Annotated in this window: 450 protein-coding genes, 5 tRNA genes, 3 rRNA genes, 2 other RNA genes and 7 pseudogenes (2 of these 467 running past the window's edge); 228 read left to right on the top strand and 239 right to left on the bottom strand. The window is 65.5% G+C overall.

What is annotated here, in order from left to right:
- Positions 1-652: the 3' portion of an outer membrane protein gene (locus E4341_RS14365; protein ID WP_165118176.1), read on the top strand. It extends 200 nt beyond the left edge of the window; the window shows 652 of its 852 coding nt (coding positions 201-852); its start codon lies off the left edge, out of view; the stop codon is at positions 650-652.
- A gap of 22 nt (positions 653-674) precedes the next feature.
- On the opposite strand, the gene E4341_RS14360 is transcribed toward E4341_RS14365, so the two are convergent.
- Positions 675-1,244 (bottom strand): YqgE/AlgH family protein, encoded by a 570-nt coding sequence (locus E4341_RS14360; protein WP_137722333.1) that lies wholly within the window; start codon positions 1,242-1,244, stop codon positions 675-677.
- Positions 1,245-1,373: 129 nt separating this feature from the next.
- On the opposite strand from E4341_RS14360, the gene E4341_RS14355 reads away from it, so the two are divergent.
- On the top strand, positions 1,374-1,859 hold the full coding sequence (locus E4341_RS14355; RefSeq protein ID WP_039244844.1) for a peroxiredoxin: 486 nt from the start codon (positions 1,374-1,376) through the stop codon (positions 1,857-1,859).
- A gap of 90 nt (positions 1,860-1,949) precedes the next feature.
- Positions 1,950-2,339, top strand: coding sequence for a DNA mismatch endonuclease Vsr (locus E4341_RS14350; RefSeq protein ID WP_240893680.1), 390 nt, complete (start codon positions 1,950-1,952; stop codon positions 2,337-2,339).
- Here E4341_RS14350 and E4341_RS14345 read toward each other — a convergent pair.
- From E4341_RS14345 to E4341_RS14325, 5 genes are all read right to left on the bottom strand, one after another.
- Positions 2,315-4,201: an ATP-binding protein gene (locus E4341_RS14345; RefSeq protein WP_165118172.1), complete on the bottom strand. Its 1,887-nt coding sequence runs from the start codon at positions 4,199-4,201 to the stop codon at positions 2,315-2,317. The genes E4341_RS14350 and E4341_RS14345 overlap by 25 nt on opposite strands.
- Positions 4,202-4,271: 70 nt before the next feature.
- The gene (locus E4341_RS14340) at positions 4,272-5,315 is read right to left on the bottom strand and encodes a quinone-dependent dihydroorotate dehydrogenase (RefSeq protein WP_165118170.1); all 1,044 of its coding nucleotides are present in this window, start codon (positions 5,313-5,315) and stop codon (positions 4,272-4,274) included.
- The gene (locus E4341_RS14335) at positions 5,312-5,656 is read right to left on the bottom strand and encodes a DUF952 domain-containing protein (protein ID WP_165118168.1); all 345 of its coding nucleotides are present in this window, start codon (positions 5,654-5,656) and stop codon (positions 5,312-5,314) included. The genes E4341_RS14340 and E4341_RS14335 overlap by 4 nt, the downstream gene beginning before the upstream one ends.
- The gene (locus tag E4341_RS14330) at positions 5,653-6,162 is read right to left on the bottom strand and encodes a histidine phosphatase family protein (RefSeq protein ID WP_165118166.1); all 510 of its coding nucleotides are present in this window, start codon (positions 6,160-6,162) and stop codon (positions 5,653-5,655) included. The genes E4341_RS14335 and E4341_RS14330 overlap by 4 nt, the downstream gene beginning before the upstream one ends.
- Positions 6,163-6,222: 60 nt before the next feature.
- Positions 6,223-6,978, bottom strand: coding sequence for a methyltransferase domain-containing protein (locus E4341_RS14325; protein WP_165118164.1), 756 nt, complete (start codon positions 6,976-6,978; stop codon positions 6,223-6,225).
- 46 nt (positions 6,979-7,024) lie between these two features.
- Between E4341_RS14325 and gloB the strand changes: the two genes are divergently transcribed.
- Complete coding sequence (gene gloB / locus E4341_RS14320) at positions 7,025-7,753, top strand: hydroxyacylglutathione hydrolase (RefSeq protein ID WP_165118162.1); 729 nt, start codon at positions 7,025-7,027, stop codon at positions 7,751-7,753.
- Here the strand turns inward: gloB and E4341_RS14315 are convergent.
- The 8 genes from E4341_RS14315 to E4341_RS14280 form a co-directional block, all read right to left on the bottom strand.
- On the bottom strand, positions 7,750-8,466 hold the full coding sequence (locus tag E4341_RS14315; RefSeq protein ID WP_240893679.1) for a DUF4908 domain-containing protein: 717 nt from the start codon (positions 8,464-8,466) through the stop codon (positions 7,750-7,752). The genes gloB and E4341_RS14315 overlap by 4 nt on opposite strands.
- 100 nt (positions 8,467-8,566) lie before the next feature.
- The gene (gene phbB / locus E4341_RS14310) at positions 8,567-9,292 is read right to left on the bottom strand and encodes an acetoacetyl-CoA reductase (RefSeq protein ID WP_017505756.1); all 726 of its coding nucleotides are present in this window, start codon (positions 9,290-9,292) and stop codon (positions 8,567-8,569) included.
- A 143-nt stretch (positions 9,293-9,435) separates the two neighbouring features.
- The gene (locus E4341_RS14305) at positions 9,436-10,497 is read right to left on the bottom strand and encodes an NAD(P)-dependent alcohol dehydrogenase (protein ID WP_165118158.1); all 1,062 of its coding nucleotides are present in this window, start codon (positions 10,495-10,497) and stop codon (positions 9,436-9,438) included.
- Between the two features lie 77 nt (positions 10,498-10,574).
- Complete coding sequence (locus E4341_RS14300; protein WP_165118156.1) at positions 10,575-11,324, bottom strand: DUF72 domain-containing protein; 750 nt, start codon at positions 11,322-11,324, stop codon at positions 10,575-10,577.
- The gene (locus tag E4341_RS14295; RefSeq protein ID WP_165118154.1) at positions 11,321-11,479 is read right to left on the bottom strand and encodes a hypothetical protein; all 159 of its coding nucleotides are present in this window, start codon (positions 11,477-11,479) and stop codon (positions 11,321-11,323) included. Before E4341_RS14295 ends, E4341_RS14300 begins: the two co-directional genes overlap by 4 nt.
- The gene (locus tag E4341_RS15815) at positions 11,476-11,640 is read right to left on the bottom strand and encodes a type II toxin-antitoxin system RelE/ParE family toxin (RefSeq protein WP_370458458.1); all 165 of its coding nucleotides are present in this window, start codon (positions 11,638-11,640) and stop codon (positions 11,476-11,478) included. The genes E4341_RS14295 and E4341_RS15815 overlap by 4 nt, the downstream gene beginning before the upstream one ends.
- Complete coding sequence (locus E4341_RS14285; protein ID WP_045809783.1) at positions 11,640-11,885, bottom strand: type II toxin-antitoxin system ParD family antitoxin; 246 nt, start codon at positions 11,883-11,885, stop codon at positions 11,640-11,642. The genes E4341_RS15815 and E4341_RS14285 overlap by 1 nt, the downstream gene beginning before the upstream one ends.
- A 54-nt stretch (positions 11,886-11,939) precedes the next feature.
- On the bottom strand, positions 11,940-13,511 hold the full coding sequence (locus E4341_RS14280) for an ATP-binding protein (protein ID WP_165118150.1): 1,572 nt from the start codon (positions 13,509-13,511) through the stop codon (positions 11,940-11,942).
- Positions 13,512-13,623: 112 nt separating this feature from the next.
- Between E4341_RS14280 and E4341_RS14275 the strand changes: the two genes are divergently transcribed.
- Complete coding sequence (locus E4341_RS14275) at positions 13,624-14,361, top strand: hypothetical protein (RefSeq protein WP_165118148.1); 738 nt, start codon at positions 13,624-13,626, stop codon at positions 14,359-14,361.
- Here the strand turns inward: E4341_RS14275 and E4341_RS14270 are convergent.
- The 12 genes from E4341_RS14270 to E4341_RS14215 all read right to left on the bottom strand — a co-directional run bounded on the left by E4341_RS14270 (position 14,358) and on the right by E4341_RS14215 (position 24,917).
- A complete protein-coding gene (locus tag E4341_RS14270) occupies positions 14,358-15,719 on the bottom strand; it encodes a glutamate--cysteine ligase (protein WP_165118146.1) in 1,362 nt (453 codons plus the stop codon). The two genes, E4341_RS14275 and E4341_RS14270, sit on opposite strands and share 4 nt — an antisense overlap.
- A gap of 135 nt (positions 15,720-15,854) precedes the next feature.
- Entirely contained in the window at positions 15,855-16,574 is a 720-nt protein-coding gene (locus tag E4341_RS14265; protein ID WP_165118144.1) for a 16S rRNA (uracil(1498)-N(3))-methyltransferase, read from the bottom strand.
- Entirely contained in the window at positions 16,571-16,831 is a 261-nt protein-coding gene (locus E4341_RS14260) for a Txe/YoeB family addiction module toxin (protein ID WP_165118142.1), read from the bottom strand. Before E4341_RS14260 ends, E4341_RS14265 begins: the two co-directional genes overlap by 4 nt.
- Positions 16,828-17,085, bottom strand: coding sequence for a type II toxin-antitoxin system Phd/YefM family antitoxin (locus E4341_RS14255; protein WP_039244788.1), 258 nt, complete (start codon positions 17,083-17,085; stop codon positions 16,828-16,830). The genes E4341_RS14260 and E4341_RS14255 overlap by 4 nt, the downstream gene beginning before the upstream one ends.
- Positions 17,086-17,137: 52 nt before the next feature.
- Entirely contained in the window at positions 17,138-18,301 is a 1,164-nt protein-coding gene (locus tag E4341_RS14250) for an acyl-CoA dehydrogenase family protein (protein ID WP_066549821.1), read from the bottom strand.
- A gap of 96 nt (positions 18,302-18,397) precedes the next feature.
- Positions 18,398-20,182, bottom strand: coding sequence for an acyl-CoA dehydrogenase C-terminal domain-containing protein (locus E4341_RS14245; protein ID WP_165118139.1), 1,785 nt, complete (start codon positions 20,180-20,182; stop codon positions 18,398-18,400).
- 3 nt (positions 20,183-20,185) lie between these two features.
- On the bottom strand, positions 20,186-20,668 hold the full coding sequence (locus tag E4341_RS14240; protein WP_039244783.1) for a MerR family DNA-binding transcriptional regulator: 483 nt from the start codon (positions 20,666-20,668) through the stop codon (positions 20,186-20,188).
- A gap of 188 nt (positions 20,669-20,856) precedes the next feature.
- Positions 20,857-21,273, bottom strand: a complete 417-nt coding sequence (locus E4341_RS14235) for a DoxX family protein (protein ID WP_165118137.1) — start codon at positions 21,271-21,273, stop codon at positions 20,857-20,859.
- A 210-nt stretch (positions 21,274-21,483) separates the two neighbouring features.
- Entirely contained in the window at positions 21,484-21,702 is a 219-nt protein-coding gene (locus tag E4341_RS14230) for a helix-turn-helix transcriptional regulator (RefSeq protein WP_039244779.1), read from the bottom strand.
- A gap of 12 nt (positions 21,703-21,714) precedes the next feature.
- Positions 21,715-22,242 (bottom strand): DUF2975 domain-containing protein, encoded by a 528-nt coding sequence (locus E4341_RS14225; protein WP_055754022.1) that lies wholly within the window; start codon positions 22,240-22,242, stop codon positions 21,715-21,717.
- 123 nt (positions 22,243-22,365) lie between these two features.
- Positions 22,366-23,778, bottom strand: a complete 1,413-nt coding sequence (locus E4341_RS14220; RefSeq protein WP_165118135.1) for a protein adenylyltransferase SelO — start codon at positions 23,776-23,778, stop codon at positions 22,366-22,368.
- A 317-nt stretch (positions 23,779-24,095) separates the two neighbouring features.
- The gene (locus tag E4341_RS14215; protein ID WP_165118133.1) at positions 24,096-24,917 is read right to left on the bottom strand and encodes a hypothetical protein; all 822 of its coding nucleotides are present in this window, start codon (positions 24,915-24,917) and stop codon (positions 24,096-24,098) included.
- A 381-nt stretch (positions 24,918-25,298) separates the two neighbouring features.
- Here E4341_RS14215 and E4341_RS14210 point away from each other — a divergent pair, with 381 nt between their 5' ends.
- Complete coding sequence (locus E4341_RS14210; RefSeq protein WP_039244254.1) at positions 25,299-25,850, top strand: OmpA family protein; 552 nt, start codon at positions 25,299-25,301, stop codon at positions 25,848-25,850.
- Between the two features lie 61 nt (positions 25,851-25,911).
- Here the strand turns inward: E4341_RS14210 and E4341_RS14205 are convergent, their stop codons facing one another.
- A complete protein-coding gene (locus E4341_RS14205) occupies positions 25,912-26,622 on the bottom strand; it encodes an NAD-dependent deacylase (protein ID WP_165118131.1) in 711 nt (236 codons plus the stop codon).
- A 62-nt stretch (positions 26,623-26,684) separates the two neighbouring features.
- On the opposite strand from E4341_RS14205, the gene E4341_RS14200 reads away from it, so the two are divergent.
- From E4341_RS14200 to E4341_RS14175, 6 genes are all read left to right on the top strand, one after another.
- Positions 26,685-27,791, top strand: a complete 1,107-nt coding sequence (locus tag E4341_RS14200) for an S-(hydroxymethyl)glutathione dehydrogenase/class III alcohol dehydrogenase (protein ID WP_165118129.1) — start codon at positions 26,685-26,687, stop codon at positions 27,789-27,791.
- A 61-nt stretch (positions 27,792-27,852) separates the two neighbouring features.
- Positions 27,853-28,239 (top strand): VOC family protein, encoded by a 387-nt coding sequence (locus E4341_RS14195; protein ID WP_165118127.1) that lies wholly within the window; start codon positions 27,853-27,855, stop codon positions 28,237-28,239.
- Positions 28,240-29,073, top strand: coding sequence for an S-formylglutathione hydrolase (fghA, locus tag E4341_RS14190; RefSeq protein WP_165118125.1), 834 nt, complete (start codon positions 28,240-28,242; stop codon positions 29,071-29,073).
- Between the two features lie 26 nt (positions 29,074-29,099).
- Positions 29,100-29,324 (top strand): hypothetical protein, encoded by a 225-nt coding sequence (locus E4341_RS14185; protein WP_039244260.1) that lies wholly within the window; start codon positions 29,100-29,102, stop codon positions 29,322-29,324.
- A gap of 107 nt (positions 29,325-29,431) precedes the next feature.
- Positions 29,432-30,043 carry a superoxide dismutase gene (locus E4341_RS14180; RefSeq protein WP_165118123.1) on the top strand — a complete coding sequence of 204 codons (612 nt, stop codon included), beginning with the start codon at positions 29,432-29,434 and terminating at the stop codon, positions 30,041-30,043.
- Between the two features lie 94 nt (positions 30,044-30,137).
- Positions 30,138-31,076 carry an MBL fold metallo-hydrolase gene (locus E4341_RS14175; protein WP_165118121.1) on the top strand — a complete coding sequence of 313 codons (939 nt, stop codon included), beginning with the start codon at positions 30,138-30,140 and terminating at the stop codon, positions 31,074-31,076.
- An 11-nt stretch (positions 31,077-31,087) separates the two neighbouring features.
- On the opposite strand, the gene E4341_RS14170 is transcribed toward E4341_RS14175, so the two are convergent.
- Positions 31,088-31,309 (bottom strand): hypothetical protein, encoded by a 222-nt coding sequence (locus E4341_RS14170; RefSeq protein WP_165118119.1) that lies wholly within the window; start codon positions 31,307-31,309, stop codon positions 31,088-31,090.
- Positions 31,310-31,559: 250 nt separating this feature from the next.
- Between E4341_RS14170 and rpsD the strand changes: the two genes are divergently transcribed.
- The 3 genes from rpsD (at position 31,560) to E4341_RS14155 (ending at position 35,179) form a co-directional block, all read left to right on the top strand.
- The gene (gene rpsD, locus E4341_RS14165) at positions 31,560-32,177 is read left to right on the top strand and encodes a 30S ribosomal protein S4 (RefSeq protein WP_055806141.1); all 618 of its coding nucleotides are present in this window, start codon (positions 31,560-31,562) and stop codon (positions 32,175-32,177) included.
- A 174-nt stretch (positions 32,178-32,351) separates the two neighbouring features.
- Entirely contained in the window at positions 32,352-32,732 is a 381-nt protein-coding gene (locus tag E4341_RS14160; RefSeq protein WP_082464942.1) for a hypothetical protein, read from the top strand.
- Between the two features lie 95 nt (positions 32,733-32,827).
- Positions 32,828-35,179 (top strand): bifunctional diguanylate cyclase/phosphodiesterase, encoded by a 2,352-nt coding sequence (locus E4341_RS14155; protein WP_165118117.1) that lies wholly within the window; start codon positions 32,828-32,830, stop codon positions 35,177-35,179.
- Between the two features lie 7 nt (positions 35,180-35,186).
- Here the strand turns inward: E4341_RS14155 and E4341_RS14150 are convergent, their stop codons facing one another.
- Positions 35,187-36,293 carry an NADH:flavin oxidoreductase/NADH oxidase gene (locus tag E4341_RS14150; RefSeq protein WP_165118115.1) on the bottom strand — a complete coding sequence of 369 codons (1,107 nt, stop codon included), beginning with the start codon at positions 36,291-36,293 and terminating at the stop codon, positions 35,187-35,189.
- 282 nt (positions 36,294-36,575) lie between these two features.
- Between E4341_RS14150 and E4341_RS14145 the strand changes: the two genes are divergently transcribed.
- Positions 36,576-37,001, top strand: a complete 426-nt coding sequence (locus tag E4341_RS14145; RefSeq protein WP_165118113.1) for a hypothetical protein — start codon at positions 36,576-36,578, stop codon at positions 36,999-37,001.
- On the opposite strand, the gene E4341_RS14140 is transcribed toward E4341_RS14145, so the two are convergent.
- From E4341_RS14140 to E4341_RS14115, 6 genes are all read right to left on the bottom strand, one after another.
- The gene (locus tag E4341_RS14140; RefSeq protein WP_017504695.1) at positions 36,985-37,425 is read right to left on the bottom strand and encodes a thioesterase family protein; all 441 of its coding nucleotides are present in this window, start codon (positions 37,423-37,425) and stop codon (positions 36,985-36,987) included. The two genes, E4341_RS14145 and E4341_RS14140, sit on opposite strands and share 17 nt — an antisense overlap.
- Positions 37,425-37,778, bottom strand: a complete 354-nt coding sequence (gene grxD, locus E4341_RS14135; RefSeq protein ID WP_017504696.1) for a Grx4 family monothiol glutaredoxin — start codon at positions 37,776-37,778, stop codon at positions 37,425-37,427. Before grxD ends, E4341_RS14140 begins: the two co-directional genes overlap by 1 nt.
- 91 nt (positions 37,779-37,869) lie before the next feature.
- Positions 37,870-38,772 (bottom strand): aldo/keto reductase, encoded by a 903-nt coding sequence (locus tag E4341_RS14130; protein ID WP_055806130.1) that lies wholly within the window; start codon positions 38,770-38,772, stop codon positions 37,870-37,872.
- A 5-nt stretch (positions 38,773-38,777) separates the two neighbouring features.
- On the bottom strand, positions 38,778-39,020 hold the full coding sequence (locus E4341_RS14125) for a BolA/IbaG family iron-sulfur metabolism protein (RefSeq protein ID WP_055806947.1): 243 nt from the start codon (positions 39,018-39,020) through the stop codon (positions 38,778-38,780).
- 56 nt (positions 39,021-39,076) lie between these two features.
- Positions 39,077-39,520 (bottom strand): GNAT family N-acetyltransferase, encoded by a 444-nt coding sequence (locus tag E4341_RS14120; protein WP_240893579.1) that lies wholly within the window; start codon positions 39,518-39,520, stop codon positions 39,077-39,079.
- Between the two features lie 20 nt (positions 39,521-39,540).
- Entirely contained in the window at positions 39,541-40,308 is a 768-nt protein-coding gene (locus tag E4341_RS14115; protein ID WP_066521070.1) for an IS6 family transposase, read from the bottom strand.
- On the opposite strand from E4341_RS14115, the gene E4341_RS14110 reads away from it, so the two are divergent.
- The 3 genes from E4341_RS14110 (at position 40,295) to E4341_RS14100 (ending at position 41,463) form a co-directional block, all read left to right on the top strand.
- Positions 40,295-40,849 (top strand): sensor histidine kinase, encoded by a 555-nt coding sequence (locus tag E4341_RS14110; protein WP_165118111.1) that lies wholly within the window; start codon positions 40,295-40,297, stop codon positions 40,847-40,849. The two genes, E4341_RS14115 and E4341_RS14110, sit on opposite strands and share 14 nt — an antisense overlap.
- Before the next feature lie 102 nt (positions 40,850-40,951).
- On the top strand, positions 40,952-41,134 hold the full coding sequence (locus E4341_RS14105; RefSeq protein WP_165118109.1) for a hypothetical protein: 183 nt from the start codon (positions 40,952-40,954) through the stop codon (positions 41,132-41,134).
- Between the two features lie 20 nt (positions 41,135-41,154).
- Positions 41,155-41,463 (top strand): plasmid stabilization protein, encoded by a 309-nt coding sequence (locus E4341_RS14100; RefSeq protein ID WP_165118107.1) that lies wholly within the window; start codon positions 41,155-41,157, stop codon positions 41,461-41,463.
- A 36-nt stretch (positions 41,464-41,499) separates the two neighbouring features.
- Here E4341_RS14100 and E4341_RS14095 read toward each other — a convergent pair whose 3' ends face one another.
- On the bottom strand, positions 41,500-41,658 hold the full coding sequence (locus tag E4341_RS14095; protein ID WP_165118105.1) for a hypothetical protein: 159 nt from the start codon (positions 41,656-41,658) through the stop codon (positions 41,500-41,502).
- An 88-nt stretch (positions 41,659-41,746) separates the two neighbouring features.
- Between E4341_RS14095 and E4341_RS14090 the strand changes: the two genes are divergently transcribed.
- The 7 genes from E4341_RS14090 (at position 41,747) to E4341_RS14060 (ending at position 47,751) form a co-directional block, all read left to right on the top strand.
- Positions 41,747-42,925 carry a zinc-dependent alcohol dehydrogenase gene (locus E4341_RS14090; RefSeq protein WP_165118103.1) on the top strand — a complete coding sequence of 393 codons (1,179 nt, stop codon included), beginning with the start codon at positions 41,747-41,749 and terminating at the stop codon, positions 42,923-42,925.
- 156 nt (positions 42,926-43,081) lie between these two features.
- Positions 43,082-43,648: a recombinase family protein gene (locus E4341_RS14085; RefSeq protein ID WP_165118101.1), complete on the top strand. Its 567-nt coding sequence runs from the start codon at positions 43,082-43,084 to the stop codon at positions 43,646-43,648.
- 61 nt (positions 43,649-43,709) lie between these two features.
- Positions 43,710-44,330, top strand: coding sequence for a hypothetical protein (locus E4341_RS14080; protein ID WP_165118099.1), 621 nt, complete (start codon positions 43,710-43,712; stop codon positions 44,328-44,330).
- Positions 44,331-44,372: 42 nt separating this feature from the next.
- On the top strand, positions 44,373-44,660 hold the full coding sequence (locus E4341_RS14075) for a hypothetical protein (RefSeq protein ID WP_165118097.1): 288 nt from the start codon (positions 44,373-44,375) through the stop codon (positions 44,658-44,660).
- Between the two features lie 125 nt (positions 44,661-44,785).
- Entirely contained in the window at positions 44,786-46,054 is a 1,269-nt protein-coding gene (gene dcm / locus E4341_RS14070) for a DNA (cytosine-5-)-methyltransferase (RefSeq protein ID WP_165118095.1), read from the top strand.
- 28 nt (positions 46,055-46,082) lie between these two features.
- The gene (locus E4341_RS14065; protein WP_205751312.1) at positions 46,083-46,514 is read left to right on the top strand and encodes a very short patch repair endonuclease; all 432 of its coding nucleotides are present in this window, start codon (positions 46,083-46,085) and stop codon (positions 46,512-46,514) included.
- On the top strand, positions 46,501-47,751 hold the full coding sequence (locus E4341_RS14060; RefSeq protein WP_205751311.1) for a type II restriction endonuclease: 1,251 nt from the start codon (positions 46,501-46,503) through the stop codon (positions 47,749-47,751). The genes E4341_RS14065 and E4341_RS14060 overlap by 14 nt, the downstream gene beginning before the upstream one ends.
- Before the next feature lie 56 nt (positions 47,752-47,807).
- Here the strand turns inward: E4341_RS14060 and E4341_RS14055 are convergent.
- A protein-coding gene (locus E4341_RS14055; protein WP_156796487.1) for an IS5 family transposase occupies positions 47,808-48,565 on the bottom strand; the annotation gives its coding sequence in 2 pieces (ribosomal slippage) (positions 47,808-48,244 and positions 48,244-48,565; 759 coding nt in all).
- Between the two features lie 87 nt (positions 48,566-48,652).
- On the opposite strand from E4341_RS14055, the gene E4341_RS14050 reads away from it, so the two are divergent.
- On the top strand, positions 48,653-49,234 hold the full coding sequence (locus tag E4341_RS14050) for a class I SAM-dependent methyltransferase (RefSeq protein ID WP_165118089.1): 582 nt from the start codon (positions 48,653-48,655) through the stop codon (positions 49,232-49,234).
- A 450-nt stretch (positions 49,235-49,684) separates the two neighbouring features.
- Here the strand turns inward: E4341_RS14050 and E4341_RS14045 are convergent, their stop codons facing one another.
- Together E4341_RS14045 and E4341_RS14040 are read right to left on the bottom strand one after the other, a co-directional pair.
- Positions 49,685-50,659, bottom strand: a complete 975-nt coding sequence (locus tag E4341_RS14045) for an LppY/LpqO family protein (RefSeq protein ID WP_205751310.1) — start codon at positions 50,657-50,659, stop codon at positions 49,685-49,687.
- A gap of 3 nt (positions 50,660-50,662) precedes the next feature.
- Complete coding sequence (locus tag E4341_RS14040) at positions 50,663-51,919, bottom strand: chromate transporter (protein WP_157105659.1); 1,257 nt, start codon at positions 51,917-51,919, stop codon at positions 50,663-50,665.
- A gap of 157 nt (positions 51,920-52,076) precedes the next feature.
- Between E4341_RS14040 and E4341_RS14035 the strand changes: the two genes are divergently transcribed.
- Both E4341_RS14035 and E4341_RS15810 read left to right on the top strand, forming a co-directional pair.
- A complete protein-coding gene (locus E4341_RS14035) occupies positions 52,077-53,027 on the top strand; it encodes a chromate resistance protein ChrB domain-containing protein (protein WP_176695932.1) in 951 nt (316 codons plus the stop codon).
- On the top strand, positions 52,945-53,433 hold the full coding sequence (locus tag E4341_RS15810; protein WP_367118267.1) for a Rap1a/Tai family immunity protein: 489 nt from the start codon (positions 52,945-52,947) through the stop codon (positions 53,431-53,433). The genes E4341_RS14035 and E4341_RS15810 overlap by 83 nt, the downstream gene beginning before the upstream one ends.
- 53 nt (positions 53,434-53,486) lie before the next feature.
- On the opposite strand, the gene E4341_RS14030 is transcribed toward E4341_RS15810, so the two are convergent.
- A complete protein-coding gene (locus E4341_RS14030; protein WP_165118087.1) occupies positions 53,487-54,980 on the bottom strand; it encodes a recombinase family protein in 1,494 nt (497 codons plus the stop codon).
- Positions 54,981-55,012: 32 nt separating this feature from the next.
- Between E4341_RS14030 and E4341_RS14025 the strand changes: the two are divergent.
- The 9 genes and pseudogenes from E4341_RS14025 to E4341_RS13985 form a co-directional block, all read left to right on the top strand.
- Positions 55,013-55,306, top strand: a pseudogene (locus E4341_RS14025) (RadC family protein); the annotation flags it as partial.
- On the top strand, positions 55,303-55,485 hold the full coding sequence (locus E4341_RS14020) for a hypothetical protein (protein WP_205751309.1): 183 nt from the start codon (positions 55,303-55,305) through the stop codon (positions 55,483-55,485). The pseudogene E4341_RS14025 and the gene E4341_RS14020, both read left to right, overlap by 4 nt.
- A gap of 10 nt (positions 55,486-55,495) precedes the next feature.
- A complete protein-coding gene (locus tag E4341_RS14015; RefSeq protein WP_066521070.1) occupies positions 55,496-56,263 on the top strand; it encodes an IS6 family transposase in 768 nt (255 codons plus the stop codon).
- Positions 56,250-57,062, top strand: coding sequence for a FecR family protein (locus tag E4341_RS14010; protein ID WP_165118085.1), 813 nt, complete (start codon positions 56,250-56,252; stop codon positions 57,060-57,062). The genes E4341_RS14015 and E4341_RS14010 overlap by 14 nt, the downstream gene beginning before the upstream one ends.
- 134 nt (positions 57,063-57,196) lie before the next feature.
- Positions 57,197-59,677, top strand: a complete 2,481-nt coding sequence (locus E4341_RS14005) for a TonB-dependent receptor (RefSeq protein ID WP_165118083.1) — start codon at positions 57,197-57,199, stop codon at positions 59,675-59,677.
- On the top strand, positions 59,677-60,879 hold the full coding sequence (locus tag E4341_RS14000; protein WP_165118081.1) for a PepSY domain-containing protein: 1,203 nt from the start codon (positions 59,677-59,679) through the stop codon (positions 60,877-60,879). Before E4341_RS14005 ends, E4341_RS14000 begins: the two co-directional genes overlap by 1 nt.
- The gene (locus tag E4341_RS13995) at positions 60,879-61,094 is read left to right on the top strand and encodes a hypothetical protein (RefSeq protein WP_062126525.1); all 216 of its coding nucleotides are present in this window, start codon (positions 60,879-60,881) and stop codon (positions 61,092-61,094) included. The genes E4341_RS14000 and E4341_RS13995 overlap by 1 nt, the downstream gene beginning before the upstream one ends.
- Positions 61,072-61,848, top strand: coding sequence for an energy transducer TonB (locus E4341_RS13990; RefSeq protein WP_063113157.1), 777 nt, complete (start codon positions 61,072-61,074; stop codon positions 61,846-61,848). Before E4341_RS13995 ends, E4341_RS13990 begins: the two co-directional genes overlap by 23 nt.
- A complete protein-coding gene (locus E4341_RS13985) occupies positions 61,845-62,285 on the top strand; it encodes a hypothetical protein (protein WP_062126531.1) in 441 nt (146 codons plus the stop codon). Before E4341_RS13990 ends, E4341_RS13985 begins: the two co-directional genes overlap by 4 nt.
- Here the strand turns inward: E4341_RS13985 and E4341_RS13980 are convergent.
- From E4341_RS13980 to E4341_RS13955, 6 genes are all read right to left on the bottom strand, one after another.
- Positions 62,280-62,510, bottom strand: a complete 231-nt coding sequence (locus tag E4341_RS13980) for a WGR domain-containing protein (protein ID WP_205499247.1) — start codon at positions 62,508-62,510, stop codon at positions 62,280-62,282. The genes E4341_RS13985 and E4341_RS13980 overlap by 6 nt on opposite strands.
- A gap of 423 nt (positions 62,511-62,933) precedes the next feature.
- Positions 62,934-63,197: a DksA/TraR family C4-type zinc finger protein gene (locus E4341_RS13975; RefSeq protein WP_024310576.1), complete on the bottom strand. Its 264-nt coding sequence runs from the start codon at positions 63,195-63,197 to the stop codon at positions 62,934-62,936.
- Between the two features lie 127 nt (positions 63,198-63,324).
- Positions 63,325-64,221, bottom strand: coding sequence for a bestrophin family protein (locus E4341_RS13970; RefSeq protein WP_062126538.1), 897 nt, complete (start codon positions 64,219-64,221; stop codon positions 63,325-63,327).
- Between the two features lie 67 nt (positions 64,222-64,288).
- The gene (locus E4341_RS13965) at positions 64,289-64,366 is read right to left on the bottom strand and encodes a DUF2474 family protein (RefSeq protein WP_240893678.1); all 78 of its coding nucleotides are present in this window, start codon (positions 64,364-64,366) and stop codon (positions 64,289-64,291) included.
- 38 nt (positions 64,367-64,404) lie between these two features.
- Positions 64,405-65,415, bottom strand: coding sequence for a cytochrome d ubiquinol oxidase subunit II (gene cydB, locus E4341_RS13960; RefSeq protein ID WP_205499249.1), 1,011 nt, complete (start codon positions 65,413-65,415; stop codon positions 64,405-64,407).
- A complete protein-coding gene (locus tag E4341_RS13955; protein ID WP_240893578.1) occupies positions 65,412-66,929 on the bottom strand; it encodes a cytochrome ubiquinol oxidase subunit I in 1,518 nt (505 codons plus the stop codon). Before E4341_RS13955 ends, cydB (E4341_RS13960) begins: the two co-directional genes overlap by 4 nt.
- A gap of 183 nt (positions 66,930-67,112) precedes the next feature.
- Between E4341_RS13955 and E4341_RS13950 the strand changes: the two genes are divergently transcribed.
- The 7 genes and pseudogenes from E4341_RS13950 (at position 67,113) to E4341_RS13920 (ending at position 73,580) form a co-directional block, all read left to right on the top strand.
- Positions 67,113-67,403 carry a metal/formaldehyde-sensitive transcriptional repressor gene (locus E4341_RS13950; RefSeq protein WP_062126547.1) on the top strand — a complete coding sequence of 97 codons (291 nt, stop codon included), beginning with the start codon at positions 67,113-67,115 and terminating at the stop codon, positions 67,401-67,403.
- 326 nt (positions 67,404-67,729) lie between these two features.
- A complete protein-coding gene (locus E4341_RS13945) occupies positions 67,730-68,650 on the top strand; it encodes a LysR family transcriptional regulator (protein WP_062126550.1) in 921 nt (306 codons plus the stop codon).
- Positions 68,651-68,881: 231 nt separating this feature from the next.
- Positions 68,882-70,093: a glutathione-independent formaldehyde dehydrogenase gene (locus E4341_RS13940; RefSeq protein ID WP_020486678.1), complete on the top strand. Its 1,212-nt coding sequence runs from the start codon at positions 68,882-68,884 to the stop codon at positions 70,091-70,093.
- A gap of 341 nt (positions 70,094-70,434) precedes the next feature.
- The gene (locus E4341_RS13935; protein WP_017980840.1) at positions 70,435-71,544 is read left to right on the top strand and encodes an S-(hydroxymethyl)glutathione dehydrogenase/class III alcohol dehydrogenase; all 1,110 of its coding nucleotides are present in this window, start codon (positions 70,435-70,437) and stop codon (positions 71,542-71,544) included.
- A gap of 52 nt (positions 71,545-71,596) precedes the next feature.
- Positions 71,597-71,995, top strand: a complete 399-nt coding sequence (locus tag E4341_RS13930; protein WP_062126553.1) for a VOC family protein — start codon at positions 71,597-71,599, stop codon at positions 71,993-71,995.
- Between the two features lie 147 nt (positions 71,996-72,142).
- Positions 72,143-72,751 (top strand): annotated as a pseudogene (gene fghA, locus E4341_RS13925) (S-formylglutathione hydrolase); the annotation flags it as partial.
- Positions 72,752-72,812: 61 nt separating this feature from the next.
- The gene (locus tag E4341_RS13920) at positions 72,813-73,580 is read left to right on the top strand and encodes an IS6 family transposase (protein ID WP_066521070.1); all 768 of its coding nucleotides are present in this window, start codon (positions 72,813-72,815) and stop codon (positions 73,578-73,580) included.
- Here the strand turns inward: E4341_RS13920 and E4341_RS13915 are convergent.
- From E4341_RS13915 to map, 7 genes and pseudogenes are all read right to left on the bottom strand, one after another.
- The gene (locus E4341_RS13915; protein ID WP_240893577.1) at positions 73,546-73,935 is read right to left on the bottom strand and encodes a hypothetical protein; all 390 of its coding nucleotides are present in this window, start codon (positions 73,933-73,935) and stop codon (positions 73,546-73,548) included. The genes E4341_RS13920 and E4341_RS13915 overlap by 35 nt on opposite strands.
- A 273-nt stretch (positions 73,936-74,208) precedes the next feature.
- Positions 74,209-74,481, bottom strand: a complete 273-nt coding sequence (locus tag E4341_RS13910) for a hypothetical protein (protein ID WP_165118077.1) — start codon at positions 74,479-74,481, stop codon at positions 74,209-74,211.
- Positions 74,478-74,822: an SOS response-associated peptidase family protein gene (locus E4341_RS13905; protein ID WP_165118075.1), complete on the bottom strand. Its 345-nt coding sequence runs from the start codon at positions 74,820-74,822 to the stop codon at positions 74,478-74,480. The genes E4341_RS13910 and E4341_RS13905 overlap by 4 nt, the downstream gene beginning before the upstream one ends.
- Positions 74,806-75,576 carry a 3'-5' exonuclease gene (locus E4341_RS13900; protein WP_165118073.1) on the bottom strand — a complete coding sequence of 257 codons (771 nt, stop codon included), beginning with the start codon at positions 75,574-75,576 and terminating at the stop codon, positions 74,806-74,808. Before E4341_RS13900 ends, E4341_RS13905 begins: the two co-directional genes overlap by 17 nt.
- Positions 75,577-75,728: 152 nt before the next feature.
- A complete protein-coding gene (locus E4341_RS13895; RefSeq protein WP_165118071.1) occupies positions 75,729-76,547 on the bottom strand; it encodes a hypothetical protein in 819 nt (272 codons plus the stop codon).
- 142 nt (positions 76,548-76,689) lie between these two features.
- Positions 76,690-77,136 (bottom strand): annotated as a pseudogene (locus E4341_RS13890) (hypothetical protein); the annotation flags it as partial.
- 282 nt (positions 77,137-77,418) lie between these two features.
- The gene (gene map / locus E4341_RS13885) at positions 77,419-78,237 is read right to left on the bottom strand and encodes a type I methionyl aminopeptidase (RefSeq protein ID WP_165118069.1); all 819 of its coding nucleotides are present in this window, start codon (positions 78,235-78,237) and stop codon (positions 77,419-77,421) included.
- 97 nt (positions 78,238-78,334) lie between these two features.
- On the opposite strand from map, the gene E4341_RS13880 reads away from it, so the two are divergent.
- Entirely contained in the window at positions 78,335-79,102 is a 768-nt protein-coding gene (locus E4341_RS13880) for a molybdopterin-binding protein (RefSeq protein WP_165118067.1), read from the top strand.
- Positions 79,103-79,264: 162 nt separating this feature from the next.
- On the top strand, positions 79,265-80,632 hold the full coding sequence (locus E4341_RS13875; RefSeq protein ID WP_165118065.1) for an OmpP1/FadL family transporter: 1,368 nt from the start codon (positions 79,265-79,267) through the stop codon (positions 80,630-80,632).
- Positions 80,633-80,742: 110 nt separating this feature from the next.
- Here the strand turns inward: E4341_RS13875 and E4341_RS13870 are convergent, their stop codons facing one another.
- Together E4341_RS13870 and E4341_RS13865 are read right to left on the bottom strand one after the other, a co-directional pair.
- Entirely contained in the window at positions 80,743-82,239 is a 1,497-nt protein-coding gene (locus E4341_RS13870) for a DEAD/DEAH box helicase (RefSeq protein ID WP_370458457.1), read from the bottom strand.
- A gap of 276 nt (positions 82,240-82,515) precedes the next feature.
- Positions 82,516-83,079, bottom strand: coding sequence for a hypothetical protein (locus E4341_RS13865; protein WP_165118063.1), 564 nt, complete (start codon positions 83,077-83,079; stop codon positions 82,516-82,518).
- Between the two features lie 164 nt (positions 83,080-83,243).
- Between E4341_RS13865 and E4341_RS13860 the strand changes: the two genes are divergently transcribed.
- From E4341_RS13860 to E4341_RS13845, 4 genes are all read left to right on the top strand, one after another.
- A complete protein-coding gene (locus E4341_RS13860) occupies positions 83,244-83,996 on the top strand; it encodes a hypothetical protein (RefSeq protein WP_165118061.1) in 753 nt (250 codons plus the stop codon).
- Between the two features lie 54 nt (positions 83,997-84,050).
- Positions 84,051-84,848 (top strand): BglII/BstYI family type II restriction endonuclease, encoded by a 798-nt coding sequence (locus tag E4341_RS13855; RefSeq protein WP_165118059.1) that lies wholly within the window; start codon positions 84,051-84,053, stop codon positions 84,846-84,848.
- Positions 84,849-84,969: 121 nt separating this feature from the next.
- A complete protein-coding gene (locus tag E4341_RS13850; protein ID WP_165118057.1) occupies positions 84,970-85,617 on the top strand; it encodes an MT-A70 family methyltransferase in 648 nt (215 codons plus the stop codon).
- Between the two features lie 5 nt (positions 85,618-85,622).
- On the top strand, positions 85,623-86,306 hold the full coding sequence (locus E4341_RS13845) for a hypothetical protein (protein WP_165118055.1): 684 nt from the start codon (positions 85,623-85,625) through the stop codon (positions 86,304-86,306).
- 16 nt (positions 86,307-86,322) lie between these two features.
- On the opposite strand, the gene uvrB is transcribed toward E4341_RS13845, so the two are convergent.
- A complete protein-coding gene (gene uvrB / locus E4341_RS13840) occupies positions 86,323-88,665 on the bottom strand; it encodes an excinuclease ABC subunit UvrB (RefSeq protein ID WP_091749650.1) in 2,343 nt (780 codons plus the stop codon).
- Positions 88,666-88,806: 141 nt separating this feature from the next.
- Here uvrB and E4341_RS13835 point away from each other — a divergent pair, with 141 nt between their 5' ends.
- The 6 genes from E4341_RS13835 to E4341_RS13810 all read left to right on the top strand — a co-directional run bounded on the left by E4341_RS13835 (position 88,807) and on the right by E4341_RS13810 (position 92,924).
- Positions 88,807-89,142 carry a PadR family transcriptional regulator gene (locus tag E4341_RS13835; protein ID WP_165118053.1) on the top strand — a complete coding sequence of 112 codons (336 nt, stop codon included), beginning with the start codon at positions 88,807-88,809 and terminating at the stop codon, positions 89,140-89,142.
- Positions 89,139-90,287 (top strand): hypothetical protein, encoded by a 1,149-nt coding sequence (locus E4341_RS13830; RefSeq protein ID WP_240893576.1) that lies wholly within the window; start codon positions 89,139-89,141, stop codon positions 90,285-90,287. The genes E4341_RS13835 and E4341_RS13830 overlap by 4 nt, the downstream gene beginning before the upstream one ends.
- 72 nt (positions 90,288-90,359) lie before the next feature.
- Positions 90,360-91,061, top strand: coding sequence for a hypothetical protein (locus E4341_RS13825; RefSeq protein ID WP_091749641.1), 702 nt, complete (start codon positions 90,360-90,362; stop codon positions 91,059-91,061).
- Complete coding sequence (locus E4341_RS13820; protein ID WP_017504712.1) at positions 91,054-91,263, top strand: helix-turn-helix transcriptional regulator; 210 nt, start codon at positions 91,054-91,056, stop codon at positions 91,261-91,263. The genes E4341_RS13825 and E4341_RS13820 overlap by 8 nt, the downstream gene beginning before the upstream one ends.
- A 58-nt stretch (positions 91,264-91,321) precedes the next feature.
- Complete coding sequence (locus E4341_RS13815; protein WP_165118051.1) at positions 91,322-92,413, top strand: bifunctional transcriptional activator/DNA repair enzyme AdaA; 1,092 nt, start codon at positions 91,322-91,324, stop codon at positions 92,411-92,413.
- On the top strand, positions 92,397-92,924 hold the full coding sequence (locus E4341_RS13810) for a methylated-DNA--[protein]-cysteine S-methyltransferase (RefSeq protein WP_165118049.1): 528 nt from the start codon (positions 92,397-92,399) through the stop codon (positions 92,922-92,924). The genes E4341_RS13815 and E4341_RS13810 overlap by 17 nt, the downstream gene beginning before the upstream one ends.
- On the opposite strand, the gene E4341_RS13805 is transcribed toward E4341_RS13810, so the two are convergent.
- Positions 92,921-93,631, bottom strand: coding sequence for a LamG domain-containing protein (locus tag E4341_RS13805; protein WP_165118047.1), 711 nt, complete (start codon positions 93,629-93,631; stop codon positions 92,921-92,923). The genes E4341_RS13810 and E4341_RS13805 overlap by 4 nt on opposite strands.
- Before the next feature lie 109 nt (positions 93,632-93,740).
- On the opposite strand from E4341_RS13805, the gene E4341_RS13800 reads away from it, so the two are divergent.
- Positions 93,741-94,139 (top strand): host attachment protein, encoded by a 399-nt coding sequence (locus E4341_RS13800; RefSeq protein ID WP_017504716.1) that lies wholly within the window; start codon positions 93,741-93,743, stop codon positions 94,137-94,139.
- 37 nt (positions 94,140-94,176) lie between these two features.
- Here the strand turns inward: E4341_RS13800 and E4341_RS13795 are convergent, their stop codons facing one another.
- Positions 94,177-96,384: a methyl-accepting chemotaxis protein gene (locus E4341_RS13795; RefSeq protein WP_165118045.1), complete on the bottom strand. Its 2,208-nt coding sequence runs from the start codon at positions 96,382-96,384 to the stop codon at positions 94,177-94,179.
- Between the two features lie 69 nt (positions 96,385-96,453).
- Positions 96,454-97,968 carry a threonine ammonia-lyase, biosynthetic gene (gene ilvA / locus E4341_RS13790; protein ID WP_165118043.1) on the bottom strand — a complete coding sequence of 505 codons (1,515 nt, stop codon included), beginning with the start codon at positions 97,966-97,968 and terminating at the stop codon, positions 96,454-96,456.
- Positions 97,969-98,158: 190 nt separating this feature from the next.
- On the opposite strand from ilvA, the gene nadA reads away from it, so the two are divergent.
- Genes nadA through nadC form a run of 4 tightly spaced genes read left to right on the top strand, consistent with a single transcriptional unit; the run spans position 98,159 to position 102,534 of the window.
- The gene (gene nadA / locus E4341_RS13785; protein ID WP_240893575.1) at positions 98,159-99,250 is read left to right on the top strand and encodes a quinolinate synthase NadA; all 1,092 of its coding nucleotides are present in this window, start codon (positions 98,159-98,161) and stop codon (positions 99,248-99,250) included.
- A gap of 58 nt (positions 99,251-99,308) precedes the next feature.
- Entirely contained in the window at positions 99,309-100,169 is an 861-nt protein-coding gene (locus E4341_RS13780) for a metalloprotease (protein ID WP_165118039.1), read from the top strand.
- A complete protein-coding gene (locus E4341_RS13775; RefSeq protein WP_165118037.1) occupies positions 100,166-101,680 on the top strand; it encodes an L-aspartate oxidase in 1,515 nt (504 codons plus the stop codon). The genes E4341_RS13780 and E4341_RS13775 overlap by 4 nt, the downstream gene beginning before the upstream one ends.
- Complete coding sequence (nadC, locus tag E4341_RS13770; RefSeq protein WP_165118035.1) at positions 101,677-102,534, top strand: carboxylating nicotinate-nucleotide diphosphorylase; 858 nt, start codon at positions 101,677-101,679, stop codon at positions 102,532-102,534. The genes E4341_RS13775 and nadC overlap by 4 nt, the downstream gene beginning before the upstream one ends.
- 21 nt (positions 102,535-102,555) lie before the next feature.
- Here the strand turns inward: nadC and E4341_RS13765 are convergent, their stop codons facing one another.
- On the bottom strand, positions 102,556-103,617 hold the full coding sequence (locus E4341_RS13765; protein ID WP_205751307.1) for a cell wall hydrolase: 1,062 nt from the start codon (positions 103,615-103,617) through the stop codon (positions 102,556-102,558).
- A gap of 511 nt (positions 103,618-104,128) precedes the next feature.
- Between E4341_RS13765 and E4341_RS13760 the strand changes: the two genes are divergently transcribed.
- Positions 104,129-104,314, top strand: coding sequence for a hypothetical protein (locus tag E4341_RS13760; RefSeq protein WP_165118033.1), 186 nt, complete (start codon positions 104,129-104,131; stop codon positions 104,312-104,314).
- A gap of 246 nt (positions 104,315-104,560) precedes the next feature.
- Entirely contained in the window at positions 104,561-104,917 is a 357-nt protein-coding gene (locus E4341_RS13755) for a DUF6481 family protein (RefSeq protein ID WP_055752926.1), read from the top strand.
- A 79-nt stretch (positions 104,918-104,996) separates the two neighbouring features.
- Here E4341_RS13755 and E4341_RS13750 read toward each other — a convergent pair whose 3' ends face one another.
- Positions 104,997-108,236: a PAS domain S-box protein gene (locus E4341_RS13750; RefSeq protein ID WP_240893574.1), complete on the bottom strand. Its 3,240-nt coding sequence runs from the start codon at positions 108,234-108,236 to the stop codon at positions 104,997-104,999.
- A gap of 235 nt (positions 108,237-108,471) precedes the next feature.
- Between E4341_RS13750 and E4341_RS13745 the strand changes: the two genes are divergently transcribed.
- The 4 genes from E4341_RS13745 to E4341_RS13730 all read left to right on the top strand — a co-directional run bounded on the left by E4341_RS13745 (position 108,472) and on the right by E4341_RS13730 (position 113,171).
- Complete coding sequence (locus tag E4341_RS13745) at positions 108,472-109,653, top strand: cell wall hydrolase (RefSeq protein WP_165118029.1); 1,182 nt, start codon at positions 108,472-108,474, stop codon at positions 109,651-109,653.
- 79 nt (positions 109,654-109,732) lie between these two features.
- The gene (locus E4341_RS13740; RefSeq protein ID WP_240893573.1) at positions 109,733-111,670 is read left to right on the top strand and encodes a PAS domain-containing protein; all 1,938 of its coding nucleotides are present in this window, start codon (positions 109,733-109,735) and stop codon (positions 111,668-111,670) included.
- 63 nt (positions 111,671-111,733) lie between these two features.
- A complete protein-coding gene (locus tag E4341_RS13735; protein WP_055752929.1) occupies positions 111,734-112,141 on the top strand; it encodes a response regulator in 408 nt (135 codons plus the stop codon).
- A gap of 70 nt (positions 112,142-112,211) precedes the next feature.
- A complete protein-coding gene (locus tag E4341_RS13730; RefSeq protein WP_165118025.1) occupies positions 112,212-113,171 on the top strand; it encodes an aldo/keto reductase in 960 nt (319 codons plus the stop codon).
- A 16-nt stretch (positions 113,172-113,187) separates the two neighbouring features.
- Here E4341_RS13730 and trxB read toward each other — a convergent pair whose 3' ends face one another.
- Positions 113,188-114,195 (bottom strand): thioredoxin-disulfide reductase, encoded by a 1,008-nt coding sequence (gene trxB, locus E4341_RS13725; RefSeq protein WP_055806057.1) that lies wholly within the window; start codon positions 114,193-114,195, stop codon positions 113,188-113,190.
- A gap of 69 nt (positions 114,196-114,264) precedes the next feature.
- Here trxB and E4341_RS13720 point away from each other — a divergent pair, with 69 nt between their 5' ends.
- Entirely contained in the window at positions 114,265-114,552 is a 288-nt protein-coding gene (locus E4341_RS13720; protein WP_205751306.1) for a hypothetical protein, read from the top strand.
- Positions 114,553-114,675: 123 nt separating this feature from the next.
- Here E4341_RS13720 and E4341_RS13715 read toward each other — a convergent pair whose 3' ends face one another.
- The 5 genes from E4341_RS13715 to E4341_RS13695 all read right to left on the bottom strand — a co-directional run bounded on the left by E4341_RS13715 (position 114,676) and on the right by E4341_RS13695 (position 117,489).
- Positions 114,676-115,671, bottom strand: a complete 996-nt coding sequence (locus E4341_RS13715) for a mitochondrial fission ELM1 family protein (protein WP_165118021.1) — start codon at positions 115,669-115,671, stop codon at positions 114,676-114,678.
- A gap of 5 nt (positions 115,672-115,676) precedes the next feature.
- On the bottom strand, positions 115,677-116,150 hold the full coding sequence (greA, locus tag E4341_RS13710; protein ID WP_055752933.1) for a transcription elongation factor GreA: 474 nt from the start codon (positions 116,148-116,150) through the stop codon (positions 115,677-115,679).
- Positions 116,151-116,297: 147 nt separating this feature from the next.
- Complete coding sequence (locus tag E4341_RS13705; RefSeq protein WP_055752934.1) at positions 116,298-116,498, bottom strand: hypothetical protein; 201 nt, start codon at positions 116,496-116,498, stop codon at positions 116,298-116,300.
- 54 nt (positions 116,499-116,552) lie between these two features.
- Positions 116,553-117,218 (bottom strand): glutathione S-transferase family protein, encoded by a 666-nt coding sequence (locus E4341_RS13700; RefSeq protein ID WP_165118019.1) that lies wholly within the window; start codon positions 117,216-117,218, stop codon positions 116,553-116,555.
- 70 nt (positions 117,219-117,288) lie between these two features.
- Positions 117,289-117,489, bottom strand: coding sequence for a cysteine protease (locus tag E4341_RS13695; protein ID WP_165118017.1), 201 nt, complete (start codon positions 117,487-117,489; stop codon positions 117,289-117,291).
- 128 nt (positions 117,490-117,617) lie between these two features.
- Here E4341_RS13695 and E4341_RS13690 point away from each other — a divergent pair, with 128 nt between their 5' ends.
- Positions 117,618-118,916 (top strand): dicarboxylate/amino acid:cation symporter, encoded by a 1,299-nt coding sequence (locus E4341_RS13690; RefSeq protein WP_165118015.1) that lies wholly within the window; start codon positions 117,618-117,620, stop codon positions 118,914-118,916.
- On the opposite strand, the gene E4341_RS13685 is transcribed toward E4341_RS13690, so the two are convergent.
- From E4341_RS13685 to E4341_RS13665, 5 genes are all read right to left on the bottom strand, one after another.
- Entirely contained in the window at positions 118,906-119,184 is a 279-nt protein-coding gene (locus E4341_RS13685; protein ID WP_165118013.1) for a DUF1294 domain-containing protein, read from the bottom strand. The two genes, E4341_RS13690 and E4341_RS13685, sit on opposite strands and share 11 nt — an antisense overlap.
- Before the next feature lie 70 nt (positions 119,185-119,254).
- Positions 119,255-122,554 (bottom strand): carbamoyl-phosphate synthase large subunit, encoded by a 3,300-nt coding sequence (gene carB / locus E4341_RS13680; RefSeq protein WP_165118011.1) that lies wholly within the window; start codon positions 122,552-122,554, stop codon positions 119,255-119,257.
- A 25-nt stretch (positions 122,555-122,579) separates the two neighbouring features.
- A complete protein-coding gene (locus E4341_RS13675) occupies positions 122,580-122,894 on the bottom strand; it encodes a ribonuclease E inhibitor RraB (protein WP_038293704.1) in 315 nt (104 codons plus the stop codon).
- Positions 122,895-123,125: 231 nt separating this feature from the next.
- Complete coding sequence (locus E4341_RS13670; RefSeq protein ID WP_165118009.1) at positions 123,126-126,446, bottom strand: TonB-dependent receptor domain-containing protein; 3,321 nt, start codon at positions 126,444-126,446, stop codon at positions 123,126-123,128.
- Between the two features lie 274 nt (positions 126,447-126,720).
- Positions 126,721-127,422 (bottom strand): HAD family hydrolase, encoded by a 702-nt coding sequence (locus E4341_RS13665; RefSeq protein ID WP_165118007.1) that lies wholly within the window; start codon positions 127,420-127,422, stop codon positions 126,721-126,723.
- A gap of 41 nt (positions 127,423-127,463) precedes the next feature.
- Between E4341_RS13665 and E4341_RS13660 the strand changes: the two genes are divergently transcribed.
- Together E4341_RS13660 and E4341_RS13655 are read left to right on the top strand one after the other, a co-directional pair.
- The gene (locus E4341_RS13660; protein ID WP_165118005.1) at positions 127,464-128,174 is read left to right on the top strand and encodes an SDR family NAD(P)-dependent oxidoreductase; all 711 of its coding nucleotides are present in this window, start codon (positions 127,464-127,466) and stop codon (positions 128,172-128,174) included.
- A 50-nt stretch (positions 128,175-128,224) separates the two neighbouring features.
- Complete coding sequence (locus E4341_RS13655) at positions 128,225-129,496, top strand: S41 family peptidase (RefSeq protein WP_240893572.1); 1,272 nt, start codon at positions 128,225-128,227, stop codon at positions 129,494-129,496.
- Position 129,497: 1 nt separating this feature from the next.
- Here the strand turns inward: E4341_RS13655 and E4341_RS13650 are convergent, their stop codons facing one another.
- The 5 genes from E4341_RS13650 to tkt all read right to left on the bottom strand — a co-directional run bounded on the left by E4341_RS13650 (position 129,498) and on the right by tkt (position 135,551).
- Positions 129,498-129,728 carry a YbdD/YjiX family protein gene (locus E4341_RS13650; RefSeq protein ID WP_231576559.1) on the bottom strand — a complete coding sequence of 77 codons (231 nt, stop codon included), beginning with the start codon at positions 129,726-129,728 and terminating at the stop codon, positions 129,498-129,500.
- The gene (locus E4341_RS13645) at positions 129,721-131,808 is read right to left on the bottom strand and encodes a carbon starvation CstA family protein (RefSeq protein WP_165118001.1); all 2,088 of its coding nucleotides are present in this window, start codon (positions 131,806-131,808) and stop codon (positions 129,721-129,723) included. The genes E4341_RS13650 and E4341_RS13645 overlap by 8 nt, the downstream gene beginning before the upstream one ends.
- A gap of 137 nt (positions 131,809-131,945) precedes the next feature.
- Entirely contained in the window at positions 131,946-133,142 is a 1,197-nt protein-coding gene (gene purT, locus E4341_RS13640) for a formate-dependent phosphoribosylglycinamide formyltransferase (protein WP_165117999.1), read from the bottom strand.
- A 5-nt stretch (positions 133,143-133,147) separates the two neighbouring features.
- The gene (locus tag E4341_RS13635) at positions 133,148-133,540 is read right to left on the bottom strand and encodes a VOC family protein (RefSeq protein ID WP_165117997.1); all 393 of its coding nucleotides are present in this window, start codon (positions 133,538-133,540) and stop codon (positions 133,148-133,150) included.
- 61 nt (positions 133,541-133,601) lie between these two features.
- The gene (gene tkt, locus E4341_RS13630; protein WP_240893677.1) at positions 133,602-135,551 is read right to left on the bottom strand and encodes a transketolase; all 1,950 of its coding nucleotides are present in this window, start codon (positions 135,549-135,551) and stop codon (positions 133,602-133,604) included.
- Between the two features lie 136 nt (positions 135,552-135,687).
- Between tkt and E4341_RS13625 the strand changes: the two genes are divergently transcribed.
- From E4341_RS13625 to E4341_RS13605, 5 genes are all read left to right on the top strand, one after another.
- Complete coding sequence (locus tag E4341_RS13625; RefSeq protein ID WP_165117993.1) at positions 135,688-135,951, top strand: hypothetical protein; 264 nt, start codon at positions 135,688-135,690, stop codon at positions 135,949-135,951.
- On the top strand, positions 135,951-136,274 hold the full coding sequence (locus E4341_RS13620; RefSeq protein WP_165117991.1) for a cell division protein ZapA: 324 nt from the start codon (positions 135,951-135,953) through the stop codon (positions 136,272-136,274). Before E4341_RS13625 ends, E4341_RS13620 begins: the two co-directional genes overlap by 1 nt.
- Positions 136,275-136,337: 63 nt before the next feature.
- A non-coding RNA gene (ssrS, locus tag E4341_RS13615) (6S RNA) lies at positions 136,338-136,498 on the top strand.
- Between the two features lie 80 nt (positions 136,499-136,578).
- Positions 136,579-137,127, top strand: coding sequence for a 5-formyltetrahydrofolate cyclo-ligase (locus E4341_RS13610; protein ID WP_165117989.1), 549 nt, complete (start codon positions 136,579-136,581; stop codon positions 137,125-137,127).
- A gap of 10 nt (positions 137,128-137,137) precedes the next feature.
- Positions 137,138-137,959 carry a TIGR00282 family metallophosphoesterase gene (locus E4341_RS13605; protein WP_045809851.1) on the top strand — a complete coding sequence of 274 codons (822 nt, stop codon included), beginning with the start codon at positions 137,138-137,140 and terminating at the stop codon, positions 137,957-137,959.
- Here the strand turns inward: E4341_RS13605 and E4341_RS13600 are convergent.
- From E4341_RS13600 to purL, 4 genes are all read right to left on the bottom strand, one after another.
- Positions 137,938-139,029: a glycosyltransferase family 4 protein gene (locus E4341_RS13600; RefSeq protein ID WP_240893571.1), complete on the bottom strand. Its 1,092-nt coding sequence runs from the start codon at positions 139,027-139,029 to the stop codon at positions 137,938-137,940. The two genes, E4341_RS13605 and E4341_RS13600, sit on opposite strands and share 22 nt — an antisense overlap.
- 71 nt (positions 139,030-139,100) lie before the next feature.
- A complete protein-coding gene (locus E4341_RS13595; protein ID WP_165117987.1) occupies positions 139,101-140,504 on the bottom strand; it encodes a cytochrome P450 in 1,404 nt (467 codons plus the stop codon).
- A 558-nt stretch (positions 140,505-141,062) separates the two neighbouring features.
- Positions 141,063-141,512, bottom strand: coding sequence for a DUF305 domain-containing protein (locus tag E4341_RS13590; protein WP_066549998.1), 450 nt, complete (start codon positions 141,510-141,512; stop codon positions 141,063-141,065).
- Entirely contained in the window at positions 141,509-143,737 is a 2,229-nt protein-coding gene (gene purL, locus E4341_RS13585; RefSeq protein ID WP_165117985.1) for a phosphoribosylformylglycinamidine synthase subunit PurL, read from the bottom strand. The genes E4341_RS13590 and purL overlap by 4 nt, the downstream gene beginning before the upstream one ends.
- 110 nt (positions 143,738-143,847) lie before the next feature.
- On the opposite strand from purL, the gene E4341_RS13580 reads away from it, so the two are divergent.
- Entirely contained in the window at positions 143,848-143,988 is a 141-nt protein-coding gene (locus E4341_RS13580) for a hypothetical protein (protein ID WP_153922446.1), read from the top strand.
- Entirely contained in the window at positions 143,985-144,230 is a 246-nt protein-coding gene (locus E4341_RS13575; RefSeq protein WP_165117983.1) for a Tat pathway signal protein, read from the top strand. Before E4341_RS13580 ends, E4341_RS13575 begins: the two co-directional genes overlap by 4 nt.
- Positions 144,231-144,233: 3 nt before the next feature.
- Here the strand turns inward: E4341_RS13575 and E4341_RS13570 are convergent, their stop codons facing one another.
- A complete protein-coding gene (locus E4341_RS13570; RefSeq protein WP_165117981.1) occupies positions 144,234-145,031 on the bottom strand; it encodes a hypothetical protein in 798 nt (265 codons plus the stop codon).
- A gap of 75 nt (positions 145,032-145,106) precedes the next feature.
- Between E4341_RS13570 and E4341_RS13565 the strand changes: the two genes are divergently transcribed.
- Both E4341_RS13565 and E4341_RS13560 read left to right on the top strand, forming a co-directional pair.
- A complete protein-coding gene (locus E4341_RS13565) occupies positions 145,107-145,526 on the top strand; it encodes a hypothetical protein (RefSeq protein WP_205751305.1) in 420 nt (139 codons plus the stop codon).
- A 58-nt stretch (positions 145,527-145,584) separates the two neighbouring features.
- A complete protein-coding gene (locus E4341_RS13560) occupies positions 145,585-145,785 on the top strand; it encodes a hypothetical protein (RefSeq protein ID WP_066554584.1) in 201 nt (66 codons plus the stop codon).
- Positions 145,786-145,791: 6 nt separating this feature from the next.
- Here E4341_RS13560 and E4341_RS13555 read toward each other — a convergent pair whose 3' ends face one another.
- The 6 genes from E4341_RS13555 to purC all read right to left on the bottom strand — a co-directional run bounded on the left by E4341_RS13555 (position 145,792) and on the right by purC (position 150,189).
- Positions 145,792-146,628, bottom strand: a complete 837-nt coding sequence (locus tag E4341_RS13555; RefSeq protein ID WP_165117979.1) for a hypothetical protein — start codon at positions 146,626-146,628, stop codon at positions 145,792-145,794.
- A gap of 31 nt (positions 146,629-146,659) precedes the next feature.
- Positions 146,660-147,322: a phosphoribosylformylglycinamidine synthase subunit PurQ gene (gene purQ, locus E4341_RS13550; RefSeq protein WP_165117977.1), complete on the bottom strand. Its 663-nt coding sequence runs from the start codon at positions 147,320-147,322 to the stop codon at positions 146,660-146,662.
- A gap of 33 nt (positions 147,323-147,355) precedes the next feature.
- On the bottom strand, positions 147,356-148,558 hold the full coding sequence (locus E4341_RS13545) for an MFS transporter (protein ID WP_165117975.1): 1,203 nt from the start codon (positions 148,556-148,558) through the stop codon (positions 147,356-147,358).
- Between the two features lie 60 nt (positions 148,559-148,618).
- Complete coding sequence (locus E4341_RS13540; protein WP_165117973.1) at positions 148,619-149,098, bottom strand: YbhB/YbcL family Raf kinase inhibitor-like protein; 480 nt, start codon at positions 149,096-149,098, stop codon at positions 148,619-148,621.
- Between the two features lie 96 nt (positions 149,099-149,194).
- Positions 149,195-149,431, bottom strand: a complete 237-nt coding sequence (gene purS / locus E4341_RS13535) for a phosphoribosylformylglycinamidine synthase subunit PurS (RefSeq protein WP_165117971.1) — start codon at positions 149,429-149,431, stop codon at positions 149,195-149,197.
- On the bottom strand, positions 149,431-150,189 hold the full coding sequence (purC, locus tag E4341_RS13530) for a phosphoribosylaminoimidazolesuccinocarboxamide synthase (RefSeq protein ID WP_055752965.1): 759 nt from the start codon (positions 150,187-150,189) through the stop codon (positions 149,431-149,433). Before purC ends, purS begins: the two co-directional genes overlap by 1 nt.
- A gap of 289 nt (positions 150,190-150,478) precedes the next feature.
- Here purC and E4341_RS13525 point away from each other — a divergent pair, with 289 nt between their 5' ends.
- Positions 150,479-150,802: a DUF1476 domain-containing protein gene (locus tag E4341_RS13525; protein ID WP_205751304.1), complete on the top strand. Its 324-nt coding sequence runs from the start codon at positions 150,479-150,481 to the stop codon at positions 150,800-150,802.
- Between the two features lie 185 nt (positions 150,803-150,987).
- Here E4341_RS13525 and E4341_RS13520 read toward each other — a convergent pair whose 3' ends face one another.
- From E4341_RS13520 to purB, 5 genes are all read right to left on the bottom strand, one after another.
- On the bottom strand, positions 150,988-151,620 hold the full coding sequence (locus E4341_RS13520; RefSeq protein ID WP_165117967.1) for a fasciclin domain-containing protein: 633 nt from the start codon (positions 151,618-151,620) through the stop codon (positions 150,988-150,990).
- Between the two features lie 148 nt (positions 151,621-151,768).
- Positions 151,769-152,278: a DNA-deoxyinosine glycosylase gene (locus E4341_RS13515; RefSeq protein WP_165117966.1), complete on the bottom strand. Its 510-nt coding sequence runs from the start codon at positions 152,276-152,278 to the stop codon at positions 151,769-151,771.
- Positions 152,275-153,003 (bottom strand): 2OG-Fe(II) oxygenase family protein, encoded by a 729-nt coding sequence (locus E4341_RS13510; RefSeq protein ID WP_240893570.1) that lies wholly within the window; start codon positions 153,001-153,003, stop codon positions 152,275-152,277. The genes E4341_RS13515 and E4341_RS13510 overlap by 4 nt, the downstream gene beginning before the upstream one ends.
- On the bottom strand, positions 153,000-153,335 hold the full coding sequence (locus E4341_RS13505; protein ID WP_091749513.1) for a hypothetical protein: 336 nt from the start codon (positions 153,333-153,335) through the stop codon (positions 153,000-153,002). The genes E4341_RS13510 and E4341_RS13505 overlap by 4 nt, the downstream gene beginning before the upstream one ends.
- Entirely contained in the window at positions 153,332-154,633 is a 1,302-nt protein-coding gene (gene purB, locus E4341_RS13500) for an adenylosuccinate lyase (protein WP_055805957.1), read from the bottom strand. The genes E4341_RS13505 and purB overlap by 4 nt, the downstream gene beginning before the upstream one ends.
- A 162-nt stretch (positions 154,634-154,795) precedes the next feature.
- On the opposite strand from purB, the gene E4341_RS13495 reads away from it, so the two are divergent.
- The 3 genes from E4341_RS13495 to E4341_RS13485 are packed head-to-tail and all read left to right on the top strand — an operon-like array spanning position 154,796 to position 155,974.
- Entirely contained in the window at positions 154,796-155,116 is a 321-nt protein-coding gene (locus E4341_RS13495; RefSeq protein WP_055752969.1) for a multidrug efflux SMR transporter, read from the top strand.
- Between the two features lie 22 nt (positions 155,117-155,138).
- The gene (locus E4341_RS13490) at positions 155,139-155,807 is read left to right on the top strand and encodes a glutathione S-transferase family protein (protein ID WP_165117964.1); all 669 of its coding nucleotides are present in this window, start codon (positions 155,139-155,141) and stop codon (positions 155,805-155,807) included.
- A 29-nt stretch (positions 155,808-155,836) separates the two neighbouring features.
- Entirely contained in the window at positions 155,837-155,974 is a 138-nt protein-coding gene (locus E4341_RS13485) for a hypothetical protein (RefSeq protein WP_165117962.1), read from the top strand.
- A gap of 4 nt (positions 155,975-155,978) precedes the next feature.
- On the opposite strand, the gene E4341_RS13480 is transcribed toward E4341_RS13485, so the two are convergent.
- Complete coding sequence (locus E4341_RS13480; protein WP_165117960.1) at positions 155,979-157,664, bottom strand: lytic transglycosylase domain-containing protein; 1,686 nt, start codon at positions 157,662-157,664, stop codon at positions 155,979-155,981.
- An 84-nt stretch (positions 157,665-157,748) separates the two neighbouring features.
- Complete coding sequence (locus E4341_RS13475; RefSeq protein ID WP_165117958.1) at positions 157,749-158,561, bottom strand: uracil-DNA glycosylase family protein; 813 nt, start codon at positions 158,559-158,561, stop codon at positions 157,749-157,751.
- Positions 158,562-158,756: 195 nt separating this feature from the next.
- On the opposite strand from E4341_RS13475, the gene E4341_RS13470 reads away from it, so the two are divergent.
- From E4341_RS13470 to glyS, 6 genes are all read left to right on the top strand, one after another.
- Positions 158,757-160,412, top strand: a complete 1,656-nt coding sequence (locus E4341_RS13470) for an electron transfer flavoprotein-ubiquinone oxidoreductase (RefSeq protein WP_165118793.1) — start codon at positions 158,757-158,759, stop codon at positions 160,410-160,412.
- Between the two features lie 64 nt (positions 160,413-160,476).
- Positions 160,477-162,369, top strand: coding sequence for a tetratricopeptide repeat protein (locus tag E4341_RS13465; protein ID WP_165117956.1), 1,893 nt, complete (start codon positions 160,477-160,479; stop codon positions 162,367-162,369).
- A gap of 3 nt (positions 162,370-162,372) precedes the next feature.
- On the top strand, positions 162,373-163,251 hold the full coding sequence (locus E4341_RS13460; protein ID WP_165117954.1) for a 4-(cytidine 5'-diphospho)-2-C-methyl-D-erythritol kinase: 879 nt from the start codon (positions 162,373-162,375) through the stop codon (positions 163,249-163,251).
- 202 nt (positions 163,252-163,453) lie between these two features.
- Positions 163,454-164,350 (top strand): fasciclin domain-containing protein, encoded by an 897-nt coding sequence (locus tag E4341_RS13455; RefSeq protein ID WP_165117952.1) that lies wholly within the window; start codon positions 163,454-163,456, stop codon positions 164,348-164,350.
- A 100-nt stretch (positions 164,351-164,450) separates the two neighbouring features.
- Positions 164,451-165,344, top strand: coding sequence for a glycine--tRNA ligase subunit alpha (locus tag E4341_RS13450; protein WP_165117951.1), 894 nt, complete (start codon positions 164,451-164,453; stop codon positions 165,342-165,344).
- The gene (glyS, locus tag E4341_RS13445) at positions 165,344-167,569 is read left to right on the top strand and encodes a glycine--tRNA ligase subunit beta (protein ID WP_165117949.1); all 2,226 of its coding nucleotides are present in this window, start codon (positions 165,344-165,346) and stop codon (positions 167,567-167,569) included. Before E4341_RS13450 ends, glyS begins: the two co-directional genes overlap by 1 nt.
- A 157-nt stretch (positions 167,570-167,726) precedes the next feature.
- Here glyS and E4341_RS13440 read toward each other — a convergent pair.
- Positions 167,727-168,091, bottom strand: a pseudogene (locus E4341_RS13440) (endonuclease domain-containing protein).
- A gap of 197 nt (positions 168,092-168,288) precedes the next feature.
- Between E4341_RS13440 and ppdK the strand changes: the two are divergent.
- Both ppdK and E4341_RS13430 read left to right on the top strand, forming a co-directional pair.
- Positions 168,289-170,970, top strand: a complete 2,682-nt coding sequence (ppdK, locus tag E4341_RS13435) for a pyruvate, phosphate dikinase (RefSeq protein WP_165117947.1) — start codon at positions 168,289-168,291, stop codon at positions 170,968-170,970.
- Between the two features lie 232 nt (positions 170,971-171,202).
- A complete protein-coding gene (locus E4341_RS13430; RefSeq protein WP_039244441.1) occupies positions 171,203-171,730 on the top strand; it encodes a porin family protein in 528 nt (175 codons plus the stop codon).
- 72 nt (positions 171,731-171,802) lie between these two features.
- Here the strand turns inward: E4341_RS13430 and E4341_RS13425 are convergent, their stop codons facing one another.
- Positions 171,803-172,072, bottom strand: a complete 270-nt coding sequence (locus tag E4341_RS13425) for a hypothetical protein (protein WP_017504786.1) — start codon at positions 172,070-172,072, stop codon at positions 171,803-171,805.
- 136 nt (positions 172,073-172,208) lie between these two features.
- Here E4341_RS13425 and E4341_RS13420 point away from each other — a divergent pair, with 136 nt between their 5' ends.
- On the top strand, positions 172,209-173,414 hold the full coding sequence (locus E4341_RS13420; protein WP_165117945.1) for a M48 family metallopeptidase: 1,206 nt from the start codon (positions 172,209-172,211) through the stop codon (positions 173,412-173,414).
- 41 nt (positions 173,415-173,455) lie between these two features.
- The gene (locus tag E4341_RS13415; RefSeq protein WP_165117943.1) at positions 173,456-173,917 is read left to right on the top strand and encodes a DoxX family protein; all 462 of its coding nucleotides are present in this window, start codon (positions 173,456-173,458) and stop codon (positions 173,915-173,917) included.
- A gap of 4 nt (positions 173,918-173,921) precedes the next feature.
- Here E4341_RS13415 and E4341_RS13410 read toward each other — a convergent pair whose 3' ends face one another.
- The 5 genes from E4341_RS13410 to E4341_RS13390 form a co-directional block, all read right to left on the bottom strand.
- The gene (locus tag E4341_RS13410; RefSeq protein ID WP_112863678.1) at positions 173,922-175,076 is read right to left on the bottom strand and encodes a beta-ketoacyl-ACP synthase III; all 1,155 of its coding nucleotides are present in this window, start codon (positions 175,074-175,076) and stop codon (positions 173,922-173,924) included.
- Between the two features lie 114 nt (positions 175,077-175,190).
- Complete coding sequence (locus tag E4341_RS13405) at positions 175,191-177,221, bottom strand: capsular polysaccharide biosynthesis protein (RefSeq protein WP_240893568.1); 2,031 nt, start codon at positions 177,219-177,221, stop codon at positions 175,191-175,193.
- A 76-nt stretch (positions 177,222-177,297) separates the two neighbouring features.
- Positions 177,298-178,134, bottom strand: a complete 837-nt coding sequence (locus E4341_RS13400; protein WP_165117941.1) for a CoA ester lyase — start codon at positions 178,132-178,134, stop codon at positions 177,298-177,300.
- On the bottom strand, positions 178,134-178,811 hold the full coding sequence (locus E4341_RS13395; protein ID WP_165118789.1) for an SDR family NAD(P)-dependent oxidoreductase: 678 nt from the start codon (positions 178,809-178,811) through the stop codon (positions 178,134-178,136). Before E4341_RS13395 ends, E4341_RS13400 begins: the two co-directional genes overlap by 1 nt.
- A gap of 59 nt (positions 178,812-178,870) precedes the next feature.
- Complete coding sequence (locus E4341_RS13390; protein ID WP_055753342.1) at positions 178,871-179,368, bottom strand: GAF domain-containing protein; 498 nt, start codon at positions 179,366-179,368, stop codon at positions 178,871-178,873.
- A gap of 143 nt (positions 179,369-179,511) precedes the next feature.
- On the opposite strand from E4341_RS13390, the gene E4341_RS13385 reads away from it, so the two are divergent.
- Together E4341_RS13385 and E4341_RS13380 are read left to right on the top strand one after the other, a co-directional pair.
- A complete protein-coding gene (locus tag E4341_RS13385) occupies positions 179,512-180,009 on the top strand; it encodes a hypothetical protein (protein WP_165117939.1) in 498 nt (165 codons plus the stop codon).
- A 208-nt stretch (positions 180,010-180,217) separates the two neighbouring features.
- Positions 180,218-183,520, top strand: coding sequence for a S8 family serine peptidase (locus E4341_RS13380; RefSeq protein WP_165117937.1), 3,303 nt, complete (start codon positions 180,218-180,220; stop codon positions 183,518-183,520).
- A gap of 62 nt (positions 183,521-183,582) precedes the next feature.
- On the opposite strand, the gene E4341_RS13375 is transcribed toward E4341_RS13380, so the two are convergent.
- The 4 genes from E4341_RS13375 to E4341_RS13360 form a co-directional block, all read right to left on the bottom strand.
- The gene (locus E4341_RS13375) at positions 183,583-184,230 is read right to left on the bottom strand and encodes a hypothetical protein (protein WP_165117935.1); all 648 of its coding nucleotides are present in this window, start codon (positions 184,228-184,230) and stop codon (positions 183,583-183,585) included.
- A 322-nt stretch (positions 184,231-184,552) separates the two neighbouring features.
- Entirely contained in the window at positions 184,553-185,197 is a 645-nt protein-coding gene (locus E4341_RS13370; protein ID WP_165117933.1) for a hypothetical protein, read from the bottom strand.
- A gap of 63 nt (positions 185,198-185,260) precedes the next feature.
- Entirely contained in the window at positions 185,261-185,461 is a 201-nt protein-coding gene (locus tag E4341_RS13365; protein WP_165117931.1) for a hypothetical protein, read from the bottom strand.
- 452 nt (positions 185,462-185,913) lie between these two features.
- Positions 185,914-186,774 carry a DNA adenine methylase gene (locus E4341_RS13360; protein WP_165117929.1) on the bottom strand — a complete coding sequence of 287 codons (861 nt, stop codon included), beginning with the start codon at positions 186,772-186,774 and terminating at the stop codon, positions 185,914-185,916.
- A gap of 171 nt (positions 186,775-186,945) precedes the next feature.
- Here E4341_RS13360 and E4341_RS13355 point away from each other — a divergent pair, with 171 nt between their 5' ends.
- Together E4341_RS13355 and E4341_RS13350 are read left to right on the top strand one after the other, a co-directional pair.
- On the top strand, positions 186,946-187,215 hold the full coding sequence (locus E4341_RS13355; protein WP_165117927.1) for a hypothetical protein: 270 nt from the start codon (positions 186,946-186,948) through the stop codon (positions 187,213-187,215).
- Between the two features lie 3 nt (positions 187,216-187,218).
- Complete coding sequence (locus tag E4341_RS13350; protein ID WP_112863687.1) at positions 187,219-187,557, top strand: hypothetical protein; 339 nt, start codon at positions 187,219-187,221, stop codon at positions 187,555-187,557.
- A gap of 57 nt (positions 187,558-187,614) precedes the next feature.
- Here E4341_RS13350 and E4341_RS13345 read toward each other — a convergent pair whose 3' ends face one another.
- Positions 187,615-187,761, bottom strand: a complete 147-nt coding sequence (locus E4341_RS13345) for a hypothetical protein (RefSeq protein WP_165117925.1) — start codon at positions 187,759-187,761, stop codon at positions 187,615-187,617.
- Between the two features lie 45 nt (positions 187,762-187,806).
- Between E4341_RS13345 and E4341_RS13340 the strand changes: the two genes are divergently transcribed.
- The 5 genes from E4341_RS13340 to E4341_RS13320 all read left to right on the top strand — a co-directional run bounded on the left by E4341_RS13340 (position 187,807) and on the right by E4341_RS13320 (position 191,199).
- Positions 187,807-188,043, top strand: coding sequence for a hypothetical protein (locus tag E4341_RS13340; RefSeq protein WP_165117923.1), 237 nt, complete (start codon positions 187,807-187,809; stop codon positions 188,041-188,043).
- Between the two features lie 228 nt (positions 188,044-188,271).
- Positions 188,272-189,006 (top strand): Crp/Fnr family transcriptional regulator, encoded by a 735-nt coding sequence (locus E4341_RS13335; protein WP_240893567.1) that lies wholly within the window; start codon positions 188,272-188,274, stop codon positions 189,004-189,006.
- 125 nt (positions 189,007-189,131) lie between these two features.
- Positions 189,132-189,647, top strand: a complete 516-nt coding sequence (locus E4341_RS13330) for a hypothetical protein (protein ID WP_165117921.1) — start codon at positions 189,132-189,134, stop codon at positions 189,645-189,647.
- A gap of 248 nt (positions 189,648-189,895) precedes the next feature.
- The gene (locus tag E4341_RS13325) at positions 189,896-190,819 is read left to right on the top strand and encodes a sensor histidine kinase (RefSeq protein ID WP_205751303.1); all 924 of its coding nucleotides are present in this window, start codon (positions 189,896-189,898) and stop codon (positions 190,817-190,819) included.
- The gene (locus tag E4341_RS13320; protein ID WP_165117917.1) at positions 190,819-191,199 is read left to right on the top strand and encodes a response regulator; all 381 of its coding nucleotides are present in this window, start codon (positions 190,819-190,821) and stop codon (positions 191,197-191,199) included. The genes E4341_RS13325 and E4341_RS13320 overlap by 1 nt, the downstream gene beginning before the upstream one ends.
- A 300-nt stretch (positions 191,200-191,499) precedes the next feature.
- Here E4341_RS13320 and E4341_RS13315 read toward each other — a convergent pair whose 3' ends face one another.
- Genes E4341_RS13315 through E4341_RS13305 form a run of 3 tightly spaced genes read right to left on the bottom strand, consistent with a single transcriptional unit; the run spans position 191,500 to position 192,639 of the window.
- Positions 191,500-191,694 carry a hypothetical protein gene (locus E4341_RS13315; RefSeq protein WP_165117915.1) on the bottom strand — a complete coding sequence of 65 codons (195 nt, stop codon included), beginning with the start codon at positions 191,692-191,694 and terminating at the stop codon, positions 191,500-191,502.
- A 28-nt stretch (positions 191,695-191,722) separates the two neighbouring features.
- On the bottom strand, positions 191,723-192,130 hold the full coding sequence (locus E4341_RS13310) for a hypothetical protein (RefSeq protein ID WP_165117913.1): 408 nt from the start codon (positions 192,128-192,130) through the stop codon (positions 191,723-191,725).
- Positions 192,127-192,639 carry a TIGR02594 family protein gene (locus tag E4341_RS13305; RefSeq protein WP_165117911.1) on the bottom strand — a complete coding sequence of 171 codons (513 nt, stop codon included), beginning with the start codon at positions 192,637-192,639 and terminating at the stop codon, positions 192,127-192,129. The genes E4341_RS13310 and E4341_RS13305 overlap by 4 nt, the downstream gene beginning before the upstream one ends.
- A 213-nt stretch (positions 192,640-192,852) precedes the next feature.
- On the opposite strand from E4341_RS13305, the gene E4341_RS13300 reads away from it, so the two are divergent.
- Positions 192,853-193,023, top strand: coding sequence for a hypothetical protein (locus E4341_RS13300; protein WP_165117909.1), 171 nt, complete (start codon positions 192,853-192,855; stop codon positions 193,021-193,023).
- 208 nt (positions 193,024-193,231) lie between these two features.
- Here the strand turns inward: E4341_RS13300 and E4341_RS13295 are convergent, their stop codons facing one another.
- From E4341_RS13295 to E4341_RS13265, 7 genes are all read right to left on the bottom strand, one after another.
- Positions 193,232-194,494, bottom strand: a complete 1,263-nt coding sequence (locus E4341_RS13295) for a DUF4062 domain-containing protein (RefSeq protein WP_165117907.1) — start codon at positions 194,492-194,494, stop codon at positions 193,232-193,234.
- A 267-nt stretch (positions 194,495-194,761) separates the two neighbouring features.
- Positions 194,762-195,277, bottom strand: a complete 516-nt coding sequence (locus E4341_RS13290; protein ID WP_165117905.1) for a hypothetical protein — start codon at positions 195,275-195,277, stop codon at positions 194,762-194,764.
- Positions 195,274-195,615 carry a hypothetical protein gene (locus tag E4341_RS13285; RefSeq protein ID WP_137720728.1) on the bottom strand — a complete coding sequence of 114 codons (342 nt, stop codon included), beginning with the start codon at positions 195,613-195,615 and terminating at the stop codon, positions 195,274-195,276. Before E4341_RS13285 ends, E4341_RS13290 begins: the two co-directional genes overlap by 4 nt.
- 58 nt (positions 195,616-195,673) lie before the next feature.
- Entirely contained in the window at positions 195,674-195,994 is a 321-nt protein-coding gene (locus E4341_RS13280; protein ID WP_165117903.1) for a hypothetical protein, read from the bottom strand.
- Between the two features lie 28 nt (positions 195,995-196,022).
- On the bottom strand, positions 196,023-198,098 hold the full coding sequence (locus E4341_RS13275; RefSeq protein WP_165117901.1) for a hypothetical protein: 2,076 nt from the start codon (positions 198,096-198,098) through the stop codon (positions 196,023-196,025).
- A complete protein-coding gene (locus E4341_RS13270) occupies positions 198,025-199,719 on the bottom strand; it encodes a phage tail protein (protein WP_165117899.1) in 1,695 nt (564 codons plus the stop codon). The genes E4341_RS13275 and E4341_RS13270 overlap by 74 nt, the downstream gene beginning before the upstream one ends.
- A gap of 7 nt (positions 199,720-199,726) precedes the next feature.
- Entirely contained in the window at positions 199,727-200,131 is a 405-nt protein-coding gene (locus E4341_RS13265; RefSeq protein ID WP_165117897.1) for a hypothetical protein, read from the bottom strand.
- Positions 200,132-200,211: 80 nt separating this feature from the next.
- Between E4341_RS13265 and E4341_RS13260 the strand changes: the two genes are divergently transcribed.
- From E4341_RS13260 to dnaN, 5 genes are all read left to right on the top strand, one after another.
- The gene (locus E4341_RS13260; protein WP_165117895.1) at positions 200,212-201,783 is read left to right on the top strand and encodes a hypothetical protein; all 1,572 of its coding nucleotides are present in this window, start codon (positions 200,212-200,214) and stop codon (positions 201,781-201,783) included.
- Positions 201,784-201,923: 140 nt separating this feature from the next.
- The gene (locus E4341_RS13255) at positions 201,924-202,340 is read left to right on the top strand and encodes a hypothetical protein (protein ID WP_165117893.1); all 417 of its coding nucleotides are present in this window, start codon (positions 201,924-201,926) and stop codon (positions 202,338-202,340) included.
- A complete protein-coding gene (locus E4341_RS13250; RefSeq protein ID WP_165117891.1) occupies positions 202,340-202,999 on the top strand; it encodes a hypothetical protein in 660 nt (219 codons plus the stop codon). The genes E4341_RS13255 and E4341_RS13250 overlap by 1 nt, the downstream gene beginning before the upstream one ends.
- On the top strand, positions 202,996-203,361 hold the full coding sequence (locus E4341_RS13245) for a hypothetical protein (RefSeq protein WP_165117890.1): 366 nt from the start codon (positions 202,996-202,998) through the stop codon (positions 203,359-203,361). The genes E4341_RS13250 and E4341_RS13245 overlap by 4 nt, the downstream gene beginning before the upstream one ends.
- The gene (dnaN, locus tag E4341_RS13240; protein ID WP_165117888.1) at positions 203,358-204,488 is read left to right on the top strand and encodes a DNA polymerase III subunit beta; all 1,131 of its coding nucleotides are present in this window, start codon (positions 203,358-203,360) and stop codon (positions 204,486-204,488) included. The genes E4341_RS13245 and dnaN overlap by 4 nt, the downstream gene beginning before the upstream one ends.
- A 16-nt stretch (positions 204,489-204,504) precedes the next feature.
- Here dnaN and E4341_RS13235 read toward each other — a convergent pair whose 3' ends face one another.
- Entirely contained in the window at positions 204,505-205,119 is a 615-nt protein-coding gene (locus tag E4341_RS13235) for a hypothetical protein (RefSeq protein WP_165117886.1), read from the bottom strand.
- A gap of 138 nt (positions 205,120-205,257) precedes the next feature.
- Between E4341_RS13235 and E4341_RS13230 the strand changes: the two genes are divergently transcribed.
- Together E4341_RS13230 and E4341_RS13225 are read left to right on the top strand one after the other, a co-directional pair.
- Positions 205,258-205,452 (top strand): hypothetical protein, encoded by a 195-nt coding sequence (locus tag E4341_RS13230; RefSeq protein WP_165117885.1) that lies wholly within the window; start codon positions 205,258-205,260, stop codon positions 205,450-205,452.
- Positions 205,453-205,457: 5 nt separating this feature from the next.
- Entirely contained in the window at positions 205,458-206,504 is a 1,047-nt protein-coding gene (locus E4341_RS13225; protein WP_165117883.1) for a tyrosine-type recombinase/integrase, read from the top strand.
- 49 nt (positions 206,505-206,553) lie between these two features.
- Here the strand turns inward: E4341_RS13225 and E4341_RS13220 are convergent.
- Positions 206,554-206,629: transfer RNA gene (locus E4341_RS13220), tRNA-Ile, on the bottom strand.
- A gap of 213 nt (positions 206,630-206,842) precedes the next feature.
- Here E4341_RS13220 and E4341_RS13215 point away from each other — a divergent pair.
- Entirely contained in the window at positions 206,843-207,634 is a 792-nt protein-coding gene (locus E4341_RS13215) for an SIMPL domain-containing protein (protein WP_165117881.1), read from the top strand.
- Positions 207,635-207,706: 72 nt separating this feature from the next.
- Here E4341_RS13215 and panD read toward each other — a convergent pair whose 3' ends face one another.
- Positions 207,707-208,063, bottom strand: coding sequence for an aspartate 1-decarboxylase (gene panD / locus E4341_RS13210; RefSeq protein WP_137722218.1), 357 nt, complete (start codon positions 208,061-208,063; stop codon positions 207,707-207,709).
- A 227-nt stretch (positions 208,064-208,290) separates the two neighbouring features.
- Here panD and sppA point away from each other — a divergent pair, with 227 nt between their 5' ends.
- The 4 genes from sppA (at position 208,291) to rnpB (ending at position 211,694) form a co-directional block, all read left to right on the top strand.
- Positions 208,291-210,069, top strand: coding sequence for a signal peptide peptidase SppA (sppA, locus tag E4341_RS13205; protein ID WP_055754065.1), 1,779 nt, complete (start codon positions 208,291-208,293; stop codon positions 210,067-210,069).
- A gap of 105 nt (positions 210,070-210,174) precedes the next feature.
- Complete coding sequence (locus E4341_RS13200; protein ID WP_161639610.1) at positions 210,175-210,498, top strand: hypothetical protein; 324 nt, start codon at positions 210,175-210,177, stop codon at positions 210,496-210,498.
- A gap of 13 nt (positions 210,499-210,511) precedes the next feature.
- Complete coding sequence (locus E4341_RS13195) at positions 210,512-211,273, top strand: N-acetylmuramoyl-L-alanine amidase (protein WP_165117880.1); 762 nt, start codon at positions 210,512-210,514, stop codon at positions 211,271-211,273.
- A 32-nt stretch (positions 211,274-211,305) separates the two neighbouring features.
- An RNA gene (gene rnpB, locus E4341_RS13190) (RNase P RNA component class A) lies at positions 211,306-211,694 on the top strand.
- Positions 211,695-212,340: 646 nt separating this feature from the next.
- On the opposite strand, the gene E4341_RS15805 is transcribed toward rnpB, so the two are convergent.
- Positions 212,341-212,409, bottom strand: a complete 69-nt coding sequence (locus E4341_RS15805; protein ID WP_350224835.1) for a hypothetical protein — start codon at positions 212,407-212,409, stop codon at positions 212,341-212,343.
- Here E4341_RS15805 and E4341_RS15800 point away from each other — a divergent pair.
- The 11 genes from E4341_RS15800 (at position 212,408) to E4341_RS13135 (ending at position 225,119) form a co-directional block, all read left to right on the top strand.
- Entirely contained in the window at positions 212,408-212,656 is a 249-nt protein-coding gene (locus E4341_RS15800) for a division/cell wall cluster transcriptional repressor MraZ (protein WP_350224834.1), read from the top strand. The two genes, E4341_RS15805 and E4341_RS15800, sit on opposite strands and share 2 nt — an antisense overlap.
- A complete protein-coding gene (gene rsmH / locus E4341_RS13180) occupies positions 212,653-213,633 on the top strand; it encodes a 16S rRNA (cytosine(1402)-N(4))-methyltransferase RsmH (protein ID WP_165117879.1) in 981 nt (326 codons plus the stop codon). Before E4341_RS15800 ends, rsmH begins: the two co-directional genes overlap by 4 nt.
- On the top strand, positions 213,630-214,079 hold the full coding sequence (locus E4341_RS13175; RefSeq protein ID WP_165117878.1) for a cell division protein: 450 nt from the start codon (positions 213,630-213,632) through the stop codon (positions 214,077-214,079). Before rsmH ends, E4341_RS13175 begins: the two co-directional genes overlap by 4 nt.
- Positions 214,076-215,860 carry a penicillin-binding protein 2 gene (locus E4341_RS13170; RefSeq protein WP_017504535.1) on the top strand — a complete coding sequence of 595 codons (1,785 nt, stop codon included), beginning with the start codon at positions 214,076-214,078 and terminating at the stop codon, positions 215,858-215,860. Before E4341_RS13175 ends, E4341_RS13170 begins: the two co-directional genes overlap by 4 nt.
- Positions 215,857-217,317 carry a UDP-N-acetylmuramoyl-L-alanyl-D-glutamate--2,6-diaminopimelate ligase gene (locus E4341_RS13165; RefSeq protein ID WP_165117877.1) on the top strand — a complete coding sequence of 487 codons (1,461 nt, stop codon included), beginning with the start codon at positions 215,857-215,859 and terminating at the stop codon, positions 217,315-217,317. Before E4341_RS13170 ends, E4341_RS13165 begins: the two co-directional genes overlap by 4 nt.
- The gene (gene murF / locus E4341_RS13160) at positions 217,310-218,749 is read left to right on the top strand and encodes a UDP-N-acetylmuramoyl-tripeptide--D-alanyl-D-alanine ligase (protein WP_165117876.1); all 1,440 of its coding nucleotides are present in this window, start codon (positions 217,310-217,312) and stop codon (positions 218,747-218,749) included. The genes E4341_RS13165 and murF overlap by 8 nt, the downstream gene beginning before the upstream one ends.
- Positions 218,750-218,758: 9 nt before the next feature.
- Positions 218,759-219,868: a phospho-N-acetylmuramoyl-pentapeptide-transferase gene (gene mraY / locus E4341_RS13155; RefSeq protein WP_017504532.1), complete on the top strand. Its 1,110-nt coding sequence runs from the start codon at positions 218,759-218,761 to the stop codon at positions 219,866-219,868.
- A gap of 4 nt (positions 219,869-219,872) precedes the next feature.
- Positions 219,873-221,276, top strand: a complete 1,404-nt coding sequence (gene murD, locus E4341_RS13150; RefSeq protein ID WP_165117874.1) for a UDP-N-acetylmuramoyl-L-alanine--D-glutamate ligase — start codon at positions 219,873-219,875, stop codon at positions 221,274-221,276.
- Positions 221,273-222,448, top strand: coding sequence for a putative peptidoglycan glycosyltransferase FtsW (locus tag E4341_RS13145; protein WP_055805836.1), 1,176 nt, complete (start codon positions 221,273-221,275; stop codon positions 222,446-222,448). The genes murD and E4341_RS13145 overlap by 4 nt, the downstream gene beginning before the upstream one ends.
- A gap of 267 nt (positions 222,449-222,715) precedes the next feature.
- On the top strand, positions 222,716-223,807 hold the full coding sequence (gene murG / locus E4341_RS13140) for an undecaprenyldiphospho-muramoylpentapeptide beta-N-acetylglucosaminyltransferase (RefSeq protein WP_165117872.1): 1,092 nt from the start codon (positions 222,716-222,718) through the stop codon (positions 223,805-223,807).
- Positions 223,808-223,973: 166 nt separating this feature from the next.
- Positions 223,974-225,119, top strand: coding sequence for a mechanosensitive ion channel family protein (locus tag E4341_RS13135; protein WP_165117870.1), 1,146 nt, complete (start codon positions 223,974-223,976; stop codon positions 225,117-225,119).
- Here E4341_RS13135 and E4341_RS13130 read toward each other — a convergent pair.
- From E4341_RS13130 to E4341_RS13100, 7 genes are all read right to left on the bottom strand, one after another.
- The gene (locus E4341_RS13130) at positions 225,088-225,501 is read right to left on the bottom strand and encodes a surface-adhesin E family protein (RefSeq protein ID WP_165117868.1); all 414 of its coding nucleotides are present in this window, start codon (positions 225,499-225,501) and stop codon (positions 225,088-225,090) included. The genes E4341_RS13135 and E4341_RS13130 overlap by 32 nt on opposite strands.
- The gene (smc, locus tag E4341_RS13125) at positions 225,498-228,935 is read right to left on the bottom strand and encodes a chromosome segregation protein SMC (RefSeq protein WP_165117866.1); all 3,438 of its coding nucleotides are present in this window, start codon (positions 228,933-228,935) and stop codon (positions 225,498-225,500) included. Before smc ends, E4341_RS13130 begins: the two co-directional genes overlap by 4 nt.
- Before the next feature lie 12 nt (positions 228,936-228,947).
- Positions 228,948-229,559 carry a thioredoxin domain-containing protein gene (locus tag E4341_RS13120; RefSeq protein WP_165117864.1) on the bottom strand — a complete coding sequence of 204 codons (612 nt, stop codon included), beginning with the start codon at positions 229,557-229,559 and terminating at the stop codon, positions 228,948-228,950.
- Positions 229,560-229,574: 15 nt separating this feature from the next.
- Complete coding sequence (locus E4341_RS13115; RefSeq protein WP_039246870.1) at positions 229,575-230,219, bottom strand: DsbA family protein; 645 nt, start codon at positions 230,217-230,219, stop codon at positions 229,575-229,577.
- A 107-nt stretch (positions 230,220-230,326) separates the two neighbouring features.
- Entirely contained in the window at positions 230,327-230,782 is a 456-nt protein-coding gene (locus tag E4341_RS13110) for a response regulator (RefSeq protein ID WP_165117862.1), read from the bottom strand.
- Positions 230,783-231,877 carry a PAS domain-containing protein gene (locus E4341_RS13105; RefSeq protein WP_165117860.1) on the bottom strand — a complete coding sequence of 365 codons (1,095 nt, stop codon included), beginning with the start codon at positions 231,875-231,877 and terminating at the stop codon, positions 230,783-230,785.
- 107 nt (positions 231,878-231,984) lie between these two features.
- Positions 231,985-232,539: a DUF721 domain-containing protein gene (locus tag E4341_RS13100; RefSeq protein WP_165117858.1), complete on the bottom strand. Its 555-nt coding sequence runs from the start codon at positions 232,537-232,539 to the stop codon at positions 231,985-231,987.
- 20 nt (positions 232,540-232,559) lie between these two features.
- Here E4341_RS13100 and mutY point away from each other — a divergent pair, with 20 nt between their 5' ends.
- Positions 232,560-233,609, top strand: coding sequence for an A/G-specific adenine glycosylase (gene mutY, locus E4341_RS13095; RefSeq protein ID WP_165117856.1), 1,050 nt, complete (start codon positions 232,560-232,562; stop codon positions 233,607-233,609).
- Positions 233,610-233,612: 3 nt separating this feature from the next.
- Here the strand turns inward: mutY and E4341_RS13090 are convergent, their stop codons facing one another.
- The 4 genes from E4341_RS13090 to E4341_RS13075 all read right to left on the bottom strand — a co-directional run bounded on the left by E4341_RS13090 (position 233,613) and on the right by E4341_RS13075 (position 239,858).
- A complete protein-coding gene (locus E4341_RS13090) occupies positions 233,613-235,760 on the bottom strand; it encodes an amylo-alpha-1,6-glucosidase (protein ID WP_165117854.1) in 2,148 nt (715 codons plus the stop codon).
- A 148-nt stretch (positions 235,761-235,908) separates the two neighbouring features.
- Positions 235,909-237,324, bottom strand: a complete 1,416-nt coding sequence (locus E4341_RS13085) for a VWA domain-containing protein (protein WP_165117852.1) — start codon at positions 237,322-237,324, stop codon at positions 235,909-235,911.
- Positions 237,325-237,443: 119 nt separating this feature from the next.
- Positions 237,444-238,556 (bottom strand): glycosyltransferase family 4 protein, encoded by a 1,113-nt coding sequence (locus tag E4341_RS13080; RefSeq protein ID WP_165118785.1) that lies wholly within the window; start codon positions 238,554-238,556, stop codon positions 237,444-237,446.
- A gap of 210 nt (positions 238,557-238,766) precedes the next feature.
- Positions 238,767-239,858 carry a site-specific DNA-methyltransferase gene (locus tag E4341_RS13075; RefSeq protein ID WP_165117850.1) on the bottom strand — a complete coding sequence of 364 codons (1,092 nt, stop codon included), beginning with the start codon at positions 239,856-239,858 and terminating at the stop codon, positions 238,767-238,769.
- Between the two features lie 192 nt (positions 239,859-240,050).
- Between E4341_RS13075 and E4341_RS13070 the strand changes: the two genes are divergently transcribed.
- Entirely contained in the window at positions 240,051-240,254 is a 204-nt protein-coding gene (locus E4341_RS13070) for a hypothetical protein (protein WP_240893566.1), read from the top strand.
- Between the two features lie 7 nt (positions 240,255-240,261).
- On the opposite strand, the gene E4341_RS13065 is transcribed toward E4341_RS13070, so the two are convergent.
- The 7 genes from E4341_RS13065 to E4341_RS13035 form a co-directional block, all read right to left on the bottom strand.
- A complete protein-coding gene (locus E4341_RS13065; protein ID WP_165117848.1) occupies positions 240,262-240,438 on the bottom strand; it encodes a hypothetical protein in 177 nt (58 codons plus the stop codon).
- 51 nt (positions 240,439-240,489) lie between these two features.
- A complete protein-coding gene (locus tag E4341_RS13060; RefSeq protein ID WP_165117846.1) occupies positions 240,490-241,599 on the bottom strand; it encodes an HlyD family secretion protein in 1,110 nt (369 codons plus the stop codon).
- Between the two features lie 13 nt (positions 241,600-241,612).
- Positions 241,613-243,310, bottom strand: coding sequence for an MFS transporter (locus E4341_RS13055; protein WP_165117844.1), 1,698 nt, complete (start codon positions 243,308-243,310; stop codon positions 241,613-241,615).
- Positions 243,310-243,885, bottom strand: coding sequence for a TetR/AcrR family transcriptional regulator (locus tag E4341_RS13050; protein WP_165117842.1), 576 nt, complete (start codon positions 243,883-243,885; stop codon positions 243,310-243,312). The genes E4341_RS13055 and E4341_RS13050 overlap by 1 nt, the downstream gene beginning before the upstream one ends.
- Before the next feature lie 46 nt (positions 243,886-243,931).
- Positions 243,932-244,441: a GNAT family N-acetyltransferase gene (locus E4341_RS13045; protein WP_165117840.1), complete on the bottom strand. Its 510-nt coding sequence runs from the start codon at positions 244,439-244,441 to the stop codon at positions 243,932-243,934.
- Complete coding sequence (locus tag E4341_RS13040; RefSeq protein ID WP_165117819.1) at positions 244,438-246,516, bottom strand: S46 family peptidase; 2,079 nt, start codon at positions 246,514-246,516, stop codon at positions 244,438-244,440. Before E4341_RS13040 ends, E4341_RS13045 begins: the two co-directional genes overlap by 4 nt.
- A 183-nt stretch (positions 246,517-246,699) precedes the next feature.
- Complete coding sequence (locus tag E4341_RS13035; protein WP_055806879.1) at positions 246,700-248,793, bottom strand: S46 family peptidase; 2,094 nt, start codon at positions 248,791-248,793, stop codon at positions 246,700-246,702.
- 214 nt (positions 248,794-249,007) lie between these two features.
- Here E4341_RS13035 and E4341_RS13030 point away from each other — a divergent pair, with 214 nt between their 5' ends.
- Genes E4341_RS13030 through E4341_RS13020 form a run of 3 tightly spaced genes read left to right on the top strand, consistent with a single transcriptional unit; the run spans position 249,008 to position 251,971 of the window.
- A complete protein-coding gene (locus E4341_RS13030; RefSeq protein WP_055805778.1) occupies positions 249,008-250,180 on the top strand; it encodes an ABC transporter permease in 1,173 nt (390 codons plus the stop codon).
- Positions 250,177-250,932 (top strand): ABC transporter ATP-binding protein, encoded by a 756-nt coding sequence (locus tag E4341_RS13025; RefSeq protein ID WP_165117817.1) that lies wholly within the window; start codon positions 250,177-250,179, stop codon positions 250,930-250,932. Before E4341_RS13030 ends, E4341_RS13025 begins: the two co-directional genes overlap by 4 nt.
- 34 nt (positions 250,933-250,966) lie before the next feature.
- A complete protein-coding gene (locus E4341_RS13020; protein WP_039248126.1) occupies positions 250,967-251,971 on the top strand; it encodes an HlyD family secretion protein in 1,005 nt (334 codons plus the stop codon).
- A gap of 9 nt (positions 251,972-251,980) precedes the next feature.
- On the opposite strand, the gene E4341_RS13015 is transcribed toward E4341_RS13020, so the two are convergent.
- Both E4341_RS13015 and E4341_RS13010 read right to left on the bottom strand, forming a co-directional pair.
- Positions 251,981-252,778, bottom strand: a complete 798-nt coding sequence (locus tag E4341_RS13015) for a crotonase/enoyl-CoA hydratase family protein (protein WP_165117815.1) — start codon at positions 252,776-252,778, stop codon at positions 251,981-251,983.
- 116 nt (positions 252,779-252,894) lie between these two features.
- Positions 252,895-253,047, bottom strand: a complete 153-nt coding sequence (locus E4341_RS13010; protein WP_017505113.1) for a hypothetical protein — start codon at positions 253,045-253,047, stop codon at positions 252,895-252,897.
- Between the two features lie 156 nt (positions 253,048-253,203).
- Between E4341_RS13010 and E4341_RS13005 the strand changes: the two genes are divergently transcribed.
- A complete protein-coding gene (locus E4341_RS13005; protein ID WP_165117813.1) occupies positions 253,204-253,425 on the top strand; it encodes a DUF1289 domain-containing protein in 222 nt (73 codons plus the stop codon).
- A gap of 75 nt (positions 253,426-253,500) precedes the next feature.
- Positions 253,501-254,016: a TIGR02281 family clan AA aspartic protease gene (locus tag E4341_RS13000; protein ID WP_017505111.1), complete on the top strand. Its 516-nt coding sequence runs from the start codon at positions 253,501-253,503 to the stop codon at positions 254,014-254,016.
- Here the strand turns inward: E4341_RS13000 and pgsA are convergent.
- Genes pgsA through E4341_RS12970 form a run of 6 tightly spaced genes read right to left on the bottom strand, consistent with a single transcriptional unit; the run spans position 254,013 to position 258,808 of the window.
- Positions 254,013-254,657 carry a CDP-diacylglycerol--glycerol-3-phosphate 3-phosphatidyltransferase gene (gene pgsA, locus E4341_RS12995; RefSeq protein ID WP_370458456.1) on the bottom strand — a complete coding sequence of 215 codons (645 nt, stop codon included), beginning with the start codon at positions 254,655-254,657 and terminating at the stop codon, positions 254,013-254,015. The two genes, E4341_RS13000 and pgsA, sit on opposite strands and share 4 nt — an antisense overlap.
- A gap of 44 nt (positions 254,658-254,701) precedes the next feature.
- The gene (locus E4341_RS12990; protein ID WP_055753092.1) at positions 254,702-255,325 is read right to left on the bottom strand and encodes a carbonic anhydrase; all 624 of its coding nucleotides are present in this window, start codon (positions 255,323-255,325) and stop codon (positions 254,702-254,704) included.
- A gap of 21 nt (positions 255,326-255,346) precedes the next feature.
- Complete coding sequence (uvrC, locus tag E4341_RS12985) at positions 255,347-257,227, bottom strand: excinuclease ABC subunit UvrC (RefSeq protein ID WP_165117809.1); 1,881 nt, start codon at positions 257,225-257,227, stop codon at positions 255,347-255,349.
- A gap of 16 nt (positions 257,228-257,243) precedes the next feature.
- Positions 257,244-257,678, bottom strand: coding sequence for a DMT family transporter (locus E4341_RS12980; protein ID WP_240893565.1), 435 nt, complete (start codon positions 257,676-257,678; stop codon positions 257,244-257,246).
- Positions 257,679-257,686: 8 nt separating this feature from the next.
- Entirely contained in the window at positions 257,687-258,295 is a 609-nt protein-coding gene (locus E4341_RS12975) for a hypothetical protein (protein ID WP_165117805.1), read from the bottom strand.
- A 42-nt stretch (positions 258,296-258,337) separates the two neighbouring features.
- Positions 258,338-258,808: an NUDIX domain-containing protein gene (locus E4341_RS12970; RefSeq protein ID WP_165117803.1), complete on the bottom strand. Its 471-nt coding sequence runs from the start codon at positions 258,806-258,808 to the stop codon at positions 258,338-258,340.
- 245 nt (positions 258,809-259,053) lie between these two features.
- On the opposite strand from E4341_RS12970, the gene E4341_RS12965 reads away from it, so the two are divergent.
- From E4341_RS12965 to E4341_RS12940, 6 genes are all read left to right on the top strand, one after another.
- The gene (locus E4341_RS12965; RefSeq protein ID WP_312185054.1) at positions 259,054-262,131 is read left to right on the top strand and encodes a TonB-dependent receptor; all 3,078 of its coding nucleotides are present in this window, start codon (positions 259,054-259,056) and stop codon (positions 262,129-262,131) included.
- A 267-nt stretch (positions 262,132-262,398) separates the two neighbouring features.
- A complete protein-coding gene (locus E4341_RS12960; RefSeq protein WP_165117801.1) occupies positions 262,399-263,160 on the top strand; it encodes an SDR family oxidoreductase in 762 nt (253 codons plus the stop codon).
- 3 nt (positions 263,161-263,163) lie between these two features.
- Positions 263,164-263,562, top strand: a complete 399-nt coding sequence (gene folB / locus E4341_RS12955; RefSeq protein ID WP_205751301.1) for a dihydroneopterin aldolase — start codon at positions 263,164-263,166, stop codon at positions 263,560-263,562.
- A gap of 82 nt (positions 263,563-263,644) precedes the next feature.
- Positions 263,645-264,301 carry a hypothetical protein gene (locus E4341_RS12950; protein WP_205751300.1) on the top strand — a complete coding sequence of 219 codons (657 nt, stop codon included), beginning with the start codon at positions 263,645-263,647 and terminating at the stop codon, positions 264,299-264,301.
- A 10-nt stretch (positions 264,302-264,311) separates the two neighbouring features.
- The gene (locus tag E4341_RS12945; protein ID WP_165117799.1) at positions 264,312-264,695 is read left to right on the top strand and encodes a hypothetical protein; all 384 of its coding nucleotides are present in this window, start codon (positions 264,312-264,314) and stop codon (positions 264,693-264,695) included.
- A gap of 52 nt (positions 264,696-264,747) precedes the next feature.
- A complete protein-coding gene (locus E4341_RS12940) occupies positions 264,748-265,032 on the top strand; it encodes a GNAT family N-acetyltransferase (protein WP_052689639.1) in 285 nt (94 codons plus the stop codon).
- 41 nt (positions 265,033-265,073) lie between these two features.
- Here E4341_RS12940 and E4341_RS12935 read toward each other — a convergent pair whose 3' ends face one another.
- From E4341_RS12935 to msrA, 6 genes are all read right to left on the bottom strand, one after another.
- A complete protein-coding gene (locus E4341_RS12935; protein ID WP_165117797.1) occupies positions 265,074-266,060 on the bottom strand; it encodes an SDR family oxidoreductase in 987 nt (328 codons plus the stop codon).
- Between the two features lie 78 nt (positions 266,061-266,138).
- A complete protein-coding gene (locus E4341_RS12930) occupies positions 266,139-266,456 on the bottom strand; it encodes a hypothetical protein (RefSeq protein WP_165117795.1) in 318 nt (105 codons plus the stop codon).
- Between the two features lie 111 nt (positions 266,457-266,567).
- Positions 266,568-268,532 carry a glucans biosynthesis glucosyltransferase MdoH gene (gene mdoH, locus E4341_RS12925; RefSeq protein WP_165117793.1) on the bottom strand — a complete coding sequence of 655 codons (1,965 nt, stop codon included), beginning with the start codon at positions 268,530-268,532 and terminating at the stop codon, positions 266,568-266,570.
- 153 nt (positions 268,533-268,685) lie between these two features.
- Complete coding sequence (locus E4341_RS12920) at positions 268,686-270,533, bottom strand: acyltransferase family protein (protein ID WP_240893564.1); 1,848 nt, start codon at positions 270,531-270,533, stop codon at positions 268,686-268,688.
- Between the two features lie 86 nt (positions 270,534-270,619).
- The gene (locus E4341_RS12915) at positions 270,620-271,942 is read right to left on the bottom strand and encodes a VOC family protein (RefSeq protein WP_205751299.1); all 1,323 of its coding nucleotides are present in this window, start codon (positions 271,940-271,942) and stop codon (positions 270,620-270,622) included.
- 71 nt (positions 271,943-272,013) lie between these two features.
- Positions 272,014-272,664: a peptide-methionine (S)-S-oxide reductase MsrA gene (msrA, locus tag E4341_RS12910; RefSeq protein WP_165117787.1), complete on the bottom strand. Its 651-nt coding sequence runs from the start codon at positions 272,662-272,664 to the stop codon at positions 272,014-272,016.
- 139 nt (positions 272,665-272,803) lie between these two features.
- On the opposite strand from msrA, the gene E4341_RS12905 reads away from it, so the two are divergent.
- The 3 genes from E4341_RS12905 (at position 272,804) to E4341_RS12895 (ending at position 274,693) form a co-directional block, all read left to right on the top strand.
- Positions 272,804-272,893, top strand: a tRNA-Ser gene (locus E4341_RS12905).
- A 184-nt stretch (positions 272,894-273,077) separates the two neighbouring features.
- Complete coding sequence (locus E4341_RS12900; protein ID WP_165117785.1) at positions 273,078-274,268, top strand: site-specific integrase; 1,191 nt, start codon at positions 273,078-273,080, stop codon at positions 274,266-274,268.
- Positions 274,265-274,693 (top strand): hypothetical protein, encoded by a 429-nt coding sequence (locus E4341_RS12895; RefSeq protein ID WP_165117783.1) that lies wholly within the window; start codon positions 274,265-274,267, stop codon positions 274,691-274,693. Before E4341_RS12900 ends, E4341_RS12895 begins: the two co-directional genes overlap by 4 nt.
- A 148-nt stretch (positions 274,694-274,841) precedes the next feature.
- Here the strand turns inward: E4341_RS12895 and E4341_RS12890 are convergent, their stop codons facing one another.
- Positions 274,842-274,991, bottom strand: coding sequence for a hypothetical protein (locus E4341_RS12890; RefSeq protein ID WP_165117781.1), 150 nt, complete (start codon positions 274,989-274,991; stop codon positions 274,842-274,844).
- 490 nt (positions 274,992-275,481) lie between these two features.
- Between E4341_RS12890 and E4341_RS12885 the strand changes: the two genes are divergently transcribed.
- The 4 genes from E4341_RS12885 (at position 275,482) to E4341_RS12870 (ending at position 277,308) form a co-directional block, all read left to right on the top strand.
- A complete protein-coding gene (locus E4341_RS12885; protein WP_165117779.1) occupies positions 275,482-275,817 on the top strand; it encodes a 6-carboxytetrahydropterin synthase in 336 nt (111 codons plus the stop codon).
- Positions 275,814-276,590, top strand: a complete 777-nt coding sequence (locus E4341_RS12880) for a hypothetical protein (RefSeq protein WP_165117777.1) — start codon at positions 275,814-275,816, stop codon at positions 276,588-276,590. The genes E4341_RS12885 and E4341_RS12880 overlap by 4 nt, the downstream gene beginning before the upstream one ends.
- A 62-nt stretch (positions 276,591-276,652) precedes the next feature.
- Positions 276,653-277,066: a Lar family restriction alleviation protein gene (locus E4341_RS12875; RefSeq protein WP_205751298.1), complete on the top strand. Its 414-nt coding sequence runs from the start codon at positions 276,653-276,655 to the stop codon at positions 277,064-277,066.
- Entirely contained in the window at positions 277,063-277,308 is a 246-nt protein-coding gene (locus tag E4341_RS12870; protein ID WP_165117773.1) for a hypothetical protein, read from the top strand. The genes E4341_RS12875 and E4341_RS12870 overlap by 4 nt, the downstream gene beginning before the upstream one ends.
- Before the next feature lie 82 nt (positions 277,309-277,390).
- Here the strand turns inward: E4341_RS12870 and E4341_RS12865 are convergent, their stop codons facing one another.
- From E4341_RS12865 to E4341_RS12845, 5 genes are all read right to left on the bottom strand, one after another.
- Complete coding sequence (locus tag E4341_RS12865) at positions 277,391-277,579, bottom strand: hypothetical protein (RefSeq protein ID WP_165117771.1); 189 nt, start codon at positions 277,577-277,579, stop codon at positions 277,391-277,393.
- On the bottom strand, positions 277,569-277,943 hold the full coding sequence (locus tag E4341_RS12860) for a hypothetical protein (protein ID WP_240893563.1): 375 nt from the start codon (positions 277,941-277,943) through the stop codon (positions 277,569-277,571). Before E4341_RS12860 ends, E4341_RS12865 begins: the two co-directional genes overlap by 11 nt.
- Positions 277,940-278,500 (bottom strand): glycoside hydrolase family protein, encoded by a 561-nt coding sequence (locus E4341_RS12855; protein WP_205751297.1) that lies wholly within the window; start codon positions 278,498-278,500, stop codon positions 277,940-277,942. The genes E4341_RS12860 and E4341_RS12855 overlap by 4 nt, the downstream gene beginning before the upstream one ends.
- A 40-nt stretch (positions 278,501-278,540) precedes the next feature.
- On the bottom strand, positions 278,541-279,020 hold the full coding sequence (locus tag E4341_RS12850) for a hypothetical protein (protein WP_165117769.1): 480 nt from the start codon (positions 279,018-279,020) through the stop codon (positions 278,541-278,543).
- Between the two features lie 62 nt (positions 279,021-279,082).
- Complete coding sequence (locus E4341_RS12845; RefSeq protein ID WP_165117767.1) at positions 279,083-279,415, bottom strand: hypothetical protein; 333 nt, start codon at positions 279,413-279,415, stop codon at positions 279,083-279,085.
- A gap of 106 nt (positions 279,416-279,521) precedes the next feature.
- Between E4341_RS12845 and E4341_RS12840 the strand changes: the two genes are divergently transcribed.
- Positions 279,522-279,668: a hypothetical protein gene (locus E4341_RS12840; protein WP_165116852.1), complete on the top strand. Its 147-nt coding sequence runs from the start codon at positions 279,522-279,524 to the stop codon at positions 279,666-279,668.
- Positions 279,669-279,677: 9 nt separating this feature from the next.
- On the opposite strand, the gene E4341_RS12835 is transcribed toward E4341_RS12840, so the two are convergent.
- From E4341_RS12835 to E4341_RS12790, 10 genes are all read right to left on the bottom strand, one after another.
- Positions 279,678-280,433, bottom strand: coding sequence for a hypothetical protein (locus E4341_RS12835; protein WP_165117765.1), 756 nt, complete (start codon positions 280,431-280,433; stop codon positions 279,678-279,680).
- Between the two features lie 10 nt (positions 280,434-280,443).
- Positions 280,444-282,282 (bottom strand): hypothetical protein, encoded by a 1,839-nt coding sequence (locus E4341_RS12830; RefSeq protein WP_165117763.1) that lies wholly within the window; start codon positions 282,280-282,282, stop codon positions 280,444-280,446.
- A 26-nt stretch (positions 282,283-282,308) separates the two neighbouring features.
- Positions 282,309-284,174, bottom strand: coding sequence for a phage tail protein (locus tag E4341_RS12825; protein ID WP_165117761.1), 1,866 nt, complete (start codon positions 284,172-284,174; stop codon positions 282,309-282,311).
- Positions 284,167-284,556 (bottom strand): hypothetical protein, encoded by a 390-nt coding sequence (locus E4341_RS12820; protein ID WP_165117759.1) that lies wholly within the window; start codon positions 284,554-284,556, stop codon positions 284,167-284,169. The genes E4341_RS12825 and E4341_RS12820 overlap by 8 nt, the downstream gene beginning before the upstream one ends.
- Entirely contained in the window at positions 284,556-285,155 is a 600-nt protein-coding gene (locus tag E4341_RS12815) for a hypothetical protein (RefSeq protein WP_165117757.1), read from the bottom strand. Before E4341_RS12815 ends, E4341_RS12820 begins: the two co-directional genes overlap by 1 nt.
- Positions 285,155-285,817 carry a hypothetical protein gene (locus E4341_RS12810; RefSeq protein ID WP_165117755.1) on the bottom strand — a complete coding sequence of 221 codons (663 nt, stop codon included), beginning with the start codon at positions 285,815-285,817 and terminating at the stop codon, positions 285,155-285,157. Before E4341_RS12810 ends, E4341_RS12815 begins: the two co-directional genes overlap by 1 nt.
- Positions 285,817-286,608: a hypothetical protein gene (locus E4341_RS12805; protein WP_165117753.1), complete on the bottom strand. Its 792-nt coding sequence runs from the start codon at positions 286,606-286,608 to the stop codon at positions 285,817-285,819. Before E4341_RS12805 ends, E4341_RS12810 begins: the two co-directional genes overlap by 1 nt.
- Positions 286,547-287,920, bottom strand: a complete 1,374-nt coding sequence (locus E4341_RS15795) for a TonB-dependent receptor plug domain-containing protein (RefSeq protein WP_165117751.1) — start codon at positions 287,918-287,920, stop codon at positions 286,547-286,549. The genes E4341_RS12805 and E4341_RS15795 overlap by 62 nt, the downstream gene beginning before the upstream one ends.
- A gap of 183 nt (positions 287,921-288,103) precedes the next feature.
- A complete protein-coding gene (locus tag E4341_RS12795) occupies positions 288,104-289,732 on the bottom strand; it encodes a family 43 glycosylhydrolase (RefSeq protein ID WP_165117749.1) in 1,629 nt (542 codons plus the stop codon).
- A 367-nt stretch (positions 289,733-290,099) separates the two neighbouring features.
- Positions 290,100-291,191: a DUF2332 domain-containing protein gene (locus tag E4341_RS12790; protein ID WP_240893562.1), complete on the bottom strand. Its 1,092-nt coding sequence runs from the start codon at positions 291,189-291,191 to the stop codon at positions 290,100-290,102.
- A gap of 355 nt (positions 291,192-291,546) precedes the next feature.
- Between E4341_RS12790 and E4341_RS12785 the strand changes: the two genes are divergently transcribed.
- Both E4341_RS12785 and E4341_RS12780 read left to right on the top strand, forming a co-directional pair.
- Positions 291,547-293,427, top strand: coding sequence for a methyl-accepting chemotaxis protein (locus E4341_RS12785; RefSeq protein ID WP_240893561.1), 1,881 nt, complete (start codon positions 291,547-291,549; stop codon positions 293,425-293,427).
- Between the two features lie 216 nt (positions 293,428-293,643).
- Entirely contained in the window at positions 293,644-296,133 is a 2,490-nt protein-coding gene (locus tag E4341_RS12780) for a TonB-dependent receptor domain-containing protein (RefSeq protein WP_165117743.1), read from the top strand.
- A 49-nt stretch (positions 296,134-296,182) separates the two neighbouring features.
- On the opposite strand, the gene E4341_RS12775 is transcribed toward E4341_RS12780, so the two are convergent.
- Entirely contained in the window at positions 296,183-297,670 is a 1,488-nt protein-coding gene (locus tag E4341_RS12775; protein WP_165117741.1) for an ATP-binding protein, read from the bottom strand.
- A gap of 313 nt (positions 297,671-297,983) precedes the next feature.
- Between E4341_RS12775 and E4341_RS12770 the strand changes: the two genes are divergently transcribed.
- From E4341_RS12770 to E4341_RS12760, 3 genes are all read left to right on the top strand, one after another.
- Positions 297,984-298,442, top strand: a complete 459-nt coding sequence (locus E4341_RS12770; RefSeq protein ID WP_165117739.1) for a MarR family winged helix-turn-helix transcriptional regulator — start codon at positions 297,984-297,986, stop codon at positions 298,440-298,442.
- Between the two features lie 159 nt (positions 298,443-298,601).
- Positions 298,602-300,167, top strand: a complete 1,566-nt coding sequence (locus E4341_RS15690) for a globin-coupled sensor protein (protein ID WP_370458485.1) — start codon at positions 298,602-298,604, stop codon at positions 300,165-300,167.
- Between the two features lie 2 nt (positions 300,168-300,169).
- Positions 300,170-300,430 (top strand): hypothetical protein, encoded by a 261-nt coding sequence (locus tag E4341_RS12760; RefSeq protein WP_137722168.1) that lies wholly within the window; start codon positions 300,170-300,172, stop codon positions 300,428-300,430.
- Positions 300,431-300,443: 13 nt separating this feature from the next.
- On the opposite strand, the gene E4341_RS12755 is transcribed toward E4341_RS12760, so the two are convergent.
- Positions 300,444-301,607 (bottom strand): MFS transporter, encoded by a 1,164-nt coding sequence (locus E4341_RS12755; protein ID WP_165117735.1) that lies wholly within the window; start codon positions 301,605-301,607, stop codon positions 300,444-300,446.
- 92 nt (positions 301,608-301,699) lie between these two features.
- Here E4341_RS12755 and E4341_RS15790 point away from each other — a divergent pair.
- From E4341_RS15790 to E4341_RS15585, 4 genes and pseudogenes are all read left to right on the top strand, one after another.
- Positions 301,700-301,855: pseudogene (locus E4341_RS15790) on the top strand (LysR family transcriptional regulator); the annotation flags it as partial.
- 189 nt (positions 301,856-302,044) lie between these two features.
- Complete coding sequence (locus E4341_RS15590) at positions 302,045-302,662, top strand: LysR substrate-binding domain-containing protein (protein ID WP_240893676.1); 618 nt, start codon at positions 302,045-302,047, stop codon at positions 302,660-302,662.
- 175 nt (positions 302,663-302,837) lie between these two features.
- A complete protein-coding gene (locus tag E4341_RS12745) occupies positions 302,838-303,479 on the top strand; it encodes a cytochrome c oxidase assembly protein (RefSeq protein WP_240893560.1) in 642 nt (213 codons plus the stop codon).
- The gene (locus tag E4341_RS15585) at positions 303,476-304,195 is read left to right on the top strand and encodes a cytochrome b (RefSeq protein WP_045811114.1); all 720 of its coding nucleotides are present in this window, start codon (positions 303,476-303,478) and stop codon (positions 304,193-304,195) included. The genes E4341_RS12745 and E4341_RS15585 overlap by 4 nt, the downstream gene beginning before the upstream one ends.
- Before the next feature lie 7 nt (positions 304,196-304,202).
- On the opposite strand, the pseudogene E4341_RS15580 reads toward E4341_RS15585, so the two are convergent.
- Positions 304,203-304,667 (bottom strand): annotated as a pseudogene (locus tag E4341_RS15580) (cytochrome c); the annotation flags it as partial.
- 226 nt (positions 304,668-304,893) lie between these two features.
- On the opposite strand from E4341_RS15580, the gene E4341_RS12730 reads away from it, so the two are divergent.
- From E4341_RS12730 to E4341_RS12715, 4 genes are read left to right on the top strand one after another with little or no spacing between them, the layout of a single operon-like run.
- Positions 304,894-305,292, top strand: a complete 399-nt coding sequence (locus tag E4341_RS12730; RefSeq protein ID WP_165117727.1) for a cytochrome c family protein — start codon at positions 304,894-304,896, stop codon at positions 305,290-305,292.
- Positions 305,282-306,259, top strand: a complete 978-nt coding sequence (gene coxB / locus E4341_RS12725; protein ID WP_165117725.1) for a cytochrome c oxidase subunit II — start codon at positions 305,282-305,284, stop codon at positions 306,257-306,259. The genes E4341_RS12730 and coxB overlap by 11 nt, the downstream gene beginning before the upstream one ends.
- A complete protein-coding gene (locus E4341_RS12720; RefSeq protein WP_165117723.1) occupies positions 306,256-308,802 on the top strand; it encodes a cbb3-type cytochrome c oxidase subunit I in 2,547 nt (848 codons plus the stop codon). Before coxB ends, E4341_RS12720 begins: the two co-directional genes overlap by 4 nt.
- The gene (locus E4341_RS12715; protein WP_240893559.1) at positions 308,799-309,110 is read left to right on the top strand and encodes a hypothetical protein; all 312 of its coding nucleotides are present in this window, start codon (positions 308,799-308,801) and stop codon (positions 309,108-309,110) included. Before E4341_RS12720 ends, E4341_RS12715 begins: the two co-directional genes overlap by 4 nt.
- Before the next feature lie 32 nt (positions 309,111-309,142).
- Here E4341_RS12715 and E4341_RS12710 read toward each other — a convergent pair whose 3' ends face one another.
- The 5 genes from E4341_RS12710 to E4341_RS12690 all read right to left on the bottom strand — a co-directional run bounded on the left by E4341_RS12710 (position 309,143) and on the right by E4341_RS12690 (position 315,937).
- Positions 309,143-311,338, bottom strand: a complete 2,196-nt coding sequence (locus E4341_RS12710) for a polysaccharide biosynthesis tyrosine autokinase (protein ID WP_165117721.1) — start codon at positions 311,336-311,338, stop codon at positions 309,143-309,145.
- Between the two features lie 81 nt (positions 311,339-311,419).
- A complete protein-coding gene (locus E4341_RS12705; RefSeq protein ID WP_165117719.1) occupies positions 311,420-312,703 on the bottom strand; it encodes an outer membrane beta-barrel protein in 1,284 nt (427 codons plus the stop codon).
- A gap of 20 nt (positions 312,704-312,723) precedes the next feature.
- On the bottom strand, positions 312,724-313,701 hold the full coding sequence (locus E4341_RS12700) for an SDR family NAD(P)-dependent oxidoreductase (protein ID WP_165118769.1): 978 nt from the start codon (positions 313,699-313,701) through the stop codon (positions 312,724-312,726).
- Positions 313,698-315,020 carry a UDP-glucose/GDP-mannose dehydrogenase family protein gene (locus E4341_RS12695; RefSeq protein WP_055805536.1) on the bottom strand — a complete coding sequence of 441 codons (1,323 nt, stop codon included), beginning with the start codon at positions 315,018-315,020 and terminating at the stop codon, positions 313,698-313,700. Before E4341_RS12695 ends, E4341_RS12700 begins: the two co-directional genes overlap by 4 nt.
- A 125-nt stretch (positions 315,021-315,145) precedes the next feature.
- Positions 315,146-315,937: a PhoH family protein gene (locus E4341_RS12690; protein ID WP_088582943.1), complete on the bottom strand. Its 792-nt coding sequence runs from the start codon at positions 315,935-315,937 to the stop codon at positions 315,146-315,148.
- Between the two features lie 310 nt (positions 315,938-316,247).
- Here E4341_RS12690 and E4341_RS12685 point away from each other — a divergent pair, with 310 nt between their 5' ends.
- Positions 316,248-316,775 (top strand): gamma carbonic anhydrase family protein, encoded by a 528-nt coding sequence (locus E4341_RS12685; RefSeq protein ID WP_165117717.1) that lies wholly within the window; start codon positions 316,248-316,250, stop codon positions 316,773-316,775.
- Here the strand turns inward: E4341_RS12685 and E4341_RS12680 are convergent.
- The 4 genes from E4341_RS12680 to E4341_RS12665 form a co-directional block, all read right to left on the bottom strand.
- A complete protein-coding gene (locus tag E4341_RS12680) occupies positions 316,770-317,711 on the bottom strand; it encodes a bifunctional riboflavin kinase/FAD synthetase (RefSeq protein ID WP_165117715.1) in 942 nt (313 codons plus the stop codon). The genes E4341_RS12685 and E4341_RS12680 overlap by 6 nt on opposite strands.
- Positions 317,711-318,172, bottom strand: coding sequence for a MaoC family dehydratase (locus E4341_RS12675; RefSeq protein ID WP_017506733.1), 462 nt, complete (start codon positions 318,170-318,172; stop codon positions 317,711-317,713). Before E4341_RS12675 ends, E4341_RS12680 begins: the two co-directional genes overlap by 1 nt.
- Before the next feature lie 39 nt (positions 318,173-318,211).
- Complete coding sequence (locus E4341_RS12670) at positions 318,212-319,081, bottom strand: TIGR01459 family HAD-type hydrolase (RefSeq protein ID WP_165117713.1); 870 nt, start codon at positions 319,079-319,081, stop codon at positions 318,212-318,214.
- A 192-nt stretch (positions 319,082-319,273) separates the two neighbouring features.
- Positions 319,274-320,545, bottom strand: coding sequence for an EAL domain-containing protein (locus E4341_RS12665; RefSeq protein ID WP_026108661.1), 1,272 nt, complete (start codon positions 320,543-320,545; stop codon positions 319,274-319,276).
- A gap of 109 nt (positions 320,546-320,654) precedes the next feature.
- Here E4341_RS12665 and E4341_RS12660 point away from each other — a divergent pair, with 109 nt between their 5' ends.
- Together E4341_RS12660 and E4341_RS12655 are read left to right on the top strand one after the other, a co-directional pair.
- Complete coding sequence (locus E4341_RS12660) at positions 320,655-321,425, top strand: SDR family NAD(P)-dependent oxidoreductase (RefSeq protein ID WP_135193322.1); 771 nt, start codon at positions 320,655-320,657, stop codon at positions 321,423-321,425.
- Complete coding sequence (locus E4341_RS12655) at positions 321,415-322,350, top strand: lysophospholipid acyltransferase family protein (protein ID WP_165117711.1); 936 nt, start codon at positions 321,415-321,417, stop codon at positions 322,348-322,350. The genes E4341_RS12660 and E4341_RS12655 overlap by 11 nt, the downstream gene beginning before the upstream one ends.
- On the opposite strand, the gene E4341_RS12650 is transcribed toward E4341_RS12655, so the two are convergent.
- The 5 genes from E4341_RS12650 to ileS form a co-directional block, all read right to left on the bottom strand.
- On the bottom strand, positions 322,308-322,814 hold the full coding sequence (locus E4341_RS12650; protein ID WP_165117709.1) for a response regulator: 507 nt from the start codon (positions 322,812-322,814) through the stop codon (positions 322,308-322,310). The genes E4341_RS12655 and E4341_RS12650 overlap by 43 nt on opposite strands.
- A gap of 66 nt (positions 322,815-322,880) precedes the next feature.
- Complete coding sequence (locus tag E4341_RS12645; protein WP_165117707.1) at positions 322,881-323,738, bottom strand: M23 family metallopeptidase; 858 nt, start codon at positions 323,736-323,738, stop codon at positions 322,881-322,883.
- Positions 323,735-323,935 (bottom strand): DUF2093 domain-containing protein, encoded by a 201-nt coding sequence (locus E4341_RS12640; RefSeq protein ID WP_055805601.1) that lies wholly within the window; start codon positions 323,933-323,935, stop codon positions 323,735-323,737. Before E4341_RS12640 ends, E4341_RS12645 begins: the two co-directional genes overlap by 4 nt.
- A 40-nt stretch (positions 323,936-323,975) precedes the next feature.
- Positions 323,976-325,229, bottom strand: a complete 1,254-nt coding sequence (locus E4341_RS12635; RefSeq protein WP_165117705.1) for a cation:proton antiporter — start codon at positions 325,227-325,229, stop codon at positions 323,976-323,978.
- A 751-nt stretch (positions 325,230-325,980) separates the two neighbouring features.
- Complete coding sequence (ileS, locus tag E4341_RS12630; RefSeq protein ID WP_165117703.1) at positions 325,981-328,938, bottom strand: isoleucine--tRNA ligase; 2,958 nt, start codon at positions 328,936-328,938, stop codon at positions 325,981-325,983.
- 316 nt (positions 328,939-329,254) lie between these two features.
- Here ileS and E4341_RS12625 point away from each other — a divergent pair, with 316 nt between their 5' ends.
- On the top strand, positions 329,255-330,163 hold the full coding sequence (locus tag E4341_RS12625; RefSeq protein ID WP_240893558.1) for a hypothetical protein: 909 nt from the start codon (positions 329,255-329,257) through the stop codon (positions 330,161-330,163).
- A gap of 128 nt (positions 330,164-330,291) precedes the next feature.
- On the opposite strand, the gene E4341_RS12620 is transcribed toward E4341_RS12625, so the two are convergent.
- The 5 genes from E4341_RS12620 to hfaA form a co-directional block, all read right to left on the bottom strand.
- The gene (locus E4341_RS12620) at positions 330,292-332,421 is read right to left on the bottom strand and encodes an insulinase family protein (protein WP_240893675.1); all 2,130 of its coding nucleotides are present in this window, start codon (positions 332,419-332,421) and stop codon (positions 330,292-330,294) included.
- Positions 332,422-332,564: 143 nt separating this feature from the next.
- The gene (locus E4341_RS15575; RefSeq protein WP_240893557.1) at positions 332,565-333,176 is read right to left on the bottom strand and encodes a pitrilysin family protein; all 612 of its coding nucleotides are present in this window, start codon (positions 333,174-333,176) and stop codon (positions 332,565-332,567) included.
- A 110-nt stretch (positions 333,177-333,286) separates the two neighbouring features.
- Positions 333,287-334,546 carry a holdfast anchor protein HfaD gene (gene hfaD / locus E4341_RS12615; RefSeq protein WP_240893556.1) on the bottom strand — a complete coding sequence of 420 codons (1,260 nt, stop codon included), beginning with the start codon at positions 334,544-334,546 and terminating at the stop codon, positions 333,287-333,289.
- Complete coding sequence (gene hfaB, locus E4341_RS12610; RefSeq protein WP_039247049.1) at positions 334,473-335,489, bottom strand: holdfast anchoring protein HfaB; 1,017 nt, start codon at positions 335,487-335,489, stop codon at positions 334,473-334,475. Before hfaB ends, hfaD begins: the two co-directional genes overlap by 74 nt.
- Positions 335,486-335,926, bottom strand: a complete 441-nt coding sequence (gene hfaA, locus E4341_RS12605; RefSeq protein ID WP_055754167.1) for a holdfast anchoring protein HfaA — start codon at positions 335,924-335,926, stop codon at positions 335,486-335,488. Before hfaA ends, hfaB begins: the two co-directional genes overlap by 4 nt.
- A gap of 119 nt (positions 335,927-336,045) precedes the next feature.
- Between hfaA and E4341_RS12600 the strand changes: the two genes are divergently transcribed.
- The 8 genes from E4341_RS12600 (at position 336,046) to E4341_RS12565 (ending at position 343,136) form a co-directional block, all read left to right on the top strand.
- On the top strand, positions 336,046-336,717 hold the full coding sequence (locus E4341_RS12600; RefSeq protein ID WP_205751296.1) for a rhomboid family intramembrane serine protease: 672 nt from the start codon (positions 336,046-336,048) through the stop codon (positions 336,715-336,717).
- A 102-nt stretch (positions 336,718-336,819) separates the two neighbouring features.
- Positions 336,820-337,245, top strand: coding sequence for a CBS domain-containing protein (locus E4341_RS12595; protein WP_165117701.1), 426 nt, complete (start codon positions 336,820-336,822; stop codon positions 337,243-337,245).
- Between the two features lie 628 nt (positions 337,246-337,873).
- A 16S ribosomal RNA gene (locus tag E4341_RS12590) occupies positions 337,874-339,334 on the top strand.
- A gap of 221 nt (positions 339,335-339,555) precedes the next feature.
- Positions 339,556-339,632 (top strand) — tRNA-Ile (locus E4341_RS12585).
- A gap of 84 nt (positions 339,633-339,716) precedes the next feature.
- Positions 339,717-339,792 (top strand) — tRNA-Ala (locus E4341_RS12580).
- Positions 339,793-339,991: 199 nt separating this feature from the next.
- Positions 339,992-342,772: ribosomal RNA gene (locus tag E4341_RS12575) — 23S ribosomal RNA — on the top strand.
- Positions 342,773-342,857: 85 nt separating this feature from the next.
- Positions 342,858-342,972: ribosomal RNA gene (gene rrf / locus E4341_RS12570) — 5S ribosomal RNA — on the top strand.
- The 16S, 23S and 5S rRNA genes sit together here with 3 tRNA genes alongside, the layout of an rRNA operon.
- Positions 342,973-343,059: 87 nt before the next feature.
- Positions 343,060-343,136 (top strand) — tRNA-Met (locus tag E4341_RS12565).
- Here E4341_RS12565 and E4341_RS15785 read toward each other — a convergent pair.
- Both E4341_RS15785 and E4341_RS15570 read right to left on the bottom strand, forming a co-directional pair.
- Complete coding sequence (locus E4341_RS15785) at positions 343,093-343,761, bottom strand: hypothetical protein (protein ID WP_370458484.1); 669 nt, start codon at positions 343,759-343,761, stop codon at positions 343,093-343,095. The two genes, E4341_RS12565 and E4341_RS15785, sit on opposite strands and share 44 nt — an antisense overlap.
- A 66-nt stretch (positions 343,762-343,827) precedes the next feature.
- Positions 343,828-344,445 carry a recombinase family protein gene (locus E4341_RS15570; RefSeq protein WP_240893555.1) on the bottom strand — a complete coding sequence of 206 codons (618 nt, stop codon included), beginning with the start codon at positions 344,443-344,445 and terminating at the stop codon, positions 343,828-343,830.
- On the opposite strand from E4341_RS15570, the gene E4341_RS15565 reads away from it, so the two are divergent.
- The gene (locus tag E4341_RS15565; protein WP_240893554.1) at positions 344,413-344,943 is read left to right on the top strand and encodes a glutamate synthase-related protein; all 531 of its coding nucleotides are present in this window, start codon (positions 344,413-344,415) and stop codon (positions 344,941-344,943) included. The two genes, E4341_RS15570 and E4341_RS15565, sit on opposite strands and share 33 nt — an antisense overlap.
- Before the next feature lie 552 nt (positions 344,944-345,495).
- Here E4341_RS15565 and fixJ read toward each other — a convergent pair.
- Positions 345,496-346,098: a response regulator FixJ gene (gene fixJ / locus E4341_RS12545; protein ID WP_165117697.1), complete on the bottom strand. Its 603-nt coding sequence runs from the start codon at positions 346,096-346,098 to the stop codon at positions 345,496-345,498.
- The gene (locus tag E4341_RS12540; protein ID WP_165117695.1) at positions 346,088-347,566 is read right to left on the bottom strand and encodes a nitrogen regulation protein NR(II); all 1,479 of its coding nucleotides are present in this window, start codon (positions 347,564-347,566) and stop codon (positions 346,088-346,090) included. Before E4341_RS12540 ends, fixJ begins: the two co-directional genes overlap by 11 nt.
- 162 nt (positions 347,567-347,728) lie before the next feature.
- Here E4341_RS12540 and E4341_RS12535 point away from each other — a divergent pair, with 162 nt between their 5' ends.
- Positions 347,729-348,418 carry an alternative oxidase gene (locus E4341_RS12535; protein WP_165117693.1) on the top strand — a complete coding sequence of 230 codons (690 nt, stop codon included), beginning with the start codon at positions 347,729-347,731 and terminating at the stop codon, positions 348,416-348,418.
- 405 nt (positions 348,419-348,823) lie between these two features.
- Complete coding sequence (locus tag E4341_RS12530) at positions 348,824-349,240, top strand: OmpA family protein (RefSeq protein ID WP_165117691.1); 417 nt, start codon at positions 348,824-348,826, stop codon at positions 349,238-349,240.
- A gap of 176 nt (positions 349,241-349,416) precedes the next feature.
- On the opposite strand, the gene E4341_RS12525 is transcribed toward E4341_RS12530, so the two are convergent.
- Positions 349,417-349,836: a hypothetical protein gene (locus tag E4341_RS12525; RefSeq protein ID WP_165117689.1), complete on the bottom strand. Its 420-nt coding sequence runs from the start codon at positions 349,834-349,836 to the stop codon at positions 349,417-349,419.
- A 157-nt stretch (positions 349,837-349,993) separates the two neighbouring features.
- On the opposite strand from E4341_RS12525, the gene E4341_RS12520 reads away from it, so the two are divergent.
- Positions 349,994-350,401, top strand: a complete 408-nt coding sequence (locus E4341_RS12520; RefSeq protein WP_165117687.1) for a hypothetical protein — start codon at positions 349,994-349,996, stop codon at positions 350,399-350,401.
- A gap of 22 nt (positions 350,402-350,423) precedes the next feature.
- Entirely contained in the window at positions 350,424-350,879 is a 456-nt protein-coding gene (locus tag E4341_RS12515; protein WP_165117685.1) for a hypothetical protein, read from the top strand.
- 816 nt (positions 350,880-351,695) lie between these two features.
- Here E4341_RS12515 and E4341_RS12510 read toward each other — a convergent pair.
- Positions 351,696-351,848 (bottom strand): hypothetical protein, encoded by a 153-nt coding sequence (locus E4341_RS12510; protein ID WP_165117683.1) that lies wholly within the window; start codon positions 351,846-351,848, stop codon positions 351,696-351,698.
- A gap of 250 nt (positions 351,849-352,098) precedes the next feature.
- Between E4341_RS12510 and E4341_RS12505 the strand changes: the two genes are divergently transcribed.
- On the top strand, positions 352,099-352,287 hold the full coding sequence (locus E4341_RS12505) for a hypothetical protein (protein WP_165117681.1): 189 nt from the start codon (positions 352,099-352,101) through the stop codon (positions 352,285-352,287).
- A gap of 517 nt (positions 352,288-352,804) precedes the next feature.
- On the opposite strand, the gene E4341_RS12500 is transcribed toward E4341_RS12505, so the two are convergent.
- The 3 genes from E4341_RS12500 to E4341_RS12490 all read right to left on the bottom strand — a co-directional run bounded on the left by E4341_RS12500 (position 352,805) and on the right by E4341_RS12490 (position 357,245).
- Complete coding sequence (locus tag E4341_RS12500) at positions 352,805-353,443, bottom strand: hypothetical protein (RefSeq protein ID WP_165117678.1); 639 nt, start codon at positions 353,441-353,443, stop codon at positions 352,805-352,807.
- 47 nt (positions 353,444-353,490) lie between these two features.
- Complete coding sequence (locus E4341_RS12495; protein ID WP_165117676.1) at positions 353,491-353,838, bottom strand: hypothetical protein; 348 nt, start codon at positions 353,836-353,838, stop codon at positions 353,491-353,493.
- 152 nt (positions 353,839-353,990) lie between these two features.
- Positions 353,991-357,245, bottom strand: a complete 3,255-nt coding sequence (locus E4341_RS12490; RefSeq protein ID WP_165117674.1) for an error-prone DNA polymerase — start codon at positions 357,243-357,245, stop codon at positions 353,991-353,993.
- Positions 357,246-357,355: 110 nt separating this feature from the next.
- On the opposite strand from E4341_RS12490, the gene dinB reads away from it, so the two are divergent.
- Together dinB and E4341_RS12480 are read left to right on the top strand one after the other, a co-directional pair.
- Complete coding sequence (dinB, locus tag E4341_RS12485) at positions 357,356-358,429, top strand: DNA polymerase IV (RefSeq protein ID WP_165117672.1); 1,074 nt, start codon at positions 357,356-357,358, stop codon at positions 358,427-358,429.
- Positions 358,426-358,986, top strand: coding sequence for an alpha-ketoglutarate-dependent dioxygenase AlkB (locus E4341_RS12480; protein WP_240893553.1), 561 nt, complete (start codon positions 358,426-358,428; stop codon positions 358,984-358,986). The genes dinB and E4341_RS12480 overlap by 4 nt, the downstream gene beginning before the upstream one ends.
- A 48-nt stretch (positions 358,987-359,034) precedes the next feature.
- Here the strand turns inward: E4341_RS12480 and E4341_RS12475 are convergent, their stop codons facing one another.
- From E4341_RS12475 to E4341_RS12460, 4 genes are all read right to left on the bottom strand, one after another.
- Positions 359,035-359,808: an exodeoxyribonuclease III gene (locus tag E4341_RS12475; RefSeq protein ID WP_205751294.1), complete on the bottom strand. Its 774-nt coding sequence runs from the start codon at positions 359,806-359,808 to the stop codon at positions 359,035-359,037.
- A gap of 5 nt (positions 359,809-359,813) precedes the next feature.
- Entirely contained in the window at positions 359,814-360,386 is a 573-nt protein-coding gene (locus E4341_RS12470; protein WP_165117661.1) for an arylesterase, read from the bottom strand.
- 143 nt (positions 360,387-360,529) lie between these two features.
- The gene (locus E4341_RS12465; protein WP_165117659.1) at positions 360,530-362,047 is read right to left on the bottom strand and encodes a DNA polymerase Y family protein; all 1,518 of its coding nucleotides are present in this window, start codon (positions 362,045-362,047) and stop codon (positions 360,530-360,532) included.
- Positions 361,962-362,717: an ImuA family protein gene (locus E4341_RS12460; protein ID WP_165117657.1), complete on the bottom strand. Its 756-nt coding sequence runs from the start codon at positions 362,715-362,717 to the stop codon at positions 361,962-361,964. Before E4341_RS12460 ends, E4341_RS12465 begins: the two co-directional genes overlap by 86 nt.
- Before the next feature lie 86 nt (positions 362,718-362,803).
- Here E4341_RS12460 and E4341_RS12455 point away from each other — a divergent pair, with 86 nt between their 5' ends.
- The 5 genes and pseudogenes from E4341_RS12455 to E4341_RS12435 all read left to right on the top strand — a co-directional run bounded on the left by E4341_RS12455 (position 362,804) and on the right by E4341_RS12435 (position 367,108).
- A complete protein-coding gene (locus tag E4341_RS12455; protein ID WP_240893552.1) occupies positions 362,804-363,193 on the top strand; it encodes a hypothetical protein in 390 nt (129 codons plus the stop codon).
- A complete protein-coding gene (locus tag E4341_RS12450) occupies positions 363,190-363,630 on the top strand; it encodes a DUF1810 domain-containing protein (protein WP_165117655.1) in 441 nt (146 codons plus the stop codon). Before E4341_RS12455 ends, E4341_RS12450 begins: the two co-directional genes overlap by 4 nt.
- A 168-nt stretch (positions 363,631-363,798) precedes the next feature.
- Positions 363,799-364,067: pseudogene (locus E4341_RS12445) on the top strand (SemiSWEET family sugar transporter); the annotation flags it as partial.
- 424 nt (positions 364,068-364,491) lie between these two features.
- Positions 364,492-365,037, top strand: coding sequence for an isochorismatase family protein (locus E4341_RS12440; RefSeq protein WP_240893551.1), 546 nt, complete (start codon positions 364,492-364,494; stop codon positions 365,035-365,037).
- Complete coding sequence (locus E4341_RS12435) at positions 365,024-367,108, top strand: glycoside hydrolase family 65 protein (protein ID WP_165117651.1); 2,085 nt, start codon at positions 365,024-365,026, stop codon at positions 367,106-367,108. The genes E4341_RS12440 and E4341_RS12435 overlap by 14 nt, the downstream gene beginning before the upstream one ends.
- Before the next feature lie 95 nt (positions 367,109-367,203).
- Here the strand turns inward: E4341_RS12435 and E4341_RS12430 are convergent, their stop codons facing one another.
- From E4341_RS12430 to E4341_RS12410, 5 genes are all read right to left on the bottom strand, one after another.
- Positions 367,204-367,395, bottom strand: coding sequence for a hypothetical protein (locus E4341_RS12430; RefSeq protein ID WP_165117649.1), 192 nt, complete (start codon positions 367,393-367,395; stop codon positions 367,204-367,206).
- An 88-nt stretch (positions 367,396-367,483) separates the two neighbouring features.
- Complete coding sequence (locus E4341_RS12425) at positions 367,484-367,741, bottom strand: hypothetical protein (RefSeq protein WP_165117647.1); 258 nt, start codon at positions 367,739-367,741, stop codon at positions 367,484-367,486.
- 168 nt (positions 367,742-367,909) lie between these two features.
- Entirely contained in the window at positions 367,910-369,085 is a 1,176-nt protein-coding gene (locus E4341_RS12420) for a zinc-dependent alcohol dehydrogenase (protein ID WP_165117645.1), read from the bottom strand.
- 17 nt (positions 369,086-369,102) lie between these two features.
- Positions 369,103-369,669 (bottom strand): SRPBCC family protein, encoded by a 567-nt coding sequence (locus E4341_RS12415; protein ID WP_165117644.1) that lies wholly within the window; start codon positions 369,667-369,669, stop codon positions 369,103-369,105.
- Positions 369,670-369,702: 33 nt separating this feature from the next.
- The gene (locus tag E4341_RS12410) at positions 369,703-370,248 is read right to left on the bottom strand and encodes a hemerythrin domain-containing protein (protein ID WP_165117642.1); all 546 of its coding nucleotides are present in this window, start codon (positions 370,246-370,248) and stop codon (positions 369,703-369,705) included.
- Between the two features lie 177 nt (positions 370,249-370,425).
- Here E4341_RS12410 and E4341_RS12405 point away from each other — a divergent pair, with 177 nt between their 5' ends.
- Together E4341_RS12405 and E4341_RS12400 are read left to right on the top strand one after the other, a co-directional pair.
- Positions 370,426-371,340 (top strand): manganese catalase family protein, encoded by a 915-nt coding sequence (locus E4341_RS12405; RefSeq protein ID WP_165117640.1) that lies wholly within the window; start codon positions 370,426-370,428, stop codon positions 371,338-371,340.
- Between the two features lie 43 nt (positions 371,341-371,383).
- On the top strand, positions 371,384-372,097 hold the full coding sequence (locus E4341_RS12400; RefSeq protein ID WP_165117638.1) for a Crp/Fnr family transcriptional regulator: 714 nt from the start codon (positions 371,384-371,386) through the stop codon (positions 372,095-372,097).
- A 9-nt stretch (positions 372,098-372,106) separates the two neighbouring features.
- Here E4341_RS12400 and E4341_RS12395 read toward each other — a convergent pair whose 3' ends face one another.
- The 3 genes from E4341_RS12395 to E4341_RS12385 are packed head-to-tail and all read right to left on the bottom strand — an operon-like array spanning position 372,107 to position 373,157.
- Positions 372,107-372,373 carry a hypothetical protein gene (locus tag E4341_RS12395; RefSeq protein ID WP_156363152.1) on the bottom strand — a complete coding sequence of 89 codons (267 nt, stop codon included), beginning with the start codon at positions 372,371-372,373 and terminating at the stop codon, positions 372,107-372,109.
- Complete coding sequence (locus E4341_RS12390; RefSeq protein ID WP_165117637.1) at positions 372,370-372,975, bottom strand: cysteine hydrolase family protein; 606 nt, start codon at positions 372,973-372,975, stop codon at positions 372,370-372,372. Before E4341_RS12390 ends, E4341_RS12395 begins: the two co-directional genes overlap by 4 nt.
- Positions 372,972-373,157, bottom strand: a complete 186-nt coding sequence (locus tag E4341_RS12385) for a hypothetical protein (protein ID WP_055753674.1) — start codon at positions 373,155-373,157, stop codon at positions 372,972-372,974. The genes E4341_RS12390 and E4341_RS12385 overlap by 4 nt, the downstream gene beginning before the upstream one ends.
- Before the next feature lie 308 nt (positions 373,158-373,465).
- Here E4341_RS12385 and E4341_RS12380 point away from each other — a divergent pair, with 308 nt between their 5' ends.
- Positions 373,466-374,083, top strand: coding sequence for a Crp/Fnr family transcriptional regulator (locus tag E4341_RS12380; RefSeq protein WP_205751293.1), 618 nt, complete (start codon positions 373,466-373,468; stop codon positions 374,081-374,083).
- A 58-nt stretch (positions 374,084-374,141) separates the two neighbouring features.
- On the opposite strand, the gene E4341_RS12375 is transcribed toward E4341_RS12380, so the two are convergent.
- The gene (locus tag E4341_RS12375) at positions 374,142-374,897 is read right to left on the bottom strand and encodes a Crp/Fnr family transcriptional regulator (RefSeq protein ID WP_165117635.1); all 756 of its coding nucleotides are present in this window, start codon (positions 374,895-374,897) and stop codon (positions 374,142-374,144) included.
- A 91-nt stretch (positions 374,898-374,988) separates the two neighbouring features.
- The gene (locus E4341_RS12370; protein ID WP_165117634.1) at positions 374,989-375,288 is read right to left on the bottom strand and encodes a hypothetical protein; all 300 of its coding nucleotides are present in this window, start codon (positions 375,286-375,288) and stop codon (positions 374,989-374,991) included.
- A gap of 266 nt (positions 375,289-375,554) precedes the next feature.
- Here E4341_RS12370 and E4341_RS12365 point away from each other — a divergent pair, with 266 nt between their 5' ends.
- Genes E4341_RS12365 through E4341_RS12335 form a run of 7 tightly spaced genes read left to right on the top strand, consistent with a single transcriptional unit; the run spans position 375,555 to position 381,862 of the window.
- Positions 375,555-376,661 (top strand): glycosyltransferase, encoded by a 1,107-nt coding sequence (locus E4341_RS12365; protein WP_165117633.1) that lies wholly within the window; start codon positions 375,555-375,557, stop codon positions 376,659-376,661.
- A gap of 59 nt (positions 376,662-376,720) precedes the next feature.
- Positions 376,721-377,611: a glycosyltransferase family 2 protein gene (locus tag E4341_RS12360; protein WP_240893550.1), complete on the top strand. Its 891-nt coding sequence runs from the start codon at positions 376,721-376,723 to the stop codon at positions 377,609-377,611.
- Positions 377,608-378,639, top strand: coding sequence for a glycosyltransferase (locus E4341_RS12355; RefSeq protein WP_165117631.1), 1,032 nt, complete (start codon positions 377,608-377,610; stop codon positions 378,637-378,639). Before E4341_RS12360 ends, E4341_RS12355 begins: the two co-directional genes overlap by 4 nt.
- 53 nt (positions 378,640-378,692) lie before the next feature.
- The gene (locus tag E4341_RS12350; RefSeq protein WP_205751291.1) at positions 378,693-379,736 is read left to right on the top strand and encodes an acyl-CoA dehydrogenase family protein; all 1,044 of its coding nucleotides are present in this window, start codon (positions 378,693-378,695) and stop codon (positions 379,734-379,736) included.
- Positions 379,730-380,437, top strand: coding sequence for a PIG-L deacetylase family protein (locus E4341_RS12345; RefSeq protein ID WP_165117629.1), 708 nt, complete (start codon positions 379,730-379,732; stop codon positions 380,435-380,437). Before E4341_RS12350 ends, E4341_RS12345 begins: the two co-directional genes overlap by 7 nt.
- Positions 380,430-381,011 carry a class I SAM-dependent methyltransferase gene (locus E4341_RS12340; protein ID WP_165117628.1) on the top strand — a complete coding sequence of 194 codons (582 nt, stop codon included), beginning with the start codon at positions 380,430-380,432 and terminating at the stop codon, positions 381,009-381,011. Before E4341_RS12345 ends, E4341_RS12340 begins: the two co-directional genes overlap by 8 nt.
- Positions 381,008-381,862, top strand: coding sequence for a glycosyltransferase family 2 protein (locus E4341_RS12335; RefSeq protein WP_165117627.1), 855 nt, complete (start codon positions 381,008-381,010; stop codon positions 381,860-381,862). Before E4341_RS12340 ends, E4341_RS12335 begins: the two co-directional genes overlap by 4 nt.
- Before the next feature lie 122 nt (positions 381,863-381,984).
- Here E4341_RS12335 and E4341_RS12330 read toward each other — a convergent pair whose 3' ends face one another.
- The 5 genes from E4341_RS12330 to E4341_RS12310 all read right to left on the bottom strand — a co-directional run bounded on the left by E4341_RS12330 (position 381,985) and on the right by E4341_RS12310 (position 384,709).
- A complete protein-coding gene (locus E4341_RS12330) occupies positions 381,985-382,203 on the bottom strand; it encodes a helix-hairpin-helix domain-containing protein (RefSeq protein WP_066551474.1) in 219 nt (72 codons plus the stop codon).
- On the bottom strand, positions 382,200-382,409 hold the full coding sequence (locus E4341_RS12325; protein ID WP_165117626.1) for a hypothetical protein: 210 nt from the start codon (positions 382,407-382,409) through the stop codon (positions 382,200-382,202). Before E4341_RS12325 ends, E4341_RS12330 begins: the two co-directional genes overlap by 4 nt.
- A 5-nt stretch (positions 382,410-382,414) precedes the next feature.
- Complete coding sequence (locus E4341_RS12320) at positions 382,415-382,678, bottom strand: DUF2171 domain-containing protein (protein ID WP_055805667.1); 264 nt, start codon at positions 382,676-382,678, stop codon at positions 382,415-382,417.
- Between the two features lie 130 nt (positions 382,679-382,808).
- A complete protein-coding gene (locus E4341_RS12315) occupies positions 382,809-383,474 on the bottom strand; it encodes an alpha/beta fold hydrolase (RefSeq protein ID WP_205751290.1) in 666 nt (221 codons plus the stop codon).
- Between the two features lie 89 nt (positions 383,475-383,563).
- Positions 383,564-384,709, bottom strand: a complete 1,146-nt coding sequence (locus E4341_RS12310) for a DUF3182 family protein (protein ID WP_165117625.1) — start codon at positions 384,707-384,709, stop codon at positions 383,564-383,566.
- A gap of 225 nt (positions 384,710-384,934) precedes the next feature.
- On the opposite strand from E4341_RS12310, the gene E4341_RS12305 reads away from it, so the two are divergent.
- Positions 384,935-385,216 carry a SemiSWEET family sugar transporter gene (locus E4341_RS12305; protein ID WP_055753660.1) on the top strand — a complete coding sequence of 94 codons (282 nt, stop codon included), beginning with the start codon at positions 384,935-384,937 and terminating at the stop codon, positions 385,214-385,216.
- A 191-nt stretch (positions 385,217-385,407) separates the two neighbouring features.
- Here E4341_RS12305 and E4341_RS12300 read toward each other — a convergent pair whose 3' ends face one another.
- The 3 genes from E4341_RS12300 to E4341_RS15780 are packed head-to-tail and all read right to left on the bottom strand — an operon-like array spanning position 385,408 to position 387,595.
- Entirely contained in the window at positions 385,408-386,925 is a 1,518-nt protein-coding gene (locus E4341_RS12300) for a DNA polymerase Y family protein (protein WP_165117624.1), read from the bottom strand.
- Positions 386,840-387,343 carry an ImuA family protein gene (locus E4341_RS12295; protein ID WP_370458455.1) on the bottom strand — a complete coding sequence of 168 codons (504 nt, stop codon included), beginning with the start codon at positions 387,341-387,343 and terminating at the stop codon, positions 386,840-386,842. Before E4341_RS12295 ends, E4341_RS12300 begins: the two co-directional genes overlap by 86 nt.
- Positions 387,344-387,361: 18 nt before the next feature.
- Positions 387,362-387,595, bottom strand: a complete 234-nt coding sequence (locus tag E4341_RS15780) for a hypothetical protein (protein WP_370458454.1) — start codon at positions 387,593-387,595, stop codon at positions 387,362-387,364.
- Positions 387,596-387,848: 253 nt separating this feature from the next.
- Between E4341_RS15780 and E4341_RS12290 the strand changes: the two genes are divergently transcribed.
- Positions 387,849-388,073: a hypothetical protein gene (locus E4341_RS12290; protein WP_240893549.1), complete on the top strand. Its 225-nt coding sequence runs from the start codon at positions 387,849-387,851 to the stop codon at positions 388,071-388,073.
- Positions 388,070-388,510, top strand: coding sequence for a DUF1810 domain-containing protein (locus E4341_RS12285; RefSeq protein WP_165117621.1), 441 nt, complete (start codon positions 388,070-388,072; stop codon positions 388,508-388,510). Before E4341_RS12290 ends, E4341_RS12285 begins: the two co-directional genes overlap by 4 nt.
- Before the next feature lie 25 nt (positions 388,511-388,535).
- On the opposite strand, the gene E4341_RS12280 is transcribed toward E4341_RS12285, so the two are convergent.
- From E4341_RS12280 to E4341_RS12270, 3 genes are read right to left on the bottom strand one after another with little or no spacing between them, the layout of a single operon-like run.
- Positions 388,536-389,183 (bottom strand): SOS response-associated peptidase family protein, encoded by a 648-nt coding sequence (locus E4341_RS12280; RefSeq protein ID WP_240893548.1) that lies wholly within the window; start codon positions 389,181-389,183, stop codon positions 388,536-388,538.
- Positions 389,184-389,242: 59 nt separating this feature from the next.
- The gene (locus E4341_RS12275; RefSeq protein WP_165117617.1) at positions 389,243-389,689 is read right to left on the bottom strand and encodes a hypothetical protein; all 447 of its coding nucleotides are present in this window, start codon (positions 389,687-389,689) and stop codon (positions 389,243-389,245) included.
- Between the two features lies 1 nt (position 389,690).
- Positions 389,691-389,927, bottom strand: a complete 237-nt coding sequence (locus tag E4341_RS12270) for a hypothetical protein (RefSeq protein ID WP_165117615.1) — start codon at positions 389,925-389,927, stop codon at positions 389,691-389,693.
- A 547-nt stretch (positions 389,928-390,474) separates the two neighbouring features.
- On the opposite strand from E4341_RS12270, the gene E4341_RS12265 reads away from it, so the two are divergent.
- Positions 390,475-391,020: a helix-turn-helix domain-containing protein gene (locus tag E4341_RS12265; RefSeq protein WP_240893547.1), complete on the top strand. Its 546-nt coding sequence runs from the start codon at positions 390,475-390,477 to the stop codon at positions 391,018-391,020.
- Here the strand turns inward: E4341_RS12265 and E4341_RS12260 are convergent.
- Positions 391,017-392,663 carry an amino acid ABC transporter ATP-binding/permease protein gene (locus E4341_RS12260; RefSeq protein ID WP_165117611.1) on the bottom strand — a complete coding sequence of 549 codons (1,647 nt, stop codon included), beginning with the start codon at positions 392,661-392,663 and terminating at the stop codon, positions 391,017-391,019. The genes E4341_RS12265 and E4341_RS12260 overlap by 4 nt on opposite strands.
- Positions 392,660-394,264 carry a thiol reductant ABC exporter subunit CydD gene (gene cydD, locus E4341_RS12255; protein ID WP_165117609.1) on the bottom strand — a complete coding sequence of 535 codons (1,605 nt, stop codon included), beginning with the start codon at positions 394,262-394,264 and terminating at the stop codon, positions 392,660-392,662. Before cydD ends, E4341_RS12260 begins: the two co-directional genes overlap by 4 nt.
- 196 nt (positions 394,265-394,460) lie before the next feature.
- Between cydD and E4341_RS12250 the strand changes: the two genes are divergently transcribed.
- From E4341_RS12250 to E4341_RS12195, 11 genes are all read left to right on the top strand, one after another.
- Complete coding sequence (locus E4341_RS12250; protein ID WP_165118751.1) at positions 394,461-396,041, top strand: cytochrome ubiquinol oxidase subunit I; 1,581 nt, start codon at positions 394,461-394,463, stop codon at positions 396,039-396,041.
- A 24-nt stretch (positions 396,042-396,065) separates the two neighbouring features.
- The gene (cydB, locus tag E4341_RS12245; protein WP_165117607.1) at positions 396,066-397,214 is read left to right on the top strand and encodes a cytochrome d ubiquinol oxidase subunit II; all 1,149 of its coding nucleotides are present in this window, start codon (positions 396,066-396,068) and stop codon (positions 397,212-397,214) included.
- Between the two features lie 19 nt (positions 397,215-397,233).
- The gene (gene cydX, locus E4341_RS12240) at positions 397,234-397,383 is read left to right on the top strand and encodes a cytochrome bd-I oxidase subunit CydX (RefSeq protein WP_017504187.1); all 150 of its coding nucleotides are present in this window, start codon (positions 397,234-397,236) and stop codon (positions 397,381-397,383) included.
- Complete coding sequence (gene hemN / locus E4341_RS12235; protein WP_165117605.1) at positions 397,370-398,746, top strand: oxygen-independent coproporphyrinogen III oxidase; 1,377 nt, start codon at positions 397,370-397,372, stop codon at positions 398,744-398,746. The genes cydX and hemN overlap by 14 nt, the downstream gene beginning before the upstream one ends.
- Before the next feature lie 128 nt (positions 398,747-398,874).
- A complete protein-coding gene (locus tag E4341_RS12230; RefSeq protein WP_165117603.1) occupies positions 398,875-399,531 on the top strand; it encodes an OmpW family protein in 657 nt (218 codons plus the stop codon).
- 89 nt (positions 399,532-399,620) lie between these two features.
- The gene (locus tag E4341_RS12225) at positions 399,621-400,592 is read left to right on the top strand and encodes a GAF domain-containing protein (RefSeq protein WP_165117601.1); all 972 of its coding nucleotides are present in this window, start codon (positions 399,621-399,623) and stop codon (positions 400,590-400,592) included.
- A gap of 137 nt (positions 400,593-400,729) precedes the next feature.
- Positions 400,730-402,247, top strand: a complete 1,518-nt coding sequence (locus E4341_RS12220; RefSeq protein ID WP_165117599.1) for an aldehyde dehydrogenase family protein — start codon at positions 400,730-400,732, stop codon at positions 402,245-402,247.
- A gap of 501 nt (positions 402,248-402,748) precedes the next feature.
- Positions 402,749-403,102 carry a tyrosine-type recombinase/integrase gene (locus E4341_RS15560; protein ID WP_240893546.1) on the top strand — a complete coding sequence of 118 codons (354 nt, stop codon included), beginning with the start codon at positions 402,749-402,751 and terminating at the stop codon, positions 403,100-403,102.
- 2,541 nt (positions 403,103-405,643) lie between these two features.
- Positions 405,644-405,907 carry a hypothetical protein gene (locus E4341_RS12205; RefSeq protein WP_165117595.1) on the top strand — a complete coding sequence of 88 codons (264 nt, stop codon included), beginning with the start codon at positions 405,644-405,646 and terminating at the stop codon, positions 405,905-405,907.
- A 109-nt stretch (positions 405,908-406,016) separates the two neighbouring features.
- Positions 406,017-407,549, top strand: a complete 1,533-nt coding sequence (locus E4341_RS12200; RefSeq protein ID WP_165117594.1) for a phospholipase D-like domain-containing protein — start codon at positions 406,017-406,019, stop codon at positions 407,547-407,549.
- A 126-nt stretch (positions 407,550-407,675) separates the two neighbouring features.
- Entirely contained in the window at positions 407,676-408,749 is a 1,074-nt protein-coding gene (locus tag E4341_RS12195; RefSeq protein WP_165117592.1) for a serine hydrolase, read from the top strand.
- A 190-nt stretch (positions 408,750-408,939) separates the two neighbouring features.
- On the opposite strand, the gene E4341_RS12190 is transcribed toward E4341_RS12195, so the two are convergent.
- Positions 408,940-409,437, bottom strand: coding sequence for a hypothetical protein (locus E4341_RS12190; RefSeq protein WP_165117590.1), 498 nt, complete (start codon positions 409,435-409,437; stop codon positions 408,940-408,942).
- 398 nt (positions 409,438-409,835) lie between these two features.
- Between E4341_RS12190 and E4341_RS12185 the strand changes: the two genes are divergently transcribed.
- The 4 genes from E4341_RS12185 (at position 409,836) to E4341_RS12170 (ending at position 417,071) form a co-directional block, all read left to right on the top strand.
- Complete coding sequence (locus tag E4341_RS12185; RefSeq protein ID WP_370458453.1) at positions 409,836-410,264, top strand: DUF2975 domain-containing protein; 429 nt, start codon at positions 409,836-409,838, stop codon at positions 410,262-410,264.
- Positions 410,264-410,506 (top strand): helix-turn-helix transcriptional regulator, encoded by a 243-nt coding sequence (locus tag E4341_RS12180; RefSeq protein ID WP_165117586.1) that lies wholly within the window; start codon positions 410,264-410,266, stop codon positions 410,504-410,506. Before E4341_RS12185 ends, E4341_RS12180 begins: the two co-directional genes overlap by 1 nt.
- Positions 410,507-412,248: 1,742 nt before the next feature.
- Entirely contained in the window at positions 412,249-413,760 is a 1,512-nt protein-coding gene (locus tag E4341_RS12175; RefSeq protein ID WP_255491234.1) for a tryptophan halogenase family protein, read from the top strand.
- Between the two features lie 227 nt (positions 413,761-413,987).
- Positions 413,988-417,071 carry a TonB-dependent receptor gene (locus E4341_RS12170; protein ID WP_165117584.1) on the top strand — a complete coding sequence of 1,028 codons (3,084 nt, stop codon included), beginning with the start codon at positions 413,988-413,990 and terminating at the stop codon, positions 417,069-417,071.
- A gap of 63 nt (positions 417,072-417,134) precedes the next feature.
- Here E4341_RS12170 and E4341_RS12165 read toward each other — a convergent pair whose 3' ends face one another.
- Both E4341_RS12165 and E4341_RS12160 read right to left on the bottom strand, forming a co-directional pair.
- A complete protein-coding gene (locus E4341_RS12165) occupies positions 417,135-418,541 on the bottom strand; it encodes a tryptophan 7-halogenase (protein ID WP_165117582.1) in 1,407 nt (468 codons plus the stop codon).
- The gene (locus E4341_RS12160; protein ID WP_165117580.1) at positions 418,538-420,064 is read right to left on the bottom strand and encodes a tryptophan halogenase family protein; all 1,527 of its coding nucleotides are present in this window, start codon (positions 420,062-420,064) and stop codon (positions 418,538-418,540) included. The genes E4341_RS12165 and E4341_RS12160 overlap by 4 nt, the downstream gene beginning before the upstream one ends.
- Before the next feature lie 138 nt (positions 420,065-420,202).
- On the opposite strand from E4341_RS12160, the gene E4341_RS12155 reads away from it, so the two are divergent.
- The 4 genes from E4341_RS12155 to E4341_RS12140 all read left to right on the top strand — a co-directional run bounded on the left by E4341_RS12155 (position 420,203) and on the right by E4341_RS12140 (position 426,748).
- Positions 420,203-421,246: a LacI family DNA-binding transcriptional regulator gene (locus tag E4341_RS12155; protein WP_240893545.1), complete on the top strand. Its 1,044-nt coding sequence runs from the start codon at positions 420,203-420,205 to the stop codon at positions 421,244-421,246.
- Between the two features lie 219 nt (positions 421,247-421,465).
- Positions 421,466-423,925 (top strand): exo 1,3/1,4-beta-D-glucan glucohydrolase, encoded by a 2,460-nt coding sequence (locus tag E4341_RS12150; RefSeq protein ID WP_240893674.1) that lies wholly within the window; start codon positions 421,466-421,468, stop codon positions 423,923-423,925.
- Positions 423,926-423,956: 31 nt separating this feature from the next.
- Positions 423,957-425,270: a cation:proton antiporter gene (locus E4341_RS12145; RefSeq protein WP_165117575.1), complete on the top strand. Its 1,314-nt coding sequence runs from the start codon at positions 423,957-423,959 to the stop codon at positions 425,268-425,270.
- A gap of 47 nt (positions 425,271-425,317) precedes the next feature.
- Positions 425,318-426,748: a sugar porter family MFS transporter gene (locus E4341_RS12140; protein ID WP_165117573.1), complete on the top strand. Its 1,431-nt coding sequence runs from the start codon at positions 425,318-425,320 to the stop codon at positions 426,746-426,748.
- 62 nt (positions 426,749-426,810) lie between these two features.
- Here the strand turns inward: E4341_RS12140 and E4341_RS12135 are convergent, their stop codons facing one another.
- On the bottom strand, positions 426,811-428,667 hold the full coding sequence (locus tag E4341_RS12135) for a glycoside hydrolase family 9 protein (protein WP_240893544.1): 1,857 nt from the start codon (positions 428,665-428,667) through the stop codon (positions 426,811-426,813).
- 206 nt (positions 428,668-428,873) lie between these two features.
- Here E4341_RS12135 and E4341_RS12130 point away from each other — a divergent pair, with 206 nt between their 5' ends.
- The 6 genes from E4341_RS12130 to E4341_RS12105 all read left to right on the top strand — a co-directional run bounded on the left by E4341_RS12130 (position 428,874) and on the right by E4341_RS12105 (position 436,490).
- Positions 428,874-430,118, top strand: a complete 1,245-nt coding sequence (locus E4341_RS12130) for an MFS transporter (protein ID WP_165117571.1) — start codon at positions 428,874-428,876, stop codon at positions 430,116-430,118.
- A gap of 151 nt (positions 430,119-430,269) precedes the next feature.
- Complete coding sequence (locus E4341_RS12125) at positions 430,270-430,605, top strand: hypothetical protein (RefSeq protein WP_165117569.1); 336 nt, start codon at positions 430,270-430,272, stop codon at positions 430,603-430,605.
- Positions 430,606-430,635: 30 nt separating this feature from the next.
- Positions 430,636-431,223: an RNA polymerase sigma factor gene (locus E4341_RS12120; protein ID WP_165117567.1), complete on the top strand. Its 588-nt coding sequence runs from the start codon at positions 430,636-430,638 to the stop codon at positions 431,221-431,223.
- A complete protein-coding gene (locus tag E4341_RS12115; protein WP_165117565.1) occupies positions 431,220-432,164 on the top strand; it encodes a FecR family protein in 945 nt (314 codons plus the stop codon). The genes E4341_RS12120 and E4341_RS12115 overlap by 4 nt, the downstream gene beginning before the upstream one ends.
- Complete coding sequence (locus E4341_RS12110; protein ID WP_240893543.1) at positions 432,151-435,300, top strand: TonB-dependent receptor; 3,150 nt, start codon at positions 432,151-432,153, stop codon at positions 435,298-435,300. The genes E4341_RS12115 and E4341_RS12110 overlap by 14 nt, the downstream gene beginning before the upstream one ends.
- A 77-nt stretch (positions 435,301-435,377) precedes the next feature.
- Positions 435,378-436,490 (top strand): pectinesterase family protein, encoded by a 1,113-nt coding sequence (locus tag E4341_RS12105; RefSeq protein WP_165117563.1) that lies wholly within the window; start codon positions 435,378-435,380, stop codon positions 436,488-436,490.
- Between the two features lie 64 nt (positions 436,491-436,554).
- On the opposite strand, the gene E4341_RS12100 is transcribed toward E4341_RS12105, so the two are convergent.
- Entirely contained in the window at positions 436,555-439,068 is a 2,514-nt protein-coding gene (locus tag E4341_RS12100; protein ID WP_165117561.1) for an ABC transporter permease, read from the bottom strand.
- Positions 439,065-439,757, bottom strand: coding sequence for an ABC transporter ATP-binding protein (locus tag E4341_RS12095; protein WP_165117559.1), 693 nt, complete (start codon positions 439,755-439,757; stop codon positions 439,065-439,067). The genes E4341_RS12100 and E4341_RS12095 overlap by 4 nt, the downstream gene beginning before the upstream one ends.
- 240 nt (positions 439,758-439,997) lie before the next feature.
- Between E4341_RS12095 and E4341_RS12090 the strand changes: the two genes are divergently transcribed.
- Together E4341_RS12090 and E4341_RS12085 are read left to right on the top strand one after the other, a co-directional pair.
- Positions 439,998-440,534, top strand: a complete 537-nt coding sequence (locus E4341_RS12090) for an arylesterase (protein ID WP_240893542.1) — start codon at positions 439,998-440,000, stop codon at positions 440,532-440,534.
- 106 nt (positions 440,535-440,640) lie between these two features.
- Complete coding sequence (locus E4341_RS12085; RefSeq protein ID WP_161638586.1) at positions 440,641-440,853, top strand: hypothetical protein; 213 nt, start codon at positions 440,641-440,643, stop codon at positions 440,851-440,853.
- Between the two features lie 81 nt (positions 440,854-440,934).
- On the opposite strand, the gene E4341_RS15775 is transcribed toward E4341_RS12085, so the two are convergent.
- The 6 genes from E4341_RS15775 to E4341_RS12065 all read right to left on the bottom strand — a co-directional run.
- Positions 440,935-441,699 carry a hydantoinase B/oxoprolinase family protein gene (locus tag E4341_RS15775; protein ID WP_370458452.1) on the bottom strand — a complete coding sequence of 255 codons (765 nt, stop codon included), beginning with the start codon at positions 441,697-441,699 and terminating at the stop codon, positions 440,935-440,937.
- Positions 441,633-443,573 (bottom strand): hydantoinase/oxoprolinase family protein, encoded by a 1,941-nt coding sequence (locus tag E4341_RS15770; RefSeq protein ID WP_370458451.1) that lies wholly within the window; start codon positions 443,571-443,573, stop codon positions 441,633-441,635. Before E4341_RS15770 ends, E4341_RS15775 begins: the two co-directional genes overlap by 67 nt.
- 42 nt (positions 443,574-443,615) lie before the next feature.
- Complete coding sequence (locus E4341_RS15765) at positions 443,616-444,146, bottom strand: hydantoinase/oxoprolinase N-terminal domain-containing protein (protein WP_370458450.1); 531 nt, start codon at positions 444,144-444,146, stop codon at positions 443,616-443,618.
- A gap of 298 nt (positions 444,147-444,444) precedes the next feature.
- Positions 444,445-445,236 carry an acyl-CoA thioesterase gene (locus tag E4341_RS12075; RefSeq protein ID WP_240893541.1) on the bottom strand — a complete coding sequence of 264 codons (792 nt, stop codon included), beginning with the start codon at positions 445,234-445,236 and terminating at the stop codon, positions 444,445-444,447.
- A complete protein-coding gene (locus tag E4341_RS12070) occupies positions 445,233-446,294 on the bottom strand; it encodes a methionine synthase (protein ID WP_165117557.1) in 1,062 nt (353 codons plus the stop codon). The genes E4341_RS12075 and E4341_RS12070 overlap by 4 nt, the downstream gene beginning before the upstream one ends.
- Positions 446,295-446,323: 29 nt before the next feature.
- A protein-coding gene (locus tag E4341_RS12065) for a DUF1852 domain-containing protein (RefSeq protein WP_165117555.1) crosses the window boundary here: on the bottom strand, positions 446,324-446,934 show its 3' portion. 376 nt of this gene lie beyond the right edge of the window; only the last 611 of its 987 coding nucleotides appear in the window; the start codon falls outside the window, past its right edge; its stop codon occupies positions 446,324-446,326.

Here is a 446,934-nt window from a genome sequence, read left to right as displayed (position 1 = left end):
GCCCGTCGCCCCCGCCACCGTCGGAACCAACGCCTTCAGCCCCGGCTTCTGTGGCGGCATGGCGACCAGCACCGCGCCGGGAACCGGCTGCCGTGATGACAACGATGGTGTCGAGGCGGGCGTTCGCGCCGGTTACGACATGCAGTTCGGCAACTTCGTCGTCGGCGCCCTGGCCGAATACAGCGTCAACAACGTCCAGGATTCGGTGACCGGCTTCTCGACCACCCCGGCCTTCTACACCTTCACGCGCGAGCTGCAGAGCACGGCGGCCGCCCGTCTGAAGCTGGGCTATGCAGTCGGCCCGGCGCTGATCTACGGCACCGGAGGTTACGCCTATGGCAAGTTCGAGAACAAGTTCCGCACCTCGAACCAAGCGAACAGCTTCACCGAAACCAGCGAAGGCGATGACGGCGACGGCTGGCAGGCCGGCGGTGGCGTGGAATACGCCCTGGGTCGCGGTCTGACGGTCAGCGGCGAATACCTCTACACCTCGCTGGACGTCGACAGCCCGGTGATCCGCGTCAGCCGCGGCACGGCGCCCGCCACCAACCCGTTCGTCCTGGCCCCGAACACGACGGGCACGGACATGGTGCGCGGCAACGGTCGCTTCGGAACCCACATGTTCCGCATCGGCATGAATTACCGCTTCTAATCGCCAAGCGGGCGGTCTGGCCTTAGGCCCGGCCGCCCTGGCTCGACAGCATGGCCGCGTCCACGCCCAGCTGGGCGAGGGCGCGCGTCCATTTCGACGTGTGTTCGCCGTCGAAAATCAGGTCCAGATCGGCGTCGGCGGTCAGCCAGACGTTGTCGGCCAACTCTTCCTCCAACTGCCCCTCGCCCCAGCCGGCGTAGCCCAGCAGAAGGGCCGATCGGCGCGGACCGGCGATCTCGTCGGTCATGGCGGCCAGCGCCTCGCGCGTGCCGGTCATCGCCAGACCGTCGCCAAAGGCCAGGGTGTCGTCGCCGACCGTCCAGTCGTCGGTATGCAGCACGAAGCCGCGCTCGCGCTCGACCGGTCCGCCCATCAGGACCGCGCGACCGATGGATTGATCGGGCGCCGGCGCGTCCAGCTTGTCCAGAACCGTCTTCAGATCGACGCCCGGCGCCGGACGATCCAGCCGCAGGCCCATGGCGTGATCCGGCCCGTGGGCGCAGATCAGGATGACAGCGTGTTCGAACCGGGCGTCGTCGATCCCGGGCATGGCGACCAGCAGTCGGCCGGTCAGGGTGGAGGCTTGGCTCATGATCCTGGCATCATCCGTCCGGAAAGCGGCGCAAGCAAGCCGAACCGGCGCTTGCGGTGTCGCCCGTGGTGTCTATGTGTCGCACACGGCCGCTCAAACGCGCCGGCCTCAAACCTCAGCGAGACAGACATGACCATTCAGATCGGCGATCGCATCCCCAATGCAACCCTCGCCCAAGCGACCGCCGAGGGCCCCAAGCCCGTCAGCACCGACGACATCTTCGCCGGCAAGACTGTGGCCCTGTTCGCCGTGCCCGGCGCCTTCACCCCCACCTGCTCGGCGCGTCACCTGCCGGGCTTCAAGGATCACCTGGCCGACATCCAGGGCAAGGGCGTCGATACGGTCGCCTGCATCTCGGTCAACGACGCCTTCGTCATGAAAGCCTGGGGCGAGAGCCAGGGCATCACCGACGACAGCATCGTCATGCTGGCCGACGGCAACGGCGAACTGACCCGCGCCCTGGGTCTGGTGCTGGACGGTTCGGGTTTTGGCCTTGGCGAGCGCTCGCAGCGCTATTCGATGCTGGTCAAGGACGGCGTGGTCGAGCAGCTGAACATCGAACAAGGCGGCGAGTTCAAGGTGTCCTCCGCCGAGCATCTGCTGGCGCAGCTTTAAGTTGGATCAATCCACGCTACCGCTTCGCTACTTGAGCGTGGATTGATCGTGAACTCGGATGTGTTCAGCCCCGAGAAGCGCAGCGCCGTGATGCGTCGCGTGAAGGGGCGGGATACGTCGCCGGAACTGGCCGTGCGCAGAATCCTGCGTGCGGCCGGGATCGGCTATCGGCTGGGCGGCATGGGTCTACCGGGCCGCCCGGATGTGGTGATGAAGGGCCGCAAGGTCGCCCTGTTCGTCCATGGCTGCTTCTGGCACGGCCATGATTGCGCCCGTGGATCACGCCAGCCCAAGACCAACGCCGATTACTGGGTCGCCAAGATCGAGCGGAACCGCGCGCGCGACGCCGTTGCTGAGAAGGCGTTGGAGGCGTCAGGCTGGCGCGTGGTCGTCGTCTGGGAATGCGAGATGAAACAGCCTGATTTCGCCGCGCGTCTGATCGCGACCGTCCGGGATCAGGCGGCCTCGGTCGCGGCCTGAGCGGCGGTGTCGTTCAAGACGTGCTGCAAGGCGCCGATCAGGGCGGGCGGCGTCAGGGGCTTGGAGACGAAATAGGCCATGCCGGCCGCCTGGCAGGCCGCGACGTCTTCGGGCGCGGTATCGGCGGTGACGGCGACGACCGGGGTGGCGGCGTTGGGTCCGCCGCCGGCGCGCAGGCGACGCGTCGTCTCTCGCCCGTCCAGCTCGGGCATCCGGACATCCATGAAGATGACGTCGAACACCGCCTCCTGACAGCGTTCTAGCGCGATCATGCCGTCGGCGGCGGTGGTGATCTCGCAGCCCAGCGGCTGGAGGATCAGCTGCACCGCGCGGCGGTTGATGTCGTGATCGTCCACGACCAGCAGGCGCAGCGGCTGGTCTTCGGCCTCGTCGGCGACCGCAGGCGTCGCAGCCACCGGCTCGGGCTCAGGCGCGGGCGAAGGGGCGACGGACGCGGGCTGGGGCGTGGGCGCGACCGAGGGCGTCAGCGAGCGGGCGATGTCCAGGCGGCTTTCATCGACGACCTCGACGATCTGCGCCGCCTCGTCGCCGCGGGGCAGGATCAGGGAGACGGTGAAGCGCGAGCCCTGACCCGGCGCGCTGCGCACCGTCAGCCGACCGCCCATCAGGTCGATCAGATTGCGGCTGATCGCCAGCCCCAGACCCGAACCGCCATAGCGGGCGGAGACGCCGTCGGCGGTCTGGTCGAACGGGGTGAACAGGCGGGCCAGTTGATCGCTCGTCATGCCCGGCCCCGTGTCCACGATCTCGAACAGCAGGGCGTATCCCGACGGCTCCTCGGGCCAGGCCTGGACCCGCAAGGTGATCTGGCCCTGCTCGGTGAACTTCATGGCGTTGGACAGCAGGTTGTTCAGCACCTGACGGATGCGCATGACGTCGCCCTTGACGTGGCGCGGCATGGCCGAGGCGCCTTCGATGCGCAGCTTCAGCCCCTTGGCGTCGGCGACGCCGCGCCACAGCATCAGGGTCTGGGCCAGCATTTGCCGCAGGTCGAAATCCTTGGCCTCGACCGTCATTCGCCCGGCGCCGATCCGGGTGTGGTCCAGCAGGTCGTCCAGCAGGGCCTTCATCATCAGGCCGGCGTCGGTGATCAGATTGGCGATGTTGCGCGACTGGACGTCGGGCGCGCGCAACTCGGCGGCGCCGGCCAGGATCGCGCCGATCGGGGTGCGCAGGTCATGGCCGATGGCGGCCAGGAAGGTCGTATGGTCGGCCAGGCTGCGCTCGGCCCTGAGACGGGAGTCCTCGGCCAGGGCGTGGGCGCGAACGACGGTGACGCTGGCCTCGACCATGCGCTGACCGGTGATGGCGACATAGAAGGTGAACAGCACCACGGCCGCTGCGGCCGACATGACCAGCGGGCCGGGCGCGTGCAGCGCATAGACGAAGAAGGGTGTCGCCAGCAGGAAGCCGACCTGCGGCGCGAGGCCGGCGATCATCACGGCCTGGCATCGGGTGGCGTTCACGATCGCCGTCAGCATGACCGCAGTCAGCATCAGGACCGCGCAGACACCGCCAATCGCGCCGCCGATCCACCACAGGACCAGCGAAAGCGAGGAGAAGACCGTCGAATTGGCGAAGACGACGGCCAGGATCGCCAGCTTGCGGCCCGTGGACAGCTCGTCGGGCGATTTCAGGATCGGTCGATAGACGACCACTTCCATGGCCTGGACCGCCATATACAGCACGACCCAGCCGAAGGTGAACCGCACCCCGACCATCGGCGTCACCACCAGGGCGACAGCCGCCGCCGCCACGAGCCGTTGCACCGAAGCGGCCGAGCGTTGGCGAACGGCGGCGGTCCAGCTGCTTTCAGCGATATCGACGGCGGTCGATTTCATTCAGGCTCTCGGATGACGAACGCAGATCGCTCGCATCGGTCACCCTAGACGTGTCGACACTAACGCTCCGTCAACGGGGTGCGCCGACCGCGTCTGTGACTGCGGAAAAACCGTCGGCGCGCAGGCGAGCGGCCAGGTCACGCTTGATGCGGGCGACCAGGCCGGGCCCTTCATAGATCAGGGCGGAATAGATCTGGACCGCCGATGCCCCTAGGCGGATGCGAGCATAGGCCTCGGCCCCGCTGTCGATACCGCCGACGGCGATCAGCGGCAGACGGCCGACTGCGGCCTCGGCCGCTGCGCGCAGGGCCTTTTCCGCGAACGGACGGATAGGCGCGCCGGACAGGCCGCCGGTCTCGTGTGCGTCCGAAGAGCGCAGGGTCTCGGGGCGCTCCAGCGTGGTGTTGGATACGATCAGGCCGTCGATCCGATGGGCTAGCGAGGCCTCGACGATCATGCCGATCTCGTCGGCGATCAGATCGGGCGCGATCTTCAGGAAGACGGGTACGCGGTCTGACTTGGCGGCCGGCCGGGCGGCGTCGATGCGGCCTAACAGGTCGTCCAACTGCTCGCGGCCCTGAAGCGCGCGCAGGCCCGGCGTATTGGGCGAGGAGATGTTGACGGTGAAGTAGGAAGCGCGGCCGGCAAGGCGTTGCAGACCGGCGACGTAGTCGGCCGCCTTGTCCTCGGTGTCCTTGTTGGCCCCCAGATTGGCGCCCACGACGCCCGTCGGGCGCTGGTCCAGCCGCTCGGCGAAGGCGTCTAGCCCGGCGTTGTTGAACCCCATCCGGTTGATGATGGCCCGGTCCTCGCTGAGGCGGAACAGGCGGGGCTTGGGATTGCCGGGCTGGGGCCGGGGCGTGACCGAGCCGCATTCGACGAAGCCGAAGCCGAGGCGCGACAGGCCGCGCAGGGCCTCGCCGTTCTTGTCCAGACCCGCCGCCAGACCGACCGGATTGGGCAGATCCAGTCCCGCCAACTGTGTTCTCAGGATCGGATCGTCGGCGGGCGGGACGGGCAGGGGGGCGAGGGCCAGACCCTTGATCGCCAACTGGTGTGCCTGCTCCGGGTCCAGCCGACGCAGCAGGGCGGCGCCCACATCAGCCAGGCTCATCGGTCGTCCCCGAACGCCATCTCGCCGTCGGCCGTGACCGAGAAGGCGCGCGAGGCCGTGACGGCGGCGACGGGCAGGGGGGCGTAGAGATGCGGGAACAGATCGCCGCCGCGCGACGGCTCCCAGATCAGGTCGTCGCCGAACCCGCTGAGATCGACGGTCAGCAGCAGCAGGTCGCCGCGCCCGGCGAAGTGCCGTCGCGCGGTCTCGGCCAGTTGCGCCTTGGTCGACATGTGGATGTAGCCGTCGGCCAGATCGACGGGCGCGCCCTCGTATCGGCCCTCGGCGACGGCGGCGCGCCACTCGGCGGCGTCGACGATCTTGTAGGCGACGTCGCTCATGCGGATGGCGCGCCCAGCGACCGCGGCGTCAGGAAGCCTTCGTAGGTGCAGCGCCCCGCGACATCGACGCTGAACAGGGCGGCGGCGCCGGTCGGGAAGCCGGCCGACAGCTTGTCCACCACCGCCGGCGAGGCGGCGCTTTCGATCAGATATTCGGCGGCCAGAACCTGGACGCCGGGATTGTGAGCCAGGATCAGCAGGCAGCCGGCCTCGTCCTCGCTGGCCTCGACGAAGCGGCGGATCACGTCGGAGGGGGCGTTGTAGAGGGCGTCCTCGTCGCGGACTTCCACATCGCCGAAGGCGTCGTGCATCTGCTCCCAGGTTTGGCGGGTGCGCACGGCGGTGGACACCAGGGCCAGGTCCGGCTTCAGGCTCCGCTCGGCCAGGGCGCGCCCCATCAGCAGGGCCTCGGCGCGGCCGGCGGCGGACAGGGGGCGGGCTTCGTCGCCGCCAGAGGGGGCGGAGGCTTCGGCCTGGGCGTGCCGCATCAGGATCAGTCGGTGCATGGCCTTCGCCATAAGGCGGTTTCGCCCGGCCCGCCAGATGGGGCGACGGTCAACTCGCCGTCAGTCGCGGTGTTCGCCCCGCGAAGAAACGGAGGCGGCCGCCGATGTCGAGGGTTGGGGCGCCAGGACGGGGGCGGCGACGCGCTGGGCATGGCCGCTGGGGCGGATGCGAGCGTAGCTGTGGCGTGAGGCCTCCAGCAGGATCAGCCCGGCGGTTCCGGGAAACACACGTCGTCCGATTTGTTCGAACCCCTCGGCCAGGGGCAGCATCGGCCCCCAAGGCGGTACATACAGGGTTTGGGACCAGGCCATCGGCTCCAGCCCGACATCGCGCACCAGTCGTTCCAACTGGCGCCGGGTGAAGGGTCGGCCATGACCAAAGGGGGTGTTGTCCGCTCGCGCCCACAGGCCGCCGCGCGCCGCCGCCGCCAGGATGATCCGCCCGGTCGGCGAAAGCGCGCGCACCGCTTCCAGTAGCAGGGCGGCGGGATCGTCGGCCTCTTCCAAGGCGTGGACCAGCAGGATGCGGTCGAACGATCCGGCGGGGAAGGGCAGGCGGCGATCATCTACCAGCAGGGTGCGGTTTCGCCCGACCGTTGGCCAATGCTCGACACCTTGCCCGCCCGGCATGGCCGCGACGACACGCCGCGCGCCGACGAAGGCGTCCAGCCAAGGGGTAGCGTAACCGACGCCCAGCACGTCGCAATCGGTCGCCTCGCCCCAGGCGTCGTCCAGCCGTCGCGCCACCAGCCGTCGCGCCAGCGCTCCGGTCGGCTCGCCGTAGAAGGTTCGAAGCTCGTCGATGCTGCGCCGCATGGCCCCACTATAGGCCTGTCGGCGGCCCTGCTGCTAGGATGGGCGCATGACCCTGGATGTGCATCTCTTTCCCTGCCGCAGCGACAACTACGGCTTCCTGATCCGCGATGCGGCGACCGGCGTGGTCGCGGCGGTCGATACGCCCGATGCAGCGCGCATTCTGGAGGAGCTGGAAGGCCTGGGCTGGGGGCGTCTGGACCTGATCCTGAACACCCACTGGCACCCCGATCACACCGAGGGCAATGCGCGGCTGAAGGCCGACTGGGCTTGCGAAATCGTCGGGCCGGAAGAGGTGCGAAAGGTCGCGCCGCTGGACAGGGTGATCGCTGACTGCGATGTGGTGATGGTGGGCGAGACGCGGTTCGAGGTTACTGAAACGCCTGGCCACACGCTCGGCCATGTGGTGTTTCATGCGCCGGCGGACGACTTGGCCTTTACCGGCGACACCCTGTTCGCCCTGGGCTGCGGTCGGTTGTTCGAGGGCACGCCCGAGCAGATGTTCGAGAGCCTGCAGCGGCTGATGGCCTGGCCCGATCAGACCGTGATCTGGTGCGCGCACGAATATACGGCGTCGAACGCCCGCTTCACCCTGAGCCTGGATAACCGGCCAGAGACCGCCGCGCATGCCGAGGCGATCTTCGCGGCGCGCGCGCGGGGCGAACCGACCGTGCCGACGACGCTGGGCGTGGAGAAGCGGTTCAATCCGTTCCTGACCGCCACGGATGCGGATCAGTTCGCCGCGCGCCGGGCGGCCAAGGACAGCTTCCAGGGCTAGCGGTTCAGGGCGTCCCCGCCCACGACCCGCACGATCCGGGCCGACGACGGGCGGCCGGCGATGCCGGCGTCGGCGTCGATGACGATCCGCAGCGTGCCCTGGACCAGGCTGACGCCGGGACGCCCCTGATCCGACACGACAACACGGCGCACCCGCTCGACCTGGGCGCGCAGGTTGGAGGACCGCGCCATGCGCACGATGGCGTCGCTGGCGGCCGAGACGGTGTCTGCGGCGACCTGTTCCGAGCCGGGCTGGATATCCACGTCGATAACGATCAGCCGGCCCATCGCCGTGCTGGCGCGGTAGCTCTGGCGCATGAAATATTCGACAAGCTGAGCGCCCGTCATGGCCGCGCTGGCCAGCCCCTGCGCTTCGCCGACGCGCGAGGCGGGCGAGCCTTGGGGCGTCGCGGTCGTATACAAGGTGACGGCGCCGTCGGGCGTGACGCGCAGCACCTGATCGCCGTTGTCATTGCGATAGATGATGTCGCCGCGCGGCGCGGGCGTGGGGCGCAGCACCCAGACCTCTGTCGACCGCTCCAGCCGCATCAACGGGCGCGAGCCGGACGTGTCCAGAATGAAACCCTGGCCGCTGCTGCTGACATAGCGGGCGGTCGGCGGCACGGTCCGGCGGGACTGGGCCTGGCTTTCGGTCGGGAAAACCACGGGCGCGGCGACGCCCACGCCGATAACCGCAATGGCGGCGACCGCCATCGCGGTCACGCGTGGCGACTTTTTCGCCCTGACCGATCCCAACAACTTCATGACAGACTTGATGAAACCCGCGCGCGGCGGATTTTGGGCGAAGCCCGCCTCAACCCACCAGGTACTGACCGCCGTTCAGCGACAGTGTGCAGCCTGTGACATATCCGGCACGCTCGCCCACCAGCCAGGACACCATGTCGGCGATCTCTTCGCCCTTGCCCAGGCGACCGACGGGGATGTGGCTGATGATGCCTTCCAGCACCTTGGGGTCCATGGCGCCGACCATTTCGGTGTCGATATAGCCGGGCGCGATGCAGTTCACGGTCACGCCCTTGCGCGCATTCTCCAGCGCCAGCGCCTTGGTGAAGCCGATCATCCCGGCCTTGGCGGCGGAATAGTTGGTCTGGCCGATCTGACCCTTTTGACCGTTGATCGAGGAAATGTTGACGATGCGCCCGTGGCCCCGGTCGCGCATGCCGTTGATGACCTGGCGCGTCATGTTGAAGACGCTGTCCATATTGACGCGGATCACGTCCGACCACTGGTCGTGGCTCATCTTGTGGAAGAAACCGTCGCGGGTGATGCCGGCGTTGTTGACCAGGATGTCGATGGGGCCGAGCTGATCCTCGACCTCCTTCACCGCGCGGGCGCAGTCGTCGAAGCTGCCGACATTGCCCTTGACCACCATGACGTCCAGCGCATCGGCGATGGCCTTGGCCGCCTCGTCGTTGCCGGAATAGCCGGCGGCGACCTTGAAGCCGTCCTCATGCAGGCGCTGAACGATCGCCTTGCCGATGCCCCGGGTCCCGCCCGTCACGAAAGCTACGCGCGCCATATCGTCTCCTGTCCCTGTGCAGACCCTTAGAAGGCCTTGTCGGAGTTCAGGATTAACGTGCGAGTGCTAGCGCGCAAGGCGAGAATCTGACGCGACGGAAGTTTCATGCCTCCGTCGCGTTTGGATGATGTTCGCTCCGGCGATCAGGCGGCCAGCTTTTCCATATCGATGACGAAACGGTAGCGGACGTCGGACTTCATCATCCGCTCATAGGCGTCGTTGATCTGCTCCGGCGCGATGGTCTCGATGTCGCAGGCGATGCCGTGCTCGGCGCAGAAGTCCAGCATCTCCTGTGTCTCCTTGATGCCGCCGATCAGGGAGCCGGCGATGCGGCGGCGACGCCACAGCAGGGGCATGGCGAAGACCAGCAGGCCCTCGGTCGTCAGGCCCAGCATGATCATGGTGCCGTCGCGGGCCAGCAACTGAATGTGGCTGGCGATCTCGTGCGTGGCCGAAACGGTGTTGATGATCAGGTCGAACTTCTCGGCCGCCGCCTTCATCGCATCCTTGTCGGAGTTGATCAGGAAGTGTTTGGCGCCCATCCGCTCCGCGTCGGCCTTCTTGCGGTCCGAGGTGGACAGGACGGTGACTTCCGCTCCCATCGCGGCCGCCAGCTTGACGGCCATGTGGCCCAGGCCGCCCAGGCCGATGACCGCGACCTTGGAACCGGGTCCCACGCCCCATTCCTTCAGCGGTGAATAGGTGGTGATGCCCGCGCACAGCAGGGGAGCGGCGACGTCCAGCGCCAGGCTGTCGGGGATGGACAGGACGAAATGCTGATCGACGGTGATGTGGTCGGAATAGCCGCCCTGGGTGATGGCTTCCGAGGTGCCGCCCTTCTTGTCCTTGCCGCCATAGGTGCCGGTGAAGCCGGGGATGCAATATTGTTCGACGCCTTCCTGGCAGGAGGCGCATTCGCGGCAGCTGTCGACCATGCAGCCGACGCCGACGCGGTCGCCTTCCTTGAAGCGGGTGACGTTCGATCCGACCGCCTTAACCACGCCCGCGATCTCGTGACCCGGCACAAGGGGGAAGGCCGTGCCACCCGTCTCGCCGCGCGCGGCGTGCAGGTCGGAGTGGCAGACGCCGCAGTATTTGATGTCGATCAGCACATCGTCCGGGCCCGGATCACGACGCTCGAAGCTGTAGGGCGTCAGCGGCTTGTCGGCGGCGGTCGCGGCGAAGGCGCGTGTGGCGATCGGCATGGGAATAGTCCTTCAGGCTTTGCATTGAGCCGGCCTCAGATGTGGGGGCGGCTGCGGGTCCGCAAGCGTACGGACCGCTATTTCAGCTTGGCGATCAGCGCCTGAGCCGCCGCCGGGTTCCGCACCTTCGCGCCCGAGATGAAATAGGCGAAGACCTCGCCGCGCTTGGCCCAGGCTTTCGCCTGATCCGCCACCGCCTCCAGCTCGGCCGTCGTCATGCCGGTCGGCTCGTCCTCGCGGCTGGACATCAGCCGGGCGTAGCTGAAGTCGGCGGTCGCCTCGTCGATCTGGGGCCAGGTCGGCTCCTCGTCATCGACGGCATAGACGATGGCCGCGCCGTATTTGCGGGCCAGGTCATAGAACTGTTCGGTGGCGAAGGTTGGATTGCGAACCTCCAGCGCGTGCCGCAGGCGAACCCCGTCCTTCTCCTTGGGCAACAACTTCAGGAAGCCCTCGAAGTCCTCGGCATCGAACTTCTTGGTCCCCATGAACTGCCAGTTGATCGGCCCTAGTTTGTCGCCCAGTTCGATCAGGCCTTGGCTCAGGAACTTGTCGAAGCTGTCGGCGCCGTCGGACAGCACCTTGCGATTGGTGCAATAGCGGCTGGCCTTGACCGAAAAGACGAAGCCGTCCGGCGTCTCGTCGCGCCATTTCTTCCAGCTGTCGGGCTTGAAGGTCGAATAATAGGTGCCATTGATCTCGATCGAGGTCAGTTTCGACGCCGCATATTCCAGCTCGCGCTTCTGAACCAGGCCTTCCGGATAGAAGGCCCCGCGCCACGGCTCGAACGTCCAGCCGCCGATGCCGACATGGATGGGGTGGGTCATGGTTCGCTCCGTTCGTCGCTCGATCCGACGCCAGTTGTGTCGGACTGCCAGTCTTCCAGCTCGTGCCGAATGCGTCGGACGAACACGTCCGCATCGTCGATTCGATAGAGAATGGCGTGGCTTTTGTAGAAGATCACATGGGCGTCCGCGCTCAACTCCGGTCGACCGCTCCAAGACGTGGAAAATCCGCAAGCAAGTCCAGTTTCGCGAACAGACCCTCGATATAGTCATCGGCCTGACGGCCCCCGAACAGCTCGAGGCCTTGCAGATAGACCTGCTGCAAGTCCGCCCGCGCCGCGCGGCTTAGGCGAAGCATCAGGAGGCGCGACGCAACTGGGCGCGCAGTTCTTCGATCACTTCACGTGGCGACTGGTCGGAAACACCGGAGGCGTCGGCCTCTACGATCAGCCTTTGCCAATGCGCGATCTTCTCGGCCTTGACCTGCTCGCGGCGGATCAGGTCGCGCACCACGTCCGACGTGTTGGCGTAGCGGCCGGATTTCGCCTGTTCCTCGACCCAGGCCTTCATCGGATCGGGCAGGGAGATGTTCATCGTCGCCATGATCGGCCTCCTCTCAAAGAGAATGGGCGCTTGGCAAACTTTGTCAACGTCGGATCAGGGCGCGGTCGCCGCCTGGATGCCGGCCAGCAGGCTGGCGGCCGTGATAGGCTTGGGGACGTGCAGGTCGGTGCCGGCCTCGCGCGCCTGGTCGCGATGCTCGATCATGGCGTTGGCGCTCAGCATGATGATCGGCGTGCGCGACTGATCGGGACGGGCGGCCTCGATCTGGCGAATGGCGCGAGTGGCGGTCAGGCCGTCCATGCCCGGCATCTGCATGTCCATCAGGATCAGGTCGAAGGTCTCGGACTGGAAGGCGGCCAGGGCCTGTTCGCCATCTGCGACGGTGACGACCTGCATGGCGTGCGCGGCCAGGATCAGCTGAACGACGCGCTGATTGACCGGGTGATCCTCGGCCAGCAGCACGCGCAGGGGCGCCAGGGGGCGGTCGGCCTCGGCCGCACGCGCGCGTCGTTGGGCATCGTGTTCGGTCAGGGAGGCGGCGCGCGTCAGGGGGATCTCGACGGTAAACCGGCTGCCGACGCCCGGCGTAGAGGCTGCGGAAATCCGCCCGCCCATCAGCTCGACCAGCGAACGACAGATCGACATGCCCAGTCCCGTGCCGCCGAACCGACGCGTGATGGTGCTGTCGGCCTGGCTGAACCGATCGAACAGACGGGCCGCGTGGTCGGAAGAGAAGCCGACGCCCGTATCCTCAACCCGCAGCGTCATCTGGGTCAGGCCGTCGGAGTCCTCGTCCACCGCAATGGCGACGCCGACCGAGCCCTGATGGGTGAACTTGATGGCGTTGGACAGCAGATTGTCGAGCACCTGACGGATGCGGGTGCTGTCGCCGACGAACATGCCGCGCGCATCGGCGTCGCGGCGGATGTCGAAAGTCAGTCCCTTGGATTCGGCCTTCAAACGCATGACGTCCAGCGGGGCTGCGACGGCCTCGTCCAGATCGAAGGGCCGGCTTTCCAGGTCCAGATGCCCGGCCTCGATCTTGGACACATCCAGAATGTCGGACACCAGCCGTTCCAGCGTTACGCCGGAGCTTGCGATAAGGGCCACCATCTCAGCCTGCTCGGGCGTCAACTCGGTGCGCGACAGGGCGTCGACGATCCCGATCACGCCGTTCAAGGGCGTGCGGATCTCGTGGCTCATGTTGGCCAGGAACTCGGACTTCGCGGCATTGGCGGCCTCGGCGGCGGCGGTCGCTTCGCGCAGGGCCTGCTCTGCCGCGACCTTTTCGGTCACGTCGCGGGCGATGCCATAGATGCGGTCGCCCTGCCGATGGGCGCGCCATTCGACGGCGACGTAATGACCGGCCTTGTGGCGATAGCGATTGACCTGGCCCAGGACGGGATCGCCCGGCCGCCGGTTTTCGACCTCGATGATGCTCTGGCGGGTGGCGGCGTGGTCGTCCGGGTGGATCAGCCGCAACAGGCCCTGGCCCTCGATCTCGTCGGGGCGATAGCCCAGCATGGTGAACCAGGAGGCGCTGGCCTTGACCACGCGCCCATCCAGCTCGCGCACCACCAGCAGATCCAGCGACACATCGAAGAAGGTGTCCAGATCCACATCGGCTGTAGGGAAGGCTAGGGCCGCAACGGGCGAACAGGTCATTGCGCACTCTCTCGAACTGAGACCCATGTTACGGCGCATCGGTTAAGCTCGCCTTTGCAAAGGATCGAAAAGAGCCGATGGCGTCGTGCGCCGTCTCGGCTAGGATCGGCGCATGATCTTGCTCCTCGCCGCGATCGCCATGCTCCAATCCCCGCCATCAGGGGACGGGATTGAACCCCTGACCCTGGCCAAGGATCGGGCCTGCACGGACGACGGGACTCAGTGCGTCGGTCTGACGCAGCAGACGCGTGACGGCGAGCCGGTCTTCACCCCGATCGTTAGTGCGCCCGACGCCCTGCCGGCCGCGCCGCAAGGGGCGTCGGGCGAGGTGGAAAATTACAAGCCATGGAATGGCCTGATCAGGCTGTCGGACGGCGGGTTTCTGGCCGGGGTCGAGATGGAGAGCCGCAGCATGTATTCCGGCGGCGGCGGACAGGCGACCGAGTTGCGACTCTATCGGCTGGATGCGGACGGCGAGGTTGGCGCCGCCCCGGTGCTGACCGTGCCGATCCAGGGTTCGCTGATGATCCGCGCCTGTTTCAGCGAGGAGGACATGACCCAGCGCGCCGGCGCATGCCGCGACGAATACAGTTTCGCTGCGACCCTGACCGCGAGCGACGCGGCGGATGCGATGCCGGTCCTGACCTATGAGACGACCGCCACGGCCTATCCGCGCGGCGCCTCGCGATCCGAGGACTCGCTGGAGAAGCCGCCGCTGAAGCCTGCCGACCTGATCGCCGCGCGCGATCCGAAATGCAGCTTCATTCGTCGGTTCACCTTCGACGCCAAGGCCGGCGAATACAAACCGGAAAGCCCGCTGCCCGACTGCTCGGACTACACCGTCCCCTAGTAGGCGAAGTCGGCGTAGATGCGCTTCACGTCGCCCTGCCAGGCGCCGTGATACAGGTCCAATAGGCGCTCAGCCGGGGTGACGCCGCTGTCGGCGATGTCTTCCAGTTCCGACAGATAGCCGCGCTCGTCCACCATGCCGCCCGAGAATTTGGCGCGGTTCTTCAGCCCCTGTTTGGCGATGTTCACCAGGTCGACGGCGATGTCGCGCACCGATCGGCCCGCCACCTCGGCCGTCAGACCCAGGCGCGTCACGTCGCGGCGCAGGCGCTCGTGGTCGGCGATGTCCCAGTCCTTGACCAAGTCCCAGGCGGCGACCAGCGACGGCGCGTCGTACAGAACCCCGGCCCACAGGGCGGGCAGGGCGCAAATCCGGCTCCACGGCCCGCCGTCGGCACCGCGCATCTCCAGATAGGCCTTCAGCCGCACCTCGGGGAAGAGGGTGGTCAGGTGGTCGTTCCAGTCCTTCAGGGTCGGATACTGGCCGGGCAGGGCGGGCAGTTTGCCGGCCTGGAAATCGCGGAACGACTGGCCCGAGGCGTCGACATAATGGCCGTCGCGCTTGGCGAAATACATCGGCGTGTCCAACGCATAGTCGGCGTAGCGCTCGAAGCCGAACCCCTCCTCGAACACGAAGCCCAGCATGCCGGTGCGGTCGGCGTCGGTGTCGGTCCAGACGTTGGCGCGGGCCGACAGGAACCCGTTAGGCCGTCCCTCGGTGAAGGGTGAGCAGGCGAACAGGGCGGTGGCGATGGGTTGCAGCGCCAAGGAGGTGCGGAACTTCATCACCATGTCGGCTTCGGAATCGAAGTCGAGGTTGGCCTGGATGGTGCAGGTGCGCAGCATCATGTCCAGGCCCAGGGTCCCGACCTTGGGCATATAGGCGCGCATGATGTTGTAGCGGCCCTTGGGCATGACCGGCACTTGTTCACGGGTCCACAGCGGGTCGAAACCGGCGCCCAGGAAGCCGAGGCCGATCTGGTCGGCGACCTGCTTGACCTCCATCAGATGCTGGCCGGTTTCGTTGCAGATGTCGTGGATGGTCAGAAGCGGCGCGCCCGACAGCTCGAACTGACCGCCCGGCTCCAGGCTGACGGAGGCGACGAAGCCTTCGCTGTTCCTGCGTTCCAGTCCGATCAGAAAGCCGTTTTCCTCGACGGGCGACCAGCCGAAGCGTTGCAGCCCCTCCAGCATGGCCTTGATGCCGTTCGGGCCGTCATAGGCGGGGCGCGCCAGGGTGGTCTTGTCGAAGCCGAACTTCTCGTGTTCGGCGCCGATGCGCCACTGGTCCTTGGGCTTGATCCCCTTGGACATGGCCTCAATGAGGTCGGTCCGGGTCAGCGGCGCGTTGTCGGTCATGCGTCAGTCCCCTGCGGGCGCATCGTAAGCGACCGTGTGTCGCGGCTAGATGGGCAAGATTGGGGCAAGGCTCAAGAGGGCTTTCGTCTTTCCCTGACGGTCGGTCTGCGTCGGCTCGCTGCCTGAGGGGCGGACTTATCGTTCCCAATCACCGACGGCCGCCTGCCACAGGGTCATGGCGGCGATGGCGGCGGTGTCGGCGCGCAGGATGCGCGGGCCCAGCGACACGGCGGTGGTGAAGGGCAGGGACCGCAGCCGCTCGCCCTCTTCCGGCGAGAATCCGCCCTCCGGCCCGATCAGGATGGACCAGGGGCCTTCGCCGGCGTCACGCAGGGACGAGACGGCGGGCGCGCCGCCCGTCTCGTCGCAGAACATCAGCCGGCGTCCGGTTTCCCAGCCGTCCAGCAGGGCGTCCAACTTGATCGGATCATCGACGGCGGGCACGTCCATCCGCCCGGTCTGTTCGGCGGCTTCCTCGGCGATGGCGTCCAGCCGGTCCAGGCGGATACGGTCGGCGTTGGTGCGTTTTGTCAGCACCAGCCGCACCCGTCGCGCGCCAAGCTCGGCGGCCTTCTCCACAATTGTCTCGACGCGAGCCTTCTTCACCACCGCCACGATCAGTTCCAGATCAGGACCGAAGGTCTGGGGTCGCACCTGTTCCTCGGCGCGCAGGATCACGCCCTTCTTCAGCACTTCCGCGACCGTGCAGCGCCACTCCCCATCGCGCCCGTTGAACACCAGCAGGTCGTCCCCGCCCTTCAGCCGCATGACCTGGGTCAGATAGCGCGACTGGTCCAGCGTGGGCGCAACGGGCGCGGCGACGGCGAGCGGCGATGTAACGTGAAGGCGGATCATCGGTCGTAGTGATAGCGACATTGGGCGATCGAAAGCGCATCGTCGGTCACGCGATAGACGAGCCGATGTTCCTGGTCGATGCGCCGCGACCACCATCCCGCAAAATCGCCCTTCAACGGTTCTGGCTTTCCAGTCCCGGAAAAAGGCGTCCGCTGGCATTCCCTGATCAGCCGATTGAGCTTTCGCAGCATCTTTCGATCATGCTCTTGCCAGTGAAGGTAATCCTCCCACCCGTAGGTCTGGAAGGTCAGCTTCATTCTTCGATCAGTTCGCGAACCTGACCGCCGCCCGCATCGAGTTCGGAAATCGCCTCACGCAACCGCGCGGCGTTCGCCGGGCTGCGCAGCAGATACTCCGTCTCCTGCCACGAAGCGAAGTCCTCCAGCGACATCAGCACCGCCGCCGGCTTACCGCCCTCGCGCGTGATGATGGTGTAGTCATGATCCGCCGTCACCCGGTCGATGGCCGCGGCGAGGTTCTTGCGCAGTTCGGTGACGGACATCGCGTTCATGACGACAATGTACGAAGTATCGTACATTGTCGCAAGTGGTGAGTATAGGCTGTCAGAGCGTCCGCGCGATCAGCAGCTTCATGATCTCGTTCGTGCCGCCGTAGATGCGCTGGACGCGGGCGTCCTTGTACAGCTGGGCGATCGGATATTCGTTCATATAGCCATAGCCGCCATGGAGCTGGAGCATCTCGTCGATGGTCTCGCCCTGGATGTCCGTGACCCAGTATTTGGCCATGGAGGCGGTGGCGGCATCGAGTTTCCCCTGCAGATGCAGGCCGATGCAATGGTCGGTGAAGACCTTGGCGACGGTGAGCTTGGTCTTGACCTCGGCGAGCTTGAACTGGGTATTCTGGAAGTCGATGACGCGTTTGCCGAACGCCTTACGCTCCTTGACGTAGGCCAGAGTGGCTTCAAGGCCGCGCTCGGCTGCGGCGACGCCCTGGACGGCGATGTTCAGCCGCTCCTGGGGCAGTTGCTGCATCAGTTGGACGAAGCCTTGGCCTTCGGTCCCGCCGATGATGTTGTCGCCCGGCACCTTCACGTCGTTGAAGAACAGTTCGGAGGTGTCGTTGGCCTCCATGCCGATCTTGTGCAGGTTGCGACCACGTTCGAATCCTTCCGCGCCATCGGTCTCGACCACGATCAGCGAGGTGCCCTTGGCGCCCTCGGCCGGATCGGTCTTGGCGACCACGATCAGGAAGTTGGCCAGCTGGCCGTTGGTGATGAAGGTCTTGGAGCCGTTGACGACATAGCCGTTGCCCGACTTGATGGCCGTGGTCTTGACCCCTTGCAGGTCCGAGCCCGCGCCCGGTTCGGTCATGGCGATGGCGCCGACCAGTTCGCCGGATTGCAGGCGCGGCAGCCAGCGCGCCTTCTGCTCCTCGGTGCCGTAATGCCAGATGTAGGGCATGACGATCGCATTGTGCAGCGAAATGCCGAAGTGGTCTGCGCCCTTCCAGCCCAGCTGACGCATCAAGACGACCTCGTGCCGATAGTCGCCGCCGAAGCCGCCGTCCTCTTCCGGCAGCGACAGGCCCAAGAGACCCGCCTCGCCCGCGTCGTTCCACAGCTGGCGCGGCACAGAGGAGTCGGCGATCCATTGCTGCACCTTCTCGAGCGGCGCGTGCTCGTCGATCCATTTGCCGACGCTGTCGGAGAAAAGGGTGATCTCTTCTTCACGCATGAAATCGGGATCGGGGCTGCCCAGCACGTTCATCGGTTTCGTCCCTGAGGTTCGCGGGCTTTTGCCCGTCTGGTCGGTAAGAAAAACGGGCCAGCGAGATCGCCGACCCGTTTCGTCGTCAGTTTGAGATCAGAACGCCTCGGCCGGCATGGCCATCAGCACGTCGGCCCCGGTCTTCATCTTCTTCAGATGGGCTTCGGCGTCGGGCAGGATGCGCTCGACGAAGTAGCGGCCGGTCTGAAGCTTGGTGGCGTAGTAGGGGTCGGTCGAACCGGCCTCGACTTGGGCTTGAGCCACCTTGGCCATCTGCGCCCACATATAGGCCAGAGCCGTCAGGCCGAAGACGTTCAGATAGTCGGTCGATGCGGCGCCGGCGTTGTCCGGATTGGCCATGCCGTTCTGCATCAGCCACATGGTGCCGTCCTGCAGCTTGGCCTTCACATCGGCCAGGCCGTCGACGAAGGGCTTGATCGCGTCATTGCCGCTGTTCTCGGCGACGAAGGCGTCGATCTCGCCGAACCAGGTCATGATGGCGCGACCGCCGTTGGCGGGCAGCTTGCGGCCCACCAGGTCCAGCGCCTGGATGCCGTTGGTGCCCTCGTAGATCATGGTGATGCGGGCGTCGCGCAGATACTGCGAGGCGGTGAAGTGTTCGGTGTAGCCCGAACCGCCATGCACCTGCATGCCCAGAGACGCGACGTGGAAGCCCTTGTCGGTCAGATAGGCTTTCAGCACCGGCGTCAGCAGGCCCATGTAATCCTTGGCCTTCTGGGCGACGGCGGCGTCCTCGGACTTCTCCAGGTCTGCGTGAAGCGCGGTCCACAGGATGAAGGCCTGGCCGCCTTCGACGAAGGCCTTGGACTCCAGCAGCATGCGGCGAACGTCGGGGTGGACCATGATGCTGTCGGCCGGGCCGTCCGGGTTCTTCGGTCCGGTCAGCGAACGGCCTTGCAGGCGGTCCTTGGCGAATTCGACGGCGGCCTGATAGGCGGCGGTGCCGATAGCCAGACCTTGCAGGCCGGTGCCGAGGCGCGCCTCGTTCATCACGACGAACATATTGTTCATGCCGCGGCCTTCTTCGCCGATCAGCCAGCCCTTGGCGCCGTCGTACTGCATGACGGCGGTGGCGTTGCCGTGGATGCCCATCTTGTGCTCGAGGCCGGCGCATTCCAGGCTGTTGCGCTCGCCCAGCGAGCCGTCCTCATTGACCAGGAACTTGGGCACGACGAACAGCGACAGGCCCTTAATGCCCGGAACCGCGCCTTCGACGCGGGCCAGCACCGTGTGGATGATGTTGTCGGCGAAGTCGTGCTCGCCCGCCGAGATCCAGATCTTCTGGCCGGTGATCGAATAGGAGCCGTCGCCGTTCGGCACGGCCTTGGTGCGCACCATGCCCAGGTCCGTGCCGCACTGCGGCTCGGTCAGGTTCATCGTGCCCGACCATTCGCCGGTCGCCATCTTGGGCAGATATTTCTGCTTCAGCTCTTCGGACGCATTGGCGTGGATGCCGGCATAGGCGCCGGCGGTCAGGCCCGGATACATCGAAAAGGCGGCCGAGGCGCCGGCCGTCATCTGACCGAAGGCCGAGGCCACCACGCTGGGCATGCCCTGGCCGCCGTACGCCGGGTCGGCGGCCAGCGCCATCCAGCCGGCTTCGGACATGGCCTTGTAGGCTTCCTTCCAGCCCTTGGGTCCCGTCACCACGCCGCCCTCGGCCCAGTGACAGCCTTCCTTGTCGCCCGGATTGTTGATCGGGGCGATGACCTCGTCAGCGAACTTGGCGCCTTCTTCCAGGATCTGGCTGACCAGATCCGAAGAGACGTCCTGGAAGCCCGGCTGGTTGGTGTAGCGGTCGATCTCCAGCACTTCATTCAGGATGAAGGTGAAGTCGCGGACAGGCGCCTTGTAGGCCATGGATTACGCTCTTGCTTTGAAGGGGTGGTGGTGGTCGTGGTTGAGACGCGCGCGCAGCAGCTTCTCATAATCTTCGGCGCCCGGCAGCAGGTCGGGGCGGTGTTCGGACAGCTTGGATTCCATCCAGGCGCAGGCCTGTTCGGCCGTCTCGATGGCGCCTTCGATATCTTCCAACTGCTGTTTCAGCGCCGCGATCTGGGCGCGGTGCCGCACCAGGGCCACGGCCATCTGATGGACGTTGTGATCCTTCTGATCATAGAGATCCATCATGTCCTGGATCTCCTGAAGGGTGAAGCCGATGCGGCGGCCCCTCAGGATCAGTTTCAGCCGGGCGCGGTCGCGCGCGTCATAGACGCGGGTTTGGCCCTTGCGTGCAGGGGTCAGCAGGCCCTTGTCTTCATAGAATCGAAGCGCGCGCGCCGTGGCGCCGAACTCGCGGCACAGCTGGCGAATGGAATAGGTGCGGTGGTCGTCGGCGGTGGCCATACGCCTTCATAACTTGACGTGCGCGTAAAGGGAAGAGGCTTACGCGCACGTAAGGGTAAGCTTTTCTCCCTTACCGGCGATCAGGCATGAAAAAGCCCGGAACCTGGGGGAGGCTCCGGGCGCAAACGCCGGACTGCAGGGGGGAGAGGGGTCCGGCGTTCGATCTCTTTCAACCAGGCCTGCAGCAATCAGGTTCTGCGGCGGCCCAGCAGCACCGGGACGGTGATGGCCAGCAGGACGGCGTTGACCGCCGCCAGTCCCAGGTCCTGGCTCAACGCGTGGATCGTCATCATGGTCGCTTCCATGACGATCAGGCCGACCGCCGCCGTCAGCAGCAGGGGGCGACCCACTCGCCACGAGATCAGCGGGCTCAGCACGCCCATGGCCAGAACGATCTCGACCACGCCCAGGCCGCGCACCATGTTCTCGGGCGCGACGGCGGGCCAGCCCATCAGATTGATCAGGTTGGTCATCGGCTCGGTCAGCTTGGCGTAGCCGGCGGCGATGAAGAACATCGCGATCCAGCCCTGCAGCGTCCAAAGGGCGATGTTGGCGTAGGCGGCGCGGTTGCGCGACGGCGCGGTGGTGAAGGTCGAGGTGGTCATCGGGGAGGACGCCTGAAGGTCATGAACGGCTGCGATCCGGTCTTGGGGCGTTCCCAGGGGAGCCGTTCGCTGAAGCCTATATAGCGGCGCTTCAGACGGTTGTCATCATGCGATGACATCAACTGATGACATCAGTTGATGACTTTCTGTTACGGGCCGGGGGCATTGGGCCGATTCCCAATGCCCCACAAGGATTCGCGACGCGCAATTTCAGTCTTCGGGCTGCGGCCCCGGCGTCTGGACGATCAGGTCGCCGGGCTGGCAGTCCAGTTCGCGGCACAGGGCGTCCAGGGTGGAGAAGCGCACGGCGCGGGCCTTGCCAGTCTTCAGGATCGACAGATTGGCCAAGGTGACGCCGACGCGGTCGGACAGTTCGGTCAGGGACATCCGGCGTTCGAGCAGCAGCCGGTCCAGTTGGATCATGATCATGGCGCGCGCTCCTCAGACCGTGGTCAGCTGTTCGTCGCGCATGGCCGACCCTTGCCGGAACACCTCGGCCAGGATGAAGACCACCAGAATGCCCAGCCAGGACCCCAGGTCGAAGTCATAGTCGGATGGTGACTGGCCTATGCTCTGCGGGGCGACGAAGACCAGCAGCAGCGCCGTCAGCTGAATGCCGATCAGGCCGAGACCCACGCCTTGCAGCCGTTTGACGTTGGCGAACTCGAAGGCGTCGCCCTGATTGACCGACAGCAGGATGCGTCGCAGCCGGTTGATGATCCACCAGGTGAAGCCGCAGGCCATCGCCGCGCCGAGGAAGGTCAAGCGTCCGGTCCATTGCAGGGTGTTGCTCGGATCCGCGCTCGCGCCCTTCAGCCCGTCGATCAGGCCTGCGCCGAAGCTGGGTACGATCAGGGTGAACAGGAAGACCAGGATCGTCGCGACAGCGCCGATCATCACGAACACATTGACGAAGCCCAGCAGCCAGCGCAGGGCGCTGGCGACGGAATATTTGCCGATCATCTTCATCTCGAAAGCCCTTCCATTCGGGTCGCCCTCCGCGACCGCCTTGGTGACTATCGATATGGATTTATCGATAAACGGGCAAGAACATTATCGATAAACGAGATGAAGCTTTCGTAAGGTTCGGCGTCAGGCCGTGAAGCCCCAAGCCAGAAGCGCCGCCTCCAACCGATCCAGCTTGGCGTGGAACGGCGCCCAGTCGTCGGCGTCCTCGATGGCGGCCCAGATCGCCTCGACCTCGTCGATCAGCATCTCTTCCGGCTCACGGGCGGCGAACATCGGATGCTCCAGTCGCTCGATCCGGTCCGGTTCGTGATCCATCAACGCAAAGCGGAAGGCGTCGAAGGCCTCGCCTTGATAGAGTTTCGCGCGCGGTCCCGACAGGGCGCGGGCCGAGGAGGCGAAACCGCCGAACCAGTCGAAAAACAGCGGCTCCCACCGCAGGGCCGCGCCGCCTTCTCTCAACAGGGCCAAGGTCGTATCGACCAGCCGCTGATCCGCCGCCTCGCCCAGGCTGTGGACGCCCAGCCGCATCAAAAAGGCGGCGCGCAGTTCGCGGATATAGGCCGGGCCGAAGCCGTTCAGCGCATCGGTCAAAGGCTCGACCTCGGCGACCAGTTTCAGACATCCGGCCAGCTGCGTCAGGTTCCAGAACACCGCTTCCGGCTGGCGTGCGAAGGCGTAGAGGCCCGTCTGGTCGAAATAGGCGGCGGTGAAGGCCGGGTCGTATTTGCGCAGGAACCGCCAAGGGCCATAGTCGAAGCTCTCGCCCGTGACGTTCAGATTGTCGGTGTTCAGCACCCCGTGCACGAAGCCCGCTGCGATCCACCGCGCCGTCAGTTTCGCCGAGGCCTCGACAACAGCCCGCAGCAGACCGGGCGCATCGTTGCTGGCCACGTCCGGATGATACAGGCTGCGCACATGTTCGATCAGCGCCTCGATCTGGTCCTTGCGTCCCAGATAGGCCGCGCGCTGGAACGTCCCGAACCGCACATGGCTGTGCGACAGTCGCACGAGCACGGCCGACCGCGTCGGCGACGGCTCGTCTCCGCGCTCCAGCGCCTCGCCGGTCTCGATCAGCGAAAAGGCGCGGCTGGTCGGGACGCCTTGCGCCTCCAGCATCGTCGCCGCCAGCACCTCGCGCACCCCGCCCTTCAGCGTCAGCCGCCCATCGCCGCCACGCGACCAGGGCGTCTGGCCGGTGCCCTTCGTTCCCAAATCCATCAGCCGACCCGAGGCGTCGCGCATCTGCGCCGCCAGGAACCCGCGCCCGTCGCCCAGATCGGGATTGTAGTGACGGAATTGATGCCCGTGATAGCGCATGGCGATCGGACCGGGCTGTCCCGGCAGGGGCTCGAACCGCCCGAACGCCGCGATCCATTCCGCCTCGCTCAGCCCCTCCAGCCCGACCTCGGCCGCCGCGCGGTCGTTGCGAAACCGCAGGATCGTTTTCGGAAAGTCCGCGGCCTGAACCGCATCGGCATAGTCCGCGCCCAAGTCAAAAAAGCGCGGTTCGGGGCGGTAGGCTGGGGAGACGGGCATGGCAGGCTAGGTGCGTGTCCAAGGAGAGGAGCGCAACCGCGCGCACGTCTTTCTTTCGTGATCCCCCAGTTTCGCTCTGCTCGCCGCACGATCACTACGGGGTGGGGCCAGGCATCCTATTCGCCTGAGGTCAGTCTAATGTTTTCAATCTTCTCTCGCTCGCCGGCGTCTTCTTCCTGCCCACGCTTCCAAGCCGTGCGATCCTGTCTCGGTTCGTTCGCACGAAACGCACCGCATAGTCGGGGAGAAAGAAATCAGACGAATTAGACGAATTAGACGGTGTTTTGCCGACGACTGTCTGAATGGGCGTCGGCGCGTCAGCCCGCGCCCAGCAGGTCCGACCAGCGCCAGCTACCCTTGCCCAACGCGAGCTGCGCGCCGCCGGGGCGGTCTTCCAGCTTCAGCACGGCCAGGCCCGTCATGCGCTGGCTCTTGCACTCGGCCGGGGCGAAGGCGACTTCCAGGGCGATGGCTTGGCGCACGCCCGCCAGACCCTTGCCCGCCTGGTTGCGGCTTTGCAGCCAGTCGCCGTTCCAGACCAGGATGGCGCGTCCGTTCGCATCCATGTCCTGGGACGCGGCGATGACAGCGCGGCGCACGGCCTGGTCGTCGCGCACCGCGTCCTGAACCCAGCGCACCATGTCGCACGCCCCTCCGCCCGAGCCTGAACCCACGCCGGTCCCACCCGAGCCGCCCGATCCGCCGACGCCCGTTCCACCGCCGCCGCCCCGACCTGAGCCGACCGTCATGGCGCCGGCGATCTGGGCCGCGCCCAGCAGGGGCAGGGGCGGACCCGGTGGAGCGGGCGCGGCGGGCAGGGGTTCGACGTCGGGCGGGCGTTTGCTCACCACCAGTCGCGGTCGCGCCGCCGCCACGGCTGGCGCTCGCCGCTGGGGCGCGGGCTTGGCCGGCGCGGCCGCCTGGGCGGCGGCGGCCGGCGCGTCGGGCTTTGGCGAGAGATCGGGCGCGATCACGCGCGCGGGCGGCGGCGAAGGCGGCTCGACCAGTTCGACCATCATGGGCGGCGTCTGCGGCGTCTCGACCATCGGCTCCGCACCGCCGTGCATCAGCAGCGCCAGCCCCAGATGCGCGGCCAGGATCGGCGTCACCGCCAGCGCCCAGCGCCGTGTGCGCGCCACGCTCAATCGCCTATCCGTGATGGGAGTTGAACACGCCGCCGCATGGTCATCGGGACAAAACGCCTGTAAAAACCGCCAGGCTCCGTTGAAAACATTCGGTCGCGTCAGGAAAGTGGCGTCGTCGTGAATACAACCGCGCGACGGCGTAGAGCGGCGATAGATGAGCGTGTCCGCCCTCCGGCATTGGCCGTCGGCGGCGCAACGTCTTCACTGAGGCGATGGTTCCGTGCTCATGCAAGAATAACGCGAATATTCCATCTGCTTATGGTCAAGCTGACATGATGCCGCCCAAAGCGCGTCATTACTCCGCCTTGTCTCATACGCCATTTTCATCTTGCGCATGAACTGGGTGTGGCGCTCCCGGCAAGAAGGAGACAGAACTTGAGCAGATCGAAACTCAGGACGGCGGTCGTCGGCGGCGCCCTCATCGCCCTCGGCTTTGCGGCCAGCGGCTGCGCCAGCCATCGTTTCGTGCGTGATCAGGTCGAAGTCGTCGACAACCGCGTGACCACCGTCGAAGGCACCGCAGGCCAGGCCCTGCAACGCGCCAACGACGCGCACAAGCTGGCCGAGGGCAAGTTCCTCTATCAGGTCGTGCTGTCGGACGATTCCGTGAAATTCCCCACCGACGCGGCGGCCCTGTCGCCCGAGGCCGAGCAGCGCCTGGCCCAGTTCGCCCAGCGTCTGCAGGGCGAGAACAAGAACGTCTATCTGGAAATCCAGGGCTACACCGACTCGACCGGCACGCCCGAGCATAACGACCAGCTGGGCGAGCAACGCGCCGAGGCCGTGCGTCGCTTCCTGAACCGCCAGGGCGTCGCCCTGAACCGCATGGCCACCATCTCTTATGGCCAGGAACAGCCGGTGGCCTCGAACGACACGCCCGAGGGCCGTTCGCAGAACCGCCGCGTGACCATCGTCGTCCTGGCCTAAGCCGCCTCGACCTCGAACGCCGGAACGGCGGCCGCCTTCGCAGCGGCCGCCGTTTTCGTCTCTACAGCGCGTCGAAGAAGGCCGGCACGGCCTGCGTCGCCGGCCCGTAAACGCCTTCGTCGAACAGGCGCGCCCCCGACGTGGGCTCCAGGTTGATCTCCACCGTCCGCGCCCCGGCATATCGCGCCGCCTGCACGAACCCCGCCGCCGGATAGACTGCGCCCGACGTGCCGATGGACACGAACAGGTCGCAGGCCTCCAGCGCCCGCTCGATCCGCTCCATCTGAAGCGGCATCTCCCCGAACCAGACGATGTGCGGCCGCATGACGCCGTCGGGATGATGCGGCGAGGCCTCATCCGCCGCCATGTCCCCGGCCCAGTCCATCACCACGCCCGACCGGGTGCAGCGGCCTTTCAGCAGTTCGCCGTGCATATGGATCAGCTCGAACCCGGCGGCCGGCGGCGTCTCTTCATGCGCTCGGTCGTGCAGATCATCGACGTTCTGCGTCACCAGCAGGAAGTCGCCCCGCCACCGCCCCGCCAACGCCGCCAGCGCCCGGTGCGCCGCATTGGGCCGGACATCGGCCAACTGCCTTCGCCGCTGGTTGTAGAAGTCCTGCACCAGCGCCGGATCGGCCGCATAGCCCTCGGGCGTCGCCACATCCTCGACCCGATGCCCGCACCACAGCCCATCCGAAGCCCGAAACGTCGGCACGCCGCTCTCGGCCGATATGCCGGCTCCGGTCAGGACGACGAGGTTTGTGTATGACATGACGGCTTCATACCATCCTGCGCCTGCCCTAGAAGAGAAGGGAATCGTTCAGGAGCCCCGCCATGAAAACCCGCGCCGCCGTCGCCTTCGAGGCCAAACGTCCGTTGGAGATCGTCGAGGTCGATCTGGAGGGGCCGCGCGCCGGCGAGGTGCTGATCGAGATCAAGGCCACCGGCATCTGCCATACGGACGCCTATACGCTGGACGGCCTGGATTCCGAGGGCGTCTTTCCCTCGATCCTGGGGCACGAGGGCGCAGGCGTGGTGGTCGAGGTGGGGCCGGGCGTGACCTCGGTCGCGGTCGGCGATCACGTCATCCCGCTATACACGCCGGAATGTCGCCAGTGTAAGTCGTGCCTGTCGCGCAAGACCAACCTGTGCACCGCCATTCGCGGCACCCAGGGCAAGGGCGTCATGCCCGACGGCACCAGCCGCTTCAGCTACAAGGGTCAGGCGATCGCCCACTATATGGGCTGCTCGACCTTCTCGAACTACACCGTCCTGCCCGAGATCGCGGTGGCCAAGATCCGCAAGGACGCGCCCTTCGACAAGGCCTGCTACGTCGGTTGCGGCGTGACCACCGGCGTCGGCGCCGTGGTCAACTCGGCCAAGGTCGAGCCGGGCGCCAACTGCGTCGTTTTCGGCCTGGGCGGCATCGGCCTGAACGTCATCCAGGGGCTGAAGATGGTCGGCGCCGACATGATCGTCGGCGTGGACATCAACGGCGACAAGGAAGAATGGGGCCGTCGCTTCGGCATGACCCATTTCGTCAACCCGAAGGAAGTCTCCGACGTGGTCGCCCATCTGGTCGAACTGACCGGCGGCGGCGCGGACTATACCTTCGACTGCACCGGCAACACCGTCGTCATGCGCCAGGCGCTGGAGGCCTGCCACCGCGGCTGGGGCGAGAGCGTCGTCATCGGCGTCGCCGAATCCGGCAAGGAGATCGCCACCCGCCCGTTCCAGTTGGTGACCGGCCGCGTCTGGCGCGGTTCGGCCTTCGGCGGCGCGCGCGGCCGCACCGACACGCCCAAGATCGTCGACTGGTATATGGACGGAAAGATCGAGATCGACCCGATGATCACCCACACCTTCGCCCTGGACGACATCAACAAGGCCTTCGACCTAATGCATGAGGGCAAGAGCATCCGCTCGGTCGTGGTGTTCTGACGCCTTGCGCGTCGCCAGGTTCGTTGTTTAAGAAAACGGACCGAGAGAGGGAGGTCTGACCATGTTCACCCACGTCACCGTCGGCGCCAACGACATCGAGGCGTCGCGCCGGTTCTATGACGCCGCGCTCGGCGCGCTTGGCGTCGAGCCGGGCCAGGGGCCGGACCCCAAGGGCCGCTACTGGTGGCGCACCCGCATGGGCGCCTTTGCGATCGGCGCGCCGATCGACGGCGAGCCGGCCTGCCACGCCAACGGCGGCACCATCGGCTTTCACGCCAAGACGTCCGAGATGGTCCAGGCCTTCCATGACGCGGGCGTCGCGGCCGGCGGTCGCGCCATCGAGGACCCGCCCGGCGAACGCAAGGGCCCGTTCGGCCCCATGATCCTGGCCTATCTGCGCGATCCCTCGGGCAACAAGATCTGCGCCATGCATCGAAAGACCGACTGAGTGGAAGCCACCAAGACCCACGCCGTCCACGGCGGAACCCTGCGCTATCTGAAGCACGACAGCACAGCGACCGGTACGCCGATGACGCTGTCGGTCTTCACGCCGGCGGGCGAGGGGCCTTTCCCGGTGCTGATCTGGCTGTCGGGCCTGACCTGCACCGAGGATAACTTCACCACCAAGGCGGGGGCCTACCAGGCCGCCGCCGAACACGGCGTCATCATCGTGGCGCCCGACACCAGCCCGCGCGGAGACGGCGTCGCCGACGATCCGGCCTATGATCTGGGTCAGGGCGCGGGCTTCTATCTGGATGCGACGCAGGCGCCCTGGGCGCCGCATTTCCGCATGGAGACCTATGTCACCGAGGAATTGATCGCCCTGATCGACGCCGAGTTTGCGACCACGGGCGTCCGCTCGATCAGCGGCCATTCGATGGGCGGCCACGGCGCCCTGACGCTGGCGCTGAACCACCCCGACCTGTTCCGTTCGGTCTCCGCCTTCGCGCCGATCTGCTCGCCCACCCGGTGCGCCTGGGGCGAAAAGGCCTTCACCGCCTATCTGGGCGACGACCGTGCGACGTGGGACCGCCACGACGCCGCCAAGCGGATCGCTGCCGGCGCGGCGCGCGGCGTCTATGACGACATCCTGATCGACCAAGGGGACGCCGACACCTTCCTGACCGACCAGCTGAAGCCGGAATTTATCCAAGCCGCCGCCGACGCCACCGGCCAGAAGGTCACGATCCGAATGCAGCCGGGCTACGACCACTCCTACTTCTTCATGGCCAGCTTCATCGCCGACCACATCGCCTTCCACGCCGAACGTTTGAAGACCTGAGCCGTCATCGGTGCTAAGCGGCCGCCATGAGCGCTTCTGATCCCTACGAACCGATGTTTTCCGCCCTGTGCCGCGAGGTGGGCTATTGCCTGCATGCCAAGGGGCAGAAGCGGGTGATCGAGGCGCTGCCAAAGGGGCTGGACGCCGCCGTGCGCGCCGTCTTCGCGGCCGAGGGCGTGGATGAACCCAATGCGCCGGGCGATGTGAAGCGCGCCGTTCGCGATTGCCTGAAGGCGAACTTGCCAGCTTGACCGTTACAAGTCGATAAGTCGGAACAAATCCAGGCGCTGTCGCTTGGGTTTCATGAACGGGCGCCTATCTGCTTTCCCATCAGAATTTGTCGCGAGAGGAACCTCCCATGGCCTTCACCCTGCCCCCGCTGCCCTACGCCTATGACGCGCTGGAGCCGGCCATCGACAGGGAGACGATGACCTTCCACCACGACAAGCATCACCAGACCTATGTCGACAATCTGAACAAGGCCGTCGACGCCGACGAAAACCTGAAGGGCAAGTCGCTGGAGGAAATCTTCACCAGCATCTCCACTGCGCCCAAGGCCGTGCGCAACAACGGCGGCGGTCACTGGAACCACAGCCTGTTCTGGGAACTGCTGGCCCCGGCCGATCGGGCGGGTGAGCCCTCGGCCGAGCTTAAGGCCGCCATCGACGCCGATCTGGGCGGCATGGACAAGTTCAAGGAAGACTTCAACGCCGCCGGCGCCGCGCAGTTCGGCTCGGGCTGGGCCTGGCTGATCGTGCAGAACGGCAAGCTGAAGATCACCTCGACCCCGAACCAGGACAATCCGCTGATGGACGTCGTGGACGAGCGCGGCGAGGTCATCCTGGGCGCCGACGTGTGGGAGCACGCCTATTATCTGAAATACCAGAACCGCCGCGCCGACTATCTGAAGTCGTTCTGGACGGTGGTGAACTGGAACAAGGTCAACGAACTCTACGCCGCCGCCAAATAAGGCCGGTTCAGACCAGAGACCCAGAGATGACGACGCCCGCCGGAACCTCCGGCGGGCGTTTTCGATTGCGTCATCGCAAACGGAGATCGAAGCGATGCGGATGATGATGACGGGGGCTGCTTTCGCGGCCCTGATGTTGGCGGCCTGTAACCCCAACGCAAACGCACAGAAGCCCGGCGATCCCGCGCCGCCCAACCCCACCCAGACCGTCGCGGCCCCGGCCGAGAAGCCGGTCTATCGCTTCAAGATCGGCGCGCTGGACGCCATCGCCCTGTTCGACGGCGAGAACCCGGTCAAGAACGACAACCAGACCTTCGGCGTCGGCCTGACGCCGCAGGCGGTCGCCGCGCCGCTCACCGCCGCCGGACAGCCGGCCGATCCGATCATGCTGGAAATCCATCCGCTTCTGGTCAGGAACGGCGCCCGCACGATGCTGTTCGACACGGGCCTGGGCGAGGGCAAGGGCCAGTTGATGGACAGCTTGCAAAAGGCGGGCGTCGATCCGGCCTCGATCACCGACGTGCTAATCTCGCACGGCCACCCGGACCATGTCGGCGGCCTGATCCGAAACGGCGGCCTGGCCTTCCCCAATGCGGCGATCCGGATGTCGCAGGCGGAATGGGCGTCCATCCGCGCCAATCCCGAACTGGCCGATCTGGTGCGGATCATCACGCCCAAGGTCCAGGCCTTCGAGTCGGGCGGCGAGGTCGCGCCGGGCGTCCAGTCCCAGGACACGGCCGGCCATACGCCGGGCCACGTCGCCTATCTGATCGCCGACGGCCAGAACCAGCTGCTCTACACCGGCGACCTGATGCATCACTGGATCCTGTCGGTCGAACATCCGGACTGGAAGGTCGGCTATGACGACGACCAGGCGGCAGGCCTGAAGGCGCGGCTGGACGAGGTGACGGCGCTGCGCAACTCCGGCGCCCACATCTACGCCTATCACTTCCCCTTCCCGGGCCTGGGCAAGGTGGCGACCCGCGAAGGTCGCGCCATGTTCATCTCCGAAGCCCAGTCCGCGAAGGATTAGGCCGCGAAGGACTAGATGCGAAGATCCACGCCGTGCCGGGTGCGCTCGTTCATGCGCTCGGCATGGTGCTGGCGAACCATGCGGCGCTGGCGCAGCATCTCATGGATGCCGTCGGCGAGATCGAGCAGTTGGTGGTCGCTCAAAGGCTCGACCAGATCGACGAGCTGCTTCTTGAGTGTTTCCATGGCCTTGTCGGACAGGCCGGTCTGAAAGCTGTTAGGTTCGGTCTGCATTCCACTCCTCCTTGTCCTCATGCGTGGTTCGGTTGCGTCAAGGGAAGGGTGGGGCGACGGGATCGTTCCATTCCATCGTGCTTAACGGCCCGCCGTGCTTGACTCCGCCGCCCCCGCTGGCCATAAGCGCCGCCTTCCACGGGTCCGCTTCGGCGGGGCCGGGATGAATGACGGAAGATGCGTGGACCGCCGTTGAGATCGCATTCCCAATCCAGGGGATGCCGGGCCGTATCGTCGAAAAGAGAATAGAATGTCCAAGCGCCACAGCGCCAAGTACAAGATCGACCGGGCCATGGGTGAGAACCTGTGGGGCCGCGCCAAGTCGCCGGTCAACAAGCGTTCTTACGGTCCCGGCCAGCACGGCCAGCGTCGCAAGTCCAAGGTTTCGGACTTCGGTCTGCAACTGAAGGCCAAGCAGAAGCTGAAGGGATACTACGGCAACATCACCGAGAAACAGTTCGCCAAGACCTACGACGAGGCCGCCCGTCGCAAGGGCAACACCTCGGAAAACCTGATCGGTCTGCTGGAATCGCGCCTGGACGCCGTCGTCTACCGCGCCAAGTTCGTCCCGACCGTGTGGGCCGCCCGCCAGTTCGTCAGCCACGGCCACGTCCTGGTCAACGGCAAGAAGGTCGACATCGCCTCCTACCGCGTGAAGCCGGAAGACGTCGTCACCGTGAAGGAAAAGTCGCGTAACATGGCTCTGGTGCTTGAAGCCCAGCAGTCGTCGGAACGCGATGTGCCGGATTACCTGGAACTGTCGGACCGCTCGTTCTCGGTTCGCTACGTCCGCGTGCCGGAACTGTCGGACGTGCCGTACGCCGTGAAGATGGAACCGAACCTGGTCGTCGAATACTACGCTTCGTAAGCGGAGTTTTCTTCAGAGCGGCTATCGGCCTTCGGCCTACTTGAGCCGCTTCTGGATTTGAGTTTGGAGGGCCTCGGATTCGTCCGGGGCCTTTCGTTTTTTATCCTGTTCCCTCCAAGGGCGAACAGGCGCATTCTCGGCCGGTTCAGGCTTTGAGGCAGGGGAGGTCGTCAGTTGCGCGACTCCATCATGAAACGCTTGGCTTTGATCGCCGCCGCATCGGCGGGCCTGGCCGCCTGCGCCAGCCGCGGCGAGCCGACTGTCTCCACCGCGGGCATGCCCGGCGCGCTGGAGCCGATCCACGCCGCCGCCTTCACCAAGGACCAGGCCGTCTTCTGGGTCAGTTCGAACGGCTGCACGGCCAAGGAAGACCTGATCCCGATCGTCAGCCTGCAGGGCGGCAGCGCCGTCATCACCCTGCGCCGCATCGACGAGGACAAGTGCAAGCAGGACTTGGTCCAGGGTGTCGAGCTGAAGTGGTCGTTCGAGGAACTGGGCCTGACGCCCGGCTCGCCTGTCAGCGTCAACAACCCCTATCAGATGCCCCGCTCCTGAAAACGGCCGTAGCGTTTCGTTAAGCCTGTTCGAGCGCGTCTGATTAAGCAACGTCCGTTACGACGACAGACCGTCCCCCCAAGGTCTGTAGCTTCATGCGCTTCTTCACCTGCCTGACCGACGACCATAATCTCTGGCTCGTCGCGTTGGCCGCCGGCCTGTGCCTGATCGGTTCGATCATCACCTTCCGCCTGTATCGCCGCCTGCGCGCCGCCGAAAAGGGCACGCGTCTGGCCTGGGCCTTCATGGGCGCGGTGGCGACCGGGGCGACGATCTGGTGCACCCACTTCGTAGCGATGATCGCCTATGAGCCCGGCGTCACCATCAGCTACGGCCCCGTGCTGACCGGCCTGTCCCTGGGCGTCGCCATCGCCGGCAGCGCGCTGGCGCTCTGGGTGGCCTCGCGCCGGATGCCGGCCTCGGCCGAGATCGGCGGCGTGCTGTTCGGCCTGACCGTGGTGGCCATGCACTATACCGGAATGGCGGCCTTTGCGACCGACGCCGTCATCCACTGGTCGGCCCCCTATGTCGCCGCCTCCGTGGCGGGGGCTGTCGTCCTGGGCGCCCTGGCGTTCAATCGCGCCCGACAGTCCGGCAAGGTCGTCCCGGTCGTGCTGATGGTCCTGGGCATCGTGGCCCTGCACTTTACCGGCATGGCCGCCATGACGATCGTACCGGTCGGTGCGTTGGTCGATATGGGCGCCGTCGGATCGACCAATCTGGTCCTGGCCTTCGCCGTCTCCGCCGTCGGATTGATGATGCTGGGCACCGGCGTCGCCAGCCACGCCTTGGACGTCCAGTCCCGTCTGCAGGCCAAGGCGCGCCTGGATCACCTGATCGAGGGCAGCGTCGATGGCATGGTGGTCGAACAGGACGGCGTGATCCTGGCCGCCAACGCCGCCTTCGCCGATCTGGCGGGTGTCCCTCACCACGCCCTGATCGGCGAACCGCTGTCGCGCTGGATCGCCGGCGTCGCCGATCTGGCGGTCAACGGCCTGAGCCAGTCCAAACTGGTCGCCGAAGGCGGGGCGGACATCCCCGTCGAGATCGCCGTGCGCCGCGACTGCGGTATGGATCACGTCATGATCTACGCCGTGCGCGATCTGCGCATGCGTCAGGCGCAGGAGCGTCGCATCGCCCATCTGGCGCGCAACGACGGCCTGACCGGCCTGCCCAACCGTTCGTCCTTCCTGGAATGGCTGACGCGCCAGACCGCCGATCTGACCGTTCCGAGCAAGGTCGCCCTCTTGGCCATGGACCTGGACCGGTTCAAGGAGGTAAACGACGTTCACGGCCATGCCGCCGGCGACCAACTGCTGATCCAGATCGCCGAACGGATGCGCGCCTGCCTGCGCCACGACGAGTTCATCGCCCGCCTGGGCGGGGACGAGTTCGTCGCCGTCGTGCCGATCCAGCACAAGGACGACGCCCTGGATCTGGTCGCGCGCCTGCGCGACGCCGTCACCGCCCCGGTCGTGCTGGACCATGCCGAGGTCGCCTGCGGTCTCAGCACCGGCATCGCGATCTGGCCCGACGACGCCCACGATCCGTCGGCCCTAATCAATGACGCAGACTTAGCGATGTACCGCGCCAAGGCCTCGCTGGGGACCGACGTCTGCTTCTACGAGGAGGAGATGGACGAGGCGGTGCGCAATCGCCGTCGCATGGCCCAGCAGATGCGCGAGGCTCTGGATCAGGGCCAGTTCAGCCTGAACTGGCAGCTGCAGGCCGCCGTCGATACCGGCGACATCACGGGTTACGAGGTGCTGCTGCGCTGGATCCAGCCGGACGGGACCTTCATTTCGCCGGCCGACTTCATTCCTCTGGCTGAAGAGAACGGTCTGATCCTGCCGATCGGCGAATGGGTGCTGCGCACCGCCTGCGCCGAGGCCGCCAGCTGGACCGAACCGCACAAGATCGCCGTCAACCTGTCGCCGGTGCAGCTAGGCCACGTCGACCTGCCGCGCCTGGTGCATCAGGTCTTGGTGGAGACCGGCCTGGCGCCGTCGCGGCTTGAGCTGGAGATCACCGAGACGGCCATGATCACCGACATGGAGCGCACGACCCACGTCCTGCGTCAGTTGAAGCTGCTGGGCGTCTCCATCGCCATGGACGACTTCGGCACCGGCTATTCATCGCTGTCGACCCTGCGCGCCTTCCCGTTCGACAAGATCAAGCTGGATCGCTCCTTCATGTCCGAACTGGACGGCGGACCTCAATCGGCCGCCATCATTCGCGCCGTCCTGGCCCTGGGCGAGAGCCTGCATATCCCCGTCCTGGCCGAGGGCGTCGAGACGCTGGAGCAGCTGGCCTTCCTGCGCGACCAGGGCTGCGACGAGGTCCAGGGCTATCTGCTCGGCCGCCCGCAAAAGACGGCCGATGCAGAGGTTCAAGCCGCTGCACGCGTTCTATGGGCCGTCGATCCGTCGATGGAAAAGGCCGCCTGATCAGGCCTTAAACGTCGGCCTTGCCGTATGCCGGCCAAACGCCCTTGCCGGCGCCGCGATACTGGACCGGCAGGCCTTCGTCCTCGCCCAGGGCTACGGCTGCATGGTGCGCCCAGTGCGGGTCGTCCAGCGCCGCGCGTGCAATGGCTATGAAGTCCGCCTGACCGGACGCTACGATGTCCTCGGCCTGCTGCGGATCGAAGATCATGCCGACGGCCATCACATTGGCCTGAGGCGTCGCCGCCTTCACGGCCTGGGCGAACCGCAGTTGATAGCCCGGCTCGCCGCCCGGAATCTTCGCCTGCGCAACGTTCCCGCCCGACGTCAGGTGCAGATAGTCATAGCCCATGTCGTGCAGCGCCTGACCAAGGGCCGTCACCTCGTCCAGGGCGATGCCGCCCTCGACCCAGTCCGAGCCGTTGAAGCGTACGCCAAGCGCCTTGGTCCGGGGCCAGGCGTCGCGCAGGGCCTGGGCGACCCGCAGCGGGAAGCGCGCCCGGTTCTCATACGATCCGCCGTAATCGTCGGTGCGGTGGTTGGACAGGGGCGATAGGAACTGGGTCAGCAGATAGCCGTGGGCGGCGTGCAGTTCGACCAGATCGAACCCGGCCCGGTCCGCCCGCCGCGCCGCGTCCTCGAAGGCGGCGACCACGCGGTCCATGTCGGCCGGGGTCATGGCGGTCGGCGTGTGCCAGTCATCCTTGAACGGTTCGGCCGAGGCGCTGAAGGTTTCCCACGCGCCGTCTTCGGCCTTCAGGGCGCCGCCGCTCTTCCACGGCGCGCTGGTCGAGGCCTTGCGTCCGGCGTGGGCCAGCTGGACGCCGATCGGCGTGTCGCTGTAGGTGCGGATGTCGCGGATGATCCGGGTGAAGGCCTCTTCCTGCGCGTCGTTCCACAGGCCGGTGTCGTCCGGCGTGATCCGTCCTGCCGCCTCGACCCCCGTCGCCTCGACGATGACCAGTCCCGCGCCGGAGATCGCCAGTCGTCCCAGATGCTGCACGTGCCAGGGCTGGGGCACGCCGTCGATGGCCGAATACTGGCACATCGGCGCGATGGCGACGCGGTTCTTCAGCGTCAGGGGGCCGACGGCGCGGGGCGAGAACAGCTGGCTCATGAAAGGCGATCCGTGGGGCAGGAGAGGGGGGACTGTAGCTATGGCGGTTGCGGTCACGTTCAACCCCGATCCTTTCCGATTGTTCACCCAGCTTTCCGATTATTCACGTGTGCGCGCCCGGCCCACGCGGCACAAAAGGGTCAAGCTTCAACTGGGGAACACACCAATGCTTCGTCTCGCTCTCGCCGTCGCCATCGCCGCCCCGCTGCTGTCGGGCTGTATCATCGTCTCGACTGAAAAGCCGACCACGCGCGTCATCACCGCGCCGGCCTCGGGTCAGTGATGCGCAGCCTGGTCAAGGGCCCGATGATCAAGGGCCAGATGATCAAGGGCCAGATGATCAAGGGTCTGGCGGTCGCGGCCCTGGTCGTGCCGCTGCTGTCGGCCTGCGTCATCTATGACAGCGACGCGGGCGAAAACGTCTCGGTGAACCTGCGCCGCGACGACGCCCCGCCGGCCGAGGCCATCCGCGAAGCCCGGTTCGCCGACGGCGCCCTGGTCGCGCGCGTCGATTCGAACGGCTGCACCCAGGCGTCGGATTTCGAAGTGTCGGTGTCGGACGGCTCGCCGGCCGAGATCACGCTTCGCCGCACCAAGCAGGACCTGTGCAAGGCCCTGGTCCCGGACGGCGTCGAGCTGCGCTGGACCTATGCCGACCTGGGCTTGGAGCCCGGCACGCCGGCCCGCATCCTCAATGCGCTGAAGTAGGCGTCTCGAACACGACCAGCATGTCTGGCGGAATGCGCTGCGGTCTCAGGGTCGCAGCGTCCACCAGCACCCATTCGGTGACGCCCTGGGCGCAGACGCGGCCTTGGGCGTCCTCGATGCGGACATAGCGGGTGAAGCGCGGTCCCTGCGGATCGCCGACCCAGGTGCGAGCGACTACGCCCTCTGCGCCCGGCTCGATGCCGCGCAGATAATCGATCTCATGCCGGGTCGCGACCCACGACCATTTCGCCCGCGTCGCCTCGTCGAAGCGCGCATTCCAGTGGGCCGTGCCCGCATCCTGCAGCCAGCCGACATAGACGACGTTGTTGACGTGGCCGTTGGCGTCGATGTGCTCGGGCCGCACGTCCAGCGGCACGACAAAGACCTCGCGGTCCTCGCGCGGCGTGAGGGTCTTCCTGGCCATCAGGCCTCGCCGAGCGGCACGCCCTTCTCGACCATCAGGGCCTGAAGTTCGCCCGCCTGGAACATCTCGCGGATAATGTCCGATCCGCCCACGAACTCGCCCTTCACATAGAGCTGCGGAATGGTGGGCCAGTCGGTGAAGCTCTTGATGCCTTCGCGCAGGGCTTCGTCCTGCAGCACGTCCACGCCCACGAAGCCGGCGCCGACATGGTCCAGGATCTGCACCGCGAGGGACGAGAAGCCGCAGCGCGGCTGGTCCGGCGTGCCCTTCATGAACAAAACCACGTCGTTCTGGGCGACGGTTTCGCCGATGAAGGCGTGGACGGGATCGGCGGCTTGGGCGGTGTCGGTCACGGATACGGGCCTTTCGTGAAGCCCGTCAGCTAGGGAGCCAAACGGGCGCGGTCAAGGCGTCCGCGACGTTCTGCACAGCCGGGAAGTACGGTCAGGCCGCCTGATTGGCCACGACGCGCGCCATCTCGATCTGCGCAGCCAAGCCCGGCGGCATGTCCCGCTCGGGCGCGGCGGCCAATGTCGCCAACCGATCGGTGTCGGTCGGATTGACGATCACGCTGGATACCGACGGGTCGGTCAGCACGTAGGACAGGCAGATCGCCTCGGCCGTCCAGTTTTGGGTGCGGTACAAGAAGCCGAAGGCGTCCTTCTTGGGCGTATCGACGGGACGCTTGTCCTTGCCGAAGCCGAACAGACCCTTTTTGAAGATCGGCGCATCGGGCGCCCGCGCGCGCCGGTCGGCGTAGAAGTCATAGGCGAAGACCGCCATGTCCTGCTCGCGCGCCGAGCGGATGCGGTTTCGGATCTTCCAGTCGGCGTTGATGTCGAATGGCGTCAGCAGGGCGTCGAACGCCCCTGTCGACACATAGGCGTCCATCACGTCGCCGCCGCCGGCGATGCCCAAAAGCTTGATCCGTCCGGTGGCGCGCATGGCCTTCAGCGCGCTGAGAGACGATTGCGCCAGTTCGGTCTCGCCCGGCTCGTGCAGCACTGCCACGTCGATCCAGCCCAGCCCCGAGAAGTGCAGCACCCGGTCGATGGCCGCCGTCATCCCCTGGGCCGAAAAGTCGCGCTGCTGGTCGCGGCCGTCGCCGGCGCCCAGGGTCAGGCTGACATAGACCAGCTTGCGGTCGACGTGCGACAAGGCCTCGCCCAGCACCTCGGCCGCCACCGGGTCGGCGGTCTCCAGCCGATAGCTGTTCACCCCGGCTTCGAGCGCCGAATACAGCAGGTCCAGCCCGGCCTCGCGCCCGCGCTTCAGCACGTCGGCGCCGAAGCTGAGCGTCAGGTTGGAGATGGCGGCGCCGGAGACGCCGAAAGGGCGATAGCGCATGGCCGTCAGCCCTCCTTGACCGGCGCGGAGGTCTCAAGCGCCAGGGCGTGCAGTTCGCCGCCCATCTGACCCTTCAGCGCGGCATAGACCATCTGGTGCTGGCGCACGCGCGGCAGGCCGGCGAAGGCGCTCGACACGATCCGCGCGCGATAGTGGTCGCCGTCGCCCGCCAGATCCTCGATCTCGATCTCGGCGTCGGCGAAGGCTTCGACCAGATGCTGGCGCAGCGTTTCCACGGACATGGGCATGACGGGCACTCACACTTCGTTGGACGCTAGTTTGCCCGGTAATCCTTAATGCCGACCTACGCTCCGTAGCGCTGCCGTTCGAACAACTTCACCGGCTGGTCTTTGTAAGTCGTCGTCGCATAGGGGCGATAACCGACCCGCGCCGCCAGCTTCAGCGAGGCCAGGTTCTCGGGCGAAATCATGCAGACGGTTCGCCCCTTCAGCCTCCGGTCGGTCCAGGCCAGGGCCGCCGTCAGGGCCTCGGCCGCATAGCCCCGCCCCTGAAACCTCGGCGCCACGCCCCAGCCCAGCTCCGGCGCATGGAACGGCGGCTCCAGCTCGCGGCGATAGTCGAACACCCCGACGCTGCCCAGATAGGCGCCGCCGTCCCGCAGCCGGATCGTCCAGTTGCCATGGCCCATCGCCGCCCAATGGCCGAGATCGCGCAGAAGCCGGAACCACACCTCTTCGCGCCCCAGGGCTCTGTTGCAAACTGTGATGACGGGCGCAGTTCGTCTCATGGCTGTTCGAGCGGTGCCCATTAGGCTGCTTCAAGTTCCATCCGTTTGCCGATGAGTTGAATGGCTTCGGTGAGGGCGCAAGCGCCGAGGCCGAAGGCACGCTCGACCAGCCGCGCCTCGCCGCAAATGTCGCGGGTGAGATTGAAGGCAGCTGCCTGTCCCTTGCGCAGGGCCCGCATCACCTCGAAGCCTTTGATCGTCGCATACGCCGTCTTCAGTGTCTTGAAACCCCGCACCGGCCGGATCAGCTGCTTCAGCTTGCCATGGTCAGCCTCAACGACGTTGTTCAGATACTTCACCTGGCGATGCTGGGTATCCTTGGGACATTTGCCTTCCGCTTTCAGTTCAGCAATGGCGGCGGTGTAGGTCGGCGCCTTATCGGTATTGATGATCTCGGGTTTCTCCCAGTCCTTCAACCCGCCCAGCGCCTTGCCCAGGAAACGCTTCGCAGCCTTCGTATTCCGCGTTGGCGAGAGATAAAAATCGATCGTGTTCCCGTCCTTGTCGACCGCGCGATACAGATACGTCCAGGCACCACGAACCTTGATATAGGTCTCATCGACCCGCCAACTCGTCGAGGCAGGGCGGCGCCATTGCCAGCGCAGCCGCTTCTCGATCTCCGGGGCGTATCTCTGAACCCAGCGGTAGATCGTGGAATGGTCAACATTCACGCCACGTTCGCCCATCATCTGCTCAAGATCCCGGTAGCTGATGCCATACCGGCAGTACCATCGCACCGCCCAAAGCACGATCTCACCCTCAAAATGCCGCCCTTTGAACCCTGACATCGCGCCACCCTCACTCTCGGCAAGACAGATCACCGAAAATCGGATCAGTTTGCAACAGAGCCTCATGGAGCGCGTTTCCATTCTTGCGCGCGCGCGCAGCGCGTTGAGCCAGGACCGTCAGCCGTCGATCGGCGGAGCATTGCGGCAGGTGTGCGAGGCCTTGCACGCGCAGGCCGAGCCGCGCTCCATCCTGATTTCGATGCAGGTCGAACAAGAGGTTCACGGCCTTTCCCCCCACCAGATCACTACCTTGGCGCTTGTCGTGAATGAGCTGGCGACGAACGCCATCAAGCACGCGTTCGAGGAAGGGAAAAGCGGGCACATCCGCATCACGGCCGGCGGAAGTCCCGGCCGTGAGGTGACGATCATGGTCGATGACGATGGTCTTCCCTTCCCCGAAGCTACGAGCCGCAGCGGTGATGGTCTCGGGCTTGGGCTGGTGAAGCGATTGGTGGCATCGATCGGGGGGTTGTTCATTCCGCCCCCTCCCGGATCGAAAGTGTTCGAGATCAGGGTGGCCGTCCAATCTGGTGGAGCTTGATGCTCCCGGAACAGCCAATCAGGCCGGACCTGTCAGGCGAAGCGAAACGCATCCTAGAGAACCAGCAGTTGAACCTTGTAATGGATAAATGCCGGAGCCTTTATGACTAACGATAACCTTGAATACTATGAACGCCGCGCCCGCGAGGAAGCCGCAGCGGCTGAAGCCAGCGCCAGTACCGAGGCTGCATCGGCGCATCGGCTGCTCGCGATCGAATATGAGGCTCAGGCGCGCGAGTTGCGTCTAGCTCAGACTCGTCCGAAGCTGACAATTCGTTCAAGCTGATAATAGGGAGGACAGGGACGATGCCGCAGGGCGACAAGGACAAATATACCGACAAGCAGAAGCGCAAAGCCGAGCATATCGAGGAAGGCTACGAGGATCGCGGCACTCCTAAGGACGAAGCCGAGCGTCGCGCCTGGGCGACTGTCAACAAGGAGAGCGGCGGGGGCAACAAGTCCGGGTCCGGCCGTGGCAAGCCCGACACGCACGAGTCCTCCGAGAAGGGTGGCAAGAAGGGCGGCGAAGCATCGGCGCACCGGTCGGCCGCTGATCGTTCTGCATCAGCCAAGAAGGGCGCAGCGACCCGCAAGCGGAACGCCGAGAAGAAATGAAGCGGGGCGACGGCATGACCGCCGCCCCTGCGAAGATCAAATGTAGCCGCCGACGCCGTAGTAGCTGTTGACCTGCTCGCCATAGGCGCGGTCGTAGCGGGGTTCGTCGCCCGAGCGGTAGGACGGCGCCTTTTCGAGCATGTCCTTGTCGAGATCGACGACATAGCCGCCTTGATCGGTTTCGTAGGTAAGCACCTTCCAGGATGATGTGGCGATCGATCCCGGCAGACCGGAACGATCGCCGATCCTGAGCGTTCTTCGGTAATAACGTCGGAGAACAATAATGCGCGCACTATGTTGGCATGGAAAAGGTGACGTTCGGGTAGACACCGTTGCCGATCCCGAAATCAAGCATCCTCGGGATGCCATCATCAAGGTTACGGCCTGCGCGATATGCGGATCGGATCTCCACCTGCTCGATGGCTATCAGCCGACCATGGAGAGCGGAGACATTCTGGGCCATGAGAATATGGGCGAGGTCGTAGCGCTGGGCTCGGAGGTGACGAACCTCAAAATCGGCGACCGCGTGGTGGTGCCGTTCACGATCAGCTGCGGCGAGTGCTGGTTCTGCAAGAAGGGACTGTTTTCGGCCTGCTGCACGACCAACCCCAATGCCGAAATGGCGATCAAGGCGATGGGCCATTCGCCCGCCGGCCTGTTCGGCTTCAGCCACATGCTGGGCGGCTATTGCGGTGGCCAGGCCGAATATCTGCGCGTGCCGATGGCCGATTTCGGCCCGATCAAAGTGCCCGACAATGTCACCGATGAGCAGGCGCTGTTCCTCTCGGACATCTTCCCGACCGGTTACATGGCCGCCGAGAATGCCAATATCGAGGAAGGCGACACCGTCGCGATCTGGGGCTGCGGTCCGGTCGGCCAGTTCGCGATCCGCTCGGCGCTGATGCTCGGTGCCGGTCGCGTGATCGCGATCGACGAAGTGCCCGAACGCCTCGCCATGGCTGAAGCCGGCGGTGCCGAAACGATCAACTTCGCCGAAGTCGACAATGTCTATGACGAGTTGCAATTCCGCACCAAGGGCCGCGGGCCTGACAGCTGCATCGACGCGGTGGGCGCCGAAGCTGCCGGGCATGGCTCGGTCGATGCGGTTCTCGACAAGGCCAAGGCCACGGTCGGCCTTGCCACCGACCGCATCCATGTGCTGCGAGAAGCGATCATGAGCTGCCGGATGGGCGGCACCGTTTCGATCCCCGGCGTCTATGTCGGGATGGGCGACAAGGTCCCGCTCGGCGCGATGATGAACAAGGGGCTGACGATCAAAACTGGCCAGACCCACGTCCAAGCCTACACCGCGCCGCTGATGGCACGCATTGAAGCTGGCGAAATTGACCCCAGCTTTGTAATTACTCACCCGGCCAGTCTCGAGGACGCTCCCGAGATGTACAAAAAGTTTCGGGATAAGGAAGACGGCGTCATCAAGGTGGTGATGCGCCCGCACGGTTGAAATGACTTAGAGCCCGCGTACCGTCAAGCGGTGCGCGGGCTTCCTTATGAGCCGTGGTTTTGGCGAGTGTCATAACCGGTCGGTTTTGACACCGGCACCCTGCCCCAGCTTTTTCAAGGGTTTGCAGGTGTCAAAACCCCATGTCAGAATGACGGCATGGAAACTGGCTATGCTCGCGTGTCCCGAGGTGACTCCCAAGACATAGACCCTCAGCTTCGCGCGCTCCGCGATGCGGGGTGCGATCCCATTTATCAGGAGGAGGCATCGGGCGGCCGAGCTGACCGTCCCGAGCTGGCGCGCGCGATCGGCGCGTTGAAGCCCGGCGACGTGTTGGTGGTGTGGAAGCTTGATCGACTGTCGCGATCCCTCCGCGACCTTCTGTTCACGCTGGAGGCGATCACCGCGGCCGGTGCTGGTTTCCGATCGTTGACCGAGGCGATCGACACCACCACCGCGCCAGGCCGGCTGATGACGCAGATGCTGGGCGCGTTCGCCGAGTTCGAGCGCGCCATGATCCGGGAGCGGACCATAAACGGCTTGGCACACGCACGCAGCGCCGGCCGGCACCTTGGCCGTCGACCGAGTCTCACCGGCCAGCAGCGCGCCGAGATCATCGCCAAGGCGGAAGCCGGCCAAGGTTCCCCCGCCCAGCTCGCCAGCCTGTTCCGCGTGTCCCGCTCGACCGTGCAGCGCGTGTTGCGGAAGCATCGGGAGCAAGGCTGACGCTTCAATAGTATAGATGGCTGAGATAGGAACAGGTCGGGAACCTCAGCGAGTCAGGGTCGTGGAAGACAGCAGCAAGCGGGTAACGGCCCAGATTGGAAGAAAGCCGGCAGCCAACATTCATCATGCAACACGACTGGCCGAGCAGATCGGTTGTCCGCTAAACCAATTTGTCACAATCAATTACTCGAAGACGCAGTGCCCGGCCGACGACGCGACCGCGACCTTCCGCAACCTCCTGTCGGACTGGTTTGCACGTTGGCTTCGTCGGCATCCCAAAAACAGGAAGGGCGTACCGCCGGCCTACGTTTACGCATTTGAGGCGGCCGGCGGGCAGATCGCCGTACACTGGCTGGTGCATATACCGCGGGGGCTGATCCGTGAGTTCTGGCGCCAAGTACCTGAATGGGTGGCGGCCACTGCGGGAGCCATCGACAGCGCCACTGCGATAAAGCACCGCCGCATCTACCGTGTCGTTGGAGCCAAGCGTTACATCCTGAAGGGTATGGACCCGCACTTTGCGCGTCTCTGGAAAATCCGCCCGTCACCACAAGGCAGCATTGTCGGCCGTCGCAGCGGGTTCAGCAGAAGCCTCGGCCCTGCGGCACGACGCGCAGCTTCCTATCGTCCGCAACGATACCAAGCGGGGCGCTGGGCACTGGCGTCATCTGCGCTGTCCTGACCACGCCTTGTGTTTTGCACGCGAAGGAGTGAGGTGCGGCAGATGATCGACGATGATGAGCTGAAAACGATCACCCGTACGCTTCACAGCGGACATGACATGCTGCCCTTCATCACCGGCCTGCATCCTGCCAGCACGATGCAGTTTCGGCGTTTGCCCAGTGAAATGCAGGCATTGCTGGAGTCCTCGCCCGACTATCAGGCCCCCGATCCAGGTCGGGGGCCTGTCTGGCTACAGATAGCGAGCGGCGGCGATGCAGCGGAATTGGTGGTCTATCGTGCCCGCGGAAGCGGCACCTTGTACGTCATGGCACCCGATCCGGGCCGATAACAGCGGACCCCTCAAGAACCGAACACCTGCCTGACTACCTCGCTCAGTTCACCGCAATTCGTGTTTTGTTCTTGAAAATAGGGAAACGCCACGACAGAGTGGCACAAATATTCCCAGAGGTTGCCGTGCGATCATCCGTTTCCGACTTTTCCCGCCTCCGCACCAGCGCCGGTGTCAGCATCGACGCATTCGCGGCCAGTTCGGGATTTTCGCGCCGTACCGTATATCGCTGGGAACGCGGCGAGACACTGCCCCGCAAGGCGGCGATGCGGATGTTGGACACGTTGATCCGCGAACACCGACAGGCGGCGGTGCCAGCCAGCACGAAGGCTTTCCGTTTTATCGACCTGTTCGCGGGCATTGGCGGCCTGCGCCGCGGCTTCGATGAGTATGGCGAATGTGTCTTCACCAGCGAGTGGGACAAATACTCGCAGGCCACCTACCTCGCCAATTATGACTGCGAGCATGAGGTCACCGGCGACATAACCAAGGTGTCGGTGGAGAGCATCCCGCCGCACGACCTGCTGCTGGCGGGCTTCCCTTGCCAGCCCTTTTCGATCGCGGGCGTATCAAAGAAGAACGCGCTCAACCGGCCGCACGGTTTTGCCGACGAGACGCAGGGCACGCTGTTCTTCAACGTGGCAAAGATCATCCAGCATCACCGCCCGCGCGCGTTCCTGCTGGAGAACGTCAAGAACTTGGTCAACCACGACAAGGGGCGGACGTTCGAGGTGATCCACCGCACGCTGACGGCCGAGCTGGGCTATCAGGTCCACTGGAAGGTCATCAATTCCAAGGCGTTCGTGCCCCAGCAGCGCGAGCGCATCTTCATCGTCGGCTTCCGCGATCCGAATGACTTCACCTTTGCCGACCTCGTGCTGCCCGACATGCTCAACGGTCCGAAACTCAGCACCATCCTGCATCCCGAGGACGGCACCGAAGAGCTGGACGCGCCCTATACCCGCGGCAACATCGCGTCGGTGTCGGAGAAGTACACGCTCACCGATCACCTGTGGCGCTACCTTCAGGGCTACGCGGCCAAGCATAAGGCCGCCGGCAACGGGTTCGGGTTCGGGCTGGTCGGGCCCGGCGACGTCGCCCGCACGCTGTCGGCGCGCTACTACAAGGACGGTTCGGAGATTCTTGTCGAGCAGAAAGGGAAGAATCCCCGCCGGCTTACCCCGCGTGAATGCGCCCGGCTGATGGGGTTCGATGAACCTGGCGGCCGGGATTTCATCATCCCCGTGTCCGACACCCAAGCCTATCGCCAGTTCGGCAACGCCGTTGTCGTGCCGGTGGTGAAGGCAGTGGCCGAGCATATGCTGCCGTGGCTGGTCGATCGCGCGCAGATCGAGCCGGAACGGCTCCAGCGGAAGCTGGCGCTTGCCGGGTGATATAGTCGATGCGGCGACACGCAGCCGCATGATGGCCGGGATCAGGGGGAAGGACACCAAGCCCGAGCTGGTGGTACGGCGCGGCCTTCACGCCCTTGGTTTCCGGTTCCGGCTTCACGATCGCGCACTGTCCGGCAAGCCCGACATGGTGCTGCCCCGGTGGCGCGCGGTCATCTTCATTCACGGCTGTTTCTGGCACGCGCACGACTGCCCGCTGTTCCGGTGGCCGGGCACGCGCCAAGATTTCTGGCGGCAGAAGATCGGCCGTAATCAGGAACGTGATGCTGAGGTGGAAGCCGCGCTTGACCATGCCGGATGGCGCGTGCTGAAAATCTGGGAATGCTCGATGAAAGGCCCCGGCCGGATCGGGGCCGATGCCGTCATGCCACTCGCGGCTGACTGGCTTCGCTCCGATCGGAAACAGGGGGAGATCAGGGGAACGCTGCGTGCCGGTAGGTGATCTTGTCGAATGGCTAGACGAATATGGCGGCCCGGGCTTCGTCTGGTACGTGAAACGCCTGTCGGGCAACGACACGCTGGCGAACCAGACCCATCAGGCCGGTCCCTATATCCCCCGCGAGGTGCTGTTCCCGCTCTTTCCTGCGCTCAACCGGAAAGACGTGAAGAACCCCGACGTATGGTTCAGCCTGTACGTCGATTCTCATGCCGATCACCGGGAGGTGAGGGCGGTTTGGTACAACAACCACTATCATGACACGACGGCGAAGCGTGGCCGCGATGAAACGAGGGTCACGAACTTCGGAGGCGGAGCATCAGCGCTGCTCGACCCGGAAAGCACCGGGGCGCTGACCATTTTTGCGTTCAGTAAGGTTGAGCCTCCCGAGGTAGCTGACTGTCACGTCTGGGTCTGCCGCCATGAGACGGAAGAGGATCTGGTCGAAGATCGCGTCGGGCCGGTTGAGCCGGGCAAATGGCTGTTGTGGCCCCCTGCGCAGGAGGGGTTGCTTGGCTTGTTGCAGGCCCCGCCGGTGCGGGCGAGCTGCTGGCTGGCGGATAATGAAATACCAGCGGCGTGGCGCACCAAATTCCCCTCTGGCGTCGATATCATCCGCAAGGCGGTCGAGCTGCGTGCCGATGCCGGCCTTGACCCCGACAAGCGGCTGGTGCGTCGCCGCGATTGCGAGTTCGAGATTTTCCGAAGCGTCGAGCAGGCGATCGAGCTGCCGTTCATCCGAGCCGGGTTCGTGACGGTGGACGACTTCATCGCACGTGCCCAGACCATTCTCCAGCGCCGCAAGGCGAGGTCCGGCCGGTCGCTGGAACTCCATGCCCGCGCGATCTTTATTGAAGAACGGCTGGTCGAGGGCACGCACTTCGCTCACCAGCCGGAATCCGAACCCGGCAAGCGACCCGACTTCCTGTTTCCCTCGGTCGCCGCTTATCGCGATGCGAGCTTTCCGGCCGACCGACTCCGGATGCTGGCGGTAAAGACGACATGTAAGGATCGCTGGCGACAAATCCTCAACGAAGCCGATCGCATTCCCGCCAAGCACCTGCTGACGTTGCAGGAGGGTGTTTCAGAGTCGCAGTTCCGCGAGATGACCAATGCTGGCGTGCAGCTCGTCGTACCAGCCGGTATTGCTGATACCTTCCCGAAGGACGTTCGCCCTCACCTCCAGACGCTCGAAAGCTTCATCGGCGACGTGCGGCTGTTGCCGCTAGCAGGGCACGCTTAACTGTTCCCTTTGCTGTAGAGAGTAGTCAATCCGCACCTGTTTCTTAGGCTCAGGACTCATAGCCAGAATAGCACTGTAGCGGCGAGGGCGATGGCGGACAGGAAGACGGTCGGGCACCGATCGTAGCGGGTGGCGACGCGACGCCAGTCCTTGAGCCGGCCGAACATGATTTCGATGCGGTTTCGGCTTTTGTACCGGCGCTTGTCGTAACGGATAGGCGCGGTCCGGGATTTTCGACCGGGGATGCAGGGCGTGATGCCCTTGGCCTCCAAAGCGTCCCTGAACCAGTCTGCGTCATAGCCCCGGTCGCCCAGCAGCCATTGGGCCTTGGGAAGGCTGTCCAGCAGGGCCGCAGCACCGGTGTAGTCGCTGACCTGGCCTGCCGTCATGAACAGGCTGATGGGGCGTCCGTTCGCATCGGTTACGGCGTGAAGCTTGGTGTTCATGCCGCCTTTGGTGCGTCCGATGAGCCGCCCAAGACCCCCTTTTTTACCGCGAGGCTCGAAGCCGTACGGTGCGCCTTGAGATAGGTCGCGTCGATCATGAGGGTGCGCCGTTCGGCCTGAGCGCCGGACAGTCCCTCCATCATCCGGATGAAGATCCCGGCCTCGCTCCAACGCTTCCAGCGGTTGTACAGCGTCTTGTGTGGGCCATAGACCGGCGGCGCGTCACGCCAGCGAAGCCCGTTGCGGTTGACGAAGATGATCCCGCTCAACACCCGACGATCATCCACCCTGGGCTTGCCGTGGCTCTTGGGGAAGTGCGGCTGCAGCCGCGCCATCTGCTCGTCCGTCAGCCAATAGAGGTCGCTCATATCCAGTCTCCTTACAGAGCCTGAATCAGATCGAGCACATCACATCAATGGGTCCTGAGCCTAATCAAACGCATTGGGAAACCGTTTATGAACAAGGCGGTGGAAGAGGTCAGCTGGTATCGACCCCATCTTGAGGTTTCGCTACGGCTCATTGCAGACTCTGCGCCATCCGCCAGCAGCGCGATCATTGACGTGGGCGGCGGAGAAGCGACGCTGGTCGATGATCTCGTCGCGCAGGGCTACAGCGACGTCACGGTCCTCGACATCTCCCCGGCGGCGATTGACGTGGCGAAGTCCCGTCTGGGTATGTCCGCCGCCGCGGTGCATTGGATCACCGGCGACATTACGGCTGTTGAGCTGGAACCGGCTCGCTACGATGTCTGGCACGACCGGGCCGTCTTCCACTTCCTGACCAGCGCAGGCGACAGAGCCGCATATGTTCGGCAGATCGCCCGCTCTGTCAGGCCCGGGGGCCACGTGATTGTCGCGACGTTCGGGCCGGACGGTCCGGACAAGTGCAGCGGCCTGGACGTAGTCCGCTACGACGCCGAACATCTTCACGGCGAGTTTGGGCCGAAGTTCCGTCTCCTGGACAGCGTTAGGGAGTTGCACGAGACGCATTGGGGTACGAATCAGCAGTTCATGTATTGCCTCTGTCGGATGGAGTGAGAGGCCAACCCGCCCCAGCGCGCCGCTTCGGCCCTGATCGGACTGAACGCCAGCGGCAAGGCCCCGGCCCTCGCCGTGCCGGTCGAGATGACGGTGCTCCAGTTCCACCCTTGTTCGCCGCCCGCCTTCGGCGATAAGACGAACCTCCCCCACGTCGCTCGATCACGCCCGATCTGTCTCTCGATATGCCAGCGCGGGGAGATAAAAGCGCTATGTCGCTCGTCGTTTTCAAACCGCGCAAGCCCTCGACAGCCGAACACAGCCGCGGGCGGAGGCGCAGGGCCTCGGCGTCAAACGCGGAGATCGGTTCACATGGAGAGCTCATCATTTCACCCGTTCATCACCGCCCCCAGTTGAGGCTGGCCGGAGCAAGTTCACAGGAACGGCGCGCCCCATCAAAGGCGTGATACAAGTGAAGATTGATGTCGCCTGAGGACGACGAGATGCCTTCTACGAGCCCTTCTGCACGGCCAGCGCCGCGTTGACTCCCTGGGCCAAGTCCTCTGCGGGTCCCTTGCCCCAATAGTGGACGAAATAGAACGCGGGGGTCTCCCCAATCATGTGATTGTGCAAAGCCACGACATGGATGTCTCCGGCCCGTAACGACCGGAGCACCGGCTGCACCTCCTCAGCGGTCATGATGAAGTCCCCGGCCACAGTCGCCATCGCGGTGCTTCCGGAGAAGGCCGCCCACGTCGTCAATCCCATCGATCCTCCGACTTCGACGCCATGCATGCGACCCGTGCGCGGCAAGGTGAACTTGACCACGCCACCGTTCAGCTCGGGATCGACTTCGAAATAGCGCCGCAATGAAGCGACATCGAACTCTCCGGCAACGGTCGGGGTGGATCCAGGAAAGCGTCGTCGAGGTGTCGGCGTCTCCGCACGAACGGCTCGAATGGCGTCCCACACGGCCTTCACCCCGGTGGCCAGGTCGTGCGCCGGCCCCGTGCCGCCGACGTGCATGAAATAGACGGGCGGATCGTCGAAGATGAAGTGATTGTGCAGGCCGGTGACCTGCAGCCCGGCGGCGAAGGCGGCGTCCATGGCGGCCGTGATCTCGTCCTCGAACACCACGGTGTCGCCCATCAGCATGACATTGTCGTCGCCGTGCGCTTTGAAAGCGGCCCAGGAACCCAAACCGGCGGCCGGCGCGAGGGGGGCGCCGTCCACTGTCACCGGGACGTCGGTTCGCGACCAGGCGATGCGCACGACACCGTCGGGAGCCACGGTCGCCTGGACGCCGGCCGCGGACGAGATGACCTCCCGCTTGTCGGATTGGGCAGCGCCCTTGGTCGCTATCGCCGTCGGCGATAGCGCCATGACTGCCAGGATCTGGACCATATGTCTGCGGTTCATCGCACGCTCCGTTTCGTAACTGATTATTCGATGCTTGGGGGACTTACGATAGTTGTAGTCGGCCACGCTTTAACTCGCCGGAGCGAAAAAGACCCAGCCCGCTAACCCGGCGGCGGCCAACGCGACCACGACGTTGAGCTTATTCTTCCATGTGTAGAGCAACGCCAAAGCGACCGCGAAGATAGACACGCCAATGATCAGATCCGGGACGCGCTGGGCTGTGACCGTCGCCAAGTCGATCGTCGTAGCGGCGATGAGGCCAACCACGCCGGCTGAGACGCCTGCCAAAAAGGCATGCAGCCGCTTGGCTTCCAGCACCGATTCCAAACGGTCGTAGAGGATCAGCGAAAATGCGAATGCCGGGAGGAATATTCCGACGGTCATGGCTACGGCGCCGAGCGGTCCGCCGCCGAAATAGCCGACGAAAGTTGCGAAGATGATCAGAGGCGCCGGCAGGATGCCCGACAGCGCCAAGCCATCCAGAAATTGGCCATCGTTCATCCAACCTTGACCCACGGCGTCGTTGCGAACGAACGGGATCGCGGTGTAGGCGCCGCCGAAAGTGAGGAGGCCGGCCTTTAAGCCGGAAACGAACAACAGCCAAACGGGCGCTTGGCCGGGGTCACCGATCGCCGTTTGGACCTCTGGCGTTGCGGCATCGGGCGCCAAGAGCATTACCAGAATCGTCAGAGCCGTCGCCCCGGCGGCGACAAGCGCAGCGAATACTCGCAGCCCGAGCGCCCATAGCGCGTAGATCGCCCCGGAGGCCGGAAGGGTGATCCAGAACGGAGCGCCGGCGAAGGCTGCCAGGCCGCAGATGATGGCGAGCATCCACAGGCGACCGTCCAGCAGGATATGCTTTCCGATCCGATGGACGGCGGCGACGATCAACGCGATCACCGCCGCCTGAATCCCCAGGAACGCCGCGCCGAGCGCTGTGTCGATCAGGGCGATACGGAAATAGAGCCATGACAGCGCCATCATGAGGAGAAAGCCGGGAAGCATGAAGCCCAGGCCAGCGAGGATGCCCCCGAGTCTTCCCTTGGCGCGCATCCCCAGGTGGACGCAGAGTTCGTGCGCCTCGGGGCCCGGCAGCACCTGCATCACTGCCAGCAGCCTGTTGAAGCGCTCGCTGGAGATCCAGCGCTCGTCGTCGACCAGTTCACGGCGCACCATGGCGATCTGTGCGACCGGACCGCCCCAGGCCAGCAAGCCGAACCTTAGAAACCGAATGAACAACTGCGCATGCGTCAGGTTGGGCGGCGCGGCCTCCGGGCGCGGTTCCGAGAGATCGACCGTCGTATTGATGTCCGTTCCGGCGCTCATGCCGCTAGGCCCGGAGTCGCGCCAGGGACCTCGTTCCGACCAGACCAACTTCCAGTTTCAGGTGACCAATCGCAGGCGACCCAGGTCATACCACCTCCTCAACTCGCTAGCTCGTTCACCTGTATCATTTGTGGTCATTGAATGATACACCTTGTATATGATTTCGTTCCCCGGCTCGCGCGCCCCTTGGCTGCTGTTGATCCACCAACTGCCCGCCAAGCCCGCCTATCTGCGCGTCAAAGTCTGGCGGCGGCTGCAGGCGATCGGGGCGACTCCGCTGAAGAACGCCGTTCACGCGCTACCGCTTCGCGACGACACGGCAGCTCTGTTCGACGACCTGCTGCGCGAGATCACCGAGGGCGGGGGTGAGGCCATCATTTTGGAGGCTGCGCTGGTCGGTGGCTTGGGAGACGCGGACGTGCGAGCCCTGTTCGATGCGGTTCGCGATTCCGATTACGAGGACCTCGCCCGCGAGGCGCGCACGATCGACGACGGGCAGGTCGCCCGCGAGATTGTTCGCCTGCGCGCGCGTCTGGCCGAAATCGCGGCCATCGACTATTTCGGCACCCACGGCCGGCAAGCTGCCGAAGCGGCGCTCGCAGACCTGGTGACGCGCTCGACGCGGCACCCTGACGTCAGTTCGACGTGTCAGGCGGTGATCGCGACCGCCGACCTGAGACAGCGGGTCTGGATCACCCGGCGCGGCATCCATGTCGATCGTATCGCGTCGGCCTGGCTGATCCAGCGCTTCATCGACCCCGAAGCGACTTTCAAGTTCGTCGACGGCCAAGGCTACGAGCCTGCCGCGGACGAACTCAGGTTTGACATGGCGAATGCCGAGTTCACCCACGAAGGCGAGCGCTGCACCTTCGAGACGCTGCTCGTGCGGACACAACTCGACAATGATACCGCGCTGGTCGCGATCGGCGAAATCATTCACGACCTCGACATCGCTGACAGCCGCTTCAATCGGCCGGAGACGGCCGGCCTGGGCGCCCTCATCGCCGGAATTTGCGCCCGAACGGATGATGACAACGAACGGCTGGCGGAGGGAACCGCCGCGCTTGAACAGTTTTACGCCTATTTCAGCAGAGGGCGAAAGGCGTGAACTGCGAGCTCTGCATGAAAGTTCTCGTAACAGGTTTGACCCAAGGAGGCCGAAGATTATGAACCTCGGTATTTTCTACTTTTCGCTCGCAAGCTTAGTTGTCTCACCGGGATCGGGCGTGACTCAAGATGTTCCGCCTTCCGCAACCGGCTCCGCCCTTTTGGAGCAATGCAGACGCGGGGCGCCCGAGTGCGGAGCCTATCTGCAGGGTATGCTCGATGAGTTGATCGTCCGTCGCGCCGTGTGCGGCGCCCCGAGATATGACCGTCAGCGTCTCCGCCAAGCTTATCTGCGCTGGGCCGAATCAGAGACTTATCTCAGAGACAAGCACATGGCGGCCGGAGCCAACGAGGCGTTGACTAAGGCGTGGCCTTGCGCTCGGCAGATCGATCCCAGCTCCAGCTGAGGGCCTGTTTGAGCCTGCCGACTTGGGCATGCTCGACACGGGCGTGGGCGGGATTATCGCCCTGATCTTCCTGCGGTCGGCAATCCGTGTATTGCGCGAGGCGTTGCCCGCGCGGCCGAGGGCTGGCGCGAGCTGATACACCGGTTCTGTTCGCGCCGTTCCTGCGGCGTCCGCACCGCCATGTTGCCCAGCGTGTAATAGCCAGCGCTCTGCCCCTGGAAGGCAGTCGGGCCGGTGACGTTCGCCGAACCCAGCGAACTGGACCAATAGGTGTCCATGCTGCTGTTCACGTCGCTTGCGGGCGCTGCGCTCGACAGGAGCGTGAAGGAGGCCGCGACGACGCTGGCCAGCGCGGCCCGGCGCCGACGTCGGCCCTTCAACTTGGCGACCCGAGAGCGCCCGAGTTCGCCCGTCGCCTCGAAGAACCTGTCGTCCAGCGCGAGGTCCAAGAATGTATCGAGGGCGGTCGCTTCGAACGCTCGGTAGGCGTAGCCGCCCTTGTTGGTGCAACGGCCTTCCTGCGAGCCTTCACAGCGAACGTAGGGGTATGGCTTGCCCTTCTGAACCGACGTGGACAGCGAGGCCCGTTGACCACAGAGGCCGCACTTTGTGATCCCGGCGAAGAGGTTGGTGTAGCCCGTCCCGGCACCCTTACCAGCAACCTTCCGCCGGGCTTTCAGATCGGCGCGGGCGCGGGCCACTGTGTCTGCGTCAACAATCCTCGGATAAAAGTCGTGGATGACCCGGCCCTTGAACATGCCGGTGTTGGGTCGGAAGTCGCCTTCGACAATCGGGCTGGTCAGGTATTGCCTGACTGTCGTCCGCGACCACGCCGGAACGCCGCTGCGGTAATCCTTCTGCCGTCCGAAGGGGGGCAGATCAGGCCGGGCGTTGAGCATGTTGACGATAGTGTTCACGCCGATGCCGTCAGCGGACCACTTGTAGATTTGGACGATGGTGTCGGCCATGTCCTCATCGACGATCCAGCCGTCACAGGTGGCGTTCCGCTTAAGCCAGCGAGGCAACAGCCCAGCGAGGTTGACCCATTTCCCCTTACGCTGTTCGGCCAAGGCCCACAGCGTGTTCTTAGATCGCCGCGTCTGGTCGGATTTGTCGGCTGACGCTTGGTGGCTAACTCCGAACTTGATGGCGGTCTGAAGGAAGTCGCCGAGCGACGGGTTCGGCTTGAAAACCTCGCGCGTGTCCGCCAGCCCGATTTCCACGCCCTTGCCGGTCACTTGGTGGACCCACGCCATGGCCTCATCGACCGGGCGACGCGAGAGACGCGAGAGGTTGTCAGCTATCAGAATTGTTCCTTTCGCGAACTCGCCATCCTGAAGGCGCGAAATGAACCGGCCAAGGTCCGCGTCAGCCCGCAGGTGGTCGCCCGTGAACGCCGATTTGGCTTCGTCGGTCAGAACCTCAACAACGGTCCAGCCCTGCGCCTTGGCGAACGACTGACAGCGTTCAAGCTGCGCGTCCAGTGTCTGGGCAGACCCGTCCCCCTGTTCATCCGAAGAATATCGCCGATAGACTATGGCTTGCATGTGGTAGCCATATAGGTCTTTTGCAGATGGCACTCAATCTGGACAAGAAGAACCAGCTGATCTTGGACGAGGTGCAGAACCGCGGCACGGTCGATCATGCGCCGGTCTATCCGCGCGAGGTCGTGCGGCGCGCGCTGGAGTTGTCGGCCAGCGCCCTGATCCTGGTGCACAATCATCCGTCGGGCGATCCCACCCCCAGCCGCGCCGACATCGAGATCACGAAACAGGTTGTGCAGGCCGGCCGCGCCCTTAACGTCGAGGTTCACGACCATCTGGTCGTCGGCCGCCACGGGTTGGCCAGCTTCAAGCAACTGGGCCTGATGTGACCGACAGGATTCTGACGACCGAGCGACTGGTGATGAGCCCCGTCTCGACCGACGATTTCGACGCTCTGCTGACGCTGTGGTCCGATGAAGATTTCACGCGCCACATCATGGGCCGGGCGCTGGGGCGGGCTCTGTTGCAAACTGATCCGATTTTCGGTGATCTGTCTTGCCGAGAGTGAGGGTGGCGCGATGTCAGGGTTCAAAGGGCGGCATTTTGAGGGTGAGATCGTGCTTTGGGCGGTGCGATGGTACTGCCGGTATGGCATCAGCTACCGGGATCTTGAGCAGATGATGGGCGAACGTGGCGTGAATGTTGACCATTCCACGATCTACCGCTGGGTTCAGAGATACGCCCCGGAGATCGAGAAGCGGCTGCGCTGGCAATGGCGCCGCCCTGCCTCGACGAGTTGGCGGGTCGATGAGACCTATATCAAGGTTCGTGGTGCCTGGACGTATCTGTATCGCGCGGTCGACAAGGACGGGAACACGATCGATTTTTATCTCTCGCCAACGCGGAATACGAAGGCTGCGAAGCGTTTCCTGGGCAAGGCGCTGGGCGGGTTGAAGGACTGGGAGAAACCCGAGATCATCAATACCGATAAGGCGCCGACCTACACCGCCGCCATTGCTGAACTGAAAGCGGAAGGCAAATGTCCCAAGGATACCCAGCATCGCCAGGTGAAGTATCTGAACAACGTCGTTGAGGCTGACCATGGCAAGCTGAAGCAGCTGATCCGGCCGGTGCGGGGTTTCAAGACACTGAAGACGGCGTATGCGACGATCAAAGGCTTCGAGGTGATGCGGGCCCTGCGCAAGGGACAGGCAGCTGCCTTCAATCTCACCCGCGACATTTGCGGCGAGGCGCGGCTGGTCGAGCGTGCCTTCGGCCTCGGCGCTTGCGCCCTCACCGAAGCCATTCAACTCATCGGCAAACGGATGGAACTTGAAGCAGCCTAATGGGCACCGCTCGAACAGCCATGAGACGAACTGCGCCCGTCATCACAGTTTGCAACAGAGCCCGCGCCGGCGTATCCACCAATTCGCCGGGGGCGCCATCGCCGCCTCCCTGCTGATGCTCGCGACCGCTCCGCACCTTCTGCTGCTGATGCGCGCTGATTATCGGACCGGAACCGGCCAGCGTCAGGAGGCTTCGCTGCCTGATGGCTCGCGTGTCGTGCTGGACACCGATTCCGCGATCGCGCTCGCTTACGACGGGAATGAACGGCGGATCAAGCTGCTGCGCGGCCGTGCCTGGTTCGATGTGCGGCATGATGACGCCCGCCCGTTCCGTGTCGCGGCGGAGGGGGGCGTCACCCAAGACGTGGGGACGGCCTTCGCGGTCGAGCGCGATGACGATGGCGTGGACGTAGGGGTCAGCGCCGGCGTGGTGCGCGTGACGGCGCCGGAGGGCCAAGAGGAGGCTACCACGCTCAGGGTTGGCGAGCGGCTGCATTATCGGCCGGGAGGTTCGTCCGAACGGCTCGCCTCGACGGACGGCGCCAGCATCGCCGCATGGCGCTCGGGCGCGCTGCTGCTGCGCGACCTGCCGCTGTCCCGCGCCATCCATGAAATCGGCCGCTATCGCTCGGGGCCGATCTTCACCTTCGGCGATCTCGACGCGGCGCAGCCGGTGAGCGGCGCCTTCCGCACGGATCAGCCCGACGACGCCTTGGCGACGCTCGCGGCGATGCGCCAGCTCCGCATTCGTGCGCTGCCTGGGGGCATCTTGATCGTGCAGCCCAAAGCCCCCTCCTAAAAATATTTTCGTGCTGCCTTTGGGTAAGGGCCTTCGAGAACAGTCATAGGGGCGTCCCAAGCGAGTTGCGATTGCGTCGCAGGGGCAAGAAGCCCGCCTTCGGTGGGTTGGACAACCGCTCGGGGGATTACCGAATGTCGCTTTCTACGCCGTCTGCCAACCGTTCTGTCCGTGCTTTCTCTCGCCGGCTGCTCTATGCCGCGAGTGCGTTGAGCCTCGCCATCCCGGCAGCGGCCTGGGCGCAGGCCGCCCCATCGGCCACCAGCGCCAGCCATGATTTCGCGATCCCCGCTCAACCGCTCGAAGCGGCGCTACGCGAGTATATGCAGCAATCGGGCGTGCAGGTCGGCTATGAGAGCGGGGATGTGGCAGGGCGCACCAGCGCGCCGGTCAACGGCGCAATCGGCGCCAGCGAGGCGCTGTCCCGGCTGTTGACCGGCACCGGCCTCACCTATCGTTTCACCGCGCCCACAGCCGTCCGGCTCGAACCCGCCCCTACGGCCGAAGCCGGCACGGTGCAGCTCGGCCCGGTGCGCGTCGAGGGCGACAACGGTTCACAAGCCAGCACCTATGCCAACGGGTATGATCCCAAAGCCAGCGATCCCTATGCGAAGATGTCTAATCCGCCGACGACGGTGGGCAGCAAAACCCCGCTGACCCAGCGCGAAATCCCGCAAACGATCACGGTCATCACGCAGGAGCAGATTCAGCAGCAGAATATGCAAACCCTCAATGACGCCATGCGTTGGACGCCTGGCGTAACCATTGGCAACACCGACTCCGAACGAACGGACTTCTACTCGCGTGGTTTCCCGATCACGACATGGATGTTGGACGGGATGCCGACAACGCAGAATCTGTCCTCAATCGCACCAAATCTTGCGATGTTTGATCGGGTTGAAATCCTGCAAGGCCCTGACGGGCTCATGAACGGCTTCAGCAACGAAGGTGGTGCTCTCAATATGGTGCGCAAACGCGCGCCGAACACCTTCCAACTCAAAGCTGAGGCCCTCGCTGGGACATACAACGACTTTGGAGGCACCCTCGACGTGGGCGGCCCGCTCAACAGTTCCGGTTCCATCCGGGCGCGCGTGGTTGGCAACATTCAGAGCCAAGACCTGATGTGGGATACGAGCTTTCGCCACGACAAGCTCATTTACGGCACGCTTGAGGCTGATTTGACGCCGACTACGCTGCTCCGGGTGGGTGGGAGCTATACCGACATAAATGAGAGGGGGAACTGGGAAGGGGCCTTGGCCTACGACACGCCAGTAAATGGCGAATATATCCTTTACGGCAACAGATCGACCAATACCGAGGCGCCGTGGAGCCATAATACCTATTCATACAAGACCGCGTTCGCCGAGCTGGATCAAAAGCTTGGCTCAGGCTGGTCCGGCAAGCTCGCCTTTAACTATTTGGGCAGTCACTCGGTCGTTCTTCAAGGGCTCGCCCAAGGGTTTCAAAACAACTCGGACCTTACAGACTATATAGCCGAGACGTGGCACCAAACCGACAATCAAGAGTCGGTCGATGCGTTCGTTACCGGGCCGGTGCACCTGTTCAATCGCACCCACACTCTAACATTTGGGGCAACCTATCAGCGGGAGGATTTCGTCGACACGGCATATCGGTGCGGGCCAACTGACAGTGCAGGCGGCGGAACCTTTTGCCAAGCCGAAGAGCCATTGTCCTGGGTGCAAAATGCACCGGAGCCGGCCTTTAACTCACCCACTACCTTTCATTATACGACGGCGATCAATCAATACGGTCTCTATGGCAATGCACGTATCAGCTTGGCTGATCCGCTGACTCTCGTGGCCGGCGCACGCGCAATATGGTGGGACACCAACAGCCAGGGTAATGTCACCGCCTCAAATCGAGTCTCGGGCAAGGTGACTCCTTACGCTGGCCTTATCTACAATATCAGCAAGAACTATTCCGCATATTTCAGCTACGCTACAATTTATAATCCGCAATCTTCTAGAAACGCGGAGGGCAATGTTCTGCCTCCTCTGGAGGGCGTTCAGTATGAGGCTGGCGTAAAGGGGGAATATCTTGATGGTCGGTTGAATGCCTCGGTTGCTCTGTTCCAGCTAACGGAAGAGAATCGAGCAATTTCTGACCCGAGATACCCGGACCAAGGTTATTATATCGCGACGGGGCGCGCTAGAAGCCGTGGCGTCGAGGTAACGGCAACCGGCCACTTAACAAACAATTGGATCATATACGGCGGATACACATACACGGACGCAAAGTATCTCGACTCCAGCGAGAACGCCAGCGGCGTTGGATTCGCCAGCATTGCTCCGAAGAATCTTTTTAAGCTGTCAACGACTTACACTCTGCCCGGAAGCCTGAGTAAGTTCAGTGTGGGCGGCGGAGTTTATGTTAGTAGCGGAATCTATGCCACCGATGGCAACGGAAACTATTTGCGCCAAGGTGGATATGCGACACTCGACCTGCGCGCCGCATACAAGATTACGGATCGGCTCACAGCGTCTGTGAATGTGACTAACGTAACCGACACCCATTATCTGATCCTAGAAAGTCCTTATGGTGGCTTCTATGGCGATCCTCGCAAAGCGCTGTTCTCCCTGCGCTATAGCATGTGATGGGTAGCCAGGCCGTGCGGTCACATGACAAGATTCGCGCTTGGGCCTCGATCCATAAGTGGGCGAGCTTGATCTGCACGGCCTTCCTGCTGCTGATCTGTCTGTCGGGGCTTCCGTTGCTGTTCAGTCGGGAAATCCATCATCTGACCGATACGGCCGTCTATGCGGAGATGCCGGCCGGCGCCCCCCGCCAGTCGCTCGATCGACTGGCGGGGCAGGCAAAGCGCATGTTTCCCCGCGAGATCGTCACCTCGATCTATGCCGACGATGAGGAGCCGCAGGTCTATGTCTGGATGGCGCCGTCCTTCGCGGCACAGCAGGCCAATCCGAAGGTCGCGCACTTCGTCCGCTTCGACGCTCATACGGGCGGGGTTATTGGTCGATCGACCCCGCCCGGTCAGCAGCAACGGACCTTTATGAACTGGATGCAGGGGCTTCACGAAGACCTGTTCGCCGGCTTGGTCGGCGAGCTGTTCCTTGGAACGATGGGCCTGCTGTTCGTCATTGCCATCGTCTCCGGCGTCCTTCTCTATGGTCCCTTCACCCGAAAAATGGATTTCGGCGCGGTGCGAACCGGGCGCTCCCGCCGCGTGCGCTGGCTCGACCTTCACAACCTGCTCGGCATCGTCACGCTAACCTGGGTGTTTGTCGTCGGCACAACGGGCGTGATGAACGAACTTTCGACGCCGCTGTTCGCTATATGGCAGCGGACTGACGTGGCGGCCATGCTGGCGCCCTGGCGGGGGAAGCCAACGCCCCGGCCTGATGAGCTGTCCTCGCCGCAAGCGGCGGCCGATACCGCGCTACGCGCGCTACCCGGCATGATCGTCACCAGCATCACTTTTCCCGGCGACGACTATGGCAGCCCCTATCACTATTTGCTTTGGGCGCATGGCAGCACGCCGCTTACCGCGCAGCTATTCAGCCCGGTTCTGGTCGATGCCCGCACCGGCAAGCTGACGGCTGTGGTGAAGATGCCGTGGTATCTGCGCGCCCTTGAGATTTCTCGCCCGCTCCATTTCGGAAATTATGGCGGGATGCCGCTCAAGATCATCTGGGCGCTGCTCGACCTCGTAACGATCGTGGTGCTGGGGAGCGGCCTCTATCTGTGGGCGGCCAAGCGCAAGCGCGCGCCGGCCGAAACGCAACGCGATCCGCACGCGCCGGCGCCCCCCCTCGATCTGCTAGAGGCGGCCGAGTGATGAAACGGCATCGCTCCACCTTTCGCCGTCAATGGTCGTGGCCGATCGCCCTCGCGGCGCTGACCCTGTTCGGCTTGCTCTCGGCGCTGTTCGGCGAAGGCGGCATCTGGTGGTGCCTGTCGTGGGCGGCGCTGGCGATCCCGCTGCTGGTGATCGCGCGCCACGTCCTGCGACCGACAGGGAGGCCGCAACATGCTCGCCACCATGCGCCCTGACGGCGACGACGCGCGCCAGGCGCGCGACGATGCCGAAACGCTGCCGATCGTGCTGCCGCTCCCGGTCGAGCGGCATCCCTATGCCCCGCCGCCCGAACACAAGATATTCGGCTTTCTCGGCACATGCCTGGTCTTTGCCGTGGCCTTCGCCGGCCTGCTCCTGACGTTCGAGCATCATTTCAACCCGCCGCCGCCCTCGGCGCCGCTGGTGGTGAGCCTGCTTCCGCTCGCCTCGCCGCCCGAGACGCCGCCCAAACCGAAAGAGGCGCCCAAGCCGGTCGAGAAGCACCAGCGCCAGCCCACGCCGCAAAAGGTCGTGCCGGTCGAGCGTCCGATCATCCCGGTCCCGACGATCGCGCCGCCCCCACCCGCGCCAGCGGTGAAGCCCGTCGATCCGACGCCCCCGCAACCGGAAACCGCCGCGCCCAAGACGGCGCCGGCGCCCCCCGCGCCGCAGGTATCGAGCAACGCGCCCGATACGTGGGAGGGCCGCGTTCTCGCCCGCTTGCAGAAATACCAGCGCTATCCCGGCGCGGCGAAGAGCGCCCGCCAGCAAGGCGTCGCCTATATCCGGTTCCGGATGAACCGCGACGGCCATGTGCTATCCTCGTCGCTGGTGCGGAGTTCCGGCTTCCCGGCGCTCGATCAGGCCGCGCTCGACACGCTGCGCCGCGCTGATCCGCTCCCCAAGATTCCGCCCGAACGGCCCGACGAAATCGAGCTGGTAGTGCCTGTGGAGTTCCTATTACGTTGAGCGCGCCCTTCTCCCCGATCGCGCTGCGTCGCCGCCCCGCGCTCGAACGCCGCGCCCTCGCCATGCTGCGCGGCGACGAACAGCATTTCCATGCCGATGAAGATGCCCGCGCCTCGGAGCCGTCGCGCCAGGCCGCGAAGTCGCAAGCGCTGTTCTTCGCCGAGCTGCGCCGCGTGGCGGCCCGCCACGGCATCACCGTGCTGCCGCCCGGTTCCCGCCTCGTCGGCGAGGGCGAAATGCTGCTGCTGACGTGGCTCGCGCAGGAACAGCGTATCACCAGCCACGGCCGCGCCATCCCGGCCGATCCGCTGCTGATCGCGGCCGTCGCCCGCTGCGCAGGCCTGCTCGATGCGCTCGGCATCCATCTCGGCCCGAATACCCTCTATGGGGCGCGGCTGCGCGGAAATCACGCGAGCGGGGCCGGGTCCGCCCTATAGCGGCCGATAGGCGACGCCGATCCGGTTCTCGGCCGAGTTGCGCCGGCGCAAGGTCGCGGCGATATGGCGCTCGGCCGCCTCGCGATCGGCGAAGGCGTGGGAACGGGCCTGACCGCGCGCGCCGATCCGGCCCCAGCGGGTTTCCACCAAGATCATGCCGAACAGGTCGAGGCTCGCGGTGATGCTGTAGCCGCGCCGGACGTTGCGGGCCGGGTCAAGCGCCACCAGCTCGATCGGATCACAAAGCGGGAGAGCTGCGCCATTCATGGCGCAAAGCCTACAAAATCAGGCCCGCGAAGTCCGGCGACATTCCTGAATCAGTGCGGGGGCGGTGATTCACAAAAGCGATCAGCGCGCCCGTGGTGCAGATTTCGATACACCGTGTTCAGCCGTTGAACACCGCCCGATCGGCTTGCCCATGACCGAGATGGCGAAGCCTGCTAGAAGATCGATGAAGCTGCGCGAACGGAGGGCGGCACATGGTTCAGGGCATCGTCATCGTCGCCATCCTGGCCGGCGCCGTTTGGTTCCTGATCCGGCATTTCAAGCGCGGCTGCTGCGACTGAGGTTCGGCCTCGCTATTGGGCGGCCTTCAGCTCCGTCGTACAATACACCGGATTCTTGGCCTTGGCCGCCCTCCATTCGTCATCAGCGCAACTGGCTGTCCTTGCTGCCCCGGCGATTGATGCCGGTGAAGGTGGGGCGCTTATCGCGTTCGCTTTGACAGGCGACACAGGTTCTTACGCCGGGTATGGCCGTGCGGCGTTTCGCGGGGATTTCGTCGCCGCACACCTCGCAGTCGGTGCTACCCTCGCCGGAAGGCAGACGCGATCGGGCGGCGAAAACCGCGTCCATGATCGTTGCATCAATCTGGTCCTGCACCGCACTATCGGGTGCCCATCCATTTGCCATCGCCGCAAGCTCCTCGATTTTGACCTTGGGGGTCAGATAGTCGGGGGCGCATGGGCCAAGCACGCGACTATCCAGCACAGCACCCGAATATAGGGTACTCCCTGCCAGTATCAAGGAGTGCGCAAATTTAGCTCAGGACGGATTTATGGGGTTCCAGTGGAGCGGGTAGATCTTCTTCGCCAAGCAGCGACAACATATCCCGCTCGATTGTCCGCTTCATCGCATAAAGCGGCAGACAGTTGGGCTCGACGCCGAACGGGTCTTCCAGCTCGTGTCCCAGCGCGTCGAGGCCGAAAAAGGTATAGGCGGTAAGGAGCACCGGCAGGAGCGTCCACCAGTCGAGTGATCCTGCGAGCGCGAAGGGAAGCATCACGCAAAAGATAATTGCGGTGCGATGAAGCAGCAGAGAATATGCGAACGGCACGGGCGTCGTGGATATCCGCTCGCAAGCGCCCTGAACCTTGCCGAAGGATCGCATGTCTTCTGCCACGACGGCATAGTGAATCGGCGTAATGACGCCAGTCTGCTTCAGGTGGAGCAGCCTACGCCCCATACGATCGAGCACGAGGTTGGTGACGTTCGGGCTCTTTGTCGCCGGGCCGATTTCGACCCACGGCGCAATAGCGGCGATTTCGTCCTCGCCGCGAAGGCGTGCGGTGAGGCCGCAGGCAAAGCCACATATGCTGTGGAGCAACGCTCGCCGATCCTCGTCAGGGAGAAGCGATGTCTCGCGCGCGAACGAACGGGCCGAGATAATCAGCTCGCCCCATAGCTGCCGCCCCTCCCACCATCGCGCATAGCAGGCATTGTTGCGAAAGCTCATGAAGATCGAGAGCGCGATGCCGATCAGGGTGAAAGGGATCGTCGAGATACGCGCGAAAATGCCGGGATGGGCTTGGGCGGCCAGGATGGCGATCACACTGACGATCGCTATCGCCGCCAGCCTCCGCGCGATGCGCGGCAAGATCGAGCCATGCACGGTGAAAATGATATCTTGGAAGCTCGGTTGCGATCGAACGATCATGGTCCGTGGAATGTCCTTCGCCTGTTTGCCGGCATTTCCCTCGGCAGCTCGTCGAAACGAGCTGCCGTCAGGGTTTGAGGATGAGGCGAATGACCTGCGCGACAGCCCCCAGCGCCAAAACGCTGGCCGCCCAGATTAAGACCATCCAGGCGAGCCGTCGACCGAGCGGTTTTTGCTCATCCATCAGTGATAGCCGTGGGCGCCGACCTTACCGCGGAACACCCAATAGGCCCACGCGGTATAGCCGAGAATGATCGGAATGATGATGGCCGCACCCGCCAGCATGAAGAGCTGGCTTTGCGGGGGAGCGGCTGCATCCCAGATCGTGACGGCGCGGGGAACGACATAGGGATAGATGCTGATCCCCAGCCCAACGAAACCGAGAAAGAACAGGCCAAGCGCCATAATGAAGGGCAGACGCTCCGCGCCGCGCTTCAGACTCCAGAAGAAGGTTGCAGCGCAGATTGCCACCAGCAGAGGAACCTGCGCGGTGAGAAGCACGCCGGGCATCGCAAACCAGCGTCGCCAATAGTCATAGGTCAGGAACGGCGTCGCCGCACTGACGGCGAAAAGCGCGAGTAGCGTCGCACCGCCGAGCCAAAATGCCAGTCGACGGGCGCGTTCCTGGCCCGGCCCTTCGGTTTTCCAGACCAGCCAGGCCGCGCCGAGAAGCGCATATCCGATTACGACTGCCGCGCCGGTCAAGAGGCTGAACGCGCTCAGCCAATCCAGCCATCCCCCGGCATAGGCATCGGCCTCGACCCGCACGCCTTGCAGGATCGCGCCCAGCGTGATCCCCTGCGAGAACGCCGCGAGAACGGACCCAAAGCTGAAGGCGACATCCCAGAAGGGACGATGGCGTGGATCTCGCCAACGAAACTCGAATGCCACCCCGCGGAACACGAGACCGAGCAACATCGCGATGATGAGCGGGTAGGTCGCGGGAAGGATGATGGCGTAGGCAAGGGGAAAGGCCGCGAAGAGACCGCCTCCGCCCAGCACCAGCCATGTTTCGTTGCCATCCCAGACCGGCGCGATCGAGTTCATCGCCTGATCGCGCTCCCCTCCGACCGAAAGGCTCGGGAAGAGGATGCCGATCCCCAGATCGAACCCGTCCATCACGACATAGGCGAAGACAGCAAAACCGATGATACCGGCCCAGATTATGGTGAGATCGAGGTGCTCCATGTTCATGCCTCCCGTCCGGTCGATGCCACGACGCCGCTCGCCGGCGTAATGCCCGCCGCGCGTTGCGGCACCTTGGACGGTTCCGGCTCACCGGCTGCGGGCGGCTTTGCCATCATCCGGAGCAGATAATAGGTGCCGGCCCCGAAGGCGCCGAAATAGACGAGGATGAAAGCGACGAGGGACGCCGCGACGGCGGGTGCGGCCAAGGGGGAATGGGACTCTGCGGTTCGCAGCAGGCCGTAAACGGTGAAGGGCTGTCGCCCAACCTCCGTCGTGACCCATCCTGCTATGACCGCGACGAAACCTGACGGACCAAGCGCGACAGCGGCGCGGTGAAGCCAGTGCCAGTCATAGAGCTTGCCGCGCCAGCGGGCGAGCAGGCTCCAAAGTCCCAGCCCCAGCATGGCGAGGCCCATCGCCACCATGATCCGAAACGACCAGAAGACGATCGGCGTGGGCGGCCAGCGATCGCGCGGGAAGTCGTTGAGGCCGGGGAGGGGCGCTTTGGGATCGTGCTTGAGGATAAGCGATCCCAGATAGGGGATTTCGACCTTGCCGTGGACCACCGCATCCTTGTTGCTCGGGAGGCCGAAAAGGATGAGCGAAGCGCCGTCGGGGCTGGCCTCATAATGACCTTCCATCGCGAGAACCTTCGCCGGCTGATGCTCCAGCGTGTTGAGGCCGTGCTGATCGCCCGCGAGAATCTGGATCGGAGCGACGAGCGCCGCCATCCACATCGCCATCGAGAACATCTTGCGCGCGCCGGGATTCGCGCGGTCGCGCAGAAGGTGCCATCCCCCGACCGCACCGACGACCATCGCCGTCGTCAGATAGGCCCCGATGACCGTGTGAACGAGGCGGTATGGAAAGCTCGCGTTGAAGATGATCGGAAGCCACGAACCTGCGGGCACGAACTGGCCCTTGGCATTGATCGCATAGCCTGCCGGCGTCTGCATCCAGCTATTCACGGAAATGATCCAGGTCGCCGAGATGAGCGTCCCGACGGCGACCATGCAGGTCGCGAAAAAGTGCGGCCCTTTGCCCACCTTGTTGATTCCGAACAGCATGACACCGAGGAAGCCCGCCTCAAGGAAGAACGCGGTGAGAACCTCATAGGCCATCAACGGGCCGATGACGGGGCCGGCTTTGGCCGAGAAGACCGACCAGTTCGTCCCAAACTGATAGGACATGACCACGCCCGAGACCACGCCCATGCCGAAGGCTACGGCGAAGATCTTGAGCCAATAGCGGTAGAGGTTGGCGTAAACGCCGCTCCCCGTTTTCAGCCACAACCCTTCAAGCACCATCAGGTAGCTTGCCGTGCCGATGGAGAAGGCCGGAAAAATGAAGTGGAAGGAGACCGTGAACGCGAATTGCGCGCGCGCCAGGATTACCGGATCGAGATTCGCAAGCACCAGATTTTCTCCCTGACTTTCGGCCTCCTCAACTGCGACCAGCGTTGTGGTGCTGCGGCGCGTGCTCGGCGAAAGGTGGAACAGCCTTGCGCACTTTAATACCATACTCCCCACCAGTATCAAGGGGGCAGGGAACCATAGATCAGCTCCTGATGTTTGGAGGGGGAAAGCGGGCCGTTGCAGCTATGAATCGGCAGAGGCCGTCGACGAGCCGCGACCCTTAATTCACAAGCGGCTTGAAACTCCCCCCCTGTATAGTATGTAGTGGTGATCTTTCAGGAAAGCGCGATGCCACATTCACCAGAGGACAAGAAGCGGGCCATCACACGCCTTCGCCGTATCAAAGGGCAGGCGGAAGCGCTGGAAAGGGCGATCGAGGCAGGTACGGACTGCGCACCCCTGCTCCAACAGATCGTGGCAATGCGGGGAGCGACCAACGGATTGATGGCGGAGGTGATGGAGAGCCATCTTAAAGAGACGTTCGGACCCTCAAGCAAGGCGATTGGGGGGCAGGACGGTGACTCTTACGATAATGACATGGAGGGGGTCATGAAGATATTGAGAACATATCTCAAATGAGCGCGGCCAAGATCATCCCGTATAGGTAATTATCTGGATATCTGATGCGTATGTATCGGTAATGTGGTGGTAATAATGAAGATACGACCAATCTTCGCTTGGTACGATTTGTGGGTTGGCGTTTTCATAGATCGTCCGAAGAGGCGGATATATATTTTTCCGGTTCCGTGTCTTGGATTGATGATTCAGCTTCAACACGCCGCCGCATCCTGACCGATCTATCTTCCAAGGGTCTCAGTGCAGGATTGCCGCCGCCATGCCCGAGCGAGTCGAGCGCAATTGCGAATTGTCGCTGCGCCGGATGCCGCAGGCAGATGGGATAGCATATGATCGTCAAGAATTTCGAATATCTCATAGCGCTCGATCGCGAGGGTCACTTCGGGCGGGCCGCCAAGAGCTGCAACGTGTCGCAGCCGACGCTTTCGGCGGGGATCAAGCAGCTAGAGGAAGATCTGGGCGTCGAGATCGTGCGGCATGGCCGGCGATATGACGGTCTCACATTGGAAGGCGGGACAGTGCTCGCCTGGGCCAAGAAGATCGAACGGGACTGTGACGGGCTGGAGAGTGACCTGTCGGCCCTCAAGCGAGGGCTGGAGGGCCTGTTCCGCTTGGGCATGGTATCAGGCACTTCGGCTGTCGGCGCGATCGTCAGCGCCGCTCTTGCGGATCAAATCCCCTTGCTGGGGCAAACCGTGACGGCGAGTGGCACTGCTTCGCTGTTGAGATCCTTGCTGGATCACGAAATGGACATGGCGCTGACCTATCTCGGCGAGGTTCCGAAGGACGAGTTCGAGACCCATCATCTCTACCGGGAACATACGACCCTGTTCCAGATGAGCAAAGAGCCGCAGCCCAAGCGAGTCGCGTGGGATCATGTCGTGAGCCTGCCGCTTTGCATTCTGGCAGGCGCGCTCCCCAGCGAGGCACAGTTGCAGCTCGCGCACTGCTCGGCCGCGACGATCAACACGGACACGATCGACATTCTGGCGGCGCATCTGGCCACAGGGCGTTACGCGGCAGTCTTGCCCCAATCGCTTGCGACCCGCCTCGCCCACATTCCAAACCTTCAGGCTTCAGCACTGACGGGTGCGGGCGCGCACGCAGATGTTGGATTCGTCAGCGTCAAGGGGGAGGCAAAGTCGCCGCCCTCGGCAGCCCTTCTTGAGCTGGTCCACACTCCCAAAGTCGTGTCTCCTTTGCAGGAAATCCTTGCATTGCATCGCCAATTTCAGCCTCGAAAGGGCTGAACCGGCAATGTTGCGGTGCGAAAAACGCTCATAGGAATTTCCTATCTCAAGATAGAAACTTCGAGTTTGCTGTCACATGCAGCCAAAGCCATTCTGCATGGACGATAATGAAGAGGTCTGGATCGCCAAAGGCGTATTGTGTTGATTTAATTCAGCGCAGCTCCTTTGGCGCGTCCGGTAGAAACTTCAACATTATTGAGGGGTGGCGGACGAGAGCTAGGAGATAATTCGATGGCTACCGGAAACAGGATCGTCACATTCGAGAAGCCGATGGAGATGAAGGTCAACACCTTCAAATTCCCGGAGCTGATTACGCCGCAGGGCAAGAAAGCCCCCCACGGCGCCATTCTCAAGATCGTCACCACCAACATCTGCGGCAGCGACCTTCACATCTACCGCGGTTCGTTCGAAGTCCCCAAGGGGATGACGATGGGCCACGAGATGACCGGCGAGGTGATCGAGGTCGGCTCCGACGTCGAATATATCAAGGTCGGCGATATCGTGTCCGTTCCCTTCAACGTCGGCTGCGGACGCTGCTACAACTGCAAGCACATGCGCTCGGACGTGTGCGAGCACACCAACCCCGAAGTCGATTGCGGCGCCTACGGCTTCAACCTGGGCGGATGGACCGGCGGTCAGGGGGATTACCTGTTCGTGCCCTATGCAGACTTCAATCTGCTGGCCTTCCCCGACAAGGACGCGGCCATGGCGAAGATCCGTGATCTGACGCTGCTTTCGGACGTGCTGCCGACCGCGTTCCACGGGTTCGCCGCGCCCGACTGGCCGGCGCAGCCTGCGTATATCGTCGGCGAGAACGTGCTGATCTTCGGCGCGGGGCCTGTCGGTCGCGCGGGCGCAGCCTGCGCGAAGCTCCTCGGTGCCGGCGCCATCATCGTCGCCGACTTCATTCAGGAGCGGCTCGATCTGCTCAAGCCGCACGGCGTCGAGACCATCAACCTGTCGGACGGCATTCCGATCGAGGATCATCTGGAACGGATCACCGGCAAGCGCGAGGCCGATCGCGTCATCGACTATGTGGGCCTCGACTGTCGCGGGTTCGGGGCGGAGTCCGACCAGATCGTCGAGAACGCCGTCACCAACGCGCTGCTGAAATATGTCCGCTTCGGTGGGATGACCAGCACGGTCGGCGTTTACTGCCCCAATCCGATCTCCAAGAATAGGGACAACAAGAAGGGCAGCATGGAAGTCGATTGGGCCAGTGGCTGGATCAAGTCGCCGCGGATGTCGGCAGGCCAGTCGCCGACGGCGAATTACAACCACGCCCTCATGCGGGCGATCCTGAACGATCGGATGCCCTATCTGACCCCGATGATGAACACGAAGATCATCAAGCTGGAGGATGCGCCGGCGGCCTACAAGGAGTTCGATGACGGATCGGCGTTCAAGTACGTCATCGATCCGCACGGCTCCGTAGCGGCCTGATCTTCTTCTAACCCGGAATATCCCCCGGTCATGACCGGGGGATATTCTGAGTCGTAGGGGGCGGACTGCTTTCCGCACGAACACCCCCTTCCGGCTTGTCGATCTAACTCCCCCCCGGATCGGCAAGCCGCCCCTTTCCGGAAACGCAGCATCAACGATCGCGCTGCGCTTTCCCAAGCCATGACGTCCTGTCAGGCGCCTCCATCCCTCAGTCGATATCCCTCTTGCATACTGGCTAGGAGTATATTAGACATACTCCCGCCAGTATGTGTTTGTCCGAGAGTCGCGCTTCGCCGGGCTTCACAACCGGCGGTCCGATTCAACCAACGAGGGAAATCAAAATGAAATCTCGCGCCGCCGTAGCCTTCGAGGCAGGCAAGCCGCTCGAAATCGTCGAGATCGATGTCGCACCGCCCCAGAAAGGCGAAGTGCTCATCAAGGTCACGCATACCGGGGTATGCCACACCGACGCTTTCACGCTGTCCGGCAACGATCCGGAGGGCATTTTCCCGGTCGTTCTCGGTCACGAGGGCGCGGGCATCGTCGTCGAGGTCGGCGAGGGCGTCACCAGCGTCAAGCCGGGCGATCACGTCATTCCGCTCTACACCGCCGAGTGCGGCAAGTGCGAGTTCTGTCTGTCCGGCAAGACCAACCTGTGCGTCGCGGTCCGCGAAACGCAGGGCAAGGGCCTGATGCCTGATGGCACCACGCGCTTCTCCTACAACGGCCAGCCCCTCTATCACTACATGGGCTGCTCGACGTTCAGCGAATACACCGTCGTCGCCGAAGTCTCGCTCGCCAAGATCAACCCGGAAGCGAACCCCGAGCATGTCTGCCTTCTGGGCTGCGGCGTCACCACCGGCATCGGCGCGGTCCACAACACCGCCAAGGTGCAGCCGGGTGACTCGGTTGCCGTGTTCGGTCTGGGCGGCATCGGTCTCGCCGCGATCCAGGGCGCGCGTCAGGCCAAGGCAGGCCGCATCATCGCGATCGACACCAACCCGACGAAGTTCGAGCTGGCACGTCAGTTCGGCGCGACCGACTGCATCAACCCCAAGGACTATGACAAGCCGATCCAGCAAGTGCTGATCGAGATGACCGGATGGGGCATCGACCACACGTTCGAGTGCATCGGCAACGTCCATGTCATGCGGGCCGCGCTGGAATCCGCGCATCGTGGCTGGGGCCAGTCGATCGTCATCGGCGTTGCCGGCGCGGGCCAGGAAATCTCCACCCGTCCGTTCCAGCTCGTCACGGGCCGCGTCTGGAAGGGGTCGGCCTTTGGCGGCGTCAAGGGGCGCACCCAGCTTCCCGGCATGGTCGAGGACGCCATGAAGGGCGAGATCGATCTGGCGCCCTTCGTCACCCACACCATGGGTCTCGATGAGATCAACGAGGCGTTCGACCTGATGCACGAAGGCAAGTCGATCCGCACCGTGATCCACTACTGATCCGACAGATTACGCCGTTTAGTTTCAAACACTAACCTCAAGGAAGAATATCATGGCTGACCCCGTTATCTCCGGCAACGGCGTGTTCTCGCACGTCTTCATCGGCGCTGCCGACGTCGAGCAGTCGTCGGCGTTCTATGACGCCGCTCTGGGCGCCCTGGGCGTCAAGAACCTCGGCCCCTTCGGCAATGGCTGGGTGCTGTACGGTCGCGACAAGCCCGCCTTCATCATTGCCCGTCCCGGCAATGGCGAAGCGCCCTCCAGCAACGGCGTGACGGTTGGCTTTGCCGCCGCGACGCCCGCCGAAGTGGACGCTTTCCACGCGGCCGGCCTCGCGGCCGGTGGCACCGACGAGGGCCAGCCCGGCCCGCGTGGCCATCTGCCGGGTGCCTATGCGGCCTATCTGCGTGATCCGGCGGGCAACAAGGTCTGCTCGTACACCTTCATCTGAAGCCGGAAGGTGAGGGCGATACCCGCAACCCTATGACTGGCTGTCGCCGGCGCTGAAACAGGCGCCGGCGCTTCCCCCCGCACAACAGCCAGCAAAAGGGCTCCTATCGCCACACCGTCCACCAACCGTCGAAGCAAGGAAACAAAAATGGAACGTGTCGAACATCACGCCAGCTTCGGCGGTTGGCAGGACGTCTATCAGCATGACTCGATCAGCCTCGGTTGTCCGATGAAGGTCGGCGTCTATCTGCCTCCCCAGGTGAAGGACGGTCGCGTGCCGGTGCTGTATTGGCTGTCCGGCCTGACCTGCACCGAGCAGAATTTCATCACCAAGGCTGTCGCGCAGCGTTTCGCGGCCGAGCACGGGATCATCCTCGTCGTGCCGGACACCAGCCCGCGAGGCGAAGGCGTGGCCGACGATCCCGGCTATGATCTGGGGCAGGGCGCCGGCTTCTACGTCAACGCGACGCAGGAACCTTGGGCCGCACACTACCGCATGTACGATTATGTCGTCGAGGAATTGCCGGCGCTGATCGAAGCCACATTCCCGGCCGATGATCGCCGGGCTATCGCGGGCCATTCCATGGGCGGGCATGGCGCCCTTGTTGCCGCCCTGCGCAACCCCGGACGCTATCGCAGCGTATCGGCCTTCTCGCCGATCGTAGCGCCGAGCCAGGTGCCTTGGGGCGAGCGTGCCTTCACGGCCTATCTGGGTGACGATCGCGAGGCGTGGAAGCAATATGACGCCATCGAACTGGCTCTGTTGCAAACTGATCCGATTTTCGGTGATCTGTCTTGCCGAGAGTGAGGGTGGCGCGATGTCAGGGTTCAAAGGGCGGCATTTTGAGGGTGAGATCGTGCTTTGGGCGGTGCGATGGTACTGCCGGTATGGCATCAGCTACCGGGATCTTGAGCAGATGATGGGCGAACGTGGCGTGAATGTTGACCATTCCACGATCTACCGCTGGGTTCAGAGATACGCCCCGGAGATCGAGAAGCGGCTGCGCTGGCAATGGCGCCGCCCTGCCTCGACGAGTTGGCGGGTCGATGAGACCTATATCAAGGTTCGTGGTGCCTGGACGTATCTGTATCGCGCGGTCGACAAGGACGGGAACACGATCGATTTTTATCTCTCGCCAACGCGGAATACGAAGGCTGCGAAGCGTTTCCTGGGCAAGGCGCTGGGCGGGTTGAAGGACTGGGAGAAACCCGAGATCATCAATACCGATAAGGCGCCGACCTACACCGCCGCCATTGCTGAACTGAAAGCGGAAGGCAAATGTCCCAAGGATACCCAGCATCGCCAGGTGAAGTATCTGAACAACGTCGTTGAGGCTGACCATGGCAAGCTGAAGCAGCTGATCCGGCCGGTGCGGGGTTTCAAGACACTGAAGACGGCGTATGCGACGATCAAAGGCTTCGAGGTGATGCGGGCCCTGCGCAAGGGACAGGCAGCTGCCTTCAATCTCACCCGCGACATTTGCGGCGAGGCGCGGCTGGTCGAGCGTGCCTTCGGCCTCGGCGCTTGCGCCCTCACCGAAGCCATTCAACTCATCGGCAAACGGATGGAACTTGAAGCAGCCTAATGGGCACCGCTCGAACAGCCATGAGACGAACTGCGCCCGTCATCACAGTTTGCAACAGAGCCGGCTGGCCAGCATCATCGAGCGCGCAAAGCTCGCCATCCAGCACGCAGTCCTCGAGCATCGCGGCCGCGGCCGAGTGCAAGGGCAGCTTCTGGGTCCAGTCGTGGCCGTTGCGGGTGAACCAGGTAGCCCGTCCGGACTGGACGTTCAGCTGAAACCGGTAGCCGTCGAATTTGATCTCGTGGATCCAGCCCACGCCGCTAGGCGGCCGGGCGACAAGGGTCGGATGCGCCAGGGGGAGGAAAGTCCCGGGCATCGAGGGCGTCAGCGCTAGATCCTGATTTCTGCGAGCCATGATCCGGACTCCAACGGAGGTCGGCCGGAATCGCTCCGCACCCATATTCACCGGACTACTGGCCATCGGTGTCGGCCGACGCGGACAATCCCCACCATCCAGTCAGAGCAGGCCATCGCTCTTTGAGCGAGGGCGGCGAAAAACCAATCCGGGAGGGCAAGGTCAAGGCTGATGGAAGGGCAGGGGACCCCTGCTGCAGCCGAAGGCGAAGCTGGGGACGCCCGAGATCACCGCGCCAGCGGTCGCCTTGAGCAAGCCCGGGCGAAGCCCATCTCAGGGGATGTCTGGGCGATCAGCAAAGAACCGGGGTAGATGCGCTACAGCGTCAGCGACCATGTCGTGCACGAGGCCGCCTTCGCCGCTGAGAATCCGCGACGCGACGTCCAACTTGCCGACGACATCGGCGAACGATCTGGCTGAGGTCCTGGCCAGCGCCTGAGTGCAGCTGGCCTTGTCGGCGTCCAGGAAGACGAGGCGATCATCGATAAGCGTCATTTCATCGGCCGCGCCGGGGCTGATGTCGCCCGATTGAGGCGGCGGCCTCAACACCAAAACCTCCAGAGCCGACCATCGACCGGTGAGGTGGATGTCCCCGCACAGGTCTCTGATCGGGCGTTAAAGGTGGTCAGCTTAAAGCCGTCGCCTTTGCCCTTCTCGGTGTCCTTGAGCGGTTTCCCTGTGCGCCAGAAGGGCACGAGGCCCCAGCGCATCTTCTCGACGATCCAGCCGTCCTCGCCCAGCCGCGCTGTGGCCTGACTTGTCGTCGGCCGCACATCGTCATTTGGTTCAAAATTCAGAGGGACTGTCGTCACGGGCGCATAGGTGGACAGCGCTGTGTGGATTTCGGCCCAACTGAACTTGCCTGTGGTCTCAAAGCGTCCGCACATCGCCTTCGCCCTCCGCAGGTGGGGCAACAAGAAACGCAAGGTGCGGGCGCTCACCGAGCCGGGCCGTGATGAACGCGGACAGGTCAGCCTCGCTTCCAGCCATCTGCTCCTCCGTGATTGCGCCTCGGAAAAGTTCGTAGCGCAGCCACACCCGGTAGGTGTTCACAACATCGGTCTCCCCGTAGTTGGCGCACTCTTGAATGTGACCGGCTCGGACGTGCTCCCAGACCTTCGAGCCGTCGATTCCCTCCGGTTTCCCCGGAAGGCCCATCATCTTGCACAGGTCGTCCAACGATGCCTTCGCGTTGGATTGGAAGCTGGCAAGTTCGTCGCACAGATCGACATGCGCCTGATCGTAGCGCTTGAAGTAGGGTCGGGAGGTCAGACCCGGCGCGGCGATGCCGTTGACCATCGCCCGGTAGCGCAGAACGGGCATATCGAACCCATTGCCGTTGAACGTCACCAGCGTCGGCCGAAGGCTGTCCACGCGGGCGGCGAACGCGGAGATCAAATCGACTTCTGTTCGGTCCCCGATATGGGGAGCGCCCAGCGACTGGATTTTCCAAACGCCGTCGATGCGCTCCGCTATCAGTGCAGCAAGAACCGCAACCTTATGGAGGGGCAGCTTTGGGAACTTCTCGCCGAGGATTTCGACAGCCTCTACGTCGGTGAGGGCTTCGCGCCGGTGAAGGCGTGCGAGCGTCTCGGTGCAGGGCACGGTTTCGAGATCGAAGACGATGGTGTGCTGGCTCAAAGGACCTCCCGGTTGCAGAGTGTCATTCTCTCGCATCGCTGTCTTTTGTCACCCATAACAGCCCGACACCGGCGACTTCGGAGTTCAGCGATACGCACACCACTGGGTCCAACTTAAGACCGCGAACTACCGCGCCTCCAACGGCTTCCTTGTCAGTCCGCCTTAAGGGCGTATCGGATAGCCCCAGTGCAGTTATCTATCCAATCTTGCACCTCCAAGTCGTCAGAGTCCTTTCTTATCAAATCAAGCAGAACCCCCAGCTTTATCGCAGTCATTTGGGGCAAGTCTATTATGATCTCATTCTGGTCTTTGCGTCGGCGGCGAGCCGCAAAACCATCTCGGATTTTCGAAACATCTATCGCATCAAGGAATTCGTTGAGCTTGGGGTTGCCGTCCATTTCTGCAATGAAGTTCTGTAGATCAAATGCTGCGCGAGGTAAGAATTTTATAGTGACTAATCTATTATAAACGGGGTGGTGCAGCGATATTGGAACAGCGTCGGACATCGTTTTGTTCTCTCCTATGAATGAAGAGACATCAAAATAAATCTCCTTCCGTCCTGTATTTGTGGAGAGGACGAAATGCTCTACGGTTCGATCACCAGCTTTCATTAGCTTGCGATTTAAAATCTTCCAATCCGTTTGAGGTTTACCAAAGAGCTTTGACATTATCGAATATTCGTAGCGTATACCTTCCGCACTATTCGGAGCTTTGATGACCCACGCTCTTTCGGGAGTCGTTCCGTTGTTATGCACCGTGGATGGGTTATCTGCCGTCTTTATAGCATTCGGCGGTCTGTCCTTCTCCGGCCCAGTCATTGCTAAAACTGACAGGAAGACGGTTATCAGAACCCCGCCGATCCACGTCACGCCCTCGAAACCATCGTTCATAACAAGCGACGCTGTTCCCGCTCCTACGACGAGTGCAGCAGCGACAAGAGCGAGCCGTTGGGCTTTGTTGGGCTTAAACATTCGCCGACCATAAGCGGACGAGCTTGGTGGCTACAACATTCCGATGTGTTTCCAGTGCCGCAGACGCTCTGCTTGCCACCGCAAGGCCGACCATTTCATCTATGGTCACCCACAGGTGCGCAGGTTTGTGAAACGCACACTATCGGTCCAGATACAAGACGCGAAACTGTTCGCGCGGCTCGTGCTGCAAGGCGACGCGGACATAGGCCAGGAGCGCTGTCCAGGACGAGATCACCGGCCGCTTGGCCGTCGGCTCCTTCGCGATCCGCCGCGTCACGTCGAAGATGAACTGAAGGTCGAGCGCCACCGCCCGCGTCGCCTTGCCGACGGCGTATCCCATCGACCGCGCCACCTGATCCTCGATCGCCTCATGGCTGGCCGCCCCGATCCCCTCCAGCCCTCCGAACCGCGCCAGCAGATCCTTGGCCAGCGGCTTGGTGTCCTTATAGGGCACGCTGCGAAACAGCAGCAGTTCCAGCAACTCATAGTCGGGCAGGGCGCCCAGGCCCCCCTTCGCCGCCCGCTCACGCAGCCGGTCGCGATGACCGCTGTGGCGGGGTTTGGGCTTGATGAGAGTTTCGTCGGTCATACGCCGTCGGGCTCGCAGATGCGCAACCTTGGCAGGATCGGTCGATCCGGCGATGGGCGCAAGTGCAGCGTGTGCGACTACACTTTTCTTTCGTCATCCTCCGGCAAGCCGCTTGCGGCGCAGACCGGGGGACCCAGCGGCGCCGAAGGCGATCCATCAGTTCGCAAGACGTCGAAAGACCGGGGTCGCGGCAGGTTCGCGCTCACGCGCGCCGCTGGGTCCCCCGGTCTCCTTCCGCTTTCGCGGGGGTTGCCGGAGGATGACGAAAGAAGAAGCTCGCCGTCAGTTCGGTCGGAACAGCCCTGCCGGCGACGCCGTGAAGATTTCCAGTCCGTCCTCCGTCACCCCGATGGTGTGCTCGCACTGGGCCGACAGGGACTTGTCGCGAGTCACGGCGGTCCAGCCGTCGGACAGGACCTTCACGTGCGGCTTGCCCAGGTTCACCATCGGCTCGACGGTGAAGAACATGCCGGGCTTCAGCACCGCGCCCTCGCCGCGACGGCCGTAGTGCAGGACGTTTGGGCTGTCGTGGAAGACGCGGCCGATGCCGTGGCCGCAAAAGTCGCGCACCACGCTCATGCGCTGGGCCTCGACGAACTTCTGGATCGCATAGCCGATGTCGCCGAACGTGTTGCCCGGCTTGACCTGCTCCAGGCCCAGATCCAGAGACTGATAGGTCACGTCGATCAGCTTCTTGGCCCGCGCACTGATCTCGCCCACCGCATACATGCGGCTGGAATCGCCGTGCCAGCCGTCCACGATCACGGTGTGGTCGATGTTGACGATGTCGCCGTCCTTCAGCACCCGGTCGCCGGGAATGCCGTGGCAAACGACGTGGTTGATCGAAGTGCAGACGGTCTTCTCGTAGCCCTTGTAGCCCAGGCAGGCGGGCAGGCCGCCGTTGTCCAGGGTGAACTCGCGCACGAGATCGTCGATCGTGCTGGTCAGGACGCCCGGCTTCACATGCGCCGCGATCATGTCCAGCGCCTCGGCGACCAGACGGCCGGCCTTGCGCATGCCCTCGAAGTCTTCCGCCTCATGGATGCGGATGGCGCTGGAGCGGACCAGGACGTCGGTTTCGAGTTCGGGCGTTTCGTACATGGGGCGATCGGTCTGCAAAAGGCGGGATACGGCGCAATCCGTTCGCCGCAGATGGGCGTTATAGCATGAAACCTCAAGCCTGCCCCCGGATTCCCGCATGACCGACGCTGACACCGACCGTTCCGGCCCGACCGCCGCCGTCCTGGTCATCGGCGACGAAATCCTGTCGGGCCGGACCCAGGACACCAACACCAACACCATCGCCCGGTTTCTGGCGGCGTTGGGGATCGACCTGATGGAGGCGCGGGTCGTCAGCGACGATCACGGCCGGATCGTCGAGGCGTTGGACGCCCTCCGCTCACGCTGGGACTATGTCTTCACCACCGGCGGCATCGGTCCGACCCATGACGACATCACCGCCGACGCCGTGGCGGCCGCCTTCGGCGTGCCCCTGCCTGAAGATCCCGACGCGATGGCCATCCTGTCGCGCCGATATGGCGACGAGTTCAACGCCGCGCGCCGTCGCATGGCGCGCATCCCCGAAGGCGGCGTTCTGATCGCCAATCCGGTCACCGATGCGCCCGGCTTCCAGGTCGGCAATGTCTTCGTCATGGCCGGCGTGCCCAAGATCATGCAGGCCATGCTGGAAGACGTGGCCCCACGCCTGCGCACCGGCGCCATCGTTCATGTCCAGACCTTGAAGGTCACCGGCGTGGGCGAGGGGGCGGTGGCCGATGTGCTGCTGGCGGCGGCCAACCAGCGTCGGGACCTGTCCTTCGGCAGCTATCCGTTTGGCCATGGCAGCGTCGGCGAGATCGGAACACAGTTGGTCATTCGTGGCCGCAACGCCGATCAGGTCGATGCGGCGGCGCATGATTTGATCGCAGAACTGCGTAATCTAGGCATCGATGTTGCCGCTGCGTAACCTCGCAAAGCCGTGATCGTGTGCGGCTCAGGCGCCACGGTTTCGCCTGTTTCCGGTCCGATGGGGGCCTTGCCCGCAACGCTTTCGCGCCGCGAACGCTGAGAGGGCTCCTCCCCTGATCGACCGCGCGTAATGCGGCCGGCGCTTACTTAGGTGTATGAAATGACCTCCAGGAACTTCGCCCGCGTGGGCGGGATCGCCCTGACGACCGCCCTGCTGGCCGGCGTCGCCGCCCCGGCCATGGCCGGCTCCTTCTATGTCCAGGAACAATCGACCCGCGGCCAGGGTCGCGCCAACGCCGGCGTCGGCGCCGACAAGGGCGTCCAGTCGCTGTGGTGGAACCCCGCCGCCATCGCCGGAACCCAGCGCGAAGTCTATGTCGGCATGCACGGCCTGATCTTGGACTCCGACGTCGACAACCGCGGCTCCACGCTCAGCTACAACCTGCCTGCCCCGACGCCGCCGTTCCCGGCCGGCACCATCCTCAGCGGCTCAACCGTTGTGGCTGGCGACCCGCATGTCCACGACGTCGTCGAAAGCGGCATCGTGCCGAACTTCGCCGTCTCCATGCCGATCGGCGACCGCTTCAACGTCGGCCTGGCCGTCCAGGCGCCCTACAACTTCACCACCAAATACGAGCAGCCCGACTTCGCCCGCTACGACGCCCTGACGTCGGAACTGCGTTCGGCCAACGTCAGCCTGGTCGCCGCCATGACGGTCACCGACTGGCTGGACATCGGCGCCGGCTTCGACGCCCAGTATGCCAAGGCGACCCTGTCCTCGGCGCTGCCGAACCTGCCGACCGTTGCTGGCGTTGCTCCGCTGGTGCTGATCCCCTCGGCCACCGACGGCCGCAACCAGCTCGAAGGCGACGGCTGGGAATACGGATGGAACGCCGGCGCCCAAATGCACTTCGGCAAGCTGGACCTCGGTCTGTCGTACCGCTCCAAGATCGAGCACGAACTGGAAGGCTCGGTGAACATCTCCGGACTGACTGGCGCATTGGCTGCGGCGAACGTTTCGGCCGACGGCCAGGCCAGCTTCAACACGCCCTGGTACGCCACCGTCTCGGCCCGCTACGCCGTCAACGATCGCCTCACGCTGAACGCCCAGGTCAACCAGATCGGCTGGAGCGAGTTCGACGCTATCCGCGTGACCTATGGCGCGAACGGCCGTTCGACCATCGTTCAGGACTATGACGACGTCACCACCGGCGCGATCGGCTTCGACTACAAGATCGATCCCTCGATGACCTTCCGCGCCGGCCTGGGCTACGACCCGACCCCGACCTCGGACGATCACCGCACCGCCCGTATCCCGGACGGCGACCGCTGGCTCTACGCCGCCGGCCTGTCCAAGACGGTCGGCAACATGACCTTCGACGGCGCCGTGACCTACATCGACATCGACACCGCGACGATCAACGACACGCGCGACGTTTACGGCAACGGCCTAGTCATCTCGAACCTGCGTGGCGAAGCGCAAGGCTCGGGCGTCGGCTTCTCGCTGGGCGCGACCTGGAACTTCTAAGTTCCGCTCAGCCCCGGCTGACATGAGAACGGCGGCTCCTTCGCAGGAGCCGCCGTTTTTTTGTCTCAACATGAAGGCGGCGGGGAGCAAACGCTCCCCGACCCGCAGGCTCAGCCCTTGGCGGCGCCGCCGTAGCCCTTGCCGCCGTTCGACGGGCGGCGACGGGGGCGGCGCTTCATTTCGCCCTCGGCCGGTTTGACGTTGTCGTTGATCGAGGGGACGCGCTCGCCGGCCAGGGGGTTGTAGGCGCGCTCGGGACGCGGGGCCGCCGGGGTCTCGCCCGGGCGGTTGCGACGCTGGCGGTGCGGCTGGCCGCCGCCTTCCGGACGCACGCCCTCGCGGTGCGGCGCGCGACGGCCGCGACCGCCCCGTCCCTGGCCGCCCTCGTTGCGCTCGCCGCCCTCGCGTTCCGGCATCGTCGCCTTCTTGCCGACGCCGGTGGCCATGATGGTGGCGTCCAGCTGGCCCAGGGCCTTGTCGTTACGGCGGTCGATGGCCGGAATCTTCTGGCGCGTGACCTTTTCGATGTCGCGCAGCAGCTTCATCTCGTCCCCGGCGACGAAGCTGACGGCGGTGCCGTCCTTGCCCGCCCGCGCGGTGCGGCCGATGCGGTGGACGTAGCTCTCCGGCACGTGCGGCAGTTCGAAGTTCACGACGTGCGAGACGCCGTCCACGTCGATGCCGCGCGCGGCGATGTCGGTGGCGACCAAGACGCGCAGCTTGCCCTTCTTGAAGGCTTCCAGGGTGCGCTCACGCTGAGGCTGGCTCTTGTTGCCGTGGATGGCCCCGGCCTCGACGCCGCCGGCTTCCAGATAGGCCGCGACCTTGTCGGCGCCGTGCTTGGTCTTGGTGAAGACCAGGCAGCGCGTGTACTCGGGATCCGAGAACATCTCGGTCAGCAGGGCGCGTTTGCGGCCCTGTTCGATATAGACGACCGACTGGCTGATACGCTGCACCGTGGTCGACTGCGGCGTGACCTGGACCTTGACCGGGTCCTTCAGCAGTTCGCCCGCCAGCTTGCCGATCTCGCCGGGCATGGTCGCCGAGAAGAACAGGTTCTGGCGTTTGGCCGGGATCTTCGAGACGATCTGGCGGATCGGCTTGATGAAGCCCAGGTCCAGCATCTGGTCGGCCTCGTCCAGCACGAAGATCTCGGTCGAGGACAGATCCAGGTTTTTCTGCTGAATGTGGTCCAGCAGACGGCCCGGCGCGGCGACCAGGATGTCCAGACCCTGTTGCAGGGCCCGCTCCTGACCGCCGTATTTCACGCCGCCGAAGATTACCGCGACCCGGAAGCCCAGGTGGGCGCCATAGGCCTTGAAGCTGTCGCCGATCTGGGTGGCCAGTTCACGCGTGGGGCTCAGGACCAGCACGCGGGTCGTGCGGGGCTTAGGGGCGATGCGGTTTTCGGCCAGGCGATGCAGGATCGGCAGGGCGAAGGCGGCGGTCTTGCCGGTGCCGGTCTGGGCGATGCCCAGCAGGTCCTTGCCGGCCATGACGTCGGGAATGGCCTTTTCCTGGATCGGGGTCGGCTTGGTGTAGCCGGTCGAGGCCAGGGCCTGCAGCAGGGCCTTGTTCAGGCCCATGGATTCGAATGTGGTGCTCACAGCAGTCTGTCTTTCGCGTAGCGGCAGGGCGCTTTCAGCCATGGCATGACGCCGTCGGGCCGCGCACCGCCAGTCCCGACGGGGCCTCGGGGAGGAGGCCTGCGGGGTGGATCGGGCGCCGCCCCGCGTGTCCGGGCAGCGAATGGATATGAGGGGCCGGCGGCTTCTACAGACAGGTCCGAAGGGGACCCACACGCGCTGGAGACGCCGGAGATCGCGAGTGTGCGACGCCGCGCAAATGGGCGCTTATCGCCGATAAGTCAACTGCGGCGCCCCTCAGGGCGCGTATTGCGTCGCCGCCTCGGGCAGTCCGTCGGGCAGGCCGATGGCCGCGCGCCAGTCCTCGGGATGCAGCCGCGCCATCTCCAGGTCCAGCCACGCCAGCGGCTTCAGCGCGCCGTCCTCCTCCCAGAACCGCTCGGCCCACGGCTGGCCCGTCTCGATCGCCCGCGCCCGGTCCCGCGCTGTCGCCTCGGGCCCCAGATGCGTCGCGCGCCAGTGATACAGCCACGGAATATGCCAGTGCGGCGCCCGGCTCAGCCGCTCGTCCGTCATCGCCGCCGCCAGACATTCCGCCAGCGCCCGCGCGTCCTCCAGCTGGGCGTTGAAGGCGTCGCGCCGCGCCTGGATATGCCGGTCCCAGCCCTCGGCCGGCTCGATCGGCGCCAACGTCGGCTCAGGCCGTTTCCAGCCTTCCGCCTCGCGCCGCTTCCACAGGGCGGGCACCCCGACGTCATAGCGTGCGGCGACCGACCGCGCGGTCTCGCCGTCCTCCCACGCCTTCCTGACCTCGGCCCAGACGGCGTCCGGCCGGATTTTGCGATGTATGCCCTGGCTCATGCGACAGGGGTGTCACACGCCCCTGCGTCATCATCGGTCGCACCCGCGCCTCATGCACAGCTGGCGCGTGACCCCTGACATCTCGCGATGTGGAAAATCAAATCTCTAGCCTCGAAAATCGGCCTTCTCCCGGCCTGGGGTAGCGACGGCCTCATAATGTCCGCATGGAAAAACGCCGCTACAAGATCAAACCGCCCGAGGTCTGGACCCAGGTCCGAAAGGACTATCTGTCCGGCCTCGACGCCAAGACCGTCGCCGCTCGCCACGACGTGACCGAGGCCTCCATCCGCGCCCGCGCGACGAAGGAGGGCTGGTCCCGCCATCCGCGCCGCGAGGCCGCGACGCCCGCGCCCCAACCCCTGTCGCCCCACGACGCGGCCGACCTGTCGCCCGACGACCCGAATGACCCGGCGGCCCTGGCCCGCGCCGCCGCCCAGGCGTCGGGCCGCGCCCTGCACGCCCAGGACTTCGCCCAGGCCCGCGCCCTGGCGGCCTTGGCCGAGACCTATCGCAAACTGGCCGACCGCGACGGCCCCGGCCGTGCCGCCCGCCTGACGGTGAAAAACGCGCCCCTGCAACTGGTCTTCGACATCCTGACCAATGAGGCCGAGGCCGAGAACCGCTTCGCCATGAACACCAGCGACAAGAGCGACTGGGAACTGCGCGGCCAATACTGGCAGGCGAAGCAGAAGCTGGAGCGCGCCAACACCGAATGGGGCCACGCCCAACTGGCCCGCCGCGTCCAGCTGGACCGCCGCATCGCCGCCCTTGAAGACCAGCTCCGCGCCGCCGGCCTCGACCCCGTCATCGAACGCGAACAGGACCGCCGCATCTCCAAGGGCCTGGACCTCTACGTTGGCGAGCCGCGCGGGACCATCACGATGGAGGAGTGGGACAAGACGCTGGATGAGTTGTGAGGCCGATTACGGCAGATGGTTGCGCCGCTGCCGGAATCTCGCTCTTGCTGCCGCATGGCTGAAGAAGACGATTTTGAAGAAGAGGTTTCGCGGGACGAGGTCGCCGATGCGCCAGAAGCTGGCGATCCCCAATGGCTGGTCGACTCCAAAATCCCGCTGGAGCTTCGCCAGAAGTATGAGGTCTATAGCTACCGCAGCGCCGCTACCATCCTGGCGGAGAGCCACCCCCAGGAATTCACTGAGCTCTGCGACGCGCTGCGCGAGTTCGTCATCACTAAAACGATGATCCGCACGGCGGGCGGCAATGAATCGGATGTCCCCAAACTGCTTTCGGCTTCTCTGCGACCGAAGGGATGGCAGGAGACGATTATTCGCGGCGACCTGCTCGTAGAAAAGATTTCCCGTGTTCAGATCGGCGTTCAGAGAAACGGTAAGCCCAAAACTGAGAAGCACCGTGAAACCATCCGTCGCTCCAAATATCTAGACGGGCACAAGGTTGACTATGTGAAGGGCCGGGTCGCTTTCGACCTGGAGTGGAACAGCAAGGACCAGACTTTCGACCGTGACCTGTATGCTTTCTCGGCCTTCGCTCAGACGGGCATCATCGACGTCGGCGTGCTCGTCACGCGCGGCGGGCCGGAGATGACCGAATTCATTAAGGGGCTAGGCCAGTCCCTGACCAAGAAGGGCGAACCCGAGTTCACCAAAGGGGGGGCACCGCGCATGGTCGGCGCGAAATACGGAGCCAGCACCACCTGGATGGGCAAGCTTCTCTACCGTTTGAACGCTGGCCGTAACGGCGCCTGTCCGGTGTTGGTTTTTGGTATCACGCCACGCTGCGTGATCGACTGAAGTTTGCTGTCCGCAAACTTTTTCTGGAACAAATGAAGAACCTGTGTAGGTATTCTATTGGTAAGGCCCTAGGCTTTCTGTTGGTCGTGCGACGATTCTCGTTAGTGCGCGGAGTGAGTGAATGGCCTACGACGCCGAATTGCCTGACCCTGTTCAGAATCTGCGCGCCTTCACCAGCGGGCGTAAGTTCAAGACCGTTCTCGCCGATCCGCCTTGGCAGTTTCAAAATCGCACCGGCAAGGTAGCGCCTGAGCATCGGCGTCTGAACCGTTATCCGACCATGACACTGGACGACATCTGCGACCTGCCGGTGTCCGAGGTCGTGGAGGATACGGCCCATCTTTACATGTGGGTGCCGAACGCCCTGTTGCCCGAGGGATTGCGGGTCATGGAGGCTTGGGGCTTCCAGTACAAATCCAACCTTGTCTGGCACAAGATCCGCAAGGATGGCGGCTCCGACGGACGCGGCGTCGGTTTCTACTTCCGCAATGTGACCGAGCTGATCCTGTTCGGTGTGCGTGGCAAGAACGCCCGGACGCTCGACGCGGGCCGCAGCCAGGTCAACATGATCCAGACCCGCAAGCGCGAACACAGCCGCAAACCTGACGAACAGTATGAACTGATTGAGGCATGCAGCCCTGGGCCGTATTTGGAGCTGTTCGCGCGGGGCGAGCGGCCGAAGTGGGCCGTTTGGGGCAATCAAGCGGATGAAACGTACACGCCGACGTGGAAGACATATGCCTATAATTCGGCGGTGGCGGCAGAATAGCTACTGTGACCAGCAGTACTGCTGAGCATATGAGGGGCTTGGGGCTTGGGGCTTTGAGCCATGCAAACTGGCACGCTGGCTTCGTAAGTTTCGAAAATCCTTACTGGGCTCAACTCTCCATTCTCCAAGCTGCTCATGCGGCTGAAATTCTCATCAAAGCGAGAATTGCGGAAGAGCATCCTCTGTTGATTTTCCGGGATCTACCTAAGCAGCAGGGGTCAGAGATTGCCAGCTTGAGCCAAAGCAGGCTCCTCTCTGAAGGGCGAACTTACGATTTCAGTGAGTTGCCAGACCGTCTTTGGGCAACCACTGGTATCCATCTTCCTAATCGTGATTTGTATAGTAGTTTCGGACGTTTAAGAAACACTATCCAACATTTCACATATCCCGACGGTCATGATCTTTCACAGCGAGCGCTAGAATTCATATTTGGCGTAATAGATCCTTTTATAAATAATTGTTGGGGGTTGTACGGGGTCGATTTTGTTGAGGACTATGACGGTATAGTTGATTTCGCAGCTACGTTGCTGCGGCGACAAATACGCTTTCTTGTATCTCCTGACCTATCAAAAGACTGGTCATATATTCATGACCCTTGGCATGGCGTAGAAGATAACTATCGAAGTGAAATGGAGCGGAGGCTACTTCAGTCTGAGAGTGGCACCGAGGAGAGTTCAAGCTCGACTTAAAAGTTAAGCTTGCGCTCTAAAGTCGCCCCTTCCTGAACCGCTCCTGCGCCTCCGCCGCCGCCTCGGCGCGCCAGCGTTTCGGCGCGGATTTGTCGACGGTTTCGCCGGCGCCGGTCAGGGCTTCGTTGGCGAACTCCAGGTCCATCAGCTTCATGCGCTTGATCTCGTCGCGCAGGCGGCCGGCTTCCTCGAACTCCAGGTTGGAGGCGGCCTCGCGCATGCGGCCTTCCAGGTCGCGCAGGGCGGCCTGGAAGTTGGAGCCGACGAAGGGTTTGGAGGCTTCGGCCACGCCTGGTTTGGTCAGGCGATCCATCTCGCGCGACTCATAGGGGCTGTCCATGATCTCCTTGATGTCGCGCTTGACCGTTTCGGGCGTGATGCCGTGTTCGGCGTTGTAGGCCATCTGCCGTTCGCGGCGGCGGTCCGTCTCGGCGATGGCGCGCTCCATGCTGCCGGTCATGCGGTCGGCGTACAGGATGACGCGGCCGTCCACATTGCGCGCGGCGCGGCCGATGGTCTGGATCAATGAGGTCTCCGAGCGCAGGAAGCCCTCCTTGTCCGCATCCAGGATGGCGACAAGGCCGCACTCGGGGATGTCCAGACCCTCACGCAGCAGGTTGATGCCGATCAAACAGTCGAACGTCCCCAGCCGCAGGTCGCGCAGGATCTCGATCCGCTCCAGCGTATCGACGTCGGAGTGCATGTAGCGGACGCGGATGCCCTGCTCGTGCATATACTCGGTCAGGTCCTCGGCCATCTTCTTGGTCAGGGTGGTGACGAGGCTGCGATAGCCCTTGGCCGTCGTCGCCTTGACCTCGTCGATGACGTCGTCGACCTGGTTGCGGGTCTTGCCCGAGACGGGGCGGATCTCGACCGGCGGATCGATCAGGCCGGTGGGGCGGATGACCTGCTCCACGAACACGCCGCCCGCCTGTTCCATCTCCCACGGGCCGGGGGTGGCGCTGACGTGGACCGTCTGGGGGCGCATGGCCTCCCATTCCTCGAACTTCAGCGGGCGGTTGTCGATGCAGGAGGGCAGGCGGAAGCCGTATTCCGCCAGCGTCGACTTGCGGCGGTAGTCGCCCCGGAACATGCCGTTGATCTGGCCGATGGTGACGTGGCTCTCGTCCACGAACAGCAGGGCGTTGTCGGGGATGTATTCGAAGAAGGTCGGCGGCGGCTCGCCCGGCGCGCGGCCGGTCAGCCAGCGGCTGTAGTTCTCGATGCCGGCGCAGCTGCCGGTGGCCTCCATCATCTCCAGGTCGAACCGGGTGCGCTGTTCGAGGCGTTGCGCCTCCAGCAGCTTGCCGTTCTCGACCATCCAGTCCAGCGTCTCCTTCAGCTCCGCCTTGATGCCGGCGGCGGCCTGGTTCAGCGTCGGGCGCGGGGTCACATAGTGGCTGGCCGCATAGACGGTGATCTCGTTCAGATCGGCCGTCTTCTTGCCCGTCAGTGGATCGAACTCCTGGATCGCCTCCAGCTCGTCCCCGAACAGGCTGATGCGCCAGGCGCGGTCTTCCAGGTGGACCGGGAAGATTTCGATCACGTCCCCGCGCTTCCTGAACATGCCCCGGTCGAAGTTCAGGTCGTTGCGCTTGTACTGCAGCGCGATCAGATCCGCCCGCAGCTTCGCCTCGTCGATCTGATCCCCCACCTTCAGCGTGAACGTCATTGCCGTATAGGTCTCAACCGATCCAATGCCGTAGATGCAGGACACCGACGCCACGACGATGACATCTTCCCGTTCTAGTATAGCCCGCGTCGCAGAGTGCCGCATACGGTCAATCTGCTCATTGATGCTTGAGTCCTTTTCAATGTACGTGTCCGTACGCGGAACATAAGCCTCTGGCTGATAGTAGTCGTAGTAGCTGACGAAGTATTCTACCGCATTATCGGGGAAAAACGACTTGAACTCGGAATAGAGCTGGGCCGCCAGCGTCTTGTTCGGCGCCAGGATCAGGGCGGGGCGCTGAGTTTCCTCGATCACCTTGGCCATGGTGAAGGTCTTGCCCGAACCGGTGACGCCCAGCAGCACCTGGTCGCGGTCCCCGGCCTGGGCCTGGGCCACCAATTCGGCGATGGCGGCGGGCTGGTCGCCGGCGGGCGTGTATTTGGTCTCAAGCCGGAAGCGCCCGCCCTTCTTCTTGCCCTCGTGCGAGGGGCGGTGCGGCACCCAGTCGGCGGGCGCGGCGACCGGCTCCTCCGGCGTCAGGCGCGGCCCGGCGACCGGGGCGAACATCGGCATCTTGCCGGTGTCGCGGATGAAGGCGGCCGAGGCCTCCTGCACCCCTGGATTTGGGACGTGAACGGGCTTGGCCGGCTTGGCGGCGGCGGGCTTCGGCGTCGAAGAACGGTTCATGAACAGAACTTAGTGAGTGAGGGCGTGTCTCGCCATAGCGCGCTGAGTTGCGCTGGGTTGCGGTCGGTTCAGCTTGACACCCTCGCACAGTATGCCCCATACACTGTGTGTCACACACTATGTGGCGTACGGAGGTGGTGGGTGAGCGAGAACGACGAGGCGCTGCTGTTCGAGAGCCTGCGGCTGGAGCTGCGGCGAGGGTCGTTGATCCTGGCCGTGCTGGCGAGCCTCAGGCGCGAGCAATACGGCTATTCGCTGCGGGTCGCCCTGGGCGAGGTCGGGGTCGAGATGGAGGAGAGCACCCTCTATCCGCTGCTGCGCAGGCTGGAGAGCCAGGGGCTGCTGGATAGCGAATGGCGCGAGGAGGAGCGGCGCAAGAAGCGGTTTTACCGCCTGTCGCCGCGCGGGGAGGCGATGCTGGAACGGCTCGCTGTGGAATGGCGCGGCCTGTCGGCCTCGCTGGAGAAGACGCTGTGAACACCGGGAAAGAGGGAGAGACCGGCATGGACCTGGTCGAACGTTATCTGAAGGCCGTGGCGGCCCAGCTGCCGAAGGACAACCGCGACGACATCGTCGCCGAGCTGCGCGACGAGATCATGGGGCGTCTGGAGGCGCTGGAGGCTCGACTGGGAAGGGCGCCCACCGACGACGAGGTCGAAGCCCTGCTGCGCGAGGTCGGTCATCCGCTGACCGTGGCGGCGCGCTATCGCCCAGGACCGCAGGCGCTGATCGGGCCTGAGCTCTATCCGTGGTGGATGTTCGGGCTGAAGGTCGGGCTGACGGTGATGGCGGCCGTCACCCTGATCGGCCTGGCGGTGCGGGTCTTGGCCGGCGACGTCTATGTGGGCCAGGCGATCGGGCAGGGGATCTCCAGCCTGATCAGCGGCGCGATCACGGTTGTCGGCCTGCTCACCGCTGTCGGTTTCGTATTGGAGCGTCAGTCGAAGAAGCCGGACTTCATCGCCAAATGGCGCGTCAAGGATCTGGGCCTGTTCGAGTTGGGCGGCGATTTCGACGCCGAGCAGTGGACGACCCAACGGATCGCCAAGGGCGAATGGTTCACCAGGGGCGACGAAGGGGCCTCAAAGTCGGGCCAAGCCGTGCGCAAGAGCGCCGAAATGTCGCCCGTGGCGCGTGCGGTGGCCAGCGCCATCGGCTGGACCGTGGTGCTGTTGTGGTGGACGGGCCTGTTGCAGGCCGCGCCGATCCGGCCGGAGGAACTGGCTGGCGTTGTCGACGGCGTCGATTACGGGCGCATTCTGGCCGACATGGTGCGGGTCGCCTATTGGCCGGTCGCCCTGTTCGCCGCCTGCCGCATCGGCTTCGACCTGTTGCGGGCGGCGTCGGGCGGCAATGTGCGGGTCACGGCGCTGGGCGACCTGGCTTTCGGGATCGCCGCCGCCTGGGGCCTGCTGTGGGTCTGGTTCTGGTCGGCGCTGTCGCCGCTGATCTGGGTCGGCAGCGTCACCGATTTCGTGGATCGGATTCGGGTTCTCATCGGCCGCTCCGGCGACGATGTCGGCGGGGTGGCGACGATCCTGATGGTCGTGGTCGTTTGGGCCTTCGCCGCAGAGGTGGTGCGGGTCATCCGCGCGGCGGCGCGACTGGTCGTCGGTCGATAAGGCGATATCCCCTCTTGACGGCGTGTAACCTATAGGTGATATGTCACCTCAAGGTTACTTCAGGAGGAAGTTGTGAACAAGGACGAAAACGCCGCAGTTCTGCGGGTGCAATCGAGCCGGCGTCGATACTGGTGGGGCGGCGTCGCCATGCTCGTCATCGGCGCCGCCGCCTTGGCCGGCGGCGCCGGCTTCGCGCTCATGCATGGAACGGAGGGCGATCAGGCGACGACCGCGGGCGTGGCGGCCGGCTTCGGTTTCGGGCTGTTGATCATCGGGGCCATGATGGCCTGGTGTGGCCGCCCCGGACAGCCGATCGATGTGGCGGAAAGCCGTGACGGCGCCCGCCGCGAAAAGCTGCAGCGGGGGCGCACGCAACAGCTGGTCCTCTATCCGTTGGTGCTGCTGCTGTTCATGGCTCAGGCGCATCTGGCCATGCAGCGGGTCTTGGGCGGCGACCACAACCTCGGCGCCTATGTGCAGATCCTGCTGCCGGTTCTGTACGGCTGGCTGATTCCCGTGCTCGTCATGGGCTGGGACTGGAATGCGCAGAAGAACCGCCGTCTGATGGAAGACGAGCTGACGCAGGTGCTGCGGGCGCGATCGATGATCCTGGCCTTCGTCGTGCTGATGGGCGGGGTCACCGTGGCCCTGGGTCTGGGTCTATGGCGCGCGGACTATGGCGTGCTGGCTCTGCCTTATGTCCTAGCGCTGGGCGGGGCGTCGGCGGGCCTGCGGTTCGCCTGGCTGGATCGCGAGGCCGGTCGCGATGGGTGATCCCAGGCTCGGCTCGCGGCTGAAGGAGGCGCGCACCGCCGCAGGCCTGACGCAGCAGGGGCTGGCCGACAAGGCCAGCGTCTCGCGCAAGACCATCAACACGGTCGAGAACGGCGTCTTCGTGCCCTCGACCGTTCTGGCCCTGGAACTCGCCCGGGCCTTGGATACGACGGTGGAGGCCTTGTTCTTCCTAAGAGACTGATCCGATTGATGTCCGAAAACCGCGAGACATCGCCGGGCAGGCGGCGCATCCTTCGGGCATGGATCAGCTGTTGGATCAGGAGGCCTGCTGGCGCGCCGTCGTGGCGCGGGACGCCCGTTTCGACGGGCGTTTCTTCACCGGCGTGACCTCGACGGGCATCTACTGTCGGCCCGTCTGCCCGGCGCGGACGCCGAAGCGCGAGAATGTGGTCTTTCATCCCAGCGCCGCAGCGGCCGAGGCGGCGGGCTTGCGGGCCTGTCTGCGGTGCCGGCCCGAGACGGCGCCGGAAATGGGCGCCTGGCGCGGCACGTCCAATACCGTCAGCCGGGCCTTGGCCCTGATCGAGGCAGGGGCGCTGGATGTCAGCAATACGGATGGGCTGGCGACACGGCTGGGTATGGGCGAGCGGCAGCTGCGCCGCCTGTTCCGCCAGCATCTGGGCGCCGCCCCGGTCAGCGTGGCTCAGACACGGCGCGTCCTCTTGGCCAAACAGTTGATCCACGAGACCGACCTGTCGATGGCCGAGGTGGCGATGGCGTCAGGCTTCGGCAGCGTGCGACGATTCAATGAGACGTTTCAGGCCTTGTATAGTCGCGCGCCGTCGGACCTGCGGCGTCGCAAGGTCGAATCCGAAGCGGGCGGAGTGATCAGGATTGGTCTGTCCTATCGTGCGCCCTATGACTGGCCCATCATGATGTCGGCGCTGGCTATACGCGATGTCGCGGACGAGACCGTGGTGGACGGCGCCTGGACGCGGCGGCTTCGATTGGACGTGGACGAAACCGACGGTGCGGTGACGGTTCGACCGGCCGGTGAAGGCAAGGCGGCGGTCGAGGCGCTGATCGACAATCTGAAAGCCTTGCCGGGCGTGCTGGCGCGGGTGCGGCGCGTTTTCGACCTCGCCGCCGATCCCGAGGCGATCACGCGCGACCTGTCGGCCGATCCCGTTCTGTATGCCGCAATCAGGGCTAGGCCGGGGTTGAGGCTTGCGGGCGACTGGATCGATGCGGGTGAGGATGCGCCCAGCGACCGGCTGACGACGACGGACGCCGCGCTGCTGGCGCGCGCCGAGCGGTGGCGGCCGTGGCGGGCCTATGGCGCACTCTATTGGGCCCTGAGCGAGGAACGGCGAAATGACCGAGCAGCCTGACATGCATCTGACCCTGGATCGCATCCCGTCCCCGGTAGGCGAGGTGCTGGTCGTCACCGACGCCGACGGCGCGGTGCGGGCATTGGACTTCCACGACTACGAAGCCCGTCTGCGCCTGCTGCTGCGTCGACACTACGGTGAGGTCGTGCTGACCGAAGGCCGCGCGCCGGAGCCGGTGCGCCGGGCGGTAGAGGCCTGGTTCGAGGGCGATCTGACCGCCTTCGACGCGATCACGGTCCGCACCGGCGGCACGGATTTCCAACGCGCGGTGTGGAAGGCCTTGCGCGACATTCCGACCGGCGAGACCCGCACCTATGGTCAGCTTGCTGCGGCCATCGGCGCGCCAAAGGCCGTCCGCGCCGTGGGCCTGGCCAACGGCGCCAATCCGGTCGGCGTCATCGTGCCCTGCCACCGCGTGATCGGAGCGAATGGAACGTTGACCGGCTATGCTGGCGGGCTTGAGCGCAAACGCTGGCTGTTGGCGCATGAGGCGGGCGGCCGGCTGCTTTAGCCCCGCGTGAACCGTTCGGGCGGCAGGGCGGCGTGTGTGAAGCGGGCCTGACGCACCGCGCCCTTGAAGTAGTTCACGCGGTTGATGCGGCAACCGACCGAGGCGCGGCCTGGCCCTTGCGGCTTGAACGGCACCGCATGTTCGCCCTGCAGGACGCCGTCGACATAGGCCCGGTATAGGATGCCATCGAATGTTTGCGCGACGTGGAACCATTGTCCGCACGGATGGAGCCGCTCGGGGAAGATCAGGGTGTGGTTGTAGCCCGGCCCGCGCGTGAAGGCGTCCAGGTACCAGCGGTCCTGAACCACGCGAATTTCGAACAGGAAGCGCGTCTGCGACGGCGGCTGACCGGCGGGCGCGTCTTCGGCGAGATGAAACCAGCGCTGTTCGAAGGCGCCGCCGTCGGGTCGGAACAGGGCCTCGAAGGTGAAGGTTTCGGCCCCGGCCAGCGGATGCTGATCGATGAACAGGGCGTCGTCCACGCCGTCGAACTGAACCGCTTGGCCGAAGGGACTGTCGATAAGGCCCGGCGCGTCCTCGACGCGGGTTTCGATCCCCCCGATGTCGGTCAGGCGATCGAAGGTCCATACCGTCTGGAGCGGCGACGCAGCCGTCATGGTCGCGCACCCCGGCAGGATGACAGCCGCGGCGCTTGATGCGCCCAGGGCCATCAGGCGGCGGCGGTCCAGCGGCAGGACGTCAGGCATGGTTCATCTCCCGGCGGTTTTGTCGCGCGACACTATGGGATCGGCGGCGTGAGGCAACGGCCTGCGTCCCGGTTCGTTGTCTCGATCCCTACAGACTGGAGTATCGACGATGAAACTTTCCAATGGCGCGCTGGTGGCGGTGGTCGATGGCGAGAAGCTGGCCCTGTTCAAGAATACGAACGCTTCGGACATCAAGCTGACGCCGCTGGAAACCCCGGCCATCGCGGATCGGGTTTCGGGCTCTGCCGGCCGCCGATCCAATGAGGCGAACCCCGACAATGACACCCAGGCTGAGGACGGTTTCGCCATGGGCGTCGCCGAGGTGCTTAACAAATGGTCGGTCACCAACAAGATCGACGAATTGCTGGTTATCGCAGCGCCCAAGACGCTGGGCGAACTGCGCAAACATTGGCACAAGGACCTTCAAGCCAAGCTGGTCGGCGAGATCGCCAAGGATCTGACGGGCCATTCCAGCGATCAGATCGCCGCCGCCATCGACAAGGCGTGAAGACAGACGGGCGCTGTGCGTGGCGCCCGTCCCTTGATCAGGCGACGCGTCTCGATTGCGCCGTCTGACCCAAATCAAAGCGGCTGATCAGCCCCTCCAGTTCGCCGGCCTCGTTCGTCAGGGCGTGGCTGGCGGCGGTGGATTCCTCGACCATGGCGGCGTTCTGCTGCGTGAACTGGTCCATCTGATTGATCGCCACATTGATCTCGCCGATGCCGACCGACTGTTCGCGCGTCGCGGCGGCGATGGTGCGAACCAAGGCGTTGGCCTCCGCGACCTGGACAGCGATGGCGCTGAGGCTATCGCGCGTCAGCGACACCTGATCGGATCCGCGCTGAACATTGCTTTGCGACAGCGCGATCAGCGCCTTGATCTCTTTTGCGGCGCTGGCTGACCGTTCGGCCAGGCCCCGCACCTCGGAGGCGACCACAGCGAAACCGCGTCCGGCTTCCCCGGCCCGGGCGGCCTCGACGCCGGCGTTCAGGGCCAAAAGGCTGGTCTGGAAGGCGATTTCGTCGATGACGCCGACGATCTGATTGATTTGGGTGGAGGACTGCTCAATCTCAGACATGGCGCCGATCGCGTCGTGGACGACGGCTTCGCCCTTGTCGGCCGCCGCCTTTGCAGCCTCTGTGATGTCGCGGGCGCGCTCGGCGTTTTCGGCGCTGCTGCGCACCGTCTGCGTCAGCTCATCCAGCGCGGCGGCGGTCTGCTCCAGACCGGCGGCCTGCTGTTCGGTGCGGCGCGACAGGCTGTCGGCGGCGGCGGCGATGTCCTGGCATCCGCCGCGCATCGACTGAGCCGTGGTCCAGATTCCGGTCATCGTCGTGTGCAGCTGGTGCAGGGCGGCGTTGTAATCTTTCGGGATGCGACGCGTGTCGGCGGTGAAGCCCGCCTCCGGCATCCGCCAGGCCAGTTCGCCTGCGGCGAGACGCGACAGACCCTCGCCCAAAGTCTCGACGGCGCGGGTTTGCGAGGCGGCGAAAAGCTCGGTCTCTTCGGCGTGCCGGCGACGATCGGTTTCGGCGGCCGCACGCTCGCGTTGCTGCTGATCGCGACGGGTCAGACCGTCGGCAAGCTCAAGCCGGAACCCTTCGAGCGCCCGCGCAATCTGGCCCAGTTCGTCGGCCTTGTCCGCACCGGCGACGGGAATGTCAAAGCGTCCTTCGCTCATGGTCCGCACATCGGCCGTCAGGCGCGCCAGCGGGCGTCGGATCAGGCGGTCGCTGGTGACTAGAAGCGCGACGATGATGGCGGCGATGATCAGAACGCCGCCGACCAGAAGCATCAAAGCCAACTGCCGCGCCGGGCCCTCGATCGTCTTGACGGGGATGTCCAGCACGACGGCCCAGGTCGCCTTTTGGCCGGGCAGGATCACGGGCTGAACCAGACGTCGAAGCGGCTCGCCGTTCACGCTGACGCCCTCGACCGCCTGCGCTTGTCGTTTGGCGATGACGTTGCGCACGATGTCCGCGCCGGCGTCGGCATAGGCCTGGCCTCGCACGGCGGCGTCGGGATGCGCGACCCAGACGCCCTTGTTCGACACCAGAGTGACGCGACCGGCGCCCAGCGGCTTCATCGCCGCCAAGCGCTGCGACAGGTTGGCCAGGGTGATGTCCAGTCCCGCGACGCCGATGATGCGGCCGTTGGCGTGCACCGGATAGGCGACCGAGGTCATCGCGACCTTGCCGCCGCCAATGTTCTCTTCGTACGGTTCGACCACGACCGGCGCGCCGCTGGCCATCGGCTCGGTGTAATAGGCCTGTTCGAAGTCCGAGCCGTCTGCCTCAGGTTCCAGGGAAATCTGGCCGTCGCGGCGCACCCAATAGACTGAAAGTCGTCCGTTGACGTTCGAACTGGTCGCCGCATCACTAATGTGGGCGGCGTCGGCGCCGACGGCGTCAGGGGCGGCCATGAACCAGGCGCCCATGACCTGATCGGTCGCTTCGGCGTTCGGCTTGACCAGGGCCATATAAGCGGCGCGGTCGGTCAGGCCCGTCTGTCGTGCGGCGCCCAGTGTCGCTGCCAGGGTTTTGGCGCCCGTGCCCGCCGAGACGATCTCGTTGCGGATTTCTTGCGAGGCCTCTTGCGCAGCGCTTTCGGCGTATCGGCCGGCCATGTCGCGGACAATCGCGCCGGAATAGGCCGTCACGCCGATGGCGGCGACGATCATCAAGGCGCCGATGGCGAGCCCCGCCACGACGGCGAGCTTTAGGGCGATGGAAAGGCGATTGAACGAGAACATGTCGGGCTCCGTAGGCCTGTCCCTATGCCCCCGCGCCCGCAAACGCCCGGTTAAGGGCGCACTACGTATTTACGCGCCGTCCAGAAACAGGCGGCACGCCGCATTGGCGGTTTCATCGACGTAGGGGTAGCCCAGGTCGGCAAGGGCGGCTGACAATTGGTCCTGTTCTTCAGGCGGCACGCTGATGCCCGCCAGCACCCGGCCGACGTCGTCGCCGTGGTTGCGATAGTGGAACAGCGTCAGGGCCCAGGCGGGTTGCAGGCTGTTCAGGAACCGCAGGAAGGCCCCGGGGCGTTCGGGGAACTGGAAGCGCAGGATGCGTTCGTGGGGCAGGCCGACGGTGCGACCGCCGACCATGTAGCGGACATGCAGCTTGGCGGTCTCATTGTCGCTCATGTCCTCGACGGCGTAACCGCCCGAACGCAGGGCCGCGATCAGGTCGTCGCGCTCGTGCGGACCGTTTCGCAGGGCGACGCCGACGAAAATTTGCGCCTGCCCGTCGCCGGACCAGCGATAGTTGAACTCGGTGACCGAACGACCGTCCAGACTGTCCAGGAATCGACGGTAGTCGTCGCGGTCGTCCTTCATCGCCACGGCCAGCAGGGCCTCGGCGCCCTCGCCGATCTCGGCCCGTTCGGCGACGTGGCGCAACCGGTCGAAGTTCAGATTGGCGCCCGAGTTGATGGCGATCAGACTGCCGCTTCCGGGGTGGGCGGCGGCCCAGGCCTTCAGCCCCGCCAAGGCCACGGCTCCGGAGGGTTCGGCAATGGCGCGGCTGTCGTCGAAGATGTCCTTGATCGCGGCGCAGATGGCGTCGGTGTCTACCAACACGATCTCGTCCAGCAGATCCTTGCACAGCCGAAAGGTCTCGGTCCCGGCTCGACGCACGGCGACGCCGTCGGCGAACAGGCCGACCTCGTTCAGGGTCACCACCTCGCCGGCGTCGATGGCGGACTTCATCGTCGGGGCATCCACCGGCTCGACGCCGATGATCCGGGTCTCGGGACGCAGGAATTTGACGATGGCGGCGACCCCGGCGGCCAGGCCCCCGCCGCCGATGGGCACGAAGATGGCTTCGATCGGATCGGCGTGCTGACGGGCGATCTCGAGGCCCACCGTGCCCTGGCCCGCGATGACATCGGGGTCGTCGAAGGGATGGATGAACGCCGCGCCGGTCTGGCTTTCCAGGTGGCGGGCGTGGGCATAGGCCTCGTCGAAACTGTCGCCGTGCAGGACCACCTCGCCGCCCAAAGCGCGGACGGCCGCGACCTTTATGCCGGGGGTGGTGGTGGGCATGACGATGGTGGCGGGAATGTCGCGACGTGCGGCCGCCAGAGCCACCCCTTGCGCGTGATTGCCGGCCGAGGCGCAGATGACGCCCCTGGACAGTTCGTCCTCCGACAGGCCGGCGATCTTGTTGTAGGCGCCGCGGATCTTGAACGAAAAGACCGGCTGCAAGTCCTCGCGCTTCAGCAGGACGGGCCGGTCGAGCCGGGCCGACAGGCGGCGCAGCGGGTCGAGGGGCGTTTCCTCCGCCACGTCATAGACGCGGGCGGTGAAGATGCGGCGGATGGTGTCCTGCATGGAAATGCTGCGGATAGGCGCTTGGAAGCAAAGAAGTGGGCTGCCGTCTAGGCGATATTCGCCGAAATGGGAACGGTTTTTGCAAATCTTTGTCTTCGGTGGCGGATAGGAGGCGGCATGCATTTCCTCTTGCACAGCGCCCGCATAGGCCTACATTGCGCCTGCTTATGCTAAATGTGAGCATAAGGGTATGGAGATGATCATGGCTGACGACGCCTTTGGTCTGACGAAAGAGCTGGCGCGGGAAACCGCCGGGGTGTGGGCCAAGGTCAAGGACCACGTCACGCCTTTGGAGTGGCCCGAACAGGCGCGCCTGATCAGCGAGATCAACCGGCTGAAGCGTGAACGCGACGCCGTAATCCTGGCCCATAACTATATGACGCCCGAGATCTTCCACGGGGTCGGCGACTATGTCGGCGACAGCCTGGGCCTGGCCAAGGAGGCCGCGCGGTCGGACGCCAAGGTGATCGTCCAGGCGGGCGTCCACTTCATGGCCGAGACGTCCAAAATCCTGTCGCCCGAGAAGACCGTGCTGATCCCCGACCTGCGCGCCGGGTGCTCGCTGGCTTCATCGATCACCGGGGCGGATGTGCGGCTGATCAAGCAGCGCTACCCCGGTCTGCCGGTCGTGACCTATGTGAACACCACCGCCGATGTGAAGGCCGAGACCGACATCTGCTGCACGTCCGCCAACGCTGTTCAGGTGGTGGAGTGGGCGGCGAAGGAATGGGGCGTGGACCGCGTCATCCTGATCCCCGACGAATATCTGGCGCGCAACGTCGCGGCCCAGACGACGGTCGGCATCATCGCCTGGAAAGGTCGCTGCGAGGTGCATGAGCGGTTCACGGTGGACGACATCGCCGAGATGCGCGCCGCCTATCCGGGGGCCGAAATCCTGGCCCATCCCGAATGCCCCGAAGACGTGCTGGCGGCGGCGGACTTCGCCGGCTCGACGGCGGCGATGACCGACTACGTCGAGGCGCGCCGGCCCAAACAGGTGGTGATGATCACCGAATGTTCGATGGCCTCGAACGTGGCCGGCGACGTACCGGGCGTGCAGTTCATCGGCCCGTGCAACCTGTGCCCGCACATGAAGCGGATCACGCTTCAGAACATCCACGACTGCCTGCTGAACATGCAGTTCGAGGTCACGGTGCCGGCCGACATGATCGAGCGTGGACGCCTTGCGGTGCAGCGAATGATCGACCTGCCGCCGCCCGCCATTCCCGCGCGCTACGATCTGGTCAAGGCGCGCCACCACGTGGATGTGGAGCTGATCTGAGCGTGACGCGGCGATCGGTCCCGGAGACGGGACGGTCGTCCGCGCCCATCTGGACGCCATGAGCAACACAGACACCACAGATCAGACGCCCCACCGCACGCCGGGGCCTTGGGACGCCAAGCCCGAAGCGACATCGGCGCGTGAAACCGCGCCGGCGCCCGCGGCCGAAGCGCCGATCGAGAAGGACCAGAGCCTGGTGTGGGCGATGCTGTCCACGGGGTTGATGGGCGGCTTCCTGTGGTGGATCACGGGCAGCGCCATCGTGGCGGGCGCGGTGCTGATCGGCCTGTTCGTCCATGAGGCGGGCCACGCCCTGGCGATGAACAAGCTCGGCATGGGGCCGGCCCGTATTTACATCATCCCCTTCCTGGGCGGCCTCGCCAAAGCGCGGCGGGAGCCAAAAAGTGAGTGGGACGGGGTTCTGGTGTCGTTGGCCGGACCGGCGTTCGGCCTGCTGGTGATGATCCCGTTCGTCGGGGTCTGGATGGTTCTGGGGCAGGGAGAGTGGCTGATGGGCGCCTTCTTCATCGCCATGCTCAATCTGGTGAACCTGGTGCCTGCGCCGCCTCTGGATGGATCCAAGGCTCTTGGCCCGGTGCTGACGCGTGTGCATCCGCGTCTGGAGCAGATCGTGCTGCTGGTCATCGGCGTGGCGGTGGTCTGGTGGGGGCTGACGACCGGGCGGTTCATTCTGGCCGCCTTTCTGGCTCTATCGGTGTTCAGCCATTTGAAGCGCGGCGTCTGGCGTGCGGCCTGGGGAACGCTGAGCTGGCCCGAGGCGGGCAAGAGCTTGGCCCTCTATCTGCTGACCCTCGCGGTGTGCGCGGCGGCGGCCGTCGGCGCCCTTATGCCGATGACCGGGGGCGATCCGGCCGGCGCGGTGCAGTTGGGCCTCAACTATTTGGGCTTTGGACGATGAACCGAACGCGGCATGACGGACCTCTGATCGTCGGGGCGGGCCTGGCGGGGCTGTCGGCCGCGCTGGAGGGGGCCAAGACCGGCGCGAAGGTTCTCGTCGTGACGCCCGAGCCCTTGCTGAGCGCCTGTTCGTCCGCCTGGGCGCAGGGCGGGATGGCGGCGGCGCTGACAGGGCAGGACTCGGCCGCATTGCACGCGAAGGACACCGAGGCGGCGGGTGCGGGTCTCGTCGAGCCGGTCGCGGCGCGCGCCCTGACCGACGCCGGGCGCGAGACTGTGGAATGGCTGGCGGCCCTGGGCGCGCCGTTCGACCGCGATGCGGACGGCGGTTTCGTCGTCAGCCTGGAGGCGGCCCACTCGGTGCCGCGCGTGGCGCGGGTCGGCGGCGACGGGGCCGGGCGGGCCATCCTGTCCGCCGTGGTTGCGGCGGTGCGAGCTGAGAAGCTGATCGAGGTGTGGGACGACGCGCGGCTGAAGGGCCTGCTGCAGGACGCCGACGGCCGTGTGGTCGGGGCGGTGGTCGTGCGCGGCGGACGTCTGGTCCAGATCACGGCGACGGCGGTCGTCCTGGCCACCGGCGGGGCGGGCGGCCTGTTCGCGGCGACCACGACCCCGGCGGCGCTGAAGGGCGAGGGTATGGCGCTGGCGGCGCGCGTCGGCGCGGAAATCCTCGATCCGGAGTTCGTGCAATTCCACCCCACTGCCATCGACGTGGGACTGGACCCCGCGCCGCTGGCGACCGAGGCTCTAAGGGGCGAGGGCGCGCGGCTGATCGATGGTCAGGGGCGCTTTCTATTGGGCGACGAGGCCGACGCCGATCTGAAACCGCGCGACGTGGTGGCGCGAGCGGTCCATGCGGCGCGGGCCGACGGTCGAGGGGCCTTTCTGGATGCACGCACGGCGATCGGGGACGAGTTTCCGCACGCGTTTCCGGCCGTCTTCGCCGCCTGTATGCGCGCCGGCCTGGACCCGCGCATCGGCCCGATCCCGGTGATGGCGGCGTGCCACTATCACATGGGCGGGATCGCCGCCGACGCGGACGGCCGCACGACGGTTGCGGGCCTTTACGCAGTCGGAGAATGCGCGGCGACCGGAGTGCACGGCGCCAACCGGCTGGCGTCCAACTCTCTGCTGGAAGCGGCGGCCTTCGGTCGGCGCGCGGGCCGGTCGGCGGCACAGGAAGTCGGCGGCGGCCGCGCGTTGGCGACCGAGGTTTCGCCCGACCTGCCAGATGAGGCGATGGCCGAACTGCGGACCGCCATGACGGCGCATGCCGGCGTGGTGCGTGACGCGGAGGGACTGCAGGCCCTGATCGCCTTGATCGACCGGCTGGAGAGGCAGTGCGGGCCAGCGGCTGTTCTTCTGGCGGCGCGGCTGATCGCCCAAGCAGCGCTGGACCGGCGCGAGAGCCGGGGCGGGCACTATCGCTCGGACTATCCGCAGACGGATGGGGTCGCTGTGCATACGCGGGTGCGGATCCCGCACCCGGCTGCGTTGGAGGCGGCGGAATGAGACGACTTCCAGAAGTCCTGATTGAGCCCGTCGTACGCCTGGCGCTAGCCGAGGATCTGGGTCGGGCCGGCGACGTGACCGCCATGGCCTGCATTCCAGAGGATGCGCGGATGAAGGCGGCCTTTTCGGCCAGAAAGCCCGGCGTGCTGGCCGGCATCGACTGCGTGCGTCTGGCCGTGCTGGCCATGGACCCCAAGGCCTCGGTCGATTTGAGATTGAGAGACGGCGACGCCTTTGACGCGGGCGCCGTGCTGGCTGTTGTCGAGGCCGAGGCGCGGGCCTTCCTCTCGGCCGAGCGGACGGCGCTTAATCTTGTCGGACGGCTCAGCGGTGTGGCGACTTTAACGCGCACCTATGTCGAGGCCGTCGCCGGGACCAAGGCGCGGATCGCGGATACGCGCAAGACTACGCCGGTGCTGCGCGCGCTGGAGAAGCACGCCGTGGCCTGCGGCGGCGGGATCAACCATCGCTTCGGTCTGGATGACGCCATCCTGATCAAGGACAACCACGTCGCCGTCTGCGGCGGCGTCGCCGAGGCGGTGCGGCGGGCCAAGGCCTTCGCTCCGCATCTGATGAAGGTCGAGGTCGAGGTCGATGGGCTGGATCAGCTGGACGCCGTATTGGCCCTGATCGACGAGGGCGCGGCGCCCGATGTCATCATGCTGGACAACTTCAGCCTCGACGACCTGCGCGCCGCCGTGGCGCGCGTCGCAGGGCGGATCGTGCTGGAGGCCTCGGGCGGGGTCGATCTGACGACGGTGCGCGGCATCGCCGAGACGGGCGTGGATGTCATCTCGGTCGGCGCCCTGACCCATTCGGCGCCCGTTCTCGATATTGGCCTGGACGCGCTCTGATCGCTTCCAGGCCTCCGCCGATCAAGCGGGGCTGGAGGCCGTTTCGGCGACTTCGGTCTTGGCCGAGGTCTCGTTCGCCCGCGCAGGGCGGGAAGCCGGTTGGGACACGGCGGCGCGCGTGGCGGCAGGCGAAGGTGTCGTCGACTGGGCCGCCGGTGCGGGCAGGGCGCGACCTTCCTGCGCCAGCACCATCGAATAGGCGACCGCCTGTCCGGCCTGACGCGCAGTTTCGACCGGGTTGAGGCCGGCCTGGATCAGGCGCGGCTGGTCCGCCGGCGCCGCGCGACGGGCGGCGTAGGTGAAGGTACCGCCGGTGCTCGAACGGCCGCCGAAGCGATAGAACAGATGGCTGCCGACCTGGCTGACCTGCACCAGCGACGAACGCCAGCCCGGCGTCACGGCTGTGGTGTGGAAGTGGGTCGCATTGCCGACGCGCGAGAAGACCGACCCCGACATGGCGTTCGAGGCCACGGTCCTGGCGCGGTTCCAGGCGGCCTGGTTGACGCGGCCGCGCATCGCTCCGGAGCAGGTGAAGGAGAACTGGCAACCGGTGCTGCGCGCCGCGCCCTGGAAGACGACGCCGCAGACAGTCTTGGGGAAGGCGGGGTGGCGCACGCGGTTCAGTACGACCTGGGCCACGGCCTTCATGCCGTCGGCGCCCTCGCCACGGGCTTCATAATAGACGGCCTGAGTCAGGCAATCGAGATCGCGGCTGGCGTCCAGCGCGTTGGCCACGCGGAAGGCGGGCGCGGCGGTCGGTGCTGTCAGGCTGGCGCGGCGAAGGTTGGGATCGCCGGGCGCACGGAGTTGTTCAAGACGGGCGGCCAGCAGTTCGGCCTGACGGTCGCGCTGGGCCGAGCCCGCGCTGGTGTAGGGATCATGACGACGCGCAATGGTCAGGGCGCTGGCGTCGAGGCCGCCGGCGGCGGCGGCCAGGGCTTCTTCCGTGAAACCGGCGGCGGTGGCGCCTTGAATCCGTTCGGCCTGGGCGCGCAACGTCGTCGCGCGCGCCGTCGTGCCGCCCAGATAGGCGCATCCGATCGCCAGTCCCAACAGACCGCCAAAGGCTGCGACAGCCGTCATGGGCTTGATCTTGGCCACACGATCGGCGCGCAAAATGGCGCGCGTCTGCGAAGAATGCGACAACGAGGTAGTCCTGTTCAGCAGGGCGAGAAACGCGGCCCCCGGGGTAGTCTTGCCGGCGAGGCGACCCATTGCGGTCGCGGTCCAGCCTGCAAATTCCGGCGCTCGGCTCAGTGGCCCGGGCGTCGAGGACGGGCCATTAGCCAGCCTTTTATGGCCTCAATGTGTTCGATTCGCAATCCGATGGTTAACGCATCGGATTCGGTGGGTATTTTTCAGTCGCGGCGACCCGTGTGGCTGCAAAACGGCAAGACTGGATAAATCTATAGGCCGAATACTGTATCCATCAACAGTTGAACTTGTCATATCTAAATATGCTGCATCGCAGCAAGCTAACTGGAACGAACAAAGCTGTTTAGAATTATGGCGGTGGTTGTCGGCGCAACTAGAGCCCAAGCCAGGAACCGCTATGACGCGTTCGCGTTGAAGCGTGGCCTTTGGAGAGAAGCCCATGACTAAAATGATCACCTTGAGCGCAGCCGCTGCGGCGGCGCTCGCCCTGTCCGCCTGCGGCGCGACCATCGAACAGAAGGCCGCCAGCGGTGCTATCGCCGGCGCGGTCGTCGGCGGCCCGGTCGGCGCCGCCGTGGGCGGTGCGGCCGGGACGGCTGTCGGCCAAGCGCAAAAGCCGAACTAAGACCGCCTCGGTCGACGCACGCTCTTATCGCCGCGCTTGCGATCAGGCCTGCGGCGCCTATCTGATCGAAGTGTTGCGGCCACGCCGCCGCGACGCTCCAAATGACGCATCGGGCCGATTTGCGGGCTGCGAACCTTGATTTTCGCTCGCTTATCGGCTTTGTGCGCCCCGCTTCGGGCCGTGCGTGGCGCAGCCTGACCCCCGACGACCGCCCTGGTCGCTCACAAGGAACCCTGACGCTTTCGCATGAAAGATCTGAAGACCGGATTCTCCGACCGCATTACCGCCCAGCAAGAGGCCAAGAAGGCCCTGCTCGCCAAATTCAAGCCAAAGGCCGCCGCGCCCGATCCCGAGTTCGAGCGTCTGGCTGAAAAGCGCGCCGCCGAAAAAGAGGCCCTGCGTCAGCAGCACGAGCTGGCCAAGGCCGAGCAGCGTCGTGAAAAGGCTGAAAAGGAAGCCGCGCGTCTGGCCGCCGAACTCGCCGCCCAGGAAGAGATCGACGCGGAAAAGCGCGCCGACCGCAAGGCGCGCAAGCAACTGACTAAGGAAGAGCAGAAGGCCAAGCGCGACGCGCGTTACGCCGCCCGCAAGGCCCGCCGCTAAATCCAGCTGCGGCTCCAAACAGATCGACGCGTCGCATCGGTGCGGCGCGTTTTTCTTTGGCCGTCAGGTCCCCGCTTCGTTAGTTCGTCGTCGCGGCGCTGAGGCGTTCCAGCAGGGCGCGCAACTGGTCCGACGAATAGGGTTTGCGCAGCAGGGGCCAGATCGTGTCGGCCAGCACCGCATCCACGTCCTCGCCGACGTAGCCTGAGGTCAAGGCGATCCGCAGATTCGGCCAGCGCGCCGCCGCCTCGCGCGCCAAATCGATGCCGCTCATGCCGCCGGGCATCACCACGTCGGTCAGCATCAGATCGAAGTCGTCGGCTTGAAGGAACTTCAGCGCATCGTCGCCCGTCTCGGCCCAGTCGACCTCCAGCCCGAAGCCTTCCAGGATTTCCAGCGCGATCGCGGCGACGCCGGCGTCGTCCTCCACCAGCAACATCCGCCCGCCCTCGACCAAGGGGGCGCCATCGGCGGCGACCAGACAGGACGTCATTGCGGCGTCTTCCGCCGACAGAGGCGGCAGGAAGATGCAGATCTCGGCCCCACGTCCCGGCTCGGAGATGATCTGGACGCCGCCGCCTGACTGGCGTGCGAACCCATAGACCTGGCTCAGCCCCAGGCCCGTCCCTTTGCCGACGCCCTTGGTGGTGAAGAACGGTTCGAACACTCGGTCGCGGATGTCCGGCGACATGCCTTCGCCGTTGTCGGCGACGCTGACGCAGACATAGTCGCCCGCCGCCAGTTCGGCGATCTGTCCGGCCTCGACGGTGCAGGCCCGCGTCTGCACGGTGATGCGGGCCTGGCGGCCCCTGGCCCCGGTCACATCGCCCAGAGCGTCGCGCGCATTGACGATCAGGTTCAGCAGCGCGGCTTCGAACTGGGCCGGATCGACATTGGCGGGCGCGCCGCCGCGCTTCAGCTTGACCTTGAAGTCCACGGCCTCGCCGACGGCCCGGCGCAGCAGCGGTTCGCTCTCGCGGATCAGGGCGTTCAGATCGATCGGCTCGGGCCGCAGAGCCTGACGACGCGAGAAGGCCAGCAACTGGTGCGTCAGGCTCTCGCCCCGTCGCGCCGCCGCCAACGCCGCCTCGCCCAGCTTCTTGCGCTTGGCCGCGTCCTCGCTGCGCAGGATGATGTCCAAGGCCCCGATCACGACGGTCAGCAGGTTGTTGAAGTCATGCGCGACCCCGCCGGTCAGCCGCCCGACCGCCTCCATCCGCTGGGCATGAACCAGTTGCGCCTCGGCCTGGGCCTTTTCGATCAGGGCCTCGTCAACCCTTTCTTCCAGCAATTCATTGATGCGTTTCAGGTCGTCTTCGGCCCGCTTGGCGTCGGTCACATCTAGACAGGCGCCGACATAGCCTTGGAAAAGGCCGGAGGCGTCGAAGCGCGGCACGCCTTCGGTACGCAACCAGCGCGGACCGAGCGTCGGGTGGTTGATCCGCGTCAGCGCCTCGAACCGATCCCGGGCCTCGAAGGCGCGCATGAAGGCGCCGGCGAACACCCCTTCGTCGTCCGGGTGGATCAGGCGTCGCCAGCTATCGGGCAGATGCGCGTCCGCCTCCACGCCGAAGAAGGTGCGGTAACGCTTGTTGGCGAACACCATCTGGGCGGCGTCGTCGCTCATCCAGATCAGGGCGGGCGCGCTGTCGGCGACGGTGCGGAAGCGGTTCTCGGATTCCTCTAGGCGCGCCTGGGCCGTGCGCATATCCGTCACGTCGAACGCCACGCCCACGAAGCCGACAACCTCCTGACCGGCCAGACGGGGGCGGGAAAAGGACTTCAGCCAGCGCCATTCGCCATCGTGACGGCGATAGCGCGCCTCCATCGAAAAGGGCTCGCGCGTCGCTTCCCCATTCACGGACTCGGCCAGAATGCGCGCCTGATCCTCAGGGTGCAGCACGTCGCGCCAATCCAGGTTGAGGACGGTCTGATAGTCCGAGCCGTGGAAGTCGACATAGGCGCGGTTCACGAAAGCGCGTTTCCGATCCTGTTTGGTGACCCAGATCAGCACCGGCGCGGTGTCGGCGATGGCGCGGAACCGCTGTTCGCTCTCACGAGTCTCGTTTTCCGCGCGTGCGCGTTCGACCTCGGCCCAAGTGCGCGCCGCGACTTCTTCGACCAGGCTGACCTCCGCCTCGGTCCAGTCGCGCGGCGTCGCCGAATGGACATAGAGAAACGCGCGCAGGCGTCCGGTGCGGATCAGCGGCGCGCGCACCAGGGCGCGGGTCTGGATGGCGTCGAAGGCGTCGGCGACCGCCGCCGTGCGAGGGTCCTCGCGCACATCCGAGATCTCGATGGTGCGGCCTTCGTTCAGGTCCGCGATCAGACCTTCGCCAAAGGCGTTCAGGCTGAACTGACCCTGAGCGCTTGCGACGCCGGCGGTCCAGTCGCGGCTCATGGAGACGACGCCCGCCGCCTGATCCACCTCGCCATAGCCCACCCGCTCGACATCCAGCAGGGCGCCGAGCGTGCTCTCCACATCGGCCATGATGTCTTCGGGATCGGTCAGGTCGCGGAGCCGGTCGCTGAGGTCCAGCAGGAAGGCCTGGCGTCGCGCCGCCCGCGCCGCCGCATCCAGAGCTTCACGGGTTTCGGTCACGTCGAACGAGATGCCGGCATAGCCCACGAAGACGCCTTGCCCGTCGAAGCGCGGCCGCACGACGGCCCGCATCCAGCGCCAGACGCCGTCCTGCCCCAGAACGCGCGCCTCCATCTGAAACGGCTTGCGATCAGCGGCGCCGGCCTTCTCTGCCGCCTTTACGGTCTCCAGATCGTCGGGGTGAACGGCGGTCTTCCAGCCGCCTTCGCGCAACGCCTCGATGTCCAGTCCATGCAGGGTGAAGACGGCGGCGTTGACGAACTCGAACTCGCCCTTGGCATCCAGCAGCCAGATCGGCGAGGGGGCGGTATCGGCGAGTTCGCGGAACCGGGTCTCGCTTTCACTCAACCGCGACAGGGCCTTGCGGAGCGACGCCCCCACCGCCGCGATGAACAGGCCGACGAGAACGAAATTCCAGGTCGCCGCACCGCCGATGGCGTCAAGCACGCCATCCCGTCCGGTGGCCGTCAGCGCGACGATCGCCCAGCCGCCGCCGGTACACACCGCCAGCGCCGTCAAGGCTGCGGTCCAGCCGGCCGCCAGAGCGGCCAGGGTCACCGCCGGCAACAGGATGGTGAAGCCGGTCACCTCGCCATACAGCGGCGACGCCGCCGCCCGGATCGCCAGACCCGCGAGAGCGATGCCGATCCCGATCAAAAGGCGATGCGTCGGCGAGGCCGTCGACAAGCGCGCCAGGCCGATCAGCCAGCGATCCATGACCGCGATCCGCCGTTTCGATCCGCCTGCGCTCATATCGTCGGTTCGCCCCACCAGCGACGCGTTTGCCTCGCTGGAACATAGTTTTACACCTTGCGTTTGGGGCGACCACCCCTGACGCGCAGTGGGTTTGATAACGGCGGTCGTCGTGACGCCGGAAAATGGCCTAGAAGTCGGACTAGACGCGCGATCTCAGCGAAAGGCCGGTGCGCCGATCGCGGCTATTGGACCCTGAATGACCCGGTTGCCCTGGAAGACGATGTGGAAGGCGCTGCGGCGTTCGGCGGCGGCCTTGCCCGCAGCCGGCGCGGTGCTGGGCGTCGCCATGGCGGCGGGGTCCAGCGTGCGGCCCGATATGGATCGGACGGCCGAGGCGGTTTCGCGCATCACCGGCGGCGACCTCGGCGCGGGCGGGCTGGCCGCGATCAAGGGGCGATTGACGCCGTCACAGCTGGCCGTCGCCATGCGGCATGATCCCAACCTTCTGCAGCCGGCTCTCTACGGACTGACGCCGGGCTGGGAGAGCCTGACGCTGGCCGGCAAGCCAGGTCTGGAATCGGGCAAGAGCGGCCTTGAGGCCCAACGTCTGAACGCGGCCATGGCGCCCGCGTCCGGCGCTCTGCGTCCCGCGTTGCCGTTCGTGTTCAAGGGCAGCGCCGAGGATCGCCGCCGCGCCCTGCGCTGCCTGACCCAGGCGGTCTATTATGAGGCGGCGCTTGAGCCGGACAACGGCCAGGCGGGCGTGGCGCAGGTTGTCCTGAACCGCGTGCGCGATCCGAATTACGCCAGCACCGTCTGCGGCGTGGTGTTCGAAGGGGCCGAACGCGTCACGGGCTGTCAGTTCAGCTTCACCTGCGACGGCTCGCTGGGCCAGGCGCCGGTCGGCTGGGCGTGGGAGCGGGCGCGCAAGGTGGCGGAGCGGGCGCTGACCGGCGCCGTGGCTCAGGAAGTCGGGACCGCCACTCACTATCACGCCGACTATGTGCATCCCTGGTGGGCGCCGACGGTGGCCAAGGTGACGCAGATCGGCGCGCACATCTTCTATCGCTGGAAGGGCGTCTATGGCGAAACGGCTGCCTTCCGCAAAACCTACAATGGGCGCGAGCCGGCGATCGACGAGGCGCGTTTCTCGCGTCCGCGCATGACGATCGCCGCCGGCTCTGCAACCGGCGGCGCCGATCCCGACGCTCCGCAGAAAGACGCGCCTCTGAAGACGGTCGAGATCGATGGTCAGCAGCGGGTCGTCGGCGTGGTCAGCCTGGGCGGTCGCCGCCTGCCGACGCGTGATGAAGTCGCCGCCATCAATGCGCGCCTGAATGCTCTCGAGCGGCCCGCATCGGCGACCAAACCTGCCGCCCCGGCGCCCACAGGCGTCACGACGATGGATGTGGAGGAAGTCGGTCGCCCCGCGAACTGACATCCTGCATTGCAACGCTTCGCCACTCCAAGCATTGATGTCGATGGCCGGACCTGACCGGCCCAGCGAGGACGCCTGCTTGACCCACCCCGAAGTCGATTGTCCGAGGTGGGACGAAGCCGACCGTTTGAAGGCCCTGACAAGCTACGGCGTGCTGGACACGACGCCTGAAGGGTCGTTCGATGATCTGGCGTCGCTCGCCGCGCGCATCTGTGAAGCGCCGATGGCCGCCGTCAGTCTGGTCGATTCCCAGCGTCAGTGGTTCAAGGCCGAGGTCGGTCTGGGCGTGCGCGAAACGCCGCGCCCGCTGTCGTTCTGCGCCCACGCGATGCTGGGCGACGACGTCATGGTCATCCCCGACGCGATGCAGGATGACCGCTTCATCGACAATGACCTGGTGACGGGCGCGCCGCACATCCGCTTCTATGCCGGCTATCCGCTGAGGACGCCGGACGGCGTGCCGCTGGGCGCCCTGTGCGTGCTGGACGACACGCCGCGCCCGCAAGGTCTGACCGAGCTTCAGCTGATGGCGCTCAAGACCCTGGCGCAACAGGTGATGACGCAACTGGAGCTGCGTCGCGCCTTGTTGGACCGGGACCTCAGCGACCGCACCGCGCGGTTGGCGATGGAGGCCTCAGCCTATGTCGGGGCCTGGGACTGGGACATTCCTGAGAACCGCGTGATCGCCGACGAACGCTTTGCGCGGATGTATGGCGTGGATCCCGAAGCGGCGCGCGAGGGCGCGGCCATCGAGGTTTTCACCTCCAGCGTCCATCCCGACGACGCCCAACGCGTCACCGACGAGATCGACCGGGCCATGACGGACGACGGCGCCTTCGTCAGCGAATATCGTTTGGGCCAGGGCGATGACGTGCGTTGGATTCTGGCGCGCGGTCAGGTCTATTTCGACGCCGAGGGCGCGCCAATCCGCTTCCCCGGCGTCGCGGTGGACATCACCGAACGCAAGACCATCGAGACGGACCTCGCCGAAACCGCCGTGGCCCTGAGCGAAAGCGAGAGTCGGTTTCGGGTGTTGGCTGACGCCATGCCGCAGATGGTGTGGTCCACCCTGCCGGACGGTTTTCACGACTACTACAATGCGCGCTGGTACGAATTCACGGGCGTGCCCCTGGGCTCGACGGATGGCGAGGGCTGGAACGACATGTTCCATGCCGACGACCGCGAACGGGCGTGGACCGTGTGGCGCAACTCGCTGGAAACCGGCGAGCCCTATGAGATCGAATACCGGCTGAAGCATCACAGCGGCGTCTATCGTTGGACCCTGGGCCGCGCGGTGGCGATCCGCGACGAGGCGGGCGAAATCACCCGCTGGTTCGGCACCCTGACCGACATCGACGAGTTGAAGCGGCTGGAGCAGGGCCGCGAGCTGGTCAGCCAGGAGCTGAGCCACCGGATCAAGAACATCTTCGCCGTCGTCACCGCCCTGGTCGCCCTGTCCGCGCGCCAGTATCCGGAGGCCAAGGCATTTTCGGCCTCGGTGCGCACGCGCATCACCGCCCTGGCCCGCGCGCATGAGTTTGTGCGGCCGCACACCGAGACATCCAAGACCACGATCGGGGCGACAACTCTGCATTCCTTCCTGTCCGACCTGTTCAAGGCCTATGCGGACGAGACGGGTGGGGCGCGCGTCGTCATCCAGGGCGAGGACGCCGTCTTCGACGATCAGGCGGCGACCTCCGTGGCCTTGCTGTTCCACGAACTGGCGACCAACGCCGCCAAATACGGCGCGCTTTCCGAGCGTGGGGGCGTCGTGACGCTCGAAACAGAACGAAAGGAGGATCGCTTCGTCCTGACCTGGTCGGAAACGGGCGGTCCGGTCATCCAGGGCATGCCGCAACGCACAGGCTTCGGTTCGTCTCTAGCCAGCCTCTCGGTCGAGGGACAACTCGGCGGGCGGTTGTCGCGCGAGTGGCGGCCAGAGGGGCTCCAGGTCATCGTGGACCTGCCGGCGACGGCCCTGTCCAGGCGCCGCGCGGCAGGCGGATACTCAAATTAGTCTTCTATTGAAACCTATCCCTCACACTGACGTTACGTACGCTCCCGAGCACTGATTGAACCCATGACTGCGCGTATCCTCATCATCGAAGACGAAGCTCTCGTTGCGATGGAGCTCAGGTTCGTCCTGGAGGACCTCGGCCACGAGGTTCTGGGCGTCGCCGCGACCGCACAGGCCGCGCGCGATCTGGTGCGCGAGAACGACGTCGATCTGGCGCTGGTCGATATCCACCTGTCCGACGGTCCCACAGGAATCAATCTGGGCCGCGAACTGGGTCAGGACATGGGCGTCTCCGTCCTGTTCATGACGGCCAACCCCGGCATGGTGCGCGACGGCGTCGCCGGCACGATCGGCGTCTTGTCCAAGCCGACAGACGAACATGCGGTCCAGACGGCTGTGGATTATGCCCTGCGCCGTCGCCAGGGACAGCCGGTCGACTACGCGCCTCCGGGTCTTCAACTGTTCGGCTGACCGCAGCCGAGGCGGTTGCGGTCGCAATGATGCGGCATATGTCGAGGTCTCCCCAAGAGGAGATCTCCGCATGACCACCCTTTCCAAACGCAAGCTCGGCTCCAGCGACCTGGACATCGCCCCCCTGGTGTTCGGCGGCAACGTCTTCGGCTGGACGGCGGACGAGGCGACCTCATTCGCCCTGCTGGACGCCTTCGTCGAGGCCGGTTTCGACGCCATCGACACCGCCGACGCCTATTCGCGCTGGGTTCCGGGCCACTCCGGCGGCGAAAGCGAGACGATCATCGGCAAGTGGCTGAAGGCGCGCGGCCGGCGCGACGACGTCAAGATCCTGACCAAGGTTGGATCGGATATGGGGCAGGGCCACAACGACCTGTCGCCGGCCTGGATCGAGAAGGCTGTGGAGGCGTCGCTGCGCCGGCTCCAGACCGACTATATCGACCTGTATCAAACTCACTGGCCCGATCCGAAGACACCGCAGGACGAGACGCTGCGCGCACTGGATAAGCTGGTGCAGGCCGGCAAGGTGCGCGCCATCGGCACCTCCAACCATTCGGCCGAACAGGTGTCCGAAGCTCTGGACATCTCGCAGCGCGAAAGTTTGGCCGCCTATGCGACGATCCAGCCGCATTACAACCTCTACAGCCGCGACACCTTCGAGGGCGAACTTCAGGACCTGGCCGTCGAACAGGGCCTGGGCGTCATCACCTATTTCAGTCTGGAGAGCGGCTTCCTGACCGGCAAATACAAGACCGTCGATCAGATCGCCGGGACCAAGCGCGAGGGCATGCTGAAGGACAAGTTCGACGAGCGCGGCGTGCGTATCCTGGCGGTTCTGGACGCCGTGGCCCAGAAGGCCGAGGCCACCTCCGCCCAGGTCGCCCTGGCCTGGCTGCTGGCCCAGCCGGGCGTGACGGCCCCGATTGTCAGCGCCACCTCGACCGAACAGCTGGCCGACACGCTGAAGGCGGCGACACTGACGCTATCGGACGAGGATCTGGCAGAACTGACGGAGGCCTCGGCCTACTGATCGCGCAGGATCGGGGTCACCAGACCCCGATCTTCTCCGCCTCGGCGTGGCTAATGGGGTTGTGGGCCTTGGCGTGGTCCTCTTCGGCAAGGAAGCGGCTGACTTCCAGGGCGGCCATGCAGCCCATGCCGGCGGCGGTGACGGCCTGGCGGTAGACGTCGTCGGTCACGTCGCCGGCGGCCCAGACGCCTTCGATCTCGGTCGAGGCGGTGCCGGGCTTCACCCGCAGATAGCCGCCGGCGTTGGTTTCCAGCTGGCCCTTGAACAGTTCCGACGACGGGGCGTGGCCGATGGCGATGAAGACGCCGTCGGCGGGGATTTCGTGGGTCGAGCCGTCCTGGACGTTCTTGAGCCGGACGCCCGTGACATTCTTGGCCATGCCGTCCACGACGCCGACGATCTCCTCGATCGCCGAGTTCCAGATCACCTCGACCTTGGGGTGGGCGAACAGCCGGTCCTGGAGGATCTTCTCGGCGCGGAATTCGTCACGGCGGTGAACGACCGTGACCTTGGAGGCGAAGTTGGTCAGGAACAGCGCCTCTTCAACGGCGGTGTTGCCGCCGCCGACGACCACGACCTCTTTGCCGCGATAGAAGAAGCCGTCGCAGGTGGCGCAGGCCGAGACGCCGAAGCCCTGATAGGCGGCCTCGCTCTCAAGCCCCAGCCATTTGGCCTGGGCGCCCGTGGAAATGATGAGCGTCTCGGCCAGCATCTCTTCGCCGCTGTCCAGCTTCAGCCGGAACGGGCGTTGCGACAGGTCGGCGGAGACCACGATGTCGTGGATGACCTCGGTCCCGACATGCAGGGCCTGGGCCTGCATCTGCTCCATCAGCCAGGGGCCCTGGATGGTGTCGGCGAAGCCGGGATAGTTCTCGACGTCGGTGGTGATGGTCAGCTGGCCGCCGGGCTGGATGCCGGCGATGACGACGGGGTTCAGCGAGGCGCGAGCGGCGTAGATGGCGGCGGTCCAGCCGGCGGGACCGGAACCGATGATGGCGACGCGAACAGTACGAGCTTGTGTCATGACCCCTATTTAGGCGGTGATTCCCGTTTGCGCGATGCTAGTCTCGCCTAACACGCAGGGGATATGGGGATGACGAACAAGAACGCGGCCTTCCTGCCGATCGGGATCGGCATGGGCTTGTCGATCGGCGTGGCGCTGGGCGTGGCCCTGGACAATGTCGGCCTAGGTCTCGCGCTGGGCACGGCCATCGGATCGGGCTTTGGCGTGGCCTTGATGGGGGCCGCGAACGCCAAGGCCAAGAAGAGCGGCGGGTCGGACGGCGGCGCGGTCATGCCTTCATCGGATACGACGCAGCACAGCGGCTCAGACTGTAGCGGGGACAGCGGCTGTGACGGCGGCGACGGTGGCGGCGACTAGGGAAGGCCACTCCAAATTTTTGGAGTGCACTTTAGTGCAGATTTTTGCGAATCGTTCTTTAGAATTCTGCCGATGACGGTCGCCACTCTGGGGGCTGGCTGCGTCAGGAACGGACGTGAGCCGCTATCGCGTCCGCATCGCTTTCAAGACGGCGCGCGCGGCGCGGTCGGTTTCGGCCAGCGGGTCGTAGGTCCAGCCGTCCAACGCGCCGTCGAACGGGCGGGTGGCGCCGCGCGACTGCAGGTCGTCGTGCAGGCGAGCGAACTTGTCGCCGGATTTCAGCGGGATCATCGGCAGGACGTGGACCGGCTTGCCGGTCGAGGCGGCCTCGGCGGCCATATTGGCGCTGTCCTCGGTGACCAGGATGTGGTCGGCGAAATGCAGAAAGCCGAACAACGGATTTTCGCCTGTCCCGTCCCAGATCCACCCCGGCAGATCCGAAAGGCGAGCGGTCATGACGGCCTTCGCCGCATCGGGCGTGCGGCGTGAGAAGGTCAGCATCAGTGCGCCGCCAGATGCTCGCACGGCGTCCGCGATCTGGTCGGCCAAGTCAGCCGCATGGGCCTCGGTCAGGTCGAAAGCCTTGGACTTGCCGCCGATCAGCACGGCGATGCGCGGATGGGGCAGAGGGGCGATCCGGTCGGCGAAGGCGGGCGCGGCCTCGGCGATCCGCTGCGGCGTGATGCGGTGGGGCGAGCCGGTGATTTCAAAGACATTTTCGCCCGACAGACCGTCATGGGCGGGCGCGACGATCAGGTCGTAGCGGTCATTGGCCCAGCGGGGATCCTGCGTCTGAACGACGAAGGTCTTGCCGCCGCTCCAGGCCTTGACGCGGGTCGACAGCGGCAGGGTCGCACGACCCGTGGCGATCCACAGATCGGGCCAGGGGGCGGTCAGCGGCGCGGACGCCAGCATGGACAGGCTCTTCAACGCCGACGGCAGGCGGTCGAAGATCGGCCGCCAGCGGATGTGTTTGATCGTAACCTCGGCCGGGGTCAGGCGCTGTACGGCCTCGGCGAGACCCAGCGCCTGATTCTCGATGCCGGCGCGGCCGTCGGAGACGACCCAGATGGCCAAAAGATTGGGAGAGAGGGGCTGCGCGGACGCTGCCCCAGCCACCGCTGTTACTTCCACTCGACCTTGAGAATCTCGTAGGCCTTCACGCCGCCGGGGGTGTTGACCTCCACGACGTCGCCGACCTCCTTGGAAATCATGGCGCGCGCGATCGGCGAGGCGATCGAGATCTTGCCCTTCTTCACATCGGCTTCGTGTTCGCCGACGATCTGATAGGTGGCCTCTTCCTCGGTGTCCTCGTCCACCACAGTGACCGTGGCGCCGAACTTGACCTGGCTGCCCGACAGTTTGGACACGTCGATAACCTGGGCGCGGCTGATCTTATCTTCGATCTCGGCGATCTGGCCTTCGATCCAGCCCTGACGCTCCTTGGCGGCATGGTATTCGGCGTTTTCGGACAGATCGCCGTGCTCACGCGCCTCGGAAATGGCGGCGATCACGCTCGGCCTTTCGACCGACTTCAATTGCTTCAGTTGATCGTCGAGGGCACGGTAGCCCTCGCCCGTCATCGGCACTTTTTCCATTTGTGTCGTGATTTTTCTGGTTCGCCCGGAGACTGGAAAGACGCGAGATAAGCACACAAAAGGCCGCGGGGCGGGCGCGGCCGGGCATCAAGACTAGGGTTTCTCGCTCAACAATTCAAGAGCCCAACGCCCGCACCGGTTGACCGCTCAGGCGCGGGCCGGCGGTTCGGGCTTGTGGTCGCGGCGCAGGACGCCCTTTATGAGGCTGTAGGCCAGCCAACCGACGGCGGCGAGGCCAGCGAGCATGAAGACGCCGGAAATCAGGGCGGCTCCTGCCGCCATGAAGGCGAGAACGAAGGCGACGGCCGCAGCCAGTCCGGCGACGATCTGAATGGTTTGAAGGCGCATGAGACCTTAACGCCCTCGACCACGGCGGGTTGCGCCGCCGCGATCACGATCCGATCACGCGTAGCTGTAGGGACCGCCGCGCTCGAGCGCGCGTTGATAGGCAGGCCGCGCATGGATGCGGTTCAAGAAGGCCTTTAGACGAGGTTTGGTTTCGGCATTGAACGCGCGGTCGGCGCCGGCCTCGACTGGAAAGCTCATCATGATGTCGGCGGCGGTGAACTGATCGCCCGCGAACCATTCCGAGCGGCCTAGTTCGTCTTCCCAGAAGCCGACGTGGGTGCGCAGCTGCGGATCGACGAAACTGGTGATCGCCTTGTTGGCGACGCCATTGACGATGGGTTTCAGCAGGGCGGGCGCACGGCGCGGTAGCATGCTGAACACTAGCTTCAGCAGCAGGGGCGGCATGGCCGACCCCTCGGCATAGTGCAGCCAATAGGTGAAACGACGGCCGTCCTCGGTTCCCGCCGCCGAACGCAGCCGGCCCTGACCATAGGTATCAAGCAGATATTCGACGATGGCCCCGGTCTCTGCGACCTTGACCGCGCCGTCCTCGATGACCGGCGACTTGCCCAGCGGGTGGATCGCCAGCAGTTCTGGGGGCGCCAGCCGATTGCTAGCGTTTCGTTCGTAGCGCACGACCTCATAGTCCAGGCCCAACTCTTCGAGCAGCCACAGGACGCGTTGCGAGCGGCTGTCGTTCAGATGGTGGACTTTGATCATGGGTCGGCTCCGGGCGGCGAGGCGTGACTATTCGCAACGCCGCCCGAGAAGTCGAGCGGCGATTGCGGACTCAGCGCGGGCGGCGGCCGCTCCAGCGTCCGCGCGGTTGCGGCGCGACCTTGGGCTTGGCGACTTCGCGGCGGTTGCGCCACACCTCATAGGCCAGGGTCGCCAGGGCCAGTTTGCCGGCGTGACGACCGGCGACGCGACGGCCGCCCTTGGAGAGCAAAAGGCTGCCGATCAGCGGGACGAGTTTGTTCAGACGGGACATGATTGAGTTCCTTTCGTCGTCGCAACGCGCCGTGCGCGATCAGGGTTCGCCCTGCGACGACATGAACTGTCAGGGACCGGCAGAAGGTTTGGCGCGCGCGATGCGCCGAGCGGTGCTAGCGCTAGGGCATGAGCCAATCCCGCATCGCCGCCTTCTTCACCTCCTTGAGCTTTTTCGTCATCGCGGCCCTGGTCGCCGGCGTCGTCGTCGGCGCTCTGGCGCAAGGGTCGCAGGCTGCCTGGCTGACCGGCGCCTTGGGCGTGGTCGAGAGCCTGGGCCAGGTGTGGCTGAACGCCCTGCGCATGACCGTCATTCCCCTGGTGTTCAGCCTGCTGGTGACCGGCATCGTGTCCATCGCCGATGCGGCGGCGACGGGCCGGATCGCGGTGCGGTCGCTGGTGGTGTTCGCGGTGCTGCTGGTCGGGGCGACGATCTATGCGATCCTTGCGGGCCTGGGCCTGCTGGCGGTCTGGCCAATCGATCCCGAGGCGGGGCGTGGCCTGCTGGCGGGCGTCAGCGCCGAATCGCTGGCGACCGTGGGCGAGGCGGCGCGCACCGACGGCCTGCGCGCCTTCCTGGCCAGTCTGGCGCCGGCCAATGTCATCAAGGCGGCGTCCGACGACGGGGTGCTGGCGGTGGTGGTCTTCGCCGTCGCCTTCGGCTTCGCCGCGACGCGGATCAAGGCCGAGCTGCGTCGGCCCCTAGCCGGCTTCTTCGAGGCGGTGGCCGAGACCATGGTGGTCATCGTGCACTGGGTGCTGCTGGCCGCGCCGTTCGGCGTGTTCGCCCTGGCGCTGGGCGTGGGTTTGCGCGCGGGCCTGGGGGTGGCGGGGACGCTGGCCCACTATGTCGCCATCGTCTGCCTCAGCCAGATCGGCCTGATCCTGATCATCTATGTCGTGGCGATCGTGTGGGGTCGGATTTCGCTGGCCCGTTTCGCGCGCGCCGTGGCCCCGGCCCAGGTGGTCGCTGTCTCGACCCAGTCGTCGCTGGCCAGTCTGCCAGTCATGATCGAACGGGCGCGCGACTGGCTGGGCGTGCCCCAGACCTCGGCGGGCCTCGTTCTGCCGCTGGCGGTGGCGGTTTTCCGCATCACCAGCCCCGTCGCAAACCTGGCGGTCTGCCTCTATGTGGCGCAGTTGCACGGGGTGGAGTTGGGGCTCGGCGTGCTGATCGCCGGCGGTCTGACGGCCATCGCCGTTTCCATCGCCTCGGTGGGCCTGCCGGGCCAGGTCAGCTTCTTCGCCGCCATCGGCCCCATCTGTCTGGCCATGGGCCTGCCGCTGGGGGTGCTGCCGCTGCTGCTGGCGGTCGAGGTCATCCCCGACATCTTCCGCACCGTCGGCAATGTCACCGCCGACCTGGCCGCCACGCGGATTGTAGCCGGTGAGGATGGGACGGGCGAAGACGGTCCCGCTACAGAATGACCCAGGCGGCGCCGCCCGCCAGCAGGATCAGGTGGAGCGCGACGACCAGGCCTAACTGCGTCCTGAACGGCTCCTTGCGGGTCTTATGGCGTAAGATGTGCTGACCCATCCAGGCGCCCAGCCCGCCGATCAGGCCGAGCAGCAACAACGTGGATTCTGGAGTCCGCCACAGGCCGGCCTTGGCGCGCCGCTTGTCCCTGGCGAAGGCGAGAAATCCCAGGACTTCGCCGCACAGGATGGCGATCAGGGCGAGGTCGAGATTGGACATCGGCGTGGCTCCGGCGTTCGGCCGCTACAGCCTTGCAGCGTGCGGCCGAAAACCGGAGATTTCGTCAACGTCAGGCGTAGTCCTGGATCGCCCGCACATCCAGGTCGCCAGCCTTGATCGCGCCGATGGCCTGGGCCGCCGCCAAAGCGCCGGCGGTGGTGGTGTAGTAAGGCATTTTCATCATCAGGGCGGTGCGGCGCAGCGAGAAGCTGTCCTGCAACGACTGCTTGCCCGATGTGGTGTTGAAGACCAGTTGGACCTCGCCGTTCTTCATCGCGTCCACGATGTGCGGGCGGCCTTCCAGCACCTTCTTGACCAGCTTCACCTCCAGCCCCTGTTCGACCAGATAGGCGTGGGTGCCGCCGGTGGCCATCAGGCTGAAGCCTTCGGCCAGCAACGTCCGGGCGGCGTCGACGATGAAGGGCTTGTCCTCGTCCTTGACCGAAATGAAGGCGCAGCCCGAGGTCGGCAGGGTGGTTCCGCCGCCGATCTGGGACTTGGCGAAGGCGCGGGCGAAGGCGGGGGCCATGTCGGCCTCTCCCGGCCGCTTGAAATCCAGGCCCATGACCTCGCCGGTCGAGCGCATTTCCGGGCCCAGGACGGTATCCACCCCGGCGAAACGGGCGAACGGGAAGACCGCTTCCTTGACCGCGATATGGTCGTAGGGCTTGTCCGTCAGACCGAACGACTTCAGCGGCACGCCGGCCATGACCTTGGCGGCGATCGAGGCGATGGGCTGACCGATGGTCTTGGCCACGAAGGGGGCGGTGCGACTGGCGCGCGGATTGACCTCAAGCACGAAGATGCGCGGGCTTTCGCTGTGCGGCTCCTCGATGGCGAACTGCACGTTCATCAGGCCGCGCACCTTCAAGGCCTTGGCCATTTCGGTGGTCTGACGCTTCAGCTCGTCCACGATCTCGGGCCGCAACGAGAAGGGCGGCATGGAGCAGGCGCTGTCGCCCGAGTGGACGCCGGCTTCCTCGATATGTTCCAGAACGCCGGCGACGAAGACCGTCTCGTCGTCGCACAGGGCGTCGACGTCCACCTCGGTGGCGCGGTTCAGATAGTGGTCGATCAGGACCGGATCGTCGCCTGACACGCGCATGGCCTCGTGGACATAGCGGTCCAGTTGCTCGCGGTCGTGGACGATCATCATGCCGCGTCCGCCCAGGACGTAGGAGGGGCGCAGGACGACGGGATAGCCGACCTCTTCGGCCTTTTGCGCGGCCTCCTCGGCGGAACGGGCCAGGCCGTTGGGCGGCTGGCGCAGGCCGATGCCTTCCAGCATCTGCTGGAACCGCTCGCGGTCCTCGGCCAGGTCGATGGAGTCGACGCTGGTGCCCAGAACGGGAATGTTGTCCTCTTGCAGGGCGTGAGCCAGCTTCAGCGGGGTCTGCCCCCCGAACTGGACGACGCAGCCGATCAGGTCGCCGTTCGAGCGCTCGACCTCGATCAGCTCCAGCACGTCCTCGGCCGTCAGCGGCTCGAAATACAGGCGGTCGGAGGTGTCGTAGTCGGTCGAGACGGTCTCGGGGTTGCAGTTGACCATGATGCTCTCGACGCCGATCTGGTCGAAGGCAAAGGCCGCGTGGCAGCAGCAGTAGTCGAACTCGATACCTTGGCCGATCCGGTTCGGACCGCCGCCCAGGATGATGGCCTTCTTCTTGTTCGTCGGTTCGGACTCGCACTCGGGGATTTGGCCCAGAGCGCCGGTCTCATAGGTCGAATACATATAGGCGGTGGCGCTGGCGAACTCGGCGGCGCAGGTGTCGATCCGCTTGAACACCGGGCGCACGTGCAGGCCGCGACGAGCGGTCCGGACTGATTTTTCGCTCTGGCCGGTCAGCTGAGCCAGACGGGCGTCGGAGAAGCCCTTGGACTTCAGGCGGCGGAACTCGGTCGGGTCGGTCGGCAGGCCCTTGACCCGCACATGGCCTTCCTCGCGCACGATGTCGGCGATCTGGCGCAGGAACCAGGGTTCGTAGGCGCAGGCGGCGTTGACCTCCTCGACCGTCAGGCCGTGGCGGAAGGCCTGGGCGATGACGCGGATGCGGTCGGGGGTCGGAACGCCCAGGGCGCGCACGACGGCGCCGCGGGCCGTGGCGTCGTCTTCGGCGCCGGCCACCCCTTCGATCTCGATCTCGTCGAAGCCGGACAGGCCGGTTTCAAGCCCGCGAAGCGCCTTCTGCATCGATTCCTGGAAGGTGCGGCCGATGGCCATCACCTCGCCCACCGACTTCATCGAGGTGCCCAGCAGGGGCTCCGAGCCGGGGTATTTCTCAAAGGCGAAGCGCGGGATCTTGGTGACGACATAGTCGATCGACGGCTCGAAGCTGGCCGGCGTCACCTGGGTGATGTCGTTGGTCAGTTCGTCCAGGGTGTAGCCGACCGCCAGACGCGCCGCGACCTTGGCGATGGGGAAGCCGGTGGCCTTGGACGCAAGGGCCGACGAGCGCGACACGCGCGGGTTCATCTCGATCACGACCATGCGGCCGTCGGCGGGATTGATCGCCCACTGGACGTTCGAGCCGCCCGTCTCGACGCCGATCTCGCGCAGCACATTGATCGAGCCCGTCCGCATCCGCTGATATTCCTTGTCGGTCAGCGTCAGGGCAGGGGCGACAGTGATGGAATCGCCGGTGTGGACCCCCATCGGGTCGACGTTCTCGATCGAGCAGATGATGATGCAGTTGTCTGCGGTGTCGCGGACGACCTCCATCTCATATTCCTTCCAGCCCAGGACCGATTCCTCGATCAGGACCTCGGTCGTCGGCGACAGGTCCAGGCCGCGCAGGACGATTTCCTCGAACTCCTCGCGGTTGAAGGCGATACCGCCGCCGGTGCCGGCCAGGGTGAAGGACGGGCGGATGACAGCCGGCAGGCCGACGAACTCCAGCCCCTCCAGCGCTTCTTCCATCGAATGGGCGGCCTTGGAGCGGGGGCTCTCCAGACCCAGCTTATCCATCGCGTCGCGGAACTTCTGGCGGTCCTCGGCCTTGTCGATCACCTCGGCCTTGGCGCCGATCATCTCGACCCCGTGCTTGGCCAGTGCGCCGGATTCATGCAGGGCCAGGGCCGTGTTCAGCGCGGTCTGGCCGCCCATGGTCGGCAGCAGAGCGTCGGGCTTTTCCTTGACGATGATCTTCTCGACCATCTCGGGCGTGATCGGCTCGATATAGGTGGCGTCGGCCACCTCCGGATCGGTCATGATGGTGGCGGGGTTCGAGTTGACCAGGATGACCCGATAGCCTTCCGCCTTCAGGGCCTTGCAGGCCTGAACCCCGGAATAGTCGAACTCGCACGCCTGGCCGATGACGATCGGGCCGGCGCCGATGATGAGGATGGACTTGATGTCTGTGCGCTTGGGCATCGCCAGCTCTTCTTCTTATTGAACGCTAGTGGGTCACGACCGCGCATTCCCAGCCGTCATACTCCAGCTGGAAGGCCGCGGCCCAGGTCTGCATCATGGCCGAGGTCGCGGCAAACGACGCCTCGTCCACCGCCATGGTCGTTTCGAGCACCGTCATATCGTCGGCGCCGCGCGTCAGAAATCCGGCGCGCCGGGCGACCTCGTTCAGGTCGCCGTGGTCGCCCTCGCCATAGAAGTAGAACAACGTATGGCGCGGCGTCACGCCGCTGTCGCCCTGTTCGGCCAGCGCCGCGCGCACCATGGCGTCGCGTTCGTCATGACGGATGTCCGAGGCGTCCAAGGGAGTGCGTCGTCCTTCGTTCTCTACGCGCGCGAGAAGCCCCCCGCAGAGCCTGGCCCTGCGACGCTCACGTCTGCTTGTCGGTTAAGCGGCCCGTTTAGAGAGGGTGGGGCGAGGGGGCAAGATGGAAAGCGGAATTCCGAGTGTTCGGTCCCGGTCCGGATTGGGCAAAAGGAAAGGGGCGACCGTTGCCGGTCGCCCCTCGTTTCAAGATCACAGGCTCTGTGAGTCTTAGAACACCTTGTAGTTCAGGCCGATGAAGAAGCGGCGGCCATAAGGATCGAAGTTCGAATACAGCGTCGTGCCGAGGTACGGCGCTTGTTCCGAATCGAAGGCGTTCACGACGCCGGCGCGCAGCGTCAGATCTTGGTTGACGTTGTAGCGGACGGTGAAGTCGTTGCGCACGAAGTTACCCGTGTCCAGCTGATCGGCCGAACGGCCGTCCGCGTTGTTCACGAAGTCGCGGCGGAAGACGATGTTCTGAGCCGATTGCCAGTCCGCCGTCCAGTTCACGCTCCAGGTTTCGTTGGGGGTCCAGGTCAACGAGGAGGTGAAGCGAACGCGCGGGTATTGCAGCGTGCTGGCCAGTTCATCGAAGTCGCCGGGATCGGCTTCATTCAGGAACTGCTTCTGTTCGATCAGCCACGAGCCGGCGAGCGAGTAATCGAACACACCCCAGTTACGGCCGAAGCTGTCGCTGGTGTCGAGGCGATAACGACCCGTGAAGTCCAGACCGCGGGTTTCCAGCGACGCATAGTTGAACGAACGCTCGATGAAGCCGCCGATCGGATCGCTAGCCGGCGCGCCAATGCCGAACGGAATGTTCGGATTGTTGCGGAAGATCGTCGAGCAGGCATCGACGTTCAGTTCCGCACCATTGACGCAGTTCGCCGCCGCCGTGTCGGCGGTGACAGCCGCGATGACGCGGTCAATCTTGATCTCGTAATAATCGAGCGCAAGGCTGAAGTTTGGCATGAAGCGCGGACGCAGCACCGTCGAGAAGGTGAAGCTGTTCGACTCTTCAGGTTGAAGGTTCGGGTTGCCGCCGGAGACGCCCGAGATGCCCGAAGTGTAGGTCGGGTTGAAGTCGTCGGTATTTTGCGGTGTCGCGCCGGCGAAGTCGAACGTCAGACCTTGCTGCGCGGCCAAGGCCGTGCAGTTCCGGATGCGGTTGGCCTTCGTTTCATTGTCGTTGACCGCGGCGATCGCAGCCGTGGTGCAGGGATCGGTGAACGAGTTGAGGAAGGTCTCGCTGTTCGGGGCGAAGTTCTCGGCCAAGTCGGGAACGCGTACCGAGGTGTTGTAGCTGGTCTTGAAGGTGATGTCCCGGATCGGACGGTAGACCAGGTTCACGCCATAGACGTCGACATTTCCGACCGTCGTATAGTCGGCATAACGATACGAACCGCTGAGTTCGGCATATTCGCCGAGCACGCTGTCGCGGAAGAGCGGAAGCGAGACTTCCGTGAAGACTTCCTTAGACTCATAGCTGGCTTCGGGGAAATCGGGCCCCGAGTTCAGGAACAGCAGGCGCCCGTCGGTGTCGCGGTCACGACCCGTGGCTTCCGTCGTTTCCTTGCGGTACTCACCACCCAGAGCGACGCCGATCGGGCCAGCGCCCCAGAAGTCCCAGAGGCTGCCGGAAACCGACGCGATCGCCTGCTGCTGCTCATTACGCTCGGTGATGCCGATTTCGGCGCCGACATAATCCAGCGCTGCGGCGCTCTGGTTGCCCTTGCCAAACACGTTGAGCGGGGCGCATTGCGCCACCGAGTCACGACCGTATTGCGTGTCACGCAGATCGCCGCCGCGCTGATAGTCTTCCAGAGCTGCGCCCTGCTTCAGCAGCAACTGCGAACGGCAGACGATCTCGCCGGCTCGGCCATTCACAACACCCAGGGTGTCGACAACCGCGTCCGCTGCGAGCGCGAAGCGTTGACCGTCGACCGCGCGTTCACGGTTTTCGATTTCGACCTTGCCGTAGGTATAGCCGATGTCCCAGCTGACGTCCTTGACGAACGAAATCTGGTCATGGTTGCCGCGGAGGCCCAGAACGTAACGCTGCAGTTCACGCGTGTTGTCTTGCGTACGATCCGGCCCGAACAGGGTGTGGCGCGCATTCTGGAGCAAGACGCCCGTTTGCGCCGCGCCCGGGCTGGTCGCGGTCGGCGGCGCGTAGGGCGTGACGACGTTCGTGCGGATCGCATCCTTGATGTTCTGCGGCAGGAAGGCGTTGTCTGACCAACGCAGGTCGAAGTTGTTGACGGCATAGATCGGGTTGACGGCGTTCGCGCCGTAGGAGTTCACCAGATCGATGTCGAAGAAGGTCGGTTGACCCACGTCGAAGGTGTCTTCGGTGACGTACTTCGCTTCGGCGTACGCCTCGATCGAGTCGGTGACCTTGAAGGTGCTTCCGATCTGATAGCGTTGCGATTCCGAGCGCGGAACGCGCGAGCCGGTCGAGAAGTCGGCCGGGTTTTCGCCGTCGCCGCCGATGTTGTACGGACGGTTGATGCCGGTGTTGCCGACCCGTTGGCCGAAGTCGGCCAGGCGCGCGGTTGTGCCGTCATACCAGTACGTCTTGCCTGGCGTCACACCGAAGCAGTTGGCGCTGTAGCTGAAGTTTCCGGCGACATTGCCGTCCGGGAAGCAGTTTGCGTACGGGACGTTCGGGTTCGTCAGGTCGCTCGGCTGCTGCACATTGGCGAGCGTGGTCTGACCCCAGCGCGGGATGTCGAGGCGACGGACGCCCGTGAACAGGAAGGCGTCCTGACGGCCGTCGAAGGGCGCCGAGGTCGGGTCGGCGTCGACGCCAATGCGGACCGGCGCGCGACGGATCCAGTCGATGTCCATCGACGTGACTTCGTCGACCTTCTCATACTCGGCATGAGCGTAAACGTTCAGGCGATTGTCGAAAAAGTTCTTGCCGATCAGCGCCGAGACACGCTGATTGGCTTCGCCGTCCTGGTTGATCTGGCCGTAGTTGGCGTCGATCTCCAGACCTTCGAAGTCCTTGCGCAGGATGAAGTTCAGAACGCCAGAGACGGCATCCGCGCCGTACACCGACGACGCGCCGCCCGTGACGATTTCGATGTTCTGGATCAGCAGGCGCGGAATGGTGTCGATATCCACCGAAAGCGAACCGCCCGACGAACCGACGTGGCGGCGACCGTCGACCAAGGTCAGCGTGCGGTTGGAGCCCAGCGAACGCAGGTTCGGCAGCGACAGGCCGCCGTCACCCAGGTTGGAGCCCGTCGTATCCGACGGAACGACCGAGTTCGACAGTGCCGGAATGGTAGACAGGTAATCGATGACCGTGGTCTGGCCGGTCGACAGCAGCTCGTCGCGCGACACCTGGATCAGGGGGGTGGGGGCGTTGGTGGCGTCGCGACGGATACGCGACCCGGTCACCACGATTTCACCAAGCTCGGCGGCTTGTTGGCTATCAGCAACGGGGGCGGTGCTGATGGGCTGATCTGCAGTCTGGGCGAAGGCGCTAGAGGCCGCCAAGGCACCCGCAAGGACCGTCGAAGTCAGAAGGAAGTTGCGCATTTACTCTCCAATGATCGCAGCAGGGGGGATCAGGAGTGCTAGTAGAGCCGTCGCTGAACTGCCGCAGGCGTGCCACAGACCGGACACATCCACAGGGGTCAAGCGTCGCCTTTTACTTTCATGTCAATATAACGTCGGTATTGCGATAATGTGGTCTCAATGCAACGCCTTGTTTGCCGCATTGATTTTCAGTCATATCCCGTTCTTGGGTCTAAAAATGAGCGGTAGAGGCGTTCGATTATTAAGCTAATATTGATCTGGTGTTGGGTGGAATCTATTCAGTATACCAACTATCGATTGCGTCCTTTAACTCCGCAATGCTGGACAGGGAAGTATAGCGCGGCTCATCGACAGGGGCGTCGGCCAATTCGTGGGCCCAAGTGACGTGATAGGGGATGTGGACGCCGAAGGCGCCGGCGGCGATGGCGGGCAGGACGTCGGACTTCATGGAGTTGCCGGCCATGACGGCCTCGGCGGGGCCGCTGCCGTGGCGGTTGAAGACCCGCTCGTAGGTGGCGCGATCCTTTTCTGAGACGATCTCGACGGCGCTGAACAGGTCGCCCAGGCCTGAGACGGCCAGTTTGCGCTCCTGATCCAGCAGGTCGCCCTTGGTGATCAGGACAAGGCGGTACTTTTCGGACAGTTCGGCGACGACCGCGTCCACGCCGGGCAGCGTTTCGACCGGGTGGGCCAGCATCTCGCGACCGGCGGCCAGGATCTCGCGCACGACATGGGGCGGAGCCTCGCCGTTCGTCAGCTCCATCGCCGTCTCAATCATCGACAGGGTGAAGCCCTTGATGCCGTAGCCATAGAGCCGCAGGTTGCGTTGCTCGGTTTCGGCCAGGCGCGCCTCGATGGTCGCCTCGTCGCCGTGGTCGGCCAGAAGATCGACGAACCGCGAATGGGTCAGGCGGAAGATCGTCTCGTTGTGCCAGAGGGTGTCGTCGGCATCGAGGCCGACCGTGGTGATGCTCATGCCGCGCCCCTATCATGGGACGAACGAGGAAGGGAGACGCGATGAACGGATCAGCGGTGGTGATCGGAGCGACGGGCGGCATCGGCAGGGCGATGGTCGAGCGGATCGTGGCGGATGGCGCGTTTGAGACCGTGTGGGCGGTGTCGCGGTCAGGCGCGGATGTGGCGGGCGCGCTAGGGTCGGCCGCCGATCTGGAGGATGAGGCCAGTTTGACGTCCGCCGCCGAACGGATCGGCCAGGGACCGGCCCCGACGCTGATCGTCGTGGCGACCGGGGTGCTGCACGACGGGCTTCAGCCGGAGCGGTCGTTTCGTCAGTTGGATGCGAAACACCTTTTGCGGGACTACCGCGTCAATGCGGTGGGGCCCGCGGTGGCGGCCAAGCAGCTGCTGCCGCTGATGCCGCGCGATCGGCGGGCGGTGTTCGCAGCCCTGTCGGCGCGGGTGGGGTCGATTTCCGACAACCGACTGGGCGGCTGGCACGCCTATAGGGCGTCCAAGGCGGCGCTGAACATGATCCTGCGCAATCTGTCGGTCGAGATGGCGCGCAGCCATCCGCAGGCCGTCATCGCCGGTCTGCATCCCGGCACTGTGGCGACGGAACTGAGCGCGCCGTTCCAGAAGGGGGTGGCGGAGGGCAAGTTGTTCACAGCCGACTATTCCGCCGAGCGGCTGCTGTCCGTGCTGTCGAACCTGACCCCTGCCGACAGCGGCGGCGTCTTCGCCTGGGACGGGGCGCGGGTGCCGGAATAGCGCGCAGTCGTGACTTGAGCGAAGCGGGCGACTGACGTCAGATGGCGCTCATGCGTCTGAGCGTTTCCGCCCGGCTTTTCAGCCTCATGTTGTTTGGCCTGCCGTTGAGCGGTCCGGCCGTGGGCCAACCGGTCGATTCGCCGGTGGTCGATCCGACCGTCGCCGCAGCGCCCTCGCGTGACCGCGTGAGGCTGAATCAGCGGGTGTTCGACCGGGTGTGGAGCGAGGTGCGGCGGGGCTATTACGATCCGACCCTGCACGGCGTGGATTGGAACGCCGCGCGGGCGACGTTCCGGCCCCAGGCCCTGGCGGCGAGTGATGAGCGGGGGCTGTACCGCGTCATCAATGCGATGCTGGATCTGCTGGACGACGGTCATGCGGCGGCCAGTCCGCCGGCGGCGGTACGGCGTCAGGAGGCGCAGTTCGCCCGGCGCGCCGTGATGGGCCTGACCCTGATGCGGGGCGAGACGCCGGACGACTGGACCGTCGAACGTGTCCGGCCGGGCTCGCCGGCCGAGGCGGCGGGCGTGCAGATGGGCTGGGCCCTGAACTCGGTCGACGGGAAGCCCTGGGGACCGGATGTCGAGACCTATGATGGGGTTCCGGTGCAACTGGTCCTGACCGACGATGCGGGGCAGAGGCGCGAGATCGCCCTGACGCCGCGGGTGATGGAGGCCATCGAACCATTCACCGCCGACAAGTCGCGACCGGGGGTGCTGGTGCTGCGCGTCGAGCAGTTCGACAAGGGGCTGGGCGCCTGGATGGGTAGTGAGCTGGAAGGTCTGCCTCCGGACGTCGACGTGGTGCTGGACCTGCGCGGCAATCCCGGCGGGCGGCTGATGGAGGCGGAATCGGTCCTGACCTGTTTCCTGCCGCGCGATCAGGTCTGGGCGACGCGGACGGCACGCAGCGGCCGGCCGGTGGTGCTGAGGGCGGCGGGAGACTGCGGCGATCGGCGCGATCCCTTGGCCAATGATGTGGCGGTTCTGGTGGATCAAGGCAGCCGCAGCGCCGCCGAACTGACGCCGGCGGCCTTGCAGGAGGCGCGGCGCGGCATCGTGGTGGGCGAGAAGACCGGCGGATCGGTGCTGATCGCCCAGGAGACCAATCTGCCGGACGGCGGGCGGCTGACGCTCAGCCGAGCGGACTTCGTGACTTCGGGCGGGATTCGGCTGGAGAAGCGGGGGGTCACGCCCGATATCGCCGCGCCTCGCACCGTGGCCCAACGCCGCGCGGGCGACGATCCGACACTGGAGACGGCGATCGCCGCCCTTCAGGCCGAGGATCGCGCCAGGGCCGATACCCCCGCCAGCGGGCTTTGATTTAGCAGCATTTGAACCCGCCGGCGCCGCCGAAGCGGCGCTGTTCGTGCAGGCGGAAGAAGGCGGTCTTGTCCAGCGGCGGCTGGTCGGGATGGGTCGCCGCCGCGTGATCGACATAGGCCTGATAATCCGGCTGACCGATCATGGCGCCGGCCGTGCGCCTGACGCCGCGACCCCACCGCAGGGCGGTGTCGCGGCACAGGCACAGCAGGTCATCCTGAACGTCAGGCACGGGCCGCATCCGCCGCCTCGTCAGCCGCTGTCAGTTGGTGGCTTTCCGGATACTCGCGCACCGTCGGGCGGTTGTTCGCATAGGCCTTGCGGCACGCCAGGACGCCATAGACGACCATGGTGACGACCACGAACAGGAAGCCCGCCGTCAGGGTCGAGTTGACGTAGTCGTTGACGACGATGCGGTGCATGTCGCCGATGCTCTTGGCCGGGGCGATCAGTTCGCCGGCGCCCAGCGCCTCCTGATATTTGCGGGCGTGGGACAGGAAGCCGATGCGGACGTCCGGGTGGAACAGCTTCTGGAAGCCCGCCGTCAGTGTGCAGATCAGCAGCCAGGTCGCGGGAACGACCATGACCCAGGCGAACTTCTCGCGCTTCATCTTGAACAGGACGACGGTGCCCAGGATCAGGGCGACGGCGGCCAGCATCTGGTTGGCGATGCCGAACAGGGGCCACAGGCTATTGATGCCGCCCGGCGGATCGACCACGCCGGTGTAGAGGAAATAGCCCCACAGACCGACCGTCAGGGCCGTGGCGACGACGTTGGCGCCCCACGACTTGGTCTCGCGCATCTTGGGCACGGCGACGCCCAGCAGGTCCTGGATCATGAAGCGGCAGACGCGTGTGCCGGCGTCGACCGTGGTCAGGATGAACAGGGCCTCGAACAGGATGGCGAAGTGATACCAGAAGGCCATCATGGCCTTGCCGCCGATCACGCCGGACAGGATGTGCGCCATGCCGACCGCCAGGGTCGGGGCGCCGCCTGCGCGCGACAGGATCGAATGTTCGCCCACGTCGCGCGCCAGCTGTTCAAGCTCTCCGGGCGTGATGTGGAAGCCCCACTGGGCCACGGCGGCGGCGGCTGAGACCGCATCGTTGCCGATGACGGCGACCGGGCTGTTCATGGCGAAATAGACGGCCGGATCCAGAACCGTGGCGGCGATCAGGGCCATGACGGCGACGAAGCTTTCGCACAGCATGGCGCCGTAGCCGATCATCGGGATCTGGGCCTCGTTCTCCAGCAGCTTGGGCGTGGTGCCCGACGAGATCAAAGCGTGGAAGCCCGACACCGCGCCGCAGGCGATGGTGATGAACAGGAAGGGGAATAGAGCGCCGGCGAAGACCGGGCCGGTGCCGTCGATGAAGGGGGTGATGGCCGGCATCTGCAGGTGCGGGCGCACGATCAGGATGCCGACGGCCAGGGCCACGATCGCGCCGATCTTCAGGAAGGTCGACAGATAGTCGCGCGGCGCCAGGAGCAGCCACACCGGAATGACCGAGGCGATGAAGCCATAGACCATCATCAGGATCGCCAGAGTCGGGCCGGTCAGGGTGAAGGCCGGACCCCAGAACGGATCGGCCGAGATATGGCCGCCGCCGATGATGGCCAGGATCAGCAGGACGACGCCGATCACCGAAACCTCGCCCACGCGGCCCGGCCGCAGGAAGCGGGTGTATAGGCCCATGAAGATGGCGATGGGGATGGTGGCGGCGACGGTGAAGGTGCCCCACGGGCTTTCGGCCAAGGCCTTGACCACGACCAGGGCCAGAACCGCCAGGATGATGACCATGATCATCAGGACGCCGACCTGGGCGATGATGCCGGGGATGTTGCCCATTTCGGTGCGGATCATGTCGCCCAGCGACTTGCCGTCGCGACGCGTGGACATGAACAGGACCATCATGTCCTGCACCGCCCCGGCCAGCACGGCGCCGACCAGAATCCACAGGACGCCCGGCAGATAGCCCATCTGGGCGGCCAGCACCGGCCCGACCAGCGGGCCTGCGCCGGCGATGGCGGCGAAGTGGTGGCCGAACAAGACGTTCTTGGGCGTCGGCACATAGTCCAGCCCGTCGTTGCGGCGCATGGCCGGGGTCAGGCGCGCGGGGTTCAGCTGCATGACCTTGTTGGCCAAGTAGCGGCTGTAGAACCGATAGGCGATCGCATAGGTGCAGACGGCGGCGACCACCATCCAGACCGCGCTGATGCTTTCGCCCTGATGCAGGGCGATGATGCCGAGGGACACCGCCCCCAGGATGGCGATGGCGCCGAAGATTATGGGTGTGCTGAGTTTGCCCACGACAGATCCCTCCCGGCCGGCTGACTGCGACCCTCGCCCTTGGTTTGCACCACAATGCGGGACAAGGCCAATCGACTAAAGTCGTAGAAATGAGGGATCAGACGTCTCCTCCCTGCGGAGCGGGGAGGTGGCGAAGGTCAGCCCCGAACCACCTTCACACAGCCTGCGGCTTCACGCGCGCGTTCGCGGGCCTGTTCGACGTCGGCGCCGCGGGCGGTGGCTACGCCCATGCGGCGACGCTCGAAGGCCTCGGGCTTTCCGAACAGACGCAGATCGGCGGTCGGGACTGACAGGGCCTCCGCGACGCCCTCGAAGGCGATCCCTTGCGCGTCCATGCCGCCATAGATGACGGCGCTGGCGGCGGGTTCACGCTGGTTCACGTCGATGGGCAGACCCAGGATGGCGCGGGCGTGCAGCGCAAACTCACTCATCGTCTGGCTAGCCAGGGTGACCAGGCCGGTGTCGTGCGGACGGGGCGAAACCTCGGAGAACCAGACCTGGTCGCCCCTGACGAACAGTTCGACGCCGAAGACGCCGTAACCGCCCAAGGCCGCAGTAACCTTGGCGGCGATGTCCTGGGAGGCGGCCAGCGCAGCGGGCGTCATGGCCTGCGGCTGCCAGCTTTCGACGTAGTCGCCCTTGACCTGGCGGTGGCCGATGGGCGCGCAGAAATCGGTGCGGGTCGAGCCGTCGGCGTCGCGCGAGCGGACGGTTAGCAGCGTGATCTCGAAGTCGAAGTCGATGCGTCCCTCGACGATGACGCGGCCGCTGGCGACGCGGCCGCTGTCTTGGGCGTAGGTCCAGGCGTCGGCGATTTCATCGGCGCCTTCGACGAAGGACTGGCCTTTGCCCGACGAGGACATGACCGGCTTGACGAAGTTGGGATAGCCGACGGCCTCGGCGCCGGCGGCTAGTTCCTCGGCCGAGCCGGCGAAGGCGTAGGGGCTGGTAGGCAGGCCCAGCTCTTCGGCGGCCAGTTTGCGGATGCCCTCGCGGTTCATCGTCAGTTGCACGGCGCGAGCTGTCGGGACGACCGTCGCCATGCCGGCGGCCTCGATATCGGCCAGGACCTCGGTGGCGATGGCCTCGATCTCGGGCACGATGAAGTGTGGGGCTTCGGCCAGGATGACGCCGTTCAGCACCTGGGCGTCGGTCATGGGGATGACGTGGCTGCGGTGCGCGACCTGCATGGCCGGCGCGTTGGGATAGCGATCGACGGCGATGACCTCTACACCGAGCCGCTGAAGCTCGATAGCGACTTCCTTGCCCAGTTCGCCCGAGCCCAGCAGCATGACGCGCACGGCTGTGTCGGAAAGCGGGGTGCCGAGTTTCATGGGCGTCAGGCTCCGGTAGCGGGTTCGATCAGGTCCCAGGCGTTGCCGTAGAGGTCTTCGAAGACCACCACCTTGCCATAGGTCTCATGTCGCGGGGTTTCGCGGAAGTGGACGCCCGCGGCAAGCCAGGCGGCGTGGTCGCGCATCAGGTCGTCGGTCTCCAGAAACAGCCAGACCCGGCCGCCGGCCTGGTTTCCGACCTGGGCCTTTTGGGCGTCGGTCGTGGCGCGCGCCAGCAGCAGGCTGGTCTCGCCGCCTTTGGGGGTGACGCGCACCCAGCGTTTGCCGCCGCCCATGTCGGTATCCTCGCTGAGATCGAAACCCAGCTTGCCGACATAGAAGGCGATGGCCGCGTCATAGTCGTGGACCAGCAGGCTGATCGCGCCGATGCGGCTCATGGCTTCTGCTTTCAAAAATTCTCCCCCGTGAAGCGTCGCGCACGGGGGAGTGATCCGAGTTTTAAAGCCGGGCCTTGACCGCCGCGACGATGGCGTCCGAGGTGATGCCGAACTTCTCGTACAGAACCTCGGCCGGGGCCGAGGCGCCGAAGCCGGTCATGCCGACGAAGGCGCCGTCTTCGCCGATGAAGCGTTCCCAGCCTTGCTTGATCGCGGCTTCCACGGCGACGCGGATCGTGCCGCGGCCGATGACCGAGGCCTGGTAGGCGGCGTCCTGCTGTTCGAACAGTTCGAACGAGGGGACGGAGACGACGCGGGTCGCTACGCCCTCGGCCTCCAGGGTTTCGGCGGCCTTCAGCGCCAGGGCCAGTTCCGTGCCGGTGCCGAACAGGGTGACCTTAGTCTCGCCATTGGCGGCCTTGATCTCATAGGCGCCCTTGGCGGACAGGTTTTCGGTCGCGGCGACGGTGCGGACGGCCGGGGTCTTCTGGCGCGACAGGGCCAGGGCCGAGGGCGCGGTCTTGGTCTGCAGGGCGATCTGCCAGCATTCCATGGCCTCGATGGTGTCGGCGGGGCGGAAGACCAGCAGGTTCGGAATGGCGCGCAGCGCAGCCAGATGTTCGACCGGTTGGTGCGTCGGGCCGTCTTCGCCCAGGCCGATCGAATCGTGCGTCAGGACGTGGATGGCGCGCACGCCCATCAGGGCGCCCACGCGGATGGCCGGGCGGCTGTAGTCCGAAAACACCATGAAGGTGCCGCCGTAGGGAATGATCCCGCCGTGCAGGGCCAGGCCGTTCATGGCGGCGGCCATGCCGAACTCGCGGATGCCCCAGTTGACGTAGCGACCTTCGTAGGTCGGCGCATCCAGGATCGGCGTGCCCTTGACGAAGGTGTTGTTCGAGCCGGTCAGGTCGGCCGAGCCGCCGACCAGTTCGGGGATGGCGGCGAACAGTTCGTCGAGCGCCGCGCCCGACGACTGGCGCGTCGCCTGGGCCGGCTGGGTCTCGACCAGTTCGGCGATCTTGGCGTTCAGGGCGTCGAAGGCGGCCTCGGGCACGTCGCCCTTCATGGCGCGGGTGAAGTCGGCGGCCTGGGCCGAGGCGGCGAGGCGGGCCTCCCACTTCTTGCGGTCCTTGGCGCCGCGACGGCCGACCTTTTTCCAGGCGTCGGCGATGGTCTGGGGCATTTCGAAGGGATCGTGATCCCAGGCCAGGCCGAGGCGCGTGGCGGCGATCTCGGCGGCGCCCAGGGCCGCGCCGTGGGTCTTGTGGCTGCCTTCCATCGTGGCGGCGCCCCTGCCGATCTTGGTCTTGCAGGCGATCAGGGTGGGCTTGTCCTGACGCATGGCCCACTTCATCGCGCCCTTGATGGCGTTCATGTCGTGGCCGTCGATGGCCTTGACCGCCCAACCGGCGGCCTTGAAGCGGGCCTTCTGGTCGGTCGCATCCGACAGCGAGACCTTGCCGTCGATGGTGATCTCGTTGTCGTCCCACAGGACGTGCAGCTTGTTCAGCTTGTAGCGGCCGGCAAGCGCGATGGCTTCCTGCGACACGCCTTCCATCAGGCAGCCGTCGCCGGCGATGACCCAGGTGCGGTGATCGACCAGATCATCGCCATACTTCGCCGCCAGATGGCGCTCGGCCATGGCGAACCCGACCGAGGTCGCCAGACCCTGACCCAGCGGGCCCGTGGTGACCTCGACGCCCGGCATATGGCCATACTCCGGGTGGCCCGCGGTCTTGGAGCCCCACTGGCGGAAGTTGGACAGTTCTTCCTTCGTCGCGCCCTTGTAGCCGGTCAGGTGCAGCAGGGCGTAGATCAGCATCGAGCCGTGGCCGGCCGACAGGATGAAGCGGTCGCGGTCGGCCCAGTCGGGGCGCGAGGCGTCGAACTTCAGGAACCGGGAAAACAGCACCGTGGCCACGTCGGCCATGCCCATCGGCATGCCGGGGTGGCCGGACTTGGCCTTCTCGACGCCGTCCATGGCGAGGACGCGAATGGCGTTCGCCATCTGCTCGGGCGTGGCCTTTGGTGCGGTTTTGGCGTCGGTCACTGTGGAGACCTCTGTTGGGAAGGCGGAAAAAGGGGGCGCGCCCCTTTACCCCGGCGCGTCCTCGGCTTCTATACGGAATCTAAAGGAGCGACCGATGGCAGACGCCACCACGGCCGCACGGGCGCGTATCGACCGCGCCCTGGCCGAACTGGAACGCAAGATTCTGGAGCTGAAGGCGCGGCCCGCCTCGGCGCCCGCGATCGCGGACGACGATCTGTTCGCGCCCCGGTCTTCTGAAAAGGGGGCCGATGCTCAGCGCGTGGCCGAATTGGAGGCCGCCGGGCGCGAGGCGTCCGAGGCGCTGGGCCGCGCCGCCCAGGCCGTGCGCGAGGCCTTGGCCGAAAGCGAGGCCGGCTGATGGCGACGGTGACGGTCGAGGTCAACGGTCGCCCCTATGCGGTGGGCTGCGCCGACGGGCAGGAAGAGCGGGTCCGCATCCTGGCCAAACAGTTCGACAATCAGGTGCGCCAGGTCGCAGGCGACGTGGGCCATGTCGGCGATCTGCGGCTGTTTCTGATGTCCGCGCTGATCCTGGCCGACGAACTGCATGAGGCGCGGCTGAACGCCGGCAAGGCGGGGCCTTCTTCAGCGACAGCCCCGGCTCCGGCCTCGACGGACGGGGTCGCCGAGGCGCTGAACGCTGTCGCCGCGCGGATCGAAAAGATCGCCCAACACCTCTAGGCGATTATTCCGCTGCGGATGCTGGCGTCGGGGCCGGCGAAGGCCTATCTTGATAAACGGCGGGTCTTGCTGCGGCTCACGTCGAAGACAACATATCCTTCTGACCTTAATTCACTCATAGGGATCTGTCCCTGTCCGGGCTCGAGGGCTTGGGCATACGGAGCCCACCTGGCTACCCAGGTCGAGAGGATTTAAACGTTCTTCACGGTTCGTGCGGCGCCGCCACCTTCCTCCCTTTGCGAGTGTGCTATCGCTCGCCGTGCGGCGGCTCTCTGTATGAGCACGCGTTCGCAGGGGCGGTTCGATGATCCAGAACAAGCACGAACTTCGATCGGCTGCCCGCGCCTTGCGCAAGCGTCTGGCCGAGGTCGACCCGCTGGCCGCCAGCCGGGCGGCGGACCATGCCGATGCGCTTCCTGCCGCTCAGATCGTCGCGCTGTATCGCGCCATGGGGTCGGAGCTGGCCACTGACGCCCTCGCCGCGGCGCTGGAGGCGGCGGGCCGCCGGCTGTGCCTGCCGGTCGTCGTAGAGCGCGACGCGCCGATGGAGTTCCGCGCCTGGTCGCCCGGCGAGCCGCTGGAGATGGATTCCGCCGGATGCCCCGCGCCGCTGCCGCTGGCCGAGGTCGTCATGCCGGACCTGATCCTGACGCCGCTGCTGGCCTTTGACGATCAGGGCGGCCGCCTGGGGCAAGGCGGGGGCTATTACGACCGGACGTTCGCCGCCCGACCCGACGCCATCCGCATCGGTTTCGCCTATGCCGGCCAAAGGGTCGAGCGGCTGGCGTTGGAGCCGCACGACATTCGACTGCATGGCGTTCTGACCGAGACCGGCTATACGGCTTTCGCATGAGACTTTTTGCATGAGACTGGCATTTTTCGGCGACGTCATCGGCAAGTCTGGCCGTGACGGGATCAGCGATCATCTTCCGGGCCTGAAGCGGGACCTGAAACTCGACTTCGTGGTCGTGAATGCGGAGAACGCTGCGGGCGGCTTCGGCATCACCGAGAACACGGCGCGCGAGCTGTTCATGGCGGGCGCCGACTGCCTGACGCTGGGCAACCACAGCTGGGACCAACGCGAGGCCCTGACCTATATCGTGCGCGAGCCGCGCCTGATCCGGCCGGCCAACTATCCGCGTCTTATGGATGCGCCGGGCGCCGGCGCCAATCTGTTCGAGACCCATTCGGGCCGCACGGTCCTGGTAATGAACGTGCTGGGCCGGGTGCATATGGACCCGATGGACGATCCGTTCGGCGCGGTGGAGCGCGAGCTGGCGGCCGCGCCGCTAGGCGCGGTGGCCGACGCCGTGATCGTGGACATGCATGCCGAGGTCACGTCCGAGAAGATGGCCATGGGCCATTTCTGCGACGGCCGCGCGTCGCTGGTGGTCGGCACCCACACCCATGTGCCCACCGCCGACTGCCAGATCCTGCCCGGCGGCACGGCCTATCAGACCGACGCCGGCGGCTGCTGCGACTATGACAGCGTGATCGGCAACGAGAAGGAAGAGCCGCTCCGCCGTTTCACCACCCGGATTTCGGGCGGTCGCTACATGCCGGCTTCCGGCCCCGCGACGGTATGCGGGGTGTTCGTCGAGACAGACGACAGGACAGGCCTCGCCGTGCGGGTCGAGCCGATCCGGGTCGGCGGACGGTTGTCTCAGGCGATCCCGGTCGTCTGATGCGCCCGGCGACGGTCGATCACCGTCTGGCGGACGGCCATCAGCTCGGCCGCACGACGCTCGGGCGGATGGGTCGCCAGCACATAGGCTTGGGCGGATCGCGCCAGCGCCAATCGTTCCTCGGGTGACGAGATCAGCCGGTCAATCGCCGCCGCCAATGTCTTCGGCGTCACTGCATCGACATAGAGGGCGTGCGGCCCGCTGGCTTCGCGCAGGCCGCCGCGGCCGGACGAGACCAGGGCCGCGCCTGCCGCATGGGCCTCGATCGCCGTGAGGCCGAACGGCTCGTCCCAGACGGATGGCGTCAGGGCGATGGCGGCCGTCTGCATCCGTCGCCGCACCTCGCCCAAAGGCGCGGACTTCAGCACCTCGACCCGGTCGCCATACTTTTCCAGCGGGGCGACATGCCGGGCCGCCCAGCGCGCATGATCGTCCCAGTCGTTCAGCATCAGCACGGCGCGCCAGTCGGGATGGGCGTCCAGAACGCAGGGCAGGGCGGCGCACAGCACATCGACGCCCTTTTCCGGCATGGCGCGCCCGGCGAAAGCGATCACCGGCTCTCGATCCTCGGGCGAGGCCAGCCAGGCGCCGGCCTCGATGGGGTTGGGCACCGCGAACGCCCGGTCGTGCAGATCGGGGAAGGTGCGCACGAAGGCGTCGCGCTCCGCTACGCTCACGAAGACCAGGCCGTCTAGCCGCTCATAACGCGCCCGATAACGCCATCGGTCGATGGGGTGGCGCGGCGGGCGCAGGGCGTTGTGGCGATAGAGAAGGTGGGGCGTCTCGGGCAGGGCCTGCTGCACGGCCAGCGCCTGTTTCACCTGCTGATGATGTTCGATCACATCAGGTCGAAAGGCGCGCAGCCGTTCGATAAGTGTCGGCATGCGGCTACGCCCCGCCGGCAGGGCGTCCACACCCGGCGTCCGGCCGTCGTCGGCGCCGCTGCAGCAGAAGATGCGCGTCTCGCCGCCCCGATCGACGCCCACCATCGTCCGCACGACCGTCTCCATCGAGTTTGGTTGGGCTTCGGAAAACGGGCATCCCGGAGGGAGCAGGACAGCGGTGCGCAAGGGCGAGTTCCGATGGAAGGACGGCGCGACCTACAGACGGTTCGTGGCGGAACGGCGACGGCGTCGCTTGGTCAGACTCTGCGCCGCGCCCTCAGCCGCAGTCGCATGGGTTCGCGGCTGCGCAGGGTGATCTGGTGGACCGGGCGGGGTTCGACGGTGGTCAGGGCCTCGACATCGGCGATGCGCAGGATGGCGGCCAAGGCGATCATCGCCTCCTGCAGAGCGAAGGCGGCACCGATGCAGACGCGAGGTCCGGCGCTGAATGGGATGTAGGCGTAGCGATCAATGGCCTTGCGGTTCTCAGGCAGGAACCGCTCGGGCTTGAAGGCGTCTGGGTCGTCCCACAACAGCTGGTGACGCTGGAGGATCCACGGCGAGATGATGACGGTGGCGCCGGCCTTGATCGTCTGTCCGCCGATCTCGTCGTCGGCCAGGGCCTTGCGGGCCATGGTCGGGGCGGGCGGAAACAGGCGCATCGTCTCCTCCAGCACGGCCCGGGTCCAGGGCAGGGCCTCGGCCCATTTGGGATCGGAGACGTCGAAGGCGTCGGCCTCGGCCTGGAGCCGCGCCAAATACTCCGGCTGGCGCGACAGCAGATGCAGAGTCCAGCCCAGGGCGCGGGCCGTCGTCTCGTGCCCCGCCAGGATGAAGGTCAGAATGTTGGCCGCGACCTCTTCGTCGGTCAGACCCGGACCGCCGTTCTCATCCCGCGCCAGCAGAAGCGCGCTGAGCAGATCGGCCGGCGGCGCATCGCCCGTTTCGACGCCACGCTCGATCCGGGCGCGTCGGGCCTCGACCAGCTTCGTGACGCGCTGCTCGAAGAAGCGGGCCGAGCGGAAACTGGCCAGCCGGCCCAAGCGCGGCGCCCAGTCCGGCGCGCCCAGCACGTCCAGCGGATCGATGCGCGCGCCGTTGGCCAAGAACTGGTTCAACGCCCGCTCGAAACCGCGCGCCTCACCGCCCAGCTCGTCCGAGAACATGGTCGCGGACAGGATGTCGAAGGTCAGGCCCGACATTTCGCTGTCGATATCCAGCACCCGCCCGCGCGCCGACAGCGACCAGGCGGCCACGCGCGTGTGACAGACCTCGGCCATCCGGGCGTTCAGCGTCGCCATCTTGGCGGGGGTGAACAGGGGCGCGAGGATACGCCGGGCGCGACGCCAGACCTCGCCCTCGGTCAGCAGCAGGCCCTCGGCCAGCATCGGCCCCAGCACACGCCGTTGCAGATCGCCCTTCACATAGTTGGCGGCGTTCTCGGTCAGGACATGCCGCACGCCCTCGGGATGGCTGACAACCAGGATTTCGCCAAAGGCCGAAGATCCATGCAGTTGCGGCTCGGTGAAATGCCGCTCGGACCACATCTGGATCGGATCGCGCCAGCTGATCCACAGGAAGGGCAGCAGCGACAGTGGTTTGCCCGCGCGCCGGGGCGGTATGGCAGGGCGGAAAATGGTGTCGGCGGTCGTCGCGTCCATCAGACGCTCCCTGTTCAAGTCGCCGGTTCAGCCAGGCGCATCGCTTCTGAAACGCGCCATCCGGCTCCTGCGTTCATGCGGGATCAATGCGAAGTCAACGCGACGGGCGCGCCCTGCCGATCGCGGCGAGCAAGCGCGTCATATCTTCAGCAGCCAGATCTTTCGCGCGCTGGCTGGACACGGCGGGTTTTGAAATCGTCGCTGCGGGGGCCGCGGCTTGAGCCGCTCTCTTCTTTTCGCGCCTTTCGAAAAGGAAGCGTTGAAGACCCCAGACCAGGTGAGGCGTCCACGGCTGGCCGCAGGCGGTGCTCTTTCCCGCCTTGTTCAGCAGGCCGGCGACCTCGTTAGGCCGGGTGAAGCCGCTTTTGAAACAGGCGCGGAGCAGGGGGTCGAGCTCGTCCAGAAATGCCTCTTTGGAGCGATCACGAAAGGCGAAATGCCTCAGCTCGTCTCTGGTGATCTGCGAAGGCTTGGACGACGGGCGCCCAGTCGACGGAGCCTTGGTGCGGGTGGGCGCCGCTGGCTTTCCGCCGCCGCGATAGGGTCCCTTGGCCAATCTCAGTTCGCCGGAGGGGCGGTCGGCGCCCAGGCCTTCATCTCGGCGATCTCGCGCGTCTGCGTGTCGACGACGCTCTGGGCCATGCGGCGGATTTCGGGGTCGCGGCTGTCGCGCAGGGCGACCTTGGCCATGGCGACGGCGCCTTCGTGGTGGGCGATCATCTTGGCGACATAGGCCTGATCGATCGTCTGACCCGAGGCGGCGGCCATCTTGCGGTGCATCTCGGCCTCGGAGGCGGCGAAGGCCCGATCTCCAGACGTGGCTTCGGGGGTAGAGCCGCCCATGTCGTGACCGGCATGACCCGCGGCTTCCATCTGTTCCGTCGTGCGCGCCGCCGCAGCCTGGTTGGCGGCGGAGGTATCCCGAAGCGCCTGCTGCACCGGATCGCCGCCGCCATCGCAGGCGCTCAGCAGGCCGAGCAGGGCGAGCGGCGTCAGGACGCGGATCATACGGCGTCGCCCAGCCAACCCGGCATCCAGCCTTCGTGCCATTCGCGCAGGTGGGCGATAGGGATGCTGAACAGTTCGCCCTTGTCGCCCTTGGAGGCGAAGGCGGCGCCACCCGCATGGCCGACAACCGAAGCGTGCAGACCCGCCTCGCGCGCCTTGGCGATGATGGCGTCGGCGTCGGGGACGGCGACCAGGTAACGGGCCTGATCCTCGGCGAAGAGGAAGATGTGGGCGTGGGCCGCGCTGGAGGCGTCCAGGGTCACGCCGACGTCGGAGGCCAGCACGAGATCGGCGGCGGCGCCGATCAGGCCGCCGTCCGAGAGGTCGTGAACCACGGTCAGCTCGCCCGCCTCGATCCGGTCGCGCACGAAATCGCCGGTCTTCTTTTCGAGCTTCAGATCGACGGGCGGCGGTGCGCCGTCCTCGCGGCCCAGGACCTCGCGCAGATAGATGGAGGCGCCCAGTTCACCCTGGGTCTGGCCGATCAGGACCAGCGCATCGCCCTCGGCCATGGTCGAGAAGCCGGTCACCACGTCATAGTTGGGCAGCAGGCCGACGGCGCCCACGGTCGGGGTCGGCGGAATGGCGACGCCGTTGGTCTCGTTATAGAGCGATACGTTTCCGCTCACGACCGGGAACACCAGTTCGCGGCACGCCTCGGCCATGCCGTCGATGGCGCGCACGATCTGGCCCATGATCTCGGGGCGCTGCGGATTGCCGAAGTTCAGGTTGTCGGTGATGGCGATGGGGCGGCTGCCCACGGCGGTCAGGTTGCGCCAGGCCTCGGCCACCGCCTGTTTGCCGCCCTCATAGGGGTCGTTCTGGACATAGCGGGGGGTGCAGTCCGAGGTGACGGCCAGACCCTTGTCCGTGCCATGCACGCGAACCACGCCGGCGTCGGCGCCGGTCGAGGAGTCCTGAAGCGTGTCGGCCATGACGTGGCGGTCGTACTGTTCCCAGATCCAGCGCTTGGAGGCCATGTCGGGGCAGGCGACGACCTTCATCACCGCATCGGCCCAGTTTTCGGGGGCGGGAATGTCGGCGTGATTCAGCCTGGGCTGAAGCTTCGGTTGGACCCACGGGCGGTCATACAGGGGCGCGTCGTCGAACAGGGGCGCCAGGGGCACGTCGCAGACGGTTTCGCCGTGATGCTTCAACACCAGATGGCCGGTGTCGGTGGTCTTGCCGATGATGGCGAAATCCAAACCCCACTTCTGGAAGATGCGATAGCCGACGTCTTCATAGCCGGGCTTCAGCACCGCCAGCATCCGCTCCTGGCTTTCCGACAGCATCATCTCATAGGCCGTCATGCCGGTTTCGCGCTGGGGCACCTTATCGAGGTTCAGTTCGATGCCGACGCCGCCCTTGCCCGCCATTTCGACGGAGGAGGAGGTCAAGCCCGCCGCGCCCATGTCCTGAATGGCGGCGACGGCGCCGGACGCCATCAGCTCCAGCGTGGCCTCGATCAGCAGCTTTTCGGCGAAGGGGTCGCCGACCTGGACCGTGGGGCGTTTGGCTTCCGACTCGTCGTCGAACTCGGTCGAGGACATGGTGGCGCCGTGGATGCCGTCACGGCCGGTCTTGGAGCCGAAATAGACCACGTCATGGCCCGCCTCAGGCGCGGCCGAATAGTAGATCTCGTCGGCGCGCGCCAGGCCGACGCACATGGCGTTGACCAGGATGTTGCCGTTGTAACCTTTGTGGAAGTTGGTCTCGCCCGCGACTGTCGGCACGCCGACGCAGTTGCCATAGCCGCCGATGCCGGAGACGACGCCCTTGACCAAGCGCTTGGTCTTCTCGTGGCTGGGATCGCCGAAACGCAGGGCGTTCAGCAGGGCCACCGGGCGCGCGCCCATGGTGAAGACGTCGCGCATGATGCCGCCCACGCCCGTCGCCGCACCCTGGTATGGTTCGATGTAGGACGGGTGGTTGTGGCTCTCCATCTTGAAGATGCAGGCGTCGCCGTCGTCGATGTCGATCACCCCGGCGTTCTCGCCCGGCCCGCAGATGACGCGCTCGCCGGTCGTGGGAAACTTGCCCAGGTGGATCTTGGACGATTTGTAGGAGCAGTGCTCGGACCACATGACCGAGAAGACGCCCAACTCGACATGGTTGGGCTCGCGCCCGAGCCGGTCGAGGACGACCTGATATTCATTGGGGGCCAGGCCGTATTCGGCGGCCAGTTCAGCCATCGACTTCTGGGGGGTCTTTTCAGGAGCGCTCATGGACGGCGCTTCTAGCCGCAGATGGGCCGAATGTCAGCCCGCGCGGCGCAACATCGGGGAACATCGTCCATCGCAGGTGGTTGATCCCGGCGACAGTCAAAGGAGCCGCCATGACCGATACCCCCATCGACCCCGCCGCCACCCCCGAAGACGACGATCTGCCAGAGATCGCCGCCGACGACGCCGGCGCCTCCGCCCTGGCCGAACGGGCTCAGAAACAGGCCGACGACGCCGAGGAGGACGAGGCGTGAGCAAGCCGCACACCGACCGCATCGTCCCGGCTTCGGGCCAGCAGATGGATCGTTCCAACGATCCCGAAACCACCGCAGAGATGGACGCCGCAGCGCCTGAAGCGGCGCTGGCCAGCCGTCGTCAACGGCTGACCGGTTCGTCCGTCGGGGTCGGCAGCGTCGGCTTCGACGAGGCCGGCGCCTTCGACGTGGGCGCCGATGACCACGCGCCTCAGGACGACGCGGTCACCGAAAAACCCTGAGGCTCAGCGAGCGCGTTCGACGCCCGGTCGCAGGCGGAAGGTCAGCAGCAGGCCGCCGACCAGCAGGACGATCGCGCCGGCCAGGGCCGTGAAGGCGACGGTCGGCTTGTCCGCCTGCTCGGCGACGAACGCGCCCAGAAGACCCCAAGCGGTCGGCAGCGGATAGGCGAGGGTGCGCAGCACGGCGGTCACCGCCAAGGCGACGACTGTGACTGCCACGATGGCGACGATCGCCCACAGGTCAGGCGACAGGGCGGCGGGCAGGGCGTTGAACGCGGTCGCCGTCGTGATCAGGTTCAACGGCGCAGCCACCGTCAGCCAGCCGGCCAGGGCCGCCAGAGGCCAGACCAGCAGGATGCGTTCGCGATCGAACATCCGCAGCGCTCGGATGTGGCCGGACACGGCCAGCATCGGCAGCAGCAGCGCGATCAGCGAGGCGAAGATCACGCCCACGCTGGCGGCCTTCAGGTTCAGGGCCGCGACGATGATCCAGAACCCGATGCCGAAGAACGCGACGGCGGACGGCAGGCCCATGCGGCCCAGCAGCGGGCTCTCGCCCGTCTGCGGCAGGGCCTGTCGGATCGCATAGGCCAGAATGCCGATATAGATCAGGCCCCAGATCGAGAAGGCATAGCCCGCAACACGCAGGGTGCCGTTGCCGTCAGCGGCGAACTCGGCCTGGTTCAGGCCCAGGCCCGCCAGGTTCTGCACCAGGGGCACGATGATGGCGAACAGGGCGGCGGCCAGGACGACCAGACGACGTGTGCGTTGGCGGGGCGTGGGACGGATTATGGAGGACATTCGATTTCCAGTGCGACGCGTGTTCCCGCCTTTACGCCTCGCCACGCCAGAAGGTTCACCGCGAGTGGCAGAAAAGTGAAGCTTGCATTGGCCGCCGGCGGCTTCATCCTGCCCGGCATGACGCTCAAAGCCTCCCTGCCGGCTCTATTGATCGCGATAATCGTGGCAGCGGGCCAGGCGTCCGCCCAGACAAGCGGAGCGCCTCTGCCGACCTCAATCCAGACTGCCTGGTCACGCGTTCGCGCGGCCCTGACGCCCCAGCAGCAGGCCAATGAAGTGCGGGGTTTCCTTTCGGCGCTCGCCAACGAAAACCGACGGCCGACAACGCCGGCGCTGGATGCGCGCGATATCGCCTCAGGTCGCGCCGTGTCGCTGGACGATCCGGCCCTGCTGCAACGTCCGCAAGCGCATGAGGTCACAGTGACGGTGGACGGTCAGTTCCTGATCTTCCGCCCGCTATCCCGCGCCAGCCTGGACCCGTTTTTCGGCCGTTAGGAACAATCGGCCCGACCGCGTGGTTGTCAGGGGCAGTCCATACTCAAGGGAGCCCATGATGGCCGATATCGACAATACTCAGCCCTCGCTCGAAGACGAAGTCGCCGCCAACCGCGCCATCGAACAAGGTCTTGGCGTCGGCGCCCGCGAACTGGCCGCCCAGCGCGAAGCCGGCGAAAAGGCGTTCGATGATGAAGAAACGGAAGACGATCAGGCTGATGACCTGTCCGACGGGCGCTCTCAAATCAAGGACGCCTGACCGGTTCTAGGGCTCAACCTTGAAGTTGACTGAGAAGCGAACCATCCGGTCAGCCAATGTCAAACCAGCTGCCGACGCTTCATCCGATAGCTTGAGCCGTGCTCGCGGCAACGACCGCTCAACCGCCTTCCACAAATCATATCCTGCTGGCTGCTCGCTTTCAGGCTGACACTCGGTCAACTGGCCCGAGGCGGTGACGACGCAAGAGAGCACAACGTAGCCCTCAAGCGGAGATCTGTCCCTGACGGGATTTGGGAAGGTCGGTCGTGGCATTGTTTGCCACTGAACGGTATTCGGCAGTCCGTCTTGACCATTGCCGTCAACTTCGGCTGCTCGGGTTTCGCGCGGATCAACCATCGGCCGGCCACAAGCCGTCAAGGTTTGTTCGATAGCAGTGCTCGACGGATCAAGCTCCATCACATAACGCGTGCGCGGTCCGCCGTTGTTTCCAGGCACAATAACCTGCAGCTTGCCGCCTTTCGCCAGATCGCGGGCGACCACGGCAGGAAGGCGACTGAACGCCATGCTGCGTTGCGTGCCCACAGTCCACACGGATGTATAGGGCTGTTCTTGATCGCCGGCCTGGATCCCGAGCTCCCGCGACGTTGACCCTCTCGTGGCCTCAGGCAATCCGGTGATCAGCACGTCGTACGCATTATCAACGCAACGTGCTGCGATCGTCAGACCTGAGGTGAAGTCGATCGTGGCCAGCACCGCCTTGCGTTCAGGGGCAGAAGTGAGAGTCCAGTCTTCACTCTGAGGCGTGATCTCCTGCGCGAAGGCAGGGGTGGTGGTGGTGGCGACCGCCACGAGATAGGCGGAAAGTAAAAGAAGGCTGCGCATACGATCATTGCGCACCAACTTGCGATTGCCGTCAAGCGGCGGCGTAGATGCTCCGGAACAGGGTCGCGCCGTCGGCGGAGCCGAGTTCGGCTTCGAAGGCGCGATCCGGGTGGGGCATCATGCCCAGGACGTTGCCGCGCGCGTTCTGGATGCCGGCGATATCGTTGACCGAGCCGTTGGGGTTGTCGACGTAGCGGAAGACGACCTGACCTTCGCCCTCGATCCGAGCCAGGGTTTCGGCGTCGGCGAAGAAGTTTCCGTCGCCGTTGCCCTGGGTCATCGTCACTTCGCGCTGGCCCTGATAGCCGGCGGTGAAGCGCGTCTGGCCGTTGGCGACGGTCAATGCGATGGGTTTGCAGACGTATTTCAGACCCTTGTTGCGCAGCAGGGCGCCGGGCAGCATTCCGGCCTCGCACAGGATTTGGAAGCCGTTGCAGATGCCGACCACGGCGACGCCGTCGTCCGCGGCCTTCTTGACCGCCTGCATCACCGGCGACTGGGCCGCCATGGCGCCGCAGCGCAGATAGTCGCCGTAGGAGAAGCCGCCGGGAATGACGATCAGGTCCAGGCCCTGGGGCAGTTCGGTCTCGGCGTGCCACACCATGGAGACCGGCTCGCCGGTGGAGCGTTCGACGGCGACCTTGCAGTCGCGATCACAGTTGGAACCGGGGAAGACGATGACGGCTGCGCTCATGGCGCGGGCCTTTAGCAGGGTTCTTTCGCCTTGTCAGGCCGTCGCGCGCGCCCGACCGGTCAGCCAGGCGATCAGGAAGATGACAAAGCCGCCCAGGGACAGGCCCATGCCGACCCAGCCGGTCGAGGCCCAGCCATAGCCCGCCGCGATCGCCATCCCGCCCAGCAGCGGCCCGATGGCGTTGGCCGTGTTGAACGCCGAATGGTTGAGCGCCGCCGCCAGGGTCTGGGCGTCGCCGGCGACGTCCATCAGCCGCGTCTGGAGGATCGAACCCAGGCCGCCTCCGCCGCCGATCAGGAAGACCACGACCATCACGGCCCACAGGTGAGGCGCCGCGAGCGGATAAAGCGCCAGCGCCGCTGCGCTCCAGAGCAACAGGCCGCCCGCCGCCTTGAACCCCAGGTGATCCGCCGCCCAGGCCCCCAGGATATTGCCCAGGAACATGCCGACCCCGAACACGGCGAAGACCCAGGGCAGGACGTCGGGGCCGGCGCCCGTCACCGCCTCAAGCGTCGAGGCGAGATAGGCGTAGACCGCGAACATGCCGCCAAAGCCAATGGCGCCCACGCCCAGCGTCAGCCAGACCTGGCTGCGCTTCAACGCGCCCAACTCGCGCCAGGGACTGGCGTCGGGGTGGGCCGGATCGCGCGGTGCGAACAGGGCGACTAGGGCCATGGTCAGAACCGCCAGCACGCCGACGATGGCGAAGGTCCAGCGCCAGCCGTGGGCATGGCTGATGATGTTGACGACGGGCACGCCCAGAACGGTCCCGACCGTCAGCCCCATCAAAATGGTCGAGACCGCGCGCGTGCGGAAATGCAGCGGCACGATCGAGGCCGCGACCAGAGCCGCCACGCCGAAATAGGCTCCGTGCGGCAGGCCGCTGAGGAAGCGGAAGACCAGCATCCAGTGATAGGTCGGGGCCAGGGCGCTGGCCACATTGCCGATGGCGAACAGGGCCATGAAGGAGATCAGCAGCAGCCAGCGTGGGTAGCGCGCGCCTAGCACGGCCAGGATCGGCGCGCCGACCACGACGCCGGCGGCATAGGCGCTGATGACGTGGCCGGCGGTCGGTGCATCGACGCCGAGCCCGGCGGCGAAGTCCGGCAGGATGCTCATGGCCGCGAACTCGGTCACGCCGATCGCGAACCCGCCCATGGCTAGAGCGATCAGCACGAGGGCGACCGCACCGCGCGAGCGGACGGGAAGGGGAGTGTCGAAGGCGGCGTCGGTCATGTTGCGCTGCAAACTAATCAGCGTTCATGACGCCACAAGGGCGACGCCACCCCGCAACGATCACGCTTTGTTTTCGTAGGTCGCCGTGATCGACGCCTTGGCCAGGGTGTGGAAATGCAAGTTGAAGCCGAACACGGCGCCGGAGTTGTCGGCCGTCACGTCCAGGCTTTCGACATCCACGGCGAAGACGGTGAAAATGTAGCGGTGCGGACCATGGCCGGGCGGCGGTGCGGCGCCGCCGAAACCGGGCTGACCATAGTCGGTGCGGCCCTGGATGGCGCTGTGGGGCAGATGCCCGCCCGGCGAGCCGGCGCCGGTTGGCAGCTCTGTCACATCCGCGGGAATATTGGCCACCGTCCAATGCCAAAAACCCGAGCCGGTCGGCGCATCGGGATCATAGCATGTGATCGCATAGCTCTTGGTCCCTTCCGGCGCGCCGGACCAGGAGAGCTGCGGCGAGGTGTTGCCCTTGGCGTGAACCTGGGCGTCCGGCAGCACGCCGCCGTCCTGAATATCGGTGGAGGTGAGGGTGAATGTCATGGGCGCTCCGTCAATCAAGCCGTCTGCTAAACTGGCGTCGATGCCGAAGGATGCAACCGTCTCCTTCCCGCGACATGGGAGAGGAGACGGCAGACTTTACGCCGTCTCGATGCGGTAGCTTTCGATCACCGTATTGGCGAGCAGCTGCTCGCACATCTTCTTGGCTTCGCCTTGCGGGTCTTCGGCGCCGGCGAGGTCGAATTCTATCAGCTTGCCGACGCGGGCGTTGGAGACGCCCGACCAACCCAGACCCTGCAGGGCGCCTTCGACGGCCTTGCCCTGAACGTCCAGGACGCCGGGCTTGAGGAAGACGTGAACTTTCACTTTAGCCATCAGTGCAGTCCTCCTTGGATCACCGTGGGCATGCCCTTCATGATGCCCAGGCGACGCGCGACTTCGGTATAGCTTTCAATGACATTGCCCAGGTCGCGGCGAAAGCGGTCCTTGTCCAGCTTCTCGCCGGTCGAGGCGTCCCATAGGCGGCAGCTGTCGGGGCTGATCTCGTCGGCCAGGAGGACGCGGCTGAAGTCGTTTTCCCACACCCGACCAAACTCGATCTTGAAGTCCACCAGGGTGATGCCGACGGCGCTGAACATGCCCGACAGATAGTCGTTCACCCGCACCGTCATCGCCAGCATGTCGTCCAGCTCCTGGGTCGAGGCCCAGTTGAAGGCGGTGATGTGCTCTTCGGTGACCATCGGGTCGTTGAGCTCATCCTTCTTGTAATAGAACTCGATGATCGAGCGGGGCAGGGGCGTGCCTTCCTCGATGCCCAGGCGCTGGCTCATCGAGCCGGCGACGATGTTGCGGCACACGACCTCGAGCGGAATGATCTCGACTTCGCGGATCAGCTGCTCGCGCAGGTTCAGACGCTTGATGAAGTGGTTGGTCACACCGATGCCGTTCAGGCGCGACATGATGAACTCGCTGATCTGGTTGTTCACCACGCCTTTGCCTTCGAGAACGGCCTTCTTCTGCGCGTTGAAGGCGGTAGCGTCGTCCTTGAAATACTGGATCAGGGTGCCGGGCTCGGGTCCTTCGTACAGGATCTTGGCCTTGCCTTCGTAGATCTTCTTGCGCTTGCTGTTCATGGTCCGGTCCCGGCTTACGGGCGCCCTCCAGAAACAAAAATCGCGCGGCCATATGTGGAGGGGGAAGACCCGGTCCTGGCGGCGCGTTTCGGAATCGTTCGGGCAGTCAATCTCGTTCGGGGTCTCCTTAGCCGAAGGCGGCCCTCGATACAAATGAGGATGGCCGGCGCTGCAATCATTGGGGACAGGATGTCCATGCGACGGAAGTCAGGTTGCGTTCGCGGGCGGGCGGTCTATAGACGGCGCTTGCCCCGACGTTAGCGGGGTGGACGGAGCTTTGCTGAGCGAAATGACGACCTTCGACGATCGGGAAAAGGCTTTCGAAGCCAAATACGCCCTCGATCAGGAGCAGGAGTTCAAGGCCATCGCCCGGCGCAACCGGATGCTGGGCCTTTGGGCTGCGGAAAAGATGGGCCTGTCGAGCGAAAGCGCGGACCAGTACGCCGCCGCCGTGGTGCGTGCCGATTTCGAACAGCCGGGAGACGAGGACGTGTTCCGCAAGGTCGCCGGCGACTTCAAGGCCTCGGGCCTGTTGGTATCGGAGGGCGAGATTCGCTCCAAGATCGATGAACTGGCATCGATCGCCCGCGAGCAGATCCGCGCCGGCGAGTAATCGCCTCTGTCTTTGGACTGATCTGAGAATTCGAAAGGGCCGCACCCGGGGGAAAGTGCGGCCCTTTCTTCTTGCCGGGGACGTTGGGGGGATGTCTCACCCGGCGTACTGTGCGTCTCGCGCCCCTGAAGAACACCAGGGCCGAGATTTGGTTTCAGGCGTCGCCGCCCGAAACCAAATATTTTTTACGGCATCAGAACCGTGTCGACGACGTGAACGACGCCGTTCGATTGGCCCACGTCGGCCTGCGTGATCGTGGACTTGCCGCCTTTGGCGTCGGTGATGACCCAGGTGTTGTTCGGGCCGGCCGAAACTTTCAGTTCCTCACCCTGAACCGTCTTCAGCGTGGCGGTGCCGCCGTTTGCCTCCGCCTGAGCTGCGATATCGGCGGCCGTCAGACGACCGGCGACCACGTGGTAGGTCAGGATCTTGGTCAGATCAGCCGTCATCGCCGGCTGCATCAGGCTGGTGCGCGTCGCCTCGGGGATCTTCTCGAAGGCGGCGTTGTCAGGGGCGAAGACCGTGAACGGGCCCGCGCCCTGCAGGGTGTCGACCAGGCCGGCGGCCTTCACGGCGGCGACCAGGGTGGTCAGGTTGGAGGCTTTGGAGGCGTTGGCGACGATAGTCTCGTTCGGGCTCATGGCAGCGCCGCCCACCATCGGGTCGGTCGTGGGGGCCATGGCGGCGCCGTCGGCCGGCGCCATGGCGGTCGATTCCGCCGGCGTCGTGGCGGCCGGCTCGTTGTTGCCGCAGGCGCCGAGCGCCATCAGCGCGCCGCCGGAGACGGCGACGAGCATAAGATTGCGAAGTTTGGTCATGTGTTTCGTTCCCTTTGGGCCGCTCTCAAGGCGGTAACGGGAACGTTACGCGCGACACCGCACAATGGATGCATGCCGCGCGACAAGACATCGCAGCTTCACCATTCAGTTTTCGCGCGCATTTCTATGCTGCTTCGCAGCAAGAAACCTATCGCTCAACCAGATCGGTCAACGAATTCCAGACGTTCGCCTTGCTCGTCAGTGGAATCGCATGAGCGGGGCTGGATGAGGGTAGGTCGATAAGGCGAACGCCTGCGACGTCGCCGATAATGCGCCGTCCCAACTTGGCCGCCAGCTTGCCGTTGAAGGCGATCGCTCTCAGCCGCGGCAAGCTGCCGATCAGGCCGCGCAGATCAGCCGCCTCCGGCGAGCGGATCGCGGCATCCAGACTGCCCGACCTTTCCGCCGACGCAATCACATCCCACAGGCCCACGCCGCGCGCCTTCAATCGATCCAGCCGCTGCTCGTAGGGTTGTGCCGCCAAGTCTTCACCCAGCACCCCGATGATTAGCGGCCAGAAGGCGTTGCGTGGATGGGCGTAGTACTGGGCCGCCTTCAGCGAGGCGTCGCCGGGCAGGCTGCCCAGGATCAACAATCGGGTTTCCGCATCGACGACGGGTGCGAACCCCAGCCTGCGACCGCCCGTATGGTCCGTCACTTGACCGGCGGGTCGTCGCGCAGCCAGCCGGTGATCGAGCGGCGCTTGCCGCCTGCGTAGGCGGCGACTGGTGCCACAGAGTGCTGGCGGGGTGTCTTGAACACCGTCCAGACGTTGAAACCCGGCTTGAAGCCGCGTTCGATATCGCCGTTTGCGTCGTGAAACAGCAACTGGCCGCCCCAATCCGGCCGCCAATCGCGCGACAGCCCCAACGTATAGGCCGCCCGCCGCTCGCCGACGCCTGTGTCGTCGTGCTGGGTCAGGAAGTCGCCGGGCCGGAACCAGGTGGCTTGCGCGTCGATCTTGGTCACGCTCGTTTCGCCGGTCACGGCTTTGGCGAATGTTGTGAAGGGCGTGTCGTTGAAAAACTGCATTAGGGCGTGCGTCGCATGGCCCTCGTCCTTCCCGGTGAGCAAGGTCGTGATGATCGGATAGGCCAGATAGATGAAGGAGAAGCCGTCGCGACCCTCCGCCAGCGCGCGCTGTATCTGGGCCCCGATCGCATCGCGGCCCATGACCTGCATGTCTTGCGGAGACAGCAGCTTGCCGCCCTCCGGCGTCTTCAAGGACAGATGCCAAGACGTGTCGTGTTCGAGCGCAAGCTCCAGCCATTCGGCGCTCGCCTCATCCAGCAGATCGGGTACCTGCACCATGCCGTCGCGCGCATAGGCCGCCGCATAGTCGCGGGGATTGAGCCGGGGATTGAGCCGGATTGTCTTGTTCAACGCGCATTGACCGTGATTGTCACGACCATCGTCCTGCCGATTGAAGATGCGGATGGGGCAGATTGTGTTTGGGCGATACAGCGCAGGGTTTCTAGATCGCGCACGCTCATATGACGGTCGTCAGTTAAGTCGCAGCCGCCCAACTGCCTGCCCGCACTCACCACGCATCGCATGTCTGTCTTGATCGAGCGCGAACCCTTGTGACGCCGCAGGCAGACTTCAGCGCGAGCGTCATCAGACAGCAGAGCGGTAGGTGCATACACCGACCAGCCGATGTAGCTGATCTCAGGCGTGTTGGCCTGAATGAACAGAGCGAGCAGCGCGGCGATCATGCCTCATTGAACACCCGCTTGAACACCACGTCCACGTTCTTGGTGTGGTAGCCGAGGTCGAATAGGGCCTCGAGCTGGTCGGCGGGCAGGGTGACGCGGTCGTCGGCCTTCAGGAAATCCAGGAAGGCGCCTTCACCGCGCCAGACCTTCATGGCGTTTTCCTGAACGGCGGCATAGGCGTCTTCGCGCGACACGCCGGCCTGGGTCAGGGCCAGCATCACCCGCTGCGAGTGCACCAGACCGCCCAGGCGGTCGATGTTCTTCTGCATATTCTCTGGGTAGACGTTCAGCCGCTCGACCACATTCGCCAGACGGTGCAGGGCGAAGTCCAGGTGGATGGTGGCGTCCGGGCCGATGCCGCGTTCGACCGAGGAGTGGCTGATGTCCCGCTCATGCCACAGGGCGACGTTCTCCATCGCGGGCGTCACGGCAGAACGGACCAGACGGGCCAGGCCGGTCAGGTTCTCGGTCAGTATCGGGTTGCGCTTGTGCGGCATCGCCGACGAGCCCTTTTGACCCTTGTCGAAGAACTCCTCGGCTTCGAGGACTTCGGTGCGTTGCAGGTGGCGGATCTCGACGGCGAGACGTTCGACCGAGCTGGCGACGACGCCCAGGGCGGCGAAGAAAGCGGCGTGGCGGTCGCGCGGGATGACCTGGGTCGAGACCGGCTCGACCGTCAGGCCCATCTGGTCGGCGACATACTGTTCGACCGCCGGATCGACGTTGGCGAAGGTGCCGACGGCGCCCGAAATGGCGCAGGTGGCGATCTCTTCCTTGGCGGTGATCAGGCGGCGTTTGGCGCGCTGGAACTCGGCGTGATAGCCGGCCAGCTTCAGGCCGAAGGTGACGGGCTCGGCGTGGATGCCGTGCGAACGGCCCACGGTCGGGGTGTATTTATGCTCCTTAGCGCGGGTCTCCAGCGCGGCCAGAACCCGATCAACGCCCTCGATCAGCAGGTCCGAAGAGCGGGCCAGCTGGACCGCGAAACAGGTGTCCAGCACGTCCGAAGAGGTCATGCCCTGGTGCAGGAAACGGGCTTCTTCGCCGACGATCTCGGCGACGTGCGTCAGGAAGGCGATGACGTCGTGTTTGGTGGTGCGTTCGATCTCGTCGATGCGGTCGGCGTCGAAGGTCGCATCCTTGCCCTTGGCCCAGATGGCGTCGGCCGATTCCTTGGGGATCACGCCCAGCTCGGCCATCTTCGTGGCGGCGTGGGCCTCGATCTCGAACCAGATCTTGTACTTGGTTTCCTGGGACCAGATGGCGGCGGCGACGGGGCGGGAGTAGCGCGTGATCATGGGCGGGTCGTGTCGGTCGTGGGGGGCGCGGAGTCAAGGTTTGCGGGACGGCGCGGTTGACTTTGCCGGCCGTTGTCCCAGATTCAGCGCGCTTTCAGGAGGACGACCTCCCCCACATGGGACTAACGCCGGGACGACCCGACGCCATGCAGGGAGAATGTCATGGCCTGGGTATTCCTTCTTTTCGCCGGTCTGCTCGAAGTCGTCTGGGCGTTCCTGATGAAGGCGTCGGCCGGCTTCACGCGACCGTGGCCGACGGTGGGGATGATCGTCTTCATGATCGGCTCTTTCGGTCTGCTGTCGCTGGCGATGAAGACCCTGCCGCTGGGCACGGCCTACGCCATCTGGACCGGCATCGGCGCAGTCGGCGCCTTTGTGGTCGGCGCGGTCTTTCTGGGCGAGCCGCTGACGCCGCTCAGGATCGCGGGCGTCGCCCTGGTCGCATCGGGCCTGGTTGTGCTGAAGTTGGCGGCGAGCCATTGATGGCGGCGACAGGAGACGCGTGATGGAACTGGTGATCGGCGACAAAGCCTATTCGACGTGGTCGCTGCGGCCGTGGCTGGTGCTGAAACATTGCGGCGCGGTCTTCGACGAGATACTCGTGCCGCTGAACCAGCCCGACACCGATCAACGCATCCGTGAACATTCGCCGTCCGGCCTTGTCCCGGTGCTGAAGGTCGAGGGCGAGGTGATCTGGGATTCGATGGCCATCGCCGTCTGGGCCGCCGAACGCTATCCCGAAGCGCGGCTCTGGCCGTCGGACGCCCATGCGCGCTGGCTGGCGCGTTCGGCGGCGTGCGAGATGCATGGCGGCTTCACCGCCCTGCGCACGGCCTGTTCGACCGGCCCGGATCACTGGATGGTCGGCCCCAGCCGCGCATCCGCGCCGGACTATCCGGGCCTGGCCAAGGATCTGCGCCGGATCGTCGAACTGTGGCGGAGCCTGCGTGAGCGGTTCGGGGCGGGCGGGCCATATTTGTTCGGCGACTGGTCCGTGCCGGACGCCTTCTTCACGCCGGTCGCCGCCCGCATCCGCCATTTCCAGCTGGACCTCTCAGCGCACGGAGACGACGGCACGGCCCGGGCCTATGCCGAGACCTTGCTGGCCCATCCGCATTTTCTTGAGTGGGAAGCCGACGCGCTGGGCTTAACGCACAACAACCATCCCGGCTGACGCCGCGTTAAGCGGACGCTGTTATGTCGATGGGGATGACGAGCCCGGTCCTGCCCAGCCCTCCGATCCAAGCCGTTGCGCGCGGCCTCAATCCCGTCATGGCCTATGGGCTAGCGGCCCTGGTCGGGGCCGCCTTTTGGGCCAGCCTGCTGTTCGCGGTCTTCTAAGAGGTTAGCGCGCGCCGGCGATCGGCGTCGTTTCGGCGATCAGGACCGGCTCGGCCTGCGGCGGCGGGGCGACGTAATCCAGCGCCATCGGAACGGCGCGCGCACCCGACGCGACGGCGTCCAGCGTCTTCAGCGGACCGCCGAACAGCCGCTGATAGATCCAGTAGCTGGCCATGACCTTTTCGACGTAGTCGCGCGCCTGGGGCACGTCGATCGTTTCGATCAGCAGCAGCGGATCGGCGTCCGCGCCCAACTTCCTGACCGCCGCCAGCATCGGCCCAGGCCCGGCGTTGTAGGAGGCCACGGCCCGCAGCAGATCGCCCTGGAAAGCCGGCAGGGCCAGCATCTTGTTGATATAGGCCTGGCCCAGACGCATGTTGACCGCCGGAACCAGCAGTTTGGTCGGGTCCGAGACGAAGGTGCGATCGCCGGTCATCTCGGCCGCCGTCGTGGGCATGACCTGCATCAGCCCATAGGCGCCGACGCTGGAGCGGGCGTTGGGGTTGAAGTCGGTTTCCTTGCGCGCCAGGGCGTAGACCAACGCCCGCTCGATGACGAAGCCGCCTTCGGGCGTCAGGTCCGGTATGGGATAGCGCGTCGCGTCGATGCGGGTGGCGTCGCCGTTATTGACCGGCAGGATGGCGCGCGCCAGGGCCGTCCACATCTTGGCCGCATCGCCGACGGCGGTGCGCAGGCCGGACCGCAGCTCGGTCTCGGCATCGGCGTTGCGCCCGACCTCATAGAAGGCGACGGTGCGTTTGGCGCGGGCGTCAGCCTGGACGAAGGCTTCCAGGGCGGTCGGTTCGACGGCGGCGCTTTGGGGCACATAGGCCGCGCGGCGCAGGCGGGGCTCGGCCTCGTAGGGGCGGGGCCCCATGTTCTCGATCGTCGGCTCTTCTCCGAGCTGACGCAGGGCGATCTGGCCATAGAAGGTGGCCGGCCACTGGGCCGACAGGCGCAAATAGTCGGTGACGCGATCCTGGCGACCCGACTGGGCGGCGGCGCGCGCGGTCCAGAAGGCGGCGCCGGCGCGGACCCAGGCGTCCTCGGTCGGATCGTTGGCGACGCGTTCGAAGGCGGTGAAGGATTCGTGGAACTGGCCCAGACGCCATTCCGCCAAACCGACCGTCCACCAGTCGCCGATCTGGCGCCCCAGGGCCGAGGCGCCGGTCAGGTCGTCGTTGTTGTAGGCGACGCGCGCCGCCTTGGCCGGATCGGTGACGCCGCCGTCGCCGGAAACGGCGCTGACCAGACTATTCCAGGTGCGGCCCAGCACGCCGCCGGGACGCATCGGCTCGGGCGCGCCGTCGGGGCGACGACGCAGCGCCAGCGTGTAGACCCGGTCCGCGCACGGCAGATCCGAATAGGTCTCAAGCCAGGCCGTCAGCTCTTCGTAGGTGGCGACATGGTCGGGATGAAACAGGCTCTCGAACTCGACCTGACCCAGCAGCACGCGGTCCTGCGCCTGACGGGCCGCCATGCGGGCCGTCTCGATGTCGCCGCGGCGCAGGGCGTCAAAGGCGGTGGTGTAGGAGATTCTGTCGGCCGAGCTCAGCGCGGTGGGACGTCCGGAACCGGCACTGGCCTCGGCGGTTGACCCGTAGGGCGTCTCGGCGGTCGCGGCCGTCGTGGCGGCGCAGAACGCAAGGACAAGCGTCGACGCGAGGATCGCGCGGCGGAACAGAAACATAAACGGCGGCCCCCTCGTTGGCGACGCGCGTAAGATACAGGCGCGTGTATGGCGATCGGTCGTCAGCATGCGAACATGCCGCGATTAGCCTTGTTCTTCAACCGAGTCCGTTTCAAGGCGAACGGCCAGCGAAAGCAGGTCGCTCCAGACCTGTCGTTTCGCTTGTGGCTGACGCAGCAGAAAGGCGGGATGCAGGGTCGGCATGACGGGCGCCGACACCGCCCCTTCCAGCAGGCGCCATTCCTTCCAGTTGCCGCGCAGCTTCATGATGCCTTCCTCGGCGCCGAGCACCGACTTTGCCGAGGCTGCGCCCAGCAGCAGCACGGCTCTGGGCTTAAGCAGGGCGAAGGCGCGCTCGACGAAGGGCGCGCATACCGCCTGTTCCTGCGGGCTGGGGGTGCGGTTGCCGGGCGGACGCCAGAAGACCGTGTTGGTGATGAACACCTTGTCAGTCAGGCCTGCCGCCGCCAGCATCCGGTCCAGCAACTGCCCGGCCTTGCCGACGAAGGGCTGGCCCGCCCGGTCCTCATCTCCGCCTGGACCTTCGCCGATAATCAGGATCGAGGCGTTGGGGTTGCCGCGTCCGAACACCGATTGCGTCGCGCCCATGCCGCGCAGCGGACAGCCCTCGAACGCCGCGACCGCCGCCGCCAGATCTTGAAGCGTCGCGGCGCCGGCGGCCAGCCGCCGCGCCTCGGCGAGGGCGTCGTCGGCGTTGACGCCGGCCAGGGGCATGACGACCGAGGCCGTAGCCCTCTGCACCGCCTTGACGGCCGGCGGCGGGGCGACATGGGTGTGATCGACGGGCGCATCGCCATAACAGGCGTCGACCCCCGCATCCCGCCAGAAGGCGAGCAGGCTTTCGACTGCAGCGATGTCATGGGGTTGCGCGTTCATGTCTCGAACCACCGATAAGCCTTGACCGCCCTCGCGTCACCTTCCGATAAGCGGCATAACCACACAGATAACCGGGATTCAGGGGAAACCATGGCCGAAGACGCCATCGAAGGCGGCGCGGAAAACGCCCGTCAGGACGCCATCATCGACAATCTGCCGCCGCTGGAGGCGCTGAACGGCGTCGAGCGCGAGATCATGGAATATGATGTCGTGATCGTCGGCGGCGGGCCTGCGGGCCTGTCGGCGGCCATCCGCCTGAAGCAGCGCGCGGAAAAGGATGGCAAGGAAATCACCGTCGCGGTTCTGGAAAAGGCGGCCGAGGTCGGCGGTCATATCCTGTCGGGCGCGGTCATCGATCCCAAGGCGTTGAACGAGCTGTTCCCCGACTGGAAGGAACGCGGCGCGCCGCTGGAGACGCCGGTCACGAAGGACAAGTTCCTGCTGCTGGGCCCGCAGGGGTCGGCGTCGCTGCCCATGCCGCTGATGCCGCCCTTCATGCACAATCACGGCTGCTATATCGCCTCGTTGGGCAACGTCACGCGCTGGCTGGGCGAGCAGGCCGAGGCCCTGGGCGTCGAGGTCTATCCCGGCATGGCCGCCAGCCACGTCGTCTGGGAAGAGGAAACGGGTCGGGTCAAGGGCGTCGTCGCCGGCGTCTTCGGCATCGACCGCGAGGGCAAGCCGACCGGCGATTTCCAGCCCGGCATTGAACTGCACGGCAAATATGTCTTCATCGCCGAGGGCGTGCGCGGCTCCCTGGCCAAGACCATCATCGCCAGGCACAAGCTTCAGGACGGCAAGTCGCCCCAGAAATACGGCATCGGCCTGAAAGAGTTGTGGCAGGTGCCGGCCGACAAGCACCAGCCCGGCCTGGCCCAGCACACGACCGGCTGGCCGCTGGACGAACACACCGGCGGCGGCAGCTTCCTGTATCACTTCGGCGATCGCTACGTGGCCGTCGGCTACGTGGTTCACCTGAACTACAAGAACCCGTTCCTGTCGCCGTTCGACGAGTTCCAGCGCTTCAAACACCACCCTGAGATCGCTCAGCACCTGGAGGGCGGAACACGCATCTCCTACGGCGCGCGCGCCATCACCGAGGGCGGCCTGCAGTCGATCCCAAAGCTGAGCTTCCCCGGCGGCTTGCTGATCGGCTGTTCGGCCGGCTTCGTGAACGTGCCCCGAATCAAGGGCAGCCACAACGCCATGAAGACCGGCATGCTGGCCGCCGACGCCGCCTATGAGGCCGTTCAGGCCGGGCGCGCGGGCGACGAACTGGTCGAATACCAGACCGCCTTCGAAAAGAGTTGGGTCTACAAGGAGCTGTCGGTCGTCCGGAACGCGAAGCCCCTGCTGTCCAAGTTCGGCACGACGCTGGGCGGGGCGCTGGGGATGTTCGACATGTGGTGCCGCACCCTGTTCGGCGGCCTGTCGCCGATCCCGACGCTGAAGCACGAAAAGACCGACGCCGCCTCGACCGGCCTGGCCGCCGATCACAAGGCGATCGCCTACCCCAAGCCGGACGGCAAGCTGTCGTTCGACAAGCTGTCTTCGGTGTTCATCTCCAACACCAACCACGCCGAGGACCAGCCGGCCCACCTGAAGCTGCTGGATCCGTCGATCCCGATCCGCGTCAACCTGCCCAAATACGGCGAGCCGGCGCGGCTTTACTGCCCGGCCGGCGTGTACGAGGTCGTCTATGGCGACGAGGCGGCCAAGGCCGATCCCCGCTTCGTCATCAACGCCCAGAACTGCGTTCACTGCAAAACCTGCGACATCAAGGATCCGTCGCAGAACATCGTCTGGACCACGCCCGAGGGCGGCGGCGGTCCCAACTATCCGAACATGTGACGGAACGGGGCAGGGGCGGCGTTCCGCCCTTGCCCGCCGCTGCAAAAGCGTGAAGGGTCCGGGCATGATCGCCTCCCGTTCTCGCCTGTTCGCCGCCTCCCTGGCCGTCCTCGCCGTGGCGCTTGCCGGCCATGCCTCGGCTCAGGACACGACCCCGCCCGCCCCGACGCCGGACACCCATCCGCCGGCCGTCATCCTGGAGCCGGGCCAGACGGCGCCGGGCCAGGCTGCGCCGGCTCAGGCCGCACCAAGTCAGGCGCCGGCCGAGGCCGCGCCCGATCCTCGCATCATCATCACCGATATGCCCGTGACGCCGGCGATCCCGGCCGTATGGGCGCCGATCCCGACGAACGCCGAGGGCCGCAGCGCCTATGGTCTGTATCTGGCGGGCAAGCTGGCCCTGATGCAGGGCGAGGGGGCGACCGGCTCGGACTATCTGGCCCAGGCGGAACGACTGACGCCTGAACAGCCGCGCGTGCGCGAACAAGCCTTCACCTCCGCCCTGCTGACCGGCGATCTGGATGTGGCGGCCGCCCTGGCCCCGACCGATGCGACCGCGTCTCCCGCGTTTGTGGAGGGTGGGCGGCTGGTGCGTCTGGTGCAGGACTTCGTGCGCGGCGACGCCAGGACGCCGAACGCCGAACTGGCGCGTCAGCCCATCGGCGCCCCGCACGCGCGCGCCGGTCTGCTGGTCGCGCCGTGGATCGCCGCCGCAGCCGGCGACTGGACCCGGGCGCTTCAGTCGGTCCCGACCGCCGGCGATCCCCTGACGCTGGCCTTCGCCCGCATCAATCGCGCCGCCCTGCTGGAAAAACGTCGCGACTATGCCGAGGCCGAGGTCGAGCTGAAGACCGCTTCCGAAGTCGCCGGCGTCGGCGCCCTGTTCAAACGCCCCTATGGCGAGTTTCTGGAACGGCGCGGTCGCCGCGACGACGCCGTCGCCCTGTATGAAGCCGCCATGGCGGTGCAACCCGTCGATCCGGGAGTGGCCCGCGCGCTGCAACGGCTAAAGGACGGAGGCCGCCCGCCCGCCTTGCCCGACTTCCGCGAAGGCGCCGCCCAGGGCCTGATCACCGCCGCCGCCCAGGCTTCGGCCGAGCGCGGCAATGAGTTCGCCGCCGTCTATCTGCGCCTCGCCCAGAACCTGCACGACGATGACGAGACGGAATATCAGCTGGCCCAGGTGCTCTCGCGCGCCGGTCTGAAGTCCGCCGCCCGCAACGCCCTGTCGCGGGTCGGGACCGCCGATCCGCAGCTCTACGCCGCCGCCCGCGCCCAGTTGGCCGTGGCGCTGGAAGAAGACGGCCAGTCGCAGGACGCGCTCACCGAGCTGCGTCGCGCCGCCGCCGCCAGCCCCGACGATCGGCAGATCGCCTTGGTCTTGGCCGGTCAGCTGATGCAGCTGAAACAGCATGACGAGGCGCTTGCGCTGCTGGACGGGCCGCTTTTGAACACCGCCGATCAGGGCGCCAGCGTTCACTTCCTGCGCGGCGCCGCCTATGAGGCGCTGGGTCGTGTTCCCGAGGCCGAGGCCGAACTGTGGGCCGCGCTTCAGACCGCGCCGAACGACGCCGATATGCTGAACTACCTCGGCTATCTCTGGGTTGATAAGGGGCTGCGCGTTCAGGAAGGCGCCGAAATGATCGCCCGCGCCCATGCGCTGGAGCCCGACAACGGCAACATCCAGGATTCGCTGGGCTGGGCGCAGTTCAAACAGGGCCAGTACGAAACCGCCGTCAACACTCTGGAAGAGGCTGTCGACAAGGAGCCGTCCAACGCCGAGATCAATGATCACCTCGGCGACGCCTATTGGAAGGTCGGCCGTCAACGCGAAGCCGTTTGGCTGTGGAACCGCGTCCTGGTGCTCGAGCCTGAACCCGAACGTCGGGCCGAGGTCGAACGCAAGATCGCCAATGGGCTGGACAGCGCGCCGAGCGCTCAGGGCGTCGCGCAATAGGTCATGCCTGCCCTGACCGCCCTGGCGCCGGCCAAGATCAATCTGTTCCTACACGTCGGCGCGGTGGACGCTGACGGCTATCATACGCTGTCCAGCCTAGTCGCCTTCGCCGATGTCGGGGATCGCGTGTCGGTCGAGCCGGCGGATCGTCTGTCGCTGACGGTCGACGGGCCTTTCGGCGGCGGGTTGGGGCCGACGGACGACAACCTTATCCTGCGCGCGCTGCGTCAGCTGGGCGAGGTCTGCGGCATCGGAGAGCCGAGACTGAAGGTCACGCTGGACAAGCGCCTGCCCATCGCGGCGGGGCTGGGCGGCGGATCGTCCGATGCGGGCGTGGCGTTGAAGCTGGCGCGCGACGTCCTTGCGCTCGATCTCGACGACCACGCGCTTGAGGCGGTTGCGGACGTCGTCGGCGCGGACGGGCCGATGTGTCTGCGGATGCGCACGGCCTGGGCCGAGGGCAGGGGAGACGTGCTGACCGACGAACCCCGACTGCCGCCGCTGCCGGCCGTTCTGTTCAATCCCGGCGTCCCATCGCCGACCGGCGCCGTCTATCAAGCCTACGACGCAGGGCCGGTGCGGGCCGCCGACAGGCCCTCGTCGCCACACGACTGGTCCCTCGCCGCCGTGATCGACTGGCTGTCGGCCCAGCGCAACGATCTGGAAGCGCCCGCGCTGGCCCTAACGCCGGCGATCGGCGCAGCCCTCTCGGCGGTTGCGGTGACGGACCAGGTCGCTCTGACGCGAATGTCTGGCTCAGGCGCGACGGTGTTCGGTTTGTACCCCAGCGACGAAGCGGCCCAATCTGCTGCGCGCGCATTATCCGCCGCACATCCCACGGCCTGGGTCAAAGCAACGCGACTGTCCGTAAAGCAACGCTAAAGCTTTGTGGCCGAATACCGGCGATGAGGCTGCGAAACCGGCGATTTCGCCCAGGTCTCGCCCAGATCACCACATACGTTACGCATTGTTTCGAAATCTCGGAACCAGATCACGGCGTTCTGATTTGAGTCGGCAGTTCCGATGTCTGGAACGGGTCGCCGTCTCCCCGTGGCGATCCTCAAACAGGAAAAAGGAAATCGCCATGCTTCGTGCAAAATTGCTTGCCGCCACCGCCGTCGTCAGCCTGATGGCTGCCCCTGCTTTCGCCCAGGACATGACCGCCCCTGCGACCACGACGACGCCCGCCCCCGCGACCATGCCGCAAACCGATCCGGCCATGCCGGCCATGCCGCAGACGCCGGCGCCGACGGCTGAGGCCGCCGCGACCACGACCACGACTGCAGAGGCGACCACGCCTGTCGCCGGCGAAACCGTTGTCGACAAGCTGAAGGCCAGCGGTCAGTTCACCACCCTGCTGGCCGCGCTGGACGCCGCCCAGCTGACCGACACCCTGGCCAGCCGTCCGGCCATCTCGATCTTCGCCCCGACCGACGCCGCCTTCGCCGCCGTGCCCGAGGCCGAGCGTACGCGTCTGATGGACCCGGCCAACGCCGCTGAACTGCGCCAGCTGCTGCTGTATCACGTCATCGTCGCCGACGTGACGCCCGACCAGATCATGGGCAAGAAGGGCGGCGTAGAGACGGCCGCCGAGAGCCAGGTTCTGCTGGACGGCACCGGTTCGGCCATCAAGGCTGACGGCGCGACCGTCGTCAGCGCCGAGTTGGACGCCTCGAACGGCGCCATCTTCCCGATCGACAAGGTCCTGAACCCGGCGAACTCCATGGCCGCCATGGGCGATGAAGAGGCCGCCGCGCCCGCCGAAGCCGCCGCTCCGGCCGCTGAGGCGACCCCGGCTGCTGAAGCGACGCCGGCCCCGACCGCGCCCAACGGCCAGCCCGCCGCGATGACGACCACCACGTCCTCGTCGCCGGTCGTCAACCCAACCGATGGTCAGGTCGACACCCCGGCCACGCCGCCGGTCGATGCGGCTGATCCCGCCGCCGACGGCGCGGCCGAAGCCAAGCCGACCCCGAACTGATCAGGGTCATCCACGCGCTCGCTCGGTAGCGTGTTGAAGCGGAAGGCGGCGGGCCCTATGGTCCGCCGTCTTTTTTGCAGCCCCTCCCCACGAGCCTGATTTGACCACCTCGACCGAGCCGCTCGCGTTTCAGGACCTGATCCTGACGCTCCACCGCTATTGGGGCGAGCAGGGCTGCGCCATTCTGCAACCCTATGACATCGAGGTCGGAGCCGGCACGCTGCACCCCGCCACCGTCCTGCGCGCGCTCGGCTCCAAGCCGTGGAAGGCCGCCTATGTCCAGCCCAGCCGCCGCCCGGGCGACGGCCGCTATGGTGAAAACCCCAATCGCCTCCAACACTATTACCAATACCAGGTCATCCTGAAGCCGAACCCGGACAACCTTCAGGAGCTGTATCTGGGGTCGCTGGCGGCCATCGGCATCGATCCGAAACTGCACGACATTCGCTTCGTCGAGGACGACTGGGAGAACCCCACCGTCGGCGCCTGGGGGCTGGGCTGGGAGGTCTGGTGCGACGGGATGGAGGTCACGCAGTTCACCTATTTCCAGGGCGTCGGCGGCATCGAGGTCGATGTGGTGTCGGGCGAGCTGACCTACGGGCTGGAGCGTCTGGCCATGTACGTCCAGGGCGTGGACAACGTCTATGATCTGAAGTTCACCAAGGAGGGGCTGACCTATGGCGAGGTCTTCCTGGAGAACGAGCGGCAACAGTCGGAAGCCAACTTCCACGGCTATGACATCGACGGTCTGAAGCGCCGGTTCGAGGATATGGTGGGCGAGGTCCAGCGCCTGCTCGACATGCGCGGCCCGCAGGATCAGCCGCTGGTCCTGCCCGCCTATGATCAGGTGCTGAAGGCCAGTCACCTGTTCAACCTGATGGACGCCCGCGGCGCTATCGCCGTGGCCGAACGCCAGAGCTACATCGGCCGCATCCGCGAACTCTGCAAAGCCTGCGCCCTCGCTTACGTCGAACAAGAGCGGAAAACCGCCTGATGCCCCAACTTCTCCTCGAAATCTTTTCCGAAGAAATCCCCGCCCGGATGCAGCAGGGCGCCGCGCGCGACCTGGAGCGTATGGTCTCCGACCGGCTGAAGGCCGCCGGCCTGACGTGGGAGGCGCTGACGACCTATGCCGGTCCGCGCCGCCTGACCCTGGTCATCGACGGCTTGCCCACGGCCACGCCGGACCGCGAGGAAGAGGTCAAGGGCCCGCGCGCCTCGGCCCCGGAACAGGCGCTGGAAGGCTTCCTGCGCAAGACCGGCCTGACGCGCGATCAACTGACCGAGCGCGACGGCGTCCTGTTCGCTGTCCTGTCGTCCAAGGGCCGCGCCACGACCGATCTGGTCGCCGAGACGGTCGATCAAGTCGTCCGCACCTTCCCCTGGCCGAAGTCGATGCGCTGGGGTTCCGGCACGCTGCGCTGGGTGCGTCCGATCAAGCGCATCCTGTGCCTGTTCGACGGCAAGGTGGTGCCGTTCGAGATCGACGGGATTCAGAGCGACGCGATCACCGAGGGCCACCGCTTCCTGGGTTCCGGCGAGCTGCTGCGCGTCAACGACTTCGTCGATTACCGCACCCAATTGGAAAAGAACTTCGTCCTGCTGGACGTCGCCGATCGCAAGCTGCGCATTCTGGAACAGGCCAAGGCGGCCTGCGCCGCGCGCGGCCTCGCCCTTGTCGATGACGACGGCCTTCTGGACGAGGTGGCGGGTCTGGCGGAATGGCCGACCCCGATCCTGGGCGACATGGACCCGCAGTTCTTGGCCCTGCCGCCCGAGGTCGTGCGCCTGTCGATGAAGGTGCACCAGAAGTATTTCGCCGTCCGTGATCCGTCCAAGGACGGCCTGGCCCCGAACTTCCTGGTCGTCGCAAACGTCGAGGCCACCGACGGCGGCAAGGCCCTGGCCGCCGGCAACAGCCGCGTCTTGTCCGCCCGCCTGAACGACGCCCGCTTCTTCTGGGACGAGGATCAGAAGGTCGGCTTCGACGCCTGGAACGCCAAACTGTCCGGCGTCACCTTCCACGCCAAACTGGGCACCCTGGCCGAGCGCGTCGAGCGCATCGCCGCCCTGGCCCGCGAGATCGCCCCGCTGGTCGGCGCCGACGCCGATCAGGCCGAAACCGCCGCCCGCCTGTCCAAAGCCGACCTCGTGTCAGGCATGGTCAGCGAATTCCCGGAACTGCAGGGGATCATGGGCGGCTATTACGCCCGTCTCGCCGGCCATTCCGACGCGATCGCCGACGCCGTGCGCGACCACTACAAACCCCAAGGCCCCGCCGACACGGTCCCGACCGCGCCCGTCACGGTCGCCGTCGCCCTGGCCGACAAGCTAGACACATTGGTCGGCTTCTTCGCTATCGACGAAAAGCCTACGGGATCGAAGGATCCGTTCGCCCTGCGTCGAGCGGCGCTGGGCGTGATCCGGCTATTGCTTGAGAATGGCGTGCGTTTGGGATTGCGGACTGAACAGGTTCTCGACCTCGTCCTCTACGGTCCTGCGCATTTGGCGGCTGCCAAAGTAGAACTGGCGGTTGCCAATCCTGCTCTGCCTGCGGCCATAGGCAAAAGCATAATGGAGAGCGACGAACCACTTGCTCAGCTTGAAGCGATAGCGGACGTTTTCCGTGAAGTGGAAGGAAAGTCTGCGGCCAGATGGGCTGATGGTGCGCCTCTAGCTTGGTTGATGCCTTTGAAGGCTGATGTGCTCGCCTTCTTCGCCGACCGCTTGACCGTCCTCCTCCGCGACCAGGGCCAGCGCCACGATCTCGTCGCCGCCGTCTTCGCCCTGGGCGATGACGATCTCGTTCGCATCGTGCGGCGGGTGGAGGCGCTGGCCGCCTTCCTCGCCACGGACGACGGGGCCAATCTGCTGGCCGGCTACAAGCGCGCCTCTAACATCCTGCGCGCCGAGGAGAAGAAGGGGCCGCTGCCCACCGGCATGGTTCGGACCGGCCTGCCCAATCAGCCCGAGGCCGAGACCACCCTGGCTTTCGCCGTCGGCGCCGCCCGCACCGCCGTCGAGGCCGCGCTGGAGACCGAGGACTTCGCCGCCGCAATGACCGCCCTGGCGCGCCTGCGCGCGCCCGTGGACCGTTTCTTCGACGACGTTCTGGTCAACTCCGACGTCCCCGCAGAACGCGAAAACCGCCTGAAGCTGCTGGGCCAGGTCCGCGACGTCATGGGCCAGGTCGCCGATTTCGGCCAGATCGCGGGGTAGGGGCCGCATCGTCTCCTCCCCACTTGTGGGGAGGGGGACCGCGCAGCGGTGGAGGGGCTCTTGACGTCTCACGGCTGCGATGTGGTGAAGAACCCCTCCGTCACGGCGCAAGCGCGCCGCGCCACCTCCCCATTTCATGGGGAGGAGACAGGGTGTTTCAGCTTCGGATTCGGTCTCTCGCCCTGTCGGCGATAAACTCGAGGACGTCGCCTAAGTCCACCCGCACCTGTTCGGCCGAGACGCGGATGACCGCAATGCCCTGGGTCGCAAGCCAGCGCGTGCGTCGTGCGTCATGCTCGCCTCGGCCTTCGTGGCTTTCGCCATCCACCTCGACGGCCAGCATCGCCTCGGCGCAATAGAAGTCGAGCACATAGACCCCGCCGGATGCTGACGGCGGAATTTCAGACCGTCCAGCGTGCGGCGGCGCAGGTGGACCCACAGTCGGGCTTCGGGCGGGGTCAGGGCGCGGCGCAGGATGCGGGCGCGCGAGACGGAGCCTTCGTGCGTCAAGAACCCCTCCATCGCTTCGCGGTCCCCCTCCCCATTTCATGGGGAGGAGACGATGACGTCAAGGTTGTGCGCGCACGTCGCTAGGAAACCGCACACCCCCTCACGCATTGTTACATCCGCAATGGTCAAGGCCGCTCTCACGCGCTAGATCATGCTGCATGTGCGAGCGGGGCCAACCCGCCGGACGATCCGAAAAGCTCAGGGACTGCATGATGACTCAGTGGGTGTACGGCTTCGGCGGAGGCTCCGCCGACGGCGACGCGTCGATGAAGAACCTTCTCGGCGGCAAGGGCGCCAATCTGGCGGAAATGTCGTCGCTGGGTCTGCCGGTTCCGCCGGGCTTCACCGTCACCACCGAGGTCTGCACCCACTATTACGCCAACAACGAGACCTATCCGGCCGATCTGGACGCCCAGGTCCAGGCCGCCCTGGCCAAGGTCGAGGGCGTGGTCGGCAAGACCTTCGGCGATGTCGAAAACCCGCTGCTGGTCTCGGTGCGGTCCGGCGCGCGCGCGTCCATGCCGGGCATGATGGACACGGTGCTGAACTTGGGCCTGAACGACCAGACGGTCGAAGGCTTGGCCAAGCTGTCGGGCGACCGTCGCTTCGCCTTCGACAGCTATCGCCGCTTCATCACCATGTATTCCAACGTCGTGCTGGGCCTCAGCCACGACGATTTCGAAGAGGTGCTGGACCAGCACAAGGATCGCCTGGGCGTCACGGTCGATACCGACCTGACCGCCGCCGATTGGGAGAAGGTGGTCGCCGACTACAAGGCCGTGGTCGAGCGCGAACTGGGTCACGCCTTCCCGCAGGATCCCAAGGACCAGCTGTGGGGCGCCGTGGGCGCCGTGTTCGAAAGCTGGATGAACGACCGGGCGAAATTCTATCGCCGCATGCACGACATTCCCGAAAGCTGGGGCACGGCCGTCAACGTCCAGTCGATGGTGTTCGGCAATATGGGCGAGACGTCGGCGACCGGCGTGGCCTTCACCCGCAACCCCTCGACCGGCGAGGCGCGCCTGTACGGCGAGTTCCTAATCAACGCCCAGGGCGAGGACGTGGTCGCCGGCATCCGCACGCCGCAGTCCCTGACCAAGATCGGCCGCGAGGAGATGGGCGAGACCGCCCCCTCGATGGAAGAGGCCATGCCTGAGGTGTTCGCCCAGTTCGTCGATGTCGTCGGCAAGCTGGAAAGCCACTACCGCGACATGCAGGACATCGAGTTCACGGTCGAGCAGGGCCGTCTGTGGATGCTGCAGACCCGCAACGGCAAGCGCACCGCCAAGTCGGCGCTGAAGGTCGCCGTCGATCTGGCCGCCGAGGGCGTGATCTCTCAGGAAGAGGCCATCAGCCGGGTCGAGCCGTCGGCGTTGGACCAGCTGCTGCACCCGACGCTAGACCCCGATGCGGCGCGCACCGTGGTCGCCGCCGGCCTGCCGGCCTCGCCTGGCGCCGCGACCGGCAAGATTGTCTTCGACGCCGACGAGGCCGAGCGCATGTCCGGTCTGGGCGAAGCGGTCATCCTGGTGCGCGAGGAAACGAGCCCCGAGGACATCCACGGCATGCATGCGGCGCGCGGCATCGTCACCGCCCGCGGCGGCATGACCAGCCACGCCGCCGTCGTGGCGCGCGGCATGGGGCGGGCCTGCGTCTCCGGCGCCGGCGAGATCCATATCGACGAGGCCAAGGGCACGTTCACCGCGCGCGGCCGCACCTTCAAGGCCGGCGAGGTCATCACCATCGACGGCTCCAAGGGCGAGGTGCTGGACGGCGCCGTGCCGATGATCGAGCCCGAACTGACCGGCGATTTCCAGACCCTGATGGGCTGGGCCGACAAGGTGCGCCGCCTGAAGGTCCGCGCCAACGCCGAGACCCCGCTGGACGCCAAGACCGCGCGCGGCTTCGGCGCCGAGGGCATCGGCCTGTGCCGCACCGAGCACATGTTCTTCGACGACACCCGGATCGCCGCCGTGCGCGAGATGATCCTGGCCGACGACGAGAAGGGCCGTCGCGCGGCGCTCGCCAAGATCGCGCCGTTCCAGAAGTCGGACTTCGTCGAACTGTTCGAGATCATGGCCGGCCTGCCGGTGACGGTGCGCCTGCTGGACCCGCCGCTGCACGAGTTCATCCCCCACACCGAGGAAGACATCGACGCCTTGGCCGCCTCGTCCGGCATCGACGCCGAGAAGCTGAAGCGCCGCGCCAAGGAACTGCACGAGACCAACCCGATGCTGGGCCACCGCGGCTGCCGCCTGGGCGTCGCCTACCCCGAAATCTACGAGATGCAGGTCCGCGCCATCATCGAGGCGGCGCTGGAGGTCAAGCAGAAGTCGGGCGCCGCGCCCCTGCCGGAGATCATGCACCCGCTGGTCGCCCTGGGCCTGGAGATGAAATATCTGCGCGAGCTGACCGACCGCACGGCCAAGGCGGTGTTCGAGGAGACGGGCCAGACCATCGACTATCTGGTCGGTACCATGATCGAACTGCCGCGCGCCGCCATCCGCGCCGGGGACTTGGCCGAATACGCCCAGTTCTTCAGCTTCGGCACCAACGACCTGACCCAGACGACGTTCGGCATATCGCGCGACGATTCCGGCCGGTTCCTGCAGGCCTATCTGGACAAGGGCATCTTCGAGACCGATCCCTTCGTGCGCCTGGACCGGGACGGCGTCGGCGGCCTGATCGAGATCGCCGCCGAACGCGGGCGCAAGGTCCGGCCCGAGGTCAAGCTGGGCATCTGCGGTGAGCATGGCGGCGACCCGTCGTCGATCGCCTTCTGCGAACAGGCCGGGCTGGATTACGTCTCCTGCTCGCCCTATCGCGTGCCGATCGCCCGTCTGGCGGCGGCCCAGGCCGCGCTGAACGTGGAGCGCGAGAAGGACCGCTAGACCTTCTCGGCAAGACGAACCGAAGAAGGGCGGTCTCGGTTGAGGCCGCCCTTTTTGCTGCGGCGCCATAAAGTCGCCGATCTTGACGGAACGTTGTATGTGTCCCTGCGTCCACAGGCATTCGTCGTGTTTTTGCGCCCCTGGAACAGATGACGCTGTCACCTATTTAAGCACTCGCTGGATGGGGCTGATGATCGGCTCGGTCATCACATCTAGGAGTTAATAAGAAACAATGCGTAACATTCTTCTCGCTGCTGTCGCCGTTTCCGCAATCGCCGCTCCGGCCTTTGCTCAAACCAATCCTGAGCCGCGTGGTTACGGCTCGCTGGGCTACACTCATCTTGAAGGCGACAATGCAACGACGGGCGCTGTCACCGGTCGTCTTGGCGTCAACCTCAACCGTTACATCGCTGTGGAAACCGAAGCCTCGGTCGGCGTGAAGCATGACGACTTCACCGTCGCGGGCGTCGATGGCGAGATCAAACACGAGTGGGACGCCGCCGGCTACGTGGTCGGCAAGGTGCCGGTCTCTGACAAGCTGGAACTGTTCGCACGCGGCGGCTACGGCCACACCGAGTTGAAGCAGAAGTTCCCGGGCGCCAACACCGACGTGGGCGGCGACAGCTGGAACTACGGCGCCGGCGCCAACTACTACCTGGACGGCGTCAACGGCGTGCGCGCCGACTGGACCCGTCGCGACTACCGCGACAACGGTGGTGAAGCCGACGCCTATTCGGTCAGCTACATCCGTCGCTTCTGATCTGATCGATCAGTCCTAACGACGAAGGCGCGCTCCGCAGGGAGCGCGCCTTTTTCGTTCAGGACAGTGAAATCAGCCGAAGTCGCCGGCCAAGGCCCAACGCTGCGAGCCTTCGCCGAACGGGCGAACGAACCAGTCGCGATAGTATTCAAAGGTCTCGATGATCTTTTGTCGAAGATCGGGCGGGTTGACCGCCTCGCCGCGCTGGCGCTTCATCGCCGCCACGCAATCGACCACCATGTTCTGATGCGCCGAGCCACCCATGCTCTTCAACACGGTGGCGATATCATGAGCCAAGCTTTCCAGGACCTGCTTGGGCGTCTTGTGAGCCATCTGGGACATCCCCTGTTCTCGACAGGAGAATGCGTGACAAAAAGTCGTGAAAGATTCAAGCGTGGCCGGGCGAGAATCATCATGGATGCGAATTAACCTGACATAACGCGGGTCGCGCGGTTTGGTTCTCTCAAGGGAGAAAACCATGACGAATTTCGATCCGGCGGCCGCGACAGCCCAGTGGCTGGCGACCTTGTCGCCCCAGGAAACGGCACGCGCCATCGCCTATACCCACGGTTCGCACTGGTTGATCCTATGGAGCTTCCTGGTCTCGGCCCTGGTCGCCTGGATCATCGTGCGCACCGGCCTGCTGGTCGCGATCCGCAGCCGGATCGAACGTCGCCGTCGTCGGCCGACCTTGGCCAGTTTCGCCGTCGCCCTGGTCTATTCGGGCATGAGCTGGGCGCTGACCCTGCCGTGGGCGATCTATCAGGGCTGGTGGCGCGAGAAACAGTATGGACTGACCAGCCAGGCCTTAGGCGGCTGGCTGGGCGAGGCCGTGATCGGCGCGGCCATCTCGGTCGTGGCGACCTCGCTGCTGCTCGTGGCGATCTATGCGCTGATCCGGCGTGCGCGCCGGTTCTGGTGGGCCTGGGCGGCCGGCGTGACAGCGGCCTTCATCGTCATCGGCCTGGTGCTCGCGCCCCTGGTGATCGAACCGATCTTCAACACCTATACGCCCGCGCCGAACGGGCCGGTGCGCGACGCCGTGGTGACCCTGGCCAAACAGACCGGCACGCCGTCGGACAAGATCTTCATCTACGACGGCTCCAAACAGTCCGACCGCTATACCGCCAATGTCTCGGGCCTGTTCGGCACGGCGCGGGTGGCGATGAGCGACACCATGTTCAAACAGGGCGCGGATCTGGCCGAGGTGCGCGGCGTGGTCGGCCATGAGATGGGCCACTATGTCCGGGCGCACATTCTCTGGACCGTCGGCATTCTGGTCCTGTTGTCGGTGCTGGCCTTCTGGCTGACCGATCGGCTGTATCCGGTGGCGCATCGTCTGCTGAGGGCGGATCGCGTGGGCGACATCTCCGACCCTGCGGGCCTGCCGGTCCTGGCCTTGGTGCTGGCCTTCCTGGGCGTGCTGGGCACCCCCGTCTTCGCCACCATGACCCGCACGATGGAGGAGGACGCCGATCACTTCTCGCTGGTTCACGCCAATGAACCGGACGGTCTGTCCAAGGCCCTGATCAAGACCGCCGAATACCGCGCCCCGTCGCCGTCGGCGATCGAGGAGTTCCTGTTCTACGATCACCCCAGCGTGGAGAACCGCATCCGCCGCGCCATGGAATGGAAGGCGACGCATCCCGCCCAAGCCTCGGCAGAGCAACCGACGCGCCCGTAAGGCATTGAAGGCTTCGCCATTCCAAGCGGAGCCTTAGCCCCATGATCGACCTCTATCGCGGCCTCGGCCTGGGCGTTCCGGCCCTGATGGACATCGCGCCCCTGATCGCGCGGGTCGTGGTCGGGGGAATGTTCTTCCTGTCCGGCTTCTACAAGCTGTTCACCCCGGCCCAGGCCGAGAAGATGAGCAAGACGATGGTCGAGGCCGGCATCGCCGCGCCGCGCCAGACCGCGAAGTTCGTGTCCGTGTGCGAGTTCGCCTTCGGCGCCCTGCTGATCATGGGTCTGTTCACCAGCCTGGCGGCCCTGGTGCTGCTGATCATCAGCCTGGTCGCCCTGGTGACCGTGGCGTCAAAGTCGGTGGAGGGGACCAGCCTCGGCTATCGCCTCTCCAGCTATTTCGACCTGCCCGAGACCCTGCTGATGGTCATCCTGGTCTGGCTGATCGCCAATGGACCGGGGCTGTGGAGCCTGGACTTCGTCCTGTTCCTGCCCCGGCTTTGAGACTTCAGGCGGCGCGCTTCCTGACGAAGACCGTCCCGGCCGAATAGCCGGCGCCGAAGCTGCAGATCAGTCCCGTATCGCCCGCCTCGAACCCGTCGTTGTGCAGGTGGAAGGCGATGATCGACCCCGCCGAGGAGGTGTTGGCGTATTCGTCCAGGATGATGACGTTCTCATCGGCCGAGGGCTCACGACCCAGCACCTTCTTGCCGATCATCGTGTTCATGTTGATGTTGGCCTGGTGCAGCCACAGCCGCTTCAGATCGTGCGGATCCAGGCCCAGTTCGCCGGCGTGATCCACGATCATGTCCGACACCATCGGCACCACGTCGCGGAAGACCTTGCGGCCCTGCTGGATGAACAGCTTGTCGTTCTGGACGCTGTCGTCGGCCTCGGGGCTGTCCAGATGCGCGGTGTCGCGCGCGTTGCGGTTCAGGAAGCCGAAGTTGTTGCGGATGTTGTTGGAGAAGGTCGTCTTCAGACGCGTGCCCAGCACGTCCCAGCCGCCCGGTCCCGCCGTGTCTGACGACTCCACGATCACCGCGGTGGCCACGTCGCCGAAGATGAAATGGCTGTCGCGATCGGTGAAGTTCAGGTGGGCCGAACAGACCTCTGGATTGACCATCAGCACCGCCTTGACCGAGCCGCCGGCGATGAAGTCCGCCGCCGTCTTGATGCCGAAGGTCGCCGAGCTGCACGCCACATTCATGTCGAAGGCGAAGCCCTCGATGCCCAGGGCCTGCTGGACCTCGATCGCCATGGCCGGATAGGCGCGCTGCATGTTCGACGCGGCGCACAGGACGGCGCCGATTTCCGAAACCGGCTTGCCCCACGCCTCGATCGCCTGACGCGCCGCCTTGACCGCCATCTCGGCCAGGATCGAGATTTCGTCATTGGAGCGTTCGGCCAGGTTCGGCGCCATCCGCTCGGGGTCGATGATCCCGGCCTTGTCCAGCACGAACCGGCTCTTGATGCCCGACGCCTTCTCGATGAACTCGGGCGAGGAGTGCGACTTGGCCTCCAGCTCGCCGGCCTCGATCTGGGCGGCGTGGCGGGCGTTCCAGCCGTCGGCCCAGGCGTTGTAGCTGTCGACCAGTTCGGCGTTCGAGACCGACTGTTCGGGGGTGAAGAGGCCGGTGGCGGCGATCACTGCATTCGACACTTTTTTGTTCCTATCGCTCGACGCGCGGCGTCTCGCTGCTTGAGGAGTGTGTTCCTATCGCTCGGCCCGCGGGACCTTGCTGCTTGAGGACAGTCCGTTTCCTATCAGAACGCGTCAATAGGACGGCGGCGGCTTGCGGTCGAGACTGGCGATGATGCCGGCGGCCCAGCGCTGCACCTGGCCGCGCGGCACCTTGGGCGTCGGCTGGTCGCGCGCGGCGATCAGCCGGTCCACCAGATCCTCGGCCTCGCAGGGCCAGCCCTCGGGCGTTACATACAGGGGATAGGCAATCAGGGCGGCGTGGACCAGGTGATCGACGCCGGCGCGGCGGCGGCGGCGCTCGAACGTCAGCCGGTCGTCGGTCAGTCCCCATCCGGCATAGAAGGGCCGGCCATAGACCGACACCGCCTTGCCCCGCATCAGGGCCTCAAACCCGGTCAGGGAGGTCAGGGTCGCCACCCGGCGACAGGCGTTCAGACAGTCGATGATATCCAGCCCGTCGCCCACAGCATCGACCGAGGCCATGGCCCCGGCGTCCAGCCGCCCGGGCCGGTTGCCCGCCAGCACGTCGGGGTGATTGCGATAGACCAGAAAGGCGTCCGGATGATCGCGCCGCGCCGCCTCTACCAGGGCCGAGTTGGTGTTCAGATCCGGCGCACAGCCCAGCAGGATCGACTTGTCGTTCTCGACCTGACCGACCACCAGCAGGATGTCGCGATCGGCGGGCCAGTCCGTCGGCGCCTGACCCCTCAGATTGTATTTCGACAGGCCGGCATCGACCACGCGCGTCCGCAGGGCGGCGGCCCGCGCTAGCTGAACCGGCGATAGGTCCGAGGTTTCGATCAGGGTTTCCAGCCGCGAAGGCCGCGACGGATCGTAATAGACGCCCTGATCGTCCAGGGCGACCGACAGGGCACCGACGAAGTCGGAACCCAGGCCGCGCGAACGGATGAAGCCGTCCTCCATCCGCACGGTCGGGCCGTCAAATGCAGCCGCCGCCTGACGCGTCGCCTCGCTCTCCTTGCCCGCCCACCAGATCAGCCGCCCATCGCTCGCCTTGGCGTGGGCGGCGGCGCGCGAGGGCGACATGAAATAGCGCATCGACGCCCTGGGCGAGTTCAGCAGTCGGCGCACCGGCGGACGCTTTGCCGGCGCAAACCCCACCGCCGACCACGAGCCCGCCAGTCGGTCGGCCCGGTCGCGCAGGGCGATCAACCGCTCCAGCGCCTGTTCGGCCTCGCACCTGTCGCCCGTCACCGGATCGACATAGCGGCTGTAGGCGATCAGGGCGGCGGCGGCGACCTGTTCGATCGATCGCGCGACGCCGCGCCGCCCCGTCTGGACCGCATCGGTCGTCAGGCCCCAGCCAGAATAGAAGGGCGCACCGAAACACCGCACGGATAAGCCGCGCAACAGGGCCTCGAACCCCAGGGCCGAGGTGACGCAATAGACCGCATCCACCGCCGCCAGCAGGTCGGCCGGCCGCACGTCCGTATCGACCAGGGTCACGCCGGTCAGGTCCGTCACGCAGCCGCGCTTCCGGCCCGCCGCCACCGCCGGATGGCGTTTGACGATCAACTGGGCGTCCGGTTCGTCGCGCCGGGCGGCGGCGATCATGTCGTCAAAGCTCTGAGCCGTGGCGAGCCCACAGGCGATGGAGGCGTCGCCAAACGTCTGGTCCACGATCAGCACGCGCCGACCGGGCTTCAGCAGGCCCGGATCCAGCGGCCCGCCCATGTTGGTCTTGGACACGCCCGACGCCACGATCCGATCGATCAATCCGCGCGCCCGCGCGATCATGGCCGCGTCGCACCAATCGTCGGCCGTCTGGATCAGATGCTCCAGCCGGCTGGGCCGCGTCGCATCATAATAGACACCCAGATCATCGACGATCAGGCTGAGGCTCGTCGCGCCCGCCTCGCCGATGCCGATCGAACGCAAAAACCCGTCCTCCAGCGCCACATAGAGCCGCCCGTTCTTCTCGGCCCACCGTCGCCCCGCCGCCGCTGTCGTCTTCATCCCCCAGCCCAGCACCGCCTGCACGTCCTCGCCTGGCAGGCGACGCAGGTCGTAGTCGGCCAGAAACACGTCGAGGAAAGGCACCTTCAGCACGCCGGGCGCGCAGACCCAAGCCGGGATTTTCAAAGGCGTGTCAGAGGGTAGGGGCAAGACGGGTCCGCTGAGGTTCGACGCGAGCTTTACGGCGGTTGCATCGACGCGACTAGGCCCCATCCACCCGCGCCAGCAAGGCCTTCGCCTGCTCCAGATGGAGCCGCTCGACCATCGCCCCGTTCACGCGGATCGCGCCCCGCCCCTCGGCGTCTGGCGCGTCGAAGGCGGCGACGATCGCTCGCGCATCGGCGATCTCGGCTTCGGACGGCGAGAAGGCGGCGTTGGCGGCCGCGATCTGCGACGGGTGGATCAGGCTCTTGCCGTCGAACCCGTACAATCGCCCCTGCAATGCCTCGGCCGCCAGGCCTTCCGCATTGTCGATCCGGTTGAACACCCCGTCGATGGCCAGCAAGCCATTGGCCCGCGCGGCGGCGACCAGCATCGCCAGCCACGGCTTGAACGGCTCGCGATCCGGCGACGCCCCCGTCCCCAACGCCTTGGCCAGGTCGTTGACCCCCAGCATCAGCCCGTCCAGCGCCCCGCCTGCGCTCGCGATATCGGCCAGCGCCATGAGGGCGCGCGGCGTCTCGATCATGGCCCACAGGGCGCAACCCTTGGCCAGGCCGGCGGACAGGGCGTGCACGGCCTCGGGCGTCTCCACCTTCGGCGCGACGACCAGCGCGGCTCCCGCCGCCTTCATCGCCGTCAGGTCGTCCAGCCCCCAGTCGGTGTCCAGCCCATTGATCCGCACGCCCAGGCGCGGCCCGAACCCGCCGCCGCGAACCGCCGCGACGGCGGCGTCGCGGGCGTCAGCCTTCGCCTCGGGCGCCACGGCGTCTTCCAGGTCCAGCACGGCGACATCGCAATCCAGCGTCCGCGCCTTCTCGATCGCCCGCGCATTGGAGGCCGGCAGATAAAGCACGCTGCGGACCCGGTCGCTGCGCATCAGACGCGGCCAGTCACGGGCACCAGGGCTCCGGTCATGGCCCGGCTCTCGGGCGAGGCCAGAAACAGGATCACCGCCGCCAGATCGGCCGGCGCGACCCAGGTCGCCGGGTCGGCGTCGGGCATGTCCTGACGGTTCGTCGGCGTGTCGATGATCGACGGCAGGACGGCGTTGACCGTCACCTTTGTCGCCTTCAACTCCTCGGCCAGCGCCTGGGTCAGGGCGTGGACCCCGGCCTTGGCCGCACCATAGGCCCCCATGCCGGCCCCGGCTTTCAGCGCGGCGGCCGAGCCGACGTTTACGATCCGACCCTCGGGCGAGGCCTTCAGCGCATCCAGCGCCGCGCGGCTGGCGTTCACGGCGGTCGTGACGTTCAGCGCGTGCATCCGGTCCCACGCAGGTTCCGCATCGTCGGTCGTCTGCCAGACGAAACCGCCGGCGATGTTCAACAGGGCGTCCAGCCGCCCGAACCGGGCGATCACGGCGTCTACGGCCTTCTGCGCCTGGCCGGCGTCCGTCAGATCGACCCCGCCGACCTCCAGCACGCCTTCAGGGACGGCATGGCCAGAGGCATGGTCGATCACCGCGACCTGCCAATCGGCTTTCAGCGCCGCCTCCAGCACCGCCCGGCCCAGGACGCCGTGTCCGCCCGTGATTGCCACTGTCCGCTGCATCATCCGATCCTCCATGTCGCCGGGGACCATAGAGCCGGCTGCGGCCAGATCAACCGGCCCGATCAAGCGTCGGCGAACACCTTCGCCATCAACCGCTCCAGCGCCTCCTGATCGTCCGTATCGAAGGCGGCCGGCGTCGTCGCATCCACGTCGAACACCGCGATCAGAGCGCCGGATGCGTCGCGCACGGGCACCACGATCTCGCTGGCCGAACGGCTGTCGCAGGCGATGTGGCCGGGGAAGGCGTGCACGTCCTCGACCAACTGCGTCTGGCCGGTCGCTGCGGCCGCGCCGCACACCCCGCGCCCGAACGCGATGCGCAGGCACCCCAGCGTCCCCTGATACGGCCCGACCACCAGTTCGTCCGCCTTGTCCGGCGCCACGACATAGAAGCCGGTCCAGAAATAGTGCTCGAACGCATCGGCCAGCATCGACGCCACCGTCGCCATTCGCGCCGTCACATTCGGCTCGCCGTCCAGCACGGCCAGGACTTCCGCCTCGACCTCCAGATAGCGCGCCGCCTTGTCGGCGGGACGATCGTTGCGGGCGACATAGGCCATGGGAAAACTCCGGAGCGGGACAGGCTGGCGATATAGGCGAGCGGCCGGCCGAAGGGGAGGGGCGCCGTCATTCGCCGCCGTCTCGCCGGGAACGGTTCCGTGCGCCCCCGTGTTGGCGCTGGGAGACAACGATGGAGGCTCGCGTGACATCAACTCCTTCACGATCGCTCAGCCTGATCGCCGCCCTGATGCTGTCGGCCGCTGCGGCGGCCTGTGGTCAGGACGCCGGCGCGCCTGGGCCAGCTGACACGACGCAGACCCCCGCGCCGACCTCTTCAGAGCCGACAGCACCGCCTGCGGAACCGGCGAAGACCGGCGCCGGCTCCGCCACCTCGTCGTCAGAACCCACTACGCCAGCGGCGTCACGCAAGTCCTGTTATCTCTCTGTCGACGGCAAGGTTCTGCTCGATGAGCCGTGCCTCGTCTATCCGTTCGGCGACGGCGGCTACACCATGAACGCGTGGTCCGAGGGCAAGCCCAAGAACTCCCATTTCGCCGTCGTCGTCCTGATGGCCGACGGCTCGGCCGACGCCACCTGGAACGCCGACCCCGACGACGACAAGGCCGGCGACCGCCTTGGAACGGTCCGCCTAGAGGGCGACTGCTGGATCAACGACCGCGCGCGCATCTGCGTGCGGTAATCACACGCCACGCCACCTGCCAAAGGCGACCCAGGCGCCTCAAGCTTGAGCGCAAGAGATTGGTTTATCCCAAACAATCCTGCTGGGACGAAACGTCTCAAGGCGAAAATGTGGTTGACGGCAACGCGAAACACCTTCGATTTGTGCGTCGGAGTTGCGTCGCGGGGGCGCAGTAGAGTCGTCGGCCGCAGGCCGCAGGGGGTAAATCTTGGGTTTCAGTTTCAAGGGCGGGCTTCTGGCCGCAGCGGCCGGCGTCGCGATCATGGTGGGCACGACGGCTGTGGCGCAGACCACTCCGGCTCCCACGGCGCCGACCGGCGGCTTCTACATGGCCAACGGCACGCGCACGACGAACTATCAGACGGCCATCGCGTCCTGGCGCGCGGACAGCCAGTTCTCCGTCGATTACTCAAAGGGCTTCCTGGGCTTGGAACACGCTTACGCCATGGGCCTGAGCGGACGTGGACAGACCGTCGGGGTCAATGACGCCGGCGTCTACATGGCCCACCCGCTGTTCGGATCGGCCGGCAAGGTGATGGGCCTGCGCAGCCAGGCGGTCGCCGGCTATGGCAACGACGGCATGATCAATCCGCGTCGCCAGTGGGAAGGTCACGGCACCCACGTGTCCGGCACCATCGCCGGCGATCGCGTGACGGGCCAGCCGATGTTCGGCAACGCCTTCAACGCCAAGCTGTACGCCGCCACCGCCAACTTCTCGGCTGGCGACTTCCTTTGGTACAAGGACGCGATCATCGACGGAAAGATCGTCGCCACCCAGAACCAGAACATCGTCGATCTGGCCAATACCGGCCAGGTGCGCATCATCAACAACAGCTGGGGCAGCGGCAATTCGCTGCCGTTTAACGCCTCGCTGCCCACCGTGCTGGCGTCGTTCAACCGCAACTATGGCGACTTCTACAAGCCGGTGCTCGACAAGGACGTCCTGGTCGTCTTCTCGGCCGGCAACGGCTTTGGCGTGCACGCCGGGATCGACGCCGCTGCGCCGCTGAACGATCCGCGTTTGCGCTCCAACTGGCTGTCGGTCGCCAACTATTCCAGCTTCACCGCCGCCGACCCCTCGACCAGCTTCTGCGGTCAGACGGCGACCTGGTGCGTCGCCGGACCGGGTTCGGCCGTCGTCTCGTCGGTGCCCGCTTATACGATGGACCGGGCGGGCATCCTGGCCCTCTATCCGCGTGCCAACTACGCCGGTCTGTACTCGGCGACCACAGTCACCGCTCTGCAAAACGCGTCGGTGAACCAGTTCATCGGCGTTTTGAACGCCTACCTGAACGCCCGCGCCGTGGGCGGACCATCGTACGACGAGGATGCATGGCGCCGCGAAGTCGGACGTCAGGCTGCTGCGATCACCCTGGTTTCGGGGGCGCGGCTGGGTGATCCGGACGGCTTCACCTCCGTTCTGGCAGGGCTCCTGACCTCGACCAACAATATGGCGCTACTGACGCCGGCGTTCTCGGGCGCGGTTTTGCAGTACGCCAACGATGAGCTTCAGCGCGTGCTGAACCAGTATATCAAATACACGGGCGGCGGTTATGCGGCCTACACCGGCACGTCGATGGCGGCGCCGAACATCTCGGGCTTCGCGGCCCTGCTGATGGAAAACTTCCCCGAATATTCGACGGCGCTGATCTCGGACATTCTGGTGTCCAGCTCCAAGGATCTGGACACGCCGGGCGTCGATCTGCGCTCGGGCTGGGGCGCGCCTCAGATGGACGTGGCCCTGCGCGGACCGACGGCATTGCGCGACACCCGCGACGTCACCGTCGCAGTGGGCACGGTCGATATCTGGAGCAACAACATCGGCGATGCGCGCGACCGCTATTCGGCCGAGGTCAAGGCCAACTTCGGCAATGACATCGGCGGTCTGGTCAAGAAGGGCGGCGGCCAGCTGATCCTGACGGGCGCCAACGACTACAGCGGCCCGACCCGCGTCGAGGGCGGCCTTCTGACCGTCAACGGCAGCCTGCTGCGATCCAGCGCCACCGTCGGCGGCGTTGGCATGATCGGCGGCACGGGCAGTCTGGCGAACCTGACGGCGGAAAGCGGCGGCGTGGTGTCGCCCGGCGACGGCGTTAATCCGTTCGGAACCCTGACGGTCGCCGGCAACCTGAACTTCAAGTCAGGCTCCTTCCTGTGGATTCGCTCCAGCGTGAACGGCGCGGCCTATTCTCGCCTGAACGTGGGCGGCACGACCAAGATCGACGGCGGCCAGGTCATCCTGAAGGCCGACAACGGTGAATGGAATCTGCGCACGCGGATGAACATCATCAACTCGACCGGCCCGGTGACGGGCACGTTCAGCGGCGCCCAGAGCGATCTGGCCTTCTTGGCCCCGGTGCTGACCTATTCGACCAACGGCGTTGTCCTGACGGTGCGGCGCAACGACGTGACCGTGGCTTCGCTAGGCCGGACGGACAATCAACAGTCGGTCGGCGGCGCGCTGGACGTCATGATCAACAACACCGCGACCGGGACCAACCGCGATCTGTCGCTCGAAAACGCCCTGTTGGACGCCAGCGTGCCTGCGGTTCAGGGCGCGCTCAGCGGCCTGACGGGCGAGGTCCACGCCACCCTGGGCGGCTTGGCCGTTTCGGACACCCGCGTCATCCGCGACGCCATGTCCGAGCGCGGACGCAGTCAGGGCGGCGCGGCCACCTACGTCGGCAACGGCGTGTCGGTCTGGGGCAGCGGCGTCTTCGGCAACGGCCAGGGCTCGGCGCATGACGGCCTCGCAGGCTTCCGCAACGAAGCCTCCGGCTATCTGGTCGGGGCTGAAAAGGCGTTGGCGAACGACGTCCATGTCGGCGTGGCGCTGGGCGAAACCCGCTCGGAACTGCGCTCGCCGCGTCTGCGCTCGACCGGCCGGGTCACCAGCGAACAGATCGGCGTCTATGGCGGCGCCGGCGTCGGCGACTTCCAGATCCGCGTCGGCGGATCCTGGGCCAGCGCCGATGTTCGCACGGATCGTACGGCGCAGCTGAACGCCTTCACCAACGCCCTGGTCGGCGACTATGACGGCGACGTCTGGCAGGCCTATGGCGAGGTGGCGTGGAGCCGCGCCGTCGGCGGCACGATGTTCGAGCCCTACGCCGCCTACAGCCACGTCGAATACGACGCCGATGTCGTTGAGACGGGCGGCGACGCCGCTCTGTCGGGCAATGTGAAGCAAAAGGCCGATCTGCTGACCGCCGGCTTCCGCACCCGCACCGTGCTGGCGGGCGGCGAGGGGCATGCGCGTCTGTCGGCGGTGACCCACCTGGCCTACACTCACGACCTGAACGGTGACGGCCCGGTCTTCGACGCCGCCTTCGCCGACGGTCCGCGCTTCCTGATCGATGGAGCCAATCCTGGTGACGACGTGATCTCGGGCGGCCTGGGCTTCAACATACAGGCCACCGAACGCACCGCGATCGAGCTGGGTTACACCGGCCTCTACAAGGACGAGTATCGCGACAACCGCATCTATGGTCGGTTCAGCGTCAAGTTCTGATCTGACGGTAGGATAAGACGGCGGCGGCCCCGATCGACGATCGGGGCCGTTGTTGTTTGCGCCTAGTTCGTCTGGGCGGACAGGGCGTCGTTGTCCTGGGTGAACGGTCGATCCCGCTCGGCCGTTCGGTTTTCGATCCAGACGCCCCTGCGCCCCGTCACCCGCTCGACCGCCTCCACCGCAGCGCGAATGAAGACGGCCGGGCTTTCCACTTCATTGGAGCGTCGAACGGGTATCGTCGGATCGCCCTCCAGCAGGGTCGAGGCGTAGACGTTCAACTGATGTCCCCGGCGCCGCCCATCGCGATAGGGAAACAGGCACAGGGTGTAGCGTTGCTCGATCCGCGCCTGCACTCGACGAACCGCCTCCGCGCGCCAGCTCGCGCCCGTGCACACCACCGTCCGCGGCGCGCTCAGCCACCCGGCCGGCGCGCGTGTCGCCGGCGCTTGCAGACCAAAGGCGCTCTGCGCTGTCGGATCGACGAGAGTGAAGCGACCGGGTGAGCGCGGCGCATCGGCCACGCTCAGCTGACGATAGGTCACTTGCATCGGCAGGCGATCGAGATGGCGCTGTAGGGCTTGCGCGATTTCACGACCGCTGCGCGACGTCTGGAAATCCACGATCGCATAGGCTTGATCGATGCTGTGCCGATCGGCGCGCGCGGACTGAGCCGAAGCGCCGGACGCCTGACCCAGCGCAACCAGCGTCACAAGCGCTACAGACCGTCGAGAGATCGCCATAGGCCATGACGTTCACGACCGACCGATCTGTCAAGGCGCGCCGGATATGGGTTTGGTAGGCCCGGAGGGCGTAGGCTTCCAGGCCGCATCAACGACTTAGGCTGTCAAACCCATGACTCAGAGAGCCTGACACCGCTGGATGATAGCGCATTGTGTCAAACCTAAAGGGCAGGGGAGAAGCCTCTCGATCGCATGCTTCTGGCAAGCAGCATCATCTAGGAAAGCGGGCGGGAGGCTAAATCGACCAAGCTCGCATAGCGCAACTGATCACCCCCCGTTGTCCGACGGAAATCTATGCTGGCTTGGGCTCGTTTGGATCAGCAGGCTCTGGCTCTTCTGCATCCGTGACGAGGATTTTGTACCGTTGATCGTAACGATCACTCATGAGCGCCCGCACGACCAGCTGAGGAATACGGAACTTCCACGCTACGTCGTAGACGGTGATCTCTTCAGCCACGAGTTTCGCACGATACTCGTCGCGCAAAGGCTTGGGCGCGAGTAGCAGCAAGGCCATCCACTCCGCATCATACTCAGAATTGAGCATCGCCGACTGATCTGACGGCGGCGGCGGGGCATCTAGTTCGTCCATAAGGGTGAAGAACTTGTGCCGTTCGTTCACCGCCTCTTCGTCACTATCAAAGAGGTGCATCATCTCCTTGCAGGACACGAAGCGCACCCAACAGGTGTTTAATCCTTTGAAGATGCGGACATCGGCGCGCAGATCGGCATCATCATGCCGGTCCTCACGAAAATCTCTGACGATGACGTGGCCTGGAGAAAGGTCGCGATCTATGGAGACGGCGTACACTTCGATCTCGGTCGCAATACCTGCGTCGATGATCCACTTCTTGATCGCCTCAACCTCAACCGGTGGGTGTCCCGGTTTCGAGGCGGCGGCAAGGCCTTCAGCAAATTTGTATAGGTGCAGAAATGACATGGGCTAGCCAGCAAAGGGGATCGCTGACTAGCCCAGATTGTAGATTCGCGTCAAATGTCCTGCTTAGCAGGGCACGTAAGCATCCAAATCACCGACACGAGTCGCCGCACCTTGGCGCACTTGCGCGTTGGCGCGTTCCAGCTGGTCAGCAAGGTCCGCACCGCTCACAGCGCGATTGTGACCAAGGAAAAACTTCACGTTCGCGACTCGACCGCCGTTGTCCGGGAACAATGCAGTCCCAACGCGTTCGATTTGCGGGTTCATCAACATACCTCCTATCGCCGCCTCACCATTGAGTCGGCGGAAGCCAGAGCACGTCATCTGAACTACCTCCGGTCACAAAGGTTGCCCCGTCGGAGACGGGGATACCGCGGCAAAATGCCGTCATGAGCCTGAAGATGGGATTAATGCGCTGCCTACCAGCGGCGATATACACACTGACTCGCACAAGCGCAACTTGTGGCCGAATGACATTTTGTCCACGCGACCGTGAAGTATCGTCAACGCTAGTTCGCACACATTGCCGAAACGTTCATCGCAGCGAGCGTCGCAGTCACCCTCGCGCATTCAAAGGATGCGGCATACCACGCGAAATCAGGAAACCGAACGCAGAGCAAACCGCTCGTAGAAATGGCCCCCAAATGCGGACCCATTGCTGATGCCGAAAGCCAACAAGACGACAGATCAAAAACAAGAAAACGCAACGGGATGAGACTTTACAGAAGCTTGGCCTGCGGAGCAGCCGGAGCAAGCTCGACACCCTTGGCGATGAGAAGCTCGGCCGCGCCAGGCGCATTCCCGCCCTGGATCGAATAGACCGTCTTAACGGTCTCGACGTCGGCCCAGGCGAACATCTCGCGGATCTCCGGCCGGTCGTTGATCGACAGCAGGAAACGCCCCTCGATCGTCCGCAGCTTGTCGGCCATGCGCTGAAAATCGTCGCGCGAGAACATGCCGGCGCCGTAGTCGCCCTCACCGCCCCAATACGGCGGGTCCAGATAAAACAGGCTGCCGGCGCGATCGTAGCGGCTGATGAAGGCCAGCCAGTCCAGGTTCTCGATTACGACCCCGGCCATCCGGTCATGCAGCTGGCGCAGGCGCGGCTCGATCTTTGTCAGGTCGAAGTTGTGGGGGCTGGTCGGACTGACGCCATAGGACCGCCCGGCGACCTTGCCCCCGAAGCCCAGCGTCTGAAGGTAGAGGAACCGGGCCGCCCTCTCGATGTCCAGCAGGTCGCCATCGGGCGTCTCGCGGATCCGCTCGAACTCCGCCCGCGCCGCCGGCCGCCACGCCAGTTCGCGGATCAGGGCGTCGGGGAAGCGCTGGGCGACGCGGAACAGGGTCACGACGTCGCCGCTTAGGTCGTTGATCACTTCGACGGACGGGCGAACCCGCCGGCGCAGGAACACGCCGCCCATGCCGATAAACGGCTCGCAATAGGCGTCATGGGGCGTGGCGGCCAGCACGCCGCAGATCCGCCGGGCCAGGTGGCGCTTGCCGCCGAGCCACGCCGTCGGCGGTTCGCACGGCGCGACAGGGCGCTGATCAACGATGAGAACATTACGAGAACAATTCATTTGCGGAGTCGCCTTTTGCACGAGTAGGAGTCCCCGGCTCGCGTGAGCGGGGGCGGCGATCAGCCGGACGGCCGATCGGTCCTGGTCGTGCGGGGTAAGGCCCGCAGATCGACGCGCTGCAACGCGCCGATCCCGCCCCGGACGGGGGCGAAATGAAGGAGGAGGAAGGGGATGCCGATCGACAAACCGGGTTCGTCACGACCGATGCCGCTGTCAGAGCTGATGCGGCTGGAGTCCGAGCTGGCCGCGCGCGTCGTGCGCAATCCACCGCCTCATCCCAGCCTGCCGGCGACGCCGGGGCCGGGGTCGAATGTCGCCTATGTGTCGAAGGAAGAGAACGACCGCCTGGTCAGCGCCGCTCTGGCGCTGGGCATGGGTCAGTTCGCCAAGATGACGGCGGACGAAACCCATAGGCTCGCAGCGCGCCTCTCGCGCCGATGAGCCGTGGGCTACAAGAAGCCGGAGAACCGAGGCCTCGGCCATCACCTCAGCGTGGCCCCGCACATGACGGTGTCGCAGCTGCGCCGCGACCATTGGACGATCTCGACCCGGTGCCCGCGATGTCATCTGGATTGCTGGGTGGACCTGTCGGTCGTCATTCGTCTGTCAGGGCCACAGGTGAAGCTCTGGAACCGCTGGGCGCGCTGTCGGCGCTACGGATGCCCCGGCCGAATGGTCTTTCTGTTCACGCCCCCCGGCGAGCCGAAGGGCGTCTTCTGGCCCATGCACGATCCGCCCGAGGCGCGCGTGAAGGCGACGATCAGCGACGATCCGGAGCTGTGACGCCGTGCTGAACCCTTATCGCGACGACACGACGCCCGACGACATCCGACGCGGCGATCAGTGCGCCTTGGTCTGCCAGTGCGGCAGCAGCGTCATCCCCGCGTGGGCGAAGCTGCCCCAGGCGCAGCGCTTCACGCCCCTGCGCGACATGCGCGCGAAGATGGTCTGCAAGCGATGCGGCAATCGGCGGCCGCAGATCGTCATTCGAGGACACCATGGCAGCGGGGGCCAGCTGACGGAGCTGTGGCGATGGCCGCCGGCGAACCGGACCTGACGCTGGACGAGATCGACGCCCTGATCGACGCGTCTCCGTCATCTAGGATTCTGATCGTCGCGCACTGGACGTGGTTCATGGTGCAGGCGGCGGGCCGCGATCTGAAGACCCGCAACAACGGCGGGCTGAACTATCGGGGCCTTGATGTCTGGATCAGCAGTCGGACGCGGATCGGTACCGAGGCTGAGGCAGACTTTCTCGCGGAGTGTTGACGCGACGGGCGCTTCACAGCTTGGGAGAGTAAAGCGGCCCGCCGCACGGGGTGGCGCGTATAGCCGGGCCGCCACCCTCTCAGGCCGGCTCCAGAGCTTCAACCAGAACGTGGTCACAGCGTTCCAAATGTCCGCAATAGGACAGAACAAGCTTAGCGAGTACTATAAGCTCTTCGCTGAACTGACGGGAAAATGTGTCGGTGACGACGACGGGCTGGCGAGATCTTCGTGCACGACCTCTTGGCCATAACACTCAAGCGATTGGAAGGTGTCTCTGACGACGACCGAGATGTCCTCGCCGCATTGATCGGGGAGACCCGAGCAGTCTCTGCAGGGCGGGTTCTCGTCGAGGAAGGTAGCTGCCCGCAAGTAAGCATGCTTCTGCTGGGCGGATTAGTGGGTCGCGTCTCCATCCTCAACGAGGGCGGTCGGCAGATTAGCGAACTGAATGTCCCTGGCGATTTCGTGGACCTGCACAGCCTGCTGCTGAAAAAGATGGACCACAGCCTGGTGGCACTTACCGATGCGGTCATCGCGACCATATCGCACGTCAGTTTAAAGCTCCTGTGCGAGGCTAGGCCTCGACTAATGCGCGCCCTGTGGGGAGAAACCGTGGTCGATGGTGCGATTAATCGTGAATGGCTTCTGGCGCTGGGGAGAATGTCGGCTACGGAACGTTTGGCCCATCTGTTCTGTGAGCTTTACGTCCGCCTTGAGGCGGTGGGCCTGGCCGCCGACTACCGTTTTGATCTGAGGCTGACGCAGTCCGATGCCGCAGACATGGTCGGCATCACGCCGGTCCACGTTAACCGGTCTTTGAAGACGCTTCGCGAGCAAAGTTTGCTGGAGTGGAGAGGCGGCTCAGCTATCATCCACGACTGGAGCAAACTTGCGCGATTGGCGCAGTTTGACCCCACCTACCTGCAGCCGCGACTTATCTCCTCGGATCAGAACCCGTCATAGCGAAAGGCCGCCGCCCTCGAAAGGACGGCGGCAGTGTTCGCGCAACACCTAGATCCGACTTCGCGATCGGTCCGACTCCACAATCGCATAACGCCGTGTCAGGTTCCGACTGCACGAGGACGCTCATGAACTTCTCGAACGATCAACCAAGCGGGCTGCGGGTAAAAGGGGATTTCTTTTACGAGGTCCGTGATCGGGCACGCGACGCCCGTATTGATCGATTGCAAGCGCGACATTTAGATGCCGTGTCTAAGGGAAAGGACTACACCAACTTCGTTATCGCTGCAGGCTACGCAGCCTTTTTCGGTCTATGGGCGGGTGTCGCAAGCGACATCGGCGTCAGGCCTAGATGCGCAGCAGCCGCGCTAATGGGCGTCAGCCTGATGATGTTCATAGGATGGGAAATCCTATCGATGTATCAGCGCGGTAAGGCCGCGAAAGCGTTCAACGACCTTTGCTTCGACGTTCTTCCTCGCGATGAATTCGAACAGAAATGGGATGCCGCGATAGCGACGGAACATCGCATATCAAACTGGTACATTCGCGCATGGACGTGGGTCCTTTGGCCGACGGTGGCAACCGGACTTAGTGGTGCTGCAATCCTAGCAGGGGCCGCAGCCGCAAAGGGCTTCGGCCTGTAGTTTGTCAATCCGGACGGGTCGGAGCCCGTCAACCCACGCGTCTGTTGCCCACCTTCAGCACTCGTCGATCAGCCTCTGTTCGGCTGTCAGCGTTTTGACGGCGAGGGCACGGCGGCGCCGAAGCTTGTCGGCCCACTTTTCCAACGCTAAGCTTCTGTTTCAACGGGATTTCATTCGCAGTGCCGATCAGAGCCGCCACATCATCAATGCAGAGGCTGCTCGCTTGGTCGTTAAAGCTGAAGCTTTCGATGGCTGTGCGGTGCCTTGTCGCCGTCAGCCTCGTGCTGATCGTTGCCGTCGCGCGCGAGGCATTCGGTCCAGACTTTCTGCCGTTTCTGTTCTTCATTCCCGTGGTGCTGGGCATAGCGCTCGTTTTGGGCGCAGGCCCCGGATTGCTAGCCGCCTTTGCCTCAGCGGGTGCGAGCTTGGCGTCCTACATATTCGCCTATGGCCATCCGACTTACGAACGTATCGGTTCGACCACGCTGTACACCGTCGTGCTGGCTGGCCTGGTCGTCTTCGCTGCGACCCTGCGATCGATGTTTGAGCAGCTGCACGAGAAGTCCGAAGTCGGTGAACTCGTGAACACAGAGCTGGCGCACCGGCTGAAGAATCAGCTCGCGGTCGTGCAATCGATCGTCACTCAATCTTTGCGGAGCGAGAACGTGGACCCCAAGGTCCGCTCGTCTGTCTCCCAGCGATTGATCGCCCTCGGCGCCGCGTCGAACATCTTGACCCAGACGTCCTGGTCCGGCGGCGACATGCAGACACTCTGCCATGATGTGCTGCGTCATAAAGCAGACGCCTGCAGACTTCGGATGAAGGGCGAAGCCGCCGAACTGGATGCGCGGATCGTCCTTCCCATGGCCCTGGCGCTCCATGAACTTGCGACGAACGCCGCCAAATATGGCGCCTTGTCTAATGCTTCGGGTGTCATCCATTTGGATTGGATGATCGCGCAATCTGACAAGGGCGATCGCTTCAGAATGATCTGGAGGGAAGAGGGAGGGCCGCCAGTCGTTCCTCCATCGAGGGAGGGGTTCGGAACGAAGCTCGTCCAAAGTTCGTTAGCGAGCTACTGCAGCGGCGACGTGACCGTGCGCTACCCTGAACATGGTATGGTTTTTGAACTGGACGCTCCGGCTTCGGTCACTCTGAGAGACTACGTTTAATGCTGCAATCGCGACCCTACGGCGATCGATCGATCCTGATCGTCGAGGATGAGTATATTCTGCGTATGGATCTCGTCGCCTTCTTTAGCGATGAGGGGTTTCGCGTGCTCGAGGCCTCGTCGGCAGAAGATGCGATCGAGCTGCTGGCCAACGATCCTGGTGTCCGGGTGGTGCTTACGGACATCAATCTTCGTGGCGAAATGAACGGCTTGGAGTTGGCTAAGATCGTCCGACACCGGCATCCACCGACGACCATCTTTGTGATGTCGAGCCAACAAGCCCCTCTCGCCACTGAACTTGCCTCCGGCGCCCAGTTCCTGGCCAAGCCGGTGAACAATCTTCGTATGCTGAAACAGATCGAGCCGGAAACGCCGAACTGAAGCGCCTTGGGTTCGACGGCCAAAACCGAAAGCCGCCACTCCCGAGGATAGCGTCCCCAGATCGCGCAACACGTGAAAACCCGTTTTCGCAAACGGTCTCAAGCCCAAAATCGCGTAACGCAGTTTCAGGGTCCGAGCGGCCATGTGGTGATCGCGTTTCTTGAACATTCCACTCTTACCAAATATTATGGTGACACCGCTGGACAGATGGGTTCATCCTCATCCTATGAAGTTCCTGGCCGCCGTTTTGATCAGTGCAGACAGCTTGCTGAAGCTACTGACGCGCCGCGAGCGCCTCCTCTAGTCCGGCCTGAAGCGGCCAAGCCATGGCAGCCGACTTTCTCTCAAGAGCGTCAGCCATTCATCGATCAGCAGCCGCTCCGCAATCAGCGTTTCGACGGCGAGAGCGCGGGCGGCGTCGCAGCTGACCACCTGGGCGCCGCGCTGCATATAGGTCGCGTCGAGATCGGCGGCCGTCGGATGATCCGGCAGCACAGCCAGCGCGCAGGGCTGGGTCGCCGCATCAGGGAGCGCCAGGCGTGGCGGGGCAACCGGCCGGGGCGATGTCGCACAGGCGGCGGTCATGATCGCGAAGACGAGCGGCGCGATCGGCCGCGAGAGGATTGGTCGCATCAGGGGCGCTCCGGGCTTGGGTGATGGATTCGGCAGTGGCGGCTTCGACGCGCACGCGGATGTCGCCATAGGCTTCCGTGCGTCGGACCTGCTCGGCGTTGCCTTGGGCTTCCAGAACGCGCGCCGAGGCGTCGCTTTCCGCCCGATCGGCCCGCGCCTCGGCTCGATCCAGACGCGCCTCGGCCGACCACGGCAGCCAGGCCCAGAGATTGTTCCAGCCCCAGGCAATCAGGGCGATGGCCATCAGCAGGGCGATGCCGGCGATCAGCCAGCCGAGCGGCGTGAGGGTGCGGCTCATGCCTCATTCACCGTCACAGGCACGCCGGCGGCGGTGAGGCGGATCACCTGAACCGCCGGCAGCGCGACGCCGGCGGGCCAGCGCATGCCACCCTTGGCCAGCCGATCCTTGGCGATGCGAGTGATCGAGACGGCATTGCCCTGATTGCCGCCCAGGACGTGGAAGTGGGTGGCGTCCTCGCCGATGTAGAAGCCGACGTGCCCGCCGCCCGTGCGCGTGAAGACCAAGATGCAGCCGAGGCGAGGCCCGATCAGCTCACGGCCCCAAGTGGCCCAGGATGAGGCGCGGACAGCGATCGGCGGTGACGCCAGCCCGGCGATCATCATGCACATGGCGACGAAGGTGCCGCACCAGGCAGTCTCGTCATCGACGACCTTGATGCCCAGCACCTTAGCGCCGAGCTTCTGGATCCAGCCCATGATGATTGGGCTGTGTTTGTGTCCAACGATTTCACGCACGCCGATTTGCTGGCGGGCGAACGCCAGCCAAGCAGGCTCTTTCGAGGCCATGGTCAGTCTCCGGATTTTGGGGTTAGCTGGCCGCCATGAGGGGCGACCGAAATCGTGAACCGAGGCGGCTGTTCATTGCCGCCTTCGTCATCGTGCTGGTCGCCAACGTCGTGGTGGCGGTGTGGGGTCTCGTTCGCGCCGTCTGGCGCTGAGGCGTTCAAGTTTCTTTGCGGCAGAGGTCGAACCGGGGGCACTGATGGATGTTGGGTTGCGATGCCATTCGCCGCCCGCGCCTTGAGAGCCGAAGCCCGCCGTTATCGAGAGTTGAAACGCGCCATCAACTGCCTGCGCACGCTCGCCTTGCTGGATGAGATGGCAGGCGATTTAGAGACCAAGGCAACGGCGATTGAAGCTTTGAGGTTCATCACGCCTGACGATCAATGACGTTGGCTTGCGCGCGTCAGATGTGAGAGGTAGCGTCAAAGTGGAGCCTGACGGCTCGAGCCGGTCTCGACCGTATCGAGTCCGTCGGAAAGCCTGCTTTCAAACCGGCTTCGTGCAAAGGCGCCGCTGTGAAAGGCAAGAAAGCTATGCGGCAGCGACGGATAGCATTTTTGTAGGCATGCACCCCCGTCCCATCCATAGGCTCAATTCAAAGGCCGAGAGCCGCCTTTACCTCCAAAGGAGTGGGGTTCTCAGCAGCGATACGCTCCTCCATCCCGACGATCGGAGACATAGGCATCAACTTAGGCGGCTCGAAAGGACGGCCGCTAAGGTGATAGATTAGCGCTTTCGTGAGACTAACGATATTGATCCAGCGATGGGCAAGCCCGTAGAGCGGCATCAGCTTTCCCGTCGGAATCTGTACGGGACCCTTGTGACGCGAAGTTTGCCTCGCCGAGAAGTCGAATATAACCGAAAGACCTTCGGCTTTGGCGCCTAAGTTGTACATCCGTATTTCATCAACGAGCCTAGCAAGGGCTGCGTACGCGGGCGTCTGGCGATACCTTCCAGATTCTGCATCATAGGCCATAAATAGGCTAGATGTGAGCGCATCTTGAATGACCGACGTATTCAGCGGACCGCCTAAAGCGTGGATCATGATCGAGCTGAAGGATTGCCAAGCTTCAGCGTCAATAGTGAATTTGTCCTCAAATCGGTCGTTAACAGTTATCGGCCACTCTTCCATGTGACGTTTGAGCCTGTTGCTGTACTCGGTAGGTTTCCCATCCCGCTTGGACAGCAGCCGGGCAAGTACCGTAAGAAGTTCGTTCTGCAGTGCTTGACTGTAGGCCGCCTCATCGGCGGTCTGACCAGAGAAGGCCAAGGGGCTCAAGACGTCGTGAACGTCCCGAAAGCTGGAGAAGACATGGATCCAGTTGCCGGTCGGCTTGGCGTCGCCAGTCTTGACCGCCAATCCGGTTTCGGCGTTTCGCCCGACTTCGGTCAGGAAATCGCTAATGAAGATTGCATCGTTGGCGGACCTGCTGGGATAATTTCGGATAGCGCTTCGCTCCGCGTCAGCCAACTCCAAGGTCTCCAGGTGATGGCCCAGCGCTTTGCGGTCCTCGCGCATCTGCCAAACTTCGGCGCGCACGAGAGTAATGATCTTGATCAGGCCCGCGCGATGGCGTGCATACGCGGCCCGGTATTCCTGCTGAGTGATGCTGATGCGCTTAGGTTCATCGTACCAGCCGCCCACGCGCGCGCCGATCAAAAGGACGAAATAATCCGCGAGCTCAATATTTGCGAGACAGGCTTCGTAGCTATGGCGGTCAAGGTCGCCACCAAAATCGTTGAATTCCGACGCCAGTACGCGGCAACCTCTAGCTTCAAGTGTGTATTTGATGGCTCCCCGCAAATCCTTAAAATCGTAGATGGTCGAGGAAAGGAAAAAGGTCGGCCGTGTCGTCATCTGAAATCTGTGGTCCGCAGTTTCGCCCCGGGCCAGACCATAACGCCTAAGCAATCTTGGGCGAGAGTGAGAACTAAAATCTGGACGTAGAAACTCGTAGATCGGTTCTGACCAAGTCTGCACCACCACAATCAGACTAGCGGTCGCGTCTTAAGCGAAGATCGCTGTTTCGTTCGTCAGCTTAGCCCCAGATGCGGCTGCAGCCCATGTTCGCTGTCCAACCGCCTCTGAACCCACAGAATGTCCCCACCCAACAAACCCGGTTCGTCAGCTGAACAGGCCGTTGAACCAAATCGTCAGAGCGGCGGCGGCGATGATCACCAGCGCGAAGCAGATGACGGTAATTCGCAGCCCGTGATGCGGCTGGTCTGACACCGGCCGATCCAGCAGGCCCGCCGGCGGCAGCTTCATCGCCGCCTCGGCCGCCCAATCTTCGCGGCGGATCAAGGTGAAGAGGCGGATCGCCATGACGCTCCACGGTGGCGGGCTGCGATCCCGCTGCACGAAGTCCAGAACGATGAGTGAGAAGGCCAGCGAGCATAGCGCGCCAAGCGGCAGCAGGGGCGACATATGCTCGACGCGGACCAGCCTGCCCGGAAACACCGTCGTCGCGCCCCTGACCATCAGGAAAATCGCGATCAGGAAGACGACAGATCTCAGGAACAAGCTGCCCGAGATCCGCGTGTGATAGGTCGGCCCCAGGAGTCGGAACACGACCGTCATCACCCCACCTGCCGACAGGAACAGCATCCCCGTCAGAACGACCCATGCGTGATGCGTCATGACGACGCCTCCTTGCTTTCCACGGCCGCCCGAAGGCCGGCCTTGATGATGCGCCCCACCAGATTGAAGAAGCCGCGCGGGTCGTTGGCGGCCATCCAGCCGATCGCCAGCGCCACGACGCGGAAGTCCAGCACCTTGACCAAGGCGACGATCGACGGCGTCGCCGCCTCGGCCGCCACCGGTCCGGCGAAGACACCGATGCACAGCGACAGCCAGGCCCGCACTCGAGCCTCGCGCGTCGCGCCCTTGGACCCATAGGCTGGGATCATCCCTAGGCCGCCCGCGATCAGGCCGCCGCACAGGCCCCAGAACAGAGGCAGTTCACGCGGGTCGAACATCCGCCCCTCCGATAGTCAGGCCGTGGTGGAACAGCCGTCGGGCGGCTTGGGTCTAGGATCAGGCCGCTGTGAGCGGCGAGTTCAGCGCAACTAGGTTGCGGATGCGGTCGTTCACCGACAGGTTCAGGCTGACGACGCTGAGCACTTGGCTGGCCAGGTTCGGATCGACATCGGCGAGGCCGGCATAGTTTGAAGGCATCACTGCGCTTAGGGCAGCAAGATCGATAACGGGATTCTCAGCCCCGAAGCCGGTCGCGATCAAGGGCTGGAGTTTGGCGAGCACGTCCACCTTGCGGGCCTCGCTCGCGGCATTGTCCGCTTTCAAGACCAGGGCGCGGGCCGCCTCGATCTCTTCAGGTGTAGGGTCGGCTTTAGACATGATCAGATCCTTTCGTGATCAGAGTTGGTCATTCACTGGAAGTCGCGCCGTAGCGCTGATCCATGGAGTCAGCGGCCGGGGATTGCCCCGAAACGGACTTGTTGGATCGTGACGCGACCTCGACGCGGTAGGTCCGAGCGGCCGTTCCGCCGACGTTGTCGGTGTAGGTTTTGGAAGCGCCCATGTATTCGGAGATGAATGTCTGCCCGACGGTGCCGCCAGGCTGGCCCGGAACAGGCTCCCCGTCATAGGTCGCCGACAAATCGCCGTTGACCGTCATGGTGTCGACTAGGGTTTCCGCGCCGTTGCCAATCTTCTGATACAGCCGCACCAGGGCGCTGGTCGTGCCGGTCACGCCGCCCGTCTGGTTGCCCCAGCGACGGCCCGTGCGATCGAAAGAATACGACCAGTTGACGACGATGGGGCCGCCGTTCGTCGAGAACGGACCCAGCGCGGCCGATACCGGCACGTTGACGTTCGAACCCTGAATGCTGTTCGAGATCGTGCCGGCGGTGATCGCGCCCATCCAGTGACCCCGTCCGTTGCGGTCCATGTAAACGGTCGCATTGTTTCGGCGCATCTGGCTGACCTCGACTGAAGGGCCGAACCAGAAGAACAGCTGGTCATTCGGGATCTGCCCGATGGCCAGCCGTGCCCCGCCGAACTTCCACAGGATCAGCGGATAGGCAGGGTCCAGCTCGATCTGTCCGGCCGCGCCCAGCAGCAGTTTGCCCGTGATGAATACGGAGCCGCCGACCAGCTTCATGACATCGACGATCTGACCGCCGATGACATTGCCGAAGCGTAGGGCGCTGGCGACCATCTGACCTAGCGAGTTCGAGCCGACAGCCTTGAACAACAGCTGGAAGGGGTCGCCGCCGGCCGCGCCGATGATCTCGAAGATCACATTCGCCAGGCGTGTCTGCGCATCGGCCGCAACGGCGGCGGTGACGTTGAGTTGAGCCGCCAGCGCCGGAACCGCGCGATCTCCCTCCGTCACGGGCGAGAGGTCGCAGCTGTACCAATCCAGCGTCTTGTTCTCGTTTGCGCCCTGAGGCAGGAAGCCGTCCTTCCAACGCGTCATCAGGTAAAGCTGCACGCTCGCCGTGTTCGGCAGCAAATCGACCCGCTTGTTGAAGCGATAGATTTTGCCGTCGCCCGATCCGCTGCCCGCGACATTCCCGCCGGTGTCGGCGTCCTGGAAGAAACGCAGCACACCACCGTCGCCGAGATAGTTGAAGTTGGCGTCCATGCACTGGATCAGGACGCCCGCGCCCTGAAAGCCCGTCCCGGTCGGTCCGCCCCACGGGATGGCGATCTCCACTTCGAGATTATAGGCGCCCGCACCCCTGAAGCCGCTGACGACCTGCTTCATGCCCAGGTCCTGCATGCTGGACACATACTGCATGCGGACAGGACGTCGGCCGTTCCATCCATCCACCGGGCCGAGGTTCGGCGTGCCGTTGGCGTTCGCCCAGTCATCCCACCCTGCCGGGCGCGGCTGACCGGCAGGCCAGTTCAGGAACCGACTGTTGTTCACGACGCTGGCATTGGCGCCGACCGAGGCTGCCAAATTGGCGCTGATCGAAGCACGAGACGCGGAGGCGTCGGCGCCGGCCTGGGACGAAAGTGCGGCTGCGGCCGAGTTGGCGGCGGCGGCGCTTTCAGTCACATCCTCATACCGAAGGAAGGCAACCTCGGAGATGGATCCGGGATAGACCGAGGCGCCCCAACCTTGCAGGACGTAGGGCCGAATATAGGTGGCGCCTGGCGCATGCGCCTGCAACTGTTCGGTCGTCGGCTCCGATCCACCGATGTCATACCATCCATCAGCATGACGTTTGATGTTGCTGAACTCGGTCCACCATTGGTTCAGGACCGACCCGTTCGCGTCATAGATTTGGAAGCCAAGCACCCACTGATGCGTGTCGTTCGGGCCGTTCTGAACGATCCGGCCGCGTGAGCGGACCCGGTGTTTCCGTCCAGGCTTTAGGGCGATGACGCCCTTCGTGCCGTATTCCGCAAACCCGTCACGGCTTACTACCTTCCCGATGCCGACGATGGTCGGGAAAAAGACCTGATAGTTTATGTCGCCGAGGGCCAACCCAGGCCCGGTGACGGTGCCGAAATAGCGTCCGTTCTCTTCGAACGTCGAGGGCAGGGTGCTTTCCGCCGCCCGCTGCGCGGTCGTGGCGCTGACCCCAGAGCTGCAGAGTGTTGCGCCAGCCTTCGTCGACGCCATAGGCCTCGATCCGATATCGGACCGTCGCGCCCTCATGATAGCGATTGCTCTGCCACGCGATGATGTCGCCGTCTTCCAGCTCGGCCGAGGCGCGGCCAGCCAGCAGCATCGGCACTAAGGCGATCCGCGCGCGACGTTCCAGCCGCGCGCCGCGTCGCGTGATCTCCGCGCAGCGATCGGCCTGGCCCTTGTTCGTGACCAGCATCAACGGCAGCGTCAGCTCGCGCGGCCCGCCGTCCTCGACGATGTTGGCCTGGTCGCGCAGGACGGCACCGCTATGATCCTTGTAGAGCTGGCTCGGCTCAACATAGCGGGCGATGACCGTGTTGACCCGGCCGCCGTCGGTGTCGGGCGTAAACTCGTCGAAGCTGATCGCCTCTCCGGCGACCAGATCCGCATCGGTGATGGTGACGACCGCCGCCTTGGCCTGACCGGGTTCGACCTCGACGCCGCCATCCCGCTGGACGATCTGACCGGCCGTCGCGGCCGCGAACATCTCCTCGACCTCGATGTGCGCCTGGGCGCTCGAAATCGCGCCGCCGACGGTGTAGCGCGGCAGGCCATCAACGATCTCGTCGCAGACGTTAGCGGCGGCGATGATGCGCGCCGCAGGGGCTTCGTCGGCCGTTAGGCCCCGTCCGATCAGAAGGTGCTCAAGCTCACCGTGCCGGCCAACGGCATAGACGCCGCGCTGGATGTTGTAGCGAACGACCGCCGCGTTTTCGCTGAAGCGGTGCGTCGAGACATCGTTCCAGGTCTGTGGCGACGGGCCAGTGTAGCCATACTGCGGATCGAACCGCGGATCGTATGCCCGCAGGCCACGAACGACGAACTTCAGGCCAGGGTGACCGCGCGTCCAGACCTGATCGTCGAACTTATAGGTGATCCAGATCTCGGCGACGCTGGGGCAACGATCGGCCGAGGTCAGCCCCACGCCCGCCTGAAGCATGTAGGGCGGCGGGAAGGCGCCATCTCGCGTCGCATTGACGAAGGTCAGCTGCAGCGCGCCGTTGAAGCCCGGCTGAACCCCGTTTGCCGCGAAAGGATAGTAGGTGTCGTCGACGTAATAGCCGATCAGCCCATCCAGGACGTGGTCAGCCAGGGCGACACGGCGGGTGACGTAATCGGTGCCGTATTTGCCGCCGTGATTCCAGGCGTCGATCAGCGAGCCGCCAACGCAGGCGATTCCGACCACGGCTTCGCGCGGCGTCTCGCCCAGCGACAGCGTCGTGACGCTGGCCTGGCGCTCGGCCACATTGGACTTCATCAGCCCGAGCGCCTTGGCGGCCTTCGTCACTGCCCAACTGCCGGCCGCATAGAGGGCCGAGTTGACCACGAAGGTGGCGACGGCGAAGGCCGTCGTGCCCGCCGTGAAGCCGGCCCAGGTCACGATCGCGGCCGTGATCGGATCCGCTTTCGCAACCGTCGGCGCGGACACAACGAAGCTCAGCGCCAAGGCGCTGGCCATGAGGAAGCGTTTCAAGGGCATGTCAGTCGGCCGCGACGGTCCAGGCGCGCACGGCGTGCGCACGGGGCAGACGCATCAGGCCGCGATCGGGGCGAACGCCGACGAGGGTCTCGCCTTCGAACAGCACCAACTGCTCATCCGCCAGCATGCCGACATCGCCGCGCCCGGCCCGCGCCAGGTCGATCGGCGTCATCACCTCGCTAACGGCCTTCGCCATGCCGCCGTGACGACGCACCACACGCCGGGCGCCCCGGCGTGTGGTCCATTCGCTGGTGAAGTCCGACAGAGGCGCGACGCCGAACACGGCCTGGACGCCGGCGTCGGCGAAACGGGCGCAGTCGTGGGTCGACGCCGCGCCGCTGTAGCTGAAGGACCAATCCTCGCGGTCCTCTAGGAATGCGATCAGGGCATGATGATCTCGGGTCATAGCTGGATGGCCCCTCGCGTCAGGACGTTGATGGCGGCCGCCTGGCCGGGCGAGACGCCCCCGAAGGCCGTCCCGCTGCGTTGAGGCGGCTTGCCGCCCCAGTTGATCGCCTTCTCGCCGGCATAGGCGACAGCCGCGAAACCGTTGGCCGTGGGATCGAGCATCCGCTGGTCCGCATCACCGTCGTCACCCCGTCCGGCGAACTGATCCTGCCGCGCTATCGGCTGGTCGCCGGCGAGCGCCGCTGGCGCGCCATCGGCGCGGCGATCAACGACGGCGACTGGGAAGCCGAAGAGCCGATCCTGACCCGCCTGCTGGACCGTGACGCCAAGGAAACCCGCTTCGCCGCCATCGCCGAGAACCTGCTGCGTCGCAAGCTGAACCCGATCGAGAAAGCCAAGGGCTTCGAACAGCTGGCGGAGCTGGGCTTCGAGAACAAGCTGATCGCCGAACGCCTCGGCTACACCCCGGAACACGTCCAGCAGCACCGCCGCTTCCTGAAGCTGGACGAGGCCGATCAGCAGCGGATGACCCTGCCGCGCGACGACCCCAAACACCTGTCGGTGCGCGACGCCCGCCAGAAGCTCACGGCGAAGGACAATGCGCCGAAGCCGATCGACCTGACCCCGGCCGAATGGCTGGCCACCGTCGAAACCATCTTCGCCGCCTACGAGATGACCGAGTACGGCAACCTGTGGAATGAGATCGTGGTTGCCCCGGATGCCAGCGCATCGCCTGAAGGTGCACGCCTCCAAGAGCTTGGCGTCTTGGATTTCTCAGGCATCAAGCAGTTCGGCTCGCGCCTCGGCCGCTTCGTCGTCAAACGCGGCTACGGCGCGCCCCACGGCGTGGATTGGTGCAATCCCCCGCTGCCCGCTGGACTGCATGCCAGCGAATCACGGATCGCGGCCCTCCGCGAGGCCCAGGCGAAAGTGTTCGGAGCTGAAGCGCCGAAGTGGGACGATGAGGCGCCTGTTCTCGGCACACCTTGGCTGGCTGATCCCGGCGAGCTGACGGCCGAAGGCTCCGCACTGGTCGAGGCCGCGCGAGTGGCGTCGGAACAGCGCGCCAAGGAAGATCAGGACCGCGCCGCCGCGAACGCCGCGCGTGACGCGGTCTGGGCCGAGGCCCGCCAGCGTCATCTGCGCCTTCTGGCCGCTGCCCAGGAACGCCCGGAAGCGGGCCAGCCGGATGAAGTCGTCAGCATCGCCAGCGACCTCGATCGCCCCCTGCCGTGGCAGGCCTTGCCTTCCGGGATCATCGCCGCCGCCAATGGCAAGACGGTGAAAGACCGTCTCAATCACTACGCCGCGCCGAGCGAGCAGGAACTGGCGATCAATCAGATGATCGTCGTCGCCGCGAACGCCGCCGGCGGCGTCCTGACCCCGACGCCCGCCGCACCTGACGCGCCCAGCGAAGAGGAGTTCGTCGAGGCGATCGCGGCCGTCGCCGCCGACCGCCGCCCCGATCTGACGGGGGAGCAGGCCGCCGAACTGGCCGCGCAAATCCTGGCCAGCTTCCTTGACGACAATGGCGTCGCGTTCGGCGAGGACGGCTTCGACTGGACCCACGAGGGCGCCGTCATCCTGACCGACGAACACCTCGCCGACGCCGGCGACACGCCGAAGGGTGATGCTGGCGAGCCTGCTTGACGCGTTTGCGGATGCACCGAGACGACCGCCTGCTCCACCAACGACGGTCACGGCGCATGTCGTTGGGTCGAAGATGACCTTTGCTCGGCATGCGTCGGTCAGCCCGAACCGACAGCGCCTTCCGAAGCTGAGGCCGCCTGATGGACCGCCCCTGGATCGAAGGCGTCGCCCTGCTGGCCGCCCACAACCTCCCGACCCCCGCACCCCGCAACCTGTATCGCCGGAGATACCGCATGTCCCAAGACGTCCGCTTCGCCATCCTCACGGCGAACCCCGCCGACAAGCCGAAGGCCTTCCCCGATCTCGAGGCCTTGGCCCGCCACATCCAGCGCGAGCGCGGCCTTCAGGCTCTCGAACTGGTCGAGATTGAAGACCTCGAAATCGACGGCGACACGCAGAACCGCCGCGCCGTCTCCGTCTTCGCCCTGGACGCCGGCAACGACCGCGACCGCCTGATCGGCCACGCCTACCTCGACGGCAAGGGCCGCGACGTCCTGCAAGCTGCCCTGCGCCGCAACCGCCTGGTCATGGCCGACGATATGAAGGACGCCGCCTGATGGCCGACACTGTGGAACTGCCGGTCCTGGACTTCCCGCGTCTCAGCCTGAAAGAGGGCGTGGATACGTCGAAACCAATACCGATCCTGATCAAGGTGGCGAAGGACGGGGAAACCCCGAACGTCTTTTACGCCCCGAACGCGGAACGCTTCGCGGTCGATCTGAAGGGCGCTGAATATCTCGAGCGCGCCGCCGCCGAGCGCTCTCCGGAGGCGCGTGAACGCGCGGCCAGTGTAAGGGCCGCCAAGGCGCTGATCGCTGCGCCGACCCTGACGCCAGAAGAGTGGGCGGCATCCAGTGAATGGGCGAAGTGGGTCTGCGATGGCGAAGAGACCTACGCTGGCAGCATTGAGGAGCTTATCGACAACCTCACCGATATCGGTGCCGGGGCGCCCAGCTATTGCTATGTCACGACGGCAAAGGGCTTCGACTTCGATCTGGAAGACGCGATCGAGAACTACCTCATGGACGAGCACCATGAGGACGCGGAGTGCCGGGACCTCCCCAAGCTGATCGACTTCTTCAATGAGTGGAAGAAGACCGAAACAGTGACGACGTTCTGGCCCGGCTCGACCATCGTCGTCATCGACGCCGCCCGCTTCGCCGACGAGATCGCGGCAGCGAGCGCGCTAGTCGCCGAGGCGGAGGCCTTCGCATGACGCCGATGATCCCATCCAACCGGGACCTAGCGTTCGACGGCAACCTGACCCAGGCTCGCTACGAACTGCACAAGGCGATCGACCGGGGCGGCGAGGCCGAACAGGCCGCCTGGAGCCGGAACTGGGGCGAGGCCGCGCTTGCCCGGTCAGAGGACGCGGATGGCGGCGAAGGGAGCTGGTCGTTCTTCGGCCCCAGCAGCAGCCTGATCGAAGCCGCCGAGGAGGCCCAGACCATTGCAGACGGCTTAGCCGACATCCTTGTTCGACAGAACCCCGACTTGGAGGTGGCCCGCCAGCGCTCCGTCGCTCTCCAAAAGCTGATCGTCACTATCAACACCAAGCTCGAGGCGTCCGAGTCGTGAAAGTCCTGGTCCAACAACCCGCGCTGCAACGCGCGACCGCCCGCGTCGTCAGCGCCGTCGAACGCCGCAACACCATTCCGATACTCTCCAATGTCCTGCTGCGGGCCGCCGGCGATCGCCTATCGATCACCGCCACGGACCTGGACATCGAGGTCGTCGAGAAGCTGCCGGCCGAGATTGTCCAGGAGGGCGAGTTCACGGTCAGCGCCGCCACCTTGGCCGAAATCGCACGTAACGCCCCGCCCGGCGCCGAACTGGCGATTGAGTGGGCCAGCCACGACGACCCGCGCGCGACGGTCAAGTTCGGCCGATCGCGCTATCAGCTGCCAATCCTGCCCGCCGGCGACTTCCCCATTCGCGGCGACCTCACCGAGGCCGTCTCGCTCACGCTGGACGCAGCCGTGCTTCACCGGCTTCTCGACCGAGTGCACTTCGCCCAGAGCACGGACGAGACCCGCTATTACCTCAACGGCGTCCATCTCTGCATGGTGTCGGATGAGGGCGAGCGCGTGCTGCGAACGGTCGCCACGGACGGGCATCGTATGGTCCGCGACCAGACCCCTTGCGGCGACACCGAACGGATGCCGTCGGTCACCATCCCGCGCAAGGCCGCCAACGAGATGCGGCGGATTCTCGCCGACCTGAAGGACGCGGTGACGCTGGAGGTCGCCAGCACAGGCCTCGCGCTTCATACCGGAACGGGACGCCTGATCACCAAGGCTCTGGACGGCAGCTATCCCGACTATGAGCGGATCACGCCTCGCCAGTGGGACCGTGAGATCACCATCGACCGCGCCCTGTTCAAGGAGGCGATCAAGCGCGTCTCCCTGATCAGCGGCGAGAAGTCGCGTTCGGTGAAGATGACGATTGCGGACGAGGTGTTGACGCTGACCGTGCGCAACATGGAGGCCGGCGTCGCGGCCGAGGAGATCGAGGTCAGGGGCGAAGGGCCATCATTCGAGACCGGCTTCAACGCGAAGTATCTGCTCGACCTGCTGGACCAGACCGACGCCGACCAGATGCTGTTCCGCGTCACCGAGCCCGGCAGTCCGGCCCGCCTCGACCCCGGCCCCGGCGCGAAGAATGCCGAGGGCCTGGTCAACATCGTGATGCCGGTGAGGGTCTGATGGTCCAGCGCGCTACTCAAACTGCGGCGCCCGAAGCCCAGCCCCACGAATCGAAGTTGTCCGTGGAAAGCGGCGGACGATATCCGTCGACACTGCCAACACTCTCTAGGAACGCCGTTCTGCTGCCGTGGAGAGCGTCGTACACAACCGCGATCTGCGATCTGCTCACCCCAGCCATCTTTTTGCTATCCAAGAACGTGCTCAAGAGCGTCGTCTGATGGAGGATGCCCGCGTAGGCCTTGACGGCACGAGTGTTCGGCAGGAGCGCGGCTTTCTGCTGCCGCAACAGACTGAGGGCATTGTCAACGACCGCCTGTGTGAGGACGGCGTGAACTGGAAGCAGATCGGGTTTCATCAATCCGAGGAGCTTGGCCACAGCAAGCTCGGTCTGAAACGAAAACTCCTGGATGGCGAGCGCGTTGTCCGCAACGAGATCGGCGCGGTCTCGTTGACGCTTGGCATCCTGAAGATACCAAGCGCTGAAGATTGCCGCCGCGCTCAGAACCGCCTGGAGGAGCGGCGCATAAGCGCGCAGTCCCCAATGCGTGCCAGTGGCGAGGTAAACCAGCGCACATGTCGCCATCGCCGCGATAGCGACGAGGGCGGCGAACAGAACATCGAGCAGCCTCAAAACCTCACCCCCTGCGGACACAGGCGACAGGCTGCCACAGCGAGTGCGGGGTGACCATGGTGTCCCCCGGAAGCCTGATTTCGACCAGTGACGCATCAATGCGCATAGCAACGCCGGCTTCGGCAGCGAGGCGTTTGGATGACTAGTCGCGTCGCCTTCACCGCAGCGGACATCAAGCGCGCTATGGGCGTGATGGAGAAGTGCGGCCATCAGGTCGCCGCCGTTGACTTCCCCAAGGAAGGCGGGTTTCGATTGGTGTTGGGCGACCGGATGGATGTCGCCGCAGCAAAGGCGAGCGGGCGGAACGAGTGGGATGACGTTCTGCCCCAATGAACGGCATGGCGACGATCGACCTGGCCTATGTCCAGCGGTTCAAGGACCGCCATGGACGGATCCGCCATTACTATCGGCGCAAGGGCTATGCGACCGTCGGCTTGCCGGGCGATCCGGGCTCGGCCGAGTTCATGGCGGCCTATGCCGTGGCGCACGGTCGCGCGCCCAAGGCTGATCCTGCGACGAAGGTTCAGCCGCGCTCAATCAACCACCTGATGATCGAATACTATCGCTCGGCCGACTTCCTCGATCTCGAGCCTCAGACCCAAAAGACCTATCGCCAGATCTTGGATCGCTTTCGGGCTGGGGCTTGGGGCGGCCGGTCCGCCGTCTCGATCGAGCCGCAGCATCTGAACGGCATTTTCCACCAGATGGCCGATCGGCCCGGCGCCCAGCGCAATCTGCGCAAGCGTCTGATGAAGGCCTTCGCCGTCGCCGTCGAACTGGGTTGGCGCAAAGACAACCCGGTCCGAGAGACCAAGTCCCGAAAGCGCAAGTCCAAGGGTTTCATCCCCTGGTCGGAGGCCGAGATCGAGACGTTCGAAGCGAAGTGGGGGGAGGGCACGCGCGAGCGCCTCGCGCTGTACCTCTTGCTTTATACGGGCGTCCGCCGGTCCGACGTCGTCGGCATGGGTCAGCAGCACGTCAAGAATGGCCGAATTGCCGTGACTCAGGACAAGACAGACGTCCCGATCTGGATTCCGGTCCACCCGCGTTTGAAAGCCGAGATCGCCCGGCACGGCGCCGGGATGACGTTCATTCTGACGCAGTACGGCAGGCCGTTTTCACCGGCCGGCTTCACCAGCTGGTTCGTAGAGCGCGCGACGCTTGCCGGCGTGACGGGCCGCACCCCGCACGGCCTGCGCAAGGCGGCGGGCCGGCGGCTGGCCGAAGCTGGCGCGACGACCAAAGAAATCGCCGCCGTCCTGGGCCATACCAGCCTCGACGAGGTCGAGACCTACACGCGTTCTGCGGACCAGGCGAAGCTTGCAGACACGGCGATCGCCAAACTCGAAAAGGCCGAAAAGAGAACGGCCGGTGTCAAACCCTGAGTGTCAAACCATCTAAACCCTCTGTTTTCGTTGTCGAAAACAAAGGGGGTGGTAGGCCCGGAGGGACTCGAACCCCCAACCAGACCGTTATGAGCGGTCGGCTCTAACCATTGAGCTACAGGCCCCCAAGGCGCGCCTCGGCGGTAGGGGTTTCGCCTAGCAGGCGCGGGCGCGGCTTGCCAAGCGGGGGCGGGCAAGAAGGCGATCTTTCCCCGATTTCACGAAGATGAACGGAAACTGCCAGCGAGGTGCGGGCGTTGGTTCAGGCGAAAACGGCCAAGGTCGTTGCAACGGATCGGCGAACGCGCCGGTCCCGGATCGCTCACGGAGAAGACTGCATGACCCGCACACTGGCCGCCGCCCCCCTGAAGACCCTGTCGTTGAAGACCGTCGCCCTGGGCGGCGCGGTCGCCGCCGCCGCCTTCCTGGCCGCCGCCACGCCCCGCGCCATGGCCCAAACCGCCGAACCCATGGGAGCCATGCACATGATGCAGCCCGCGCCGTCGCTGAACCTGTCGGCCTACGGCGAGGTGAAGGCCGCGCCGGACATGGCCACCATCACCTTCGGCGTGCAGACTGAGGCCGTCACGGCTCAGCAAGCCATGCGTGACAACGCCACGCAAATGACGCGCGTCGTCGCCGCCCTGCGCCGCGCGGGCATTGCTGAACGCGACATCCAGACCTCGGGTCTAAACCTGTCGGCGCAGTACGACTACGTCCAGAATGAACCGCCCAAGCTGCGCGGCTATCAGGCGGTCAACCGCGTGACGGTGGTTATCAACGACCTGAGCAAGGTCGGCACGACGGCCGACGCCGTGGTCGCCGCCGGCGTCAACCAGATCGACGGCATCAGCTTCGGACTGAAGGATCCGACTGCTGCCGAGAACCAGGCGCGCCAGCTGGCCGTGCGCAACCTGCAGGCCAAGGCCCAGCTGTACGCCCAATCGCTGAACGTCCAGCTGTCGGGCATTCGCAACCTGACCGAGGGCGGCGGCTATGCGCCCCAGCCGCCGATGCCGATGTTCGCCGCCCGCGCTGTGTCGATGGATCGGGCCGAGAGCACCCCGGTTTCCGCCGGCGAACTGACGGTGCGGATCGACATCACGGGCGTCTACGACATCGCCCGCTGATCGCATCGACCGGATGAAGAAAAGGCCCGCCGTCGCCGGCGGGCCTTTTTGCATTCTGGTAAGTAAAGCGCCTCAGCCGGCGGTCTTGATCACATTGGCGTCGTCGAGCAGGACCACGTTCGGATTCCACTGGCGCGCCTCTTCCTGGGGCAGTTGGCCGTAGGTGACCACGATCACCTTGTCGTTCTTCTGCACCAGGCGGGCGGCGGCGCCGTTGACGCCGATGACCTTGGAGCCGCGCGGCGCCTCGATCGCATAGGTGGTGAAGCGCGCGCCGTTGGTGATGTTCAGCACATCGACCTGCTCGTGCGGATAGATGCCGGCGGCGTCCAGCAGGTCCATGTCGATGGCGATCGATCCCTCGTAATCGAGATCGGCCTGGGTCACCGTGGCGCGGTGCAACTTGGACTTCATCAGGGTGACCAGCATCGTGCGGTCTCCAGCAAGAAAAACGCGGGGCGCAGGCCCTCGCTCACAGGCGGCTCATATAGGGATTTCCGGCCCCCGCATCAATCCGCACGCTGCGCCGCAGCAATCGGGTGCGGCTGCGAACGCCAGGTGAACCGACGGATTGCACGCACGTCATTTGACGACGGCCCGCGTCCCCCTATGCTGGCGACGCCATTTCCGGCCTGCGAGCGCGCGTTTTCCTTCCGATGAAGCAATTCTTCCTGACGGTCCTTGGTGTCTTCACCGGGCTGATCCTGTTCGTCGTCGTCATTCCCGTGGTGCTGCTGACGGTCGCCGTCGCCTCGTCGTCCAAGCCGACGACGCCGGCGACCACCGTGCTGGAGCTGGACCTGCGCGGCGGCGTCAGCGACCAGCCGTCGTCCAATCCGTTCGCGGCCTTCGGCAGTTCCGGCCTGGCCCTGACGGACGTGGTCGATGGCCTGCATCAGGCCCAGAGCGACAGCAGCGTCAAGGCTCTGCTGATCCGCCTGCCGGAAAGCGGCATGACGCCCGCTACCGCCGACGAACTGCGTCAGGCCATCCACCGCTTCCGCAACGCAGGCAAGCCGGTCATCGCCCACAGCCAGGGCTTCGCCCCGTCGGGCGCGGTGATGTCCACCTATATGGTCGGGGCCTCGGCGTCGGAGCTGTGGATGCAGAACACCGCCGGCTTCCAGGCCACGGGCTTCTCGGCCGATAGCCTGTTCCTGGGCCGGGCCTTCCAGAAATACGGCGTCAAACCCGAGTTCGAACAGCGCTACGAATACAAGAACGCCGTCAACGAATACACCCAGAGCGACTATACCGGCCCGCACCGCGAGGCGATGACGGCCTGGATGACGTCGATCTACGATACCGCCCTGGCCAACGCGGCCAAGGACCGCAAGACGACGGCCCCGGCGCTGAAGACGGTGATCGAGGCCGGCCCCTATTCGGCCGAACAGGCGCTCAGCAACCGGCTGATCGATAAGGTGGGCCAGGTCGAAGAGGCCGAGATCGCCATCAAGACCCGCGCCGGCAAAGGCGCCGAGATCGTCGAGTTCGGCAAATACGCCAGCCAGAAGGGCGAACGCACGGGTTCGGGCAAGAACGCCATCGCCATCGTCGGCGGGGAGGGGGCCATCGTCACAGGGCGCGGCGGCGGCGCCAGTTTCGGCGGCGGCTCGTCCATCCATTCCGACGACACGGCCGAGGCCATCTACGACGCGATCGAGGACAAGAGCGTCAAGGCGATCGTCTTCCGCGTCTCTTCGCCGGGCGGTTCGCCCGAAGCGTCCGAGCAGATCCTGGCCGCCGTGCGCGCGGCGCGGGCGGCGGGCAAGCCGGTGGTGGTGTCCATGGGCGCCTATGCGGCGTCGGGCGGTTACTGGATCAGTTCCGAGGCCGACTGGATCGTGGCCCAGCCGACGACCCTGACCGGCTCGATCGGCGTGTTCGGCGGCAAGTTCGTGCTGGCCGATGCGCTGGGCCGGTTCGGCGTCGACATGCGTGAGCTGACAGTGGGCGGGGAATACGCCGACGCCTTCTCGCCGACGCAGGAGTTCACGCCCCAGCAGCGCGCGGCCTTCGCCGGTTCGATGGACCGGATCTACGACGACTTCATCACCCGTGTGGCGACGGGCCGCAAACTGTCGCCGGACCGGGTGCGCGAAATCGCCAAGGGCCGCGTCTGGACCGGCGCCCAAGCCCTGCCGCTGGGTCTCGTCGACCAGCTGGGCGGCGTGACCGAGGCGGTGAACAAGGCCCGCCAACTGGCCAAGATCCCCGACAACGAGCCTGTCCGCTTCAAGCATTTCCCCAAGCAGCAGTCGCCGTTCGAGGCCCTGTCGGAAATGTTCGGCGTCCAGACCGAGGCCGCCAAGGCCCTGGTCATGCTCGGCGGCGTCATGGCCGATCCCCAGGCCCAGGCCGTGATGCGCCGGATCGACAGCGACCGGATGCGCAGCCAGGGCGCGGTGGTTCTGGCCGATCAGCCGATCTTTTGACGGGGCGCGGCGCACGCGACCGTGCGTCGCGGTCCATTGACCGCAGGCCCCGATGGACCGACATTGCGTATCAGGCGTTCCCCGGATCGCCTGAAAGGATGATCCATGTTCCAGCCTGAACGTCTCGCCGCCATCGGCCATGCCGCCCGCCGCCGTCCCAACGGCCTGATGGCGTCCGTCATGTGGGTCGCCGGCATGATCGCCGCCGTCTGCGCCATGGCGGTCGGCGCCGTCCTCGCTGTTTTCACCGCTGCGGCCGTGGCGGTGATCGCGCTGTTCGCCGGCGTTCTGGTCTTCCTGGTCGGTCTGGTCATGCGCACCCGCCGCAATATCGCGCCGCGTCGCCGCAACAGCGATCCCGACCTGATCGAGGCGCACAAGGTGGACGGCGCCTGGGTCGCCTATGGCTGGGAGCGCAACGGCCGCTGAGCCGAACCCGCCCATGACGTCCTACATCGACGCGCCTTCGCCCAACTTCGACGCGCGCCGTGCGCCGCCGGACATGCTGGTGCTGCACTACACCGGCATGCAGACCGGCGAGGCCGCTCTGGCCCGCCTGCGCGACCCCGAGGCCAAGGTTTCGGCCCACTATCTGGTCGAGGAAGACGGCCGCGTCTTTCAATTGGTGCCCGAGGAGCGCCGCGCCTGGCACGCCGGCTGCGGCGTGTGGCAGGGCGAGGACGACTGCAACGCCGCCTCCATCGGGATCGAGATCGTCAATCCCGGCCATGAGTTCGGCTATCGCGCCTTCCCCGAAGCCCAGATCGCGGCCGTCATCGCGCTGATTTCCGATATTCGCAGCCGCTGGACCATCGCCGACAACCGCATCATCGCCCATTCCGACCTGGCGCCGGATCGCAAGGAAGATCCGGGCGAGCTCTTCCCCTGGAAACGCCTGGCCGAGGCCGGGCACGGCCTGTGGTTCGAACCTGCGGCCGAACGGGTGCAGGCCTTGGGCGGCCTGTTGCAGAAGGGCGATCAGGGCATCGGCCCGATGGTGCTCAGCGCCGGCCTGCATCGGCTGGGCTACGGCCTGAAGGCCAGTGGCGACTACGACGCCGCCGTCGAAACCGCCGTCCGCGCCTTCCAGCGTCATTGGCGCCCGGCCCGCCTCGACGGCGTCGCCGACGGCGAAACCCGCGCCCGTCTGGTCGGCCTGCTCCAGCTGGCCAGCGCCGAGAGTGTCACGGGCGTATTGAATTGACGTTCGCGCCGCTAACGCGCATCTAGCGCGCGCCAGACGGCTGGGCGGTCGCGGCGGACTTCGCGTCCGTCGAGGAAAGTCCGGGCTCCACGGTGAAAAGGCGGCGGATAACTTCCGCCCGGGGTGACCCGAGGGATAGCGCCACAGAAAGCAAACCTCCGGCCTTGCGAGGCCGGTAAGGGTGAAAGGGTGGGGTAAGAGCCCACCGCGGACCTGGCAACAGGGACGGCATGGCAAGCCCCGCCTGGAGCAAGACCAAATAGGGACATCGCGCGGGCTCGCTCGCGGGGCTCACCGCCTCAGATGTCCGGGTAGGTCGCGAGAACCGATCAGCAATGGTCGGTCCAGAGGAATGATCGTCGCCGATCCGGGCCTCGGCTTCGGAGCGGAACAAAACCCGGCTTACAGGCCGTCTGGCATACTTTTCTTTAGGCCTATCGGCCTTCGGCCTGCTTGAGGCCGATTTTCTCGGCCTACCGCGCTTCGCGCTGCTTGAGGCCGGCTTTTTTCTTCGGGCCTATCGGCCTTTGGCCTACCTGAGGCCCGGAGGGTTGGGCGTTGGCGCCCTCCCTCAGCGCGTCGCCTAATCCGAGTTCGGATTATCCCCGCATTTCAGTGTTATGGCGGCGGTCCCGCGCTTTTGCGGGCGTTAACCTATTGTCTGGCAATGGAAGGTTAGAACGCCTCACAGCCTGTGAATACTTTGTTTGTTCCGTGTATGTTCCAGCTGTTCGAGCGTGCTTAAGTCGTCACACGTCAAAACATGGTTAAATCTTGGCCTCGATCCCATTGAGGCCCATTTCATCCCATGCTATCCCAGCTTCATGATTTGGGGCTGAGAGGCGGGCGCGGCGGGCGTTCGTCAGGGCATCTAGGGACGGGCCGAAGGGCTCGATTGGACAGGGCGTGTTTCTCTCGACCTATGAGAAGCAGCTGGACGGCAAGCGCCGTCTCCTCATCCCCAACGATTTCCGCACGACCGAAAACGGCGCCGCTGGCGGCGTGTTCATCTTCCCTTCGATCGAGGCCGACTGTCTGGAAGCGGGCGGCGACCGCCTGTTCGCCGTCTATGCCGAAATGATCGAAGCCCTGCCGTTCGGCTCTGAGGAGCGTTCGGCGCTGGAGTGGCAGGTGATGGGCGAGCAGGTGCGCCTGGCCTACGATTCCGGCGGTCGGATCACCTTGCCCGAGGCGCTGTGCGCCGAAGCCGGTCTGGGCGACACCGTCGTCATCGTCGGCCTGAACGACCGTTTCCAGATCTGGTCGCGCGAGAAATGGGCGGCCCGCCGCGCCGAACAGCGCGCCCTGGCCAAGGCCGGCATGGCCCAGATCGGCGCCCTGAAGCTGGCGGCCCAGATGAAACTGGCGGGAGGCGGGTCGTGACTGACGCTCCACACGCCCCCGTCCTGCTGGCCGAGGTGATCGAGACCCTGGCGCCTGCGCCCGGCGATGTCGTGATCGACGCCACCTTCGGCGCCGGCGGCTATACCCGCGCCATCCTGAAAGCGGGCGCTCAGGTCGTCGCCCTGGATCGCGACCCGACGGTCCAGCCCCACGCCGACGCCGTCGCTGACGACTTCCCCGACCAGTTTCAGCTGATCCGCACCCCCTTCTCGGGTCTGGCTCAGGCGTTCGCCGACAGCGGCAAGGCGAAGCTGGACGGCGCTGTCTTCGACATCGGCGTCTCGTCAATGCAGCTGGATCAGGCCGAGCGCGGCTTCTCCTTCATGCGCGACGGTCCGCTGGACATGCGCATGTCCGATGAGGGCGCGACCGCCGCCGACATCGTCAACAGCTGGGACCACGGTCCCTTGGCCCACATTTTCAAACTGTATGGCGAAGAGCGCCAGTCGGGCCGCGTCGCCACCGCCATCCTGCGTCGCCGCGCCGAACAGCCTTTTACCCGCACCCTGGATCTGGCCGAGGTGGTCGAAAAGGCCCTGGGCGGCCGTCGCGGCGCGCCCATCCATCCGGCGACACGGGTCTTCCAGGCCCTGCGCATCGCGGTCAACGACGAACTGGGCGAGCTGGAGCGCGGTCTGGAGGCCGCCGAGGCGACGCTCGCTCCGGGTGGACGCCTCGCCGTCGTCACCTTCCATTCGCTGGAAGACCGCATCGTCAAGGCCTTCCTGACCGAGCGCACGGGCAACAGCCCCGCCGGTTCGCGTCATGCGCCGATTGCCGTCGATCCGCGCAAGCCCAGCTTCACGCTTCAGTTCAAGGGCGCGCGCGAGGCGGGCGACGAAGAGCGTTCCACCAACCCCCGCGCCCGCTCGGCCAAGCTGCGCGTCGCCGTGCGCACCGACGCCCCGGCTTGGGGTCGGATCGATGGCGCGATCAGATCAGGGGCTGCGGCATGACCACGGCGCCCTTATTCACCTATTCCCGCTCCGCCCTTCAGCGCCTGTTCGACTGGAAGGTGCGTGGCGTGCGCTGGGTCGAGATCATCGGCGTGGCCCTGGTCGCGATCATGATCGTCTCGGTCTATGCGGCCAAGGCCGCCGCGGCGCGCGAAAGCAGCCGCATCGCCCAGATCGAACAGGACATCCGCGAGAACGGACAGCGCGTCCGCCTGCTGCGCGCCGAGGTCGCCCGCCTGGAGCAGCCCGCCCGTCTGGAAAGCCTGTCGCGCCAGATCGGCATGGCCCCCGTCGCGGTCGCCCGTCAGGCCAAGGAAGGTCAGCTGACCGCCCTTAAACCCGTCCCCGCTCAACCCGCCGCGTCCGCGCCTGCGGCCGCGCCGGCGCCCGCCGCCGTAGCCGACGACGCGCCCGTTCCCACGCCCTCGCCGGAGCCGGCGCAATGAGCGTTCAGGATCATCGCTATCATCGCCCCGCGCCGGGCGCCGATTTCCAGGAACGGCTGCAAGGCCGTCTGTCGCCCTTCTGGCGCTGGCTGACCGAACTGGTCTGGCGGCTGGAGCACGGCTTCGAGCGCGCCCGCGCCGACGCCCGCCCGGAAGAGGACACCCGCGTCCGCATCTTCCTGATCCTGATAGTCTTTTCCTGCGTCTTCGGCGGCCTGGCCATCGGCGCGTCATACAAGGCCCTGTTCGCCCCGGCCAATGGGCTGGGGCGCGGCGTCAATCCGAACGCCCTGGTGCGCGGCGACCTGACGGACCGCAATGGCGAACTGCTGGCCACCAACATTGTCCACTACGGCCTCTACATCGACCCGGCCGAGATCTGGGATCGCGATCTGGCCTATCGCCAGATCCGCCGCGCCCTGCCGCGCATCTCGGCCGAGCGTCTGAAGAAGGTGCTGGGCGGCGACCGTCGTCTGATCGCCTTGACCGGCCTGACGCCTCAGGAAAAGGCCGCCGTCCACGACCTGGCGCTGGGCGGCGTCACCTTCGAGCCCGAGGATCGCCGCGCCTATCCGCTGGGAACCTCGGCCGTCCATCTGATCGGCGACGCCGACACGGGCGGGCAGGGCGTCTCGGGCGCCGAACTGGCCTTCAACGACGAGATCCGCGCGGCGGGTCAGCGCGGCGAGGCCTTCCCCCTGTCCATCGACCTGCGCGTCCAGGGCGTGCTGGAAAACGAACTCGCCGCCGCCGCGATCAAGAACCAGGCCAAGGGCGCCGTCGGTATCGTCACCGACGTCCAGACCGGCGAGGTGCTGGGCATGGCGTCCTGGCCGACCTTCAACTCGGCCGACCGCGGCGCGGCGCCCGACGGCGCCACCCTGAACCGCGCGGTTTCGGGCCACTACGAAATGGGCTCGGTGTTCAAGACCTTCACCGTCGCCGCCGGCCTCGACACCGGCCGGGCTGACATGAACACCCTGTTCGACGCCTCTCAGGCCTTCCAGATCGGCGATCGCAAGATCAAGGACTTCCACGCCCAGAACCGGGTGATGACGCTGGAAGAGGTCTATCTGCACTCCTCCAACATCGGCACGTCGCAGCTGGCGGTGCAGATGGGCCCCAACACCATGCGCGACTATTTCCGCCGCCTGGGCCTGCTGGACGCCGCCAAGATCGAGCTGAAGGAATCGGCCAAGCCGGTCGTGCCGCGTCGTTGGGACAACTCGACCCTGGCGTCGCTGTCCTTCGGCTATGGCATCATGATCACCCCGGCCCAGATGGTTCAGGCCATGGGCGCCCTGACCAATGGCGGTCGGATGATCCCGCTGTCGCTGCGCAAGGGCGGCGCCCGCAACGTCCAGCCGCAACAGGTCGTCACCGAAGAGACTTCGCGCGCCATTCTCGACCTGCTACGTCGCAATGTCGTCAAGGGTTCGGGCGGTTTCGCCGATGCGCCGGGCCTGCGGGTCGGCGGCAAGACGGGCTCGGCCAACAAACTGGTCGGGGGTCGCTATGACCCCAGCCACGCCCTGGGCTCCTTCGCGGCGGTCTTCCCCGTCGATGGCCCGCTGAACGGCAAGCGCTACGCCATCCTGATCGTGATGGACGAGCCGGGGACCTATCCCAAGACCGGCGCCTATGTCGCCGCGCCCGCCGTGCACAATATCGCCGACCGCATCGCCGGCTTCCTGGGCGTCGAACGCCGCGACGACCGCTGGCGCACGGCCTCGGGCGAGAAGATCCCGCAATATCAGGACGTGGCGGGGGACGGGCTTTGAGCGCGCTTCACCTGTCCGACCTGCTGCGCCGCGACGTGTCCTCGGACCCGGTCATCACAGGCGTCACCGCCGACAGCCGCAAGGTCTCGCCCGGCGCCCTGTTCGTCGCCCTGCCGGGCACGGCCGCGGACGGCCGCGCCTTCATCCCGCAAGCTCTGGCGCAAGGGGCCGCTGCGGTTCTGGCGCCGACCGACACGCCGGATGGCGCGGCGCCCGTCCTGGTCACCTCGGGCGACGTGCGCCGGGCCTACGCCATCGCCGCGCGCGGCTTCTACGGCGCCCAGCCCAAGACCTGCGTCGCCGTGACCGGCACCAACGGCAAGACCTCTGTCGCCACCTTCTGCCGCCAGATTTGGGCGGGCGTCGGCCATAAGTCCGCCAGCATGGGCACGCTGGGCGTCATCGGCCAGAAGGGCGTCAAGACCTACGCCCTGACCGGCCCCGGCCTGACCAGCCCCGACGCGGCCGAGGCCGCGCGCCTGATGGCCGAACTGGCCGCCAAGGACGTGACCCACGTCGCGCTGGAGGCCTCGTCCCACGGCATCGACCAACGCCGCCTGGACGGGGTCGCCCTGAAGGCCGCCGCCTTCACCAACCTGACCCAGGACCACCTCGATTATCACGGCACCATGGCGGACTACCGTTCCGCCAAGATGCGCCTGTTCGAGACCCTGCTGCCGCGTGGCCGCACCGCCGTGCTGAACGCCGATTCCGATGCCTATTCGGTCTTCGCCTCGGCCTCGATCATGGCGGGCCTGGGCGTCATGGGCGTGGGCGAACGCGGTCGCGACCTGACGCTGATCGGCCGGCGTGCGACGCCGGAGGGCCAGCGTCTGACCATCGACGTGCGCGGCGACATCCGCGAAATCCTGCTGCCTCTGGCCGGCGCGTTTCAGGCGTCCAACGCCCTGGTGGCGGCCGGCCTGTGCATCGCCGCCGGTGATCCCGCCGACGTCATCATCGGCGCACTGGAAGGCCTGACCGGGGCGCAAGGCCGCCTCCAACGCATCGACGGCGGGCAGGAAGGCCGGGGAGAGGTCTATGTCGACTACGCCCACACGCCCGACGGGCTCGAGACGGTGCTGAACGCGCTGCGTCCCCACGCGACCGGTCGACTGATCGTCGTCTTCGGCGCCGGCGGCGACCGCGACCGTGGCAAGCGCCCCCTGATGGGCGAGATCGCAGGGCGTCTGGCCGACATCGCCATCGTCACCGACGACAATCCGCGTTCCGAAGACGCCGCCGCCATCCGCGCCCAGGTCCGCGCCGGCTGCCCGGACGGGATCGAGATCGGCGACCGCCGCGCCGCCATCGAGGCCGCCGTCGAAATGATGCGTGACGGGGATGTGGTGGTCATCGCCGGAAAAGGGCATGAACAGGGTCAGATCGTCGCGGGCGTGACCCACCCCTTCGACGACGCCACTGTCGCGTCCGAGGCCCTGTCTCTCTATGCCTGAAAACTCCGCCCGCCCGCTCTGGTCGGCCGCCGAAGTCGCCGCCGCCACGGGCGGCGTGCTGCACGGCGACGACCGCCCGATTACGGGCCTGACCTACAACAGCCGCGAGATCGTCCCAGGCGATCTGTTTCTGGCGCTGAAGGGCGAACGCGACGGACATCAGTTCGCCAGCGGCGCCTTCGCATCGGGCGCTGCGGCCGCCCTGGTCGAACATCTGGTCGACGGCGGCCCGTGCGTCGTCGTCCCCGACACCTTGCGCGGCCTGGAAGCCCTGGGCGTCGCCGCCCGCGAGCGCGCGCCCCATGTGAAGCGCGGCGCCGTCACCGGCAGCGTCGGCAAGACCAGCGTCACCCAGGCCATCAAGGCGGGCCTTGATCTGGCGGGTCCAGCGCATGGCTCGATCAAGAGCTACAACAACCACATCGGCGTTCCCCTGACCCTGGCCCGGATGCCGGTCGAGACCCAGCGCGCCGTGTTCGAGATCGGCATGAATGCGCCCGGCGAGATCGCGCCCCTGTCGCGCTTCGTCGCCCCCCACGCCGCCTGCGTCACCACCGTCGGCCCGGTCCATATCGAAGCCTTCGCGGACGGCGAGGCCGGGGTCGCGCGTGAAAAGGCGACCATCTTCCAGGGTCTGGTGCCGGGCGGTGCGGCGGTGGCGAACGGCGACGTCGCCTTCTCGGCTGTCCTGTGCGATGCGGCCAAGGCGGTCGGCGCGCGCCTGCTGACGTTCGGATCCGACGCCGGCCATGACGCCCGCCTGCTAGACTTCCGGCCTGACGCCGAGGGCGCGGCGGTCGCCGCCGAACTGTTCGGGCGACGCATCGACTATCGCCTGGCCCAGTCCGGCGCCCACTGGGGCCTGAACAGCCTCTGCGTCCTCTTGATGCTCGACGCCCTGGACGTGACGCTGGATACGGGTCTCGAAGCCCTCGCCGGGTTCCAGCCTCTGGCCGGACGCGGCCAGACCCGCACGGTCACGATGCCGGACGGCGCCTTCACCCTGATTGACGAGAGCTACAACGCCAATCCCCTGTCCATGGCCGCCGGGTTCAAGACCCTGGGCGCGCGCTCGACCTCGGGCCGCCGCGTGGTGGTGCTAACCGACATGCTGGAGTTGGGCGAGCAGAGCCGCGACCTGCATGAAGGCCTCGCCGGCCCAATCGACGCCGCCGGCCTCGACCTGGTCCACGCCGCCGGGCCCGAGATGCGCTGGCTCTACGACGCGCTTCCGGTTTCTCGACGCGGCGTCTGGCGCGCGACGGCGGCGGAACTGGCGGCCGAGGCGGCCCTGCTGGTCGCGCCCGGCGACATCGTCATGGTCAAGGGCTCGAACGGCTCCAAGGCCTCGCTGGTGGCCAAGGCGCTCGCGAACCTCAGTAGCGCCGAAGGCGTCCCCTCAAGCAGTGACGCCCCGCGGGCGTCGCGGTAGGGAAGAAACATGTTTTACCTGCTCTATCTCTACTACGCCGACGTGGCGCACCAGTATCCGCTGCTGAACCTGGTTCAGTACCAGACGGTGCGCGTGGCCCTCGCCATGGCCACCGCCATGATCGTCGCCGTCGCCATGGGCAGCCGCTTCATCAACTGGATCCGCGCCAAACAGGGCCGGGGCCAGCCGATCCGCGACGACGGCCCGGTGTCCCACCTGTCCAAGGTCGGCACCCCGACCATGGGCGGTCTGATGATCCTGGCCGGCATCGGCGTGGCGGTGCTGCTCTGGGGCGACCTGACCAACCCCTACATCTGGATCGTCAGCTTCGTGACGGCGGCCTTCGGCGTGCTGGGCTTCATCGACGACTACGCCAAGGTGACCAAACAGACCTCGGCCGGCCTGACCTCCAAGCAGAAGCTCCTGGCCCAGACCGTCGTCGCCGTCGTCGCCGGCGTCCTGACCGTGCTGTGGATGACCGTCTCGCCGACCTCGCCGGGGCTTGAGACGTCGATCGCCTTCCCCTTCTTCAAGGCCGTGCTGCTGAACATCGGCTGGTTCTATGTGGCGTTCGCGGCCTTCACCATCGTCGGCTTCTCCAATGCGGTGAACCTGACGGACGGTCTGGACGGTCTGGCGACCGTGCCGGTTATGATGGCGGCGGGCGCGTTCGGCGTGATCAGCTACCTCGCCGGCAACTTCGTCTTCGCCCAGTATCTTCAGGTCCACCACGTGCCTGGCGCGGGTGAACTGGCCATCTTCTGCGCGGCCATGATCGGCGGCGGCGCGGGCTTCCTGTGGTACAACGCCCCCCCGGCCAAGATCTTCATGGGCGACACCGGCTCGCTGGCTCTGGGCGGGGCGCTCGGCGCCATCGCCGTCACCACCAAGCATGAGCTGGTCCTGGGCATCGTCGGCGGCCTGTTCGTCATGGAGGCCGCCTCGGTCATGATCCAGGTCGGCTATTACAAGCTGACGAAGAAGCGCATCTTCCTGATGGCGCCGGTCCACCACCATTTCGAGAAGATGGGCTGGCCGGAATCCACCGTCGTCATCCGCTTCTGGATCATCGCCGGCGCCCTGGCCCTGCTGGGCCTGTCCACGCTGAAGCTGCGCTGATCCGATGATCCCCGTTCCCGGCTTTGAAGGCAGGCGGGTCGCGGTCTTCGGCCTGGGACGGTCGGGGATCACGACCGCGCGCGCCCTTCAGGCCGGGGGCGCGATCCCGATCCTGTGGGATGACGGCGAGGCCGGTCGGGCGCTGGCGAAAGGCGAGGGCTTCACGGTCGAGGACCTGGCCGCCGCCGACTGGTCCGACTTCGCCGCCCTGGTTCTGTCGCCCGGCGCACCGCTGACCCATCCCAGGCCCCACTGGACCGTGGACCTGGCCCGCGCGGCCGGCGTGCTCGTCGTCGGCGACATCGAACTGTTCGCCCGCGCCCTGGCCTCGTATTCGTCGTCATCCTCCGGCTTGACCGGGGGACCGCGCGTCGTCGCCATCACCGGCACGAACGGCAAGTCCACCACCACCGCCCTGATCGGTTGGGTGCTGAAGTCGGCGGGCCTGACGGTCCACGTCGGCGGCAATATCGGCGTCGGCGTCCTGGCGCTGCCCGAACCGACGCCCGACGCCGTTTATGTGATCGAGGTCTCCAGCTATCAGCTGGACCTGACCACCACTTTCGCCCCCGACGTCGCCATCCTGACCAACATCAGCCCCGACCACCTGGACCGCCACGGCGGCATGGACGGCTATGTCGCGGCCAAGGCGCGCATCTTCACAGGGCAGGGAGCGGACGGCGTGGCCTTGGTCGGCGTGGACGATACTTGGGGGCAGGGGATTGCGTCCCGACTTTCCCAACGTGTGATCGCTATCTCGTCAAATCCTTCTCACCCGAGGGGAGAAGGCTACGTGGCGCTGCCCGGTGCGATCTGGAGCGAAGATCGCGAACTCGTAAACCTCACCGCCGCCCGTTCGCTTCCCGGCCGCCACAACGCCCAGAACGCCGCCTTCGCCTATGCGACCGCCCTCGCGCTCGGTCTGGATCATGACGCCGCCGTCGCCGGCCTGCTGTCCTTCCCCGGCCTGGCGCACCGTATGGAGGCGGTCGGCCGCCTCGGCTCCGTGCGCTTCATCAACGATTCCAAGGCCACCAACGCCGACGCCGCGCGTCAGGCCCTGGCCTCCTATCCGTCCGTCTTCTGGATCGCCGGCGGCGTGCCCAAGACCGGCGGCATCGCGGACCTCGCCGACCTCTTTCCCCGCATCGCCAAGGCCTATCTGATCGGCGACGCGGCCCGTGCCTTCGCCGAAACACTTGCTGACACGCCCCACGTCATCGCCCACACCCTCGACGCCGCCGTGGCCGCCGCCGCCGCCGATGCAGCCTCGGCCGGCGGCGACCAGATCGTCCTTCTGTCCCCCGCCTGCGCCAGCTTCGATCAGTTCAAGGACTTCGAGGCGCGCGGCGAGGCCTTCCGCGCCGCCGTCCTGGCCCTCGGCGCCGTCTCGGAAACCGCGTCATGAGCGCTCCATACACCCCCGCCTTTTCCCGTAATGACCAAAGCCATGTGGCCCAGTGGTTCTGGACCGTGGATCGCGGCCTGCTGGGCGCGGCGCTCGCGCTGATGGCCCTGGGCGTGGCGCTCAGCTTCGCCTCCAGCCCCGCCGCCATCCTGGCCGATGAATCGATCACCGACCCCTTCCACTATTCCTGGCGGATGATGGTCTTCTCGGGCGTGGGGCTCAGCATCATGCTGACGACCTCGCTGATGTCGCCGCGCGGCGTGCGACGGATCGCCGTCCTGGCCCTGTTCGGCGCCATCGTCGTGATGATGGCCTTGCCGTTCATCGGCGACACGGTGAAGGGGGCCGCCCGCTGGGTGAACTTCGGCCCCTTCAGTCTGCAACCGTCCGAGTTCGCCAAGCCCGGCTTGATCGTCTTCGCCGCCTGGATGTTCGCCGAGGCGCAAAAGGGGCAGGGGGTGCCCGGCGTCACCATCGCGTTTGGTTTCTATGCGCTGACCGTCTCGCTGCTGCTGATCCAGCCCGACATCGGCCAGACGCTTCTGATCACCACCACCTTCATGGCCGTCTTCTTCATGGCGGGCGTGCCGTTCAAATGGATGGCGGTTCTGGCCAGCCTGGGCATGGCGGGGCTGGTGTCGCTGTATTTCGTCTTCGGCCACATGCGCGACCGCCTCAGCCGCTTCTTCTCGCCCGAGACCACCGACACCCACCAGATCGACAGCGCGTCCGAGGCCATTCGCGCCGGCGGCCTGCTGGGCCGGGGGATCGGCGAGGGCGTGATGAAGCGCCGCGTGCCCGACCTGCACACCGACTTCATCTATTCCGTCGGCGCCGAGGAGTTCGGTCTGATCCTCAGCCTGATCATGATCAGCCTCTACGCCTTCATCGTCATTCGCGGCATGCGCCGGGCCATGAAGCTGACCGATCCGTTCGAGCAGACGGCGGCGGCGGGCCTGTTCATGCTGATCGGGCTTCAGGCCTGCATCAACGTCGCGGTGAACCTGAACCTGATCCCGACCAAGGGCATGACGTTGCCCTTCATCAGCTATGGCGGCTCCTCCATGCTGGCCATGGGGCTGACCATGGGCTTTGCGCTCGCCCTGACGCGACGCAGACCCGGCGCCTACGAACCCGGCGCCAGCCTGACCATGGGCCGGCGGTTGCTGTAGTTCTCTTTCGTCCCCGCGCGAAGGAGGACGAAAGAGCGATTAGCTAGCCTTCTTTGACGAAAACATCCGTATGATTTCCTTCGCTTACCGCTCGCGATCGACCGTCTCCTGCCCACGCTGCAAAACCGTGCGATCCTGTCGCCGCCCCATTCCTCGCCGCACCGTTCCTGGCCGACATTAGACAGATTAGACGAATTAGACGGTGTTTTTGCCTGCCCACCGTCTGAACTTCAGACTATTCAGCCCCTCTTTTTCGGAGCCTCGCCCATGACCAAGCTCTGCGTCGTCGCCGCCGGCGGCACCGGCGGCCATATGTTCCCGGCCGAGGCGCTGGCGCGCGAGATGGCGGCGCGCGGCTGGCGCGTGGTCCTGGCGACCGATCATCGGGGCGAACAATACGCCCACGCCTTTCCGGCCGAGGAACGGCTGGCGCTTGACGCCGCCACCGGCTCGGGCCCGCTGGGCCTGATCAAGGCCGGCGTCGCCATCTTCAAGGGCGTGGTTCAGGCGCGAACGGCCTTCGACCGGCTGGGCGCCGACATCGTCGTCGGCTTCGGCGGCTATCCGTCCGCCCCGGCCCTGGTCGCCGCCGTCACGTCCCAGCGACCGACGGTGATCCATGAACAGAACGCGGTCCTGGGCCGCACCAACCGCATCCTGGCCCCCTATGTCGGTCAGGTCGCCTCGTCCTTCCCGACGCTGGAACGCGCGCCGGCCAAGGTCCAGGGCCGCTCCCACGTCGTCGGCTCGCCGGTGCGGTCCGAGATCCGCGCCCTATTCGACCGCCCCTATGTCGCGCCCGCCGCCGACGGTCCGATCCATGTGCTGGTCACCGGCGGCAGCCAGGGCGCCCGCATCCTGTCCGAGACCACGCCCCGCGCGCTGGCCGCCGTGCCGGAAGCCCTGCGACGTCGGCTGAAGGTGCAGCAGCAGTCCCGCCCCGAAACGCTGGAGGCCGCGCGTCAAATCTATCTGGAGGCCGGGATCGAGGCCGAGGTCGCCCCCTTCTTCCGCGACATGGCTGAACGGCTGTCCAGGGCCCATCTGGTCGTCGGCCGCTCCGGCGCCTCGACCTGCGCCGAACTGGCGGTCGCAGCCCTGCCGTCCGTCCTGATCCCGCTGAAGATCGCCACCGACGACCACCAGCGCCTGAACGCCAAGGCCCTGACCGATGCGGGCGCGGCCGAGGTCATCCTGGAAGACGACCTGACCGTCGATCGCCTGGCCTCGACCCTGACCGGCGTCCTGTCCGACCCGGCGCGCCTGTCGGCCATGTCCGCCGCCGCCCGCAGCGTCGCCATCCCCGACGCCGCCCAACGCCTGGCCGACCTCGTCGAGGCGACGGCGGGGCGTGCATGATGTCTCCTCCCCACGTGTGGGGAGGGGGACCGCGTAGCGGTGGAGGGGCTCTTCACGCCGAAAGAACCCTCCGTCACGGCGCAAAGGGCGCGCCGCGCCACCTCCCCATCGCTTCGCGACAGGGAGGAGACATCAACCCTCTCGGCCCTGACGCGTTAGGAAGCTCATGCCTCCCGAAATCATCGCCGTCACCCGCCAGATCCGCGCCCTGTGGCACCGGTTCGACTGGCTGCCCGAATGGGCGGTCATCGGCCTGGTCCTGCTGGTCTTCGTCGGCGGCGGCTGGCTGACGCACAAGATCGTCTTCGCCATCCTGCGTCGCGTCGTTCGGAACAAGGATCTCTTCTGGCGCGGCGTGGTCGAACGCGCCCGGGTCAAGCTGCGCGTTCTGATCATCATCATCGGCATCGGCATCGGCGTGACCGTCTCGCCGATGGATCCCGGCCCGTCCGAGGATATCCGCAGCGCTCTGCTGTTCCTGTTCATCCTGACCCTCGGCTGGATGGCGTCGGGCGTGCTCGACATGTGGTCGGTCATGCACCTCAAGCGGTACAATATCGCCGTCGAGGACAATCTGCTCGCCAGGAAGCACCTGACCCAGACCCGCATCCTGCAGCGGGTGGCCAAGGTCGTGCTGTTCATCGTCACGGTGGGCCTGGCCCTGATGACCATCGCCGGCTTCCGTCAGTGGGGCGTCAGCCTGCTGGCCTCGGCCGGCGTCGTCGGCATCATCGCCGGTCTGGCGCTTCAGCCGATCCTGACGAACATGGTCGCCGGCATCCAGATCGCCCTGACCCAGCCCATCCGCCTGGACGACGCCGTCATCGTCGAGAACGAGTGGGGCAATGTCGAGGAGATCACCTCGACCTATGTGGTGGTCAAGCTGTGGGACTGGCGCCGGATGGTGCTGCCCCTGTCCTACTTCATCACCAAGCCCTTCCAGAACTGGACGCGCGAGAACGCCCGCCTGATCGGAGTCGCCTTCTTCTACGTCGATTACGAAGCGCCCATCGACCGGCTGCGCACTGCCTTCGAGGGCATCGTCAAGGCGTCCAAACACTGGGACGGCGACGTGCAGGTGATGCAGGTCACCGACATCACCGAACGCGTGCTTCAGTTGCGCTGCCTGGCCAGCGCCCGCTCGGCCCCGGTCGCCTTCGACCTGCGCTGCGAGATCCGCGAGAAGCTGATGGCCTTCATGCGCGACGAATGCCGCGATGCCCTGCCGCGCGACCGTATCGAATGGCCGCAAGGGTCCGACAAGCCCGCCGAGGGGACGGTCAGTCCGCCAGCGCCCTTTGTCCCTGGCTGATGGCCTGCTCCAGCGTCAGCGCCTGGGCCGGCCGTTCGACCCGGCAGGCGATGGCCAGCAGCTCGGCTGCATCCCCGCCCGGCGCGGCGTCATAGGCCGGGGCGGCGTCCGGCGTCGCCGGCCCTTCCGTCCCGTCCGCCTTCAAGGAGGAGAAGTCCAACCGATCCGCCGTCCTCGCGCGACAGTCGAACGCCCACCGCGACCAGCCCCCGACATAGGTCACGTCTCCGACCTTGAACCCGGCCTCGGTCACCTGCAGTTCCCGCATCCGCGCCACGTCGCCCTCGCGTTCGATCGAGGCCGCGTCGGCATAGATGGCGAACCGTCCCACGCCGGTCGGGAGCAGCTGCGGATCGGCGAGCGCGAGCAGCAGGGCGATCATGCGACCAGGGTCTCCGCCTGTTTCAGGTCCACGCTGACCAGCTGGCTCATGCCGCGTTCGGGCATGGTGACGCCGTACAGCCGGTCCATCCGGCTCATGGTCACGGGGTTGTGGGTGATGACGATGAAGCGGGTGTCGGTGCGGCTGCGCATCTCGTGCAGCATCCGGCAGAAGCGGTCCACGTTGGCGTCGTCCAGCGGCGCGTCCACCTCGTCCAGCACACAGACCGGCGCGGGGTTAGCCAGGAAGACGCCGAAGATCAGGGCCGCCGCGGTCAGCGCCTGCTCGCCCCCGCTCATCAGGCTCATGACCGACAACCGCTTGCCGGGTGGGCAGGCGTAGATCTCAAGCCCCGCCTCCAGCGGGTCGTCGCTCTCGACCAGCTTCAGCTCCGCCTGGCCCCCGCCGAACAGGGCCTCGAACAGGGTCTTGAAGTTGGTGTTGATGACGTCAAAGGCGGCGACCAGCCGCTCACGGCCCTCGGCGTTCAGCTCGTCGATGCCGTCGCGCAGCTTAGCGATCGCCTGGGTCAGGTCGATCCGTTCCGACTTCATGCTGTTCAACCGCTCGCCGTATTCGACCGCCTCGTCCTCGGCGCGCAGGTTGACGGCCCCCAAGGCCTCGCGTTCGCGCTCCAGCCCGTAGAGCAGGCTCTCGGCGCCGGCGGCGTCGGGCGGGCGGGCGATGGCGTCGTCGGTCAGCTTCTGACCCAGTTCCTGCGGCGACATCTGCGCCGTTTCGCGCAGGGTGGTCTCGGCCTCGGCCAGTTTCTCGGCGGCGGCCTCGGCGCGGGCGGACAGGCCGGCGCGGGCCTCGCGGGCCTGCGACGCGGCGGTGTCTGCGGCGCGCGATGCGCGGTCGGCCTCGCTCGCCTCGGTCTCGGCGACGGCCATGGCGTCCGACGCCGCCTGTTTCCTCTGTTCGGCGGCGACCAGCGTGTCCAGCAGCTTGCCCCGCTGTTCGGCGAAGCCCTGAGGCGCGACCTCGGCCTGTTTCAACAGGGCTGCGGTCCGGTCGGCGTCCTTGGCCAGGGCGGCGACGCGGCCGGCGCTGTCTTTGGCCCGTGTCACCCAGCCTTCGCGCGCGCGGGTCAGGCTGCCCAGCCGCTGCTCGCGGCCCTGACGATCGCGGGCCTCGGCGTCGCGGTCCGACCGGGCGGTCTGGGCGGCGGCGCGGGCGGCGTCGGCCATGGCGCGGGCGGCGGTCAGTTCGTCGCGCAGGCCGGCGATCGTCTCGGACGGGGCGTCGGTGGTCTGGACGGCGTCCACGGCGGCCTGCGCCTCGGCTGCGTCTGCCGCCAGCCGGGTCACGGTGTCGTCCAGCGCCTGGGCGCGGGCCTCGCGGCGGGCCTGCTCGCGGGCCAGGGTTTCCACGCGGTCGCGGGCGGCGGTCACGGCCTTGTCGGCGGCGAAGGGCTTCAGGCGCGCGGCCTTGACCGTCTCTTCGGCGGCGCGAAAGGCTTCCGTCGCCGACTTCTGGGCCGCCTGCGCCTGATCCAGCGCCGGTCTGCACTTGTCGATCTCGGCCTCCAGCTCGGCCAGGCGCGTGCGCTGTGCTAGCCGCACGGCGGCCGGGCGCGGCGCCTCGGCGCGGCTGACGAACCCGTCCCAGCGATAGAGGTCGCCCTCGACCGTCACCAGGCGCGCGCCGGGAGGCAGAAGTCCGGCCAGCCGGACCGCCTCGGCCTTCGGCGCCACGCCGCAAAGAGCGAGGCGCGCGGTCAACTGTGCCGGCGCCTGAACATGATCCGAAAGCGGCGTGATACCGGCGGGCCAGGACGGGGGGCGCGCATCCGCCCCGCCCCAGTAGGCGGCGGCTTTGGCGTCCAGCGCCGCGTCCAGATCGTCACCCAAGGCGGCGGCCAGGGCGGCCTCATAACCCTTGTCGGCCCGCACCTTGTCCAGAGCCGGAGGATGGTCACGCTTGCCGGTGACCAGCAGTTGGGCCAGGCCGCGCGCCTCGGTCTGAAGCCGGCCCAACCGGTCCTCTGCGGCGCGGGCGGCGGTCCGTGCCTCCTGTTCGGCGCGGGCCAGTTCGCCGCGTGTCGCCTCGGCCGCCTCGACGGCGTCGCGCGCCGCGGCAAGGTCGGCCTGCGCCGCTTCCAGCGCCTGACGGGCGGTTTCCAGCTCGGGCGTTTCCAGCGGCCCTAGAGCCTCGCGTTCGCGCCGGGCCTGATCGTGCTGGGCGGTGACGCGGGTCAGCCGGGCCTCGGCGTCACGCTTGCGGGCCGTCTCGGCATTGGCGCGGGCCTCGACGGCGGCCAGCGTGCCCGCCAGCCGTTCGACCTCGCCGTCGGCGGCCTTGCGGGCGTCCTCGGCGGCCGCCAGGGCCATGTCCAATTCGGGGCCGCGTTCGGGGGCGGCGGCGATCTCGGCCTTCAGCCGGCTCAGTTCGTTGTCGAGCCGGTCCAGTTCGCGCTGGGCGTCGGCGGCCATGCCGTCTTCGCGCGCGGCGTCGGCGGCGATGCGGGCGGCCTCGGCCTTGAGGCGATCCACTTCCGCACGGGCCGCCTGTTCAGCCATGTCCAGCCGATCGCGCTCCAGGCTGGCGCGGTGCAGCAGAGCGGAGGCGACGGCGTCCTCCTCTCGCGCGGGCTTCAGAGCGTCCTGAGCGGACAGGGCGGCCGTCTGTGCGGCGGCGGCGGCGGTCGTGGTGTCGGCCACCGTCCGGTCGGCCTCGCGCAGTTCGGCGGCGGCGGCCTCTGCGGCCAGACGCGCGTCGTTCCAACGCACATACAGCAGGGCGGCCTGAAGGGCGCGGATCTCTGCCGAGATCTTCTTGTACTTCTCGGCTTGGCGGGCTTCGCGCTTCAGCCGGTTCAGCGCCGTCTCCAGCTCGCGGCCGATGTCGTCCAGCCGGTCCAGGTTGGTCTCGGCGGCTTTGAGGCGCAGCTCGGCCTCGTGCCGACGGGTGTGCAGACCGGCGACGCCGCCCGCCTCTTCCAGAATGCGCCGGCGGTTCTGCGGCTTGGCGGCGATCAGTTCCGAAATCTGGCCCTGACGCACCAGGGCGGGCGAGTTGGCGCCGGTCGAGGCGTCGGCGAACAGCAGCTGGACGTCGCGGGCGCGCACCTCCTTGCCGTTGATGCGGTAGGTCGAACCCTGGCCCCGGTCGATCCGGCGCGACACCTCCAGCACGGGGCTGTCGGTAAAGGGCTGGGGCGCACGGCGAGCGGCGTTGTCGATGGTCAGGCTGACTTCGGCGTGGCTGCGCGGAGGACGGCCAGCGGCGCCGGCAAAGATGACGTCGTCCATGCCCTGGCCGCGCATGGCCTTGGCTGAGTTGGCGCCCATGACCCAGCGCAGGCTTTCAAGGACGTTGGACTTGCCGCAGCCGTTCGGGCCGACGACGCCGGTCAGGCCGGATTCGATGTGCACCTCCGCCGGATCGACAAACGACTTGAAGCCGACGAGCCGGAGGCGCTGGAACTGCATCGTCCCGACGGACTACCGAAGCAGCGGATCGATGGCGGCCGACAGGGCCTCCAGCGAATGCTCCATAACCATCGTCCCGTTGACGAAGAAGGTGGGCGTGCCGGTGACGCCGGCCTTGTCAGCGCCCTCGATCTGGGCGTCGAGGGCCGCACGGATGGTCGGGCCGTTCAGGCAGGCCTCGATCTGCTCGCGGGTCTTGCCGCTGGCGGCGATGCCGGCCGCGAACCAGGGCTGGGCGCCGGTGGTCTGCAGGTTGGCCTGATCGCGCATGAAGACGGCCGCCACGTCGAAATAGCGTTCGGGCGCGGCGCACAGGGCGACCGCAGCCGCGGCGGCGGCGACATTGGCGGGCGCGGTCGGCAGGTTGCGGTGAACCAGCCGGACCTTGCCGGTGTCGATGTATTTGGCCTTGAAGGCCGGCAGCACGGTGTTGTGGAAGTCCGCGCAGTGCGAGCAGGTGAAGGACGCGTATTCGATCACCGTCACCGGCGCATTCGCCCGACCCAGGATGTGATCCTGGGCCGTGACGGGCGGGGGCGCATCGGCGCCGAGCGCCGGCGTCGCCAAACCGCCGAACAGGGCGGCGAGGGCGAAACCGGCGGCGATGAAGGCGCGTCGCATCATCTGGGTAGGCCTCGGTTACTTGGCCAAGGCCGCGTCGATGGCGGTGGACAGGTCGGCCAGACTGGCGCCTTCGCCGCCGGGCGAGATGACCTGCGTCTCATTGACGTAGAAGGCCGGGGTGCCGGTCACGCCCTGGGCGCGGGCGGCCTGAACGCGCTTCTCCATAGCGGCGACAGCGTCCTTGTCGGTGACGCAGTCGTTGAACTGCTGCTCGGACAGGCCGGCGGCCTGGGCGGTGCGCAGCAGCCAGTCGCGGGGCGACGACGTCAGCATCTCCTGCTGCGTCGCCATCAGCTGGTGAACCACGTCGAAATATTTGTCCGGACCGGCGCAGCGCGCGACCAGGAAGCCGGCGGTGGCGGCGTCGACCGGCGGGGTCGGCAGTTCACGGAACACGTAGCGGACCTTGTTGGTATCGACGTATTTGGCCTTGAACGCCGGCCAGGTGTTCTTCTGCCACAGGGCGCAGTGGGGGCAGGTGACCGAAGCGTATTCGACCACGGTGACCTTGGCGCCTTCGGGCGCGCCCAGACCCATGTCGCCTTCCGCCGCACCCTTGGCGCCGCCGCCGCAGGCCGCCAGAGCCATAGTCGCCAGCGCGGCGCCGGTGATGGCCGCACGACGGCTCATGCGGGCGAAGCGGGATTCAGTGTCGGCCATGAAGGTTCCTCGGATCGGATCGTTGGCGATGATCGCGCGATTCCCCGGGAATGGCGCAACCCTGAACTAGTCTGGAACAGGTGCGGCGAAGTTTTGTCAACAGCGCCTTATCCGCGCGCCCAGGCCCGATTGATCGCCGGTGCGGGGATGAAACTTTGCGGCCTGTCCTGGCGGGGCGGCGGATCGCTTATGCCCTGCTGAATGAAGCGCATCGCCGACAGCAGGCCGGACCGCGAGAAGGGCTTGGGGATCACGCCATGCGCGCCCAGGAAGTCCTCGGGGATCATCTTGGGGTTGGCGGTCAGAAAGACGACGGCCGTGGACGGCCAGCGATCCTTGATCAGGCGACACACGTCCAGGCCGCTGGAGTTATCCGCCAGTTGGATGTCGACGAAGGCGATGTCGGGCGGCGCGTCGAGCGACAGCGACTCGACCTCACTCAGGGACATGGCTTCTCCGACCACCCGGTGGCCTTCGTCCTCAAGCATCGCCTCGAGGTCCATCACAAGCAGGGCCTCGTCCTCGACGACCAGGATGTCGAAGTGAGGCCCGGCGGCGCGCACCTAGCCGCTCACGGGGAAGTCGACGACCGCGCGCGTTCCGGGGTCGGCCGGCAGCCACAACGTCTTGCCGCCGATCTGCTTTGAAAGACGACCGATCAACGTCTTGCCCAATCCCTGATGCGCAGCGCCGGGAATGCCGGGGCCGTCGTCCTGAACAACGACCTGGCCGCCTTGTTCCGTTCTTTTGGCCGAGACCTGCAATCGGCCGCCGCGATCCTCGGGGAAGCCGTGCTTGATCGCATTGGTCAGCAGTTCGTTGATGATCAGCCCGATCGACGAGGCATGGGTCGAAGGAATGAACATGGGCTCCACATCGACGGACACCTCGATATCGGTGCGTCCTGTCGAGCCAATCACATCGGCGACCAGGGTGTTGGTGAAGGCGCCGACGTCAAACTGGGTGACGTCCTCGGACTGATAGAGTTTGCGGTGAACGGTCGCCAGGGCGTCCACCCGCTCCAGCATGGAGTCCAAGGTGGCGGTCAGGGCCGGATCGGACAGCGAGCGCGATTGCAGCCGCAGCAGCGAGCCGATCATGGTCAGGTTGTTCTTGACCCTGTGATCGACCTCGTGAAGCAGCAGGGTCTTGGCGGCGAGCGCCTCTTGCAGATCGGCGGTGCGGGCGGCGACTTCGCGTTCGACCAGGGCCTTCTGCTTTTCGACATAGGCCTGGGCCTCGATCCGCTCGGTCACGTCCAACTGCGAGGCGAAGAAATATTCGATGTCGCCGTGGGCGTTGCGCACAGGGCTGATGAACAGGGCGTTCCAGAAGGTGCTGCCGTCCTTGCGATAGTTCAGCAGATCGATGTGGATGTCTGTACCGGCCTGCAGGGCGTCGCGGATTTTGGCCACGGCGTCCCTATCGGAATCTGGCCCCTGAAGAAAACGGCAGTTCTGGCCGATGATCTCGTCACGTTCGTAGCCGGTCAGATCCTGGAAGGCCTTGTTGGCGAAGACGATCGGATTGTCGTCGCGACGCGGGTCGGTGATGACCATCGGCATGCGCGTGCCACGTATGGCGGCGGCGAACGGATCTCCACGCCCGATTTCGTGTTCGACGACATCGGTAAGTCGCCAGTCGTCTTGCTGCTTCATCGGGACTCGGAATACAGGCGCGCGACCGGAAGCGCCGTGCGGATATTTGTCGCTTTACAACCTCTTCCTACAGCACCGGGGGGCGACTGCCAACCAAGGCGCGGCGCTCAGTCGGACTTGATGTCGGAGCGCGACAGGGCGACGCGGCCCAGCCGGGCCAGGGCGGCGCGCAGATCGTCGGGGGCTGAAGCGATCGATGCGGCCAGATCGACCTCGGCCTGGGCGGGCAGGGGCGGCGGCTTGGCGCTGCGTTTGGGACGGGCGGCGGCCTCCTTCAAAGGGGCGACCGGACCCTGGGCGATGCGCAGTCGATCCACGGTCCCGGCGCCCAGGAACAGGTTGACGCGGGCCAGGATGTCCTCGGACTGGTGTTGGATCAGCAGGGCGGCGGCGCCGGCGACACGCAACTCCAACACGCCGGGCTGACCGCCCTTGCCCTTGGTCAGTTTCTGAGGTCGGGTCACGCGCGCCAGGCGATCGCCGACGATCTCACGCCAACGGGGCTCCAGCGCGCCTGCGCCACGGCCGAACTGCTCGTCCAGCTTCTTGATCAGGGGCGTCAGCGCCTTGCCCGCGCGCGGCGCCGGTCGGGGGACCGGACGGGTGCGGCGACGAGACAGGATCTCGCGGACCTCGGCGTCTGTGGGCAGCGTGCGGCGCATGGGTCTATATAGCCCGACCGATGCCTGACGTCTCTCTTGACATAGACCTGATCCGCTCACGGCTGTTGGCCTGGTACGACGCCCATGCGCGCAGCCTGCCATGGCGAGCCGCCGTCGGCGCGCCGCGGACCGAGCCGTACCGCGTCTGGTTGTCAGAGGTCATGCTGCAGCAGACGACCGTGCCGCATGCGACGCCGTATTTCCACGCCTTCACCACGCGCTGGCCGACGGTCTCGGACTTGGCGGCGGCCGAGGATGCGGAGGTGATGGGGGCCTGGGCGGGGCTGGGCTACTATGCCCGTGCCCGCAATCTGCTGGCCTGTGCGCGGGCGGTGGCGGGCGAGCATGGCGGGGTGTTTCCGGACACCGAGGCGGCGCTGCTCGCGCTGCCGGGCGTGGGCGCCTATACAGCCGCAGCCGTCGCCTCCATCGCCTTCGACCGGGCGGCTAATGTCGTGGACGGCAATGTCGAGCGGGTCATGGCGCGTCTGTTCGCGGTCGAAACGCCGGTCCCCGCCGCCCGGCCCGAGCTGAGGCGGCTGGCGGGCCTGTTCGTCACGGACGAGCGGCCGGGCGATTGGGCGCAGGCGCTGATGGATCTTGGCGCGACGGTTTGCCGGCCCAAGTCACCGTCGTGCGGGACCTGTCCCGTGGCCAGCGAATGCCTGGGTCTGGCCACGGGCGACCCGGCCCGGTTTCCGATGAAGACCAAGAAGGCGGACCGGCCGCATCGGCGGGGCGCGGCCTATGTGCTGGTCGACAATCAGGGGCGGGTCGCAGTCGAGACGCGGCCTGAAAAGGGGCTGCTGGGCGGAATGCTGGGCCTGCCTACCAGCGACTGGACGACCGGCGAGCCGGTTGCCACAGCGCCGGTCGAGGCCGACTGGCGCGAGGCGGGGGCGGTGGAGCACGTCTTCACCCACTTCAGCCTGACGCTGGCGGTGATGACCGCGCGCGTCGATGCGGACGGCCCTTATCGTTGGATGCCGATCGAGGCGGCGCGGGCCGCCCTGCCGACGGTCTTCGCCAAGGCGCTGGACCGGGCGAGCGTGCCCGATCTGTTCGGCTGACCCCTATCGCAACGTGCGGATCGAAACCTTGCCCTGCTTGTGATGCGGGATGACCACGGCGCGACCGTCGGCGTGCTGGATATTCAGATCGACAACGGCGCCGCCGACTTCCAGGCCGGTGATCTTCAGGCGATCCAGACCGGCGGGCAGGACGGGGTCAGAGAGATCGACCGTCTCGGTCCAGGCGTCGATCGACAGGCCCAGGGTGGCCTGAAGCATCAGGAAGACCGATCCCGCCGCCCAGGCCTGAGGCAGACAGGCGACCGGATAGGCGATGGGCGGCTCGCCCGGCTCACGCGGGAAGCCGCAGAACAGTTCGGGCAGCCGCAGGTGGAAATGGGCGGCCGCAGCGTAGATTTCGGCCAGGATTTCCGCGACCGCATCGCGCTCGCCGTAGGCGGCCATGCCGGCAGCGGCCATGGCGGTGTCGTGCGGCCAGACCGAGCCGTTGTGATAGCTCATCGGATTGAACCGGGCTTGTCCGACCTCCAGCGTGCGGATGCCCCAGCCGGTGCGGAACTCGGCTGTCAGCAGGCGTTTGGTGACGCGCCGCGCACGTTCCAGCGACGGCAGGCCGGTGAACAGCAGATGCCCGGCGTTGGAGGCGATGGCGCGACATTGCTGGCCGTCGCCATCGAGGGCCACGGCGTAGAAGCCCTCGTCCTCCATCCAGAACTTTTCCTCGACCAGAGAGCGGACCTGTTCGGCGCGCATCCGCCATTCGGTCGTGCGGTCGTCGTGCAGGCGCTCGCCCAGATCGCCCAGCGCCTTCCAGGCGGCGAAGGCGTAACCCTGAACTTCCAGAAGCGCGATCGGACCCTTGGGGAAGCGACCGTCGGCGTGGAAGATGGAATCCTCGGAGTCCTTCCAGCCCTGGTTGGACAGGCCGGTGTCGGCCCCGCGCTGATAGTCGATCAGGCCGTCATTGTTGCTGTCGCCATAGTCGCGCATCCAGTCGGCGGCCGCGATCAGATTGGGCCAGAGCTTGCGAATCAGATCCAGATCGCCGGTGCGGTTGGCGTAGGCGCCGGCCAAGGCCACGAACAGGCAGGTGGTATCGACCCCGCCATAGTAGAGACCGAACGGCACCTCGTGCAGGGCGCTCATCTCGCCGCCGCGGGTTTCGTGCATGATCTTGCCGGGCTGGCTGTCCCGATAGAGCGAGGTCTCGGTCGCCTGGCGCGAGGCCAGATAGGTCAGCACGCCCTTGGCCAAGGACGGGTCCAGCCACAGCATTTGCCAGGCCGAGATGATGCCGTCGCGTCCGAACGGTGTCGAGAACCACGGCGTGCCCGCATAAGGATAGGGGCCCGTCGGCAGGTCTGTGGTCAACAGCGCCATGTCGGCGCGCGACTGGTCCAGCCAGTCGTTGAAGCGCGGGCTGCGCGGGCCGCGCACCGAGGCGCCGCGCCGGCGTTTGGCGCGCATGGCCAGGCGGGCCTGGATGGCGTTCTGGCGCCAGCGATCGGCGTCCGGCGTCTCGCAGGCATCGACGCCGCATTCGATGAACAGATCCAGCGAGCGGCCCTTGGGCAGGCTGAACATGAACTCGGCGCGTTGATGCGTCAGGCGCGCGGGCGGTTCGGAAAAGGCGATGCAACTGGACCGGTCCACGTCGTCCAGGCCGGTGTAGCGGAAGGTGACGCGGCGGCCGTCGGTGGTCGGCGTGTGGATCTTCCCGCGCTTGGCTCGAGGCGTGCCGCGCACCTGGAAGATATCAAAGAAGTCCGCGCCGAAATCGAAGGCCAGCGGCAGCAGGATGTCCTCCACCCCATGGTTGACCATGCGGATACGCTCGAACATCCGCCGGTTCCAAAGGAAACGCCGGCGCTCGATATGTAGGACGCCAGCCGGAGCCGACCGGCCGCCCATCGGGGGCAGGGGACGGTTGGTGGTGTGGCAGGAGAAGAAGACGTTGTCCTGGCTGACGCCCGACGACAGGCGCGACGGCTTCAGCAGGCCGACGGTCATGGCCCAACGCGACAGGACGCGGGTGTCGCCCGCGAACAGGCCGTCGGCGCCGCCCTTCATGTCGCCCCATCCGTCGGCGACCAGGAAGGTATCGCCTTCCTTCAGCGCCATCAGCTGTTCGAGACCCGTGGCCTCGACCGATTCACCGGCGGTCAGTTGAGTGGAATAGGCGTCGTCCATGCGGTCTCTTCCCCGTCGTTGTGAGGCCTCGGCCGAACGTGTCGCACCCGAATGCGGCGCTCAGGGGCCGCTTGCAGACTTTAATGGGCAAGTCGCCGACGGGTTCAGGCGAACCTGTGCTTTTTCATCGACAAAGGCTGGGCGACCTTCATTTGATCAACCGTATAACGCCGATGGACCGCGCGATCTCACGGAACGCGGCCTCAAGCGCCGCGCTGTCTTCGGCCAGGAAGGCATGGTCGGAATCGGTGGCGCAGGTCCTGAGCAGATTGCGTCCGTTTTGCGTGGGCACGTTGAGGCCGACGGTGAAGACCTCGATCTTGTTCGACTTGGCATAGGTGCAGATCGAACCGAAATCGGCATCCGTCGCCGCCAGCTCATTGGCTTTGTTCGTGGCGACGTGCGCGCCGTCCGACGAGCGGTAACGCAGGGTGTTCACACCGTCGGTCATCAGCACCAAAATCTTGCGCGGCGTGCGGTTCGCGGGATCGTAGGCCCCGGCTTCCTGGAACGGCGCGGTGGGCGACAGCAGATTGATGCCCCAGATCAAGCCGGATGGAATGTGGGTTTCGGGTTTGTAGCCGCCGACATTGATGACAAGGTTCTTGATCGCGTTCAGGACGCTGGATTTGCTCTTGGACAGGGGGCTGACCGCATTCAGGCAACTCTGGCCTGTCGTCAGGAAACCCTTGTAGGGCGTCGCCGGCGACTGGTCGTTCAGCCGCGTCGTGCCGACGTTGCGCGAATAGACGCAGCCGAACCACTTGTAGCTGACGTTGCAAGCATAGGGCGGGACGGTGACCGTCTTGACCACCTGATCCTTGTAGCAGGTGCCGGTCTCGCTGACGCCGTCACGCACGGTGGTGCACGGGTAGGGGGTGCCGCCGCTGTAGGTGGTCTTGGTCGTGCAGGTGCGCTCCTGGACATAGTCGTCGGGCACGGAAATCCACGGGGCCTTGCGGTTGGCCACGCCGACATTGACGTAGTCCGCATAAGGCACGACGCCGATCGAGACCTCGTCGCTTTCGGTCGCCATCAACTCGTTGACCAGCAAACTGGCCGAGGTCTTCAGCGCATCGATCCGCTTGATCGACCGGCTGTCCTTTTCGCTCATGGACCAAGTGTTATCGAGCACCAGAACAGTCTCGATCTTCTGCGCCACGCCACGCGTCGCCTCGGACAGTGCGTTGATATCGAACTGTTTGACGCCGGCCAGACCCGCGAAGATGGGTTTGACCCCGCCCTTGAACGTCACCCTGACGATTTTGCCATCGACATATTGGGTGCCGGTCTTCCAGCCGTCGATAAGTTGGCCGGTCTTCAGATTGGCCTCCAGATAGGGATCGCTGACCGCTTTCAACTCCTTGACCGTCTGGGCGCGGGAGGCCGCAGCGCCCAACGCTGCTGCATCGAGCGCTTCTTGCACCTGGTTCCTGACCGAGACATAGCGATTGATGTCGATGGCCAGGCCGACCATCAGTGTCAGGCCCATGGCGGACAGGGCGAAGAAGGTCGCAATGTTGCCTGCGGTATTCCGGCGCAGATGCGCCAGCCGCCGCCTCATCGCTGTCCAATGCATAGTGGTCGCCCCGATTTGGGACGACCGTATATGGATAAGCTTAACTTTTAGGTGAACGCCGTTACAGACTCAGGATTGCGACGGCGCCTCGGCAAGGTATTGCTTCAGGCGATGGCGGCGAAGCTGCGGTCTTCACGCGGACGCAGCGGGGTGACCACATCGTCCAGCGCAGTCTCCGCAAACGGACGGCGCGCCAGCAGGTCGCCGTAAACGTCGAGATACCGGCGCGCCATGGTCGTGGCGGAGAAGCGCAGATCGAAGCGCGCGCGGATGGCCTCGCGGTCCAGCAAATTTGCGCGTCCGGTCGCGGCGATGGCCTGTTCCATAGTGTCGACCAGGAAGCCGGTAGCGCCGTCCTCGATTACCTCTGGCGTCGAGCCGCAGCGGAAGGCGATCACCGGCGTGCCGCAGGCCATGGCCTCGATCATCACCAGGCCGAAGGGCTCCGGCCAGTCGATGGGGAAGAGGAGGGCTTCGGCGCCGCCGAGGAAGGCGGATTTCTGATGGTCGCCGATCTCGCCGATGAACTCGATCAGCGGATTGCCCTCGACCAGCGGGCGGATCGTCTCTTCCCAATAGCGTTTGTCGGCGGCGTCCACCTTGGCGGCCATCTTCAGGCGCTTGCCCAGTTTGGTGGCGATCTCGATGGCGCGGTCGGGGCGCTTCTCGGGCGAGATGCGACCCAGAAAGGCCAGATAACCCTCGGACTTCGGGGAGAAGATGTATTGTTCGCCGGGCATGCCGTGATGGACGGTGGCCTTCCAGTTGGCGAAATGCAGCGGCTTGCGCTGATCGTCGGAGATGGAGACCAGCCCAAACTCGCTCCAACGCGCATAGACGCCGGGCAGGTCCTTCATATCCAGACGGCCGTGCAGGGTCGTCAGGGTCTTGTCCGCGCATTTCTGGAACAGCGGGAAGTGGACCATGTCGGTGTGGAAGTGAATCACGTCGAACTCGTCGGCGCGGTCCAGAACTTCGCCCAGCATCGACAGGTGGGCGGCGAGATCGGATTTCAACGGCGCCGGATCCAGGCGGATGGCCTGATCACGCACAGGCACCAGGCGGGCCTTGGTCTGGGCGTCGGCGCTGGCGAAAAGGGTCACGTCGTGGCCCAGATCGACCAAGGCGTCGGTCAGATGCGCCACCACACGCTCCGTGCCGCCGTACAGCTTGGGAGGCACGGCCTCATACAGAGGGGTGATCTGCGCGATTTTCATGGTGATGTGCTCCGACACCGCATCCTGGCGGGCCGTTGACATCAATGTTCTCGCAACTGCGAAGTTCCATCGCAGGCGATGAATTTTCACATAGGTTTCGCGGGGTTACAGCGACGCTGACCCATATTGAGTGTGCGAAAGCGTACGTATTGGCGACGGATTGCCGGCTAAGTGATTGATGTGGCTTACGCGACGTGCGCTCGCAGCGGCTTACATCGCGGCGCGAACTTCCGAGCGGAGGGCGTCGATGGATTTCAGCCCCTGATCGGTCTTGAAGCGCCAGTAGGTCCAGCCGTTGCAGGCCGGCGCATTCTCCAGCAGCGCGCCCAGCTTGTGGATCGAGCCGCTGAGCGAACCGTGAACCAGCGAACCGTCCGCACGAACACGCGCCTCACGCTCGCCCTTGGGGCAATAAAGGCGGTCGCCGGGTTGCAGCAGGCCGGCCTCGACCAGGGCGCCGAACGGCACCTTGGGTTCGGCGCGCTTGGAGCCTGTGACCATCAGGTCTTCGGGGCGGGCAGGGATGACCGAGGCGATGCGGGTTTCGGCGACCTCGGCATAGGTCTCGTCACGTTCGATCCCGATGTAGTGGCGGCCGAGGCGCTTGGCGGCGGCGCCGGTGGTGCCGGTGCCGAAGAAGGGATCCAGGATCACGTCGCCGGGGCGCGTCGCCGACAGCAGGACGCGGTGCAGCAGGGCTTCGGGCTTCTGGGTCGGATGGGCCTTCTTGCCGTCTGCGTCCTTGATCCGCTCCTCGCCCGTGCACAGGGCGAAGGTCCAGTCGGAGCGCATCTGGGTGTCTTCGTTGAAGGCCTTCAGCGCATCATAGTTGAAGGTGTAGCGCTTCTGATCCCGCGACTTGGCGGCCCAGATCAGGGTCTCATGGGCGTTGGTGAACCGGGTGCCCTTGAAGTTCGGCATCGGGTTGGACTTGCGCCAGATTATGTCGTTCAGCACCCAGAAGCCCAGATCCTGGATCGCCGATCCCAGGCGGAAAACGTTGTGGTAGCTGCCGATCACCCAGATCGAGCCCTCGGGCTTCAGGACGCGGCGGCATTCCGCCAGCCAGGCGCGGGTGAAGGCGTCGTAGTCGCCGAAGCTGGCGAACTTGTCCCAATCGTCGTCGACCGCATCGACCTTGGAGTTGTCGGGCCGCAGCAGGTCGCCGCCCAACTGCAGATTATAGGGCGGATCGGCGAAGACCATGTCCACCGAGGCGTCAGGCAGGCTCTTCAGCACCTCGATGCAGTCGCCGCGATGAATGACATCCTTGGCGAGGACAGGGGTCTTCAGATCGGACATGGAACGCGGCCCCGCAACAGTGAGACCACTATGGTGAATCCTTGTGGTTAAGGTGGATTAAACGGCAGGGTCGGCCGGACGATTTTGCAAACCGACCGCACCATCCACAGCCTTCTTGGGTCAGCGTGTTCCGGATTTGTTCTGTTCATGCTCTAACCGTCTGCGGAGGTCGGCGGCGTGATGGAGGATCAGATGAACGACAGAATCCTGGCCCATATGATGGCCGAACTGGATGCGGAGCTGGCGCGGGCGGAGCCGTCCTTGCCCGCCCATCCCGAACATACGCGCCAGACGGAGATCATGCGCGCCTTGGCCCTCGGGCTGGGGAACTTCGAGCGGATGCGGGCGCACGACGTGCATCTGCTCGCCGCCAGCCTGTCGCCGCGATCGGCCTGATCCGGCGTCAGGGCTTGCGCTTGAACGTGTCGCCGATCTCGGCGGCGTCCGGACCGTCCGGTCCCGCGCTCTGGCGCTCGGTCTGACCGACCGCCTTGGTCGCCTTGTCAGAGGTCAGTGCGTCGGGCTTGCCGGCCGGATCGGCGCCGTTCTCTTCACGACCCGTGGTCTGTTCGCGGTCCATGGTGCTCTCCGTTGCTGGGAGAGGTAGCGCGATGGGGAGCGGCGCGTTCCGTCAGCCGGCCGTATTGACCTTCGCCACGACCGACATGCCCGGCGCCAGACGCTCGGCGGCGGGCTGGTTCGGGTCGATGCGGATGCGGACCGGGATGCGCTGGGCCACCTTGGTGAAGTTGCCGGTGGCGTTGTCGGGACGGATGACGCTGAACTCCGATCCGGCGGCGGGGGCGATGCGTTCGACATGGCCGCGCAGGGTCTGGCCGCCCAAGGCGTCGACGGTGATCTCGACCGGCTGGCCGACGCGGATGTTCTTCATCTGCGTCTCCTTCATATTGGCCGTAACCCAGACCACGTCCGGCACCAGACCCATCAGCTGGGTTCCCGCCGTCACATACTGGCCCTGACGCACGCCGATCTCGCCCAGACGGCCGGCGCGGGGGGCGACGATGCGGGTGTTGGCCAGGTCGATCTGAGCCAGGCGCACGGCGGCCTGGGCGTTCTCGACGGCGGCAGCCAGGCTGTCGCGGCCGACGACGGCGGAGGTGACGCCGGTCTGGGCGATGCCCTCGGCGGCGCGGGCCTGGGCGACCTGGGCCTGGGCGCTGCGCAAGGCGGCTTCGGCGACGTCCACATTGGCTTGGGCGACCCAGCCGCCGGCCTTCAGGGTGCGGGCGCGGTTGGCGTCGGCCTGGGCCCGCGTCAACGTCGCTTCGGCCGCGGCGATGGAGGCGCGCTGCTGGGCCACCGATCCGCGAGCCGACGCCTGAGTCTGGGCCGAGTTGGACAGGGCCGCCTGGGCCGAATGCAGGCTAGCCTCGGCCTGCTCCAGCCGCTGGCGATAGATGCGGTCGTCCACCTGGGCCAGCAACTGCCCCTGTTGGACGGTCTGGAAGTCCTGGACCGGCACCTGGACGACATAGCCGTTCACCTGCGGGCTGATGATCGTCACCTGGCCGCGCACATAGGCGTTGTCCGTACGCTGGATCGCGCCCCGGAAGGGCGGCAACTGCCAGGCGTACAGCACCATCAGAACGCCCAGCAGAGCGACACCGGCGGCGATGACGGTCCACATGACGTTCTTCTTCGGCGCAGGCGGAGCAGCGGCGGGCGCTTGCGGGGCGGCCGGGGCGGAAGAGGCGGGGGCGGGCGGGGCGGCGTCGGTCATTGCGGGTCTCGGTTCAGTCGGCGGCGGCGACGGCGGCGCTCTGGACCGCAGCGTCTGCATTGTTGTTCTTGGCGTCGCGGCGCGCCTTCCAGCGCGGCCGCAGGTGGGTGACGGTCACCCAGGCGGAGCCCAGGGCCGCGATCACGGCGATGACCAGAAAGACGTCGTTGTAGGCCAGCACATTGGCCTGTTGCGTCACCTGTCGGCCTAGCAGGACGGCGCCTTCGGCGTTCGCCAGCGCGGGGTCCGTTATCGTCGAGGCATAGGCGCCCGACAGCTGACGCAGCCGCAAGGCGACCTGCGGGTCCAGCGCCGAAATCCCGGCCGCCAGCTGGTTGGAATGGTATTTCTCGCGGAGGATTTGAAGCGTCCCGGTCAGAGCCGAACCCGCCAGACCGCCGACGTTCTGAAGCACGCTGAACATGACGATGAAGCTGATCAGGTTCTGCTTGCCCTGGGTCAGCACCTTGACGATGCCGATCATCAGCGCCGGGCCGATGAACATGGCCGAGGCGAAGGCGATCAGGGCCTGGCTGAAATACAGCTGCGCCGGGCGCGTCAGGACCGTCGAATGGCTGTCGATCCAGGCGCCGACCGCGATCAGCGCCAGGGCGATGGCGATCGGCTTGTTCAGCTTCTCCATGTTCAGGGTGAAGGCGCTGACCAGGGTGCCGGCGATCATCGACAGCAGGATGACGACGAAGAGGCCGTGAAGCTGATCTGGTCCCAGGCCGACGACGGTCAGGAAGCCCACCGCGCCGGATGTCTGTTCCGACAGCACGATGCGGATCAGCAGGATCGCCCCGAACAGGCGCAGCAGGTCCGGCCCGGTCAGCCAGCGGGTGTTGATCAGCGGGTTCTTGCGATTGTGCTCGACCAGGAAGGCGGCGGTCAGCAGGATGACGGACCCGATCAGGGCCCAGCCGATCCAGGCGGCTTGCGTCCACCAGACGATGCGCCCCAGACCCAGGGCCGCGCACAGCAGGGCCACGCCTGGCGCAAACAGGGCGAAGGTCAGGAAGTCCAGCCGGTCGAATACGCGTAGCCGCTCGGACGGCGGCAGCTTGACCACCTGCACCGCGCCCCAGGCGACCAGGCATAGGCCCAGCTCGAACATGTAGAAGGCGCGCCAGTCGCCCAGCTGGAGCAGGCCGGGCATGACCAAGCGCGAAATCGGCACGGCGAAACTGGCCAGGCCGATGCCGATGATCAGCCCCTTCAGCCTATGCGCCGCCGGGAAGGCCTGGATGATATAAAGAAAGCCCAAGCTGGAAAGGCCCGCGCCCGCCATGCCGGCGATGGCCCGCACCAACAGGGTCGATTGATAATTGTCGACGAACAGGTGGGCAGCGCAGACCAGCACGAAGGCGCCCAGGAAGATCTGCGTGAACAGGCGCAGGCCGTACTGCATCCGGAACTTCACGAGGATCAGGTTCATGCAGGCGTTGGTCATGACGAAGACGACCGGCAGCCAGGCGGCCTCGGTGATCGTGATCCCCAGCGAGCCTTGCAGATTCTGGATATTGGCGGTGACCGCGGCGTTGCCCAGCGATCCGACCATGGCGACCAGCAGGCCGGTCAGGGCGTACTGTATCCGCATCGGCCAAGAGTGATCGGGAGTGGCGGGCGAGCCGGGCATCATCGGCCGCTCGTGCGGCTTTAGCGTCTCGACATACTGTTCCCAGGGCAGATGCCAGTTGTTGCGGGCCATCAGCGCGGCCGCCCGCGAGGTCTCAGCCCGTCGAGCACAAGCGCGCGGGTGCGCAGCGACACGGCCTGGCGCTCGGCTTCGTCCGCGCCCTGAAAACCGGCGCCCAGCAGGGTGGCGATCAGACGGATGTCCATCGGCCGCAGATCCTCCCTCACCAGGCCGGCGGCCTGAGCCCGCTTCAGCGGTGCGGCGCCCGCCTCCATCAAGCTCTGCCGCAACGGTGTAAGCGCATCTGGCGACCGCACGTTCCGCACGACGCCGGCCAGTCCCGCATTGCGCACCATGTCCTCGGCCAGCCGGTCGAGAAACCAGAAGAAGGCCTGCGGATCATCGCCCTGTTCGGCGGTGCGCCGACCCAGGTCCGCGACGTCGGCCTCCAGCACCGCCAGGGCCAGTTCGGTGCGGTCGGAGAAGTGCCGATACAGGGTGCCGCGCCCCACCCCGGCCCGTTCGGCGATCAGATCCAGGGGCGCATCCAGCCCCTGATCGGCGAAGACCGCGCGCGCGGCCTCCAGCACCGCCGCCCTGTTCAGAGCGGCGTCCTTGCGGACAGGTTTTTCGGCAGGGCGCGTCATGGTGAGGCGCGTAAATGGACACGACTGTCCGTTTTGCAAGGGGGCGCTAGAGCGCTTTTTCCAGCACCAAGAATTCCAGCTCAGGCCGGGGCGGATCGACGGGGAAGGGGCGGGTCTCGCCGGTGGGGGCATAACCGCGTCGTTCGTACCAGGCGATCAGTTCGGTCCGGCGGTGGATGACGGTCATCTCCATGCGACGCGCGCCTAAACGCGCGACCGCTTCGCTTTCGGCGGCCGCGAGCAGACGACGGCCGAGGCCGGTCGCCTGCAAGGTCGGCTCGACCGTCAGCATGCCGAGATAGGCCAGGTCGTCGCCGGCGCGGGCGACCTGGACGCAGCCGATCAGCGCGCCGTCGCGATGGGCCAGCAGGATGACCCGGTCGGGATCGGCGATCAGAGCCGACAGCTCCGCCGCGCTGGTGCGATCATCGAACAGCAGGTCCGCCTCGTGCGTCCAGCCTGCCTTGGCGGTGTCGCCGCGATAGGCGCGCTCGATCAGAGGATGCAGCGCGGCGACGTCGTAGGGCGTCGCCACGCTGACGGCGATCTGCGTCACCGGCTGACGCCCAGCTCCGTCAGCAGATGATCCATCCCATAAACGTCGCGCAGGGCCACGGTGACGGCCTGGGTTGTGACGATCACGCTGCGGTTGGTGTTGCGGTCATAGCCATAGGCGTTGCGCTGGGTCAGGACGGTGGAGTCGAAATTGGCCCCGATGATCTCGCCCCGGGAATTTACCGCGGGCGAGCCGGACGAACCGCCGATGGTGTCGGTCGAGACGGCCATGTCCATCACCGCGTTCGGATCGATCCGGTCCTTGGCGGCCATCAGCTTGGGCGCGACCTTGAACGGTTCGGCGCCGGTGGCGCGGTCCCACAGGCCGGCGAAGGTGGTGAAGGCGCCGAAGCGCTGACCTGGCACGTCGGAGCCTTCGACCTTGCCATAGGTCAGGCGAAGGGTACCGGTGGCGTCGGGATAGACGGCGTCGCCATAGGCGGCGAAGCGGGCGGCCGCCAGTTGTTCCGACGCGCGGTCGGTCGGGGCCTTGACCTTGTTCTCCCATTCGGTGCGGACGGCGCGGGCGTTGGCGTCGATCGACAATACGTACTGGATCATCGGGTCGTCCGACGCCTGAACCGCCGCCAGGCCGCCGGTCCACAGGGCGCGACGCACGGCCGGGTCCGCCAGTTTCGTGCCGGCGACGACGCGGGCCGACAGGTCCTCGGGGCTTTCCTTGCCCAGCAGGGTGCGCACATAGGGGCTGTCCACCGTCAGCCATTCGCGCGTCTTGGACAGCCACCATTCCAGCCGGATCTGCTCCAGCTCGGGATAGGTCGGCCGCTCGGCGAACAGGCCGGATTCGACGCCCGGCAGGCGGCTGTCGGCGAACTCGGCCAGACGCTGGTCCGACGGCTTGGCCCGCTCCTGCGCGCCGCGCACGATGGCCTTGGCCCACTGAAACAGCTGCGATCCGCCCGCGACCGAGGTGGTGCCCAGGCCCGTGCCGCCTTCCAGCAGGGCGGTCGGCGCATAGAGTTCGCGCGCGATGGGCTGGACCGCTTCCAGCGCACCCCACGGATCGGGACCATTGCCGTTGGCGGCGGCGTAGCGTTGCATGAAGTCGACCTCGGCCGCAGCCTTGGTCTGGATGAACTGGGCGTCGGTCAGGGCGCGCATCCGGCCCAGGCCGCGCTTGTAGGTGTTCTCCACGCCCACGATCGGGTCCATGGCGATAAAGGCCTGGTCCTCGCCCTCCTCGGAATAGCGGATCAGACGACCGCGCAGCTCCGAGGCGATCAACTGATCCAGCGGCAGGACCACGTCGCGGATCGTCGCCAGTTGGTCCATCGTCAGCAGGCGCTGGGTCGCGCCGGGATTGCCGGTGATGAAGACGGCCTCGCCCTCGGTCGGCTTGTCGGCGTTCCAGGCGAAGTGGATCGGCGTCTCGACCGGCTTGCCATCCTCGTACAGGCGGATGAAGGCGGCATCGATGGCGAAGCGGGGGAAGGAGAAGTTGTCCAGATCGCCGCCGAAGGTCGCGGCGCGATCTTCCGGCGCCCAGGCCAGGCGCACATCGCTGTATTTGCGGTATTTGTAGAGTTTGAACTGGCCGCCCCGGTACAGGCTGACGACCTGGCAGCGGATCTTGGGATCGTTTCCGCAGGCTTCGGTCTCGATCCGCCCGGCCTCGGCCTCACGCGCCTGGGTGAAGGCCTGGCCCTCAAGCCCTTCGCCGGCCTTGTGCATCCGCTCGGTGACGTCGGAGATGTCGGTCAGGATCTCGGCCGTGGCACCGGGGCATTTGCGCTCCTCCTCGCGCGTCTTGGGCGTAAAGCCGGTCTCGCCATATTGCTGCTGCGGCGTGGACAGGTTGGCGACGCAGGTGGCGACACAGTGGTTGTTGGTCATCATCAGGCCTTGGCCCGACACCACGCCCGCCGAACAGCCGCCGAACTTCACCGACGACAGCCGCACCCGATCCAGGAAGGCCTGGTCGATATTGGTCCCCAGCGTCTGGTTGGCGCGGGCGATGGGGAAGTTGTCGTAGGTCCACATGCCTTCCTCGGCGCTGGCCGAGGTGGCGGCGGCGAAAGCGAGAACGGCGGCGGAGGCGAGGAGAAGAGGGCGCATGGGATGGAGCTCCAGAACTCTCCCTCCCCGGCCGGGGAGGGTGGCTGGCGCGCAGCGCCAGACGGGTGGGGGCGGCAGGGCGACAAGGGCTCGGTCCTGTAAAGGATCGCCGAGCCCTCCCCACCCGATCGCTTCGCGACCACCCTCCCCGGAGCGGGGAGGGAGAAGCGTTTATGCGCCGTTCTAGCGACGCACGCCCAGTTCGCGCAGCAGGCGCGGCTGGTTGTAGACGTTGCGCAGGGCCTCGGTGATGGCGGCGGTCGAGACCGTCACCGTGCGGTTCAGTTCGGGATCGTAACCGAAGCTGCCGCCCAGCGAGTGGATGTTGCCGTCGAAGGCGGCGCCGATGACTTCGCCCTTGGCGTTGATCACGGGCGAGCCCGAGTTGCCGCCGATGATGTCGTTGGTCGAGACGAAGTCATAGACTGTCGACTTGTTGACCTTGCCCTCTGCCGCCAGCCAGTCCTCGGCCGCGTTGAAAGGCTCGGCGCCGGTGTTGCGCTCATAAAGGCCGCCGATCTGAGTGAAGGGCTCGACCGTCACGCCGCGATAGGTCCAGCCCTTCACCTGGCCGTAGGACAGGCGCAAGCTGAAGGTCGCGTCGGGATACAGGTTAGTGCCGTAAACCGCGAACCGGGCCTGGGCGATCTTTTCGCCGGCGCGGCTGGTCGGGCCGGACACAGCCGATTCCCACTGGGTGCGCACGGCCTGGGCCGCATCGTCATTGGCCAGGACGAACTGGATCAGCGGGTCGCCCGAGGCGGCCAGTTGCTCCGGCGTCATGGCCAGGGCCTGGGCGCGGAAGGCGGGATCGGCCAGACGCGTGCCGTCGACCAGACGCTCCGCAATCTGCTCGGGGCTTTCCTTGCCCAGCAGCGCCTTCACATTCGCATTGTCGACCGTCAGATATTCGCGGGTCTTGGACAGCCAGAAGTCGAGATAGATCTTCTCCAGGTCGTTCGAGATCGGCGTCTCGGTCGCCAGGCGGCGGCCCAGCGAGGCGATGTCGGCGTCCGAATAGCCGGCGCGGCGTTCAGCGACGGGCTTGGCGCGTTCCTTGGAGGCGCGGACGATGGCCTTGGCGTAGCTGTAGAGCGACGAGCGTTGGCCTGCCGCCGATTCCAGCTGGCGATAGGGCAGATAGAGGTCGCGCTGGGCGGTCGAGGCGCGTTCCAGATCGGCCCACGGATCGCCGATGCGTTGGGCCAGGGCCGGGTCGGCGGCGACGCGCTGGCGCAGTTCCTGCTCTTCACGGCGCTTGGTGGCCATGAAGGCCGGGTCGGTCAGGGCGCCCTGCTGGCCGTAGTTGACCTTGAAGCCGTTCTCCAGGCCGAAGATCGGATCGACCGAGACGCGTTTGGCCTCTTCGCCGGTGGTCGAATATTCCAGCAGGCGACCGCGCAGTTCCGAGGTCTGGATCAGGCTGATAGGCAGTTGCTGGTCGCGCAGGGTTTCCAGCTGGGCCACGGTCAGCAGGCGCTGGGTCGAGCCAGGGTTGCCGGCGACGAAGGTGACGTCGCCTTCCTTGGGCGCATTGGCGTTCCAGGTCAGGTGGTTGGGCGTGGCGACCGGCTTGCCGTCTTCGTAGATGCGCAGGAAACCGGCATCCAGGGCGTAGCGCGGGAAGTTGAAGTTGTCCGGGTCGCCGCCGAAGAAGGCCGCCTGGAACTCGGGCGCGAAGACCAGGCGCACGTCGTCGTATTTGCGGAACTTGTAGAGCTTGTACTGGCCGCCGCGATAGAAGCTGATGACCTGGCAGGTCAGCTTCTGGTCGTCGCCGCAGGTTTCCTTCTGAATCTTGTCGATCTCGGCGGCGCGGGCCTGGACGAAGGCGGCGCCCTCAAGACCGGCGCCGGCGCCGGTCACGCGGTCGGTGACGTCGACGATGTCGGTCAGGATTTCGGCCGTCTGGCCGGGGCACTTCTTCTCTTCCTCGCGGGTGGCGGGCATCCAGCCGTTTTTGACGTAGTCGTTCTGGGCCGTGGACAGGTCCTGAACGCACGAAACGACGCAGTGGTGGTTGGTCAGCACCAGGCCTTCATTCGACACCAGCGAGGCCGAGCAGCCCTGCAGGCGGACGGCGGCGTTGCGCACGCGGTCCAGCCAGGCTTGATCGATGTTGGTGCCATACTTCTCGTTCACCGTGGCGATGGGGAAGTTGTCGAAGGTCCACATGCCCTCGTCGGCGCGGGCGGAGGTCGCAGGCGCGGACAGGACGGCGGTGGCGGCGCCGAGCGCGGCCAGAGAAGCGGTGAGACGAAGCGAGGGCAAGGACATGAAGGCGTGTTTCCCAGAGCGTGGGACGGCCTGTCCCATCTGTTATGTTGTAACTAGCGCCGACGAAGGGTGGGCGCCAAGAGGCTGTAAGGCCCTTAATCCCCTGATTTCGAACCCGCAATGACAAGGGTTCACAAGCCTTACCCCGATTTAACTTGGCGGTGAGATGGCGCACGGTCAGATAGGCGCAAGTACCGGGGGTTTATCGACGACAATGTCGCTTGCGCTATCAACACTGCTGTTCGAGTGGCGTCGCTATATGGCGGCGGTCATGGCCCTGGCCCTGTCGGGGCTTCTGGTCCTGGCGATGACCGGCGTCTTCATCGGCATCGGTAAGGGATTCACCGCGACCATCGAACGGTCGAACGCCGACATCTTCATCATGCAGCCCGGCGCCAAGAGCCTGATCGGCGGGCCGTCGGGCGTGCCCCGCCGGTTCATCCCCCTGGCCTACAATCACCCCGAGGTGGTCGAGGTCATGCCGCTGGACGGCGCCGGCGGCACCTTCCAGAACATCAAGAACGTCGATCCGACCAAGAGCCAGGCGGACAATGCGTCGCAGGGCGCGCCGCGGCAGAAGTTCGTTCAGGCCAGCATCATCGACACTCGTCCTGGCTCGGTGACCATCCCGACCGACTATTCGCAGGAACTGGTCGATGCGCTGCGCCAACCCTACACCGTGGCGGTCGATGAGACGGCCCTGACGACCCTGGGCGTGAAGCTGGGCGACAAGGCCCTGTACAACGGCCAGACCGTCACCGTCGTCGGCGTGACGCGCGGCTATCCCAATATGATGCAGCCGGGCGTGGTCATGTCGCGCGACACCCTGCGGATGCTGGGCCAGGCCGACACGGGTCCGCGCGTCGGTCCTTTGATGGTCAAGCTGCGTGATCCGGCCCGCGCGCCCATCGTGGTGGCTCAGCTGAACGCCATGGGCGCCGGTCAGTGGAAGGCGTGGACCAAGCAGCAACTGGCCGACGCCAACGCCGGCGCCATGTTCGAGGAAGGCATCCTGGTTATCATCATCGGCGGCTGCGTCGTGCTGGGGATCATCATCGGCGTGGCCATCACCTGGCAGACCCTGCGCGGCGCCATCATGGCCAACATCAAGGAGTTCGCCTCTCTGCGGGCCCTGGGCGTCAGCATGGGGTCCTTGCGTCGGATCGTGGTCGAGCTCAGCTTCTGGGTCGGCGTCGTCGGCGTCATCGCGGCCATCGTCCTGACCTGGCTGGTGTCGCTGCTGGCGATGATGGGGGCGGTGATCATCGCCCTGCCGCTGTCGCTGCTGATCATCGTCGGCATCGGCCTGATCGCCATCGCCATGGTGTCCGGCCTGCTGTCGCTGGGCATCCTCAAGAACAGCCAACCGGCGGACCTGCTGCGATGAACGTTCATACAAAGGTCCACGGCAAGCACGGCGATTTCGCTATCGAGGCCAAAAGCCTGGTCAAGCGGTTCAAGTCCGGCAAGGCCTGGGTGGATGTGCTGAAGGGCGTCGATTTCGATGCGCGGCATGGCGACCTGACCATGGTCATGGGGCCCTCCGGCTCGGGCAAGTCCACCCTGATTGCAGCCCTGTCGGGCCTGCTGAAGCCCGAAGAGGGCCGGGTGGACGTGCTGGACGTCGACGATCTGTGGAAGCTGTCCTCGGGCCGGATCGACAAATTCCGCCTGGATAATTGCGGCTTCATCTTCCAGGGCTTCAACCTGTTTCCCGCGCTGACGGCGCTTCAGCAGGTCGAGACGGTGTTGAACTTCCAGGGGCTGACCGCGGGCCAGGCCAAGAAGCGCGCCACCATCGCCCTTGAAGAGGTGGGTCTGGGCCACCGTCTGCACCAGCGGCCGGCGGCTTTGTCGGGCGGTGAAAAGCAGCGCGTCGCCATCGCCCGCGCCCTGGCCAAGGACCCGAAGATCCTGTTCGCCGACGAACCGACCTCCGCCCTGGACGGCGAAAACGGACAAGTGGTCATTAAGCTGCTTCGCCGCGCCGCCACCGAACACGGCGCAGCCGTCATCTGCGTGACCCACGATCCGCGCCTGGAGGCCTGGGCCGACCGGGTCATCCACATCGAGGACGGCAAGATCCTGGACGACCAGCGCCGCATCCCTGATCCGAACGCCATCCTGGCGTCCCACTAACCGACACGAAGATTTCCCTTAGGACGACACGCCAATGCCCGGCTTTCTGAAGAAAAAACGCACCTGGATCGGCCTGCTGCTGGTGATCGTGCTGGCGGTCGGCTTCATGCTGTTCCAGTCCGCCGCCAAGACCAAGAAGGCCGAGCAGGAGAAGGCGGCGGCGACGAAGGTCGACAGCCCCTATGCGGCTATTGCCAACGGCAAGGTCGACGTCGAGGGCGGCATCATCCAGATCGCGGCCCGTCGCGGCGGCATCGTCCGTGACGTTCTGGTTCAGGAAGGCGATCGCGTCGTCGCCGGGCAGATCCTGGCCCGTCAGGAAGACGACGAGGCACGTCTGGCGGTGCAGGCCGCCGCCGCCGCCGTCAGCCAGGCCGAAAGCCAACTGGCCCAAATCCGCGTGGACATCCGCACCGCCCAGCGCGAGCAGGAGCGCCTGCAACGCCTGGTCGCCACCAACTTCGTCGCCGCCCAGCGCATGGACCAGGCCCAGGACGCCATCGCCACCGCCCAGGCCCGCCTGGGGTCGCAGGTCGCCGCCGTCCAGACCGCGCGCGCCCAGCTGGACCAAGCCCGCTACAATCAGGAACTGACGGTCATCCGCGCGCCGACCAACGGCCGGATCGTGCGCCGTTACGCCAACCCCGGCGCCGGCGCCTCGACACTGAACGTCTCCAACATGTTCGATCTGGAGCCGGACGCGCCGCGCATCGTCCGCGCCGAGGTGGTCGAAAGCGACCTGCCGAACCTGACCGACGGCCAGGCAGTGGAGATCAGCCCCGAGGGCGACGCCAGCAAGGTCTATATCGGCGCCGTCATGCGTCGGGCCGCCGTGTTCGGGGCGCGCAAACTGGCCTCTGACGATCCCTCGCAGCGCAGCGACGAGCGGGTAGTGGAAGTGGTCGCCTCGGCCGGCGATGCGCCCCTGCTGATCGGACAGCGGGTGCTGGTCAAGTTCATGAAGCCGGGCGAGACCGCCGGGGCCAAACGCGCGGTCGCCGCCGGCGTGGGGCCCAGCGAGGCGATGAAGACGAAATAGGACGTCGGATCAGCGGCCGGTGAAATCGCCCGGCCGCTTTTCCAGCACGGCGGCGACGCCTTCCTGATGGTCCTCGGTCAGGTGGGCCAGCGCCTGCATCGCCGCCGACATCTCCAGCATCTGGTCGAAGGTCGTGTCGCGACCCTGACGCAGCAGGGTCTTGGCCATGCGCAGGGCCTGCGGCGGCTGGGCCGCGACCTGGGCGGCGACGGCCAGGGCTTCGTCCATCAGGCTGTCGTGCGCGACCACGCGGTTGACCAGCCCCCATTCGGCGGCCGTAGCGGCATCGATGGAGCGCGTGGTAAACAGCAGTTCGGCGGCGCGGGCATAGCCGATGTTGCGCGGCAGCAGCCACGATCCGCCGTCGCCGGGAATGATGCCCAGCTTCAGGAAGGGCACGCCGAAGCTGGCGCGGTCCGAGGCGATACGGATATCGCCCAGGCCGGCGATATCGCAGCCCAACCCCATCGCCGGCCCATTGACGGCGGCGATCAGCGGAACCTCAAGCCCATACAGCGACCGCACGATCCGGTGGACGACGCGGCGATAGCGTTCGCGGATGGCGGCGCCCGACCCCTCGAACAGGTCGCGCCTGTCCCGCATCGCCGTCAGATCGCCGCCGGCCGAGAACGCCCGGCCGGCGCCGGTCAGGACCACGCAGCGGATCGATGGATCGGCGTTGACCCGCTCGCACGCCGCCGCGACCTCGTCGCCGTCGCCCATATCGGGCAGGGCGTTCAGCCGCGCCTCGCGATCCAGCGTCCAGGTCAGGATCGCGCCTCGCTTTTCTTCGGTGATCAGGCCCATGCATAGTCTCCGTCTTCGCGACCGTCATCGACCGCGAACGCCGCGTCAGGCAAGCCCGGAATTGCAAAAGCCCCGGCGAAACCGGGGCTTCTTCAGGCTGAGGTCCGAGCGGGCCGTCAGCGTTTCTTGATCGTATAAGGTACGAAGTTGGACGGATGGCTGACCACCCGGCCCGAGTTCGACGGCATATGCCGACTGTTGACCAGCATCCCGCCCCAAAGGGCGAAGGACATCATGGCGTGTTGGAGGTTACGCTCCTTATCGTTCATCTTGGCGTCTCCTTTCGCAGAACGATGAAAAGAGACGCGTCGTACCAATGGGATTCCACCGTCAGTCGTTTCGCGTCATCAGCCGATATAAGACAGTTTCGTGAATTTGCAACTTTATTCGTCAGGAGTCGGAGTGATTTTCGCCGCTGTGTCACAATGAGCGCGACGACCCCGAGCCGGCCCGGACCGCCCAAGGCCATCGCCACGCCCTGCGTCATGGTGTGCGCGGTCGATGGCGAGAGCGGCCTTTGCCTCGGCTGTTTTCGCACGCTGAAGGAAATCGCCGGCTGGCGGTCGCTGAGCGACGCCGAGCGCGCGGCGGTCATGGCCGACCTGCCGTCGCGCCGTAGTCAGGTCGATCCGGCCAAGCTGGGCTAGCGCGGTTAGCGGCTTAAGCTTTCGTCAGCCACGTCGTTTCACCCCATCAAAACGCCGCGCCTCTAGGACAGAGGCATGGTTCGCATCGATACCCAGTCTGTCGTCGTCCTCGGCTTCGCTCTCATGGCGTCGTTCGGCACGGCTCTGACGATCCGCCATCTGGAAGGCGACGGCATGGCCCAGGCGGCGACGCCCGTGGTCGAGGCGGCGGTCGGCGCCTCCGGCACGGACGCCCAGGTGGTGAAGGGCGCGGACGGCCACTATTGGGCCGAGGCCAATATCGACGGCAAGGCGGTGCGGGTGCTGGTGGATACGGGCGCCAGCGTGGTCGCCCTGACGCGCGCCGACGCCCTGAGACTAGGCGTCGATCCCGAACCCGAAGCCTTCACCGGCAAGGTCCAGACCGCATCGGGTGTCGTGCGCGCCGCGCCGGTTCAGCTGAAGACGATCTCGGTCGCGGGCGCGCGTGTGGACCGGGTCGAGGCCCTGGTGGTCGAGCAGGGGCTGGAATACTCCCTGCTGGGCATGAGCTATCTGGGCCGGCTTTCCGCCTTTTCCGCCACGCCGGCCGGGCTGACTCTGCGCCCCTAAAGATCGCGCATCTGGCGACGGGCTTCGCTGAAATACTGCCAGCCGGTCCACAGGGTGATGATGGCGGCGAACCAGATCAGGAAGATGGCGAAGGACTCGAACGCCGGCTGCCAGGCCAGCGGGGATCCGTCCTCGTTCTGCAGGCCCAGGGCGCCCCACAGCAGGGTCAGCTGAAGCGCGGCGAGCGCCACCATCTGCACCGTGGTCTTCCACTTGGCGGCCAGGGTGACCGGCAGTTCGATGCGGCCGGCCATCGTCTCGCGCAGGGCGGAGACGGCGAATTCGCGGAACAGGATCAGGCCGCAGGGCAGGGCGATGCCGGGCAGCGAACCCGAGGCCAGGACGCCCAGGATGGCCCCAGTCACCAGCACCTTGTCGGCGATGGGATCGAGAATGGCGCCCCAGCGCGTGGTCGCGTTCCAGCGCCGGGCCAGATAGCCGTCGACCCAGTCAGTCGAGGCCGCGATGACGAAGATCCAGAAGGCCCAAACGCTGAACCGCCCCTGGGTTTCCGGCGACAGCCAAGCCTCAAGCGCGCCCGGCGCGGCCCCGGCCATCATGGCGAACATCACCACCCCGGCCGCCAGACGCAGCCCGGTCAGGATGTTGGGAATGGGGTTGGCGCGGTGGGCGGAGGTCATCGTCATGTCCGTTGCAACGCGCCGGGTGTGGCACGGTTCGCCGCTCAATCCAACGGTTCGAACCGCGGCTTGTCGGTCAGGGCCGTAAGCGCGCCCTCGGCGATGCCGAAATGCAGACCGCTGAGCTGAAGCTCGCCCTTGGCTTCGCGCTCGGCGATCCACGGGAAGGTGCGCAGGTTCCGGATCGACAGCCGCACGATGGCTTCTTCGGCTGCGCGCTCCAGCTGGTCGGGGGCGACGGTTTCGGCGACATGCTGGACGACTGGCGCGCCTTGGGCGATCCAGGGGGCGACGAAGTCGGCGACGATTTCAGGGGCGCCGTTGATCATGGCGTTGACCCCGCCGCAGTGGGCGTGGCCCATGACCACGATCCGCTTGACGCCCAGCACCTTGACCCCGAACTCCAGCGCCGCCGACACGCCGTGCAGCTTGCCGTCCGGCTCATAGGGCGGGACCAGATTGGCGACGTTGCGCACGACGAACAGTTCGCCCGGCTTGGCGTCGAAGATCAGGGCCGGATCGGCGCGGCTGTCGGAACAGGCCACGATCAGGGTGTGCGGCTTCTGGCCCTTTGTCGCCAGGGTCTCGTATTCGGCCCGGGCCGTCGGCCAGTGCTCGGCGCGGAAGCGGCGATAGCCGGCGGTCAGTTCGTCTTCGATGTCGCTCATGGTCGGTGTCTTAGCTCCGGCTCAGCTTTTACGGAAGAAGGCGTGGATGCGTTCGGCGAGAGGTTGGTTGATGCCGTCGACCTTGACCAGGTCGGCCAACGAGGCGCGGCTGACGCCCTTGGCCGAGCCGAAGGCGTGCAGCAGGGCCTTCTTGCGGCCGGGGCCGACGCCTTCGATCTCGTCCAGCGGGTTCTTCTTGATGTCCATCGAGCGGCGCTTGGCGTGGGCGCCGTTGGCGAAACGGTGGGCCTCGTCGCGCAGGCGCTGCAGATAGTAGAGGGCTGGCGACTTGAGCGGCAGCATGAAGGGCGCCTTGCCGGGCATGAAGAACTTCTCCATGCCGGCGTCGCGATCCGGGCCCTTGGCCACGCCGACGACGGCGATGTCGTCCAGCCCGCCCAGGTCGGCCATGACCGCCAGCACCTCGGCCAACTGTCCCGCGCCGCCGTCGATCAGCAGCAGGTCGGGGCGGACGACGTCTTCGCCCTTGGCCTCGCCTTCTTCTTCATCCTTGATCAGGCGCGAGAAACGACGGCGCATCACCTCGCGCATCATGCCGTAGTCGTCGCCGGGCGTCAGATCCTCGCCCCGGATGTTGAACTTGCGATACTGCGACTTCTGGAAGCCCTCGGGGCCGGCGACGACCATGCCGCCGACCGCATTGGTCCCCTGAATGTGGGCGTTGTCGTAGATCTCGATCCGCTCGGGTCGGCTCTCCAGTCCGAAGGCCTCGCAAACCTCGTCCAGAATCTTGCCCTGCGCCGAGCTTTCGGCCAGGCGGCGGCCCAGAGCCTCGCGCGCATTGGTCAGGGCGTGGTCGACCAGCGCCAGCTTCTCGCCACGCATCGGGCGGACGATCTCGACCTTGCGATCCGCCTTCATCGAAAAGGCCTCTTCCAGCAGCTCCAGCTCGTGCGGGCGGACGTTGGACAGGATCAGGCGCGGGATCGGCTTGTCCTCGTAGAACTGGCCCAGGAAGGCGGCCAAAATCTCAGGATCGGTGTCGGTCTTGTCCACGCGCGGGAAATAGGCGCGGCCGCCCCAGTTCTGGCCGGCGCGATAGAAGAAGACCTGGACGCAGGCCTGGCCGCCGTCGGAATGCAGGGCGAAGACGTCGCCCTCGGCGACGCTGTCGGCGCTGACGGAGTTCTCCATCGCAATGGCCGACAGGGCGCGGATGCGGTCGCGCACGCGGGCGGCCTGTTCGAAGTCCATCTCGTCGGACGCCGCCTGCATCTCCTTGGACAGGCGACTGATGACGGCGCGGGACTTGCCGCGCAGGAACTGTTCGGCCTCGGTGACCAGTTCGCCGTAGTCCTCAAGCGAGATCAAGCCGGTGCAGGGGGCCGAGCAACGCTTGATCTGATGCAGCATGCAGGGACGGGTGCGGGTCTCATAGACGCTGTCGGAACAGGAGCGCAGCAGGAAGGCCTTCTGCAGGGTGTTCAGCGTGCGGTTGACCGCCCAGGTCGAGGCGAAGGGGCCGAAATAGTCGCCGGGCGTGGTGTGGGCCCCGCGATGCTTCCTGACCTGTGGCGCGCGGTGATCGCGGCGGATCATCAGTTCGGCGAAGGACTTGTCGTCGCGAAGCACCACGTTGAAACGGGGCTTCAGCTTCTTGATGAAGTTGGATTCCAGCAGCAGAGCTTCGGTCTCGGTGGCGGTGACCACCAGCTCCATCGACCGGGTCTGCGACACCATCAGGCCGATGCGCTGGGTGTGAAAACGCCCTTGCGCATACTGGATGATGCGCTTCTTCAGCGACTTGGCCTTGCCGACATACAGGCAGGACCCGTCCTCGCCATACATGCGATAGACGCCCGGCTTGTCCGGCGCCCGGCGCGCCTCGTCGGCGATCAGGGCGGCGGCTTTCAGTTGGGAATCAGGCGTCTCCTCGGTCATCGCGCCCGATATAGGGTCAAGAGCGCCGGACCAGAAGGACGCCAGCCAGAACAAGCCCCACGCCGGCGATGCGGCCGATGTTCAACGGCTGGCGCGGCACGCCCAACGCCCCGAAATGATCCAGCGCCAGGCTGAGCAGCAGCTGGCCGCCGACCATCAGGGTGATGGTCATGGCCACCCCCAGGCGCGGCACGCCCCAGGCGGCGGCGACCACGAAACAGGCGCCGTAGGCCCCGCCCAGCCAAGCGTACCAGGGCAGGGCGCGCGTCGCGGCCATGTCCGGCCGGGTGTGCAGGATCGCCGCCAATATCCCCAGCACCGTCGTCCCGACCGCAAAGGAGATGAAGGCGGCGTTGACCGGGGAGGCCACGGCTGTCGCCAGCTTGGCGTTGGTCGGGGCCTGAAGAGCGGTGGCGCCGCCGGCCAGGATGACGACGAGGATGGCGAGCACGGACGGGTTCATGGCCCCTGGCTAACATGGCTTTCACGGCTTGCAGAGGGCGGCGTTCGGCGGTGGGCGCGACGCAGGCGGCGGCGCTCGGCCCGATTGAGGGACGCGCCGGACCGGCTTAGGTCGTCCGAAGATGAATCACGGTGCAATTCGTGCGCTTCACCCGGTCCGGACTCGGCGTCGTCCGTCGAAGGGTGAGGGTCGGGCGCGTCGGTCCGATCAGACGGTCGGGGCGAAAAATCAGGGTGCATTGTGTGCACATCGCCGGTCGCCGACGCCATCGACGACAGGGCTTCGAAAATCTTGAGCCAGCGCTGGGCCTCGGTCGCCTCGCCGTCCATCAGGGCCAGTTGCAGGCGACGACGCGCCGTGTCGGCCATGTCGGAAAAGGCGACATCCTTGACCGCCTCCAGCTCAAGCGCGGGATCGTACAGGTCGGGATCGTCCTGATCTCCGCGCCGCCATTCGCCCTTGCGGGCGCGGATGCGAAAGGCCGACAGGCCCAGGTCGTAGCGGCGGCAGACGATCCGCGCCGGCTCGCCCGCCAGATAGTCGTCGCGGGCCATATCCCAGATCTCCTGCGAGCGGACGCGATAGACGGGGGCGACTTGGGTCATGGGCGGACGCTGGCACGCGCCTGCGTCAGATGCGGACGTCTCTCACCAGTCCGGATCGACCGGGGCGCCGTCGAAGATTTCGGCCAGGCGCGCGCCACAGCCCCGGTTCACATCGTCCGGCAAGGCGTAGGGCGAGAACCAGCCGATCTCGGCGATCTCGCCGTGGCTGGTGCGCTCGCCCACATCGAAGGCGTCGATGCGGAAGACGGCGACGTGATCGCCGGGAAAGAACCGCTCGTTGGAGTGGATCGAGATCAGGCGCGGCGCCCCGCGCGCGACCAGACCGGCTTCTTCGCGCAGTTCGCGCACCACGGCGGCCTGGGTGGTCTCGCCCCGATCCACCCCGCCGCCCGGCAACCACCAGCCGGCCAGATAGGTGTGCCGCACCATCAGCACCCGCCCCTGCGCCTCCACCGCCACCGCCCGCACGCCCAACGTCTTGCCGCGCGTCAGGCGCGACCAGGCGAAGAAGAGCGGACGGGTGAACGGTTCGACGTGGATGCGCCAGGTCATGGGTGGGTCAACTCTATGAAAATTCGGCGTGTTCGAGCCCTAACGTATCCATTTGGGGTCGCAAACCATTGGGGAAAATCAATCGTTATAACGTCGCAATCCGAAGTGTGGCTTATGCGTGGCAATATTGGCACGACGTGACGCTGTTTTATGACGACCGTGTAATAATCGTGGCGAACGCGGCGCGTCTGCTTAGGCTCCCTGTCATCACACCCGCCCTGGGTGTGCGTCGGGCGCCCATCGGCATGGGGATGTCGATCGGTCGTCGGGCTCTTTTCAAGGAGGGGTTCGTTTTGAACAGTCGCAGTATCCGTCAACGCCTTTTGGCCAGCACCGTCGTAGGCGGCGCCTTGCTGGCCGCGATTCCCGTCATGTCGCTGGTCGCTTTGCCGAGCGTGGCGCACGCGCAGTCTCAGACGGGCGCGCTTCGCATTTCCATCCAGGCGGGCGGTCAGCCCGTGGCTGGCGCAACGGTGACCGTTAATTCTTCCGTCAGTTTGGTGACGCGAAGCGGGGTGACGGACTCTGCCGGTTTCGTGCGCCTTTCGGGTCTGGATCCCGCGATCAACTACTCCGTCAATGTCGTCGCGCCGGGCTATGATGCCTTCACTGCGAACAACGTCGCCGTTGTCAGCGGTCAAGAGCGCTCTCTCGGCTATGTCCTTAAAGGGGGCGACGTCTCGACCCTGGGCGATATCGTTGTGACCGGCACGTCGCTGGCCTCGGTGGACGTCACCTCTGCGACGGTTGGAACGACGTTGACCCTCGGCGTGGTGGAGTCGCTGCCGACGGGACGCAGCTATCAAAGCTATCTGCAGTTGGTGCCCGGCGTGAAGCCGTCAAGCGGCGGCAACCCGTCCTCACGCTCCGGCATCAACTATTCGGACATCGGCGGTGCGACCGGCACTTCGACCGACAACGTCTACTATCTGGATGGCGTCGACGTGACCGACCCGTCGACCGGGACATTCGGGTCCAACTTCAACTCTGAAATTATTCAGGAGCAACAGGTCATCGTCAGCGGCGTGCCCGCAGAATACGCCGGTGGTTCCGGTCTGATCTCGCGCGTCGTCACCAAGTCCGGCGGCAACGAGTTCCACGGTTCTCTGAACTACTACTTCCAGAACGACGGGTTGGTGGCCAAGGACGAGCACACCACTTCGGGCGGCTTCTCGACCTATGACACCGCCGCGACCCTGGGCGGGCCGATCATCCGCGATCGTCTGTGGTTCTATGGTTCGTACCAGAAGAAGCACCGTGAAGATGAGGTTCTGGACGTCAACAGCGGCAACGTGCTGCGCACCGTCACCAATGACGGCGAATACACCTTCGGCAAGCTGACCTGGCAGATCACGGACGATGATCGTCTGACGGCCAGCTATTTCGAGGATCCGACCAGCATCAGCGGCTCCAGCTCTTCGGCGACCTTGAACAATCGAGATGTGGCGCAGGAACAGGGCGGCAAGAACTATAAGGTCGAGTACGGCCGCACCTGGGGCGATCTGCAACTCGGCGCCTATTGGTTCCGTCACGAAGGCGAAGTCACGACGAGCGCTGCGGACCAGTCGGTGCGTGATACCGTCACCTTCCGGAACTCGGCTGGATCGACCCTAGCTCAGCGCCAACTGGGTGGCGCAGGTTCGAATCTGGAAACGCATCGCAATCGCGACGAGTTCGGCCTGAACTTCGAATATTATCTCGACACCGCGTTCGGCAGCCACACCTTCAAAGGCGGCTACATCAATACCGAGAACGTGTATGAGGAAAACGGGACTGTTCCGGGCGGCGTGACCTATCAGTCGCTGGCCCCGATCTATTCGGGCACCACCTACCTCGATTACACGACGGCCAGCGGCGCGAACGCATGGACTGGTCGGGCGATCGTGCAGGCCGACAATGCGCGGGTTCTGGCCGCGATTCAGGGCAACGCCACGGCGCGTGCGGCGGTCGACACCAACTTGGACGGCACCGTCTCCCAGGCTGAGTTGAACGCCTATCGCTTCACCAATACGGCTGGCGCGCCCTACGGCAACGTCAACGTTTATCGGGCCCTGCGGACCATCAGCGCCCCTTACGAGGTCAAGAGCGAAGGCCAGAGCCTGTATTTGCAGGACACCTGGACCCTTAACCAGTTGACCGTCAACGCCGGCGTTCGAGCCGAGAAGTGGGAGCACTTCGCCTCCGACGGCTCCAAGACGGCGACCTTCGACTGGGAATATGCGCCGCGTCTGAGCGTCGTCTATGACGTGCTCGGAGACGGTCGTTCGAAGGTCTTCGGTTTCGCGGGCCGCTATTACGACCCCATCCGCAACAACATGTCGGACTTCGCGGGCGCCCTGACCGGGCCGGTCGATGAAGAGCAGATCAACATCAACGGCACCTGGGTCACCTTCCGCACCCGCGGCGGCGCGACCACGCCGGACGCCTTGTTCTCGCCGGCGACCAAGACGCCTTACACCGATGAGTTCATGCTGGGCGCATCGACCACCTTCGGCTCCAGCGTCGGCCTGACCGCGACGGTGACGCGTCGTGAGACGCGCGACATCCTGGAAGACTTCGATCTGACGCTGTATTCGGATCCGACGCTGACGGCCGCCACGGCGCCCTTCGGTTACGCCTATCCGGGATCGTTCTACTATCTGCCGTATTCGTACTTCGGCTACGCGTCCAAGCCGAACTCGAACTATGTCATCGGCACGTTGCCGGGCGGAGAGCGCAACTACACCGGCTTCGAAGTCACGGTCACCAAGTTCAAGACCGACAACTGGCAAGGGCAGGCGTCCTATACGTACAACAAGGCCGAAGGGAACTCGAACTCCGACTCCAACGCCGACTTCCAGGGCGACTGGATCGCGCTCGACCCCCGCGCGCCGAACATGTACGGACCGCAACCCGGCAATATCGAACACCAGTTCAAGGCCTATGCCTCGTACGACTTCAACTTCGGTCTGCAGGTGTCGGGCGTCTTCAACTGGAACAGCGGCGCGCTCTATACGCCGGCGCAGTTGATCAGCGGTCGCTATCTGCCGCTGATGGACAACGGCTCGACGTCCGGCGGGGTGCAGGACACCTTCGTTCTGCCGAACAACGTCGGCTCGGCGACGGGTCCGTCGTATTACACCTTTGATATGCGCTTCCGCTATCAGCGGCCGTTGCCGATCGGAAACGCCGAACTGTTCCTGGACATCTTCAATATCCTGGACAACCAGGCCGCTACCGCCGAGCAGAAGCTGGTCGCGGGCAGCGGTCAGTACGCCTTCGGCGAAGCCAATGCGTGGGTTCAACCGCGTCGTGCCTATCTGGGTGTTCGCTACACCTTCTGATGGATGTCGGAGCGGGCGTCGCGGCTTGCCGTCGACGCCCGGCCTGACTTCAACCCTCAGCTGCGGCGGCCGGAAAACTTCCGGCCGCCGTTTCTTTTGCGTTGCGCGGGGCGACGAAGATCGGGTCCGCCCGTCGTTCGGCTTGAACCCCGCCCCGTCCCGCTCTAAGCCAGGACCGACAACAGGAGCATTCCATGCTGGCTCTCGGCATCATCTTCGGCTTCATCGCCGTTCTGGCGGCGTTCAACGTGTTCGAGTTCGGTCGGGTTGACTGAGGCGGCTGCTCGCTCTGAGCGGGGCGTCGCCCTGGTCACGGGCGGCGCGCGGCGGATCGGGCGGGCCATCTGTCTGAAGCTGGCCCAGGCCGGGTTCGACGTGGCGATCCATCATCATGCGTCGGGCGACGACGCCCGGACCCTGGCCGACGAGATCGCGGGCCTGGGGCGGCGCGCGTGCCTGTTGCAGGCGGACCTGACGGACGAGGCCAGGGTGCGGGCGCTGATCCCGGCGGCGGTCGAGGCGCTGGGGCCGGTCAGCGTGCTGGTCAACAACGCCTCGGTGTTCGAGGACGACCGGATCGGGGCGCTGACGCGCGACAGCTGGGACCTGCATCTCGGCACCAATCTGAGGGCGCCGATCGTGCTGGCCGAGGCGTTCGCGGCACAAGCCGTCGAGGGGGCCATCGTCAATCTGCTGGACCAGAAGGTGCTGAAGCCGGATCCGCGCTTCTTCTCCTACAGCCTGTCGCGGAACGGCCTGTGGTGGGCGACGCAGACCCTGGCCCAGGCGCTGGCGCCCGGCATCCGGGTCAATGGGGTGGGGCCGGGGCCGACCCTGCCGTCCATCCACCAGACGACCGAAGAATTCGCCGCCGAGGCGCGCGCCACCCTGCTGGAGACGCCCGGCAGCCCCGAGGCGGTGGCCGAGGCGGTGCTGTGGCTGATTGACGCCCGGATGGTCACGGGCCAGATGATCGCCGTCGACGGGGGCCAGCACCTGGCCTGGCGCACCCCCGACATCCAGGAGTAGCGCGTGGTTTCCTCTCCTCTGGCGACGCCGGTTCCGGCGGACGATCCGCTGCGATTCGAGCGGCTGAGCGTGTTCGTGCGCGGGCTGGAGGTCGAGGCCGGGATCGGGGTCTATGATCACGAGCAGGGGCGGCTGCAGCGGCTGGTGATCGATGTGACGCTGGAGCTGGCGCCGCGCCCCATCGAGCGGCTGGGCGACACCATGAACTATGAGACCGTGGCGGACGCCGCGCGCGCCATCGCCGCCGAGGGGCATGTGGGGCTGGTCGAGACCTTCGCCGAACGGCTGGCGCGGGCGTGCCTGGAGGACGGCCGCGTGCAGCGGGCCACGGTGCGGATCGAAAAGCCGGGCGCCCTGGCGGCGGTGGCGGCGCCGGGCTGCGAGATCGTGCTGGGGCGGTAAGGGCGGTTGCTTCGCGCCGCGCCGACCGCCATTGTCGTCGGCAGATTCCAGCCGGGCGTCCGGCGTGACAGAAGCGTTGTTCATGGCCGAACCCGGCGATCCGAAAGACCCAGCAGCGCCCCGCGATCACGACCACGATCATGACGCCGAGGTCGGCTTCGTCTCGCCCGCGTCGCTGGCGGGCCGTGCGCGTGAGCGCCAGCCGGAGCCGTTTCCCACAGACGAGCGCGAACCGGACCTGTTCGACCCGCCCGAGCCAGGGCCTTTCGACCGGTCTGGCCCGACGACCCGGCCGACGGCGCCGTTTCCGCCCCGGTCCGAGCCGACGCCTGTCGAGGCCGAACCGGCGCCGGCCGTGCGCGCGGTGCGCCAGCGTCTGACGGCCGAGGCCGCGCCGCGCCGTGAAGGGCCGATCGTGCCGATGCGGCTGTATGCCGTCTATGTGCTGATCCTGCTGGCCGTGCCGACGCTGGGCGTGTCGTGCCTGGTGGCCCTGCTGGCGGTGATGCGGCGCGACGGGGCGACGGATCAGCTGGAGCACAGCCACGCCGTCTATCAGCAGCGCACCATCGTGGGCGCGGCCGGGGCGGCGGTCGTCGGTGCCCTTCTGATCGTGGTCAACATCGGCGTGCTGGTGCTGTTCGCCCTGGCGATCTGGGTTCTGGCGCGCGGCGCGTTCGGGGTGCTGAAACTGAAGAGCGGACAGGCCGTTCCTCACCCCCGCAGCCTGTTGTTCTGAAGGACCGACGATGACGAACGAACCCAATTTCATCGCCGGGCAGCCGTCCGAGGGCAAGGTCGGGGCGCTGATCGCCTGGGCCCTGTTCATCCTGTCGATCCCCAGCGCCAATGTGCTGGTTCTGATCGGGCTGGTGGTGTCCTATGTCACGCGCGGGACGGCGACGGGCGTGGCGCGCCAGCATATCGAGGCGCAGATTCGGCTGTTCTGGTCGGTCTTCTGGTGGACCATCGCGGCCTGGGTCGGGATCTTGGTCAGCGCCGTGGCGTCGTTCGTGTTGATCGGCATTCCGTTCCTGCTGCTGTTCCTGCTGGTCTGGTTCCTGCTGAGCGTCTGGTTCACGATCAAGAGCGTGATCGGCCTGCTGAACCTGCTGAACGACAAGCCGATCTGAAACTCGGAACGTCCCGACGGCCTTGGCTGTTGATCCGTCAAAGGAGAACCCGATGGGACAGTTCAAGGACGTCGAAGGCGACAACCGGTTCGAACAGGCGTTCGACGACGACAAGGGCGCGGGCTTGGTCTGGGCCGACTATGCCGTGAAGGGCGATGCGCGGATCATCCTGCATGTCGAGGCCGAGCCGTCGCTGCGCGGATCGGGCGCGGCGGGGCGGTTCATGCAGTCGCTGGCCGACCATGCGCGCCAGACGGGGCTGAAGCTGTTTCCGCGCTGCAGCTACGCCGTCGCCTGGCACAAGCGGCACCCAGATTACGACGACGTGCTAGCCTAGGCGATGCCGCCGCCCTGCGATCGCAGGGCGGCGGTTTCGGTTCAGCCGCCGGCGTAACCGCCGATGATCGGCAGGATCTCGCCGGTGATGAAGCTGGACATCTGGGGCGAGGCCAAGAAGACGTAGGCGGGCGCGATTTCCTCGGGCTGGGCCGGGCGTTTCATCACCGTGTCGGCGCCGAACTTCGAGGTCGCCTCGGCATCCTTGTCGGCGGGGTTTAGCGGGGTCCAGACCGGGCCGGGCGCGACGACGTTCACGCGGATGCCGCGCGGCGCCAGATGCGTGCCCAGCGAACGGGCAAAGGCGTGGATGCCGCCCTTTGTCAGCGAATAGTCGAGCAGATCCTTGTTGCCCATCAGACCGGTGACCGAGCCGGTCATGACGATGGCGCCGCCGGCCTTCATCTGCGGAACCGCCGCCTTGGTCATGTTGAAATAGCCGTAGAGGTTGGTCTTCAGCGTGCGGTCGAAATGCTCGTAGGTCAGGTCCTCGAAGGCGGGGACGTGTTCCTGGAAGGCGGCGTTCGGGACCAGGACGTCCAGGCGGCCGAAGGCGTCGAGCGTGGCCTTGACCGCCATCTCGGCGAAGGCGGGGTCGGAGACATCGCCCTTCAGCACCACGGCGCGGCGACCCTCGGCCTCGACGGCGGTCTTGGTGGTTTCGGCGTCGGCGTCCTCGTCCAGATGGCAGATGACGACGTCGCAGCCCTCGCGCGCGAACAGGACGGCGACCGAACGGCCGATGCCGGAATCTGCGCCGGTGATCAGGGCGGCGAACCCGTCCAGCTTGCCCGACCCCTTCCAGAAGGGCGCATCATAGAGGGGCGCGGGATCCAGCGCCGCCTCGTCGCCCGGCTTGGTCTGGTGCTGTTTCGGGAAGGGCGGTTCGGGGTAGGGGCGGGCGCCGGCCTGCATCGCGCCGGACGGTTTGTCATCGCCGGACGCCTTGTCCTTTGCGTCGATGTCGCGCTGGATGGCGCGTTCCTGATCGGCGATGTCTTCGGCGCGCGCGGGGGTCCGGTCGTCCATGGATGTCGTCTCCTGAAGATGGGGGTCGTCAGGAAAGCGGACGGGCGGGCGGGTCGTTCCGACGGCTCCGCTTCGGTTTTAGCCGACGCGGTGGACGATGGTCTTGATGGTCTCGGCCTTGGTCGGCAGATCGGCGGCGAGACGCGAGGCGATCTCGCGCGCGCCCACCGGATAGGCGTCGCCGCCGTCCGCGATGGCCTTGGCCTTGGCGGCGGCTTCCAGCAACAGCTTTTCCAGACCTTCGATCTCTTCCAGAGCCAGGGCGTGGGCTTCGAGCTGAAGGCGTTTGACGCGGTCGGCGGTGGTTTCGGGCGCTTTCATCAGGTTGTAGATCTCGGCCTCGGCCGCGACGAGCCGCAGGTCAGGCTTGGCGTCGGAACCGGTGGATTTGGCCATGGAATCACGTCTCCCGCAAACGACAGGAGCCTAGGGTGAGGCCGATCGAGATTGACGTCGAGCGTTGCTGTAACGGTTGTGGCGACACTGTGGCCGCCACGCATCGGTCGATTACCGCTCGGGTGCCCGTGCCGGGACCATCGCAGGCGCAGCGACGGGGGCCAGGACGCCGCCGGCGACCGCACGCAGCGGCGAGCGCGGTGTGTGCAGGACGGCTGGCGAAACGCTGACGCCGTCCTGAACCGGGGTGACCAGATAGCCCTTGGCGGCCAGCTTATCGCCCGAGCTGACGCGCGAGGTCCAGACGGTGATCGGGGCGGCCAGCAGCAGCGGCAGGACGATCGGCGCGAACCAGGTGGCCAGGTCGGGACGAACCGCCAGCGGAATCAGGAAGCCGACGCCGGCGATCATCTGCCAGCGCATGGCGCGGAAAGCGTCGGACCAGGCCAGGCCGTCGGCCTCGCGCTGCTGGGTCGACCAGCCGGTGTCGTGGCCCGAGACGATCTGGATGAAGGCCTTGGTGTTGGCGACCATCAGGATGGGGGCCAGGATCGCGGACAGGGCGATTTCGGCCGCCATGCCCTTGGCGATGGCGCGACGGCCGCCGAAGGCGCGCAACTCGGCCGGACGGCTGAGGACCAGGGCGGCGCCCATGAACTTGGGCCCGATCAGCAGCACGCCGGACAGGAAGGAAGCCAGCATGAAGGGCGTGAACTGGGGGTTCAGGATGTAGAAGAAGCTGGTCCAGTCGACCGGATAGAACATCTGGATGAACAGTCCGACCATCAGCGAGGCCAGCCACAGCGGCGACGACAGATAGGCCATGCAGCCCATCAGCAGCTGAAGGCGGCTCATCGGCGACAGGCCCTTGGCCGTGATCAGGCCCAGGTGCTGCAGGTTGCCCTGGAACCAGCGGTGGTCGCGGCGGATGAAGTCGGTGATCGACGGCGGGGTCTCTTCCCACGATCCGTCCAGCGAGGCGGTGACGTGGACGGCCCAGCCGGCGCGGCGCATCAGGGCGGCCTCGACGACGTCATGGCTCATGATGTGACCGCCGAAGGGCTTGCGGCCCTTCAAGTGCGGCAGGCCGCAGCAGGCGGCGAAGGCGCGCGTGCGGATGATGGCGTTGTGGCCCCAGTAGCTGGATTCCGAACCGGTCCAGTAGGCCAGACCGGCAGCGGCGACGCGGCCGTATAGGCGCACCGAATATTGGGACACGCGCGCGAAGACGGTGCGGGCCTTGATGATGACCGGGGCGGTCTGGATCAGGCCGACGCCGGGATTGCGCTCCATGGCGTCGACCATGCGCAGCAGGGTCTCGCCGGCCATGGTGCTGTCGGCGTCCAAAACGATCATGTTCTCATAGGCGCCGCCGAAACGACGGACCCATTCGGCCAGGTTGCCGGCCTTGCGCTCGGCGTTGTCGGTGCGGCGACGGTAGAAGGCCTTGGAGTTGGCGGCCATGCGGAACGACTGGAAGACCGAACGCTCTGCGGCGGCGGCGTCTTCCTTAGTCGAGTCGCTCAACACGAAGATGTCGAAGGCCGACGAGGCGCCCAGACGCGCCAGGCAGGAATCGATCTGGGACAGGCGCGCGAAGGACGAACGGGCGTCCTCGTTGTACAGCGGCATCAGCAAGGCCGTGCGGGTGCGCGGCATCGGCGGATGCGGCGAGAAGGCGAGGTCCGCCTGATCCTTGCCGCGCAGCATGACGAACAGGCCCATCAGGCCGCTGACGAACCAGCAGGAGATGGCGGTGATGAGGACCATGAACAGGCTGAAGGCCAGGATCTCGGTGCCGTCCCAACCCTTGCGGGCATAGAGGTAGAAGGGCGTGATGGCCGACAGGCCGGTTAGGACGATGGTGCCGGCCAGCAGGGCCAGGCGTCGCGTCGCGACCGTGCGCGGCGAGGTCGCGGGCGTCACGTCGGCGACGGCGTCGGGCGCGGACAGGGACTGAACCGGCATGGCCAGCGGCGCCTCGTCGGGCAGCCACGACCAGCTAGGCGTTTGCGCGCCGTGGATCGTCGTCTCGATTTCAGCCTGTTCGACAGGCCGGATCGCCAGCTTGTTCATGCCGCTCTGGACGCCCCCGAGTGAACCGGATGTCGTCCCGAGGGCTGGGGACGACGCGGAGTGCTGCACTGCAACACGACGTGCATAATCGATCACATTCGCGCGATTTTCAATCACGCAATGTTGATGAAACCAAAAAATGTGGGGGTGAAGTCAGGCCGGAACGTCGAACGGGGCGGCAGCCGGGCGACGGTGCGGCGACTCCGTGGCGACCGACAGCAGTTTACGGTCCAGGACCCAGGCTGCAACCCCAACCCAGCAGACCAGGACGATGGCGTAGAGCCTCTCCCACCAGCCGACGTTGGCGTCATTGACCGTGCCGGGGAAGACGAGGTGCTTGGTCAGGACCGTCAGGATCGCCATGATGACGAAGGTGACGACGAGGAAGAGCTTCAGGCGCGGCACGTCCCGGCGTTTGGCCAGCCCCCACAGCAGCAGCATCGGCGCCAGCTGGATGCCCAGGGCCAGGTTGATGATCATGTGGCGCGGATCGGGCCAGGGCCACAGGGTCGAGGCCGACATGCCGCCGCCGGCCAGGATGAAGACGATGGCGATGACCCAAGCCGCGACCCGCGCGCCGGTCAGGGCGTAGATGGCCAGACCAAAGCCGATCCCCGCCAGCCCGGCCATGACGCCGGCGACGAAGACCCCGCCGTTGAAGATGATCGGCGCCTTGGCCGTCGCCCCGCCCAGTTCGCTGAGATACTGGGTCGCATTGTTGAAGCCGGGGTAGGCCAGGATGGCCACGGCGACCACCGTCAGGGCCAGAAGCGGCGCGGCGACGCCCACGCCCAGCAGCCGACGACGGCGGTGATAGCGAAGCTGCGGTTTCAGCAGGGCCTGGAGGTCCAGCGGCCAGGGCCTGCCGTCCAGCTGCTTCAGCCCCCACAGCGGGCGAATGGCCGGAATGCGACGCACGACCTCATAGATCGCCAGACTGCCGACGAAGGTGACGGCGATCAGGGACAGCAGTTCGACCGGCGCCGGAAGGTTCGCTGGCCGGATGATCCAGACGGCCGCGACCAGCACTGTCTGGTGCGCCAGATAGAGGGGGAAGGTAGCCTGGGTGAGATAGGTGAGCGCAGGGCCGCCCCGGTCGCGCAGATGGCGATAGCCGAACCCCAGGATGGCGACGATCACCGCCCATTGGTCGATGCCGTAAACGGCGGCCTTGGGCACGCCCCAGAAGGCCCGCGCGCCGGGATGCCAGACCTGGACCATCATGATCGGCAGGGCGACAACCGCCAGGGCCAGGGCAATCCAGCGATACCGCTCCATCGTGCGCCACAGGCTCTCGCGGCCCACGATGCTGAAGCCGAACAGGAAAGCGACCAGCGATAGGGCGTGATTATACCAGTCGTTGTGCAGGGTGTTGGTCAGGCCGAACCAGGGAAAGAGCAGCCACCGGATGGCGAAGAGATAGAGGATCGGCAGGATCAGCAGACACGGGCCTGTCAGCGCCTTTTCCAGCCCATTGCCCAAGCGCTCGATCAGGCCGGGCTGACGCCACAGGACGACGGCGACCAGGCTGTAAACGGCGATATAGACGATGAACCACAGATGGTTGACCGGCACGCCGTCGGCGAGACCGCTCCAGCCGAACTCATGACCCAGCCAGGCGACGAAGCCGACGACGCCGCCGGGCCAGCCGCCCTTGTCCATCGACTCGATCCAGGACTGGATCGGCACCAGAACCAGGGCGCCGAAGATCAGGGGCGGGACCAGCCGCTCGAACCGGGCGCGGGCGACCTCGCGCGGGGTGCGCCGGAAGGTCATGAACCGCAGAGCGGCGCCCGACACCAGAAACAGCAGGGTCAGCCGCCAGGGATTGGTGACCAGGATCGCCTCACGCATCCACTCGAAGGTGTGGGCGCTGTGGATGTGCCAGTCATAGACCCCGTAAACCAGGCCCACATGATACAGGATCAGCAGGCCGAAGGCGCCGACCCGGATCCAGTCGAGATCGTAACGGCGCTGGGTCGGGGAAGCGGATGGGTTCACGGCCGCGTCTATGATCCGCGTCTGCGCATCAGGCAAGACGCCGGATGGACGCGGGGCGCCGCCAGCCCCGCATCCGGTTGAACGGACTAGACCGTCTCCGTCAGGCCCAAGGCCTTCAGCGTCGCTGTGATCGAGGCGTCCTGTTCGGCGCGATACAGGGCCATCTCGTCCTTGACCGGACGACCAAGCGCCTGCTCGAAATCGGCCTTGGCGGGGTCGACGGCATAGGCGGTTTCGCGGGCCTCCGATCCCAGGTTGGACTGGAAGATGCCGGCGGCGCTGACGGGCAGGAAGTCTTCGTAGGTGATGGGTTCGGCGACGACATGGCCCGAGGCGATCAAGGCGTCCAGATCGGCGGTCTCGGCGCGGGCGGCGAGCCCCTCAGGCGTCGCGCGATAACGGAACCAGGCGAGGTCTGCGCGGCGCAGGGCGTCCCAATCGTCGGGCAGGGCGGCGAAGTCCTTCGTCGCCAAGGCCTCGTCGTACAGGGCGCGACCGGCCGGGGTCAGGGCGCAGCCGCGCTGTTCGATCTCGCCGAAGCGGGCGGTGTGGGCGCCCGCCGTGGGGCCGTCGACGCCGGGGAAGGTGATCGCCTCTTGCAACGCCTTGAAGCTGGTCTGGCGCAACAGGATCGGACAGGCGCGGGCGGGCGGACCCTCGATGGTTTCTTTAGGCGAAATGCCGCGTTCGGGCATCGCCGCCTGGGCCGCGTCGATATCCAGCGTGCGCGGCGTCAAGTGGTTGATGTGCGGCCCTTTGAAGCTGACCACATCGGCGACCAGTCGGTGGGCGGCGACCAGCCGTTCGTAGGTCTCGGCGCTGACGGTCGCCTGGGCGTGCCAGCGGAAGGTCTCCAACAGCTCTGACACGAAACGATCGGCCTGGGCCTCGTCCAGACCGCCGGCGGCCTCCGCTGTCTCGATCAGCTCACGCGCGCCGGGGGTGAAGATGTCGCGGCGGGCCAGGGTCTCGGCCGCTTCCGCGCGCAAGGCTTCGTCCTCGATCAACTCCAGCCGCAGCAGCGAGGTGAAGACCCGGAACGGATTGTGCGCCAGGGCGGCCGGATCGACGGGCCGGAAGGCGGTGGAATGCACCGGCACCCCGGCCGGCGCCAGGTTGTAATAGCTGACCGGCTCCATCCCCATGACCGCAAAGGCGCGCGCGATCGTGGCCAGTTCATCGGCCGTGCCGACGCGGATGGCGCCGTGGCGCTCCTCTGACAGACGCGCCAGTTCGCCGGACGCCGCCAGCCGGTCGGCGCCGCCGGCATCGGCCTTCAACGTCTGCGCATTGATGTCCGCCACCAGCGTCAGCAGGTCGCCGTATTGCGGCACCTCGGCCCGGTACATGGCGGAAAGGGCGGCCGAAAACCGGCTGCGGATATCGTCAGGATGGACGAAGGCGGACATAAGCGCTCCCATTTTTCGCCGATCCATAGGCCGACTGGCCGCCGGTTGAAACCCGGCGGCCGTCGCAGGGGTCAGGCGTTGACGCCGACCCCGATGGGGCAGACCACGCCGGTCCCGCCGATGCCGCAGTAGCCGGCCGGGTTCTTGGCCAGATAGCCCTGGTGATAGCCCTCGGCGTAGAAATACTCGCCGGCCGGTTCGATCTCGGTGGTGATTGTGCCGCGCCCGGCCTGGGTCAGGGCGGCCTGATAGGCGTCGCGTGACGCCTCGGCTTCGGCCTGCTGATCGGCGTTCAGCGTGTAGATGGCCGAGCGATAGGTGGTGCCAATGTCGTTGCCCTGGCGCATGCCCTGGGTCGGGTCGTGGTTCTCCCAGAAGGCCTTCAGCAGTTCGGCGTAGGTGATGACGCTCGGGTCGAACACGACCTTCACCACCTCGGTATGACCCGTCCGGCCGGTGCAGGTCTCTTCATAGGTCGGGTTGGGCGTGATGCCGCCGGAATAGCCGGCCGAGGTCACCCAGACGCCCGGCAACTGCCAGAAGATGCGCTCCACGCCCCAGAAACAGCCCATGCCGAAGATGGCGGTCTGGAAACCGTCGGGATAGGGCCCTTTCAGCGGGTTGCCGCTGACATAGTGGTTCACATCGGTGTCCAGCGGCTCGGCGCGGCCGGGCAGAGCGGTCTCGGGCGTGGGCATTTCGGCAGTCTTCTTGAACAGCATTTGCGGCTCCCTCATCGGAAAATGACGTTGAAGTCCATATGGGGATGCGAGAGGCGCTTGCCGAGGGGGCGAGGGTGTTCTATCAGGCCCGCCTCCCGCCGGATCGACCTCCGGCGGCGCGCAAGACGCAGCGTGAAACGGACAGGTGGCGGAGTGGTCGATCGCGCACGCTTGGAAAGCGTGTGTAGGTGAAAGCCTACCGAGGGTTCGAATCCCTCTCTGTCCGCCACACCCACGCCCTCCAATGTCACCGCTTGCCAACCCAGCGCCCCGCTGCGCAAGGATTTGCGCCTCAAGCCCGTCATCGCTGGACGGGACGCGAACCGCTCATCTTAGGGCGGGACTTAGGGCGAGCTTAGGGTGGCGACCGCTTCTGTCGTCGGCGTATGTTCTCCTTACGTTCTGGAGAGGCCATGGCGCGCGACGTAAACAGATTGAACGGCAAGAAGGTGCCGGGGATGCGCGAGCCTGGTCTCTTCGCGGATGGGGCCGGACTCTATCTGCGGATCGATCAGACCGGATCGCGGCGCTGGGTCTATATCTTCTATCGAGCCGGACGCCGGCGAGAGATGGGCCTTGGGAGCCTTGAGGCCGTCAAGCTGACCGAAGCCCGCGCGGCCGCTGACAAGGTGCGAGCCGACATCAAAGTTGGTATCGACCCTATCGAGGCGCGGCGCAAGGCGAATGCGCCGAAGCCGGACACCACCTTTTCAGCCGTCGCCGCCGATCTGATGGACGGTTTGGAGAAGGGCTGGAAGTCCCCAAAGCAACGCCCGCAATGGGAGGCGTCCCTGACCCAGCATGCCGCCGCCATCTGGAAGGCCGAGGTCAGCATGGTCGACACCGAAATGGTCCTGAAGGCTCTGCGCGAGATTTGGACGACGAAACCAGAGACCGCCCGCCGCGTCCGGTCCCGCATCGAAATGATCCTTGACGCCGCCACGGTGCGCGGCTTCCGGACAGGCGAGAACCCGGCGCGCTGGCGGGGGCACATGGCGCGCATGCTGCCGAAGGTCAGGAAAGAGCAGGGCCACCACGCCGCGATGGCCTATCAGGATGTCCCGGCCTTTCTTGAGCAACTGTCCGGGCGCCACAGCATATCCGCCGATGCGTTGAGGTTCCTGGTCCTGACTGGCGCTAGATCCGGTGAGGTGCGAGGGGCGACCTGGGACGAGATCAAGGGCACGACGTGGATCATTCCAGCCGAGCGCATGAAGGCGGGCCGAGAGCATCGCGTGCCGCTTTCGTCCGCTGCCGTCGGCGTGCTGACCGCGATCGACGCCGACGTGCGCCAAGGCCTGATCTTTCCCGGCCTAAAGGGACCGCTGTCCGACATGGCTCTGGCGATGGTCATGCGGAAAATGGGGATCAAGGATGCGACCCCTCACGGATTCCGATCTGCGTTCCGAGATTGGGCAGGCGACTGCACCAACTACCCGCGCGAGCTGCTCGAAGAGGCTCTGGCCCATCAGGTCGGTTCTGCCGTCGAGCGCGCCTATCGCCGTGGTTCCGCTGTTGAGAAGCGCCGGCCGCTCATGGAGACGTGGGCTGACTACTGCATGGGCGCCACCCGCGCCGACAACGTCTATCCGCTGAAGGCATGACTGCCGAAACCGTCGGCTCCATGATCGAGCGGGGCGCGAAGATCACGTGGGAGTGCGAAGTCGACCGGATCGAACACGGCGGCCATGTGGACCTCGCTGCTGTGGCGCGCGCAAAGGGCGAAGACTTCACCCTGGCAAACAGGCGCCCCGCCTGCCGCGTCGAGGGCTGCCCCGGTCGAGTTCGGTTCATGGACAAGACGAGCACCTGGCCCCGCCAAGTCGACACGATCACCGACATGGATCGGATCTGGTGGGATTACACCGCAGCAGAGAATGAGCGGCTGAAGGCTCTGGGCTGGTGGCTGGAAATGGGGAAGTGGCGGCCGCCGCCCGCGCCGGTCTATGGACAAGGCCTCAACGGCAAAACGCCCCCGGCAGTTAAACCGGGGGCGCTTAGGGCGGGCGGTCTCACCCTGGGAACGTAATAGACCGCCCACCGAACGGGGTGGCGCATATTGCCGGGCCACCACCCTCATAAGCCGGCTCTGCTGCGGTTAACTCCAGCAGTGACCATCGGTTCCTGTGAGCGGAACACGACGAAAGCCGCCACCCCGAAGGATGACGGCGCGAGGACTAGCTTTCGCGCTTCAGCTTCTCTTCGACAGCCTCACGGATGAACTGGGCCATCTTCTGAGGCCCTGCGATCCGTTCGATCTGCTGACGCTGTTCAGCCGTCAGTCGAACCTGTGTGGCCTTCACGCCCATGTCTGGTCTTCCCGCCATGACGGCTGCTTAAGCGATACCGCCTGAGTCGCAAAAACCGGTACCGGTTCTCTTGTGTCCAAAAGCGGTACCGGATATATATGCGGTATCGCTTTTGGAGGCAAGGCAATGCGGCTTCACGAAACCATGGCAGAGCAACTGATGAGGGCGGCGATTGATCAAGGCCGCTGTGATGGCCGATGGGGAGCGAGGGTCAATCCTGGCGATTGGACCGGCGTTCATCGTGCGGCATACATCCGCGAGCATGCCGAGGGCGTGAAGGACCGCCAGCGCGAGCCGCATCGGTGGGGAGCAACGTCGTGAGGCGCTGGACTGCAATTGCGCACTTTGGCTCGCCGTTCTGGGAAGGGCGGGACTTCATTCTGACACGCGGCCCGCGCTGGTGGTGCGACCTGCGCGCTCGCTGGTGGCTGGCGTCTCACACATATAGCCGCGTCCAGATCACCCCCTTGACCGTCCAACTAGGCGACGATGGCAAGGTGAGGTTCGCGTGACCCGTCCGAATTCTCCGCGTTGTTTCGACTGGACCGAGACGACCTTCGACGCCGCCCACAAGGGCGAGTTCGCCGAGCAGGTGCACGGTCACACCTGGAATGTTCGCGTTTGGTGGCCAGCCTCGCCGCCGAAGGATGCGCGGTTCATGCACGCGCGACTGCGTCAGTATCTGGAAGCTTCGTTCGATCACCGCCTGCTGGATGAAGTGATCCCGGACCCGACCAACTATGGGGTCGCGAAGGCTCTCCTCCAACTCATGGGCGACGACATCAAGATTATTGAGGTCTGGCGGGGAGGGTCCGTGCCCTGCGGCGCTAGGATCGAACTATGACGATCCACCGCCATGCTGGCCCGATCACCGGAGCCGATGTGTTCGCCACGGTCGCGGGCCGCAACTTCCTCGCCTCCTATGAGACGTCGGCTCGTTCTTGGGCGGACAGTGCAGAACAGGTGGCGCAGACCCTCTGGTTTGATCCTGGCGCCTATACGATCTATCGCCGCCTTCAGGAGACGATCCGCAAGCGGCGTGCTGCTGGCGAGGTCGTCTCGGCCGATGAAGAGCACGAACTGCTACACGCTCCCCGCGACTGGCGGGGCTATTATGACTGGCTTGACGCCCGGCTGGACCGGCCGACGACACTGGCGATCATACCCGACGTGATCGACGGGGCCTCGCAGCTTCAAGACTCGCTCATCAAGGAATGGCCCTACGGCAAGAAGGGCGTGCCGGTGTTTCACATCCACCACAGCGCTGAGCGGATGCTGCGCCTGCTTGATGAATGGGAATGGGTCGCCTTCGGCAGTGCGGGTGAGTACTGGGAAATTCTGAGCCCAGAGTGGGAGGAGCGAATGCACTTCCTGTGGAACGAGATCGCCAAGCGCCACCAGCGGACGCCCCAGGTCCACATGCTGCGCGGCATGCAGCTCTGCCTAAAGCCGAACCCGTTTCCCTTCGCGTCGCTCGATTCCTCCGACGTAGGCCAGAACCACAATCGGCCCCAAAATACGGCGCTGGACATGATCAACCGTTGGGACGCGGCTCAGTGCCCCGCCCGCTACACGCCGCGCGCCCATCAACTCAGCCTGCTGGATATTGCCGCATGACAAATGAAACAGAAGTCGAGCGCTGGACGCGCCTAGTCGCCGGAGCAGAGGCCGAGGTTTCGATGTATCAGCAGGACGGTCCGAGAGAGCACATCCGCGAAGCGCGGGACGCTCTGGATGACGCGCGGCTAAGTCTGGTTCGGGCGAAGAAAGCCGAGGCCGCCAAACAACCCGGCTTGCGGCTCAAGCCCTGCCCCTTCTGTGGAGGACCGGCTCAGATCGAGCGTTTCGGCAACACGCGCGTTTCGACGATCTACGCCTGCGACGAGTGCGGCTGTCGCTTGGAGACCGGCGAAGAATTCCGCCACGGCCGGTCCTGGAACCGCCGGGCCAATGATCAAACGAAAGCCGACCTGACTGATGCGCTTTCCCGCGCGCTGGCGGAGATGAAGGCCCTCTGCGGCAGTCATTCGATGGCTGAGATCGCGCTTGCGGAGAAGGTCTTGGCGAGGGCGATCGGGGAGGCGGGGCAATGAGCGATGGCGACGAATACGAGTATGATGATCGTGACGGCATCACATGCCCTCGCTGTCAGGGCGACGGGACGGTCGACTGCCATTGCGGCGGTGACCTGTGCGTCTGTGAAAACTACGGCGAGCGCGATTGTCCGGTTTGTGGCGGTGACGGCGAGGTTTCCGAAATGGTGGAGGCGCAATACGAGGAAAGTCGCCGCCAAGCCTATGAGGCTATGCGGAAGGTCTGGCCGGACCCGGAATAGCAGAAAGGCCCGCCCTCCGAAGAGAGCGGGCCTCGATAGCGGAGCCGTGGCTCAACGCTGGGGTCGATAATGTCGAGGGTATCTAGCCCGGTCGCGGCGGCGGCGGACAATCCAGCCCTCGCATCCCCATGGTGTCGAAGAATCGGCACAAGCGCCCAACTTGGGCCGCCAGCCGGTCGCCGCGCGCCTCGATGGCGATGTCGTAGGCGTCGAGCGCGGCCTCCGAATAGATCGCTTCGGGCGCCAGCACCGGCTTGGGTTCAACCGCCAAATCCGCACTCGGCGGGAAGGCGGGTGTTCCCCTGCTGGCGCAACCGCTCGCAAGCGAGGCGGACGCGGCGAGTGCTAGGGACAGCATCAGGGAGCGAGTTGACCGCATCGGATAGATCCTTTTCGCGGGCGTTGATGATGGGGGTTTCGGCGGCGGCCTCGCGGGCGGCGGTTTCCCGCGCGCTGGCGGCCTTCGCCTCGGTCTTCTGGATCTGTGCCGCCTGACGGTCCCGCTCGCCATGTGCGCCCCTGTGGGAGCAGTAGGCGCCGGTCAGGACGAAGGCGGCAATGGTGGCGACGATCAGCCAGCCGGTTGGATTAAGCAGGCGGGGAATGGAGCGGAGGAATGCGAGGGCGGCGATCACGCTACGCCCCCGGTTTCGATCTGCTGGGCGATGCGTTCGGCGCGGCCCTTCACCTGTCCGACCCAGACCTTGTTCGCCCGGATGGCGGCGGCCGCCTCGCGCCAGCGGCCTGCCTTCATCAGAGCCACGGTGTTAGGCCACTTCTCGACCAGGCCATCAGCGCCAAGGTTGAAGGCGATGTTCTGGATCGCGCGTTGCCGCACCGGATCAGCCGTCCGCCACCATGGCGCCACCCTGTCCAGGTCGCGCTTGAAGCGGGCGATGTCATTTCGCTTCAGAAGATCGGCCTCCTCATTCGAGATGCCGCCTCCCTTCCTCTTGTCGATCAGCCGGCCGATACCGATGGTCCAAAAGCCTCGGCTGTCCTGATAGGCGTGGAGAACCCGGCCTTCGTCACGCTCCAGCTCGCGGATCAGCGCCATGTCGTTCGGATCGATCTCACCGATTGCCGCAAGCGACGGCGCCGGGATCGCCGCCTTGATCCGGTACACTTCGGGCTGCGTCAGTCCGCGCCCGAGGATATCGCGCACCACGTCGAAGAGAGCCTTGTCGCTCATGATCAGTCTCCAGATTGTGGGGGTAGCTGAGAGGCTGGCGTCAGCCCGCGTTTGCGGCGCTGTTCAGCGTCATCAGCAGAAGGAGGCTCGCAAGCACGGTGATAGCGCCGCCCAACATGGCCAAGCGAAGCCAGCGGCGCCCGATTTGCGGGTGGTCCGGGTCTTCGCTGGCAGGAAGGTCAGCGACAGCAATCGCCGGGGCCTCGAAGGCCATCTGAACGACGCCTCGATCTGACATCCCGAACTTCTGGCCGATCTCGATCAAGCGTTCGATCAAGGGCGGCGGGGAGCGGCGGCGCAGGACATAATCGAGAATGAACAGCATCAGCATCAGATCGGCCGTGGCCTTGAGTGGCGAAACCCAGCTGATGGCTGACAGGGTGACGACCTGTCCGGGGAACAGGATCGTCACGCCTCGGAAAAACAGAACGCCCATGTAGACGGCGCCGCAGATGATAAACGGCAGCGGCGCCGTGATCCGCGAAGGAAACAGCGGACCCAACACCTTGATGATCGGCACACAGACGGCGGCGGCTGCGATGTAGGTGAGCCCGGAATAGAGGGCGATGGCTTCTTGCAGGGTCATTGTTCGCGACCTCCCAGCCGCTTATCGATCTGCCCCTTGATCCGCTCGATGAAGGCAGGGCCATACGGGACAGTGATGAGGCCGAGCGTCAGAGCTACGGCGGGCATGGCGAGGCCTGGAATGACGGTCAGGACCCAGCCGGTGAACGCTTCTGCGACAGCTGGCGCAAACAGAGCGCCGGCGACCAACTCAAGGAGGGCTCGGCGGCGCGCCTCGGGCGTTCCGACTTTGGCGCTGAAGGCGGCGATGACGCCGAGGGCGCCATAGAACATTCCGCCGCACAGCCCCCAAAAGGCAGCGATTGTGCGCGGGTCAGGCAAGTCAATCATCCGCCCCTCCGATAGTCAGGCCGTGGTGGAACAGCCGTTGGGCGGCTTGAAGCGAGGCGATGGACCCGATCACTCGCCCGTGCGTTCGGCTTTCATGAACATGCTCTTGCTCATCGTCGGCGCCGTGGTCCTGGCAGGGCTGCTCTTCACGATCTCTTCGATGGTGAACAGGCGGAACCAGCCTCCAGGCTTCATCGACAAGGACGCTGACGGCGAACCCGACGAACCTGGCGGCCCCGCAAAGGATCTGTGATCGCTGACCTCAGGCGACGCCGATTCCATAGACGTGGCGGCAATACTGCCGCAGCGGCTCCAGACTGGCGGGCGTGGCCAGCAAATCGGCGGTGAACAACCAGATGTCCGAATAGCCGCCCAGGAAGGGGTAGGCGCCACCCGCGACACCCAGGGCGCCAAAGACAAGAGCGCCGTTGGCCATGGCGTCATCCGACACGGCGTCGGGCAGGCGCGCCCCATCGACCTCGGCCTTGATCACGCCGCTTGCCGAAGCCCCGACGACGATCAGCCGCCACCGGCCATACCCGTTGGGGATGACGATTTCAGCCGCACCAGACCCGACCTTGTTGTGGAAACGCAGGACGTCGTCTGCGTTGCGGATGATGCCGGTCTGCATCTCCCCACTTTCGAAAATGCCGCCCATCCACTGATAATCGCCGGGCTCCTCATAGACGCACATGGCCCAGGTCCATGCGCCTTGGCTGGGGAAGGTCGTTCCAGTCAAACCGTAGGCATACGGCGCGACACCGTTCTCCAGGGCCGGCTGCCCGTTGATGGCGCCCTCGACCAGCGGGGCTCGGAAGGCCGCGTCGGGCTGAGCCAGAGATCGAACGCCCTTGCGGCCGTTCAATGCGCTGACCTTGCCGCCGACCAGCGTAGTGTGCGCCGGATCGGCCTGGAACCAGTCCATCAGGTTCGGCATGGCCAGGATAGCGGCAGACAGCCCGCCATCGCCCATCGGAGCGTTGGCATTGGTCGTTTCAACAGGGGTCTTGAGCAACATGGTTCGGTCCTCAGGCGATGGGCATGGAGAAGCGGGCTGCGGGAATGACGATCTCGGCCGGGACGCCCAGGCCGCGCGCATTCCAAGGAGAAGCGGCGCCGGTGCGATGCACGATCAGACCACGCTGACTGGACCAGCCATTGTCGTCGTCCGCCGTCTGCTGGTTGGCGTAGTGCAGGGTTCCGGCCGCCGCCGACGAAAGGGTGAGCGTGACCTGACGCGCCCCGGTCACGGTCGCAGCCGTGATCGACGCGCCCGTATAGGTGAAGCCCAGGCTCGGGACCGACAGCGTCCAGTCGCGCGGATCGGCGGCGATGTCGTGATTGAAGGTCACGACGAGGCTTGCGCCCGTTCGGACGGCTGACACGGGCCAGACGCCATCGAACCCGTCGCCGTGCGTGACCTGGTCCTGAACCCAGGCCACCCGCTCGCCAAAAATCGCTCGCCCTTCGGCCGTGGGATGGATGTCGTCGGACAGCAGCGGCAGATCATACATCGGGATCAAGGCCGTCGTGGCGGCATGGGCCTTGGCGTAATCCAGCTGCGCCGTCTCCACGCCGGTCGGCACATTGACATCCCCACTGTTGGTTTGAGCCAGGATGACGAACGGCTCTTGGTCCTGATCAGCCGCCGCTTTCAGGTCTGGCAGCAGATCGTCCAACAGGTTCGACAGCGGGTAGGGATAGGGGCCGCTCTCGCCGTGAACGACGACCAGGAAGCCCAGGGACACGCTGCGCCCGTAGCGCGCCCCCGCGACCCGCGCTTGTGACGCTGAGGTCAACGCGTTCGCATACATGGTCGTGCCCTTGACGAACTGGCCCAGCGGCTGCCCGCCGAAATAGTCGCTGCGCCATAGTCGGGCGGGGGATCGGCGGCCGGCCTTGCGATCCATGGCCTCAGCCGCGACGGCCGCCAGACCCGCGACGTGGCTTCCCTGCACGGACTGGCCATTGTCCCGCAACGGCGCAAGGTCGGACAAGGCGCCCGGCGTCACGGGTGCGCCATAGCCGTCCAGCGGGCCGCCGATGGTGCTCTGAATGTGGGCGATGCCTTCGGAGAACATCAGCGCGTGATGCGGATAGACCGCGCCCCCGTTGATGACCGCACCTCCGGCCCGCCCGGCGTTGGACTGACCATAGAACAGGGTCATGGAGATCGGGCGATGATCAACGGCGACGGCCGTGGCCAAGGCCCCCGACAGCGGCTGGATCACGTCGCAGATGTAGAGGTCCGACGCCTGCACCGTTCCCAGGCGGTAGCCGGTCACGTCCAGACGAAGGTTGAACGCGCCCCAATCGCCCCGCAGCGGCGCGACAGGCAAGAAGGCGGGCGCGCCCTCCGGCCCCCAGGCCTGCAACAGGGCGCCGTTGCGCGCACCTTGTTGCGGGGTCAGGCCGTTGCGATAGCCGTCTCGGGTCAGGGGAGTGCCATAAAGGTCCAGCGATCCGACGGTCATCCGGCCATCCTGACCGACCGACACCGGCACGCGGCCGTCCGGCGTCTCGACGGCAAACACCTTGCCGGCCATGGCGTCGCGACGGCCCGTCAGTTCACGGCCGGCGCGGGTCTCGATCCCGGCCCCCAAGGCGTCGCTCACCACGGTTACCGCCTCGGCGGCGGCGGCCTGTGAGGATTCGGAGGCCTCGGCCGCCTCTGTCACATAAGGCTGCATCAAATCTTCGACGGCGGCCGTATCGCCCACAGCGGCGGCGGCGATCTTCAGATCGATCTTGGCGCCCAGGGCGCGCGCCTCTCCTTTAGCGACCTTGTTGGCGCCCGATGCTGGAACGCCATCGACTTGAAAGTCACGGAAAGTCGCGCCAAAGGCCGCTGATAGCGGTTCAGCCATGGGTCACCTCGGTTTTTATGGTCACGTCAGGCCGCTGGATCGACCTGGTCCTGATAGGCGCCGTCTCCACCCCATCCGCCCGGCGGGGGCGGATTGCTGGGATAGGAGCCGCCCGCGTCGGACGTCGATTGCCAGCCAACGAACACCCATGACCCCATCGCCAGGGCATTGGAGGCGAAGCTACCGGGCAGGGCGGCGTATCCCACATCGGCGCGCCAGAAGACGCCGTACTGCGTCAGTGACGCCAAGCCAGTCAGCGACGCGGCTGGAAGGTTGAGCGTCGAACCGTCCGGCAGCACGCCGCTGAACGCCACGACGTTGATCGTGTCAGATGTTGCTGACGTGGGATATGGGACAGAGAGGTTGATCAGACGACGAGCCGGTTCCTGCTCGCCGGGCACGATTGGAGGCTTATCAACGGGCGGCACGCCCGGAGCGGGCGCCTCCCCGGCATCGATCTCTGTATCCGCCAGGACGACGTCGAAGATGACCTGGGCATTGGCGAGATCCAGCTCGACATTCGTCACCTCAACGACGACATCCGCCATCGAACGAAGCTCGGGGTTCTGGATGCGGATGAACCGCTCGCCCAGGCCGTTCAGGCCAAACACCGACGCACGGACCTGACCGCGACGCGGAGCGGTCAACCGCGTCATCTTGCGGCGCGCTAGTTCCATCGCCTGCGTCCCGCTCGGGCACCACGGCAGTTGCAGGGCCTCCGATCGTTCGACGCCGTTACGGCCATCGATGTCGTCTTGATCGAATAGGGTGCCGGCCTCGACCTCTGTGTAATCCTTCGCCGGATCGACGAACGAAACGACGAGGGCGTTGCAGGCTTCCTCATCGGTCTGGAAGGCGCGCCAGCTGTAGCCCTGGATGTGTTCGCCCGTCAGGACGAAGGTCGGCTCGACATAGCGCCCGGCCTTGACGATCAGCCGGCCCCGGCCGTCCAGCGACATCCAGCCGTCGAACGTGGACAGCAGGGCCTCGCGCACGGCTTGCGGCTCGGTGTTGACCGGATAGTTGCCGGCGCACCGATAACGCGCCTCAGTCACGCCGCTGCGGGTGACGATCTGGTCGCAGTAGTCGGCCTCGGCCGTCAGCTGATCCAGCACCGGCGCAATGCTTCGTTCCCAGCGGCGTCCGTGGCGATGCCACTCGACGAAGACCAGCCAGACGACCGGGTTCCAGCTCGCTTTCCAGGTCGATGGGTCAGTCCTACTCTGCGATGGATCGCGCCAGTCGTAGCAGACGGCAGCGGCGACGATGGAGACGACAGGTTCGCCGTTCGGGAAATGGCGCGCAAAGCTTTCGCGCGAACGGTGTTGAGCGAATATGCCGATGGAGGCGATGCCGTCGCCCCGCGCCGTCGTTGGCCAATAGGCGCCGAAGTTCGGCGTCAGCATCGAATAGTGGGTCTCGGTCGGATTGCCGGGGCGGGTCTGGATCCGCAGCAGGTCGCCGGAGCCGAACTGCTCGCCCGCCATGCCCTGGACCCAGCCGTCGGCGTTCCGGGTGACGCGGTTGTCATGCTCGTAAACGGCATCGACCGAGGCCAGCCGACCTTCACAGACGGCGAGCACGGCGCCGTACTTGTTGCCAACGGCCTCGCGCAGCATGTAGGCGCCCGACATCCGCGACGGACCGCCGATGGCATGGACGCGGATCGGACGAGGTTGCTTGCGCGTGACCTTCTGGCCTTCGACATCTGGAAGCGATGAGCGCGCGATGGCGCTCAGGCCCAAGGTGACCGTCGTGGTGATGGCGGCATAGGCGGCGGCATAGGCGGTGACGTAGATCGCGGTCGCTGCGATCGATCCGGCCGTCGCCCCGGCCGCGCTGACCGCCCACGTCGCAAACGCGGTCGCCGCCGCCGAAACCGGATCAGCCATGCGACACACTCCAGGCTTTCACGACACGGTCAGGCGAAGCGGAATAGAGGCCAGCTTTGGACTGAATGGCCCACCGCTCGCCGAGGAAGATTGCGCCGAAGATCAGGCCGTGCAGGGCGACCAGCCCGACATCGCCGCGCAAAGCGCGCTCAGTCTTGACCAATCCCGCCGCCGACATCCTGTGGCTGACGACCTGCTCGATGCCGCCCAGCCGCTTCAACAGACGCTCACGCCCTAGGGGGGTCCGGTAGCGCCCGCGAAGATCGGCCGCGGGGTCAGGCCAGCCATTCGCGACCACCCAAGCCGCTGGCGTCAGCACGCAGTCCGTCGCGCCGTCCACGAAAGGCGTGGCGGCCATCCGCTCCAGAAAGTCGTCCAGCATCAGCCCGGCGCAGGCCAGGTGATGGTGGAGTCCACAGAATAGCCCGCGACCCTTGCGCAGAAGGTGTCTGTCGGCGCTCGGCGTTTCTGTTCCGCGTCGGTGTAGAAGGCCAGTTGCGGCCGGGTGCGATCGGTAAAGCCAGAGCCGACGGAGAGGGTGACGCGCCGGGTAATCTGGTCTTCAGTCGCGCTGCGGTCCACGGCAGGGACATCCGCAACACCATCCCAAAGCCAGGCGACGCTGTCCGCTGGCTGCCAGTCTTCGTCGAAGAAAACGACCCCGACGTTGACCGGCGCCGCCCGGACTTCGGCCGCGTCATCATCGGCCAAGGACAGGGTGATCTCGTCGGCGCCGTTGAGGGTGAACTCAACCCTCTCCCCCAGGCCACCGATCAACTGGCTCAGCGCAGGGATTTCGCCGACCAGACCAATACCGAGATACGTACCGCCCTCCAAATCGACGTCGTCAGCAGGCAGATCGTAGTCGCCAACGCCCAGCCAGGCGCGGACGTAGCCCTGCGTTTTCGTCTTCAGCAGGAAGAACAGAGAATAGCGCGGAGCCTGAAGCGCTGACATGGCGGCGGCCTGTGCGGGCAGCATCAGAAGGCCTCGACCCACACGGCGTTTGCCATGCTTTCGTGGTGGGGATCGATGGCGCCCAGGAACTCGTCAGGGTTGGCCAGGCGCATCACGCAGCCGGGCGTGGAGAAGTCCAGGCCTACGCCGGACGCGACCGCCTCTCGCAAAGGTGGCCGAACTTCGATCCTATAGCCGCCCGGCTCGACGTCCTGAACCCGCGCGACCGTGTAGAGCCGTTTGCCCCTCGTGGCATGAACGATGGAGAACCGCTCGCCGGCCTCCAGCGGCACGCCACCGACGAAACTCACCCGAAGCGATGTCGCCCGCAGCGCCGACGCTTCCGTCGTCGCGCTGGCGACGCTGCTGGTCTGATAAAGACTGCCATCCGCGAAAGGCGTCCCGTCGGCGTGAGCCACCAGTTCAGGGCTGAACGCCCATTCGAACGCCGGCACCACTATCGAGGAGACCCCGCCATCCAGCACGGCTTCAAGCGCGCGCGCCGCCTTGATCTGCGCGCGCGTCACCAGCTCGATCTCGCTCATCCAACACATCCAGAACCCGCCGCCGTCTGTGCGCGCCAGGCCAGGGCCTGACGCTACCCTGACGCCGCCGCTGACGCTGATCGAGGTCAGTCGCCACCGCTCGGAGCCCGGCGGAAGAAGGTCGAAGGGATAGGCGTCCATTATTTGCCCAGTCGCATTTGCTGCTGCTGAAGGGCGGCGGCGCCGCGACGCGAGGCGTTGATGGCGTCGGCCGCTCCGGTTACGCGCGCCTGCTCGGCCATGGGCTGAGCGACACGGCGAACCTCGACGTCGAACAGTGAGGACTTGTCCACGCGCACCTCCAACACTTCGCCCATTCCTGCTGCGGCCGGCGCGCGGCCGTAACCGCCCGTCTCGGCCATGCTCTCGCGCAGCATCCGCGCGGTTTCGACGGCGCTGGTCACATGGCCGGAGCCGCCGATCATGAACAGTTCGGGCCGGCCATGCTCCACAGTGTGATAGAAGCGTCCGGCCTCGGCCCCACCGCCGGCCGCGCGCCCTCCGCCGAAGAATGACTTGGCGACGTTGAAAGCCGACGAGAGCCAGCTTCCGCCCCCGCCGCCGCCCGCGCCGCCAGTCCCAGACTTCATGCCGTTGAACAGGTTGAAGAGCTGGTCCAAGGCCCCGTCCAGCAGCCGTTGCTTCAGCTGGACGCCGATGTATTCGCCGATCCGCCCTTCGCGGATCGCCTCGGTTACCTCGCGTCCGTAGGACTTGAACTGCGCCCGCAGTCGCTCTGTCTCCTGATGATCGAACAGTTCGACCCGCCGTGACGCGCCGCGATTGAAGATCGCCATCTGCTGGCCACGCTGCTGGTCGTCCAGCTCGGCGTCGTTCTCGAGCTCAAAGGCCTTGCGCTTGCGGGCGATCTCAATCGTGGCCAGCAGGATCTCGCGCTCGACGCGATGACGCTCGGCTTGGGTGCGAACCATCTGCGCATCGATGTCGAGCAGTTCCACTGATCGGAATGGCGCTAGGGGCCAGCAGGGCTTGCGGGTGGCGTAGACGGATCAGATGCCCGGTCTGAACCCCGAGCATGCGGAAGGTCGCAGCGAAGGTGTCTTCCTCCTCGTCCATCTGGTCGAAGACCGCGCCGATCGCACGGAACGAGGCCGAGCCGGAATGCTGGGTCGCGTTGGGTCGCAGGCTGGACACCGTCGGCGTTGCGCTGAGGAAGATGCCCTCCTGCAGCTGGCGGCTGAAGCTGAACGATCCCGTCAGCATGTTGCCGGCGGCGACGTCGTCGACTTCGAACAGCGCGCGCAGGATGGGCGCCTCGGTCGGAACGGCCGTCACCGTGCCGACAGGGAAAGCCGTCAGCTTCTTCCGACGCAGGCCGGCGAGGCTGATGTTCAGGTTGAAGTCCTGGGTGTTTTCGCCGGTGAACTGGGTCGAAAGCTGGGACATCGTCAGGCCCTCATAGACCCGGATGTCGTTGTCGCCGACCTTGATGGCCAGGTCGAAATACTGCTCCGCCTTGGAGCCGCTTTCGAAGGTGTGATCGAACAGTGGACCATTAGCGACAGGCGCCGCCGGCGGACCCATCGCTGCGCGCAGCAGCAACGGCAGCTGACGCGTATCGGCGTCGACCACCAGCTCGCCGGTCAGGCGGAAGAAGCCCTTACGCGGTCGCGTGGGATCCAGCACATTCTTGCGGATGCCGGGATTCCCCAGGCGACGTTCCTTGAAGTCGAACGGACGCCCCGAGATCAGATCGACCGTGGCGCCCAGCGAGCCCTCGTCCGTCTGGGCGTCGGCGGACTTCTGAACCTTCAGCGAGTTGAACAGCTCGGAGGCGAAGGTGTTGAACTGGAAGCCCCGGTCGCGACGCAGGGCGCCGTCGGCATTGCTGGCGCCCGAGGTCGACAGGGTCTCCAACCCGTTCAGACGCACGCGGGTGAAGTCGCCGCCCAGGCCGCGGACCGAGATCGAGTTGCCCTCGCCGTTTTCGCGGTCGATGGACACACCCGGGATGCGTTGCAGCGATTCCGCCAGGTTGGCATCTGGGAAGTCGGCGATGTCCTCGGCGTTTATGACGTCGACGATCGTGTTGGAGCGGCGCTTTTCGGTCAAGGCGCTGGCCAGCGACGCACGGATGCCGGTGACGACGATCTCACCCACTTCGGTGGCGTCCTGGCTCTGGCTCTCTTGAGCTTGAACCGGGGCCACGAACAGCATGGCCCCCACAACGAGCGCCGCTGGCGAAACGGCCGCGCGCAGGTATCCCGTATGTTGGTTTCGCATAGTTCCCTCCGCTCTTGTCGTGCTCCGTGCCTCTTGGCGGGCCGGATGCCGACAGTCCCCTGTCCCTCAAATATCGAGGAACTCCAAAATCTCGTGATGAAATCGACGCGCCCTAAGCGTCAATGTCACCGGTGTCATAAAACGAAAACCTGTGTTTCGCCACACCAAAAATGTGCTCGTTTATTACAGCGCCTTGAACTTGAAATTCTTAAACCGCGCCTCGCCTTCGCCGGCGGCGTAGATGCCGGGGCGCAACATCATGAAGCCGCCGCGAACGTTCTGGTTATAGCCCGAGACCTCCATGCCGCGGTCGAACCGCTGCCAGGTCACGCCGTCGCCCGAGGTGTCGAAGTAGACGTTCTGATAGGCGTTGGTCAGGCGGATGAACATGCGTCGTCCATGCGGATTGGCCGGACGCCCGCGCTCGATGCCGTATTGGTGAGTGACATAGCGGGTCGCGTCGAAACCCAGGCCCGCATACAGGGCGCGGTCGTAGAACAGGATCAGGCCCGCCACCGCGCCCGGATCGATCTCGACCTCGCACTCGATCTGATAGGCCTGCTCGCCCTGAACGAAGGTCAGGGGCGAGCAGTCGACCGGCGCCTTGCCCTTGGTCTTCATGTGCAGCACGCCGTTCTCGCGGCGCAGGCGATCCTTCTCGTTCGGTTGCGGGTCGTAGAAGCTCCACTGGATGCCGAACTTGTCGGTCGAGAAGTCGTCCGACAGCGCCATGCCGTGCGGCACGGCCTCGCCGCCTCGGGGCTTGGCGATCGGCTGGGACAGGTCGCCGCCCTTGGCGCGGAACCAGCCGTCGTCGGTCCACTCGATGGGGTCCAGCAGGGTCTGGCGGCCCAGGCTCCAATAGGCGTTTTCATAGCCGTGATAGACCATCCACCAATCGCCGTCGGTGGGGGCCTCGACCAGGGTGGCGTGGCCGCGCGACCACCATTTCTCGGCGCCCGAGGCGGTGCGGACGATGGGGTTGTGCGGGCAGTCCTCCCACGGGCCGTTGATCGACTTCGACCGGGCGGCGATGACCATGTGGCCGGTCGGCGGCCCCGCCGTGCCGCCGATGGCGGTGATCATATAGAAATAGTCGCCGCGCCGTAGCAGCTTGGGCCCTTCTTGGGCGAAGCCTTCGACGATCCAGTCGTCAGGGTAGCGCCAGGCGTTATAGACGCCCTGCTCGACCGGGCCGTCGGTGGCCAGGCCGTCATCGGTCAGCTTCACCCGGTCGCCGCCGTTCAGAAACAGGTAGCGTTTGCCGTCCTCGCCGACGATGTGGCCAGGGTCGATATTGGCCGGGATCTTCAGGTCGATGGGTTCGCTCCACGGGCCTTCGATCTTGTCCGCCCAGATGACGTAGTTGGAGCGGTATTCCGGGAACCGCGCGGGGATGTAGCAGCAGAATTTACCCTCGTGCTTGATCAGTTCCGGCGCCCAGACCGAGCCGATGTTCTTCGTCAGGGCCGCGACGACCGGCTGCCAGTTCACCAGGTCGCGCGAGTGCCAGATGTGGATGCCGGGCACCGACTCGAACGACGAGAAGGTCATATAGTAGTCGGCGCCGTCCTTCAGGATCGACGGATCGGGGTGGTCGCCCGACATGATGGGATTGAGGAAGGTGCCGTTGCCCAGATCGGCCATCCGCTGGCCCTCGATGCCGCGACGCCATTTCATCGACGCCCATTCGCGACCCAAAGGCGCGGCCTCCTCGTTCGTCTGGGCGAAAGCGGCGCGCACGGGCAGTGCCGCTACGGCGACGCCGCTTAACAAGCCGGTCAGGGCGGCGCGGCGGTCGATGGGTTTCATGGGCGTTCCATTTGTCGTTGTCATTTGGACGGGCGAGCGGCGGCGATGATCGCCCGAAATGACACCGATGGACAGAGCGTGAAATCGGATTAGTTTTTGCGGTCTGCTAGCGGGGGAATGGACTTGAAGAAATGCGCTGTAGGATCATTCGCAACGGTCTGGGTTATCTCGCTTCCGAACGAACGCTATCTCGGGCCGCAGGACCTTCGGATACGGGCGATGAGCGTCTAGCCGGGCGCCACAGAAATCGCGACCTGACACTTCAGCCGTTCCGGCAAACAGGATTGCTTTGAACGCGCGGTTGGAGTCTTGGCCGGTGCGTTGCCTGATCTCCGATAGCGCCCCATCATGCGGGCAGAAGTCGCTTCTAGGCCGCCAAGGCCGACGCAGATGACGCCAGCCACTCCAGCTCGTCGCCGTAGGGATGGCAATGCGCCAGGACGCGGGTTTCGCCGGTGGGCCAGGCCGTCAAGCGCAGTTCGACGTGGCTGCGGTCGCGGGTCCATTCGAAGCTGATCCAGAGCAGCGGGTGGTCGGCGTCGGCGCGGCGGCCGGCGGTCGAGAGCAACGCTGTGATCTGGCGACGGTCGTCGTCGCTGAGATATTGCAGCACCATGGTGTGCATAACGACGCGGCAGCGCCCGGCTGGCTGCGGCTCGGCCAGCCGGTCGGCCAGCCAGGGCACGGCGTCGCCCTGATCGATGCGCGGCGGATGATCGGCGGCGATGAGCAGGGCGTTCTCGAGGCGTCGGGTGCGCGCCGGCTGGTCAGCCCAGGCGAAGGCCAGCAGCCGCTCGCGATGCGCCGGGTCTGCGGCGTTCAACGGGTTTAGATCGACGCCGCGCGCCGCCGCGATGGAGACCGGGCCGACCTTCGGCGATGCGCCCTGCCACAGGGGCTCGATCTGCACGTCCGAGAAGGGATCGCCAGCTGACGCTGAGCCAAGGGCATAGGCGTAGCGATCCAGATTCAGGTTCAGGCCGCAGCTGGACCCGAGCTCGAGCAACTCGAAGGGCATGGCGCGATCCAGAGGGGCGGCCATCAGCGCGCTCATCAGCGCGGCGGCGCGCGCCACCTCGTTCGTTTGCGGCGGATGGAGGATCCAGTCGGCGATGTATTGATCGTTCCGGGCCAGGGCGTCGACCACGGCCGCGTCGAAGTCGGTGTGTTCGCGACGATAAAGGCTGGTCAGGGCGTAGGACCGGCCCGCGCGCGCCAAGGCGTGCAAGGCGCCGTTCAAGCGCAGGGCCAGGGCTGCCGCAGCCTGATCTCCCGGCCAGTCATACAGCCGTGCGGCGGTGAGCGGCGCATTCGAAAGCTGCCGGCTTGCGGCTTCGAGAACGCCGGCGACGAAGGGTGACCCCATGGCGCGGCAGCGGTCGGCCTGGGCCGCGAGTTCCTGGGTGAAACGGTCGGCGACGGGGCAGATCATCCAGTCACCAATCGCATCGTCGCGCATTCCGAATAAAACGAACTGTTACTTGTGTGTCCCCGGCCTGAAGAAGTATTCGCCCGGGGGTTGCGACCCGGCGTTGCTTGAAGCGCGGACGGGAAGGGTGACTTACCTATGATCACCTCGCTTAACAGCGCATGAATCTCGCGAAATTCAGGTCCGGTCGATGTAAGCGCCTGGGCGTCGCCAGCTTAACTATCTTTTTATTCGTTCCGTCATAGGGGTGGATAGTCACCTGAAAAACAGGGTGTTTTGCGTAGCTCGAACCGAGACCGGGCTGTGCGCAGTGGCGTCAGCTGAGTAATCGGTTGCCTCTAGGTAAGTATAAGTGCGTAACGGGGGCGAGCTCATGATGTCGAAGATGCGAATTCCGAGAAAGCTGCGGCTTTCCTTCATCCTGATCTGCGTCTCGGCGGCGATCATGATGGCGGTCTTTTTCGCCACGATCATGATGATCCGCGCGTCCATCGAGAGCAACAATCTCAGCCGCACGATCGAGGCGCAGGCGATGTCGCTGGAAACCGCGATCCTGCGTCAGAACAGCCAGTTTCGAGGCTTTCTGGTCACCGGCGACGAGACCTATCTGAAATCCTACTACGAAGGGCGCGACGAGTTCGACAAGGTCGTCGTCGAGCTGAAGGGACAGCTGGGCGACGTGGAAAAACAGGCGCTGCTCGAAAAGTCGCGCCTGGCCACCCTGGCCTGGAGAGCCGACTGGGGTGATCGCATGATCGCCGAGGTTCGCGCCGGCAAGCGCGAGCAGGCGCAGCAAGAAGTCCGTGACGCGGGCAAGAAGGTTCTGGTCAGCGACGCCGTCCTGCCTCTGCGAGACCTGCGCGAGGCTGAAGCCGCCGTCACCGAGAAAAATCTGGAACGTCAGCAGGCTGCGATCGTCACCGCGATCATCGCCCTGATCGTCGGCGGCATCGCCCTGATCACGATCGCCATGGTCCTGTCGGCCATGCTCAGCCGCATGATCGCGCGTCCGATCACGGTCCTGACCGAAGCCATGGGCCAGTTGGCCAAGGGCGACAACGACATCGTCGTGGACGCCAGCCATGCCGACGAACTGGGCGACATGGCGCGCGCGGTCCTGGTGTTCCGCGACACGGCTCTGGCCAAGGCCGAGGCCGAACGGGCCAAGGCGGCCGCCGATCTGGCCAAGGACGCCGCCGAGCGCGAGAAGATCGTCGCCGACGCCGCGCAACGTCACGTCGTCGAGGAGCTCGACACAGCTCTGGAAGCCTTGGCCGCCGGTGATTTGACCCACACCATTCGCACGCCGTTCGCCCCGGAATATGAGCGCCTGCGCACGGCCTTCAACGTGGCGGTCCAGGGTCTGGAAGAAAGCCTGGCCAGCGTCGCCGGTTCGGCACAGAGCGTTCGCCTCGGCGCCACCCAAATCTGCTCGGCGTCCGAAACCCTGTCGTTGCGAACCGAACAGCAGGCGTCCAGCCTGCAGCAAACCACCACCGCCACCAACCACGTCACCGACATGGTCGGCGACACGGCGCGCAGCGCGGCCAACGCCCGCAACGCCATCACCCTGGCCAATGGCGACGCCGCGGACGGTCGCGTGATCGTTGAAGAAGCGATCGTCGCCATGGACGCCATCAAGGCCGGATCGCAGGAGATCGGCGAGATCATCAACATGATCGACGCCATCGCCCTACAGACCAATCTTCTGGCCCTGAACGCCGGCGTCGAGGCCGCGCGGGCGGGCGATGCGGGGCGTGGGTTCGCCGTGGTCGCGGGCGAGGTGCGCGAACTGGCCAAACGCACCGTCGACGCCGCCAAGGACATCAAGCAGCTGATCAGCCGCTCTTCGGACGAGGTGCGGCTGGGCGTCGACCGAGTCGGCGAAACGAGCGAGATGCTGGCGCGGGTCGTGTCCAAGATCGGCGACGCCAACACCCTGATCGTGGACATCGCGCAAGGGGCGCAGGTCCAGTCCGAGAACCTGAAGCAGGTCAACAGCGCCGTCGGTAGCATGGACCGCATGACCCAGCAGAACGCCGCCATGGCGGAAGAGGCGACGGCGGCGGCGCGCATCCTGGCGACCGAAGCCGATGAGCTGGCGACCCTGGTTTCCAGATTCCGGCTGAATACGACGACCTCGGCCGCGCCGGCGCCTCGCCGGGACACCGCGTCCGCCCCGAGGCCGGCGCCCAAGGTCATCCGCACGGTCGGTGCGCTCGCCCTGTCGAGCGAAGCGGCCGATGACGACTGGAACGAGTTTTAAGATATCAAGCCAGTTGAGTGTAGAAGAAATCGGCGCAGCAATCCGATCTTTGTAAGCGCCGTTATGTCAGTATTAATCCGTAGTCTGGCATTATAAATCATCAAACACATCCGTGTTTTATTGATAACAGCCATGCAAGAAACTGCATGGAAGAATTTCCGAACGAAAATCAGTTGTCCAGTCTCTGCACTGCAAGACAACGCCTTGGAGGCTTCCTTGAAATCCCTGTACCTCACGGCTGCGTTTGCGCCGCTTATCCTCGCCATGCCTGCTCATGCGCAGACGCAGCCTGCGCCGCAGCGCCAGACGGCCTGGGAGGCCAGCCGGACGCGGGCCAATGACGACGTGATCGTGACGGGCGTGGCCAAGGCGCGCGACAGGCTGGACAGCGCGACCTCGACCAGCTCGATCAACGATGTCGAGATCGCCAAGATCGGCGCCTATTCCGTCAACGACCTGTTCCGCACCATCCCCGGCATTCGCGCCGAGGCCAGCACGGGCGAGACCAACGGCAACTATACGATCCGCGGCCTGCCCATGGTCAGCACCGGCGCGAAGTACCTGCAATTCCAGGAAGACGGTCTGCCGGTCCTGGAGTTCGGCGACATCCTGGCGCTGACGTCCGACTATTTCATGCGCTACGACTTCAACGTCGGCCAGATCGAGTCCATCCGCGGCGGGTCGTCCTCGACCTTCGCCTCCAACGCGCCGGGCGGCGTGATCAACCTGATCTCGCAGACGGGTGAGGTCGAAGGCGGCTCGGTCCAGGTGTCTTCGGGCCTGGATTACGACACCTACCGCGGCGACTTCAGCTATGGCGGTCACCTGAGCGACACCGTGCGCTTCCACGTCGGCGGCTTCTATCGCGAGGGTGAAGGCCCGCGCGACGCCGGCTTCACGGGCAACAAGGGCGGCCAGATCAAGGCCAACATCACCAAGACCTTCGACGGCGGCTTCGTGCGTCTGTACGGCAAGATCCTGGATGACACCGTCGTCGCCTATGGTCCGACGCCTCTGCTGGTGTCCGGCACGAACGACGATCCCAACTACAGCGACGTTCCCAACTTCTCGATGACGCGCGACACCCTGACGTCGCGCAACACCACGGTGTTCCCGCTGCTGGACGGCGACAACAACCTGAAGCGCGTCAATCTGCAGGACGGCAATCAGGTTCAGGTGCGCGCGTTGGGCTTCCAGACCCGCTTCAACCTGCACGGCTGGACGATTTCCGAGCACATGCGCTACGCGCAGCAATCTGGTGATCAGTCGTTCAACTACCCGCTGGCCGTGGTGCCGGCGGCCCAGGCGCCGCTGGCGTTCGGTCGTCGTCCCGGAACCCTGGCCTACGCCACAGGTCCGCGCGCCGGTCAGGCGATCACCAGCCCGATGACCCTGAACGGCAACGGCCTGCTGGCCTATTCGACCCTGGTCCACACCGACATCGACAGCCTGGACAACTTCACCAACGACCTGCGCGCCAACCGCGTCTGGAAGATCGGCGGCGGCGACCTGACGACCACGGTGGGCGTCTATTCGGCCCAGCAGGATCTGAAGTTCGATCGCCAGTATATTCCGTTCCTTCAGGATGTCGTGGGTGGCGGAAACTCGGCCCTGGTCGATATCTTCAATACGAACGGCACGCCCCGCACCCAGGACGGCGTGGTCAACTTCTTCGGTCCCTCGGGCGCCGGGTCCAACTCGCGCACCGATGTGACCTACAAGGTGCTGGCGCCCTACGCCTCGCTGAACTACCGGCTGGGCAAGCTGGCGCTGGGCGGATCGATCCGCTTCGACAGCGGCGACGTCAACGGCCGCACGGTGGCCAACGGCCTGACCGACGTCCGCACCATCGACGTGGACAACGACGGCGTCATCTCGGAAGCCGAGCGCACCTTCGCCTTCGCGCCTGCCGCCAGCGCGACGCCGGTCGACTACGACTACGACTATGTCTCGTATTCGCTCAGCGCTAACTACCGCGTCTCGGACAGCTTCTCGACCTTCGCCCGTTACAGCGAGGGCGCGCGCGCCGCGACGGACAAGATCCTGCGTTCGCCGGCCATCAGCAATGTCGATGGCGACCTGCTGCAGGCTGACGCGGCCTATGATCCGGTGAACCAGGCCGAGATCGGCATGAAGTATCGCGCCAACGGCCTGTTCGCCAACGTCACCGGCTTCTGGGCCGAGGTCAGCGAAACCAACCAGCAGATCCGCGCGGATGCCGGCGGCGTCACGCGTCTGGTGCTGGTCCAGCGCAGCTACGAAGCCAAGGGCGCCGAATTCGAGGCCGGCGTGCGTCACGGTCCGTTCAGCCTGACCGGCAGCGCCACCGTCACCAGCGCCGAGATCACCAAGGCCGAGGACGCGGCCCTGGTCGGCAACTCGCCGCGCCGTCAGGCCGACCTGATCTTCCAGGTCATGCCGCAGTACGAGACGGACCTGTTCACGGTCGGCGCCAGCGTCGTCGGCACGACCGAGAGCTATACGCAGGACGTCAACCAGCTGAAGATGCCGGGCTACGCGACCGTCAACGCCTTCGTCCAGGTGCGCCCCATCGACCGCGTCGTGCTGTCGGTGACCGCCAACAACCTGTTCGACGAAACAGCGCTGACGGAAGTGTCGGCCGACAGCCTGCCCGCCAGCGGCGTGGTCCTGGCACAGGCCCTGCCGGGCCGCACCGTCACCGCGGCCGTGCGCTTCTACTTCTGACGCAAGGCAGGCTTCCGGGCGTGAGCACGGAAGCCTGTTCTGTCAGGGGCTATATCCAATGACAGCGGGCGGCGTTGTTGAGGAGGCGGGCGGATTCGAAGATCAGGTGATCGGCGGACAGGGGCTTGGGGATGACAACGTCGGCGCCGGCGCGCGAGGCCAGATCGCGATGGTTGGACGAGGCGTTTGCCGTCAGCATGGCGATCGGCAGCCTGTTGACCTCGCGCTGCTGTTCGCCTCTGCGGATGCTGCGGATGGTCTCGACCCCGTCCATGACCGGCATCTGCATGTCCATCATGATCAGGTCGTAGGCGTGCGCTGACCACAGGTCGACGGCTTCCTGGCCGTTTTCGGCGACATCGATCTGACAGCCGAAGCCGCTGAGGAGCGCCTGAACGACCTGCTGGTTGACGAGATTGTCCTCCGCCAAGAGGATCCGCGCGCCGTAGAGTCGATCCAGCGCCTCCACATGGCTCTCGCTTTCGCGGGTGATCTCGCCGCTGGGATCCATCGGCAAGTCGAGAACGAAGAGCGTTCCCCGACCGGGCTTTGAACGCACCCTGAGGCGGCCGCTCATCAGCTCCGCCAGACGACGACTGATGGAGAGGCCAAGCCCCGTGCCGCCGAACCGCCGCGAGATGGAATCGTCGGCCTGGCTGAACGGCGAGAACAGCAGTTTGGCCCTCGATCGATCAAAGCCCATGCCGGTATCTGCGACGCGGATGCGAAGACGCCCGGACGGCGTCGAGTAGCGCGCATCGACCAGCACCTGGCCGACCGCAGTGAACTTGATGGCGTTGGAGACCAGGTTCAGCACGATCTGACGCAGGCGGGCCCCGTCGCCCATGAGAAGGGCTGGAAGACCGTCGAACCGGGAGATCAGCTCAAGTCCCTTTTCGCTGGCCAGCGGCCGCATCAGATCGACCGCGCCGGAGATGGTGTCGGACGGCGCAAAGGGTTCGTTGACCAGATTCATCTCGCCGGCCTGGATTTTGGACAGGTCCAGCACATCGTCCAGGATGCGCCTCAACGTCTCGCCGGACTTGATTATCAGATCGACTTTCTGACGCGCATCGTCGGGCAGGTCGGCGCCTGACAGGGACTGCGCCAGGCCCAGGACGCCGTTCAACGGCGTTCGAACCTCATGGCTCATGGTCGCGAGGAAGGTGTCGCGCAGCGCGGCGGCGCGTTCGGCGACGAGGCGCGCTTCCGAAAGGGCCTCCAGAGCCAGCACATGTTCGGTCACCTCGAAACGGATGGCCGTGTAGGACGCCGGACCTTCGGGACCGCTGAGCGCCGGCACGATAGTCGTATCGACCCAATAGAGGCTGCCGTCCTTGCGACGGTTCCGCAATGTGCCGGTCCACACCTTCCCGCGGCGGATCGTGCGATACAGATCTTGGAAGAAGGCCTTGGAATGCAAGCCGGAGTTCACGATCCGGTGGGTCGAGCCGATCAACTCCTCTCGGCTATAACCGCTGACTGCGACAAACTTCTCGTTGCAGTCGGTGATGACCCCGTGTCGATCGGTCGTCACCAGGATAGCGGCGACTTCGAGCGCTCTTCGAAGTTCAGCATCAAGCGCGCCTCCCGTGCTTATCCCCAGCGATCGGGCCGCCGTGACAGGGTGGGCGGGATGTCTTTTGACCGACGCCATCGGCTCTTTCCGGTTGTTGCCTCACCCACTCTGTTCCCAAAGGCTTGCGTGGCAATCTAGGATTGCGCCGGTATGAAATCGTTTCCTTCAGGATACACTGTTAAGAGTTCGATAGCCCTAAGGGTTGACCTTCGTCTATCTTGCAGGTTGCGGCCAATCCTGTCACACCGGACCTATGGGTGTTCGGGGGACGATGGACGAGTTCACCGTGCGGGCGTTCGATGATCCCGCGATGGCGCTCTATGCGCTCGACACCGCCTTGCTTGAGCTTGATCGCCAGCTTGATCGCGTCCTGCGCGCCGACGGTCAGAGCAATGCCGCCGTCCGCGCCTTGAGCCTGATCGCCGGCGAGGGCCGTCGCGGCGTCAAACAATGCGCTCTCGGATCGACGCTTCAGGCGCCGCCGGCCTCGCTATCGCGACTGGTTGATCATCTGGTTCGTGCCGATCTGGTCAAGCGTTCGCCCCATCCGAACGACCGGCGGGTCACCATGCTGGAAATCACCGAGGCAGGCCGCGCCGTTCTGGACGATCGGCGGTCGCAATACGGTCGTCTGGCCGGCCTTTTGACCAGCGAGGGTCTGAAGACCGCCGCCCAGCTGATCCCGCTGCTGCAGACCATGGCGAAGGACGTCGGTCATACCGCGACCTGACGTCAGACCGGCGCAAACAATGCTTCCGCTGTGAAACAGTCTACAGGCTGAAGGGACTTCAACCGGCCTTTAGATCGAACCTCGTCCAACTGACCGCCATGCAAGGGGGCCGTCATGTCGGACGCAATGAATCTGGATCAAAGACTTCGGTTCTTGAAGATGGACAAGGCCGCAAGGTCTCGGCTTGCCGACGCCAGACCCGTCATCGAGGCTGCGCTTCAGCCCAGCCTTGAAGCCTTTTACGCCCAGGTTCGCGCGACGCCTGACGTGGCCCGCTTCTTCGGCGCGGAAAGCCAGATCGCGGGGGCCAAGGACGCCCAGGCGCGACATTGGGGCCTGATTGCCTCGGGCGCCTTCGATCCGGCCTATGTCGAGGGCGTGCGCCGCATCGGCCAGACCCACGCCCGGATCGGCCTGGAGCCGCGTTGGTATATCGGCGGCTACGCCCTGGTCCTGGAAGGGCTGATCGAGGCGATCGTCACATCCCACGCCAAGACGCGGTCGCTGTTTTCGAAGCGCGACGACGGCAAGGCTCTGTCCGCGACGCTGGCCAGCGTCGTGAAGGCCGCCATGCTCGACATGGATTTCGTCATTTCGCTGTATCTGGAAGCCGCCGAGACCCAGCGCCTGGAGGCGGACCAGAAGCGCGCAGAGGCCGAGGCCGAACAGACGCGGGTGGTGGAGGATACGGCGGCGGCTCTGGCGGCTCTGGCGCAGGGCGACCTGCGAACCCGCATCGCGTCCGACTTCACCGGCGGCTATGCGCGCCTGAAGACCGACTTTAACACCGCCATGCAGCGTCTGGACGACGCCATGGCCGAGATCGCCGGCAATACGGGCGCCATGCAGCTGGGCGCCGCCGAAATCAGCGAAGCGGCCGACGACCTGTCGCGGCGCACCGAGCATCAGGCGGCGACGCTGGAGGAAACGGCGGCCGCGCTGGACGAGATCACCGCCACGGTGAAGCGGGCGGCCGAAGGCGCCAGTCGCGCCGCCGCGGTCGTCGAAACCTCGCGTCAATCCGCCGAGCAGTCGCGCGAGGTGGTCAGCCGCGCCGTCGAGGCCATGACCGCGATCGAACAGTCGTCGTCGCAGATCAACCAGATCATCGGCGTCATCGACGAGATCGCTTTCCAGACCAACCTTCTGGCCTTGAACGCGGGCGTCGAAGCCGCGCGCGCAGGCGACGCCGGGCGAGGGTTCGCCGTGGTGGCCTCCGAGGTTCGGGCCCTGGCGCAGCGGTCCGCCGAGGCGGCCAAGGAGATCAAGTCGCTGATCACCACCTCGTCCGTCCAGGTGAAGTCCGGCGTCACCCTGGTCGCCGAAACGGGCGAGGCCCTGTCGTCCATCGTCGAGCGCGTCGCCGAAATCGACGAGCTGATGAACGAGATTACGGCGTCGACGCGGGAGCAGTCGACAGCGCTGGAAGAGGTCAACACCGCCGTCAACCAGATGGACCAGGTGACCCAGCAGAACGCCGCCATGGTCGAACAGTCGACGGCGGCCAGCCACAGCCTGACCTCTGAAAGCCGTCAGCTGTCGGATTTGGTCCAGCGCTTCAGCCTGACGCGCGAAACCGCGCTGAGCAGCCGAGCCCTCGCCGCGCCAGCGCCACGCAAGCCAAACGCGACCCGCCCCACGCGTCCGGCCGCCCTGCGATCCTCCGGCTCAGCCGCGCTGGCCGTCGTGGAGGAGGCGGACACGGCCGGCTGGGAGGAGTTCTGACAATGAGCCAAGGAAGCGCAAGCTACCGGATGACCCTCGCCTGCGGGCGGCTTTTGATGCTCGACGAGATCAACGCGCTGACGTCGCGCTGGAACGAAGCCCTGGCCGCCAGCCAGACCGACGAACAGACCTTCCAGACCATATCCAACGCCTGGCGCGACATGGGCGCCTTCATCAGCCGCGCCGTCTTTCAGAACGCCGCCGACGTTCGCCGACTATCGCTCGAACACCGCTGCCAAAGCGCCGGAAACGACAATGGCTAGCGGACGGGGCTCCCTATTCGGCTGCGATCATTACGGCTGGTGGGCGTGACATCAGCACAATCATCAGCAGACCAAGGGCGGACGCGCCGGCGCCGGCCAGAGCGACAGCTGGATAGCCGAGGCCGCCGGCGATGACGGCGCCGCCCAGAGCGGCCCCGATGGCGTTGCCGAGATTGAAGGCGCCGATGTTGACGGCCGAAGCCAGGTTCGGGGCCTCACGCGCTGCATCCATCACGCGAACCTGAAGCGGCGGCACGAGCGCGAAGCTGGCGATGCCCCACAGGAAGATGAGAACGGCGCTTACGCTGGCCAAAGGCATGGCCACGGCGAAGGTCAGCAGGACGAGCGACAGGCCGGCGAGGGTGACGATCAGCGTGCGATCGACGGAACGATCAGCAAACTTGCCTCCGACCCAGTTGCCGACGGTCAGCCCCAGCCCATAGACAACGAGCATCGCGGTGACGAAACCCAGCGACGCGCCGGTCTGTTCGCGCAGGATCGGCGTGATGTAGGTGAAGACGGTGAACATGGCGCTGGAGCCGATAACGGTCAGGGCCAAGGCCGACAGGACACGTCTGCGGCCAAGCACGCGCAGTTCAGCCAACATGTCGCCGGCGGCAGGTGCGGCGGCTTTCGGTAGCGTTAGGGCGAGGGCCGCCATCACCATGACGCCGATCATCGCAATGCCCCAGAAGCTGGCCCGCCATCCCAAGGTTTCCCCAGCCCAGGTGGCCACAGGCACGCCCACGACATTGGCGATGGTCAAGCCCATGAACATGGCAGCCACCGCCCCGGCCTTGCGGTCTGGCGGCACGAGCCCGGCCGCGACAATAGCGCCGACCCCAAAGAAGGCGCCATGGTTCAGCGACGTGATGATCCGCGCGATCATCAGCAGGGCGTAGTTGTCAGCGAGCGCAGACAGCGCATTGCCAATCGTGAAGATGCCGGCGAGCCCGATGAGCAGGGTGCGGCGAGGAACGCGGCCTGTGGCCAGGGTCATCAAGGGCGCACCCAGGACGACGCCCAGAGCGTAGGCGCTGATCAGCAGACCGGCCGATGGAATAGACACGCTTAGATCAGTTGCAATGACGGGCAACAGCCCCATCGGGGCGAACTCGGTCACGCCGATGCCGAACGCGCCGGCAGCAAGCGCCAGCAGGGGAGGGTTGAGTTTCATAGGATGGAAATCCGCAGACCAATAAGACTTGCGCACAGATGGACGCGGTCGTCCCCAGCGGTTAGGCCTTCCGAAAGCGAAGGATTTTTGAAATGCACGCAAAGGCGCCGTCAGCGGGCGCAGATCGCGCCCGCGATATGGAGGTGTTCGCGGCTGTGGCTGCGGCCGGCAGCTTTTCAGCCGCAGGTCGGGTTCTTGGGCTGACGCCATCGGCCGTAAGCCGAACGATCGATCGGATCGAGGCGCGACTGGGTGTGCGGCTCGTTCTGAGGACAACCCGCGCATTGACGTTGACGGCCGAAGGCCAGGCCTATCTCAGCGCCGCAAGGAGAATTGTCGCCGACCTGGATGAGGCTGAACAGTCCATTTCGGATCAGGGCGCGCCGCGGGGACGCCTAAGGGTTAGCGCATCCCTGGCGCACGGTCGGCAGGTGGTCGTGCCGCTGATCGGCGCGTTCGTGGCGCGCTACCCGCAAATCCTCGTCGACATCAATCTGACGGATACTGTCGTGGATGTCGCGGCTGGGCAGGCCGATGTCGCCATTCGTTTCGGGCCGTTGCTGGACAGTCCGCTGACGGCGCGACGGCTGGGTGAGACGGGGCGAACGATCGTGGCGTCGCCGGCCTATCTCGCGCGTCGCGGCGTGCCGCGCGTGCCGGAGGACCTGCACCAACATGACTGTCTGAACTTCAACTTCCGAAGGTTGGAGCCCGTGTGGCCTTTCCGACGGGACGGTCGTGACTATGCGCTCACGGTTCGCGGCCCCGTGGAAGCAAACAATGGCGAGAGCCTGACGCAGCTTGCGCTGGCCGGCGTCGGCGTAACGCGTGTGGGCAACTTCAGCGTCGCCGACGCCATTGCGAAGGGTGAGCTCGTACCGCTGCTTGAGGATTTCAATCCTGGCGATCGTGAGCCCATCCATGCTGTATTCGTCGGCGGCGCCAGCGTTCCCGCTCGCGTCCGGGTGTTCGTCGACTTCTTGGTCGATCAACTGCGGCCACGGTCGGTTGCAAGGGACGCGACCGAAGTCGCCCCTAGTGCTGAAACGGGGTGATCGCGGCAATTCGTCGTAGAAATGATCCGTGCGGAACCGTCATAGCTGGCTTGGCTTTTCCCTTGCACGGGGATCATGAGATCCGGCGAGGGGCGAGGGTGCAGGTTTGAGTTGGATGCCGTATTGCGGACCCGCGCCGGCTTTCGGCGAGTGGCGCTGGAACCTTGATCCGATCTTGCTGGCCGTCCTCGTTGCAGCTGCGGGCGTGGTCCTTTGGCGGTTGGAAGGGCGGCGGCGCGGCTATGGTCTGGCGGCTGTCGCTGTTTTAGCCGTTGGATTTGTCTCCCCGCTGTGCGCCCTCAGTTCGGCGCTGTTCTCGGCGCGGACGGTGCATCATGTGCTGTTGGTCGGCGTCGCTGCGCCCTTGCTGGCGGCGGCCCTGCCCATGAGACGATATGGGTCGCTGATCCTGGCGACGGCGGTGCAGGCGGTGGTGTTCTGGGCCTGGCACGCGCCCGACGCCTATGGCGCCGCCCTGTCGAGCGATGCGGTCTATTGGGTGATGCAGATCAGTTTGCTGGCGAGCGCCGTCTGGTTCTGGTGCGCGGCGCGGTCAGCGTCTGCGCCGGCGGCGGTCATCGCCCTGTTGGCGGCAATGCTGGCGATGGGGCTGCTTGGGGCGGTGCTGACCTTTGCGGGGCAGGCGGTTTACGCCCCCCACGCCTATTCGACCCTGGCCTGGGGCCTGACGCCGCTGGAGGATCAGCAGGCGGCCGGGCTGATCATGTGGGCGCCGGCGGCGGCGCTGTATCTGTTCGCTGCCCTGTGGCGGCTGGGGCGGATGATCGGCCCTAACGCCGAGGCGCATCCGGCATGATCGAAAGACTGTTCAGACAGCTGCTGGAATGGGCGGCGGGTCACCACGACGAGGGCCGCTATTCGCCCGTCGGCATCGGCTTTCATTGGGTGATGGCGGGGCTGGTGATCTTCCAGCTCGGTTGGGGCTGGTGGATGGGGCGGCAGCCGGTGGGCGGGGCCATGATGGCTGCCTACGACCTGCATTTTGCGATCGGCGTGCTGATGCTGATCCTGGTGATCGGCCGACTGTCATGGCGTTTGCTGGCGCCCGACCTGATCAATGATGCGGACAAGCCAGGTTGGGAAAGCATGGCCGCCCATGTGACCCACTATGTCTTCTACATCTGCCTATTCGGCCTGCCGCTGTCGGGCTGGGCCATGATTTCGGCGACGGATCGGACGCGTCAGCTGGAGACGTTGGGCTTCATTAAATGGCCGCTGCTGCCGCTGCAGGATCTGTCGAACACCCAGCTATGGGCGATCGAGGCGGCGGCGGAATGGATGCACTGGGGACTGGTAATCACCCTACTGCTGATGATCCCGATCCACGCCGGCGCGGCGCTCAAGCACCATCTGATCGATAGGGACGACGTGTTTCACGCGATGCTGCCGGTCGTGCCGCTGCTTCGACCGAAGCGGACCCGGTGGCAGCGGCGCTGGCGCGCGCTGGAGAAGCGGGTTGCGTCGACAGCCAGGACGCTATGGCGCGGGCTTCTGGGTCCGAAAGCGATTTGACGGCGGCGGCCATCACGCCACGCGGGTCGTTGCGGCGTTTGCCCGCTTTCCAGCGGTCGATCTGTTCCACCGTATAGGCGGCGGGCTGACCGGCGATCTGCGGGTTGCCGCCTTGGCCCGAGCCTTGCCCCCGGTCGCCGTGACATGAGGCGCAGGCGACGATGCCGCGCGAAGGGTCGCCGTTTAGATAGATGGCGGGCGCAGGCGCCATCGACGCGGCCGTTTGCGTCGGCGGCGCGGGCAGGGCGGCGTAGTAGGCGGCGACTTCGCGTCGGCCCTGCTGGTCCAAGGCCTTGGCGATGCGGGTCATGGCGTCGTCGGGACGCAGGCCCGATGCATAGTCTTCCAACTGCTTTTGCAGATAGCCGGCGTCCAAACCCGCCAGGCGCGGGGCGGCGACCCCGTCCCCGCCGCCGTCCAGGCCGTGACAGGTGAAGCAGGCATTGGCCGCCCCGCCGGCGCCGCCGCTCATGGCGATGACCTGACCGTGCGCCGTGAAGGTGCGATCCGTCTGGCCCGGCGTGGAGTCGCAGGCGGCGAGGCCGGTCAGCAGCACAAGGACGGAAAGGGAGGCGCGCACGGCGGTGCAACACCTGCTTATGGCGAAGGTTCCTTATGGCGATGCGCCGAGGCTCCATGTCGCAGTCGGGAACCTCCGTCCGACAAGGGGATTGCTCTGGCGAAGCTTTGGGGGGCGGATGGGTTTTCGGACGACGGGCGAGGCGATGGGACGACGGGCGGCGGCCTGCGCGCTGGCGCTCGCCCTGTGCGCCTGCGTGGACAAGTCCGACCTGCCCCGGCCGGTGGTTCAGGCCGATACGGCCGCCGGACTGGCGATGATCAAGGAAGTCGGTTGCGCCGCCTGTCACCGGATACCCGGCGTCGCCTGGCCCGAGGGCCGGTCCGGCTCGAACCTAGCGGGGTTCGGCGCGCGCCCCCTGATCGCCGGACGCTTGCCGAACCAGCCCGATGTCCTGATCCGCTGGCTGATCGACGCGCCGTCGATGGACCCCGGAACCGCCATGCCGCCCATGCCCCTGACGCAAGACCAAGCCCGCGACGTCGCGGCCTATCTGTACACGCTCGATGAAGACTGACGCCCCTCCTGGAATCGCCGGCTGGCCGCCGCCCGTGCTGGATCCGGCGGGACCTTTCGCTGGACCGATCCAGACCGTCGCCTGGGTGCTATTTGTCATGGCGGCGGTGGTCATGGTTGTGGTGGCGGTGGCGCTCGGCATCGCCCTGTTCGGGCCGCGCAAGTGGAAGCGGCGGGTCGGCGGCGAACGCCTGATCTGGATTGCGGGACTGGTCTTCCCGGTGGTCGTTCTAACCGGGCTGCTGGTCTATGGGCTGACCACGACCGCGCGGGTGGCCGATGCGCCCAAGCCCGGCGAAATGCGGGTGCGCGTCACTGGCGAAATGTGGTGGTGGCGCGTCGCCTATCTGGACGGTCAGGGGCGAGAAATCGTCCAGGACGCCAACGAGGTCCACATCCCGGCCGGCCAGCCTGTCGTGTTCGAGCTGGAAAGCGCGGACGTGATCCACAGCTTCTGGGTGCCGCGCCTGGGCGGAAAGACCGACATGATCCCCGGCCGCCGCAACTTCATGCGCCTGCAAGCCGATGCGCCTGGGACCTACGGCGGCCAATGCGCCGAATACTGCGGCGGTCCTCACGCCTTGATGGGGCTGGTGGTCGTGGCCCACGCGCCGGACGACTATGCCGCCTGGTTGGCGCGTCAGTCGCGGCCGGCGGCCGTCGTGCCCTCGGCCCAGGGGCCGCTTGCCTTGATCGACCAAGGGCGCAACGTCTTCGCCGCCTCGGGCTGCGCCGCCTGTCACACCATTCGCGGGACCGAGGCGAACGGTCTGGCGGGACCGGATCTGACCCACGTCGGCTCGCGCCAGACGCTGGGCGCCGGCATCCTGCCGAACAATCAGGGGACGATGGCCGGCTGGATTTCGGACAGCCAGAGCCTGAAGCCCGGCAATCGGATGCCGTCATATGCGGTCCTGTCGGGCCAGGACGTGCGCGCCGTCGCCGCCTATCTGGAAAGTCTGAAATGAGTTCGGAAACCGGGTTCGATCCCGAACTCTACAAACGCTTCCCCACCACCGAAGCCCGGCCCGAGGGCGAGCTGGAGCAGCTCGACGAGGTCTGGTGCGGCCCGCGGCGGCCGTGGGAGTGGATCACGGCGATCAACAACAACTACATCGGCGTCTATTACGTCGGCGCGGCCATGCTGTTCTTTGTGCTGGCAGGCGTGCTGGCGCTGTTGATGCGCACACAGTTGGCCTTGCCGATGACGGGCTTCCTGGCGCAGGAAACGTACAACCAGATATTCACCATGCATGGCACGGTGATGATGTTCCTGTTCGCGGTGCCCGCGGTCGAGGCGCTGGGCGTACTGTTGCTGCCGCAGATGCTGGGGGCGCGCGACCTGCCGTTCCCAAGGCTGAGCGCCTACGCCTTCTGGGCCTATCTGGTCGGGGGGCTGTGCTTCTTCGCCTCGTTGTTCTTCGGCCTGGCGCCGAATGGCGGCTGGTTCATGTATCCGCCGCTGACGTCGATGACCTATTCACCGGGGATCAACGCCGACTTCTGGCTCCTGGGCATCGGCTTCATCGAGATTTCGGCCATCGCCGGCGCCATCGAGATCATCGTCGGGGTGCTGAAAACCCGCGCGCCCGGCATGACGCTGGACAAGCTGCCGATCTTCGCCTGGGCCATGCTGATCTTCGCCTGCATGATCATCATCGCCTTCCCTTCGATCATTCTGTCGACCCTGCTGCTGGAGCTGGAACGCGCGCTGGGCTGGCCCTTCTTCGATGCGGCCAAGGGCGGCGACCCCATGCTGTGGCAGCATCTGTTCTGGTTCTTCGGCCACCCCGAGGTCTACATCATCTTCCTGCCGGCGGCGGGGGCGATGTCGACCCTAATCCCGGCCATCGCCCAGACCAAGCTGGTCGGTTATCGGCTGGTGGTCCTGGCCATGCTGGCGACCGGCTTCATCAGCTTCGGCGTCTGGGCGCACCACATGTTCACCACGGGCATGCCGCAGATCTCGATCAACTATTTCAGCGCCGCCTCCATGGCCGTCAGCGTGCCGGCGGGGGTGCAGGTCTTCGCCTGGATCGCCACCTTGGCGGCGGGCAAGATGCGGTTCAACACGCCCGGTCTGTTTGCAGTCGGGGGACTGGTGATCTTCGTCATGGGCGGGCTGACCGGGGTGATGGTCGCCATGGTGCCGTTCGACTGGCAGGCCCACGACAGCTATTTCATCGTCGCCCACCTGCATTACGTCCTGATCGGCGGGATGGTCTTCCCGTTATTCGCCGCCATCTACTACTGGACGCCGATGTCCAGCAGCCGGCCGCTCAGCGAGCGGTGGGGCAAGTGGATCTTCTGGCTGATGTTCGTCGGTCACAACGTCACCTTCATGCCCATGCATTTGACCGGGCTGATGGGCATGCCGCGCCGGGTCTATACCTATCTGCCGGATCGGGGCTGGGACCTGCCCAATATGATCTCGACCGTCGGCTCCTTCATGTTCGGCCTGGCGGTGGTGTTGTGGATGATCGACATGATCCGCAACTTCCGGCCCTTCGGCGAGAAGGACGCGGGCAATGTCTTTGGCGGGCCGGGGCTGGAGTGGCTGCCCGCCGGTCGATACGCGCTGCGCTCCGTCCCGGTGATCAAGAGCCTGTATCCGGTATGGGACCAGCCGAACCTGGCGCGCGATGTCGAGGCCGGCCGCTACTTCCTGCCCGGCGCGCCGCGCGGCGAGCGCGAGACCATGATCACCAGCCCGATCAACGCCGAGCCCCAATATCTCCAGCGCATGCCCCGGCCGTCCAGCTGGTATGTCTGGGGCGCGATCTTCACCGCCGGCTTCTTTTTGATTCTGACGATCCAGGCCTATGTCGCCTCCTTGGTCAGCGGCGTCCTGGCCGTCTACTGCATCCTCAAATGGTGCTGGGGACTGGATCGGCCTAGCGGTTCCGCGACGGTGGACGTCGGCGGCGGCGTACGCCTGCCGACCTATGTGTCCGGCCCCAGCAGTCACGGCTGGTGGGCGATGGTCATCACCCTGATCGTGTCGGGCATGGTCGCGATCATGGCCTGCTTCTCCTACGTCTTCCTATGGAGCCGGCGGCCGGACCTGTGGCAGGCGCCGCCTGAGATCGGCTCGCTGCCATTGACCCTGGGTCTGCTGGCGGCCGCCGGAATCGGCGCCTGGGCGTCTCAAGGCGCGCTGAAGCTGGACCGGCCGCGCAGCGCCGGCATCGCCGCCATTCTGATGCTGGTCGCCACCGTGGCGGCGGGCGGCGCCTTTGCGACCGAGGCCTCGGCCTGGTGGAACTCGGGCCTGCGCCCCGACGCCTCCAGCCAGGGCGCGACCGTCTATGCGCTGTTGGCCTGGCAGGGGACATTCGTCGGCATCTCGCTATTGATGGGGCCGTTCGTCCTGCTGCGCTGGCTTTGCGGCCTGGTGTCGTCCCGCTATCCGGCGACGTTCGAAGTGGTCGCCCTGTTCGTGGCCTTCACGGCGGTTCAGGGCGCGGCGACGACCCTTTTGATCCGCCTGTTTCCGGGCGTCGGCGCATGAGGTTCTGGCTGCTGATGCTGGGCGGTCTCCTGATCTGGGCCGCCCATTTCCTAGGCTTGTATCTGCTGGCCAGCGCCGCCGACGTGGCGCGTGGGGATGTCGGCGCCTGGAACGCTGTCGGGCTGACTTTCAGCGCCCTCTGCCTGGCAAGCATTGGCGCCCTATGTTGGAAATGCCTGATTGCCCTGCGTGCAAAGCCGGAAGCGACACGATCCTTCGGCTTGCTGCTCGCGATAGCCGGGAGCTTGCTTGGTGCAATCGGCGTTGTGTTTCAAACTCTGGTGCTTGTCGTCGATGGCAGAATATGAAGCTGATTGTGCGGCCTGATCTCTACCGACAATCATGCCGCATAGTATTTTCTATAGGCCCGGTAATCATAGTCGGCTTGGCCATAACCTAGGCCGGCCTCCGCCCGGACATCGACCTGGCTGAGGGTGACGCCGAAAAGGCGAACGCCGGATTGGCTGAGGATGCGGATCGCAGCGGCGACGGCGCGCGCGGGCGTCTTTCGCCAGCGGGCGAGCAGGACGACGGTGTCGGCTTTGGCTGCTAGGATACGGGCGTCGGCGAGGACCAAAACGGGCGCGGTGTCAATGACGATCAGGTCGAAGGCCTGACGCAGTTCGTCGAGCAGGGTGGTCATCGGCGGGGCGCCGAACAGGTCGTCGGCCGACAGGCCAGATCCCGAAAGGGGCAGAACCTGTGCGCCGGAGGCCGGGTCCAGCAACAGCGCGTTTCGCCAGGCCGCCGCGCCATGCAGGACCTCAGCCAGGCCGTGGTCGGGGTTTAGGCCCAGCATCCGCGTCACGCCGCGCCGACGCGGGTCGCCGTCGATCAATAGAACGCGTCCGCCGGAGCGCGCGGCGACGCGGGCCAGACAGACGGCTATAGTGGTCTTGCCTTCGCCGGGCAGGGCGGAGGTGACGGCGACGATGCGCGCGGACGGTTCGACCACGACGCTGACGATGGGGGTGATCGAGGTGCGTAGCGCCCGGAAGGCCTCGGCGAAGACCGACAGCGGTCGTTGGACGACGAGGTCGATCGGGTGCAACGTCTGATCCTCCGCCGTCGCCACGGAGGAGGCGAGGGGAATGGCGCCGACGGCGCCGACGCCCAGCCTGCGCTCGATGTCATCGGGGCCGCTGAGCCCTGTCTGCATGGCGTTGGCGATGATGACGGCGCCGGTTCCCGCCGCCGCGCCGAGCATCAGGCCGAGCGCGAGGCTGATCATCAGGTTCGGCGCGCTTTGCGCGGTCGGAGGCGTGGCGCGCGAGACGATGCGGGCGTCCGCCTGCTCGACGCCGGTCTGGGCGCTGGTCTCGCGATAACGATCCAGGAAGGCGCGGTAGACGGCGCGGGCGGCTTCGGCCTCGCCTTCCAGTTCGCGCAGGCGCACCGAGGCGGCGTTGTTGTCGGCCAAGGCGCCGCGCGCAGCGTCCAGGCTGGACTGGACCGAGGCGGCGCGTTGGCGGGCGACCTGGGCCTGGGCGTCCAGGTTCGAGACGACACGGCGGATCTCGGCCTGGATCTGCGCGTCGATGTCGGCCAGCTCCTGACGGGCGCGGATCATGTCGGGGTGCAAAGGGCCGTAGCGGACAGAAAGGTCCGCGACGCGCGTGCTGATCGCCGCGCGCTGGGCGCGCAGGTTCTGAACCACGGGAGAGGAGAGGGCCTCGCCCACATCGTCGCCGTTGGAGCCGGCCGCCATCTGAGAGCGGGCGGTGCGCAGGCGGGCGTCCTGTTCGGCCTGTTGCGCGCGGGCCAGGGCGAGTTGCTGGTTGTAGGCCGAGATTTCCTGCTCCGTCAGGGTGGCGCCCTGGGCGCTGAGCAGGCCATTGTCGATCCGGTAGGCTGAGACGGCCGCGTCGGCGGCCTCGACCTGGCGGCGCAGATCTTCCAGCCGGGCGCCCAGGAAGGTGTTGGCCTGGGCGTTGGCGTGAAACTTGGCGGTGAGTTGAGACTGGAGATAGGCGTCGGCGAAGGTGTTGGCGATGCGGGCAGCCTTAATCGGACTTTCGGAGGTGAAGCTGACCGCCATCGAATAGGTCAGGCCGACGCGGCGCACGGTCAGGCGTCGCCGGACGGCGTCGATCACCTGTTGGCGCTCGATCTGGCTATCGGTCGGCGCAGGCGTGGCGCGCGGCAGGTGTTGGGTGAGGGGCGGCGAGGATCGCAGGCGGGCGTTGAACTCGGAATCGCGGATCAGGCCCAGCGTCTGTACGACCTGGGCGGCGAGCTGGGGTGACTTCAGAACCTCGACCTCGGTGTCGACGATGGCCGCCTCGGCGTCGAGCGCCGACAGCACGGCCTGTCCCGCCACGACCTGTTCCTTGCGGGTGTTGATCTGGAGGCTGGCGGTCGCAGTATAGACGGGCGGCTGGCCCAGCATCAGCGCCAGCACGATCAGGCAGACGGCTGCTGCGACAGCGATAAACAGGCCGAGACGACGCCGGAAGGCGGCGATCAAGGCATGGAGGTCGATGGCGTCGTCCGCAGGCTGGCCGGGACCGCCGATCGCGGGGTCGTGGTGGGTCATCGCGCCATCGAACGGTGATCGTTCCGTCCAGTGGTGCGATGATGCCTTCAGGTTGTCAATCTTCGCGCTGTGGCCGTGTGTTCAGAACTGCGAGACGACAGCGACGGAAAGGCGCGTCGAGCGATAGCTCGGTCCTGCCGTAGCGCCGGACGAGGATTGATCGAGAAAGGTCACGCCGGCGGTCAGACCGTAGCGACGGTTGAGGCGATAGACGGCGCTGACGCCGGCGGTAAAGCGCGTGTCCGTGCGGTCGAGGCCGTTGTAGCCGTTCTCGCTCCACGCCGTTTCCGCCGTCAGGATCAGGTTGCGCAGCAGTTCGTGGTCCACGCTGATCGACAGGTCGGTGCGCAGGGCGCCGGCCGAGTCGATCACGCCGGTGTCCGCGACGCTGCGCGCCGCGGTGGCGGTCAGAGTCGTCAGTTGGGTGGGGAACCACGACAGGCGCGCACGACCGCCGAAGCCGTCGAGATCGCCATAGGCTGCGTCTTGGAAGTCCTGGCGGATGTATCCGGCGGCGACCTCGCCCCGGATCAGCGCGCCGAGCTCGAAGTCCACGCCAGCCAAGGCTTCGTGACCGGAAGAGGATCGTTCCGGCGACCCTGCCACCTTGCGATAGTTGCGGTCATCGCGGGCGACCTGAAAGAACAGGGCCGTCGCGGGAGAGAGGGCGTAGTTCGCGCGGCCGGTCAGGCGGGCGACGGTGCGATCCCGGTCGTCCTGTTCGATGACGGCGCCGGCAGCGCTCAGTCCATTGCGGTAGTCGTAGCGAAGGACGACGGCCTTGGCTGACAGGCGCAATCGACCTTGCGAGCGTGTCGCCGCCAGCGAGGTGGAAGCCAGATCGAAGGTGATCGGGCGGCGAGCGCCGGGGCCGGCGCCGGCGGCCGTGCGGGCTTCGTGATCGCGGGCGTAGTCGGCGGCCACGGTGATGTCGACGCCTCGCGCCACGTCGAGACGACCGGCGCCGCCCAGGCTCCAGTCGGTCGTGTTCTCGCTGTCGAAGTCGAGGTTGCGGTCGATCTCGGCGCGGGCGCGGGTTTCAAGCGCATGGCGCGACCAGTTGGATCGGACGACGACTTCAGGCGTCAGGCGCAAGGTCGTTGCAGGCTGAGGGTCGTCTTCAGCCGCGAAGATATTGTCGTCATGGACGACGCCCGACTGAAGCCGGGGAAAGGCCGTGAAGCCGCCGGCCCGGATGCCGAGCGGGTCATAGGCGGGTTGCGGCCGATCACGCACGGCGACCGCGCGGTTGCGAACGAAGAGGTCGATTTGCGCGTCTTGAGCCGAGCGCAAAGCCTGGGCCGAGGCGTCGGTTGCGCCGAACAGCAGCAGGGCGATGCCAGCCGGCAGGATTTCGCGTCGCATCGGCCCCCAGCCTTCCTGCGTCAGCCGTTCTCGTATTGACGCCACCAGGCGACGAACTTTTCCAGTCCGATCTTCAGCGGGGCCTTGGGCTGATAACCGCACAGGGCGTTCAGCTTTGAAATGTCCGCATAGGTGGCGGTGACGTCGCCTGGCTGCATCGGCCGCATGATCTTGTTCGCCTGGGCGCCTAGCGCGGTTTCCAGCGTGGAGATCATCTCCATCAGGCCGACGGGCTGGCTGTCGCCGATGTTGTAGACCTCATGGACGCCCCGCGCGGGGGGACGGTCCAGAACGGCGACCACGCCATCGACGATGTCGTCGATATAGGTGAAGTCGCGCGCCATCTTGCCTTCGCCATAGACCTCGATCGGCTCGCCGCGCACGATCTTCTGGGTGAAGCTGAAATAGGCCATGTCCGGCCGGCCCCAGGGGCCATAGACGGTGAAGAACCGCAGGCCCGATTGCGGAAAGCCGTAGAGCCTGGCGTAGCTTTGGCTCATCAGTTCGCACGAGCGTTTGGTCGCGGCGTAGAGCGAGACGGGATTGACCGTCGGATCGTCTTCACGAAAGCCCGAACCTTCCAGCGGCCGGTCGCCATAGACCGAACTCGACGAGGCATAGACCAGGTGGGTCACGTCACTGTGCCGCGCGGCCTCCAGCATCGACAGATGGCCGGCCAGGTTGGACCGCTCGTAGGCGAAGGGGTTCTCGAGCGAGTAGCGGACCCCGGCCTGGGCCGCGAGGTGGACAATCCGCTTGACCCCGGCATCCGCGACCAGCGCACGCATCTGCGCGTGGTCGGCGATGTCGGCGCGGACCATGTTGAAGCCGTCTCGCCCTTCCAGGCGGGCGGCCCGGGCGGCCTTCAGGCGCGGATCGTAGTAGTCGTTGAAGACATCGACGCCGATCACCTGCTCGCCCCGGTCCAGCAGACGCTCGGCGACGTGCATACCGATGAAGCCGGCCGCGCCCGTGACGAGGATCGGCGCGCCCATCAGCCGCGCCCGATGCCCATGTAGCGGAAGCCGCGATGCTTCATGTCCTCGGGTCGATAGATGTTGCGAAGATCGACCAGGACCGGCTGTTTCATCAGCAGCTTGATGCGGTCTAGATCCAGGGCGCGGAACTGGTCCCATTCGGTGACGAGGACCACGGCGTCGGCGCCGACGACGGCGTCATAGGCGCTGTCCTTCATCTGGATGTCCGGCAACAGCTTGGCGGCCTCATGCATACCTTCGGGATCGAAGGCCTGTACGGTTGCGCCGGCGGCGATCAGAGCAGGCGCAATGTCCAGCGACGGGGCGTCACGCATGTCGTCGGTGTTTGGTTTGAACGTCAGACCCAGAAGGGCGACCGTCTTGCCCTGAACGCTTGTGCCGAGGGTCGCGGCGACGCGGTCGGCCATGGCCTTCTTGCGGGCGTCGTTGACCTCGACCGTGGCCTCAATCAGCTTTGTCGGCGCGCCATACTGCTGGGCGGTGCGGACCAGGGCGATGGTGTCCTTGGGGAAGCACGAGCCGCCATAGCCGGGGCCGGCGTGCAGGAACTTCGAGCCGATGCGCTTGTCCAAGCCGATGCCGCGCGCGACCTGCTGGACGTCGGCGCCGACGGCTTCGCACAGGTCGGCCATCTCGTTGATGAAGGTGATCTTCATCGCCAGGAAGGCGTTGGCGGCGTATTTGATCAGCTCGGACGTGCGACGGCCCACAAACAGCAGCGGGCTCTCATTCAGGTTCAGCGGACGATAAAGTTCGCTCATGACCTTCTGCGCGCGGCCGCCGGCGTCGCCGGTCATGTCGTCGATGCCGATGACGACGCGGTCGGGACGTTTGAAGTCGCCGATCGCGGCGCCTTCACGCAGGAATTCGGGGTTGGAGACGACGGCGAAGTCGGCCTTCGGATTGGTCTTGCGGATGATCGCCTCGACCTCGTCGCCCGTGCCGACCGGGACGGTCGACTTGGTGACGACGACCGTGAAGCCTTCGATCAGGCCGGCGATCTCCTCGGCGGCGGCGTGGACGTAGGACAGGTCGGCATGGCCGTCGCCCCGGCGAGTCGGCGTGCCCACGGCGATGAAGACGGCGTCGGCCCGGCGAATGGCCTCGGCGCCGTCCAGGGTGAAGAACAGTCGACCTTCGCGCACATTGGCGGCGACCAGATCATCCAGCCCCGGCTCATAGATCGGGATTTCGCCCCGCTCCAGCCGCTCGATCTTGGAGGGATCCTTGTCGATGCAGGTGACGACATGGCCGAAGTCGGCGAAACAGGCGCCGGACACCAGGCCCACATAGCCCGTCCCAATCATCGCTACGCGCATCGAAATCCCTCATCAGCCGCGAGCCGACCTTTAGCGGTGCGGTGCGCCCGGGGACAATGGCTTTTGGTTTCGCGGTGCAACGGGTCTGCAGCCGACGCCATCCAGCGTCGGCTGCAGGATCAGAGCTAGAGGACGCCGATCATCGAGGCGACCAGCGGGTGACGGACGATGTCGCGCTCGGCAAGACGCACCACGGCGATGTCGGGTACGGCTTCAAGTCGAGCCGAAATGTCCGACAGGCCCGAGATGCCGGGCAGCAGGTCCGACTGCTGCGGGTCGCCGGTCACCACCATGGTCGAATGCCAGCCCAGGCGGGTCAGCAGCATCTTGAGCTGGACGTAGGTGCAGTTCTGCGCCTCGTCGACGACGATGAAGGCGTTGTTCAGCGTGCGGCCGCGCATATAGCCGACCGGGGCGATCTCGATCAGGCCTTCGGCCATCAGCGCCTTGACCCGCTTCATCGACAGACGATCGGACAGGGCGTCGTAGAGCGGGCGCAGATAGGGAGCCAGCTTGTCTTCCATGTCGCCGGGCAGGAAGCCGATGGATTCGCCGGCCTCGACAGCAGGGCGGCTGAGGACGATGCGGCCGACCTTGCCCGCCTCCAGCGCCTCGACCGCCTTGGCGACGGCGAGGTAAGTCTTGCCGGTGCCTGCGGGACCCAGCGCCATGACCAGATTGTGGTGGTCGATGGCTTCCATCAACTCGCCCTGGCCCTCAGACTTGGGCTTCAGCGTCTTCAGATAACCTTGGTCGCGGTCGTCGTTCGAAGGATAGGGCGACCACCCTGATCGCTCGTGATGTGGGGCGTGAAGCCGACGAACTTTCGACTCCTCCATGAAATCACGCGAATCCAGGATTCCGTGTTCACGCGTTTGACGCTTGGTTGCAGCACGCTTGGTCATGGACGCCTCCAGGGCATGAAAAAAGGCGGACCCGAACGGGCGCCGCCTTGGATGGTCTTGGGGAGGAAGAGGTCGCGGCCTGCACAGCGGCGGCCCGGATCGACAGCAGGGCCGTCTGCAACGGGGTGCGCCCGCCGCCGAACAACCGAACCAGGATCCCAACGCGCCACGCGAAAGCCCCGACTTGATGACCGGATCGGGCTTGATCCGGTTTCGGATCCGGGGCCGAAATGGCGACCCACGAATCGCATCAACAGAATGATGCTATCGTCGTTAGCGATCCGTTAAAGCCCTCGTTTTTCAAAGATTAGGCGGTGTACAGATGACCATTTACGCCTTGGGCGACAGCAAACCGCAGCTTCCGCCGCAGGGCGAATACTGGGTGGCGCCAAGCGCATCGGTAATAGGGAACGTGATTCTCCATTCCAACGCCAGTGTCTGGTTCGGCGCCGTGCTGCGCGGGGACAACGATCCGATCACAGTGGGGCCTGACAGCAACATTCAGGACGGCAGCGTGCTGCACACCGACATGGGGTCGCCGCTGACGCTGGGGCGCGGCGTGACGGTGGGGCACAAGGCGATGCTGCATGGCTGCGAGGTTGGGGCCTACAGCCTGATCGGCATCGGGGCGGTGGTGCTGAATGGGGTCAAGATCGGCCGGAACTGCATCATCGGGGCCAACGCGCTGATCACAGAGGGCAAGATCATCCCGGACAACAGTCTGGTCGTGGGCCAGCCCGGCAAGGTGGTGAGGGAGCGTGACCCGGCGCACATCGCCGTGCTGCAGATGTCGGCCGAACACTATGTGCAGAACTGGAAGCGGTTCGCGGCGGAGCTGCGGCCTCTATGATCGGCTGAGGATGGTTCGCGCCGCCGCCGCATCGGCGTCTATCTGGGTCTTCAGGGCGTCGAGACCGTCGAAGGTCTCCTCGCCGCGCAGCCAGGCGACCAGTTCAGTGTCCAGCGTCTGGCCGTAGAGGTCGCCGTCGAAGTCGAACAGCCAGACCTCCATCAGCGGGGTCTCCAGCGCATACATGGGACGCACGCCCAGGCTGGCGACGCCGTCGATAACCCGCCCGTCCGGCAATCGGCTGCGGGTCGCATAGACGCCATAGGCGGGGCGCATATAGTCGCCGAGTGCGACATTGGCCGTCGGCACGCCGATGGTGCGGCCGCGCTTGTCGCCGTGGATCACCTCGCCGCGAATAGCGAAGGGGCGGCCCAGGATGGCGGCGACGCGGGCCATGTCGCCGGCCTTCAGGGCCTCGCGCACGGCGCTGGACGACAGTTTCAGCCCGTCCGCGTCATCCAGCCGTTCGGCGACCGACACGGTGAAGCCCAGCCGCTCGCCATAGGCGCGCAAGGCCTCGGGCGAGCCGGAGCGGCCCTTACCGAAGGTGAAGTCGAACCCGACGGCGGCGTGGCGAATGCCCAGACCCTCGGCCAGAACCCGCTCGGCGAAGGCGGCGTCGGTCATGCCGGCCATCTCGGCGTCGAAGGGCAGAAGATACAGGATCTCCACACCCAGCGGCGCCAGGGCCTCGGCCATCTGATCGGCCGTCATCAGTCGAAAGGGCGCGGCGTCCTTCTGGAACCAGCGGCGGGGATGAGGATCGAAGCTGACGACGCCCAACGGCGCGCCCAGCCGTTCCGCCGCGTCACGTGCGCCGGCGATGACGGCCTGATGCCCGCGATGCACGCCGTCAAAGGCGCCGACGGCGACCGCCGCGCCCTTCAGCGCGTCCGGCACCTCGCGCCAGTCGCGCCAAATACGCGCAATCTGCATCAACGCTGGGACGGTTTGCGCCGGCGGGGGACGCGGACGACGGCGACGCCGTCCATGATCATGGTCTCGCCGACGAAGCCTTCGCAGCTGAGCTTGACCCGCGCGCTCTCGGGCTCGACCTCGATCACGGTGATCAGGATGCGCACGACGTCGTCGATCCGCACCGGCTGATGGAAGGCCAGGGTCTGGGAGATGTAGATCGAGCCGGCGCCCGGCAGGATGGTGCCGACCACTGCAGAGCCGAACGAGGCGCTGAGCAGGCCGTGGGCGATCCGGCCGCGATAGGCGGTCTTGGAGGCGAAGGCCTCATCCAGATGCACCGGGTTGAAATCGTCGGACGCCTCGGCGAACAGCCGAATGCGGTCCTCCGTCGCGACGACGATTTTCTCGGCCGCCATGCCGACGTGAAGTTCGTCCAGGATGTAACCACCGGACGGATGCTGCTGAACCAATTCGACCATGGATGAGGCTTTAGCGGCGGTGCGACAAAATGGCGAGCCTTACCAGTTCAGTTCGAGCGCGGCGTATCGCGCATAGGTCGTTTCCGCCTTCAGCAGAGCGGCGGCGCGGGCGGGATCGAGCGCGCCGTCCTCGCCCTTGGCCTGGTCGCCGTGGATGCCTTGGGCGATGAACAGGCAGTCCAGCCCTTGCGCGTTCGCGCCCATCACGTCGGTGACGACGCCATCGCCGATGCACAGGATGCGCGAGCGATCGACGGGGCGGCCCAGCAGGCCTTCCGCCTCCTTGATCGCCAGATCATAGATCGGGGCGAAGGGTTTGCCGGCCATGACGACCCGGCCGCCCAGCGCTTCATACAGGTCGGCCAGCGCTCCGCCACAGTAGATCAGCTGGTCGCCGCGTTGGACGACGCGGTCGGGATTGGCGCAGATCAGTTCGATGTCGCGTGCGGCGCCGACGGCGAACCGCTCACGGTAGTCTTCGGGCGTCTCGACCGTGTCGTCGACCGGGCCGGTGACGGAGATGAAGGCGGCGTCCTCTGGCGACGCGGCGCGCTCGAGGCCGAGACCGGCGTACAGCGGCGCGTCACGCTCGGGGCCGACGATCCAGGCCGGACCGGGCGCGCGCCTGGCCAGTTCGGCGCGGGTCGCGTCGCCTGAGGTGACGAAGGCCTTCCACGCCTCGCGCGGCACGCCCAGCCCGTCCAGCTGAGCGATCACGTCCGACGCCGGGCGGGGTGAGTTGGAGATCAGCACGACATGGCCGCCCTCGCGGTTGAACCGGGTCAGTGCCTCGCACGGGCCAGCCCAGCTTTCGCGCCCATTATGGATCACGCCCCAGACGTCGCAGAGCAGGATGTCATAATCGCCGGCGACGGCGCCGAGGTGGGGCAGGGCGTGGGGGAGGGTCATGGGACGTTGGTAGCGGCTAGGACGCGGAGGCGAAAGTCTCCTCCCCATGAAATGGGGAGGGGGACCGCGAAGCGGTGGAGGGGGTCTTGAAACTGGCTCGGCGCCTGTTGTGGGGGAAGAACCCCTCCGTCGCGGCGCGAAGGGGCGCTGCGCCACCTCCCCGAAAAGCGGGGAGGAGACGGGACAGTGGCTCTAGTAGCGTCTGCGCTGCTCGGCGCTGCGCAGGGTGGAGCGCAGGAACTCGGCCGGGGGGTCGGTTTCGGCCAAAACCTGTTCCTTGATGGCGCGGGGTTCGCCGAACAGGTGGCCCTGGCCCATGCCCACGTCCAGTTCGAGGATGTCGACGACCTGGCGTTCGTTCTCGACCTTTTCGGCGATGACCTCGACGCCGTAGCGGCGGGTCAGGGCGGCGAAGTCGGCCGCCTGGATGTCGGGCATGGAGCGCAAGGGCGCGCCGCCGTCCAGGTCAAGCAGCTGTTCGATCATCAGGTCGGCCGCAACCTTGATGAACTTGACGTCCGAGCGTTGCAGATCGGCGAAGTCGAGGTCCAGCGTCTGCACCTTGTCCAGCGAGAAGCGGAAGCCCAGGTCGGCCAGCTTGGCCATGTTGCGCGCCTCGATGGCGCCGCGCGCGTCGAACGTCGCCTGACCCAGTTCGAAGATCAGCGCCTGGTTCAGGTCGCGGTTCTCGGACAGGAAGTCGAGAAACTGCGGGAAGAAGGTCTCGTCGCCCAGCGAGGTCAGGGCCACGTTGCAGAAGACGCCGACCTTGCGATCCTGACGCGCCAGCCGCCGCACGATCTGGGCGCAGCGGAACAGCAGCAGATTGTCGATCGCCGGCACCAGACCCTCGCCCTCCGCCAGGGACAGATATTCCGCCGGCATCATGACGCGGTCGGTGGCGTCGCGCAGCCGAGTGAAGCTCTCGTAGAAGATCGTCCGGCGTTGGGGCAGGGAGACGACCGGCTGAAGATACAGATCGACGCGGCCTTCACTGAGCGCTTCGTGGATGGTGCGCAGCAGGACGTTGGATTGGGCCATGCGACGGCCCTCAAAGGTCTCGACACCGATATGCGGCGCGGCGGCCAGGCGTTCGTCGATGCTTTCGCTCATCTGCTGGACCAGCGATTCCAGCATCCGGACCTCGCCGGTCAGGGCGTCGGTGTCGGACAGGACGCCGGTCTCGATGGCGTGCGCCAGTTCGGTCAGGGCGCCCTGTGTCGATTCCATCGCATCGGCGAGCAGCCGGTGGGCCTCGCGGACCTGGCCGATTTCCTTTTTCAGGACGCGGCGTTCGGCGATGCCGGTGACGATGCCGTGGAAGGCGCCCAACAGCCCCAGTGCGCCGAGCGTTCCGGCCACGCCTGCGCCGATCCCTAAACCCGCGCGCCATAGGAAGGCGCCCACGGTCATGCCGAGGAACAGATAGGCGAAGTAGAGAAAGCCCGTTGTTACGTTGCGCATCGGCTGGCGGTCGGCCACTCCCGGATGGAATCGCCTGAGTATCAGGCTATCAATGTCATTCGGCTAGAGCGGGGCTGCAAATATCCCCGCCAAACCTACGGGAAACGCAATGGAACTGTTCGATCTGACCGGCAAGGTCGCAATCATCACCGGCTCATCGCGGGGAATCGGCAAGGCCATCGCCGAACGGCTGGCCGAACATGGCGCCAAGGTCGTCATCTCGTCGCGCAAGGCCGGGCCGTGCGACGAAGTCGCCGCCGAGATCAACGGCAAATATGGGGAAGGTCGCGCCATCGCCGTTCCTGCCAACATCGCCTCTAAGGAAGATTTGCAGCGGCTGGTCGATGAGACCAACGCCGCCTTCGGTCAGATCGACATCCTGGTCTGCAACGCCGCGACCAATCCGTATGCCGGGCCGATGGCGGGCATCGCCGACGACCAGTTCGAAAAAATCCTGCAGAATAACGTCATCTCGAACCATTGGCTGATCCAGATGGTCGCGCCGCAGATGGTGGAGCGCAAGGACGGGGCGATCCTGGTGATCTCGTCCATCGGAGGGCTTCGCGGCAACGCGCTGATCGGCGCCTACAATATCTCCAAGGCGGCGGACATGCAGCTGGTGCGCAACCTGGCGGTGGAGTGGGGGCCGTCGAACGTGCGGGTCAACTGCATCGCGCCCGGGCTCGTTCAGACCGATTTCGCCAAATATCTGTGGGAGAACCCGGAGCTGCTGAAGACGGTCACCGAGCCCGCGCCGCTGAAAAGGATCGGGCAGCCGGATGAAATCGCGGGCACGGCGGTCTATCTGTGCAGCCCTGCGTCGGCCTATGTGACCGGCCAGACCCTTGTGGTGGACGGTGGATTGACGATTGCCTGGTGAGCGTAACGACTGGAAGCAGGATCTAGTTTGGCGCCTGGAGGCCTTCGGCTTTCAGGCGCTGTTCGGCTTTCTGCGCCTGTTGGGCGTCGAGCGGGCGTCGGGGTTGGGCGGCTGGCTGCTGCGCACTCTGGGGCCGCTGACCGGCACGCAAAGGACGGTGATGCGCAATCTGCGGATCGCCTTCCCCGACATGCCGGCCGCTGAGCGCGAAGCGCTGGCGCTGGCGCAGTGGGATCAGACGGGCCGGACCTTCGCCGAACTGGCGGTCATGGATCATCTGACGCCCGAAGGCGGACGGGTCGAGGTGGTCGGGATGGAGCGGCTGCACGCCCTGCGCGACAGCGGCAAGCCGGCCGTTTTGATCTCGGGCCATCTGGCCAACTTCGAGGTGATGGCGGCGGTGATCATGGCGTCGGGCGTGCCGTGTCAGGTGACCTATCGCGCCGCCAATAATCCGTATGTCGATGCCCTGATCCGCCAGAGCCGGGAGCGGTACGGCATCCGCCTGTTCGCGCCCAAGGGCGACGGGACGCGCGAGCTGATGGCGGGGATGAAGCGCGGCGATTCCATTGCTCTGCTGGTCGATCAGAAATACAATCAGGGGCCAGAGGTGGAGTTCTTCGGCCAGCCGGTGAACGCCTCGCCTGGGGCGGCCAGGCTGGCGTTGAAATTCGACACGGTCATGCTGCCGCTGTCGGTGGTGCGCCTGCCGGGCGTGCGGTTCCGGGTGACGGCGCACGAGCCGATCGTGGTCAGCCAGAGCGAGGACAAGGCGGCCGATACGCTGGCCGGCATCCAGGCCGCCAATCGCTTCGTCGAGGACCGGGTGAAAGAGCATCCCGTGGACTGGTTCTGGGTCCACAAGCGTTGGCCGGACAAGGTCTATGCGGCGTTGGACCGCGAGGCGTCCGATCCTCGACGGTAGGGCCCGGCGTAGTCGGGCGTATCGCGGCGCCGACGGCACGGGCCGATGTAGCCATCGGTCTTGATGAAAGGGCGCGGCCGCATGATGACGGCGTTCAGCCGATCCAGAATGGCCTTGGCGGTGATCGGCTTGACGATGAACTCGGTCACTCCGGCGTCGCGCGCCTCATAGACGCGGCTGCGTTCGGAATGGCCGGTCATCATGATGATCGGCAGAAACGGATTGGGACTGTCGGGGCTGGTGCGGACCAGCCGTGTAAACTCGACCCCGTCCAGCGGGAACATGTTGAAATCGACGATGGCCAGATCGATCGCGTGGCGACGCAGCAGATCGAAAGCCGTGGCGCCCTCGGACGCCTCATAGACGTTGCGGATGTCGGCCGAATGCAGCACGGCCGACGCGATGGCGCGCATATTCTGATTGTCGTCCACAAGCAGGACGTTCAGCGATTTCAGAGAAAACATCGGGCCCCGCCAGATCTTTGATCGAGGCTAAGGGGATATGCGTAGTCTCGCAAGAGGAGCCTTTGATCAGGCTAGACTTTCTGGAACACGCGCCCCGATCATGAGGGAAGGATCCAGGTTGCGATCGCGCCATTTCATGCGCCAGCACAGGTGCGGGCCGGTGGCGCGGCCGGTCATGCCGACGCGGCCCAGCGGATCGCCGCGCCCGACGCGCTGACCCAGCGCCACATCCAGCCGCGACTGATGCAGATAGCAGCTGATCAGGCCTTGGCCGTGGTCGATCAGGGTCAGGCCGCCCTCGAAATGCATGTCGGGGCGGACGAAGGCGATGCGGCCGTCGGCGGGGGCGCGGATCACGCTGCCCTGAGGGGCGGCCAGATCGATGCCATAGTGCGGCCGGGCGGGCGTGCCGTTTAGGACGCGCTGGGCGCCCCATGCGCTGGAGACCCGGTAGCTCTCCAGCGGCCAGACGAACCCGTCCTTGAAGTCGTCGGCGTCGATGCGGCTGGCGAAGCCTTCGGCCTTCAGCGCGATCTCTTGCTGGATGCGGGCCAGTAGAGCGGGATCGCTGGGCTCGACGGTCGAGGGCGGCAGGCCGTTCACGCTGGTCGAGGGGAAGGCGTAGGGGGCGATGTCGAGCGTGCGGCGGGCGGACCGGTCGCCGGATCGGGCCTCGACCTGGGTGGTCGGACCGGCGTCGCGGTCGAAGCCGATCACGAAGAGGCCAGCGGCCGAGGCGGTGGTCAGGGCCTCGCCGTCGACGAAGATCAGGGCGCGCGGCGCGGTGCGGCCGAAGGCGTAGCCGCCCTGACGCCAGGCGCCGTTCAAGGCCAGCGGCAGGGCGTTGCGATCCTCAGCCATCAGCGGCGCGGCGATCAGGCTGGCGCCCGCGCCGCTCAGCAGGGCGCGGCGCGACGGGATCATTTTTCGCCCTGCTGGGCCGCGATGAATTCGGCGGGCCCGAAATAGGGCTGCTGGCGGCTGGGGCTCCAGTAGCGGAGGACTTCCAGCGGGATCGGTTTGTCCGTGACGGCGCAGCGCACAAAGCGGCCCGGTTTCAAGACGGCGAACTCGCCGTCGCCATAGTGAAGAACGGCCTGATCTGCGGCGATTTTGTCCATGCGCGGAAGATAGCGGGCGGCGGACGGCGCGGAAAGGGGCTCAGGGCGCTGCGACCGCATCCGTGATCGGGCCGTCCGCGGCTGCGGGTCGGATCGCGCCGGCGGCGGGCGGCTTCGGCTTGCCGCCCATCCGGTCGGTGAACAGGAAGACGAAGGGGTTCAGCGAGATCGACAGCAGGGCGGCGGCCAGGATCAGGTCGTGGGTCTCGCGGCTCATGGCGCCCAAGGACACGCCGAGCGCGGCCAGGATGAAGGAGAACTCGCCGATCTGGGCCAGGGACGCCGCGACGGTGAAGCCGGTCGGCCGATCCAGTTTGAAGGTCTGGGTGATGACCAGGGCCGCCACCGACTTGCCGACGATGACGATGCCCAGCACGCCCAGGACTGCCCACGGCTGGCGCACCACAATCATCGGGTCGAACAGCATGCCGACCGAAACGAAGAACAGCACCGCGAAGGCGTCGCGCAGCGGCAGGGACCGCTCGGCCGCATTGTGACCCAGGGGCGAGGCGTTCATCACCAGACCGGCCAGGAAGGCGCCCAGCGCGAAGGAATGGAACAGGAAATAGGCCAGCCAGGCGATGCCCAGGGCGATGGCGAGGACGCCCAGGGTGAAGAGCTCGCGCGACTTGGTGTGGGCGATGCGGATCAGCAGCCAGGGAATGACCTTGCCGCCGACGACCAGCATGCCGACGACGAACAGCACGACCTTGAGCAGGGTCAGGCCGACGTCTGCACCCAGGGCCGCAAAGTCCGTCTGTGTTCCGGCCGGGACAAGCACCATGGGCAGCATGACCAGGGCGATGACGATGACCAGATCCTCGACGATCAGCCAGCCCACGGCGATGCGGCCGATCTCGCCCTTGACCTGTTTGCGCTCCTCAAGCGCGCGCAGCAGGACGACGGTCGAGGCGACGGACAATGCAAAGCCCATCAGCAGCGCCTCGACATCGTCCAGGCCCAGCACGAGCCGGCCGAGCCCCCAGCCCAGCACGGTGGCGACGCCGATCTGAACCAGGGCGCCGGGAATGGCGACCTTGCGGACCTGCATCAGATCCTTGGGCGAGAAGTGCAGGCCGACGCCGAACATCAGCAGAATGACGCCGATCTCGGCCAGTTGCGGGGCTAGTTCGGTGTCGGCGACGAAGCCGCCCGTATAGGGGCCGACGATCACGCCCGCGACCAGATAGCCCACCAGGGGCGATAGTTTCAGCCGATGCGCCAGCATGCCGAACACGAAGGCGAGGACGAAGCCCCCGACCAGGGTGAGAATCAGGCTGTCGGCATGCGGCATCAGGGCTCCTGTCGCGAGCGAAGGTGTGATTTGGGTAGGCTTTGCAGTTGGGGCGCGAGGGGCGGTTTGACAAGATGACGCAGTGTCGCGCGGGACTGAAAACGGCTTTGTCTTCGCGGCGTTCGGCCTGCGAAGTCTGGAGGGCTGGGCGGAGCGCCGGGCCTTCGCCCGGAATTCTGTGGTTTGAGTTACCGTTTCGACGAAGGGTATGACGCTCCGCGCGGGTGGTTGGCCTGCAAGCTCGGGGCGCCGAGCGGTGGCGGTCTTATCGCCTAACCCCATAAGCCTGCGACGGGTCGGCGGTCCCTGCGAGGACCGTCCCGAGTGCGGCCGAGTATCCCCCTCGACCCTGCGACGCGACTGCGGACGCCGGGGCGATTCCCCGATCGATCAGCCCCGGCGCCGCGATGGGATTTCACCATCGCCCCCGTTCCCTCCGCTCTCGCCGCCGCAAGGTCGCAGGCCTTACGAGCCCTCCATGCGACGAGACGGATGTATTATGGGGCCGTTTGACCCCGTGGATGGGAGACGGGCGACATAAATCGGCAAACGGTTGAAATCGCTGCGGATGGACCAGCGGCATTGCGATGGCTGAGCATCGTCTCCTCCCCATTCATGGGGAGGTGGCTTGACGCGCAGCGGAGAGACGGAGGGGCTTTTCAGCGCATCCCGGCGCGTAAGCGGCGTCTAGAACCCCTCCACCGCTTCGCGGTTCCCCTCCCCGCCAGGCGGGGAGGAGACAGTGTTGTGGTCAGGCGTGCGTCTGGTCCCAATACCGAACCGCATCGGCGTCGCGGGCCGAGAGGTCGGGGTAGGCCGGGTCGGAGCCGACGTCGGGGACGCGGCGCCAAGAGCGGGCGCATTTCGGGTAGTCGGCGACAGCGACCGTGACCGAGATGGTTTCGCCTTCGACAAGATCGGCGCCCGAGGTGCGGAAGATCTCGGCAGCGTCGAGGCCTTCGAACGGGGCGAAGTCGGAGGCCGGGGCGGTGACGGTCGGCCACGCGTCAAGGGCTCCGCCGATCAGCTTCTCGCGGCGGGCGGCTTCAAGCGATTCATTGACCGCTTCGAGAACCGTATTGATCGCCGCCCAACGCTCGGCCTCGGCCGGATTACGCCATTCGGCTGGGGTGTCGGGGATGACCCGCGCGCAGTTGGAGCCGGCGTCGGGGAAGCGCGTGGTCCAGGCCTCTTCCATGGTGAAGGGCGTCAGCGGGGCCAGCCAGGCGGTGAGGCGCATGAAGACTTCGTGCATCACCGTGCGGGCGGCGCGGCGACGCAAGGCGTCGGGGCGGTCGCAGTAGAGGGCGTCCTTGCGGATGTCGAAATACAGGGCCGACAGGTCGCCGGCGCAGAACTCCAGCACCGGACGGACGACGTCCTGGAAGCGGTATTCGGCGTAGGCGGCGCGGACCTGGGCGTCGAGCTCATGCAGGCGGTGCAGGACGAACCGCTCCAGCGGCGGCATCTGGTCCAGAGGCAGGCGTTCGGCCTCGTCGAAATCGGCCAGGGCGCCCAGCAGATAGCGGACGGTGTTCCTGAGCTTGCGATAGGCGTCGACCGTGGTCTGCAGGATCTGTTTGCCGATCCGCTGGTCGTCCGAATAGTCGACCAGGGCGACCCACAGGCGCAGGATGTCGGCGCCGGATTCCTTGATGATGGTCAGGGGGTCGGTCGTATTGCCCTTGGACTTGGACATCTTCTCCCCTTTCTCGTCGAGGGTGAAGCCGTGGGTCAGGACCGCCTTGAACGGGGCGCGGCCGCGCGTGCCGCAGCCTTCCAGCAGGGACGACTGGAACCAGCCGCGGTGCTGGTCGGAGCCTTCCAGATAGAGGTCGGCGGGCCAGTGAGCGGGACGGTCGCCGGCGTAGCCGTTTTCCGGCAGGCGCGGGTCGAGCGTGAAGGCGTGAGTCGAACCGGAGTCGAACCAGACGTCCAGAATGTCCTCGACCTTTTCGTAGCGGGCCGGGTCGTGGGCGCCCAGGAAATCGCTGTCCGGCGCGGTGAACCAGATGTCGGCGCCGTGTTCGGCGACGGCCGCGACGATGCGGGCGTCGACCTCGGGGTCATGCAGGGGCTGGCCCGTCTGTTTGTCGATGAACATGGCGAGCGGCGTGCCCCAGGCGCGCTGGCGGCTGACCAGCCAGTCGGGACGGCCCTCGACCATCGAGCGGATGCGGTTCTTGCCGGCGACGGGATGGAAGGCGGTGGCGTCGATGGCGTTCAGCGCCGTCTCGCGCAGGGTGTCGCCGCTCTTCAGCGGCCCCCCTTCCAGCGGAGTGTCCATGCGGATGAACCACTGGGGGGTGTTGCGAAAGATGATCGGCGCCTTGGAGCGCCAGCTGTGCGGATAGGAATGCTCCAGCCGCCCGCGCGCCAGCAGATTGCCGGCCTCGATCAGCTTTTCCATCACCGCGCCGTTGGCGGGACCGAACTTGCCGGTCTTCTTGCCCTCGGTCTCCAGCACCTTCAGGCCCGCGAACAGGGGGACGCCGGGGTAGTAGGCGCCGTCGGGATCGACGGTGTCGGGCACCTCGTGATGACCGTGGGCCTTCCAGACCTCGAAGTCGTCGGCGCCGTGGCCGGGCGCGGTGTGGACGAAGCCGGTGCCGGCGTCGTCGGTGACGTGGTCGCCGGCCAGCAGGGGCACGGAGAAGCCGTAGCCGCTGTCGAGCGCGGCCAGCGGGTGGGCGGTCTCTAGGCCCGAAGGATTGATGTCATAGACGCGGGTCCAGGCGGCGATCTTGGCGGCCTTGAACACCTCCTCGGCCAGCTTGTCGGCCAGGATCAGGCGGTCGCCGGGCTTGGCCCAGGGCGCGAACTCCAGGCCTTCCTCCATGGCCGTGACCTCATACAGGCCATAGGCGATCTCGGGGCCGTAGCTGATGGCGCGGTTGGCCGGGATGGTCCAGGGCGTGGTGGTCCAGATGACGATTGACGGGGTGCTGGAGCGGAAGGCCAGCAGGTCGTCGGGATGGTCGTCCGACATGGCCGTCACCGGGAACTTGACCCAGATCGTCGGGCTGACGTGGTCGTGGTACTCGATCTCGGCGTCGGCCAAGGCTGTGCGCTCGACCGGCGACCACATGACCGGCTTGGAGCCGCGATACAGCTGGCCCGAGTTCTTGAACTTGTGGAACTCGGCGACGATGGCCGCTTCGGAGGTGAAGTCCATGGTGGCGTAGCGGTTGGCGAAGTCGCCGACGATGCCCAGCCGGTGGAACTGGTCCTTTTGCAGGTCGATGTATTTGCCGGCGTATTCGCGGCAGGCGCGGCGGAACTCGTCCTTGGAGACCTCGTCCTTGCGGCGGCCCTTGGCGCGGAACTGCTCCTCGATCTTCCACTCGATCGGCAGGCCGTGGCAGTCCCAGCCGGGGACGTAATCGACATCGTAGCCCAGAAGGAAGCGGCTGCGGACCACAAAGTCCTTCAGCGTCTTGTTCAGGGCGTGGCCGATGTGGATGTCGCCGTTGGCGTAGGGCGGGCCATCGTGAAGAACGTAGAGGGGGGCATTCTGCTTCTGCCGCTCGGCGCGCAGGGTCCCGTAGAGGTCGCCCCACTGTTCTAGGATGACCGGCTCCTTCTGGGGCAGGCCGCCGCGCATGGGGAAGGGCGTCTCGGGCAGGAAGACGGTGTCGCGATAGTCGCGGTCCCCGCCTTCGCGGGGATGAGCGGGGGATTCGGAGGTGTTTTCGGTGGCGTCGGCCATGGGTCGTCTCGGCGTCTTGAAAATTATGTCGCTGTTCTCTTCGCCCTATCGCGCTTCGCGCTGCTTGAGGGCTTTCGATCCCGGCGTGCACGGGGCCATCAGGCCCAGGAGCGCTACGCCGGGCGGCTAATCGAAATCAGGCGAATGGAGACGCGGACGGTCATTGTGCGGGCGGTCTAGCAGACGGATGCGGCATTGCGCCATCCCGAAGCGCAGGCCTCATCAACGGAAACGAAAGGCTTTTGCGGTTTTGTGACGGGAGGATCGGCCGGAATCTTGTTCGGCCGACACGATATTCGCTTGGGAGTTCCCGCCGATGCGGCTGCGGATCACGAAATGGATGCTGGGCCTGGCGGCCGGTCTCGCCGTCTCGGCGGGCGCCGGAGCCGCGCTGGCGCAATGCACGTCCGGCTGTCAGCCGCCGCCCTGCACCTCGTGCGAGCCTCCGCCTCCGCCTGAGCCGCCGCCCTGCAACGGCGGTGGAAACTGCGGTCCTGGCGGTGGTGGAAACTGGAACGGCAACATCAACACCAACGTCAATGTGAACGTGAACCTTGGCGCGAGCGCCAATGCGAACGCGGGCGCCGGGGCCAACGCCAACTCGGGCGCGCGGTCCTACGTCAATGCGCGGGCCGGCGGCTTCTCGGGCAGCTTCGGCGGAGGCGGCGGCGGCGGCGCGGCCTATGTCAGCGTCGATCAGCCCTATCCGACCACCATCCAGGGCCTGGCCGTCGAGGGCGTGATCGCCCAGACGGTTCGCACCCCCTACAGCGCCTTCCGCAGCATGATGAAGCGGGTCGTCATCCAGGCCGTCTGCATCGACGACCGCCAGGTGCCGCACCCCGCCTCGCAGGTGCGGCCGGATCGCGAGATCGCCGAAGGGTTCGAGGGCGAGCTGTATCGCTGCCTGTCGGGCACATGGCTGCAGGCGACCATCGCCGACTACAACGGCGACATCAGCTTCGATCACGGCACGACCCTGACCTGCCGCAAGCATGAGGCGCTGTGGTACGGAACGGGCGGCAAGCTGGAATGCCGGCCCGAGAAGCCCGAGCGGGATTGCAACGAGCGTTCGCTGCTGCGGCGCTACGGCGCCGGGATTAAGATCCTGACGATGTATCGCGAAGAGGAATACACCGAATACCGCGAGGAACAGGTCGAGAGCGCGACCGTGCTGACCGGGGTGATCACCCTAGACGGCGGCGTCGGCGGCCGGGTCTTCTGAACCGGACCTAAACACGCCCGTTCAGCCGCCGATCAGGCGGGACATGAGATAAGGCGACCGTCGGCTCTCCGTCGACGATCCTGATGACTGGCCCCGGTTCGCGAGAACCGGGGCCTTTTTCGTGGGCGTTACTGGGCCGCCGGCTGAGCCGTGACGGTGGCGCGCCAGGCGCTGTCGGACTTCAGATACTGGCGAGCCAGGGCCTGAAGGTCGGCGGCGGTGACGGCTTCCAGGGTGGCGATCTGGTTGCGGGTTTGGTCCAGTGTCGCCGGATCGCTTTGGGCCTGCGACAGTTGGGTCAGCCAATAGCCGTTGTCGGCCATGCTACGACGGATGCGCTCAACGGCCGGGCGACGGGCGCGGTTCAGTTCGTCCTCGCTGATCGGATTGTCGCGCAGGTCGGCAGCGATGGCGTCCACCGTCTCGAACAGCTTGGGCAGGGCGGCCGGCGGGGTTTCCGCGGTCACCGAGATGAAGCCGTAGCCAGGATAGGTGTCCGAGGCTGTCGAGCCGGCGCTGGGCGAATAGGCCAGGCCCTGCTTCTCGCGGATCTCGTCGTTCAGGCGCAGTTGAAGCACGTCCGACAGGATCGACAGCTGACGCGCGGTCTTGCGATCTTCGACCTGGTCGGTGGTCGGCCAGGCGACGAAGCCCAGCGCCTGTTCGGCGGGGCCGGTGTGATACAACTGGACCGGCGTAGCGGTCGGGGCGGGGAACTTGCGCACCGTCGAGCCGGCGGGCGGTGTGGGCGCCTCGCCACGCGAGGGCAGGGCGCCGAAGGTCGAGCCGACGGCGGCGATGACCGCGTCGACGTCGACGTCGCCGACGACGGTGATCTCGACTGGACCCTGGGCCAGGGCCGAGCGAACGCCCGAGCGGATGTCGTCGATCTGGATCGCGGCGATCTGTTCGGCCGTCGGGGTCGTCTCACGCGCATCGCCGCTGGCCAGCAGGCCCGAGGCGTCGCGTTGGAAGACGCCGCGCGGCGTGGCGCCCAGCTGGGCCAGGATCTGCGGGAACATGGCCTTGGTCTGTTCGAATGAGGCGCCGCGCAGACCCGGATCGGTCAGATAGGCGGCCAGGACCTGAAGCTCCAGCTGGAGATCGGCGGGCTTGGTGGCGCCGGCGAAGATATAGGCGTCGCCAGCCTGATTGACCGCGGCGCTGTAGGTGCGGCCGCTGAGCACGCGGTTCATCTCGTCCAAGCTGAGCTTGCCCAGACCGCCGGGGGCCAGGACGGTGCTGGCCATCGACAGCGGCGACAGGGTGTCGGCAGGCAGGCCCAGTTCGCCAAGACCGGTGCGGGCGCTGACCAGAATCTGATCGGCGCGGAAGTCGGTCTTCTTGATGTTCAGCAAGGTGCCGTTGGGGAAGCGAACCAGGGTCGCGCCCAGATCTGCGACTTCCGAACGGGCGGCGGGGACCGCCGGGGCGCCGAAGTTGTCATAGGGCCATTTCAGTTCGGCCTCGGCGGCGCGGGCCTGCACCGGAGTGTTGCGCGAGGTTTCCAGCGCAGCGGTGACGGCGGCCTCGCCGCCCTCGACCGGCACGGGCGAGCTGAACAGAAGCAGCGGGCCCTGGCCTTCGAAGACCGCTTTTATCGCCTGATTGACCTGATCGACGGTCAGGCCTTCGACGGCCTTGTTGAACAGATCGAGATTGGTCTGGGGCGAGCTGAACACTTGGTCGTCGTTGACGGCACCCAGGAGGCCGGTCGCCAAGGCCGGAGTCGAACGGGTCGCGGCCGAGGCGACAGCGTTCTGAAGCGCGGTGCGGGTGTTGACGATTTCGCGCTGAAGCTCGGCGTCGCTGACGCCGTATTCAGCCAGACGACGGCTTTCCTGCTCGACGCTTTCCAGCGCACGCTGCCAGCCGCCGGGATTGAAGGCGACCGACAGGGTGCCGGCGTCCAGACTGTCGAACAGCGACTGGTAGCCGGCGCCGGCGCCTATGAAGGGCGGGTTGTCGGCGCGGGCGATCTCGCCCAAGCGACGGTTCAGCACGGCCAGACCCAGGCCGCGACGGACGTCGGCGGCGCGTTCGGCGGCCGTGTCGGGGCTGAGGTCCGGGGCCTTGATCCAGTTGATCTGGATCGAGGACTGGATGCCCGGCTCGACTAGGATGCTGGTCTGCGGTTGACGCGGGGCGACGGTTCCCAGGTCGGGCTCGGGACCATCGGCGGCGGTCGGCTTCCAGTCGCCGAAGGCCGCGCGGACCTTGGCCTCCATCGCATCCACGTCGAAGTCGCCCACGGCGATAAAGGTCGCGCGCGAGGGGCGATAGTAGGCGTCGTAGAAGTCGACGAAGCGCTGGCGCGGTGCGGTGCGGATGATGTCGAGGTCGCCGATCGGCAGGCGTTCCGACAGACGCTGGCCGGGCGCCAGCAGGCCCAGCTGAGTCTTTAAGACGCGATACTGCGGCGTGTCGCGCGTGCGCTCCTCGCCGACGATAACGCCGCGTTCGGAATCGATCGAGTCCGAGGCATGAGCGCCGCCGACATCATCTCGCGCAGGATGTGCAGGCTGGGATCGACCGTCTCGTCCTTGGTGTTGGGCAGCTCCAGCATATAGGCGGTCTGGTCGAAGCTGGTGAAGGCGTTGGTGTCGGCGCCGAAGGCCAGGCCCAGGCGTTCGAGGATGCGCAGCATCTCGTTTTCCGGCACGTCCTTGGTGCCGTTGAAGGCCATGTGCTCCATGAAGTGGGCCAGACCCTTCTGGTCGTCGCGCTCCATCAGTGAGCCGGCGTCGATGCGCAGGCGGAACGAGGCCTGACCCGGAGGCGTCGCATTGTGCAGCAGGGCGTAGCGCATGCCGTTGGGCAGCAGGCCGTAACGGACGGCCGGATCGGCGGGGATGTCGCTGGCGGCCTGGGCCCAGGGGGCGGACGGCGCGACCTGACCGGCGGCCGCCGCAGCGGGCGGCGCGGTCTGGGCGAGAGCAGGGGCGGCGAACGCCCCGGTGGTCAGGGCCAGTCCCGAGACGGCGACAAGCAGCAGATGACGCGCAGAACGCATAATATCACTCCGAAACCGCAACCCCCGATGGCGCGATGCCGGATGTGTAAAGTGTGCTTGCCTTCGCCACAAGCGGGACTGGCGAACCTTACCGACTTGTCATGTTCGGATCAGCCGCCGGGGCGGCTGATGTAGAAGCTGGCGCTGTTGCCGACGGCGTTGGCGCCGACCACGGCGGTGCGTCCGGACGAGACCGTGGCGTTGGTGGTCGCCGTGACATCGCCGCTGTTGGTCTGGGTGTTGTTGACGTTGACGTCGGCGCCGCACTGGGAACAGGCATAGCCCGTCACCGCATTGCCGACCGCGTCGGAGCCGACATAGGCGTCATAGCCGTTGACGCCGACATAGGTGGCGTTGGCCTCGACCCCGCCGGTGTTCAGCTGGGTGTTGTCCAGCTTCAGATAGATGTCGTTGTTGCCGGCGACCGTCTCGTTGGCGACGCTGCGGACCGCCAGAACCGTCTGGCCTTGGAGATTGGTCTGGACGCGGACGTCGGCGCGGACGCGGCCGGCGTTGGCCTGGTCCGTCTGGATCAGCATGGAGCCGCCGGCGTTGGCGGTGATCGCCTGGTTGGCCCCGGCATTGGCGCCGACCGTCAGGTCCCAGCCGTTGTCGACATAGACGTCGGTGCGCGCCTCGGTCGTCGAAGCGGCGTTCGACTGACGGATGGCCAGATCCTGGTGCGAGGCGCCGGTCGTATTGGTCTGGACCGCATTGGCGACGGCCTGGGACGAGAAGATCGCGGGCGCGGGAATGTACTGAACGTCGGCGACGGTCTCGGCGAAGACGGTGGTCTGGGCCCTCTGGTCGATGACGCCGGTCAGCGACGAGGAGGGGCCGCCCAGGGCGACGGTGTTGGCGACGGCGGTGCTGGTCGCGAAACCGCCTTGCAGCACGCGGCCGTTCGGCGCCTGAACGTAGGTTCCGGCCTCGACCCGGTCGCCGGTCGCGGACTGGCTGGCGTTCAAGGCGAAGGTGGCGCGATCGGTGGTGACGCCGAGATAGTTGCCGCGCGCGGTCGTATCGACGCTGAGCTGTCCGTCGGCTTCTCCGTTCACGACAACATTGCTGCGGGCCACCGTCGCGCCGGTCATCGACTGGCGCGAGACCAGGCCGGCGGAGGCGGCCGTGACCCCGCCCGCGAGCGCATTGCCCTGGGCGTTTGTGCTGACGGTCACCTGATCGACGGACAGGTCGATATCCACAAGGCCGGTGACGTCGCCGGTCTGCGTCTGGGTGCTGGAGCAGGTTTCGCCGGCTTGCGGATCGCAGGCCGGCGTCTGCTGCGCGCTCGCCTCAGTGGCGAGTGCGGCGAACGTCGCCGTCGCGGCCATCATGCCAACGAGACGGATCGGCGCGGGTCTGGCCATTGTTGGTGTCCTGAGTGGGATAGGCCGGATAATAGCCGCCGGTCGGGCCGACCGTGGAATCGCCGAGCGGATCGTTGGCGGGGTTCAGGCAGATTTCGGGGCCGGGCGCGCCATAGAGGTTGGCCATGAACTCGACTGTGGCCCGTTCGACCAGGGCGCGGACGGCCAGCTGCGTCGGCTCCATCCCGCCGGTGCCGGCCGAGATGTCGAAGACGTTGCCGTTCAAGAAGTCGAAGACGCCGGCCGAGATTTCGCGCCCGATGATCTGCTTCTGATAGGAGACGACATCGACGACCTCGAGCGTGGTCGTCTGGACCAGACGCAGGTCCATGGCGATGTTCATCACATAGACGCGGTGATTGACGATGCCCGAGCCGGGGCGGTTGCTGTCGACCTCGCCCCCGGCGATGTCGAAGCCGCCGGAGCGGATGTTGTAATTCACCTCGGTGATGCCGCCGACGACATAGAAGTCAGAGCCCGGCACCTGGCCTGCCAGGATGCGGCGGTACTGGGTGTCCTCTGGCCCCTTGGCGTCGGGAGCCTGGTCGCCGATCAGCTTGTTGTTGGCGTAGCGCAGCTCAAGCTCGGACACCGAGGTGTCGTAGCGTTCGACAATGCGGGCGCCGGCCTTGGCCAGCGCCGAGTTGGCCATGAGGGAGGCGCCGCCGGTGATCTGGCGACCGCCGTCTGACGACACCGTGCCGGTGTAGTCGCTGATCCGGCCCACGGCCATGCGCGGCGAAGGCAGGTTGTAGCGACGCGCGTAGTCGGCCAGGCAATAGAGCGCGGCGGAATAGGGCGTGGGGTTGGCGGTCACCGGCGCATTGCCGATCGGCGTCGCATATTGACCCGATGGACCCGCGACCGGGCTGACGCAGCCGGCGAGCAGAAGGGCGACGGCCGAGACGGCGGCGGACCCCTTGATGAGATGACGGCGGCTCATGGCAGGTTGATGTTCCCGTTCAGGGCCGTACCGGCGTTGATGGCGCCGGTGTTGGTCTGGGTCGAGTTGACGATGACGGTGTTGCGGCTGCCCTGGACCACCACGTTCAGCTGATTGCCGATGGCGGTGGAGCCGCCGATGGTCGTGCCGCCGTTGCTGGACGCGCCGGCGCCGGCATAGGCCGAGGCCGCGCCGCCGGACTGGCTGGAATAGGATGAGGCGCCCGACTGGATGATGCCGTTGACGATCAGGCGATTGCCGTTGGCGTCGCGGGTATAGCCGGTCGCGGCCGTATTGGCGGCCGTTCGCGCGCCGCCATAGCCCTGCTGGAAGCGCGAAGCGCCGCCCGAACCCGTCGACTGCGCGATCGCCGGCACGCTCGCAGCGGCGGCGAAGGCCATGACGGCGGTGGATACAAACAGCCTCTTGGCGGGCATTCTGGGGTTCCTCGCGCACAAACGAACGCCGGACCACGAGCGTGATCCGCACCCCAACCTGCATTAAGGTTATTAAGAAGCGCTTGATGTGACGCAGGTCACTGAGCATTTGTGGCGTCATGTCAGACGCATCCGGTCGATTCGATCCGCCGAACAGCCGCCCGGCGCGAGAGCCGATGTTCAACGTGCCGCTGGTGGTGCTGCTGATCGCGGCATCGATGCCGACGCTGTATCTGTTCCAGCGCGACCTGCCCGACATGGGCATGAGCATGGCGTTTGCGCCCATTGATCTGGAACAGGGACGGTGGGGCGGGCTGCTCACGGCCATGCTGCTGCACGGCGGCTGGACCCACGCCATCATGAATGCGGTGGCGGCGCTGGCGTTCGGGACGCCGGTGGCGCGGCTGTTCGGGACCAAGGTTGGTCCGACGGTCTTCCTGCTCTTCTATCTGGTGTGCGGCGTGTTGGCGTCGTTGGGCTATGGGCTGATCCATTGGGGATCCAGCGAGCCGATGGTCGGCGCGTCCGGCGCCGTCTTCGGCCTGATCGGGGCCGCAACGCGACTGCTGGGAGGGCAGGGCAGGGTGCTGCCGATGGGTGATCGCCGCGTGATCGGCGCGGCTATCACTTGGATGGCGGTCAACGCCGTGACCGGAATGATCGGCGGACTACCCGGCGCCGAGGGAGCCAGGATCGCCTGGGAGGCCCACGCGGTCGGCTTCGTCGTCGGCTTTCTGGCCATCGGTCCCTTGGGGCGGATGTTCGGAAACGGCGCCGCGCCTCATCCGTGAGGCGCGTTGATTCCGGACGGGGGGTGAGCGATCATCGCTCCCTGAGCGGCCCTGTCGCCATTCCGGCCCTGCGGTCGTCTCTTATAGGGAGAAGGGACCGCGATGTTCGTCGCCGAAATCCTCAAGACCAAGGGAAACGCCGTCTTCTCCATCGCGCCGGATCTGACGGTGACGCAGGCGTGCGCAGAATTGGAGCAGAAGCGGGTAGGGGCGTTGGTCGTCTGCGACGGCGACCGCGTGGTTGGGGTGTTTTCCGAACGCGATGTGGTCAAGGCCTTGGCGGCCGATGGCGCCGATGCGCTGCACCGTCCGGTCGCCGACTATATGACGGCCAAGGTAATTTATGCCGAACCGGCCGAGGAGATGTCGGCCTTGATGACCCGCATGACCGATCGGCGCATCCGGCATCTGCCAGTCATGCAGGCGGATCGTCTGGTCGGCGTCATCTCCATCGGCGACGTGGTGAAGTGCCAGATCGCCGAACACGCCCATGAGGCCGAGAGCTTGCGGACCTATATTGCAGGCTGAGAGGCGCGTGCGCCGCTGGCCGATTCCGGTTTTGCGAGAAACTTCCCCCGGACTGTCAGAATCCGCTTGCTGACAAATCCGCCTCTCCGTATAGAGCCGCCTCGCTCGGAAACGGGCCGGCCGGCGGGGCCGCGGGGGTTTAGGTCCTCACGGTTTCACGGAAGAAAGAAGCGAAAAACTTCTTGCTTTCATCGGTTGGTTTAACTAGGTTCCGCGCTCCAATCGAATCGCCGACGGGTTTTTAGAGGTAAGCCTCGCTTTCCTCCGGTGGTTTCTTGCGGTCTGAAGGGTTCGCTCTTCTCTCCGAAAGATCTCTGAAAAGAGCGGTTGACACGGGGTTTGCGGTTCTCTAAATCGCCGCCTCCGCCGACGACACGGCGCTAAACGGTCGGGCCTCTTCGGAGGTTCCAGGTCTTTGACATTGTTGATTTGGAAAGAGAAACGCAGGCGGCGGTGTTCTTGCGATGACCCTAGAAGGTCATCATACGACACTGACTATCTGCGGTCTTTTTGAAAAGATACCATGCGTCGGTCTTCGGATCGATGACGTGGGAACTCGTCAATAAAATACGTAGAACTAATGCCAAGACCGCTTCGGTGGTCTTCAAGCTTAGGTCAGAAGTCAACTCAACCTGAGAGTTTGATCCTGGCTCAGAGCGAACGCTGGCGGCAGGCCTAACACATGCAAGTCGAACGAACTCTTCGGAGTTAGTGGCGGACGGGTGAGTAACACGTGGGAACGTGCCTTTAGGTTCGGAATAACTCAGGGAAACTTGTGCTAATACCGAATGTGCCCTTCGGGGGAAAGATTTATCGCCTTTAGAGCGGCCCGCGTCTGATTAGCTAGTTGGTGAGGTAAAGGCTCACCAAGGCGACGATCAGTAGCTGGTCTGAGAGGATGATCAGCCACATTGGGACTGAGACACGGCCCAAACTCCTACGGGAGGCAGCAGTGGGGAATCTTGCGCAATGGGCGAAAGCCTGACGCAGCCATGCCGCGTGAATGATGAAGGTCTTAGGATTGTAAAATTCTTTCACCGGGGACGATAATGACGGTACCCGGAGAAGAAGCCCCGGCTAACTTCGTGCCAGCAGCCGCGGTAATACGAAGGGGGCTAGCGTTGCTCGGAATTACTGGGCGTAAAGGGAGCGTAGGCGGACATTTAAGTCAGGGGTGAAATCCCGGGGCTCAACCTCGGAATTGCCTTTGATACTGGGTGTCTTGAGTATGAGAGAGGTGTGTGGAACTCCGAGTGTAGAGGTGAAATTCGTAGATATTCGGAAGAACACCAGTGGCGAAGGCGACACACTGGCTCATTACTGACGCTGAGGCTCGAAAGCGTGGGGAGCAAACAGGATTAGATACCCTGGTAGTCCACGCCGTAAACGATGATTGCTAGTTGTCGGGATGCATGCATTTCGGTGACGCAGCTAACGCATTAAGCAATCCGCCTGGGGAGTACGGTCGCAAGATTAAAACTCAAAGGAATTGACGGGGGCCCGCACAAGCGGTGGAGCATGTGGTTTAATTCGAAGCAACGCGCAGAACCTTACCACCTTTTGACATGCCTGGACCGCCAGAGAGATCTGGCTTTCCCTTCGGGGACTAGGACACAGGTGCTGCATGGCTGTCGTCAGCTCGTGTCGTGAGATGTTGGGTTAAGTCCCGCAACGAGCGCAACCCTCGCCATTAGTTGCCATCATTTAGTTGGGAACTCTAATGGGACTGCCGGTGCTAAGCCGGAGGAAGGTGGGGATGACGTCAAGTCCTCATGGCCCTTACAGGGTGGGCTACACACGTGCTACAATGGCGACTACAGAGGGTTAATCCTTAAAAGTCGTCTCAGTTCGGATTGTCCTCTGCAACTCGAGGGCATGAAGTTGGAATCGCTAGTAATCGCGGATCAGCATGCCGCGGTGAATACGTTCCCGGGCCTTGTACACACCGCCCGTCACACCATGGGAGTTGGTTCTACCCGAAGGCGCTGCGCTGACCGCAAGGAGGCAGGCGACCACGGTAGGGTCAGCGACTGGGGTGAAGTCGTAACAAGGTAGCCGTAGGGGAACCTGCGGCTGGATCACCTCCTTTCTAAGGATGCTTCTCCAGGCCGTCTCTCACGAGACTGTCTATTGAGGCTCCAATAGCTGATGCGCTCAAGCAGCAATGCGATAGCGCTAGGCACAAACGGCGGAACGCCGCCGTCTCCGTTTCTCTTTCCACTTTCGTCATCGACGCCTCGACCATACGGGTCGTTGAGTTGGTGACGCGATCGCGAGCCTGGGTGTCTATGACCCGGCTGTCGCTGCCATAGGCCCGTAGCTCAGGTGGTTAGAGCGTACGCCTGATAAGCGTAAGGTCGGCAGTTCGAGTCTGCCCGGGCCTACCAGGACTTCTGGTTCGCTGGGGGTTCTCAGCCTCAAGACGGCATCGCCGACAGCTCTCCTGGGCTTCGCACTATTCCTGATGGAATGGGGCCATAGCTCAGTTGGTAGAGCGCCTGCTTTGCAAGCAGGATGTCGTCGGTTCGACTCCGTCTGGCTCCACCAGGATCTTGTGATCGCATCAAGAATTGCCCGTCGGCGCTCGCCGGCTGGCATTGATATCGTAAAGGAAGAACGTGACCGGCTCCCCTGAGCTTTGAGGTCCTGTTCGAGAAGAAGACATTGTCTGACAAAAATCAGGCTTGGTCCCCCGGCATCTTTCCAGTCGGGCGGAATAAACCAAGCATGAGTTTTGCTGAGAAACGATCAAACGTTGAAGGGCTTCTGACGGATGCCTTGGCGTAGAGAGGCGATGAAGGACGTGGCAAGCTGCGATAAGAACCGGGGAGGCGCTAGCACCCTTTGATCCGGTTATTTCCGAATGGGGAAACCCACCTTTACAGTCTTCCAACTCTGTTTCTTCGGAAGCAGCGATTGGCGGATTGTTCAAAGGTATAATGAGCTGAATACATAGGCTTCATTAAGCGAACCCGGGGAACTGAAACATCTCAGTACCCGGAGGAAAGGACATCAACCGAGACTCCCGTAGTAGTGGCGAGCGAACCGGGACCAGGCCAGTGCTCTTGTGAAATAAAGACGAACGATCTGGAAAGGTCGGCCATAGTGGGTGAAAGCCCCGTAGTCATCAAACAGCAAGAGACTCGAGTAGGGCGGGACACGTGAAATCCTGTCTGAACATGGGGGGACCACCCTCCAAGCCTAAGTACTCCTCTACGACCGATAGTGAACAAGTACCGTGAGGGAAAGGTGAAAAGCACCCCGACAAGGGGAGTGAAACAGATCCTGAAATCGGAAGCCTACAAGCAGTCGGAGCCGCCAAGCGCGGTGACGGCGTACCTTTTGTATAATGGGTCAGCGACTTCATGTGTCGAGCAAGCTTAAGCCGTTAGGTGTAGGCGCAGCGAAAGCGAGTCTGAATAGGGCGCTAAGTTCGACGTATGACGACCCGAAACCAGGTGATCTATCCATGAGCAGGTTGAAGGTTGGGTAACACCAACTGGAGGACCGAACCCGTGAATGTTGAAAAATTCTGGGATGACTTGTGGATAGGGGTGAAAGGCCAATCAAACCTGGACATAGCTGGTTCTCCGCGAAATCTATTTAGGTAGAGCGTCCGACGAATTCCTTGGGGGGTAGAGCACTGGATGGTTGCGGGCTGCGCGAGCGGTACCAATACTAACCAAACTCCGAATACCCAAGAGAACTATCGGGCAGACACACGGCGGGTGCTAACGTCCGTCGTGAAAAGGGAAACAACCCTAACCATCATCTAAGGCCCCCAAGTCACGGCTAAGTGGGAAACGATGTGGGATTGCTTTGACAATCAGGAGGTTGGCTTAGAAGCAGCCATCCTTTAAAGAAAGCGTAACAGCTCACTGATCAAGCGATCCTGCGCGGAAAATGTAACGGGGCTCAAGCCGTGCGCCGAAGATATGGGTTTGCAGTTTACTGCAAGCGGTAGCGGAGCGTTCCGTAGGCCGGTGAAGGTCAGGCGTGAGCCTGGCTGGAGGTATCGGAAGTGAGAATGCTGACATGAGTAACGATAAGAGTGTGAGAGACACTCTCGCCGAAAGACCAAGGGTTCCTGCGTAAAGCTAATCTGCGCAGGGTTAGTCGGCCCCTAAGGCGAGGCTGAAAAGCGTAGTCGATGGGAAGCAGGTAAATATTCCTGCACCAGCTGGAAGTGACGGATGGCTTAACTCGTACCCACTTATTGGATTGTGTGTGCGGGGGCGTTGTCCCAGGAAATAACTCCAGCAGAGACCGTACCCGAAACCGACACAGGTGGTCAGGTAGAGCATACCAAGGCGTTTGAGAGAACTATGCTGAAGGAACTCGGCAAATTGCACGCGTAACTTCGGAATAAGCGTGACTCACCTTGCGCAAGCAGGACTGAGTGGCACAAGCCAGGGGGTAGCGACTGTTTAGCAAAAACACAGGGCTCTGCGAAGCAGCAATGCGACGTATAGGGTCTGACGCCTGCCCGGTGCCTGAAGGTTAAAGGGAGATGTGAAAGCGTCGAACTGAAGCCCAGGTAAACGGCGGCCGTAACTATAACGGTCCTAAGGTAGCGAAATTCCTTGTCGGGTAAGTTCCGACCTGCACGAATGGCGTAACGACTTCCCCACTGTCTCCAGCATAGGCTCAGTGAAATTGAATTCCCCGTGAAGATGCGGGGTTCCCGCGGTCAGACGGAAAGACCCTATGAACCTTTACTATAGCTTCGCCTTGGCGTTAGCGACCGTATGTGTAGGATAGGTGGGAGACTATGAAACCGGGGCGCCAGCTCTGGTGGAGTCGTCCTTGAAATACCACCCTTACTGTCGTTGACGTCTAACCGAGGGCCGTTATCCGGTCCCGGGACATGGCGTGGTGGGTAGTTTGACTGGGGCGGTCGCCTCCTAAAGTGTAACGGAGGCGCGCGATGGTGGGCTCAGACCGGTCGGAAATCGGTCGTCGAGTGCAATGGCATAAGCCCGCCTGACTGCGAGACTGACAAGTCGAGCAGAGACGAAAGTCGGCCATAGTGATCCGGTGGTCCCGAGTGGAAGGGCCATCGCTCAACGGATAAAAGGTACTCTAGGGATAACAGGCTGATTTTGCCCAAGAGTCCATATCGACGGCAAAGTTTGGCACCTCGATGTCGGCTCATCACATCCTGGGGCTGGAGCAGGTCCCAAGGGTATGGCTGTTCGCCATTTAAAGTGGTACGTGAGCTGGGTTCAGAACGTCGTGAGACAGTTTGGTCCCTATCTGCCGTGGGTGTTCGAAGCTTGAGAGGATCTGTCCCTAGTACGAGAGGACCGGGATGGACATACCTCTGGTGTACCTGTCATGGCGCCAGCTGTGCAGCAGGGTAGCTAAGTATGGAATAGATAACCGCTGAAAGCATCTAAGCGGGAAACTAACCTCAAAACAAGGCTTCGCTGAGGATCGTGGAAGACTACCACGTTGATAGGCCAGGTGTGGAAGTGGGGCGACCCATGAAGCTTACTGGTACTAATAATCCGATCGGTTTGATCGTTTCTCAGCAAAACTCATTCGATGATCGTTCAGACCAGAACGATCGCAGACAATGTCTTCTCATCATCCGCTGTCCCCCTGGTTGACCTGGTGGCTATGTCGGAGGTTCCCCACCCGATCCCATTCCGAACTCGGTCGTTAAGCCCTCCAGAGCCAATGGTACTTCGTCTCAAGGCGCGGGAGAGTAGGTCGCCGCCGGGTCTACCAGGCGGACAGCCGATGATGAACAAACACCGCAATCGCGGTCCTTCTCGAACCGTTCTTCCTTCTCGATACACTACCGTTTGCCGCGGGATGGAGCAGCCCGGTAGCTCGTCAGGCTCATAACCTGAAGGTCGTAGGTTCAAATCCTACTCCCGCACCCAACGATACCCCACAGTCCCCGACTGTGGGGTTTTGTGCGTTCTGGGCTCCGCCCAGTCCCAGCAGGACGGCCAGGTCGCCGTGGACGCGTAGGTCGAACTTGCCAAGGCCCTCCAGTGGGATGAAATCCACGCGTTCGATCAGTCGGCGCAGTTCTCGGCGCAGATCCTCGCCAGTGTCGCCCTCGATCGCCAGGTGAAGATTTTCCGCCAGCCGGCGGTAGGCCTCGGCGATTTCGGGATGCAGACGCTCCGGCGCCGGCGCGATCACATCCGAGAGCAGGCCGCTCAGTTCCTGCCGCCGTGTCTTTAGCGGCGCCGTGCGAGCCTTCAGGGAGTCCAGGTCGATAACCTCCTCCATGAACATGACCTGGGCCCGTTCCAGCCGCCGGCCGATCTCAACCAGTTCCTTCTCTATCGGCTTCCGCTCGCGCTCGATCATGCGTAGGTGGTCCTCGGCCGCCTCCTGATAACGCGTCAGCGCCAGCGTGATAGCTTCTGGCGAGATCAGGTGAGTCTTCACGCCCGCCAAGAAGCGGCGTTCGATCGTGGCGACGGCGATGATCTTGGTGTTCGTGCAGGTGCCGCGCTCTCGCGCGGCGCTGCAGACGAACTTCTGGCCGTTCATAGTCATGCCTGAGCCGCACAGCGAACAGCTCATCAGCCCGGAAAGAAGCCGCTTTGGTTTGCGGCCCTAGGCCGCTGGCTTTTCGCCCACCGCCTTCTGGCGGTCCTGGACGGCGGTCCAAAGGTCGTCGTCGATCAAACGTAGCTCGGGGATTGGTTCGCGCAACCATTCGGACGCGGCGTTGAGACGGCCGGAGCGTTTGCCTGTGTCCGGGTGCTTTTTGAAGGCGCGGCGGTTGTAGACCCGAACCCCGACATAGAGTTCTTGGCAGAGGATGCCGTCACGCGAGCGGCGATCGCCGTAGATCGCCGTCGGAGTCCATTCACCGCCGCGTGGTCCGGGCTCGCCTTCAGCGTTTAGGGCATGGGCGATCAGGCGGGGGGACTTGCCGGTGGCGTAGTCGCGGAAGATGCGTCGGATGACGTTGGCCTGATGCGGATCGATCGTAAGCAGGCCGCGCTCGTCGTCCTGACCGCGCGCGACCTTGTACCCGTAACATTTACCCCCACCGGAACGGCCGGCCTTGACCCGCGCGACAAGACCGCGGCGGGTCTTGATGCCCAACTCGGTCAGGAACATCTGGTTCATCGTGCCCTTCAATCCGATGTGAAGTTGGGGGCTGCGCCTCTCGAATTTGCAGACCATCTGGGCATGCCGCTTCGCGAGAGTCTGCTCTTCGTCCACAACACCCTCGTGGGCGCGGGCATGCGCGACCAGATCAAGATTGGCGCAGCCGGCAAGATCGTCAGCGCTTTCGATATCGCGACGGTCATGGCGCTCGGCGCGGACTGGACCAATGCGGGGCGCGGCTTCATGTTCGCCATCGGCTGCATCCAGTCCCTCTCCTGCCACACGAACCAGTGCCCCACCGGCGTCGCCACTCAGGATCCGATGCGCCAGCGAGCGCTCGTGGTCAGCGACAAGGCCGAGCGCGTGCACAACTTCCATCGGAATACCTTGCTGGCCCTGTCCGAAATGATCGCCGCCGCCGGCCTGCACCATCCGAGCCGACTTGGGCCGCACCATCTCGTCCGTCGCGTCAGCCTTACCGAGATCAGACTGTTCTCACAGCTGCACATTTTCCTTGAGAGGGGTGAGCTGTTGGCATGCAATTCCGAGCGGGATTTCTATGGCGCGGCATGGCGACTTGCACGGGCGGACAGTTTCGACATCGCGACCTGAGCCAGTGATCGTTCAATGCATCTTTCGATCTGACACGCGCGGCGGAGTCGGACCCACAGCGGGTAAGCTGATGCCAGCGGCGAAAACGGTCGTTGTTGCCTTCCAAACCTTCCTCTCCTGGCCGACCGATCGCGAGGTTATCCCCGTCTCGTCAGCCAGGGCTCTCACGGCCACGCCGCCTAAATGGCCTGCCCGAGCCGGATCGAAGGCGCCGGACAGGGCGATATCCGCTCATTGCTCGTATGGAGCGGTTTTTTCCGCGGCCTGATCCAGCCGCGGATCACGCAGATCGAACCGGGGGGGCGTCCCGTGGACAGTGATCTTCAGGACGGAGGCAACTGGCGAGACCCAGCGCACGCATATCGTGGGAGAGCGGCCAGATTGCCCCGCCCCCTGTCGGGAACACGATCCCATCGTCCTCTGATACTCTCCTTGGGCAGAAGCGGACGTTCCGCCGCCAAAGCTGCCAAGATCGGTTTGTCGGCGGGCGAAGGCGCGGCCGACCGGTCGCGCGGTTCCACCCGTCCAGCGAGCGATTTACCGGTGCTGGCGCTAGCCTGCAGTCATGACAATCCTGACGAGTTCCGAAAGACTGCCCGCCTGCATCTTGGTCATCGCGTTCGCGCGGTAGACCTCGACGGTGCGTGGGCTGATACCGAGATCGAAGGCGATAACTTTGTTGGCGTGTCCCTTGACCAGGCCATCGACCACGTCGCGCTCGCGGGGCGACAGCGATTCCAGCCTGGCGACGAACTCGCGGCGATCGGCGTCCGCAGAGGTCGCCCTCGTAGCCTGCTCCAGCACGCGATGGATTGAGGTGAGGAGAACCTCGTCATCAAAAGGCTTTTCGATGAAATCGACGACGCCGGCGCGCATCGCCTCGATTGCGAGGGGGACATCGGCGTGTCCGGTTATCACGATGACCGGTTCAACCGAACCGGTGTCGCGGAGCCTGCGGGCGAGTTCTAGTCCGGTCATGTCCGGCATGCGGACATCGGTGACGATGCAACCGGCCGGACGATCGTTCTCCGCGAGGAAGGCGACAGCGGACTCATAGGTCCGCGCTGTCAGGTCGGCTGTCTCCAGCAGAAAGGCGATGGAATCGCGCACGGCCGCATCGTCGTCTACGATGTGAATAATGGTGTCAGTCGTCATCGGCAGCCTCCTCCTCGATATGGGCGCGCTGAAGCGTGAAATGGAAGACCGTCCCGCCGCCCGGGTTCGGTTCGAACCAGATTCGTCCGCCATGGGTCTCGATGATGGTTCGGGAAATAGATAGTCCCACGCCCATCCCGCTCCGCTTGCTGGTCACGAAGGGCTGGAACAATTGCTCCGCGAGGTCCTGGCTGACGCCCGCTCCCGTGTCCGCGACCGAGATCCGCAACAGTTCGGTGTCGATCCGACCCGCGGCGATGAGGAGCTCCCGCGTCGGTGACTCCTCCATCGCGTCCATGCCGTTGCGGATCAGGTTGAGCAGAACCTGTTGGATCTGCACCTTGTCAGCCAGAACGCGATCGGCGGAGGAGTCGATGTCGAACCGCACCCGCACGCCGTGTTCACGCGCGCCGACGAGCGCCAGCGCGCTGGCCTCCTCGACGAGCTTCGGCAAGTCCTCGATGCGTCGCTCCGTTTCGCCGCGGGACACGAACTCGCGCAGCCGCCGGATGATGACACCCGCCCGCAAGGCCTGATCGGCCGCCAGATCCAGAGCGCTGGCGATGCGATCCTCGCCGAGGCCCCTCGAACCCAGGAGTCTCCTTGAGCCCTTCAGATAGTTCGAGATGGCGGTAAGGGGCTGGTTCAGTTCGTGCGCCAGCGCCGAGGCCATCTCGCCGAGGGCGGTGAGCCGGGAGACCCGCACGAGGTCGCTCTGCAACTCCTGCATCCGGGCCTCGGCCTGCTGACGTTCGGTCAGGTCGCGGACGAAGCCGGTGAAGAAGCGGCCCTCGGCGGTGCGCATCTCGCCGACGGCGAGCTCCATGGGGAAGGTCGAGCCATCCTTGCGCTGGCCGACAACGATCCGTCCGAGACCGATGATGCGGCGCTCGCCCGTCCTGTAGCAGCGCTGCAGATACCCGTCATGCGCCTCACGGTGGGGCGCCGGCATCAGAACACTGACATTCTGTCCGATCGCATCGCCGACGGACCAGCCGAACAGGCGCTCCGCTGTCGGGCTGAAGGCGCGGATCAAACCTGCGTCGTCGATCAGGATCATGGCGTCGGGAATGGTGTTCAGGATCAGCCTGAGATGGGTTTCCCGGGCCGAGAGGTCACGATGGGCGCGCTGGAACCACTCACCTCCGAGAGTCACCGCCGCCGCCACTCCCAGGAACAAGGCAGCCTCTAACCCGAGGGCCGGGCTGAGGGGCGAAAGCAGTAGCCCGGCGCCGAGAGCGATCAGGGCGGCCGCGGTTCCGGACATCCAACCGCCCAGGGCCGCACCCACCACGACCGCCGGGACGAAAACCAGAAACGCGCCGTGGTCACCGATGCGCTCGCCGAGGGCGGCGCGCAGCCCCGCGCCGGCAAGGGCGACGACCGCCGCCGCCGCGACCGCCACCCATGGCGAGGCCGGCCGGATGAGGGCCGAGGGCGCGGTCTCCGGGGACTGAAAGGCTCGCATCGATGCTCCTTGCCCCTTCCGGCGGGCGCCCGCGCCTCCGGGATTTCCCTTAGGGCGAAGACCCGAATACCGGCGTCGGGCGGTCGCTTCTACACCGGTCGCATCTTCAAGACGCCGCCGCAGCGGCCCGGAGTGCTCTCCGGATCACCAGGAGCCAAGGCCATGACCGCCCCTCTCGTCGATCTTTCGATCCATCATCAGCCCAAGGGACTGTCGGACCGGGTCGCCTTTGGCTTCACCAAACTGCTGCGCTTCTGCGCCGACACCTTCTTCGCCAAGCGCTACGGCCACCGCGCCGTGGTGCTGGAGACCGTCGCGGCGGTGCCGGGCATGGTCGGCGCAACCATCAACCACCTCAGCTGCCTGCGCCGGATGTGCGACGACAAGGGCTGGATCAAAACCCTGATGGACGAGGCCGAAAACGAGCGCATGCACCTGATGACCTTCATCGAGATCTCGAAGCCGACCCTGTTCGAGCGCTTCGTCATCGTGTCGGTGCAGTGGGTATTCTATCTGTTCTTCTTCGGCCTCTACCTCGTCTCCTCGAAGACGGCCCACCGGGTGGTCGGCTATTTCGAGGAAGAGGCGGTGATCAGCTACACCCACTATCTCGCCGAGATCGATGAGGGCCGCAGCCCGAACGTGCTGGCCCCGGAGATCGCCAAGCGCTACTGGGGCTTGCCGGACGACGCGACGCTGCGGGACGTAGTGCTGGTGGTCCGCGCCGACGAAGCGCATCACCGCGACGTCAACCACGGCTATGCCAACGAGCTCGGCGGACTGCCGATCCAAGCTGTAGCCCCATGCCCGCCGCATGCGGCGTTGGAGCCGACCTGGAAAGCAGCCGCCTGACCTAAGCCAACCGCGTCTAGCCCTCCCGTTCCACTCTCACGGGAGGGCTTTTCGATGCTGACGGTGTTCCTTTTCGGCTGCGAACGACCGAACGCCAATATCCAGTTTCCGGCCATGACTGAATGTCCGCTTGTGGCGCTTCGAAGCTCCTCGCACCACCGAAGAACGTAGTTCATTGGTGGCCATTTGAAGTCCGCTGTAATCTTCTGCATGCCCGGGTGATCTTGTGATCACTCGACAAAATGAACGCATCGACGGACTGATCGAAGGTCGACCGCTCGCTCAACTCCGACAGCCAGAGCAGGGCCTGATAGCGTTAGGCCTGTGGCTTGGCAGGAGCCGGCTCCGGAGCATAGAATCGGGGACGGGGCGAAGGAATCACACGAGGGACGAATGAAATCGATAATGCTGGCGATGGCCGTCATCGCTGTGGCCGCATCGCCGGTCGGGGCCGGACAGGCTCAGAACCGCATCGTCGTGGAGTTCGCCGCAGACAGCGATGAGGTCTCGACCCAGAGCATGGGGGCCCTCTCTCGCTTCGCGCGAACACATCCGGACAAGGATCTCCTTATCGAGGGCCATGCGACGTTGGCGGAGTCGGAGAACAGTCCAGACTATGCGACCGGACTCTCGCATCGACGCTCGGCCAAAGTGCGGATGGCGATCTGGAACGACGACGTGGAGCGACGGCAGTTTTCAGCCCAGCGAACGATGACGTCGTCAGGGTACGGGGCCAGTCGCCCTCTCGACGGGATAGCGCCGGACCATCGGCGCAATCGCCGGGTCGAGGTTTCGCTTCGGGGACCGGACGCTGGGTGGTAGCCGCGCGATCCAATGCTTGCGCCTCTGTCCTGAGTCGGTACTGGTCCGGTTGAACAGGCACAGTCCCGCGCCAGGCGGATACCAGACGCTCTTGAACGCAAACACAGCTTGTGCTCGACAGCCGCGAGCAGGGTGAGGGGCTCGCCGAGCCTTGGGATCTGCGGGCGTTCAGACCCCTATGGCGATTTGAAAGCCATCAGGAAATCGAGCAGGTCCGAGCCATCGGTCGCTTCGAGCCTGTAGTCATGAGCCTGCTCCCTTGGCAGCGCGTCGAAGCGGGTCCGTGTTGACTGGGCGTGGCCAGCGCTGGTCAGCGTCACGGTGGCGGAGCAAATTATTTGGATCCGGTCCGGGTGCTCGAATTCGAAGCGTTGGTCGGAAAAGGAGACAACCATCGCATCGCGCTGGGCGGTGGTGAACTTCCAAGTCGGTAGAAGTCCCTTCACGACAACGCCCGCGCGCGCCCATACGTCAGGGTGAGCGCAGAACCGCGCATCCTCGCGGTCCAGCAGCTCGCGTGCGGACTGGGCGTTCTCAGGGCTTGAGAACAGGGTGAGGTACAGGCCGACGGCCGTTGCGGTAATGATGCGGTGCATTGGAAATCCCGAACTTGGTCCATGGAGACTAAGGGGAGGCAATGAACAATCAACCCTCAGCAACCCGGTTGCCAAGACCCCTGTCGTCAGATGTGATCAGGGGACCAGCTATGGCTCAGCGAAGGCAATCGGGTACTAAGGGGTGATGGCGATGAGGATGATGACGGGTCTGGTCATTTGCGTGGCGCTTGCTTCACCCGATGCGGCGAGCGCCTGTCGGCGATCGCCCGACCCTGGGACGCTCATGTCGCGTGAGTACACGACCGTCGCCGTCGTGAGAATCGAGGACGTGATCCCGACATCGCCGTCGAATCCAGAAGACGAGTGGCGGGCAATGGCGACCCGAGTGAGCGTTGTGGAAGGCGCGGAACCCGCCTTGAACCTGCTTCTCGGACATGCGGAAATCCCGAACTGCCGGGAACGTCGGCCGGCTCCGCGCGCCGGCGAGTACTGGGTTGCGTATATGGATGGTGTCGGCGGCCCCGATAGTGTCGTGTACAATGCGTGGCCGCTCGATTTCGCCCGTAGTCTCGATCCAAGATTTAGCGGCGCGCCGGCGCGATGAGGAACCGAGCATGATGATATACGTGTCGATCTTCGCCGCCTTGACGGTGCAGTTGGGGCCGCCGCCGCCACTGATTTCGGTCGTCCAGCTCGCCGACGAAGGCACAACGGCAGACGGCCGCGCCGCTACTCAGACGATTATCGAGAAGCTGCAGCCCGGTTACGTCCGCGTCAGACCCAGTGAAGTGTCAGCGGAGGCCCTTGAGGCCTGTCGGACCGACCCGTTGCCCGTTGAAGTGTGCTTGTCGGAGGCGTTGGGCAGGGCGGGTGCAGCCTCGGGACATGTCGTTCTGATGACCCAGGAAAAGGATGGCGTCCTGCACTGGCTGTGCGTCGGGAGGAATGCGGGCCCGTTCACTGCCGCGCGCCAGTCCGTAGAGCTTGGGCCTTTGGCGGATCTGTATTCCGATGGCGAGAGCGAACTTCTCCATCGGGCGGCCGCCTGCCTGACCTATGCCGGCAACCAGAGCGGCTGGTAGGCGTCGAGGGTTTTCTCGGCTGCTGTATTGGAGTTTGGCGTCACGGGGTTGTCGCAGACGATGCCCCGCAAGCTGTCCGCGAAGGGGTGGCTGGGTCGGGAAAAACATTGGCGAACAGGGGCGCATTCGATCCGTCACGCCGATCCTCGACACGCCATCGTCCGCGCTCCCCCGGCCGGTCAGAGGTTATGCGCAGCGTGTAGGCGCGGGACTCGCCGCTCGACGACGGTTCGCCGGCGGCCTTGAAGAGGGCTCCTGTCTGTTCACCGCCGCGTTGATCGGAGATTCGGGCAGCGACCTGCCCCGCAGGATCGACGACTTCCAGGATGGCGTCGAAATCGGGCGACGAGATGCTCAACCAGATTTGCTGAGCGGGGGCGAGGCTCGTTCCACTGCGGTGCGACCATCGGCCCGTAGCGTCGCGTACATCATTACAATCTTCGCCGAGCACGCCTCGCAGACCCGTGCCTGCGGCCAAAGGCGGGGGGCGTCCCGGCATGGGTGGAGGGGTGGGATCCTGTGCTGGCATCGTCAGTCCAAGGGAGAGGACTATCGGTGTGATGGGAAGCGCCAGGAGATTGAAAGCTCCACCGACTGCTGTTTGCCTTCCGTCCAGGGCCTGAACTTACCGTCGAGCCGAACAAGCGATCAATACTCAAGTTCGCTGGAGCCGCTGGAAGTGCTGACTCCCCCGATCCAACAGATGGTGACGGCAGCGAGCATCTCTCGGCGCCAATCGACATCCCGCTATCCGCCTCCCACCAACCCGTTGCGCTCGTTGTATTCGGTTCGCGCTGAACCGGCGAGGCTCGCCATTCAAACCTGCTCCACGATCCAGCGGTCTAGGTCCTTGCCGTCCTCACGCTTCAGTTCGACACCCGCGTTGCGAAGACGCGTCAGGTGGACAGCCGCTCCATAGTTCGCCGCCGACAGCCATTGAAGGCTCTCCAGCACAGCTTCATGGCTCATGGTGACACCAGGCTCCGGGGGCGGCTCAAGCCACCTATCGAGATGCGCCATGATGGTCTGAAGGGCCTCGTCCAACGCCGGCGTCATCGTCCTCACCGATTGTTCATAGCAGCCGACATCCTGGCCGAAATTACCAAGTCGGCAAAGGTCGCAAACCAGAGACGGCGTCCGGACGGGCACCCCGTTTGCCCTGCTGGCGTTTCGTCGGCTCACCCTCCATCTTCTTGAGCCTGGGTGGCAGGGGGCAACGTTGATGATCTCCGGTTTTCTGGCCCGCTTCGGCATCGGGCGCGCGCCGCGCGGGGCTTTGTCAGTCGCCACGCTGGCGACATTTCATGGCTATCTGAGGATGGAGATCGCCTACGCCTGCGCCGACTTGGATGAACCGGTCATGCTGGAGATCGTCGTCCGGAAGCCGAAGCGGATATTCGTCGTCTGAGAGTCTCTAAAGGGCTGGACGACGGACGGGGCCCGTGGTTGGCGGGCTGTCGCGAAGGCGGACATGGATCGGGCCCGGCAAGTCAGAACTCCGCTGTTGCGGAACGAGGCTTCGGCGCAGGCGACGACCACGGCCTATTCTGATTTTGGCGAAGGGTACCGGTACCGGGCCCGTTCGGCGAAGTGACTTTCCGGGTGATCGGCGCGACGTCCGGCCGGCGCCTGCTGTCTCGGCGGATGACGATCCAGCCGGCGTAGCAAGCCCTCGTAAGCCGAGTTCAGAGTCTTCCAATCCAAAACCATCCGGATGTCTGCTGCCGGCCGACAATTCACCGTCCGCTCATGGCGCTAAGCGGCATCCCGCACTGCCCACCTTGATCCGGAACTATTCTATAGATGCAGTGTAAATCGTCCGTGTCGCAGAGGCAGTTAGGGCTATGGGCGAGTGTGAAAGTCAGACGTCAAACGGCCCGACGTCGATGACGCCGGGCCGCTGCAGTCAGAGTTTGGCGGCCGCCCTATCGATAGCGGGCGCGTTCCTCGAGGATCTGCTCCGAGGTGTAGGGCTTGGCTTCGGCGTCGAAACCGGACCAGCCCGATTGGCGATAGGCTTCGCCGCGCGCGGCGGCGTCATAACCGCGGCTGCCGTCCAAGATGGCTTGAATCCGCTGCGCCTCGTCGCCGTCGGCCTTGACACTGACGAGGGTGCCGCCGCGACGGACGCCTTCCGAATAGACGTTCGCTTCTTCGTCGCTGTGACCGGATTCCTTCAGGGCGCCGAGCAGGCCGCCCGTCGCGGCGCCGGCTGCGGCGCCGACCGCTGCGCCGACCGCCGTCGAGGCGAGCCAGCCGGCGGCGACAACCGGGCCGAGGCCCGGAATGGCCAGCATGCCGAGGCCCGCAAGGACGCCCGCGCCTGCGCCGAGCAGACCGCCCGTGGTCGCGCCCTTGCCGGCGCCGTCGGCGACGTCGTTTTCGCCGTCGCCGTTACGGTCGCCCAGAGGGCCGGCCTTGTGATCGCGGGATCCGGAATGCCAGTTGTCGGCGTTGTTCGAAACGATGCTGATCTTGTCGTGGTGGACGCCGGAGGATTCGAGCTTCGCGACGGCGTCCAGAGCTTCGGTGTGGCTGTCGAACAGCCGGGTGACGGTAGCCATGATGGGGTCCTTGGGAATGTTTGAGAGAGGTGGAAATCAGGCTGCGATTATTGGGGCGTCACGACGCCCTTGTAATCGACCGCCACGGTCATCGGGTCGCCGCCCGCACGCGTGGCCTGGCCCTTCCAGATGCCTTGTTCGTCCTGGGTGAGCGGGCCGGAGACGACATAGCCTTGCTTCTCGATGGCCGCCTTGGCCTGACCTTCGGTGAAGGAGTTGGCGCCGGGCGTGAGGGCCGCCTGTTCAGACGTCTCCTGGGTGTCGACGGCAGGGTTCATCGGCGCTTCGCCGGAGGAAACGGCCGGGCCTTCCACAGGCGCTTCGCTCTGCTCGTTATTTCCGCAGGCCGCCAGCAGGACGGCGGTCGCCGAGACGGCGAGGACGGCTTTCAACATGGGGTTTTCCTTTCAGAGTGAGCCACCAAAAGGGACCGCCGCCTGCGTTCGTTCCGACGGCCAAGGTTGATAGTCTTCACATTTTTGGCGGCGGAACCTGTGCTGTACGGCGCATCGCCAGTCCCCCGCTGACGATGGAGGGTTGGCCTTCGCTACCGAAAATCCCGGGTCTTCGGACGGATCGTGTCGAGGTGAAGATCGGGGATGTAGATGTCTCTCGCCCTGACCGTTCGGGGCGGGGCCTCGCGGGCGTCGGGCGAGCCGCCGCGATGGAATTCGTCGCCGCGGCCGTGGGGGAGGGGGAAGGCCGAGCCCCGGTCGCCGACCGAAGCGAGCAGGCCGGATGCGTCGTGAAGTTTGGTCGCGACGATGTGGACGACCTCGCCTTCGCGCTGAATCTTGCCGTCCACCGCCAGCATGGTCGCCGACAGGACGATGCGGCGCTGCTGTTCGTAGAGGCTGGGCCAGATCACCAGATTGGCGACCCCGGTCTCGTCCTCGATGGTGATGAACATCACCCCCTTGGCGCTGCCGGGTTTCTGGCGCACCAGGACCAGGCCGGCGACCCGGGTCAGGCGTCCGTCGCGCATCCCCGTCGCATCGGCGCAGGTCATGACGTTGCGGGTCTGGAGCTCCTCGCGCAGGAAGCTGAGCGGATGGTCGCGCAGGGTCAGGCCGATGTGGCTGTAGTCCTCGACCACTTCTCGTCCCGGCGTCATCGGCTTGAGGCCAGGATCGGGTTCGGAGATTTCCGGTTTCTGGTCATGGGCGTCGGCGGCGGCGAACAAGGGAAGGGGGTCGTCCCGCAGCCCCTTGATGGCCCACAGCGCATCCCGACGGTCGAGGGAAAGGGCTGGGCGGAAAGCGTCCGCCTCCGCCAAGCGGACAAGACTGGCGACCTGGGCGCCGGCGCGTCGCCACAGGTCGTCGACGGAGCGGAAGGCGCCATCCGTCCGCGCCGCCAGGATGCGGGCGGCGTCGCCGTTCACCAGGCCGCGCACCATGCGAAGACCCAGGCGGACCGCGAAGCGTCCATCCTCGCCCTCAGGCTCAAGAGTGCAGTCCCAGCGGCTGGCGTTGACGCAGACGGGCCGTATCTCGACGCCGTGCTGCTGGGCGTCACGGACGATCTGCGCCGGGGCGTAGAAGCCCATGGGCTGGGCGTTCAGCAGCGCGGCGCAGAAGACATCCGGGTGATGGCATTTGAGCCAGGACGAGGCATAGGCGATCAGGGCGAAGGAGGCCGCATGGCTTTCCGGAAAGCCGTAGGAGCCGAAGCCCTCAAGCTGGCTGAAGGTCTTCTCGGCGAAGGCGGCGTCATAGCCGCGCTCGACCATGCCGCTGATCAGCTTGTCCTTGAAATGGCTGACCCCGCCGGTGAATTTGAACGTCGCCATGGCCCGGCGCAGCTGGTCGGCTTCCGAAGCGGTGAAGCCGGCGCATTCGATCGCGACCCGCATGGCCTGTTCCTGGAACAGGGGCACGCCCAGGGTCTTGCCCAGCACCTTCTCCAGCTCGGGCTTGGGATAGACGACATCCTCCTTACCCTCGCGACGGCGCAAGTAAGGATGGACCATGTCGCCCTGGATCGGACCGGGGCGGACGATGGCGACCTCGATGACCAGATCGTAGAAGGTGCGGGGCTTGATGCGCGGGAGCATGGCCATCTGGGCCCGGCTCTCGATCTGGAAGACCCCGAGCGTGTCGGCCTTCCGGATCATCGCATAGGTCCGGGGGTCCTCGGCCGGAATGGTGGCGAGGTCGAGCGCGATCCCCTTGTGTTCGGACAGGAGGTCGAAGCCGCGCTTCATGCAACTGAGCATGCCGAGCGCCAGCACATCGACCTTCATGAACTTCAGGACGTCGATGTCGTCCTTGTCCCATTCAATGACCTGGCGATCCTTCATCGCCGCCGGCTCGATCGGGACCAGGTCGTCCAGCCGATCATGGGTCAGAACGAAACCCCCGGGGTGCTGGCTGAGATGGCGCGGGGCGCCGATCAGCTGGCGCGACAGCTCAAGCGCCAGGCGGAGCCGCCGATCCTCCAGATTGAGGTTCAGGTCCGCGACATGTTTGTCCTCGACGCCCTCGCTGGAATAGCTCCAGACCTGAGACGACAGGGTCTTGATCAGGTCCTCGCTCAGACCCAGCGCCTTGCCGACGTCGCGCAGGGCGCCCCGCGACCGATAGCGGGTGACGACGGCGCAGAGGGCGGCGTGGTTGCGGCCGTAGGTCTCGAAGATCCACTGCATGACGACCTCGCGCCGCTCATGCTCGAAATCGACATCGATGTCCGGCGGCTCCCGGCGCTCCTGGCTGACGAAGCGCTCAAACAGCAGATCATTGCGGCCCGGGTCGATCGAGGTGATGCCCAGCACGTAACAGACGGCGGAGTTGGCGGCCGAACCACGACCCTGGCACAGGATGTCCTGGCTGCGGGCGAAGCGAACGATCGAATGGACCGTCAGGAAGTAGGGGGCGTAGTCGAGCTGGCCGATCAGATCGAGTTCGTGCCGAAGCGTCTTGCGCACGCTGTCCGGCAGCCCTTCCGGATAGCGCTCGGCGGCTCCGGCCCAGGTCAGCTGTTCGAGCGTCTGCTGCGGCGTCATGCCGGGCGTCGAGACCTCGTCGGGATATTGATAGGCCAGCTCATCCAGCGAAAACCGGCACCGGTCGGCGATCTCTACCGAGCGGGCCAGGGCCTCGGGATAGGCCTTGAACAGGCGGTGCATCTCGTGAGGCGGCTTCAGGTAGCGGTCTGCATGGCGCTCGCGTCGAAAGCCCAGTTCATCGATCGTGCAGCCGTGCCGAACGCAGGTGACCACGTCCTGCAGCAGGCGTTGATCCGGATGATGAAAGAGGACGTCGTTGGTCACGACGGTCGGCACGCCCGCCTGGACGGCGAGGTTCCACAGGTCGTGCAGCCGTAGCGCGTCCCCTGGGCGTCGCCGCAGCGTCAGGGCGAGATAGGCGCCCGCGGGAAAGGTCGCCTTCAGCCGCCGCAGATTGACGGCGCAGGCCTCGTCCGCCTCGTCAGGAACCAGGATGGCGATCAGGCCCTCCGACCAGTCTTGCAGGTCCGACCAGTCGAGGTGGCATTTGGCCTTGCCGGCGCGACGCTTGCCCAGGGAGAGCAGGCGCGTCAGTCGGGAATAGGCTGGCCGATCGGTCGGATAGACAAGCACGCCCGTCCCATCGATCAGATCAAGCCGGCAGCCGACGATCAGCCGTACGCCGGAGGCCTTTGACGCTTCATGGGCGCGCACGATCCCGGCCAGCGAGTTGCGATCGACGATGGCCAGCGCCTCCAGCCTGCACAGCCGTGCCTGTTCGAACAGCAGCTCGCAACTGCTGGCGCCGCGCAGGAAGGAGAAGTGCGAAGTGGCTTGAAGCTCGACGTAGGACATAGGGATTGAGCGGCTGTTCGACCTCCCCGACAGCACTCCGGCAAGCCGATTGGCAAGCGTGGCCTTGGACAAATGTTTTCTTTTTGTTCTGGTCTTGATATGCACGGCGCATGTCTGGCGTCGCCACCCGCAAGATCGTCCATGTGGACATGGACGCCTTCTTCGCCTCGGTCGAACAGCGGGATGATCCCGCCTTGCGAGGCCGGCCCGTGGCGGTCGGTCATGCGGCGGCGCGCGGCGTGGTCGCGGCCGCCAGCTACGAGGCGCGGCGGTTCGGGGTGCGTTCGGCCATGCCCTCGACGACCGCCCAGCGGAAGTGTCCGGACCTCGTTTTCGTCCCGCCGCGGTTCGAGGTCTATCGCGCAGTGTCGGCGCAGATCTATGCGATCTTTGCGGACTACACCGACCTGATCGAACCCCTGTCGCTGGACGAAGCCTATCTCGATGTGACGGCGGACAGACGAGGCCTTGGGGCCGCCTCGGCGATGGCGGAGGAGATCCGGCGGCGGATCCTTGAGGAGACCGGCCTGACGGCCTCGGCGGGCATTTCCTACAACAAGTTTCTGGCCAAGCTGGCGTCGGACCAGAACAAGCCGAACGGCCAGTTTGTCGTGGCGCCCGGGCGAGGCGAGGCCTTCGTCGAGGATCTGCCGGTCCGGCGCTTCCATGGCGTGGGGCCGGTGACGGCCGCCAAGATGGAAGGGCTGGGGATCCGCACTGGCGCGGATTTGCGACGCCAATCCCTAGCCTTTCTCCAGCACCATTTCGGCAAGTCCGGGCCCTGGTACTACGCCATCGCCCGCGGGCAGGACGACCGGGCGGTCAATCCGGACCGAACTCGCAAATCGAGCGGGTCGGAAACCACCTTCGCCTCCGACCTGACCGATCCAGACGCGATCGAGGGCGGGGTAATGGCCATGGCCGACGATGTCTGGGCCTGGTGCGAGAAGACCGGCAGCCGGGGACGGACGGTCACCGTCAAGGTCAAATGGGCGGACTTCCAGCAATCGACGCGAAGCCGGTCCCTGTCCGAGCCCGTGGCCTCCCACCAAGCCCTGCACGAGGTCAGTCGGTTGCTGATCCGGTCTCTTTATCCGCCTAGCCGGGGTGTGCGCCTGGTCGGGGTAAGCCTGTCCAATCTGGAAACGACCGGTGCCGCTGCGAACCAACTGGCCCTGTCGTGACCGGATTGGCGCAGATCGACCTGTTCGGAGGGTCGCCCGCCCTCGCGCCGGTCGTGGCGGGGTTCGACTATTGGGCCGACGTCCTGTCAACGCCCGCACAGGCCGCGCTTGTCGAGGCGCTCCAGACCCTGGCGTTCAAACCCTATGAGCATCTGAACTATCTCGGCCATCGCCGGATCGCGGCCTTCGACCGTGAGGCCGGCCGTGCGGGATGGCCGGCGTTTCTCTCGGACTTGATGGCGCGCTTGGCGGACCGGCTTGATCTGGACGGCGCGGCCTTCGTCCAGGTCCTGGTCAATGAATATGCGCCCGGCGCGGGCATCGGCTGGCATCGCGACCGTCCTGTCTATGGCGAGATCCTGGGCCTGTCCTTGCTGGCGCCCTGCGTGATGCGGCTGCGCCGCCGCGAGGGGGCGGGCTTTCTGCGGCGCAATGCGCCGCTGGCGTGCGGCTCGGCCTATCGATTGTCGGGAGAGGCGCGGGCGGTTTGGGAGCATTCGATCACACCGATGACGGCCTTGCGCTATTCTGTCACCTTCCGGACCCTGGCCGGCTGACGATCGATGGGGCGGCGGGCTGGCGTGGAAGGGTCCGGGACGATCGGGTCAGGCGAGGTCGATCCAGACCGGCGCATGGTCGCTGGCGCCCTCGACGCCGCGGACCGCGCGATCGACGCCGGCGTCGGTCAGGCGTTCGGCCGCAAGGCCGTTGAGCAGCAGATGGTCGATCCGCAGGCCCGCGTCGCGGGACCAGGCCTCGCGGAAATAGGACCAGAAGGTCCAGGGCGGCGGATCGTGCGGGAAACGCTCGCGCAGAGCGTCGGTCCAGCCCTGCTCGAGCAGGCTCTGGAAGGCCGCGCGGCTCTCGGGTTGGAGCAGGGCGTCGGTCTTCCACGAGCGGGTGTTGTAGATGTCGGCGTCGGTCGGCACGACATTGTAGTCTCCGGCCAGGACAACCGGCGCGGCGGTGGAATAGAGCGAGGCCGCATGGGCGATGAGCCGGTCGGCCCAGGCCAGCTTGTAGTCGAACTTGGGCCCCGGCCTGGGATTGCCGTTGGGCAGATAGAGGCAGCCGATCAGCACGCCGTTCACCGCCGCCTCGATATAGCGGGCCTGGCGGTCGTCGTCGTCGCCCGGAAGCCGGCGTCGCGTCACGACGGGTTCGCCGATCCGGCTCAGTATGGCGACCCCGTTCCAGCGATGCTCGCCGGCCCAGACCGCCGCATAGCCGGCCGCCTCGATCTCGGCGGCGGGAAACTGGCTGTCGGTCGCCTTGAGCTCCTGCAGGCAGACCACGTCCGGCTGGGCCTGTTCGAGCCAGGCGATGAGGTTGGGCAGCCGAGTATTGACGCCATTGATGTTGAAGGTGGCGATCCGCATTCCGATCAGCGTGGCGGTCTTGGCGCTTCTAGCGCGGCGAGGACATGGGGAGCGAGATTGTCGGCCATACGGCCCACGCCGGCGGCGTTCGGGTGGATTCGGTCGGGCAGGACATAGGCGGGGAGGAGCGCCACCCCCTCCATCAGGAAGGGCATCAAGGGCGCGGCGGTCGCTTGCGCTACTTCAGGATAGACCTTGTCGAAGGCCCAGGCATAGGTGCCGAACCAAGGTGGCGCGCGCATCCCGCAGACCAGAACGGGCACGCCGCGGCGTTTGAGCCGGTCGATGATGGCCAGGAGATTGGCTTTTACGCGGTCGGCGGAAACCAACTGCATCATGTCGTTGGCGCCTAGGGCTAGGACGCAGAGGTCGGTCTGGATCGGCACGTCCCGATCGATCCGTCGCAGGCCGTCAGCGGTTGTGTCTCCAGAGACCCCGGCGCCGACGATCCGTATGGGCGGCTTGCCGCCGTCCAACCGATTGGCCAACTGACGCGGCAAACTCTCGGTCGGCTTCAGGCCATAGCCAGCCGTCAGGGAGTCGCCGAGAAGCGTGACGATCCGTTCACCGCTGGGCATGGGAAGCCGGGTAATCAGAGGATGAGTCTGATTGAGCGCTTGCCCCGGATGATCCGGGCAATTCCGCAAGAGATGAGCATGGCGGTGTCATGATCAGGCATAAGGCGCGGGCATCACCTGGCGTTCCCTGCATCTCTCCAGCGTCAGCCGAACAGGCCGTGGAGCCACCAGCTGAGATCGCCCGTCTGCGCCTGTTCGCCGTCACCGCGCCTGTAGACCCAGAAGCGGGCTCCGGCCTCATCCTCCAGCTGGAAGTAGTCGCGCACGGCGTCGCGTTCGCCGTCGCGCCGCCACCATTCGCCGAAGATCCGCTCAGGGCCGTCAGCCCTTTTGACCCGGTGGCGGACGCCGCGCCAGCTGAAGGCCACAGGCGGCTGATCCGGCAGGAGTGCGACGGCCTCGATCGCCTCGGGGCGGGCGAGAAGCCGCGAGGGGCGCGGCCAGCGCCGGGTCCACGTCTCCGTCACTGGCGGCGCGGTCGGGGCCAGCCGGCGCACGGCGCGTTCGGGCACGTCGCTCTGGGCGGGCGCGAGACGATACAGTTTTTGCGGGCCGAGACGATTGGCCAGGAGATCGACGAGGTCGCCGATGTCGGGCGTGGCCGGACCGGTCAGGTCCCCGGAGGTCGGCGACCAGTCCAGCGGCAGGACGACCGGGGCGGCCAGGACCATGGCTTCGACGCCCAGGCCGGGATCGACGGTCTCGATCCGGTCGCAGAGCAGGCGCGAGAGCCGTCTGACGTCGCGGACCGGGCGGGCCAGGCCGACGCGAATGGCCTCGGTCCGGTTGTCGATCCGTTCGAAGCGCAGATCGAGCCGTGTCGCGCCAAGGCCCTGGCTTTCCAAAGTCGCGCTCAGAGCCTCGACCAGTTTGAGCGTATAGCGGGCCAGGGTCTCGGGGGCGCCGATCGGTTCGGCGAACAGGCGTCGGACCTGGATCAGCTCCGGGGCGTCGATGGGGGTGATCGGCTCGGGGGCGCGTCCATAGGCCTGGTCCAGCCGCCGCGTCAGCTCGGGGCCGAACCGCAGGGCCAGGGGCGCGCGGGGCTTGGCTTCGAGCTCGCCGATGGTGTCGATCCCCAGACGCTCCAGGCCTTCGACCATGTCGGCGGGAAGGCGCAGGGCGTGCACCGAAAGATGGCGGATCGCGGGGCCGCCGCGTTCGACCGCCGTGGTCGGCCCGGCGACCTGGCGGGCGAGGGCGTGGGCGGCACCCCAGGTGTCGGCGAGGGCGGCGCGGGCGTGAATGCCGACGCTGGCGGTCTGGGCGATCAGATCGTCGAGCAGGCCCTCATCGCCGCCATAGCGGTGACTGGCGCCGCTGACATCGAGCACCAGGCCGTCCGGCGGGTCGGCGGCCACGATCGGCGCATAGCGGCGCAGCGCCCAGAGGGCGAGCTGGTCCAGGGCGGCCGCATCCCCGGCGGGGTCGAAGGGGTGAACGACCAGATCGGCGAGGAGGGCTCTGGCTTGGGTCGCGGCCATGCCGGGATACAGGCGATGGCCGCGGGCGGCGGGGTCGGCGGCCAGGACGACGCGTTTGCGGCCCTGGCGTCCGACCAGGACAATCGGCGTGTCAGGCGACGGCGCGTCGGGTCCAAGCCGGCGTCGCAGCCGATCGGTCGGCCAGGTGGGGAGGTAGAGCGAGACGACCCGTCTCATCGCAGGCTTCCAGTTCGAAATCCGCGCAGGCTCCGGCGCGGCAGCGGATCAGTTCGACAAACCAGCGCGGGCGGCCGACGCCGGGCACGGGTAGGGGAGCGGAGGGCAGGGCGGTGACCCGCCATCGGGTGGCGGCGGCCGTGGGCTGGCCGAAGTCCGCCGCCTCGGCCTGGCGACGCCATCGTCGCACCGCCAGGCCAAGGGATCCGCTGTCCTCGGCGACCAGCTGCAGCCGCCGGGACGCGGTCATGGACAGGCGCGCCACCTCGCCGACGACCGCGCCGAAGCCGCCGTGACGCAGGCCGTCCTCGAAGGCGGCCAGCACCCCGGCTTCGTCGCCGGCCTCCACATAGATCACCCGGTTGGACGAGAGGCCGGCCTGTTCCAGCGCCGGGGCGAACAGATCCGGCCGGGTGACGCACCAGAGCACCGGACCCTGGGTGCGGGCGGCGACGCCCGCAGCGAAGAGGGCCGCGACCGCCCCGTCCACGGCGCCGTCTCCGCCGCCAGCCACCTCATGCAGCGCGCCCAGCGCCAGGCCGCCGGCGGGCAGCCGACGGTCGAGGGCGTCCAGGCCGAACGGCAGGACGCCGCGGGGCGTGCGCCGAAACGCCTCGATGCGGGCGATCTCGGAACGCAGGGCCTGAAACGGGGACGGGGCGACGGACATGATCTCCTGAACTGGGTGATCCGTTCAATGTTCCGCATTTGTTCTTATCGAACGCCGCGAGAGTCAAGGCGCGAGGATGTGGACCTGTGGAGCGGTCTGTGGGCGGCGCCATCTGGGCGGTCGGGCGTTGTGCGTCCATGCCTGCGCCTTCGCCTCAGACGACCACGCCCGACGGCCGCTATTTCGTGGTGCGCGGCCGCCTGTGGCGTTGCGCCGATCCGAGGCTCGCCGCAGAGACGCGCGAGCGGCGCGTCCAGGACCTGGTGGCGGCGCGTCGATCCGTCCGTTCGGCCCTGGCTGCGGCGGACGACGACGCCCTGGCCGCCGCGCGTCGCGCCGTCGACACGGCCAAGATCGCCCTGGGCGAGCGCGGTCCGGTCTGGTGGGACGACGGGGCTCCGGACCTCAACCGTCGCATGGCGCGCAACACGCCCTATGCGGACTGGTTCGCTGCGCTGGACGGAGGTGAAGCATGACCGCCGACCTGGAACGGTTCCAGACGGCGCAGGACGGGGTGTTCGACACGGCGATGGCCGAGCTCGCCGCCGGTCGCAAGGCGAGCCACTCGATGTGGTTGGTCTTTCCTCAGGTCCGGTCGCTGGGCCGGTCGCCCACGGCCCTCTTCTACGGGATCGCGTCCCTGGCCGAGGCCCGGGCCTATCTGGCGCATCCGATCCTGGGCGACCGGCTTGCCCGAGCTGCGGAGGCCGCCACGACGGCGCCGGCCGCCTCGCCGCTTCGCCTGTTCGGATCGCCGGACGATCTGAAGTTCCGGTCCTCCATGACCCTGTTCGCCCAGGTCTCGCCGAAGCCTCGCGTCTTTGACGCCGCGCTCGCCCGATGGGCTCTGGGTCCCGACCGCCTGACGGCGGACCTGGTGGAAAAGGCCCGGAAGGGGCCAGATGTGCTGTGAAGGATCAGGACGGGCGCGGTTCGGACGCAGACGGCTTGCGGCTGCGGCCAAGCTGAGCCGAGCCGCTCCGGGATTGATGGACGTTCGTGTCAGGTCAGGACGGCCCGGCAGGCGACTGAGCGCTCTCGCGCATATGAACAGGGGGGCGCAGGGCCACGTTGCGGGCTTATGAATGAGACCGTCGCCAATATCGTGGGATCAGCCGCTGCGATCTGCTCGGTGACCAGTTTCGCGCCCCAGGGGATCAAGATCTGGAAGGAGCGGGACGCCTCGGCCGTCAGCCTCAAGACCTATTCGCTCACGGTGTCCTGCTTCATCCTCTGGGTGGTCTATGACGTCCTGACCCAGGCCTGGCCCGTCACCGTCGCGAACAGCTGCGCGTTGATCATGGCCTCAGGGTGCTGGTCATGAAGTGGCGCTTTCGCGACGGCGATCCAAAGCCGGACCCCAAAGTCGCCGGGGACGAACCCGGCAAAATCGAGTCCGGTCATGGACACAGGCAGGTTTTGGCCCGGCGAGAGGGAACGAACGCCCCGGCCTATGCGATTGACGTGGACAGGGAGAACACGATGACCGTGGGTGCGATAGAGGATGATCCTCGGCGGTCGCCAAGCCGGAGCCAGGCCGCTGACGCCCGCTCCGGCCTGGCCCAGGGAGGCCTGGGCGGAGCCGGGACCGAACTGTTGGACTCGGGCCAGGAGGAAGTCTTTTCCCGGGCGGAGGTGGAAAGCGGGCGCATCGAACATCATACCGGCGAGACGGCGATCCACGTGCGTCTCAAAGCCCGCAAGCCAGAGGAGATCTGACCGTGGTCGGTCTGCATGCGCCCTCCCGACCACGACCGTTCACCTGTGCATCGACATGCAGCGGATGTTCGTCGAGGACACTGAATGGCGCACCCCTTGGGCCGAGCGGGTCATGCCCGTCCTCGTCAAGCTCTGCGAGGCCAAGGCCGACCGGACGGTCTTCACCCGTTTCATCCCGGCGGCGCGCGTGGGGGAAGGGCAGGGCACGTGGCGTGACTACTGGCGCCGCTGGTCCTCGATGGCCCTGGAGGCGATGGGCTCTTCAATGGTCGATCTCGCCGGTCCGCTGCAGAGGTTCACGCCGCCCGGCCGCTTGATCGACAAGAAAGTCTATTCGCCGTGGCTCGGCACGGGGCTGGACGCTGAACTGCGCGCCCACGGCGTCGACACCCTGGTGGTCACCGGCGCCGAAACCGACGTCTGCGTTCTGGCGGCGGTTCTGGGCGCCATCGATCTGGGGTACCGGGTCGTGGTCGTCACCGACGCGGTCTGCAGCTCTGCCGATGACCCTCACGACCATCTGCTGGCCCTTTATCATGACCGGTTCGCCCAGCAGGTCGAAACCGCCGAATGCGCCGAGGTGCTCGATGGCTGGCGGTGAGGGGAAGGCCTGGCGCCCGATCAGCCCGCCGCAGGCGCACGGCGCGCGCAACGGCGCCCTGCCGGCCTATGTGTCAAACGGCCTGATCGGTCTGCGCGTCCGTGAGATGGCGCTCGCCCCCGGCATGACCCTCGTGAACGGCGTCGCCGGCGAACATCCGGAGCGACGGATCGAGGCGGCCGCGCCCGTGCCCTATCCTTTGGCGGCCGACGTCTGCATCGAAGGCGTCTGGCTGTCGGACCAGCCCTGGTGCGTCACCGACCTGGTTCAGGACTACGACTTCGCCACCGGGGAACTGACCAGTCGCTGGACCGCCCGCCTCGGGGAGGTGACGGCGCAGTTCGAGGTGGTCACCCTTGCAAGCCGCACGGCCCCGACCGTGGTGCTGCAAGAGGTCTTTGTGCGACCCGACAGGGCGTGCGCGCTCCAGATCCGCGCCGTCGTGGCGACCGCCGGTCTGCGGGGGCGCGTGACGCGACAAAGCACCGATACGCCGAGCGAAGCCGAGCCCGCCTGCGACGGATCTCTGCTCTGGACGACCGAGGGCGACCTCTCGACCTGCGGGCTCGCCCTCTGGACCGAGACCCGACAGACTGCGGCGCGGAGGGTCGCCGCCTGGGATGTGTCCGGGCCGCTCCAGACGGCCTACGACCTCGGGCGCGTCGGCAAACGGGGCGCGCGCCTGCGACAGATGGCTGCCCTGGTCCCCTCGCTGGTGCACGCCCGGCCGGACGAGGAGGCGGTGCGCCGCGTCGCGCGTGCGGCCGAGACCGGGTTCGAGACCTTGCGCGCCCGAAACCGCGAGGCCTGGCGCGCCCTCTGGCGGGGCCGGATCGTGGTGGAGGGCGCCCGGCCCGAGCATCAGGCCCTGATCGACGCGGCCTTCTTCTATCTCAACAGCTCCGTCCATGCCGCTTCGCCGGCCGCGACCTCGATCTTCGGGCTGGCGACCTGGCATGACTATTCCTACTACTACGGCCATGTGATGTGGGACATCGACGCCTTCTGCGTCCCACCCCTGATCCTCAGCCAACCCGACGCCGCGCGCGCCCTGCTGGACTTCCGCAGTCGCGGCCTGGCCGCTGCGGGCGCCAACGCCCGCCTGTCGGGACGTCAGGGTCTGCAGTTCCCTTGGGAGGCAGCGCCCTCGACCGGGCAGGAGGCGACGCCCGGCGGGGGATCGGGCGCGGCGCACGAGGACCACGGATCGCTGCATGTCGCACGCGCCTTCAGTCTCTATGCCGATGCGACGGGCGACGGGGCCTTCCTGCGCGAGGACGCGTGGCCCGTCCTCAGCGGGGTGGCGGAATGGATCGTCAGCCGGATGGTCCGAACAGATCGCGGCTTTGAGTTGAAGCGGGCCACCGGTCCGGCCGAGGTGCCGGTTCCGCCGGACAACGACGCCTTCACCCTGATGTTCGCCCAGGATGTCTTGAGGCGCGCCACGGCCGCCGCAGAGGCCTTGGGCAGGCCTTCGCCGGAGGCCTGGCGTCAGGTCTGCGACCAGCTCTACCTCCCTCTCCGGGCGGATGGGGTGATCGCTGCCCATGACGGCTTCCGGATCGACGAGCCCAAGGGGGCCACACCATCACCCCTGGCCGGCCTGTTTCCGGGCGGACACCCGGCCGGACCCGATGTGGCGAAGGCGACGCTCGACTTCTATCTGGCGCACTGGAAGGCCTATGTGGGTTCACCGATGTTTCCAGCGCTGTATGCCGCCTGGGCGGCGCTCGCCGGCGATCGCACCTTGGCGCCGAAGCTGTTCGAGGAGGGATACGCAGCCTACGACGCCGGACGGTTCCACCAGTGTCTGGAATATCGGGCCGACCACCCGGACAGCGAGACCGCGGCGGGACCCTTCTTCGCCAACCTCGGGGGGCTGCTGCTCGGCCTTGTCTACGGACTGACCGGACTGGAAGCGCGCGGCGCGCCCGCCGACTGGCCGGCCCGGCCCGTGGTCCTCCCTGAGGGATGGAGGGCGATAACGGTGGAGCGCCTTTGGCTGGAAGGCCGACCTGTTCATCTGCGCGCGGAGCACGGCGCTGAGCGCGCTGTCCTGTCGCGGCCGTGAGGCGGCGATGATCAGGCTTGACGTGACTTCGCAGAGTGCGGCTCGGCCTGGCCGGGAGGGGGCGTCATGAGACCGAGGACGCCCATGCTGGGCTATCAGTTGCGCTTCCGGCAGGGGGCGAGCCGGAGACCCTCATCGCGAGCGATGTCGCGGACGCCCTTCGCCAGGCCCGGCGCCGGGCCTTTGCGCTGAAGGCGCCGGTCGCCGTCTGGCGCGACGGTCGTCTGGTCGTCGAATGTGAGCCGCCGGCGACCGAGGATTTCGACGGGATCGATCCGGGCCTTCACGATCGTCTCGGGGCGGGCGTCTATATTTTTTCGCAGCCGCACGGTCCCGGTCGGACGTGACCTCCACGGCCTCGTCGGCGACCCCCGGCTAGCGGATGTCTTGTGGTGCGGCCGCGACGCCAGGCGTCACGGGAGCGAGCTCGGCGGCCTGTGACTGGGGCGCGGGCGCGTCCGCAACGACCGCGCCGTCGTCCGGGATTTCCGAAATCGACAGGATGGTCTCGCCCTCGGAGAGCAGAGGGGCGGCGGCGTCGGCCGCCTGAACATCCGTTTCAGACCGGACCTGGACGCTGCGCTCGCGGCCGTCGGTCTGGCCTATTCTCAAGGTGTAGAGACGCTCGGTCATGAAAGGGTCCTCGTTGTGGCGCCCGCCTTGTGACGGGCCCTCGGGGTTGAAACCTCCCGGTCGGGGCGGTTGTTCCAGGCACCCGGTCGCTCCGAACCGGGGACGGACGCCCGGAGGGCGTCGTCGGCAGGCCGCTCCTCGGCCTGTGGGGCCGCCTGCCGGGCGCGATCAGTGGGGTCTGAGCACGACCTTCGTCCACTCGTTCGGATTGTCGTGGAAGTTTTTGTAGGCCTCGGGGGCCTGCTCCAGCGGCAGGCGGTGGCTGATGAGGTCCGTGGTGTCGATCTTGCCGTCCAGGACAAGGTCCAGCAGTTGGGGCAGATATTTCTGCACATGCGTCTGGCCGGTCTTGATGGTCAGCCCCTTTTGCATGAGGGCGCCGATCGGCAGCTTGTCGCCGAGTCCGCCATACACGCCGGGGATCGACACGCGGCCGCCCTTGCGACACGCCATGATCGTCTCGCGGAGGACATGTTGGCGATCCGTGCCCAGCTTCGTTTCCTGCTTCACCGCATCGATGATGTTGTCGGGCGAAAAGCCATGCGCCTCCATACCGACCGCGTCGATGCAGGCGTCCGGCCCGATGCCGGCGGTCATCTCCATCAGGGCTTCACGAACCTTGACCTCATGATAGTTGAGGACTTCCGCGCCGTTCGCCTTGGCGAGCTCCAGTCGGCGTGGATGATGGTCGATGGCGATGATGCGACCGGCGCCCATCAATCTGGCGCTCTTGATGGCGAACAGACCGACGGGGCCGCAGCCCCAGATCGCCACCGTGTCGCCGGGCTCGATCTCCGCGTTCTCGGCCGCCATCCAACCCGTGGGAAAGATGTCGGACAGGAACAGGACCCGCTCATCCTCGATCCCGTCCGGCACCACGATCGGGCCGACGTCGGAATAGGGGACGCGGACATATTCCGCCTGGCCGCCCGCATAGCCGCCGGTCAGATGCGAATAGCCGAACAGCCCGGCAGCCGGGTAACCGTAGGCGATCTCGGATGCGTCAGACTTGTCGGCGGGATTGGAGTTGTCGCAGGCCGAGAACTGCTGCTTGCCGCAATGGAAGCAGGAGCCGCAGGCGATCACGAAGGGGACGACGACCTTTTGGCCGACCTGAAGGCTCGTGTTGCCACGGCCGATCTCGACGACCTCGCCCATGAACTCGTGGCCGAGGATGTCGCCATTGGACATGCCGGGGATCACGCTATCGTAGAGGTGCAGGTCTGATCCGCAGATGGCGGTCGCCGTAATCTTGATGATCGCATCGCGGGGATTGACGATCTGGGGATCGGGGACCGTGTCCACCTGAACGTTGTGTTTGCCGTGCCAAGTCAGGGCGCGCATGGGAATTCCTTCCTGGATCAGAAATGACGGTCGGCGCGCGGCGCCGCGTCGGGAGCCTTGGACGTCGAGATTTCGCCGGTCTCCATCAGCTGTTTGAAACGTCGCAGCTCGCGCCGGGCCTGGACCCGGGGCTCGCGCTGCATCACCTTGGCGACCAGTTTGCCGACGGCGCCCGCCGGCGGATCGTAGCTGATCAGAACACGGACCTCGGTGCCTCGGCCGAAGGCGTTGTCGCGAAACGCGATCCAGCCCTCGTGATCGACATCGCTGTCCTCGGTCGACCGCCAGGCGATGTATTCGCCGGGACGATCTTCAATGATCTCGCTGACAAGTTCGATCTCCGCACCGGCGGGGCCCGCGACGGTCCAGCTGGATCGGACATCGTCCAGAACATCGACGGACTTCACGTTCTCCATGAAGCGGGGCAGGTTTCGAAAGTCGCGCCAATACTCATACAGCGCCTGACGCGGGCGATTGATCATGACGGCGCGGACGCTGGTGGAGTCGTAAGCGCCTTCCACCTGATCGTCGTCATGAAAGGCTGGGGACTGGACATCGGCGTCGGTCGAAACGGGAGCGGACATTGTCGGTGTCTCCTTGAGGCTGGGTCGTCGAAATCAGGCGGCTTGAGACTGGGGCGCGCCAGCGTAGCGTTCGAACTCTTCGGCGTAACGCGAAGCCAGACGGACCTGGTGGTCGGCCTTGGCCTTCAGCGTCAGGAACCAATCGCGTTCTTCTTCGAACATATGGGTGAGAACGGCGCCTTCGATGTGGACCCATTTGTCCAGCCAGGCGGGCTTTAAGGGCGCGATATTCTCAAGCTCCGCCATCTGAGCCTTCGTGGTCGTCTGCTCGAGATAGGCGTGGGCCGCGTGCATCTTTTCGCCGGCCTGACCGAGGGCGGGATAGAGGACCAGCTCTTCGGCCAGCGCATGGCCGTTCAGCACGACTGCGAGCGCATCGCGAGCGGCGTTTCTCTCGACGGCGGTCTTGGCCGTTCGGCCTCGGGCGAAGGCGGCGCGGATGGCGTCGTGATGGTCGAGAACCATAGACAGCCAGTCCCCCGTCTCAGAGGCGGCGCGAGCCTTCTCGGTGGCCGACTTGCGCGTCGCTTCGTCAGGCTGCGGGGTGACGGCGGCAAGCGCCTTGTCGATGAGGGACATCAAACCTCCCGTGAAAGAAGGTTGAAGAGCCTCCCATGGGCGTCTGTTCCGACTGTCCAATAGCGGGCACAGCCGGTGGCTTCGGACCCGGTGAACTACTCAAGTCGGAAAAGAGACCTTGGGAACAGTCTCAAGACTGTTTCGGTTTGCCAGGCTCCAACGTCCTAGGAGCCAACCATGTTCATGCACAACAAGCGCCTGATGTATACGGTTCGGGTGTCCGAACCCAACCCCGGTCTCGCCACCCTGATGCTTGAGCAATTCGGAGGGCCGCAGGGCGAGCTCGCCGCCGCCATGCGCTACTTCACTCAGGCTTTAGCGGACGAAGATCCGGGCCGCAAAGACATGCTGCTCGACATCGCCACGGAAGAGTTAAGCCACCTCGAAGTCATCGGCTCGATCGTGTCCATGCTGAACCGGGGCGTGAAAGGCCAGATGGCTGAAGCCGCGATGGAGGAGGCGGATCTGTACGCCTCGCTGAACAGCGGCGGTGAAAGTCATACGACGTCCATTCTCTATGGCGGCGCGCCGGCCCTCATCAACTCCGCCGGTGTCCCGTGGACCGCCGCCTACATCGACTCGATCGGCGATCCCGCCTGCGACCTACGCTCCAACATCGCCGCCGAGTCCCGAGCCAAGATCGTCTATGAACGCCTGATCAACTGCACGGACGATCCCGGCGTGAAGGACGCCTTGAACTTCCTGATGACGCGCGAAGTGGCGCATCAGAAGTCCTTCGAGAAGGCCCTCTACGCCATGGAGCCGAACTTCCCGGCAGGCAAGCTGGTCGGCCTGCCTGCCTTCGCTGACAAATACTACGATATGTCCCAAGGAGAGGGCGATGCCCGCGGTCCCTGGAATGAGGGTGAGCAATGGGAGTTCATCGACGACCGTGAACAGCAGGGCGCCGTGGACGGCGGCGACGGCTCCGCCAGCGTCTCACTGGGCGAACGGGACGCCGCCGCTGTCCAGGCCTTCGCGGCCCGAACAGCCTCTGACGCCGACAGCAATCCTGTAACCGGCGCTGATCTAGGGGCGGGACCTGGGGCAGGGATCACGACCGAACTGATCGAGGACGAAGGCGTCAGTTAACCCATGTAAGTGCGCTACGCCCGGAAAGTCGCAGGATGCGCCTATGCTCGATCCTGCGACACCGTCCGGCGAAACCTCGCCATGTCTAGAGCCGCGCGAGGAAATTCTTTCGTTGTGGCGGGCGTTTGATCCGCTCTCCTTCGAAAGTCGCAGTCGCGCGCTACGCCTGGGAGAGATCATTCCCGTCGTGTCGGGCGGACCCTATCGTCCGGATGGCGAGATCGCTGTCGTTCTCGACGGTTGTCTTCTTCTTGATGACGGGAAACGAGGAACCCATTGCGGCGTCGCTGCGGCGGGCGACCTGATCGACATCGCAGGGGGAAGCCCAGGGCTCTGGCTGTCGAACGGCTTGGTGTACCGGGCGCCCGTTGCGGCCTTCTGCCGGGAGGCGGGTGAGGAAGGCGTTCAATTTCTTCTTGCAGGCGGCCTCAAGCGACTGAAGTCGATGGAAGCGCGGTTGAGGTGCGCCATGTCGCATGGGGCGGTCTCTCGCGTCGCCAGCTTTCTTCTGGACATTCATCGCGCTACCGGTGGCTTCGAGATCGCGCTGTCGCAATCGAATATCGGAGCGCTGCTGAGCCTGCGCCGATCCAGCATCAATCAGGCGTGTCAGAGCCTTCGCGCCGCCGGCGCCCTACGCACCGTGCGGGGACGCATCCTTTTGAAAGATGAGGCCGTTCTCGCGAGCCTGGCCTGCTGTCACTATCGCCCGCGGTCTCCAGCGTTCGCCGAAGCCATCGCGGCCGAGGCGGCCTAGATCAGGCCGTCACCGGTCTCGGACCGGTGCGCCGAATACATAGATGCCGGCATGGACGAGCTTTGCGATCAAGTCGGGCGAGAGGAGCGACGGGGCTGAATCGACGTCGGCGATCCACCGACCATCGCACCACAGGGCGACAGCCTGACCCATCGCTTTTGCGCGCTGAGACGCCTGGGCCATGGCGTCAGCCATGTCGTTTGAGATCAGGGTCTCAGGCTCTCCGCCATCACGGTAGCGGATCTGATAGCGCAGAACGGGAGGATGGACGGTCATGCCACCCAGGCCTCCAGCACCTCTCGGCATTCGGCAGTTTCGACCTGTAGACTGAAGCGGTCGCTGTAGAGCGCCAATAGGTCGTCGTGAGGCTGATCAGCCGAACTGCAGACCCCGTCGCTGACCACCACGATACGATAGCCCAGATCGATGGCTCCGAGCACGGTCGAGAGAACGCAAACGTCAGTTTCCGCGCCCGTTACGACGAGCGTATCGACACCCTGATCTTTGAACGCCTTGTGGATTTGTGTGCCTGACCAGGCGGAATAGACCGTTTTGTCAATGATCTGCGCAGGCGGCGCGAACCGCTGAAGCGGAAGCGCCAGATCCAACATCGCCGGATCGAGAGCGTTCTTCGTCATGGTAGACCAACGCCGCCAATAGTCGCGCCAGGCGCCCCCCGCCTCATCGGGCGTTGCGGCGGGGATGAATCGGGTGAACCACAGCCTTTCAGGCCTTGCAGAACATAGCGCCTCGATGGCCGGAAGGGTTTTGGCTGCCCAAGGCGTATGCCATCCGGTCCCTTCCGCGAACATGCGTTGCATGTCGATGCAAAGGTGCGTCGTTGTTTCCGGAATACGCGTCTTCAGGCCGTGTGTCACGGCCTGAGCCCCGGCGTCTCTTCACCGCAGTGGTGTTCGCTCTCGCCCAGCTCGACTTCGGTGCGGGAGAAGACCTCCTCCTGTCCCGCGTCGAGTATTTCGTCCTCGGGGCCGCCTAGACCGCCCTGCGCCAAGCCGCGCGTATCATCAATCTTGTCCCTGTGTGGCGTATGTCGGGTCATGTCGCCTTCTCGCCGGATCAAAAGACAACCAATCCTGGTGCGTCCGCTGAGTTTCATAGGTCCGATTTTGGACAGGCTTCTAGCCTGTCGAGAGTACTCCCGACGGCGAGTCGGACAGCCCTTTACATGGGTTAGTGCAGGCATGCCGGGTTTGGGGGAACGCGGGGCATGGATGAGGACCTGCCGCCCCAATCGATTCGCCATCCGATGCGCCGGGCCGGCTGGGAGAATTCGTCGCGCTGTCGTCTCGCGAGCGTTCGGCGCTGGCCGGGCTTCTCGAGCCGGTCCAGCATTGGCCTCGCCACCATGTGTTGCGTCATGAGGCGGCTGAATCTTCGCATCTCTATCTGCTGACCCAGGGCTGGGTCGCGTCGTCCATCGCGCTTGCATCGGGCAAGCAGCAGATTGTGAAGGTCCATCTTCCGGGCGATCTCCTGGGAGCGCCGAGCCTGTGCCTGACGACAACGGTCGACTGCCTGACCGCCATGACGCCCATCGCTGTGCACGCGATATCGAGGTCCAGGCTGATAGCGACATTTGAGGCCTATCCGCGGATTGCGCTTTCACTCTTTCTGAGTGCGCAGAAAGAGCGTGTCGCGTTGATGGAAAGTCTGGCCGTGGTTGGTCAGGCGCCCGCACACGTTCGCATCGCCGCCACGCTGACCAATCTGTTCGATCGATTGTCCGAACGCGGCGATGCGCCGGGCGGCATGTTCCTTATGCCTTTGACCCAGCGCGATCTCGGCGACCTGATCGGGATCACGCCGGTGCATGTGAACAGAACCCTTCGCGAGATGGATCGCCTGAATCTGATCAAACGGTCCGACCAGACGATTTCCCTGCTCGATGTTGATCGGCTTCGCCGTATCGCTGGGCTGCCCGTCAGGCGCTATGTGTCCGGTCCCAACCGGATCGCGAGCGTCTGACGCCGCAGGCGCGGAGATGGAGGCGCAGCGGCCGCGCGCTAATGAGCTTCGGATAGATTTAGGCCGTCCGCCGTCTCGCGATCGGCGCGCCGCTTGAGGACTTAGACAGCTTCAGATCGAGATAGGAGGCGTCGAAGGCGACGCGCTCGGTCAGCGCCGTCCAGTCGTCGATCGACACCTGACCATTCCGCCATCGCACCAGGCCCGTGTCGCGAAGGACCTTGAGCGAGCGGTTCACGTGGACGGTCGACATCCCCAGCATGTCCGCTAGGTCCGATTGGGTCAGAGGGCATTCGAAGGTGTGGTCTTGGGCGAGGGCTACGGCTTCCAGCCGGAGGTAGAGTTCACAGATCAACTGGCCCAGTCTTGTCCCTGCGTCTCTGCGTCCCAGCGCCACCAGCCACTGCCGGTGGATGGCCGCATCTATCAGCGTTTCAAGCCAAAGCGCTCGCGCAAGGCGAGGGGCGTGTTCCGTCACGCGCCTCAAGTCGGCGTGCTGGACAACCGCAACGGTGACGTCAGACAAGGCTACAAGGCTGTGGTCCATCGTTTTCAGAAGAAAGCCATGTAGATCGATGAAGTCCCCGGGAATGCTAATCGCTGTGATCTGACGACCGCCGTCCGCCAGGGTCGAGACTCGGCCGACAAATCCCGAGAGCAGCAGCGTACTGAACGTGGGTCGATTGCCCTCTTCCACCAAGGCTTCGCCGGCTGCTGCGCGACGGCGCCCACTTAGGAGGCCTCCAAGCCGTCCGCGATCGTCGTTCGAGAGGTCGCCGAGGCGATGAAGCTTGGCATCGATGAGCGATTCCACGGACGTCATCCTTGCGAACAGAGGCGTCGGGACGCTGCGGCCCTTGTCACAGGATCAACGCGACGTAGCCGAGGACCGGCTCGCATGAGGGTCATCCGTCCTTGGCGCCGAATTCGACGAATGCGGTGCGTATCGTCTGTTCCTCGTCATCGGTTTCTGCAGACACGACGACTTTGACACGGCCGGCGATCGGCACGTCCGACCGAGAGTCGATGCTGTGGCTGTCGCCTTCGAAGTCTCCGCCCGAAGGCCTGTCTCCAACCGTGTTCGCCTCGCCTTCAGGGGCGACCTGAATGGCGTCTCGTTCCATGCCATGGGTTTGGACAAGCCGTTCGACCACGAGCTCGGCGTCTCTACGTGTTGCGAATGTGGAGGCGACAAGGTTGGTCATGGTTGGGTCCTCTCAGTTCGTCCACTGAACGCGCTGCGTAGTTTATCGCTCCAAAGCTGACTGCTCTCCGCAGCCGTCGCGCGATTGCATCGGATCATCTCGACCAAATGCTCTTGGTTCTGCTGGCTTCAAAGGCCGAACGCCTCCCATCTGCTTGAGACCATTACCGCACACAGGAACGAATAGCCGCGGCATAGCTTTGACTTTCAGGCTTTACGCCATGGACCGATCCGAGGGGGGTCGGGTTGTCGATCACGGCGGTATGGATGCGCATCGGCGTCATCGCACATCTCAAATATCCGATCGCAGAACCCTTCGCCGGCGGGCTGGAGATGCATACCCATCTGCTCTGTCGCCAACTGCGGCTGAACGGTCATGACGTCACGCTGTTTGCAGCGACCCTGTCCGACCCCGCGCTCGGTCTAGAGGCGATCTGCGAGCAGACGGAAATCGCCAAGGTCGGGACGGCGGAGGCGGGCGACGTCGCCTTCTTCCGAGAGCATCACGCCTATCTGTCATTGATGAGCCGGCTTCGACGCAGTGCGTTCGATGTCATCCACAACAACAGCCTGCACTATCTGCCGGTCTCGATGGCCGAGACCTTGCCGATGCCGATGGTCACCACGCTCCACACGCCGCCATTTTGCTGGCTGGAAAGCGGTATCCGCGAAGCGAGCGCGCCGTTTGCGCGGTTTGTCGGCGTTTCCGAGGCGATGCGCGAACAATGGACCCGAGTGCGGCCGATCGATCAGGTCATTCTGAACGGGATCGACCTGGAGCGCTTTCCGTGGCGTGCGCGTCACGACGACCCTGGGCATTTGATCTGGTATGGGCGGATTGTGCCCGAGAAGGGTCTGCATCTGGCGCTGGACGCGGCGGCATTGGCGGGTGTCGCCCTGCGGTTCGCGGGCCCAATCCTGGATCAAGCCTATTTCGATGCCGAGATCGCTCCGAGGTTGACGCGCGAAACTACCTATCTCGGCCACCTCGATCACGAAACGCTGTCGAAGGAGATCGGGCAGGCGGCCGCCTTCGTCTGCACGCCGCGCTGGGACGAACCCTACGGGTTGGTGGTGGCCGAAGCGCTGGCGTGCGGCACGCCCGTCGCCGCCTTCGCGCGCGGCGCCATTCCCGAGATTCTGACTCCCGACTGTGGCGCCTTGGCCCGTCCGGACGATGTGCAGGATCTGGCGCGCGCGATCGCCCGGTCGGTCGGCCTGTCTCGGTCAGCCTGCCGCGCGCGCGCCGAGGCGGCCTGCGATGTGCGCCGGATGATCACCGCCTATGAAAAACTCTATGGCGAGATGATTCAGGCGGCTGCGGCAGGGCAGATGCAGGCCAATGACGCGCTGGAAGATCGGCTGATCGCATGACAGGCGAACCTACCTTCTGCGTTTGCGTGCCCGTGCGGAATGAGGAACGGCGTCTTCCCGTGCTTCTGGCCGCTCTGGCCGCGCAGGATCTTCCGGGCAGAATTTCGGTCGCGCTCTGCATCAATAACTCCACGGACAGTTCGCTCCCTCAGGCCCAGGCCGCGGCCGATCGGTGGAAGGATCGACTGGACATCGTCGTCGATCTGCAGACCTTTCCAGAGCATCGCGCCCATGCCGGCGCGGCGCGGCGTGCGGCCATGTCCGTCGGTCTCAAGCATCTCGGAGATCGATCCGATGGCCTTCTGATCTCGACGGACGCCGACACGCGGCCGCCGTCGAACTGGCTGTCCGCCAATCTCGCAGCCATCGCGGATGGAGCCGATCTGGTGGGTGGACGGCTGGTGCTGGATGACGCGGAACCGATCTCGGCGGATGTCGCGGCTTTGCGTCGACTATGGGACGCCTACTGGCGCCAGGTTCGCGCGATCGAGGACGAAATCGACCCTGCGCCACATGATCCGGCCCCTCGGCATGGCGATCACACCGGGGCCAGCCTCGCCATCACGGCGGCGGCTTATCTGTCAGCCGGCGGCGTGCCGGAACAGCCGACGGGTGAGGATCGGGCGCTTGTGATCGCCGCTCAGGCGCAGGGGGCCCGGCTTGTGCATCCCTTGGCGGTGTGGACCCGCGTGTCGGCACGCACCACGGGCCGCGCCGCCGGGGGGATGGCGGAGGATATGACCCGCTTGTTCGATCAGGCGCGGAACGGCGGTCCGATCATGGCGCCGGACTTTTCGCATTGGCGACAGCGGGCGAGTTGGCGCCGGGGTCAGCGACACGACGCGGCGAGCGTCAGGCGGCTGTCGGCATTGGAAACCCAGCTGCCCGCCATGCCGCTCGACATGGATTTACGAGGTTGGGCCGACGGCGTTGAGAGAGCCGCAGCGTGAGGGCTCCGATCGGATACTATGTCCACCACCAGGGCGACGGCCATCGCCAGCGCGCACTGAAAATCGCCGCCGCTGCGCCCGAGCGATTTGTGCTGCTTGGAACGGGACTGAAGGGGCGAACCGAAGACATCGCCTGCGTGGATCTGGAGGATGACAGGCCCCACGAGGGAGACCGCTTCTCCGGCTGTGACGAGGCGCCTGTCCGGCCCGAGGCGCTGCATTACGCCCCCTATCACCATGCGGGCGTCCGGGCGCGGACCGCCCGGTTCGCCCATTGGATCAGCGACGCCAGGCCGGCCTTGGTGGTGATCGATGTGTCGGTCGAGATGGCGATGCTGGCCCGGCTGTGTGCGACGCCTGTGGTCTATGTCCGCCTCGCGGGGGATCGATCGGACCCGGCGCATCTGGACGCCTTCCGCGGCGCAGAAGCCTTGCTTGCGCCCTTCCATGAGCAGCTGGATGGGATGGGGGCCAGGGAGGTGCGGGACAAGACGCACTACTTCGCCCCCCAACGCTATTCGGGACCGAAGCGTGGATCAGGCGTCCTGGTCGTTCATGGGCGAGGCGGCGAACCGTTGGATGGCGCCAAGCTGGCAGCGGCTGCGGAGGCAACGCCCGAGAAGATGTGGACCGGCGTTGGGCCGATCGAGCCTCCACCGGTCATACCGCCGAACCTAAAGCTGGCGGGCTGGATCGACGCCGTCGACGACGAGATCAACAAGGCGGAGGTCGTCGTCGGAGGCGCGGGAGACGGCCTTCTGAATGCGGTGATTTCGGCCGACAAGCCCTTCGTCTGTCTTCCCGAGTCTCGCGCTTATAATGAGCAGATCGCGAAGGCCGAGCGGTTGGCGGCGCTTGGCGCCTCGATCGTCCTAGCGCAGTGGCCGCAGGCGCAGCAATGGCCGGGCATCCTTCAGTCAGCACTCGCACTGTCGCCCGCCGATCGGCAGCAGATCAGCGGGCAGGGAATTGACGCCGCCGGACCCTGGCTTGTCGATCTCGCATCAGAGCTTGAGGCACGCCAATGACAGCTCTGGAAACAACGCCGACCGCGTCATCGCCTCTAGACCTTGAGGTTAGATTGGGGGCGCTGGGTGCGCGCTACGACGCCGCGCCGCGATATCCCGCCGACAGTTTGACGCTGCTCGCCTCGGAGGGTTGGGGTCGGCGGTTCGCTCCGGTCCAAAGCGGCGGAACGGCCTTTGACGATCCAATCCAGAAGGCCTTGGCCTTGATGGGCGCTCTAAGAAGCGTGGGGCGGTCGGATCTTAGCGTCGGCCGATTGTTCGAAGGGCACGTCAACGCCCTGGCGCTGTTCGACTGGTACGCGGACCCGGCCCAGAAGGCTTGGCTCGGCAAGGTCCTTGCGCAGGGCGGCTGGTTCGGCGTCTGGGCGACGGAGCCGCCGCCCGGCGTTCGTCTGGTCGGCGACCGGCTGCAGGGCGCCAAGATGTTCGCGACCGGCGCGGGCGGCCTGGAATATGCCATCATCACCGCCCAGCCGGAACAGGGCGAACGCCAGCTGATCGTTGTGCCGGCGAACGACCCGAAGAGGGCTGATTTGAGCGGGTGGCGCGTCCGCGGCATGCGCGCGACGACCAGCGGGCGCTATGAGGTGATCGGGTTGACGGTCGATGCCGATCAGCGGCTCGGACGTCCCGGAGACTATGATCGCGAACCGCGCTTCACGGCCGGGGCGTGGCGGTTCACGGCGGTCCAGTTGGGCGGCGTCGAAGGTCTGGTCATGGCGATGCGCGACGCGCTGTCCGACGCCGCCCGCGCCGATCCCATCCAGCGCGCGCGCTTCGCCGATGCGGTCGTTGCGACGCGGACGGCTTGGCTCTGGGTCCGCGAAGCCGCGATCCGCGCGGCGTCCGAAGCGCCGGACGCCGGGGATTTCGCCCGCGCCACGCGCGGCGTCGTCGAACGCAGCGCCCTCGATGTCATGGAATTGGCGGCGCGGTCGGTCGGGACGCGCAGCGCCTTCGACGGCGAGCGCATCGACAAGATCACCCGTGATCTCAGCCTCTATCTTCGGCAGGCCGGACCCGACTATGCGAAGGACCAGGCGGCCAAGACCTGGCTGGATCGCGATCTCTGGGGCGAGGGCGACGCCCTATGGTGAGCGAGAAAATCGGCCGGCTGGCGACCCTGCCGCTGGAGCGCTCACCCTGGCGATCCGCGCGGTGGCTGGTCATCGCCCCGCATGCCGACGACGAGACGCTGGGCGCCGGCGCCTTGATCCATCAGGCGGCCGAGGCCCGGCGGTTGGCGGGCGTCGTGATCCTCACCGACGGCGCGGGTTCGCACGACCATCCGGATTTGGCGTCCCGTGCGAGGCTCATCCGGACCCGACGCCTGGAGGCGGGGCGCGCCGTTCGACGGTTGGCGGGGAATGCGGCTGCGCCGCCGGTGTTTCTGGATTGGCCCGATGCCCAGCCCGCTTCTCCTGGCAGCATGGCGTTCGAGGCGACCGCGCGTCGTCTCGCGGCTTTGTGCCGCGAGCGGCGCGTCGATGCGGTCGCCGTGACGGGTCCCGACGATCCCCATTGCGATCACCAGGCGGCGGCACAGCTTGCCAACCACGCAGCCAGTATGGCCCGCCGGCCTCTCGCCGTTTTCGATTATGTCGTGTGGGGGGCGGCTCCGTCCGGGGCGAAGCTGCGGATTACGACGCGACCTCTAAGGGCCGGCCTGAGGGCCTACGCCTTGTCGGCCCATCAGAGCCAATTGACGCCGATGTTCGGACCGGGGTTTCGGCTCGAGACGCAGAGGGGGCTGCGGGCCGCCTCGGACACCCTGTATCGGCGCGACGCCTATGGCTGAACGCTCGCTTACCTCCGCCTATTTCGAAGGTATCTTCGCCGGAGACGCCGATCCGTGGGATCTGGCCTCCAGCCCCTATGAGGCCGCCAAGTTCGATCGCACCATCGCCGCTCTGTCGGCGCGGCGAGCGGCTTTTGCGCTCGAGGTCGGGTGTGCGGGCGGCGTCCTGACCGAGCGGCTGAGCGCGGTCTGCGATCGTATGTTGGCGATCGACGTCAGCCTTACCGCCTTGGAGCGAGCGCGTCAGCGTCTGTCGGGGCGGCGGAACGTCCGGTTCGAGGCCGCGGCCTTCCCTCGGTACTGTCCGGCTATGGACGGGCTGGATCTCGTCGTCCTGTCCGAAGTCGCCTACTACTGGAGCGACGCCGATCTGGACTTTGCGGCGCAACGCATCGCCGGCGGCCTGGTCGAGGGCGGACGCGTCCTTCTGGTGCACTGGACCGGCGAGACCGACTATCCCCAGACCGCCGACGACGCCGTCGAGCGCCTCTGGCTCGGATTGTCGGACCTCATGCAAGTGGATCGCGCCGAACGGCATCCGAACTATCGGCTGGATTTGTGGAGCCGGCGATGACGACGCTGTCCGCTCTGACGCTGGTTCGCAACCGGCAGGCGCATCTGGACCGACTGGTCGAGGGATTGGTGCTCAGCGCCTCGCCGCCCGACGAACTGATCGTCGTCGACATGAGCGATGCGCCCGTGAGGCTGCCGCCGGTGGGTTTTCCGGTCCGCGTCGAACGTCTGGCGGGCGACGCTCTGCCTCTGGCCGCCGCCCGAAATCTGGCGGCCGCCTTGGCATCAGGCGATATCCTGCTGTTTCTGGACGTGGATTGCATCGTGTCGTCGGCAGTTTGCGACCGGATGCAGGCGGTGCTCGCCGAGCATGACGCCGTCATCTGTCCAGAGGTGCTCTATCTTCCTGCCGGAGCCGTCCGGCCGGGACCCCTGTCGGAAGTTGATCTGAGCGCCGCCGGGCGACCCCATCCCGTGCGCCCCTTTCCACGGGAAGGCGAAAGCCCGGAGGGCAATCCGGGCCTGTTCTGGTCTCTAGCTTTCGCGCTCCGTCGCTCGACCTTCCATCGGCTTGGCGGGTTCGACGAGACCTACGTCGGCTACGGCGCCGAAGACACGGATCTGGGGTTTCGCATTGCGCGAGAGGGCCTGCCGCTGCTCTTCGCCGGCGGTGTGCCCGTCTTCCACCAACATCATGACGGCTATGATCCGCCCCTGCAGCATTTCCGCGCCCTGATCGCCAACGCCAAACGCTTCCACGCCGCCTGGTCGATCTGGCCGATGGACGGTTGGCTGAAAGCGATGGCGGATCTCGGACTGGTCGACTGGTCGTCGGATGAACTGACCATTTGCCGGGACCCAACGCCGGCAGAAATCGCCGCTGCACAAAAAGATCCTGCAAATCCCTTTTAGGACTACGGTCTTTCAGAGCGCAGGCTCGCCGTACGAATGAAACTCAACAAGCCGACGCAGTTCAGTGTCCGTCTTCTCTAGTGAGGAAGCGATCTTGATCAGGCGACCCACGCATCGGACCGCTACTGCGAAGTTGGCTGGGTCGCTGGGCTCGTGGCTTTGACCGAAACGTGCGCTTCAACGCCGTCAGTCTTGCCGCTCAAACCCGGTACCTCATCGAGCTGGCGAAGGCTGGTGAAACGACCTCTTTCCTCACGATAGCGAACGATTTCGAACCCGTGGCCGCGCAACATCTCAATCCCGTCTAACGCGTCGGCGCTGGCGGTGTTCAGGTCGATCATCTCTCGTTTTCCGTAGCTGTGCCCGCCGGCCGGTGTCCGAGGGCGAAGTCGATGGCTTCGATATCGACCTTCAGCTTCACCAGATCACGGACGCGCTCGTGGTCGCCGGACGTCGCGGCGGCCGCGGCGGTCGACCACACTTTGGTTGTCAGCTGCTCGCGGATGGCCAGAAGCTGTGCGGCCACGGCATCGTTGTCTCGGGTCATCGACACTATTTCAGGTCGGCGATCGCCTCGCCGGCCTCTTCTTCCTCGAGAAGAGCGGCGTTGTCGGCGTTTGCCGACAGGCGCACCCGATTGCCTTCAACCTCGGCGACCAGACCGCCCGAGAGGTAGTGGTGGTGATCACTATGCGATCCGCTGTCGGCCTTGGTGAGCTTGATGCGATCGCCTTCGACCTTATCGACGGTGCCGAGATGGACGCCGTCGGCGCCGATCACTTCCATATGCTCTTTGATGTTCGAGAGGTCGGTCATGGTGCGTCTCCGTTTTACCTACGCCATCAACGAGGCGCGACGCGCGGCGTTCCAGAGACGAAAGCGGCGTAGCGGGTAATGCGGCTGCAGTACGTGCGGCTGCGCTGGGCGCTGAGCACTGGCGAGAGGTTCACCGATAAGACCGGCGGCTAGCCCGCACCATTTCCTCGACCCAGTTCATGAGCAGAGTGGCGTAAAGCCGCTGATGGGCGGGATCGCGCATCGCATGGGTCGCTTCGGCGATGATCCTGTGGCTGAACGAGTTCGCGTCCTTGAAGGCTGCCTGATACGAGGCGATGACTTCGGGCGGAATGCGATCGTCCTTGCCCGACTGCACGATGAGAACGTCGCCCTCGAACGCGGCGCAGGCCGAGAGCGCTTTGTCTTCCCGCGGCGTTCGCAGTTGCTGTCGATAGGCGCGCACCGCGTCCTTATCGAGCTTGGCCTTGGGCACGTCCCAATGCGCGTCCGGATAAAGGGCCGGGACACGCAGCGCCAACCAGCGCACGTCACGGATGCTCGTCAGCAGAGCCGACAAATAGCCTCCGTAGCTCGTGCCGATCACGCCGATCGCACCGGGATCGATCAGCGGCTGGGACGCCAAATAGTCATAGGCCGCGGTGACGTCGTCCAATCCGTTCTGCCGGGTGACCTCGTCTCGGCTCGCATCGCTTTCGGCATGGCCTCGAAGGTCGAAAGTGAAACAGATGCAGCCCAGTCGAGCGAGATCCTCGGCCAGGCCCAGGTCTTCTTCCTGATCGCCGCCCCAGCCGTGGACAAACAGAAAGCCCGGCACGGGGGTTTCCGGCGTCAGAAGCGTGCCGGTCAGCTTCTGTCCGTCGACAGACAGTCGGACCCGCCCTTCCTCGACGTCGTCAGGTTCAGTCACGCTGTCCTCGTCACATATTTCGTCATCGGCCCGACCTTGGGGTCCTCACCCCGGAAATAGACCACATCCTCCGGTCCGACATCGGCGAGGCCATACACTTCGACCGTGGCGGTTTCGACGGAGGTCAGCGCCGGCGAGGCCGCGAAGGCCTCGAGGGCGGCGATCTCCGCGCCCGTCGCGCCGCCGACCCGCCAGGACTGCTCCAGAACGCCCACTCGCCTTCGCCCTCGCGCATCCTTGCCGGCGAGGACATCGTAGTTCCGGCGGGTCAGAACCAAGTCCGGATAGGCGCGCTGGGCGGCGTCGTCGAACACGGCGGCGCAACGCACCGCTTCCACCGCCTCGGGGGTCAGTCCGAGGTGAGTCAATCGATCGAGATCGCCCCTGACGCACCTCAGTCGTGAACCGCCGTACACCTCGCGTCCCCTGTGATCCGTCGTTTCCCGCTGATCGCCGACATAGCTGATGCGCAGTCCGCCGACCGACAGGGTTCCAACGCTGTAGGTTTCCACGCCGAGCAGGTTTTCCTCAAGGACGACGCCGAAGGCGGCGATTTGCGCTTCGTCCTGATCGGCGATGACGGCGACGAGCGCCTCAGGCGTTTCGACGACCGTCTGGCCCAGCCCTGCCTTGGCCAGAACATCCTTGACGCGGACAGGCCCGGTCTCGAGGAGGCGCCGACCAGCTTCGATCGCGTCGGCGACGCAGAAGGCGGTGTAGCCTTCCAGAGCCGCATCGCCCAGACGGTCGGCCATGGTGTTGGACCAGCCGGCCGGGCAGGTCGCGGACCGATCGATCAGGCCGTGGGTGATCGCCTTGGTGGCGATGAAGCGGTGTGGAACGCGGCCGCCCAACAGATTGCCAGCGGTGAAGACCGTGCGCGAGGTCATGTCTTCTCCGATCAGGGTGTCGCGAGGCACCAGCAAGACGTCGGGTCCGACGTCTTCCGCGTCTTCAACCACATCAATGATCGGGAGCCGCAGAAGGCGCGCCAAGCGAGACACCAACATCGCTCTGGACGCCTGATCGTGCAGATTGCCCGGATTGTGCCCGTTCGGATCGAACAGCGCGATGCCGGCGAGCGCGGCCGCATTGGTGAATGAAGGCATCGGGGCGACGCCCAATGGATCGACGATGGTCATGACGGTCAGCGCTCCCTGCCAAGGGTCAACCCCCAAGAGCGAGCAACGGTTCAGCACGCAAACCCTTCTTTTTGCGGGCCCCCGAAGTCGTCGTCGGGAAGACAGGCCGACGCCCGACGGGGCAGAAATCAGGATTGGAAACGTCCTATGCCTGCACGGCTTTACCACTGTAGAGGTGCGTTTTCGCACACAGGAACGGTGACCCAGGGGGGGCGTTGCCCACCCGTGAGCGACTTGACAGCCAATATCGTGGGTACAGCGGCGGCGGTCTGCTCGATCACGAGCTTTGCGCCCCAAGCCCTCAAGATCTGGAAAGAGCGCGACGCGTCTTCGGTCAGCCTTAAGACATATTCGCTTACCGTTACCTGTTTCATCCTCTGGGTGGTCTATGGCGTCATGACTCAGGCCTGGCCGGTGACGGTGTCAAACAGTTTTGCTCTGGTCATGGCGGCGTGCGTCCTGATCATGAAGTGGCGATTTCGCGATGGCGATCCTGACGAGCATTAGGTCGTATCGACCGGCTACCGCCTATCCCTCGCCTTGCCCGTGCTTGTCAGAGTGGCCTGGTCAAACCGGTATTGCTGAGGAGAGCCATGCAGACGTGCTAGTTGTCCGACCAACAAGCGGCAGCAATGGACGATCGGTCAGCAATTCCTAGACAGCGCGGACCGCTCGAGATTGACCCCGGTCGAAAGGCGTCAGCCGAAGAGCCCGTGCAGCCACCAGCTGAGATCGCCGGTCTGAGGCTGTTCGCCATCGCCGCGTCGAAAGACCCAGAAGCGGGCTCCGGCCTCGTCTTCAAGCTGGAAATAGTCGCGCACCGCATCGCGTTCGCCGTCGCGTCGCCACCATTCGCCGAAGATCCGCTCAGGACCGTCAGCGCGCCTGACGCGGTGACGAACGCCGCGCCAGCTGAAGGCGACCGGCGGCTGATCGGGCAGGAGCGCCACGGCCTCGATGGCTTCGGGTTGTGCGAGCAGCCGTGAGGGGCGCGGCCAGCGGCGCGTCCATGTTTCCGACACCGGCGGCGCGGTCGGCGATAGTTTGCGGATCGAGCGTTCGGGCACGTCGCTCTGCGCCGGGGCCAGTCGATACAGGTTCTGCGGGCCGAGACGATTGGCGAGCAGATCGACGAGATCGCCGATGTCGGGCGTCGCCGGACCGCCCAGATCGTCCGCGTTCGGCGACCAGTCCAGCGGCAGGACGACCGGCGCCGCAAGGACCATAGCCTCCACGCCGAGACCAGGATCGACGGTTTCGATCTTGTCGCACAGCAGGCGTGTGAGCCGCGCGACATCGCGGACGGGGCGCGCCAGGCCGACGCGGATGGCTTCGGTCCGGTTGTCGATCCGTTCGAACCGGAGGTCGAGTCGCGACGCGCCAAGCCCTTGAGCTTCGAGCGCACCGCTCAGGGCTTCGACCAGTTTGAGCGTGTAGCGGGCCAGGGTCTCGGGCGCGCCGATCGGCTCGGCGAAGACCCGTCGGACCTGGATCAACTCCGGGGCGTCGATCGGGGTGATCGGCTCATGGGCGCGGCCGTAGGCCTGATCCAGGCGACAGATCAGCTCCGGTCCGAAGCGCAGGGCCAATGGGGCGCGAGGCTTGGCTTCCAACTCGCCGATGGTGTCGATCCCCAGACGCCCCAAGCCATCGACCATGTCGGCGGGCAGGCGCAAGGCGCGCAAGGGCAGGTGACGGACGGCAGTCCCCCCGCGCGCGACGATGATCGTCGGTTCGGCGAGGTTGCGGGCCAAGGCATACGCGGCGCCCCAGGTGTCAGCGAGGGCGGCTCGGGCGTCCAGACCAACAGCGGCGGTCTGGGCGATCAGATCCTCGAGCAGGCCCTCATCGCCGCCATAGCGGTGACCGGCCCCGGTGACGTCGAGCACCAGGCCGTCCGGCGGGTCGGCGGCAACGATCGGCGCATAGCGGCGCAGCGCCCAGAGGGCGAGCTGGTCCAGGGCGGCCGCATCCCCAGCGGGGTCGAAGGGTTGAACAACAAGATCGGCGACCAGGGCCCGGGCCTGGGTCGCGGCCATGCCGGGATGCAGACGATGGGCGCGGGCGGCAAGGTCGGCGGCCAGCACCACGCGTTTGCGGCCCTGGCGTCCGACCAGGACCAAGGGCGTGTCAGGCGACGGCGCGTCGGGTCCAAGCCGGCGTCGCAGCCGATCGGTCGGCCAGGTGGGGAGGTAGAGCGAGACGACCCGTCTCATCGCAGGCTTCCAATTCGAAATCCGCGCAGGCTCCGGCGCGGCAGCGGATCAGTTCGACAAACCAGCGCGGGCGGCCAACGCCGGGCACGGGCAGGGGGGCGGAGGGCAGGGCGGTGACCCGCCAGCGGGTGGCGGCGGCGGTCGGCTGGCCGAAGTCCGCCGCCTCGGCTTGACGACGCCATCTTCGGACCGCCAGACCGAGCGAGCCCGTGTCCTCGGCGACGAGCTGCAGCCGCCTCGACGCCGTCATGGACAGACGGGCGACTTCGCCCACGACGGCGCCGAAGCCGCCGTGACGCAGGCCGTCCTCGAAGGCGGCCAGCAATCCGGCCTCGTCGCCGGCCTCCACATAGATGACCCGGTTCGAAGACAGCCCCGCCTGCTCTAGCGCCGGTGCGAACAGATCCGGGCGGGTCACGCACCAGAGCACCGGCCCTTAGGTGCGCGCCGCCACGCCGGCCGCAAACAGAGCCGCGACGGCGCCGTCAATGGCCCCGTCGCCGCCGCCGGCCACCTCATGCAGTGCGCCGAGCGCCAGTCCTCCGGCGGGCAGCCGGCGATCGAGCGCGGCAAGGCCGAACGGCAGCACGCCGCCGGGCGGACGTCGACCCGCCTCGATGCGCGCGATCTCCGTACGGAGCGCCTGAAAGGATGAAGAGGCGGCGGACATGATCTCCTGAAACCGAATGCGAACTGAACGTTCCTTATTTGTTCTTATTCGAGCGTGTGAGAGTCAAGGCGGATCGCAACAGCGCCGTGGATCGCGCTGTGGGCGGCGCCCATCCGGCCCGCTGCGCGTTAGCCCCACGATGACGCAGCCTCTCCGATATCCCACCACCCCCGACGGCCGATATTTCGTGATGCGAGGTCGGCTGTGGCGGTGCTCCAATCCAGCTTTGTCGGCTGAGGCGAGGGACGAACGGGTGCACGATCTGATGTCGGCGCGCCGGGCGGTGCGGACTGCCCTGGCGGCTGAGGATACAGACGCACTGACCGCAGCTCGGCGGAGCGTCGATAAGGCCAAGGTGGGACTGGGGGAGCGGGGGCCGGTTTGGTGGACCGACGGCTCGCCGGATTTCAATCGCCACATGGCGCGAAACACCCCCTATGCAGACTGGTTCGCCAGTCTGGCTGAGGCGGGCGAATGACATTAGCGCTCGACCGTTTCGTCTTGGCTCAAGACTCCGTGTTCGAAACGGCGATGGCCGAGCTCGCGGCGGGTCGCAAGACAAGCCACTGGATGTGGTTCGTCTTCCCCCAGGCCCGGTCGTTGGGACGGTCTTCGACGGCCGCCTTCTATGGCATTGGATCGCTCGAGGAGGCGGAATCTTACCTAACTCACTCGGTTCTAGGGGCGCGTCTCATCCGCGCCGCCCAGAGCGCGACCACGGCGCCGGCGACGTCATTGCATCAGCTGTTCGGATCGCCCGACGATCTCAAATTCCGATCATCGATGACGCTATTCGCCGCCGTGGCGGCCGATCCGACCGTGTTCCACGCAGCGCTCGCACGCTGGGGCCTTTCGCCTGATCCGTTGACCGCAGAACTTGTGTCGATCGCCAGGGCGGGACCGGATCGTCTCTAATCAAATATCGGCCGCTTTGCGTGGCCTAGGCGTCGATAACTGACAGAGCGCCATCGGGCAGCGGGCGCTGAAGCGCTTTGGCCGTTTCCCACGGCGCCGTCATCCAGGCCTCGATCTCGTCGGGCTGTGTCAGGATCACCGGCATGGCCTTGGGGTGAACCGCGCCGACCTCCGCGTTTGGTTCGGTCGTCAGGAAGGCGAAGACGTCGATCGTCTCCATGCCGCTCTTGATCTTGCGCACGCTTGTGTGGGCGTGGAGGTGTATGCCGGCGAAGAAGGGCAGGGGCTCGGGGTCGTCCCCGCCGAGCTTGAACCAGACGGGTCGGTATTTTCCGGCGGCGTCCCGACCTTGTTCGCTGAAGGCCGTGAAGGGGACCAGGCAGCGCGATGCCGGCGAAAGATGCGGGCGCCAATGGCTGGAGCGGGTGTTGCGGACGTTGCTCGTGCCGCTGTCGGGCTCGAACTCCAGAATTTTCTGAAAGTCCACCTCGCCGCCCTTGGCGCGCAGCTTGTCGGCGCGCTTCGTCGCATTGTCGAAGATCATCCTTTTGGACGACGGCATGCCCCAGCGCGCGGATGCAAGGATGTGCTCTGCGCCGTCCCACCGTACAATTGGGGCTGGATAATCGGGATAGATATCGCCCGGCGCGAGGTTGCCGACGGTCGACCGCATCGCGTTCGCCGCATCCATTATGGCTTGGGGACCCGAGCGCTGGCGATAGAGGTTGCACATCAGACTCTGGTCTTTTTCAGATTTGCAGCCAGGGATTTACGGTCCGCCTCATAGGTCGCCTCCGCCTCCTGACGCGCCTTGTTAAGCGTGGTCTGCTGGTCCTCGAAATCCGCCACCTCGGCCTGACGGCGCTTGTCCAGATCGGCCAGCGCCGTCTTCACCTTTTCGATCCTGGCGGCGTTCGCCTTGGATGGTCCCCGAGGTTTGGCGGGCTTGACCTTGCCGATCTTGCCGACATCGATCGCGAGGCCCCGCTCGATGACCTCGCCAGGAGAGGCCAGGGCGGCCTCGTAATCCGGTCCGCCGGAAAGCTCGTTGGCCAAACCGGTTGCGAACAGATCCTGCTTGGAGCCCCAGGCTTCCAACGCCTTGGGTCGCGAGCTGGTGGCGACGGTGAAGGCATGGAAGCCGTCGGACCAGGTGAAGACCTTCAGCCTGGCCGCCATCTCAGTCGATCAGTCCGCGACGCTGCATAATCATGATAACGGGATCGGTGAGCGAAGCGATGACCTCCATGTCAAAGGCGTCCTCCGCTTCCATCTCATCCGCAAATGCGCGTGGTTGGTTCTGGCGTAGGGTTGAAAGCCGCCAGGACGACTGGACCACCTGCTGCCGAGCCATATGCTCGATGCGTTGAAGGCGAACGCCAGCGCGCAATTTGATGAGAGTCTTGCGTGTCGCCATCAGTCGGTCCTCCCAGCCGAACCCTGACACGCAGGCCGACGAATGTGGAGTCGCGACCGCGCAAAGACCGCGTTCGAGCGCCATCGCCAAAAAGGTCAGGCGTGAGCGCTCCAGCTACGTCTGGCCTTGACCCGTTGCGGACTTTGAGAAAGACCGGTTTGCGTCAAGGGCCTACCCGATCGCAGCGGGCCGAGGACTAGCACCCATCTGATCGATGCCGGCAGATCAGGAGGTCTGTCTCGCATCAGCAACTTGTCGCTGTTCCTCTTTGAGTGACGCAAATGCTGAAGCACTCTCAACTAGCCCGTCGAATTAGACTGCTTCGCTCGTGCTTAAGGAGTGCTAGACAGCGAGCATGTTGAAAGTCCGCGCGCTTCCGACGGCCTGTGCCGACCGGCCCACCAGTCCGGTCTGCTCAGGCTGTGGCGCGCGCGCGTTCAGCGTCTGCGACGCGTTGTCGGAGGTCGATCTTGGGCGATTGGATTCAATCGCAGAACGCGTAGCGCTGGCGAGCGGCGACGTCTTGGCCAATGAGGCCGAACCGGTCTTGAACGTTTTCAACATTACCTCGGGCGCGGTCCGGATCTACAAGCTGCTGCCCGATGGTCGTCGCCAGATTACCGGCTTCTTGTTCGCAGGCGATTTCGTCGGACTGACGGCGGGGGAAACCTACGCCTTCTCTGCGGAGGCGATTGAGGACACGACCGTATGTCGCTTCCGGGCCTCGGAGTATCGCGCCCTGGCGCGAGAGCGGCCCAGTCTGGAAGCGGCCTTGCTGAGCCGGGCGATGCATGAGCTGACGGCGGCGCAGGACCAGATGCTGCTGCTCGGTCGCAAGACCGCGCGTGAACGCCTGGCCAGCTTCTTGGTCACGATGCTTTCGCGCGATCCCCTGCGGCCCTCCGGCGACAATGCCGTGCGACTGCCGATGACCCGATCCGAGATCGCGGACTATCTCGGACTGACGATCGAGACCGTCAGTCGCGAGCTGACCAAGTTGAAGACCAGCGGCGTCATCCATGCCGTTTCCCTGCACGACTTGCGGATCGAGCGCCCTGACCGCCTGAAAGACATGGCGAACGGCGCATCCTAGGCGGCCATGTTATCCGGGGGGCAGGTCAGACGAAGATGTCCGTCGCTGTCCAGCCCTTCGACCCGGATGGAGCGGTTGCAGAGCGCCATCGGCGACGCCCGGTGGCTGACCAAGATCAGGCCTTGCCCCCGCGCGGCCAGGCGGTTCTGAAGGCGGCCCAGGATCTGGGCCTCCGTCGCGGCGTCCAGGCCTTCCGTCGGTTCGTCAAGCACTAGCCAGGGCGCATCGCGCAGATAGGCGCGCGCCAGGCCAAGACGCCGTCGTTCTCCGCCGGATAGCTGCTCGCCGTTCGGTCCGACGGGGGCGTCCAGACCCAGTGGTTCGGCGCGAATTCGGTCGCCCAGCGCGGCGTCGTCCAGCGCCGCCCACAGGGCCGCATCGTCGGCAGGTCCTGGAAGCAACAGGTTCTCGCGAACGGATCCGTTCAGCAGACGGACGTCCTGGGCCGCATAGGCGAACAGCTGGCGCCGATCCCCCGGCGCGATGACAACGGCGTCCAATCCACCGAGCCACATCTCGCCGGTCTGGGGCGTTCGCAACCCGATCAGGCGTTCGATCAGCGTCGTCTTGCCAGCGCCGGAGGGACCGAAGATGCCGAGGCGGTAGGGCGGCGCCAGCTCGGCGCCAAGGTTTGCGAGACCGAGCACCGCACCGCTGAGCGGTCGACCGTAACGGGAGGACGCCGTGGGCATGGCGGCGTCGAGGCGAGACAGGGCCTGGGCGGCGGAGCCGTTCTGGTGCAGGGCGACGACCAGTCCTCCGGCGGATTCGACGCCCATGACCGCCGCTAGGGCTGCCAGCGCGATCAGAGGCAGATCGGCTGGCAATGCGGCGGGAATGACAACGCCGACCGCGAGGGCGCTGGCCGCCGCCTGCCACACGGCCATCCAGCCGCCCGATCGGGTCAGGGCGATCTGCGCCGCGTCGTGATCGGCGGCGACCTGCGCGACCTGCGCGCACGCCCAGTCGTCAAGACCGTAGGCCTTGAGCTCGGGCGCGGCGGCCTCCAGGGCGGCGAGGCGATCCTTCAGCGCGCCTGCGCCGGTCTGCACCGCTCGGCCGGCGGGATCGGAGAGGCGGCGGGCGATAAGGACGCCGCCCAGGACGGCTGCGATCATCACGGCGAACAGGGCCGCGCCGGCCCAGGGGGAGGCGAGGCCGGCCAGCAGAACGGCGGAAACGGCGCCGGCGCCCAAGCTCCAGAGCGCCGAGCGCCGCACGAACAGGGTTTGAACCGCGTCCACGTCCTGAACCAGCCGGGCCGAGACCTCGCCGGACGACAGGTTCAGGGCGCGCTCGGCCGGGCCTGTGGCGATGGCGTCGAACAACTGCGGGCGCAGGCGGGCCAACGCCTTCAAGGCAGCCTCATGGCCCGCGACGCGCTCGACATAGCGGCCGCCGGTGCGGACGATGGCCAGCAGGCGGATGATGGCGCTGGGCATCATATAGTTGAAGCTCTGGGCGGCCGGCGCGCCTGCCAGGCCCGCAAAGGCTGCGCCCGTGATGAACCAGCCCGACAGCCCCAACAAACAGACGGCCGCCACCGAGACGACAGCGCCGCCGGCCGCAGCGAGCCGAAGCCGGGCGCGTTGAGCCTGAGTCTGGGCGGCGATCAGGCCAGCGATGCGTGACGGGACTCTCATAGCGTCACCACGCGGTCGGCCAGGGCGGCGACGGCTGGCGAGTGGGTGGCGATCAGGGTGGTGCGGCCGCACGCGGCCTGACGGATGACGTCCAGCATGGCGCGTTCCGAGGCCGGATCCAGATTGGCGGTCGGCTCGTCCAGCACCAGAAGCGGCGCCCGCTTCAGCATGGCGCGCGCCAGGCCCAGGCGACGGCGCTCGCCGCCCGACAGTCCGCCGCCGCGCTCGTCGATGGGGCGATCGAGATCGCCGGACAGGCCCGCCGTGCGCGCGGCCAGGGCGATGCGGCCGGGGCAGGCGGTGCGATCCGCCAGGCCGATGTTCTCGGCCAGGGTTCCAGGCGTCACGATCGGGTGCTGGCTGGCCCAGGCGACACGCCCGGCGATGTCGCCGCACTGGCTGAGCCGCGCGCCGCCCACCTCGACCTCGCCGCGCGTCAGGGGCGCGAGGCCGAGCAGCAGATGCAGAAGACTGGACTTGCCGGCGCCGCTGGCGCCCATCATCGCCACGATCTGGCCCGGCGCGATGTCGAGGTTGAACCCGTCGATGACCGGCGCTGAGCCTTCATAAGCGATGGCGACATCGCGAAAATGGATGGCGGGCGCCAGATCGCCGATGGGCGTGCGCTGGGCCGGGCGCGGGTCTGGCGTGATCAGGGATGGGGCCGCGGCCTCGGCGGCCTGGCGATCATGATAGGCGGCCGCCAGTCGGCGCAGCGGCGCATAGACTTCGGGCGCCAGGGCCAGCACGAAGAAGGCGCGCGACAGGTCCAGCGTCTCGGGAACGGGGAAGGGCAGCAGCCGCAACAGGTTGAAGCCGCAATAGACGGCGATCAGCGCGACCGACAAGGCCGAGAAGAACTCCAGCACGCCCGATGACAGGAAGGCGAAGCGCATGACGCGGGCGGTGCGGCGCTCCAGCTCGTCCGACGCCTGGGCGATCTGCACCGTCGTGCGGCCCACGGCGTCGAAGGCGAGAATGGCGGGCAGGGTGCGGATACGGTCGATGAACAGGCCAGACAGCCGCTCAAGCGCCTGAAACTGACTACGGCTTTCGCCCGCCGCAGCCGTGCCCGCCAGGGCCATGCCGACGATGAACGGGAACAGGGTGAACAGCAGAATGCCCGCCGACACCGGGCTGGCGATCGCGGCGGCGGCGATGATCAGCAGCGGCGAAACGCCTGCGGCGAGGCGCAAGGGGGCAAACCGCGAATAGTAGCTGTCCAGCGCGCCGACCCCTTCTACCAGGGCCGTCATCTGCGCGCTGGATCGCCGTCCTCGCCCGAACAGGTCTGACAGCAGGCGGCCTCGGACGTCGGTCTTTACCGCCCGACCCATCTTCGCGCCGACGATCACGGCGGCCTGGCCGATCAGGCCGCGCGCGATCAGACTGAACACAGCCAGGGCCAGCCACGGCGCGGCGGCGGCCGGCGATACGGTCAGGCTGGAAATCGTCAAAGCCAGCCCCGCCGCGAAGCCGATCGCAGGGGCGACGTCCGCAATGGTCAACACGCCGGTCAGCAGGGTCAGCCGCCCCCACGGACGACCGATCTGCTTCAGCCAGGCGGCCGCAGAGACAGGGGCGATTGGCACGGCGCTCATCAGGCGACTCCAGCGCTCGGCGCAGGCCGCGCGCCACTGGGCGAAACGTCGTTGGACGAAATGTCCAAGGACCAAGCGTCCAATAGGGCCCGGCGTTCGCCGCCGCTTTGATCGAGATCAAGGCGGGCGCCCCGTCCACCTTCTACGGCCATCGAAACGTCGGTCGAGCAGACCGATTCCTCGGAGCAACGCCATGATCGACCTCGCGGTCGTCGACCTGTCCCGGCTGCAGTTCGCGCTGACGGCCCTTTACCACTTCCTGTTCGTGCCCCTGACGCTGGGACTGTCGTTCATGCTGGTCATCATGGAGTCGATCTATGTGATGACCCGCCGGCCCATCTGGCGGACGATCACCCGCTTCTGGGGCGTGCTGTTCGGCATCAACTTCGTCCTGGGCGTCGCGACCGGCATCACCATGGAGTTCCAGTTCGGAATGAACTGGAGCTATTACAGCCACTATGTCGGCGACATCTTCGGCGCGCCGCTGGCCATCGAAGGGCTGATGGCCTTCTTCCTGGAGGCGACCTTTGTCGGCCTGATGTTCTTCGGCTGGGACAAGTTGAAGCCGCACGCCCACCTGTTCGTCACCTTCATGGTCGCGCTGGGCACCAATCTGTCGGCTCTGTGGATCCTGATCGCCAACGGCTGGATGCAGAACCCGGTCGGCGCCGCCTTCAATCCCGACACGATGCGGATGGAGGTCACGGACTTCATGGCCGTGCTGTTCAACCCGGTGGCCCAGGCCAAGTTCGTTCACACCGTCTCGGCCGGCTATGTCTGCGCCTCGGTCTTCGTTCTGGGCGTCTCGGCCTTCTATCTGCTGCGTGGCAAGCACGTCGGCTTCGCCAAGCGGTCGATGACGGTGGCCTCGGCGTTCGGTCTGGCGGCGTCGCTGTCGGCCGTCGTGCTGGGCGACCAGTCCGGCTACAATCTGACCGACAACCAGAAGATGAAGCTCGCCGCTCTGGAGGCCATGTGGCACACCGAGCCTGCGCCCGCAGGCCTGACGCTGATCGGCGTTCCCTCGATGAAGGACCGCGAGACCCATTTCGGCGTTCACGTGCCGTGGATCATGGGGCTGATCGCCACCCGCACCATCGACAAGCCCGTCGAAGGCATCTTCGAACTGGTCGCCACGGCTGAGGACCGCATCGAATCCGGCGTCATCGCCTATGACGCGCTGGAGAAGGTCAAGGCTGACCCGGCCGATCCCGTCGCGCGCGGCGTGTTCGAGACCCACCGCCGCGACCTGGGCTATGGCCTGCTGCTGAAGCGCCACGTCGCCGATCCCCGCCAGGCCACGCCTGCGCTGATCCAGCAGACCGCGTGGGAGACGGTGCCGAACGTCCCGGCTCTGTTCTGGAGCTTCCGCATCATGGCGGGCATCGGGATGTTCATGATCGCCCTGTTCGGTACGGCCTTCGTGCTGTGCACCCTGCGCAAGCATCATACGAAGTGGTTCCTGCGGTTAGCCGTCCTGGCCATCCCGCTGCCGTGGATCGCCATCGAGTTCGGTTGGATATTGGCTGAGTTCGGCCGCCAGCCCTGGGCGGTGGAGGGCGTGCTGCCCACATTCCTGGGCGCCTCGTCCCTGACCGTGCCGCAGCTGTGGGCCACAATCGTCGGCTTCACCCTGCTGTATGGCGCGCTGGCGGTGGTCGAGGTGCGGCTGATGCTCTTCGCCATCAAGAAGGGGCCGTTCCACGAACAGGAGACGTTCGGCGAACCCAGCCCCGAAGCGCCCGCCGAGCGCGTTCCCGCGCCCGCCGTGGCCTGACCCAAGATCTTAGGACATCCGACAATGGATCTTCCCCTCGACTTCGCCACGCTTCGCCTGATCTGGTGGGGGCTGCTGGGCGTGCTTCTGATCGCCTTCGCCCTGACCGACGGCTTCGACCTGGGCGTCGGCGCCCTTCTGCCGTTCGTCGCCAAGACGGATGAGGAACGCCGCATGGTGATCAACACCGTCGGCGCCACCTGGGAAGGCAACCAGGTGTGGTTCATCCTGGGCGGCGGCGCCATCTTCGCCGCCTGGCCCTTCGTCTACGCCGTCAGCTTCTCGGGCTTCTACCTGGCCATGTTCCTGGTGCTGTCCGCTCTGATCCTGCGGCCGGTGTCGTTCAAATATCGCTCCAAGCGGGCGTCGCCAAAGTGGCGGTCGTTCTGGGACTGGTGCCTGTTCATCGGCGGCTTCGTTCCGGCCCTGGTGTTCGGCGTCGCGGTGGGCAATGTCCTGCTGGGCGCGCCCTTCCATCTGGATGGCGACCTGCGGTCCTTCTACGACGGCACGCTGCTCGGCCTGTTCACCCCCTTCAGCCTCATCGCCGGCCTGTTGTCGGTGGCCATGCTGGTGCTGCACGGCGCGGCCTGGTTGTCGGTCAAGGCCGAGGCCGGCCCGGTGATGGAGCGGGCGCGTCTGTTCGGCACGGTCGCCGCTGTTCTGGCCCTGATCCTGTTTGCGGTCGGCGGACTGTATGTCGCCTACGGCGGCCTGGGCTACCGGATCACCGGCGCGCTGGACGTCAACGGCTTCTCCAATCCGCTGCGCACGACGGTCCAGGCCGCGCCCGGCGCCTGGCTGGACAACTACGGCCGCTATCCGTGGATGCTGATCGCGCCGGTCCTGGGCTTCCTGGGCGCGCTGACCGGCCTGATCGGGATGTGGCGGCGGTCCGCGCCCCTGGCGTTCGGCGGATCGTCACTGTCGGCCGTCGGCATCATCTCCACTGTCGGCCTGTCGATGTTCCCATTCATCCTGCCCAGCTCGGTCAATCCTCAGTCCAGCCTGACGGTGTGGAACGCCTCGTCCAGCCATCTGACCCTGTTCATCATGCTGATCTGCACTGCGATCTTCCTGCCTCTGGTGCTGCTCTACACCGCCTGGGTCTATCGCGTGCTGTGGGGCCGGACGTCGACCGCCGCCCTCAAGACCAATCCCGATCTGTACTGACCCTTAGGAGCGCAGAACCATGTGGTATTTTTCCTGGATCCTGGGGCTTGGCCTGGCCGTAGGTTTCGGCGTGCTGAACGGCCTGTGGCACGAGTTCCATCTGTTTGACGAAGGGGACGCCGGCCTGTCCACGCCCGACGCATCGAAAGAGGGCGATGTCCCTCTCTAGCCCCGCGCGCCTGTCCGTTCGCGACCTGATCGCGCGCTATGACGCCCATGCGCCGCGCTATACCTCCTATCCGACGGCGGCCCAGTTCACGCCTGCCGTCGGACCCGGCGAGTGGGCCGATTGGCTGGGGCGCGCGCCCTCCGATCAGCCGGTCTCGCTGTATCTGCACCTGCCGTTCTGCAAGCGGCTGTGTTGGTACTGCGGCTGCAACACCCGGGCGGTGAACCGGGCCGGCGTCATCTCCAGCTATGTCGATCTGCTGCTGCGCGAGGCGGATCTGGTTCTGGCCCTGATTGGCCGGCCGGTCCGTGTTGGCTCGATCCATCTGGGCGGCGGCACTCCGAACATGCTGTCGCCGGACGATCTGGAACGACTGTTCGCCGGTCTGTCCGCGCGGTTCGACCTAGGCGACTGTTTCGAGGTCGCCGCCGAGTTGGATCCCGAAGTCCTGACGCAGGAGTGGGTCGAGGCGGCGGGCCGCATCGGCCTGAGCCGCGCCAGTCTGGGGGTGCAGGACCTGTCGCCGCGTGTCCAGGCGGCGGTGAACCGGCCCGAGCGTTTCGAGACCATCCGCTGGGCGGCCGAAGCCTTGCGGGGGCAGGGCGTGACCTCCCTCAACCTGGATCTGATGTACGGCCTGCCGCTTCAGGCCGTCGAGAACGTCATCACCACCCTGGGCCAGGTCACGACGCTGAGGCCCGAACGGATCGCCCTGTTCGGCTATGCCCATGTCCCGTGGATGAAGCCGCATCAGCGGCTGATCAACGACGCCGACCTGCCGGACGCCGAAGCGCGCTTCGCCCAGAGCCAGGCGGCGGCGCGCTATCTGGTCGGCAAGGGGTGGCAGGCGATCGGGCTGGATCATTTCGCCCTGCCGCACGACGGGTTGGCGGCGGCGGACCGGGCCGGACGGCTGCATCGCAACTTCCAGGGCTACACCACCGACGCCGCAGACGTGCTGATCGGCCTGGGTGCCTCGTCGATCAGCCGCACACCCAAGGGTTTCGTTCAAAACCACGCGCAGGAACTTGACTGGGGCCGCGCTGTCGAGGCCGGCGACCTGCCGGTCGCCCGAGGCATCGCCCTGACCGAAGGCGACGCGTTCGTGAGCGAGATTATCGAGCGGCTGATGTGCGATTTCGTCGTTGATCTTGCGCCCATCGTCCGGCGTCGCGGTCGGGACCTGTCGGACGTCGCCGGCGCCTGGTCCCTGTTGGAGCGCTTCGTCGACGATGGTCTGGTGCGGATCGACGGGACGGTGGTTGCGGTGACCGACCTGGGCCGTCCGTTCGTCAGGGCGGTTTGCGCCGCCTTCGATCCCAATGCGGCGGCTCTTCAGCAAAGGCATGCGCGGGTGGTGTGAATGGAAATATTGTCCACCCCCTGACCGATTTGCGCTGGATCAAGGCCGAGGTTTTCACCGGGGTGCACGCCCCGCTCAAACGCCTGACGAAGGCCGCACGAGGCGGCCAGGGCGTCGGGGATCAGAAGATGAATACCAAGACCCTGCTGCTTGCCACCGTCGCCTTCACTGCATGCGCCGCGCCAGCCCTCGCTCAGACATCCGTTGCCTGGGAGGCGCCGAAGAAGGGCGACTTCCTGGTGAGCGGGCGCGTCACCGACGTCTTCTCCCAGGCCGATGACGCCATCACCACAGCCGCGGGCCCCGACACCGGCCTGAAGGTGGATGTGGGCGACAGCGTCATGCCGACCCTGGGCTTCACCTACTTCCTGACCGATCACCTCGCGGTCGAGGCGATCCTGGGCACGACCCGGCACGAAATCCGCGCCCAGGGCGGCGCAACGGACGTGGCCGTGCATGAGACCTGGGTGCTGCCGCCGGTGGTCACCCTGCAGTCCCGCCCGCTGAGCCAAGGGAGCTTCAGCCCCTATGTCGGTGCGGGCGTGAACTACATGCTGTTCTACAGCGGCAAGGACAAGAACGGCTTCACCGTCGATCTGGACGACGGTTTCGGCTACGCGCTTCAAGCGGGCGCGGATGTCGGGATTCAGGGGCCGTGGAGCCTGAACCTTGACGTCAAGAAGGTGTGGTTCGAAACCGACGCCAAGATCAACGACGGCGCCCTGAAGTCCAGCGTGAACCTCGATCCGTGGGTCTTGTCGTTGGGCGTCAGCCGCAAGTTCTAGCCGAAGGCTCTACGGGTCAGCGACCTTTGTCCCATTGACTGTAACGCCGATGCGGCGCTCTTTTTCCGAAAAAGCGCCAGGAAACATCGATGGTCGCGCAAACGGGAAACGGCCACGGCAAGCTGATCAAACAGGCGCTGGACGCCGCCGGAGGTGAGGCGCGTTCGGCCCTGGCGGCGTCATGGCGACGGTCGATGTCGCTTTATGGGCTCGATCCTGAGGATGAAGGCCGACCGAACACCCTGACAGACCAGGAGTTGCGCGAAGCCCGTGACGCCATGGAGCCGATGACAAGGGCGGCTCAGGACTCGCTTGACCGCCTGTTCCTGGCCGTCGGCGACACCGGATGCTGTGTCCTTCTCACCAACGCTGAAGGGGTGACCCTGGAACGGCGAGGCGCAGCGGCGGATGATGAGATCTTCCGCCGCTGGGGATTATGGCCCGGCGCGGTCTGGTCTGAGGCGGTTGAGGGTACAAACGGCATCGGCACGGCTTTGGCCGAGCGTCGGCCGCTGACCATCCATCGCGATCAGCATTTTCATACCCGTAACACGGCGCTGAGTTGCACCAGCCATCCCATCTACGGTCCGACAGGGCGGCTGGCGGGCTTGTTGGACGTCTCGTCGTGCCGTGCCGATGCGACGCAAGGCGTACTGGGGTTGATTGCGGCGGCGGTGGCGGATGCTGCGAGAGCGATCGAGGCGCAAACCTTCCGGCAGGCCTTTCCCCACGCGCGCATCGTGCTGACCGACGATGCGGCCGGACGAAACACGGCGGCTCTGCTGGCGGTTGACCAGGACGATCTGGTGGTTGGAGCGACGCGGGCCGCACGCCTTGCGCTCGCGATCACCGACGACCGGATCGCGAACCAGCTCGCGGCATCGGAGGTGCTGGGCGTAGGCGCCGTAGAAGCCGATCTTCTGAACGCCGAACGCGGCGCGGTGCGTCGCGCGCTAGCCTTGAGCGGCGGCAATGTCTCGGCGGCCGCGCGCGCGCTCGGGGTCAGCCGCGCGACCCTGCACCGTAAGCTGCACCGGCTAGGCCTCTCTAACGCACCTTAGCAAGTGATCTGTCGCAGTTCTGAGACAGGTTTGCGCCGCAGCATGGCAGCGGCGTATGGCGTTACGCTCTCGGCGGGATGACCTTCTGATCCAACGACGTCGACAATCGACGCCAGAGGACAACGCAGGAGGCCTTCATGACCAAGCCCGAATTCATTCGCGCCGCGACCCCCAAATTCAAGGCGCGCTACGACAACTTCATCGGCGGACGCTGGGTCCAGCCCGTCAACGGCCGCTATTTCGAGAACACCTCGCCGGTGAATGGCCGGGTCCTGTGCGAGGTCGCACGATCGAACGCGGCCGACGTCGAACTGGCTCTGGACGCCGCTCACGCCGCCAAGGACGCCTGGGGGCGAACCAGCGTCGCCGAACGCGCCGTCCTCCTGAACAAGATCGCCGACCGGATCGAAGCCAATCTGCAAGCCGTCGCAGAGGCGGAGACTTGGGACAACGGAAAGCCTGTGCGCGAGACGACGGCCGCCGACATCCCCCTCGCGATCGACCATTTCCGCTATTTCGCCGGCTGCATCCGGGCCCAGGAAGGCGGAGTCTCGGAACTGGACCACGATACGGTCGCCTATCACTTCCACGAGCCGCTTGGCGTGGTGGGGCAGATCATCCCTTGGAACTTCCCGATCCTGATGGCGGCCTGGAAGATCGCTCCGGCCCTGGCGGCGGGCAACTGCATCGTGCTGAAGCCGGCGGAGCAGACCCCGGCGTCCATCCTCGTGGTGATCGAACTGATCCAGGATTTGCTGCCGGCCGGCGTGCTGAACATCGTGTCGGGCACGGGGGCCGAGGTGGGCGAGCCGCTGGCCACCAATCCGCGCATCGCCAAGATCGCCTTCACCGGCTCGACCGCCGTTGGTCAGAAGATCATGCAGTATGCCACCCAGAACCTGATTCCGGTCACGCTGGAGCTCGGTGGTAAGTCGCCGAACATCTTCTTCAAGGACGTGATGGATCACGACGACGCCTATCTGGACAAGGCGCTGGAAGGCTTCGCCATGTTCGCGCTCAATCAGGGCGAGGTCTGCACCTGCCCCAGCCGCGCTTTGATCCATGAGGACATCTATGAGGCCTTCATCGAGAAGGCGATCGCCCGGGTGGAGACCATCGTCCAAGGCGACCCTCTGGACCCGGCCACCATGGTCGGCGCCCAGGCCTCGGACCAGCAGTTGAAGAAAATTCTCGGCTACCTGAAGCTGGGCAGGGAGGAGGGCGCCGAGGTCCTGACCGGCGGCGATCAGGCCGCGCTCAAGGACGATCTGGCCGGCGGCTACTACGTCAAGCCCACCGTGTTCAAAGGCACTAACGACATGCGGATCTTCCAAGAGGAGATCTTCGGTCCGGTCCTGGCGGTCACGACCTTCAAGACTTTTGAAGAGGCCATGGAAATCGCCAACGACACCGAATACGGCCTGGGGGCCGGGGTTTGGTCGCGCGACATGAACACCGCCTATCGCGCCGGTCGCGCTATCCAGGCTGGCCGGGTCTGGACCAACTGCTATCACCAGTATCCGGCCCATGCGGCCTTCGGCGGCTACAAGAAGTCGGGCATCGGGCGGGAGAACCACCGCATGATGCTGGACCACTATCAGCAGACCAAGAACCTGTTGGTCAGGTACAGCCCCGACAAATTGGGCTTCTTCTGACCTGGGCACAGGATGGCCAATCTAGGATTGGCCATCCTTCTTAGCGTCCTACCTCTCACCTGCGCGGGCCTGCACCTGATCACGGTGTAGCTGCCGGGAGCTCGGACAAGGGACGGCATTAGAGCCGCCAAACGGCAGCTTTCGAGCTTTGAGGCTATGACCGTATTTCGGCATCTGCGCCGTTTGAAGCGTATTCTGGGGAGGGGGCGTCGATTGTGGGGGGTGGCCATGAGCCAGCCAGATCTCATTCGTTTTCTCCGCAAGCCCTGGAACACTGGTCGATTGACCGGAGCCAGGCACCCCTCAAGCCAAAGCACATCTGGACAAGCCGACAGCATCTCAAATCCGTCGGATCGATCCGAGATCTGGCGATGTTCAACATCGCGTTGGACGCCAAACTGCGGGGCTGTGACCTAGTAAAGCTCCGGCTCGGCGACATTGCTCAGGGCGGCGTCATTCGGCAACAATCGACGATCGTACAGCAAAAAGACCGGTCGGCCAGTGCCGTTCGAGATCACGGAGGCCGCGAGAGAAGCGTTGGCTCACTGGCTGGAGCGAAGAGGGCGATGGCGCGACGACTGGCTGTTTCCCAGTCGCAGCCGAGATGGACAGCGCATTGGCACGAGACAGTACGCTCGGCTGGTCGATGCCTGGGTGAGGATGATCGACCTCAACCCAACTGCCTACGGCACCCACAGCCTTCGACGTACGAAGGTGGCCTTGATCTACAGAAAGACCGGAAACCTACGCGCCTGCCAACTCCTGCTTGGCCACGGAAAGCTGGAGAGCACCGTCCGATATCTCGGCATCGAGGTGGACGGCGCGTTGCAGATTTCGGAGCAGACAGACCTTTGAGCCGGCTCGGGGCAGCTCGCCGGAAAGCGGACTGCCCCAATGTCTCGGACGGGTGGAAAGCGGACTTATCGCACCAGCGGACCTGGTGGGGACCGAGGCGTGCGCCCATCTTTCAGGCCGTAGGCTTCCATAAACCTAAAATATTCAGAGTATTGAGGTCTTGCGGCCGTTCCACAAGCGACGTCCAGTTGATGCTGGCGAATAATATCCCCTTCGACCAGTTCGAACCCAGCTGGAATGGACGGCGGTCTAAATGGATCGGCATTCGGTCGGTAATTTAGCTTGGTGAACTCTGACCGACCTATGCTGGCAATCAAAAACGAGCCACTCTTCACTATAGGCTAGTGTTCTTCCTGCTGAGAAAGCCGAGCCATGACGGAAGACTGTGTAAGCCCAAGCTCTCAATCGGCCGTCGTCCAATCGAAAGGAAGCGCCAACCGCAGTGGCCTTTTCGTTGTCCGCATAGGCGACGACCACAGCAGGCGCATCATTGACCGGCCGCTCGGTCGTAAGGGCCTGTCCAGAAAATACGAGGGCGAAAGCTAGGGTGGCTGGTATCATCACGATAGTTAATTACGCAGACACATGGCTGCTATGGGTCGATTTCGGCCTTTACGTCAGGTGTCGAAATCGGTCCTAGCCAATCGTGCCCGACAGAAGACACGGCGAACGACGACTAGGGGTGGTTAGCGGACCTACCCATTAGTCTGTTCGGATGAACGGCCTAGCACGACACGTGTAACGCCCCTCCGCAATCTGGATCTCCGCTCCAAGACGAGGAGGGATCGCAAAGTAGGTGTTTCTACCTTTCGATTTCACGAGAATTTTCGCAGGTCCATAAACAAAGCATTCTCCAATGCCCACCTCGGTGAAACGACAGTCAGTGATACCTTCAAGGGTCTGCAGCGTGAAATCCCCGGATGTGATGTTATTCCGGATCGAGCCCCAGTAGTCATTCGGGAAGCCACCTACCTCAGCGCAAGGCGTGCCCGGGTTGGTTTGTCCGAAATACGTCAGTAGGACTAATCCAAGGATGATCATGATTATTCCTCACTTCGATAGGGGAGTATACGGGCGCTGAAGGTCCGCAATGGGTCGATTTCAGTCGTGTCCCGGATCAAGACAAGGGACTCTGGCTTCCCGACCGCCAAGCAGCCGCGATGATGGTCAGCCGAAGTCGGGGAGCGGATGTGCCCGAGTGACTTCGCTGCGCAGGCAGATATGCTGAGCGTATGATGGAGACAAACCTTCAAGAGCCGCCTGCAATAATCGAGTTGCGCAGAGATGCGCAAGCGATCGCGCGGCTGGGGCTTTACGGTGATGACTGTGTAATGATGGGCTGGACTGGTGATTACAGGAGCAGCGCGCCCGTAGTCGCATTTCTGGCGAAGTCTGAAGCGTCGAACACCACCACCATCAAAGCCGTGAAATCTCGCCGGAGCAGACTAGCGAAGCAAATCACCATTGGGGTGTATAATTTTCCAAACAGGACGCGATGAAGCTCGCCGAATTTCTATCGACCACCTGGCCAGACCTGGCCAAGCGCTTTCCAAATGTCCTCGTTGCGGATGGCGACGAGCCAGAAACGCCCCAACAATTTCACGCGAAGTTGCTCAGCTTCTTAATTATGGTGTCCTAGCGACAGGTCCGCACCACAGAAGTTGGGGCACGCATGTCCGCGATGGGCGAGGACAGCGTAAAGAGCCGAAAGGCGCGCGAACTACGTCGGTCAGCAGCTTTGCAGTTGAGATACTGCCTCGTGCCCCAATTGGTGATATGGCCCCGAACCATCGAGTTGGATAGTGACCAACCCAAAGTCCGATGCGAGGGTGTCAAACGCGAGCGAAGTCGCACAGCCGTCCTTCATCGTCGGACCTATTGTTCGACTCTCCGCTACCTGCGAGGTCAAAGGTCTTATTGGCTTTGCAGGCAAATCTGAAAATGCCAAAGCAATAGTGCGAAGCTGCGGGCATGAGTTTAAGTTGATAGTGGCGGCCTGTGAGTCGATTACCCGCGTAGCGGTCCAGATGCGGTCGTGCAGATCGGCCGATGTAATATTGCGGATGGGCGGATCGGTGACGATCGCGATTGTCTGCGCGCGCGCACCTAATACGTGGTCAGTTCGTACCGAGATTGTCACAAGCCGGTCAGGCCTGACGACTGCCTGCGGGGCGCCGGTTAAGGATGCGAATAGGCTGAGGAACAGGATAGCGGCTGATGACATCAGCTATAATCGCCTCACAAAACAAAGTCCGCAACGGGTCGAAAGTGGCCAAATGCCTCCGAGCGAAAACCCGACGTTCCCTAGCCCAAGTTGCACATCTGAACGTCGCTTTTCTAGCGGTTAGTGCATGTCCGCTGATGGCGCGAGGTCGATATTTGGCGTCCTACCTGAGACGTTTGGGGAAACTGCCGTCAGACGTTCGACACATCGAAGCCGGATCAGAAAATGTATGTCGCCATCGGCAGGCCTTCGCTCTAGCCTGACAAAGCTGCAACCGAAGGCGGATCAGCCGCCGGGTCAGCAAGAGGAAACACATCATGCGTATGCTGTATATCGCCGCCGCGGCCGCCTTGGCCTTGTCGGCTTGCTCCGAGCGGACCGAGGAAAACGCCGCCGCTACGGCGGAAAACGCCGGCGACACGGTCGCCTCGGCGGCCAGTGACACAGCCGCGAATGCGGACGCCGCCGCCGACGCAACCACCGATGCCGCCAAGGACGCGGCAGCTAACGCCGATGCCGCCGCCGATACCGCAGCGCGCAAGACCGATGCGGCCGCTGACGCTGCGTCCCGGACCCAGTAAGAGAAGCGTCGCGACGCTCTGGATGCCTGTCGGGGGCGTCGCGACATCTTCAATATGATGTAAGCAGTGCGACCGGCTCACCGGGCGATTTTGGTCGGGAGACCCGGACATGCTGGAAGTCGGAACCACCTGCTGGCGTGCCGAAGTCGCGCCCCGCGCCGCGCTGCTGGTGGACATGGAGCCTTATCTGGCGGCCGCAAAGGCGGCGATGAGCCAGGCGAGTCGGACCATCCACTTCCTGAACTGGGCCTTTGATCCCGACACCGTCGTTGATCACAAGCCCGCGGACGGCTCTGGTCCGCAAACAATCGGCCGCTTCCTCAAAGAGCTGTCGCAAGCTCGGCCGGACCTGGACATCCGGATCCTGTGCTGGAAGTCGCCCCTAGCCGTTGCGGCCACTCAGCGGTTCTTTCCCTGGCGTAGTCGTCGCTTCTTCGCCGACACGCGCGTCGATTTCCGTCTGGACGGAACCTTGCCGCTAGGCGCTTCCCACCACCAGAAGGTCATCATCGTCGATGACACCGTGGCCTTCTGCGGCAGTTGCGACATCGGTCCCGACCGCTGGGATAGCCCCGAACATCTCCACCCCGATCCGCGTCGCGGGAAGACCGAGAAGGGAACGCCCTGCTACGATTGCCGGCATGAGGTCATGGCGATGGTCGATGGTCCGCCGGCGGCCGCCCTGGGTGATCTCTTCCGCGAACGGTGGGCGAGAGCGACCGGAGAGCCGCTTGCCGCCCGAGCTGAAACCATTTGCGACGTCTGGCCGGCCGCTGTGAGGCCCGATCTGGAAAACGTTGAGATCGGCGTGTCTCGAACCCAGGCCCCATGGAAAGATTTTCCGGAGTTGAGGCAAGGCGAGGCGGCCACATTGGCCGCCATCGCTGCGGCCAAAACGACCCTCTACATTGAGAACCAGTATTTCACCTCGCCCGTCGTCGCGGAGGCTATCGCCCAGCGGCTTGATGAAGCCGATGGCCCGGAGGTGATCCTGGTCTCGACCCAGCATTCGCCAAGCTGGTTCGATCAAATGACCATGGACAAGACGCGCTCGGCCTTTCTCAAGAGGCTAGAAGACGCCGATCGGCATGGGCGGTTCAGCGCCTACAGCCCTGTCACGCGCAATGGCCGGATCATCATCGTCCACGCCAAACTCGCCGTCGTCGATGACCGTTTTATTCGAATCGGGTCCAGCAACGTCAACAACCGGTCGCAGGGCTTCGATAGCGAATGCGACCTGACCCTGGATGCGGGGGCGGACCCTGAAGCGGCGGGAGGGGCGTGCGTCGGCGTATTTCGTAATCGGCTGATTGCTCACTGGCTGGGGTGCGAAGAGATGCGCGTCACCCAGGCAATCATGGCCTACGGCGGCATCAGTGCCGGCATCGAACATCTGCGAGACCAGGGCTTGGATCGTCTGCGTCCGCTTCGATCACGCAGTCACGGCGCCTTCTCCCGGTTCGTCGCCGAACACCACCTGGGCGATCCAATCTCGGCTTCCGACAGCCTGCGACCGTGGCGCCGACCGGCGCAGATGCGACACAAGCTTGCGGCGGCGGCGCATCGGCTGGTCCGCGCAGACATTCCGGCCCCGGAAGTGCCGCTCGGCGGTCCCATCGAACCGGGCCACGGTCAGGACTAGCCCTCCGCGCCGGCGGCTGCTTACTCTTCAAGCCAATCGGGTAGGCGGCGAACCTGTCTTCGTTGTCACTTGGTTGAGCGTGGTGAAGCTTCCTATGAAGCTGGGCGTCCCAACCGAGAACTCCAGATGAATATGCCGCGTCGCCAACTGCTCGCCACGTCGTTAGCGACAATGTGGCTTATGCCCGCAGGCCAATCCGTTGCAATGGCCATGGGGGCTATTGAAGTGGTTGCTGACGGCTTTGCCCAGGCACAGAACTTCAACGGCGTAATCTCGGTTGCGATCGCGGGTCGACCGATCATGCTGAAGGCTTACGGGGTGTCCGACGTTCGCGATCAGTCCCCGGCCAGCACCGCCTCAACCTACGCCATTGGCTCCATCTCCAAATGGTTCACGGCTGCCATGGTTCTTCGGCTGGTGGAAATGGGATTGCTGCGCCTGGATACGCCGCTATCTACGCTTCTTCCAGATTTCCCTACGAGCAGTGGAGCGACCGTAACCTTGGCGCACCTGCTGTCTAACACGAGCGGGCTTCCTGATCTTTTGATGCCGGCCGCCAAGGCAAATTCCGATCTGCGAACGTCAAATGCTTCTGCGAGAGAAATGGTCAGCCGTTTCGCGCCGACGGAGACGAAGTTCGTTCCTGGTTCGGACTTCGATTACGCCTTCATGAACTGGGTGATCGCTCGCGCAGTCATTGAAGCTCAAACCGGCGCACGTTTTGAGGATTTGGCGCAGAGTTTGCTGTTCGAGCCAATGGGCCTGACGAACACGGGGATCGCCAGCCGAGGGTTCGAAGGCATTCCCGGCTTAGTCCCAGCCTTCGATGGTCAGACCGTCGCCGCGCAGTTGGATATGAGCACATGTTATGGCTACGGGGCCGCCTCTGGAACCTTCTATTCGGATGCTGCTGACTTGCTGACATTCGCAGATCGGCTCCTGAGCGGGCCTATTTTGACCCCGCAATCGAAGTCAGACCTTTTGAATGTCCGATACTTGCAGGAAGGCTACGCCCTAGGCGGGAGGGTGCGCGTAGGATCTGCCGGACCTGTCGCTTGGGAAACCGGATCCGTGGGGGGATACAAATCCCTTCTCACCTACCGACCGTCGGATCGTCGATCGGTAGTGGTTCTGAACAATACCGATATGTCGCAAACGACGCTCAACAACTTCGCTACAACCATTTTCGACTTGCCTTAGATCTAGATCGAAAAAGGTCTCTGGAACGGCTCTCCGAACCAAGGGGACGGTCATATCCGTGCGGGCGCCTAGCGTCCGCGTCGGATCGAACGCGAAGTCGGCGACGAAGTGCGCGTCTGCATCCGCGGTCGGGCATATCTCCCATCCAATTTGATCCGATTGAGGTTCGGTTCGCATCAAAGCGTCAAGCTCACCCCGCGCGTCGGATCATCATGTCGGCGCCCACAATCACGCTTAAGGTGAGGCTAGCTACGAGATAAGCTAGAGCGTTAAAGCGCCATGACGCCCCAAGGTGTCGCGAAGCCCAGATCGTGCAAGCGACCAAGGCCGAGGCGGTGACGATAGGCAGAGTCCAGAAGCCGATACCGAGCCAATCGCTGACGCGCGCCTCGTCATTGGGCAGGATGAAACTCAATCCCTGCGCCACCACGCGCATGAAGGCCGCAGCATAGAGGACCGCAAACGCGGCCAGACTTCGTCTAGTGCGCACCAGGTGGAGCGCGATCAGGGCCTGTAGGATCGTGACAAGAGGACCGGCGACCGAGATCAGGGCGTGGTGGCCCGCCGATGTCGCGGCTGAGGGGGCCGAGCCATTCAGGCCGTAGGACATCTGGTGCCCGAGTATTGTGCCTGCACCCCAGTGCGCGCCCTCGTGGACCACGAAGGTGCCCAGGATCACCAGCGCCAAGAGTCCCGCATAGCCCGCGGTGAACCTGGGTCAAACAGCCCGGTCGGAAGATGTGCCGCTTATCATCGCTTTGCACTCCAAGCGAGAAACCCGGTCAGGGCGGCGCCCACCGCAATCGCAACGCAGATCCAGAGACCCAGACTATCCGTCATGAGGCCGATGCCGGCGCCTGCAACGAGGCAGAGCGGCGCGGGCGCAAAGCACTTCGGCAAATGCCTTGTTTCTATGGCTGGCGCCGTCATAAAGCTACGCTCTCCGCGTTTAAGTCCGATATAAAGTTGCGAAGCATCGATCTTTAAGTCACGATTAATCGGACATATGCAGGAGCTGCCATGAGACCGTCGGACCTCTCTCGATTTCGTCGTATGTGCGTCCGCTTTCGCTGGCTGGCGGTATTTATGACGCTGAGCGTCGGCCTGCTGGTGACGTGGGCCGGAGCCATTGTGCCTGCCATCGCTTCGCTGTCTGGAAGAATGGGTGCGAGCAGCCTAATGACGCCATTGGTGTGGACAGTCTCACCGTTTTGCTACCTATTCGGCGTCTGGTTGATCGGTCAGGCGATGGGTGATTTGGCTCGCGGCAGCATGTTCACCGCGACAGTAGCCAACGCCTTGCGGCGGGTCGGTCTGGCGCTTGGGCTTGGCGGCGTCTTCAGCGTATTCGTCGCGACCAACCTGCTGCGTTTCTTGGAGCAGATGCGCGGTGGATTCCTGCATTTCGACGTCGCGAGCATGACGCTGGGCATGATCGGCGGAGCCCTTTTTCTCCTGGGCCGTGTTCTGGATCAGGCTGAAGCTGTCCAGGCCGAGCTGGACGAGATGATCTGATGCCGATCCGGGTTACACTCGACGGGCTACTCACCGCTAAGGGCCTGAAGGCTCGTGACTTGGCTCAGCAGGTCGGATTGAGCGAGACTCAGCTATCCCTCTTTCGATCAGGTAAGGTCAAAGGCATCCGGTTCCGCACGCTTGCCCGCCTGTGCGCGGCATTGGACTGCAAACCAGGCGATTTGCTGGACTATCTGTATGAGCCATCTGACCAAGCGATCGGTCCTGACGAGTACAGTTAGTCTCTCACCATCCGAGCGAGCCCGATATCGGCAGCGGTTGGGCAGCACCCACGAGCACTGAGATACGAAACTAGCAAGACCCATGGTCTCCTGACCAACTTGCTAGAAGTCCGGTGTTCGACCAGCTCTCGATGTCCGCTTCTGGCGCATTGTAACTGTCGGAATGACGGCGCGTAGCGACTTCCGGTCAAGCCGGAATATCGATCACGCCGAATATACTATTGTGCCGGTGCGTGCTCCCGAACCTAAAACGCCATAAAGTCTCACCGAACAAAGCCGTGGGCCTCTCTGACGTCTGCCCCTCACTTCAACACGAGTGACACGGCCAAATTGCCGTGCACCTAAAGATCGAACCTACCAAGAATTATAGCAGGTAAAAATCCATGCGGTCGATGGGCCCTCGTGGATGGTCCACTCACTGCCAGCATAGATTTCTGCGGCAAGGCGTGGCCATGACGAGAGTGAGATTGGCGTTTCGACCGAATGTCCGGGCAGTAGCTGACGCCCGCTCGCAGATCGATGAAGTCGGTGGTCATCTCGTGGTTTTCAGGCCCGAAAAAAAGTGGTGTGGTCTGCAAACTTCTCCGAAGCGAATCGGTTCGCCCTCCATCGCCGGTCGCAACGACCGCATTTTGGCCAGAAGATTGACGACCGCTTTCGGCGCCAAAGCCTGTGACCGAAATCTACCCGTTGCGGACATTGGCCGCAGCCGCGACCCACTTCGATACGCCCCTATCGGCGGCAAAGGCTTGGACCGAAATCGGTTTCTAATCGAGTGCTGAATGCTCGACATTGGCAACCTCGCGTAATCATCTAGGTAGCCCAAAGGAGAATAGTCTTGCTTTTCGCCGCCATGTTCGCAGCCGCCCCAGTTGCGTCACAAGCTCCCCCTTTGGCCGAGGAAGGCGTGTGGTTAGCCGGCTCTCAACCGCCGTCGCGATCTGCCGTGACTACGGCAACGGGGTGAACCAGACAGCCGCCCGCGGCGTCGTCGATGGTTTTGAAGCGAGAGCGACAACAGAAGGATGGACGTCCGAAAATCTTCAAGCCGCTTACAATCAAGGCAGGGAATTAGAACGCGCAGACTTCAAACTTCTCTTCGACCTTGACGGACTAACGCGCTCTGAGGTTCGACGCGCGTACAGGGATCACCTTAATCGAACGAAGGTCCGATGCAGGGTGCAATCCGAACGCTTTCCCACCGTCATCTCTGATGTTCGCAATGGCGAACGTGTAATCTACGCTAGCCTGTCGGCTGGTCGCTAAGCACGCCAATCCGTCGGCGGTTGTGCAAAGGCCACGGCCTATTTCTGCTAGCTGCGACGAGGGGCGCGCGCCTGTTGGCAGTCAACATTCGTCGAGATTAGAGTTCTGAAATGTCGCTGATGGCGATGGCTGTGATGGGCCAGTGTCTCGGCCATGTGTACGTTCCCCCACATCCAACCGAGACTGTTCCTTGCCCGCTGGCTGCAGTGCAGGAGGAATTTAAGTATGGCCGCCACTTCCATCCGCGACGTTCTTGCGAATGCTCACCGGCGCTGTGCTCATGTCTGCTACCCACTCATTGCCTACCTCGGTGAGTGATGAAGGGTAGGGCGTTGCACCTAGCGCCAATCTAAAAATGGCCGAACAGATAGACCTAACAAGTATGATGATCGATTCCGCGCCTCCTCGGCCACGGAACAAGCTAATGCCATTGATGAATCCGCAATTGAGCCCGACAATCGTGACCGAGGTGCAACTTGGCTGACTCATCCTTAATCATAGATCGCATCGTCGTCATTGGGGGCGGCACGGCTGGGTGGATGGCGGCGGCGGCGCTGGCACATGCGCTCGATGGCGCCGGCAAGACCGTGACGCTAATCGAGTCCGAGGCGATCGGCATTATCGGCGTCGGCGAGGCGACGATCCCTGAAATCTTGAAGTTCAACGCGCGCCTGGGGATCGACGAGGCGGACTTCCTGCGTGAGACCAAGGCCACCTTCAAGTTGGGGATCGAGTTCGATGGCTGGCGACGCGAGGGCGAGCGCTATTTCCATCCGTTCGGCGCCTTTGGGCTGGATATGGAAGGCATCGCCTTTCATCATTTCTGGCTGAAGGCCTGCTCCGAAGGCGGGTCGGAGCCGTTGGAAACCTATTCTATGGCCTGGCAGGCCGCGCGCCGTGGCCGTTTCGTGCATCCGCAGGGCGGGCCGCAGTCGCCGCTGGCCAGCCTGGGCTACGCCTATCATTTCGATGCGGCGCTCTATGCGGGCTTCCTGCGCCGCTTTGCGGAGGGGCTGGGGGTCGTCAGGCGCGAAGGGCGGGTGGTCGAGGTCCAGCAGGGGGCGGATGGCGATATCGCTGGCGTCAGGCTGGACGACGGCCGGATCATGGAAGGCGACTTCTTCATCGATTGCACCGGCTTCATCGGCCTTCTGATCGAGCAGGCGTTGAAGTCAGGCTACGAGGACTGGAGCAACTGGCTTCCATGTGACAGCGCTTTCGCCGTCCCGTGTGTGCGGGAGGGGGCGTTGTCCCCTTACACACGATCGACGGCGCGCGAAGCCGGATGGCAGTGGCGCATCCCTCTGCAACATCGGGTGGGCAACGGCTACGTCTATTCCTCGGCGCACATCTCGCATCAGGAGGCCGAGGACGCGCTGATGTCGCGGTTGGAGGGGGCGGCGCTGGCCGAGCCGCGTCGCCTGCGGTTCGCCACGGGCAGGCGCAAAGACTGCTGGAAGCGCAACTGCGTGGCGGTCGGACTGTCGAGCGGATTTCTCGAGCCGCTAGAATCGACCAGCATTCACCTGATCCAAAGCGCCATCACCAAGCTGATCACCCTGTTTCCGTCGCACAAAAACAGCGAGGGCCTTCGCCGTGAGTTCAACGCCCTGATGGAGGAGGAATTCGTCACGGTCCGCGATTTCTTGATCCTGCACTACAAGGTCAACCAGCGAGAGGGACCGTTCTGGAGCCAGGTGCGCGACATGCCGATCCCGGACCGGTTGGCGGCCAAGATCGCCCTGTTCGAGGATACGGGTCGGATCGTCAGGCGCGACCATGACATCTTTTCCGAATCAAGCTGGCTGGCGGTCGCGGTGGGGCAGGGACTGACGCCGCACGGGCGTCACCCGATTTCCGATGTCATCAATCATGACGCCAATCTGGGCCGGCTATCGGCAATCCGTGACAGCATCTGGCGCACGGCCGACGCCCTGCCGACGCACGAAGACGTTCTGACGACGACGATGAACCGTAAGGCGTCTTGAAAACGGGCCTGTCGCCTGCAAGCCGTGTCAGCAGACGGGCGTCCGTCGCAATGGTGCGGGCGCACCACTTCTGAGTCCGCCAATCGAAAACGCGCCAAGTTTGTCGCGAGAAGTTGACATCGCTGTCAATCGGTTGTCCAACATGCTCGCGGACGGTCAATCGAGGCTGCCGAAACGATTGCGACGGGCTGAACCGTCCTCGGGGGGGATCAGAAGTGAAGTCAGAGATGTTCCAAGCCGGCTATGCGCCCGCCGCTCGCGGGCTCCGCCGTTCCGCGTCCGCCCTGGCGTTGACGGTCGCCGTGGTCGGCGCAACCGCCGCCCACGCCCAATCGACGCCGGCGCCCCAGACCACGACCCCCGCCACGGACGACGCGGCGCAGGTCGACGACATCGTCGTCACCGGCATCCGCGCGCGGATCGCATCCTCGCAGGCGATCAAGCGCGACTCCGACACCTTCGTCGATGCCGTGACCGCTGACGACATCGGGGCCCTGCCGGACAAGTCGGTCAACGAAGTGCTGCAGCGCATCCCCGGCGTGAACATCAACCGCTTCCAAGGCCCAACCGACCCCGACCACTTCTCGGTCGAAGGTTCCAACGTCATCATTCGCGGCCTGTCCTACGTCCGCTCGGAGTTCAACGGCCGCGACGCCTTCAGCGTGAACACGGGTCGCGCCCTGGGCTTCAACGACGTGTCCCCGGAACTGCTGTCGAGCGTGCAGGTGTTCAAGAATGCGACGGCCGACAGGATCGAAGGCGGTATCGCCGGGGTTGTCGATCTGCGCACCCGCAAGGCGTTCGACAGCCGCAAGTTCGTCTTCGGCGCGACGGTCGAAGGGTCGTACGGCGACCTGCGTGAAAAGCCGGGCCTGGGCTTCTCGTCCCTGATCAGCAACGTCTGGGACACCCAGTACGGTTCGTTCGGCGCCTTGCTTAGCTATGGCGAATCCGACCTCTATTCCGAAGCGTACGGCAGCCACCTCACCGACTTCACCTACCGGTCCGATCTGTCGAACGGCGAGGATCGCCGCTATGTGCCGCGCGGTGGTGCGGTGCGGACCCAGCAGTTTGACCGTTCGCGTTCGACCCTGGATGGTTCGCTGCAGTGGGAATCCACCGACGGCCGCGCCAAGCTGACTGGCGAATACATCCGTGCCGATTCGACCTCGGCCTGGGGCGAGCGCGTGGTCGAGGTCGATTTGGGCAGCGGCGGCAATCCGACCCCCTTGCCGGGCCAGTCGTTCACCTATGATTCCAACGGCGTCTTCACGAGCGGCCTGCTGGTCAGCAATTCGCCGAACCTGCAGGTTCTGCCCAAGCGTCAGCGCGATCTGCAAACCCTGACCGAAGATTTCTCTCTGGCCGCCGAATTCCATCCGACCGATCGCCTATCGATCTGGTTGGATGCGCAGTATAGCAAGGCCAGCGCCGACGATCTGGACATGAGCGTCTATGGCGCCATCACGCCGCTCTACACCTTGATCGGCGAAGGGCGTCATGGCGTCCCGGACATCCAGTTCGTGGACGCCTCGGGCCAGCCGTCGGCCAGCACAAACGATCCGTCGAACTTCTACTATCGTTCGGCGATGGACCACATCGAACAGTCGGACGGTGATCAGACCGCGTTCAAGGCGGACATCAAATACGACTTCGACAATTCGCCGCTGCGAGCCATTCGCATGGGCGCACGCTATTCGGATCGCGAGCAGACGCGGCGCTACACCGCCTATAATTGGGGTGCGATTTCCGAGAGCTGGGCTGGCGGCGTCACGCCGTTCCAGACCACAGGTCCGCTCGCTGTCGAAGCCTACGACTTCCCCAATTTCCAGCGCGGTCACAATCCGACGCCGATGAACGGCTTCTATCCGACAGCCGATCTGATTGCGGCCTATCGGGACGGCACGCTGCAAGCGGCCTTGGCTGCAGCGAGCAGCTCGGGCTCGACCTGGCGTCCGCTGGATCAGCGTCCGGGCGCTATCGCCGGCACGCCGTTCTTGCCGGGCGATGTCAACAACTCGGCCGAACAAACGACATCGGCCTATGTCCGGTTCGACTTCGGCTGGGATGATGTCTTCGGTCCAGACACCGCCGTCACCGGCAACCTGGGTGTTCGCTACGCCAAGACCGACTTCCAGACGCGCGGCTTCATTTCCAGCCCCAACATCGCGCAGAACTTCGGTGATGCGAACGGTTTCGACCCGCGCTTCCCTGGTCAGAACATTCCGGTGACCCAGGCCAATGCGGCGGCGATTGCGCAGTTCCGTTGCTCGACCATCCAGCCGGGGCAGTCGGCGCCGGGCTATTGCCTGCTGTCGAACGACCGTCTGAACCAGCTGGTCGCCTTCAGCGACGGCAGCTTCCAAGAGGTCGAGCGCGGCAACAGCTATGACGACTGGCTGCCCAGCCTGAACGTCAATCTGAAGTACAAGGAATGGGTGTTCCGCGGGGCCGTGTCGCGCGCCATGACGCGCCCGGACTTCGGCGTGACGGCCTTCGCCGCCACCCTGTTCTACACCGACATGAACCAGGTCCGGGACAATGGCGGCGACGTCAACACCGCCCCGCTACTGACCACCTTCACCGGCGGATCGCAGCTGACGGGCGTCCGCTCGTGGAATTATGACTTGGGCGTGGAATGGTATTTCAAGCCGGGCAGCTCGGTGACCTTCAACGCATTCTACAAGGACCTTTCGGACATCCTGGCCAGCGGCTCGACCGTCCAGCAGTTCAGCAACGCTCAGGGCGTCTCCACGGATGCTCAGGTCAACCAGCAGGTCAATATCGGGTCCGGCTGGATCAAGGGCTTCGAGGTTGGATATCAGCAGACCTACAGCTTCCTGCCAGGCCTGTGGAGCGGGCTGGGCATCGAGGCGAACTACACCTACGTCGAGCCTTCGACCTTCCCCAATGCTGTGACCGAGCCGCGCTATGTGGGTCTGGAACTGCCGCTGCAACAGCTGTCGAAGCACACCTACAACTTTTCGGTCTTCTACGAGCGGGATCGTCTTTCGGCGCGTCTGGCCTACAACTGGCGCAACGGCTTCCTGCTGACGCCGCGCGACGACGTGAACCCGTTCTCGCCGATCTTCAACGACTCGACCGGGCAGCTTGACGGTTCGATCTTCTACACCCTGAACGACAACTGGAAGATTGGCCTGTATGGCGCGAACCTGCTGGACGAGGTCACCGTCACGCAGCAGCAGACGTCCTACAACCTGAACGGCGCGAACCAGGCCGGCCCGCTGGCCCCGCGGTCCTACTTCCGCAGTGACCGTCGCGTGACGTTCAGCCTGCGCTACACCTTCTAAAACTTCTTCTCTGAGCGAAGACTTGGGCGTCGATCTGATCGACGCCCCTTTTTTCGTTCTGGATCAGCCGCTTTCGCGCAGCCGGTCGATGAACTGAGAATGGGAGGGCAGGGCGGCCAAGGTCTGGTCGAAAGCCATGACCATTCGCCCCAACGAAGCCGTTGCGCTCTTGATGTCCAGACGGTCGGCCTGGATATCGAAACGGCGCGGCGTCAGGCCAAGGCCGGCCATCAGCAGGGTCCAGTGCTGTGCGTCGTAGGGATCGCCATCCAGGCCGACACCGGCGTTGCGAGACGTGAACTGGGCGATGCGACGCGCCAGGTCGTCGCCAGCCGGGGCCAGTCGCTGGCCTTGCGATCCGCAAAGAAGGATAAAATGCAGTCGGTCCGCGCGGTGCGTCATGTCGCGAACCACCGCCTCATTATAGGCCTCCGCGCAGGCTGAAATCTGCTCGGACGCGCCTGGCAGCGATGCGACCAGTTGTGTCAGCTGTCGCTCCAGAGCGGCGCTATCCAGGCCCAAGGCGTCGCCGAAGCGCGCCGCCGCCGGACCAAGAGCAAGACGACGGCCGCTCCAGGGATGCGTATCCAGGCCGGGGGCGAGGGCGACGTTCGACAGGGCGGCGACATGAACGCCGCCCAACCAGGCCGCTAGCGCCGCCTTCGCAAGGTCAGTGGTCGTGCGATCTGCGGCATAGGCCAGGCTGGCGACGCCGCCACCGGGCAGGGGGCTACGGCTGGCCAGCCCTTCTTCCAGATTGGCCATATCCAGACGCGGCGCGTGATCGCCGCCCGCGTAGCGCACCCTCAGACAGCGGTCGTAGCCCAGGCGCGCGGTCCAGTCGCCGTCGCCGCTGAAAACTCCGTTCGCTCGCGTTTCCAGGGTCATGAAAGCCTTGACCTCACCGACGTCGTCAGACGCCTCCCGCACGCCGGCGCGCAGGGCGATGTCCCGCAGTCGCGCCGTCAGAACGCGCGCGTCCAGCATCAGTCGGGGGCGAAGAAGAGACCGCGGCGACTGCCGATCCGGACTGGGATGGGCGTAACGACCGGCCGCCATCACCCGCGCCTGGAACTGCAACGGCGCCAGAAGCGCGGCGTAGTCGGGGGCGTCGGGAGATTGACGGGCGACGCGTAGCACGACGTCCGCCAACGCGACCCCATCGATCCCAGGCAGGGGCTCCTGCTCGACGACGGCGATGTCTCGCCCGTCGCGCCAGTTTCGCAGCAGCGAGCCGAGGAAGAAGCCGCCGTGGCCATGAGCCAACAGGCCGGCGCCGTCAGACAACTGGACGAGCACGCCGTCTGGATCAGCGATCACGACCTCGGGCTCTTCACCAAGCGCGGGAGGAGCGGCGGCTTCTATTAGGACCGAATGACCAGATGGCAGGTGGCGGGCCAGCAGCGCAGCCGCCGCCCACGCCGCCAAGCCGCCACCCTGAATGACCCATATCTTTTCGGTCCCGGTCATTGAAGGCCACCTGCGCGCTGGGCGGCTTGGCGGATGAAGGTCATGTGATCGGGCGTCCGATCGACGGTCGATCGGACGGCGTCACGCAGGGCTCCCAGCTTGTCGGACAGGACGTGCGGTTCCAGCCGATCGACGCGCGGATCCCAGCCGTTCGGAACGATGTTCTGCCCCACCAGTACGGCGAGCCAGCTTGGCGGCAGGAAGACGCCGATGTCGTAGTCGGGAAGCAGGCCGCGCGACTTAAAGGCCTCGACCTTGGCCGACAGACTGTCTGGCCAGGTCATGGTTCGCATCTCGCGCCAGAACGGCTCGTCACGCTGGTTGGCGACATAATGCAGGACGAGGAAGTCACGAATCCGGTCGAACTCCAGCGCCATGATCCGATTGTATTCTTGGGCGTCCGCCGCCATCCCGACCCGGTCGGGAAACAGATCCAGCAAGGTCGTGATCCCCAACTGGATCAGGTAGATGCTGGTGGATTCCAACGGCTCCAAGAAGCCGCCGGACAGGCCGATCGCCACGACGTTTCGGCTCCACAGCCTTTGGCGTCGTCCGGTCCTGAAGCTCAGCCGACGCGGCTCGGCCAGCGCTTGACCTTCAAGATTGGACATCAGGGTCGCCACGGCGTCCTCGTCCGAGATATGGGCCGATGAGAAGACGTGGCCATTCCCGGTGCGATGTTGCAGCGGAATGCGCCATTGCCACCCCGCCGCGCGGGCCGTCGCGCGGGTATAGGGGCCGACCGGCGCCGTCGTCTGGCACGGCACGGCGAAGGCGCTGTCGCAGGGCAGCCAATGGCTCCAGTCCTCGAACGTCGTCTCCAGCGCCTGATTGATCAGCCGTCCGCGAAAGCCCGAGCAGTCGACGAAGAGATCGCCCGAGATGCGGTGCCCGTCCGACAGGACGACGGCGTCGACATCGCCCGTCGCGCCATTCAGGACATGATCGACGACCTTCCCTTCGGTGCGGACCACGCCGCGCCCGCACGACACTTGGCGCAGGAAGGCGGCGTAGAGGCTGGCATCGAACTGAAAGGCGTAGCTGAAGGTGGACAGCATGGAGCCGGGGTCGGAAACCGGCCGCTGGAAGCGGTTCGCCTCGGCCGCCCTGACTGGATAGCTGTAGTCGCTAATGTCGGCTGCGTCGCCCATGGCGCGGCGCGCGGCCCAGACATGGTGGAAATCGATCCCCTCGATCGGCTCGCCATAGGCGCCGAAGGGATGGATATAGCTGTCGCCGGGCCGTCCCCAATCCACGAACTGGATGCCCAGTTTGAAGGTCGCCTGAGTCTGGTCGATCAACGTCTGTTCGTCGATGCCCATGGCCGTGTTGAAGGCGCGGATGTGGGGCAGGGTGGCCTCGCCCACGCCGACGATGCCGATCTCGTCGGACTCGACCAGTTCGATCAAGACGGCGCTGTCCGCCAGACGATGAGACAGGGCGGCGGCCGTCATCCAGCCAGCGGTTCCCCCGCCCAGGATGACGATTTTTCGGATCGAACCGGCATCGTTTTGGATCATCATGCCGACTGTCTAGCAGACCATTTTTCGGCATGACAGCGATGGACAAGCCTGACCATAAGCTGTGTCGGCATCGCCTTTTCGAACGGGGATGTTAGAAGCGATCCGAGCGACGTTCAGGGGGGACGGATTTTGGCGACGGTGACGATCTATGACGTGGCCGCGAAGGCGGGCGTGTCCATCAAGTCCGTGTCGCGCGTGCTCAACAACGAGCCGAACGTCAGCCCCACGCTGAGAACAAAGGTGGAGGAGGCGGCTGCGTCTCTGGGTTATCGACGCAGTCTGTCGGCGCGCAGTCTGGCGGGTGCGTCGTCGTCCCTGATTGCGGTCCTGGTGGACGCGGATCTGACCATCGAACACTGGAAGAGCGGGCGCGGCAGCGACTATCTGGGGCGTCTGGAGTTCGGCGCCCTGATGGAGGCGCGCCAGGTCGATTACCATCTGATGATCGAGTTGGTGGATCACAACTCGGCCGATCTTGAACGCGATCTCATGGCGCTGCTGAACTCGATCCGGCCTGAGGGAGTCATTCTGACCCCGCCGAACTCGGACAATACGGCGGTGATGGACGCCCTCGACGCGGCGGGCACGCCCTATGCCCGCATCGGGCCGGAAGCGGCGTTTGATCGGGGCTTCTGCATCGAGATGGACGAACGGCGCGCCGCATTGGAGATGACACGTCATCTTATCGACCTGGGGCACACGCGGATCGCCTTTGTCACCGGACCGGTCGCCTATGGCGCCAGCCGGCGTCGTTTGGCTGGCTACAGGGACGCCATGGCCGAGGCTGGCCTGGATGTGGCGCCGGCTTGGGTGGTGGAGGGCGACTTCACCTTCAACTCCGGGGCGCTGGCGATGGAGAAACTTCACGAAACCTCGCCCGACATCACGGCGATCTTCGCCAGTAACGACGATACGGCCCTTGGCGTCCTGCAATGTGCGGCGAGGCTGGGACTGTCGGTGCCCGGCGACCTGTCGGTGGCCGGTTTCGACGATTCGCCCGGCGCGGGTTTCAGCACGCCGGATTTAAGCACCATCCGTCAGCCGGTAGCGGAGATGGCCGCCGCCGCCGCGCAACGCCTTATTCCGCCTCTGCGTCGTCTCTTGGACGGCGACGCCGCGGCGCGTGTCATCGTTCCGCATGATCTGATCGCGCGCCAGTCCACGGCTCGCATCGAGCATTGAAAGGGCGAACTCAGGCAGTTGTTGACAGCGCTGTCAGACGTTTGGCACAGTGGGTTTCGTCCGGGGCTGTTTCGGACATCCATATCGGCCTGAAGGCGCGTCTCCGGGGTTGGCTTGGGCGGCGTGACGGCCGCAACGATCAGGTCTCCCTCCATGCGCATGGCCGCCACCGCCCTGGTGATCACCCTCATGTCGAGCGCCTGCGCCATCGACCCCGGCATGGCTCGGGCCGTTCCAGTTCAGGCCGTGACGTCTCAGGCCTCCATCGTAACCGACGCGGCCCGCGCGCATCCGGCGCTTTGGCCCCATGCGGCGTCTCCGGCGGCGATGACGGATCGGGCGACGGAAGCCTTTGTCACCGAACTGATGAGCCGGATGACGCTGGAGGAGAAGGTCGGTCAGACGATCCAGGCCGACATCGGCTCGATCAAGCCTGAAGACCTGCTGACCTATCCGCTGGGGTCCATCCTGGCGGGCGGCAACTCCTCGCCGGGCGGCGACGAGCGCGCCTCGGCCGACAAGTGGGTGGAACTGGCCCAGGCCTTCCGTGCGGCGGCGGCCCAGCGGCCGGGCGCCAGGATCCCGCTGATTTACGGCATCGACGCCGTGCACGGTCACAACAACATCGTCGGCGCCACCATCTTTCCGCACAACATCGGCCTGGGCGCCGCTCGAGATCCCGATCTGATCCGCCGCATCGGCGAAGCGACGGCGCTGGAAGTGGCGGTGACCGGCGCCGACTGGACTTTCGGCCCGACCCTGGCCGTGCCCCAGGACGACCGCTGGGGTCGCGCCTACGAAGGCTATGCCGAGAACCCAGAGGTGGCCCAGAGCTATGCCGGACCCATGACCCTGGGCCTGCAAGGCGCGCTGTCGGCCGACCATCCGTTGACGCCCGGCCATATCGCCGGCTCGGCCAAACACTTCCTTGCCGACGGCGGCACCACGGGCGGCAAGGACCAGGGCGACTTCGCCGGGTCCGAGCAGGATCTGATCCGCACCCACCTGTCGGGCTATCCCCAGGCGATCGACGCCGGGGTGCTGTCGATCATGGCCAGCTTCTCCAGCTGGAACGGCGTCAAGCACTCGGGCAACGAGACCATTCTGACCGACGTGCTGCGCGGCCCGCTGGGCTTCGACGGCTTTGTGGTGTCGGACTGGAACGCCCACGGCCAGCTGCCGGGCTGTTCCAACGAGAGCTGCGCCCTGGCCTTCAACGCCGGCATCGACATGTTCATGGCCCCCGACAGCTGGAAGCCGCTGTACGAAAGCACCCTGGCCCAGGCCCGGTCGGGCGAGATCCCGATGGCGCGCCTGGACGAGGCCGTGCGCCGCATCCTGCGGGTCAAGGTCAAGACCGGCCTGTTCAACGACAGCCGTCCGGTCGAGGGGCATCTGAACGAACTGGGCTCGCCCGAACATAGGGCGTTAGCGAGGGAGGCGGTGCGCAAGTCGCTGGTGCTGCTGAAGAACGAGGGCTCGGTGCTGCCGATCCGCTCGGGCGCGCGGGTGCTGGTCGCCGGTCACGCCGACGATATCGGCCAGGCCTCGGGCGGCTGGACCCTGACGTGGCAGGGCACGGGCAACACCAACGCCGACTTCCCCAACGGCCAGTCGATCTGGGGCGGCATCCGCGAGGCGGTCGCCGCCGGCGGCGGTCAGGCGACGCTCAGCGCCGACGGCTCCTTCACCCAGAAGCCCGACGTGGCCATCGTCGTCTTCGGCGAAACCCCGTACGCCGAGTTCCAGGGCGATGTGGACACGCTGGACTTCCTGCCGACCGGCCCGCTGGAGACGCTGAAGCGTCTGAAGGCGGGGGGCATTCCGACGGTGTCAGTCTTCCTGTCCGGCCGGCCGATGTGGACCAACCCCGAGATCAATGCGTCCGACGCCTTCGTCGCCGCCTGGCTGCCGGGCACCGAAGGGGCCGGCGTCGCCGACGTCCTGATCGGCGATGCGGCGGGCAAGCCGCGCAACGACTTCACAGGAACCCTGTCCTTCAGCTGGCCCAAGACCGCCAAGGGCGAACCCCTGAACGTCGGTCAGCCTGGCTATGACCCGCAGTTCGCCTATGGCTACGGCCTGACCTATGCGCGCAACGCCCGCGTCGGCGCCCTGTCGGAAGACAGCGGCGTCGCCAACGCCGGCGGCAGCCTGGATCGCTATTTCGTCGATGGCCGCTTCGTCGCCCCGTGGTCGCTGATGCTGCGCGATGCGGGTGGAGATTTCCGCCTCGGGGCCGAAAAGAGCGGCGCTAGCCCGCGCGGCGGCGTGTCGGCGCGCGCCACCGACGGCGCAGGCCAGGAGTCGGCCCGCGCCCTGACCTTCTCGCAGGGCGGGGGACAGGCTCTGATCGCGGCGCAGCCGGTCGATCTGACGCGCCAGTCGAACGGCGAGATGGCCATCGCCTTCCGCTACCGCGTGGACGCACGGCCCAAGGGGGCCGTCTTCCTGACCTTGGGCGCCGGTTCGGTCGATATCTCCGGTCTGATCGGCGCAGCCCCCGTCGGCGAATGGCGTACGCTGAACGTGCGTCTGTCGTGCCTGCGTGACCGTGGCGCCGACATCGCCGCCGTCGATCAACCTTGGGGCCTGCGCACCAACGCCGATTTCGCGGTCACGGTCGAAGACATTCGCCTGGCGTCGAACGAGGGCGACGCCGTCTGTCCGACGCAGTAGGCTGGCGCTCGCCAAGGGGGGAACCGGCCGCATGACCAATGCTGAACTGAGCGTGGCCTTCTTCCTGCAGATGGCGATCATCATCGCCGCCTGCCGCATCGTGGGCTGGCTGGCCAAGCGCTACCTCGGCCAGCCGCAGGTGGTGGGCGAAATGATCGCCGGGGTGATCCTGGGCCCATCGCTGTTCGGCCTGTTGGCGCCTGATCTTCAGGCGGCCCTGTTCCCCAAGGAGTCGCGGTCGATCCTGTTCGTCGGCGCCCAGTTGGGCGTGGGCCTCTACATGTTCCTGGTCGGGCTGGGCTTCCGTCGCGACCACTTCAGGGCCAATGCGAAAAGCGCGGCCGCCGTGTCGCTCGCGGGCATGGCGGCGCCCTTCCTAGTCGCCGTCACCCTTGCGCCGTGGCTGGTCGCTGAGGGTCTGTTCGGGCGAGGCATCCAGACCTGGCAGGCCATGCTGTTCGTGGGCGCGGCCATCTCGATCACGGCCTTCCCCATGCTGGCGCGCATCATTCATGAAAGGGGGCTCAGCGGCACGCGGCTGGGGTCGTTGTCTCTGGCGGCCGGCGCCATCGACGACGCCGGCGCCTGGTGCGTCCTGGCCATCGTTTTGGCCAGCTTCGGCGCTGGGCCGATGGTGGCGGTGACAGCCATCGCGGGGGGCGGGGCCTTCGCCCTGTTCATGCTGACGCTGGGACCGAAGCTGCTGGCGCCGCTGGGCCGGATCGTCGAGCGGGAAGGGCGGCTCAGCCCGACCGTGCTGGGGATCGTGCTGATCCTGTTCATGCTCAGCGCCTGGGCCATGGACGCGGTGGGCATCCATGCTGTCTTCGGCGGGTTCATCCTGGGCGTCGCCATGCCGCGCGGCGTCTTGAGCGACGAGGTCAAGCGTCAGCTGGAGCCGTTCGCGGTGCTTGTGCTGCTGCCGATGTTCTTCACCTTCTCGGGCCTGAATACCCAGCTGACCATGGTCAACAGCCTGGGGCTGCTGGCCGTCACCGTCGTCATCCTGCTGGGCTCCATCTTGGCCAAGGGCGGCGCCTGCTGGGCCGCCGCGCGCCTGACGGGGCAGGACAACGCCACGGCCATGGGCATCGGCGCCCTGATGAACGCGCGCGGCCTGATGGAGCTGATCATCATCAACATCGGCTTGCAGCGCGGGATCATCGGCCCGGCCCTGTTTTCCATCCTGGTGCTGATGGCCATCATCACCACGCTAATGGCCTCACCCCTGTTCGAATGGGTTTACGGCCGGAAAGCGAGAGAGCGGGGCGAGCTGGGCGGATTGAACGAGTTGAACGAGTCTGATCCCGACATGCCGGGTATCACGGAACGCCAGCGGGCTTAGGAATAAACGCCCGAACCATTTTGCGGGCTTTCGGAGGGAATATCGAGATGGCAGGACCGACGGGGGGCACGGGCCCCGACATCGCGGGAGACGACCGCGTCAACATGGCCTTCATCGCCCTGATCGTGGCGGTCGCCACCATCGGCGGCTTCATGTTCGGCTATGATTCCGGCGTCATCAACGGCACCCAGGACGGGCTGGAGGCCGCCTTCAACCTGTCGGCCCTGGGCACCGGTTTCAACGTCGGCGCCATCCTGCTCGGCTGCGCCGTCGGCGCCTTCATCGCGGGACGTCTGGCCGACGCCATCGGCCGTCGCACGATCATGCAGATCGCCGCCGCCCTGTTCATCGTCTCGGCCTTCTGGGCGGGCGCGGCCGACAGCTCGGCCCACTTCATCATCGCCCGGTTCATCGGCGGCCTGGGCGTGGGCGCGGCCTCGGTCCTGTCGCCGGCCTATATCTCCGAAGTGACGCCAGCCTCGATCCGCGGCCGACTGTCGTCGGTGCAGCAGATCATGATCATCACCGGCCTGACCGGCGCCTTCGTGGCCAATTACGCCCTGGCCAAGACCGCCGGCGGATCGACGGCGGAGTTCTGGCTGGGCTTCCCCGCCTGGCGCTGGATGTTCTGGCTGCAGGTCATCCCCGCCGCCGTCTATCTGATCGCCCTGCTAGTCATCCCGGAAAGCCCGCGCTTCCTGGTGGTCAAGAATAAGGACGTTCAGGCCGAGGCCGTGCTGTCCAAACTGTTCGGTGCGGGCGCCGGTGCGCGCAAGGTCCAGGAAATCCGCGCCTCGCTGGCGGCCGACCACAAGCCCAAGTTCGCCGACCTGCTGGACCCCGCGACGAAGAAGGTGCGCCCCATCGTCTGGGCCGGCCTGATCCTGGCCGTGTTCCAGCAACTCGTCGGCATCAACATCGTCTTCTACTACGGCGCGGTGCTGTGGCAGTCGGTCGGCTTCTCCGAGAACGACGCGCTGCAGATCAACATCCTGTCCGGCGTCCTGTCGATCGCGGCCTGTCTTGCGGCCATTTCGGTCATCGACAAGATCGGCCGTAAGCCGCTGCTGCTGATCGGTTCGGCGGGCATGTTCGTGACCCTGGCCACCGTCGCCTGGTGCTTCTCCAAGGCCGCCCTGATCGACGGATCGCTGCACCTGGACGACAACACCGGCCTGATCGCCCTGATCGCGGCCAACGCCTATGTCGTCTTCTTCAACTTCAGCTGGGGCCCTGTCATGTGGGTCATGCTGGGCGAGATGTTCCCCAACCAGATGCGGGGTTCGGCCCTGGCCGTCGCCGGCTTCGCCCAGTGGATCGCCAACTTCGCCATCTCGGTCAGCTTCCCGTGGATGGCGGCGACCCTGGGCCTGGTGATCACCTACGGCTTCTACGCGGTCAGCGCCCTGATCTCCTTCTTCCTGGTCCAGGCCTGGGTGAAGGAAACGCGCGGTCGCGAACTGGAAGAGATGGCCTAAGGATTTAAGATCCCAACTTCCGCCGTTCCTCCGAACGGCGGAAGTCCCAGGTCTGCAACGCGTCAGTGATCGTCGATGAAGGCGGCGACCCAAACCAGGGGCGCGTTCCAGTTGATGGCCACTTCGTTCAGGGCATAGGCGTTGATGTCGTCGGCCCAGCAGGTCTGGGCCGCACATTTGCCGACCAGGGTCTTGGCCACGTCGTCGATCATGGCCTGATTGTTCGGCCCGCCCGACAGGGCGCCCGCCGGGGGTAGGGGATAGGCCGGGTCGGCCTGATGCGCCCAAAAGCGATGGTGCGGGTTTTGGACCGGACGATCGCCATAGCCGGTCACATAGGACCGATCCATCGGATTGCGGCCGAGAACATAGTCCAGTGACCAGATCACCGCGTTGCGGAAATTCCAGTCGCCGGTGTAGTCGAACGCAGAGCCTAGGATCACCGCCCGGCTCATCAAGGCGCCGTTCGAACCCCACTCGTATTTCTCGCCCGCGACCGGCAGGCCGTAGCCCTGACCATAGCCGGCGTCGACATAGGCGCGTGCCGCCGCCACGATGTTGGCGCGCACGGTGACCAGATCCTCCGGCGGCAGAACGTCCGGCACAGTCGCCAGCGTCAGCGATCCCAGCGACGCCGTCCAAGAAAAGCCCGGATCGCCAGTCGCGCTTCTGCCCGACAGCGGTCCGCCCAGATAGTAGGGCGAGGTCTTTAGCGCGGTCAGATAGGCCGGATTGCGCGTGGTGGCCAAAAGCTCGGCCGTGGCCCAATAGAATTCATCCGAGAAGTCGTTGTCGCCATAGGCTCCGCCGCCGGCGAAATTCTCTCCGGCCCGAACGTCGCGATTGCGCAGCGCCGCGCGGAAGGCGCGCTGCGACGCCGTCAGACATTGGCGCGCGAAGGCCGGATCGATGTCACGCCAGATCCGCGCGCATTGGGCGCCGACTGCGGCGAGATTGAGCGTCGCGGCCGTACTGGGCGGATACAGAAGGCGCGGCTGGGTATCGTCCGCCGGGGCCATCGGCAGGCCCGTCCACTGCGCATCATGCACCTTGTGATGGACCATGCCGCCGGCGTCGATCTCGGTCAGGGTCAGCGGCTGACCCGGCGTCTGGGCGCCGACCGGGATTTTCAGCTTCATGCCGTCGGCAATCTGCATCTTCAGCAGGAACTCGATCTCGTAACGCCCCTCGTCCAGCAGATCGTTGACGCCGTTTCCGGCCTCGGGAATGTCGACCTTGCCGTCCGCGAAGGCGCTTGCGCCGGGGCCGCCCTTGGCCATGGCGCGTTCATAGGCGTTCAACAGCATCCAGACCGAGATGCCGCCGTTGACGACGTATTTGCCGTGGTCGCCGGCGTCATACCAGCCGCCAGTGACATCCAGAGTGTAGTCGCACCCGGGCCAGACCACGCCGGCCTGATCCGCCCCCGAGAAGCAGGCCGCGACCTCGTGCGGGTGCCCGGCTGCACGCGCCAGATCCGGCCGCGCGACGTGATCCGCCAGGATCGGCACGCCGGCCCGGTTCTGATAGAAATAGGCCAGGGCGTCGTACTTCAGCCGGGCGTGCGGATGTTGCTGGATCGAGAAGGGGCGGCTTTCGTGCGATCCCACGATCAGCCGATAGCCTTCGCCAACGGTCTGCAGAGATTGGAAGTCAACAGTATGCACGGCTTGGCTCGAGGCGGCGTCTTGGCCGAAGACCTTGGACGTGCCTTGGGCCACGTTAGCGCCCGATGGGTCCACCACGCGCCAAGGCAGGGGGCGGGTGGCCCGATCCTCGACCGTTGCCGTCTTCGGCCCTTGGGTTTCGAACCCGATCTGGCTCATCCGGACGGCGCTGGTCTCCGTCTCCGCCTGTGCCGCACCGAAGGCGGCCGCCAGGGCCACGGCCGCGACGCTCGCGCTCGATCTCTTTCTCACCCCAACCTCCCTCAAGGCCTGTGTACTTTCATGAGCGACGCCCATACGCCGACGTGCCGCACGATCCTCGCAAAAACCCTAGCATCTGACAGCGTTGTCACAAGTGATTTGCTGATCGCATTTTGTTGCAGCTACTCACACCGGATGACGCCATGATCGCGCTAGCAAGCGCGTCGGGCCACGTGCCATAGAGGCGGGGCCGCTCGATGGAGGAGGGTGAAGTTTCCAACCGTTCTCAAACCCGCCGCACGTCTCTGGTCCTGGCGGCGTATCTGGTGCTTTTCCTAGCCGCCTTCATCGGTCTGGCGCCCCTGTTCCAAATCGTCGCTCCGCTCCACGCCGCCGCTCTTGACGCCGGGGGTAAAACGGAAATCCTTAGCCGGGCCATGGTCTGGGGCGCGCTCACGGCCGCCGTGGCCAATATCGCCATGGGCGCGATCAGCGACCGGACGCGTTCGCGGTTTGGTCGTCGCCGACCTTGGATTGCGCTTGGGGCGCTGCTGACGGTTTTAAGCTATGTCGGCATATGGCGGTCTTCGACGCCGGGCGAGTTCGTATGGGCCTTGGTCGGATTTCAACTTGCGTTCAACGTGCTCATGGCTCCGCTCTCAGCCGTGTTTGCGGATCGCGTGCCGATTTTGCTGAGAAGTACGGTCTCGGCGATGCTGGGACTGTCGTATCCGCTCGCTGTGGCTTTGGGCTCCAGTCTGATGGCGCTTGGTCCGCAGCACGAACCCGGCAGATTAGCGCTTCTGGCGGGTATTCTTATCGGTGCGGCCGCTTTCTTCCTCATAGTTTTCGATGAGCCGTCTTCGGAACGACAAGGCAGGGCGCCGTCAGCCTACTCTGGCAGGACCGGACATCTGCTTGCCCCGTTCGAATCCCGCAATTTCGCGACGGTCTGGACTGCTCGTCTCCTGATTGCGACCGGTTATGCTCTCGTCAGCACTTACCTGCTGTATTTCGTCACCGATGCCGTTGGATGGCCAGGGCGTAGTCCAGAACGGTCACATGCCGTGCTGACGGGCGTAGCGTTCGCGAGCGTCGTAATCATTACTATCACAATGGCGCTGTTCGGGGCGCGAATCACGCGCCGTCAACCTATTGCTTTCATAGGAGCGGTGGCCCTTAGCATCGGGGCTCTCGCCTTGGCGATCACGCCATCATGGACAGTCGTGATCCTCGCCTTCGCGCTCTATGGAGTGGGGCAGGGGGCCTATGGATCCGTGGAAATGGGATTGATGGCGGACGCCCTTCCCACCCAAGACAATCGTGGTCGGGATATGGGCCTCAACAACCTGGCAGTGGCCTTACCGCAGGCGATGGCCCCAATCGCTGCCCTTATTCTGGAACGTGTAGGTTTTGATATCCGGGGCCTCTACGTCGCAGCAGCAGCGTGTTTCGCTGCTGCTGCGGTTGTTATGACCCTATTTCGATCAGCCCGGACATAAACGTTGTTGGATAACCTGCACGGGCTGAATGGTGCTGTCAGGTTGCCCGGTGCAAGATGCACGTTGCCCGCCCGCCGAGATATCAGGCGGGCGGCGCCACCTATGCGGCCTGAGCCTCCCGGCGCAGAAGCTGCAAAGGTTTAGTCGGCTGATGGCTCATGGCGGCAGTTGGCAATGTCCGCTCTTCGACAGTACATTGCACTATCGCTTCAGCCAAATCTGGCTGAGTATTCGCCTGTCCAGCCACACCGCACGGGGCATATCGGCACTCGCGGCGCACACCTTGATCCTGAGGTTTATTGGGGAGCGCATCTCTGAGTTAGGAGTGCGCGGGGGCGGCCAGTACCGCACGCCGAAGCAGCATGCCGTTCGTGGCTTTGATCTCGTCTTGCAATCAATCAAAGCTGTCAGCGCCATCCTCACCACGTCAGGCACTGCGCATATTTATCTCTTCAGCGTGCACCACCTTCCGAATGCCGCATTTTGACGGAAACGCCCCCGCCGCGCATCGTGACCCATGGGGGAACTGAAGTTGGCTCAAGGCGGTAGAAAATCAGAACAGGAACGCGTTCGCTGGTTGGGGTACGAAATCCTGCCCCACGAGCAGGACGTTCGCGCTTGGCTTCGACGATCGCTTGTGACCTCCAACGACGTCGATGATGTCATTCAGGAATCGTATTGCCGATTGGCTAATCTGAGCGCGGTGGAGCAGATCGAGAGCCCTCGCGCCTATTTCTTCCAGACCGCGCGGTCCGTCGTGCTTGAGCAGATGCGCCGCGCCCGGATTGTTCGGATCGACGCCGTGACGGAAATCGACGCCCTGCGCATCGAGTGGGACGAACCGTCGCCAGAGCGTATCGCCGGGGGACGCAAGGAACTCGAACGCGTAATGAAGATCGTCGCCACATTGCCCGAACGCAGCCGACGCATCTTCGAGATGCGTCGCGTTATGGGGCTGTCTCAAAAGGAGATCGCGCGCCAGTTGGGCGTGTCGGAGAACGTGGTCGAGAACGATGCTGCGCGCGGGTTGAAAGCCGTCCTGGCAGGCTTGGCCAAGGCTGACGCCAATCTTGCCCCACCATCGACAGAGGGGCGGCGCGCATGAGCCGTGAAGCCTCCACAGAGATCGACGCGGCGGCGGCCAAATGGGCCGCTCGACTGGACGCAAACGTGATGAGCGCATCCGACCAGGCGGCCTTGGACGACTGGCTGGCTGGTGACAGCCGTCGTGAGGGCGCTTTGTGGCGGGCGCGGGCGGTCATGGCCTTGATGGTCGAGCCCATGCCTCGGACCCAAACGCATCGTGCGCCGGCGAAGCCCGACCGCCGCGTGCTTATCGGGGGGATGGGATTGGCGGCGGCTGTCGCGGCCGGGGTCGTCCTGACGCCGATCTTGGCGCGTCAGCGCTACCGGACCTTGGTGGGCGAGATTCGCCGCGTGCCCTTGGCCGACGGGTCGATGGCGGCGATCAACACCGACACGACTTTGGACATCCGCTTTCACAAGGCCGAACGCGCTGTGATCCTTGATCAGGGAGAGGCGTGGTTTCAGGTCGCAAAAGATCGAGCGCGGCCTTTTGTTGTGGCGGCGGGCGATGTCCGCGTCCAAGCGGTCGGCACTGCCTTCTCCGTTCGCCGCAAGTCCGGCGGGGCCGAAGTTCGGGTGACGGAAGGCGTCGTGGAGGTCTGGAGCGACAAGGGCGCTGGAAGAATGCGCCGACGCGTCGGCGCCGGTGAACAGGTATTCGTCAGCGACCAGGCCGGCGCGTCCAGCCCGGTGAAGCGTCCGCTGGAAATGGACCGGGCTCTGTCCTGGCGCGAGGGGCAGATTGTTCTGCATGGCGACACGATCGGCGCAGCGGCGGCTGAGTTCAACCGCTACAACAACCGCAAGATCGTGATCGTCGATCCGGATCTGGAAGGCCGTACCGTGGTCGGATGGTTCCGCACCAATGAACCGGAAAGCTTCGCCCAGGCGGTGGGCGTCGCCCATGACGCGAGCGTGAAGGTGGGCGCAGATGTCATCATGCTGGGTGGCGCCGGATAAATCTTTTCTGTCCGGCGACGGAAAGTCGATCGTCGAACATCGAGACTCTCGGAACCCTCGAAGAAGGGTCCGGGAACCAGGAAACAGAAAAAGGGAGGGCCGACGCATGGCCATGTCGCGAAACCAAGGCGCGAGGGCGTCGCTGATGATCGCTGTCAGCACGATGGCGCTGGCCGGCGCCGGCGCCGCTCAGGCTCAGGCCAGACAGTTCAATGTCCCTGCGCAGCCTGCCTCGACCGGCGTGCCGGCCTTCGCACGCCAAGCGGATCTTCAAATCCTGGCGTCGACCGACGCGGTCGCAGGACAACGGACCGCCGCTGTGCAAGGCGTCTATTCGGTTGATCAGGGCCTGGGCCGGCTCCTGCAGGGCAGCAACCTGGTGGTGGCGTCCAACAACGGCCGCACGGCAGTGCTCGCCGGCGCGAGCGTCGCGCCTCAGACCGTCGCTCAGGGAAGCGAGGTCGAAGACCAGGCGGACGAAGTTGAAACTATCGTGGTAACCGGTTTCCGTGCGTCACTGGGCAGCGCGCTCACGGCCAAGCGACGAGCCAATGGCGTCGTGGACGTAATCAAGGCCGAGGACATGGCCGATTTTCCCGACGCCAACCTTGCGGAGTCCATTCAGCGGGTGCCTGGCGTCTCCATCGCACGCGATGCGGGCGAAGGCCGTCAGATCACGGTGCGGGGCCTGGGGCCGCAATTCACCCGCGTCCGCATCAACGGCGTAGAGGGCCAGAGCACCGCGTCGGGCACGGACAGCTCAGGCGGCGCCAACCGCAACCGAGCCTTTGACTTCAATGTCTTCGCGTCCGAGCTTTTCAACAGCATCACGGTCCGCAAGACCGCCTCGGCCGAGACGGAAGAGGGGTCGTTGGGGGCTACGGTCGATCTGCAGACCGGTCGTCCGTTCGACTACGCCGGCGCCAACCTCGTTGTGTCGGGCCAATACGGCTACAATGATCTGTCCCGGGAATGGGACCCGCGATTTGCGGCCCTCGCCAGCAATACCTGGATGGATGGGCGTCTCGGAGCCCTCGTCTCGGTGGCCTATACCAAGCGTCGGCTTTTGGAGGAAGGACATGGTTCCGGCGGCTGGCTCAACGGGACCGAGGCTGGCGGCTATAACCCCGCATCACCCTTTGCCGATGCGAGGCGAGCCGATGTCTATACGCCTCGTTTTCCGCGCTACGGACGCCTGACACACGATCAGGAGCGCTTAGGCCTGACGGGATCCGTGCAGTTCCGCCCGCAGGAACAGACGTTGATCAATCTCGATCTGCTCTACTCTGACTTCAAAGCCACGCGTCAGGAAAACTGGCTGGAAGCCCTGTCCTTCGCCCGCAACGCGTCGCAGGGCGGCCGACCAGAAATCATCGTGCGCGACGGCGTCATCGATGCCAACGGCGACATGGTCTACGGCTTGTTCGATGACGTCGATGTGGAGACGGAAACCCGCTTCGACGAGCTCGACACCAAATATACGCAAGGGACGCTGAGCCTGGAGCACGCGTTCAGCGACCGATTCAGGATCAAGGGCCTGGTGGGCTATTCCAAGTCTGATTTTGACAATCCGATCCAGACGACGGTCATTCTGAACCGTGAAAATTCGGACAACTACTCATACGACTATCGCGAAAACCGCAACGCGCCATTGATCCGGTTCGGCTATGACGTGACCGACCCGCTGGCCTACAACTTCGGGGCGGCGCGCTCGGAAATCCGCCTGCGCCCGCAGGGCGTCACCAACACGATCAAGACTGCGCAACTTGACGGCGGCTACGATCTGACGCCGTCGCTGACGCTTAAGGCCGGGGTGAACTACAAAGAATATGAGTTCGACTCCTGGGCTCTGGCGCGGGTCAACGAGGGCGTGGTGCCGCAACTGCCTGCTGGCGTGACCCTGGCCAGCCTGACCGAGTTGGTCAGCGGGTTTGGTCGCAATCTTGGCGCACCGAACGGCACCGTCACCAACTGGATCGCGCCGAACCTCAACGCCTTTGCCGACCTGTTTAACATTTACAGCGGCACGGGACTGTTCGAACTCAGCGGCGCCTCCAACGCCAATGCCCGTGGCAACATCCGCAATGTGACCGAGAAGGACTCGGCCGCCTATCTGCAGCTCGACTTTGACACCGAACTTGGAGGCGTTCCGGTACGCGGCGACATCGGTGTGCGCTACGTCAAGACGAAACAGAGCTCGACCGGCTATCAACTGGTCGCGGGCGCCGCGCAGCAGACGACAGTCGATCGCGACTATGACGACGTTTTGCCGGCGCTGAATCTGACGGCCGAAGTCACGCCGGACTTCCTGGTGCGGTTCGGCGCCGCCAAGGTCATGACCCGTCCAAACCTGGGCAGTGTGACGCCGGGCGGCAGCCTCAGCACGGTCGGCGTGTTCAGCGTCAGCTCGGGCAATCCGTATTTGGATCCCATCCGCGCCACGACCTACGATTTGTCGGCGGAATGGTATTTCGCGCCTGACGCCCTGCTGTCAGTCGGCCTGTTCTACAAGGACATCGAAAGCTACATTCAAACCTCTCGAACCTCCCAGCCTTTCAATCAATCCGGCTTGCCGCTGGAGTTGCTGAACGGCCTGGGTGTTTCGCCCAGCGACGTCTTCCTGTTCAGCCAGCCGGTGAACACCGAAGGCGGCCCGCTGAAGGGAATCGAGATCAGCTACCAACAGCCCTTCACCTTCCTGCCCGGACCGTTCGACAATCTCGGCGCCATCTTCAACGTCACGCTGGTGGACTCCAAGATCAGCTATATTTCCTCGCGATCGCCGACGGGCTTCGTTGAAAATGATCTGCTCGGCCTTTCGAAGACCGCCTACAACGCCACCCTCTATTACGAAGACGATCGGTTCAGCGCCCGCGTCTCGGCCGCCTATCGCGATCGCTATCTGACCGCGGTCCCTAGCGGCACCAGCACCAATGACATCGATGGCGTGCGTGACATCGTGACGGTGGACGCCTCGGCCTCCTATGCTTTGACGGACCGCATCAAGGTGACGTTTGAAGGTTTGAACCTGACCGACGCCTTCAATGAGCAGTACACCGACAGTCGACGGGATAGCATCTACGTCTATTCGCACACCGGAAGGCAGTACAACTTTGGCGTCCGCTACACCTTCTAAGACACTCCCAACTCCTCCGGGAGACTGGGCGCTGGCCGACCTGTCGGCCGGCGCCTTCTTTTTCATTAGGGACTCTCATGCGTCTGTCATTCTCGCGCCGTCAGGCGCTTGTCGCCGCAGCAGCTTTGCCGATGATGGCGCCGCCGTCTTCCTGGGCCGCTGTGGCACCCTACGATGCTGTGCTGGGGACAAGCGACTCCGGTCGTCGGGTCGGCGCGCCGTCCTATCCCACCCTTTCCGCCGCCATCGCCGCCGCACCGGCGGGCGGGCGAAAGCCGTTCCGCATCCTGATCACGCGCGGCATCTGGACCGAGCAAGTTGTGGTCGATAAGCCCTTCGTTCATCTGATCGGCGAGGATCGGTCAGGCTCGGTGATCAATCACCTGGCGGCATCGGGATTGGCGGCGCCGGATGGGCGGATGTGGGGCACATTCCGCACCCCGACCCTGTTCGTCCGCGCGCCCGATTTTCACGCCGAGAACATGACGATCAACAATGCCTTCGACGGTCTGGCGGAAATGACCAAGCCGAACGGCCTGCACTCTCACAATGGCGCAGGGCCCCAAGCCGTGGCTCTGATGATGGACAAGGGGTCGGATCGCGCAGTCGTCCGCAACTGCGATATTCTCAGCTATCAGGACACCTTGTTCCCCGACGCGGGCGCGACACTGTTCGAAAACTGCCTGATCACTGGCAGCTATGACTTCATCTTCGGTGGTGGGCGTGCTTGGTTCGAACGTTGCGAAATCCGATCTCGACTGCGTCCCGCCGATCCGGTCGAAGGCTATATCGCCGCCCCAAGCACACCGATCGAGCAGGACTACGGCTTTGTCTTCCACGATTGCCGTCTCACCAAGGACGCCGGCGTCCTGCGGCATTCCGTGTTTTTGGGACGCCCTTGGCGACCGTCCAGCACCTTCCCTGATGGTCGGTACGGCGATCCGAAGTTTGTCGGCGCAGCGACCTTCCTCGACTGCTGGATGGACGACCATATCGCGCCGGCGGGCTGGACCGAGATGTGGTACACCGGCCGCGACGGCAATCCCCGCACAATGCTTCAGCCGGAAGACGCCCGCTTCGCTACCTTCGGATCGCGCGGACCTGGTCGCGCAGACTTTTCGCGGGGCAAGCGTCTGACGCACCCGCAGGCGAGGCGGATCGATAGAGCTGCCGTCATAGGACGACGCTAGCCGCTATGCAGCGTGCTTAATTTTCCGAACCGGCATCCAGGCGAACTGGACGTTACCATTCCGATCAATCCGATCGAAGAACCGGCGCCGGGCGTCGCGACAGGGCGTGCAGGGCCGCCACACCGCCGCCCAGAGCCGCGACGCCCGTGGCGCTGGTGAGAAGAAGAACAACGCCGGTCCAGTCCACACTCCATGTCGCCTTGAACGCGAGGGTCACGACCGGCCAGGCGCCGGCGGCGCCGAGAAGAAGGCCGGCGAGACCGGCGATGGCGCCGACCAGGCTGTATTCAACGAGGTAGGCGGTCAGGATTTGGGCGTGGGAGCCGCCCAGCACCTTGAGGACGGCGGCCTCGCGCGCCCGCTCGCGCACGCCCGCCGCAATAGCTCCGACAAGAACGAGCAGGCCCGCGAGACCGGCGACGGCCGCGGCCCCGCGAATGGCCAGGGCGAGGCGGTCGAACAGGGTGGCGGCGGCCTCGAGCTGCTCGCGGACGCTGATGATGTTCACCTCTCGGAAGTCTGCGCCAAGCGCCTGCGTCAGGGCGCGTTCTTCGGCGGGCGAGGCGCGGGCGATGGCGACGCTGCGCGGATTGGCGCCTTCGATGGCGGCGGCGTTCAGGACGAGCAGGAAGTTGGTCCCGAACCCACCCGGCTCGGTCCGACGAAGGGCGGCGATGCGCACATCCATCTCGCGGCCCAGCAGTTGCAGGGTCAGGCTGTCGCCCACCTTGAGATCGGCGGCCTTGGCCAGATCCCGAGAGAGCGCGATCTGAGGCGGACCGGCATAGTCGGCGGCCCACCATTTGCCGGACACGACATTCGCATCGTCCGGCGCGCCGGCCAGGGCGGACAGGAGAATATCCTGATCGAAGGCCCAGCGTTCGCCTTGAGGCAGGGCGTCCACATCGACCGGCGCGCCCTTCAACCGCACGATCCGCCCGGTCAGCAGGGGAAGGCGCCGATAGCGATCCGGTCCGGGCGTCGCCATCACCTTCGCCACCGCCGCATCGAACGCCGCGCCGCGATCAGCGGGGATTTCCGTGAAGACGACGGATGGGGCTGATCGTGGTGCGACCTCGGTGATCTGACCCAGCAGGCTGGACTGGATCAGGACCACCATCGCCAAAAGCGCGACACCCAGGCCGATGGCGGGGGAGGCGGTGCGCGCCGCCGAGCGCGGACCGGCGAGATTGGCCAACCCCAGCCGCACCGCCCCGCCGACGTGCCGTCTCAAACGCCCGGCCAAAAAGGCCGCCGCACGGCCGAGCGCCCACAGAAGGGCGAAGGCGACGACCGTGCCGCCGATCAAGGCCGCCGCTGCAAGCTTGGACGGCGCGGTCCAAAGGGCCAGACCCGCCAGGCCGATGGCGGCCAGGACAGAGAAGACCAGTTCGACGCCGAGAACCGCTCGGTCGGTAAGCTGGCGACGGAACAAGGCGGAAGGCGGCGTGGCGCGGGCGCGGGCCAGGGGCGCGAGCGCGAAGGCGGCGGCCGCCAAAAGGCCGAATGCTCCGGCCTTGACCAGTGGCGCCGGATAGACCGCGAAGAGGGCGGGGATGGGCAGGCTGTCCTTCGCCAGCACGCCGATGACGAGCGGCGCGACGGCTCCGATCAACAGCCCGATAGCGACCCCGACGGCGGCCAACACGCCGATCTGGATCAGATAGATGTCGCGGATCAGCCCGCCCTCGGCGCCGAGGGCCTTCAGCGTCGCGATCGACGGCTTGCGCCCCTCGAGATAGGCCGAAACGGCGCCCCCGACGCCGAGTCCGCCGGCCACCAGAGACGCCAGGCCGATGAAGCCCAAGAAATACTCCAGCTGATCGATCAGCCGTCCGGCGCCGGCGGCGGCCTCCGACCGATCCCGGGCGTCGAGCCGACTTTGCGGAAACCGCTTTTCGACGCCAGCGATGGCGGCCTTGGGATCGACGCCGGCAGGAAGGGCGATGCGCACCGCCTCGCCGAACAGGCCGCCGGGCGCGAGCAGGCCGGCCTGTTCGACGGCGGGGACCGTCGTCACCACGCGCGGCCCGAGCGCAAAGCCCCGACCCAGGCGGTCGGGTTCGGCCAGCAGGACGGCGCGGGCGATGAACCGCGCGCCGCCGACGGTGAAGGTGTCGCCGAGCTTGAGATTCAATCGGTCCAGCAGGCCCTGTTCGACGACGGCCCCGGCCAAACCGTTCTCGACGCGCAAGGCCGTGTCCAGATCAGGGGCGCCCGACAGTTTGACCACGCCGACCAAGGGATAGGCGGCATCGACCCCGCGCATATCGACCAGACGACGCTGGCCGGTTCCGGTTTCGGCCATGCCGTTGGCTCGGACCGAATAGGCCACGGGTCCCATCGCGGCGAAGGCGGCGCGTTGGTCAGGGCTGAACCGGCCTTGGTCGAGGCTGAACACCACGTCGCCGCCGAGAATCTCCCGCGCCTGACTGGCCAGCCCTTGGCGGAAGGCCTCTGCGGTCGATCCCGAGGCGGCGATCGCCGCCACGCCCAGCGCCAGACAGGCCAAAAAGATACGGAATCCCGCAATTCCGGAACGGAGTTCGCGGCGGGCGAAGCGGAAGGCGAGCCTCATGCAGAGGCCTGCGCCGGGGCGACGACCTGGCCGTCGCGCATCGTCACGATCCGGTCCGCGCGCGCGGCGAGACGGTCGTCATGGGTCACCATGACCAGGGCCGCGCCGCTGTCGCGCACGAGGTCGAACAGCAAGTCGGCGACCAAAGCGCCGTTGGTCCCGTCCAGATTTCCGGTCGGTTCGTCAGCGAACAGAAGCTCGGGCCCGACCGCCAGGGCGCGGGCCAGGGCGACACGCTGCTGCTCGCCGCCGGACATCTGGTGAGGATAGTGCGACCGCCGGGCGCCCAGGCCGACCCGCTCCAGCCAGCTACTCGCCAAGGCCACAGCCCCCGGCCTGTGGGCCAGCTCCAGCGGCGCGGACACATTTTCCTCGGCCGTCATATTGGGCAGGAGGTGGAAGCTTTGAAAAACCAGAGCGGCGCGTCCCCGACGCAGGCGGGCGCGGCCGTCCTCGCCCAGCGCGGCCATATCCTGACCGAACAGCATGGCCCGGCCCCGGGTCGGGGTTTCCAGCCCTGCGGCGATGGAGATCAGCGACGACTTGCCCGATCCGGAGGGGCCGACGATGGCGACCGTCTCGCCCGGCGCTACGACCAGGTCCACGCCGCGAAGGATTTCCACGGGTCCTGCCGCCGAGGGCAGGGTGAGGACGACGCCGTCGAGGACGAGCGGGGCGGCTGAAGCCATCGATATGTCGCCTGCTGGATTGGGGTGAGGAAAGCCGATCCCTATATGGGGGCGCAGATCATGACTCCAAAGCCCTCCTCACCCATGCCGTCCATTCCACGCCGCACGCTCCTGACCGGAGGGGTGGGGCTCGTCCTCGCCGGATGCAGCGCCTCGAAAGAGGACACGTCAGAGACGCCGGCTAAGCCTTCGGTCTCGCCTTCACCCACGGCCGTACCTTCGGACGGGCCGGAAAAGATCGTGACCCTCTTGGGAGATTCCATCACCGCCGGATTCGGCCTGCCTTCCGCCGAGGCTCTGCCTGTGCGCCTGGAAGAGGCGTTGAGGGCAAAGGGGCTCCGGGTCAGGGTTCGCGGCGCCGGCGTGTCGGGTGACACGACCGGCGGCGGACTGGCCCGGGTCAGCTACAGCGTCCAGTACGACACCGACCTATGCATCGTGGCCCTGGGGGGAAATGACATGCTACAGGGCGTGGATACCAAAACGGTTCGGGCCAATCTTGAGGCGATCATCGCGTCGCTGAAGGCGCGCGATATTCCCGTCCTGCTCGCAGGGATGAAGGCCCCGCCTCAATACGGCGCCTACGCCGTCGAGTTCGACCGCATCTTCGCGGACTTGGCGCGCAACGAAGATGTTCCGACCTATCCCTTCCTACTGGAAGGGGTGGCCCTGGATCGCCGTTACAACCAGCCGGATGGCATCCATCCCAACGCTGAAGGAGTGCGCATCATCGCAGACGGCTTGGCCCCGGTCGTCGCAAAAGCGCTGTCCGTGTAATCGAGGACGTGGCGACGTTATGAGATCGCACCGAGCCTCCGATTGCTCGTCGCTTTGTGCGATGGAGCTGACTGTTGTTTGAAAAGAATTCCTGTCTGAGCGTCCTATGCCGAAATCCAACGACACCGTGCATCTGCGCTTCACGCTAAAGGGCGAAAGCGGTCCATTCTGGCAGACCAATGCAACAGTGGCCTCGGTCGCCAACGGAACCGCCCTGCTCGACGGCCTGGACCGCCAGATCGCAGCCCGTATCGCCGATTTTCGCCGAGCCGGGGAGGGCCGTTGGACGCTCGATTTCGAAGTCCGGGCGCGGCCGTGACCACTTAGCTATCGTGGTTCGTCTGCATCACATGCCTGAATGCCGAAGACTAAAAGGTGGTGCTGGCCGGCAGCAACGCCGTCAATGGGCGCCCGAGCCGCCGGCGATGGTCTCGTAATACTGGCGGGCGTCGTCGCCGAAGGTGAAGTTGTTCATCGTCCCCTGGCTGGCGGCCAGGACGCCCAAGGCGCCGTAAAGCGTGTCCACCACCGCCTGGCTGGTTTCGACATTGCCGGCGACGACGGCGGCGGGATAGCGAGGGTTCAGCATCGATCCCTTCGGCACGATCAACTCGATCGGCTTCAAGCAGCCTTCGTTCAACGGGATCGCGTCGTCGACCAGGGTGCGGAAGACATAGAGTGTCGCCGCTCGCGTGATCGACAGGGGGGCGTTGAAGTTGGTCGGGCGCTGTTCGCTGGTTCCGGTGAAATCGACGACAGCGCTGCGCTGTATCGGATCGACATCGATGCGGACCCGGATGACGGCCCCATCGTCCATCTCATAGGCGAAGGCGCTGGGCTTCAGGGCGGCGACGGCGCGGCGGACGGCCTCTTCGGCATTGTCCTGAATATGGCGAATGTAGGCGACAACGACGGGACGACCGAACTCCTGCGTCATGCGGATCAGTTCGTCGGCGCCGCGCGTGCAGGAGGCGATCTGGGCCTTCAGGTCGGCCATGTTCTGATCGACGTTGCGCGACGGATGACGGCCCGAGGCGAACAGGGCGCGGGTCTCGGCGTCGCGCAATCGCCCGGCATCCACCAGCAGGAAGTCATCGATCAGCACGCCTTCGTCGTCCACCGTCCGCGACGAGGCGGGCATGGAGCCCGGCGTCGTGCCGCCCACGTCTGCGTGGTGCCCCCGCGCCGCGACGAAAAAGGCCGGCGCATCATCTCAAGGAACACCGGCATGACGACGGTGATGTCGGGCAGATGGGTGCCGCCATTGTAGGGGGCGTTCAACATATAGACGTCGCCCCGATTCATCCGCCCGCCGCGAGACGCGATCACGGTGCGGATGCTCTCGCCCATTGATCCCAGGTGGACCGGGATGTGCGGAGCGTTGGCGATCAGGGCGCCGGTCGCGTCGAAGACGGCGCAGGAGAAGTCCAGACGTTCCTTGATGTTCACCGAATAGGCCGTGGCGCGCAGGGCCTCGCCCATCTGTTCGGCGCAGGCCATGAAGCGGCTGTTGAACACCTCAAGCATGATCGGATCGACATCCGTGCCGATGGCGACGCGGGCGGGCAGGGGAACGACCCGCTCCAGCAGCAGATTGGCCTGGGCGTCCACGGTCGCCCGCCAGCCCGGCTCGACCACGGTGGTGCCGGTGTCCTCCAGCAGGATGGCCGGGCCGTCCACGTCGACGCCGGGCGTCAGGGCGTCGCGGCGATAGACGGGGGTCGGCCGGTCCTGACCGGCCATGCGGACGGTCAGTTCGGCGACGGTCTCAAGCGCGCCGGTCGCGGACGAGATAGAAGGGGCTGATGGCGTCTGGCCCGAATGGCCGACGGCCTCGACCTCCAGCGTCTCGACGACCAGGGCCTTGTCCTCGGCGAAGAAGCCGAAGCGGCGGCGGTGCAGGTCCTCGAAGGCCTGGGCCATCGCATCGGCAGGACCGAAAGGCACGACCAGGGGCGTGTCGGAACCAGCGAACTTGATCTCGGCGCGGGCGAGAATGGAGACGTCGGCTGTGAAGCCCTGGGCTTCGAGATCGGCGCGAGCGGTGGCCGACAGTTGGGCGATCCGGTCGGCCAGGGCGGCGTCGCGTCCGGCGTCCAGCGGCGCGGCCTCGGTCGCCTGTCGGATGGCGCGCACCTCGGCCAGGCCCATGCCATAGGCCGACAACACCCCCGCAAACGGATGCAGCAGCACCTTGGTCATGCCCAGGGTGTCGGCGACCAGACAGGCGTGTTGCCCGCCTGCGCCGCCGAAACAGTTCAGCACATAGCGTGTCACGTCATAGCCGCGCTGGATCGAGATCTTGCGTATCGCCTCGGCCATGTTCTGGACGGCGATGATCACGAACCCCTCGGCCAGTTCGCCTGGCGTCGTCGTGCGTCCGGTCGCCGTCGAGACTTCGGCAGCCAAGGCCTCGAACCGGGTCCGAACCGCACGGACGTCCAGCGGTTGGTCCGCGTCAGGGCCGAAGACGGCGGGGAAGAAGTCAGGGCTCAGCTTGCCCAGCATGACGTTGCAGTCCGTCACCGTCAGCGGCCCGCCGCGCCGATAGGCGGCCGGTCCCGGAACCGCGCCGGCCGATTCCGGCCCGACCCTCAGCCGTCCGCCCTCGAACCGGCAGATCGAACCGCCGCCCGCCGCGACGGTGTGGATGCTCAGCATCGGCGCCCGCAGCCTGACCCCGGCGACCACGGCGTCGGACGTGCGTTCGTACTCGCCGGCGAAGTGGGACACGTCTGTCGAGGTGCCGCCCATGTCGAAGCCGATGGCCCGCTCAAAGCCTGCCGCCTTGGCCGTCTCGGCCATGGCGACCACGCCGCCCGCTGGTCCCGACAGGATGGCGTCCTTGCCCCGGAAGGCGTCGGCGGCTGTCAGACCGCCCGACGACTGCATGAACTGAAGCGGCGTGTCCGGCCCCAGGTCGGACCCGACCCGCTCCACATAGGCGCGCAGGATCGGCGACAGATAGGCGTCGGCGACCGTCGTGTCGCCACGCCCGATCAGCTTGATCAGCGCCCCGATCTCATGACTGACCGACACCTGTTCGAACCCGACCTCGCGCGCGATTTTCGCCAGCAGCGTCTAGTGGTCGGTGAACCGCCAGCCGTGGACCAAAACGATGGCGACGGCGCGCAGTCCCGCCGCATGGGCCGCCGTCAGGTCGGCGCGCGCCCGGTCTTCATCCAGCGGCCAGTCGATCTGGCCGTCCGCCGTCACACGTTCGTCGATCTCGACCACCCGGTCATACAGTTGGTCGTTCAGCACGATCTCGCGCACGAACAGTTCGGGGCGCGCCTGCCACCCGATCCGGAGGGCGTCGCCGAAGCCAGAGGTGATGGCCAAGAGCGTCGGTTCGCCCTTGCGCTCCAGAAGCGCATTGGTCGCCACAGTCGTGCCCATCCGCACGTCCCCGACCAGACCGGCCGGCAACGGGCCGCTCTGCACGCCCAGACTCCGCCGAATGCCCTCCACGGCCGCATCGGCATAGTGCTCGGGATTGACCGACAGCAGCTTGCGCGTCTGCAGCGTGCCGTCGGGGGCGCGGGCCACGACATCGGTGAAGGTGCCGCCCCGGTCGATCCAGAACTGCCAGAGCGCGTTCGATTTTATCATGGTCCGAACTTTAAGTCGGTGCTGTCAGCTAAGCCAGCCCAGCCCATGGCGCGTCCGACTTGCGCGGATCTTGATCCTTTCTCCTCTCTTCACAGCATCGAGCTCGCCGTTATTGCAGTCGGAGGTCAGCGCGTGATCAGATGCCGCCGAACATGGGGTGTCGCATTTGGAAAAACGGATGCTGGAACGGTCAGGACGGTCGTTTCACGAGGCTATCGCAGCCCGCGCTACGTTCGTTTGGATCCCCAAATTCGCCTCGATGTCGATTACTTGGACCTAAGCTGGGTTTGCTTCTTGCCTACCCAAGACCACCATCTATCGCACCCAAGCCTCCATCTGAAGTCCGCCTGCCTTTGATTGCCTTCGGCCTGCCCGCCGCATCGACCGCCACCATGACGAACTCCGCTGTGGCGGAGCGTCGCCTTTCTCCTGTCAGGAGGCGTTCGGCCCACAGTTGCACCTCGACCGAGAGGGCGCTTCGCCCGACCATCTTCACGCGCGAGGCCAGTTCGACCATGTCGCCGCCGTCGATTGGGGCCTTGAAGTCGATGCGGTTGGTCGCGGCCATGACCATGACTTCGCGCGCATGGCGGGTCGCCGTGACGAAGGCCGCCTTGCCCATGAGCCTGAGCGCGTCGCCGCCGAACAGGGTGCCGTAGTGGTTGGTCGTGCCGGGAAAGACCATCTCTGCGGTCCTCAGCCAGCCGTCGTCCGCCTCGCCTGCCTCATCGAGAGGCGACAAGGGATGGGCATCGCCCGCCGGCCTCAGTGCGACCATGTTGAAGGCTCCGCGCGTGCACAGGCGGCGCTCGCCGCTCAGCAGGCTCTCGGCGTGTAGTTCGACTTCGACGCCTAGGGACGAGCGCCCGATCCGAACGACGCGGCCGACCGCCTCGACCATCTCGCCGATCCGGGCCGGAGCCGCGAAATCGATCCGCTCGCATCCGGCCGTGACCACGGCCCGTCGCGCGTGACGGCTCGCGGCCAGAAAGGCGACCTTGTCGAGGTGGGCCAGACCAACCCCGCCGAACAGGGTGCCATGGTGGTTGGCGTCGCCGGGGAACACCATGTCGATCAGGCGCACCCTCACGACTCGCACCTCTCCATGCCGTAGTAGAGGTCGCGGGACAGTTCCTCGCGCACGATCTCGGCGCCGGCGCTCAAGGCGCGCAGCTTGCCGTTGGCGACCCGGCGCGACAGGGGCGCCATGCCGCAGTTGGTGGCCGGATAGAGTTTGTCGGCGTCCACGAACTGAAGCGCCTTTCGCAGGGTGTCGGCCACCTCTTCGGGCGTCTCGATCGTGTCGGTTGCGACATCGATGGCGCCGACCATCACCTTCTTGCCCCGGATCAGTTCGATCAGATCCATCGGCACGAGCGCGTTCTGGGCTTCGAGCGAAATGATGTCGATGCTGGAGGTCCGAAGCTTGGGAAAGGCCTCTTCGTACTGCCGCCATTCCGAGCCGAGAGTCTTCTTCCAGTCGGTGTTGGCCTTGATGCCGTAGCCGTAGCAGATGTGGACCGCCGTTTCGCACCTCAGTCCCTCTGCCGCCTTTTCCAGGGTCGCCACGCCCCAGTCGTTCACCTCGTCGAAGAAGACGTTGAAGGCGGGCTCGTCGAACTGGACGATGTCGACGCCGGCGGCCTCCAGCTCGCGGGCCTCCTCATTGAGGATTTTGGCGAACTCCCAGGCCAGTTTTTCGCGGCTGCCGTAATGGTCGTCATACAGGGTGTCGATCATCGTCATCGGCCCGGGCAACGCCCATTTGATCGGCTGGTCGGTCTGGGCGCGCAGGAACTTGGCGTCCTCGACGAAGACCGATTCCGGACGGCTGACGGCGCCCACGACCACCGGGACGCTGGCGTCATAGCGATTGCGGATTCGCATGGTCTTGCGGTTCTCGAAGTCGACGCCGTCCAGGTGTTCGATGAAGGTCGTGACGAAATGCTGGCGGGTCTGTTCGCCGTCGCTGACGATGTCGACGCCGGCCCGGCGCTGATCATCGAGCGACAGGCGCAGGGCGTCCTGCTTGGCCTCAATCAGGTCGTCGCCCTGCAGCTTCCAGGGCGACCAGAGCGTCTCGGGCTCGGCCAGCCAGACGGGTTTGGGCAGGCTGCCGGCGGTCGAGGTCGGGAGAAGGGTTTTCATGAGAGGAGACTCTGAAATCTGGAAACTGATCAGGCGGCGGCGAAGGCGGCCGACCATTGGTCGAGACGGGCGCGGTGCGGCTTGATGAACCGCTCCTCGACGAAACGGCCCTGCTCGACGGCCAGCCGACTGCGCTCGTCGCGGTCGTAGACGATGCGGGTCAGCGAATAGTCCTGCGCCTTCAGGCTGGGCTGATACACCTCGGTCGCCGGGGAGTTGGCGTTGTAAATCTCGGGCCGATAGATCTTCTGGAAGGTCTCCATCGTGGCGATGGTGCTGGCCAGTTCGAGGTCGGTGTAGCCGCCGGTCAGGTCGCCGATATGGTACAGGGCGAACGGCGCCACGCTGCCCGGTGGCATGAAGTAGCGAACCTTCATCCCCATCTTCTCAAAATACCGGTCGGTCGGCGAGAAGGCGTCGTTGGCGTATTCCAGGCCCAACACGGGATGGTCGAAGCCGGTGCGATGATAGGTCTTGTTGCTTGAGACGCTGAGGCAGATGACCGGCGCCTTGGCGAAGTTGTCGCGATAGGCGCGCGACGCCAGAAAGTGCCGGAACAGCTTGCCGTGCAGATCGCCGAAGTCGTCCGGCACGCCGCTGTTCGGGTGCGCCTTCAGGTGTTCGGGCAGGACTACGCTGA

The sequence above is a fragment of the Brevundimonas sp. 'scallop' genome, assembly GCF_011045535.1.
Taxonomy (GTDB): Bacteria; Pseudomonadota; Alphaproteobacteria; order Caulobacterales; family Caulobacteraceae; genus Brevundimonas; species Brevundimonas vesicularis.
The sequence above is the reverse complement of the archived record's forward strand: the minus strand, read 5'-3'. Positions and strand labels throughout refer to the sequence as shown.

What these genes read in the sequence shown, in the direction of transcription:
- E4341_RS14360 (WP_137722333.1), bottom strand. Translation starts at nt 1,244, where the DNA reads ATGAGCCAAGCCTCCACCCTGACCGGCCGACTGCTGGTCGCCATGCCC.
- E4341_RS14355 (WP_039244844.1), top strand. Translation starts at nt 1,374, where the DNA reads ATGACCATTCAGATCGGCGATCGCATCCCCAATGCAACCCTCGCCCAA.
- E4341_RS14350 (WP_240893680.1), top strand. Translation starts at nt 1,950, where the DNA reads ATGCGTCGCGTGAAGGGGCGGGATACGTCGCCGGAACTGGCCGTGCGC.
- E4341_RS14345 (WP_165118172.1), bottom strand. Translation starts at nt 4,201, where the DNA reads ATGAAATCGACCGCCGTCGATATCGCTGAAAGCAGCTGGACCGCCGCC.
- E4341_RS14340 (WP_165118170.1), bottom strand. Translation starts at nt 5,315, where the DNA reads ATGAGCCTGGCTGATGTGGGCGCCGCCCTGCTGCGTCGGCTGGACCCG.
- E4341_RS14335 (WP_165118168.1), bottom strand. Translation starts at nt 5,656, where the DNA reads ATGAGCGACGTCGCCTACAAGATCGTCGACGCCGCCGAGTGGCGCGCC.
- E4341_RS14330 (WP_165118166.1), bottom strand. Translation starts at nt 6,162, where the DNA reads ATGCACCGACTGATCCTGATGCGGCACGCCCAGGCCGAAGCCTCCGCC.
- E4341_RS14325 (WP_165118164.1), bottom strand. Translation starts at nt 6,978, where the DNA reads ATGCGGCGCAGCATCGACGAGCTTCGAACCTTCTACGGCGAGCCGACC.
- gloB (WP_165118162.1), top strand. Translation starts at nt 7,025, where the DNA reads ATGACCCTGGATGTGCATCTCTTTCCCTGCCGCAGCGACAACTACGGC.
- E4341_RS14315 (WP_240893679.1), bottom strand. Translation starts at nt 8,466, where the DNA reads ATGGCGGTCGCCGCCATTGCGGTTATCGGCGTGGGCGTCGCCGCGCCC.
- phbB (WP_017505756.1), bottom strand. Translation starts at nt 9,292, where the DNA reads ATGGCGCGCGTAGCTTTCGTGACGGGCGGGACCCGGGGCATCGGCAAG.
- E4341_RS14305 (WP_165118158.1), bottom strand. Translation starts at nt 10,497, where the DNA reads ATGCCGATCGCCACACGCGCCTTCGCCGCGACCGCCGCCGACAAGCCG.
- E4341_RS14300 (WP_165118156.1), bottom strand. Translation starts at nt 11,324, where the DNA reads ATGACCCACCCCATCCATGTCGGCATCGGCGGCTGGACGTTCGAGCCG.
- E4341_RS15815 (WP_370458458.1), bottom strand. Translation starts at nt 11,640, where the DNA reads ATGCTTCGCCTAAGCCGCGCGGCGCGGGCGGACTTGCAGCAGGTCTAT.
- E4341_RS14285 (WP_045809783.1), bottom strand. Translation starts at nt 11,885, where the DNA reads ATGGCGACGATGAACATCTCCCTGCCCGATCCGATGAAGGCCTGGGTC.
- E4341_RS14280 (WP_165118150.1), bottom strand. Translation starts at nt 13,511, where the DNA reads ATGACCTGTTCGCCCGTTGCGGCCCTAGCCTTCCCTACAGCCGATGTG.
- E4341_RS14275 (WP_165118148.1), top strand. Translation starts at nt 13,624, where the DNA reads ATGATCTTGCTCCTCGCCGCGATCGCCATGCTCCAATCCCCGCCATCA.
- E4341_RS14270 (WP_165118146.1), bottom strand. Translation starts at nt 15,719, where the DNA reads ATGACCGACAACGCGCCGCTGACCCGGACCGACCTCATTGAGGCCATG.
- E4341_RS14265 (WP_165118144.1), bottom strand. Translation starts at nt 16,574, where the DNA reads ATGATCCGCCTTCACGTTACATCGCCGCTCGCCGTCGCCGCGCCCGTT.
- E4341_RS14260 (WP_165118142.1), bottom strand. Translation starts at nt 16,831, where the DNA reads ATGAAGCTGACCTTCCAGACCTACGGGTGGGAGGATTACCTTCACTGG.
- E4341_RS14255 (WP_039244788.1), bottom strand. Translation starts at nt 17,085, where the DNA reads ATGAACGCGATGTCCGTCACCGAACTGCGCAAGAACCTCGCCGCGGCC.
- E4341_RS14250 (WP_066549821.1), bottom strand. Translation starts at nt 18,301, where the DNA reads ATGAACGTGCTGGGCAGCCCCGATCCCGATTTCATGCGTGAAGAAGAG.
- E4341_RS14245 (WP_165118139.1), bottom strand. Translation starts at nt 20,182, where the DNA reads ATGGCCTACAAGGCGCCTGTCCGCGACTTCACCTTCATCCTGAATGAA.
- E4341_RS14240 (WP_039244783.1), bottom strand. Translation starts at nt 20,668, where the DNA reads ATGGCCACCGCCGACGACCACCGCACCTATTCCATTCGCCAGCTGTGC.
- E4341_RS14235 (WP_165118137.1), bottom strand. Translation starts at nt 21,273, where the DNA reads ATGACCACCTCGACCTTCACCACCGCGCCGTCGCGCAACCGCGCCGCC.
- E4341_RS14230 (WP_039244779.1), bottom strand. Translation starts at nt 21,702, where the DNA reads ATGATCATGATCCAACTGGACCGGCTGCTGCTCGAACGCCGGATGTCC.
- E4341_RS14225 (WP_055754022.1), bottom strand. Translation starts at nt 22,242, where the DNA reads ATGAAGATGATCGGCAAATATTCCGTCGCCAGCGCCCTGCGCTGGCTG.
- E4341_RS14220 (WP_165118135.1), bottom strand. Translation starts at nt 23,778, where the DNA reads ATGCCCGTCTCCCCAGCCTACCGCCCCGAACCGCGCTTTTTTGACTTG.
- E4341_RS14205 (WP_165118131.1), bottom strand. Translation starts at nt 26,622, where the DNA reads ATGTCATACACAAACCTCGTCGTCCTGACCGGAGCCGGCATATCGGCC.
- E4341_RS14200 (WP_165118129.1), top strand. Translation starts at nt 26,685, where the DNA reads ATGAAAACCCGCGCCGCCGTCGCCTTCGAGGCCAAACGTCCGTTGGAG.
- E4341_RS14195 (WP_165118127.1), top strand. Translation starts at nt 27,853, where the DNA reads ATGTTCACCCACGTCACCGTCGGCGCCAACGACATCGAGGCGTCGCGC.
- E4341_RS14185 (WP_039244260.1), top strand. Translation starts at nt 29,100, where the DNA reads ATGAGCGCTTCTGATCCCTACGAACCGATGTTTTCCGCCCTGTGCCGC.
- E4341_RS14180 (WP_165118123.1), top strand. Translation starts at nt 29,432, where the DNA reads ATGGCCTTCACCCTGCCCCCGCTGCCCTACGCCTATGACGCGCTGGAG.
- E4341_RS14175 (WP_165118121.1), top strand. Translation starts at nt 30,138, where the DNA reads ATGCGGATGATGATGACGGGGGCTGCTTTCGCGGCCCTGATGTTGGCG.
- E4341_RS14170 (WP_165118119.1), bottom strand. Translation starts at nt 31,309, where the DNA reads ATGCAGACCGAACCTAACAGCTTTCAGACCGGCCTGTCCGACAAGGCC.
- rpsD (WP_055806141.1), top strand. Translation starts at nt 31,560, where the DNA reads ATGTCCAAGCGCCACAGCGCCAAGTACAAGATCGACCGGGCCATGGGT.
- E4341_RS14155 (WP_165118117.1), top strand. Translation starts at nt 32,828, where the DNA reads ATGCGCTTCTTCACCTGCCTGACCGACGACCATAATCTCTGGCTCGTC.
- E4341_RS14150 (WP_165118115.1), bottom strand. Translation starts at nt 36,293, where the DNA reads ATGAGCCAGCTGTTCTCGCCCCGCGCCGTCGGCCCCCTGACGCTGAAG.
- E4341_RS14145 (WP_165118113.1), top strand. Translation starts at nt 36,576, where the DNA reads ATGCGCAGCCTGGTCAAGGGCCCGATGATCAAGGGCCAGATGATCAAG.
- E4341_RS14140 (WP_017504695.1), bottom strand. Translation starts at nt 37,425, where the DNA reads ATGGCCAGGAAGACCCTCACGCCGCGCGAGGACCGCGAGGTCTTTGTC.
- E4341_RS14130 (WP_055806130.1), bottom strand. Translation starts at nt 38,772, where the DNA reads ATGCGCTATCGCCCTTTCGGCGTCTCCGGCGCCGCCATCTCCAACCTG.
- E4341_RS14125 (WP_055806947.1), bottom strand. Translation starts at nt 39,020, where the DNA reads ATGCCCATGTCCGTGGAAACGCTGCGCCAGCATCTGGTCGAAGCCTTC.
- E4341_RS14120 (WP_240893579.1), bottom strand. Translation starts at nt 39,520, where the DNA reads ATGAGACGAACTGCGCCCGTCATCACAGTTTGCAACAGAGCCCTGGGG.
- E4341_RS14115 (WP_066521070.1), bottom strand. Translation starts at nt 40,308, where the DNA reads ATGTCAGGGTTCAAAGGGCGGCATTTTGAGGGTGAGATCGTGCTTTGG.
- E4341_RS14105 (WP_165118109.1), top strand. Translation starts at nt 40,952, where the DNA reads ATGACTAACGATAACCTTGAATACTATGAACGCCGCGCCCGCGAGGAA.
- E4341_RS14100 (WP_165118107.1), top strand. Translation starts at nt 41,155, where the DNA reads ATGCCGCAGGGCGACAAGGACAAATATACCGACAAGCAGAAGCGCAAA.
- E4341_RS14090 (WP_165118103.1), top strand. Translation starts at nt 41,747, where the DNA reads ATGCGCGCACTATGTTGGCATGGAAAAGGTGACGTTCGGGTAGACACC.
- E4341_RS14085 (WP_165118101.1), top strand. Translation starts at nt 43,082, where the DNA reads ATGGAAACTGGCTATGCTCGCGTGTCCCGAGGTGACTCCCAAGACATA.
- E4341_RS14075 (WP_165118097.1), top strand. Translation starts at nt 44,373, where the DNA reads ATGATCGACGATGATGAGCTGAAAACGATCACCCGTACGCTTCACAGC.
- E4341_RS14065 (WP_205751312.1), top strand. Translation starts at nt 46,083, where the DNA reads ATGATGGCCGGGATCAGGGGGAAGGACACCAAGCCCGAGCTGGTGGTA.
- E4341_RS14050 (WP_165118089.1), top strand. Translation starts at nt 48,653, where the DNA reads ATGAACAAGGCGGTGGAAGAGGTCAGCTGGTATCGACCCCATCTTGAG.
- E4341_RS14040 (WP_157105659.1), bottom strand. Translation starts at nt 51,919, where the DNA reads ATGAGCGCCGGAACGGACATCAATACGACGGTCGATCTCTCGGAACCG.
- E4341_RS14035 (WP_176695932.1), top strand. Translation starts at nt 52,077, where the DNA reads ATGATTTCGTTCCCCGGCTCGCGCGCCCCTTGGCTGCTGTTGATCCAC.
- E4341_RS15810 (WP_367118267.1), top strand. Translation starts at nt 52,945, where the DNA reads ATGATGACAACGAACGGCTGGCGGAGGGAACCGCCGCGCTTGAACAGT.
- E4341_RS14030 (WP_165118087.1), bottom strand. Translation starts at nt 54,980, where the DNA reads ATGCAAGCCATAGTCTATCGGCGATATTCTTCGGATGAACAGGGGGAC.
- E4341_RS14015 (WP_066521070.1), top strand. Translation starts at nt 55,496, where the DNA reads ATGTCAGGGTTCAAAGGGCGGCATTTTGAGGGTGAGATCGTGCTTTGG.
- E4341_RS14005 (WP_165118083.1), top strand. Translation starts at nt 57,197, where the DNA reads ATGTCGCTTTCTACGCCGTCTGCCAACCGTTCTGTCCGTGCTTTCTCT.
- E4341_RS14000 (WP_165118081.1), top strand. Translation starts at nt 59,677, where the DNA reads ATGGGTAGCCAGGCCGTGCGGTCACATGACAAGATTCGCGCTTGGGCC.
- E4341_RS13995 (WP_062126525.1), top strand. Translation starts at nt 60,879, where the DNA reads ATGAAACGGCATCGCTCCACCTTTCGCCGTCAATGGTCGTGGCCGATC.
- E4341_RS13990 (WP_063113157.1), top strand. Translation starts at nt 61,072, where the DNA reads ATGCTCGCCACCATGCGCCCTGACGGCGACGACGCGCGCCAGGCGCGC.
- E4341_RS13975 (WP_024310576.1), bottom strand. Translation starts at nt 63,197, where the DNA reads ATGGCAAATGGATGGGCACCCGATAGTGCGGTGCAGGACCAGATTGAT.
- E4341_RS13970 (WP_062126538.1), bottom strand. Translation starts at nt 64,221, where the DNA reads ATGATCGTTCGATCGCAACCGAGCTTCCAAGATATCATTTTCACCGTG.
- E4341_RS13965 (WP_240893678.1), bottom strand. Translation starts at nt 64,366, where the DNA reads ATGGTCTTAATCTGGGCGGCCAGCGTTTTGGCGCTGGGGGCTGTCGCG.
- cydB (WP_205499249.1), bottom strand. Translation starts at nt 65,415, where the DNA reads ATGAACATGGAGCACCTCGATCTCACCATAATCTGGGCCGGTATCATC.
- E4341_RS13955 (WP_240893578.1), bottom strand. Translation starts at nt 66,929, where the DNA reads ATGGTATTAAAGTGCGCAAGGCTGTTCCACCTTTCGCCGAGCACGCGC.
- E4341_RS13950 (WP_062126547.1), top strand. Translation starts at nt 67,113, where the DNA reads ATGCCACATTCACCAGAGGACAAGAAGCGGGCCATCACACGCCTTCGC.
- E4341_RS13945 (WP_062126550.1), top strand. Translation starts at nt 67,730, where the DNA reads ATGATCGTCAAGAATTTCGAATATCTCATAGCGCTCGATCGCGAGGGT.
- E4341_RS13940 (WP_020486678.1), top strand. Translation starts at nt 68,882, where the DNA reads ATGGCTACCGGAAACAGGATCGTCACATTCGAGAAGCCGATGGAGATG.
- E4341_RS13935 (WP_017980840.1), top strand. Translation starts at nt 70,435, where the DNA reads ATGAAATCTCGCGCCGCCGTAGCCTTCGAGGCAGGCAAGCCGCTCGAA.
- E4341_RS13930 (WP_062126553.1), top strand. Translation starts at nt 71,597, where the DNA reads ATGGCTGACCCCGTTATCTCCGGCAACGGCGTGTTCTCGCACGTCTTC.
- E4341_RS13920 (WP_066521070.1), top strand. Translation starts at nt 72,813, where the DNA reads ATGTCAGGGTTCAAAGGGCGGCATTTTGAGGGTGAGATCGTGCTTTGG.
- E4341_RS13915 (WP_240893577.1), bottom strand. Translation starts at nt 73,935, where the DNA reads ATGGCTCGCAGAAATCAGGATCTAGCGCTGACGCCCTCGATGCCCGGG.
- E4341_RS13905 (WP_165118075.1), bottom strand. Translation starts at nt 74,822, where the DNA reads ATGTGCGGACGCTTTGAGACCACAGGCAAGTTCAGTTGGGCCGAAATC.
- E4341_RS13895 (WP_165118071.1), bottom strand. Translation starts at nt 76,547, where the DNA reads ATGTTTAAGCCCAACAAAGCCCAACGGCTCGCTCTTGTCGCTGCTGCA.
- map (WP_165118069.1), bottom strand. Translation starts at nt 78,237, where the DNA reads ATGTACGAAACGCCCGAACTCGAAACCGACGTCCTGGTCCGCTCCAGC.
- E4341_RS13880 (WP_165118067.1), top strand. Translation starts at nt 78,335, where the DNA reads ATGACCGACGCTGACACCGACCGTTCCGGCCCGACCGCCGCCGTCCTG.
- E4341_RS13875 (WP_165118065.1), top strand. Translation starts at nt 79,265, where the DNA reads ATGACCTCCAGGAACTTCGCCCGCGTGGGCGGGATCGCCCTGACGACC.
- E4341_RS13865 (WP_165118063.1), bottom strand. Translation starts at nt 83,079, where the DNA reads ATGAGCCAGGGCATACATCGCAAAATCCGGCCGGACGCCGTCTGGGCC.
- E4341_RS13860 (WP_165118061.1), top strand. Translation starts at nt 83,244, where the DNA reads ATGGAAAAACGCCGCTACAAGATCAAACCGCCCGAGGTCTGGACCCAG.
- E4341_RS13855 (WP_165118059.1), top strand. Translation starts at nt 84,051, where the DNA reads ATGGCTGAAGAAGACGATTTTGAAGAAGAGGTTTCGCGGGACGAGGTC.
- E4341_RS13850 (WP_165118057.1), top strand. Translation starts at nt 84,970, where the DNA reads ATGGCCTACGACGCCGAATTGCCTGACCCTGTTCAGAATCTGCGCGCC.
- uvrB (WP_091749650.1), bottom strand. Translation starts at nt 88,665, where the DNA reads ATGAACCGTTCTTCGACGCCGAAGCCCGCCGCCGCCAAGCCGGCCAAG.
- E4341_RS13820 (WP_017504712.1), top strand. Translation starts at nt 91,054, where the DNA reads ATGGGTGATCCCAGGCTCGGCTCGCGGCTGAAGGAGGCGCGCACCGCC.
- E4341_RS13815 (WP_165118051.1), top strand. Translation starts at nt 91,322, where the DNA reads ATGGATCAGCTGTTGGATCAGGAGGCCTGCTGGCGCGCCGTCGTGGCG.
- E4341_RS13810 (WP_165118049.1), top strand. Translation starts at nt 92,397, where the DNA reads ATGACCGAGCAGCCTGACATGCATCTGACCCTGGATCGCATCCCGTCC.
- E4341_RS13805 (WP_165118047.1), bottom strand. Translation starts at nt 93,631, where the DNA reads ATGCCTGACGTCCTGCCGCTGGACCGCCGCCGCCTGATGGCCCTGGGC.
- E4341_RS13800 (WP_017504716.1), top strand. Translation starts at nt 93,741, where the DNA reads ATGAAACTTTCCAATGGCGCGCTGGTGGCGGTGGTCGATGGCGAGAAG.
- E4341_RS13795 (WP_165118045.1), bottom strand. Translation starts at nt 96,384, where the DNA reads ATGTTCTCGTTCAATCGCCTTTCCATCGCCCTAAAGCTCGCCGTCGTG.
- ilvA (WP_165118043.1), bottom strand. Translation starts at nt 97,968, where the DNA reads ATGCAGGACACCATCCGCCGCATCTTCACCGCCCGCGTCTATGACGTG.
- nadA (WP_240893575.1), top strand. Translation starts at nt 98,159, where the DNA reads ATGGAGATGATCATGGCTGACGACGCCTTTGGTCTGACGAAAGAGCTG.
- E4341_RS13780 (WP_165118039.1), top strand. Translation starts at nt 99,309, where the DNA reads ATGAGCAACACAGACACCACAGATCAGACGCCCCACCGCACGCCGGGG.
- E4341_RS13775 (WP_165118037.1), top strand. Translation starts at nt 100,166, where the DNA reads ATGAACCGAACGCGGCATGACGGACCTCTGATCGTCGGGGCGGGCCTG.
- nadC (WP_165118035.1), top strand. Translation starts at nt 101,677, where the DNA reads ATGAGACGACTTCCAGAAGTCCTGATTGAGCCCGTCGTACGCCTGGCG.
- E4341_RS13765 (WP_205751307.1), bottom strand. Translation starts at nt 103,617, where the DNA reads ATGACGGCTGTCGCAGCCTTTGGCGGTCTGTTGGGACTGGCGATCGGA.
- E4341_RS13760 (WP_165118033.1), top strand. Translation starts at nt 104,129, where the DNA reads ATGACTAAAATGATCACCTTGAGCGCAGCCGCTGCGGCGGCGCTCGCC.
- E4341_RS13755 (WP_055752926.1), top strand. Translation starts at nt 104,561, where the DNA reads ATGAAAGATCTGAAGACCGGATTCTCCGACCGCATTACCGCCCAGCAA.
- E4341_RS13750 (WP_240893574.1), bottom strand. Translation starts at nt 108,236, where the DNA reads ATGGATCGCTGGCTGATCGGCCTGGCGCGCTTGTCGACGGCCTCGCCG.
- E4341_RS13745 (WP_165118029.1), top strand. Translation starts at nt 108,472, where the DNA reads ATGACCCGGTTGCCCTGGAAGACGATGTGGAAGGCGCTGCGGCGTTCG.
- E4341_RS13735 (WP_055752929.1), top strand. Translation starts at nt 111,734, where the DNA reads ATGACTGCGCGTATCCTCATCATCGAAGACGAAGCTCTCGTTGCGATG.
- E4341_RS13730 (WP_165118025.1), top strand. Translation starts at nt 112,212, where the DNA reads ATGACCACCCTTTCCAAACGCAAGCTCGGCTCCAGCGACCTGGACATC.
- trxB (WP_055806057.1), bottom strand. Translation starts at nt 114,195, where the DNA reads ATGACACAAGCTCGTACTGTTCGCGTCGCCATCATCGGTTCCGGTCCC.
- E4341_RS13720 (WP_205751306.1), top strand. Translation starts at nt 114,265, where the DNA reads ATGACGAACAAGAACGCGGCCTTCCTGCCGATCGGGATCGGCATGGGC.
- greA (WP_055752933.1), bottom strand. Translation starts at nt 116,150, where the DNA reads ATGGAAAAAGTGCCGATGACGGGCGAGGGCTACCGTGCCCTCGACGAT.
- E4341_RS13705 (WP_055752934.1), bottom strand. Translation starts at nt 116,498, where the DNA reads ATGCGCCTTCAAACCATTCAGATCGTCGCCGGACTGGCTGCGGCCGTC.
- E4341_RS13700 (WP_165118019.1), bottom strand. Translation starts at nt 117,218, where the DNA reads ATGATCAAAGTCCACCATCTGAACGACAGCCGCTCGCAACGCGTCCTG.
- E4341_RS13695 (WP_165118017.1), bottom strand. Translation starts at nt 117,489, where the DNA reads ATGTCCCGTCTGAACAAACTCGTCCCGCTGATCGGCAGCCTTTTGCTC.
- E4341_RS13690 (WP_165118015.1), top strand. Translation starts at nt 117,618, where the DNA reads ATGAGCCAATCCCGCATCGCCGCCTTCTTCACCTCCTTGAGCTTTTTC.
- E4341_RS13685 (WP_165118013.1), bottom strand. Translation starts at nt 119,184, where the DNA reads ATGTCCAATCTCGACCTCGCCCTGATCGCCATCCTGTGCGGCGAAGTC.
- carB (WP_165118011.1), bottom strand. Translation starts at nt 122,554, where the DNA reads ATGCCCAAGCGCACAGACATCAAGTCCATCCTCATCATCGGCGCCGGC.
- E4341_RS13670 (WP_165118009.1), bottom strand. Translation starts at nt 126,446, where the DNA reads ATGCGCAACTTCCTTCTGACTTCGACGGTCCTTGCGGGTGCCTTGGCG.
- E4341_RS13665 (WP_165118007.1), bottom strand. Translation starts at nt 127,422, where the DNA reads ATGAGCATCACCACGGTCGGCCTCGATGCCGACGACACCCTCTGGCAC.
- E4341_RS13660 (WP_165118005.1), top strand. Translation starts at nt 127,464, where the DNA reads ATGAACGGATCAGCGGTGGTGATCGGAGCGACGGGCGGCATCGGCAGG.
- E4341_RS13655 (WP_240893572.1), top strand. Translation starts at nt 128,225, where the DNA reads ATGCGTCTGAGCGTTTCCGCCCGGCTTTTCAGCCTCATGTTGTTTGGC.
- purT (WP_165117999.1), bottom strand. Translation starts at nt 133,142, where the DNA reads ATGAAACTCGGCACCCCGCTTTCCGACACAGCCGTGCGCGTCATGCTG.
- E4341_RS13635 (WP_165117997.1), bottom strand. Translation starts at nt 133,540, where the DNA reads ATGAGCCGCATCGGCGCGATCAGCCTGCTGGTCCACGACTATGACGCG.
- tkt (WP_240893677.1), bottom strand. Translation starts at nt 135,551, where the DNA reads ATGGCGAACGCCATTCGCGTCCTCGCCATGGACGGCGTCGAGAAGGCC.
- E4341_RS13625 (WP_165117993.1), top strand. Translation starts at nt 135,688, where the DNA reads ATGGCAGACGCCACCACGGCCGCACGGGCGCGTATCGACCGCGCCCTG.
- E4341_RS13620 (WP_165117991.1), top strand. Translation starts at nt 135,951, where the DNA reads ATGGCGACGGTGACGGTCGAGGTCAACGGTCGCCCCTATGCGGTGGGC.
- E4341_RS13610 (WP_165117989.1), top strand. Translation starts at nt 136,579, where the DNA reads ATGATCCAGAACAAGCACGAACTTCGATCGGCTGCCCGCGCCTTGCGC.
- E4341_RS13605 (WP_045809851.1), top strand. Translation starts at nt 137,138, where the DNA reads ATGAGACTGGCATTTTTCGGCGACGTCATCGGCAAGTCTGGCCGTGAC.
- E4341_RS13595 (WP_165117987.1), bottom strand. Translation starts at nt 140,504, where the DNA reads ATGGACGCGACGACCGCCGACACCATTTTCCGCCCTGCCATACCGCCC.
- E4341_RS13590 (WP_066549998.1), bottom strand. Translation starts at nt 141,512, where the DNA reads ATGATCCGCGTCCTGACGCCGCTCGCCCTGCTCGGCCTGCTGAGCGCC.
- purL (WP_165117985.1), bottom strand. Translation starts at nt 143,737, where the DNA reads ATGAGCGCTCCTGAAAAGACCCCCCAGAAGTCGATGGCTGAACTGGCC.
- E4341_RS13580 (WP_153922446.1), top strand. Translation starts at nt 143,848, where the DNA reads ATGACCGATACCCCCATCGACCCCGCCGCCACCCCCGAAGACGACGAT.
- E4341_RS13570 (WP_165117981.1), bottom strand. Translation starts at nt 145,031, where the DNA reads ATGTCCTCCATAATCCGTCCCACGCCCCGCCAACGCACACGTCGTCTG.
- E4341_RS13560 (WP_066554584.1), top strand. Translation starts at nt 145,585, where the DNA reads ATGGCCGATATCGACAATACTCAGCCCTCGCTCGAAGACGAAGTCGCC.
- E4341_RS13555 (WP_165117979.1), bottom strand. Translation starts at nt 146,628, where the DNA reads ATGCGCAGCCTTCTTTTACTTTCCGCCTATCTCGTGGCGGTCGCCACC.
- purQ (WP_165117977.1), bottom strand. Translation starts at nt 147,322, where the DNA reads ATGAGCGCAGCCGTCATCGTCTTCCCCGGTTCCAACTGTGATCGCGAC.
- E4341_RS13545 (WP_165117975.1), bottom strand. Translation starts at nt 148,558, where the DNA reads ATGACCGACGCCGCCTTCGACACTCCCCTTCCCGTCCGCTCGCGCGGT.
- E4341_RS13540 (WP_165117973.1), bottom strand. Translation starts at nt 149,098, where the DNA reads ATGACATTCACCCTCACCTCCACCGATATTCAGGACGGCGGCGTGCTG.
- purS (WP_165117971.1), bottom strand. Translation starts at nt 149,431, where the DNA reads ATGGCTAAAGTGAAAGTTCACGTCTTCCTCAAGCCCGGCGTCCTGGAC.
- purC (WP_055752965.1), bottom strand. Translation starts at nt 150,189, where the DNA reads ATGAACAGCAAGCGCAAGAAGATCTACGAAGGCAAGGCCAAGATCCTG.
- E4341_RS13525 (WP_205751304.1), top strand. Translation starts at nt 150,479, where the DNA reads ATGACGACCTTCGACGATCGGGAAAAGGCTTTCGAAGCCAAATACGCC.
- E4341_RS13520 (WP_165117967.1), bottom strand. Translation starts at nt 151,620, where the DNA reads ATGACCAAACTTCGCAATCTTATGCTCGTCGCCGTCTCCGGCGGCGCG.
- E4341_RS13505 (WP_091749513.1), bottom strand. Translation starts at nt 153,335, where the DNA reads ATGATCGCCGCGCTGCTCGCTCTGTTCATTCAGGCCAACACGCCTGAG.
- purB (WP_055805957.1), bottom strand. Translation starts at nt 154,633, where the DNA reads ATGATCACGCGCTACTCCCGCCCCGTCGCCGCCGCCATCTGGTCCCAG.
- E4341_RS13495 (WP_055752969.1), top strand. Translation starts at nt 154,796, where the DNA reads ATGGCCTGGGTATTCCTTCTTTTCGCCGGTCTGCTCGAAGTCGTCTGG.
- E4341_RS13490 (WP_165117964.1), top strand. Translation starts at nt 155,139, where the DNA reads ATGGAACTGGTGATCGGCGACAAAGCCTATTCGACGTGGTCGCTGCGG.
- E4341_RS13485 (WP_165117962.1), top strand. Translation starts at nt 155,837, where the DNA reads ATGGGGATGACGAGCCCGGTCCTGCCCAGCCCTCCGATCCAAGCCGTT.
- E4341_RS13480 (WP_165117960.1), bottom strand. Translation starts at nt 157,664, where the DNA reads ATGTTTCTGTTCCGCCGCGCGATCCTCGCGTCGACGCTTGTCCTTGCG.
- E4341_RS13475 (WP_165117958.1), bottom strand. Translation starts at nt 158,561, where the DNA reads ATGAACGCGCAACCCCATGACATCGCTGCAGTCGAAAGCCTGCTCGCC.
- E4341_RS13470 (WP_165118793.1), top strand. Translation starts at nt 158,757, where the DNA reads ATGGAATATGATGTCGTGATCGTCGGCGGCGGGCCTGCGGGCCTGTCG.
- E4341_RS13465 (WP_165117956.1), top strand. Translation starts at nt 160,477, where the DNA reads ATGATCGCCTCCCGTTCTCGCCTGTTCGCCGCCTCCCTGGCCGTCCTC.
- E4341_RS13460 (WP_165117954.1), top strand. Translation starts at nt 162,373, where the DNA reads ATGCCTGCCCTGACCGCCCTGGCGCCGGCCAAGATCAATCTGTTCCTA.
- E4341_RS13455 (WP_165117952.1), top strand. Translation starts at nt 163,454, where the DNA reads ATGCTTCGTGCAAAATTGCTTGCCGCCACCGCCGTCGTCAGCCTGATG.
- glyS (WP_165117949.1), top strand. Translation starts at nt 165,344, where the DNA reads ATGCCCCAACTTCTCCTCGAAATCTTTTCCGAAGAAATCCCCGCCCGG.
- ppdK (WP_165117947.1), top strand. Translation starts at nt 168,289, where the DNA reads ATGATGACTCAGTGGGTGTACGGCTTCGGCGGAGGCTCCGCCGACGGC.
- E4341_RS13430 (WP_039244441.1), top strand. Translation starts at nt 171,203, where the DNA reads ATGCGTAACATTCTTCTCGCTGCTGTCGCCGTTTCCGCAATCGCCGCT.
- E4341_RS13425 (WP_017504786.1), bottom strand. Translation starts at nt 172,072, where the DNA reads ATGTCCCAGATGGCTCACAAGACGCCCAAGCAGGTCCTGGAAAGCTTG.
- E4341_RS13420 (WP_165117945.1), top strand. Translation starts at nt 172,209, where the DNA reads ATGACGAATTTCGATCCGGCGGCCGCGACAGCCCAGTGGCTGGCGACC.
- E4341_RS13415 (WP_165117943.1), top strand. Translation starts at nt 173,456, where the DNA reads ATGATCGACCTCTATCGCGGCCTCGGCCTGGGCGTTCCGGCCCTGATG.
- E4341_RS13400 (WP_165117941.1), bottom strand. Translation starts at nt 178,134, where the DNA reads ATGCGCAGCGACCGGGTCCGCAGCGTGCTTTATCTGCCGGCCTCCAAT.
- E4341_RS13395 (WP_165118789.1), bottom strand. Translation starts at nt 178,811, where the DNA reads ATGATGCAGCGGACAGTGGCAATCACGGGCGGACACGGCGTCCTGGGC.
- E4341_RS13390 (WP_055753342.1), bottom strand. Translation starts at nt 179,368, where the DNA reads ATGGCCTATGTCGCCCGCAACGATCGTCCCGCCGACAAGGCGGCGCGC.
- E4341_RS13370 (WP_165117933.1), bottom strand. Translation starts at nt 185,197, where the DNA reads ATGTCATTTCTGCACCTATACAAATTTGCTGAAGGCCTTGCCGCCGCC.
- E4341_RS13365 (WP_165117931.1), bottom strand. Translation starts at nt 185,461, where the DNA reads ATGAACCCGCAAATCGAACGCGTTGGGACTGCATTGTTCCCGGACAAC.
- E4341_RS13360 (WP_165117929.1), bottom strand. Translation starts at nt 186,774, where the DNA reads ATGAATTGTTCTCGTAATGTTCTCATCGTTGATCAGCGCCCTGTCGCG.
- E4341_RS13355 (WP_165117927.1), top strand. Translation starts at nt 186,946, where the DNA reads ATGCCGATCGACAAACCGGGTTCGTCACGACCGATGCCGCTGTCAGAG.
- E4341_RS13345 (WP_165117925.1), bottom strand. Translation starts at nt 187,761, where the DNA reads ATGACGATCTGCGGCCGCCGATTGCCGCATCGCTTGCAGACCATCTTC.
- E4341_RS13340 (WP_165117923.1), top strand. Translation starts at nt 187,807, where the DNA reads ATGGCCGCCGGCGAACCGGACCTGACGCTGGACGAGATCGACGCCCTG.
- E4341_RS13330 (WP_165117921.1), top strand. Translation starts at nt 189,132, where the DNA reads ATGAACTTCTCGAACGATCAACCAAGCGGGCTGCGGGTAAAAGGGGAT.
- E4341_RS13325 (WP_205751303.1), top strand. Translation starts at nt 189,896, where the DNA reads ATGGCTGTGCGGTGCCTTGTCGCCGTCAGCCTCGTGCTGATCGTTGCC.
- E4341_RS13320 (WP_165117917.1), top strand. Translation starts at nt 190,819, where the DNA reads ATGCTGCAATCGCGACCCTACGGCGATCGATCGATCCTGATCGTCGAG.
- E4341_RS13310 (WP_165117913.1), bottom strand. Translation starts at nt 192,130, where the DNA reads ATGAGCCGCACCCTCACGCCGCTCGGCTGGCTGATCGCCGGCATCGCC.
- E4341_RS13305 (WP_165117911.1), bottom strand. Translation starts at nt 192,639, where the DNA reads ATGGCCTCGAAAGAGCCTGCTTGGCTGGCGTTCGCCCGCCAGCAAATC.
- E4341_RS13300 (WP_165117909.1), top strand. Translation starts at nt 192,853, where the DNA reads ATGCCATTCGCCGCCCGCGCCTTGAGAGCCGAAGCCCGCCGTTATCGA.
- E4341_RS13295 (WP_165117907.1), bottom strand. Translation starts at nt 194,494, where the DNA reads ATGACGACACGGCCGACCTTTTTCCTTTCCTCGACCATCTACGATTTT.
- E4341_RS13290 (WP_165117905.1), bottom strand. Translation starts at nt 195,277, where the DNA reads ATGACGCATCACGCATGGGTCGTTCTGACGGGGATGCTGTTCCTGTCG.
- E4341_RS13285 (WP_137720728.1), bottom strand. Translation starts at nt 195,615, where the DNA reads ATGTTCGACCCGCGTGAACTGCCTCTGTTCTGGGGCCTGTGCGGCGGC.
- E4341_RS13280 (WP_165117903.1), bottom strand. Translation starts at nt 195,994, where the DNA reads ATGTCTAAAGCCGACCCTACACCTGAAGAGATCGAGGCGGCCCGCGCC.
- E4341_RS13265 (WP_165117897.1), bottom strand. Translation starts at nt 200,131, where the DNA reads ATGACCCGAGATCATCATGCCCTGATCGCATTCCTAGAGGACCGCGAG.
- E4341_RS13255 (WP_165117893.1), top strand. Translation starts at nt 201,924, where the DNA reads ATGGACCGCCCCTGGATCGAAGGCGTCGCCCTGCTGGCCGCCCACAAC.
- E4341_RS13250 (WP_165117891.1), top strand. Translation starts at nt 202,340, where the DNA reads ATGGCCGACACTGTGGAACTGCCGGTCCTGGACTTCCCGCGTCTCAGC.
- E4341_RS13245 (WP_165117890.1), top strand. Translation starts at nt 202,996, where the DNA reads ATGACGCCGATGATCCCATCCAACCGGGACCTAGCGTTCGACGGCAAC.
- E4341_RS13230 (WP_165117885.1), top strand. Translation starts at nt 205,258, where the DNA reads ATGACTAGTCGCGTCGCCTTCACCGCAGCGGACATCAAGCGCGCTATG.
- E4341_RS13225 (WP_165117883.1), top strand. Translation starts at nt 205,458, where the DNA reads ATGGCGACGATCGACCTGGCCTATGTCCAGCGGTTCAAGGACCGCCAT.
- E4341_RS13215 (WP_165117881.1), top strand. Translation starts at nt 206,843, where the DNA reads ATGACCCGCACACTGGCCGCCGCCCCCCTGAAGACCCTGTCGTTGAAG.
- panD (WP_137722218.1), bottom strand. Translation starts at nt 208,063, where the DNA reads ATGCTGGTCACCCTGATGAAGTCCAAGTTGCACCGCGCCACGGTGACC.
- sppA (WP_055754065.1), top strand. Translation starts at nt 208,291, where the DNA reads ATGAAGCAATTCTTCCTGACGGTCCTTGGTGTCTTCACCGGGCTGATC.
- E4341_RS13200 (WP_161639610.1), top strand. Translation starts at nt 210,175, where the DNA reads ATGTTCCAGCCTGAACGTCTCGCCGCCATCGGCCATGCCGCCCGCCGC.
- E4341_RS13195 (WP_165117880.1), top strand. Translation starts at nt 210,512, where the DNA reads ATGACGTCCTACATCGACGCGCCTTCGCCCAACTTCGACGCGCGCCGT.
- E4341_RS15800 (WP_350224834.1), top strand. Translation starts at nt 212,408, where the DNA reads ATGGGCGAGCAGGTGCGCCTGGCCTACGATTCCGGCGGTCGGATCACC.
- E4341_RS13175 (WP_165117878.1), top strand. Translation starts at nt 213,630, where the DNA reads ATGACCACGGCGCCCTTATTCACCTATTCCCGCTCCGCCCTTCAGCGC.
- E4341_RS13170 (WP_017504535.1), top strand. Translation starts at nt 214,076, where the DNA reads ATGAGCGTTCAGGATCATCGCTATCATCGCCCCGCGCCGGGCGCCGAT.
- murF (WP_165117876.1), top strand. Translation starts at nt 217,310, where the DNA reads ATGCCTGAAAACTCCGCCCGCCCGCTCTGGTCGGCCGCCGAAGTCGCC.
- mraY (WP_017504532.1), top strand. Translation starts at nt 218,759, where the DNA reads ATGTTTTACCTGCTCTATCTCTACTACGCCGACGTGGCGCACCAGTAT.
- murD (WP_165117874.1), top strand. Translation starts at nt 219,873, where the DNA reads ATGATCCCCGTTCCCGGCTTTGAAGGCAGGCGGGTCGCGGTCTTCGGC.
- E4341_RS13145 (WP_055805836.1), top strand. Translation starts at nt 221,273, where the DNA reads ATGAGCGCTCCATACACCCCCGCCTTTTCCCGTAATGACCAAAGCCAT.
- murG (WP_165117872.1), top strand. Translation starts at nt 222,716, where the DNA reads ATGACCAAGCTCTGCGTCGTCGCCGCCGGCGGCACCGGCGGCCATATG.
- E4341_RS13135 (WP_165117870.1), top strand. Translation starts at nt 223,974, where the DNA reads ATGCCTCCCGAAATCATCGCCGTCACCCGCCAGATCCGCGCCCTGTGG.
- E4341_RS13130 (WP_165117868.1), bottom strand. Translation starts at nt 225,501, where the DNA reads ATGATCGCCCTGCTGCTCGCGCTCGCCGATCCGCAGCTGCTCCCGACC.
- smc (WP_165117866.1), bottom strand. Translation starts at nt 228,935, where the DNA reads ATGCAGTTCCAGCGCCTCCGGCTCGTCGGCTTCAAGTCGTTTGTCGAT.
- E4341_RS13120 (WP_165117864.1), bottom strand. Translation starts at nt 229,559, where the DNA reads ATGATGCGACGCGCCTTCATCGCCGCCGGTTTCGCCCTCGCCGCCCTG.
- E4341_RS13115 (WP_039246870.1), bottom strand. Translation starts at nt 230,219, where the DNA reads ATGGCCGACACTGAATCCCGCTTCGCCCGCATGAGCCGTCGTGCGGCC.
- E4341_RS13105 (WP_165117860.1), bottom strand. Translation starts at nt 231,877, where the DNA reads ATGAAGCAGCAAGACGACTGGCGACTTACCGATGTCGTCGAACACGAA.
- E4341_RS13100 (WP_165117858.1), bottom strand. Translation starts at nt 232,539, where the DNA reads ATGCGCCGCACGCTGCCCACAGACGCCGAGGTCCGCGAGATCCTGTCT.
- mutY (WP_165117856.1), top strand. Translation starts at nt 232,560, where the DNA reads ATGCCTGACGTCTCTCTTGACATAGACCTGATCCGCTCACGGCTGTTG.
- E4341_RS13090 (WP_165117854.1), bottom strand. Translation starts at nt 235,760, where the DNA reads ATGGACGACGCCTATTCCACTCAACTGACCGCCGGTGAATCGGTCGAG.
- E4341_RS13085 (WP_165117852.1), bottom strand. Translation starts at nt 237,324, where the DNA reads ATGAGGCGGCGGCTGGCGCATCTGCGCCGGAATACCGCAGGCAACATT.
- E4341_RS13080 (WP_165118785.1), bottom strand. Translation starts at nt 238,556, where the DNA reads ATGAAAATCGCGCAGATCACCCCTCTGTATGAGGCCGTGCCTCCCAAG.
- E4341_RS13075 (WP_165117850.1), bottom strand. Translation starts at nt 239,858, where the DNA reads ATGTCCGATCTGAAGACCCCTGTCCTCGCCAAGGATGTCATTCATCGC.
- E4341_RS13070 (WP_240893566.1), top strand. Translation starts at nt 240,051, where the DNA reads ATGAACGACAGAATCCTGGCCCATATGATGGCCGAACTGGATGCGGAG.
- E4341_RS13065 (WP_165117848.1), bottom strand. Translation starts at nt 240,438, where the DNA reads ATGGACCGCGAACAGACCACGGGTCGTGAAGAGAACGGCGCCGATCCG.
- E4341_RS13060 (WP_165117846.1), bottom strand. Translation starts at nt 241,599, where the DNA reads ATGACCGACGCCGCCCCGCCCGCCCCCGCCTCTTCCGCCCCGGCCGCC.
- E4341_RS13055 (WP_165117844.1), bottom strand. Translation starts at nt 243,310, where the DNA reads ATGGCCCGCAACAACTGGCATCTGCCCTGGGAACAGTATGTCGAGACG.
- E4341_RS13050 (WP_165117842.1), bottom strand. Translation starts at nt 243,885, where the DNA reads ATGACGCGCCCTGCCGAAAAACCTGTCCGCAAGGACGCCGCTCTGAAC.
- E4341_RS13040 (WP_165117819.1), bottom strand. Translation starts at nt 246,516, where the DNA reads ATGCGCCCTCTTCTCCTCGCCTCCGCCGCCGTTCTCGCTTTCGCCGCC.
- E4341_RS13035 (WP_055806879.1), bottom strand. Translation starts at nt 248,793, where the DNA reads ATGTCCTTGCCCTCGCTTCGTCTCACCGCTTCTCTGGCCGCGCTCGGC.
- E4341_RS13030 (WP_055805778.1), top strand. Translation starts at nt 249,008, where the DNA reads ATGTCGCTTGCGCTATCAACACTGCTGTTCGAGTGGCGTCGCTATATG.
- E4341_RS13025 (WP_165117817.1), top strand. Translation starts at nt 250,177, where the DNA reads ATGAACGTTCATACAAAGGTCCACGGCAAGCACGGCGATTTCGCTATC.
- E4341_RS13020 (WP_039248126.1), top strand. Translation starts at nt 250,967, where the DNA reads ATGCCCGGCTTTCTGAAGAAAAAACGCACCTGGATCGGCCTGCTGCTG.
- E4341_RS13015 (WP_165117815.1), bottom strand. Translation starts at nt 252,778, where the DNA reads ATGGGCCTGATCACCGAAGAAAAGCGAGGCGCGATCCTGACCTGGACG.
- E4341_RS13010 (WP_017505113.1), bottom strand. Translation starts at nt 253,047, where the DNA reads ATGAACGATAAGGAGCGTAACCTCCAACACGCCATGATGTCCTTCGCC.
- E4341_RS13005 (WP_165117813.1), top strand. Translation starts at nt 253,204, where the DNA reads ATGAGCGCGACGACCCCGAGCCGGCCCGGACCGCCCAAGGCCATCGCC.
- E4341_RS13000 (WP_017505111.1), top strand. Translation starts at nt 253,501, where the DNA reads ATGGTTCGCATCGATACCCAGTCTGTCGTCGTCCTCGGCTTCGCTCTC.
- pgsA (WP_370458456.1), bottom strand. Translation starts at nt 254,657, where the DNA reads ATGACCTCCGCCCACCGCGCCAACCCCATTCCCAACATCCTGACCGGG.
- E4341_RS12990 (WP_055753092.1), bottom strand. Translation starts at nt 255,325, where the DNA reads ATGAGCGACATCGAAGACGAACTGACCGCCGGCTATCGCCGCTTCCGC.
- uvrC (WP_165117809.1), bottom strand. Translation starts at nt 257,227, where the DNA reads ATGACCGAGGAGACGCCTGATTCCCAACTGAAAGCCGCCGCCCTGATC.
- E4341_RS12975 (WP_165117805.1), bottom strand. Translation starts at nt 258,295, where the DNA reads ATGACCCAAGTCGCCCCCGTCTATCGCGTCCGCTCGCAGGAGATCTGG.
- E4341_RS12970 (WP_165117803.1), bottom strand. Translation starts at nt 258,808, where the DNA reads ATGACCTGGCGCATCCACGTCGAACCGTTCACCCGTCCGCTCTTCTTC.
- E4341_RS12965 (WP_312185054.1), top strand. Translation starts at nt 259,054, where the DNA reads ATGGGGATGTCGATCGGTCGTCGGGCTCTTTTCAAGGAGGGGTTCGTT.
- E4341_RS12950 (WP_205751300.1), top strand. Translation starts at nt 263,645, where the DNA reads ATGGCCGAACCCGGCGATCCGAAAGACCCAGCAGCGCCCCGCGATCAC.
- E4341_RS12945 (WP_165117799.1), top strand. Translation starts at nt 264,312, where the DNA reads ATGACGAACGAACCCAATTTCATCGCCGGGCAGCCGTCCGAGGGCAAG.
- E4341_RS12940 (WP_052689639.1), top strand. Translation starts at nt 264,748, where the DNA reads ATGGGACAGTTCAAGGACGTCGAAGGCGACAACCGGTTCGAACAGGCG.
- E4341_RS12935 (WP_165117797.1), bottom strand. Translation starts at nt 266,060, where the DNA reads ATGGACGACCGGACCCCCGCGCGCGCCGAAGACATCGCCGATCAGGAA.
- E4341_RS12930 (WP_165117795.1), bottom strand. Translation starts at nt 266,456, where the DNA reads ATGGCCAAATCCACCGGTTCCGACGCCAAGCCTGACCTGCGGCTCGTC.
- mdoH (WP_165117793.1), bottom strand. Translation starts at nt 268,532, where the DNA reads ATGAACAAGCTGGCGATCCGGCCTGTCGAACAGGCTGAAATCGAGACG.
- E4341_RS12915 (WP_205751299.1), bottom strand. Translation starts at nt 271,942, where the DNA reads ATGTCCGCCTTCGTCCATCCTGACGATATCCGCAGCCGGTTTTCGGCC.
- msrA (WP_165117787.1), bottom strand. Translation starts at nt 272,664, where the DNA reads ATGCTGTTCAAGAAGACTGCCGAAATGCCCACGCCCGAGACCGCTCTG.
- E4341_RS12900 (WP_165117785.1), top strand. Translation starts at nt 273,078, where the DNA reads ATGGCGCGCGACGTAAACAGATTGAACGGCAAGAAGGTGCCGGGGATG.
- E4341_RS12895 (WP_165117783.1), top strand. Translation starts at nt 274,265, where the DNA reads ATGACTGCCGAAACCGTCGGCTCCATGATCGAGCGGGGCGCGAAGATC.
- E4341_RS12890 (WP_165117781.1), bottom strand. Translation starts at nt 274,991, where the DNA reads ATGGCGGGAAGACCAGACATGGGCGTGAAGGCCACACAGGTTCGACTG.
- E4341_RS12880 (WP_165117777.1), top strand. Translation starts at nt 275,814, where the DNA reads ATGACGATCCACCGCCATGCTGGCCCGATCACCGGAGCCGATGTGTTC.
- E4341_RS12875 (WP_205751298.1), top strand. Translation starts at nt 276,653, where the DNA reads ATGTATCAGCAGGACGGTCCGAGAGAGCACATCCGCGAAGCGCGGGAC.
- E4341_RS12870 (WP_165117773.1), top strand. Translation starts at nt 277,063, where the DNA reads ATGAGCGATGGCGACGAATACGAGTATGATGATCGTGACGGCATCACA.
- E4341_RS12855 (WP_205751297.1), bottom strand. Translation starts at nt 278,500, where the DNA reads ATGAGCGACAAGGCTCTCTTCGACGTGGTGCGCGATATCCTCGGGCGC.
- E4341_RS12845 (WP_165117767.1), bottom strand. Translation starts at nt 279,415, where the DNA reads ATGATTGACTTGCCTGACCCGCGCACAATCGCTGCCTTTTGGGGGCTG.
- E4341_RS12835 (WP_165117765.1), bottom strand. Translation starts at nt 280,433, where the DNA reads ATGTTGCTCAAGACCCCTGTTGAAACGACCAATGCCAACGCTCCGATG.
- E4341_RS12830 (WP_165117763.1), bottom strand. Translation starts at nt 282,282, where the DNA reads ATGGCTGAACCGCTATCAGCGGCCTTTGGCGCGACTTTCCGTGACTTT.
- E4341_RS12825 (WP_165117761.1), bottom strand. Translation starts at nt 284,174, where the DNA reads ATGGCTGATCCGGTTTCGGCGGCGGCGACCGCGTTTGCGACGTGGGCG.
- E4341_RS12820 (WP_165117759.1), bottom strand. Translation starts at nt 284,556, where the DNA reads ATGCTGGACGACTTTCTGGAGCGGATGGCCGCCACGCCTTTCGTGGAC.
- E4341_RS12815 (WP_165117757.1), bottom strand. Translation starts at nt 285,155, where the DNA reads ATGCTGCCCGCACAGGCCGCCGCCATGTCAGCGCTTCAGGCTCCGCGC.
- E4341_RS12810 (WP_165117755.1), bottom strand. Translation starts at nt 285,817, where the DNA reads ATGGACGCCTATCCCTTCGACCTTCTTCCGCCGGGCTCCGAGCGGTGG.
- E4341_RS12805 (WP_165117753.1), bottom strand. Translation starts at nt 286,608, where the DNA reads ATGGTTCGCACCCAAGCCGAGCGTCATCGCGTCGAGCGCGAGATCCTG.
- E4341_RS15795 (WP_165117751.1), bottom strand. Translation starts at nt 287,920, where the DNA reads ATGCGAAACCAACATACGGGATACCTGCGCGCGGCCGTTTCGCCAGCG.
- E4341_RS12795 (WP_165117749.1), bottom strand. Translation starts at nt 289,732, where the DNA reads ATGAAACCCATCGACCGCCGCGCCGCCCTGACCGGCTTGTTAAGCGGC.
- E4341_RS12790 (WP_240893562.1), bottom strand. Translation starts at nt 291,191, where the DNA reads ATGCGCGACGATGCGATTGGTGACTGGATGATCTGCCCCGTCGCCGAC.
- E4341_RS12785 (WP_240893561.1), top strand. Translation starts at nt 291,547, where the DNA reads ATGCGAATTCCGAGAAAGCTGCGGCTTTCCTTCATCCTGATCTGCGTC.
- E4341_RS12770 (WP_165117739.1), top strand. Translation starts at nt 297,984, where the DNA reads ATGGACGAGTTCACCGTGCGGGCGTTCGATGATCCCGCGATGGCGCTC.
- E4341_RS15690 (WP_370458485.1), top strand. Translation starts at nt 298,602, where the DNA reads ATGGACAAGGCCGCAAGGTCTCGGCTTGCCGACGCCAGACCCGTCATC.
- E4341_RS12760 (WP_137722168.1), top strand. Translation starts at nt 300,170, where the DNA reads ATGAGCCAAGGAAGCGCAAGCTACCGGATGACCCTCGCCTGCGGGCGG.
- E4341_RS12755 (WP_165117735.1), bottom strand. Translation starts at nt 301,607, where the DNA reads ATGAAACTCAACCCTCCCCTGCTGGCGCTTGCTGCCGGCGCGTTCGGC.
- E4341_RS15585 (WP_045811114.1), top strand. Translation starts at nt 303,476, where the DNA reads ATGATCGAAAGACTGTTCAGACAGCTGCTGGAATGGGCGGCGGGTCAC.
- E4341_RS12730 (WP_165117727.1), top strand. Translation starts at nt 304,894, where the DNA reads ATGGGTTTTCGGACGACGGGCGAGGCGATGGGACGACGGGCGGCGGCC.
- coxB (WP_165117725.1), top strand. Translation starts at nt 305,282, where the DNA reads ATGAAGACTGACGCCCCTCCTGGAATCGCCGGCTGGCCGCCGCCCGTG.
- E4341_RS12720 (WP_165117723.1), top strand. Translation starts at nt 306,256, where the DNA reads ATGAGTTCGGAAACCGGGTTCGATCCCGAACTCTACAAACGCTTCCCC.
- E4341_RS12715 (WP_240893559.1), top strand. Translation starts at nt 308,799, where the DNA reads ATGAGGTTCTGGCTGCTGATGCTGGGCGGTCTCCTGATCTGGGCCGCC.
- E4341_RS12710 (WP_165117721.1), bottom strand. Translation starts at nt 311,338, where the DNA reads ATGACCCACCACGACCCCGCGATCGGCGGTCCCGGCCAGCCTGCGGAC.
- E4341_RS12705 (WP_165117719.1), bottom strand. Translation starts at nt 312,703, where the DNA reads ATGCGACGCGAAATCCTGCCGGCTGGCATCGCCCTGCTGCTGTTCGGC.
- E4341_RS12695 (WP_055805536.1), bottom strand. Translation starts at nt 315,020, where the DNA reads ATGCGCGTAGCGATGATTGGGACGGGCTATGTGGGCCTGGTGTCCGGC.
- E4341_RS12685 (WP_165117717.1), top strand. Translation starts at nt 316,248, where the DNA reads ATGACCATTTACGCCTTGGGCGACAGCAAACCGCAGCTTCCGCCGCAG.
- E4341_RS12680 (WP_165117715.1), bottom strand. Translation starts at nt 317,711, where the DNA reads ATGCAGATTGCGCGTATTTGGCGCGACTGGCGCGAGGTGCCGGACGCG.
- E4341_RS12675 (WP_017506733.1), bottom strand. Translation starts at nt 318,172, where the DNA reads ATGGTCGAATTGGTTCAGCAGCATCCGTCCGGTGGTTACATCCTGGAC.
- E4341_RS12670 (WP_165117713.1), bottom strand. Translation starts at nt 319,081, where the DNA reads ATGACCCTCCCCCACGCCCTGCCCCACCTCGGCGCCGTCGCCGGCGAT.
- E4341_RS12665 (WP_026108661.1), bottom strand. Translation starts at nt 320,545, where the DNA reads ATGCGCAACGTAACAACGGGCTTTCTCTACTTCGCCTATCTGTTCCTC.
- E4341_RS12660 (WP_135193322.1), top strand. Translation starts at nt 320,655, where the DNA reads ATGGAACTGTTCGATCTGACCGGCAAGGTCGCAATCATCACCGGCTCA.
- E4341_RS12650 (WP_165117709.1), bottom strand. Translation starts at nt 322,814, where the DNA reads ATGTTTTCTCTGAAATCGCTGAACGTCCTGCTTGTGGACGACAATCAG.
- E4341_RS12645 (WP_165117707.1), bottom strand. Translation starts at nt 323,738, where the DNA reads ATGATCCCGTCGCGCCGCGCCCTGCTGAGCGGCGCGGGCGCCAGCCTG.
- E4341_RS12640 (WP_055805601.1), bottom strand. Translation starts at nt 323,935, where the DNA reads ATGGACAAAATCGCCGCAGATCAGGCCGTTCTTCACTATGGCGACGGC.
- E4341_RS12635 (WP_165117705.1), bottom strand. Translation starts at nt 325,229, where the DNA reads ATGCCGCATGCCGACAGCCTGATTCTCACCCTGGTCGGGGGCTTCGTC.
- ileS (WP_165117703.1), bottom strand. Translation starts at nt 328,938, where the DNA reads ATGGCCGACGCCACCGAAAACACCTCCGAATCCCCCGCTCATCCCCGC.
- E4341_RS12625 (WP_240893558.1), top strand. Translation starts at nt 329,255, where the DNA reads ATGCGGCTGCGGATCACGAAATGGATGCTGGGCCTGGCGGCCGGTCTC.
- E4341_RS15575 (WP_240893557.1), bottom strand. Translation starts at nt 333,176, where the DNA reads ATGCGTTCTGCGCGTCATCTGCTGCTTGTCGCCGTCTCGGGACTGGCC.
- hfaD (WP_240893556.1), bottom strand. Translation starts at nt 334,546, where the DNA reads ATGGCCAGACCCGCGCCGATCCGTCTCGTTGGCATGATGGCCGCGACG.
- hfaB (WP_039247049.1), bottom strand. Translation starts at nt 335,489, where the DNA reads ATGAGCCGCCGTCATCTCATCAAGGGGTCCGCCGCCGTCTCGGCCGTC.
- hfaA (WP_055754167.1), bottom strand. Translation starts at nt 335,926, where the DNA reads ATGCCCGCCAAGAGGCTGTTTGTATCCACCGCCGTCATGGCCTTCGCC.
- E4341_RS12600 (WP_205751296.1), top strand. Translation starts at nt 336,046, where the DNA reads ATGTCAGACGCATCCGGTCGATTCGATCCGCCGAACAGCCGCCCGGCG.
- E4341_RS12595 (WP_165117701.1), top strand. Translation starts at nt 336,820, where the DNA reads ATGTTCGTCGCCGAAATCCTCAAGACCAAGGGAAACGCCGTCTTCTCC.
- E4341_RS15785 (WP_370458484.1), bottom strand. Translation starts at nt 343,761, where the DNA reads ATGAACGGCCAGAAGTTCGTCTGCAGCGCCGCGCGAGAGCGCGGCACC.
- E4341_RS15565 (WP_240893554.1), top strand. Translation starts at nt 344,413, where the DNA reads ATGCCGCTTCGCGAGAGTCTGCTCTTCGTCCACAACACCCTCGTGGGC.
- fixJ (WP_165117697.1), bottom strand. Translation starts at nt 346,098, where the DNA reads ATGACGACTGACACCATTATTCACATCGTAGACGACGATGCGGCCGTG.
- E4341_RS12540 (WP_165117695.1), bottom strand. Translation starts at nt 347,566, where the DNA reads ATGCGAGCCTTTCAGTCCCCGGAGACCGCGCCCTCGGCCCTCATCCGG.
- E4341_RS12535 (WP_165117693.1), top strand. Translation starts at nt 347,729, where the DNA reads ATGACCGCCCCTCTCGTCGATCTTTCGATCCATCATCAGCCCAAGGGA.
- E4341_RS12530 (WP_165117691.1), top strand. Translation starts at nt 348,824, where the DNA reads ATGCTGGCGATGGCCGTCATCGCTGTGGCCGCATCGCCGGTCGGGGCC.
- E4341_RS12525 (WP_165117689.1), bottom strand. Translation starts at nt 349,836, where the DNA reads ATGCACCGCATCATTACCGCAACGGCCGTCGGCCTGTACCTCACCCTG.
- E4341_RS12520 (WP_165117687.1), top strand. Translation starts at nt 349,994, where the DNA reads ATGATGACGGGTCTGGTCATTTGCGTGGCGCTTGCTTCACCCGATGCG.
- E4341_RS12510 (WP_165117683.1), bottom strand. Translation starts at nt 351,848, where the DNA reads ATGAGCCATGAAGCTGTGCTGGAGAGCCTTCAATGGCTGTCGGCGGCG.
- E4341_RS12500 (WP_165117678.1), bottom strand. Translation starts at nt 353,443, where the DNA reads ATGGCTACCGTCACCCGGCTGTTCGACAGCCACACCGAAGCTCTGGAC.
- E4341_RS12495 (WP_165117676.1), bottom strand. Translation starts at nt 353,838, where the DNA reads ATGTTGAAAGCCGTCCTCGCCGTCTCGGCGACCGCCGTCCTGCTGGCG.
- E4341_RS12490 (WP_165117674.1), bottom strand. Translation starts at nt 357,245, where the DNA reads ATGTCCTACGTCGAGCTTCAAGCCACTTCGCACTTCTCCTTCCTGCGC.
- dinB (WP_165117672.1), top strand. Translation starts at nt 357,356, where the DNA reads ATGTCTGGCGTCGCCACCCGCAAGATCGTCCATGTGGACATGGACGCC.
- E4341_RS12475 (WP_205751294.1), bottom strand. Translation starts at nt 359,808, where the DNA reads ATGCGGATCGCCACCTTCAACATCAATGGCGTCAATACTCGGCTGCCC.
- E4341_RS12470 (WP_165117661.1), bottom strand. Translation starts at nt 360,386, where the DNA reads ATGCCCAGCGGTGAACGGATCGTCACGCTTCTCGGCGACTCCCTGACG.
- E4341_RS12465 (WP_165117659.1), bottom strand. Translation starts at nt 362,047, where the DNA reads ATGAGACGGGTCGTCTCGCTCTACCTCCCCACCTGGCCGACCGATCGG.
- E4341_RS12460 (WP_165117657.1), bottom strand. Translation starts at nt 362,717, where the DNA reads ATGTCCGTCGCCCCGTCCCCGTTTCAGGCCCTGCGTTCCGAGATCGCC.
- E4341_RS12450 (WP_165117655.1), top strand. Translation starts at nt 363,190, where the DNA reads ATGACCGCCGACCTGGAACGGTTCCAGACGGCGCAGGACGGGGTGTTC.
- E4341_RS12440 (WP_240893551.1), top strand. Translation starts at nt 364,492, where the DNA reads ATGCAGCGGATGTTCGTCGAGGACACTGAATGGCGCACCCCTTGGGCC.
- E4341_RS12435 (WP_165117651.1), top strand. Translation starts at nt 365,024, where the DNA reads ATGGCTGGCGGTGAGGGGAAGGCCTGGCGCCCGATCAGCCCGCCGCAG.
- E4341_RS12425 (WP_165117647.1), bottom strand. Translation starts at nt 367,741, where the DNA reads ATGACCGAGCGTCTCTACACCTTGAGAATAGGCCAGACCGACGGCCGC.
- E4341_RS12420 (WP_165117645.1), bottom strand. Translation starts at nt 369,085, where the DNA reads ATGCGCGCCCTGACTTGGCACGGCAAACACAACGTTCAGGTGGACACG.
- E4341_RS12415 (WP_165117644.1), bottom strand. Translation starts at nt 369,669, where the DNA reads ATGTCCGCTCCCGTTTCGACCGACGCCGATGTCCAGTCCCCAGCCTTT.
- E4341_RS12410 (WP_165117642.1), bottom strand. Translation starts at nt 370,248, where the DNA reads ATGTCCCTCATCGACAAGGCGCTTGCCGCCGTCACCCCGCAGCCTGAC.
- E4341_RS12405 (WP_165117640.1), top strand. Translation starts at nt 370,426, where the DNA reads ATGTTCATGCACAACAAGCGCCTGATGTATACGGTTCGGGTGTCCGAA.
- E4341_RS12400 (WP_165117638.1), top strand. Translation starts at nt 371,384, where the DNA reads ATGCTCGATCCTGCGACACCGTCCGGCGAAACCTCGCCATGTCTAGAG.
- E4341_RS12395 (WP_156363152.1), bottom strand. Translation starts at nt 372,373, where the DNA reads ATGACCGTCCATCCTCCCGTTCTGCGCTATCAGATCCGCTACCGTGAT.
- E4341_RS12385 (WP_055753674.1), bottom strand. Translation starts at nt 373,157, where the DNA reads ATGACCCGACATACGCCACACAGGGACAAGATTGATGATACGCGCGGC.
- E4341_RS12370 (WP_165117634.1), bottom strand. Translation starts at nt 375,288, where the DNA reads ATGACCAACCTTGTCGCCTCCACATTCGCAACACGTAGAGACGCCGAG.
- E4341_RS12365 (WP_165117633.1), top strand. Translation starts at nt 375,555, where the DNA reads ATGCGCATCGGCGTCATCGCACATCTCAAATATCCGATCGCAGAACCC.
- E4341_RS12345 (WP_165117629.1), top strand. Translation starts at nt 379,730, where the DNA reads ATGGTGAGCGAGAAAATCGGCCGGCTGGCGACCCTGCCGCTGGAGCGC.
- E4341_RS12340 (WP_165117628.1), top strand. Translation starts at nt 380,430, where the DNA reads ATGGCTGAACGCTCGCTTACCTCCGCCTATTTCGAAGGTATCTTCGCC.
- E4341_RS12335 (WP_165117627.1), top strand. Translation starts at nt 381,008, where the DNA reads ATGACGACGCTGTCCGCTCTGACGCTGGTTCGCAACCGGCAGGCGCAT.
- E4341_RS12330 (WP_066551474.1), bottom strand. Translation starts at nt 382,203, where the DNA reads ATGATCGACCTGAACACCGCCAGCGCCGACGCGTTAGACGGGATTGAG.
- E4341_RS12325 (WP_165117626.1), bottom strand. Translation starts at nt 382,409, where the DNA reads ATGACCCGAGACAACGATGCCGTGGCCGCACAGCTTCTGGCCATCCGC.
- E4341_RS12320 (WP_055805667.1), bottom strand. Translation starts at nt 382,678, where the DNA reads ATGACCGACCTCTCGAACATCAAAGAGCATATGGAAGTGATCGGCGCC.
- E4341_RS12310 (WP_165117625.1), bottom strand. Translation starts at nt 384,709, where the DNA reads ATGACCATCGTCGATCCATTGGGCGTCGCCCCGATGCCTTCATTCACC.
- E4341_RS12300 (WP_165117624.1), bottom strand. Translation starts at nt 386,925, where the DNA reads ATGAGACGGGTCGTCTCGCTCTACCTCCCCACCTGGCCGACCGATCGG.
- E4341_RS15780 (WP_370458454.1), bottom strand. Translation starts at nt 387,595, where the DNA reads ATGTCCGCCGCCTCTTCATCCTTTCAGGCGCTCCGTACGGAGATCGCG.
- E4341_RS12285 (WP_165117621.1), top strand. Translation starts at nt 388,070, where the DNA reads ATGACATTAGCGCTCGACCGTTTCGTCTTGGCTCAAGACTCCGTGTTC.
- E4341_RS12280 (WP_240893548.1), bottom strand. Translation starts at nt 389,183, where the DNA reads ATGCGGTCGACCGTCGGCAACCTCGCGCCGGGCGATATCTATCCCGAT.
- E4341_RS12275 (WP_165117617.1), bottom strand. Translation starts at nt 389,689, where the DNA reads ATGGCGGCCAGGCTGAAGGTCTTCACCTGGTCCGACGGCTTCCATGCC.
- E4341_RS12270 (WP_165117615.1), bottom strand. Translation starts at nt 389,927, where the DNA reads ATGGCGACACGCAAGACTCTCATCAAATTGCGCGCTGGCGTTCGCCTT.
- E4341_RS12260 (WP_165117611.1), bottom strand. Translation starts at nt 392,663, where the DNA reads ATGAGAGTCCCGTCACGCATCGCTGGCCTGATCGCCGCCCAGACTCAG.
- cydD (WP_165117609.1), bottom strand. Translation starts at nt 394,264, where the DNA reads ATGAGCGCCGTGCCAATCGCCCCTGTCTCTGCGGCCGCCTGGCTGAAG.
- cydB (WP_165117607.1), top strand. Translation starts at nt 396,066, where the DNA reads ATGGATCTTCCCCTCGACTTCGCCACGCTTCGCCTGATCTGGTGGGGG.
- cydX (WP_017504187.1), top strand. Translation starts at nt 397,234, where the DNA reads ATGTGGTATTTTTCCTGGATCCTGGGGCTTGGCCTGGCCGTAGGTTTC.
- hemN (WP_165117605.1), top strand. Translation starts at nt 397,370, where the DNA reads ATGTCCCTCTCTAGCCCCGCGCGCCTGTCCGTTCGCGACCTGATCGCG.
- E4341_RS12230 (WP_165117603.1), top strand. Translation starts at nt 398,875, where the DNA reads ATGAATACCAAGACCCTGCTGCTTGCCACCGTCGCCTTCACTGCATGC.
- E4341_RS12225 (WP_165117601.1), top strand. Translation starts at nt 399,621, where the DNA reads ATGGTCGCGCAAACGGGAAACGGCCACGGCAAGCTGATCAAACAGGCG.
- E4341_RS12220 (WP_165117599.1), top strand. Translation starts at nt 400,730, where the DNA reads ATGACCAAGCCCGAATTCATTCGCGCCGCGACCCCCAAATTCAAGGCG.
- E4341_RS12205 (WP_165117595.1), top strand. Translation starts at nt 405,644, where the DNA reads ATGCGTATGCTGTATATCGCCGCCGCGGCCGCCTTGGCCTTGTCGGCT.
- E4341_RS12200 (WP_165117594.1), top strand. Translation starts at nt 406,017, where the DNA reads ATGCTGGAAGTCGGAACCACCTGCTGGCGTGCCGAAGTCGCGCCCCGC.
- E4341_RS12195 (WP_165117592.1), top strand. Translation starts at nt 407,676, where the DNA reads ATGAATATGCCGCGTCGCCAACTGCTCGCCACGTCGTTAGCGACAATG.
- E4341_RS12185 (WP_370458453.1), top strand. Translation starts at nt 409,836, where the DNA reads ATGACGCTGAGCGTCGGCCTGCTGGTGACGTGGGCCGGAGCCATTGTG.
- E4341_RS12180 (WP_165117586.1), top strand. Translation starts at nt 410,264, where the DNA reads ATGCCGATCCGGGTTACACTCGACGGGCTACTCACCGCTAAGGGCCTG.
- E4341_RS12170 (WP_165117584.1), top strand. Translation starts at nt 413,988, where the DNA reads ATGTTCCAAGCCGGCTATGCGCCCGCCGCTCGCGGGCTCCGCCGTTCC.
- E4341_RS12165 (WP_165117582.1), bottom strand. Translation starts at nt 418,541, where the DNA reads ATGACCGGGACCGAAAAGATATGGGTCATTCAGGGTGGCGGCTTGGCG.
- E4341_RS12160 (WP_165117580.1), bottom strand. Translation starts at nt 420,064, where the DNA reads ATGATGATCCAAAACGATGCCGGTTCGATCCGAAAAATCGTCATCCTG.
- E4341_RS12150 (WP_240893674.1), top strand. Translation starts at nt 421,466, where the DNA reads ATGGCTCGGGCCGTTCCAGTTCAGGCCGTGACGTCTCAGGCCTCCATC.
- E4341_RS12145 (WP_165117575.1), top strand. Translation starts at nt 423,957, where the DNA reads ATGACCAATGCTGAACTGAGCGTGGCCTTCTTCCTGCAGATGGCGATC.
- E4341_RS12140 (WP_165117573.1), top strand. Translation starts at nt 425,318, where the DNA reads ATGGCAGGACCGACGGGGGGCACGGGCCCCGACATCGCGGGAGACGAC.
- E4341_RS12130 (WP_165117571.1), top strand. Translation starts at nt 428,874, where the DNA reads ATGGAGGAGGGTGAAGTTTCCAACCGTTCTCAAACCCGCCGCACGTCT.
- E4341_RS12125 (WP_165117569.1), top strand. Translation starts at nt 430,270, where the DNA reads ATGGCTCATGGCGGCAGTTGGCAATGTCCGCTCTTCGACAGTACATTG.
- E4341_RS12120 (WP_165117567.1), top strand. Translation starts at nt 430,636, where the DNA reads ATGGGGGAACTGAAGTTGGCTCAAGGCGGTAGAAAATCAGAACAGGAA.
- E4341_RS12115 (WP_165117565.1), top strand. Translation starts at nt 431,220, where the DNA reads ATGAGCCGTGAAGCCTCCACAGAGATCGACGCGGCGGCGGCCAAATGG.
- E4341_RS12105 (WP_165117563.1), top strand. Translation starts at nt 435,378, where the DNA reads ATGCGTCTGTCATTCTCGCGCCGTCAGGCGCTTGTCGCCGCAGCAGCT.
- E4341_RS12100 (WP_165117561.1), bottom strand. Translation starts at nt 439,068, where the DNA reads ATGAGGCTCGCCTTCCGCTTCGCCCGCCGCGAACTCCGTTCCGGAATT.
- E4341_RS12095 (WP_165117559.1), bottom strand. Translation starts at nt 439,757, where the DNA reads ATGGCTTCAGCCGCCCCGCTCGTCCTCGACGGCGTCGTCCTCACCCTG.
- E4341_RS12085 (WP_161638586.1), top strand. Translation starts at nt 440,641, where the DNA reads ATGCCGAAATCCAACGACACCGTGCATCTGCGCTTCACGCTAAAGGGC.
- E4341_RS15765 (WP_370458450.1), bottom strand. Translation starts at nt 444,146, where the DNA reads ATGATAAAATCGAACGCGCTCTGGCAGTTCTGGATCGACCGGGGCGGC.
- E4341_RS12070 (WP_165117557.1), bottom strand. Translation starts at nt 446,294, where the DNA reads ATGAAAACCCTTCTCCCGACCTCGACCGCCGGCAGCCTGCCCAAACCC.